This is a genomic window from Cupriavidus sp. GW823-FHT07B10 (assembly GCF_058794355.1).
In genome coordinates this window covers 56,234-441,028 of the sequence record NZ_JBXAGS010000006.1, presented here as the reverse complement: position 1 = coordinate 441,028, position 384,795 = coordinate 56,234, and the positions used below count along the sequence as shown (strand labels likewise).

The following is a 384,795-nucleotide window of genomic DNA, read 5'->3' as shown; positions in this document are numbered from 1 at the left end:
CCTTCTTCGTAGTTGAGGACGAACTGCAGCGCAACGCGCGCACCGCCCGGCCAGCGGGCGTGCGGCGGCCGGGCGCCGTAACCGATGAGATCGCGTGGATAGTTATCTTTTGTCATGTGTCTTTGCTTGCTTCAGGAAAACGCCCGGCACCGCCGCGCCGCCCGCAAGCGCCGACCATCACGCAATGAACGTGCCAGTCGTGCCGGCGGCGGTGTCGGATACTTCGATACCGTTGCTTCAGTTACTCGGTGCCGTGCGAGTTGGCGGCGGCGTTGCGCATGGCCTCCTCGCGCGACTGGATGCCGTTGTAGAACAGGTTCAGCGCCACGGCCACGATCGTGCCCAGCACGATGCCGCTGTGGGTGAACGGCCCGGTCCACTTCGGCAGGTACTGGAAGAAGGTCGGTGCCAGCGTCGGGATCATGCCGGCGCCGATCGAGATGGCGACGATGAACAGGTTGTGGCGGTTGCGGTTGAAATCGCACGAACCCAGGATGCGGATGCCGGTGGCGGCCACCATGCCGAACATCACGATGCCGGCGCCGCCCAGCACGAACTGCGGCACCGAGGCCACCACGTGGGCCATCTTGGGGAACAGGCCGAAGGCGATCAGGATGATGCCGCCGGCAGCCGCCACGTAGCGCGAGCGCACGCCGGTCACCGTCACCAGGCCCACGTTCTGCGAGAACGAGGTATACGGGAAGGTGTTGAAGATGCCGCCGATCACGGTGCCCAGGCCGTCAGCGCGCAGGCCGCGGGTCAGGTCCTCGTTGCTCAGCTTCTTGCCGGTGATGTCGGACAGCGCCAGGAACATGCCGGTGGACTCCACCAGCGTAATCAGCATGACGATGCACATCGACAGGATGGCGGTCACTTCGAAGGTCGGCATGCCGAAGTGCAGCGGCGTGATGACGGCGACGAAGCTGGCTTCATCCAGGCCTTCGAAGGACACCTTGCCCATCGCCATCGCCACCAGCGTGCCGGCGATGATGCCCAGCAGCACTGCGCAGTTGGCCACCAGGCCACGGCCGTACTTGGTCAGCAGCAGGATGATCAGCAGCGTCAGGCCGGCAATGCCGAGGTTGGCCAGGTCGCCGTAGGCGAGGTTGGGCACCTCCTTGACCACGCCGTCGATCACGGCACGGGTGGTGGGCTGGCCGCCGGCCGCCCAGTTGATGCCCACGCGCATCAGCGACACGCCGATCAGCGTGATCACCGTGCCGGTCACCACCGGCGGGAACAGTCCCAGCATGCGCCCCATCATCGGCGCGATCAGGATGCCGAATATCCCCGATGCGATCACCGCGCCATAGATGCCGAGCAGGCCGACATTGGGATCGGTGCCGATGGCGATCATCGGCGCCACCGAGGCGAAAGTCACGCCCATCATCACCGGCAGGCGGATGCCGAACTTCCAGAAACCAAAGGCCTGGATCAGCGTGGCCAGGCCCGCGGCGAACAGGTCGGCGTTGATCAGGAACGCCAGCTGGTCCTTGGGCAGCTTGAGCGCGCCACCAACGATCAGGGGCACGGCAACCGTGCCGGCGTACATCACCAGAACGTGCTGCAACCCGAGCGCGAGCAGGCGCCCGGAAGGCAAACGCTCGTTGGTGAGGTCCGTCGGGACCGTGGTGCTTGCGGAATTCATGGGTGCGTCTCCTCTCCTTTGGTTTGATGGGAACACCACTGCCATGGCCCCGGTCCTGGATCCCGGAGGGTCTCCGGACCGTTATCTGCCTGTCGTCTCAGCACTCTCGTCGGTGAGCCGGGTGCTGTTTGCCGATCAGGTCTGGCCTTGTAGTTGGGGGCAGGGGCGGGAACACCGTGCTAGGTGGAGCGGCCTAGCACGCTGCGAAGATCGAAGTTGCCCGGCTCGTCCGGCTGCACGCGGTCGGCGCAGGCGCCAAGGTGGTGCGCCATGCGCGACTGGGCCAGCGCGGCATTGCCCTGTTCGAGTGCGTCGAGGATCTCTTCGTGTTCATCGAACGAGCAGGCGTTGTTGCCCGGGGCTTCCACGCTGGCGATCATCAGCGTGGTGCGCGACACCAGCCGGCGCATCATGTTGACCAGCAGCGCATTGCCCGACAGTTCCGCCAGCGCCGTATGGAACTCGGCGGACAGGCGGATCCATTTGGGCCGGTCATGCGTGAGGAAGGCCTGGCGCTCGCTGGCCACCATCTGGCGCAGCGGCGCGATCACGGCCTTGACGTCGGGCATGCCGGCAAGCTTTTCCAGCACCGCGCGTTCCAGCATCTGGCGCAGCTCGAACATGTCGTGCGCTTCGTCGGTGGAGGGGCTGGCGATAAAGGCGCCGCGGTTGGGTTCGAGGTCGACCATGCCGTCGGCGGCCAGGTGCGACAGCACCTTGCGCACCGTGTGTCGCGCGGTGGCATAGATCTCGCAAAGGGAATGCTCGGTCAGCTTGGTGCGCGGCGGCAGCCGGTGCTCCATGATCGCGTCGTAGATCTCGTGATACATGCGCTCTTCGACCGAGCCCTTGCGTGCGGGCTTGGCGGGCTTGCCCGCCTGGATTTCGGTCGGCTCGGCGTCGGCCTTGGTTTCGGCGTTGGCGGCAATCAGCTTCAGGCTCTTGGACATCGTGGCACCAGCAGTCAGGCGGGGCACCGCAAATCCTGGACATCAGGCAGCGGTGATCCAAAAATTGTTGACAATTATTTGGTTACTGCTCCAATATTGTCAACAAAACCGACTCAGGTTTTCGACAACTCAGGGAAATCCCTGAATTGCCAACCGGGTAGTGCAGGCGCATTGTCGCCACGCACCACCCAGCGCCGGGATGCGTTACCAGACGTACCGAGCGGGCACCATTCCCACAAATGGTGCTAGTGAAGGCAGCGGCGCCCCTCACAACCCAATCGCCTAAGGAAAAACACGATGGGACGCTTGACCACACACGTACTCGACACCGCTGCCGGCACGCCCGGCAAGGGCATGTCGATTACTCTTCATAAAATTGTCGACAATCGACGCGAAACCCTGAAGACAGTCGTGACGAACCACGACGGCCGTTGCGACCAGCCGCTGCTGGAAGGTGCGGACTTCGCCGTTGGCGTGTACGAGCTGGAATTCGCCGCGGGCGACTACTTCCGCGCGCAAGGCACGCAGCTGCCCGAGCCGGCTTTCCTGGACGTGGTGCCCCTGCGCTTCGGCATTGCCGATGTCAACGCGCACTACCACGTGCCCCTCCTGGTCTCGCCCTGGTCGTACTCGACCTACCGCGGCAGCTGAAGCGGTGGCATAGGGAAACAGGAGACAAGACATGGAAGGCTACATTCTCGACTGGGCCAATCTGCTGCTGCGCTGGGTGCACGTCATCACGGCGATCGCGTGGATCGGCTCCTCGTTCTATTTCGTCTGGCTCGACAACAGCCTGACCCGTCCCACCGATCCTGACCTGCAGGAGAAGGGTGTCGGCGGCGAGCTGTGGGCCGTGCACGGCGGCGGTTTCTACAACCCGCAGAAATACCTGACCGCACCCAAGACGCTGCCTGAGAACCTGCACTGGTTCTACTGGGAGTCGTATTCCACGTGGATGACCGGCTTCGGCCTGCTGGTGGTGCTGTACCTGTTCAACGCCAGCACGTTCCTGATCGACAAGAACGTCTACGACATGTCGCCCGGCGCGGCGGTCGGCCTGGCGCTGTCCTACCTGGCCGCGGGCTGGGTGGTCTATGACGTGATCTGCCGCGTGTTCGGCAAGAGCGACAAGACCGTGGGCGTGCTGGTGGCGATCTACGTGGCCGTGGCTGCCTACGTGGCGTGCCACCTGTTCTCGGGCCGTGCGGCGTTCCTGCTGACCGGTGCGATGATCGCCACCATCATGAGCGCCAACGTGCTGGTGTGGATCATCCCGGGCCAGCGCAAGGTGGTTGCCGCGCTGCGTGCGGGCCAGCCGGTCGATCCGGTCCATGGCAAGAACGCCAAGCAGCGCAGCGTGCACAACACGTACTTCACGCTGCCGGTGCTGTTCGCGATGCTGTCGAACCACTACAGCATGACCTACAGCTACAAGTACAACTGGGCCGCGCTGATCCTGATCATGCTCGCCGGTGTGCTGATCCGCCAGTTCTTCATCCTCAAGCACAAGGGCAAGATCAACGTGGCCTGGCCCGCAGCCGGCGTTGCCGTGCTGGCCGTGGTCGCCGTGCTGATCGCGCCGCAACCGCGCCCGGCCGTGGCCAAGGCAGAAGGTGGTGAAGCCGCCACCGCCGTCAGCTTTGCCAAGGTGCAGGAAGTGATGAACGCACGCTGCGTGCAGTGCCACGCCGAGCAGCCGAAGATGATGCCGACCGCAGCCAAGGGCATCAAGCTCGATACCGCGGAAGACATCAAGGCCCACGCGCAGCTGATCTACCAGCAGGCCGTGCAGCAGAAGGCGATGCCGCTGGGCAACGTGACGCAGATCACCGACGACGAACGCGCCCTGCTGGGCCAGTGGTTCGAAGGCGGTGCCAAGACCACCAACTGAGGGTGGCCTGATCTGAAAAGCATCAGGGCCGGCGCGTGCCGCCGGCCCGCGAATTCCGAGCATCGGTGATCGACGGTCCGGAGGGTTGTGCAGTTGGCAACCGTCAGTACCGGACCGGCGAGGGTTTGAACGGGGCCTTGTGCCCCGTTTTTTTTCGGCGACTTATCCGCCGATATTCAGCAACGCCAGCACCCCCAGCACCAGGAAAATCCCCGCCGCGATCTTGTGCACCAGTCCGATCGGCATCTTGTTGGCAAACTTGTCGCCAAGCAGGACCGCCGGCGCATTGGCGACCATCATGCCGAAGGTGGTGCCGGCCACCACGGCAATCACCGCATCGCTGAAGCGCGCGGCCAGCGCCACGGTGGCGATCTGGGTCTTGTCGCCCATCTCGGCAAAGAAGAAGGCCACGATGGTGGTGCCGAGGATGCCAAGGGCGCCCTTGACCGGCCTGGCTTGTTCGGCGTCGTCGAGCTTGTCGGGGATCAGCATCCATGCCGCCATTGCGATAAAGCCCAGGCCCAGGATCCAGCGCAGCAGGCTTTCGCCCAGCACATGCGTGATCCAGCCGCCGAGCGCACCGGCAAAGCCGTGGTTGAACAGCGTGGCGATCAGGATGCCAAGGATGATGGGAACGGGCTTGCGGTAGCGCGCGGCCAGCACCAGCGACAGCAATTGCGTCTTGTCGCCCATTTCAGCGAGGGCGACGATGCCTGTGGAGACGAGGAAGGCTTCCATATTGGTCTTGTGGGTAACCGGGCCGCAATGCATCGCGAGATGCCAATGACGCACACCTTCCCCGGCCCGGCCAGAAAGGTATGGTCATCGGTCTCGCCAGGCTGGACGCTGCCGGGTCCGTATCAGTACGGCCGGGCGGGTCCGGAGCTGCGCACGCCATAACCGCAAGCGGTCAAGTCTGTTGACGTACGCCCCTGTCCCCCGGAGTCCGCATTGCGCGGCGCGGTGAGAGCAGGGCGGCTACTCCCCAATGGAAGCGGCAATTATAGCGGCGGGGGGGGCAGGCGTCCACCTGCCCCCGCCACAAGGCCTGCACCCTCAGCCGGGTACAGGCGCGTTGTCGCTGGTCTGGCGGCCGCGGAAATCGGTCCAGCACAGGGCCTTGAAGTCATAGAGCTTGCAGCGGCGCGCGGTATCGAAATACCAGCGCCAGGAGAAGTTCTCGATGATGATGCGGCCCGGCAGCGCGTGCTCCAGCAGTGCCTGGGCGCGCTTGAGGCGGTACAGCGGCACGCTCATGTCGACGTGGTGCGCGGTGTGTTCCATGATGTGGTGCAGCGCCGCGCCGATGCCGTGGCGGAAGCGCAGGTGCACGGTGGTCGAGACAAAGGGCTGTGCCTTGGCCCACATGGCCTTGGTGTCATACCAGGCGACGCTGGTGTGGGTGTGGTGCACATACAGCACGAAGCCGACGGTGACGTTCCAGACCAGGAATGGCAGCACAAAGCCCGCGCCGGTCAGCAACCACACCGACTGCTCCGTGGCCAGCGCCAGGCCCGCCAGCGCGCCGATCCAGGCCAGCCCGAAGGCGGCTACCAGCACACAGTCGCCGGTGAAGATCGGGCGGCGCGTGGCCATCTGGCGCTTGCTGGGGAAGAACATCTTGCACCACCAGATTTCCACCAGGTAGTACAGGCCCGGGCCGAAGCCAGTGCGGTAGATGCGCTCCATCACGCGGCGCCAGCGCGGCAGCGCGTTGAATTCTTCCAGCGAGTAGGGCGCCCAGACGAAGTCGAAGCCCTTCAGGTTGGTATAGCCATGGTGCACCACGTTGTGGCCGACTTCCCACAGGCTGTACGGCGTCAGCGAGGGCAGGAAGGTGAGCCGGCCCAGCCACTTGTTCAGGCCGCGGCGCGGGGTCAGGCTCTGGTGGCAGGCATCGTGGCCGATGATAAACAGGCGCGCGATGATCAGCCCGGCCAGCACGCCCAGCGCCAGCTTGGCGGCCCAGTGCTGCGCCAGCACCACGCCGGCCAGCACGGCGCCGAACAACAGGTAGTCGAAGGCGAACAGCAGCAGTGCGCGCGGAGTGCTGCGCTGGCCCAGCGGGATCAGCCAGCCGCGGATGATCTTGCGCGAGGGCAGCGGGGCGTCCGGCGCAATCGGCTCCGGCAGCGGGGCGTGGTTGGGCGCGCCCTTGCGCGCGGCATGGGGCACGTCATGCGGGCCACTGGCGCGCTCAGGGGCGTGAGCGGCGGATTGGAAAGCGGTCATGCGGAACCTTCTGATTGCGGTCGGATGGGTAAGGGCGCACGGCGCGCAGAACGGCCGCGGCGGAACCGCAAGGTTAGAAGGCTTTGTCGAAGACGGCCTTGACGGTCGTCAAGCCGGAGGCGGGGGCGAAGCGGTAAAAGCGCGCCCGCCGCATGACGGCGGGCGGCTGCTGGCCAGGTGACGGATCAGGCGGCCGGCACGTGGGCGGCCTCGCCCATCACATAGACGCTGTCGATGACGCGGTCGTCGCCCAGCATGGCAAAGGCGAACAGCTCTTCTTCCAGCGTTTCCGAGCGGTTGCTGCGGCGGGCGATCAGCGGCGTGGCCTTGGGGTCCAGCACGATGAAATCGGCCTCGCAGCCAACGCTGAAGCTGCCGACGCGGTCGGTCCAGCCCAGCGCCTCGGCCGCGGCACGGGTGGCCAGGTAGAACATGCGCAGCGCGGTCAGGTAGTAGCCGCCCATGCGCGCCACCTTGTGCGCCGCGTTCATGGTGCGGAACATCGAGAACGAGGTGCCGCCGCCGACGTCGGTGGCCAGCGTCACGTTCAGGCGGTTGGCGTCGGACTGGTGGAAGTCATAGAAGCCGCTGCCCAGGAACAGGTTGGAGGTGGGGCAATGCGCCACCGCGGCGCCGCTGTCGGCCAGGCGCCGGCGGTCGTCCTGGTCCAGGTAGATGGCGTGGCCGTACATCGCGCCCGGGCGCAGCAGGCCGTAGCGGTCGTACACGTCCAGGTAGCTGCGCGCGTCCGGGAACAGCTCGGCCACCCATTTGACCTCGTCGCGGTTCTCGGCCACGTGGGTCTGGATAAAGGCGTCCGGATAGGCGCGCGCCAGCTCGCCGCAGGCGGCCAGCTGCGCCTCGGTCGAGGTCGGGGCAAAGCGCGGTGTGATGGCGTAGGCCAGGCGTCCCTTGTTATGCCAGCGCGAGAGCAGGTCGGCGGAGTCCCGGGCACCGGTCTCGGCCGTATCGCGCAGGAATTCCGGGCAGTTGCGGTCCATCATCACCTTGCCCGTGACCATGCGCAGGTTGCGCGCCTCGCTTTCGGCAAAGAGGGCCTCGGCCGAGGCCTTGTGCACCGTGCTCCAGACCACCGCGCTGGTGGTGCCGTTGCGCAGCAGTTCCTCGGTGAAGAAGCCGGCCACGCCGCGCGCGTAGTCGGGATCGGCAAAGCGGCGCTCTTCGGGGAAGGTGTAGGTCTCGAGCCAGTGCAGCAGGCCCGGCGACGGCGACGCGATCATGTCGGTCTGCGGGTAGTGCACGTGGGTGTCGATAAAGCCGGGCACGATCAGCTTGCCGCGGTGGTCGACGATCTCGGCGTCGGCCGGAATGCGCGCAGCCAGCTGCGTATAGTCGCCGGCAGCGGCGATGCGCCCGTTGGTGACGATCAGCACCCCGTCGTCCCAATACTGATATGCATCCTCATGGAATTGCGGATCGCGCAGGAAATGCAGCACGCGGCCGCGAATGGCACGGGTGAGGGAGTCAGTCTTGGGGTTGGTCGTCATGGTGTGTCTCTTGTGGCCGGCCCGCGCGGAACGGCATGGTTCAAGCAGCGGGCCGGGCTATTGGCATGCGCCGCGCTCAGGCCGCTGGGGCCGTTGCGGGCGGGGACTTGGGCGGGCTCGACCAGAAGTGGTCGACTTCCGCCAGGAATTCGGCCTTCTGCATGGCAGGCAGGAAGGCCGCTTCAAAGCTGTTGCGGGCAAGCTTGTGGGCATCGGCCGCGTCCAGCGGCAGCGCCTCGAAGGTGGCTTCCCAGTTGGCGTTCATATAGCCGCCGAAGTAGGCAGGATCGTCCGAATGCAGCGTGATCACCACGCCGGCATCGAGCATGCGCTTGAGCGGGTGGTCGCGCAGGTCCGGGTAGACCTTGAGCTTGACGTTGGACAGCGGGCACACGGTCAGCGCCACGCGCTCGCGCGCCAGGCGTTCCACCAGCGCCGGATCGTCGATGGCGCGCACGCCGTGGTCGATACGCTGCGCCTTGAGGATGTCGAGCGCGTCGGTGACGTATTGCGCCGGACCTTCCTCGCCCGCGTGGGCCACCAGGTGCAGGCCCAGCTCGCGCGCCCTGGCGAACACGCGCGCGAACTTCTCGGGCGGGTTGCCTCGCTCGGACGAATCCAGGCCCACGCCGACAAAGCGGTCGCGGTAGGGCAGCGCGGCCTCCAGCGTGGCGAAGGCGTCTTCCTCCGGCAGATGGCGCAGGAAGCACAGGATCAGGCTGCTGGAGAAGTCATATTCGGTGCGCGCCTGGGCCAGGGCATCGGCGATGCCGTCGATCACCACGCCGATGGGCACGCCGCGCGCGGTATGGGTCTGCGGATCGAAGAAGATCTCGGCGTGGCGGACGTTGTCGGCGACGGCGCGCTTGACGTAGTCCATGGTCATGTCGAAGAAATCTTCCTCGGTCAGCAGCACGCTGGCGCCGGCGTAGTAGATGTCCAGGAACGACTGCAGGTCGGTGAAGGCGTAGGCGGCGCGCAGCGCCTCGACGCTGGGATAGGGCAGCGCCACCTGGTTGCGCTGCGCGAGCCGGAAGATCAGTTCCGGCTCAAGCGTGCCTTCGATATGCACATGCAGTTCGGCCTTGGGAGTGCGGCGGATCTGTTCCGCGAGCGCGGCATCGATGGTCATGGGGGCCTCGTTTCTGGGCTTTTCTGTGCCTGCCGGCGGGGCCGGCGGCACGGGTTCAGGGATGCACCGCCTCCGGGCGGCCCAGACGCAGCGCGGCAAGGCGCTGTTCGCGGACCTGGAGCAGCTGGGCGACGATGGCTACCGCAATCATAGCCGGAGCCTTGTCGGTAATCCCGGGAACCCCCATGGGGCATGTCATTTCCGCAAACCGGGCCGGGTCGATGCCGTGCTCGGCCATGCGGTGTTCAAAGCGCGCGCGCTTGGTCTTGGAGCCGATCAGGCCGAAGTAGGCGAAATCGGTGCGCTTGAGGATTTCTTCGCACAGGGTCTGGTCCAGCGCATGGCTGTGCGTCATGACCAGGAAGTAGCTGCCCGCGGGCGCCTGCGCCACTACCGCTTCGGGCGTGTCGCTGGCCTCGGCCTCGACATTGTCGGGCAGCCCGCCGGGGAACAGCGTGTCGCGCTCGTCGACCCAGTGCACGCGGCACGGCAGCGTGGCCAGCACCTTGACCAGTGCATGGCCGACATGGCCCGCGCCAAACAGCACCACGTGCATGGTGTCGGGCACCAGCGTATCGGTCCAGCTGCCGTCGGCGTGCAGCGTTACGCCGGGGGTCACGGCATGGCTGTCGCCATGGGTGATCGCGCCGCTGGCCGGCACCTGGCGCTGCAGTGCCTTGCCGGCGGTGAAATTGCGTTCGACCGCGTCAAGCCAGTGCAGGTCGGCTTCGCCCAGCACCTCGAATGCGAGCTGCACCACGCCGCCGCAGCACTGGCCCAGTGCCGGCCCGAGCGGGATGCGCTCGATCCGGCGTTGTTCACCGCGCACCAGCATCTCGCGCGCGATATCCATGCCGCGCCACTCCAGGTGGCCGCCGCCGATGGTGCCGACCAGGTCGTCGGCGCTGACCAGCATGCGGATGCCGGCCTCGCGCGGGGCCGAGCCCTTGACCTCGACGATGGTGACCATCGCCGCCGGCACGCCGGCGCGCACCATGCGGGCGGCGTCGGCGAAGCGGAAGGGTTTGAGCGGTGCGTCCTGCATGTCGGGGGCCTTGTCGGTGTTGCCTGGTTGCTGCTTGATGCTGTGGTGCTGCCTGCGCTGTGTCATCGCAAGGGTGGCGCGCGCCTGCTTCTTCCACCGGCCCCATGCCCGTCAACGCGGCCAAGGGGGGAAAGTCCGGGGGCGCCCGCAGGCGCGCGCTTCCTGCGATCGTTCCGCCAGCTCAGGCTGGCTGCGCCGCGGCTTCGCGCACGGCGTCGACGGCGTCCAGGATCGCCTCGCTGGTGGCCGGGGCCTTCAGCGGCGGGTTGATGCGGTAGTCGCCAACGGCAGCCACGGCGTCGCGGATCGCGAAGAACACCGAGAACGGCAGCAGCAGCGGCGGCTCGCCCACGGCCTTGGAGCGGTGGATGCTGTCCTCGACGTTGCGGTTCTGGAACAGGCGCACGTTGAATTCCTCCGGGCAGTCGTTGACCGTCGGGATCTTGTACGTGGACGGGGCGTGCGTCATCAGCTTGCCGTCCTTGTTCCACCACAGTTCCTCGGTGGTCAGCCAGCCCATGCCCTGGATGAACGCGCCTTCGACCTGGCCGATGTCGATCGCCGGGTTCAGCGAGCGGCCGGCGTCGTGCAGCGCGTCGGCGCGCAGCAGCTTCCATTCGCCGGTGAGCGTGTCGACCAGGACCTCAGAGCACGCGGCACCGTAGGCGAAGTAGTAGAACGGGCGACCCTGCAGCTTGCTCTGGTCCCAGTGCAGCTTGGGCGTGGTGTAGAAGCCGTCGGACCACAGCTGCACGCGCGCCACGTAGGCTTCGCGCGCCAGCTCGCCGAACGACACGCGCACCTCGCCGGCGCTGACCAGGTCATCGTTGAAGCGCACCTCGGACGGCTCCACGCCGGCCTTGCGCGCGGCAAACACGGCCAGGCGCTCGCGGATCTGGCGCGCGGCGTCCTGCGCGGCCTTGCCGTTCAGGTCGGCACCGGTGGAAGCTGCGGTGGCCGAGGTATTGGCCACCTTGCTGGTATCGGTCGCGGTCACGCGCACGCGTTCCATGCGGATGCCGAGCTCATGCGCCACCACCATCGCCACCTTGGTGTTCAGGCCCTGGCCCATCTCGGTGCCGCCGTGGTTCACCAGCACCGAGCCGTCGTTGTAGACGTGCACCAGCGCGCCGGCCTGGTTGAAGTGGGCCACGTTGAACGAGATGCCGAACTTCACCGGGGTGATGGCGATGCCCTTCTTCAGCACCGGGCTGGTGGCGTTGAAGGCGCGCGTGGCTTCGCGGCGGGCGCGGTATTCGCTGCTGGCCACCAGTTCGTCGATCAGCTCGTGGATGACGTTGTCTTCCACGGTCTGGCCGTAGGGCGTGACGTTGTGCTCGGTCTTGCCGTAGAAGTTGGCGCGGCGCACGTCCAGCGAATCCTTGCCGACCGTGCGGGCGACATTGTCCAGGATGTACTCGACCGCGAACGCGCCCTGCGGGCCGCCGAAACCGCGGAAGGCGGTATTGCTCTGCGTGTTGGTCTTGCCGCAGTAGCCGTCGATCTGCACGTTCGGCAGCCAGTAGGCATTGTCGAAGTGGCAGATGGCGCGGGTCATCACCGGGCCCGACAGGTCGGCCGAGAAGCCGGCGCGCGACACCATCTCGACCTTGACGCCCTCGATATGGCCTTCATCGTCGTGGCCCACGGTGTAGTCGAACACGAAGTCATGGCGCTTGCCGGTGATCATCATGTCGTCGTCGCGGTCCGGGCGCAGCTTGACCGGGCACATCAGCTTCCAGGCGGCCAGCGCGGCGCAGCAGGCGAACAGCGCCGACTGCGACTCCTTGCCGCCGAAGCCGCCGCCCATGCGGCGGCATTCGACCAGCACCTGGTGCGCCTGCCAGCCGAGCATATGGCACACCGCGTGCTGCATTTCGGTCGGGTGCTGGGTCGAGCACCACACTTGCATGCCGTCGTTCTCGCGCGGCGCGGCGTACGAGATCTGGCCTTCCAGGTAGAACTGCTCCTGGCCGCCCAGGTGGATCTTGCCGCTGTCCTGGTGGGCCGCGCTTGCGATGCGCGCAGCGGGCTCGCCGCGCGTCAGGTGCATCGGCGGCAGCACATAGCTGCCGGCCTCGTGCGCGGCTTGCGGCGACAGCACCGGGGGCAGGTCTTCGTAGTCGATGGTGCCCAGGCGGGCGGCGCGGCGCGCGGCGTCATGCGAGGTCGCCACCACGATAAAGACCGGCTGGCCGATGAACTGGACCACGTCGCGCGCCAGGATCGGGTCGTCGTGGATGATCGGGCCGCAGTCGTTGGTGCCGGGGATGTCGTCCACCGTCAGCACGTCGACCACGCCGGGCGCGGCGCGCACCTTGTCGAGCGAGATCGACTTGATGCGGGCGTGCGCGCGGGTGCTCATGCCGAGCGCGGCGTGCAGCGTGCCGGCCAGCTCGGGGATGTCGTCCGTGTAGGTGGCGGTGCCGGCCACGTGCAGGTGGGCGGATTCATGCGGACGCGAGATGCCGACCTGCGAGACCTGTTCGGCGGTGGCGTCGAGCAGGAAGGGTTCGGTTTGCTTGTTCATGCCGATGCTTTCCTTTTTCTCTGGCTCAGGCCGTGGCGGTTTCAGTGGCGCCGGCGCCGATGGCGCGGACGTTGACGGCTGCCGCGGGCAGCGCTTCGGCGCGGGTCTCCAGCCAGAAGCGGTACAGCAGGTTGGCGGCACCGCGGCTGCGGTAAGACGCGGTCGCGCGCATGTCGGACAGCGGCGTGTAGTCCTGCGCCAGCGCGGCCATGCCGGCGCGGGCGGTGGCTTCATCCCACGGCTGGCCGGTCAGGGCCGCCTCGGTGGCGGCGGCGCGCTTGGGCGTGGCGGCCATGCCGCCGAAGGCGATGCGCGCCTGCGTGACGAGGCCGTCCTGCACGGTGATGCCGAATGCGGCACACACGGCGGAAATATCCTCATCAAAGCGTTTGGACAGCTTGTAGGTGCGGAAGTGCTGCGGGCCGGCCACCGGCACGCGCAGCGCGGCGACGAATTCGCCCGGCTGCATCGCGGTCTTCTGGTAGGCCAGGTACAGGTCTTCCAGCGGCAGCGTGCGGCGCGTCTCGCCGTGCTGCAGCACCACTTCCGTGCCCAGCGCGATCAGCGCCGGCATCGAGTCGCCGATGGGCGAACCGTTGGCGATATTGCCGCCCAGCGTGCCGGCATTGCGGATCGGCAGCGAGGCAAAGCGCTTCCACATCTCTTCCAGCTCGGGGTGTGCGGCGTTGAGTGCGGCGTAGGCCTTTTCCAGCGTCACGGCGGCGCCGATCTCGACCATGCCGTCGCGTTCCTCAATGTGGTTCAGGTCTTCCACCTGGCCCACGTAGAGCAGGTTGCCCAGCTCGCGGAACTGCTTGGTGACCCACAGGCCCACGTCGGTGCTGCCGGCCAGGATGCGGATATCGGGCTGTGCCGCCTTGATCGCGCCGAACTCGGCCGCGCTGCGCGGGGCAAAGAACTCCTGGCCCTGGGCGCGGTAGCGGAAGGTCTCGCCGCGCTTGAGGTTGCGCAGGGTGTCGGCGATCTGCTTGGGGTTGAGCTTGTCCGCCGTAGGGGCGGGCAGGGCCATCATGCGCTCGCCGGCGTCGATGATCGGGCGGTAGCCGGTGCAGCGGCACAGGTTGCCGGTCAGCGCGTCGCAGATGGTCTGGCGCGAGGGCGCTTCGCCGCCCGGGGTGTGCTGCTGGTACAGCGCCCACAGCGACATCACGAAGCCGGGAGTGCAGAAGCCGCACTGCGAGCCGTGGCACTCGACCATGGCTTCCTGCACCGGGTGCAGGTTGCCGTCGGCCTGGCGCAGGTCCTCGACCGTGATCAGAGCCTTGCCGTCGAGCGTGGGCAGGAACTGGATGCAGGCGTTGACCGCCTTGAATTCGACATCGCCGCCGTCCTGCAGCTCGCCGACCACGACGGTGCAGGCGCCGCAGTCGCCTTCGGCGCAGCCTTCCTTGGTGCCGGTGCAGCGCGCGTCTTCACGCAGGTACTGCAGCACGGTGCGGGTAATGGGGGCGTCGGATACTTCCTTGACCTGGCCGCGGTGGAAAAAGCGGATGGTTTGCGTCTCCATGGTCTTCTCTCTCTTGGTGATGGCGGAAACATAGCACCCTGGCCTTTCATGCAATATTCGGCCCAGGTGATATGCCCCATCAGCGGGCGGCCCGATTGGTGCCCCGCCGCACCGCCAGGCGCCCCCCTGGAGGAGGTGATTTGACCGTTTGTGGGGCGCCTGTCATACACTATGCGCCGTTCCCATCCCCCACGCCACCCATCTGGCCCCCGCCGGAGGGCCGCCATCGCCATGCACGGACGCGACCATCTCGATACATATTTGCTGCGGGTGCTTCACACCCTGCTGACCGAGCAGAGCGTGACCCGCACGGCCGTGCGCCTGGGCCAGTCCCAGCCCGCCATCAGCAATACCCTGAAGCGCCTGCGGGAGATCACCGGCGATGCCATTTTGGTGCGGGGCAAAAACGGCATGGTGCCGACCGAGCGCGGCCGCGAACTGCTGGCGCTGGCCGAGCAGAGCCTGGCGGCGATGGACCGCATCGCGCGCCCGCCGCAGCAGTTCGACCCGGCCACCACCACGCGCACCTTCCACCTGGGCGCGCCGGACTACCTGGACGCGTTCTTCCTGCCCAATATCGTCGAGCGCGTGCGCCGGCTGGCGCCGGGCGCCAAGCTGTTCGTGCATCCGATGACGTCGTCGTCGGACTTCCTGGACGACCTGGAGCAGGGGCAGCTCGATATCGTGGTCGGCAACTGGCTGTCGCCGCCTGAGCACCTGCATATCTCGCCGCTGTTCGACGACGAGGTGGTGTGCATGCTGGGCGCGCAGCATCCGCTGGCGCGCAAGGGGCTGACGCTCAAGCACTACCTGGAGATGCCGCACCTGGCCCCGGCGCCGTATGCGTCGATGCAGCGCAGCATGATCGACCAGGCGCTGGCCGAGCAGGGCTACAAGCGCAATATCCAGGTCACGCTGCCGTATTTCGGCCTGGTGCCGTATGTGCTGATGAAGACGGATATGGTCTTTACCACCGGCCGCCAGTTTGCTGCGCACTACGCGCAGTACCTGCCGATCCGCATGGTGCCCTCGCCGGTGTCGTTCCCGCGCATGCGCTTCTACCAGCTGTGGCACGAGCGCTGCCATGCGGCGCCGGATGTGATGTGGATCCGGCGCATGATCGCCGAGGTGGCGGCGGACCTGCCGCAGTTGCCGCGGCTGGAGGCAGAGGCCGGCTGAGCGGGCCGGGCAGCAGGCGAGGGGGCTTACTTTGCCTTGTAGCTCGGGAAGAACAACTGCTCGCCTTCCACCTTGTACCCGGCAATCGCGTCCTGTCCTTCCTTTGACGTGATCCACTCCACCAGCTTGATCGCATCCGTGTGGTTGATACCCGCATGCCTGGCGGGGTTGACCGCGATGATTCCGTACGGGTTGAACATCTTCGGATCGCCTTCGATGGCGATGGCCAGGCCGGTCTTGGCGCGATAGGCGCCGTAGGTGGCGCGGTCCGACAGCGTATAGGCCGGCATCTGCGCGGCCATGGTCAGCACCTCGCCCATGCCCAGGCCGGCGTTGACGTACCACGGCTGGCCCTTGGGCTCGATGCCGAGCTGCTTCCAGTAGTCCTTCTCCATCACGTCGGTGCCGGAGTTGTCGCCGCGCGAGATGAACTTGCTGCTGCTGCCTGCGAGCTTGCGGAACCCCGCCAGCACGTCCTTGCCGCCCTTGACGCCTGCCGGGTCGCTGGCCGGGCCGACCACGATGAAGTCGTTGTACATCACGTCGCGGCGGTTCACGCCGTAGCCGGCCGCGACAAAGGCGTCTTCCACCTTGCGCGCGTGCACCAGCAGCACGTCGACGTCGCCCATCTCGCCCATCTTCATGGCCTTGCCCGAGCCGACCGCGATCACCTTCACGGTGACGCCCGCCTTTTGCTCGAAGCGCGGCAGCAGGTATTTCAGCAGGCCCGAGTTCTCGGTGCTGGTGGTGGTGGCCAGCTTCAGTTCCCCGGCATGGGCCGCCGACAGCAGGCCTGCGCAGGCCATCGCAACGAGATGGCGCGCTGGGCGGCGCAGGCGTTGGGCAAGGCGAGGCGACATGCGGTGGCTCCTTTGTATTATGTTTTTCCAGACATAATTGCTTTTGCCTTTCGATCTCATGGAGAATGCGGCAAAAGAACATAAGAATGGGGTATTCATTGTGGTCCAGCCGAGATCGACAAGTAAATATGCTGCGGAGGACATATGATCTTCCGCTTTGACCTGTTTCCGGTGATCGCGCCAGACGACAATCCGCGCGCGAATGGCAAGGTGTTCCAGCTGCTCAAGGCCGTGCGCGAAACCGGGTCGCTGCACCGCGCCGCGCGCGAGATCGGCTTGTCGTACCGCCATGCCTGGGGCGTGATGCGGACCTGGGAGGAAATGCTCGGGCGCAGCGTGCTCGATATGGAGCGCGGCCGCGGTGCCTCGCTGACCCGCTTCGGCGAACGCCTGCTGCGCGCCGAGCTGCGCCTGCGCGAATCGGTCGACCCGGTGGTGCAGAAGGCCATGGCGGACTTCATTGCCGAGCTGGACGATGCCCAGCAGCCGCAGTCGCAGGTGCATTTCACCGGCAGCCATGACCCGGCGGTGGAGGTGCTGGCCGCCGCACTGGGCGAGGCAGGAACCTCGCTGCAGCTCGATACGGTGTTTTGCGGCAGCGTGGAGGGGCTGATTTGCCTGCAGGAGCGGCAGTCGGAACTGGCCGGCTTCTATGTCTCGCCGGTGCAGACCGCGGGCTCGGTCGCGCATGTGACGCTGCGCAAGTGGCTGCGGCCGGCCGCGGTGCGGCTGCTGCGGCTGGCTTGGCGCGAGCAGGGCCTGATCCTGGCGCCGGAGGTGGCGCGCGAGGTGCATGACCTGCGCGACCTGGCGCGCACCCAGGCGCGCTTCGTCAACCGGCAGCGCAGTTCGGGCACGCGCATGCTGTTCGACCAGCTGCTGGCCGCGCAGGGCCTGTACCCCGACCAGATCGCCGGCTACGACGAGACCGAGTTCAGCAACGAGAAGGTGGCCGAGGCCGTGCACGGCGGCCGCGCGCAGGTGGGCTTCGGGCTGCGCATGAATGCCGAGGCCCATGGGCTGGCCTTTGTGCCGTTGACGCGCGAGGCCTACTACCTGGCGCTGCGCAAGAACGACCAGACCGCCGGCTGGATGGCAGCACTGCTGGCGCTGCTGGCCGACCCGGCCTTTGCCCGGCGCATCGAAACGCTGCCCGGCTACAACATGGCCGAGCCGGCCGGCATCCTGACCCCGCAGGAGGCGTTGCCGTGGTTCGGGCCGGGCGGCAAGGTGGACGCCTGAGGGCGAGCCGGGCGGCATGACGCCGACGGGCGCGCGGCTGCGCGGCCCGGTCCGTATTACACTCCCTGCCAGGCGCACCGCGGTTTTGCATCGGCTTGCGCCAGACCCTTGCAAGGAGCGCCATGCTGGAAACCGCCGCGCTGGCCGCGGGCATGTCCTGGGCCAGCGGCTTTCGCCTCTACCTTGCGGTGCTGGCCGCCGGCGTGCTGGCGCGCCTGGGCTGGCTGGACCTGCCGCCCGGGCTGCAGCCGCTGGAATCCTGGTGGGTCATCGGCGTGGCCGCCGTGCTGGCCGTGGCCGAATTCGTCGCCGACAAGGTGCCCGCGTTCGATACCGTCTGGGACGGCATCCATACCTTTATCCGCATTCCCGCCGGCGCGATCCTGGCCGCCGCCGCCTTCGGCCAGCTGGATCCGCAGTGGATGGTGGCGGCAGGGCTGATCGGCGGCACGCTGGCCGGCACCGCGCATGCGGTCAAGGCGGGCACGCGCGCGCTGATCAATGTGTCGCCGGAACCGTTCTCCAATTGGACGGCCTCATTCACTGAAGACCTGACCGCGACCGGCAGCCTGCTGCTGGCGTTCTTCCTGCCGGTGGTGTTCCTGGTCTTGCTGGTGGTCTTCCTGCTGGTGTCGGTGTGGCTGCTGCCGAAATTGTGGCGCGGCGTGCGCCGGCTGCATGCGAGCCTGCGCGGCAGGACCGAGCGGCCTGGCACACCCCGCTAGCTTCCCGGCCATTCCCGTTTTTTTTCGACTGACCCGAGGCGCGCCGCCGCCAGAAACCAAGAACCAAAGCAACCGATGCCTCCCGAGTCCGCCATCGAAGCCCCGGCCACGGCCGCCAACCCCGCCGGCACGCGCCCCGCGCATGGCGGTCGCTTCTCCGCCTGGGGCCAGGCGCTGCGCATGGCGCGGCGCGACTGGATTGCCGGCGAGCTCTACCTGCTGCTGTTTGCGCTGGTGCTGGCCGTGGCCGCGCTGACCAGCGTGGGCTTCATGGCCGACCGCATGCGGCTGGGCCTGGAGCGCGACGCGCGCCAGATGATCGCGTCCGACGTACTGCTGGTGGCTGACCAGCCTTTCGATGCCGCCTTCGCGCAGCGTGCGCAAGCGGCGGGGCTGGCCGTGGCCCAGACCGTCACCTTCCCGAGCATGGCGACTGCCAACGGCAAGGCGCCGGCCGGCGGCGACGCGCCCAGCCAGCTGGCCGCGCTCAAGGCGGTGACCGACGGCTATCCGCTGCGGGGCAAGCTCAAGGTGGCCAGTGCGGCGGGGGCGCCGGATGCGCCCGCCGAAGGCATTCCCGCGCCGGGCACGGTATGGGTCGACGAGGCGCTGCTGGGCGCCCTGGGGGTTGCCGTGGGCGACACCCTGCAACTGGGCAGCCGCAGCTTCCGCATCGACCGCATCATCACGCAGGAGCTTGATCGCGGCACCGGCTTCATGAACTTCGCGCCGCGCGTGCTGATGCCGCTGTCGGACCTGGACAGCACCGGGCTGATCGGCTGGGGCAGCCGCGTGACCTACCGGCTGCTGGTGGCCGGCCCCGACGCCGCCGGCGCTGCCTTCCAGAAATGGGCGCAGGACGAGATCGGACGCCGCAAGCTGCGCAATACCCGGGTCGAGTCGCTGGAGTCGGGCCAGCCGCAGATGCGTGCCACGCTGGACCGCGCCGAGCGCTTCCTGTCGCTGGTGGCAGTGCTGTCGTCGATGATCGCGGCGGTGGCCATCGCCATGTCGGCGCGCCGCTATATGCAGCGCCACACCGATGCCTGCGCGGTCTACAAGTGCCTGGGGCTGTCGCGCGGGCAGATCCTGCGCGCCTTCGGCCTGGAGTTCCTGCTGGTGGGGGCCGCGGGCGCGCTCGCCGGGGTGCTGCTCGGGTACCTGGCGCACTATGGCCTGCTGCTGTCGCTGGGCGGGCTGCTGCGGGTGTCGCTGCCGCTGCCGTCGCTGCTGCCGGCACTGGTGGGCGTGCTGGCGGGGCTGGTGCTGCTGGCCGGGTTCGCGCTGCCGCCGCTGCTGGCGCTGACACGGGTGGCGCCGCTGCGGGTGCTGCGCCGCGATATCGGGTTGCCGCCGGTGTCGGCCTGGGTGGCCTATGCACTGGGCCTGGGCGCCTTTGTCGCGCTGCTGCTGGTGGCGGCGCGCGACCTGCGGCTGGGGCTGACCACCGCGGGCGGCTTTGTCGCCGCGGGCGTGGTCTTCGCGGTGCTGGCGCTGGGGCTGCTGACGCTGCTGTCGCGCCTGCTGCGCGGGCGCCTGCGCGGGCGCGCGGCGATGGGCTGGCGCTTTGCGCTGGCGGTGCTGGAACGCCGCCGCGCGGTCACGGTGCTGCAGACCGTGGCGCTGGCGGTGGGGCTGATGGCGCTGCTGCTGCTCGGCATGACCCGCAACGACCTGGTCGATTCGTGGCGCCAGGCCACGCCGGCCGACGCGCCCAACCGCTTCATCATCAATATCCAGCCGGACCAGCGCGAACCGTTGCGCCAGATGCTGGCCGGCGCCGGCATCAACGACCTGCTCTACCCGATGGTGCGCGGGCGCCTGACCCATATCGGCGAGCGCGCCATCCGCGGCGACAGCTTCGAGGACGGGCGCGCGCGCAACCTGGTCGAGCGCGAATTCAACCTGTCCTATACCGATGCGCTGCCCGAGGGCAACCGCGTGATTGCCGGGCGCTGGTCCAACGGCCCGGACGCCGGCGCCTCGGTGGAAGAGGGCATCGCCAAGACGCTGGGCATCCGGCTTGGCGACACGCTGCGTTTTGACGTGGCCGGCCAGGCGGTGCAGGCCCGCGTGACCTCGCTGCGCAAGCTGGACTGGGGCTCGATGCGGGTCAATTTCTTCGTGATCCTGCCGCCGCAGGCGATGCAGGGGCTGCCCGAGACCTACATCACGTCGTTCCACCTGCCGCCCGCCAGCACGGCGCTGGGCAACCGGCTGATCGCGGCCTTCCCCAACATCACCGTGGTCAATACCGACCTGATCCTGCGCCAGATCCAGGACATCCTGGACCAGGTGATCGCGGCGGTGGAGTTCCTCTTCGTGTTCACGCTGGCCGCCGGCGTGACCGTGCTGTACGCGGCGCTGTCCGGCGCGCGTGACGAGCGCATGCGCGACGCGGGCCTGCTCAAGGCGCTGGGCGCCTCGGCCGCGCTGGTGCGCCAGACCCAGTACGCCGAGTTCCTGGTGGTGGGCGGCCTGGCCGGATTCCTGGCCAGCCTGGGCGCGATCGCGGTGGGCTGGGGCCTGTCGCAGTTCGTCTTCGATTTCCCGTACCGCTTCAATGCCTGGATCGTGCCGGTGGGCGTGGTTTCTGGCATGCTGTGCGCTTTTGCCGGCGGCTGGCTGGGCCTGCGCGAAGTGCTGCGCCAGCCCGCGCTGGCGACCTTGCGTGATGCCTGAGTGGCTGCGCTGTTTGAGTGTGTGATGAGTACTGAATCCAACGACAAGCCCGGCACGGCCGAGGTGACTGCATTTGAGCTGGTGGGCGGCGAAGCGCGCGTGCGCGAGCTGGTCGACCGCTTCTACGACCTGATGGACCTGGAGACCCAGTTCGCCGGGCTGCGCGCGCTGCACCCGCCCTCGCTGGAGGGCTCGCGCGACAAGCTGTTCTGGTTCCTGTGCGGCTGGCTGGGCGGTCCCAACCACTTTATCGAGCGCTTCGGCCACCCGCGCCTGCGCGCGCGCCATATGCCGTTCGAGATCGGCGTGAGCGAGCGCGACCAGTGGATGCGCTGCATGGCGCTGGCAATGCAGGACATCGGCCTGTCCGAAGACCTGCAGCTGCGCCTGATGCAGGCGTTCTTCCAGACCGCCGACTGGATGCGCAACGTGGCGCGCTGAGGCGCCGCCGCTCCCTTCTTTCAACCGAAAGGTTTCGCAAGTTCATGACAGACCAACTGCCTGAAGACGCCGTGCGTTTGCTCGATTTGTGGTTCGGCCAGCCCGGTTCTGCCGCCTGGAATACCGAGCGCCCGCAATGGTTCACCAAGTCGGACGCCTTCGATGCGCAGATCCGCACCAACTTCCTGTCCGACTGGCAGGTCGCCTGCGACGGGGCCCCGGACGACTGGTCGGTCACGCCCGAAGGCGCCTGCGCGCGCGTGGTGCTGCTGGACCAGTTCCCGCGCAACATGTTCCGCAACGATCCGCGCAGCTTCGGCAGCGATACGCTGGCGCTGGCACTGGCCAGGCGCATCGTCGCCACCGGCATGGACCGCAAGCTGCCGACGGACTACCACCGCATGTTCTGCTACATGCCGTTCGAGCATTCCGAGGCGCTGGAGGACCAGGACGAGGCAGTGCGTCTGATGACGCAGCTGCGCGAGGCCAGCGGCGGCGTGGTGGATGTGGTGGAGTGGGCCGAAAAGCACCGCGCGATCATCGCGCGCTTCGGCCGCTTCCCGCACCGCAATGCGGTGCTGGGCAGGCAGAGCACAGAGCAGGAACTGGCGTTCCTGCGGCAGCCGGGCTCGTCGTTCTGAACCGGGCCGGCAGCAGGGGCGCGCTCAGGTCTTGTCGCGCGCCTGTTGCCACTTGTCGACGCGCACGCGCGGAGCGGCCGCCAGCTGGCCCAGCAGGCCGGCGGGCGTGTCTGCCACATGCAGCAGGTCGGCATGCACCTGCTTCATGAAGCCTTCCCGCACTGCGTGCGCAAGGAAACCCAGCAGGCCGTCGTAGAACCCGTTGACATTCAGCAGGCCCACCGGCTTGTCGTGGTAGCCCAGCTGCAGCCAGGTGAAGGTCTCGAACAGCTCTTCGAAGGTGCCCACGCCGCCCGGCATGGCGATAAAGGCGTCGGCACGGTCCGCCATCATCTGCTTGCGCTCGTGCATGTTGCGCACCACGTGCAGCTCGGTCAGGCCGCGGTGGCCCACTTCCTTCTGCATCAGCGCGTCGGGGATGATGCCGATGGCGCTGCCGCCATGTTCCATCACGGCGTCGGCGACGATGCCCATCAGGCCCACCTTGCCGCCGCCGTACACCAGCGCCAGGCCGCTTTCGGCCAGCGTGCGGCCTAGCAGGCGCGCGCCTTCGGCGTATTCAGGACGGTTGCCGGGGCTGGAGCCGCAATACACGCAGACCGATTTCACTTTGCTTCCTTTGCCGCGTCGGCTGCGGCCTTGGCTGCCGCGTAGTCGCGCGCCAGCTGGTCGAATGCGTCCCGGGCCCGGCCGCGCAGGTAGGGCGCCAGGATCGAGAAGATGTGGTAGCTCGATCCGTGCAGGTAGCCGCGAATCTGCTCGGGGTCGTTGTACTGGCGCGGATGCTGCACGAACTGGAACGACAGCCAGTAGGTGGCGATCACCACCATGTTGGTGCAGATGGCCTCGACCTGCTCGGCCGTGGCTTCCATCTCGCCGTCGTCGATGAACTGGCGGCAGATCTCGTGCGCAAAGCGCTTCTTCTGCTCGACGATGCGCTTGAAGTTGGTCTCCAGCATCCGGTTGCGCGCCAGCAGGTCGTTGATGTCGCGGTACAGGAAGCGGTAGTTCCACAGGAACTCGGACATGTACTGCAGGTAGCCCCAGCTTTCGTCCAGCGTGGCCTTGTGGTCGTCCGGCATCTTCAGGCGCCGCTCCATCTCCTGCTCGAAGCGCACGAAGATGGAGTTGATGATGTCGTCCTTGTTGCGGAAGTGGTAGTAGAGATTGCCGGGGCTGATCTCCATGGCTTCCGCAATCGTCGTGGTGGTGACGTTGGGTTCGCCGACTTCGTTGAACAGGCGCAGCGAGACGTCGAGGATGCGGTCCCTGGTGCGGCGGGGGCCGGTTTGCGGTTTCGGTTCCATGGGCGTCCGGGCGATCGGTGCGATCAGTAAGTCGGGGGCAGGGTAGCGATTATAAGCAATCGGCCCGGCCACCCCATCCGGCATCCCCGGCGAGTGACGGATCAGCCCGCCAGCGTCCGCACCCAGCGCACCACGTGCGGCCCGGCGATGGCGACCCAGGTGCCGCCGCACAGCACCAGCGCCAGCATTACCGCGGCGCTGCCGAAATCCTTGGCACGCTTGGACAGGCTGTGCCGCTCCAGCGAAATGCGGTCGATTGCCGCCTCGACGCTGGAATTGAGCAACTCGACGATCAGCACCACCAGCAGCGTGCCCAGCAGCAGGATGCGCTCGACCACGTCCACCGGCAGCAGGAATGCCCACGGCGCCAGGATTGCCACCAGCGTCAGCTCCTGGCGGAACGCGCTTTCCTCGAGCACCGCATAGCGCAGCCCCGACAGCGAATTGATGGCCGCATGCCAGGCGCGCGTCAGGCCGCGGTTGGCCTTGTGGGGGTTCTGCTCGATCGAATAGTCAGCGCTCTGGACTGCCTGCGGCGGCCTCTGCAGAGGCGGGTCGGACGGCAGTTCCGGATGGGGTTTGGGCATGGTTTTGCGGGGCGGGTTGGGCCGCTGCGCTGTCGCGGCCTGGCTTGCCGGCAGCGAACGGCCGAAGATGGGCCAGGAACTGCTCGGAGGCGGCGCGCCACGAGAACCGCTCGGCGTGGGCACGTGCCGTGGCGCGGTCGATGCGCAGCGCTTCCAGGCAGGCTTCGCGCAGGTCTTCGTGCATCGCGCCGGCGGGGCTGTCGCCCAGCACATCGATCGGGCCGGTGACCGGATAGGCGGCCACGGGCAGCCCGCTGGCCAGCGCTTCCAGCAGCACCAGCCCGAAGGTGTCGGTACGGCTCGGGAACACGAACACATCAGCCGAAGCATACACCCGGGCCAGCTCGGGCTGGCTCAGCACGCCCAGGTAGTTGGCGCCCGGATAGCGCGCGCGCAGCGCCGGCAGCGCCGGGCCGTCGCCGACCACCCACTTGGAGCCGGGCAGGTCCAGCGCCAGGAAGGCCTCGACGTTCTTTTCCACCGCCACGCGGCCCACGTACAGGAAGATCGGGTGGGCGGTGTTGAGCACGTTGGGGCGCTGCAGCGTGAACACGTCCAGGTCCACGCCGCGCGTCCACAGCACGGCGTTGGTGATGCCATAGCGCCGCAGGTCGTCCAGCACCACCGGGGTGGGCGCCATCACCGCCTGGGCCGGGCCGTGGAACCAGCGCAGGAAGCGGTACGTCCATGCCAGCGGGATGCCGAAGCGCGCCTGCACGTATTCCGGAAAGCGCGTGTGGTAGGCGGTGGTGAAGGGCAGCCGGCGGCGGAGCGCGTGGCGCCGCGCGGCCAGGCCCAGCGGCCCTTCGGTGGCGATATGCAGGGCGTCCGGAGCGAAGGCCTCGATGCGGCGCTGCACGCGCGCCGCCGGGAACAGCGACAGGCGGATCTCGGGGTAGGTCGGGCACGGCACGGTGCGGAATTCCAGCGGCGTGATCATGTCGACCGTGTGGCCCATGGCCTCGAGTTCGCGGCGCGTGGACTTGAGCGTGCGCACCACGCCGTTGACCTGCGGTTCCCAGGCATCGGTGACGATCAGGATCTTCATGCAGCCTCCTCGGGCGCGGTGGAAGGGCAATGTGGTTGGGGCAAACGGTGGCAGGCCGGGATCAGCCCGCCACGGCGGCGCGGCGACGGCGGCGCGTGGCCGGGGCCGGCGCGTCCAGCAGCGTGGTCCAGTAGACGATCTTCAGCTCGCCTTCCATGGTCTCGACCAGTGCCGACAGGCTTTCGACCCAGTCGCCGTCGTTGCAGTAGAGCTGGCCATTGACCTCGCGGATCTCGGCCTTGTGGATATGGCCGCAGACCACGCCATCGCAGCCGCGGCGGCGCGCTTCATCGACCATCGCGCTCTCGAAGGCGCCGATGTAGTTGACGGCGTTCTTGACCTGGTGCTTGAGGAACTGCGACAGCGACCAGTACGGGAAGCCCAGGCGCGCGCGCAGCCGGTTGAAGTGGCGGTTCAGCGCCAGGATCACCGTGTACAGCGAATCGCCGAGGTAGGCCAGCCAGCGCGCGTGCTGCACCACGCCGTCGAACAGGTCGCCGTGCACCACCCACAGCCGGCGCCCGGAGGCGGTGACATGCACCGCCTCTTCGCGCACGGTGATGTCGCCGAAGGCCATGCCGTCGAACTGGCGCGCGGCCTCGTCGTGGTTGCCGGGAACGTAGATCACTTCAGTGCCCTTGCGCGCCTTGCGCAGCAGCTTCTGCACCACGTCGTTGTGGCTTTGCGGCCAGTACCAGCCGCGGCGCAGCTGCCAGCCGTCGATGATGTCGCCGACCAGGTAGAGCTGGTCGGATTCGTTGTGCTTGAGGAAGTCCAGCAGGTAGTTGGCCTGGCAGCCGGGCGTGCCCAGGTGGATGTCCGACAGCCAGATGGCGCGGTAGCGCTGGATCGGGTGCGGCTCGGGCGGGTAGGTCTGCTGCTGTTCGCGCTGGGGTGCCAGCGCGGCATCCAGGGCCGGCGCCATGAAGGCGGTCAGCGGCGCGGCGCTGTCGCTGTCAGGGCTGCGGCGCAGCCATTGCGTCAGTTGCGCGGTCTTCGACAAATACCCGCGGGCAGATCGGATTGCTTGCACCATGGCAGTCCCGGTTGCGGCGATGGCTGCATTCAGCCAGCCCGCGATGACGGTGCCGTGACGGAAACATGACTGACATATGAATCGTGGCGGAAGTGGAACAGTCCTGGCTGGCGCAGGTGTCAGTGCCCGCGCGCGGACAGCTCCGCGAGGGCGTCGAGTACCGCACGCACCGCGGCGGGATGGCGCAGCAGCGTGACATGACCGATGCCGGCCAGCGCAATATGCCCGGCGCCGTCGAGCCAGCCGGTGCAAGGCGGCCCGGCGATCGAGTCATGCCAGCTGAAGATCGAGATCATGCGCGCACGGCGGCGCGGGGTTTCCGCGGCGGCGAGCGCGCGCAGCCAGGGGCTGCCGCAACGCATCTGGCGCGCATTGGCGCCGCCGCCAAAGCGCGCCAGCGCGCTGCCGTGGTGGGGGCTGCCCAGCGTCACCACGCCGGCGCAGACGTCTTCGTCGCCCGCCAGCTGCAGCGCGGCGCGCGCGGCCAGCCCGCCCATGCTGTGGCAGACCAGCAGCGGCGGGCGTCCGGCCTCGGCTGTGATGCGCCGCATGGCGGCCAGCAGCGTGCGCGCGTAGTCGTCGATGTCGCCGAACACCGGCTTGAGCTCGATCCCCTCGCAGCGGTAGCCAGCGGCGGCCAGTGCCGGCTGCATGTCGAGCCAGATGGCCTGCCCGCAGGCGTAGCCGTGCACCAGCAGCACCGGCGGGGCGTCGCGGCCGGGCAGGGCATCGAGCGGTGCGGCAAAGGGCGCGTGCGCGCGGAATGGCTGCAGCCAGTCGAACATGCGCAGCACGGCCACGCACTCGGCCGCAAAGCAGCGCAACGCCTCAGGCAGGCGCAGCGGACGGCGCGTGGCGGCGAGTTCAAGCGGTGGTGCGGGCGGGTGATTGCCGCGTCCGACCCACAGGCCGCGCCCGCTCAGGGCGAAAGCGAAGGCAATGCCGCTGGCGAAGCTGCCGAGGATGGCCGCCACACCGGCGGCGACCGCGCCGGGCCATGGCCATCCGGCCAGTTGCACCAGCCCGGCGGCGATGCCCAGCGCGGCGGCTGCCTGCAAGGTCACCGCAAGGCGGCGGATGCCGGCAGCCGACAGGCTCATGGCTTGGGCGGGCGCAGGTCGGTCAGCCGCGTGCCGGCCAGGCGGTCATGCAGGAACTGGCGGCGCGGATCCAGCCACGCCAGCAGGACCCAGACCAGCAGGCCGGCGCACAGCACCGCTACGAACGGCCCCTTGACCAGCCCCAGCATATGGCCGACTGCCGCCGATGGCGGCAGCCACAGCCATGCCAGCACGTAGCGCAGCGCCGCCTGCGGCCAGCGCGGCGGCACGCCGGCGGCGTTCTCGACGCGCATGCGCCAGGTCTGCATGGCCAGGGTCTGGCCGTTGCGTTGCCAGAACCAGGTGAAATACAGGCCCATCACCAGGAAGCTCCACACCTGGATCACGAGCGGCCCGTCCACACCAAGCTTCTGCAGCAGCGGTTGCACCAGCAGGTAGGCAGCGGTCGAGGCGCTCAGCACGCCGAACAGCAGCACGCCCTCATAGAGCATGCAGGCGATGCGTCGGCGCAAGGGCGGGGCGGCGGGGCGGGCGGCTGCGGCGGGCTTGGGATCGAGGGTGGCAGCGGGCATGGAAGGCGAAGAAGGCTGGGCTGGCGCACGGGGGCGTGGCGGTGCCGGCGCGGGTCAGTCGGGGCCGGCCTTGCTGCGCTGGCCGGCGTGAGACGGCCATTATGCCAAATGACGTGGGGATTACTGGCGCACGGTGGCGTCGGAAGCCGCGGCCGCTTCGGTGGCGACCTCGGCTGCGGATGCCGGTGCGGCGAGCGCTGCCGGTGCCGAGGCGGCCGGCGCCGAGGCGGCGGTCACGGCCGCGGGCGCGGAGGCCGGTTGCGCCTGGGCTTCGCTGGCGGGCTTGCCGGCAGCGTGGCCACTGCGACCCGCTGCGGCGCTGGCCGATTTCGGCTCGCGGTGGAACTCGCGGCTGGTTTCGCTGGGCAGGCGCTTGCCGCTGGGCAGCGCGCTGACAGCGCCGGGGCGGCGCGGCACGTGGTCGGTGGCGGCCAGCTTCTTTTTCTGCTCTTCAGGCAGCTGCTGGTACTTGTCCCAGGCCTCGGCCTTTTTCTCGGCCGGCAGCGAGCGGGTGATCTGGTAGTTCTCGCGCGCCAGCCGGCGTTGCTGCGGGGTCATCTTGACCCATTCCGCCATGCGCGCCTGCAGCCGGGCCTGCTCGGCCGGGGAGAACTTGGGGTAGCGCTCGGCGATGCGCAGCCACTTGTGGCGGTTCAGTTCCGGCAGGCTGTCCCACAGCGGCTGCAGCGGGGCCAGGATGCGCTGGTTGACCGGGCTCAGATCGGCCCAGGCCGGCCGGGCATTGGTTGCCTGCGCGGCCGCAGGCGCTGTCACCGCCGAAGCCCCCTGGGCATGCGCCGCGGGCGGCAGCAGGCCCCAGCAGGCGGCTGCGCCGGCACCGGCCAGCAGCGCGGCCAGCCGGCGGCGCAAGGCGTCGGGGTGGAATATTGCGCGCGCCATGCTATTGCCCGCGCTTCAGGAATACGTGGAAGCCCTCGTCGGCGTAGGCCGTGGGCGGCAGGTCGTCGAGCAGCATGGCGGCGTCGATATCGGCCAGTTCCTCGATGCGCTTCTGCTCCTGCCAGTGATAGATACCGATCAGGCCGGCGGCCAGCGCCACCAGCGTCCAGATCAGGCCAAGGCGGCGCAGCCAGGCGCCGGCGCGGTACAGCGGGGAGCTGTCTTCATCAAACAGCGGGACGTGCGCGCCGGGCATGGCCAGTTGCGGGACCAGCACGGGCGCCTCGGCCTTCTTGCGGGCGACCGCCATCCGGCGCGCAGCGGCGAGCCTTTCGGTGATGTCGGCCGGCAGGTCGTCGGTGCCGGCATCGAGTGCCGCCCGAATCTCTTGGGCAAACCGGCGTTCGCGGATTTCTTTTTCGTTTCTGCTCATAGTCGGACCCCCCGTGCGCGCAGGGCCTGCGCAAGTGTATGCGTGGCACGGGAACAGTGCGTCTTGACGCTGCCTTCGGAGCACCCCATTACGGCGGCGGTTTCGGCGACGTCCATATCTTCCCAGTAACGCATCAGGAATGCCTCGCGTTGACGCGTCGGCAGGCGCTGGATTTCCTGCTCGATGATGTGCATGACCTGGGCGCGCTCGACCTTGTCGGCGCTGCTTTCGGCCGATTCGGAGCCGGCCTGTGCCTCCAGCGTCTCAAGCAGGTCATTGTCGTCGCCGTCGCGGTCGTCGCGCAGGCTGGAAAACAGCGAGACCCAGGTGTTGCGCACCTTCTGGCGGCGGAACCAGTCGTGGATGGTGTTCTGCAGGATGCGCTGGAACAGCGGCGCCAGCTCGGCGGCGCCTTTGTCGCCGTACTTCTCGGCCAGCTTGATCATGGCGTCCTGGACAATGTCCAGCGCGGCGTCGTCGTCGCGGACCGCAAATACGGCCTGCTTGAAGGCGCGGCGCTCGACGCTGGCAAGAAAATCGGACAGTTCCTGGTCGGTGGCCATTCGGGCGGTTGCGGCTCGTTGCTGCGGGACAAATGCCCGGTTCTGGTGAATGTGCTGCGTACGGCCCGTGGCACATTCGAGGTGCTGCGATGCTAGCAAAAAAACGACCCCCTGTACCACTTTGTATTACTGCAAATACATTGCGGCGCGCAAAAAATCCGCCGCAACTCCGGAAAATCCCTCATGCGCAGGGCAAAAACAACCGTAGACCGCGCTGGTGCATTGCAGTATCATCGTCGGTTCACACGACATCAGTGGTTGTCTCATCCGGCCGCTTATGAGGCGGTCTTCCATGCAGACGCGCACCGCTTGAACCCGAGCCACAAGCCCGGCAGAGAGCATCCAAACAATTTTTTGCCGAAAATTGCAAAGGACTGAAATGAACATGCCCAGCGCGGAATTCTCCCACGCAGACAGCAATTCATCTGCCGCACCCGAAATGATCGGGGCGGAAATTCTCGTTCACGCACTTGCTGAAGAAGGCGTCGAGTACGTCTGGGGCTACCCCGGCGGCGCAGTGCTGTATATCTACGACGAGCTCCACAAGCAAACCAAGTTCGAGCACATCCTGGTGCGCCACGAGCAGGCCGCGGTTCATGCCGCAGACGGCTATGCACGGGCAACCGGCAAGGTGGGCGTGGCGCTGGTGACCTCCGGTCCCGGCGTGACCAATGCCGTCACCGGTATTGCCACCGCGTACCTCGACTCGATCCCGATGGTGGTGATCACCGGCAACGTGCCGACCCACGCCATTGGCCAGGACGCCTTCCAGGAGTGCGACACGGTCGGCATTACCCGCCCGATCGTCAAGCACAACTTCCTGGTGAAGGACGTGCGCGACCTCGCCGCGACCATCAAGAAGGCGTTCTTCATTGCCGCGACCGGCCGTCCGGGCCCGGTGGTGGTGGACATCCCCAAGGATGTCTCGCGCAATGCCTGCAAGTACGAGTACCCCAAGTCGATCGACATGCGCTCGTACAACCCGGTGAACAAGGGCCACTCGGGCCAGATCCGCAAGGCCGTGGCCCTGCTGCAAGGCGCCGAGCGTCCGTATATCTACACCGGCGGCGGCGTGGTGCTGGCCAATGCCAGCGACGAGCTGCGCCAGCTGGCGGCGCTGACCGGCCACCCGGTGACCAACACGCTGATGGGCCTGGGCGCGTTCCCCGGCACCAGCAAGCAGTTCGTCGGCATGCTCGGCATGCACGGCACGTATGAAGCCAACATGGCCATGCAGAACTGCGACGTGCTGATCGCCATCGGTGCCCGCTTCGACGACCGCGTGATCGGCAACCCGGCGCACTTCACCTCGCAGGCGCGCAAGATCATCCATATCGACATCGATCCGTCGTCGATCTCCAAGCGCGTCAAGGTCGACATCCCCATCGTCGGCAACGTCAAGGACGTGCTGCAGGAACTGATCGCCCAGATCAAGGCCAGCGATATCAAGCCCAAGCGCGAAGCGCTCGCCAAATGGTGGGAGCAGATCGAGCAATGGCGTTCGGTGGACTGCCTGAAGTACGACCGCAGCTCCGAGATCATCAAGCCGCAGTACGTGGTGGAAAAGATCTGGGAACTGACCAAGGGCGACGCCTTTATCTGCTCCGACGTCGGCCAGCACCAGATGTGGGCCGCGCAGTTCTACAAGTTCGACGAGCCGCGCCGCTGGATCAATTCCGGCGGCCTGGGCACGATGGGCGTGGGCCTGCCGTACGCGATGGGCATCAAGAAGGCATTCCCGGAAAAGGAAGTCGTCACCATCACCGGTGAAGGCTCGATCCAGATGTGCATCCAGGAACTGTCGACCTGCCTGCAGTACGACACCCCGGTGAAGATCTGCTCGCTCAATAATGGCTACCTGGGCATGGTGCGCCAGTGGCAGGAGATCGAGTACGACAACCGTTACTCGCACTCCTACATGGACGCGCTGCCCGATTTCGTCAAGCTGGCCGAGGCCTACGGGCACGTCGGCATGCGCGTCGAGAAGACGTCGGACGTCGAGCCGGCGCTGCGCGAGGCGTTCCGCCTGAAGGACCGTACCGTGTTCCTGGACTTCCAGACCGATCCCACCGAAAACGTCTGGCCGATGGTCCAGGCGGGCAAGGGCATTTCCGAAATGCTGCTCGGCGCGGAGGACCTGTAATGCGTCACATCATTTCGGTCCTGCTGGAAAACGAACCGGGCGCGCTGTCGCGCGTGGTGGGCCTGTTCTCGGCCCGCGGCTATAACATCGAGACGCTGACCGTGGCACCCACCGAGGATGCCTCGCTGTCGCGCATGACCATTGTCACCTCCGGCTCGGATGACGTGATCGAGCAGATCACCAAGCACCTGAACCGCCTGGTGGAAGTGGTCAAGGTGGTCGACCTGACCGAAGGCGCGCACATCGAACGCGAGCTGATGCTCGTCAAGGTGCGCGCGGTGGGCAAGGAGCGCGAGGAAATGAAGCGCACCGCCGACATCTTCCGCGGCCGCATCATCGATGTCACCGAGAAGACCTACACCATCGAGCTGACCGGCAACGGCGTCAAGCTCGATGCGTTCCTGGACGCCATCGACCGCACCGCCATCCTCGAGACCGTCCGTACCGGCGGCTCGGGCATCGGCCGCGGCGAGCGCATCCTGAAGGTCTGACCGGGCCCCGGCTCACCCATACGGCTTCACGCAGCATCCCCGGGGCGGCGCGATCCGGACGCACACGATGCGTCCGAGGATGCCGCCCCCCTCATACAAAAGACAGAGATTGAAGGAATCATCATGAAAGTGTTTTACGACAAGGACGCCGACCTCTCCCTGATCAAGGGCAAGAACGTCACCATCATCGGCTATGGCTCGCAGGGCCATGCCCACGCGCTGAACCTGAAGGATTCGGGCGTCAATGTGACGGTCGGCCTGCGCAAGAGCGGCGCGTCGTGGAACAAGGCTGCCAACGCCGGCCTGCAAGTGAAGGAAGTGGCCGAGGCCGTCAAGGGTGCCGACGTGGTCATGATCCTGCTGCCGGACGAGCAGATCGCCGACGTGTACAAGAACGAAGTGCACGACAACATCAAGGAAGGCGCGGCGCTGGCCTTTGCCCACGGCTTCAACGTGCACTACGGTGCCGTGATCCCGCGCGCCGACCTGGACGTGATCATGATCGCGCCGAAGGCCCCGGGCCACACCGTGCGCGCCACGTACACGCAAGGTGGCGGCGTGCCGCACCTGATCGCCGTGCACCAGAACAAGTCCGGCGCCGCCCGTGACATCGCGCTGTCGTACGCCACCGCCAACGGCGGCGGCCGTGCCGGCATCATCGAGACCAACTTCCGCGAAGAAACCGAAACCGACCTGTTCGGCGAGCAGGCCGTGCTGTGCGGCGGTACCGTCGAGCTGATCAAGGCTGGCTTCGAAACCCTGGTGGAAGCCGGCTACGCGCCGGAAATGGCCTACTTCGAGTGCCTGCACGAACTGAAGCTGATCGTCGACCTGATCTACGAAGGCGGCATCGCCAACATGAACTATTCGATCTCCAACAACGCGGAATATGGTGAGTACGTCACCGGCCCGCGCGTGGTGACCGAAGAGACCAAGAAGGCGATGAAGCAGTGCCTGACCGACATCCAGACCGGCGAGTACGCCAAGAGCTTCCTGCTGGAGAACAAGGCCGGCGCCCCGACGCTGATCTCGCGCCGCCGCCTGACGGCCGAGCACCAGATCGAGGAAGTGGGTGCCAAGCTGCGCGCGATGATGCCGTGGATCGCCAAGAACAAGATGGTCGACCAGTCGAAGAACTAAGCTGCATCGCTGTCTGATGGCCCGCGCCGCACGGCGGCGGGCCGAAGCCGTTCAGCGTTCCGTGCCACGCCCTTCTATTATCAGAGGGGAGTCGCGGGACCTGAACGGCTTTTTGTTATGCTTGTCAGACTTTGGGCAAGGCGTGCATTATCCTGCTCCGCGACCACGGGGGCGCCGCCCGATGGCGGCTATTGCCGCCGCCGCGCCGCCTTGCCATGGTCTTGTATCCACCGACACCTGTACTGCATGAACTATCCTCATCCGCTGATCGCCCGTGAAGGCTGGCCGTTCCTGGCCGGCGCCTTTGTCATCTCGCTGCTGGTGCACGCCAGCGCGGGCTTCTGGTGGGCGTTGCCGTTGTGGATCATCACGGTATTCGTGCTCCAGTTCTTCCGCGATCCGCCGCGCCCGATCCCGTCGCAGCCCAACGCGGTGCTGGCCCCCGCGGACGGCCGCATCGTCGTGGTCGAAAAGACCCAGGACCCGTACGCCGGCCGCGAGGCGCTGAAGATCAGCGTCTTCATGAACGTCTTCAACGTGCACTCGAACCGGGTCTCGGTCGATGGCGCGGTCGAGAAGGTCGAATATTTCCCCGGCAAGTTCGTCAACGCCGACATGGACAAGGCCTCGGTCGAGAACGAGCGCAATGCCGTGCTGATCCGGCGCGCTGCGGACGGCCAGCTGGTGACGCTGGTGCAGGTGGCCGGCCTGGTGGCTCGCCGCATCCTGTGCTACACCAAGGTGGGCGACAACCTCTCGCGCGGCCAGCGCTACGGCTTTATCCGCTTCGGCTCGCGCGTGGACGTCTACCTGCCGCTCGATGCGCGTCCGCGCGTGACCATCGGCGAGAAGGTATCGGCCTCGTCGACCATCCTCGCCGAACTCGACGTGAAGTGAGAGACAGCCTGACCGGAGGACTGTGATGGTTGCCTTCCATCGACGTAACAAGCGCAGCAGCAGCGGCAACGTGACCCACCTGCGGCCGTTCCGCCATAACCAGCTGCGCGGCGCCGACGACAACTTCGATGACGAAGCCGCCGACGACCACGACATCGTCTATCAGCGTCCGCGCCGGCGCGGCATCTACCTGCTGCCCAACGCGTTCACCACTGCGGCGCTGTTCGCGGGTTTCTTCGCCATCGTCCAGGCCATGAACATGCGCTTCGATGCGGCGGCCATCGCCATCTTCGCGGCGATGGTGCTGGACGGCATGGACGGGCGCGTGGCGCGCATCACCAATACGCAGAGTGCGTTTGGCGAGCAGTATGACTCGCTGTCGGACATGACCTCTTTCGGGGTTGCGCCGGCGCTGGTGATGTATGAGTGGATCCTGCATGACCTGGGCAAGTGGGGGTGGATCGCAGCCTTTGTCTACTGCACCTGCGCTGCGCTGCGCCTGGCGCGCTTCAACGCCAACATCGGCGTGGTAGACAAGCGCTTCTTCCAGGGCCTGCCCAGCCCGGCCGCCGCCGCGCTGGTCGCGGGCTTCGTCTGGCTGGTGATCGACAACAAGCTGCCGGTCAAGGAGCTGTGGATGCCGTGGGTGGCGTTCGGCATCACGCTGTACGCCGGCCTGTCGATGGTGTCCAACGCGCCGTTCTACAGCGGCAAGGCGCTTGACGTTCGCTACCGCGTGCCGTTCGGCATGATGGTGCTGGTCCTGGTGCTGTTCGTGGTGGTGTCCACCGATCCGCCGGTGGCGCTGTTCGGCCTGTTCGTGGCCTATGCGATCTCGGGCTATGTGCTATGGGCCTGGCGGGCGATGCACGGCAAGCCGGCCATCGAGAAGAAGCAGCGCGAGAACGGCGGCAAGGCTTCTTAGACGTTTCAGGCAGAAGGGCGCTCAGGCGCCCTTCATGCATTTCCGGATTCACAATTGTTTTCATGCCGCGGCCATCAAGGCGTGGCACTCTGCAGTGTTTTCCACTCACCGTCAGGAGGATGTCATGGGCATGTTCGACTTCATCAAGGAAGCGGGAGAAAAGCTGTTCGGCACGGGCGAGGCCAAGGCCGCGCAAGAGGCCGCCGCGGCGGATGCGTCGGCGGAGAAGGTCGATGCCGCCAATCGCGCCGCGGGCGATGCGATCGAGGGCTACATCAGGAAGATGGGCCTGGATGCCACCGGGCTGATGGTGCAGGTGGACGGCTCGCAGGGGCTGGTCACCGTGTTCGGCGTGGCACCGGACCAGGCCACGCGCGAGAAGATCATCCTGTGCGCCGGCAATGTCGAGGGCGTGGACAAGGTCGAGGACAAGATGTCCGTCAACGTCGAGTCCGCGGAATCGAGCTGGCATACCGTGGTCAAGGGCGACACGCTGTGGGCGATCTCCCAGGCTGCTTACGGCAACGGTGCCGAGTACAACAAGATCTTCGAGGCCAACAAGCCGATGCTGAGCCACCCGGACAAGATCTATCCGGGCCAGAAGCTGCGCATTCCGCCCAAGGGCTGATCCGTGCCGCTGGCGCGTCCGGGCAATATGGGCTAAACCCTGTATTGCACGGGCGCGCCAACTCGGCTATAGTCGCGGGCATGATTTCGCGCCAAGTCCTAATCGCCCGCACCACCCTAGGTGGCCTACTAGGCCATCAGGTCGGGACGCGCGCGCGCTAAGGACGGACTTACCCCTTAGCGCGAAATCCGCAAGGAATTTTTCCAACGCCCCGGCCTGCTCCATGCACGCCGGGGCGTTTTGCATTCCACAGCCGTGGAGCGCGGAACAGGCGGTAGGCCCCGGACGCAGCATGCCGGGGACAGCACACGACAAGCAATCAGGAGCTCCACAAAATGTCTGACAAACTCATCATTTTCGACACCACCTTGCGTGACGGCGAGCAGTCGCCCGGCGCCTCGATGACCCGCGAGGAAAAGATCCGCATCGCACGCCAGCTGGAACGCCTGAAGGTCGATGTGATCGAGGCCGGTTTCGCGGCGAGCTCCAACGGCGACTTCGAGGCCATCCGCTCGATCGCGCAGGTGGTCAAGGACTCGACCATCTGCTCGCTGGCCCGTGCCAACGACAAGGACATTGCCCGCGCCGCCGAGGCGCTCAAGCCGGCCAACTCGTTCCGCATCCACACCTTCATCGCCACCTCCGCGCTGCACATGGAGAAGAAGCTGCGCATGACGCCGGACGAGGTGTACCAGCAGGCCCGCCTGGCGGTGCGCTTTGCGCGCCAGTTCACCGACGATATCGAGTTCTCGCCGGAAGACGGCAGCCGCTCGGACATGGACTTCCTGTGCCGCGTGCTGGAAGGCGTGATCGCCGAGGGTGCGACCACCATCAACCTGCCGGATACCGTGGGCTATGCCGTGCCGGAAGGCTACGCCGAGCTGATCCGCTCGGTGCGCGAGCGCATTCCCAACTCGGACAAGGCGATCTGGTCGGTGCACTGCCATAACGACCTGGGCATGGCCGTGGCCAACTCGCTGGCCGCCGTCAAGATGGCGGGCGCGCGCCAGATCGAATGCACCATCAACGGCCTGGGCGAGCGCGCCGGCAACACCAGCCTGGAAGAAGTGGTGATGGCGGTGAAGACCCGCCGCGACTATTTCGACCTCGATATCGGCGTGGATACCACGCAGATCGTGCCGGCCTCGAAGCTGGTGTCGCAGATCACCGGTTTCGTGGTGCAGCCGAACAAGGCCGTCGTGGGTGCCAATGCCTTCGCGCATGCCTCGGGCATCCACCAGGATGGCGTGCTCAAGGCGCGCGACACCTACGAGATCATGCGTGCGGAGGATGTGGGCTGGAGCGCCAACAAGATCGTGCTGGGCAAGCTGTCGGGCCGCAATGCCTTCAAGCAGCGCCTGCAGGAGCTTGGCATCGAGCTTGAAAGCGAAACCGAAGTCAACGCCGCCTTCACCCGCTTCAAGGAATTGGCCGACCAGAAGGCCGAGATCTTCGACGAGGACATCGTCGCCATCGTCTCGAACGAGGCCCAGCACGATGCCAACGAGCACTTCCGCTTTATCTCGCTGTCGCAGCGCTCCGAGACCGGTGAGCGCCCGCATGCGCGCGTGGTGTTCAGCATGGACGGCCAGGAGCAGAGCGGCGAGGGCGAGGGCAACGGTCCGGTCGACGCCACCCTGCATGCGATTGAATCACGCGTGTCCAGCGGCGCAGAGATGGTGCTCTATTCGGTGAATGCCATCACCGGCGGCACCGAGGCCCAGGGCGAAGTCACCGTGCGCCTGTCCAAGGCCGGCCGCATCGTCAACGGCGTGGGCACCGACCCGGATATCGTCGCCGCCTCGGCCAAGGCCTACCTGGCCGCGCTGAACAAGCTGCACGACAAGGCTGTGCAAAAGATCAATCCGCAGATCTGACCCAGGCCCCTGCGTAAACGGCGGAAGGCTTACCCGGCCTGAGCGTCCGGACCAGGCCCGCCATTCCCGACCCGGGGATGGCGGGCTTTTTTCATGGCTCAGCGGCGGCGCTCGTCGGGGTCGTACATCGGGTCGGGCGTGATCTGGGTCTGGCGCAGGATGCCGGCGTCGTCGAAATAGAAGTGGTACAGCGACGGCCACACGTCTTCATGGCGGAAGCGGTAGGACCAGACCTCGCGCCGCATCAGCGGGTAGTACTCGACCGGCAGGCGCGTCATGCCGAAATGCTCGGCCACATCCTGCTTGGTCCAGGTGCCGACCTGCGCCTTGTACAGTTCCAGCGTGGACAGCACATTGCTGAAGCGGGTCAGGTTGCCGTTGCGGTCGAAGTCGGCACCATAGGCGTACTGGCCCAGCGGCTGCTTGGTGTAGATCCAGCGCGAGGTACCGTCGCGCAGCTGGAACACATCGGTGGGCGGCCCGAACGCAGCCTGTACTGCGGCCTGCGGCTGGCCCACCAGCCTGGTGCCTTCCGGTACCGGCATCAGCGTGGTGCAGGCAGACAGCATGGCGGCGCCCAGCGCCAGCATGAGCCGGCGCGCGCCGTTGGCGATGACAGAATTCATGGCGAACCTCGGTCGATGCGTGGATGGTGAATACCGCAAGTGTAGTGCGGCCTCCGCGCTTGTGTGCGCCGGGCGCTGCTTTTCAGTGGATCTTCCCGCAAGCTGGCGCTTTCCTCGCGGAAACGGCAGTCAATGATCGGGCCCGGTGGCATTTGCCCGCAACCGGTCGCTGCCGTACTATCCTGCGCTTTCCGGGAGAGAACATGAAGGTTGCGGCACGGTGGCGTGGATGGCTGGGCGGGTTGTTGCTGGCGGCAGCGGCGGGCGCGTCGGCTCAAGAGCCGATCCGGCTGGGCATGATCGACGGGTTGTCCGGCCCGTTTGCCAACGCGGGCGAAGCCGTGACGCGCAACCTGCGCCTGGCAATCGAGCGCATCAATGCGCGCGGCGGCGTGAAGACCGCCGAGGGTGCGCGGCCCATGGAGCTGGTCACCTTTGACAGCAAGGGCAATGTCGACGAGAGCCTGATCCAGTTGCGGGCCCTGACCGACAAGCGCATTCCCTTTGTCCTGCAGGGCAACAGCTCGGCCGTGGCCGGCGCGCTGGTGTCGGCCATCAACCGCCACAATGCGCGCCAGCCCGACGCGCGCGTGCTGTTCCTGAACTACTCGGCGGTCGATCCCAGCCTGACTAACGAGAACTGCAGCTTCTGGCATTTCCGCTTTGACGCCAGTGCCGACATGCGCATGCAGGCGCTGACCGAGGTGATCCGCCAGGACCAGTCGGTGCGCAAGGTGTACCTGATCGACCAGGACTACAGCTTCGGCCACCAGGTGTCGCGCTCGGCTCGCGAGATGCTGGCGGCGCGCCGGCCGGATATCCAGATCGTGGGCGACGAGTTCCACCCGATCGGCAAGATCAAGGACTTTGCGCCCTATATCGCCAAGATCAAGGCGAGCGGGGCGGACGCGGTCGTCACCGGCAACTGGGGCAACGACCTGACGCTGATGGTCAAGGCCGCACGCGAAGGCGGACTGCAGGCCAAGTTCTACACCTTCTATGGCAATGGCCTGGGCGCGCCCGCGGCGATGGGCGATGCCGGCGTGGGCCGCGTGCTGGCGGTGGCCGAGTGGCACCCGAATGTGGGCGGGGCGGCGTCGGACGCGTTCTACCAGCAGTTCCGCGCGCGCTATCCGGAGCCGAAGGACGACTACGTGCACCTGCGCATGCAGATGATGGTGGAAATGCTGGCGCGCGCGATCGAGCAGGCCGGTTCCACCGATGCGGTCAAGGTGGCGGGCGCGCTCGAGAACATGCGCTACGTCAACCAGTTCCACGAGGCCACCGTGCGCGCCGACGACCACCAGGTGCTGCAGCCGCTGTACGTGTCGGTGATGGAGCGCCAGGGCGGGGCAGTGCGCTTCGACAATGAGGGCTCGGGTTATGGCTTCCGTACCGTGCGCAAGCTCAAGGCCGCGCAGACCACGCTGCCCACCACGTGCCGGATGGAGCGCCCCTGAGCGCCAGCGCGCCCGCACGGGCCGCCCGGTATTCCTGCCGTAGCTTTTCGGCTATAATCCGCGGCTGTCGTTGCCTGGCCGTTGGCCCGGTGGCGGCGGTAGCCAGTCAAGACATGGCACGACGCATGCGGCGCATCCCGCGCTGTAGCGTTCGCAAGTGAAAGGAAATCATCATGGCAGTTGCCGATATCAACAAGTCCGAAGTCATCAAGCAGTTCGCACGTGGCGCCAACGACACTGGCAGCCCCGAAGTGCAAGTGGCCCTGCTGACCACCCGCATCAACGAACTGACCCCGCACTTCAAGGCCAACATGAAGGATCACCACAGCCGCCGCGGTCTGCTGCGCATGGTGAGCCGCCGTCGCCGCCTGCTGGACTACCTCAAGTCCAACGACGCCGACCGTTACCGCGCCCTGATCGAAAAGCTGGGCCTGCGCAAGTAAGGTTGCGCCCGATGGCAGCGCGATTCCAGGGTTTGCACGGTTTCGCGTGAGGCCTCGATGCCTGCTTCAGCAATGCTGGGGCAGGCATTTTGCATTTCTGGCGGGGTGAATCGGCCTTGCCCAGAGATGCGGGCAGTTGATGGAGTGATTTTCGCTTCACGCCGCCCGGCGGACATTCTGATTCACCGGGCGCCCGTTGCAGCAAGCTGCGCAACGGAGTAAGTTGTTCTTTTTTTGTTTTCAATACCCCGGACCGGCCAAGGAAACAGGGCTTTGTGTCATTCCAGCACGGCATCGGCAACGCCGGTGCCGTGCTGGAATGGCATAGCACTTCCCTGCGACTGCGACCGGCGACCCGGCAGTTTGCCTGCGGCTGAGAACGCAGGCGTCGCAGGCCGTGCGCGTGTTATTGCGTGATTGCGCGGCCTGCACGCAAGCCAAGGAATGCACATGTCCATGTTCAACAAGATCGTCAAGGAATTCCAGTGGGGCCAGCACACGGTCCGCATGGAAACCGGCGAAATCGCCCGCCAGGCCGGCGGTGCCGTGCTGGTCGATGTGGAAGACACCGTGGTGCTGGCGACCGTGGTCGCCGCCAAGAACCCGAAGCCGGGCCAGGACTTCTTCCCGCTGACCGTCGACTACATCGAGAAGACCTACGCGGCCGGCAAGATCCCCGGCGGCTTCTTCAAGCGTGAAGGCCGTCCGTCGGAAAACGAGACCCTGACCTCGCGCCTGATCGACCGTCCGCTGCGCCCGCTGTTCCCGGAAGGCTTCTACAACGACGTCCAGGTGGTGATCCACGTGGTGTCGCTGAACCCGGAAGTGCCCGCTGACATTCCCGCGCTGATCGGCGCGTCGGCCGCGCTGGCCGTGTCGGGCATCCCGTTCAACGGCCCGGTTGGCGCCGCGCGCGTGGGCTACAAGGATGGCCAGTACCTGCTCAACCCGACCCGCTCGCAGCTCGCCACCTCGGACCTGGACCTGGTGGTCGCCGGTACCGAGCGCGCCGTGCTGATGGTGGAATCGGAAGCCAACCAGCTGTCGGAAGACGTCATGCTGGGCGCCGTGGTCTATGGCCATGAGCAAATGCAGATCGCGATCAACGCCATCCATGAGCTGGTGCGCGAAGGCGGCAAGCCCGAGTGGGACTGGGCCCCGGCCGCCAAGAACGAGCCGCTGATCGCCAAGGTCACCGAAGTTGCACTGCCGCTGCTGCAGGAAGCCTACCAGCTGCGCCAGAAGTCGGCCCGCAGCCAGAAGCTGAAGGAAGTAAACGCCAACGTGGCGGCCGCGCTGGCAGCCGCCGGCGTGGAAGCCGACAAGGTGGAAGTCGGCAACATCATGTTCGACCTCGAAGCCAAGATCGTGCGCGGCCAGGTGCTGGCCGGCGAGCCGCGTATCGACGGCCGCGACACCCGCACGGTGCGCCCGATCGAGATCCGCTCGTCGGTGCTGCCGCGCGCGCACGGCTCGGCGCTGTTCACCCGTGGTGAAACGCAGGCGCTGGTGGTGGCCACGCTCGGCACCAAGAGCGACGAGCAGATCATCGACGCACTGGCCGGCGAATACCGCGACCGCTTCATGCTCCACTACAACATGCCCCCGTTCGCCACCGGTGAAACCGGCCGCGTGGGCAGCCCGAAGCGCCGTGAAATCGGCCACGGCCGCCTGGCCAAGCGCGCACTGATCCCGGTGCTGCCGAAGGACGATGAATTCGCCTACACCATCCGCCTGGTTTCGGAAATCACCGAATCCAACGGCTCGTCGTCGATGGCTTCGGTCTGCGGCGGCTGCCTGGCGCTGATGGACGCCGGCGTTCCGGTCAAGGCACACGTGGCCGGCGTGGCCATGGGCCTGATCCTGGAAGGCAACAAGTTTGCCGTGCTGACCGACATCCTGGGCGATGAAGATCACCTGGGCGACATGGACTTCAAGGTGGCGGGTACCGACAACGGCATCACCGCGCTGCAGATGGACATCAAGGTCCAGGGCATCACCAAGGAGATCATGCAGGTCGCGCTGGCGCAGGCCCGTGAAGGCCGCCTGCACATCCTGCACAAGATGCAGGAAGCGATGGGCCACGCCCGCACCGAACTGTCGGCGCACGCTCCGCGCATGATCACCATGAAGATCCATCCGGACAAGATCCGCGAAGTGATCGGCAAGGGCGGCTCGACCATCCAGGCGCTGACCAAGGAAACCGGTACCACCATCGACATCCAGGAAGACGGCACGATCACGATCGCGTCGACCTCGACCGACGGCATGGCCGAAGCCAAGCGCCGCATCGAGGGCATCACCGCGGAAGCCGAAGTGGGCAAGATTTACGCCGGTACCGTGCTGAAGCTGCTGGACTTCGGCGCCATCGTCAACATCCTGCCGGGCAAGGATGGCCTGCTGCACATCTCGGAAATCGTCAACGAGCGTGTCAAGGACATCAAGGACTGGCTGAAGGAAGGCCAGCAGGTCCGCGTCAAGCTGATCCAGGCTGACGAGAAGGGCCGCCTGCGCCTGTCGCTGAAGGCCGCGCTGACCGAAGAGGGCGGCAGCATCAGCCCGATCAACGCCGGCGAAGCCGCCGCGCCGGCGGCTCCGGCCGAAGGCTCGGAACAGCAGTAAAGCCAGCGGGGCAGGATTGCCCGCAGGTGCCGCCGCAAGGTGGTGCCGCAAGGTGGTGCCGCAAGGTGGTGCCGCCAAAAAAACGGCTGGACGATGTCCAGCCGTTTTTTTGTTTACACTGCCGGCAACCCTATCGAGCCAAGGCTCACACCGACCCTGGCGCGACGCATCGTCGACCCGCGCCAAGACAAGTACAAGGAGCAGAGCAGCATGCAAGCCATCGAGATCCGCGAATACGGTGCCCCCGAAGTCCTCCAGCTGACCGAGCGTCCCGACCCGGTTGCGGGGGCGGGCGAGGTCCTGATCCGCGTGGCTGCCGCCGGCGTCAACCGTCCGGACGTATTCCAGCGCACCGGCAACTACCCCGTGCCGCCGGGCGCTTCGGACCTGCCCGGCCTGGAAGTGGCGGGCGTGGTGGTGGGCGGCGACCTGTCGCATGCCGACAACCGCTTCGGCCTGAAGGTGGGCGACCGCGTCTGCGCGCTGGTGCAGGGCGGCGGCTACGCACAGCTGTGCACGGCGCCGCTGGCACAGGTCCTGCCCGCGCCGCAAGGCCTGAGCGATATCGAGGCCGCGGCGCTGCCCGAGACCTTCTTCACCATCTGGAGCAATGTGTTCGACCGCGGCTGCCTGGGCCAGGGCCCGCGCGGCAAGGATGAGACCCTGCTGATCCAGGGCGGCTCCAGCGGCATCGGCACGACCGCGATCCAGATCGCCAAGGCGCTGGGCCACAAGGTGTTCGTCACCGCCGGCACCGATGAGAAATGCAAGGCCTGCGAAGACCTGGGCGCCGATCGCGCGATCAACTACAAGACGCAGGACTTCGTCGCCGAGGTGTCGGCGCTGACCGGCGGCAACGGTGTCGATGTGATCCTCGACATGGTTGCCGGCCCGTACCTGGCGCGCGAGCTGAAGTGCATCGCCGACGATGGCCGCATCGTCATCATTGCGCTGCTGGGTGGCGCCAAGGCCGAGATCCCGCTGGGCGATATCCTGCGCCGGCGCATCACCGTGACCGGCTCCACGCTGCGTCCGCGCCCGGCATCGTTCAAGGGCAAGATCGCCGCGGCACTGCACGAGCAGGTGTGGCCGCTGCTGGCCGCCGGCAGGATCAAGCCGGTGATCCACGAGGTGTTCCCGGCCGCGCAGGCAGCCGATGCGCATCGCCTGATGGAGTCGAGCGAGCATATCGGCAAGATCGTGCTGACCTGGTAAGGCACATCGAGCGTTGCATGTGGCCAATGCTGCCGCCCGCCGCCATCGGGCGGCGGTAGCGCCGTGCCCCCGCCACAAGCTACAATAGCGGGTTTGATTTGGGAGGGGCACTTCGTGAGACAAAAGCTCGTCATCGGCAATTGGAAGATGCATGGCAGCCTGGCTGCAAACGCGGCGCTGCTGGAGGGCATCAAGGCTGGCGCGGCCAAGGCGACGCTGGCGGTCTGCGCGCCGTTCCCCTATCTTGCACAATGCCAGGCGTTGCTGAATGGCTCGCAAGTGGCCTGGGGCGCACAAGATGTGTCGGCAGAGGCGCGCGGCGCCTTCACCGGTGAAGTCTCGGCATCGATGGTGGGTGAGTTTGGCTGCACTTATGTGCTGGTCGGCCACTCGGAGCGCCGCACCTATCATGGCGAAACCGACCAGACCGTCGCGGCCAAGGCGCTGCGCGCGCTGGAATTCGGCATCGTCCCGGTAGTCTGCGTGGGTGAAACACTGGCCCAGCGCGAGGCGGGCGAAACCGAAGCGGTGGTCGGCAGGCAGCTGCAGGCCGTGCTGGACGCGCTGACGGTGGAGCAGCTGAGCCGCGTGGTGCTGGCCTATGAGCCGGTCTGGGCGATCGGCACCGGCAAGACCGCCACCAGCGAGCAGGCGCAGGCGGTGCACGCGTTCTTGCGCGGCCAGGTTGCCGCGCGCGACGCGGGCGTGGCCGAGCGTATGGCCATCCTGTACGGCGGCAGCGTCAAGCCGGACAATGCGGCCGAACTGTTTTCCATGACCGATATCGACGGGGGCCTGATTGGCGGCGCCTCGCTGAAGTCGGCAGATTTTCTCGCGATCGGCAACGCCTGAATGCCGGCCGTTCCGATCGACCGATCAGGCAAGTAACCAGCCAGTAAGGCTTATCTAAATCAAATGGCAATCTTCAAGACTTTGTTGGTGGTGCTGCAGGTGTTGTCGGCGCTGGGCGTGATTGGCCTGGTGCTGATCCAGCATGGCAAGGGCGCCGATGTCGGCGCGGCATTCGGTTCGGGTGCCTCGGGCAGCCTGTTCGGTGCCACCGGCTCGGCAAACTTCCTGTCGCGCACCACCGCCGTGCTGGCCACGCTGTTCTTCGTCTGCACGCTGGCGCTGACGCTGCTGGGCAACTACAAGCCGGCTGCATCGCTGGGCGTGATGGGCGCGGCGCCGGCTTCGGCGCCCGCAGTGGCAGGTGCTTCGGCTCCCGCTGCAGCCCCGGCAGCGGCCGCTGATGCATCGGCGCCGGCAGCTCCCGCTGTACCGAAATAATCCGTAAGCCTTGCGGCGGATTCCTGAGTTTTTTTGCAGTTGTGCGTTGAACAAAGCAAGAAATCTGGGTTAGAATGCAAGGCTTGAAACGATTCCCCAGCGATGGGTTCCGAGCAAAGACGAAAGCCTCTGCAACGGACCTGAAGGGCCTGAAAACCCGGCGCCAGGCAATATTGTTTCTCCCCCAGCCGACGTGGTGAAATTGGTAGACACGCTATCTTGAGGGGGTAGTGGCGAAAGCTGTGCGAGTTCGAGTCTCGCCGTCGGCACCAAACAACTTGATCGGAGTCCCTGGCCGGGCAATGCACCCGAGCGTGGGGCTCCGGCAGTCCGCAAGGCGGCGCGCCATGAGGCTCATGGCTTAGCGCCTGGGGTGGGCAACAGGACGCCGCTTCAGCTGGTGCTGTTGACAACATTCCAGATAAGGCTGGCCGTACCTTGAATCTCGAAGCCTACTTCCCCGTTCTCATCTTCATCATCTTCGGTGTCGTGCTTGGCGTGGCGCTGATGTCGATCGGTCGGATCCTCGGTCCGAACAAGCCCGATCCCGCGAAGCTGTCGCCGTACGAGTGCGGCTTCGAAGCGTTCGAGGACGCGCGCATGAAGTTCGATGTGCGCTACTACCTCATCGCCATCCTGTTTATCCTGTTCGACCTCGAAACCGCCTTCCTGTTTCCGTGGGGTGTCGCCCTGAGGGATATCGGCTGGCCGGGTTTCATCGCCATGGGCGTGTTTCTGCTGGAATTCATCGTGGGCTTCGTCTACATCTGGAAAAAGGGCGCGCTCGATTGGGAGTGATGTGAAATGGCAATCGAAGGCGTTCTCAACGAAGGCTTTGTCACGACTACCGCTGACAAGCTGATCAACTGGACCCGCACCGGGTCGCTGTGGCCGATGACTTTCGGCCTGGCCTGCTGTGCCGTGGAAATGATGCATGCCGGCGCCGCGCGCTACGACATGGACCGCTTCGGCGTGATTTTCCGCCCGTCGCCGCGCCAGTCGGACGTGATGATCGTGGCCGGCACGCTGTGCAACAAGATGGCCCCCGCGCTGCGCAAGGTCTACGACCAGATGGCAGAACCGCGCTGGGTGATCTCGATGGGCTCGTGCGCCAATGGCGGCGGTTACTACCACTACTCGTACTCGGTGGTGCGTGGCTGCGACCGCATCGTGCCGGTGGATATCTATGTGCCGGGCTGCCCGCCGACGGCCGAGGCGCTGATCTACGGCGTGATCCAGCTGCAGAACAAGATCAAGCGCACCAACACCATCGCGCGCAAGGGCTGAAATGGCGAAGCTTGACATCCTGAAGGCCGCGCTCGAGAAAGCTCTCGGCAAGCGCGTGCAGAACCTGATCGAGGCGACCGGCGAACTGACGCTGATCGTCAAGGCCGACGACTACCTCGAAGTTGCCCGCATCCTGCGCGACGATCCGTCGCTGCGCTTCGAGCAGCTGATCGACCTGTGCGGCGTGGACTATTCCGAGTACGGCGACGGTGCCTGGGACGGCCTGCGCTTTGCCGCGGTTTCGCAGCTGCTGTCGATCACCCACAACTGGCGCCTGCGCGTGCGCGTGTTCGCCCCGGACGATGATTTCCCGGTGCTGCCGTCGCTGATCGACGTGTGGAACGGCGTCAACTGGTTCGAGCGTGAGGCCTTCGATTTCTACGGCATCGTGTTCGACGGCCATCCGGACCTGCGCCGCATCCTGACCGACTACGGTTTCGTCGGCCATCCGTTCCGCAAGGATTTCCCGGTCTCGGGCTTCGTCGAGATGCGCTACGACCCGGAGCAGAAGCGGGTCATCTACCAGCCGGTCACGATCGAGCCGCGCGAAATCACCCCGCGCGTGATCCGCGAGGACAACTACGGCGGCTTGCACTGATAACGCGCCATGGCAGACATCAAGAACTACACCCTGAACTTCGGCCCGCAACACCCGGCTGCGCACGGCGTGCTGCGCCTGGTGCTGGAGCTGGACGGCGAAGTCATCCAGCGCGCCGACCCCCATATCGGCCTGCTGCACCGTGCCACCGAGAAGCTGGCCGAGCAGAAGACCTGGATCCAGAGCGTGCCGTACATGGACCGACTCGACTATGTGTCGATGATGGTCAACGAGCACGCCTACGTGATGGCGATCGAGCGCCTGCTGGGCCTGGAAGTGCCGGTGCGCGCGCAGTACATCCGCGTGATGTTCGACGAGATCACCCGCCTGCTGAACCACCTGATGTGGATCGGCTCGCACGCGCTGGACGTGGGCGCGATGGCGGTGTTCCTGTACGCCTTCCGCGAGCGCGAGGACATGTTCGACATGTACGAGGCGGTGTCGGGCGCGCGCATGCACGCGGCCTACTACCGTCCGGGCGGCGTCTACCGCGACCTGCCTGACACGATGCCGCAATATCGTGCCTCCAAGGTACACAACGAGCGCGCCATCAAGGCCATGAACGAGGCGCGTTCGGGCTCGCTGCTGGACTTCATCGAGGACTTCACCAACCGGTTCCCGAAGTACGTCGACGAATACGAGACGCTGCTGACCGACAACCGGATCTGGAAGCAGCGCCTGGTGGATATCGGCGTGGTCAGCCCGGAACGTGCGCTGCAGATGGGCTTTACCGGCCCGATGCTGCGTGGCTCCGGCATCGAGTGGGACCTGCGCAAGAAGCAGCCGTACGAGGTGTACGACAAGCTGGACTTCGACGTGCCGGTGGGCGTGGGCGGCGACTGCTACGCGCGCTACCTGGTGCGCGTGGAAGAGATGCGCCAGTCCAACCGCATCATCAGGCAGTGCGTGGAATGGCTGCGCCGCAACCCGGGCCCGGTGATCACCGACAACCACAAGGTGGCGCCGCCCTCGCGCGTGGACATGAAGTCCAACATGGAAGAACTGATCCACCACTTCAAGCTGTTCACCGAAGGCATGCACGTGCCGGAAGGCGAAGCGTATGCAGCGGTGGAGCATCCGAAGGGCGAATTTGGCATCTACGCGATCTCGGACGGGGCCAACAAGCCGTACCGCCTGAAGATCCGTGCACCTGGTTTCCCTCACCTGGCCGCGCTCGACGAAATGGCCAAGGGACACATGATTGCTGACGCGGTAACGATCATCGGCACGCAAGACATCGTCTTCGGCGAGATCGACCGCTAATCACGGACCGCCGGCCCGGACGACGATCCGGGCGCTTTCCGCGGCGCTCCCCAGGGGGAGCGGGCGGAAGACCCGCGGCGGACCGGTACGGCCTCAGGCCTGCCGGCGGAACGGGCAGCGACGGCTGCAAACCTGCGGAAGGGAACGCCCGGTGGCGCTGCCTGACGCCGTTTTACTGCAATGACCATGCTATCAGCAGAAGCTCTCAAGGAAATCGATCGCGCGATCGCGAAGTATCCGGCCGACCAGAAGCAGTCGGCCGTGATGGCGGCGCTTGCCGTGGCGCAGGGCGAGGTGGGCTGGGTTTCCCCCGAAGTCATGCAGTTCGTCGCCAGCTATCTCGAGATGCCGCCCGTGTGGGTGGAAGAGGTGGCGACCTTCTACAACATGTATGACACCAAGCCGGTGGGCAAATTCAAGCTCGCCATCTGCACCAACCTGCCGTGCGCCCTGTCGGGCGGCGAGCGGGCCGGCGAGTACCTGAAGCGCAAGCTCGGGATCGACTACAACGAGACCACCGCTGACGGCTGCTTCACCCTGAAAGAGGGCGAGTGCATGGGCGCTTGCGGCGACGCGCCGGTGATGATCGTCAACAACACCCGCATGTGCAGCTTCATGAGCGACGACAAGCTCGACGCGCTCGTCGACGAGCTGAAAGCCGAAGCTGCCAAGGGGGGCAAGTAACATGACCAGTCTGCACGACCGCCATATCCAGCCGCTGATCCTGGCCGGCCTGGACGGCAAGAATTGGCACCTGGAAGACTACGTCAAGCGTGGCGGCTACCAGCAACTGAAGCGCATTCTGACCGAGAAGATCCCGCCCGAGCAGGTGATCGCCGACGTCAAGGCCTCGGGCCTGCGGGGCCGCGGCGGTGCGGGCTTCCCGACCGGCCTGAAGTGGAGCTTCATGCCGCGCACGTTCCCGGGGCAGAAATACCTGGTCTGCAACACCGATGAAGGCGAGCCCGGCACGTTCAAGGACCGCGACATCATCCGCTACAACCCGCACTCGCTGATCGAAGGCATGGCCATCGGCGCGTATGCGATGGGCATCACCGTGGGCTACAACTACATCCACGGCGAGATCTGGAACGAGTACAAGATCTTCGAGGAAGCGCTCGAAGAGGCGCGCGCTGCCGGCTTCCTGGGCGACAACATCCTGGGTTCGGGCTTCGATTTCCAGCTGCACGCGCACCACGGCTACGGCGCCTATATCTGCGGCGAGGAAACCGCGCTGCTCGAATCGCTGGAAGGCAAGAAGGGCCAGCCGCGTTTCAAGCCGCCTTTCCCGGCCAGCTTTGGCCTGTACGGCAAGCCGACCACCATCAACAACACGGAAACGTTTGCCGCGGTGCCGTTCCTGCTGGCCGTCGGCCCCGAGAACTACCTGAAGCTGGGCAAGCCGAACAACGGTGGCACCAAGATCTTCTCGATCTCGGGTGACGTCGAACGTCCCGGCAATTACGAGATCCCGCTGGGAACGCCGTTCGCCAAGCTGCTGGAGCTCGCCGGCGGCATGCGCGGCGGCAAGCGCATCAAGGCGGTGATCCCGGGCGGTTCGTCCGCGCCGGTGGTGCCGGGCGACCTGATGATGGCGTCCGACATGGACTACGACTCGATCGCCAAGGCCGGCTCGATGCTGGGCTCGGGCGCTGTGATCGTGATGGACGAGACGCGCTGCATGGTCCGCTCGCTGCTGCGCCTGTCGTACTTCTATTTTGAGGAATCGTGCGGCCAGTGCACGCCGTGCCGTGAAGGCACCGGCTGGCTCTACCGCATGGTCAATCGCATCGAACACGGAGAGGGGCGCCAGGAAGACCTGGACCTGCTCAACAACGTCGCGGAAAACATCATGGGCCGCACCATCTGCGCGCTCGGCGATGCCGCGGCGATGCCGGTCCGCGGCATGCTCAAGCACTACTGGAAAGAGTTCGAATATCACGTCGAACACAAGCAGTGCATGGTTCCGGCCTACATCTAAGCGTGGCAGAACATGGTTGAACTAGAGATCGACGGCAAGAAGGTTGAGGTTGCTGAAGGCAGCCTGGTGATGGAAGCAGCCCGCAAGCTGGGCACCTACATCCCGCACTTCTGCTACCACCGCAAACTGTCCATCGCGGCCAACTGCCGCATGTGCCTGGTCGAGGTCGAAAAGGCCCCGAAGGCGCTGCCTGCCTGCGCCACGCCGGTGACCCCCGGCATGAAGGTCTTCACCAATTCGGAGAAGGCGGTCAAGGCGCAGAAGTCCGTGATGGAATTCCTGCTGATCAACCACCCGCTCGACTGCCCGATCTGCGATCAGGGCGGCGAATGCCAGCTGCAGGACCTGGCCGTGGGCTACGGTGCCTCGGAGTCGCGCTACAAGGAAGAGAAGCGCGTGGTGTTCCACAAGAACGTGGGCCCGCTGATCTCCATGGAGGAGATGACCCGCTGCATCCACTGCACCCGCTGCGTGCGCTTCGGCCAGGAAGTGGCCGGCGTGATGGAGCTGGGCATGCTGGGCCGCGGCGAGCATTCGGAAATCACCACCTTCGTCGGCAAGACCGTCGACTCGGAACTGTCGGGCAACATGATCGACCTGTGCCCGGTCGGCGCGCTGACCAGCAAGCCGTTCCGCTACTCGGCCCGTACCTGGGAACTGGCACGCCGCAAGTCGGTGTCGCCGCACGACGGCCTGGGCGCTAACCTGGTGGTGCAGACCAAGAACCAGCGCGTGATGCGCGTGCTGCCGCTGGAAAACGAAGACATCAACGAGTGCTGGATCTCCGACAAGGACCGCTTCTCGTATGAAGGCCTGAACAGCGCCGACCGCCTGACCCGCCCGCTGCTGAAGCAGGGCGGCGAATGGATGGAAACCGACTGGCAGACCGCGCTGGAATATGTGGCCAACGGCCTCGCCAGCATCAAGCGCGATCATGGCGCCGACCAGATCGCCGCGCTGGCCAGCCCGCACAGCACGCTGGAAGAGCTGTTCCTGCTGGGCAAGCTGATGCGCGGCCTGGGCAGCGACAATGTCGACTTCCGCCTGCGCCAGACCGACTTCTCGGCGGCACTGAAGGGCGCGCCGTGGCTGGGCATGCCGGTGGCCGACGTGACCACCCTGCAACGCGTGCTGGTGATCGGCTCGTCGCTGCGCAAGGATCATCCGCTGCTGGCCTCGCGCCTGCGCCAGGCTACCAAGAAGGGTGCCCGCGTGGCGGTGCTGGGTGCCGGCGGTGAAGACCTGCTGATGCCCGTGGCCGCCCGCATCGACGTGGCGCCGTCGGGCTGGACCGCGGCCCTCGCAGGCGTGGCCCGTGCCGTGGCCGCCGCCAAGGGCGTGACTGCCCCGGCCGGCACCGAAGGTTTCGACGGTGGCGATGTTGCCGCCAAGACGGCCGAAGCGCTGCTGTCGGGCGAGCGCCGTGCGGTGTTCCTCGGCAACGAGGCCGTGCGCCATCCGCAGTTCTCGGCGCTGCACGCGCTGGCACAGTGGATCGCCACCGAAACCGGTGCGACGCTGGGCTTCCTGACCGAAGCCGCCAATACCGTCGGCGGCTATGTCGCCGGCGCGCTGCCCAGGCAGGGCGGCGCCAATGCGCAGGCGATGCTGGACACGCCGCGCAAGGCCTACATCCTGCTGAACACCGAACCCGAGTTCGACGCCGCCGACCCGCGCAAGGCGCTGGCCGCGCTGGCCCAGGCCGGCACGGTGGTGGTGCTGTCGCCGTTCCGTTCGGAAGCGGCCATGCAGTACGCCGACGTGATCCTGCCGGTGACGCCGTTCACGGAAACCGCCGGCACCTTCGTCAACTGCGAAGGCAAGCCGCAGAGCTTCAACGGCGTGGTGCGCGCGCTGGGCGAATCGCGTCCGGGCTGGAAGGTGCTGCGCGTGCTGGGCAACCTGCTGGACGTGGCCGGCTTCGACTACGAAACCGCCGAATCGGTGCGTGCCGAAGTGCTGTCGGCCCCGGTCGATGCGCAGCTGGACAACGCCACCGACGCGCCGATCCGCGTGGCCGCCGCTGCCGCCAACGGCATCGAACGCATTGCCGATGTGCCGATCTACCACGCCGATCCGATCGTGCGCCGCGCCGAGTCGCTGCAGCTGAGCGCTGCCGCGCGCCGCGCCATGCAGATCGCGCTGCCGGCCGACCTGTTCGCCAGCCTTGGCATCCAGTCCGGCGATCCGGTGCGGGTCACGCAAGGGCAGGGCAGCGTGGTGCTGCCGGCCGTGCTCGAAGCCACGCTCCCGGCCAACACCGTGCGCGTGCCGGCGGCGACGCCGGCGGCCATGAGCCTGGGCGCGATGTACGGCACGGTCACCGTAGAGAAGGCCATTGACCTGGCGCCGGCCACCGGCACCGTGGCCACGGCGTAAGAACAAGAGCGAGAACAAGACATGATTGACTGGATTACCTCGCAAGGACAGGGCCTGCTGGGTGCCTACTGGACGCCGCTGTGGATCCTGATTCGCGCCGTGATCATCGTGGTGCCGCTGCTACTGTGCGTGGCTTACCTGATCCTGTGGGAGCGCAAGCTGATCGGCTGGATGCACGTCCGTATCGGCCCGAACCGCGTGGGTCCGCTGGGCCTGCTGCAGCCGATTGCCGACGTGCTGAAGCTGCTGCTCAAGGAAGTCATGATGCCCACGCAGGTCAGCCGGGGCATGTACCTGATTGCCCCGCTGATGGTGCTGATGCCCGCCGTGGCGGTCTGGGCCGTGATTCCGTTCCAGGCTGAAGTGGTGCTGGCGGATGTGAACGCCGGTCTGCTGTACGTGATGGCGATCAGCTCGGTGGGCGTGTACGGCGTGATCCTGGCAGGCTGGGCCTCGAACTCCAAGTACGCCTTCATCGGCGCCATGCGTGCCGCGGCCCAGATGGTGTCGTATGAAATCGCCATGGGCTTTGCGCTGGTGACGGTGCTGATGGTTGCCGGCAGCCTGAACCTGTCGGCCATCGTCAACGGCCAGAACACCGGCTACTTTGCCGACATGGGCATCAACATCCTGTCGTGGAACTGGCTGCCGCTGCTGCCGATGTTCGGCGTCTACTTCATCTCGGGCGTGGCCGAAACCAACCGCCACCCGTTCGACGTGGTGGAAGGCGAGTCGGAAATCGTGGCCGGCCACATGATCGAGTATTCGGGCATGGGCTTCGCGCTGTTCTTCCTGGCCGAGTACATCAACATGATCATCATCTCGACGATGACCGCGCTGATGTTCCTGGGCGGCTGGGCGCCCCCGATCGACAGCGTGCTGACCAACGCGATCCCGGGCTTCTTCTGGCTGGTGATCAAGGTATTCCTGCTGCTGTCCGTCTTCATCTGGATCCGTGCCTCGTTCCCGCGCTACCGCTATGACCAGATCATGCGCCTGGGCTGGAAGGTGTTCATCCCCCTGACGGTGGCGTGGCTGATCATCGTGGCGATCTGGATCAAGTCGCCCTGGAACATCTGGCACTGAACGGCCAAACGACGGTGCGCGCCGGGGCGCGCGCCGTGTGGAAATACTAGGAAGCATCATGCTGCTCGCCATCAAGGACTTCTTCAACAGCCTGCTCCTGAAGGAACTCTTCAAGGGCATGGCCCTGACCGGCCGCTATCTCTTCGCGCGCAAGATCACCGTCCAGTTCCCGGAAGAGAAAACGCCGATCTCGCCGCGCTTCCGTGGTCTGCACGCGCTGCGCCGCTACCCCAACGGGGAAGAGCGCTGCATCGCCTGCAAGCTGTGCGAGGCGGTGTGCCCGGCGCTGGCCATCACGATCGAGTCCGACGCGCGCGCCGACGGCACGCGCCGCACGACCCGCTATGACATCGACCTGACCAAGTGCATCTTCTGCGGTTTCTGCGAAGAGGCCTGCCCGGTCGACGCCATCGTGGAAACGCAGATCCTGGAGTACCACGGCGAGAAGCGCGGCGACCTGTACTTCACCAAGGACATGCTGCTGGCAGTGGGCGACCGCTACGAGCCGCAGATCGCCGCAGCGAAGGCTGCCGACGCAAAGTATCGCTAAGCCGAAGCAGCGACAGAAGTAACGACCGGTTCGCGGCTGCCGCAAGCAGCAGACCTGGCAGCCGCCGCCACCGAATTGAATGCGGTCCCTGCAATGCAAGGGGCCAATGCAAGGATGCCGCAGGAGCGGGCCACCCGAGGGGGTGGCTTGTGCCGGACGGCCCAGAGAGGATCCGATAGGGACCATGGAACTCACGACCACCATCTTCTACGTCTTTGCGCTGGTGCTGGTGCTCTCCGCACTGAAAGTCATCACTGCGAAGAACCCGGTGCATTCCGCACTGTTCCTCGTGCTGTCGTTCTTCACGGCGGCGGCGATCTGGATGCTGCTCAAGGCGGAATTCCTCGCCATCCTGCTGGTGCTGGTCTATGTCGGCGCGGTGATGGTGCTGTTCCTGTTCGTGGTGATGATGATCGACATCGACATCGAGCACCTGCGGCGGGACTTCTGGACCTACGTGCCGATGGCCTCGGTGGTGGGCGCGCTGATCATCGCCGAGATGGCGATCGTGCTGGTGCGCAACTTTATCGGCACCACCACGCCGGTGGCCACCAACGGTTCGCAGGACCCGGGCTACTCGAACACCGCCGCGCTCGGCAAGCTGATCTACACCGACTATATCTACGCCTTCGAAGTGGCCGGCATCATCCTGCTGGTGGCGATCATCGCCGCCGTGGCGCTGACCCTGCGCCGCCGCAAGGACGTCAAGGCCCAGGACGTGTCGGCGCAGCTGCGCACCCGCCGCGACGAGCGCGTGCGCCTGGTGCCGATGCAGTCCGAAGGCCAGACCCAGCAGACGGAAGCCGCGGCTGCCGCCAATAAGAACTAAAGCCCGGAGAAATCGCTGTGCTCTCTCTCGCTCATTTCCTCGTGCTCGGTGCGATCCTGTTTGCGATCAGCATCGTCGGCATCTTCCTGAACCGCAAGAACGTGATCGTGCTGCTGATGGCGATCGAACTGATGCTGCTTGCGGTGAACATCAACTTCGTCGCCTTCTCGCATTACCTGGGCGACCTGGCTGGTCAGGTTTTCGTTTTCTTCATCCTCACGGTGGCCGCCGCCGAGTCGGCAATCGGTCTCGCCATCCTGGTTGTGCTGTTCCGCAACCTGGATACGATCAACGTGGACGACATGGACACCCTCAAGGGCTGATCCGTGGCGCACTACGCAGATACCCAAGACTCACCGACCGCACACCACTAAGCGTCCTATGGCAACCACGCTCAACCCCAACCTGCTGCTTGCGATCCCGCTGGCGCCGCTAGTCGGCTCCGCGATCGCCGGCCTGTTCGGTACCAAGTTCTTTGACCTGTTTTCCTCGGAGTCGCGCGGCGGCCGGATGGTGGCCCACACCTCGACGATTCTGGGCGTGGCCATTGCCTGCGTGCTGTCGGTGATGGTGCTGCTCGACGTCATGAACGGCGCCGGCTACAACGGCACCGTCTATGAGTGGATGGCCATCGGCAGCCTGAAGATGGAGGTCGGCTTCCTGGTCGACTCGCTGACCGCGATGATGATGGTGGTGGTTACCTTTGTCTCGCTGATGGTGCACATCTACACCGTCGGCTACATGGACGGGGACCCCGGCTACAACCGCTTCTTCGCCTACATCTCGCTGTTCACCTTCTCGATGCTGATGCTGGTGATGAGCAACAACTTCCTGCAGCTGTTCTTCGGCTGGGAAGCGGTGGGCCTGGTGTCGTACCTGCTGATCGGCTTCTGGTACACCCGCCCGACGGCGATCTTCGCCAACCTGAAGGCGTTCCTGGTCAACCGCGTCGGCGACTTCGGCTTTATCCTGGGCATCGGCCTGCTGCTGGCCTATGCCGGCAGCATGAACTACACCGAAGTGTTCGCCGCGCGCGACCAGCTGGCGACCGTGATCTTCCCGGGCACCGACTGGCTCATGATCACCGTGGCCTGCATCTGCCTGTTCATCGGCGCGATGGGCAAGTCGGCGCAGTTCCCGCTGCACGTCTGGCTGCCTGACTCGATGGAAGGCCCGACCCCGATCTCGGCGCTGATCCACGCGGCAACGATGGTGACCGCCGGCATCTTCATGGTGGCACGCATGTCGCCGCTGTTCGAGCTGTCGGATACGGCGCTGTCCTTCGTGCTGGTGATCGGTGCCATCACGGCGCTGTTCATGGGCTTCCTGGGCATCATCCAGAATGACATCAAGCGCGTGGTCGCTTACTCGACCCTGTCGCAGCTGGGCTACATGACCGTGGCGCTGGGCGCTTCGGCATACTCGGTGGCCGTGTTCCACCTGATGACGCACGCGTTCTTCAAGGCACTGCTGTTCCTGGGCGCGGGCTCGGTCATCATCGGCATGCACCACGACCAGGACATCCGCAACATGGGCGGCCTGCGCAAGTACATGCCGCTCACCTGGATCACCTCGCTGGTGGGTTCGCTGGCGCTGATCGGCACGCCGTTCTTCGCGGGCTTCTACTCCAAGGACTCGATCATCGAGGCCGTGGCCGAGTCGCATATCGCCGGTTCGGGCTTTGCCTACTTCGCCGTGCTGGCGGGCGTGTTCGTCACCGCGTTCTACTCGTTCCGCATGTACTTCCTGGTCTTCCATGGCAAGGAGCGCTGGGGCCAGAACCATGCCCACCAGCATCATGAAGGCGACCATGAGGACGAAGAGGTCTCGCACGACCACCACCATGGCCTGGCCGCCGGCGAGAAGCCGCACGAGTCGCCGTGGGTGGTGACGCTGCCGCTGGTGCTGCTGGCGATCCCGTCGGTGATCGTCGGTGCGATCGCGATCGAGCCGATGCTGTTCGGCAACTTCTTCAAGAACGGCATCGCGTTCAAGGATGTGATCTTCGTCGGCGAGAACCACCACGCCATGGCCGAGCTCAAGGAAGCGTTCCACGGCTGGGTGGCAATGGCGATCCACTCGCTGACCACGCCCGTGCTGTGGCTGGCCGTCGCCGGTGTGGTGCTGTCCTGGTTCTTCTATATGAAGCGCCCGGATATCCCTGAAGCCATCGCGAACCGCTTCTCGGGTCTCTACAAGCTGCTGGACAACAAGTACTACATGGACGCCATCAACCAGGCCGTGTTCGCCCGCGGCGCACGCCTGCTCGGTACCGGCCTGTGGAAGGGCGGCGACCAGAGCGTGATCGACGGCCTGTTCGTCAACGGCGCGGCGCGCCTGGTGGCTTCGTTTGCTTCGGCAAGCCGCTACCTGCAGTCGGGCTATATCTACCACTACGCGTTCGCGATGATCGTCGGCATGCTGGTGCTGCTGACGCTGACGGTCACGGGCGTGATCGGCACCAAGTGATAGGCACCAAGTAAGGAAAACATAGAAATGGTTCTGTCTTTCTCAATCTGGCTGCCTGTCTTTTTCGGCCTGCTGATCCTGGCCTTCGGCTCGGACCGCAGCCCTGGCTTTGTCCGGTGGATGTCGCTGTTCGGCTCGATCGCCAGCTTTGTCGTCACGCTGCCGCTGGTCTTCGGCTTCGACCGCGCCAGCGCGGCCATGCAGTTCGTCGAAAAGGCGAGCTGGATCGAACGCTTCAATATCAACTACCTGCTGGGTGTTGACGGCATCTCGATGTGGTTCGTGGTGCTGACCGCCTTCATCACGGTGATCGTGGTGATCTCGGCCTGGGAAGTGATCACCGAGCGTGTGGCCGAATACATGGCCTCGTTCCTGATCCTGTCGGGCCTGATGGTCGGCGTGTTCTGCACGCTGGACGGCATGCTGTTCTACGTGTTCTTCGAAGCCACGCTGATCCCGATGTACATCATCATCGGTGTCTGGGGCGGCCCGAACCGCGTCTATGCCGCGTTCAAGTTCTTCCTGTACACGCTGGCGGGCTCGCTGCTGACGCTGATCGCGCTGCTGTACCTGTACAACAAGACCGGTACCTTCGACATCCTGCAATGGCACCAGGCCAAGCTGTCGATGAACGAGCAGATCGCGCTGTTCATTGCCTTCTTCGTCGCCTTCGCGGTCAAGGTGCCGATGTGGCCGGTGCACACCTGGCTGCCCGACGCCCACGTGGAAGCGCCGACCGGCGGTTCGGTGGTGCTGGCCGCCATCATGCTGAAGCTGGGCGCCTACGGTTTCCTGCGGTTCTCGCTGCCGATCGCGCCTGACGCCAGCCACTACCTGGCCCCGTTCATCATCACCATCTCGCTGATCGCGGTGATCTACATCGGCCTGGTGGCCCTGGTGCAGGCCGACATGAAGAAGCTGGTGGCGTACTCGTCGATCGCCCACATGGGCTTCGTCACGCTGGGCTTCTTCATCTTCAGCGACATCGGCGTGGAAGGCGGCATCGTGCAGATGATCTCGCACGGCTTTATCTCCGGCGCGATGTTCCTTTGCATCGGCGTGCTGTACGACCGCGTGCACTCGCGCCAGATCGCCGACTACGGCGGCGTGGTCAACACTATGCCCAAGTTCGCCGCGCTGGCAGTGTTCTTCGCGATGGCCAACTGCGGCCTGCCGGCCACCTCGGGCTTCGTCGGCGAATTCATGGTGATCCTGGGCGCGGTCAAGTTCGACTTCTGGATCGGCCTGCTGGCCGCCACCGCCCTGATCTTCGGCGCCGCCTACTCGCTGTGGATGGTCAAGCGCGTGATCTTCGGCGACATCGTCCACCAGCACGTGCGCGAGCTGGTCGACCTGAACAAGCGTGAGTTCGTCATGCTCGGCCTGCTGGCCATCATGACGCTGTACATGGGCCTGCACCCGAAGCCCTTTACCGACGTGATGCACGCGTCCGTGGTGAACCTGCTGTCCCACGCGGCACAGTCCAAGCTGTAATCGGGGAGAGAAATCAACATGCAAACGTCCTCGACACTCGGCCCCGTGGCGCCGATTATTTTCCTGGCGATCGCCATCGGCGCGGTCAACTGGATCGACCTTGCACGTGGCAAGGGCAAGCAAAGCGTGGCATATCCGCTGTCGCTGCTGGCCACGCTGGCGCTGACCGTCTGGTTCGGCCTGAATGCCGCCGCCGGCGAGACGCACTACGCGTTCGCCAACCTGGTCGTGATCGATCCGATGGCAAACGTGCTGTCCGCGTTCTGCTCTGCCGGCCTGTTCGTGACACTGGTCTACACGCGCCGCTATCTGGCGGATCGCGACATGTTTGCCGGCGAGTTCTACCAGCTCGCGCTGTTCACGCTGGGCGGCCAGATCGTGATGATCACCGGCAACAACTTCCTGACCCTGTACCTGGGCCTGGAGCTGCTGTCGCTGTCGTCGTACGCACTGGTGGCACTGCGCCGCGAATCGCGCGTGACTTCGGAATCGGCGATGAAGTACTTCGTGCTGGGCGCGCTGGCTTCGGGCTTCCTGCTGTACGGCATCTCGATGATGTATGGCGCCACCGGTTCGCTGAACCTGGGCGAAGTGTTCCGCGTGGTCGAGTCGGGCCGCGTCAACACCACCATGCTGGCCTTTGGCGTGGTCTTTATCGTCGCCGGCCTGTCGTTCAAGCTGGGTGCCGCGCCGTTCCACATGTGGATCCCGGACATCTACCAGGGTTCGCCGACCGCGGTAACGCTGCTGATCGCCGGCGGCCCGAAGGTCGCGGCGTTCGCGCTGTTTATCCGCGTGCTGGTGGAAGGCCTGCTGCCGCTGGCCAATGACTGGCAGATGATGCTGGTGGTGCTGTCGATCATCTCGCTGGCCATCGGCAACCTGACCGCCATCGTGCAGAGCAACCTGAAGCGGATGCTGGCGTACTCGACCATCTCGCACATGGGCTTCGTGCTGCTGGGCCTGCTGTCGGGCGTGGTCGCCAACAAGGCTGACGGCGCCGCCGATGCGTACAGCTCGGCGATGTTCTACTCGGTGACCTACCTGCTGACCACGCTGGGCACTTTCGGCATCATCCTGCTGCGCACGAACAAGGGTTTCGAGGCCGAGACCCTGGAAGACCTGAGGGGCATGTCGCGCCGCAACCCGTGGTTCGCGTTCCTGATGCTGGTGATGATGTTCTCGCTGGCCGGCATTCCGCCGACCGTGGGCTTCTATGCCAAGCTGGCCGTGCTGGATGCGGTGGTCAAGTCGGGCATGACCTGGCTGGCCGTGGTGGCCGTGCTGTTCTCGCTGATCGGCGCGTTCTATTACCTGCGTATCGTCAAGCTGATGTACTTCGATGCGCCCGCTGCTGAAGAAGAGCTGGAAGCAACCTTTGGCCTGCGCTCGATGCTGAGCGTGAACGGCGCCGCGGTGATCCTGCTGGGTATTTTCCCGGCCGCGCTGATGAACCTGTGCTACCAGGCCATCCGCTCGACCCTGGGTTCCTGATCCGCCACACGCCATGAGCGCATCCGCAAGCGGCTGGTTTGTCATCCTGCTGGCACTGATCAGTGCGAACCTGCCGTTTGTGAACCAGCGCCTGTTCGTGCTGATCCCGCTGCGGCGGGCGCGCAAGCCGCTGTGGCTGCGCCTGCTGGAACTGATCGTATGGTTCGCGGTGGCGGGCGCCGCCGGCTTTGCGGTGGAGGCCAGCCTTGGCAACGCCTTCCCGCAGGGCTGGCAGTTTTATGCCATTACCGCGTGCATGATGCTGGTGTTTGCCTTCCCGGGCTTCACCTGGCAATACCTCGTCAAACACCGCACGGCCTGAAGCCGGTCTTGTCGGCGCCGGGCCCTGCCTGATCCGGAGCGTCCATGACCGACAAGATCCAACGCGACACCCCGCCTACCGCTGAACCCGCCGGGAACGACGACGCACTGAAGGAAGTGTGCGTCGCCTCGGCCACGGTCCATCGCGGCAAGTTCCTCACCCTCAAGCAAGATATCGTCAGGCTGCCGGACGGCAAGCAGACCGGGCGCGAGTACGTGGTCCATCCGGGCGCGGTGATGATGATCCCGCTGTTCAGCGACGGCACCGTGCTGATGGAGCGCCAGTTCCGCTATCCGATCGGCGAAGTGATGCTGGAATTCCCCGCCGGCAAGCTTGATCCGGAAGAGGGCGCGCAGCGCTGCGGCGAACGCGAACTGCTGGAGGAGACCGGCTACAGCGCGGCGCGCTGGGACTACCTGACGCGCATCCACCCGGTTATCTCGTATTCCACCGAGTTCATCGACATCTTCCTGGCGCGCGACCTGACGCTTGGCGAGGCGCAGCTCGACGACGGCGAGTTCATCGAGACCTTCATCACGCCGGTGGGGCAGGTGATCGATTGGGTCCGCAGCGGCCGAATCACCGACGTAAAGACCATCATCGGCGCATTCTGGCTGGAAAAAGTGATCTCGGGTGCCTGGCAACCGGGCGAACAGCCGCTGCCGCATTACGCCGTATAGTGAGTAGTGAGCCGCGTGGATTCTGCGCCATGCGGTTGTTCCCGAACGGTCGTTCTAAAAAATTTAGCACGACCGTTCACAAAATTTCGATTCGCGGATAATATAGCTTTTGACGGGCTGGAAAGATCATGAAGGTGCTCGACCTGCGCTGCGCGCATGACCATGGTTTCGAGGGCTGGTTTGCCTCGGAAGAAGATGCGCAGTCGCAAATCTCGCGTGACCTCGTCCAATGCCCGGTCTGTGGCGACCACGCCGTGACGCGGCTGCCCAGCGCGCCGCGCCTGAACCTGTCGGGCGCGACCGCGCGCGAAGGCAGCGCCAGGCCGGCGCAGCCGGCTGCCGCACCGGTGACACTGCAAGCGCTCTATATGAAGGCAGTGAAGCAGGTGCTGGCACAGACCGAGGATGTTGGCGATCGCTTTGCCGAAGAGGCAAGGCGCATGCACTATGACGAGGCGCCGGAACGCGGCATTCGCGGTTCGGCCTCGGCGGAGGAGGTGCAGGCGCTGGCCGAAGAGGGCATCGAAACTTTCCCGCTCGTGGTGCCGGATGCGCTGAAGCAGACGGCTCACTGAATTGCGTCTTGTGCCCGTTTGCTGTCGGCGCTTGACGTGCAGGCAGAACAAACCGCCGGCGGCCCCACGCCAAGCCGGCACCACTGGAGACGGGCATGGATCTCAACTACTCGGCGTCCGACAACGCCTTCCGCGAGGAAGTGCGTAGCTGGCTCGAAGCCAACTTGCCGGCGGACATCCGCAGCAAGATTCTCAACCACCGCCGTCCGAACCGCGACGACCTGGTGCGCTGGCACAAGACCCTGGCCGGCAAGGGCTGGTCGGCACCGCACTGGCCCGTCCAGTACGGCGGCACCGGCTGGAACGCCACCCAGCGCCATATCTGGGATGAAGAGAACGCCCGCGTCGGCGCGCCCGGCGTGCTGCCGTTCGGCGTGGCGATGGTCGCGCCGGTGATCATGAAGTACGGCAGCGAAGAGCAAAAGTCGTACTACCTGCCGCGCATCCTGGACTGCACCGACTGGTGGTGCCAGGGCTATTCGGAGCCGGGCTCGGGCTCGGACCTGGCCTCGCTGAAGACCCGTGCCGAGCTGACTTCGGACGGCAAGCACTACATCGTCAACGGCCAGAAGACCTGGACCACGCTCGGCCAGCACGCCGACATGATCTTCTGCCTGGTGCGCACCGACCCCGAAGCCAAGAAGCAGGAGGGCATCTCGTTCCTGCTGATCGACATGAAGACCCCGGGCATCACCGTGCGCCCGATCATCATGCTCGACGAAGAGCATGAGGTGAACGAAGTCTTCTTCGACAACGTCGAGGTGCCGGTCGAGAACCGCGTCGGCGAAGAGAACAAGGGCTGGACCTACGCCAAGTACCTGCTGGGCCACGAGCGCACCGGGATCGCCCGCGTGGGCAACTCCAAGCGCGAGCTGGGCTTCCTCAAGCGCGTGGCGCGCCAGCAGCAGAAGAACGGCAAGCCGCTGCTGGAAGACCCGGTGTTCGGCGCCAAGGTGGCCGCGCTGGAAATCGAGCTGATGGCGCTGGAAATCACCGTGCTGCGCGTGGTCTCGAGCGAAGCGGCAGGCAAGGGCCCCGGCCCCGAGGCCTCGATGCTCAAGATCAAGGGCACCGAGATCCAGCAGCTGCTGACCGAGCTGATGGTCGAGGCCGTCGGCCCGTACGCGCAGCCGTTCGACACCGCCTACCTGGAGTGCGAGACCGAGCACGCCGTGACCGGCTACGACGACGCCGCGCCGCTGGCCGCGTACTACTTCAACTATCGCAAGACCTCCATCTATGGCGGGTCCAACGAAATTCAGAAGAACATCATCAGCCAGATGATTCTGGGGCTGTGAGGAGACACGCAACATGAACTTCAATCTCAGCGACGAACAGAAGCAGCTGGCCGACGCCGTCCGCCGTTTCATCGACAAGGACTACGGCTTCGAGTCCCGCAAGCAGAACTACGAAAGCGCCGCCGGCTATGGCGGCGCCGCCTGGGGCTCGCTGGTCGAGCTTGGCCTGACCGCGCTGCCGGTGCCGGAAGCGCAGGGCGGTTTCGCGGGCAAGGCCCTGGACATGATGGTGGTGCAGCAGGAGCTGGGCCGAGGCCTGATCGTGGAGCCGTACCTGGCCACGGTGGTGGGCGCCTACGCCCTGGGCCTGGCCGGTGGCCAGGATGCACTGCTGGAACAGGTCGCCGGCGGCGAACTGAAGCTGGCCGTGGCCTTCAACGAGCCGCAGGCGCGCTATGAACTGAACAACGTGCGCGTCACCGCCCGCGACGGCAAGCTCAACGGCCGCAAGACCGTGGTGCTGCACGGCGGCCAGGCCGACAAGCTGATCGTGTCGGCCCGCAGCAGCGGTGCCGAAGCCGACCAGGACGGCATCTCGCTGTTCCTTGTGGATGCCAGGGGCGCCGGCGTCAGCATCAAGGACTACCGCACCATCGACAACCTGCGCGCGGCCGACATCACCTTCCAGGATGCCCCCGCGCAACTGCTGGGCGAAGCCGGCAAGGCCTTCCCGGTGATCGAGCAAGTGGCCGACTACGCTGCCGTGCTGCTGTGCGCCGAGGCCGTGGGCGTGATGGATACGCTCAATGCCGCCACGCTGGAATACGCCAAGACGCGCCAGCAGTTCGGCGTGCCGATCGCGCGCTTCCAGGCGCTGCAGCACCGCATGGTGGAGATGTTCATCCACGCCGAGCAGTCGCGCTCGATCACGCTGCTGGCCGCGGCACGCTTCGAAGAAGTAACGCCGGAAGAGCGCCGCCGCTATGTCTCCGCCGCCAAGGCGCGCGTGGGGCAGGCAGCGCGCACGGTTGGCCAGGAGGCAGTGCAGATCCACGGCGGCATGGGCGTGACCAACGAACTGCCGGCCGCGCACATGTTCAAGCGGCTGACGCTGATCAACACCACCTTCGGCGACGTGGATCACCACCTGGGCAGGTTCGCCGCCCAGCCGGGGTTCCAGGAAGCTGCCTGATCCTGCCAGTCCAATCAAAACCGCGCTGTAGTCCAGGCGCGGTTTTTTTCTTTGGGGACCGTTAGGGGCGGGTTCGGCAAATACGGACGCCGGCCCCCGGCGGCCATGCGATCATTGCCTGAGCAAACTTAGTGCCATGGCGCCAATCACTACAGAGAGACAACCGATGCTGTATTTCGAGGACTTTGAAGTCGGCAGCCGCCGCGAACTGGGTTCGTACCTCGTCACCGAGGAAGAGATCCTGGCCTTTGCCCGCCAGTACGATCCGCAGCCGTTCCATATCGACAAGGAAGCCGCTGCCAGGAGCATCTATGGCGGCGTGATCTCGAGCGGCTGGATGACGTGCTCGATCATGATGAGGCTGCTGGTGCTGAGCACCACCGGCAAGTCGGCCAGCATGGGCTCGCCTGGCGTGGACGAGATCCGCTGGCTCAAGCCCGTCTACGCCGGCGACACGCTCACCGTCGTGCTGAATGTGCTCGATACCCGGCCGTCGCAGTCCAAGCCGGACCGCGGCGTGGTCCACACCCAGTGGGAAGCCACCAACCAGCGCGGCGAACTGGTCTGCACCGTCAAGGGCATGGGCATGTACGGCCGCCGCCCCGCTTAAGAACACTTTATCGTCACGAGGAGACTATCGACATGCGTACCATCGCATCGCTGGAAGAACTGGAAGGCCTGCAGGGCCAGGAGGTCGCGGTCAGCGACTGGATCGAGGTGACCCAGCAGCAGGTCAACCAGTTTGCCGATGCCACCGGCGACCACCAGTGGATCCACATCGACGTGGAGCGCGCGAAGAAGGAGTCGCCCTATGGCGGCCCGATCGCGCACGGCTTCCTGACGCTGTCGCTGCTGCCCAAGTTCATGCACAACGCGCTGCACATGCCGTCGAAGATCGGCGTCAACTACGGCCTGAACCGCGTGCGCTTCACGGCACCCGTGCCGGTGGGCAGCAAGCTGCGCGCGCGCATCAAGCTGCTGAAGGTCGAGCGTCTCGATCCGCTGCCGAAGTCGCCCGAACTGGTTGGCGCACAGTCGACCTGGGAAGTCACGGTGGAGCGCGAAGGCAGCGACCGTCCGGTCTGTGTCGCCGAGTCGATCACGCGCCGCTACGGGTGACGGATACGCAGTTTTGACGCGGTGCGACAATATGCCACACAGGCATGTCGCACCCCTGGAGGCCGCCTGATGCGCGGCTTTCTGCATTTTTAGGAACCGATTTGTGACGTTGATGCCGGTCAAATGCTGCTTCGCGGATTTGTGCGTCGATTGTCCGTTCTGCTGAACAGTGTGTTCTGTGCCGTTGGGTTTACCCCTAATGTTGCGTTGCGGTACAGTCGCGCCCACGATGTTTTACGTGTTGCGCTCCCCGGCCGAAAACCGCGCTTGCCATGAAGGCAAGTCCGTCGGGAAGTGCAAGAACCTCGTATTCCAACGCTACCCGGCCGCCGTACTGAGCCGGGACCGTTCGCGGTTTCGGCCAGGTGCCGCAGCGCCGGCAAGGTCCTACAGGGCCTGCAGCGCACGCAGTCAGTTGTCCTTCCGTGTTCATGGCGTTGCAAGGCCGCATGGTCCCCCGGCGTTCGATCCGCCGCCCGACCGCAACGCCAGCTAAGGACACGTCCTTCCGGTTTTCCCTCAGCCCCACGCCTCTTGCGCGAGCATCAGGCGGTTTAGCCGCGCTTTTGCCCGAAGCGCGGTGTAACCAAACCAGTCGTGACATGAAGAAACCCATACTGCCGCGTTGGACGCGGTTCCTGCCTTGCCTTGGCCTGCTCCTGCTCGCCGGCTGCAACATGACGCTGCTCGACCCGAAAGGGCAGGTCGGCGTCGACATCAAGAACATCATCCTGATTGCAACCTGGCTCATGCTGCTGGTGGTGCTGCCGGTGATCGTGCTCACGCTGGTGTTCGCCTGGAAGTACCGCGCGTCCAATACCTCGGCGCGCTATGAGCCGGACTGGTCGCACTCCACGGCGATCGAAGTGGTGGTGTGGCTGATCCCCTGCCTGATCATCATTGCGCTGGGCATCATCACCTGGAAGTCCTCGCACGACCTGGACCCGTACAAGCCGCTCGAATCCAGCAAGAAGCCCGTCACCGTCGAGGTGGTGGCGCTGAACTGGAAGTGGCTGTTCATCTATCCGGAACTGAAGATCGCCACGGTCAACCAGATCGCCTTCCCGGTCGACACCCCGGTGAACTTCAAGATCACCTCGGATTCGATCATGAATTCGTTCTTCATCCCGCAACTGGGCAGCCAGGTGTACGCCATGGCAGGGATGGAGACCAAGCTCCACCTGATCGCCAACGAAGCCGGCTCTTACGACGGCGTATCCGCCAACTACAGCGGCGGCGGCTTCTCGGGCATGAAGTTCAAGGCGGTCGCCATGTCGAACTACGAGTTCGACCAGTGGGTCGCCAAGGTTCGCGCCTCGTCCACCGAACTGGGGGTTGAAGGCTACAAGACGCTGGCACAACCCAGCGAGAGGGAGCCGGTCACGTACTACGGCAAGGTGGAAGACAAGCTCTTCCACAACATCCTGCACAAGTACATGGACCACAGCGGCACGGCGCTCGCCGCCGACGGGTTCAAGGGCGGCCCGATCTGCACGTCGCGCAACACCCTCGGTGAAGAGCAGCTGTCGATGACCACGCCGGCCAAGCTGCCGGCGGGCGCGTAATCCTGGGAGCAATGATGTTTGGCAAGTTGAGTTTGTCGGCGATTCCGTTTCATGAGCCGATCATCATGGTCGTTCTGGCCGGCGTCGCCCTGGGCGGTGCCGCGCTGCTAGGCGCGATCACCTATTTCAAGAAGTGGGGCTACCTCTGGAACGAGTGGTTCACCTCGGTCGACCACAAGAAGATCGGCGTGATGTACTGCCTGGTCGCCCTGATCATGCTGCTGCGCGGCTTCGCCGACGCGGTCATGATGCGCACCCAGCTGGCGCTCGCCACCAATGGCGCGACCGGCGTGCTGCCTCCCGAGCATTACGACCAGATCTTCACCGCCCACGGCGTGATCATGATCTTCTTCGTGGCCATGCCGCTGATGACCGGCCTGATGAATCTGGTCGTGCCGCTGCAGATCGGCGCGCGCGACGTGGCGTTCCCGTTCCTGAACACGCTGTCGTTCTGGCTGTTCGTGTCGGGCGCCATGCTGGTCAATGTCTCGCTGGGCGTCGGTGAATTCGCCAAGACCGGCTGGCTGGCCTACCCGCCGCTGTCGGGACTGGACTTCAGCCCGGGTGTGGGGGTGGACTACTACCTCTGGAGCTTGCAGATCTCGGGCCTGGGCACCTTGCTGACCGGCGTGAACTTCCTGGTGACGATCCTGCGCATGCGCGCGCCGGGCATGACGCTGATGCGCATGCCGGTGTTCACCTGGACCGCGCTGTGCACCAACGTGCTGATCGTGGCCGCTTTCCCGGTGCTGACCGTGACCCTGGCGCTGCTGGGCCTGGACCGCTACGTCGGTACCCACTTCTTCACGAACGACGGTGGCGGCAACGCCATGATGTACGTGAACCTGATCTGGATCTGGGGCCACCCCGAGGTGTACATCCTGATCCTGCCGGCGTTCGGCATCTTCTCTGAAGTGATCGCCACGTTCTCGGGCAAGAAGCTGTTCGGCTACAAGGGCATGGTGTACGCGACCGCCGCGATCATGGTGCTGTCGTTCATCGTGTGGCTGCACCACTTCTTCACGATGGGCTCGGGCGCCAACGTCAACGCGTTCTTCGGCATCACCACCATGATCATCTCCATCCCGACCGGGGTGAAGATCTTCAACTGGCTGTTCACCATGTACCGCGGCCGGGTCCAGATGACCTCGCCGGTGCTGTGGACGCTGGGCTTCATGATCACCTTCGTGATCGGCGGCATGACCGGCGTGCTGATGGCCGTGCCGGCCGCTGACTTCGTGCTGCACAACAGCCTGTTCCTGATCGCCCACTTCCACAACGTGATCATCGGCGGCGTGCTGTTCGGCTACCTGGCCGGCATCACCTACTGGTGGCCGAAGGCGTTCGGCTTCACGCTGAACGAGCGCCTGGGCAAGTGCGCCTTCTGGTGCTGGCTGGTCGGCTTCTACTTCGCCTTCATGCCGCTGTACGTGCTGGGCCTGATGGGCATGACCCGCCGCCTGAACCACACCGACAACCCGGCCTGGACGCCGTGGCTGTACCTGGCCGTCGTGGGCGTGGTGTTCGTGGCGCTGGGCATCTTCTTCCAGGTGCTGCAGATCGTGGTGTCGATCCGCGACCGCAAGAAGCTGGCCGACGTGACCGGCGACCCGTGGGGCGGCCGTACCCTGGAGTGGGCCACCTCGTCGCCGCCGCCGTTCTACAACTTCGCGCACACCCCGGTGGTGCGTGACCTGGACGCGTTCTCCGACATGAAGGCCCGTGGCGAGACGCTGCCGACCGAAGGCTACGAGAAGATCCACATGCCCAAGAACACGGGCGCGGGCTTCATCATCGGCGCCTTCAGCCTGGTGTTCGGCTTTGCCCTGACCTGGCATATCTGGTGGATGGCCATCGTTGGCCTGGTGGGCATGGTGTGGGCGTTTATCCACCGCAGCAACGACGACCATATCGACTACTACGTGCCGGCCACCGAGGTCGAGCAGATCGAAACGCGCCATCTGCAGCGCATTGCTTCGCAAGCCTGAGAACCATGTCGACTCAAGTCCTAGACCGCATCCCCGCGCAGGCCGGCGCACCGGCCAAAGCCGACGCGCATGGCCATGACCATGCGCACCACGATACCAGTGCCAATACGGTGTATGGCTTCTGGATCTACCTGATGAGCGACTGCATCATCTTCGCCGGACTGTTCGCGGCCTTCGCCGTGCTGCGCGGCGAACTGGCAGGCGGCCCGTCGGCGAAGGAGCTGTTCGAGCTCAACTACGTGCTGGTGGAGACCTTCATCCTGCTGTTCTCCTCGATCACGTACGGCATGGCGATGATCTCGCTGCAGAACCGCAGCCTGAGCCGCGTGCAGGTGTGGCTCGGCGTCACGTTCCTGCTGGGCGCGGCGTTCATGGCGATGGAAATCAACGAATTCCATCACCTGATCGCCGAAGGCGCCGGCCCGGGCCGCAGCGCGTTCCTGTCGTCGTTCTTCACGCTGGTCGGCACCCACGGCCTGCACGTCGCCAGCGGCATGCTGTGGATGATCGTGCTGATGTGGCAACTGTCGAAGAAGGGCATCACCCCGACCCTGAGCAAGCGCCTGATGTGCCTGTCGCTGTTCTGGCACTTCCTGGACGTGGTCTGGATCGGCGTGTTTACCGTGGTCTACCTGATGGGACATCTGTGATGGCACAACACAACGCACCGGCGGCGCACGGCGCCCACGACTCGCACGACTCGCACGCGGGTCATGACACCCACGCCAGCTTCAAGTCGTACGCAATCGGCTTCATCCTGGCCGTGATCCTGACCGTGATCCCGTTCAAGCTCGTGATGGACGGCAGCATGGACAAGGGCACCATCCTCTGGATCATCCTCGGCATGGCCGCGGTCCAGATCCTGGTCCACCTGAAGTACTTCCTGCACCTGGACACGTCGTCCGAGCAGCGCAGCAACGTGATCGCGCTGCTGTTCACGGCGCTGATCCTGGTGATCGTGGTGGCGGGTTCGCTGTGGATCATGCACAACCTGAATGCCAACATGATGGTGATGTAAGGACCAACGTCCTGGCATCGAGAGCGGGGCCCTGCAAGGGGCCCCGTTTTTTTTGCCCGTCGCCTGCCTTGGGGCGTGGCGCCCGGCCTTGGTGCGGGGACGCGCATCGCCTGGTGCCTTGCGCATGCCGCCCGCACGGAATTGCGCAGATGCACGGGAGTGGTGCGTGCGCCGCCCGCACTGCTCTGGTGCGGATGCGCGATCGCGGGCGGCGGCAGCGCCTGCGCGCCGCGCCAGCACGCCATCTGCCGGGGGTGCGGTGGGTATCAGGCGGCCTGCCTCCATGGCACGCTAGTTGCAGAAGCATCACCCGGGGAGCGTAGTCCCTAACTAACACCATAAACGGGAGCTGCAAATGCAACGACGTGACATGCTGAAGCTGTCGGCGATAGCCGCCGCGGCAATGATCGGTACCAGCCCGCTGGCCATGGCGCAGTCCAAGGAACCGATCAAGGTCGGTATCCTGCACTCGCTGTCCGGCACCATGGCCATTTCGGAGACGTCGCTGAAGGACGTGGCCCTGATGACCATCGACGAGATCAACAAGAGCGGCGGCGTGCTGGGGCGCAAGCTGGAGCCGGTGGTGGTGGATCCCGCCTCGAACTGGCCGCTGTTCGCGGAAAAGGCGCGCCAGCTGATCACCAAGGACAAGGTCGCGGTGACCTTCGGCTGCTGGACCTCGGTGTCGCGCAAATCCGTGCTGCCGGTCTACGAAGAGCTGAACTCGCTGCTGTTCTACCCGGTGCAGTATGAAGGCGAAGAGATGTCGAAGAACGTCTTCTACACCGGTGCAGCGCCCAACCAGCAGGCCATTCCGGCGGTGGAATACCTGATGAGCAAGGAAGGCGGCGGCGCCAAGCGCTTCTTCCTGCTGGGCACGGACTACGTCTACCCGCGCACCACCAACAAGATCCTGCGCGCGTTCCTGAAGAGCAAGGGCGTGGCCGACAAGGACATCGAAGAGGTCTACACCCCGTTTGGCCACAGCGACTACCAGACCATCGTCGCCAATATCAAGAAGTTCTCGCAGGGCGGCAAGACCGCGGTGATCTCCACCATCAATGGCGACTCCAACGTGCCGTTCTACAAGGAACTTGGCAACGCCGGGCTGAAGGCCAAGGACGTGCCGGTGGTGGCGTTCTCGGTGGGTGAGGAGGAACTGCGCGGCATCGATACCAAGCCGCTGGTGGGCCACCTGGCCGCATGGAACTACTTCATGTCGGTCAAGAACCCCGAGAACGACGCCTTTCGCAAGCAGTGGGCGGCATGGGTCAAGGCCAACAACCTGCCCGGCGGCGACAAGCGTGTGACCAACGACCCGATGGAAGCCACCTACGTGGGCATCCATATGTGGGCGCAGGCCGTGAAGAAGGCCGGCACCACCGATACCAACAAGGTGCGCGCCGCCATGTACGGCCAGACCTTCAAGGCACCGGACGGCTTCACGCTGACCATGGGCGAGAACCACCACCTGTACAAGCCGGTGATGATCGGCGAAGTGAAGGGCGACGGCCAGTTCTCGGTGGTGTGGAAGACGCCGAAGGCGGTGCGCGCGCAGCCGTGGAGCCCGTTCATCGCGGGTAACGAAGGCAAGCCGGACAAGGTGATGTAAGCCGGGCCACCCGCTGCCGGTTGGCTCCCCTCTCCCGCTTGCGGGAGAGGGGCTGGGGGAGAGGGCTGGCGCTTGCCAGCCAGATGGCACTCGCTTCGTCATGGACACCTGCCTTCTCCCCAAACACTCATTCCGCAATTCGCCAGCACCTATGCGCAATCCCTTATCCGTTTCCATCCTGCCATGGCTGCGCGCCCTGCTGGCGGCGCTGCTGCTGGCGGCTGCGCCGTGGGCCGCGGCGCTGACGCAGGCCGACCTGAAGCCGCTGGCCGAAGACGATTTCGATGCCAAGACCGCGGCGCTGACCGCGCTGGCCAAGGCCCCGCCGGAACAGGCCGGCCCGATCCTGAAGGCCTTGCAGGACGACGCGCTGCAATATGCGCCGTCGATCGGCATGGTGCGCCAGGATGGCGACAAGACCGTCGATGCTGTCACCGGCAAACCGGTCGCGGTGAAAGCCGACGAGCTCGAATCCCTGACCCTGAACAACAGCCTGCGCGCGCTGGTCGACAGCGCCGCCAGCAGCCTGCTGCTGCAGTCGCCCGATATCGCGGTGCGCGCGCAGGCCATCGCCACGCTGCGCGACCAGCCCGAGAGCGCCTCGCGCGCCGCGGTCGAGGCCGCCCGCAAGAACGAGGCCGATGCCGGACTGCGCACCAGCCTGGACGTGATCTGGGCCAACCTGGTGCTGGCCGAGCCGGCCGATCCCGCAGCGCATGACGCGAGGCTTGAAGCCATCCGCATCCTCGGCAGCGACAGCAACCCGCAGAGCCGCCAGAAGCTGGCGCCGCTGGTGGAGCGCGACAGCGCCGGCAACTACCGCGAGCCCGATGCCGACGTGCGCCTGGCCGCGCAGCAGGCGCTGGACACGCTGCGCAGCGACCAGCGCCGCGCCGAGCTGATCGGCAACCTGTTCGCCGGCCTGAGCCTGGGCAGCGTGCTGCTGCTGGCCGCGCTCGGGCTGGCCATCACTTATGGCCTGATCGGCGTCATCAACATGGCGCACGGTGAATTCCTGATGATCGGCGCCTATGCCACCTACGTGGTGCAGTCGCTGTTCCGCGCCTACGCGCCGGGTGCGTTCGACTGGTACCTGCCGGCGGCGCTGCCGGCCTCGTTCCTGGCCGCCGCGCTGCTGGGCTTCGTGCTCGAGCGGCTGGTGCTGCGCCACCTGTACGGCCGCCCGCTGGAAACGCTGCTGGCCACCTTCGGCGTGAGCCTGCTGCTGATGCAGGCGGTGCGCACGCTGTTCGGCGCGCAGAACGTGGAAGTGGCCAACCCGGCGTGGATGAGCGGCGGCATCGAATGGATGCCGGGCCTGGTGATCCCGTACAACCGCATCGTCATCATCCTGTTCGCGCTGGCGGTGGTGGCGGTGGCGTGGGCGGTGCTGAACCGCACGCGGCTGGGGCTGTTCGTGCGCGCCACCACGCAGAACCGCACCATGGCGGCCTGCGTCGGCGTGCGCACCTGGAAGGTCGACAGCTACGCCTTTGCCTTTGGCGCCGGCATTGCCGGGCTGGGCGGCTGCGCGCTGTCGCAGATCGGCAATGTCGGCCCCGACCTGGGCCAGGCCTACATCATCGATTCGTTCATGGTGGTGGTGCTGGGCGGCGTCGGGCAGCTGGCCGGCACCATCGTCGGCGCCTTCGGGCTGGGCATCATCAACAAGTTCATCGAGCCCTTCTACGGCGCGGTGCTGGCCAAGATCTTTGTCCTGGTGCTGATCGTGCTGTTTATCCAGAAGCGGCCGCAGGGACTTTTCGCGCTCAAGGGGCGCAGCGCGGAGGCATGATGCAGCGAGTCCAATCGAGTTCTTCCGCCACCGCGTTCCGGCTAGCGGTGCCGGAGCGGCAGGCACTGTTCTCGCCGCGCGGCTGGCTGGTGCTTGCGGCGCTGGTGGTGATCGTCGGCATCGGCGTGCCGGTGTGCGCGCTGGTGTTGCCGGAGGGGCATCCGCTGCACCTGTCGGCTTATGCGCTGACGCTGGTCGGCAAGATCATGTGCTTTGCGCTGGCGGCGATCGCGCTGGACCTGGTGTGGGGCTACTGCGGCATCCTGAGCCTGGGCCACGGGCTGTTCTTCGCGCTGGGCGGCTATGCCATGGGCATGTACCTGATGCGATCGATCGGGCGCGAGGGCGTGTACAAGAGCGAACTGCCGGACTTCATGGTGTTCCTCGACTGGAAGGAGCTGCCGTGGTTCTGGCACGGCACCGAGCACCTCGGCTATGCGCTGCTGCTGGTGGTGCTGGTGCCAGGCGTGCTGGCGTGGCTGTTCGGCTTCTTCGCCTTCCGCTCGCGCATCAAGGGCGTGTACCTGTCGATCATCACGCAGGCGATGACGTATGCGGCGATGCTGCTGTTCTTCCGCAACGAGACCGGTTTCGGCGGCAACAACGGCTTCACGGACTTCAAGCGCATTGCCGGCTTTGCGATTGCGGCGCCGCAGACGCGCACGGCGCTGTTCGTGCTGACCTTCCTGGCGCTGCTGGCGGGCTTCATCGCCTGCCGCTACATCGTCACGTCCAAGCTCGGGCGCGTGGTCACCGCGGTGCGCGATGCCGAGATGCGGGTGATGTTCTCCGGCTACAACCCGCTGGGCTACAAGCTCTTCGTGTGGACCTTTTCGGCGGTGCTGTGCGGCATCGCGGGGGCGCTGTACGTGCCGCAGGTGGGCATCATCAACCCCGGCGAGATGTCGCCCGGCAATTCGATCGAGATGGCGGTGTGGGTCGCCGTGGGCGGGCGCGGCACGCTGATCGGACCGGTGATCGGCGCGTTCCTGGTCAATGGCGCCAAGACCCTGTTCACAGCCCACTTTGCCGAATACTGGCTGTTCCTGCTGGGCGCGATGTTCGTGCTGGTGACCTTGTACCTGCCCGATGGCGTGACCGGGCTGTGGAACCGGCTGCGCGAGCGGCGCGCGGCCGCACCATCAGCCGCTGCAGACCCTGTTTCCGCGCCTGCCGTGGCAGGCCGCACGGGAGGTGAAGCATGAACGCCGCACTCCAGCACGGCCAGGCCGAAAGCGGCGATGCCACCGGCCTGGGCCGCATCGTCGAGCCCGGCACCATCGATGTTTCGCACGGGCCGATCCTGTACCTGGAAGACCTGACGGTGCAGTTCGACGGCTTCCGCGCGCTGAACAAGCTGACCTTGTCGATCGACCATGGCGAGTTGCGCTGCGTGATCGGTCCCAACGGTGCCGGCAAGACCACGATGATGGATGTCATCACCGGCAAGACCGGGCCGCGCAATGCCAATGTCAGCGGGCGCGTGTTCCTGGGCCAGACCATCGACCTGATGCGGATGACCGAGCCGCGCATCGCGCAGGTCGGCATCGGCCGCAAGTTCCAGAAGCCCACGGTGTTCGAGCAGCACGCGGTGTGGGAGAACCTGGAACTGGCGATGAAGGCCGACAAGCGCTGGTGGTCGTCGCTGCGCGCGCGGCTGACGGCGGAGGGGCATCGCCGCATCGAGGAAACGCTGGCGCTGACCGGACTGGAGGCAGAGGCCTACCGGCCCGCCGGGCTGCTGTCGCACGGGCAGAAGCAGCGCCTGGAGATCGGCATGCTGTTGATGCAGCAGCCGCAGCTGCTGTTGCTGGACGAGCCGGTGGCCGGCATGACCGATGAAGAGACCATGCAGCTGGCGGCGCTGCTCAACGGCCTGCGCGGCAGCTGCTCGATGATGGTGGTCGAGCACGACATGGAGTTCGTCGCCGCGCTCGCGGGCGATGCCGGCCAGGTCACGGTGCTGGCCGAGGGCAGCGTGCTGGCCGAAGGCACGCTCGACAGCGTCAAGCGCGATGAGCGCGTGATCGAATCCTACCTGGGAAGATAAGCATGCTGCAGGTCAATGCACTGAACCAGTTCTATGGCGGCAGCCATATCCTGCGCAATGTCAGCTTCGACGTGCCCGCCGGCAAGCTGACCACGCTGCTGGGCCGCAACGGCGTGGGCAAGAGTACGCTGCTCAAGTGCCTGATGGGCGTGGTGCCCACGCGCAGCGGCAGCATCCAATGGCAAGGGCAGGCGCTGGAGAAGAAGGCTCCGTATGAGCGCGTGTCCGCCGGGCTGGCCTATGTGCCGCAGGGCCGGGAGATCTTCCCGCGGCTGACGGTGGAAGAAAACCTGCTGATCGGCGCAGCCAGCCGGGCGCGGCCGTCCGGCGTGCCGGACCGGATCTACCAGTTGTTCCCGGTGCTGCGCACCATGCGCCTGCGCCGCGGCGGCGACCTGTCCGGCGGCCAGCAGCAGCAACTGGCGATCGGGCGCGCGCTGATGAGCGAGCCGGGCCTGCTGATCCTGGACGAGCCCACCGAGGGCATCCAGCCTTCCATCATCCAGGACATCGGCCGGGCGCTGCGCCTGCTGGTCGACGAGTTCGGCATGACGGTGCTGCTGGTCGAGCAGTACTACGAGTTCGCGCGGCATATTGCCGACCACTATGTCGTGATGAGCCGCGGCGAAGTGGTGGCGCGGGGTGCCGGCGCCAGCATGGAGCAGGACGGCGTGCGGGAGCTGATCGCCGTGTAGGGCGGCTGCGCGGCAGCGCCGGGATTTGTGGGTCATACGCTGCTTACGCGAAGCCAGGCAGCGCGCTATGATTGCTTGCAACTCCCGCCATTGCGCGCGCGCCTCCGCCGGCTGTCCTTGCCATGCGCCATCCCGATCTTCCTTCATCGCTCACCGTGCCCGCCGCATGGCAGGCCACCCTGCGGCTGCGCTTTGCGCAGCGCGGCGAACGCACCGCGCTGACCGAGCGGCGCCATCAGGGGCCGCTGCTGGTACAGAAGCCGCTGTACCCGGAAGGCGGCATCTGCCACGCGGTGATCCTGCATCCGCCGGCTGGCGTGGCAGGCGGCGACAGCCTGGATATCGACGTGACGGTCGAGGCTGGCGCGCACGCCGTGCTGGCCACGCCGGGTGCCACCAAGTGGTACAAGTCGCTCGGCCGCGAGGCGGCGCAGCATGTGCGCCTGACGGTGGGCGCAGGCGCGCGGCTGGACTGGCTGCCGCAGGAGAACATCGTCTTCGACGACGCCCGTGCGCGGATTTCGACCGTGCTCGACGTCGCGCCCGGCGGCAGCGCGATCGGCTGGGATGCGGTGGTGCTGGGCCGGCAGGCATCCGGCGAGCAGTGGACCCGCGGCGCGCTGTGGCTGGATACCCGCATCGGCACGGGCGAACGCGCGTTGTGGATCGAGCAATCGCATCTTGAAGCCGAGTCGCCGCTGCGCACCGCGGTGGCCGGCCTCGATGGACTCAATGTGCTGGGCACGCTGTGGGCGGTAGGCGAGGGCGCGACGCAGGAACTGGCCGAAGCCCTGGCCGAGCAGCTGCCTTATACGCCGGAGCTGCGCGCCGGCGTGACCTGCCTGGCCGCCAACGGCCAGTCGATGCTGCTGCTGCGCGTGCTGGGCCGGCAGATGGAAGCCGTGCGCCACGTCATGGTCGACAGCTGGCAGGCGCTGCGCATGCCGATCCACGGTGTCGCAGCGCGGCCGCTGCGGCTGTGGGCCACGTAGGCCGCCAACAGAGACAACCGAACACAAGAAACCAGGAACAAGAGATGGAACTGACGCCGCGAGAGAAAGACAAGCTGCTGATCTTCACCGCCGCGCTGCTGGCCGAGCGGCGCAAGGCACGCGGGCTGAAGCTGAACTACCCGGAAGCGGTGGCGCTGATCACCGCCGCCATCATGGAAGGCGCGCGCGATGGCCGCACCGTGGCCGAGCTGATGCATGAGGGCACCACCGTGCTGGGCCGCGAGGACGTGATGGACGGCGTGGCCGAGATGATCCCCGAGATCCAGGTGGAGGCCACCTTTCCGGATGGCACCAAGCTGGTGACCGTCCACCATCCCATTGTCTGAACATGACCGATTCCGATTCTGGACCGCGATAACAAGACCAACCCGAGAGCCGACATGAACCGTACCGCCTGCCTGCGCCTTGCCCTGGGCACTTCCCTGACCGTTGCCGCCGGCGCCGCGCTGGCGCATCCCGGCCACGATGCCGCCACCGTCAGCGCCAGCCTGTGGGCCGGCCTGGCGCACCCCTTCACCGGTGCCGACCATTTGCTGGCGATGGCGGCGGTGGGCGTGTGGAGCGCATTGATTGCCCGCTCGGCCGCCGACACCCTGCGCCTGCCGCTGGCCTTCGTGGCGCTGATGCTGGTGGGGGCTGCAATCGGCTTGTCCGGTGTGGCGCTGCCCGCAGTCGAACCGATGATCGCGGCCTCGTTGCTGGTGATCGGGTTGCTGCTGGCGCTGCGCGCGAAGCTGCCGGCGTGGGCCGGTACGCTGCTGGTCGGCGGCTTTGCCATCTTCCACGGCTACGCCCACGGGGCCGAACTGCCCGCCACTGCGGGCGCGCTGCCTGCGATACTCGCATACGTAGGCGGGTTTGCGGCCGCCACCATGGCGCTGCACCTGCTGGGCATCGGCGCCGGCACGTTGCTGCGCCGCCATGCCGGCTGGCTGGCCCGCGCGGCAGGTGCCGGCGTGGCGCTGTATGGCGCCAGCCTGCTGGTGGCCTGAGGAGAATCGCCATGATCCCCGGTGAACTGATGCCCGCCGACGGCGAGATCGAACTGAATGCCGGCCGCGCCACGGTCAGCGTGACGGTGGCCAATACCGGCGACCGGCCGATCCAGGTCGGCTCGCACTTCCATTTCTACGAGACCAATGCGGCGCTGGCCTTTGACCGCGAAACCGCGCGCGGCTTCCGGCTGAATATTGCCGCCGGCACCGCGGTGCGCTTCGAGCCCGGTCAGACGCGCACGGTGGAACTGGTGGCGCTGGACGGCGACCGCATCGTCTATGGCTTCAACGGCAAGATCATGGGAGCGCTGTGATGGCAAAGATCTCCAGGCAGGCCTATGCCGAGATGTTCGGCCCGACCACCGGCGACCGCCTGCGGCTGGCCGATACCGGGCTCATCATCGAAGTCGAGAAAGACTTCACCATCTATGGCGAGGAAGTGAAGTTCGGCGGCGGCAAGGTGATCCGTGACGGCATGGGGCAGAGCCAGCGCATGGCCAGCGATTGCGTCGACACCGTCATCACCAATGCGCTGATCGTTGACCACTGGGGCATCGTCAAGGCCGATATCGGCCTGAAGGGCGGGCGCATCGCGGCGATCGGCAAGGCCGGCAATCCGGATATCCAGCCGGGCGTCACCATCGTGGTCGGGCCGGGCACCGAGGTGATCGCGGGCGAGGGCATGATCGTCACCGCAGGCGGCATCGACAGCCATATCCACTTCATTTGCCCGCAGCAGATCGAAGAGGCGCTGATGAGCGGCGTCACCACCATGATCGGCGGCGGCACCGGGCCGGCCACCGGCACCTTTGCCACCACCGTGACGCCGGGGCCGTGGTACATGGAGCGCATGCTGCAGGCAGCCGATGCCTACCCGATGAATATCGGCCTGCTGGGCAAGGGCAACGCCAGCCAGCAGGGGCCGCTCCTGGAGCAGGTGGAAGCGGGCGCCATCGGCCTGAAGCTGCACGAGGACTGGGGCACCACGCCGGCGGCGATCGACACCTGCCTGTCGGTGGCGGACGCGACCGATACCCAGGTGGCGATCCATACCGACACGCTCAACGAAGCCGGCTTCGTTGAAGCGACCATCGCCGCGTTCAAGGGCCGCACCATCCATACGTACCACACCGAAGGCGCGGGCGGCGGCCATGCGCCCGATATCATCAAGGTGTGCGGCGAGGCCAACGTGCTGCCGTCGTCGACCAACCCGACGCGCCCGTACACGGTCAACACGCTGGACGAGCACCTCGACATGCTGATGGTGTGCCACCACCTGGACCCGTCGATTGCCGAGGACATCGCCTTTGCCGAAAGCCGCATCCGCCGCGAGACCATCGCCGCCGAAGACATCCTGCACGACCTGGGCGCGTTCTCGATGATCTCCAGCGACTCGCAGGCGATGGGGCGCGTCGGCGAGGTCATCATCCGCACCTGGCAGACCGCGCACAAGATGGCGCTGCAGCGCGGCAAGCTGCCGGGCGATCCCAACGATGCGCGCGGCGGGCACGACAACTTCCGCGTCAAGCGCTATGTCGCCAAGTACACCATCAACCCGGCGCTGACGCATGGCATCGCTCATGAGGTGGGCTCGGTTGAAGTCGGCAAGTGGGCCGACCTGGTGTTGTGGCGTCCGGCGTTCTTCGGCGTCAAGCCCAGCCTGATCCTGAAGGGCGGCATGATTGCCGCGGCCGCGATGGGCGATCCCAATGCGTCGATCCCGACGCCGCAGCCGGTGCACTACCGGCCGATGTTTGCTTCGGCCGGCGGGGCGCTGCACCGTTCGTCGCTGACCTTTGTGTCGCAGGCGGCGCTGGCGGCCGGCATCGGCGAGCGCTACGGACTGGCCAAGACGCTGTCGGCGGTGCGCGGCACGCGCACGGTAAGCAAGCGCGACATGGTGCACAATGACTGGCAACCGCATGTCACGGTCGATCCGGAGACCTACCAGGTCGTTGCCGACGGCCAGTTGCTGACCTGCGAGCCCGCCACCGAGCTGCCCATGGCGCAGCGCTATTTCCTGTTCTGACTGGCCGGGGCCCGCGCCCCGCACCGCCCATGCTGAAGATCGACAAACTCCTGAGCGCCCCGCACGGCATCGCGCCCGTGCTGGTGCGCCGCGCGCCCAAGCTGGTCCTGCCCTTCGCCGAACGCAGCAAGAGCCGCCTGCGCGCGGTGCTCGACAACGGCGACGAAGCCGCGCTGTTCCTGGCGCGCGGCACCGTGCTGCGCGGCGGCGACCTGTTGGTGGCCGAAGACGGCAGCTTCGTGGAAGTGCAGGCCGCTGCCGAGGCGGTGCTGGAAGTGCGTGCGGAAGACCCGCATGCGCTGATGCGCGCGGCCTATCACCTCGGCAACCGCCATACGCCGGTGGAGATCGGGCGCGACTACCTGCGGCTGGAATATGACGCGGTGCTGGCGGACATGCTGCAACGGCTGGGCGTGCGCGCCGAACGTGCCGAGCTGCCGTTCGAGCCGGAGGCTGGGGCCTATGGCGGCGGGCACAAGCATGGGCACGATGCGACGTTTGCGGAGGACTATGCGGCGGCGCAGGCGGTGTTTCATGAGCATCATGGGCACTCGCACGATCACGTGCATGACGAGAAGTGTGGACATAAGCACTGAATTTTGCCCTGCAAGGTGGGTGCCGGACCATGCCAACCGATGAAGAACTGAACTCGCCGATACTCCCCTCTCCCGCTTGCGGGAGAGGGGAGCAAGCCATCGCTGAACCGGAGTCCGCGCCATGACGCAACTCCACCAGTTGATCTCACTGCTGCACCTCGCATCGCCATCGCTGCCAATCGGCGGCTTCAGCTATTCGCAAGGCCTGGAAGCTGCGATCGATTGTGGCAGCGTGCACGATGCGGCAAGCGCAGAACGATGGATCCGCGACAACCTGCTGCATGTGCAGGCGCAATGCGAAGCGCCGCTGTGGCTGCTGCTGCATCGCTGCTGGAAAGCGGGCGATGCCGCGCAGGTGCGGACATGGAACGACTGGTTCCGCGCCGCGCGCGAGACTTCCGAGTTGCGGCTTGAGACCGAGCAGATGGGCTGGTCGCTGTCCAGGCTGATTGCGCAGATGGAGTGGGGCGCGCCCGTGCTGCGCGAGACGCTGGCGGCGCTGTCGCCGGTGTGCCTGCCGACGGCGTTCACTGCGGCATGCGTGGCGCTGCAGGTCGAGGCGCGCGACGGCCTCGCTGCCTATTGCTTCAACTGGGCCGAGAACCAGGTCGCCGCGGCGATCAAGGCGGTGCCGCTGGGCCAGGTGGCGGGGCAGCACATGCTGCGGCGCCTGCACTGCGCGGTGCTCGACACAGTCGATGAAGCCACGCGCCGCGCCGACGCCACGCCGCCGCAACTTTCCACCTTTTCCCCGATGCTGGGCCTGCTTTCCGCGCGCCACGAAACGCAGTACTCCCGGCTGTTCCGATCCTGAACCCATATCGCACCATGACCCAGGCCCGTACCAAGAAGAACCCTCCGCTGCGCGTCGGCGTCGGCGGCCCGGTTGGCTCCGGCAAGACCACGCTGCTGGAAATGCTGTGCAAGGCGATGCGCGACCGCTACGACCTGGTTGCCATCACCAACGACATCTACACGAAGGAAGACCAGCGTCTCCTGACGGTCTCCGGCGCGTTGCCGGCGGAACGCATCATGGGCGTGGAAACGGGCGGATGTCCGCACACCGCAATCCGCGAGGACGCCTCGATCAACCTGGAGGCGGTGGACCGCATGCTGGCGCGCTTCCCGGATGCTGACGTGGTCTTCATCGAGTCCGGCGGCGACAACCTCGCTGCCACCTTCAGCCCAGAACTTTCTGATTTGACGATCTACGTCATCGACGTAGCCGGCGGTGAGAAGATTCCGAGAAAGGGTGGGCCGGGCATTACCAAGTCCGACTTGCTGGTGATCAACAAGACGGACCTGGCGCCATACGTCGGGGCATCGCTGGAAGTGATGGAGAGCGATGCGCGCAAGATGCGCGGCGCCCGGCCGTTCGTGATGGGCAGCGTCAAGTCCGGGCAGGGCCTGGACGAGGTGATCCGCTTTATCGAACGGCAGGGCATGCTGGGCGTCTAGTCTGCGCTGTCGCCCTTGGCATCGGATGCTGCGTTGGTGGCGTGAGTCAGCGACGGGCGGAAGCTGCCCTTGCCCGCCAGCGCCCGCGCCACCGCGGCCACCAGGTTCAGCTCGGGCTCGGTCAGCTCCGCCATATGGCGCACGGTGGCCTCGATCGCCGCGCGCTGGCGGTTGCCGAAGGGCGCGCGCGATTGTTCCACCTGCAGCTGGCTGGCGTCATGGCGGCTGAAGTCGAGCATCTCCGGGGTTGGCACGGCGAGCGTCTCGGCCAGCCTGCAGATGTTGGCGAGCGCCAGGTTGCGCTTGCCGCTTTCGATGCCGCTCAGGTATGAGCGCGACAGCCCGCTCTCAAGCGACAGGGTTTCCTGGGACCAGCCCCGCTGCTTGCGTAGCCAGGCAAGATGCAATCCGAATAGTCTGAGATTTCGAGAAGTCATGGGGTCGTGAAAGGTTCGGAGTGGTCTGAGGCTAAGGGTTTGACCTTGAGGCCACGACAACTTATCCTCTTCCTCACTATCGGTGTCCGACCCGCAAATTGAGGGGTGCGCCAGGCAAAATGGCGCGACACGATGGCATCAACCGGACGGCCTGCATGGCCGAGCCAAACGGGCCACTGCGCAATGCTGCGCGCAACGCTGTCATGCGTGCGCCGCACTGCGCGGACAGCCGCCTTGCGGCCTGTCGCCCTGCAGGGGGATTGCCATGCAGATCTTCACGCTGTTCGAGGCGCGGATGCGCGCCCTCCATGCCGACCGCCACGCGCCGTCGGACTTCATTCCCGGGTTCCAGTCACGCTTGCTTGCCGCTGCAGCCGGCCTCGGCAGCACCTGCGACTACGTCTTTCTCTGCGCCGGCGAGACCCAGGCTGAATTTGCCGCGGACCGCCATGAATGGTGGGGCTGCCTGCGCGGGGGCCTGCGGCTGTGGTCGCCCGGGCGCGGCTGCCTGCTGATGGGTGGCGGCGAGCTGTTTGCGCCGGCGCCAGGCGTACCGATGCAGGTGCAGGCGATGGTCGACACCATCCTGGTGCGCACCGTGCCGCAAGGGCCGGCCGATGCATCGCGGCCGGTGGTGCTGCCTGCGGGGTGGCACTGCGCGCTGGGCGGCATTGCCGCGGTCGGGGCCAATGGCGCCGAGGGGGTGGCGGGCATGCACGTGTTGCCGGCAGAGGTGGTGCGGGCCGAGGGCCCGCAGCCGGAGCAGGGCATGCGGCCGGAGTTCATCCAGCTGGACCAGTCGGGCGATGACTGGGCGCAGCGGCTGCAGGCGCGCGGGCTGCGCTGGGCGCTGTGCTACCGCGGCGCCATCGGCCTGCACTGGCATGGCGCGCTGGTGCGGGCCGGTGGGGACATGGCCTTCCTGCAGCCCGGCACGCTCTACGCGCCGGACCCGCACGAGTCATGCCGGCTCGACGTGCTGTTGCCGGGCACCGGCCTGCTGTGCTGCTTCGGGCCGGGCGATGACGTCGAGATTGGTGTTGCGGCGCGCGGCGGACGGCGCGCGGACGGGTATGCGATTGCGTGCCACGCGCTGGCGCCGACCTGATGCCAGGCGGGTCAGCCGGGGCCAGCGCCCCGGCCGCGGCAGTGCCGTGCTCAGTGCCGCTTGTATTGCGTGGCGCCGAACAGGACCTCGCGCGCCTTGTCGTCCTGCAGCGCCTTGCGCGCGCTGGCCAGCACTTCCACGCCGCGCTTGACCGCGGGGCGCTCGGCGATCTCGTTGAACCAGCGCTTCAGGTTCGGGTAGTCGTCCAGGTCCACGCCCTGGTTCTGCCAGCTGCGCAGCCACGGGAAGGTGGCGATGTCGGCGATGGTGTACTGCTCGCCGGCCAGGCAGGCGTGCTTTGACAACTGCGTGTCGATCACGCCGTACAGGCGCCTGGCCTCGTTGGTGTAGCGGTTGACCGCGTACTCGATCTTCTCGGGCGCGTACATGCGGAAGTGGTGCGCCTGGCCCAGCATCGGGCCCACGCCGCCCATCTGGAACATCAGCCACTGCAGCGCCTCGTACTTGCCGCGCACGTCCTCGGGCAGGAACTTGCCGGTCTTGCCGGCCAGGTAGAGCAGGATGGCGCCCGATTCGAACAGCGAGATCGGCTTGCCGTCCGGGCCGTCGGGGTCGACGATGGCCGGGATCTTGTTGTTGGGGCTGATCTTCAGGAAGTCCTCGCCGAACTGGTCGCCGGCGCCGATGTTGATCGGATGGACCTTGTACTCCAGGCCGCATTCTTCCAGCATGATGTGGACTTTGTGGCCGTTGGGCGTGGCCCAGGTGTAGACGTCGATCATCGCAAAAGATCTCCTGGATGCGATCGTTGGGGATGGCCACATCAACCACCGACGTGGCGAACCGGGCGATTTAAGCACAGAAGAAAAAAACGCGCAGACTGGCTGCGCGTTTTCCATACTGCCGGCAGGGCCGAAGCCCCGCGGCGTTGCCAGGCGGTCAGAACCCGCGTGCCACCGGCATCCTGATGTCGTCCGGGTTCAGGTTCATGTGCTTGGCCAGCTCCAGCTTGGCGATGGCGTTGCGGTGCACCTCGTCCGGGCCGTCGGCCAGGCGCAGCGTGCGCTGGTGCGCCCACCAGTTGGCCAGCGGGAAGTCGCTGGAGACGCCGGCGGCGCCATGGACCTGGATGGCCCAGTCGATCACCTTCAGCGCCACGTTGGGGGCGATCACCTTGATCATGGCGATCTCGGCCTTGGCCACCTTGTTGCCCACTGTGTCCATCATGTACGCGGCCTTGAGCGTCAGCAGGCGCGCCATCTCGATCTCGCAGCGGGCTTCGGCGATACGTTCCTGCGTCACGCCCTGGCTGGACACCGGCTTGCCGAAGGCCACGCGCGACAGCGCGCGCTTGCACATCAGTTCCAGCGCGCGCTCGGCCACGCCGATGCTGCGCATGCAGTGGTGGATGCGGCCCGGGCCCAGGCGGCCCTGCGCGATCTCGAAGCCGCGGCCTTCGCCCAGCAGGATGTTCGAGGCCGGCACGCGCACGTTCTTCAGCTCGATCTCCATATGGCCGTGCGGCGCGTCGTCGTAGCCGAACACCGGCAGGAAGCGCTTGATGGTGATGCCCGGGGTATCGGCCGGCACCACGATCATCGACTGCTGCTCATGGCGGCCGGCGTCGGGATTGGTCTTGCCCATCACGATGTAGACCTTGCAGCGGGGGTCGCCCGCGCCCGACGACCACCACTTGGTGCCGTTGATCACATAGTGGTCGCCGTCGCGCTCGATGCGGCATTCGATATTGGTCGCGTCCGACGAGGCCACGGCCGGCTCGGTCATCAGGAAGGCCGAGCGGATCTCGCCGGCCAGCAGCGGCTCGAGCCACTTGTCCTTCAGTTCCTCGGAGGCATAGCGCTCCAGCGTCTCCATGTTGCCGGTGTCGGGGGCCGCGCAGTTGAAGACCTCGGCCGACCAGGGCACCCGGCCCATGATTTCGCACAGCGTGGCGTATTCCAGGTTCGACAGGCCCTGCGGGGCGCGCGGCGAGCGCGGCAGGAACAGGTTCCACAGGCCGGCCGCGCGTGCCAGCGGCTTCAGCTCCTCGATCACCTTGGTCGGCACCCAGGCGTTGCCGGCGCGGCGGTTGGCGTCGATCTCCGCGGCGAAACGCTTTTCGTTCGGGTAGATGTGCTGGTCGAAGAAGGCCAGCAGCTTGGCCTGCATTTCCTTGACCTTCGGGCTGTATTCGAAATCCATGTGGTCTCCTCGCTACGGAATCAGTGGATGCCGGGGTGGGCGGCGGCGCCTCGTTGGCCTCGGCAGGCCTCGGCATCAGTGCGGCATGGGCCGATGGAATGCACTCTATCTGAAAGCTGGTAATAAGAAAAATGAATTTTCTGGATTTGCCAGTATCAATTCCCTGCATTCCGTGACAGAATCTCCGGCATGCAGCTCTCCCGCATCGACCTGAATCTCTTCGTGGTGTTCGACGCCATCTACAGCGAAGGCAGCATCACCGCGGCCGCGCGCCAGCTCAACCTGACGCAGCCCGCGGTCAGCCATGCGCTGGGCCGGCTGCGCACGCTGTTCGACGACCCGCTGTTCGAGCGGCGCGGGCAGGGCATGGCGCCCACGCCGCTGGCGCGCTCGCTGGCCGCCGAGGTGCGCAGCGCGCTGCAATCGTTCGCGCGCACGCTGCAGGATACGCCGCACTTCGATCCCACCAATACTGTGCGGCGCTTCACCATCGGCATGCGCGACGCGCTGGAATCCACGCTGCTGCCGCCGCTGATGGCGCGTGTCACGGCAATGGCGCCGCACGTGGAGATCGCCGCGATCCGCTTCGACCGCCGCGAGATGGAGTCCGAGCTGCTCGCCGGCACGCTGGACGCCGCGCTGGACATCCTGCTGCCGGTCTCGCCCGCCATCCACCACGCGCCGTTCATGGCCGATCCGATGGTGGTGCTGGCGCGGCGCGACCATCCGCTGGTGAAGAAGGAACTGACGCTTGAGCGCTACCTCGCGGCCGAGCATGTGCACGTGTCGTCGCGCCGCCGCGGCGCCGGGCTGGAAGACCAGGCCCTGCATCGCATGGGCCTGACGCGGCGCGTGCGCCTGCGTTGCCAGCACTACGCGGCCGCGTGCCGCGTGGTCAGCTGCACCGACCTGCTGGCCACGCTGCCGCTGCGCTATGCGCGCATCGCCAATGAGCCCTATGCCAACCGCCTGCTGTCGCTGCCGTTCAAGGTGCCGTCGCTGGAACTGCACCTGTACTGGCATGCGGGCGGCGAAAACGACGGTGCCAACCGCTGGCTGCGCGACCAGCTGATGGCGGTGATGGCCGCGCTCGGCACCGGCATGGCCGACGTGGCCGCCGCCAGCTAAGTGCCCTCGCGCCCGCACGGCGGGCACCGCAAGCGATCCCCGCGGCGCCCCGGTGCGGCGCGCGCGGGTCACACGTAAGGAATTGTTCATGGGCTAGACCCTGCCGGTCCGCGCCCATACCATCGTCCGGTCTTTCTGCCCCCGGCGCCGCCGCCGCGAGCCCGTGTCCGCACGGTGCTGGCGATGGTTGCCGCGCCGGCTGTCCGCGCCTGCGGATCCCCCGGGGCAGGTTCCTTCCTCCGATGACCACGACGATTCAGAACGATGACCGGGAAACGCTTGCTTGCTGATCACCAACCCATGCCGCCGCGACGCGCGCGGCGCACCACGCTCGCCCTGACCACCCTTTGCGCTGCTGCGGCGCTGGCACTGTCCGCATGTGGCGGCGGTGGTGGCGATGGCGATGGCGGCGGCGGTACTTCGTCGAACGCATCGCAAGCGAACGGGCAGGCCAGCGCGCCGTCCGGCTCTGGCTCGACCACGCCATCCACCGCAGGTGCCTGCTATACCGTCAGCGGCACGGCGCCGGCACCCGCGGCGGGCGGCGGCGTCTCGCTGCTGCCGGCGCGCGGCAGTGCGGTCAGCAATTACCGCGTGCTGGAAGAGCCGCGCACCGCCGGCCTGTGCTACGCCAACTATCGGCGCGAGCAGGTGGGCCTGCCGCCGCTGGCGGCACGCGATCCGCTCAATACCGTGGCGCAGAACCACACTGCCTACATGCTGGCCAACGCCACGCTGACCCACGACGAGACCAGCGGCAAGCCGGGCTATACCGGCGCCACGCCCAACGAGCGCATCCAGGCCGCCTATCCGACCAATGCCACCGCGGAAGTCGTGGCCGGTGCCAACCGCTGGACTTCGGTTGCCAATGCGCAGCTGTCGATGTCGCCCAAGGACGCGCTGGTGTCGGACCTGGTCAACGCGCCGTTCCACCGCGCCGCGCTGCTGGGCAGCTACGGCTCGGCCGGCAGCGGCTTTGCCGAGCGCGTGGGCCCTGATGGCAGCGGCACCTCGGCCAGCTACTACCAGACCATCGACCTGGCCGATGCATCGAAGGGCGGCAGCGACAGCCAGATGGTGGCCTACCCGTACAACGGCCAGGCCGACGTGCCGGCCAGCTGGGTCAACACCGAAAGCCCCAACCCCGCCCCAGGCTATGAGGGCAAGACCGTGGGCTATCCGGTTTCGCTGCAGGCCATCAACACCTCGCTGCAGTTCGATGCCGACAACTTCGTCATCACCGACGCGCAAGGCAACAATGTGAGCTGCCTCAAGGTCGACAGCCGTTCGTCGGGCCTCTCCAGCGCCGCACGCGGCCTGGCGATCTGCACGCCGGTGGCGCCGCTGGCCAGCCAGCAGCGCTACAGCGTGAGGGTTACCGGCCGGCTGGGTTCGCAGCCGGTGGACCTGAGCTGGTCGTTCACCACACGCTGACCCGCACTCGCCAGCACACCGGCGCGCTCATTGCGGCGCGCCGTGCCGCAGTTCGATGCGCACCTGGCCTGGGGCCAGCGTGCGGTCGGCCTGCACGGCAAATGGCACCGGCGGGCGTTGCGCCGCCGGCATCGACTGCCAGAGCCGTCCTGCCCATTCCCTGATTGCCTCACTGTCCGGTTCGGCCGCCAGCAGCGTGACCGATGCCGCCGCCGGCATGCGCGCGGCCGTGGCGGCGGGGTCGTCCTGGATCGACACGACCATGCTGGATGCGGTGTGCGCCGCAGGGGCGCGCGCGGCCGCCATCGGTGGCCCTGCCTTGCGTGCAAAATCTGCCCGCGGCGCGGCCGCCGGCGGTGCCGCGGGTGCCGGCATTGCCGGCTGCGGGACTGCTTCTGCCATGGCCGGATACGCGGGAGCGGCCGGTGCGGCGGCCACGGCCGGCGCCTGGGCGGACAAGCTTTCGGTCGCTTGCGGCGGTGCTTGCGTGGCGGCCTCGCGTGGCGCCGTGCCCCCGGCCGTTGCCGACGCGCGGCTGCGCTGCCCGGCGTGCGCCGGGGCAGGCCGCTCTTCCCGCTGCGGGGCCGGGGCGGCCTTCGCGGCTGGCGGCGGATTTGCCGGCGTGGCCGTCCCGGGCTCCGCCGCAGCTTGCGGTGCGGGCGCTGCCGCCATCTCTGCGGCGGGTGCAGCGGCCGGGGCGGACACCTGTTCAGGCGCCGACGCCGGCAGCAGTGCGCCATCATCGATCTGCCGCAGCACGATGCTGGTGGTCAGCCCGGCCACCGCCGCGACGCTGGCCACTAGCCCGAGCGAGCGCCACCACCGCCGCGCGCGCGCGGCGCGCGCTGCCATGGATTGCGTTGCGGTCCCTGTGGCCCGTGGTGTTGCCGCCTCAGCTGCCTGTGCCTGCAGCCACGCGCTGGCAGCGGCACCGACCGGGGCACCCAGGATCTCCGCTGCGGGCTCGCCTGACGCCACGCGTGCAAGCAGCGCATCGCGTCGCGCGGCCTGCGCCGCCTGCAGGCGCGCGGCTTCTTCCTGCACCGCCATGGCCAGCGTTGGCGGCGCGGCGAAGGGCAGGGCCGCCGCGCCGGCCCGCTGGCGATCCTCCTCCTGTTGTGCCGCACGTGCGGCCGCGTGCACCGACTCTGCCAGCGCAGCGGACGGCGCGTAAGCGGGCAGCTCCCGCAGCAGCGCCGAAAGCCGGTCCTTGCCATCGATAAAGCGGTTGGCCGCGTTCACGACGGCGTCTCCTGCGAGCCCGGCACGCTGCCGGCCAGGTTTGCGCGCAGGCGCGCAAACGCATAGCGCAGCCGGCTCCTCACCGTCTCGAACTTCTCGCCGAGCATCTGCGCAATCTCTTCGACGCTCATGTCGCTGAAGAAGCGCAGCACCACCACCTCGCGCTGGGCGACGGGCAGCTGCAGCAGCGCGCGCTGCACGTGGTGCGCGTGCTGGCGCAACTGCAGCTCCGCTTCCGGCGACAGGTCGTCGGCCGGCATCTCCCCAGGCTGGTCGTCCAGAGCTTCGCGCTGGCGCGCATCGGCGCTGCGCACCTGGTCGAGCCAGGTATTGCGCGCAATCTGGAACAGGAAGGTGCGGAACGCCGCGTCCGGCTGGTAGTCGCCGCAGCGGGTCATCAGCTTGACCCAGGTCTTCTGCGCGATGTCTTCCGCTTCGCCGCGGTTGCCCTGGCACAGCCAGGCCACGTAGTTGTAGAGGCCGGCGTTATGGCGGCGGAACAGCTCGGTGACGGGCTGCTCGATGATGCCGCCCGCCACCAGCAGCATCAGGTCATGGTCGGGCAGCGCGGACAACGCGGCGCCGGGCGCGGCGGAAGGGACGGGGTCGGGTGCCTGCATGCGCCGGAGTATAGGAGAGCGCAAGGCGGCGCGACAGTCCGCCGCGCCGCCTTGCGCCGGCTCGCGGCCCGGGCTGGTGTCAGCGTGCCGCACGCTCGGCCGGCCCGCCGCTGGTAGCGCCGGCCGGACTGGCCGTGGCCAGGCTCTGTGCCAGGTCCACCAGCTTGAGGAACTCGCCCCGATAGCCAAAGCGGTCGGTGCCGCGGGCGCCCTGGGCCAGCGCGTGGGCATCGGCGTAGCGCCAGTCGCCGGTGAACTTGCCGCCGCGCAGCACCTGACCGAAACCGGCCACCGCCGCGGCAAAGCGGAAGTCGTCATCGCCTTGCGCCAGCGGACGGATGGCCTGCCGCACGACGGTGATGTCCATCAACTGGCTGGTGCTGGCGGCAGGCAGCTTGTAGCGCAGCTTGATGTGCGCGAGCTCGCCGTCGCGCCCCGGCGCGGGTGCGGCCGGCTGGTAGCGCAGCGGATCGACCAGCCCGGCCTGGCCGGCCAGCGTCAGCTCATACAGCGCCGTCACGGTGTGGCCCGCGCCGATATCGCCGGCATCGACCTTGTCGTTGTTGAAGTCCTCGCGCGCCAGCATGCGGTTCTCATAGCCGATCAGGCGATACTCCTTCACCGTGGCCGGATTGAATTCCACCTGGATCTTCACGTCGCGCGCGATGGTGGCCAGGGTCGAGCTGATCTCGCTGACCAGCACCTTGTTGCCTTCCATCAGGTTGTCGATATACGAATAGGCGCCGTCGCCGGCATCGGCCAGCTGCTCCATCAGCTGCTCGTTGTAGTTGCCGGTGCCGAAACCGAGCGTGGACAGCGATACGCCCGACTTGCGTTTCTCTTCCACCATGCTCTTGAGTTGCCGGAAGTCGGTCACGCCCACATTGAAGTCGCCGTCGGTGGCCAGCAGCACGCGGTTGATGCCGCCGGCGATAAAGCTCTGCTGCGCGGCCTGATAGGCCAGCGCGATGCCGCTGGCGCCGGCGGTGCTGCCCCCGGCCACGAGCTGGTCGATGGCGGCGCTGATGGCGGTCTTGTCGCTGCCCGGCGTGGGTGGCAGCGCCACGCGCGTGCCGCTGGCATAGGTGACCAGCGTGATGCGGTCCTGCGGCCGCAGCTTGTTCACCAGCAGCTTGAGCGAGGACTTCAGCAGCAGCAGCTTGTCCGGCGAATTCATCGATCCCGACACATCCACCAGGAATACCAGGTTGGCGGGCGGCAGCGCGGCGCTGGCCATGTCCTTGCCCTTGATGCCGATGCGCAGCAGCACATTGGCCGGGTGCCAGGGCGCGGGCGCCAGCGCGGCATGCACGGCGAACGGACGGCCGTCGGCGGGCTGGGCATAGTCATAGGGGAAGTAGTTCAGCAACTCTTCCACGCGCACCGCATCGGCCGGCGGCATGCGTCCGGCATTGAGCATGCGGCGCATATTGCTGTAGCTGCCGGTATCGACATCGATGCTGAAGGTGGATACCGGCGCCTGCGCCACCAGCCTGACGCCGTTTTCCTCGATGGCGCCGTAGCGTTCGCGCTCGGCTGGCACCGGCGGTGGAAGGTGGTAGGGCATCGCCAGCGGGGCGCGCGGGGCGATGGCGTGCATTTCCATGGCGGGTGCCACCTGGCCAGCCTTGGCGGCGTGGTCGTGCGTGGGCGCCGGGGCCGCGGGCGGCGGCACAGGCTGGGCCACTTCCGGGGGAAGCGACGGCGAATGCCCGCCGCAGGCCGACAACACCAGAGCGGCGGCAAAACTGGAAATGATGGCCGGTGCGCGAAGTTGCATATTGTTCTCCTGAGCGGCCACGGGGCGGGTCCCCGGTCATGACGGCCTGTCGATGAAACGGTGCTGGCGAGGGGTTGGGGTTAAGCCGGGAGAATCTTTTTTGCACCTGCATGTGGCTCCCTCATGTGGCGGCAGTCAGACTTTCTTGCCCCAGGATGCTCCGATCGCCACTACAATCGTTTGATCCTTCCCCAGGAGATATCGCATGTCTCACCCTGACCTCTCTTCGATGGCGTGGCGCGGCGCGCTGGCCCTTGCCCTGACTGCGCTGCTCGGTGCTTGTGGTACCCAGGGCGGAGGGACCGCCGCGCCCGCAGCACCGGCCGCGCCGTCGGCCACGACACCGCCTGCCGCGATGCCGCCGGCCCCGGAAGTTGCCTCCGGGTATCGCCCGGGCATGTCCACCGTCTACGCGCAGCGCCACATGGCTGCCGCGGCCAACCCGTTGGCGAGCGAGGCCGGGCGCGCCATCCTGCGCCAGGGCGGCTCGGCCATCGACGCCGCCATCGCGATGCAGGCCGTGCTGACGCTGGTCGAGCCGCAGGCCACCGGCATCGGCGGCGGTGCCTTCATCATGTACTGGGACGGCAAGAACGTTCAGGCCTTCGACGGCCGCGAGACCGCCCCTGCCGGCGCCACCGAAAACCTGTTCCTGCGCCCCGACGGCAAGCCCATGGAGTTCAGCGAGGCCCAGATCGGGGGACGCTCCGTCGGCACGCCCGGCGTGATGCGCGCGCTGGAAATGGCACACCGGAAGCACGGCCGCCTGCCGTGGGCCAAGCTGTTTCAGCCCGCCATCGACCTGGCCGAGAAGGGTTTCCCGATCTCGCAGCGGCTGTACACGCAGGTGGCTGCCGACAAGTTCCTGGCCAATTCGCCGGAGATGGCCGCGTACTTCCTGGATGCACAGGGCAAGCCCAAGCCGGCCGGCACGGTGCTGAAGAACCCGAAGCTGGCGCAGACCCTGCGCGATGTCGCCCGGCGCGGTGCCGGCGTGCTCTACAACGGGCCGATCGCGCGCGATATCGTCGCCAAGGTCAACGGCGGCAGCAATGCCGGCTCGCTGTCGCTGGCTGACCTGGGCAGCTACCGGGCCAAGCAGCGCGTGCCGGTCTGTACCGACTACAAGCGCTGGAAGATCTGCGGCATGCCGCCGCCGTCGTCGGGCGGCATCGCCATCGCGCAGATCCTGGGCACGCTGCAGGCGCTCGAGACCAAGAATCCCAAGTACGCGCTGGCCGCGCTCAAGCCGCAGGGCGTGAACACGCCGGCGGTGATGGAGGCCAATCCCGACGCGGTCCACGCAATCTCCGAAGCCGACCGCCTGGCCTACGCCGACCGTGGCCTGTACGTGGCCGATGCCGACTTCGTGCCGGTCAACGTGACCGGCCTGGTCAGCCCGTCCTACCTTGCCACGCGCGCGGAGCTGATCGGCGACAAGAGCATGAGCAAGGCCCAGCCGGGGGTGCCGCCGGGCACGGCGATGGCCTACGCGCCCGACCGTTCACCGCCGCGCGTCTCCACCTCGCAGATCGTTGCGGTCGATGGCCGCGGCGGGGCGATTTCAATGACCACCACGATCGAGTCGTACTTCGGCTCCCATTTGATGGTGCGCGGCTTCATGCTGAACAACCAGCTGACCGATTTCTCCTTCGTGCCGAGCGAGAACGGCAAGCCGGTGGCCAACCGCGTGCAGCCGGGCAAGCGCCCGCGCTCGTCGATGGCGCCGACGCTGGTGTTCGACCGCGAGAGCGGCCAGCTGGTCGCCACGGTCGGTTCGCCGGGCGGCTCGCAGATCATCGAGTATGTGTCCAAGACCCTGGTCGGCATGCTGGACTGGAACATGGACGTGCAGGCCGCCATCGGCATGGGCAACTTCGGCAGCCGCAACGGCCCGACCGAGGTGGAGAAGGGGCTGGTCTCGCCGGGCCTGGTGCAGGCACTGCAGCAGCGCGGCCACCAGGTGGCCGAGATCGAGATGACCAGCGGCACGCAGGCGATCATGCGCAAGCAGGGGCCTGACGGCAAGGTGGTGTGGGCCGGTGGTGCGGACCCGCGGCGGGAAGGGGTGGCGCTGGGGGATTGAGCGTCGCGCGATGCAGATGAAAAACGGGCGCCTCGGCGCCCGTCTTCTTTTGCTGCAGCAGTTGCCGCGTCAGCCCTTCGCCTTCTGTGCGTACTGCCACCCCATCTCCGCCATCGGCCGCGCGCGCTTGCCTGCGTCCAGCGCCTGCGCCGACGACGCGGTGCCGTCCACCACGCGCTTCATGATCCCCTGCAGGATGCCGGCGATGCGGAACATGCTGAAGGCCAGATAGAAGTTCCAGTCGCCCGTGATCGGGCGGCCGGTGCGCTGCTCGTACAGGCGGCGGTAGCTGGCTTCGTCGGGGATGCCCAGCGCGGCGAAGTCAACGCCGGCAATGCCGCGGAACTGGCCCGGGGCGATATGCCAGCTCATGCAGTGATAGCTGAAGTCGGCCATCGGGTGGCCCAGCGTGGACAGTTCCCAGTCCAGCACCGCCAGCACGCGCGGCTCGGTCGGGTGGAACATCAGGTTGTCGAGCCGGTAGTCGCCATGCACGATCGAGGTCAGGTCGGCGTCTTCCTGCGGGATATGCTGCGGCAGCCAGTCCATCAGCGCGTCCATCGATGGGATCGATTCGGTCTCGGACAGCTTGTACTGCTTGGTCCAGCGCTCGATCTGGCGCTGGAAGTAGTTGCCGGGCTTGCCGTAGTCGCCCAGGCCGATGGCGTTGTAGTCGACCGTGTGCAGCGCGGCGATGACGCGGTTCATCTCGTCGTAGATGGCGCTGCGCTCGGCGGTGCTCATGCCCGGCAGCGACTGGTCCCACAGCACGCGGCCGGCGACGAACTCCATGATGTAGAAGGCGCGGCCGATCACGGACTCGTCCTCGCACAGCGCGTACATGCGCGCCACCGGCACGTCGCTGCCGGCCAGCGCGGCCATCACGCGGTATTCGCGCTCGATCGCGTGCGCCGAAGGCAGCAGCTTGCTCTTGGGGCCAGGCTTGGCGCGCATCACGTAGGTCTGGCCCGGCGTGACCAGCTTGAAGGTCGGGTTGGACTGGCCGCCCTTGAACTGCTCCACGGTCAGCGGGCCGGCAAAGCCCTCCACGTGCTGGCGCATCCAGGCTTCCAGCGCGTCGGTGTCGAAGCGCTGCTGGTCCGCCACCGGGCGCGTGCCCTCGAAGTGCGATACGTTGCTGGTCATGCTGTCTCCGTTGGTTTTCTGTTCGGTATCGGTTGGGATTCGATCAAGTCCGCGGCGCGCTCAGCCCTGCGGCTGGCGTCCGCGCAAATACTGGTGCAGCAGCACTTCCATGGTGGTGTGGCGCGTGCCGCTGTGCACGGGCGTGGGCGGCGAGTAGTTGGTCATGCGCACCACCCAGTCGAGCGGGCCGTCGCCCATGTCGAGCACATTGATGCAGCCCGCGGTCTGCAGCAGCGAGCCGAAGAACACGCGCCGCCCGCAGGTGATGGCCTGCGACAGGATGGCGCGGTTGGTGCCGCCGTGCAGCACCATCAGCGCGGTGTCCCAGTCGGGATCGGCGCGCAGGCGCTCCAGCGCGGGCAGCACGCGGTCGAGGAACTGGCCGATGGTCTCGCCGTTGAGGAAGCGCTTGTCTTCCGGGACTTCGCCTTCGAAGGCGCCGACGAAGGCGTCGCGCAGGTCCTGGTCGGCAATCGCGGACAGGTCGCCGCCGCGGATCTCCTGCAGCGCGGGCCAGACTTCAGGCACGATGCCGTCCATCTCCGGCAGCTCGGCCAGCACGCGCTCCGCGGTCTCCACCGTGCGCGGCAGTCCGCTGACGATGACGCGGTCGAAGCGGATCTGTTCGGCGGCAAAGGCGCGGCCGGCGGCGGTCGCCTGCATGCGACCGGTCTCGTTCAGCGGCACCATCTCGGGCAGGGCAGGGCGCCCGGCCTCGTCGAAATATGAAACGGCACCATGCCGCATCAGGTAGATGCGGCGACGCGAGGGCGGCGGCAGTTCCATGCGTTGTCTCCTTGCATTGTGCGGCATGCCCGTCTGTCGCGGGCTGGCCGTTCGGGTAAAGCCAGGCGTCCGGCGCCCGGCTTCAGAGGTACTGCGGCTTGCGCTTTTCCAGGAAGGCGCTGATGCCTTCGCCGCCGTCGGGGTGGTGCAGCGCGGCGACGAAGCTGTCGCGCTCGGCCAGCAGGTGTTCGGCGCGCGATGCGGTGGCTGCGTGGTTGATCAGGGCCTTGATGCGGCCCACGGCGTGCGGCGACTGGCGGGCAAGGCCAGCGGCCAGGCGCAGGGCCTCGTCCAGGGCCTGGCCCGGCTCGGTGACGCGGTTGACCAGCCCGAACTGCGCCAGCCGCGCCGCGTCCACCGGTTTGCCTTCCATCATCAGCTCGCTGGCCAGCGGGCGCGGCAGCGCGCGTGCGATCTCATACGAGCCGCCGCCGTCGGGCGTGAGCCCCACGGAGACATAGGCCATCACGAACTTGGCATTGCTGGCCGCCACCACGAAATCGCACGCCAGCACCACCGAAAAGCCCGCGCCCGCGGCCGCGCCTTCCACTGCCGCGATGATCGGCTTGGGAAAGGCGTGCAGCGACTCGACCCAGCCGTTCAGCAGGGCGATGCTGGCGGCCTGCACCTCCTGCGGCTGGCTGCGGTTGCCGAGCAGCCGGTTCAGGTTGCCGCCGGCGCAGAAAATGCCGTCGGCGCCGTTGATGATGACCGCGCGCACCGAGTCATCGGCGGCGGCCTGATCCAGCGCCTGCTGCGAGGCCGCGTAGATGTCCGGGTGCAGCGCATTGCGTGCCTCGGGGTTCGAGATGGTCAGCACCAGGGTCGAATCGACGCGGTGGGAAAGCAACTGTGCGGGCATGGGCGTGGCTCGGTCGGTGGGGCGGTGGCGGGCTTACTGCTCTTCGGCCAGCAGCGACAGGCCCAGGCCGGCACGGCGCCACAGCCACGGGCTCGGGCGGTAGCGCATGTCGCCGGTCAGCGCTTCCATGTTGCGCAGCGTCTCCAGCACCAGTTGCGGGCCGACCGCATCGCCCAGCGCCAGCGGGCCCTTGGGATAACCCAGGCCCAGGTTGACGGCGAGGTCGATGTCCGACGGCGTGGCGATGCGCTGCTGCGCGATATCGCTGGCGATATTGATGATGCAGCAGAGCACGCGCTGCGCGACGAAGCCGGCCGAATCACGGATCACCGTGACCGGCACGCCGTCGCTGGCGAACAGGCCGTGCGCGGCATCGCGGGCGGCGGCGCTGGTGGCCGGCGTGGTCATCAGCGTGCGGCGCTTGGTGGCCTCGAACGGCAGCAGCGTGTCGATGGCAACCGTGCGGGCCGGGTCCAGGCCCTGTTGCAGCGCGCTGGTGGTGGCGTCCAGACCCAGCGGGGTGACGATGATCAGCGCGTCGGCCGACGGCTTGTTGCCGCCTTCCGGGGTCACGCCCAGCGCGCCCAGCAGCTTGGTCACCATGGCGTGGCCGCGCTCGCTGGCGTGGCTGACCCACACGCTCGACGGACGTGCGCCCGGCACCGCGGCGGCTGCCGGCACCTGCTTCTGGCCATCGGCATACGAATAGAAACCAGCACCCGCCTTGCGGCCGATCAGCCCGCCGACCGCGCGGATCGCGGTGATCGGCGAGGGGCGGTAGCGCGGTTCCTGGTAGAACTGGTTGTAGATCGATTCCATCACCGGGTGCGACACGTCCAGCCCGGTCAGGTCCATCAGCTCGAACGGGCCCATGCGGAAGCCGGCCTGCTCGCGCATGATGTTGTCGATGTCGGCAAATCCGGCCACGCCTTCCTGCGCGACCTTCAGGCCTTCGATATTCATGCCGCGGCCGGCATGGTTGACGATAAAGCCTGGCATGTCCTTGCAGCGCACCGGCGTATGGCCCATGCGGCGCGACAGCGCCATCAGCGCGTCGCCCACCGCGGGGTTGCCCGACAGGCCGTCGATGACCTCGACCACCTTCATCAGCGGCACCGGGTTGAAGAAGTGGTAGCCGGCGATGCGGCCCGGGTGCCTTGAACCCACGGCGATCGCGGTGATCGACAGCGACGACGTGTTGGAGGCAATGACGGCGTCTTCACGCAGGACCGCTTCGAGCTTGGCGATCAGGTCGCGCTTGACCTCCAGCTTCTCGACGATGGCTTCCAGCACCATGTCGCAGCCGGCCAGGTCTTCCAGCGTGCCGCAGGGCTTGACGCGGGCCAGCGTGGCCTCTGCGTCGGCGGCGCTGATCTTGCCCTTGTCGGCGAGCTTGGCCAGCGTGTCCTGCAGGTACTGGCGCGCGGCGGCCACGGCTTGCGGGTTGGCGTCGTACAGGTTGACGGTCAGGCCCGCCTGCGCGGCGATCTGCGCGATGCCCCGGCCCATGGCGCCGGTGCCGACGATACCCAGCGTATCGATGGTGAAAGTGCTCATCAGTTGCCCCAAAAGTTGTGGTTAAATTAGCACGATCGTACGTTTTTTGCACCTTCCGCAACAGTCCGGCGGGGCAGGCGGCGTGCGCTGATCGGCCAGCCGGTACACTGCAGACCCCGGATGGTCCACAATCACCCGACATCCGCACCGTGCGATGCGGGGATCATTCCAATAACGGAGAGAGACGACATGCTGAAGCTCTGCGGTTTTGCCGCCAGCAACTACTACAACAAAGTGAAGCTGGCGCTGCTGGAAAAGAACGTGCCGTTCGAAGAGGTGCTGGCCTGGATCGGCCAGACCGACCTGGCGGCCACGCCCGCGGGCAAGGTGCCCTACATCATCACCGAATCCGGCCCGCTGTGCGAGTCCGAAGCCATCGTCGACTACGTCGAGGCGGCCTATCCGCAGACGCCGCTGCTGCCGCTCGACCCGTACCAGGCCGCCAAGGTGCGCGAGATCGTCGTCTTCATGGAACTGTACCTGGAGCTGACCGCGCGCGAGCTGTACCCCGAGGCATTCTTCGGCGGCAAGGTCAGCGATGGCGTCAAGGACCGCCAGCACAAGCTGCTGACGCGCTATGTCCCCGCCTTCGCCAAGCTGGCGAAGTTCTCGCCGTATATCGCCGGCGACACCTTCACGCTGGCCGACTGCGCCGCCGCGGCGCACCTGCCGCTGGTGTCGTCGTGCACCAAGATCATCTACGGCACCGACCTGCTGGCCGACCTGCCGGTCAAGGACTACCTGAAGACGCTGTCGGCGCGTGAATCGGTGCAGAAGGTCAATGCCGACCGCAAGGCCAATCTTGAGCTGATGGCGAGCCGCAGCAAGTAGTAAGCGAAGCGGCGTGAACTGCCGCATGTGTGAAAAACGCCCGCGAATTCATCGCGGGCGTTTTTGTTTTCATCACAGCCTGGCCAGCCGTTCCAGCGCCAGCGCCAGCGTCTCTTCCTTCTTGGCAAAGCAGAAACGCACCACGCCCGATTCACGCGGCTGCGTGTAGAAGGCCGAGACCGGGATCGCGGCCACGCCGATCTCGCGCGTCAGCCACATGGCGAAGTCGGCCTCGCTCAGGTCGGAAATGGCCGAGTAGTCGACGCACTGGAAGTAGGTGCCGTCCGACGGCAGCAGCTTGAAGCGGCTGTTGGCCAGCCCGGCGCGGAAGAAGTCGCGCTTGGCCTGGTAGAACGCCGACAGCTGCAGGTAGGGCGCTGGATCGGCCATGTAGTCGGCCAGGCCATGCTGCACCGGCGTGTTCACGGTGAACACGTTGAACTGGTGCACCTTGCGGAACTCGGCCATCAGCGCGGCCGGCGCGGCCACGTAGCCGACCTTCCAGCCGGTCACGTGATAGGTCTTGCCGAAGCTGGAGATCACGAAGCTGCGGCGCGCAAGCTCAGGATGGCGCGAGACCGAGGCGTGCTGCTGGCCGTCGTAGACCATGTGCTCGTAGACCTCGTCCGAGAGCAGCAGGATGTCGGTGCCGGCCAGGATCTGCGCCAGCTGGTCCATGTCGGCCGCGCGCAGGATCGTGCCGGTGGGGTTGTGCGGCGTGTTGATCAGGATCATGCGCGTGCGCGGCGTGATCGCGGCGGCCAGCTTGTCGAAGGGCACGCGGAATTCCGGCGCTTCCAGCGTGACCGGCACGGCGGTGGCGCCGGCCAGCTCGATCGCGGGCAGGTAGCTGTCGTAGCACGGCTCCAGCACGATCACCTCGTCGCCCGGATGCACCGCGCACAGGATCGCGGTCAGGATGCCCTGGGTGGCCCCGGCGGTGACGGTGATCTCGGTGTCCCAGCTGTACTGGTGGCCATAGAGGCTGGCGATCTTGGCGGCGATGGCCTGGCGCAGGCGCGGCACGCCCGCCATCGGCGGGTACTGGTTATGGCCGGCGCGCATGGCGGCGGTCACGGCATCGACGATCCTGGGGTCGCAGTCGAAGTCCGGGAAGCCCTGGCCCAGGTTGACGGCGTTCTTCTCGGTGGCCAGCGCGGACATCACGGTGAAGATGGTGGTGCCGACTGCGGGCAGGCGCGAGGGCGGCGGGGTCAGCGGCGTCAACTGGGTGTGGGTGGTGTCTGCGGACATGATGCGAACGTGTCGATGCGGTGGGGACGGGATGCGATCAGGCGTGCGGCGCCACCACGTAGGCGGCGCCGGGAGCCGACATTCTAAAGCGGATCGGCGGCGCTGGCGGCGCCAAGCGCGGCCAGCCAGGCACCGAAGGCCGGCGGCGTCATCACTTCCACGCCGCTGCTGCGGCGCAGGCGGGTGCGCAGCTTGAGCACGGCCTTGTCCTTCGATACCAGGCAGGCGGCGCCGGCAAAGTGCGCCAGCTCAACGAACTTCTGGTCGTCGGTGTCCTTGCAGCGGGGCAGGCGGATGGCGTCGTAGTCGGCCTGCGGCGGCGCGGCTTCCAGGCTGGCGAGGCGGTCGACGGTGGCCAGCGCGGCATCGATATCGATGTCAAAGCGGGCAAATTGCGGATAGGCCAGCACCCGCCGCAGTTCCTCGCGGCAGTCGGCGCGGATCACCGGGGCGATGGTGCCGGCCTCAAGCGCGGTGCGGATCGGCTCCACATGGGGGTCGCGGAAGACCAGCAGGTCCACCCAGATGTTGGAGTCCAGCACCACGCGCGGCGCAGATGTGACGCCGGCGGGGCTGGCGAAGAGGGTGGTTGCGGTGGTGTCGAGGCGCATTCGCTACAATCTTGGCTTGTTTGTCCTTGGCTACTGCCGCGATTTTGCCATGCTCATCGTTTTGTCTCCCGCCAAGTCGCTGGACTACGAGACTCCCCCGCGCCTCAAGACCCATACGCTGCCGCGCTTTATCGACCGTTCCGCCACGCTGATCGAGCGCCTGCGCAAGCTGGCGCCGCAGGATGTGGGCGCGCTGATGGACATCTCCGACAAGCTCGCGGTGCTCGATGTGACGCGCTACGGCGACTGGTCGCCGGAGTTCACCGCGGCCAACAGCAAGCAGGCGGTGCTGGCCTTCAATGGCGACGTCTACGACGGCCTCGAAGCGAAAACGCTGTCGGCCGACGACCTCGGCTTTGCGCAGAAGCACCTGCGCATCCTGTCCGGCCTGTACGGCGTGCTGCGCCCGCTGGACTGGATGCAGCCCTACCGGCTGGAGATGGGCACGCGCCTCGACAACGCTGCCGGCAAGGACCTGTACGCGTTCTGGGGCGACGATGTCACGCAGATGATCAACGCCGACATGGCCGCGCTTAGGCAGGAAGGCGCGCCGGTGCTGGTCAACCTGGCCTCGGAAGAATATTTCAAGGTGGTGCGGCCCAAGGTGCTGCAGGCCAGGATCGTCACGCCGGTGTTCGAGGACTGGAAGGGCGGCCGCTACAAGATCATTTCGTTCCACGCCAAGCGCGCGCGCGGCACCATGGCGCGCTACGCCGTGACGCAGCGCGTGACCGAGCCGGAAAAGCTCAAGCGCTTTGCCGAAGACGGCTACGCCTTCGACGCCGCGGCCTCGGATACCACCCGCTGGGTGTTCCGCCGCCGCCTGGAAGACTGAAACCCATCGCCACGAGACTGCCAGCCATGCCTGCCGCCTTGCACATCTCTTCGCAATTCGACTCCGGCGCCATCGAGGTCGAGGCGCTCGACCGCGCCGACGATATCCGCCTGCGCATCCGCGCCGATTCGCACGCCGACTTCCGCCAATGGTTCCATTTCCGCCTGCAGGGCGCGGCGGGGCAGGCGTGCCGGATGCACTTCCTGAACGCCGGCGACTGCACCTACCCGGACGGATGGCGCGACTACCGCGCGGTGGCTTCGTACGACCGCGCCAACTGGTTCCGCGTGCCGACGCGCTTTGACGGCCAGGTGATGACGGTGGAATTCACGCCCGAGCACGACAGCATCTGGTTTGCGTATTTCGAGCCGTATCCGGATGAGCGCCACCTGTCGCTGCTGGCCAGCTGCCAGCGCTCGCCGCTGGCGCGGCTGTCGCACCTGGGCAGCACCGTGGACGGGCGCGACATGACCCGCGTCACGCTGGGCCAGCCCGGCCCCGGCAAGAAGACCATCTGGATGATCGCGCGCCAGCACCCGGGCGAGAGCATGGCCGAATGGTTTGTCGAAGGCGTGCTGCAGCGCCTGACCGGCACCGGCATGTGGGCGGGCGACCCGGTTGCGCGCAAGCTGCTGGAGCGCGCGGTGTTCCATATCGTGCCGAACATGAACCCGGACGGCTCGGCGCGCGGCAACCTGCGCACCAACGCCGCCGGCGCCAACCTGAACCGCGAGTGGATGGCGCCGAGCCCGGATACCAGCCCCGAGGTCTACCACGTGCGCCGCGCCATCGAGGCCAGCGGCTGCGACATGTTCTTCGACATCCATGGCGACGAGGGACTGCCGTACAACTTCGTCGCCGGCAGCGAGATGCTGCCGGGCTTTACCGAGGCGCGCCGGCGCGAGCAGCAGCGCTTTATCGAGGCCTTCAAGCGGGTCTCGCCGGATTTCCAGGATGTGCACGGCTACGCGGCCAGCAAGTACAACGCGGATGCGCTCAAGCTGGCGTCCAAGCACATCGGGCATACCTTCGGCTGCCTGGCGCTGACGCTGGAGATGCCGTTCAAGGACAATGCCGACCTGCCGGATCCGGCGGTCGGCTGGAACGGGGCGCGCAGTGCGCTGCTGGGGATGGCGATGCTGCAGGCGATCCTGGACTACCTGGGCTGAGCCAACGCAAACGGCCCAACCGGACGAAACCGGGTGGGCCGGAACGGCGTTGGCGCGGACGCGGTGCGCCCGCTTTGCGCCTATTGCTTCTTCTTGGCCTTGCTGGTCGTCTTGGCCGAGCCGGAGGTGGACTTGGCGCTCGTTGACTTCGACGACCTGGACGCCGTCGCCTTGCTTGACTTCGATGCCGTGCTCTTGCCCTTGGCCCCCTTGCGGCTCTTGCTTGCCGAAGCTTGCGTAGCAGCAGGCACGGCCGGCGCGGCAGCCGGTTCGCTGATGGTGGCGCCGCCGCTGTCCAGCAGCTCATACGCCAGCATCATCCCGTCGTCATAACCGCAGCGCACCTTCACCGGCTGCCAGTCGTCGCTGCCGCGGCGCTTGTGCGCGGTGGCGGCGAAGGTGACCACCGAGCTGACCGGTACGGCCTGCTTGCCGGGCGAGAAGCGTCCGCTCCATGGCTCGGTCGTGGCCTGTCCCGCGGCGAGCGCGCCGGTGGGGATCTTCAATGCATCGTAGCTGGCCGAGCGCGGCACCACCCAGCTGGCGTGGGCGGCGCAGTCCGCCACGTCGCTGGTGGCGTTCTCGGTCTTCATCAGTTGTTCGCGCATGCGGGTCCGGTACTCGGACAGGCTGACGCGGCCGCGGTCGGGCAGGGTGACGGTCTTGGTGGGTGGCGTGGGAGTGGCGGGTGCCGGGGCGGCGGCAGATCGGGCGGGCGCGGCGGCGGGTGCCGGGGCAGGTGCCGGGCCGGCGCTGGCATCATCGGCCGGCATATTGGCGCAGCCTGCCAGCGCGATCGCACCGGCCACTGCGGCAGCCACCATGCGGAGCCGGCTGCCGAGCAGTTCGGAGATTCGTCGGATCACGGTGTGAGCGGTGTGTGCGTTCTTGGGTTTGCCCGCGGCGCCGTAGGGCCGGCAGGCAAGATGGGTTCGCAAAGGAATGCCATGATAGAGGAAACCTATCTGACAAAGTTCCTAAATCTTGTTACCCATTCTTCTAACGCATGATGTCGTGCAACAAGTGACTTGTGCGCTAGCAGGAATCCCCTGTCTCGCACAACTGCGGTGAACCCGCAGCTTGTGCGGGGCTGCGTGGCGCAGCCCCGGCCCGGGTCAGGCCACGCGCGACGGCATCGAGCGCGTAAAGCGCAGCAGCTCGTCGAGCAGCAGGTTCAGGTCATGGCGCAGCCTGGCAAAGCCCGCGGTATGCGTCAGGCCCACCTCGTCCATGTAGAGCTTGCGGTTGACCTCCAGCTGCAGGCTGTGGCAGCCGGCCTGGGGCTGGCCCACCACGCGCACGATCTCCACGCCCTTGTACGGGTGGTTGCGCCAGACGTCGTAGCCCATCTCCTTGAGCACGCCCTCGACCCGGTCGGTGAAGCGCTTGTCGCAGGTGGTGCCGTCGCGGTCGCCGACCACGAAATCCGGATGCTCCAGCCCCGGGAACTCGGTGGCGAATGGCGCGGCGTGGCTCGGCATCGAATGGCAGTTGATATGCCAGGCGCTGCCGTGGCTGGCGACGGCGCGGTCGGCCAGCTTCTGCAGCTGCGCGTAATAGGGCAGGTAGCAGCGGTTGATGCGCGCCTGCACTTCTTCCACGCTCAGCTTGCGGTCGTAGATGGCCTCGCCGGTGTCCAGCACGCGCCAGACCAGGCCCTTGCCCAGCCGGGTCTTGGCGGTCTCCTGCCGGGCGCCGGGCCAGGGTGCGTCGAGCAGGGCTTCGTCGATTTCTTCCAGCGCGCGGTTGGCGTCCAGGTAGCTGCGCGGGAAGCCCGCGCACAGCAGCGCGATGCCGCGCGCCGGGGCGCCGGCGTAGAGCTCGTCGACAAAAGTGTCTTCGGCCTGGCGCAGCAGCGGCAGCGGCAGCGCGGGGTCGGGGCGGAAGTCCGTCGGGTAGGTCGTCGCGCTGTGCGGCGAGTCCAGGAACAGCGCCGCGGGCTCGCCCTCGGGCTGGTACAGGTAGAACGGACTGTCCGCGGTGGTTCGGTCGGTGTCGGTCATGGTGTTGCCGTAAAGTCAGTCGAGCGAGATCCTGGCGGCGGCGGCCACGCGCTTGTTCTTGGCCACTTCGCTCTTGATCTGGGCGGCAAAGTGCGCCGGCGTATCGCCTACCGGGGTCGCGCCCAGCTTCTCGAGCTTGGCCTTCACTTCCGGCAGTGCCAGCACCTTGACCGCGGCGGTGTGGAGCCTGGTCTGGATATCCGCCGGCAGGTTGGCCGGCGCGATCAGGCCGAACCAGGCGGCGTCGTTGACTTCGCCCAGGCCCAGCTCGGCGAAGGTCGGCACGTTGGGCAGCGCGGCCACGCGCTTGGGCGCTGCCACGGCGAGCGCACGCAGCTTGCCGCCTTCAATGAACGGCAGCGACGACGGCAGGTTGTCGAACAGCACCTGCACCTGGCCGGCCAGCGCGTCGTTCAGCGCCGGGCCCACGCCCTTGTAGGGCACGTGCAGCAGTTCGGTCTTGCTGCTCATCTTGAACAGTTCCCCCATCATGTGCGAGACGCTGCCGTTGCCCGCCGAGCCATAGGCCAGCTTGTTGGGCTGCGACTGCGCCAGCGCGATGAAGGACTTCATGTCGGTGGCCTTGACCGCCGGGTTGATGCTCATCACGTTGGGCACCGAGGCCAGGTTGGTGATGGTTGTGAAGTCCTTGGTTGCATCGTAGGACAGGCGCGGGTAGACCGCCGGATTGATGCCATGGGTCGAGGCCGTGGCAATGCCCAGCGTGTAGCCGTCCGGCGCCGCCTTGGACAGGAAAGCGGTGCCGATGCTGCCACCGGCGCCGCCGCGGTTGTCCACCACCACGGCCTGGCCCAGTTGCTGGCCGAGCTTGTCGGCGACGATGCGCGCGACGATGTCCGTGGTGCCGCCGGCGGGGAAGGGCACCACCAGCGTGATCGGCTTGGTCGGATAGCCGGCCTGGGCCATGGCGCTGAAGGAGATGCCGGCAGCGGCGGCGGCCGAAGCGGCGGCCAGGAGGCGGAGAAGATGGCGACGTTGCATGGGGGGATCCAGGGCGAGGGGAGGAATAAAGTGGATTTCACGATTCTGCGCGCCCGAGCAAGCGTGCCGCAAACGAAATAAAATCCTTAGCTCATTCCATTTGGTCGTGAATTAGAGGTGATTTATGCGACGCTTATGTCCGTCGCTGACCGAGTTGCAGGCCTTTGAGGCCGCGGCACGCCATAACAGTTTTACCGTAGCCGCGCGTGAACTGCATGTCACGCAAGGCGCGGTCAGCAAGCAGGTGCGCAGCCTGGAGGCTTACCTGGGCGTGGAGCTGTTCCAGCGCGTGCGCCAGCGCCTGATGCTGACCACCGCGGGCGAGCGCTACCTGGAGCGCATCGGCCCCAGCCTGAACGAGCTGGAGGCCGCCACCGTCGAGCTGATGGCGCGGCAGGGGCGGGGCGGCGTGCTGCATATCGCCAGCATGCCGACGCTGGGCGCCAAGTGGCTGATCCCGCGCCTGCCGCAGTTTTTCGCGCGCCATCCGGAGGTGAAGCTCGAATTCGTGCCGCACGCGCAGGGCTACGATTTTTCCGAGCCGGACCTGGACGCCGCGATCCGCTTCGGCGACGGCGTCTGGCCCGGCAGCCTGGCCGACTACATGACCGGGCGCGAGGTGCTGCCGGTGTGCCGTCCGGGCCTGCTGGCGTCCGAGCCCGGCGGCGTTGCGCCCACGCCCGCTGCCTTGCTGCGCTATCCGCTGCTGCACCACACCACCGTGCCCGAAGCCTGGCCCGACTGGTTCGCCACGCTGGGGGTGCCAACCCGCGAGGCCTGGAGCGGCGCGCGCTTCGACCAGTTCTCGCTGCTCACGCAGGCCGCGCTTTCGGGTCTGGGCATCGCGCTGATCCCGCGCTGCCTGATCGAGGAAGAGCTGGCCACCGGGGCGCTGGTGGTGGCGCATCCGGCCCAGGTGCTGGCCAAGAAGGGCTATTACCTGTGCTATCCGGAGCAGAAGCAGCACCTGCCGGCGCTGCGCACGTTCCGCGCATGGGTGATGGAAGGGGCCGACCTGGCGCGGCCCACCTGACGTTCAGCCCACGTCCGATGTCAACCGGCGCAACTGCTCCAGCAGCTTCGCCGCCGGCGCCGGCAGGATGCCCTGGCGGCGCCGGTACACCGCCAGCCGGCGCGGCGCCTGGGCGCCTTCAATGGGCAGCGGCAGGATCATGCCGGCCTTTTGCTCGGCCTCGTACATCGGCGCAGCCATCCAGCTGAGGAAGCCCGCGCGTGCCACCAGCGCCTTGAGCGCAATGATCGAGCGGGTTTCGGCGACGATGTCCGGCGGCGGCAGCCCGGCGCGCGCAAACAGCCGCTGCAGTTCGTCGAAGGGCGCCGTGCCGCGCGGCGGCATGACCCAGCGGCAAGCGGCGGTATCCGCCAGCCGCAGCGCCGTCCTGCCCGTCAGCGGATGTCCGGCGGCGGCGACCACGAAGCTGCTGTCGCTCCAGCCAACATCCGCCACGGCGCAGATTTCCTCGTTCTCCGGCAGGGCGATGCCGATGGCCAGGTCGATCTCGCGGCGCAGCAGCGCATCGGCCAGGAAATCTCCCACCCCTTCGACAATGCGCACGCGCAGCCCAGGCCAGCGTGCCAGCACCGCCTCGATCGCCTCCGGCAGCACCACGCTGGCGACGCTGGCGACGGTGCCCACGCGGATGGTGCCGGCGGCCAGCCCGCGCAGCGCGCGCACGGCCTCGGTGGCGTGCTCGGCCTCGTGGCGCAAGAGGTTGGCGTGCGGCAGCAGGGCCTCGCCGTAGGCCGTCAGCACCATGCCGGTGGCATAGCGTTCGAACAGTGGCGCGTCCAGCTGGGCTTCCAGCCGCTGGATGGTGCGGCTCAGTGCCGGCTGGGTGAGGTTCAGCTGTGCGGCGGCGCGGCCCAGGCTGCCGTGTTCGCACACCGCAAGGAAGGCAAGGAGCTGGCGCAGATCGAGGGTCATGCCGAATCGTAATGACTTTGCCCCAAAACGGCAATTTCTGGGCAAGGCCTGATTGTCCATACTGGTCCGCAAGCTTTGTCACTGATTCCGCACTGGAGCCTCCACGACCATGGCCATTTCCGCCACGCCTGCCGCCTCCGCCACTCCCACGACCGTGCGCACCGCTGTGCTGGACCTGCTGCGCGCGTTCGGCATGACCACCATCTTCGGCAATCCCGGCTCGACCGAGCTGCCGCTGTTCCTCGATTTTCCCGACGACTTCCGCTACATCCTCGGCCTGCAGGAGTCCGTGGTGGTGGGCATGGCCGATGGCTATGCCCAGGCCACCCGCAATGCGGCCTTCGTCAACCTGCACTCGGCGGCCGGTGTCGGCCATGCCATGGGCAGCATCTTCACCGCCCACAAGAACCGCACCCCGATGGTGATCACTGCCGGGCAGCAGGCGCGCTCGATCCTGCCGTTCGAACCCTTCCTGTTCTCGGCCCAAGCCACCGAGCTGCCCAAGCCCTACGTGAAGTGGAGTTGCGAGCCGGCGCGGGCCGAAGACGTGCCGCTGGCGATTGCGCGCGGCTACTACATCGCCATGCAGCCGCCGCGCGGGCCGGTGCTGATCTCGATTCCCGCCGATGACTGGGCCCGGCCGTGCGAGCCGGTGCTGCCGCGCACGGTCAGCACTGAAAGCCGCGTGCAGCCGGCACTGCTGGCGCAGATCGGCGACGCTCTCGATGCCAGCCGCCGGCCGGCGTTCGTGGTGGGCGCGGCCGTGGACCGCGATGGCGCCTGGGACGATGTGGTGCGGCTGGCGGAACGGCACCAGGCGGCGGTGTGGGTGGCGCCGATGTCGGGGCGCTGCGGCTTTCCGGAAGACCATCCGCTGTTTGCCGGCTTCCTGCCGGCGATGCGCGAGAAGATCGTCGGGCTGCTCACGGGCCACGACCTTGTGTTCGCGCTGGGGGCGGCAGCCTTCACCTATCACGTCGAGGGGGGTGGCCCCCATGCGCCGCCCGGGGCGCAGGTGGTGCAGCTGATCGACGATCCGAATATCGCCGCATGGGCCCCGGTGGGCACTGCCGCAGTCGGCAGCATCCGTCAGGGCGTGGCCGACCTGCTGGCGCGCCCGGCGCCGCCGCGGCGCGAAGCCCCGCGCCCGCGCGTGCCGGCACCGCGCGCCGAGCCCGGCATGCCGATGAGCGTCGCCTATGTCCTGCAGACGCTGGCGGAGCTGCGCGACCCTGATTCCATCGTGGTCGAGGAAGCGCCCAGCGCGCGCCCGGTGATGCATCGCCACCTGCCCATCCTGCGCAGCGAGACCTTCTATACGATGTGCAGCGGCGGGCTTGGCTACGGCCTGCCCGCGGCAGTGGGCGTCGCGCTGGGCAAGCCGGGGCGCAAGGTGATCGGCCTGGTCGGCGACGGCTCCAGCATGTATTCGATCCAGGCGCTGTGGAGCGCCGCGCAACTGGGCCTGCCGATCACGTTCATTGTGCTCAACAACCGGCGCTACGCCGCCCTGCAGGAGTTTGCGCCGACCTTCGGCCTTGGCAGCGATGATCCGCTGGTCGGCACGGCCTTGCCCGATCTGGATTTCGTGTCGATTGCGCTCGGGCATGGTTGCGAGGCGGCGCGAGTGGCTCATCCTGCCGCATTGCGCGAAGCGCTGGCGACAGCCCTGCGGATGCGTGTGCCGACCGTGGTGGAGATCGAGGTGGCCTGAGCCGCGGCGCCAGACGACAGACGACAGACGACAGACGAAGTACCCCTTCCAGGAGACTCCAGGATGCAAAGCATCACCATGCTGATCAACGGCGAGCGCACGCAGGCCGCCAACGGTGCCACCTTCGAGCGCCGCAACCCGCTTGACCACAGCGTGGCCACGCGGGCGCCGGCAGCCACCGCCGCCGATGCGCTGGCCGCTGCCGACGCTGCCGCGCGCGCCTTCCCGGCCTGGCGCGACACCGGGCCGGGCGAACGGCGCGCCTTGCTCATGCGCGCGGCGCAGGCACTTGAAGGCAAGGCCGGGGCGCTCACCGCCGCGATGGCGGCAGAGACCGGTGCGTCGGCGATGTGGGCCGGCTTCAATGTGCAACTTGCCGTCGGCATGCTGCAGGAGGCCGCTGCGCTGACCACGCAGATCAACGGCGAGGTGATTCCCTCCGACGTGCCGGGCAGCCTGGCCATGGCGGTGCGGCAGGGCGCGGGCGTGGTGCTGGGCATCGCGCCGTGGAACGCACCGGTGATCCTGGGCGTGCGCGCCGTGGCCACGGCGCTGGCGTGCGGCAATACGGTCATCCTGAAGGGTTCGGAGATCTGTCCGGCCACGCATGGCCTGATCGTCGATGCGCTGGCGGAGGCGGGCTTCCCGGCGGGAGTGGTCAACTTTGTCACCAACGCCCCGGCCGATGCCGCCGCCGTGGTCGAGACCATCATCGCCCACCCGGCAGTGCGCCGCATCAACTTCACCGGCTCCACGCGCGTGGGGCGGCTGATCGCGCAGGCCTGCGCGCGCCACCTGAAGCCCGCGGTGCTGGAACTGGGCGGCAAGGCGCCGCTGGTGGTGCTGGACGATGCCGACCTGGACACCGCGGTGGACGGTGCCATCTTCGGCGCCTTCGCCAACTCGGGCCAGATCTGCATGTCCACCGAGCGCATCGTGGTGGATGCCAGCATCGCGGACGCCTTCGTGGCACGCTTTGCCGCGCGCGCCGGCGCCTTGCCGCTGGCGGATCCGCGCACCGGCCCGGCGGTGCTGGGCTCGGTGGTCGACATGAGCACCGTCGAGCGCTGCAACGCCATGATCGACGACGCGCTGGCCAAGGGCGCGCGGCTGGTCTGCGGCGGCAAGGCGGCCGACACGCTGATGCGGGCCACGGTGCTGGATTACGTGACGCCGGACATGGAGATCTATCGCGAGGAATCGTTCGGGCCGGTCAAGGCCGTGGTGCGCGTGGATGGCGTGGAAGCGGCCATTGCCTGCGCCAATGATTCGGCCTATGGGCTGTCGGCGGCCGTGTTCGGCGGCGATGTGGCGCGCGCGATGCGGGTCGCCGGCCGCATCGAATCGGGCATCTGCCACGTCAACGGCCCGACCGTGCACGACGAGGCGCAGATGCCGTTCGGCGGCGTGAAGGCGAGTGGTTATGGCCGCTTCGGCGGCAAGGCCGGGATCGATGCCTTCACCGAGCTGCGCTGGATCACGGTGCAGACCACGCCACGGCAATATCCGTTCTGAGTGGCGCCGCAGAGCGCTGCGGCAGGCTGCAGCAAAACCTAAGGCAGGAGACAACCATCATGCGATTCCCCCACCGTATCGCGCGCGCCCTTTGCGCCGCACTGTGCGCGCCGGGCCTGCTGGCTGGCGTGAGCGCGCCGGCCGCCGCGCAGCCGTGGCCGGACAAGCCGATCCGGCTGGTCGTCAACTTCCCGGCCGGCGGGGCCGCGGATACGCTGGCGCGCGGCATCTCGCCCGGTCTGTCCGAGGCGCTGAAGCGTCCGGTGGTGATCGACAACCGCCCCGGCGCCAACGGCATCGTCGGCGGCGATGCCGTGGCCAAGGCGCCGGCCGATGGCTATACCTTCCTGCTGACCTCGGGCGGCGCGGTGGCGATCGATCCCTTCCTCTACAAGAAGATGCCGTACGATCCGATCAAGGATCTGACCCCGGTCGCGTCGGTGGCGCTGGTGCGGGTCTACCTGCTGGTGCATCCGTCGGTGCCGGCGAAGACGCTGGAAGCGTTCATCGCCTATGTGCGCGAGCATCCGGGCAGGCTTAGCTACGGCTCGGCCGGCAACGGCAGCACGCCGCATATCGCTGCCGAGATGTTCAAACGCGCCGGCAAGCTGGACGCCGTGCACGTGCCGTACAAGGGCGCGGCCCCGGCCCTGAGCGACCTGCTGGCAGGGCAGGTGCAGTTCATGTTCGATCCCGGCCCCGGCCTGCAGCACGTGGCCAGCGGCAAGCTCAGGCTGCTGGCGGTGGCCAGCGCCAAGCGCGCGGCGCAATACCCGGACGTGCCGACGCTGGCCGAGGCCGGCCTGCAGGACGTGGACGGCGACTCGACCTTCGGCGTCTATGCGCCCGCCGGCACGCCGCCGGCCATCGTCGAGCGCATGAACCGCGAGATCAACCGCACGCTCGCCGGCGCGCAGCTGCAGGAAAACGTCAACAAGCTGGGCGGCGCCGTGGCGCCGCTGAGCATCCAGGCGTTTGCCGAGCGGCAGAACGTGGATCGCGCGCGCTATGGCAGGTTCATCCGGCAGGCGGGCATCACCGTGGACTGACCCATGAAAAAAGGCGGCATGTCGATGCCGCCACTTACGCGCTTCAGCAGCCAGCGCTGCCTTACTTCGACAACACCTTCATCGCCTGTTCCAGCCCGGCCAGCGTCACCGGATACATCCGTCCCTTCATCAGCTGGTTGATGACCGTGATCGACTGCCGGTACTGCCACAGCCCTTCCGGCTCGGGGTTGAGCCAGACGAAGTGCGGGAACTGCTCGGTCATCCGGTTCAGCCAGACCGCGCCGGCTTCGGTGTTGTTGTACTCCACCGAGCCGCCCGGCTGCAGGATCTCGTACGGGCTCATGGTGGCGTCGCCGACGAAGATGATCTTGTAGTCGGGCGTGTACTTGTGCAGCAGGTCCCACGTGGCCAGCTTCTCGGCGTGGCGGCGGCGGTTGTTCTTCCACACGTAGTCGTACAGGCAGTTGTGGAAGTAGTAGTACTCCAGGTGCTTGAACTCGGTCTTGGTGGCCGAGAACAGCTCTTCCACGCGCTTGATGTGGTCGTCCATCGAGCCGCCCACGTCCATCAGCATCAGCACCTTGACCTTGTTGTGGCGCTCGGGCCGCAGCTTGATGTCGAGCAGGCCGGCGTTGGCCGCGGTGGAGTGGATGGTGTCGTCCAGGTCCAGCTCGGTGTCGGCGCCTTCGCGCGCAAAGCGGCGCAGCCGGCGCAGCGCCACCTTGATATTGCGCGTGCCCAGTTCGACCTGGTCGTCATAGTCCTTGTAGGCGCGTGTCTCCCACACCTTGATCGCGGTGCGGTTGCCCTTGGACGGGCCGCCGATGCGGATGCCCTCGGGGTTGTAGCCGCCGTGGCCGAACGGCGAGGTGCCGCCGGTGCCGATCCACTTGTTACCGCCCTCGTGCTTTTCCTTCTGCTCATCGAGCAGCTGCTTGAGGCGCTCCATCAGCTTGTCGAGGCCGCCCATGGCCTCGATCTTGGCTTTTTCCTCGGGCGAGAGTTCGCGCTCCAGCGTCTTCTGCAGCCAGTCGAGCGGGATGTCGGACTTCCAGTCGACCAGGCTCTCGACGCCCTTGAAGTAGGCGGCGAAGGCCTGGTCGAACTTGTCGAAGTGCTTCTCGTCCTTGACCAGCGTCATGCGCGACAGGTAGTAGAACTCGTCGATGGACGGCGAGATGACCTGCGCCTTGAGCGCTTCCAGCATGGTCAGGTATTCCTTGACCGAGACCGGCAGCTTGGCGTGGCGCAGCGAGAAGAAGAAATCGATCAGCATGATGCCTCGCTATCAGTCGGCGGCCGCTTCAGCGCGGACGGTCGAGCTGGAATTGCAGGTGTTGACGCACCGCCGGCCATTCGCTGGCGATGATCGAGAACACCACGGTGTCGCGCAACGAGCCGTCCGGCATGCGCTGGTGGTTGCGCAGCACGCCGTCCTGCCTGGCGCCCAGGCGCGCGATGGCGGCGCGGCTCTGCTGGTTCATCCAGTGCGTGCGGAACTCCACGGCGATGCAGTCGAGATGGTCGAAGGCATGGCCCAGCAGCATCAGCTTGCATTCCGTGTTCAGCGGCGTGCGCTGGACGCGGCGCGCATACCAGGTGGAGCCGATCTCCACACGCCGGTTGGTCGCGTCGATATTCATGTAGGTGGTCATGCCCGCCAGCTCGCCGGCGGCATCGCGCACCGCGAACGGCAGCATCGAGCCCTGTTCCTGCAGCGCCAGGCGCCGCGCGATCTCGGCCTCCATGCGCTCGGGCGCGGGCACGCTGGTGTACCAGAGCTTCCACAGCTCGCCGTCGGCGCAGGCGTTGCGCAGGCCCTCGGCATGCTCGGCGCGCAGCGGCTCCAGCGTGACGTGCCGGCCCACCAGGGTGACGGGTTTGACGAACGCAGTCATGGCGGGCAATGCCTCAGCGGTTGGCGCGGTTCATGAACACCAGGCGCTCGAACAGGTGCACGTCCTGCTCGTTCTTCAGCAGCGCGCCATGCAGCGGCGGGATCGCGGCCTTCTTGTCCGGGCTCTTCAGCGCCTCGGGCGGGATGTCCTCGGCCATCAGCAGCTTGAGCCAGTCGATCAGTTCGGACGTGGACGGCTTCTTCTTCAGGCCCGGCAGGTTGCGCATCTCGTAGAACGATTCCAGCGCGGCCGCCACCAGCTCGCGCTTGATGCCGGGGTAGTGCACGTCGACGATCTGCTGCATGGTGTCGGCGTCGGGGAACTTGATGTAGTGGAAGAAGCAGCGGCGCAGGAAGGCGTCGGGCAGCTCCTTCTCGTTGTTCGAGGTGATGATCACCAGCGGGCGGTGCTTCGCCTTGACCAGTTCGCGCGTCTCGTAGACGTAGAACTCCATGCGGTCGAGTTCGCGCAGCAGGTCGTTGGGGAATTCGATGTCGGCCTTGTCGATCTCGTCGATCAGCAGCACGACCTGCTCGTCGGCTTCAAAGGCCTGCCACAGCACGCCCTTGACGATGTAGTTGCGGATGTCGTGGACGCGGTCGTCGCCCAGCTGCGAGTCGCGCAGGCGCGACACCGCGTCGTACTCGTACAGGCCCTGCTGCGCCTTGGTGGTCGACTTGATATGCCACTGCAGCAGCGGCATGCCCAGCGCGGCGGCGACTTCCTCGGCCAGCATGGTCTTGCCGGTGCCGGGCTCACCCTTGATCAGCAGCGGGCGCTGCAGCGTGCGCGCGGCATTGACGGCCAGCTTGAGGTCGTCGGTGGCGACATACTGGTCGGTGCCCTCGAAACGGGCCTGCTGGGCGATGGAGGCTTGGGCGGAAGCGTTGGCGATGTTTGACATGAGGCAACCTGAGGTGACGGCCTCGGATCGAGGGCCGGGTTGGCGTGCTTGGCGCGGTCTCTTCGCGCTGTCATGCGCGCTTTCATTATGGAAACAGGGTCCGGTGCAGGGCGCCCGCGCGCTGCTGGCGGCAGCATTCGCGAACGGTCGTGCAGATTCCCGGGATCAGCCAGTATAAAAGACCTTTGCGGTTCGTGTTGGGGCGCGCTGACAGGCCGCCGGCGGCCCGGGCCGGTTGCTGGACTGGCAGGTGCCGGCTGCGGTACAATGCGGCGGTTTGACGCGCCCCCACGTCCAGTTCTCCCAGCATCCGGCAGTCCGCGTTCAGAAGTCCCAGCGGCCCTTCCGGGTCGCGGCGATTGCGAGAGGTGGTTCCAGAATGGTGTTCCACATCCCGGCAACAGACCGGATGCGACATGTCTGGCGGGTTGCACCTCGGCAATCCCTCCGGCTGCCCTGGTTTTCCCCGCAGCAGCATTCTGAAACCGTCTCCGCCCGGCAGGGCAGGTCACACGGTTTAACTTCCAATCCGCAAAGACAATGAAAAAGCTCCTCACGATGGTGGTGCTGGGCGCGGCTGCAACGGCTGCGCAGGCACAGGAAGTCAAGGGCAATGGAGACGCTGCCAAGGACAAGGTCGCAATGTGCATCGGCTGCCACGGCATTCCGGGCTACCGTGCGTCATTCCCCGAAATCTATGAAGTGCCGCTGCTGGGCGGCCAGAGCGCCAAGTACATCGAGAACGCGCTCAAGGCCTACCAGAAGGGCGAGCGCAAGCACCCGACCATGCGCGGCATCGCCGCGACGCTGACCGAGCAGGACATCGCCAACGTGGCGGCCTACTACTCGCAGCAGAAGGCCGCCACGCAGAACAATTCCCTCAAGTAAGAGACCCCTCATGAATACGCTCAAGACGCTTTCGTTCGCGCTCGGCGCACTCGTGCTGGGTGCTGCCGCGATGCCGGCCTCGGCCGCCGACCTTGCCGCCGGCAAGGCGCTGGTGGAAAAGGGTGCCTGCGTGGCCTGCCACGGCGCGGGCATGAACGCCCCGATCTCGCCGGACTACCCCAAGCTGGCGGGCCAGCACGCCGACTACCTGTACCACGCGCTGGCGTCGTACCAGGTGTCGGGCAACCCGCTGGTGGGCCGCTCCAATGCCATCATGGCGGGCCAGGTCAACGCCAATCCGGCCGTGACCGACAAGGACGGCAAGCCGCGCCCGTTCACCCGCAAGGAGCTGAAGGACATGGCCGCCTACATCGAGTCGCTGCCTGGCGACCTGGTGCTGAAGAAGTAAGAACGCGCGCCGCCGCCGCACACAACAAAAAAGCCGCTTCCCTGGAAGCGGCTTTTTTGTTGTGTGCGCGAGCGCGGGGCCCTGGCCCCGCGGCGCTATCAGTTGCCGCTGCCCGACACCAGCCGGCGCTGGCGCACCGATTCGGCCAGTCCCTCGAGCACCTTGACCGAGTCGTCCCAGCCGATGCAGGCATCGGTCACGGACTGGCCGTAGGTCAGCTGCTCGACCGGCTGGCCCTGGACGTGGTCCTGGCGGCCCGCCACCAGGTGCGATTCCACCATCACGCCGATGATGCGCTGGTCGCCGCCGGCGATCTGGCGGCCGATCTCCTCGCACACCGGGATCTGATTCTCATGCTTCTTGCTGCTGTTGGCGTGCGAGGCATCGATCATCAGGCGCGAGGCCAGGCCGGCCTTGGCGATGGCGTCGCACGCTTCCTGCACGCTGGCGGCGTCGTAGTTGGGCGCCTTGCCGCCGCGCAGGATCACATGGCAGTCTTCGTTGCCCGAGGTCGACACGATCGCCGAGTGGCCGCCCTTGGTCACCGACAGGAAATGGTGCGGCTGCGACGCGGCCTTGATCGCATCGACCGCGATCTTGACGTTGCCGTCGGTGCCGTTCTTGAAGCCCACCGGGCACGACAGCCCCGAGGCCAGCTCGCGGTGCACCTGCGACTCGGTGGTGCGGGCGCCGATCGCGCCCCAGCTGACCAGGTCGGCGATGTACTGCGGGCTGATCATGTCGAGGTACTCGGTGCCGGTGGGCACGCCCATCTCGCTGATGTTCAGCAGCAGTTCGCGCGCGGTGCGCAGGCCATCGTTGATCTTGAAGCTGCCATCCATGTGCGGATCGTTGATCAGCCCCTTCCAGCCCACCGTGGTGCGCGGCTTCTCGAAGTACACGCGCATCACCACTTCCAGCTCGCCGGCGAAGCGGTCGCGCTGGACCTTGAGCAGCTTGGCGTAGTCCAGCGCGGCGCGGGTATCGTGGATCGAGCACGGGCCGATGATGACAATCAGGCGGTCATCCATGCCGTGCAGGATGCGGTGCATGGCCTGGCGCGCGCCGTAGATCACGTCCGAAGCCTGTTCGGAGCAGCCGAACTCGCGGATCAGGTGCGCGGGCGGCAGCAGTTCCTTGAGTTCGCGAATGCGCAGGTCGTCGGTGTTCTTCAGCATGATGGCTCCGGGATTCTTGTGAGGTCGTGAGTGGGTGGGGAAACAAACAGGTATAAAAAAACCGCCAGGGTCGCTGGCGGTCTTTTTTGTATTCGGGGCGCTGCCTACAGCCGTCCCTCCCTATCCGCCAGCGGTGTGAGATCGCTAAAAAAGTAAAAGTAAAACTTAGCGGACATGGCGGAAAAAGGCTTTGGCTTGGGTCAGCTTGAATCGATTATCGTCGTGAGCGCCGAATTTATGCTGCACTGCGTAGCAGAAAGGCAGGAAATTGCGCGCCGGTCGGTCAATTTTCGGCGTGCGTCAGTTGCCTGTCGCGCCGCGAAGCATCTTTATAGCGCCTTTTGCCAGAATTGGCAAGTGTCGACGAGGCCACGCGGTGCGCTGGCGTACGCATCTCCCGGCGCCTTGCCAAGCCTTGTCCCGCCACTGCTTTTCGGCGTTCCCCGACATACCCGGGGGCTATATTGGAACCGGGGAGCAGTGAGCACGGGGAGGTGCATCATGAGCGTCGATGAAGCGAGGCTGAATGCCTTCATGGAAAAATTCGTCAACGATATCGGCGCGGTGATGCATGCCGCGACCGTGGTGGTGGGCGATGAACTCGGCCTGTACAAGGCCATGGCGGAAAAAGCAATGACCGCCGAAGTGCTGGCGGCAAAGACCCATACCGACGTGCGCTACCTGCGCGAATGGCTGTCGGCACAGGCGGCCAGCGGCTACGTCGACTATGACCCGGCCACCGGGCAGTTCAGCCTGAACGAAGAGCAGGCCTATGCGCTGGCGCAGGAGGGCAGCCTCGCATTCATCCCGGGCGCGTTCCAGATCGCGGTGGCGCAGTTCCGCGCCATCCCGAAGGTGATCGATATCTTCCGCAACGGCCGCGGGCTGGGCTGGCACGAGCACGATCCCGCGCTGTTCCACGGCACCGAGCGCTTCTTCCGGCCGGGCTACGCGGCGCACCTGGTTTCGGAATGGATTCCCGCGCTGGACGGCATGGAGGCGCGGCTCAGGGCGGGCGCATCGGTGGCGGACGTGGGCTGCGGCCACGGCGCGTCGACCATCATCATGGCGCAGGCGTATCCGGCCTCGCGCTTTGTCGGTTTCGACTACCACGAGCCTTCGGTGCGCCATGCGGCCGAAGCCGCGCGCCGCGCCGGCATGACCGAGCGCGTGCGCTTCGAAGTGGCCACCGCCAAGGACTACGGCGGCAAGGACTATGACCTGGTGACGGTATTCGACTGCCTGCACGACATGGGCGATCCGGTCGGCGCGGCACGCCACGTGCGCGAGACCCTGCGTGCCGATGGCGTCTGGATGATCGTGGAACCGTTTGCCAATGACACGCTGGAGCAGAACCTGAACCCGCTGGGCCGGGTGTTCTATTCCGCGTCCACCTTCATCTGCACGCCAGCGTCGCGCGCGCAGGAAGTCGGCCTGTGCCTGGGCGCGCAGGCGGGCGAGGCGCGCATGCGCGCAGTGGTTGAGCAGGCCGGCTTCAGCAGTTTCCGCCGCGCGGCGCAGACGCCGTTCAACCTGGTGTATGAAGTGCGGCCGTAAGGCCGGGGCGATCCCGTGAAAAACGGGACCCCGCAGGGTCCCGTCTTCGTCATCGCCGGACTGGTCAGGCGGTGCCGCCCACCGTCATGTTCTCGATGCGCAGCGTCGGCTGGCCCACGCCCACCGGCACGCTCTGGCCTTCCTTGCCGCACACGCCGACGCCCGAGTCCAGGCGCATGTCGTTGCCGATCATGGTGACATCCTTCAGCGATTCCGGGCCGTTGCCGACCAGCGTCGCGCCCTTGACCGGGTAGGTGATCTTGCCGTCCTCGATCATGTAGGCCTCGCTCGCCGAGAACACGAACTTGCCGTTGGTGATGTCCACCTGGCCGCCGCCGAAGTTGACCGCATACAGGCCGCGCTTGACGCTGGCGATGATCTCCTGCGGATCCCTGTCGCCGTTGAGCATGTAGGTGTTGGTCATGCGCGGCATCGGCAGCGCGGCATAGCTTTCGCGGCGCGCGTTGCCGGTGACCGGCATCTTCATCAGGCGCGCGTTGAGCGTGTCCTGGATATAGCCGCGCAGGATGCCGTCCTCGATCAGCGTGGTGCACTGGGTCGGGTTGCCTTCGTCGTCCAGGTTGAGCGAGCCGCGGCGGTTGGCCAGCGTGCCGTCGTCGACCACGGTCACGCCCTTGGCCGCGACGCGTTCGCCCATGCGGCCGGCAAAGGCCGACGAGCCCTTGCGGTTGAAGTCGCCCTCCAGGCCGTGGCCGACGGCTTCATGCAGCAGCACGCCGGGCCAGCCCGGGCCCAGCACCACGGTCATCGAGCCGGCCGGGGCCGGGCGCGCGTCCAGGTTGACCAGGGCCGAAGAGACGGCCTCGTCAACATATTTCTGCAGCAGCTCGTCGGTGAAGTAGCCATAGGCATAGCGGCCGCCACCGCCGGAAGAGCCGACCTCGCGGCGCCCGCCGTGTTCGGCGATCACCGTGACCGAGACCCGCACCAGCGGACGCACGTCGGCGGCGATCACGCCGTCGCTGCGCGCCACCAGCACCACGTCGTATTCGCCGGCCAGGCCTGCCATCACCTGCACCACGCGCGGATCCTTGGCGCGCGCCATGCGCTCGACGCGCTCAAGCAGCGCCACCTTCTCGGCCGCGCTCATGGAGTCGAGCGGGTCGTTGGGCGCGTACAGGTTGCGCCCGGCGTGCGTGGCCAGCTCGCCGGCCACCTTGACGCGGCCGTTGCCGGCACGGCCGATGGTGCGCGTGGCCGCCGCGGCCTGCGACAGCGCCGCCAGGCTGATGTCGTCCGAATAGGCGAAGGCGGTGCGGTCGCCCGAGACCGCGCGCACGCCCACGCCCTGGTCGATGCTGAAGCTGCCCGACTTGACGATGCCTTCTTCCAGGCTCCAGGCCTCGTTGCGGGTGTACTGGAAGTACAGGTCGGCATAGTCGACCTTGTGCGTGAAGATATCGGCCAGCACGCGCTGGAGCTTGGCCTCGTCCAGGCCGTACGGTGCCAGCAGCAGTTGCTGCGCGGTGGCCAGGTTGCGGATTCCGAGATCGCCGGCGTTCATGAGATGTCCTTTCTTCCTGGGGACGCGCCGGCTTGCGGCCGGCGCGGCAAAAAATTCTCCGGGCGGGAGCCGGTGAAGGCTGCCGCGATTGCGTACATGCTACAGCACCCGGTGTCGCAGTGCCGGCAGGTTCTGCCGGACCTCGGCCAGGCGCGCGGGATCGATCACGCCGCCGACCACGCCTTCGCCCTCAGGCAGCGTTGCCAGCACCTCGCCCCACGGATCGACCAGCATCGAATGGCCCCACGTGCGCCGGCCATTCTCATGCTTGCCGCCCTGTGCCGCGGCCAGCACATAGCATTGGTTTTCAATGGCGCGGGCGCGCAGCAGGATCTCCCAGTGCGCCTGCCCTGTGGTGTAGGTGAAGGCGGCCGGCATCAGAATCAAGCTGGTGCCGTCGCCGGCGGCCAGTCCGCGGTAAAGCTCGGGGAAGCGCAGGTCGTAGCACACCGACATCGCCACCCGGCCGCAGGGCGCGTCGAAGCTGACCGGCGTGCGCCCGGCCAGGATGGTGCGCGACTCGTCGTAGCTTTCAGTGCCGCGGGTGAAGCCGAACAAGTGGATCTTGTCATAGCGCGCCACGCGCTCGCCGCGCGGGTTGAAGGCGAGCGAGGTGTTGTACACGCGCGCCGGGTCGTCGCACCACATCGGCAGCGTGCCGCCGACCAGCCAGATGCCGTGGCGGCGTGCCGCATCGGCCAGGAACTGCTGCACCGGGCCGTCGCCGTCATGCTCGCGCACGGCCACCTTGTCGGATTCGGAGCGGCCCATCATGCAGAAGTATTCGGGCAGCAGCACCAGTGCCGCGCCGCCGGCTGCGGCCTCGGCGATCAGCGCGTCGGCGCGCGCCAGGTTGGCATCGAGCGAGGTGCCGGTCACGGTCTGGACGGCGGCAACGCGGAACGGGGCGGAGGCGGCGGTTGCAGTCATAGGCGGCGTTGTTTTCCTCAGCGCGGGAGGGCGGGGTCCGCGCGGTTCTGGAAGGTCGGGGCTTGCGCCTTATTGTCCTCCAGTTTGCCGATCTGCGGGTTGGCCCAGCTGCCGGTGATGCGGTAGTGCTGGGTGAACACCTTGGAGAACTCGTCGGCAAACAGCAGTTGCGCGGCCAGCGTGCCGATTCCCAGCACCGGGTTGATAAAGGCGGCCGCGATCGAGGTGGAGGTGGCGTTGATGCGTGGCACCACATCCACGCGCAGGTCCTGGGTCTCGCGCAGCAGGTTGGCGGTGCCGCTCATGCTGGCGATGATCTGCGGGCTCCTGAGCTCGAAGTCCTGGATCGTGCCGACGCCGTTCTCGATCGTGCCAGTGCCGGCAATGCGGTCGAACACCAGCCCGCGGCCCGACAGGGTGCGGAAGTCCAGCATGGCAAAGCGCAGCAGGCCTTGCAGGCTGAGCACGCCCAGCAGCCGCGCCGCGCCGGGCTCCACGCTCAGGATCTGGCCATTCTCCAGGTCCAGCGACAGCTTGCCCGACAGCGTCGGGTAGTCGATCGACAGCGGCGAGCCGCGCCAGGCCACGCGGCCTTCGAGCTTGCCCTTGCCGTCGCTCAGCGTGTGCGCCAGCCCCAACCGTTCCAGCGTGGCGCCGGCATCGCGCACGTCGATGCTGAAGGACAACAGGGTGCGGCGCTCGGCATTGGCGTCGGCGCGCAGCTGGCGCGGCACGCGCCAGCTGCCGCTGCCGGTCAGGGTGGCGCCGGGTTGCTCGATCTGCAGCTTTTCCAGGGTCCAGACCGGATCGGCGGAGCTGGTGCCGGTATGGGCCTTGACTTCAAGCTTGCCGAAGTCGTGCCCGCGCAGCATGAACTGGTCGACCACCAGGTCGATCGCGGGCAGCTCGTCGATGCTGCTGGCGAGCGCGTCCACCACGTTGCGCTCGTCGCTGGCATCGGGCACGTTCAGGCGCGCCAGGCGCAGTTGCAGCGACCCGGTGGCCGAGGGCCCGGCCGGACGCCACTGCACCGCGCCGGCCACCTGGCGCGAGTCGATCCTGGCGTTCCAGCCGCCGGCTTCGCGGTTGGCGTCGAGCACCACCTCGTCGAGCGTGCGGCCCATGGCGTGCAGCGTGCGCGCGCGCAGCGCAATGCGGCCAGGCAGGAAGGGTGAGGGCGCCGCGGCGGGGCCCGCGCTGCCGGCACCGCCGCCGAAGGCCGCCCGCCATGCATCGATATCGAGCTGGTCGAAGGTGGCCCCGGCGCTGACGCCGGCCGCGGGCGGCGGCGGCGCCTGCTGCATGCCGATGGCGCCGGCGAGCACGTCGATGCCGCCGCCCTGGTCGCGGCGCAGCAGGTAGCGCGCGTTCAGCGCATGGCCCAGCTGCAGCACCAGCTCGCTGGTGCCGGCGCGGTCCGGGGCGCTGGCCGGGCGCAGGTCCGCGCGCAGCGCCAGGTCTTGCGCCGCGGCCTTGGCCAGCGGCGCGGGCAGGCCGATCGCCATGCCATTGAGTTCGGAGCTCAACTGCACCTGCAGCTGGCGCTCGCGCGTGGCGATCACGGCGCTGTAGCTGGTGCTGCCTTCGAGCCGCGCGGCCACCGGCGCCAGCGCCGAGCCCGCGGCGGCCTCGCGCAGCCCGGCGGCCGAGACGCTGCCGCTGGCGGTGACGTGCGTGGCGCCGTCCGGCTGGGTGCCGCCGCCGAGCCGGATCTCGCCACCGAGGAAGCGGGCCCGCATGTTCTCCAGCCCGAAACCGTGTTCATTGAATGTGATGGTGCCGTTGGCATGGCCCAGTTGCGGCAGCTGCGGGCTGAGCACGACATCGTTGCCGGGGAAGCGGAAGCGGCCGTCCACCTTGGCGGCATTGGCGTGTTCCAGCGGCATGTCGAGCTTGAGCCTGAGCTCGCCGTTGCCGTGGGCCTGCGCCGCATCGGCCACGTGCCCGGTCCATTCGCGCACCGGCGAAGCACTGATGTAGCGCAGGAAGCCCTGCACCGGTCCGCTGGCGCCGCCGTCGATCACCAGCTTGCCGTGCGGGCCAAGGTCATCGATGCGGCCCTTGACGTCCTGCAGCGTGACGCCGGGGATGTCGTGGACCGTGGCCCGGCTTGCCAGGAACGTCATGCCGCCGCGGTCGAACACGACCCGCCCGGAAATGTCGGTGAAGGTTGGCCACGCCTGCGCGCCGGTGGTGGTGCCGCTGGCGGTCTCGTGCGGGGCGATCTGGTAGCTGACGTGTTCGATCGGCACCTCGACATGGAACTCGCCGGCCTTCTCGTGCGGGGCATGGAACGGGAAATGCGCCAGGTCGCCGCGCAGCACGAAGCTCACGCCGGCAGCTTCGCCACCCGCCAGCGCACCGGCCAGGTAGTGCCGGGTGCCGGCCGGAATGCTCAGCGGCAGGTAGCGCGGCACGCGCGCCACCTGGGCGCGGGTCATTTCACCGCTCAGGTCGGCGATGCCGGATACACCGTCGCCGCCTGCGCGCCAGGTGCCGCGCACCGAGCCGGCCGCATCGGCATTGGCAAAGCGCACGCCGTCCAGCGTAACCGCGAGCTTGCCTCCGGCATGGGTCCAGCGCACTTCGCCGCCGATCTGGTCGAACGGCAGCCGCGGCTCCTCGAACAGGCCAGGCAGCACCAGTGCCGCGCCGTTGCCTTCGAAGCGGGCATTGCCCTGCTGGTCATCGAAGGAGAAGGTGCCGGACAGGTGCGAAAAGCCAGGCGTGCCCAGCCGGGGGTGGCCGCTGGCGTCCACCGCGGGCACGGCCGGCTGGCCGTTGACCGAGACGTCGCGCAGCGTGCCCTGCACGCTGTAGCGCAGCTTGCCGTCGCCGCGCTCGAGCATGCCGGCGCGCTCGCGGCTCCAGCTCACGTTGAGGTTGTCGATGTGGCCAGCTGGCTGCAGCGCGCGCAGCCGGCGCAGCACCGCGGTGTCCAGCGGCATCGAGCTGGACACCGCGCGCAGCGTGTTCAGGTCCAGCGTGGGCGCCTTGAGCGAGAACTTGCGCAGGGTGCCGTCCTTGCCGGAGGCCCAGCCGAGGGTGACCTTGCGCATGCCTTCGCGCCAGGTGCTGTCGGCGGGGGTGCCCTCGTCGTCGCTGGCGGGCTGGGGTTGCCAGAGCAGGGTGTCGACGGTCAGCAGGTTGCTGCCGTCGCGCTCGGTCCGGTGTAGCAGGAAGGCCTGCGCATTGGCCAGGCGCAGCGGGGCGGAGGCGCCGGCCAGCTGCAGGTCGACGCCGCTGGCGCGCAGCCGCGTCTGGCTGCGCACGATGCGGCCCTGGCGGAATTCAATGCTGCCGTCGGTGCTGAAGGTGCCGCTGGCGACGCGCTCGAACATCGTCAGGTAGCGCTGCAGCACCGGCAGCTGCAGCTGGCCAAGGTCCCAGCTGGCCTGCCCGGTCCAGTAGCGCCAGTTGCCGGCGCTGTGCAGGTAGTCGTTGCTGAAGGAGGACTGCACCACCAGCGGGCTCGGGCCCAGCGCCGGCGAGCGCGCTTCCAGCGTCACCGTGTGGCGCGCGCCGTCGCGGCGGGTGTCGAGGCGGATCTCGCCGATATCGAGCTGGGGCAGGCGTGCCTTCTCGTCCAGCCAGCGCAGCTTGCCGTCGGACAGCGCCACGCGCCCCTGCGACATCAGCCAGCCCAGGAAGCGATCGTCGTCCTGCTGGCCGCCGGTCGCGTCCACCAGCATGCCGCCGACCAGCAGCCGGCCCTCGGGCGTGCGCCGCACCAGGATGTCGGTGCCGGTCGCGCCCAGGCTGACGAACTGCAGGTTCATGCTGAACAGCGAGCGCCACGCCAGCTTGCCGTCGAGCGTGGCGGCCGCAAGCAGCACGCGCTGTCCGGAGTCCACGGCGCGCAGGCCGCGGGCGCGGAAGGCCGGGTGCCAGCCGTCCCAGTAGGTATCGAGCGCGCCGATGCTGACCTTGGCCGAGAGCGCCACCGAGCCGCGTTCTTCCAGCCACTGGCGCGCGGTGGACGCCTGTGGCCACAGCACGAAGCGGATCAGCAGGCCCGCCACCAGCGCCAGCGCGGCCAGCACCAGCGCCAGCCGCACCAGCGCGCGGCCCAGCCCGCGCCAGAACGGGTGGCGCACGGCTGCCGCCACGCCGCGCGCGCAGGCGCGCAGGAACGCGCCGGCGTGCGCGCGGGCGGAATCGTTGCGCCGGGCGCTGGTGGCATCGTTGGCCGGGGGATTCACGGGGTGTGGCGCGGCCAGGGTGGAGGCGGCGTCCTGCCCGCCCGCGCCGCCATTGGGGGGGGAACCATCAGCGGGTTGTGGGGCGCGGCTGGACATGCGCAGATTATCCGACAATACTAGCCGCTCTCCAATCTGGTGCCCGGCCGGCTGAAACAAGAACGCGCAAGCTGCGCGCGCCCAAAGCGACAATAGCCACGATGGCGCGCCCGCTGCGCGGACAACAGGACGCGAGCAGGTGAACCGCGGGACCAACCACGGGCCGCACCTTTTCTCGCATTTCAAATACTGGAATGACTGCCTCTGAACCGACGAGTTCCGCCGCTGGCGACGCTGCTGACCAACATGGCGCGCGCGCCACACCGGATCCGGCCAATCCGGCGGACCCGCAGCCGGGGCCGGGCGCCGGCACCATGGCTGCCGGCGCCTTCGCCATCACCGCGGCGCAGGCGCTGCAGCCGGCTGACGAGGCTGGCCACGCGGGCGGCCACGTATTGTACTCGGCTGCGTATTCGCACTACGCGCGCCGCGTGGTGCAGGCCCGGCCGGATTTGCCGGCCATCCTGGCCGCCGCAGCCGCCCAGCCGCTGACGCGCGCCTGGATGCAGGCGCGGCTGCAGGCGCTGCACGAGCCCTCGGCCGATGCCGAGGAATCCGCCAAGCGCAGCCTGCGCCGTCTGCGCGCCGAAGTGATGTGCGCGGTGATCGAGCGCGACCTGCGCGGCCTGGCCACGCTGGGCGAGGTCACCGGCGCCATGACCGACCTGGCCGAGCTGGCGATCCAGCACGGCCTGGCGATGCTGGGCGACGACCTGGCCGCCACCTTCGGCCGCCCGGTCGGCGCCCAAAGCGGCGAGGTGCAGGAGTTGGTGGTGGTGGGCATGGGCAAGCTGGGCGGGCGCGAGCTCAATGTCTCGTCCGACATCGACCTGATCTTCCTCTATGACGAGGACGGCGAGACCCAGGGCGGCTCGCGCAGCCTGTCCAACCACGAGTACTTCATCCGTCTCGGCCGCCGGCTGATCAACCTGCTGGCCGAGGTGACCGCCGACGGCTATGTGTTCCGCGTCGACATGCGGCTGCGCCCCAACGGCGACGCCGGACCGCTGGCGTGCAGCCTTGGCATGCTGGAGGAATACCTGGTGGTGCAGGGGCGCGAGTGGGAGCGCTATGCCTGGATCAAGGGCCGCGTGGTGTCGGCGCTCGACACGCCGCACGCGCAGCGCACCGCCGGCCTGCTGGCGCGGCTGACCACGCCCTTCGTGTTCCGCCGCTACCTGGACTACGGCGTGATCGCCGCGATCCGCTCGCTGCACGCGCAGATCCGCAGCGAGGCCGCCAAGCGCAGCGGCGGGCTGGCGGGGCACGGCGTCAACCAGCGGTCGTTCAATATCAAGCTGGGCCGCGGCGGCATCCGCGAGATCGAGTTCATGGCGCAGGTGTTCCAGCTGATCCGCGGCGGCCAGGACCCGGCACTGCGCGTGCGCCCGACGCTGGAAGTGCTGGCGGTGGCGGTCGAGCGCGGGCTGCTTCCCGCCGGCCAGGCCGGGCAGCTCGGCGATGCCTACCGCTTCCTGCGCCAGCTCGAACACCGGCTGCAGTACCGCGACGACGCCCAGACCCACCACCTGCCGACTTCGCCCGACGAACAGCTGGCGGTGGCGCGGATGATGGGTTGCGACGACTGGCAGCAACTGCTGGCGCGCCTGGCGGCGCTGCAGGAGCCGGTGGCGCAGCAGTTCGAGGCCACCTTCTCGGATCCCGATGCCGCCCCGTGCGAAGCGCTGTGGCCGGGCATTGTGTTCGACGACAACGCCGCGCAAGCGCAGGACAACCCGGAACAGAAGCAGGACGACGCGGCCTGCGGCGATAACGCCGCGCCCTGCCAGCGCCTGCAGGCCGCCGGCTTTACCGACTGCACCGGGCTGCTGGACCGGCTGCGCGCGATCGCCTCGTCGCTGCGCTACCGCGCGCTGTCCGAGTCCAGCCGCGCGCGCTTCGACCAGCTGGTGAACCGCGCGCTCGACCTGGCCGCGCGCCAGGAAGATGCCGACAGCACCATCGCGCGCTTTATCGACTTCCTCGAGGCGATCAGCCGCCGCGCCTCCTACCTGTCGTTGCTGTCCGAATACCCGCAGGCGATGGACCGCGTCGCGCAGACGCTGCATGCCTCGCGCTGGGCCGCGGCCTACCTGACGCGGCATCCGCAGCTGCTGGACGAATTGCTCGACAGCGATGCGCTGGCCGGCGCGCCCGACTGGGCCGCCTTCCGCAAGCGCCTGCATGAGCGGCTGCTGGCCGCCGAAGGCCAGATCGAGCAGCAGATGGACATCCTGCGGCGCGAGCATCATGTCGAGACCTTCCGCGTGCTGCTGCAGGACCTGCAGGGCATGCTGACGGTGGAGCAGGTGGCCGACCGCCTGTCCGACCTGGCCGATGCCATGCTCGAGGCCACGCTGGAAACGGTCTGGCGCCAGCTGGCCACGCGCCACCGCGACACGCCGCGCTTCGCGGTGATCGCCTACGGCCGGCTGGGCGGCAAGGAACTGGGCTATGCCTCGGACCTGGACATCATCTTCCTGTACGACGATGACCATGAACGCGCGCCCGACGTCTACTCCGCGTATGCGCGCCGGCTGATCACCTGGCTGACCAGCCATACCGCCGCCGGTGCGCTGTTCGACGTCGACACTCGGCTGCGCCCCAACGGCGCGGCCGGCCTGCTGGTGACCAGCTTCGAGGCGTTCCGCCGCTACCAGCTGCGCGAAGGCGACAACACCGCCTGGGTGTGGGAACACCAGGCGCTGACGCGCGCGCGCTTCTGCGCCGGCGATGCCGCCATCGGTGACCGCTTCGAGGCGCTGCGCGGCGAGGTGCTGTGCCAGGACCGCGATGCCGCCGCGCTGCGCGACGAGATCGTGCAGATGCGCCGCAAGGTCGCCGAAGGCCATCCCAACCCGACCGACCTGTTCGACCTGAAGCACGATCGCGGCGGCATGGTCGATATCGAATTCACGGTGCAGTACCTGGTGCTGCTGCACAGCCGGGCGCACCCGCAGCTGACGCGCAACGCGGGCAATATCGCGCTGCTGCGCGCAGCGGGCGAGCTGGGCCTGATCGACGCCACCCTGGCACTGGCGGTGGGCGATGCCTACCGGCTGTTCCGCGCGCGCCAGCACCAGCTGCGGCTCGAGGGGCAGGCGCATGCGCGCGTCGCGCCCGAGTCGGTGGCGCAGCAGACCGGACAGGTGCGCGCGCTGTGGCAGGCCGTGTTCGGTGAGGCCTGACGCGGCAGTTCCGCCGGCACCCGCCGGCGCATCGTGGCCGGGGCTGCTGGCGGCGATCGCGCTGGTGTGGGCGCTGTCGGCCTGGTTCACCTTCATGCCGTGGTGGCATGCGCACGGCCTCTACCTGCGCGATGCGGTGCGGCTGGACGGCCAGTGGTGGCGCCTGGCCACCGCCATGTGGGTGCACCTGGACGGACACCACTGGCTGGCCGACGCGCTGGCCGCCACCGGCGTGCTTGCCATCGCCGCGCGCGTGGCGCGTGCGCGCACCCTGTTGCTGGTGCTGATTGCCTGCGGCATCGGCGTGCAGGTGGTGCTGCTGCGCGTGCCGGCGATTGCATGGTATGGCGGGCTCTCAGGCGCCTTGCACGGGCTGGCCCTGTGGGGCGCGCTCGGGCTGTTGCGGGCATCGGGCCTGGCGCGCGTCACCGGCGTGCTGCTGTGCCTGGGCGTGCTGGCCAAGGTCTGGGTGGAACAGTCGTGGCTGGCGCCGGTGGTGTTCGATCCGGCCTGGGGTTTTGGCGTGGTGCGCGTCGCGCACGCGGCCGGCGCCGTCGCCGGCCTGCTGTGCTGGGTCTTGCAGGAGTGGTGGCTGGCGCGGCGCCCGGCCCGCGGCGACGACGCCTGAACCGACCAGGCGCCGGGCTTACATGCGGCGCCGCAGCGCGAAGGCCAGCAGGCCGGACAGCGCCAGCAGCACCGAGGTCCAGGGCGCAACGGCGCCGCCGCCACCGCCACCACCGTTGCCCGAGGCCGGTGCCGGCGCAGCCTGCGCCGGTGGCATGCCCGCCGCGGCCGCCAGTGCGCCGTCGGCATCGAGCAGGCCGGCGCCGCAGACGCCCGGATTGGTGGTGCAATAGGTGCCGGACGGATGCGGGCGTGCCGAAGACTTCAGCGCCGCGGTGACCTGGGCCGGGGTCAGCGAGCCATTGACCGCGAACATCATGGCCACCACGCCCGAGACCATCGGTGCGGCGAAGCTGGTGCCCGCGGAGGATGACACCTCGTAGTTGCCCAGCGAAGTCGTACCAGAGTTGCTCAATGTGCGGATGACCGAGGGCGCCGGACATCCAGCTTGTGACTTGCCGCACCCGCCACCCGGAGCGCTGATCGCTACCTGCGGGCCGACGATGGCATAGCTGGCATTCTCGCCATCATTGGCATGTGCGGTGACCGCGATTACGCCACTGCAGTCGGCCGGTGCCTCCACCGCGCTGCCGTTGTTGCCGGCGGCGGCCACCACCACCACGCCGCGTGCATTCAGGTCGTTGACGGCCTGCTGTTCGATGCTGCTACAGCTGCCGCCACCAAGGCTAATATTGACAACGCGAGCGGGAGTCGAGTTGTCTGGCACGTTTGGCACTGGCAGGCCACCGGCCCAGCGCATGCCGTCGACGGTGTCGGACAGCAGCGCGCCGCAGCGGCCCGAGACGCGCACGGGCAGGATGCGCGCGTTCCAGTCGACGCCCGCGATGTCCTGCGCGTTGTTGGTCAACGCGCCCAGCACGCTCGCGACGCGGGTACCGTGCCAGGTATTCCGCCGCGATGGCGTTGGCTGGTTAGGACACGTGGCATCCTCCGGCACATAGTCGCCGGCATCAGTGGCATCAATATCACGTCCGGGCTGATCATCGTTGGATATGCTATCGCTGCTGATAAAGTCGTAGCCGGACAGCACGCGTCCCGCCAGGTCGGGATGACGGAGGATGCCGGTGTCCACCACCGCGATCACCACGCCGCTGCTGCCGCGGCTGCGGTCCCACGCGCGCGGCAGGTTGACGCCGCCCACCGCCGTGCCGGTGCCCATCAGGTAAGGCTGGCGCGAGATGAACTCGGAATCGTTGGGCAGGGTGTCGTGCAGCTTCAGCCAGCGGTCGGGCACGGCATCGGCGATGCGCGGGTCCTGGCGCAGCCGGGCCGCCGCGCCTTCCGGGTCGGCTGCCAGTGCGTCGGGGACCTGCAGCAGTTGCAGGTTGCCGCCCATGGCGCGGCGCGCCGTGACGGCAATGCCGGTGCGCGCGCTCAGCTGCTTGAGCGCATCCGCCGCGGCTGCGGGCGTCTTGCTTGTGCCATCGGCGCCGTCACGCCAGCGCACGATGATCTGGCCGGTGTAGGCGGGTGCGGCATGGACGCCGGCAGCCAGTGCCGCGCTGGCCGGTATTGCGCCGCACACAGCGGCGGCGGCGATGACGATGGCCCGCCAGCGGCGGGCCACGGGGCTGCTACGGAAGTCGGACTGCGCGGGTTGCGGCATGCATACCTCCTGGGGCGTAGCGCGCGGGGGCTTGTTATGTAGCGAATACGATTCAGCGTCGTTGCGCAAGGGCGACCGAAGGCTTAAGAACCGTCCTGCAGTCGGGCTCAGCTCTGCGGCATGTCACGGCTGGTGGGAATGTTGCGGTTAGGCTTGAGCACGCGGTCGGGCTCGGCGGTCTCGATGCGGGGCGTGGCGCGCAGGGTTTCGACCGCCTGGTCGATGGTGGCATCCGCCGACGGCGAGATCGCGGTGACCAGCCAGACGCCGCCGGACATCGGGCGCTTGACCACATAGCGGATCGGGCCCTTGATCCCGGCCAGCAGCTCGCCGGCGTCCTCCGACAGGTTCACCGCGGGCGGCTTGAAGCGCACCATGATGTCGCCAAGGGAACGGTCATCGCTGATGCTGCCCGGCGGCGGGGCCGAGGACTTGGGCTGGGCCTGGCAGGCGGACAGCGCCAGCAGTGCGGCCGATGCGGCGGTGGCGATGGCCAGCACGGCGCGCAGCGATGCGCGCGGTCGTTGCCGGAGGCCGGCTTGCGCTTGGCGGGTCATGGTGAAGCTCCTGTCAGTGTATGGATTGGCGCACGTGCGGGGCGGGCGGGGCCGTCAGCCGGCGGCGCGGCGGCTGCGCCGGCCATCCTTGCCGCCCGCACCGCGCGCGGGCTGGCTGCCCTGGCCGCCGGCCATGCCTTGCGCCAGCATTTCTTCCGCATGTTGCAGCGTGGTGGCGGTGACAGTGGCGCCGCCCAGCATGCGCGCGGTCTCGACCACGCGCCCGGCGGGGTCCAGCACCCTGATGCGCGAGCGCGTGACCGAACCGTCGCCCGCATCGGTGGTTTCCTTGCTCACCAGCAGGTGCGTGCCGGCCTGCGCCGCCACTTGCGGCAGGTGCGTCACGCACAGCACCTGGCGCGCGCGGCCCAGCTCCTGCAGGCGCCGGCCGACCACCTCGGCCACCGCGCCGCCGATGCCGGTATCGACCTCGTCGAAGATCAGCGTGGGCGTGGGCGAGGCTTCGCTGGTGATCACCGAGATCGCCAGGCTGATGCGCGCCAGCTCGCCGCCCGACGCCACCCGGGCCAGCGGCCGCGGGCTCACGCCGGCATGGCCGGCGACCAGGAATTCGACCTGCTCGAGCCCGTGGCTCTGGCCTTCGTCGAGCGCATTGAGCGCGGCGACAAAGCTGCCGCCGGCCATCGACAGGCCCTGCATGGCGTCGGTGACCGCGGCGGACAGCGCCTGCGCGGCCTGCTTGCGGGCGTGGCTGAGATGCTGCGCCAGGGTCAGGTAGGCGGCCTTGGCCGCGGCCTCGCGCGCCATCACCTTGTTCAGGTCCTGCGCGGCCTGCAGGTCGTCCAGCTGCTGGCGGCGGGCCACCAGCTCGTCGGGCAGCTGCTCGGGCGGCAGGCGGTACTTGCGCGCGGTGGCGTGCAGCGCCTGCATGCGTTCGTCGACCGCCTGCAGCCGCTCGGGATCGAGTTCGAGCCGGTCGACATAGCGCGTGAGCGAGTGCGCGGCTTCCTCGGCCTGCATCTGCGCGGGCTCGAGCGCGGCCAGCACGTCGCGCAGCGCGCCATCGACATCGGCCAGCTGCTGCAGCTTGTGCACGATGGTATTCAGCGCCGACAGCACCGAGCCGTCGGCCTCGGACAGTGCGTCCAGCGCGGCGCGGCTGCCGTCGATCAGGCCGGCGGCATGCGACAGCCGGTTGTACTCGGACTGGATCTCTTCCCATTCGCCCGGCTGCGGGTTGAGCTTGTCCAGTTCGCCGACCTGCCATTCCAGCCGCTCGCGTTCGAGCTGCATCTCGCGCGACTGGTGTTCCACCGCCTCGCGCTGGCGCACGCAGGCACGCCAGGCGCGCCAGGCCTCGGCCACCGCGCCGGCCTGCTGGGTGAGGCCGGCGTGGGCGTCGAACAGCAGCCGCTGCGCATCGGGGCGCAGCAGCAGCTGGTGCGCGTGCTGGCCGTGGATGTCGACCAGCTGGTCGCCGACTTCGCGCAGCTGCGCCAGGGTGGCGGCGGCGCCGTTGATAAAGGCCTTGCTGCGGCCGCCGGCATCGACCGTGCGGCGCAGCAGCACGGTATGCACGCCGTCTTCCGCTTCGCTGTTGAGCTCGCGCTCGGCCAGCCAGGCATCCAGTGCCGGGTGGGTCGAGAAGGTGGCGCTGACGCTGGCGCGCGGGGCGCCTTCGCGCACCACGCCGGCATCGGCGCGTTCGCCCAGCACCAGCGCCAGGGCATCGATCAGGATGGATTTGCCGGCGCCGGTCTCGCCGGTGAAGACGGTGAAGCCAGTGGTGAAGTCCAGGTCGAGCGTATCGACGATGACGAAATCGCGGATGGACAGGCTGCGCAGCATCGTGGCGTGGAAGGTAGTCGGTCCGATGGGTTCGGGCTCAGGCTTGGAGGGCGGCTTGATACTGGCTCAGAGGCGGTTATCCTCGGACGGGTATTCGTGCCAGTGCAGCTTCTTGCGCAGCGTGGCGTAGTAGTTGTAGCCGACCGGGTGCAGCAGGTTGATGGTCTTTTCGGAGCGCCGCACCACGATGCGGTCGCCCGGCAGCAGCGAGGTCAGCGACTGCATGTCGAAGTTGACGCTGGCGTCGCGCGCGCTGGCCACCTCGATGGTGACCTCGGCGTCGTGCGGCAGCACGATCGGGCGGTTGGACAGCGCGTGCGGGGCAATCGGCACCAGCACCACGCCCGACAGCGTCGGATGCAGGATCGGGCCGCCGGCGGACAGCGCGTAGGCGGTGGACCCGGTGGTGGTCGACACGATCAGGCCGTCCGAGCGCTGGTTGTACATGAAGTGGCCGTCCACCGACACCGCCAGCTCGACCATGCCGGAGATGCCCGAGCGGTTCACCACCACGTCGTTCAGGGCCAGCGCGGAGAAGATGTTCATGTCGTCGCGCACCACGCGCGATTCCAGCAGCAGGCGGGTCTCGGCCTCATAGCGGCCGTCGAGCATGTCGGGCAGCACGGTGTGCGCGTCTTCCAGCGCGATGTCGGTCATGAAGCCCAGCCGCCCGTGGTTGACGCCGATCAATGGCACGTCATAGCCGGCGAGCTGGCGGGCGATGCCCAGCAGCGTGCCGTCGCCGCCCAGCACCACGGCCACGTCGGCCTGCCGGCCGATCTCCTCGGCGGACAGGGCAGGGTAGGCGGTCAGCCCGGTGGCGAGCGAGGTTTCGCGCTCGAACACCACGTCCTGCCCGTTGCGCAGGATATAAGAGGCGATCTCCTCCAGCGGCCCTTCGATGCCGGCAGTGGAGTACCGGCCCACCAGGGCGACGGTCTTGAACGAAGTGCGCACGGCGCTGGCTTTCGGGGGGGCGGACATGCGTGGATTAGACCATACCGCCATGACGCTTGTCAGCAGGCGCCAGCGGGCGGGCCAGGCCGGCCGCCAGAAGGTCCAAAACTTGCGTAAAATCGGGGCATCATGGATGAACGCTCCAAAACGCTGCTCAAGACCCTGATCGAGCGCTATATTGCCGAAGGGCAGCCGGTCGGTTCCCGCACCTTGTCGAAATACTCGGGGCTGGACCTGTCGCCTGCGACGATTCGCAATGTGATGTCCGATCTGGAGGAAATGGGCTTTATTGCCAGTCCGCACACCTCGGCCGGCCGTATCCCGACCCCGCGCGGCTACCGGCTGTTCGTCGATTCGATGCTGACGGCCAAGCCGCTGGAGCGCAACGCCGACCTGGCCGAGCTGACCGGCCAGATCCAGGACCAGCTCGGCGGCCAGCAGCTGGGGCCGCAGCGCATGATCACGGCGGCGGCGCGCACGCTGTCCAACCTGTCGCACTTCGCCGGCGTGGTGATGACGCCGCGCCGCGCGCAGGCGTTCCGGCAGATCGAATTCATGCGGCTGTCGGACAAGCGCATCCTGCTGATCATCGTCAGCCCCGAGGGCGACGTGCAGAACCGCATCATCCAGACCGAGCTGTCGTACACGCCGGCCCAGCTGATCGAGGCGGCCAACTTCTTCAACTCGCACTATGCCGGCATGAGCTTCGACGCGGTGCGCGGCCACCTGCGGGTGGAACTGCAGGACCTGCGCCGCGACATGTCGCAGCTGATGCAGGCCGCGGTCGAGGCCGGCAGCGTCGCCGAGGACGAGGACGACGACCACGTCTTCATCAGTGGCGAGCGCAAGCTGCTGGAAGTGGAAGACCTGGCCTCCAGCATGGACAAGCTGCGGCGCCTGTTCGACGTGTTCGAGCACAAGACCAGCCTGCTGCAGCTGCTGGACGTGTCCAGCCATGCGCAGGGTGTGCAGATCTTTATCGGCGGCGAAAGCCGGCTGGTGCCGATCGAAGACATGGCGGTCATCACCGCCCCGTACGAGGTCGACGGCCAGATCGTCGGCACGCTCGGCGTGATCGGCCCCACGCGCATGGCGTATGAGCGCGTGATCCCCATCGTCGACATCACCGCGCGCCTGCTGTCCAGCGCCCTGAGCCAGAACTAGTGCAAAGACTGGCTGGTCTGACAAGCGGCCCCATTCCTGCCGAGCGCGGCAATCGCCGGTGCGCCGCACCGGCGCCATCCCGGCACCGTGTCAACCCGGAAGCGACATGACGTTTTCTCCCGAACCGGCCTACCAGCACGGCCACGCGCCGCGCACGGCGATCCTGCTGGTCAATCTGGGCACCCCGGACGCTCCCACGCCCAAGGCGGTGGGGCGCTACCTGAAGGAGTTCCTGTCCGACCCGCGCGTGGTCGAGATCCCGCGCGCGGCCTGGCTGCCGCTGCTGCATGGGGTGATCCTGCCGCTGCGTTCGCGCGCCTCGGCGCTGAAATACGAATCGATCTGGCTGCGCGAGGCCCATATGACGGGCTCGCCGCTGCTGGTCTACAGCGAGCGCCAGGCCCATGCGCTGCAGCGGCTGATGAACCAGCACGGCCATGAGGTGACGGTCGCGTGCGCAATGCGCTACGGCAACCCGTCGATCGCCTCGGTGCTGGAGGCGCTGCGCCGGCAGGGCTGCGAGCAGGTGCTGGTGCTGCCGATGTATCCGCAATACTCCGGCACCACCACGGCCACGGCCTTCGACGAGGTGTTCCGGGTGCTGGGCCAGTGGCGCAACCAGCCCGAGCTGCGGCTGGTCAAGCATTTCCATGACCATCCGGCCTATATCTCGGCGCTGCACCAGCAGGTCGGCGCCTACTGGGCGCGCCACGGCATGCCGGACTTTGCCCGCGGCGACAAGCTGATCCTGTCGTTCCACGGTGTGCCGCGGCGCACGCTGGAGCTGGGCGACCCCTATCACTGCGAATGCCTGAAGACCGGCCGGCTGCTGGGCGAGGCGCTGGGCCTGCAGCCGGGCCAGTACCAGGTGACGTTCCAGTCTCGTTTCGGCAAGGCGGAATGGCTGCAGCCGTACACCGCGCCGACGCTGGCCGAGCTGGGCAAGGTCGGCGCGGGCCGGGTCGATGTCTTCTGTCCCGGCTTTCCGGCCGACTGCATCGAGACCCTGGAGGAAATCGCCATGGAAGGGCAGACCGAGTTCAAGGTCGCGGGCGGCAAGGATTTCCACTTCATCCCGTGCCTGAATGACGCCGATCCGTGGGTCGCGGCCATGGCCGAGATCGCGCTGCAGCACCTGCAAGGCTGGCCGCTGGCCACGCCGCATCCGCATGAACTGGAAGCACGGCGCACGCGCGCCCAGACCCGGGGAGCGGCGGCATGAATGTCGACTTTGAGCCGGATGCGCGCCAGCGCATCGACAAATGGCTGTGGTGCGCGCGCTTCTTCAAGACGCGCTCGCTCGCGGCCGAAGCGGTGGAGCGCAGCAAGGTGACCGTCAACGGCCAGCCATGCAAGAACTCGCGCGAGGTGAAGCCCGGCGACATGGTGGTGCTGGAAGCGCACCAGCAGCGCTGGGAACTGGTGGTGAAAGGCATTGCCCCGGCGCGCGGGCCGGCGCCGGTGGCGCAGACGCTGTACGAGGAAAGTGCCGAAAGCCAGTCGCGCCGGCTGGCCGACGCCGAGCGCCGGCGCCTGCAGCCGGAGCCGTCCGCGCAGATCCAGGGGCGCCCGACCAAGCGGGACCGGCGCCGCATCGACCACCTGAAGAGCTGAAATGACAATGCGGCGGCACCGGGAAGCCCCCGCTGCCGCCGCGCGCTTGGACCAGGGTCAGGTGGCGCTTATTCCTGCGTGACTTCCTGGCTGACGATAGGGACGATGTAGTGCTTGAACACCGCCTTGCCGCTGCCATACTCCGTATCGCGCGGGGTGAATGCGCCGGAAAGGCAGATAAAGACGGTCATGACCGCCAATGCGGCCACAAGGCAGAGTGTCACGACTGGCAGCTTATGCATGGCCAACCTTCCGGAAGAGGCACAAAGATGAACCATCTCCACAACCCCCGGCATTTTTGTCATTTTTATTACTGGGAATCTTAGTGATTGCGATGCAGCAAAGCAATAAGGCGTCGATTGCATATGCCTGGCCTTTGTAACCGTGTGTTTCCGCGTCACGCCAGCGCCACTCTTGAAAACCTGCGCCTTGCCACCACCTGCACGGAACACGCGCCGATTTACCACCCGCGGCCAGGCCCATGGCGGGCCGCGACAATGCATTGATACGGATCGACATGGAAGAACAGAAGCAGACGCCAACCACCCAGACGCCTACGCCCGCTGGCGATGAGGCGGCCAACGCCAGCCAGGAGGCCGGCGCGCCGGAAACCGCTGCCGTGGACGACGTGGCGGCCCAGCTGGCCGCCCTGGAAGCCAAGGCGCGCGAGCATTACGACCTGTATATGCGCGCCGTTGCCGAGGGCGAGAACATCCGCCGCCGGGCGCAGGAAGATGTCGCCAAGGCGCACAAGTTCGCCATCGAGAACTTCGCCGACAACCTGCTGCCGGTGATGGACAGCCTGCAGGCCGCGCTGGCCGACGGCTCGGGCGATATCGCCAAGCTGCGCGAAGGCGTCGAGCTGACCGCGCGCCAGCTGGCCGCCGCCTTTGAGCGCGGCAAGATCGTTGAACTCAACCCGGTGGGCGAAAAATTTGACCCGCACCGCCACCAGGCCATCTCGATGGTGCCGGCGGACCAGGAACCCAATACCGTGGTGACCGTGCTCCAGCGCGGCTACACCATTGCCGAGCGCGTGCTGCGGCCGGCTCTGGTGACGGTGGCGGCACCGAAATAAGGCCGCCTGGGGCGGCGGCGTGCCGTCCTGGATCGCGACCTGACGCCCGGTGCCGGCTGGCCCGGGCGTTTGTCATTCTGGAGCGAGCATGACCACTGAACCAGGCGCCGGCCCGGCGACATTCCCGGCCCCCCACCTCGACCACCGCGCCTTCGAGGCATTCGGCATGCGCGAGGTCGATGACGGCAGCATCGACGCCGCCATCGCCGCTGCGGGCGATGCGCTGGTGTGCGTGTTCTTCTGGGGGGAGGACTGCTTCAACTGCGAGATGGCCAAGAAGGCCATGCTGGCCAACCCCGAACCGATCCGCGCGCTGGAACTGCGCTGGCTGCATGCCAACGTCTACGCGCATCCCGGGCTGGGCCGGCGCTTTGGCCTGCATGGCATCCCGGTGTTCATGTTCTTCCGGAACGGCAAGAAGCTGGGCCGCGCCACCGGCTGGCATGGCCACGGCCAGTTTGCCGCCGCGGTGGCCAATGCGCGGCTCAAGGCCAGCGGCAAGCCGCTGGCCGGCTGAGTGGGTTCAGCGGGACAGCGCGTAGCCGATGCGGAACTGCCACGGCAGCTTGTGGTTGTAGTCCAGCAGGCTCTCGCCATAGCCGACGAAGTAGCCCGCCATCAGGTAGCCCGCGGTGCCGGGGATCAGCCGCGCCATCGGGTAGGTCAGCTGCGCGTCGACGCTGCCGTACCACTTGCGCGTGCCCTTGCGCAGCGTGGCGGAGAACTCCCATGAGTCCGGGCGCCCGTAGGCAATGCCCAGGTCCATGAAACCGCGGTAGTGGGCGATGTCGGGGTTGTCGCCCTTTTCCACGTAGGCGTAGAGCTTGGGCGCGACGCGCCAGTGCCAGTCGTTCTGGTCGCCAAAGTAGAAGGTCGGCTTGACGAAGACCGTATTGATGCTGCGCGAGTCGTCGCCGTTGCGGCCATTGGATTCATGCTCCAGGCCGGCCGCCAGCGACAGCCGGCTGATGGCGTTGTTGCGCACGCCGGTATCCGACAGGTAATAGAACAGGCTGGGCCGGTAGTTGGTGTCGCGGAACGGCTTGGACTGCTCGGACAGGTCCCATAGCGAGAACTGGGTGTAGGCCACGTAGAGGTTGTCGAACAGACGCTTCGACGCCGGATCTTCGCCCTGGAACAGGCGGTACTTGAAGCTCAGCTGGAACTTGGCGTTGGCCCCGTCATGCGCGCCGACCATGAAATACATCGGGTCATGGAACGATAGCCGGGCGCTGTCGCGCAGGTCGGCCGGAGCGGGTGCGGCAGCGTCGGCGGTGGTGACCGGGGTCACCGGTACGGCGGCTTCGGTGGCCGGCTCCAAGCCGTTCGCTGCCAGCGCCTTGCCGGCAACCGGCGGTTCAGCGGTGGCGGATTCACCGGGCCGCGGCAGGCGGTTCAGCGTCAACAGCACCGGCGCGGCGTCGATGCCGGTGGCATCCAGCCGCACCTGGCCGCGCAGGGCCGGCGGCAGCGCCACCGTGTAGCGGATCGCGCGGTGCTCGCCGCGGCGCAGGTTGACCACGGCCGGGCCCGAGACTTCGCGCCACAGCACCAGCCGCACCGGCGCCTGCAGGTCGCCCGAGGCGGTCACTTCGAGCGTGTCGGGAATACGGTAGCGGCGCGTGGCGTCGTCGGCGCTGACTACCAGCGTCAGCGTGAGCGGCTGGTTGCCGTCGATCACGCGCGGCGGTTGCAACAGCGCCACGCCGGCGTGGCCGGCGAGGGGCCAGGCCAGCATCAGCGACAGGCAGAGCGGGGCAACGGCGCGGCCGGCGGGCGCGAGCCGGCGCCGGCGGGGGAGGGCAATACGGGACATGGCTTGCGGGCACCGCGCCGCCATGTGACGGCAACGCGGCTAGGGAAAATGCGGACCCGCAAAGACTACCACGCACCCATCGGAGGGTTGTGACGAATTGTACGCTGCACTTGATGCGTGACGCGTACCGGACTTAGCGGTTGGCGCGGCGCTTGACGCAATCGACATAGTGGTCGCCGTCGGGCGGCTGGCCGGTGCGCTGTGCCTGCCACAGCATTTCGCCCAGGCATTCCATCACCTGGTGCTGCGCTTCGTGCGGGGAATCCAGGCGGCGTGCCAGCGCCTCATAGGCCTGGCGGATGCCGCGCGGCTGGTCGACCGAGACCTGCTCGGAGATCGACAGGTGCATCGACAGGTGCAGGAAGGGGTTGGTCTGGCCTTGCTCGGGTGTGTAGTCCTGCGACAGCGCACCTTCGGTGTCGCGCAGCAGGCCGTGGTACTCGGGGTGCTCGCCGATCCAGTCGACGGCGATGGCTTCCAGCGGGGTCAGCACGCCGCCTGTGAGCTGCTTCTGCCAGGCATCGCAGAAGAACCGGCGGACTTCTTCTCGTGAGGGATTAAACATGGTGGCGACATTGTAAACGAGGGCCGCGGCCCGCGCTGGCGGCCCGGTTGCTGCAGACGGCGCCAAGTAGAATGCGGGATCGCCGACTTCCCGCCCGCCCGATGACCGCTTCCGCCCAAACCGCCCCGGACCATGCCCGCGACAAGCTGGCCGGCGTGCTGCTGATCGCGCTGTCGGCCAGCGCCTTTGGCGCCATGGCGATCTTCGCGCGCTTTGCCTACGCGGCCGGCGCGGATGTCTACGGGCTGCTGCTGGTGCGCTTCGTGCTGGCCGCCGCGGCACTGGCCTGGGTGATGCGCACGCGCGGCATCGGCCTGCCGCCGTGGCGCCGCGTGCTGGCGCTGGCGGCGATGGGCGGCATCGGCTATGTCGGCCAGTCGTTCTGCTTCTTCAGCGCACTCAACCATGCGCAGGCCAGCCTGGTGGCGCTGTTGCTATACCTGTACCCGCTGTTCGTGACGATCCTGGCGGCCATCTTCCTGAAGGAGCGGCTGACCACCGCCGCGGTGATCGCGCTGGTGCTGTGCTCGGTCGGCGCCGGCCTGACCGTCGGCGGCGGCGAGGGCTCGCCGCTGGGGATCGCGCTGGGGCTGGCGGCGGCGGTGATCTACTCGGTCTATATCATCGTCGGCGCGCGCGTGACCGCTGGCGTCAACCCGATTGCCACCACCACGGTGATCTGCACCGCGGCGGCGCTGGTCTACGGCGCCGTCGGCCTGCTGCGGATGGGGGCGGGCGCGCCGCCGCAGTTCCCGGCCACTGCCGGCGGCTGGCTGGCGCTGGCGGGCATCGCGCTGCTGTCGACGGTGCTGGCGATCCTGACCTTCTTCGCCGGCCTGCAGCGACTGGGCGCGGCGCAGGCGTCGATGCTGTCGACGCTGGAGCCGGTGGTCACCGTGTTGCTGGCGGCGCTGCTGCTGGGCGAGCATATCGGCACGGCGCAGGCCGTGGGCGGCGGGCTGATCCTGGCCGGCGTGCTGTGGCTGACCCGCAGGGGCAGTGCGCCGGTGCCGGCCCGCGCCGATATGCAAGGGAATTGAACGGGTTGCTCAAAGGCGCTGTCGTGGCGCGCACAAAGCGTTGGGTACAATCGCCCCTTCCCTCAAATCCCTTACAGGAAAGAAGCGCATGTCCCAGATCGACAACGCCGCGCTGGCGCAGCTGTTCACCGAAGCCCGCACGCACAACGTGTGGCAGGACCGCCACGTGGACGACGCCGTGCTGCACCAGATCTATGAAGCGATGAAGTTCGGCCCGACCGCTGCCAACAGCAGCCCGGCGCGCATCGTGTTCGTCAAGAGCGCTGCCGAGAAGGCGCGTCTGGTGGACTGCGTGTCGGCCGGCAACGTCGACAAGACCCGTTCGGCGCCGGTGACGGCCGTCATCGCCTTCGACACCGCCTTCCACGACCAGCTGCCCAAGCTGTTCCCGCATGCCGACGCCCGTTCCTGGTACGCCGGCAACGACGAGAAGATCGCCCGCGACGCGCTGATGAACAGCTCGCTGCAAGGCGGCTACTTCATCCTGGCGGCGCGCGCGCTGGGCCTGGACTGCGGCCCGATGGGCGGCTTCGATGCCGACAAGGTCAACGCAGCCTTCTTCCCCGATGGCAAGTGGCAGGTCAACTTCCTGTGCAACCTGGGCTACGGCGAGGCCGACAAGCTGTTCCCGCGCGGCCCGCGCCTGTCGTTCGACGAAGCCTGCCGCATCGTCTGATCGCGCTGCGCACCATCAAAAAAGCGACCCGGCCGTGGTCGCTTTTTTTTGGGGCACGCAGCAGCGCTTCAGGCCGTCCACTCCTGCAGGGGATCGGGATTGCAGGCCAGGTAGCGCTGGGGTTCGGCAATGCCAAGCCGCGCGCGGGCCGCGCCGATGGGTTCGTGCAGCAGCTTCTCGTAGTCCTCGCCCAACAGCCAGAGGGCGCGCCGGCCCAGCCGGTAGCCTTCCAGCACGGCCCGCGCAAAGGCCAGCCTGCCGCTCACGCGCAGGCTTTTCAGCGACGCCGCGATGGCGATGAAGGCCCAGCCCTTGCCGCCGGTCTGCGCATAGCTGAATGCCACCAGTGCGGCTTCGCCAAGGCTTTCATCGGCCCGGTAGCCGGTGAGCACATGCCAGATGTCGTGGATGTCGCGGGTACGCCGGCCGAACCACATGTAGGCGTCCTCGATCAACGGTTCCTGGTCCAGGTTCGAGACCTTGGCCAGCCCGTCAGCGCTGTAGCCGGTCTGTTCCAGGAACGCGCGATAGGCCGCGCCCACCGTGCCCGGTGCGAACCTGGCCACGTAGGCGGGATCGGACAGGCGCTCCGCCAGCTCGATGCGCTGGTAGACCATGCGCCGCCCGTCGGGCGTGCTCAGCAGCCGGTTGAAGTTGCGGGGCATGGACGGCCCGTTGAGCGCGCGCATGATGCGGAACACCTGCTCCGTGTCGTTGCCGTTCGCCATCAGCTTGCGAACGGCCTGGAACGCGGCGAAGACATTGTGCTTGTAGGGGTTGGAAGCGGTGGTGGTGGCCATGGGCGGGGCTCCGTGGATCAGGCGACCTGCGCCTGGGCCGGCGCGGGGACTTGAAGCCGGGCGACGGCGTCGCGGACGAAATCGACGCTGGTGTCGATGGCGGTCACCGGCAGCATATGCCCGCCGCTGACCAATGTCAGCGTGGCGCCCGGAACCGTGGCGGCGAGCGCTTCGCCATGCTCGGCAAAATCCAGGATGCGGTCTTCGCGGCCGTAGAGGACACTGACCGGCACGCGCAGCGTGCCGTAGCGGTGCAGCAGCGCCGGCAGGCTCTGCGCGGCGCCGATCAGGTCTTCGGACGCGGCCAGGAAGTGGCGCGGCCGCAGCGCCAGCAGCCCGCCTCCGCGCGTCGGGAAGTCGTCCGGCACCGGGTCCGGGCCGAACACGATGTCCATCACGGCTTCGCGGCGCCGAATCGACATCGGCACCACCAGCGTCCATGCCATCAGCCGGCGCAGCCACGCGCTGGGCACGGTCATGGCCTGGAACACCGGCGAGATCGCCTTGGGCGGGTGCGTGAGCGGCGCGATCAGTGCCAGCCCGCCCACGCGCTCGGGGTGGTGGATGGCCAGTGCCAGCGCAATCGCGCCACCCAGCGAATGGCCCACCACCAGCGGACGCTCCAGGCCAAGCTTGTCGCACAGCGCGGCGAGCGCTGCGGCCTGCGCCGGCAGGTCCGCGGCGCTGCCCGGCGTGCGTATGGAGTGGCCCGCGCCGGGGCGGTCGACGGCGATCACGCGGAAGTGCTCGGCAAGCGGCCCGATCATGCCGTAGCCAAAATTCTCAAGCTGGCCGGACAGGCCATGCACCAGCAGCACCGCCGGGCCCTGGCCGCGCTCCACCACGTGCAGCCGCGCGCCGGGCACGTCGACAAAGCGGCCGTGCGGCGGCATGGCGGCTTCGATGCGCCGCGCGGTGCGCCACGTGTACAGATACAGCGACGCGCCCAGCGCCAGGATCAGCCCGATCAGCACCGCGAAAACGGTCAGGACGATGGTCATGATTGCACCTCGCTGGCGGCAACGGCCGGCACCGTGTTGTTGTCGGTGGTGTCCTGGCCGTCCCGGTGCGCCCGGTGTGCCAGGGGAGAGGGAGGCGGGACATCGAACTGCAACACGCCGTCTGCGATGCGCCCGTGCCGGATCGTCAGCAGGTCTTTCAGGTAGTTCTGGTGCACGCGCCATGGCTTGCGATGCCCTTGCCGGGGCAGCACGGTGGCGGCACGCTGCACGTAGCCGGAGGTGAAATCCAGGAACGGGGTCGGCTCAACGTCAGCCGGGGCGCGCGGCACGGCAATGCGGTGGGCGTGGCGATCCATATGACGCAGCAGGCGGCAGACGTACTCGGCCGTGAGGTCGGCCTTGAGCGTCCACGAGGCATTGGTGTACCCGAAGGCCAGCACGAGGTTGGGCACATCGCTCAGCATCATCCCCTTGTAGGCCAGGCATTCGGCGGGGCGGCGCGGCTGGCCGTCCACGGTGAGCGCAATGTCGCCCAGCATGTTCAGCTTGAGGCCGGTGGCCACCACCACGACATCCGCGGCCAGCGTCTTGCCGCTGGCCAGCACGATGCCGTTCTCGGTGAACCGGTCGATGGTGTCGGTCACCACCGATGCGCGCCCGTCGCGGATCGCTCGGAACAGGTCGCCGTCGGGCACCAGGCACAGGCGCTGGTCCCAGGGCCGGTAGCGGGGCGTGAAGTGGGTGCCGACGTCATAGCCCGGCGCCAGTTGCGCTGCCGCCATGCCGATCAGGCGCTGCCTGACGCGGTCCGGCCGGCGCCGCGCCAGCTGGAAGAACATCATGCCCAGCAGCACGTTCTTCCAGCGCGTGGCGGCGTAGGCCAGCCGCTCCGGCAGCACGCGGCGCAGCTTGTGGGCGATGGCGTCCTCGCCGGGGCGCGTCACGATATAGGTGGGAGAGCGCTGCAGCATCGTCACGTGCGCGGCGCTTTTCGCCATGGCCGGCACCAGCGTGACCGCCGTGGCGCCGCTGCCGATCACCACCACGCGCTTGCCGGCATAGTCGAGCGATTCGTCCCAGAACTGCGGATGCACCATGCTGCCGCGGAATTGCGCTTCGCCTGCAAATTCGGGCCGGTGGCCCTCGGCATAGCTGTAATAGCCTGCGCACACATAGAGAAAGCGTGTGCGCAGGCGCAGCCGGCTGTGGTCCGCGGTGCGTTCGGCTTCGACCGTCCAGCAGGCTGCGGCGCTGTCCCATGCCGCGCTGATGACCCGATGGCCGAAGCGGATATGTGACGTGATGCCGGCCTCTTCGGCGGTTTCGCGGATGTAGGCGCGAATCGACGGCCCGTCGGCGATGGCCTTGGCGCCGCGCCAGGGCTTGAAGCGGTAGCCCAGCGTGTACATGTCCGAATCCGAGCGGATGCCCGGGTAGCGGAACAGGTCCCAGGTGCCACCCATGGCCTCACGCGCCTCCAGGATGGCGTAGCGCTTGCCGGGGCAGCGCATTTGCAGCTGGCGCGCGGCGCCGATGCCGGACAGGCCGGCGCCTACGATCAGGACATCAAGGACTGCGTCATCGGGACTTGAGGCGGTCATGGGGGGGTCCGGGCGAGTGGCGCTTCTGACAACATAGATTGTCAGAAGCGATCCGGCAAGGAATCTGACAATAGGGAATGTCATAATGGCGCGCATGACGACCGAGCTCACCCCCGCGCGTCGCTACCGCGGCGCCGAAGCCGAAGAACGACGTGCCCAACGCCGTGTGCAGCTGATTGCCGCGGCCGTGCAGGTCTACGGCGAGCGCGGCTACCAGAACGCCACCGTCAAGGCCGTGTGCGAGGCCGCGGGCCTGACCGAACGGTATTTCTATGAGTCGTTCGCCAACAGCGAGGCCTTGCTGCTGGCATCGTTTCAAACGGTGACCCACCGCTTGCTGCACACCCTCGCCCTGGCGGGCGAGGGGGCCGGAGGCGAGGGCCAGCAACGCGCGCTGGCCATGCTGCGCGCCTATTTCGGGGCGCTGCGGCGCGAGCCGCGTTCAGCGCGGGTGTTCCTGGTGGAAATCCGCGGCGTCAGCAAGCTGGTCGACGGGGCGCTGGCGGATTCGCTGGATGAATTCGGCGGGCTGCTCGCGCAAGCGCTGCTGCCGCCGGGACGCAAGCTCGATCCGTTGCTGACGGCGGGGGTGGCGGGCGGGGTGGTCCACATCGCCCTGCGCTGGATCACGCACGGCTACGCGCCCGAGGTGGAGGTGGTCGCGCGCACCGCGCTACAGCTGGCCCTGGTGCTGGCGCACGAGCCGGACTAGGACACCAGGCCCGGGTTACAGCTGCGGCGCCGGCGTCTTTTCCCTGAACTCGCATAGCGGTTCGATCACGCAGTGCCAGCACTCTGGCTTGCGCGCCTTGCACACGTAGCGGCCGTGCAGGATCAGCCAGTGGTGGGCATCGTGCAGGAACTCATGCGGCACGCACTTGAGCAGCTTCTGCTCGACGATCTGCACGGTCTTGCCCGGCGCCAGCCCGGTGCGGTTCGCTACCCGGAAGATATGCGTGTCCACCGCGATGGTGGGCTCGCCGAACGCGGTGTTGAGCACCACGTTGGCGGTCTTGCGGCCCACGCCCGGCAGCGCCTCCAGCGCTTCGCGCTCGGGCGGGACCTTGCCGCCGTGGCGCTCGACCAGGATGCGGCAGGTTTCGATCACATGCTTCGCCTTGGTCTTGTACAGCCCGATGGTCTTGATGTACTCGCTGAGGCCGGCTTCGCCCAGGTCCAGCATCTGGCGTGGGGTATGCGCTACCGGGAACAGCCGCCGCGTGGCCTTGTTGACGCCGACGTCGGTCGCCTGCGCCGACAGCAGCACGGCGATCAGCAGCTCGAACGGCGAGCTGTATTCCAGTTCGGTGGCCGGGGCAGGGTTGGTTTCGCGCAGCGTCTCAAAGATGGCACGGCACTTGGCGGCGTTCATTGTTTTTCTTCCGGGTCGGTATTGGCGTTCTGGTTGGATCCAGGCCTGGCAAGCCCCGCGCGCGCGCGCCGTGCTTCGGCGGCGTCGATCTGGGCCTGCACCGCAGCCGAGACGTTCTCCGTATTGCGCGGCTGCGCGGCCTGCTGCTTCTGCCGGGCGCGTTCGATGGCGGCCTGGATGATGGCGCGCTTGCGTTCCTGCGCGGCGCGCTCGGCATCGTTCTCCGGCGCTTCGGCTTGCACCGCGGCCAGCTTGGCGGCGGCCTTGGCGGCCAGGCGCGCGTCGTTTTCCTCGCGCTCGCGCACCAGCCGCGCATTGCGCGCCAGGTAGCGCGCGTGCGCGGCATCGGCCTGCGCCTGCGACCACGCGGCCCAGCCGGTGCGCGCGCCGGTGACCGGGACCATGTCGATGCAGTCGACCGGGCAGGGCGCCACGCACAGGTCGCAGCCGGTGCACCAGTCAGGGATCACCGTATGCATCTGCTTGGCGGCGCCGGCAATCGCATCGACCGGGCAGGCCTGGATGCAAAGCGTGCAGCCGATGCAAAGGCTCTCGTCGATGCGGGCCACCGCGCGCGGCTGTTCGCTGCCGCGCTCCGGGTCCAGCGGCAGTGGTTCGGTGCCGAGCGCCGCGGCCAGGCGCACGATTCCTTCCGCGCCGCCGGGCGGGCAGCGGTTGCAGGCGGCTTCGCCGCTGGCCATGGCTTCGGCGTAGGGGCGGCAGCCGTTGAAGCCGCATTTTGTGCACTGGGTCTGTGGCAGCAGCGCTTCGATGCGGTCGGCAAGGGACTTGACGGCGGGATTCACGACTACGGGCAGGAAATCAGGGGACAAGACAGGGACCAAGGCCGGATCAGAACGGTCAAGACACGATATTTACGGGGCGCTGTGAGGGTTTGGCGACATAACAGCCGAACCCGGCGGCGGACAATAGGCCAGCGACCCTGCGGCACCGGGATCTCTGTGGACCCCTGCGAGCCATCGCGCCGCAAGGATTATCCCCGATTTCGCCGGCGGGCAGAAACGGCGATGATGCGCGCACCGCCGGATTGCCGCATTCCGGCCTATGCCATAATCCGCGCAACGATCGACCAGCCACCCCATGTCAACTGAGCCCAAGACCAAACGCGACCCGGAAGGGACGCGCCGACGCATCCTCGCTGCGGCCACCGAGGAATTCGCCAAGGGGGGTCTGGCCGGCGCCCGCGTCGACCAGATTGCCCGGCGCGCGGAAACCAACGAACGCATGCTGTACTACTACTACGGCAGCAAGGAAGGCCTGTTCCTGGCGGTGCTTGAGAAGCAATACGCTAATTTCCGCGCCGACGAGGAGCAGCTGCACCTGGTCGACGAAGACCCGGTCCAGGGCGTGCGCACGCTGGCGCGTTTCGTCTGGGACTGGTATTACGAGCACCCGGAGTTCATCCGCCTGGTCAACAGCGAGAACCTGCACGAGGCCCGGCACCTGAAGAAGTCGGCGCAGCTGCAGCAGCTGATCAACCCGGTGGTGGATGTGCTGGCCGACGTGATCCGGCGCGGGCAGGAACAAGGCGTGTTCCGCGACGATATCGACGTGCCGCAGTTCTACCTGACGATTTCCGCGCTGGGCTACTACGTGCTGTCCAACCGCTATACCATCAGTGCCGTGATCGGCCGCGACGTGGCCTCGCAGCAGGAGCATGAGCGCTTTGCCGAGCTGCACTCGGAAATGCTGCTCAGCTACCTGAAGAAGCACTGAGCATCCCGGCCCGGCCCCGCAAGAAGAAACGCCCGCAATCGCGGGCGTCTTCTTACCTGGTGGCCGAGGCCTGGTGGTACTTGCGGATAAAGTCGCGCAGCTGCGGGTAGATCTCTTCGCGCCAGCGCCGGCCCGAGAAGATGCCGTAGTGGCCGCAGTGTGCCGCGTTCAGGTGCTGCTTGCGGGTTTTCGGGATGCCGGCGCACAGGTCGTGCGCCGCGGCGGTCTGGCCCGCGCCCGAGATGTCGTCCAGTTCGCCCTCGACGGTCATCAGCGCGGTGCTCTTGATGTCCTGCGGCCGCACCGGATTGCCGTCGATGGCCCAGGTGCCGTTGGCCAGGCGGAATTCCTGGAACACCTCGCGGATGGTGTCGAGGTAGTACTCGGCGGCCATGTCGAGCACCGCGTTGTATTCGTCGTAGAAGCGCACGTGGGCTTCGGCGTCATCCGCATCGCCCTCGACCAGGCTCAGGTAGAAGTCATAGTGCGAGGAAAGGTGCCGGTCCGGGTTCATCGCCACGAAACCGGCATGCTGCAAAAAGCCCGGGTAGACGCGGCGGCCGTGGCCGGGGTAGTTGGCCGGCACGGTGTAGATGACGTTGTTCTCGAACCACTCGAACGACTTGTTGGTCGCCAGCGAGTTGACCGCGGTGGGGCTCTTGCGGGCGTCGATCGGGCCGCCCATCATGGTCATGGTGCGCGGCGTCTTCTCGCCGGCCGAGGCCATCAGCGAGATCGCGGCCAGCACCGGCACGGTGGGCTGGCATACCGAGATCACATGCAGGTTCTCGGCGCCGATATGGCGGATGAATTCCTGGATGTAGTAGATGTAGTCCGACAGGTGGAACGCGCCTTCCTCGACCGGCACCATGCGTGCGTCGATCCAGTCGGTGACGTAGACCTTGTGGTCCTGCAGCAGCGTGCGCACCGTGTCGCGCAGCAGCGTGGCATGGTGGCCCGACAGCGGCGCGGCCACCAGCACCACCGGCTCATCCTTGAGCAGCTTGATGGTCTCCGGGTCGTCGGCATAGCGCTTGAAGCGCACCAGCTTGCAGAACGGCTTTTCAAGCACGGTCTGCTCGACGATGGGGATGTCGCGCCCGTTGGAGCGCACCGACTTGATGTCGAATGCCGGCTTTTCGTATTCCTTGCCGAGCCGGTACAGCAGTTCATAGCCGGCAGCCAGGCGGGGTGCGCCGGGAACCAGCGAGAGCGGGCTGAGGGGGTTGGTGAAGGTCTTGGCGGTCGCCTGGGCCCACGCGGTCAGCGGGTGCAGGATCGAGCGCTGGAACTCATGCAATTGGTAGAGCATGCCTTTTCTGCCTGGGTCTAGCTAAGAGGTACGTACTACCAAGTACTAATGTACTGACAATACACCGGGGGATCGTGGCGCCGATTATGCCTTTAACCGAACGACCGTGCTAACGATCTTGCTCTGCAGCATATACCTTAAAGTACATCCGTTGCTGCGGAAAACAATAAGGTAAAAGGCTGATTTCTTGATGACATTGGCTGATAAATCGTAAACAAATGCAAAAAGCGGCCGAAGCCGCTTTTTGTGCATTGCTTTGTGACGCTTGCGCCAGTCGCCACCCGTTGCGGGATGGCGATTGCAAAAGCCTTTTACATCACAGCTGCGATCGCATCGACGACGGCGTCGATGTTGCGGCTGTTCAGCGCGGCCACGCAGATGCGGCCGGTGCCGACGGCGTAGATGCCATGCTCGTTGCGCAGGCGGTCCACCTGGGCCGAGGTCAGGCCCGAGTACGAGAACATGCCGCGCTGCGCCTTGACGAAGGAGAAGTCGCCCGGCACGCCCTTGGCGGCCAGCTTGTCGACCAGCGCATGGCGCATCAGCTTGATGCGGTCGCGCATCTCGGCCAGCTCTTCTTCCCACATGGCGCGCAGTTCCGGGCTGTTCAGCACGGTCGCGACCACGGTGCCGCCGTGCGTCGGCGGGTTGGAGTAGTTGGTGCGGATCACGCGCTTGACCTGCGACATCACGCGCTGCGCTTCTTCCTTGCTGGTGGTGACGATCGACAGCGCGCCGACGCGCTCGCCGTACAGCGAGAAGCTCTTCGAGAACGAGCTCGACACGAAGAAGGGCAGTCCGGAGTCCGCGAACAGGCGCACGGCGGCGCCGTCCGGGTCGATGCCGTCGGCAAAGCCCTGGTAGGCCATGTCCAGGAACGGGATCAGGTTGCGTTCCTTGACCAGTTCCACCACCTGCTTCCACTGCTCGGGCGACAGGTCCACGCCGGTCGGGTTGTGGCAGCAGGCGTGCAGCACGACGATGGTGTTGGCCGGGAACGACTTCAGCGATTCCACCATGCCGGCAAAGTTCAGGCCGTGGCTGGGGGCATCGTAGTAGGCATAGTTGACCACCGGGAAGCCGGCGGATTCGAACAGTGCGCGGTGGTTTTCCCAGCTCGGGTCGCTGATGGCGACCTTGGCGTCCGGATACAGGCGCTTCAGGAAGTCGGCGCCGATCTTCAGCGCGCCGGTGCCGCCGAGTGCCTGGGCCGTCACCACGCGGCCTTCCGTGATCAGCGGCGATTCCTTGCCGAACAGCAGCGTCTGCACGGCCTGGTCATAGGCGGCAATGCCTTCGATCGGCAGGTAGCCACGCGGCGTGGCGGTGGTCAGACGTGCCTTTTCTGCCTCCTGGACGGCGCGCAGCAGGGGGATTTTCCCTTCGTCGGTGAAGTACACGCCAACGCCCAGGTTGACCTTGGTCGGGCGGGTATCGGCATTGAAGGCTTCGTTGAGGCCCAGGATCGGGTCGCGCGGGGCCATCTCGACGGCAGAAAACAAACTCATTTGGAATCTCGTGGTCGGCTATGTAAGAAAACGGGAAGGCGTAGAATGCTTCGGACTGCGCTGGGGGCTGACAGGCCCCCGTGACGCTTCCGGCTTGAAGCGGGGGCTGGCAACCCCAAGATTCTAGCGTATTCGCCCCGTATTCCTGAGGTATTTCCCTAATTCCGCCCGTAAATTCGCCCCCTATGTCGAACCTTGCAGAAGCCGCGCCGGCCCTGGACGAAGACAAATTCGTCACATTCCCCGGCTCCCCGTTCCAGCTCTACCAGCCGTTCCCGCCCGCCGGCGACCAGCCGGAGGCCATCCGGCAACTGGTGGAGGGGGTCGAGGACGGCCTGTCGTTCCAGACGCTGCTGGGGGTGACGGGTTCGGGCAAGACCTTCACCATGGCCAATGTGATCGCCCGGATGGGACGGCCGGCGATCGTGTTCGCGCCCAACAAGACGCTGGCGGCCCAGCTCTACGCCGAGTTTCGCGAGTTCTTCCCGCGCAACGCGGTCGAGTACTTCGTCAGCTACTACGATTACTACCAGCCCGAGGCCTACGTCCCGCAGCGCGACCTGTTTATCGAGAAGGACTCGTCGATCAACGAGCATATCGAGCAGATGCGGCTGTCGGCGACCAAGAGCCTGCTGGAGCGCCGCGACACGATCATCGTGGCGACCGTCTCTGCGATCTATGGTATCGGCAACCCGACCGAATACCACCAGATGATTCTCACCTTGCGGGCCGGCGACAAGATCAGCCAGCGCGATGTGATCGCGCGCCTGATCGCGATGCAGTACACCCGCAACGAGACCGATTTCCAGCGCGGCACCTTCCGCGTGCGCGGCGACACCATCGACATCTTCCCGGCCGAGCATGCCGAGATGGCGGTGCGGCTGGAGATGTTCGACGACGAAGTCGAGTCGCTGCAGTTCTTCGACCCGCTGACTGGCCGCGTGCGCCAGAAGATCCCGCGCTTCACGGTCTATCCGTCGAGCCACTATGTGACCCCGCGCGAGACCGTGCTGCGCGCGATCGAGGCGATCAAGTCGGAGCTGCGCGAGCGGCTGGAGTTCTTCCACAAGGAAAACCGGCTGGTGGAGGCGCAGCGGCTTGAGCAGCGCACCCGCTTCGACCTGGAAATGCTGTCCGAGCTGGGCTTCTGCAAGGGCATCGAGAACTATTCGCGGCACCTGTCCGGCGCGAAGCCGGGCGAGCCGCCGCCGACGCTGGTCGACTACCTGCCGCCCGACGCGCTGATGTTCCTGGACGAGTCGCACGTGCTGATCGGCCAGCTCAACGGCATGTACAACGGCGACCGCGCGCGCAAGACCACGCTGGTGGAGTACGGCTTCCGGCTGCCCTCGGCGCTGGACAACCGGCCGCTGAAGTTCGACGAATTCGAGCGCAAGATGCGCCAGGTGATGTTTGTTTCGGCCACGCCGGCGCAGTTCGAGCAGGACAATGCCGGGCAGGTGGTGGAGCAGGTGGTGCGTCCGACCGGGCTGGTCGATCCCATCATCATGGTGCGCCCGGCGACCACGCAGGTGGATGACCTGCTATCGGAAATCCACGCCCGCGTGGAGGTTGGCGAACGCGTGCTGGTGACCACGCTGACCAAGCGCATGGCCGAGCAGCTGACCGAGTTCCTGTCCGAGAACGGCGTCAAGGTGCGCTACCTGCACTCGGACATCGACACGGTCGAGCGCGTGGAGATCATCCGCGACCTGCGCCTGGGCACCTTCGACGTGCTGGTGGGCATCAACCTGCTGCGCGAAGGCCTGGATATTCCCGAGGTGTCGCTGGTGGCGATCCTCGATGCGGACAAGGAAGGCTTCCTGCGCGCCGAGCGCTCGCTGATCCAGACCATCGGGCGCGCCGCGCGCAACGTCAACGGTACCGCGATCCTGTACGCGGACCGCATGACCGAGTCGATGAAGAAGGCGATTGGAGAGACCGAGCGCCGCCGTGCCAAGCAGATCGCCTTCAACGAGGCCAACGGCATCACGCCGCGCGGCGTGGTCAAGCGCATCAAGGACATTATCGACGGCGTCTATAGCGTCAACGATGCCAGGGCCGAGCTGCTGGCGGCGCAGGAGCAGGCCCGCTACGAGGACATGAGCGAGAAGCAGGTCTCCAAGGAAATCAGGCGTTTGGAGAAGCTCATGCTCGACCACGCCCGCAACCTGGAGTTCGAGCAGGCGGCGCAGGTGCGCGACCAGCTGGCCAAGCTCAAGGCGCAGGTGTTCGGCGCCAGCGGAGAGGGCGCGCTGCCGCCTGCCTGATACGCCGCACCGCCACGCGCGCTTCGCCTATAGTGAAATTCGCGGCGGCGCCGGTCATGAAGGGTGAAAGCGCGAAGGCTGCCGCGAAGGAGGCAAGATGGAACGCCAGTTTGAATACGGCGGCTACGCGGTCGTGGTCAGCGCGGTCCCCAATGCCGCCGGCGGGTTTGCGGCGCAGATGCGCATCGCCGATGCCTTCGGCGAGCCATCCGGCCCCAGCTACGAGGCGATTGCGGGCGACGCGCCCACGCCCGAAGGGGCCATCGCCCTGGCGGAGGCCGGCGCCATGCGCGCGATCGACGCCGGCGAGGTCAACTAGCCAGGCATCACCCATTTTCCGTGGAGAACCACAATGAGCGATATCGGTGAATGGAAGAAGAAGGTCTATGAAACCCACGAGGTGCAGGTCCAGGTCAAACAGCGCTCACAGAGCGAATGGTCCTACACCGTGCGCGTCTGCCGCCCCGGCACCAATATCCGCGCCGCCGGCACGCTGACCGAGACCTCGCGCATCACCGAGCACTACAAATCGCGCGAGGCCGCGGAAGTGGCCGGGTTTGCGCACGGCGAGCGGCTGGCCAAGCAGCTGGCCTGAAGGGCTGCGGGTAGAATTGCGGCTGTCCGGCCGGCGGCCCTGCCGTGTGCCGGTGCGCCCGCCGTTCCACTCCCGCCAAGCCGTGATCCGATGAAGACATACGCCATCCTGATGTGTTGCATGGGGAACATCTGCCGTTCCCCGACGGCGGAGGGCGTGCTGCGCGCCAAGCTGGCTGCGGCGGGGCTGGACGCACTGGTGGAACTGGATTCGGCGGGCACGCATGAATACCACCTGGGCCGCGCGCCCGATCCCCGCACCCAGCGCCACGCGCTGCAGCGCGGCTATGACCTGTCCGCGCTGCGCGCGCGCAAGGTCGGCCTGCCTGACTTCGACCGCTTCGACCTGATCCTGGCGATGGACCGCGAGAACCTGGCCGGCCTGGCGCGGCTGCGCCCCGATGCCGGCGCCAAGCTGCGCCTGCTGATGAGCTTCGCCACCCGCCACGACGCCGACGAGGTGCCGGACCCCTACTACGGCGAAGGCGATGGCTTCGAGCGCGTGCTCGACTACATCGAAGATGCCTGCGACGGCCTGGTGGCCGAGTTGCGCCAGCGCCTGCAAGGCAACGCCGGCTGATCCCGGCGCCCGCTCCATCGTCCTTTCTGCGGCCCGCGCCGCGCCGCCTCCGGCGCCGCGGCCGGCGGACCGATCCCACGAGAATCCATGCTTCGCAAACTGTTCCGCAAATGGCGCGAATCGCGCAATGCAAGCCTGCAGCTCGACGCCATCCTGGCCGCTGCCGATCCTGAGGCGCCGCTGGCCGAGCGCAACGGCTGGCTGATCGAGTTGGGCTTCTGGATCCGCCGCGATGGCGGGCTGGGCGCCGATGCTGACAGCCAGGAACCTGGCACGGACCGCCGCCACCCCGAGCATGTGCGGCTGCGCTACCTGCTGCAGGTGCTGGAGCGGCATCCCGACTGGGCCGGGCGTTTCGCCCTGACGGTGCGCAGCCTGGTGCGCGAGAACGACCCCACCGGACTGTTCTGCGATACCGGCGTGGCCCTGCACCCGGGCTTCGTCAGCGAGATGGTGGGCCGGCTGCAGAACCGCTTCCTGCCGCCGCCGCCCAACCGCAGCGACATGGCGGGGCTGTTTGCGCTGGTGTTCGTCGGGGATGAGGACGCGGAGTGGGTCGAGGCCATCGACGATGGGCTGCTGGCGCGGCTGGCGCGCGTGCTGCAGGCCGGCAGCGCCGGGGGCGAAGTGGCGGGCATGGCGCACTATCGCGATGCGCTGGGCCAGACGCTGGCCACCAGCATCGCGGTGCTGGTCAGCCAGGTGCGCGCCACCGGCCTGAGTCAGGCGATCCGTTCGCGCCTGGCCGGGCGCGTGGAAGAGACACCGTTCTTCCGCCTGGACGAGGCCATCCAGGCCTTGCGTGAAGAGGGCCTGCGCCATGACGACAACAGCTTTGGCCACCGCCTGAACTACTTCCGCGCGCTGCTGGACGGCTGCCATGCCGCGATCCGCCAGGTGTATGAGGACCTGGAAGAAAACGGCGTGTCGGTCGAGGTGGTGTTCCAGATCGAGCGCATGAAGGTGCAGCTCAGCCGCATCGAGCTGCTGCTGGCGGCCTGGGTCGAGCCCCGCCGGCCCGGCATGCATGCGCACCTGGTGGCGGAGCTGATCCGATCGACCCAGGCCCGGCGCAGCATCTCGCACCTGGCCGGCACCTCGTTCGCGCAGCTGGCGCGCAAGGTGGTGGAGCGCTCGGCCGAGACCGGCGAGCACTACATCACGCGCGACCGCAAGGAATACGCCGAGCTGGTGCGCGCCGCGGCCGGCGGCGGCCTGGTCTCGGTCGCCACCGTGTACCTGAAGTTCCTGATCTACGGCCTGCACCTGGACAAGTTCAGTGAAGGGTTGCTGGCCTCGCTCAACTACGCCGGCAGCTTCCTGGCCATCCACTTTGCGCACTTCACGCTGGCGACCAAGCAGCCGGCCATGACCGGGCCGGCGCTGGCGCACCGGCTGGACGGGGCAGGGCGGCCGGAAGGGCGCGAGATATTCGTCGACGACACCATTGCCATGATCCGCTCCAACGCGGCGGCGATCGTCGGCAACCTGGCGGTGGTGTTCCCGGTGGCGCTGGGGATCCAGTGGCTGGCGCACAAACTGCTCGGCGCCAACCTGATCACGCCGGCCAAGGCGATTGCCACCATCGAGTCGTTCTCGATCCTGGGCCCGACGCCGCTCTATGCCGCCTTCACCGGCGTGCTGCTGTGGCTGTCCAGCCTGATTGCCGGCTGGGCCGACAACTGGTTCGCGCTGCATCGCGTGCACGACGTGATGGCCTACAACCGGCGCCTCCAGTACGTGCTGGGTGCGCGCGGCGCCACCCGTCTGGCGGATTTCTGGAAGCGCAACCTGTCGGGCATAGCCGCCAACGTGTCGCTGGGCCTGCTGCTGGGGCTGGGGCCGGAAATCCTGAGCTTCTTCGGGCCCCATATGGAAGTGCGCCATGTGACGCTGTCGACGGGCTCGGTCGGCGCCGCCATCGGCGTGCTGGGGCTGGATGCACTGCGCATGCCGTCGCTGTGGCTGGCGGCGGCGGGCATTGCGCTGATGGGGATGCTGAACGTGGCGGTGAGCTTCGCGCTGGCGTTCAATATGGCGCTGCGGTCACGCAACCTGCGGCGCCTGGACCGCGCCGAACTGAGCGCGGCCGTGCGGCGGCGCATCCTGAAGCACCCGTTGTCGCTGGTGATTCCGCCGCGCACGGCAGGCCCGGAGACGGCCGCGGGCGGGCGCGAAGCGTGATCGGGGCGTGGTGCGCTGCGGCAGGGGTAGTTGACTGATTTAGTCGGGTACCTTTATACTTGACGGAAACGATCAAGTATTAGCTTCACCCCCAGAGCCCTGCACCATGAGACTGACCACCAAAGGCCGCTTCGCGGTCACTGCGATGATCGACCTGGCCATGCGCCAGGACCAGGGACCGGTCACGCTCGCCGGCATCAGCCAGCGGCAAAAGATCTCGCTGTCCTACCTGGAGCAGTTGTTTGGCAAGCTGCGCCGGCACGAGATCGTCGAAAGCGTGCGCGGCCCGGGCGGCGGCTACAGTCTGGCGCGCAAGGCCGAAGACGTCACCGTGGCGGACATCATCATCGCCGTGGACGAGCCCCTGGATGCCACCCAGTGCGGCGGCAAGGGCAATTGTAACGGAGATGACGGCTCCGGGCGCTGCATGACCCATGAACTGTGGGCCACGCTGAACCAGAAGATGGTCGAGTACCTCGACTCCGTTTCCCTCAAGAACCTGGTGGACCAGCAGCGCGAGCGCCAGCCGGCCGTGCTGCACGACATGCGCGAGGACGCCGCGCAGCCGGTCGCGGCCGCTGCGCGCGGCAAGGCCGACAAGCAGGAAAAGCCGGTCCGGGCCAGAATGGTGAATTCAGTTTTCAGCCTGGCGCAGTCCTGAGCGCGCCCAGGCAACGACAGCAAAACAGCGATCAGCGGTCCCTAACAAGGCAGTCATAACGATGAGCACCCCACATTTCCCCATCTACATGGATTACTCGGCCACCACGCCGGTGGACCCGCGCGTGGCGGACAAGATGATTCCGTACCTGCGCGAGCAGTTCGGCAACCCCGCCTCGCGCAGCCACGCGTACGGCTGGGAAGCGGAGCGCGCGGTGGAAGAAGCACGTGAGCAGGTGGCCGCACTGGTCGGCGCCGATCCGCGCGAGATCGTGTGGACCTCGGGTGCGACCGAATCGAACAACCTGGCGATCAAGGGCGCCGCGAACTTCTATTCGGGCAAGGGCAAGCACATCATCACCCTGAAGACCGAGCACAAGGCCGTGCTCGACACCACGCGCGAGCTGGAGCGCCAGGGCTTTGAAGTGACCTACCTGGACGTGAAGGAAAACGGCCTGCTCGACATGGAAGTGTTCAAGCAGGCGCTGCGCCCGGACACCATCCTGGTGTCGGTGATGCTGGTCAACAACGAGATCGGCGTGATCCAGGACGTCGCGCAGATCGGCGAGATCTGCCGCGAGAAGGGCATCATCTTCCATTGCGACGCCGCGCAGGCAACCGGCAAGGTGGCGATCGACCTGGGCAAGCTGAAGTGCGACCTGATGTCGTTCTCGGCCCACAAGACCTACGGCCCCAAGGGCATCGGCGCGCTGTACGTGCGCCGCAAGCCGCGCGTGCGCATCGAGGCGCAGATGCACGGCGGCGGCCATGAGCGCGGCATGCGCTCGGGCACGCTGGCCACGCACCAGATCGTCGGCATGGGCGAAGCCTTCCGCATCGCCCGCGAAGAGATGGCGACCGAGAACGAACGCATCCGCATGCTGCGCGACCGCCTGTGGAACGGCCTGTCGGACATGGAAGAGGTCTACCTGAACGGCGACCTGGAACAGCGCGTGCCGCACAACCTGAATGTCAGCTTCAACTTCGTCGAAGGCGAGTCGCTGATCATGGCGATCAAGGACGTGGCGGTGTCGTCGGGTTCGGCCTGCACCTCGGCCTCGCTGGAGCCGTCGTATGTGCTGCGCGCCCTGGGCCGCAACGACGAACTGGCGCACAGCTCGATCCGCTTCACGGTGGGCCGCTTCACCACCGAGCAGGAGATCGACTACACCATCGAACTGCTCAAGAGCAAGATCGGCAAGCTGCGCGACCTGTCGCCGCTGTGGGAAATGTTCAAGGACGGCGTCGATTTGAATTCGATCCAGTGGGCCGCGCACTGACGCGCCCGCACAGATCATCAGAACAAAACGCAATACCCCCGCAAAGATACGCAAGAGGTAAGCAAAATGTCATACAGCACCAAGGTTCTCGATCACTATGAAAACCCCCGCAACGTCGGTTCGTTCGACAAGAACGACGATGCGGTCGGCACCGGCATGGTCGGTGCGCCGGCCTGCGGCGACGTGATGAAGCTGCAGATCAAGGTCAACGAGGCGGGCGTGATCGAAGACGCCAAGTTCAAGACCTACGGCTGCGGCTCGGCCATTGCCTCGTCCTCGCTCGTGACCGAGTGGGTCAAGGGCAAGACCGTGGACCAGGCGCTGGAGATCAAGAACACCCAGATCGCCGAAGAACTGGCGCTGCCGCCGGTGAAGATCCACTGCTCGATCCTGGCCGAAGACGCGATCAAGGCCGCCGTCGAAGACTACAAGAAGAAGCACGGCGCCGAGCAGAAGGCTGCCTGATTCTGTCGCACTGACCACGGCATCGACGAAGGAAGACGCAACGATGATCACCATGACCGAGAAGGCGGCCAAGCATGTGGCCCGCTACCTGGAACGCCGCGGCAAGGGCGTGGGCCTGCGCCTGGGCGTGAAGACCACCGGCTGCTCGGGCCTGGCCTACAAGCTGGAATACGTCGACGAGCTGCTGCCGGAAGACGCGGTGTTCGAATCGCACGGCATCAAGGTCATCGTCGACGCCAAGAGCCTGCCGTATATCGACGGCACCGAACTCGACTACGCACGTGAAGGGTTGAACGAAGGTTTCCGCTTCAACAACCCCAACGTCAAGGACGAGTGCGGCTGCGGCGAGTCCTTCACGGTCTGAGGCGCGCCAGCGCAAGCAAGCCCCGGTGGAGCGCAGCATCGTCGGGTTCCGCCGGGACGAGGAAGGCCACTGGGTGGCCGAACTCGAATGCGGGCACGGCCAGCATATGCGGCACGACCCGCCATGGCAGTCGCGGCCATGGACGCAAAGCGAGCAGGGCCGCGCCGGCATGATCGGCATGCGGGTGAACTGCCTGAAGTGCGACCGCAACGAACCGCCGGCCGAGTGGGCACGCAAGCCCGCCTGAGCGGCGCCGTGGCGGCAATGGACAAAGGGGCGGCGCGGCCGCTCTTTTTTCTTGGGGAAGCAGTTGAAAGACGATTTTTTTGCGCTGTTCGGCCTGCCGGCGCAGTACGGCGTCGATGACGCCGCGCTGGATGCGGCGTACCGCACCGTGCAGTCGCAGGCGCATCCGGACCGCTTTGCCAAGGCGGGCGACGCCGAGCGCCGCGTGGCCATGCAATGGGCCGCGCATGCCAATGAAGCCTACCGTACGCTGCGCCAGCCGTTGCGGCGCGCGACCTACCTGCTGAAGCTGCGCGGCGTCGATGTGCAGGCCGAGAACAACACGGCCATGACTCCGGCCTTCCTGATGCAGCAGATGGAATGGCGCGAAGCGCTGCAGGAAGCGGTGGAAGAGCGCGCAGTGGACCGGCTCGATGCGCTGCTGCGCGAGCTGCGCCAGGAAAAGCGTGAGCGCCACGAAGCACTGGGCGCGTTGCTGGATTCCGGCGACAACGAGGCGGCTGGCGGCGCGGTGCGGCAACTGATGTTTATCGAGAAGATCGAGCACGATACCAGCGAGGCCATCGACCGGCTGGAACACTGACCGGCACGTTTGCCGGGGCCGTGACACAATGGCGCCCGGCGCGAAAACCGCTCCCCAATGCCACCCGCATGGCGGTTTCCACTGCCGCACAAGACAGCAAAGAAATACCATGGCACTGCTCCAGATTTCCGAACCCGGCATGTCGCCGGCGCCCCACCAACGCCGCCTGGCCGTCGGCATCGACCTCGGCACCACCAATTCGCTGGTGGCCGCGGTGCGCAGCAGCATTCCCGAAGTGCTGGGCGACGAGCGCGGCCGCGCGCTGCTGCCGTCGGTCGTGCGCTACCTGCCGGACCGTACCGCCCATATCGGCTACCGGGCCCAGGAAGAAGCGGTGCGCGACCCCAAGAACACCATCGTCTCGGTCAAGCGCTTCATGGGCCGCGGCCTGCGCGACGTGGCCAATATCGAGCACAGCCCGTATGACTTTGTCGACGCGCCGGGCATGCTGCAGATCAAGACCGCCGCCGGCGTAAAGAGCCCGGTGGAGATCTCGGCCGAGATCCTGGCCACGCTGCGCCAGCGCGCTGAAGACACGCTGGGCGACGACCTGGTCGGCGCCGTCATCACGGTGCCGGCCTACTTCGACGAGGCCCAGCGCCAGGCGACCAAGGACGCCGCGCGCCTGGCCGGCCTGGAAGTGCTGCGCCTGCTCAACGAGCCCACTGCCGCGGCCATTGCCTACGGCCTGGACAATGCCTCGGAAGGCATCTACGCGGTTTACGACCTGGGCGGCGGCACCTTCGATATCTCGGTGCTCAAGCTCACGCAGGGCGTGTTCGAGGTGCTGGCCACCGGCGGCGACTCGGCCCTCGGCGGCGATGACTTCGACCAGCGCCTGCTGTGCTGGATCGTCGAGCAGGCCAGCCTGCAGCCGCTATCGGCGCAGGACATGCGCCTGCTGATGGTGCGTGCGCGCGCGGCCAAGGAAGCGCTGTCGGAAAGCGACAGCACCGTAATCGACGCCGTGCTGGAGTCCGGCGAGATCGTCCACCTGACGCTGACTGTCGAGATCTTCGACCAGGTCACCGCGCACCTGGTGCAGAAGACCCTGGCGCCGGTGCGCAAGGCGCTGCGCGACGCGGGCGTCGCGCCCGACGAGGTCAAGGGCGTGGTGCTGGTCGGCGGCGCCACGCGCATGCCGTCGATCCGCAAGGCCGTGGGCGACTACTTCGGCCAGACCCCGCTGACCAACCTCGACCCGGACCGCGTGGTGGCGCTGGGCGCCGCGATGCAGGCCAACCTGCTGGCCGGCAACCATGCCCCGGGCGAGGACTGGCTGCTGCTCGACGTGATCCCGCTGTCGCTGGGCGTCGAGACCATGGGCGGCCTGGTCGAGAAGATCATCCCGCGCAACAGCACCATCCCGGTGGCGCGCGCGCAGGAATTTACCACCTTCAAGGATGGCCAGACCGCGATGGCGATCCACGTGCTGCAGGGCGAGCGCGAGCTGGCCAGCGACTGCCGCTCGCTGGCGCGCTTCGAGCTGCGCGGCATCCCGCCGATGGTGGCGGGCGCGGCGCGCATCCGCGTGACCTACCAGGTCGATGCCGACGGCCTGCTGTCGGTGACCGCGCGCGAAACGCATTCGGGTGTGGAAGCCTCGGTCACGGTCAAGCCGTCGTACGGCCTGGCCGACGACGATATCGCGCGCATGCTGCAGGAAAGCTTCCGCGAGGCCGAGCACGACATGAAGAGCCGCGCGCTGGCCGAAGAGCGCGTGGAAGCCGACCGGCTGGTCGAGGCCACGCAGCGCGCGCTGGAAACCGATGGCGACCTGCTGTCGGCGGAAGAGCGCACCGCGGTCGAGGCGCTGATGGCTACGGTGCGCGAGATCGCCACCGGCGAAGACCACCACGCCATCCACGCCGCGGTGGAGAAGCTGTCGCACGGTACCGACGAATTCGCCGCCCGCCGCATGGACCGTTCGATCAAGAGCGCGCTGGCCGGGCGCAAGGTGCAGGAGCTGGGCTGATCACCGGGCCCGCACCGACATACAGACATCAGGACACCACATGCCACAGATCGTTGTTTTGCCCCACGTTGAATATTGCCCGGAAGGGACGGTGATCGAAGCCGAGAAGGGCGTCAGCGTCTGCGACGCGCTGCTCTCGCACGGCATCGAGATCGAGCATGCGTGCGAGAAGTCGTGCGCCTGCACCACCTGCCACGTGATCGTGCGCGAGGGCTTCAATTCGCTCAACGAGGCCGAGGAGAAGGAAGAAGACCTGCTCGACAAGGCCTGGGGGCTGGAGCCGAATTCGCGGCTGTCGTGCCAGGCAATCGTCGATGATGAAGACCTGACCATCGAAATCCCGAAGTACACCATCAACCACGCCAAGGAAGGCCACTGAGCGGCCGGCAAATCTCAGCGGAGAACAATCCCATGAAGTGGACCGATACCTACGCCATTGCCGAAGCGCTGTATGACAAGTTCCCGGATGTCGATCCGGCGGGCGTGCGCTTCACTGACCTGCGCCGCTGGGTGCTGGAGCTCGACGGCTTTGCCGACGCGCCCGAGCGCTCGGGCGAGAAGATCCTGGAGGCGATCCAGCAGGCCTGGATCCAGGAAGCCGAATAAGCGACGCAGTATCGGGATGGCGACAAAAGGCCGGCAAATTGCCGGCCTTTTGCTTTGCTGCTGCGCGAGAGCCGGATCAGCCCCGCATCAGCGCGCCGTTCTCCAGGTGCACGCGCTCGCCTGGCTGCACGGCGGGGTCTTTCTCGTAGGTGAAGGTGCGGTGGCTGCCGTCATCCATGCGCACGCGCACTTCATAGTGCGTGTCCTTGCTGACGGTCTTCTCGATCTGGTTGCCGGCCACGCCGCCACCCACGGCACCCACCACGGTGCCGACGATGCGGCCATTGCCCTTGCCGACCTGGTTGCCCAGCAGCCCGCCCACCACGGCCCCGCCGAGCGCGCCCAGGCCGCTGGTGTTGGGCTTCTGGGTCTGGATCGGCGTCACCGAGACGATACGGCCGGCGTAGGGGCTGCCCTTGGCAGCCTGGCGCTCGGTGTCGGCACGCTGGCTGGCGCGCGGCTCGCTGTCGCGCTGCGCGGCCTGGCGTGCCGGGGCGGTGCGTGGCGCGGCTTGCGACGAACCGGTGGCATCCTGGCCGGCCGGGCGCTGCTGGCCGTCGTTGTAGACCGGCGGCCGGGTGGTGCTGCCCGGGGCGGGCGCTGCCGTGACCGGCAGCGGCCCTTGCGGGTCTGCCTGCGCACCGGCCTGCGCCGGCAGGTCAGGGCTGGCCTTGCCGATCGGCAGCACGCCAGTGACGGCGGCGACCGCGGTCAGGCTGGCGATCACCACGGCGACGGCTGCCGCACCGACGAGCGGATGCAGCCGGCGTTGCGGCGGCAGCGGGGCAGGGGTGTTGTCGTTCGGGGTGGCTTGGCTTTGCATTGCTATGGCTCCGGTGCGGCGAAGGCCGCGTTGGGATGGAACCAGTGTGGCCGAAGCGGGTGGGGTTTTCCGTTTGTTTTTGTAAATATATGTAGGCGGAAAATATCTTTTATATCAATGCCTTATGGTTGGTTGGGGCGCATATCACGGGGCCAGGCTGTAACATTCGGCGGCTTGGCATGACATTGGCGGCGCCCCAAGGAAAAAGCCCCACCGATTCGGTGGGGCTTCATCTTGCCAAAGCGCTTGCTCAGTCTTCCCGGCGCAGATGCGGGAACAGGATGACGTCGCGGATATTCGGGCTATCCGTCAGCAGCATCACCAGGCGGTCGATGCCGATGCCGCAGCCGCCCGTCGGGGGCATGCCGTATTCCAGCGCGCGGATGTAGTCGGCGTCGAAGTACATGGCTTCTTCATCGCCGGCGTCCTTCTGCTCGACCTGCTTGCGGAAACGGTCGGCCTGGTCCTCGGCATCGTTCAGCTCCGAGAAGCCGTTGGCGATCTCGCGGCCGGTGATGAACAGTTCAAAGCGCTCGGTGATGCCAGGCACCGTGTCCGAGGCGCGTGCCAGCGGCGAGACCTCGACCGGGTAGTCGACGATGAAGGTCGGCTCCCACAGCTGGCTTTCCGCGGTTTCCTCGAACAGCACCAGTTGCAGCGTGCCCAGGCCGGCGTTGAGGAACTGCGGCGCGTTGGTGTTGACGCCGAACTTCTTCAGCTCGGTGCGCAGGAACCCGGCATCGGCCAGTTGCGCATCGGTGTACTGCGGTGCGAACTTCTGGATCGCCTGGCAGATCGTCAGCCGATGGAACGGCTTGGACAGGTCCAGCTCGCGGTCCTGGTAGGTCAGCACGGCACTGCCGCGCGCATCGATCGCGGCCTTGCGGATCAGGTCCTCGGTGAAGTCCATCAGCCAGCGGTAGTCCGTGTAGGCCGCGTAGAACTCCATCATGGTGAACTCGGGGTTGTGGCGCGGGCTCACCCCTTCGTTGCGGAAGTTGCGGTTGATCTCGAACACACGCTCGAAGCCGCCGACGATCAGGCGCTTCAGGTACAGCTCGGGCGCGATGCGCATGAACATCTGCATGTCCAGCGCATTGTGGTGCGTGATGAAGGGCTTGGCCGCGGCGCCGCCCGGGATCGGGTGCAGCATCGGCGTTTCCACTTCCATGAAGCCGGCATCGGCCATATGGCGGCGCAGCGACGAGATCGCATTGGTGCGGGCGCGGAAGGTGTTGCGTGTTTCCGGCGACACGATCAGGTCGACATAGCGCTGGCGGTACTTCATTTCCTGGTCGGCCAGGCCGTGGAACTTGTCCGGCAGCGGACGCAGCGACTTGGACAGCAGGCGCAGCTCGCGCACCTGCACCGACAGCTCGCCCTTGTTGGTGCGGAACAGTTCGCCGCGGGCGCTGATGATGTCGCCCAGGTCCCAGTGCTTGAAGGCCGCGTAGACCTCTTCGCCGACCTTGTCGCGGGTGATGTAGAACTGGATCTGGCCGCTGCCGTCCTGCACCGTGGCAAAGCTGGCCTTGCCCATCACGCGCTTGAGCATCATGCGCCCGGCGATGGCGACCTCGACCGGCGCGGCCTCGAGCGTGGCCTGCTCGGTCTCGGTGTATTGCGCCTGCAGCGCGGCGGCCTGGTGGGTGGGGCGGAAATCGTTGGGGAAGGGCACGCCTTGCTGGCGCAGCGCGGCCAGTTTCTCGCGCCGCTCCGCGATGATCTTGTTCTCGTCGACGGCGGGAGTATCTGCGGCGGCTGGCTTGGCCTGGGCGCGGTTCGGTTCAGTCATGATGTCTTGTCGGATCGCGCGCGGCGTGCCGCGCGCGGATTCAGATGGCTTGATGGGTGCGGCTTAGTAGTTGCGGAGATCGTCCAGCTCGGTGCTGCCGAAATCCGGGCGGTGCAGGTAGGCGACGATGCGGCCGGCGGTTTCCTCGGCCGACGCCAGCTGTTCATTGGCTTTCAGCTCGCGGAAGCGCTGCACCTGGGCGAAGTCGGCATTGCGGATGGTGGCCTGCATGCCGGTGTCGATCACGCCCGGGGCCAGCGCCACGGCGCGCACGGTGCGCGGGGCTTCGGCCTGGGCGTACTCGGCGTTGACCGAGCGCATGAACATGTCCAGCCCGGCCTTGCCGGCGCAGTAGGCGCTCCAGCCTTCGACCGGGCGGCGCGCCGCGCCGGAGGAGATCGCCAGCACCTTGCGCGGGCAGTCGAACTTCTCGGTGCGCTCCAGGAACGCCGCGGTCATCGTCATCGGCGCCGCCAGGTTGGTCAGCAGGTGCGGCACCAGGGTTTTCTCCTGCAGGCGCGTGACCGGGCCGATCGGTTCGACCACGCCCGCGTTCAGGATCAGCGTGGCGCTGGTCGGCGGGATGTCGAGCGTATCGAGCACGCTGGCGAGCCAGGTTGCGGCGGGGCCGGCCTGCGACAGGTCCTGCAGGTGCCAGGCCACCGGCACGCCGCTCATGGTGGCGATGCGCTCGAGCTCGCTGTTGCGGCTGCGCGCCACGCAGATCAGTCGGTTGCCCGGCACGAGCAGGGCATTGGTCAGTGCCGCGCCCAGCCCGCGCGAGGCGCCGGTGATGATGTAGAGGTGATTGGCTTCGCTCATGGTGCCCCGGTCGGAAAGGCCGCAGCTGCGGCGGTACAGCGATGATCCAGCGATTGCGGTGATGTTGCTGTGCCGCCGCGGGCGGCCCGGTACGGCCTTACAGTCCCTGCTTGAGGCTGGCCTCGATGAACGGGTCCAGGTCGCCGTCCAGCACCTTCTGGGTGTTGGACATTTCCACGTTGGTGCGCAGGTCCTTGATGCGGCTCTGGTCCAGCACGTAGGAGCGGATCTGGTGGCCCCAGCCCACGTCGGTCTTGCCGGCTTCGAGCTTGTCGGCCTCGGCCTGGCGCTTGCGCATCTCGTGCTCGTACAGGCGCGATTTCAGCATCGACATGGCTTCGGCACGGTTGCGGTGCTGTGAGCGGTCGTTCTGGCACTGCACCACGATTCCGGTAGGGATGTGCGTGATCCGCACGGCCGAATCGGTCTTGTTGATGTGCTGGCCGCCCGCCCCCGAGGCGCGGTAGGTGTCCACGCGCAGGTCCGCCGGGTTGACCTCGACCTCGAACGAATCGTCGACCTCGGGGTAGACGAACACCGACGAGAACGAGGTATGGCGCCCGCCCGACGAATCGAACGGCGACTTGCGCACCAGGCGGTGCACGCCGGTTTCAGTACGCAGGTAGCCGAAGGCGTATTCGCCCTCGATCTTGATGGTCGCGCTCTTGATGCCGGCCACGTCGCCCTCGGACTCTTCCAGCACCTCGGCCTTGAAGCCCTTGCGCTCGCAGTACTTCAGGTACTGGCGCAGCAGCATCGAGGCCCAGTCGCACGCTTCGGTGCCGCCAGCGCCGGCCTGGATGTCGATAAAGGCGTTGGCCTGGTCCATCTCGCCCGAGAACATGCGGCGGAATTCCATGCCCGCGACGATCTCCTCGAAGCCCTTGACGTCGGCCTCGATCGCTTCGAGGGTGTCGTCGTCGCCTTCTTCCCTGGCGAGCTCAAACAGCTCTTCGGCGCCGCTGAGGTCGTCGGTGAGCTTGCTGAGCACGCTTACCACGCCCTCGATTGCCTTCTTTTCCTTGCCGAGGTCCTGGGCCCGCTTGGGGTTGTTCCAGACGTCGGGGTCTTCCAGCAAACCGTTGACTTCGTCCAGCCTTCCTACTTTGACATCGTAGTCAAAGATACCCCCGTAGATCTTCCGTTCGCGAACGGAGATCGGAGATGGCACCGGAGATGGCGTTGAGGCGTTCTGCTTCCATGATGTTCCTGCGCTTCGAAAACCTCGAATTATAGCGGATCGGCGCGGCAACCCGGGGCTTCCGGACCGCCTCGGCGGGCCGCGGACCGAACGGATTGGCCGCGGCGCGGTCTATCCGCCGGTGCCGGGCGACGCACGCGGCGATAATACGGGTCGCAAGCCGCCCCCGGCACGACAAAGAACAGGGACGAATGACGCAAACCAGACATGACATCGAACCAGGCCGGCGCCGCGCGCTGGGCCTGCTGCTGGCCGCCGCGGCCGCGGTCGCGGCCGGCTGCGGCACCACGGGCGGTCCCGTGCCGGACGGCTACTACCGCGTCGAGCGCGGCGACACGCTGTATTCGATCGCGCGCAAGCACCGCCGCAGCGTACGCGACCTGACCCGCTGGAACAGCGACATCACCAGCCCCAGCCAGATTGAGGTGGGCCAGCTGATCCGCGTGCGGCCGCCGGGTGGTGCCTCAGGCAGTGCTTCGGCCGGCCAGGCCGTGACCGATACCCCGCGTGTCGACAGCGGCCCGGCCTCCCGGCCGCCCGCCAGCAGCATCCGCCTGCAATGGCCGGCCGACGGGCGCGTCACCGCCGGCTTCGCGCCGCCGGCCAGCAAGGGCCTGAGCATCGCGGTGCCGGCCAACGGCGCGGTGCGCGCCGCCGCCGCCGGGCGCGCCATCCACGTCGGCAACCTGCGCGGCTACGGCATGCTGGTGATCGTCAAGCACAGCGACGACTGGCTGACCGTCTACGGCAACCTGGACCAGCCGCTGGTCACGGAAGGCGCCCAGGTCTCGGCAGGGCAGGACGTGGGCCGCATGGGCGCGAGCCCGAGCGAGCTGCACTTCGAGGTGCGCGGCAACGGCAAGCCAGTGGATCCCGCTGCCTACCTGCCGTCGCGGGGCTGAACGGGGGGCGGAAGCCCCCGGGAGCACGCTACTGCGCGTGTTCGATCACCAGCTGCACGCGGGTGACGCCGTTGAAGGTGTTGTTGTCGAGCCGGTAGGCCACCTGTGCGCTGGCGCCGAGCGAGTCGGCATGGTTGAACCAGATCGCGTCGAAGCGCTGGCTGCCGCGCCCGAGCTGCAGCTTCAGGTGCTTGCCCTTGAGCACGCTCTGGCGCAGCACGTCGAACTCGCCGCAGAAGGTCGGCGCCGGGAAGCCCTGGCCCCATACCTGCTGCTCCAGCAGGGTGACGAATTCCGGGCTGAAGCACTGGTCCTCGATATCGCCATCGGTCTCGATCACGCGCGCCAGCTGGTCGTCGGTCAGCCATTCGCGGCCGACCGCCTCGAAGGCCTCCTGGAACTCGGCAAAACGCTCGGCGCGCACGGTCAGCCCGGCCGCCATGGCGTGGCCGCCGAACTTGAGCAGCATGCCGGGATGGCGCTTGGACACCAGGTCAAGCGCATCGCGCAGGTGGAAGCCGGGGATCGAGCGGCCCGAGCCCTTGACGGTGGTCTCGTCGCCCGGGGCGAAGGTGATGGTGGGGCGGTGGAACTTGTCTTTCAGACGCGACGCCACGATGCCGATCACGCCCTGGTGCCAGGTGTCGTTGAACACGCTGACGGTGAAGCGCGCTGAGGGGTCCGGGCCGGCCAGCGGCTGCTCCAGGATCTGCAGCGCCTCCTGCTGCATGCCGGCCTCGATGTCGCGCCGCTCGCGGTTCATGCTGTCCAGCTCCTGCGCGATCTCCCATGCGCGGTTGGCATCTTCCGTCAGCAGGCATTCAATGCCCAGCGACATGTCCGCCAGCCGGCCGGCCGCGTTCAGGCGCGGACCCAGCCCGAAACCCAGGTCGAAGGTATTGGCGCGCGCCGCCTCGCGCCCGGCGGCGCGGAACAGCGCCGCCACGCCCGGCTGCATCCGTCCTGCGCGCATGCGGCGCAGGCCCTGTGCCACCAGGATGCGGTTGTTGGTATCCAGCTTGACCACGTCGGCCACCGTGCCCAGCGCCACCAGGTCCAGCAGCGTCTGCAGCGGCGGCTGCGTGGCCTGGGTATAGACGCCGCGCTGGCGCAGTTCGGCGCGCAGCGCCAGCAGCACGTAGAACATCACGCCCACGCCCGCCAGGTTCTTGCTGGGGAATTCGCAGCCCGGCTGGTTCGGGTTGACGATCACCGCGGCCTGCGGCAGCTCCGACCCCGGCAGGTGGTGGTCGGTCACCACCACGTCGATGCCCAGCGCATTGGCCGCGGCCACCCCGTCGACGCTGGCGATGCCGTTGTCGACCGTGACGATCACGTCCGGCTGCTGCCTGGCCGCCAGCGCCACGATCTCCGGGGTCAGGCCGTAGCCGTACTCGAAGCGGTTCGGCACGATGTATTCCACCCGCGCGCCCAGCATGCGCAGCCCGCGCACGCCCACCGCGCAGGCGGTGGCGCCGTCGCAGTCATAGTCGGCCACGATCAGCAGGCGCTTGCCGGCGGCGATGGCGTCGGCCAGGTAGGCTGCGGCGTGGCCGATGCCCTTCATGGCCGCGGGCGGCACCAGTTCGGGCAGGTCGGTGGCCAGCTCGGCCGCGCGCGCCACGCCGCGCGCGGCCAGGATGCGCGCCAGCGTGGGGTGCAGGCCGGCGGCCGCCAGCGAGCTGGCGTGTTCGGGAGAGTATTGGCGGATGGCGATCCGGGTCATGGGCGGGGCGGCAGGTGATGTTTCAGTAGGGGCGGCGCGTGTCAGGCGGCTTTATGCGGCATAGGCGAGGTCGGACAGCAGTGCGCGCCAGTCGCCGCGCTGGCCCATTCCGCGCCAGAACTTGCGCAGGTCGGCACGGCGCACGGTGAACTCGGCAAAGTGATTCTCGCCGGCCAGCACCAGCGTGATGGCGCCGACCTGGCCGGCCACCAGTGCTTCCAGTGCCGGCGCGAACCAGTCGGCATCCAGCGCATGCATGCGGTCCAGCCACAGGCCCCAGTCTTCGGCGATATGCGCTTCGGTGGCGCTGTCGAGCATGGCCAGCACCGTGCCCTCCACCGCACTGGCGCCAGCCAGGCCGGCCGGCACCGGCAGCACGCGGCTGCCCGCGGCCAGGGCCAGCCCGCTCAGGAAGGGATCGTTGCTCAGCACCGTATCGGCCAGCCGCGGCACCGGCTGCAGCGCGCCGCCGCCGTACAGCCAGACCGAATTGACCGGCGCCTCGCCGGCGGCCTCGCGGGCCTGGTTGACGCGGTGGTCGTACCAGGTCATCTGGATCTCGTTCTGCAGGCGGCGCCAGTCGCGGGCGCGTTCGCCGGCCTGCATCCAGATATCGATATTGCGGCCCGCCGCGCGCAGCGGCGTGGTCGCCTCCAGCGGGCCGAATACGGCTTCGGGCAGGTACCAGCGCTGCGGGCAGGGCGATTCCAGCGCGATGCCCGATTCCAGCAGCAGTTCGTCGATGGCGGCGCGCAGGGCCGCGGCTTCCTGCGGCCGGATGCCCAGCTGGGCGGGCGGCATCAGCACCAGGTGATCGCGCGCGGCGTGGATGTGCACCGGCTGCAGGCAGGTCCAGGACTGGCCATCGGGGGTGGCGGGGACGGCGCCGCCACTGTCGGCCAGCCGCATATAGGGCGCCAGCGGCACCCGGACCGGGTCCAACCCCGCCTTGCCGGCCAGCCAGCGCTCCTGCGGCAGGCTGCGCAGGAAGGGGTCGTCATGCCGCTCGCGCGGGCCGGGCTCGGCCCGGGTCAGCAACTTTCCGAGCGCGGGCAGCTCCAACTGCCGCAGCAGCGCGCCGGGGACGACATCGTCCCGGCCGTCGTCGCCGGCGCCCGGCGGGACGGAAAAGGGCACAATCAGGGTCAGGTGCGTCATCATGGTGGCGAGATTGTAAACTCCCGGCTGGCCGGCGCCAGTCTTGCGAGAGGCAGGCGGCGCACCCGATGGCCCGCATGCGTGCCGCCGGCGCCCCTCCACCGGGCACCGGCGCTTTCCCGAAACAACAGGAATCCTCTTGAACTTTCCCTACGAGTGGCAGATCGGCTGGCGATACACCCGCGCAAGCAAGCGCGCCAGCCGCAACACCTTCATTTCGTTCATCTCGATGATCTCGATGTTCGGGATCGCCCTTGGCGTGGCCGCGCTGATCGTGGTGCTGTCGGTGATGAACGGCTTCCAGAAGGAAGTGCGCGACCGCATGCTGTCGGTGCTGGCGCATATCGAAGTGATCGGCCCGTCGGCGCTGCCGGACTGGCAGAAGACCGCGGCCGAGGCCTTGCAGAACAAGGAAGTGACCGGCGCCGCGCCCTATGTCGCGGCCCAGGCCATGCTGACCCGCGACGACGCCGTGCGCGGCGTGCTGCTGCGCGGCGTGGAGCCGTCGCAGGAGCCCAAGGTCTCCGACATCGGCAGCCAGTTCCGGGCCGGCAGCATGACGGCGCTGGAGCCGGGCGGCTTCGGCATCGCGCTGGGCAACGAGCTGGCCAACGCCATGGGCGTGCAGGTCGGCGACAAGGTCACGCTGGTGGCGCCGCAGGGCACCATCACGCCGGCGGGCGTGCTGCCGCGGCTCAAGCAGTTCACCGTGGTGGGCGTGTTCTCGTCCGGGCACTTCGAGTTCGACAGCGCGCTGGCGCTGGTCAACATGCATGACGCCGAGACCCTGTTCCGCCTGAGCGGCCCCACCGGCGTGCGCCTGAAGCTGCAGGACATGCAGCGCGCGCCGCAGGTGGCCAACGAGCTGGCCGGCACCATGTCGGGCGAGCTCTACCTGCGCGACTGGTCCAAGCAGAACCGCAACTGGTTTGCCGCGGTGCAGACCGAGAAGCGCATGATGTTCATCATCCTGACGCTGATCATCGCGGTGGCCGCGTTCAATCTGGTGTCGACCCTGGTGATGACCGTCACCGACAAGCAGGCCGATATCGCCATCCTGCGCACCATGGGCGCGCAGCCGGGCTCGATCATGAAGATCTTTATCGTGCAAGGCGTGGCCATCGGCTTTATCGGCACCGTCCTGGGTGTGGCCGGCGGCACGCTGATCGCCACCAATATCGACGTGATCGTGCCTTTCATCGAGCGGCTGCTGCACGTGCAGTTCCTGCCGCGCGACATCTATTTCATCAGCGAACTGCCTTCGGATCCCCGCGTGAACGACATTGCCACCATCGGCATCATCTCCTTCGTGCTGGCCACGCTGGCCACGCTCTATCCCAGCTGGCGTGCCGCCCGCGTCAACCCGGCGGAGGCGCTGCGCTATGAGTGAAGCCGTGTTGCATGCCGATACCCCCACGCCCGCCGCGGACCAGCCGCGCACCGGCTCGCCGGTGCTGGTGGCCGAGGGCCTGACCAAGCGTTTCCGCCAGGGCGAACTCGACGTGGACGTGCTGCGCGGCGTCGATGTGCGCGTCGATGCCGGCGAGAAAGTTGCCATCGTCGGCGCCTCGGGCTCGGGCAAGAGCACGCTGCTGCATGTGCTGGGCGGGCTGGATGAGCCCGACTCCGGCCGCGTCGCGCTGCTCGGCAAGCCCTTCACGGCGCTGCGCGAGCGCGAGCGCAACGTGGTGCGCAACCGCCAGCTGGGCTTCGTCTACCAGTTCCACCACCTGCTGCCGGAATTCACCGCGCTGGACAACGTGGCCATGCCGATGCGCATCCGCGGCCTGACCCAGCATGACGCGCGCGGCGTGGCGCAGGCCATGCTGGAGCGCGTGGGCCTGGGCGGGCGCGCGAAGCACCGCCCGGGCGAGCTGTCCGGCGGCGAGCGCCAGCGCGTGGCGATCGCGCGCGCGCTGGTGGGGCAGCCGGCCTGCGTGCTGGCCGACGAACCCACCGGCAACCTCGACGACCACACCGCCGGCGGCGTCTATGACCTGATGCTGGAGCTGTCGCGCACGCTCGGCACCAGCTTCATCATCGTCACCCACGACCTGGACCTGGCCGGACGCTGCGATCGCGTGCTGCGGCTGCGCGACGGGCACCTGCACCAGGAACGCTGAGCGGGCCGGCCCATGTGGATCGACACCCACTGCCACCTCGACGCCAGCGAGTTCGACCCTGACCGCCAGCAGGTGGCCGACGCGGCCGAGGCCGCCGGCGTGCGCGGCATCGTGGTGCCGGCGGTGGCAGCGTGGAACTTCGAGGCCGTGCGCGCGCTGGCGCGCCACGATGTGCGCTGCGTCTATGCACTCGGCATCCATCCGCTGTGCTCGCCCGGCGCCGGCCAGGCCGACCTTGACACGCTGCGGCGCGAGGTGGCGGCGAGCATGGGCGACCCGCGCTTTGTCGGCATCGGCGAGATCGGGCTCGACTTCTTCGTCGCGGGGCTGGATGCTGAGCACCAGACCTGGCTCTACGCGGAGCAACTGAAGATTGCGCGCGAATTTGACCTGCCGGTGCTGCTGCATGTGCGCAAGTCGCAGGACCAGGTTGGCGCGCAACTGCGCAAGCTGGGCGTGAAGCGCGGCATTGCCCACGCCTTCAACGGCAGCAATGAACAGGCGCGGCGCTTTGTCGAGCAGGGCCTGAAGCTCGGCTTCGGCGGCAACGTCACTTTCAGCCGTGCGCGGCAGATCCGCCGGCTGGCGACGGAGCTGCCGCTGGAGGCGCTGGTGCTGGAAACCGACGCACCCGACATGGCGCCGGCCTGGCTGTCTGACGATCAGTTCGGCGAACAGCACAAGGCGCGCAACACGCCGGCGGAGGTGGCGGGCGTGGCGCGTGTGATGGCTGAATTGCGCGGCATCGATGCGATGACGCTGGCGCACGCGACATGGCGCAACGCCGTGGATGCGATGCCGCGGCTAGGAACCTTTGCCGAAAGCATGGCGCCACGACCGGGCCTGAGGTAGACAGGACTTCGCCGGTCAGACTTCGTCGATGCGCCCGCTCTCACCCCATCCGAATCACCGGCGTGCTGTACTGAATCCAGTCACACAACTTCACTTCCTCCTGACAGCCTGACAAGGTTCCAGCCCCACTGCGGCGGTACAACCGTCTCTGTGCAGAACACGCAGGAGAGTTGTGGTGCGCTGGTTCGTGGTGGCTTTCGTCGCGGGATGCTGGACGCTGCAGCAGCAGTCAATGCTGCCGCCGCAGGATGGCCTGCGCCTCGGTGCTGTGGCGCTGACATTGGTCGCTCTCGGCATCGCCTTGTGGGGCAGGCGCCTGCACGTCGTGCTGCATGGCCTGGCGCTTGCCGGGCTGGTGTTCGGCGCCGCCTTCTGCTGGGCGGCCTGGCGGGCCGAACTGCGCATGCGCGACTGGCTGCCGGCCACGCTGGAGGCGCGCGACCTCGACGTGCGCGGCGTGGTGTCGGGGCTGCCGGCGGATGCCGCCACCGGGACGCGTTTTGCCTTGACTGTGGAGCAGGGTGATGCGGGCCAGCCTCTGCCGCGCCGCGTGATCCTCAACTGGCGTGGCGCACCGCCCGACCTGCGTCCCGGGCAGCGCCTCACGCTGACCCTGCGCCTGCGGCGTCCGCGCGGACTCGCCAATCCTTTTGGTTCTGACTACGCCTATTGGCTGCTGGCGCAGGGCTATGGCGCCACCGGCTATGTGCGCCGCGCACAAGGGCCGCCGCAGGACGCGTCCGCGGAGCGGCTGGCATGGCGCATTGAGGCCGTGCGCGCCGCCGTGCGCGATCACCTGCGCGCGGCGCTGCCGGCCGATGCGCGCTTCGGCGCGGTGCTGACCGCGCTGGTCATTGGCGACCAGCGCGGTATCGATGCGGACGACTGGCAACTGTTCCGGCGCACCGGCGTCAGCCACCTGGTCGCGATCTCCGGGCTGCATATCACCTTGATCGCCGGCATGGCGGCGTCGCTTGCCGGGCTGTTGTGGCGGCATTCGTTCGGACTCGGCCGCTGGCTGCGCCGGCCGTTGCCGCTGTGGCTGCCGGCCCGGCAGGCCGCGCTGGTGGCGGCCGTGGCCAGTGCGCTGGCTTACGGCCTGCTGGCCGGCATGCAGGTCCCGGCGCTGCGCACCGTGGCCATGCTCTGCGTGGCGGCCATTGCGGTATGGAGTGCGCGTGCGCCGCCCGCCTCGGTGGTGCTGGCGTGGGCGGCGCTGGTGGCATTGCTGCTGGATCCGTGGGCGGTGATGTTGCCCGGCTTCTGGCTGTCCTTCGGCGCGGTGGCCGTGATCTTCTTCGCGGCCCGGCCCGGCCGGGATGCTTCGACGGAAGGGCGTTGGCAACGCCTGCGGTCCGTGCTCGCCGCCGGGGCGCGCACGCAGTGGGCCGTGACCATCGGGCTGGTGCCGCTGACGTTGCTGCTGTTCGGCCAGGTATCGGTGGTGTCGCCGTTGGCCAATGCGGTGGCGATCCCGGTCGTCAGCCTGCTGGTGACGCCGCTGGCTTTGCTCGGCGCCGCCTTGCCGATGGCGCTGGCCGGGCCGGTGCTGGCGGTGGCCCACCTGGCTATGGTGGCGCTGGCCGCGGTGCTGGGCTGGCTTTCGGCGCTGCCATGGGCGATGTGGGAAGCGGCCAGCGCGGGGCCGTTGGCGCTGGTGCTGGCGGCGCTCGGTGTCGGGCTGCTGGTCGCGCCGGTCGCCACCGCGCGCGCGCGCCTGCACGGCGGGCTGCTGATGTTGCCGATGCTGCTGGCGCGCGGCCCGCCGGTTGCGCATGGCGAGTTCCGCGCGGTGATGATGGACGTGGGGCAGGGCACGGCGGTGCTGGTGCGAACGCGCGCCCATGCGCTGCTGTATGACACCGGGCCGTCTTACGCGTCGGGATCCAGCGCCGGTGCGCAGGTGGTGGTGCCATTGCTGCGGGGCGAGGGGGTTGGCCGGATCGACCACCTGATGGTCAGCCATGAAGACACCGACCATGCCGGCGGCGTGGCGGACATCACGGCGGCGGTGGCCGTGTCCGCGCGCAGCACCGGAGCGCCTGCCGGTCACGTTCTGCTTGGGTCGGCGGCCAATGACTGGTCGCCATGCGCGGCGGGCCAGCAATGGGAGTGGGACGGCGTGCGCTTTACCGTGCTGCATCCGCTCGCGGAGCAGGCGCAGCAGGCAGCCATTGCCAGCAATGCGCGCAGCTGCGTGCTGCGCGTGGATGCGGCGGCGCACAGCCTGCTGCTGACCGGAGACATCGGCGTGGCGCAGGAGCGTGCGTTGATCGACAGGTTGCCGGCCGAGGTGCTGCGTGCCGACGTGCTGGTGGTGGCCCACCATGGCAGCGGCACCTCATCCGGCGCAGCCTGGCTGGAGGCAGTGCGCCCGTCGGCGGCGGTGTTCCAGCTGGGTTATGCCAACCGCTATCGCCACCCGAGCGGCGAGGTGTGGGAGCGCTACGGCCGCGCGGGCGTCCTGCGCTACCGGACCGATGAAACCGGCGCGGTGACCATGGACACTGCGCCCGGGGGCTTTGCGTTGTCGGTGTTCCGGCAGGCGCAGCCGCGCTACTGGCGGGCGCGGCCGCCGGCGCCGCGTTAGCGTCAACTGGCCTTGCGGCGGCGCGTGCGGGTGGCGGGCAGCGCGGGCGTGGCTGGCTCGGCTGCGGCGGGCCTGGCGCGGTTTCGTGCCGGCGGTACTGGCCGGGCCGGCTCCGCACCGGCAATGCGTCGTTCGCGCAGATGCGCCTTGGCGCGCTGCAGGCGGGGGGCGACGGTGTCGGCGCGCGCAAGCGCCACGCCGGCGGCCAGGACGTCGCCCAGCACCAGGTGGCTGATGCGCGAGGTCATCGGCGTGTAGACCTCGCTGTCTTCCTCGACGTCGGAAAACACGCAGACGTCAGCCAGCCGCGCCAGCGGCGAGCCGCTGTGCGTGATTGCCAGCACGCTGGCGCCGCTGCTGCGCGCCAGCGTGGCGGCGGTCAGCATGTCCCAGGTGCGGCCGCTGTTGGAGACCAGCACGGCCACGTCGCCACGGGCGAGCAGCGCGGCCGACATGCTGAACACGTGCGGGTCGGAATACGCAACCGTCGGCATGCCCAGGCGGAAGAACTTGTGCTGGATATCCAGCGCGACGATGCCGGAGTTGCCGCAGCCGTAGAACTCGATGCGGCGCGCGCCGGCGAGCAGCTGGATGCCATGCTCGATCTGGTCGGCCGACAGCGCATTGCGCACGCTCATCAGCGTGGCAATGGTGCGGTCGAAGACCTTGCCGGCGATGTCCGCGGGGCGGTCGTCGGCCGCGACGTCCTGGTGCACGAAGGGCGTGCCGCCGCCAACGTTCTGCGCGAACTGCAGCTTGAATTCGCGGAAGCCGTCGTAGCCCAGCGCCGCGCAGAAGCGCGCGATGGTGGGCTGCGACACGCCGGCGCGCTCGGCCAGCTCGGGCATCGACAGCCGGATCACGGCGGCGCCATGCCGGGCGACATAGTCGGCCAGGCGGCGTTCAGAAGGGCGGAGCGTGTCGTAGACGGCTAGGATTCGGTCGCGCATGGCGGCGGGAAGCAGTGTCGGGGGTTGCGGATATGTAGAGATTCTACATCGGATGGCGCCGCATCTTGCCCGAAATGGTGCGTCGCCCGCCCTCGGGGTTTGCCCTGATTCCGGGAATTTCTGCGCAATTGTGATGCATGAGCGGGTCGACGGCGTGCTCGCGCTCGGTATAATGGCGGCGATCTGTAGAAAATCTACATGCGATGGCGCGGCATTGCCGCGCCGCCACCAAGCCCACAAGGAACGTCTCCGCCATGCCTTCTGCCGTCCATGCCGAGCTTCTTGCCGTCACCGAGCGCATCGTCGCGCGCAGCCGCGCCAGCCGCGCCGCCTACCTTGCCCGCTGCGAGCGCGCGCAGGCTGAACTGGGGCCGCTGCGCGGCATGTCCTGCGCCAACCTGGCGCACGGCTTTGCCGCATTGCCGGCCAACGACAAGCTGAAGCTGCGCGTCGACCATGCCCCCAACCTGGGCATCGTCACCGCGTACAACGACATGCTGTCGGCGCACCAGCCGTACGAGCGCTACCCCGCCGTGATCCGCGAGGCCGCGCGCGCGGTGGGCGCGGTGGCGCAGGTGGCGGGCGGCGTGCCGGCGATGTGCGACGGCATCACGCAGGGCAACCCGGGCATGGAGCTGTCGCTGTTCTCGCGCGATGCGATTGCGATGGGCACCGCGGTGGCGCTGTCGCACAACACCTTTGATGCGGCGCTGATGCTGGGCGTGTGCGACAAGATCGTGCCCGGCCTGCTGATGGGCGCGCTGCAGTTCGGCCACCTGCCGATGGTGTTCGTGCCGGCGGGCCCGATGGCCAGCGGGCTGCCCAACAAGGAGAAGGCGCGCGTGCGCCAGCTCTACGCCACCGGCCAGGTCGGGCGCGATGCGCTGCTCGAAGCCGAATGCCAGGCCTACCACGGCGCCGGCACCTGCACCTTCTACGGCACCGCCAACAGCAACCAGTTCCTGATGGAAATCATGGGCCTGCACCTGCCGGGCGCGGCCTTCGTGCACCCGGACAGCGGCCTGCGCGATGCGCTGACCGCGGCGGCCGCGCAACGCGCGATCGCCCTGCGCGCGCGCGGCGACGAATACCTGCCGCTGGCGCGCATCGTCGACGAGCGCGCCATTGCCAACGCCATGGTCGGCCTGCTGGCGACCGGCGGCTCCACCAACCACACCATCCACCTGGTGGCGATGGCGCGCGCCGCGGGCATCGTCATCGACTGGAACGATTTCGACCTGCTGTCGCGCATCACGCCGCTGCTGGCGCGCGTCTACCCGAATGGCTCGGCCGATGTGAACCACTTCCATGCCGCGGGCGGCGCCGGTTTCGTCATCCGTGAACTGCTGCAGGCCGGCCTGCTGCATGAGGACGTGCAGACCGTGGCCGGCCCCGGGCTGGCCCGCTATGCGCAGGAGCCGGTGATGGCCGACGGCTTGCTGCGCTGGCGCGACGGCGCGGCGCACAGCGGCGACGCGCAGGTGCTGGCGACGGTCGCGGAGCCTTTCTCGGCCGAGGGCGGGTTGCGGCTGATGCAGGGCAACCTGGGCCGCGGCGTGATCAAGGTCTCGGCGGTGGCGCCGGAGCACCGCGTGGTCGAAGCCCCGGTGCGGGTGTTCGATGCGCAGGAGGCGCTGCAGGCGGCCTTCGATGCGGGCGAGCTGACCGGCGACCTGGTCGCGGTGGTGCGTTTCCAGGGGCCGAACGCCAACGGCATGCCCGAGCTGCACCGCCTGACCCCGGTGCTGGGCGCGCTGCAGGACGCCGGCCACAAGGTGGCGCTGGTGACCGACGGCCGCATGTCCGGCGCGTCGGGCAAGGTGCCGGCGGTGATCCACGTTGGCCCCGAGGCGCTGGCCGGCGGCGCGCTCGCGCGCGTGCGCGACGGCGACCGCATCCGTGTCGATGCCGTTGCCGGCACGCTGCAGTGGCTGGGCGACGAACGTGAATTCGCGGCGCGCGAGCTGGCCGCGGCGCCGGACGACGATTTCGCGCAATTCAGCCTGGGGCGCGGCCTGTTCGGCCTGTTCCGGCGCCACGCGCGCATCGCGGAAGAGGGCGGCAGCGCACTTGACCTGTCCGAGGCGGATGTTGGGGCCGGCGCAGGCGGGCGCCAACGTACCGCAGCGGCGCAAACCGTCGCACAATAGCCAGGCCTGAGGCCGATTTTCCCCTGAAGTTCCCTGCGGGGCGGCAGCGCCCCCCGGACGTCTTTGCGCCGCCGCAAGGACGTCCAGCTGGACCGACAAGGACAGACAAGGATGGCGACACCATCCGATACCAAGACCGACGGAGCAGACATGATCTATATCCTGATGGGCGTTTCCGGCAGCGGCAAGACCACGGTCGGCCAGTTGCTGGCGCAGCGACTGGGCTGCGGCTTCCATGACGCCGATGCATTCCACAGCGACGCCAACAAGGCCAAGATGCACGCTGGCGTCCCGCTGACCGACGAAGACCGCTGGCCATGGCTGGCGGCCATGCGCGCCGCCATCGACGCGGCCCGGGCCGAAGGCCGCACCCATGTGTTCACCTGCTCGGCACTGCGCCAGGCCTACCGCGACCGGCTGACCCCGCCCGACGGCGGCGTGACCTTCGTCTTCATGAAGGGCGATGCATCGCTGATCGGCACGCGCCTGTCCGCGCGCACGGAACACTTCTTCAACCCCGACCTGCTGCAAAGCCAGTTCGATACGCTGGAAGAGCCCAGCGACGCGCTGGTGCTCGACATCCGCCAGTCGCCCGAGGCGCTGGTCGCCACCATCCTGCAGGCCACGGTGCCGCAGGGCGCCGGCGCGGCGCGCTGACCTGCTGACCTCGCCGACCGTTCCGGCCGCCCCGTTCCCGTGCAGCCCGCAAGCGGCCGCCAGCCTGGCTGGCGGCCGTTTTTGCGTGCGCTGGCAGACATCTTGCTAGTTCACTTTCCGTGCCGGCCGGCACCCGCCAGCTTGCGGGTTTCGCCGGTACGGGTATGCTGAAAGGGCCAGTGACTCGACAGTATCGCCGTGAGCGTCCCGAACGGGCAGGCGCGGCGGGCTGGGGACGGGAAAGCCAGGGCAAAACCAGGGCAGCCGGTAGCGACCACGAAGTCGCAGTGAAGCGGTAGCACCGGAAGCCCGCGACATGGAGGAACGGCCATCATGGCGGGGCGGTATTTCGACGAGATGCTGGACTGGCGCACGGACGGGGCGCAATGGGTTATCCAGGCGGGGCAGGCGTTGCCTGAAGGCGCGGTGCGCCCGCATTACCGGCATTTCGCTGACTGGCTGGCGCGGCAGTCTGAAGGCACGATGGGCAACAAGCGCGCCGAGGCCGACCTGATCTTCCGGCGCGTGGGCATTACCTTTGCCGTCTACGGCGACAAGGATGAAGCCAACAGCGGCACCGAACGCACCATTCCGTTCGACGTGATCCCACGCATCTTCCCGGCGAACGAATGGGCGCTGCTGGAAAAAGGGCTGCGCCAGCGCGTGGCCGCGCTCAACCGCTTTGTCCACGATATCTACCACGGCCAGGACATCATCCGCGCCGGCGTGATCCCGCCCGACCAGATCTACAACAACGCCCAGTACCGGCCCGAGATGCTCGGCGTCAACGTGCCGCACGACATCTATGCGCACGTGGCCGGCATCGACGTGGTGCGCGCCGGCGAGGGCGAGTTCTACGTGCTGGAAGACAACCTGCGCGTGCCCTCGGGCGTGTCGTACATGCTGGAAAACCGCAAGATGATGATGCGGTTGTTCCCGGACCTGTTCGCGCGCAACCGCGTGGCGCCGGTGGCCCACTATCCTGACCTGTTGCTCGACATGCTGCGCGGGGTGTCGCCGCAGGCCATTGCCGATCCCACCGTGGTGGTGCTGACGCCGGGCATGTACAACTCGGCCTACTTCGAGCATGCCTTCCTGGCGCAGCAGATGGGCGTGGAACTGGTCGAAGGCAGCGATCTCTTCGTCGAGGACGACCACCTGTTCATGCGCACCACGCAGGGCCCGCAGCGCGTCGACGTGATCTACCGCCGCGTCGACGACGACTTCCTCGACCCGCTGGTGTTCCGCCACGATTCCTCGCTGGGCGCGGCCGGCTTGCTGTCGGTCTACCGCGCCGGCAACGTGACCATCTGCAACGCCATCGGCACGGGCGTGGCCGACGACAAGTCGATCTATCCGTACGTGCCCGACATGATCCGCTTCTACCTGGGCGAAGAGGCCATCCTCAGCAACGTGCCGACCTATATGTGCCGGCGCCCGGACGACCTGCAGTACGTGCTGGACCATATGGAAGAACTGGTGGTCAAGGAGACCCACGGCGCCGGCGGCTACGGCATGCTGGTCGGCCCGGCCGCCACGCGGGCCGAGATCGATGCCTTCCGCGAAGTGGTGAAGGCGCGCCCGGAGCAGTACATCGCGCAGCCGACGCTGGCGCTGTCGACCTGCCCGACCTATGTGGAGTCGGGCATCGCGCCGCGCCATATCGACCTGCGCCCGTTCGTGCTGTCGGGCAAGGAGGTGCGCATGGTGCCTGGCGGGCTGACCCGCGTGGCGCTGCGCGAGGGCTCGCTGGTGGTGAATTCCTCGCAAGGGGGCGGCACCAAGGACACCTGGGTGCTGGAACGATGAACGCGAACCACATGATGACCGCCGCAACGACCGCCATGGCGACCGCCGCCACGCCAGGAGAGCCCACATGCTGAGCCGCACCGCCGACCACCTGTTCTGGATGGCCCGCTATACCGAGCGCGCGGAGAACACCGCGCGCATGCTCGACGTCAACTACCAGACCTCGCTCCTGCCGCAATCGGCCGAGGTGGCCGAGCAGGGCTGGTGGGCCATGCTCGATATCTCGGAGCTGACCGATGTCTTCGACCACAAGTACGGACTGCTGTCGCGCGACGATGTGATCGACTTCATGGTGCGCGACATGACCAACGCCTCGTCCATCATGAGCTGCCTGCGCGCGGCGCGCGAGAATGCGCGCGCGGTGCGCGGCTCGCTGACCACCGAGGTCTGGGAGACCGTCAACACCACCTGGCTGGAGGTGCAGCGCCTGATCGCCGACGGCGTGCTGAAGGAGGACCCGTCGGCGTTCTTCGAATGGGTCAAGTTCCGCTCGCACCTGGCGCGCGGGGTCCAGTTCGGCACCATGCTCAAGGACGATGCCTTCCACTTCATGCGGCTGGGCACGTTCCTGGAGCGCGCCGACAACACCGCGCGGATCCTCGACGTCAAGTTCCAGGCATCGGGCAGCGACGAGAGCGATGCCAACCGCGACCAGAACGATTTCTATCACTGGGCCGCGGTGCTGCGCTCGGTCTCGGGCTTCGAGGTCTACCGCAAGGTCTATCGCGCGGTCATTACGCCGCAGCGCGTGGCCGAGCTGCTGATCCTGCGGCCCGACATGCCGCGCTCGCTGGTGTCGAGCATGGACGAGGTGGTGGCCATCCTGCATACGGTGCGCAACCAGCAATCGGCGGAAACCGAGCGCCAGGCTGGTAAACTCCACGCCGACCTGAAGTACGCGCGCATCGACGATATTTTCGCGGTCGGCCTGCACGCGTACCTGACCAGCTTCCTGGAGCGCATCGGCGATCTCGGCAATGGCATCAGCCGGGACTTCCTCGTGCCGCTGCTGGCTGCCTGAAATGGGCCGCCGGCAGCCTCCATGTGCCGCCGCCGCGCCCTGATACCGTGAAATACAAGATCCACCACCATACTGTTTACCGCTACGCCGAGCCGGTGCGCCGCAGCGTGCACGAAGTGCGGCTCGAGCCGCGTTCGGGCCCGCTGCAGACGGTGCACCGCTGGCAACTGGTCGCGCCTGGCAATCCGTCGGCGGCGCGCGACGGATTCGGCAATATCGTGCACAACTTCACGGTGGCCGGACCGACCGGCACCATCTCGATCGAAGCCAGCGGCGAGGTGGAAGTGCTGCCGCCGCATGGCGACCTCGACCGGGACGGCCACCATGCGTTCTGCGACGCTCCGCCCCCCGGCGAGTCCCGGGTGTCGCCGCTGTACTTCCTCGGCAGCACGCCACTGACCTCGGCTCCGCCGGAGATGCAGGCGTTTGCCGCGCCGTTCCTGGCGGCCGGGCACGAGATTCCGGCGCTGCTGGCGTTGGCCCAGGGGATTGCGGAGCGGGTGCGCTACAAGCCCAACACCACTGACGTCGGCACCTCGGCGGCCGAGGCCTTCAGCCTGGGCAGCGGCGTGTGCCAGGACCAGGCGCAGGTGATGGTGGCGGCGTGCCGGGCGCTCGGTATCCCGGCACGCTATGTGAGCGGATACTTCTACGATCCGGCCGCGATCGAGATGGCCAGCCATGCCTGGGCCGACGTATGCCTGGACCCGGCGCGCGAGGTGTGGTGCAGCGTCGACATCACCCACGGCTGCCTGACCGACGAGCGTCATATACGCCTCGCGGTGGGGCGCGATTATGCGTCGGCTGCACCAGTCAGGGGCATCCTGGAAGGGGGTTCCGGCGAGACGCTCGAAGTTGATGTGAGCATCACGCCGCTTTTTACCTGATTAGGTGCCTGATTCCAGACAGGGCGCGGTGCCGCAGTACGGGCGCTAGAATCCCGGGTATGCAGGCCATCGGCTGGCCACTTCCGGCCGCCGCAAAGCACACCAAAACAAGACCATGACTTACTGTGTAGCCATGCGGCTGGATGCCGGCCTGGTATTCCTGTCCGATTCCCGCACCAATGCGGGGGTAGATGCCATCTCCACGTCGCGCAAGATGACGGTGTTCGAAGAGCCCGGCGACCGCGTGATGGTGCTGATGACCGCCGGCAACCTGGCGATCAGCCAGTCGGTGCGCCAGATCCTGGCCGAGAACCATGACGAGAAGCGCTCGCTGTGGACCGCGCGCGACATGTTCGAGGCCGCTTCCATCGTCGGCGAGGCGGTGCGCCAGGTGCACAAGCGCGATGCGCATGCGCTGCGCGATGCCGGCATCGAATTCAATGTCAGCCTGATCTTCGGCGGCCAGGTGCGCGGTGAACGCGTGCGGCTGTTCAACATCTACGCGGCCGGCAATTTTGTCGAGGCCACGCCCGAGAACTGCTACTTCCAGATCGGCGAGGCCAAGTACGGCAAGCCCATCATCGACCGCGTGGTGCACCCGTCGCTGCCGCTGGCCGAGGGGGCCAAATGCGCGCTGATCTCGATGGATTCGACGCTCAAGTCGAATATCTCGGTCGGCCTGCCGCTGGACCTGCTGGTCTATGAGGCCGATACGCTGTGCGTGACGCGCTTCGTCAACATCGACGAGCGCAACGCCTATTTCCGCATGATCCGCGACACCTGGGGGCAGCGCCTGCGCCAGGTCTTCGGCGAGATCCACAATCCCGAGTGGGATCCCGGCGCGCCCGCGGAATTCTCGCTGGCGCGTCCCGGCGAGGCCGACCGCTGGGGCCAGCCGGTGCGCGCCAAGCGCAATCCGTCGCGTACCCAGGACTGAGGCCGGGCGAGGAAACAAGCGATGCGCGAGATCATTCATTTTTCCCATGCCAACGGCTTCCCGGTGACCACCTACCGCAAGCTGTTCGGCGAACTGGACGGCGACTTCGAATTCCGCGCCGTGGACCGCTACGGGCACAAGCCTGAATTCCCGGTGACGCGCGGCTGGCCGCACCTGGTGGAGGAGCTGCTCGGCGAGATTGACCGCCAGTACCACGAGCCGGTGTGGCTGGTGGGCCATTCGCTGGGCGGCTTCCTGTCGCTGATGGCGGCGCTGCGGCGCCCGGAGCGCGTGCGCGGCGTGGTGATGCTGGATTCGCCGATCATTGCCGGCTGGCGTGCGTCGCTGCTGAAGACCGCCCAGATGTTCGGCATGGACGAAAAGCCCGGCCCGGCGGCGGTGACCAAAAACCGGCGCACCCACTGGCCGGACGCCGAGGCGGTCTGGGAACACTTCCGCGCCAAGCCCAACTTCGCGGTGTGGGACCAAGAGGTGCTGCGCGACTACGCCATCCACGGCACCGAGCCGACCGGCAAGGACAACGAGCGGCGGCTGCGCTTTGACCGCGAGGTCGAATACTGGATCTACCGCACGCTGCCGACCAGCCTGGGGCGCAAGGTGGCGCGCGGCGCGCCGGTGCCGGTCGGCTTTGTCGCCGGCACGCGTTCGCGCGAGGTGCGCCAGTGTGGGCTGGGTGCCACCCGCAAGCTGGTCGGCCCGAATCTGCGCTTTATCGAGGGCGGCCACCTGTACCCGATGGAGCGGCCGCAGGAGACGGCGCAGCTGGTGCGCGACCTGATCGGCGCGATGCGCCGCGAGGGGCGCTGAGGCGGGGTGCGGCGCATGCGCCGCAACGCACCGGGAAAGCCTGTTGCAGCCCCGCCGAGGAGGGGTGCTGTCACAATTTCCGGGTCGGCGGGAATCGGGCTCTCATGTATAATCCCGATTTCCCCGGCAAGCTCGGTTTATGACCAAATTCGTCTTCGTCACCGGTGGCGTCGTCTCTTCTCTCGGCAAGGGCATCGCTGCTGCCTCGCTCGCGGCCATTCTTGAGTCGCGCGGCCTCAAAGTCACCCTCCTCAAGCTAGATCCCTACATCAACGTCGATCCCGGCACGATGAGCCCCTTCCAGCATGGCGAGGTGTTTGTCACGGAAGACGGTGCTGAAACCGACCTCGATCTCGGCCACTACGAGCGTTTCGTCTCGGCCAAGATGCGCAAGTCGAACAACTTCACCACGGGCCAGATCTACGAATCGGTGATCCGCAAGGAGCGCCGCGGCGAATACCTGGGCAAGACCGTGCAGGTGATCCCGCATATCACCAACGAGATCCAGGCCTTTGTCGAAAGGGGCGCCGCGGCGTCGCACGACGGCAAGGCCGACGTGGCGCTGGTGGAAATCGGCGGCACCGTGGGTGACATCGAATCGCTGCCGTTCCTGGAAGCCGCGCGCCAGATGAGCCTGCGCATGGGCCGCAACCACTGCGCCTTCGTGCACCTGACGCTGGTGCCGTTCATTGCCAGCGCTGGCGAGCTCAAGACCAAGCCGACCCAGCACTCGGTGCAGAAGCTGCGTGAAATCGGCATCTCGCCGACCGCGCTGCTGTGCCGCGCCGACCGCCCGATCCCGGACGACGAGCGCGCCAAGATCTCGCTGTTCGCCAATATCCCGCAAGACGCCGTGATTTCGGTGTGGGATGCGGACAGCATCTACAAGATCCCGCAGATGCTCAACGAGCAGGGCCTGGACCGCCTGATCTGCGAGGAACTGCGCCTGGATCCCAAGCCCGCCGACCTGTCGATGTGGCAGAAGCTGGTCAACGCCCAGGAAAATCCCGAGCACGAGATCACCATCGGCATGGTCGGCAAGTACGTCGACCTGACCGAGTCGTACAAGTCGCTGATCGAGGCCCTGCGCCACGCCGGCATGCACACCGCCACGCGCGTCAACATCGAGTACATCGATTCCGAGGAACTGGAATCGGGCCACCTCGAAGTGCTGGCCCCGCTCGACGCCATCCTGGTGCCGGGCGGCTTCGGCAAGCGCGGCACGGAAGGCAAGATCCGCGCGATCCAGTACGCCCGCGAGAACAAGATCCCGTACCTGGGCATCTGCCTGGGCATGCAGCTGGCCGTGATCGAGTTTGCCCGCCACCTGGCCGGCATGACCGATGCCAACTCGACCGAGTTCAACCTGGAAACCGAACACCCCGTGGTCGCGCTGATCACCGAGTGGGTGGACCGCGAAGGCAAGGTCGAGCAGCGCTCGGCCGATTCCGACCTGGGCGGCACCATGCGCCTGGGCGCCCAGCGCGTGCCGGTCAAGGAAGGCACCAAGGCAGCGACGATCTACGGCGCCGAGGTCAATGAACGCCACCGTCACCGCTACGAGGTCAACAACCACTACGTGCCGACGCTGGAAAAGGCCGGCATGGTGATCTCGGCGCGCACGCCGACCGAGAACCTGCCGGAAATGATGGAGCTGCCCGAGTCGATGCACCCCTGGTTCGTCGGCGTGCAGTTCCACCCGGAATTCACCTCGACGCCGCGTGACGGCCACCCGCTGTTCAAGGCCTACGTCGAAGCCGCGCTGGCCAGCCAGCAGCGCAAGGGCGCGTAAGCCCCGGCGGCAAGCAGGAGAGACAGTCATGAAACTCTGTGGATTCGAGGCCGGCCTCGACAAGCCGTTCTTCCTGATCGCCGGTCCGTGCGTGATCGAGTCGGAGCAGATGGCGCTGGATACGGCCGGCGAGCTCAAGGCCATCACCGCCGAACTGGGCATCCCGTTCATTTACAAGTCGTCGTTCGACAAGGCCAACCGTTCGTCCGGCAAGTCGTTCCGCGGCCTGGGGATGGAAAAGGGCCTGGAGATCCTGGCCACCGTCAAGCGCGAGATCGGCGTGCCGGTGCTGACCGACATCCACGAGATCGACGAGATCAAGCCCGTCGCTGCCGTGGTGGACGTGCTGCAGACGCCGGCCTTCCTGTGCCGCCAGACTGATTTCATCCGTGCCTGCGCCCAGAGCGGCAAGCCGGTGAACATCAAGAAGGGCCAGTTCCTGGCGCCGCATGACATGAAGAACGTGATCGACAAGGCGCGCGACGCCGCGCGCGAAGCCGGTCTGCCTGACGATGTCTTCATGGCCTGCGAGCGTGGTGTCTCGTTCGGCTACAACAACCTGGTGTCCGACATGCGCTCGCTGGCGATCATGCGCGAGACCGGTGCCCCGGTGGTGTTCGACGCCACCCACTCGGTGCAGCTGCCGGGCGGCCAGGGCACCAGCTCGGGCGGCCAGCGCGAGTTCGTGCCGGTGCTGTCGCGCGCCGCCGTCGCCACCGGCGTGGCGGGCCTGTTCATGGAAACGCACCCGGACCCGAGCAAGGCCATGTCCGATGGCCCCAACGCGGTGCCGCTGTCGCGCATGAAGGAACTGCTGGCCGTGCTCAAGGACCTGGACACGCTGGTCAAGCGCGCCGGTTTCCTGGAAGACAACTTCGGCTGGCCGGCCTGCGCCTGAGCAGGCCCGGTCTTGTCACCACCGCAATGCCGGTGGTGACAAACCATATCGAAAGACAATACAAAAAATCGGGAGATTCTCCATGGCCGCGGGCTATATCATCGCCTACGTCGACGTGACCGACCCCCAGCAGTACGAAGAATACAAAGTGCTCTCGAGCAAGGCCATGCAGGTCCATGGCGCCGAGGTGCTGGTGCGCGGCGGCAAGACCGAGCCGCTGGAGGGCGAGTGGGCGCCGACCCGCGTCGTGGTGCTGAAATTCCCCAGCTATGAAGCCGCCAGGTCGTTCCATGACGGCGAAGCCTATCGCGCCGCCCGCAAGGCGCGCGAGCACGCGGCAAAGATGAACATGATCGTGGTGGAAGGCGCTGCCTGAGGGTTGTCGGGCAGTTTGACATGCGCCTGACACGGGCACAGGTTGAAGTAATCAGCAGCAGCAAGAATCAACAGTCAGAGAGGAATTCATGAGTGCAATCGTAGATATCATCGGTCGCGAGGTTCTCGACTCGCGCGGCAACCCCACCGTCGAATGCGACGTGCTGCTGGAATCCGGCGTGATGGGCCGTGCGGCAGTGCCGTCGGGCGCCTCGACCGGTTCGCGCGAAGCCATCGAACTGCGTGACGGCGACAAGTCGCGTTACCTGGGCAAGGGCGTGCTGAAGGCCGTCGAGCACATCAACACTGAAATCTCCGAAGCCATCATGGGCCTGGATGCCTCCGAGCAGGCCTTCCTGGACCGCACCCTGATCGACCTCGACGGCACCGAGAACAAGGGCCGGCTGGGCGCCAACGCCATGCTGGCGGTGTCGATGGCCGTTGCCAAGGCCGCCGCTGAAGAAGCCGGCCTGCCGCTGTACCGCTACTTCGGCGGTTCGGGCGCGATGCAGCTGCCGGTGCCGATGATGAACATCGTCAACGGCGGCGCGCACGCCAACAACAGCCTGGACATCCAGGAATTCATGATCATGCCGGTGTCGCAGACCAGCTTCCGCGAAGCCCTGCGCTGCGGCGCCGAGATCTTCCACGCGCTGAAGAAGATCCTGGCCGACAAGGGCATGTCCACCGCGGTCGGCGACGAGGGCGGCTTCGCCCCCAACTTCTCGTCCAACGAGGAATGCCTGAACACTGTGGTGCAGGCCATCGAGAAGGCCGGCTACCGTGCCGGTGAAGACGTGCTGCTGGCGCTGGACTGCGCCGCCAGCGAGTTCTACCACGAAGGCGAAGGCGTGTACCAGCTGGAAGGCGAAGGCCTGAAGCTGTCGTCGACCCAGTTCGCCGACTACCTGGCCAACCTGTGCGACAAGTTCCCGATCGTGTCGATCGAGGACGGCATGGCCGAAGGCGACTGGGACGGCTGGAAGACGCTGACCGAGAAGCTGGGCACGCGCGTGCAGCTGGTGGGCGACGACCTGTTCGTCACCAACACCAAGATCCTGAAGGAAGGCATCGAGAAGGGCATCGGCAACTCGATCCTGATCAAGATCAACCAGATCGGCACGCTGACCGAAACCTTCGCCGCCATCGAGATGGCCAAGCGCGCCGGCTACACCGCCGTGATCTCGCACCGCTCGGGCGAAACCGAAGACAGCACCATTGCCGATATCGCCGTGGGCACCAACGCCGGCCAGATCAAGACCGGCTCGCTGTCGCGCTCGGACCGCATGGCCAAGTACAACCAGCTGCTGCGCATCGAGGAAGACCTCGGCGATATCGCCAGCTACCCGGGCAAGGGCGCGTTCTACAACCTGCGCTGACACCTTGCCCTGCCGTTCCCGCTTGCGCGGGAGCGGCAGCAAGCGGATGGAATGGCGGCGGCCGGGATTCCCTGGCCGCCGCCGTTTTTGTATCGAAATCTGCCTGGCAATTGCCTTCCGGGCTGAGTTCGCAGATCATTGTGCGGAATTTCCTGTCCGCCATCTTTCATGCGCCTGATCTCGCTGCTGTTGTTTGTGCTGCTGCTTGCCATCCAGTACCCGCTCTGGCTGGGCAAGGGCGGCTGGCTGCGCGTGTGGGACCTGAACCGGCAACTGACCGAGCAGGGCACCCGCAACCAGACGCTCAAGCTGCGCAACGCCAAGCTGGAAGGGGAAGTCGCCGACCTGCAGGACGGCACCGGCGCGATCGAGGAACGTGCCCGCTATGAGTTGGGCATGGTGAGGGAAGGCGAGGTCTTCGTGCAGTTTGTCGCGCCGGCGCCCAAGGTCAGCGCGACGCCGCCGTTGCCGCCGCCGGCGAATTCGGTCGCCGGAAGAGGCGGCCACTAAGGGGCGCCTTGCCTCTCGCTGTCGGTGGGCTTGCATCCAGCCCGCCGCCTGCCTGTCACCACCAGCCGTACGGATAACCGCCCCAGCCCCAGCCGGGCATGCCGACGCTGACGCCGCCGCCCCAGTGGCCACCACCCCATCCCCCGTAATACAGGTTCCAGCTGGTGTTCGGATAGCCATAAGCCGCGCGCGCGGCCGCGGCCTGCTGGTCGAGCGCGATCGCGGCGGCCTGCTCGCGCAGTATCTGCTGGTTCAGCGTGTCGAGCTTCTGCTTGTCGTCGGCGGTCAGCGGCGCTGGCGGGATGGCGTTGGGCGCCAGCCGCGCCGTGGGCGGCGAGCCGTTGACGTCGCGCGGCAGCTCTGCGCAGCCTGCGGCCAGCAGCAGTGCGCCGGTCGCGGCGCAGGCGGCAAGGCAGCGCAGCACGGCCGGCACGATGGCGGGAGATTCAGGCAGGGAGGGGGTGGCTCGGGCGGACATGGCTGTACTCAGGCTTGCTTGGGGCAGCTGGATGCTGCCATCGTACAGCCGTTGGACAGGACGGCAAGGCGGTTGTTTCCGCCGTGCCGCCCCGCGCCTGCCGCTCAGTGGTGCTGGTGCGCGCCGGCACCGGCGCCGGTGGCGATATGGGTGGCCGAGAACAGCTGGGCGCAGTCGACCGGATCAAACTCATAGCGCAGGCCGCAGAAGTCGCAGTGGATCTCGACCTGGCCGCGCTCGGCGATGATGCCTTCGATCTCTTCCTGGCCCAGCGACTGCAGCATGCCGGCCACCTTGGGGCGCGAGCAGGAGCAATGGAAATGCGGCGTCAGCGGCTCAAACACGCGCAGGCCGGCGGCCTGCAGGTCTTCCCAGAACAGGCGGCGCAGCAGGGTGTCGGGGGTCTCGGCCAGCAGTTCGTCGGCCTTGAGCGTGGCGCCCAGCTGCACGGCGCGGTCCCAGGTGTCCAGGTCCTGCGCGCGGGCATGGCTGGCCAGCGGCGCGCCGGTCTCGCCGACTTCCGCGGTGCCGCCGTAGGCCGGCAGCTTCTGCAGCAGCATGCCGGCGGCGACGTGGTCGTCCGCCGCCAGCCACAGGCGCGTGTCGAGCTGCTCGGACGCCTGCATGTAGTGCTCGAGCACGGCGCTGATCGAGCCCAGCGGGCCATGCGCGTCGGCCAGCGGCACGATGCCCTGGTACGCCTGCTGGCCCGGCAGCTTGTCCTTCGGGTCCAGCGTGATGGCAAAGCGGCCGTGGCCGTGGGCGTTGACCATCTGCGCCAGCGTGGCATCGTCGGCGATGTGCGCGCCCTCGGCCAGCTTGGCGGTGGCGCGCATCGACAGGTCGGACAGGCATTCCACCACCAGCATGCGCACCGGGCCGTCGCCGTGCAGCTGCATCACCAGCGCCCCGTTGAACTTCAGGTTGGCCGACAGCAGCGCCGCGGCGGCCATCATCTCGCCCAGCAGCCGGCGCACCGGTGCGGGGTAGCTGTGGCGGCCCAGCACTTCTTGCCAGGTGGCTTCCATGCGCACCAGCTCGCCGCGCACGGGAGCCGCGTCGAACAGGAATTTCTGCAGGGTGTCGGGGGTGGTGGTATCGGTCACAATAATCTGTCGATGATTCGGTAAGTGCCGCCGCGGTCGTCAGCCGATCCGCTTGAGCTGTTGCTTGTACATGGCCTGCCGGGTGGCGTAGGTCTCGGCGTTGCGGTACAGGTTGGCGACGTCGGCGTCGGTCAGCTGGCGCACCACCTTGGCCGGCGCGCCCAGGATCAGCGAGCGGTCCGGGAAGACCTTGCCCTCGGTCACCACGGCACCGGCGCCGACCAGGCATTCCTTGCCGATCACGGCGCGGTTCAGCACCACGGCCTGGATCCCGATGAGCGAGCCTTCGCCCACGGTGCAGCCATGCAGCATGGCCTGGTGGCCGATCGAGACCTTGTCGCCCAGGGTCAGCGGGCAGCCCGGGTCGGTATGCAGCACCGAGCCTTCCTGGATGTTGGTGTCCTCGCCCACCACGATCGGTTCGTTGTCGCCGCGGATCACGACACCGGGCCAGGCGCTGGCGCGGGACTTGAGGGTCACGTTGCCGATGACGGTGGCTTCGGGGGCCACGTAGGCATCGCTGTCGATATTGGGCTTGACGTCGCCGAGCTGGTAAAGCGCCATGAGGTCTCCTGCACGAAAGGCTTTTGTTGAAGTGGGGGTTGCCGCCGGACTTTAAAGGGCCAGGGTGGAGTGCGGGCGCGCGGCGCCACGGCGACTGCGCGGCTTGCCCGGCAGTCGGGCACCGGCCAGGCCCTACAATGGCGGCAGACCCGGATTTTACGCTCATGCCAGAAAAAACACCCGCCGCCGCCTTGCCTGAACCGTCACTTTCGCCGCGCCACCAGGCGCTGGCGGTGTTGTGCATGACGGATCCTCGGGAAAAGTCCGTGGCGGCGCGGGCACTTTACCGCCATGTGACGACATTGCCGGACGAGGCGCTTGCCGCCGGCGAGGCGATCCAGGCCGATGCCGGCCAGGCCATCCCCGGCCGCCCCGCGCGGCCGCCGCTGGTGGCGCCGCAGGACGTCGAGCGGCGCCGCTCGCTGCATACCCCGGCCGGGCGCGCGGCGATGATCCATGCGCTGTGCCATATCGAGTTCAATGCCATCAACCTGGCACTGGACGCGGCCTGGCGCTTCGCCGGCATGCCGCCCGGCTACTACCGCGACTGGCTGCGCGTGGCCGATGAAGAGGCGTACCACTTCTCGCTGCTGGCCGACCACCTTGGCACGCTGGGCGCGGCCTACGGCGACTTCCCTGCCCACAACAGCCTGTGGGAGATGACCGACAAGACCGCCGGCGACGTGCTTGCGCGCATGGCGCTGGTGCCGCGCACGCTAGAGGCGCGCGGGCTCGATGCGTCGCCGCCGGTGCGCGCCAGGCTGGCCGGCGCCGGCGACCACGCCGCCGCGGCCATCATCGACATCATCCTGCGCGACGAGGTCGGCCACGTCGCCATCGGCAACCACTGGTACCGCTGGCTGTGCGCGCAGCGCGGCCTGGACCCCGTTGCCACCTACGCGCAGCTGGCCGGGCAGTACCGCGCGCCGAAGCTGCGCGGGCCGTTCAATCTCGATGCGCGGCGCGCTGCGGGCTTCGATGAAGAGGAACTGGCCTGGCTGGAGGCATCGGCCGGTTAGTGCTGCCGCCCAGTTCCTCAGCCGCGCGGCGGAAAGCCATGCTTGCGCGCCGACCAGACCGCCAGCCAGGTTGCGGCGAGCAGCGCAGCCAGCACGGGCGGGAATGCGCCGATCCCGAAGCCATCGAGCAGCAGCCCGCCGATGACGCCGCCGCCGGCGATGGCAATGTTCCAGGCCGTGACCAGCATCGACTGGGCCACGTCCGCGGATTTGCCGGCGGTCTTCGCCAGCGCCGTCTGGAACAGCGTTGAGACGCCGCCGAAGCCCAGGCCCCAGATCGCGGCCGCGGCATAGACCACGGCCGGGTGCCCGCCCCCGGCCCCAAGCGCCAGCACCGCAAGCCCGAACAGCAGCGTGCTGGCCAGCGTCAGCGCCCGCAGCCACTGGTCGATCAGCACGCCGGTGATCCAGATGCCGGCGAGCGAGGCCACGCCGAACACGAACAGGACCAGGTCAAGCCGTGCCCCGGCGTTGCCGGCTCGCAGGAACGGCGCGATATAAGTGTAGAGGATGTTGTGCGCCAGCACGAAGGCGAGCGTCACGAACAGCACCGGACGCACGCCCGGCACGGTGAACACGCGCGCGATCGGCAGCCGCTGGCCGGCGGGCTGGCCGGCAAAATCCGGCACGCTCGCCAGCACCCAGGCAATCAGTCCCAGCGTCAGCACGCTGATGATGCCGAAGCACGCGCGCCAGCCCATGAACGCACCGAGGAAGGTCCCGGATGGCACGCCCAGCGACAAGGCCAGGGGGATGCCAACCATCGCGACAGCAATGGCACGACCCTTGAGGTGATCGGGAACCATGCGCGCGGCATAGCCAGCCAGCAGCGCCCACAGCAGGCCGGCCGAGACCCCCGCAACGAAGCGCGCCGCCATCGTCAGGACATAGCTGCCGGACCAGCCCGTCACGGCGTTGGCGACGGCAAAGCCCGCGATGGCAAGCAGCAGCAGCGGCCGCCGCCGCAGCCCCTGCGTGGCCGCCGTCAGCGGCATGGCGGCCACCAGTGAACCGAAGGCGTAGATGGTGACGAGCTGGCCGGCAAGCGGCTCGGAGATGGCAAGGCCCGCGCCGATCTGCGGCAGCAGCCCTGCCGGCAAGGCCTCGGTCAGGACGGTGATGAAGCCTGCGACGGCAAGCGCAAGCAGTGCCGGAAGCGGTAGCCGCGCAGGCCGCGTGTCCGGCTGTGCATCGTTCGCAAGCGTGTTGGTGGCTGTGGTCATGTTGGCGCCTGGATAAGGACTGATGTGTTGCCTGGATGGTTACGCGGCTGTGGGGGCGACACCGTAGACCGCGTCGCGCAGGTCGGTGACAAAGCGGCCGGACATGCCCTCGTACAGCGTGTTGGTGAACGCCACCACGCTCAGCCCCTGGCTGCGGTCGACGAACCAGGCGTGGCCGTAGGCCCCGCCCCAGCGCCAGGTGCCGGTGGCTTCCGGCGAGCCCGCCCGGCGCGGATCGCGCAGCACCGAGAAGCCCAGCCCGAAGCCGGTTCCCGGCGCATCGGGCAGGTCCAGGCCGCCGGTCTGGTCGAGCGCCATGTCCTCGACCAGGGCGGATGGCAGCAACGCGCCGCCGCCCTGGCGCAAGCTCTCCAGCAGGCACAGGAAGTCTTGCGCCGTGCCCGCCATGCCCGCCCCGCCGGAGGGGAAGGCCCGCGCATTGAAGATGCGTGCGGGACTGTAGGGAATGCCAACCGTGCCTTCGAGCACGGGCACGGTTTCGCCTTCGCGCAGGCGGTGCGGGTGCGGGCTGTCGTTCACGTACGGGGTCGGCACGCGGTGCACGTCGTGTGCCACGAAGCCGGTGTCGGCCATGCCCAGCGGGCCGGTCACCAGCTGCCGCACTGCGGTGTCCAGCGGCGTGCCATGGACGCGCTCGATCAGCGCGCCCAGCACGTCGGTCGCGAGCGAGTAGCCCCACGCGGTACCCGGTTCGTACAGCAAGGGCACGCTGGCGATGCGCCGCAGGTTCTCCGCCAGGCTGATGGTGGCGTCGTCCATGCCGTCGGAGACGCCGGCGCGGGCATAGGGTCCGTCTTCGCCGGACTCGAAGAAGCGATAGCCCAGCCCCGCGGTATGGCTGAGCAGTTGCCGCGCCGTGATACGTGCCGGTCGGCCATCGGCCAGGCACGGGCGGAATTCAGGCAGCCAGCGGTCGATACCCTGGTCAAGCTCGAGCCGGCCTTGTGCGACCAGCACCAGTGCCGCCACGGAGACGATCGGCTTGCTTACCGAAGCCAGCCGGAAGACCGCATCCATGCGCATCGGCTGTCCGCTTTCCCGATCGGCCAGGCCTGCCGCCTGCCGGTGGACCAGTTCGCCGTCACGGCTGACCAGCACGACGGCGCCGACCAGTCGCCGTTGCTCCAGCGCCTGCCGGACCACGGCGTCGATGCGCGCACTCACGGGCGCGGGGAATGCAGGGGACACGCCCGGGGGCGGTGCAATCGTGGGGAGGGACACAGCGAATCCTTGTTCAATGAACGACCCGCTCACGATAAGGACCCGGCCATTAAAGAAAAAGTGGGCTACAGTTCCTTTTTCTCCGGAACTTTGTGTCCGCAATCGGGGGCATCATGGACAGCCTCAGTGGCTTCGCAGTGTTTGTGCAGGTGGCCGAGACCCGCAGTTTTGTCGCGGCGGGGCGCTTGCTTGGGGTGTCGGCCTCCGCCGTCGGCAAGAGCGTGGCGCGGCTGGAAGAAAGGCTCGGCGTACGGCTGTTCCACCGCAGCACGCGCAGCGTGACGCTGACCGCCGAAGGCACGCTGTTCCTGGAGCGCAGCCGCCGCGTGCTCGCCGAGATCGAAGCGGCGGAGCTGGAGCTGGCCGAAGCCACCGCGGCACCGCGCGGCCGCCTGCGGGTGAGCCTGCCGCTGGTCAGTTCACTGGTCTTGCCCGTGCTGGGCGACTTCATGCGCGCGTATCCGGACATCGAGCTGGACCTGGATTTCACCGACCAGCTGGTCGATGTCATCGAGGAGGGCTTCGATGCGGTGGTCCGCACCGGCGAGCCCGCCGACTCGCGCCTGTCGGCACGCAGGCTGGGTGCGTTCCAGGCGATGCTGGTGGCATCGCCCGACTACCTCGCGCAGCGTGGCACGCCGAAGCTGCCTGCCGACCTGACCGGCCATGCCTGCCTGCATTACCGTTTCCCGCATACCGGCAAGCTCGAGGCCTGGCCGCTGCGGCGCGCGCCGGGCGAGCCCGAGCTGGCGCTGCCGACATCGATGATCTGCAACAACATCGAGACGCGCCTGTGTTTTGCGCTGCGCGGCCTGGGCATTGCCTGCCTGCCGGATTTCGCCATCCGCGAGCAGCTCGCCGATGGCAGCCTGTGCCAGGTACTGGCTGGCCATGTGGGGCCAGCCAAGGCCTTTCACGTGCTCTGGCCGGCGAGCAGGCATCCCTCGCCCAAGGTGAGGGCGCTGGTCGATTTCCTCTGCGAGCGGGTCTTTCCTGCCTAGGCGCGCTTGCCCGCGCGCGCTTCCTCCAGCAAGCGCAGCACGCGCCGCTGGATCTTGCCGGTGGTGGTCATCGGCAGCTGGTCGATGAATTCGATCGCCTTCGGGTATTCATACGGCGCCAGCTGGCCGCGCACATGCGCCTGCAGCTCCGTGACCAGCGCCGCGTCGCCGTCGAACGAGCGCGCCACCGACGGTGTCAGCACCACGAAGGCCTTGACCACGGCGCCGCGCTCGGGGTCGGGCGAGGGCACCACGGCGCAGTTGGACACCGCCGGATGCTTGAGCAGGCAGTTCTCGATCTCGCTCGGCCCGATGCGGTAGCCCGAGGACTTGAACACATCGTCGGCACGCCCCTGGTACCACAGGTAGCCATCGGCATCGACGCGCGCCAGGTCGCCGGTGCGGCACCAGCGCAGGCCGTTGCGCTCGGCGTACTTGCCCGCGGTGGCGGCTTCGTTCTTCCAGTAGCCGAGGAAGAACACCGGGTCCGGATGCCCGGCGCTGTCGGTGGCGCATACCGCGACCTCGCCGTCCTCGCCCGGCGCGCAGGGCTGGCCTTCGTCGTCGATCACCTGCACGCGGTGGCCCGGATAGGGACGCCCCATCGAGCCCGGCCGTGCCGGCCAGCCCAGCTGCTTGTCGTCGTTCTGCGCGGTGCAGTTGCCGACGATGTAGTTGATCTCGGTCTGGCCGAACATCTCGTTGACGATCACGCCCAGCGCATCGCGGCACCAGCCGAACACGGTCTCGCCCACGGCCTCGCCGGCGCTCATCAGCGCACGCAGCCTGATGTCGTAGCGCTGCCGCGGCTCGGGGCAGGCCTTCATCATCTGCTTGAGCGCGGTCGGGAACAGGAAGGTGTTGGTGACGGCGTAGCGCTCCAGCAGCTCGAAGGCGCGCTCGGCGGAGAAGCGGCCCTGGTAGCCGACGATGGGCTTGCCGAAATACAGCGCCGGCATCAGCGCATCCCACAGGCCGCCGGTCCAGGCCCAGTCGGCCGGGCTCCAGAACACGTCGTCGTCCTGCGGATACCAGTTCTGCGAGCAGACAAAGCCGGTCAGGTTGCCGATCAGCGCGCGGTGCGGGATCAGCGCGCCCTTGGGCGGGCCGGTGGTGCCGCTGGTGTAGATCAGCACCGCGGCCTCGTCGGCCTTGGTCTGCTCGGCGACAAAAGTCGGCAGCTGCGCGGCCAGCAGCACGTCCCAGTCGTGGTCGCCGCGGCCATGCGCGCCGCCGGCGGCAATCACGGTGGCCAGCGTCGGGCATTCCGGGCGCGCGGCCAGCACATTGTCGATGGAAGTCTCGTCCGCGATCGCCACATTGGCTTCGCTGTGTGCGATACGGTAGGCCAGCGCCTCGGGCCCGAACAGCATCGACAGCGGCATGGCGATGGCGCCGAGCTGGTAGATCGCCATATGCGCGATCACGGTCTCGATCCGCTGCGGCATCACGATTGCCACGCGGTCGCCGCGCGCCACGCCCAGTGCGCGCAGCGCCGCCGACAGGCGGTTGGCTTCGGCCTGGATATGGGCAAAGGTATGCGCGTTGCGGCGGCCGTCCTCATGCTCGGTATAGACCGCGATGCGGTCCATCGTGGCCGGGTCGCGCGCCCAGCGCCCGCAGCAGGCCTCGGCGATATTGAAATGCGGGGGGATTTCCCAGCGGAAGGATTCATACAGGGCGCGATAGTCGTCGCGCCGGCTTGCCGGCAAGGCAGCTGCGGCCATCCAAGGTCTCCGGTAGGTCCGGCTCGCGCGGCCACGGGGCCCCCGGAATGGCGGCGGCCGCTATAATGCGCGCAAGCGAACGATCGTTCTATTTTGCGTGGGCTCCCTCGCCAGCCCCCGTGGCGCCGCGCCCGGCGGCAGGAAGACCCGCGCGCAAGGGTGGAGACAATGACAATCAAGGAAACCTCGCGGTCTGAATTTATCACGTTGCGCGGACTGCGCTACCACGTGCGCCACTGGGGCCAGCCCGGCGCGCGCAAGCTGTTCATGCTGCATGGCTGGATGGATGTGTCCGCGTCGTTCCAGTTCCTGGTCGACCACCTGCGCGGCGACTGGCATGTGATTGCGCCGGACTGGCGCGGGTTTGGCGAGAGCGACTGGCCCACGCGCTACCCGGGCACGCAGTCGTACTGGTTCGCCGACTATATCGCCGACCTGGAGGCCTTGCTCGACCACTATGAGCCCGACGGCCAGGTCGACCTGGTCGGCCACAGCATGGGCGCCAACGTGATCTGCCTGTATGCCGGCATCCGCCCGCAGCGCGTGCGCCGCGTGGTGGACCTGGAGGGCTTCGGTATGACGGCGACGCGGCCGGTGCATGCGCCGAAGCGCTATGCGCGCTGGCTCGACGAACTGCGCACCGGCTCGGCGCTGAAGACGTATGACAGCGTGGACGGCGTTGCCGCCCGGCTGCAGAAGACCAACCCGCGCTTGCCCGACGACCGTGCCGCCTTCCTGGCCGCGCACTGGTCGCGCCGCAATGCGGAGGGCCGCTGGGAGATCCTGGGAGATCCGGCGCACAAGCTGGTCAACCCGATGCTGTACCGGCTCGATGAGGTGATGGCGATCTGGGAGCAGGTCAGCGCGCCAGTGCTGCATGTGGAAGCGCGCGATTCTGCAACGCTGCGCAATATCGCCCACAAGCAGGCCATCGACGAATTCAAGGAGCGCTTCCGCGCCTTCCGCGACTTCCGTGAAGCCGTGGTCGATGATGCCGGCCACATGCTGCATCACGACCAGCCCGCGGCGGTGGCGGAGCTGGTGGAATCGTTCTGTAGCGCGGTGTGAGCGCTGGCGCCGCCGCTCAGGCGTGCGTCAGCTTTTCCTTCAGCGCGGCATTGTTGCTGGTGTGCACGTGCACCAGCGCCTTTTCCGGGAAGGCGTAGTGGTAGGCGCGGCGCAACGCCAGCGCGGCCTCGTGGAAGCCTGACAGGATCAGCTTCTGCTTGTTGGTGTAGTAGGCGATATCGCCCGCGGCAAAGATGCCGCGGCGCGAGCTTTCATAAGTGGTGGTGTCGACCAGGATGCGGCCGGCGCGCATGTCCATGTCCCACTGCGCGATCGGGCCCGGCTCGGACACCAGGCCGTACAGCGCCACCAGTTCATCGGCGGGCAGCACCGTGCTGCCGTCGCGGGTGCGCACCTCGACCTCGGTCAGCGGGCCGTCCTGGCCTTCGGTGCGCAGGGCGCCGAGCATGCCGACCACGAAATCCATCTCGCCGGCCGCCACTGCCTCGCGCATTTCCGCGACGGTGCCGTCGGCCGCGCGGAAGCCTTCGCGCCGGTGCAGCAGAGTCACTCGCGCAGCCACCTTGCGCAGCGCGAGCGCCCAGTCCAGCGCCGAGTCGCCGCCGCCGGCCACCACCACGCGCTTGCCGGCAAAGCGCGACACATCACGCACGGCGTAGTGCACGTGGCGGCCTTCCAGTGCCGGCGCTTCCGGCAGCGATACACGCTGCGGCGCAAACGCGCCCGCGCCGGCGCAGATCAGCACCGCAGAGACATCGAAGCGCTTGCCGCCGTCAGTGGTGACCAGCAGGCGCTCATGGGCGGCATGCCCGTCAGGTGCCGGCTGCCGCGGGATTTCGGACAGGCTCTCCGCGCGCTGGCCGAAGTGCATCGGGAAAGCGAACGGTGCGCATTGCTCCAGCAACCGGTCGACCAGGTCTTGCGCCAGGCAGCCCGGCACGGCGGGGATGTCGTAGATCGGTTTTTCGGGATAGAGCTCGGTGCACTGGCCGCCGGCCCGGTCGAGCACATCGATCAGCTCGCATCTGAGGCCGAGCACGCCGGCCTGGAACGCGGCAAAGAGCCCGACCGGGCCGGCGCCCACGATCAGGACATCGGTGGTGGTGACGGGGGTTGGTGCGAGAGGGGTAGCGGTGGACATTGGGCATGGCGGGCACGCCAGGTGCCCGCAAAAAGACGGTGCAAGGCCCGACTATACCCCGCACATCGCCCGTTTCCGCCCACGCCAGCGTTGCCGGCAGGGCTTTGGCATGGCTTTCCAGGGGGCGCCCGCGTCACGCATGGAGGGGGCGACGGGAGTAGAATGGCCCCATGCAAAACGCCCACGCCATCAATGCCGACCTGCATTGCCATTCCACCGTGTCCGACGGCACGCTGGCGCCGCGCGCCATCGCGGAAATCGCCCGCGACGCGGGTGTCGCGTTCTGGGCCCTGACCGACCACGACGAACTGGGCGGGCAGGCCGAGGCGCGTGCCGCGGCCGAGGAATTCGGCATGCGCTATGTGCCGGGCGTGGAGATCTCGGTGACCTGGGCCGGGCAGACCGTGCATATCGTCGGCCTGCAGATCGACCCGCACTGCCCGGAACTGATCGACGGCCTGACCGATACCCGCTCGGGCCGCGCGCGCCGCGCGCGCGATATTGCCGACGCGCTGGCAAAAGTGGGCATCACAGGCGCCTATGAAGGGGCGCTGCAGCACGTGGGCAACCCGGACCTGATCTCGCGCACGCACTTTGCGCGCTGGCTGGTCGACCAGGGCCGTTGCGCCACCGTGGGCGAGGTCTTCAGCGAGTACCTGTCGGAAGGCCGCCCCGGCTATGTCGGCCACCGCTGGGCCAGCCTGGCCGACGCAGTCGGCTGGATCCGCGCCGCCGGCGGCATCGCCGTGATGGCGCACCCGGGCCGCTACAATTACACCGATACTCAGCACGACGCGCTGTTCGATGAATTCACCGCCCTGGGCGGTGGCGCCGTCGAGGTCGTGACTGGCAGCCACACGCCCGACCAGTACCGCCGCTATGCCGCGGTGGCCCGCCACTACGGGCTGCTGGCCTCGCGTGGCTCGGACTTCCACGGCCCTGGCGAAGGGCGCGTTGAGCTGGGCAAGCTGCCGCCGCTGCCGTCGACGGTGACGCCGGTCTGGCACGACTGGTAGGTGCAAGCCCGGCCTGGCCGGGGTACCCCCCAGATTCCGCTCCGATCTGTCCGAATCCGCCACCCTGGTCCATGTCACAGTACTTCGAGATCCATCCGCTCAATCCGCAGTCGCGCCTGGTCAAGCAGGCCGCCCAGATCCTGCAGAAGGGCGGCCTGATTGCGCTGCCGACCGATTCCAGCTATGCGCTGGCCTGCCGGCTCGACGACAAGGCCGCCGTCGAGCGCCTGCGCCGGCTGCGCGGCATCGATGACCGCCACCACCTGACGCTGATGTGCCGCGACCTGTCCGAGCTCGGCAACTTTGCGCGCGTCGACAACCGGCAGTACCGCTGGCTCAAGGGCGCCACGCCGGGCCCGTACGTGTTCATCCTGGAGGCGACCAAGGAGGTGCCGCGGCGGCTGTCGCACCCGGCGCGCAAGACCATCGGCGTGCGCGTGCCTGAACACGCGATTCCGCTGGCGCTGCTGGGCGAGACCGGCGAGCCGCTGATCTCGGCCACGCTGCAGATGCCGGGCGACGAAGAGCCGCTCAACGACCCGGCGGAAATCCGCGCGCGGCTGGAGAAGCAGCTTGACCTGGTGGTGTGCGGCGGCCCGGCGCCGGCGCAGCCGACCACGGTGATCGACCTGACCGGCGGCGAGCCCGAGCTGATCCGCGCGGGCCGCGGCGACGTCGGGCGCTTCGGGCTCTGACTTCCCCGGGCGCTGCCACCCCGCCTGGCGGGTGCACGAGCGTGCGCCTGGGCGGCGCCGGGCCGTTACAATAGGGGCCATGGATTCCTCCCTTATCCAGACCTTCGCGGTCTATGCCCTGCCGGTGCTGTTCGCCATCACGCTGCATGAGGCCTCGCATGGCTACGTGGCCAAGCTTTTCGGCGACGACACGGCCTATGCGCTCGGGCGCGTCAGCCTGAACCCGATCCGCCATATCGATCCGATCGGCACCATCGCGGTGCCGCTGCTGCTCTACATCATGACCAGCGGCCAGTTCGTGTTCGGCTATGCCAAGCCGGTGCCGGTGGCGTTCGAGCGCCTGCGCAACCCGCGCTGGCACGGCATGTGGGTGGCGCTGGCCGGGCCGGCCAGCAATGTGGTGCAGGCCTTCGTCTGGGTGCTGCTGGCCATCGGCCTGACCTGGGGCGGCGTGCGCGAGCCGTTTTTCGGCGAGATGGCGCTGGCGGGCGTGCGCGTCAACCTGGTGGTGGCAGCCTTCAACCTGTTCCCGGTGCCGCCGCTGGACGGCGGCCGCGTGCTGACCGCGCTGCTGCCGCAGGGCATTGCCCGCGCGGTGTCGCGCATCGAGCCGTACGGCATCTTCGTGGTGCTGGCGCTGGTGGCCGCGGGCGTGATCACCACGATCTGGATGACGCCGGTGGTCAATGTGCTGATGTCGCTGATCGAGCTGATGCTGCGCCCGATCGTGATGCTGCTGCATTGACGTGCAGGGGAACGCCATGACGCTATCGCATGCCGGGCTTTCGGCGCCATCCCCCTGGGTTGCCCGCTGGGCCCGCCTGCTGCGCCCCGGCGCGCGGGTGCTGGACCTGGCCTGCGGCAGCGGCCGCCATGCCGCCTGGCTGGCGGCACGCGGCTACACGGTGCTGGCCGTCGACCGCGACGGCGAGGCCATCGCCGGCCTGCCGGCCGGCGTGACCGGCCGGGTGGCCGACCTGGAGCAGGGCGCCTGGCCGCTGGCCGGCGAGGCGCCGTTCGACGCCATCGTCGTCACCAACTACCTGCACCGGCCGCTGTGGCCGCACCTGGCGGCGGCACTGGCGCCCGGCGGCATGTGGATTTATGAAACCTTTGCCGCGGGCAATGAAACCGTCGGCAAGCCGTCGCGGCCGGATTTCCTGCTGCGGCCGGGCGAATTGCTCGAAGTGGCGCGCCAGCATGGCCTGCGCGTAGTCGCCTATGAGGATGGCCTGGTCGAAGTGCCGAAAACAGCCTTCGTGCAGCGGATATGTGCGGTGCGCGAGGCGGCTGGCGGCGCCGATGCGCCCGCGCCGGCACGCTACCGGCTCGACGCCTGAGCCAGGCACGGCGCTGTCGGCGAGAATGCCGCTGCACACGTTGAAACAGTTGGTATCAACCCCTGTCCGGGCGGCGGTCGAGGCGGCCTGCGGTTCCGGTACAATCCCCTTATTCGCATCCCGAATTCCTTAACGTTATGACACAGATTACCGGCAGCATTGTCGCCATCGTTACCCCGATGCATGAAGACGGCAGCCTGGACTTCCCGGCCCTGCGCGCACTGGTCGACTGGCACGTGGCCGAAGGCACCGACGGCATCGTGATCGTGGGCACCACCGGCGAGTCCCCGACGGTTTCCGTCGAGGAGCACTGCGAACTGATCCGCGTTGCCGTGGAACAGGCCGGCAAGCGCATCCCGATCATCGCGGGCACCGGCGGCAACTCCACCAAGGAGGCCATCGAGCTGACCGCCTTCGCCAAGAAGGTGGGCGCCGATGCGTCGCTGCAGGTCGTGCCGTACTACAACAAGCCGACCCAGGAAGGCATGTACCGGCATTTCCGCACCATCGCCGAAGCGGTGGAGCTGCCGGTGCTGCTGTACAACGTGCCGGGCCGTACGGTCGCGGACATGAACAACGAGACCATCCTGCGCCTGGCGCAGGTGCCGGGCATCGTCGGCGTCAAGGAAGCGACGGGCAATATCGACCGCGCCGCGCAGCTGATCAAGGACGCGCCGGAAGGCTTTGCCATCTACAGCGGCGATGACCCCACCGCGGTTGCGCTGATCCTGCTGGGCGGCCACGGTAATATCTCGGTCACCGCCAACGTGGCACCGCGCAAGATGCACGAGATGTGCGTCGCGGCGCTCAAGGGCGACGTCGTCACCGCGCGCCGCCTGCACATGGAGCTGATCGGGCTGAACAAGGCCATGTTCATCGAGGCCAACCCGATCCCGGTCAAGTGGGCGCTCCAGCAGATGGGCAGGATGGAAGGCGGTATCCGCCTGCCGCTGACCCCTCTGTCCGAGGCCAACCACGACTATGTACGCAAGGCACTGGCCGCCGCCGGCCTGCTGGCCTGATCTTTCGCGGCGTCCTGCTGTCGCACCACCTACTAGGATTGCGTGTCAATGAAACTGAAGCTTAACCGCCGCGGCGCGACGCAAGTCCGCCGCGCCGCCCTGGTTGTGCCCGTGCTCGCCGCTGGCGTGATCACCGGCTGCAGCAGCATCAACGAAGCGATGCAGCCGGACAAGATCGACTACAAGTCGTCGGCCTCGAAGCGCACGCCTACGCTGGATATCCCGCCCGACCTGACCAAGCTGGAGGGCGATCGCCGCTATTCGGTGCCCGATGCGAACGGCACCTCGACGCTGTCGACGTACAGCCAGGCCACCAAGGTGCGCGAGCAGTCCCCGAGCGAGAACGTGCTGCCCTCCGCCCAGGGTATCCGCATGGAGCGCGACGGCAACCAGCGCTGGCTGGTGATCAGCAACGGCATGCGCGGCGACCAGCTGTGGCAGCAGCTGCGCGGCTTCTGGCAGGAAAGCGGTTTCCTGCTGGTGCAGGACTCGCCCGAGACCGGCATCATGGAAACCGACTGGGCCGAGAACCGCGCCAAGATCCCGCAGGACATCATCCGCAACACCATTGGCAAGGTCTTCGACGGCCTGTACTCGACCTCGGAGCGCGACAAGTTCCGCACCCGCGTCGAGCGTTCGCAGAACGGCACGCTGGAGGTCTTCATCAGCCACCGCGGTGCGCAGGAGCAGCTGACCGGCATCGACAAGTCGAGCACGGTCTGGACCCCGCGTCCGGCCGATCCTGAGCTGGAAGCCGAATTCCTGTCGCGCCTGGCCCAGCGCCTGGGCGTGCAGAAGGAACAGGCCGACCGCATGGCCAAGAACCCGGCGGCGGCGGGCAATGCCGCAGCCGCTGCGGGCACGGCCGCCGCTGCTGGCGCTGCTGCTGGTGCCGATGGCGCCGCGCCGGCCAAGTCGTACCTGTCCCAGGTCAACGGCGCTCCGGCGCTGCAGCTGCCCGAACCGTTCGACCGCGCCTGGCGCTCGGTCGGTCTGTCGCTGGACCGCGTGAACTTCACGGTTGAAGACCGCGACCGCGGCCAGGGCCTGTACTACGTGCGCTATGTCGACCCGCGCACCGTTGCCGACAGCCGTGGCTTCTTCTCCAAGCTGTTCACCAAGCCGGAAGATTCCAAGACCGCCAAGAAGTATCGCGTGTCGCTCAAGGGCACGGGCAGCGGCACGCTGGTGACGGTGCTCAACGATGCCGGCCAGCCTGAGAACGGCGAAATCGGCAAGCGCATCCTGTCGCTGATCGACGAGCAACTGCACTGAGCCGGCGCATGACTGCTGGCATGCCAGCCGGCCGTCCTGGCCGGTGCCTGGCGGGGAGGGCGCGGCCATGATGCGCTTCGCCTTCCTCGGCAGTGGCAGCGAGGGCAACTCGCTGCTGATCGAATCCCGCGAAGACACCACCACCACGCGCGTGCTGCTCGACTGCGGCTTCGGCATCCGCGAGACCGCGCGGCGCCTGGAGCGCCTGGGCGTCGCGCCGGACCAGCTCGACGCCGTGCTGGTGACGCACGAGCATGGCGACCACGTCGGCTCGGCCTACGCCTTTGCCGCCCGCCACCGCCTGGCGGTGTACACCAGCCACGGCACCTGGCTGGCGACCTCGCACCTGCGCGGCGCCGATGCGGCCGACGTGCGCGTCTGCGGCGCCGACCATGCCTTTGCCATCGGCGGACTGCAGGTGCTGCCGTACACCGTGCCGCACGATGCGCGCGAGCCGCTGCAGTTCGTCTTGTCGGACGGGCAGGCAAGGCTGGGTGTGTTGACCGATGCAGGCATGGAGACGCCTTACGTGACGGCGCGCCTGGCAGGCGTGGATGCGCTGGTGCTGGAATGCAACCATGACCGCGAGATGCTGCGCAATTCGGTCTATCCGGCTTCGCTGAAGCGGCGCATCGGCGGGGACTTCGGCCACCTGGCCAATGAAGTGGCGGCCAGTATCCTGGCGCAAGTTGCCCATGCCGGCCTGAACCGCGTGGTCGCGGCCCACCTCAGCAAGCAGAACAATACGCGTGAGCTGGCAACGGGGGCGCTGGCAATGGCATTGGGTGCGTTGCCGTCCGAGGTGCTGGTGGCAGACCAGGACGAGGGCCTGGACTGGCAGGCGGTGCGCGCCTGAGGGATGCGTGGATTCGGCAGGGCGCAGTGCGGTAGCAGCGCCCAAATAAAAAAACCGGCCCGAAGGCCGGTTTTTTCATCGGTCAGGAACCGATTACTGCTTGGCAGCCGGAGCCGAAGCGTCAGCAGCCGGAGCCGAAGCGTCAGCAGCCGGAGCAGCAGCAGCCGGAGCGGCCGGGGCTTCAGCAGCGGGAGCCGAAGCTTCAGCGGCCGGAGCGGCAGCAGCCGGAGCAGCCGTGTCAGCGGCCGGAGCGGCAGCTTCTTCCTTCTTGCCGCAAGCGGCGAGAGCAACAGCGGCCAGCAGCGATGCGATCAGGAGAGACTTCTTCATTGTTCGTCCTTTAACTTGTAATAACGGAAAACAGGCGATGAATAATTACCGGTAATTATCGCTCTTGAACTGCAAAATAGAGGCCCTCCCGGGTCCCGATAAATGCAATGGTCCACAGTACTAGCCAGCCAACAATTATATCCGCGTTTTCCCGGCTTGTGTAGCGCCGAAATTTACTGATTCGCAATGTTACGTATTATTACAGCCGCGGGCCCAATTGCAGCCATCCTTCCAGCGTCCAGTGATGGAAAGTTTCCATCAGATCGGGTAGGTCCGCGCAAGCCGCAACATCTTCGCTACTAAGCTGCCGATAATCGGCCAACTTTTTCAGCCATTGCATCAGTTCGGCCGGCGGCTCGTAGGCTTCTCCATTGAGGAAGAAATTCGCGCGGTCGTAAAGCGCAATCGATGCTGATGGCAGTACCACACCATGGCGGGCCGCCAGTGTCGCATAACGGCGCAACGGCATGTCGGGTATCTCTGCAAATTCAACGCCAGGTTTGGGTTCTGACAGATGGCTGCCGAGGAATTCGGACACCATCTGGCTATTCCATTGCAACGCCTTGAGCCGCTCGGCGACTGCCTTGGCCATGCCGGCGGGTAACTGCGCGGGCCGCGTGGCGGCGCGCTCGCCGGCGTCGGCATAACGGCCGCCGAGGTCTTCATTGTCTTCGACCGTTTCAGACAGCCAGGCCAGGAAATGCCCGGCCAGCTCGCGGTAGGCCGGCGCGCGGAAGCCGATCGAGCAGGTCATGCATTCGCCTTCGGCAATGCCATCGTGCGCATATTGCGGCGGCAGGTAGAGCATGTCGCCGGGTTCGAGCACCCATTCCTGTTCTGCGTTGAAGTCGGCGAGGATCTTCAGCGGCATGTCCGGGATCAGCTCAAGGCTGGTCTGCGACGAAATGCGCCAGCGGCGCCGGCCCGAGACTTGCAGCAGGAACACGTCGTAGGAGTCGAAATGCGGGCCCACGCCGCCGCCGTCGGTGGCGTAGCTGATCATCAGGTCGTCCAGGCGCGCGTCCGGCACGAAACGGAAGCGGCCCATCAGTTCCGCCGCGGCGGCGTCATGCAGATTTACCCCTTGCACCAGCAGGGTCCACTGGCGGGCCTTGACGCCGGGCAGGTTTTCGCGCGCAAATGGGCCATGCGCGAGTTTCCAGCGGTTACGGAAGTGCGTCACCAGGCGCGATTCGACGTCATCGCTGTCGGCCAGGTCGAAAAGAGCCTCGCGCGACACAGGCGGCACGATTCCGGGTACTGCCTGTCGAATCAGCAGGGGCTTGCGATGCCAGATATCCCGCATGAATGCAGCAGGCGTCATGCCACCAAGCAGGTCGAGCGGAGTGTCTGGATCGACGGGGCCAGGGGGCAGGGCCTGCGCGTATAATGCGGAATCGTTCATGGAGTCAAGAATTGAAAATCGCTAAGAATACTGTGGTGTCCGTGATGTACAAGCTGTCGGACGCGCAAGGCAATCTGATCGAGGAGTCAGATGAAGCCATGGTTTATTTGCACGGCGGGTATGATGGCACGTTCCCCAAGATCGAGGAAGCGCTCGACGGTCATGACGCGGGCTTCGAGACCCAGTTGCAGCTGGAGCCGGAAGACGCGTTCGGCGACTATGACGCCGATATGGTGAAGGTCGAGCCGCGCAACCGCTTCCCCGAGCCGCTGGAAGTCGGCATGCAGTTCGAAGGCATGCCCGAAGATGGCGACGAAGAGGACTCCGTCATCTACACCGTGACCGACGTGGCCGAGGACAAGGTCGTGCTGGATGGCAACCATCCGCTGGCCGGCATGGCGCTGCGCTTCTGGCTGAAGGTCTCCGAAGTCCGCGAGGCCACCGCCGAGGAAATCGAGCACGGCCACGCCCATGGCGCCTCGGGCGTTGAAGTCGTCGATGAGGATGAGGACGACGACACGCCGCGCACGCTGCACTGATCGCGCTGCACGGTTCGTATTCCGCACCCCAGGAAAAAGCCGGCCGCAGCCGGCTTTTTCGTTGTCGGGCCGGCGAGCGGTCTCAGCGCGGTGCCGGTGCGTCCTTGAGCATGACCGCGAACGGTGAGGCCGCGCCCGGCGTGATCACCAGTTCGGCCCATTGCGAGACCGTGTTGGCGGGCAGTGACACACGCGTGAAGTTCTGCATGACCTTGCCGGCCGCATCGCGCAGCGGCTTGTCGATGCCGAAGCCGTTGTCCGCCCCGTTGGCCCCGTTCCCGCCCGCATGCACCAGCAGCACCTGGCCGCGGAAACGACCGGCCAGCTCGCGCAGCTGGCGCTTGAATTCCAGGTAGCCGTCGCGGGTGCGGTGGCGCATGAAGCCGTCCAGCAGCGTCGGGCGGCCTTTCTTCTCCCAGCCGTTGGCAAAATGCGGGTCGGCGTGGACCACCACCACGATGCCGTTCAGGTCGCGTTGCCGCGCCACCGAGAACGCGCGCGCCAGCCACTGGCGGTTGGCCTCGCGCCGGTCCTCGAACTCGCCGTTGCGCCCGCCTTCGTCGCGGTAGTGGTTGTTGTCACCCGGCAGGTTCATGCCGACGAGCAGGATATCGGCCACCTCCATGCGCATGTTCTCGCGGAAGCTGCGGAACAGCGCCTGGTCCGACTGCCGGTGCAGCGGTCGCGGATGCCGGCCGAGCGTGGCGTCCTCGGGGAAGAACAGCTCACGCAGCCGGTTCAGGCGCTCGACCGCGTCAAAGCCGCCGTTGACCGGCAGCCGGCATTCGGACCAGTCGGTCTCGCCGGGCACGTAGACCAGCGGCAGCGGCGACTGGTCCAGCAATTGCTGGCGGTTGCCCAGCACCGCATCGCTGCACGACTCCGTATCGCCCTTGATGCCGCCGGCATGAATGACCAGGTCCAGCTTGCGCTCGCCGAAGTAGTCGAGCAGTGCCGCCGCGTTGGCCTCCGCGGCCGGCCACTGGGGCAGGTCGGCGATCAGCGCGATGCGCGTCAGCTTTGGCCTGGCCGGTGCCTTGCCGGCGCGGCCCGCGGGCGCGGCCGATGCCATGCCGGCCGTGCAAAGCAGCGGCAGCAGCATGGCAAGCAGGGCACGGCGTGCAGCGTTCATGCGGCGTCGAGCGCCTCGCCTGCCAGTGCCTTGAGCCGGTACAGCGCCTCCAGCGCTGCGCGCGGCGTCAGGGTGTCGGGATCCAGGTTGGCCAGCGCATCGACCAGCGCGGCCTGTTCGGGTGCGAGCGTGGGTGCCAGCGGCGCGGGCACGGCCGACGGGGCAGCGCCGAAGTCGTCCTCGTCGTCATCCGGCGTTGGCGGTGCCGCGAACAGGTCCAGCTGCGGCGTGGGCGTGGCGTCGGCCGATTGCTGCTCCAGCCAGGCCAGGTGCTTGCGCGCGGCGCGGATCACCGGCTGCGGCACGCCGGCCAGCTGCGCTACCTGCAGGCCGTAGCTCTGGCTGGCGGGGCCGTCCTGCACTGCGTGCAGGAAGACAATGCCATCGCCATGCTCGACCGCCGACAGGTGCACGTTGGCTGCCTGCGGAAACTCTTGCGGCAGCTGCGTCAGCTCGAAGTAATGCGTGGCGAAGAGGGTATGGCTGCGGTTGTGCGACAGCAGGTGACGCGCGATCGCCCAGGCCAGCGCCAGCCCGTCGAAGGTCGACGTGCCGCGCCCGATCTCGTCCATCAGCACCAGCGAAGCCGGGGTCGCGTGGTGCAGGATGCCGGCGGCCTCGGTCATCTCGACCATGAAGGTGGAGCGGCCGCCCGCGAGGTCATCGGCGGCGCCGATGCGGGTAAAGATGCGGTCGATCGGCCCGATCACCGCGCGCCGCGCCGGCACGTAGGCGCCGACACAGGCCAGCAGCACGATCAGCGCGGTCTGGCGCATGAAGGTCGACTTGCCGCCCATGTTCGGGCCGGTGATCAGCAAGAGCTTGCGCGCTTCGTTGAGCTGGCAGTCGTTGGCGATGAACGCCACCGACTCGGCCGCGAGTTGGCCTTCGACCACCGGGTGGCGGCCCTGCACGATGTCGACCACGTTCTCGGCGACGCGCTCAGGCGCGGACCAGTCCAGCGTCTGTGCGCGCTCGGCCAGTGCCGTCAGCACGTCCAGGCGCGCCAGCGCGCCCGCCACCCGCTGCAACTCGCCGATGTGCGGCAGCAGCGCCTGCAGCAGGCCGTCGTAGAGCTGCTTCTCGCGCGCGAGCGCGCGGTCTTGCGCCGACAGCGCCTTGTCTTCGAAGGCCTTCAGCTCAGGCGTGATGTAGCGCTCGGCATTCTTCAGCGTCTGGCGGCGGCGGTAGTCGTCGGGCACCTTGTCGGCCTGGCCGTTGGTGACCTCGATATAGAAGCCATGCACGCGGTTGAACTCGACGCGCAGGTTGGCAATGCCGGTACGGGCGCGTTCGCGCGTTTCCAGGTCGATCAGGAACTGGCCGCAGTTCTCGGAGATGTCGCGCAGTTCATCCAGTCCGGCATCGTAGCCGCGCGCGATCACGCCGCCGTCGCGCACCACGGTGGCCGGCTCTTCGGCCACGGCGCGCACCAGCAGGTCCAGGCAGTCCTGCGGCACGGCCAGGTCGTGCAGGGTCTGCGCCAGCAAGGTGCTGCCCTGGTCATCTCGGATGCAGGCCTGCACGTCCGGCAGCGCGCGCAAGGTGTCGCGCAGCGAGGACAGGTCGCGCGGCCGCGCATTGAGCAGCGCCAGCCGCGAGGTGATGCGCTCGACGTCGGCCAGCCGGCGCAGCGCCGTGCGCAGGGCATCGGTGCCCTGGTCGATCAGCACGCCGATGGCCTGCTGGCGTGCCTGCGGCAGCGCCGGGTCGCGCAGCGGGTGGTGCAGCCAGTGGCGCAGCGCGCGGCTGCCCATGGCCGTGCAGCAGGTGTCCAGCAGCGAGAACAGCGTCGGCGACTCGCCGCCGCGCAGGGTCTCGGTCAGTTCCAGGTTGCGCCGCGTGGCGGAATCCAGGCCGACGTACTCCGATTCGCGCTCGACCTTCACGCCCTGCACATGGCGCAACGACTGGCCCTGCGTGGTGGCCGCGTAGTTCAGCAGCGCGCCGGCCGCGCCCAGCGCGGCACCCAGCCCGGCACAGCCGAACGGGTCCAGGCTGGCCACGCCCAGCTGCTCGCGCAGCCGGCGCGTGCCGGCGTCCTGGTCGAAATGCCATTCGGGCAGGCGGGTACGCGCGCACGCCAGCGCGGGCAGCTCGATGCCATCGGCATACAGCAGCTCGGCCGGGCGGATGCGCTCCAGCTCGGGGCCCAGCTGCGCTGCTTCGCATTCCATCAGGCGCAGCTCGCCGCTGGCCAGGTTCAGCCATGCCAGCCCGGTCTTGCTGACGCCGCGGCGCGTGGTCTGCTGGTGCACCGCCATCAGGAAGGTATCGGCCTTGTCCGGCAGCAGCGCGGCGTCGGTGAGCGTGCCCGGGGTGACGATGCGCACCACCTTGCGCTCCACCGGCCCCTTGCTGGTGGCCGGGTCGCCGATCTGCTCGCAGATCGCCACGGATTCGCCCAGCTTCACCAGGCGCGCCAGGTACTGGTCCGCCGAGTGGAAGGGGATGCCGGCCATGCGGATCGGCACCCCATTGGAGGCGCCGCGCGCGGTCAGCGTGATGTCGAGCAGGCGCGCGGCCTTTTCGGCATCGTCGTGGAAGAGTTCGTAGAAGTCACCCATGCGGTAGAACAGCAGGGTGTCGGGGTGGTCTGCCTTGATGCGCAGGTATTGCTGCATCATTGGCGTGTGGCGGCTTGCGGCCGAATCTGCCTGCGCCTGTTCCGGGTCGGTTTTCTTCTGCAATCCCATTGCCATTCAGCCTGTCTGGCGGTGGGCCTGCGTGATGCCGCCCGCTCCGCTCGGATCGCCGCCTTGCGCAAGCCGGATAGCGGCCGCGCGGGGCGTCCGGGCGGTCATCCGACGGCCTGGGGCCGGGGCGCGAAGGGGCGTTTTCGAATATGGACGATATGGTACAGCACGGGGCAGCGGTTGCCGCGCCGCGCGGGCCGGATCCGGCCCGGCGGCGGGGTCAGCGGCGTGCCGTCAGCGGAACACCAGCACCGGCACGTCGCTGTGTGTCAGTACCTTCTGCGTCTCGCTGCCCAGCAGCAGCCCGCTGATGCCCTTGCGGCCGTGCGAGGCCATGAAGATGACGTCGCAACCGAGGTCCCGCGCGGCGTTGATGATGCCGTGATACGGGGCGCTGGCGGCCGAGACGTGGCCCGCGCAGGGGACGCCGGCCATTGCCGCCGCGGCCTCGATCTTGACCAGTTCCTGGCGCGCCAGTGCTTCCACGCGTTGCTGGAACACTTCGCGCCGCTCATGGGTGCTGTCGCTGCCCACCATGTAGGGGTAGGTCTCCACGCACATGTAGGGCGTCAGGCGCGCGGAGGCGGTGCGGGCAAACTGGATGGCGGCGGACACGGCCTTGTGGGAAAGCTCGGAACCGTCGACGGGCAGCAGGATGTGCTTGAACATAGGGGCCTTGGTAAAGGGAAAACGGAAGAAGTGCGGGAGTAGGGGGCGAAGTTCAATTGGCCAGCGCGCGCCCCACGATCAGCGGGTCGGGCTGCCCGATGGCAGTGGTGTCCCGGTTGCCGTAGGGGAAGCGCGACAGGATGGCGCGCAGCGCATTGAGCCGCGCGCGCTTCTTGCAGTCCGAGCGGATGACCGTCCACGGCGCATCGGCGGTGTCGGTGTGGGCGAACATGGCCTCCTTGGCCTGGGTGTATTCGTCCCATTTGTCCAGCGAGGCAAGGTCGACCGGGCTCAGCTTCCATTGCTTGAGCGGGTGGATCTCGCGCTCGCGGAAGCGCCGGCGCTGTTCCTTCTGGCTGACCGAGAACCAGAACTTGAACAGGTGGATGCCGCTGCGCACCAGATGCCGCTCGAAGTCCGGCGCCTGCTGCAGGAAGTCCTGGTATTCGCGCTGCGAGCAGAAGCCCATCACGTGCTCAACGCCGGCGCGGTTGTACCAGGAGCGGTCGAACAGCACGATCTCGCCGGCCGACGGCAGGTGCTGCACATAGCGCTGGAAGTACCATTGCCCGCGCTCGGCCTCGGTGGGTTTTTCCAGCGCCACCACGCGCGCGCCGCGCGGGTTCATGTGTTCCATGAAGCGTTTGATGGTGCCGCCCTTGCCGGCGGCGTCGCGCCCTTCGAATACGATCACCACGCGCTGGCCGGTCTCGCGCACCCAGGCCTGGAACTTGAGCAGCTCCACCTGCAGGCGGTACTTCTGCTTTTCATAATTGCGCCGCGACATCAGGTTCTGGTACGGGTACGCGCCTTCGCGCCAGCCCGCGGACAGCTCGTCGTCCGGGTGGCGCTTGCGGCCGGCCTGCCACGCGGCGGGATCGCCTTCGAGGATCAGGCTGCGCAGCTGCGCGGCCTCGTCGGGCGCCAGGCCGTCAAGCAGCGTGCGCATGGCGTCGAGCATGTCGGCGCCGTTGCCTGCGCGGCTGGCCAGGATGTCCTGCATGCTGCTGGCCGCCAGCTGCACCGAGGCGTCGACGGCGCTGTCGACTTCGTTGCGCTGGGCTGAAAGCGCCGAGTTGGTGGGCAGCACGTCACCCCTGGCCGTGGCGCGGGCACGTGGCGCGGTGGCGGTGTGGGAGGATTGGATGGTGTCGCGATCTGTCATCTGCGGTCCTCCGTCAGGCTGCGGTGTTGCGCAGGATCGCGTAGAGCTGGTCCTTGAGCAGGAGTTTCTCTTTCTTCAGCCGCTCGATCTCGAAGGTGGAGGCCGGCACCAGCCCCGACTCCATGTTGTGGATTTCCTGGTCCAGCGCGTTGTGGCGGTGGAACAGGCGCGCGAAGCGGGCATCCTGGGTCTTCAGGGTGGTGATCTGGTCGCGGTATTCGGGAAACATGCTGGCTCTCCTGATGGATCCGCGCGCACGGGGCGTGGCGCATGGTTTCATTTTGGGGAGGGCAGGGTGGGGCGACCTTGACGAGGATCATGGCCGTCTCGGGAATGAGAAAGGTCTGCAGTGCCGGGTGCGGTGGCACGCGGGGCGCACCATGCAAAAAGCCCGCCGGGGTGCGGCGGGCGTCGGGGTGTGGCTGATCTGGCCGTCAGGCCATGTGCCGGTGTCAGGCGGCGGGCTTGGCGTTGTCCAGCGAGAACGGCGACAGCAGGCGCACCATCTGGGCGAACGCCTTGGGATTGCCGGCCAGCACTTCGCCCTGTTCCATCTGGCGCGGCTCGCCGGCGTAGTTGCCGACCAGGCCGCCCGATTCGGTGATCAGCAGCATGCCTGCAGCCATGTCCCACGGCTGCAGGCCGCGCTCGAAGAAGCCGTCCAGGCGGCCGCAGGCCACATAGGCCAGGTCCAGCGCGGCGGCGCCCGGGCGGCGCAGGCCGGCGCAGTTGCGGGTCATCAGCGCGAACAATTCCATGTATTCGTCCAGGCCTTCCAGGTCGCGGAACGGGAAGCCGGTGCCGATCAGGCAGTCGGCCAGCTTGTCGCGGCGCGTAACGCGGATGCGGCGGTTGTTCAGGAAGGCGCCGGCGCCCTTGCTGGCGGTGAAGAGCTCGTCGCGGGTCGGGTCGTAGACCACGGCCTGCACGGGCGTGCCGCGGTGCAGCTGGGCGATCGAGACCGCGTATTGCGGGAAGCCGTGGATAAAGTTGGTGGTGCCGTCCAGCGGGTCGATGACCCAGGTGTACTCGTGGGAGTCTTCACCCTCGGCCCAGGACTGGCCGGATTCTTCCGCTAGAATGCCGTGTTCCGGGTAGGCCGTGCGCAGGATCTCGATCACCGCGGCTTCGGCGGCGCGGTCCACCTCGGTGACAAAATCGTTGTGTTGCTTGCGCGAGACGCGCACCAGATCGACGTCGAGCGACGCGCGGTTGATGATGGATCCCGCCTTGCGGGCCGCCTTGATGGCGATATTGAGCATCGGATGCATGAATCTCTCCAGGCCGGCCACGACGACGCGGCGGGGCGCAAAAGCGCCGCACGCCCGCTCATGGGCAGCTGACAACACAACGGATTGTAGAAGAACGTCGGGCGTCGCCGGTTCTGCTGCAAATGTGCCGCGAGAGTCTCGCGAGCAAGCAAAAACCTGGCGCCGCGCCAAAGAAGAACCCCGAATTGTATATGAACCCGGCAATTGATACGAGCCAGCCCGTTGCCGATGGCAACAGCGGTGATACCGGCGGCAACGCTTTTGGCCGCGTGCGCTTCGTGCTGGTCGAAACCAGCCACCCGGGCAACGTGGGCTCGGTGGCGCGCGCGATCAAGACCATGGGCTTCGGCAGCCTGGTGCTGGTCTCGCCACGCGAGCCGGATGTGCTGCGGCACTCCGACGCCGTCGCCATGGCCAGCGGCGCCGACGATGTGCTGGCAGGCGCGCTCATCGTCGATCAGGTCGACGCGGCGCTGGCCGGCGCCGCGCTGACCGTGGCGATGACCGCGCGCCACCGCGAATTCGGCCCGCCGCGGCTGCTGCCGCGCGCGGCAGCGGAACGTGCGCGCCAGACGCTGTCCGGCAGCGGCGGCGTTGCCTTCGTGTTCGGCAACGAGCGCTATGGCCTGCCCAATGAAGTGGTCGAGCGCTGCAACGCAGTCACCCATATTCCCGCCAACCCCGCCTATACCTCGCTCAACCTGGCGCAGGCAGTGCAGCTCATCGCCTACGAGATGCGGCTGGCGCTGCTGGAGGCGGCCCCGGACGCCGTCGCCAATATCGGCTATGCTGGTGAGCCGGCCACGGCCGAGCAGGTCGAGGCCATGTTCGGCCATCTGCAGACGGGCCTGGAGGCAATCGGTTTTCTCGATCCGTCCAACCCGCGCAGGCTGATGACCCGGCTGCGCCGGCTGCTGGCACGCAGCGGCCTGGAGCGCGAGGAAGTGAATATCCTGCGCGGCATCGCCAAGCATATGCTGATCGCCGCGCAGAACCAGCCGGGCCCGCACAAGGACCGGTGACAGGAGCAAGGACAGTGGCAGCAAACCGGAGCGATTCGATGCAGGGCGAGGCAGGCACGCGCGGCAAGCGCGCGTGCTGTCGCCCCGCGGCTGCGGGTTTGCGCAGGCCCGGGCGATGTTGATCGCAGCATCGCCGCAATGTCCCTGACGGATCAGGGGCCAAACACCGGTACCCCAAGCGGGCCCGGCAAATCACTTACACTCCCTGATCCCGTCCCCACCGGCCACTGACCTCGCCGGCGACCCTGCCCCGGGCACCAGCCCGCGTGGCGCGGCGCACGGCGCGGCAACACGACACGACCAAGATGTTCTCTCGCCTGAAGGAAGATATCGACACCATCATGCTGCGCGATCCCGCCGCGCGCAGCCGCCTGGAAGTGCTGACCTGCTACCCCGGCCTGCATGCCGTGGTGTTCCACCGCTTTGCGCATCGATGCTGGAACGCGGGCTTCCACTGGCTGGGGCGTTGGATCTCGCACTGGGCGCGGTTTTTCACCGGCATCGAAATCCATCCGGCGGTCAAGCTGGGCCGGCGCGTGTTCATCGACCACGGCATGGGCGTGGTGATCGGCGAGACCGCCGAGATCGGCGATGACTGCACCATCTACCAGGGCGTGACGCTGGGCGGCACCTCGCTGTACAAAGGCCAGAAGCGGCACCCCACGCTGGGCGCCAACGTGGTGGTGAGCGCGGGCGCCAAGGTGCTGGGCGGATTCGTGGTGGGCGACGGCGCGCGCGTGGGCTCCAACGCGGTGGTGCTCAAGCCGGTGCCGCCGGGCGCGACCGCCGTGGGCATCCCGGCACGCATCATCCTGCCGGATGCGCCATCGGCGCAGCAGGGTGCCAAGCAGGAGTTCTCGGCCTATGGCATCACGCCCAATGCGGACGATCCGGTGTCGCTGGCGCTCAAGAGCCTGATCGACAATGCGGGGCGCCAGCACGACCGCATCGAGGCGGTGCTGGCCGCGCTCGACCGGCTTGGCGAACACCTGGAGAATACGCCGAACGATCCCTTCGATGCGAGCGAACTGCGCAGGCTGATGAAGTGAGCGGGAAAGGGGCCGGGCCGGCGCTGCCGCTCAGTCGGTCTGCGGCAACAGGCGGAAGCCGTCGCGATCTAGTTGCAGCACCGCGGCGCGCGGATGGGCGCCGTCCAGGTCCCAGTCAGTGAGTACCCAGCGCACGCCGGCGGCTTCCTCATGCCGTGCCGGGCGGTGCGTGTGTCCATGCACCAGCAGCGACGCACCGGCGGCGCCGAGCAACTCGGCCGCGGCCGCGGGCGCCACGTCACCATAAATCACCGGAACGGCCGCTCCCGCGCTCAACTGCCTGGCGCGGTTGCCTTCACTGTCTGCCCGCAGCTTGCGGGCGATCGACAGACGCGCGCTCAGCGGCAGTGCCAGGAACACGCGTTGCACCCAGCGCTTGCGGGTCCAGCGGCGGAAGCGGTTATAGCGTTCGTCGTCGATGCACAGCATGTCGCCGTGGCTCAGCACCACGCGCTGGCCGGCACAGTGGATCACGGCGGGGTCGGGCAGCAGGCTGGCACCGGCAGCGCTGGCGAAGCGCTGGCCCAGCAGGAAGTCGCGGTTGCCGTGCATCAGGTACACAGCCACGCCGCGCGCTGCCAGTGCGCGCAGGGCTGCGGTCACGCGCTGCGCGAAGGGCGAGTCGGTTTCTTCGTCGCCGATCCAGAATTCAAAGAAGTCGCCCAGGATGAACAGCGTGCGCGCGTGCTGCGCGGCGCGCTCGAGCGTGCGCTCGAAGGCCGCCAGCGTGCGGGGCATGCCGGGCGTCAGGTGCAGGTCTGAAATGAACCACGCCGGCGCCTGTGCCTCGAAGGGACCGGCCACCGGCGTGTGGGGGATTGCGGTCATGCGCGGTGTCGGAAGGGGAATGCCGGCACGTGGATGCGCACGGAACCGCAATCGTCAGGCATCGGCTTACTCGACGATGACGGCCTTCTCGATCACCACGTCTTCCAGCGGCACGTCCTGGTGGAAGCCCGAGCTGCCGGTGCGCACGCCCTTGATCTGGTCGACCACGTCGGTGCCTTCCACGACCTTGCCGAACACGGCATAGCCGAAGCCCTGCGGCGTGGGCGAGGAGAAGTTCAGGAAGTCGTTGTCGACCACGTTGATGAAGAACTGGGCGGTGGCCGAGTGCGGGGCGTTGGTGCGCGCCATGGCCACGGTGTAGCGGTCGTTCTTCAGGCCGTTGCCGGCTTCGTTCTCGATCGGGGCGTCGGTGCCCTTTTGCTTCATGCCGGGCTCGAAGCCGCCGCCCTGGATCATGAAGTTCTTGATCACGCGGTGGAAGATGGTGTTGTCGTAGTGGCCCTTGCGCACGTACGACAGGAAGTTCTCGACCGACTTCGGGGCCTTTTCGGCGTCGAGTTCAATGGTGATGACACCCTGGTTGGTGTGGAGCTGGACCTTGGACATGGGATTTCCTCTGTTCGGTAGTGTTATTTGACGACGGTGGCCGACTCGATCACGATCGGCGCGGCCGGCACATTGCGCATGGGGCCGTAGGCCGTGGTCGGCACGCTCTTGATCTTGTCGATCGTCTCCATGCCTTCCACCACCTTGCCGAACACTGCGTAGCCGTTGCCGTCCGGCTGCGGGTAGTCGAGATTCGGATTATCCACCACATTGACGAAGAACTGCGCGGTGGCCGAGTTGGGGTCGCTGGTGCGTGCCATGGCCACCGTGCCGGCCTTGTTCTTCAGGCCGCCGCGGGCTTCCAGCGGGATCGGAGCACGGGTGGGCTTTTCCTTCATGTCGCGGTCGAAGCCGCCGCCCTGCACCATGAAGCCATTGATCACGCGATGGAAGATGGTGCCACTGTAGAAGCCGCTCTTCACATATTCCAGGAAGTTCGCGACGGTCCTGGGCGCGGCCTCGGGGTAGAGCTCGACGGTGAACTTGCCGGCACTGGTGACGAACTGGACGCGCTCGGCGGCCTGCTGAGCCAGCGCGCTGAACGAGTACAGTGCCAGGGCGCCTGCGGTCAGGCCGGCCAGGACGATGCGGCGGGAACGGATCATGAAGGAACTCCGGTATGTCTGGATGATGCACATGGTCCGGGCGCGCCGCGCCCGGACCTTGGGATGAGTGGCCGTCAGTTGGCTGCAGGGGCGCTGGCAGGTGCCTGGCGCTGCGTTGGCGGCGCCTTGCGGCCGGTGCCGGCGGGCGCCGCCGGCTTGGCCGGCGCCGCGGCATCAGGGTTCAGCTGGCGCAGGCCGGCACTGGCGCGGGTATCGCCCGGATTGCGGCGCAGCGCTTCGGCGTAGGCCTGCTCGGCCAGGCGGCGGTAGACGTCGCCCAGGTTGGTATAGCCGATGGCAAAGCCCGGCTTGACTTCGGTGGCCAGCAGCAACTCGGCCTCGGCGCGCTTCAGGTCGCCGCGCTTGGCGTAGAGCAGCGCCAGGTTGTTGTGGGGCTCGGGCAGTTCCGGGAACTCCTGCGCCATTTCGGCAAAGGCCTGGATGGCGGCGTCCTCGCGGCCGGACTGGGCCAGGGCCCAGGCGCGCTGGAAGCGTGCCTGCGCATTGCGCGGGTTGGCGGCCAGCACGCGGTCGAAGCCCTTGATGGCTTCGTCGTAACGGCGCGCGTTGGCCGCCTGCTGGGCCTCGCTCATGCCAGGATCGGTCGACTGGATGCCGCCGACCGGCGTCGTCGGCGCGGCCAGCGACAGCGGGCCGTTCTGCGCGTAGGCAGGGGCCGCCAGCGCGGCGGCCAGGGCCAGCAGGGGCAGTACGGCGCGATGGCCGCGTCGGCGCGCGGGGGCGGCGAACATGGCAGAAGACGGGGAGGGCAGCGGCAGGCTCATTGAGGACAGGTCCGTTATACTCCGCGGCATTCTAGCAAAGCGGCAAGTCCGGCACGAAGGCGATGACATCGGGGCAGCGGGCGCGGCATCTCGCGCGGCGCTGGCGGCGCCGTGCCGGAGGCAACCAGCGCAGCGCCTTCCGGTAAGATATGGGGCGCGACGGAATTGCGCCAGTGGCCGCGTTGCCGCCGGCGGCCTGCCAGGCGCCGGGCAACCGGCGCCACGGCCCGTGCTGCCTGCTGTGCGAACCCCGGCAGTCTCCTCTCACCACTCACTTCGTTTCATGCAGCTTCTGAACATCTACAACACGCTCGCGCGTGAGAAACAGCCATTCGTGCCAATCGAACCCGGCAAGGTCCGCATGTATGTGTGCGGCATGACGGTGTACGACTATTGTCACGTTGGCCACGCTCGCGTGATGGTGGTGTTCGACATGGTGCACCGCTGGCTGCGTGCCGCCGGCTACGAGGTGACGTATGTGCAGAACATCACCGACATCGACGACAAGATCATCCGCCGCGCGGCCGAGAACGGCGAGACCATCGGCGAGCTGACCACGCGCTTCATCCAGTACATGCACGAGGATGCCGCCGCGCTGGGCGTGATCCGCCCCGACCACGAGCCGCGCGCCACCGACTACGTGCCGCAGATGCTCGACATGATCGGCAAGCTGGAAGCCAAGGGCCTGGCCTACCAGGCCAGCGACGGCGACGTGAACTATTCGGTGCGCAAGTTCGCCGGCTACGGCAAGCTCTCGGGCAAGTCGCTGGAAGACCTGCGCGCCGGCGAGCGTGTCAGCGCCAACGACGCCAAGCAGGACCCGCTCGACTTCGTGCTTTGGAAGTCCGCCAAGGCCAGCGAGCCGCCCGAGAGCAAGTGGGACTCGAAGTGGGGCGCCGGCCGCCCGGGCTGGCACATTGAATGCTCCGCCATGAGCTGCACGCTGCTGGGCGAGCATTTCGACATCCATGGCGGCGGGGCAGACCTGCAGTTCCCGCACCACGAGAACGAGATTGCGCAGTCTGAAGGCGCCAGCGGCAAGCCCTTCGTCAACATGTGGATGCACAACGGCTTCGTGCGCATCAACGACGAAAAAATGTCCAAGTCGCTTGGCAATTTCTTCACCATCCGCGAGGTCCTGAAGTCGTACGACGCCGAGGTCGTGCGCTTCTTCATCCTGCGCGCGCACTACCGCAGCCCGCTGAACTACAGCGACGCGCACCTGGACGATGCGCGTCACGCCCTGACACGCCTGTACACGGCGCTCAAGGACAGCCAGCCGGGCGGCTGCGCGGTGGACTGGGACGAGCCGCACGCCAGGCGCTTTGCCGAGGCCATGGGCGACGACTTCAACACGCCGATTGCGATGTCGGTACTGTTCGATCTGGCCAGCGAGATCAACCGCACCGGCTCGACCGCGGCTGCGCGCCAGCTCAAGGGGCTGGCAGGCACGCTGGGCCTGCTCGAGCGCGATCCGCATACCTTCCTGCAAGGCGGCAGGTCCGACGACGGCATCTCGCCGGAACAGATCGAGACCCTGATCGCCGCGCGCAAGACCGCCAAGGTGGAGCGCAACTTTGCCGAAGCGGACCGCATCCGTGCGCAACTGCTGGAAGCTGGCATCGTGCTGGAAGACAAGCCGGGCGGTGCCACCGAGTGGAGGCGTGCTTGAACGCTGCCGCGCGCAAGCCCGCCATCGCCACGCCTCCCGCCACGAGGGGCCGGGTGAAGGCGGCCGGTCCGCGCCCGGGCAAGGCTGGCGCCAAGGAGGCGCCGCTGCCTGACGGCAAGGACACGGCCAGGGATACGCGCAACGCCAATGCCGTGCTGCCCGAAGCGGATGCGGTGCCGCTGCCGGTCGAAACCGTCATCGACGCGGTGCGCCCCGCCTACTGGGACGAGGCCTGCGCCGACCTGATGAAGCGCGACCGCATCCTGCGCAAGATGATCCCGACCTACGGCCCGGCGCACCTGGTGTCGCGCGGGGATCCGTTCGTCACGCTGGCGCGCGCGGTGGTGGGCCAGCAGATCTCGGTCAAGGCGGCACAGTCGGTGTGGGAGCGGCTGCATGCCCTGTGCCCCAGGCTGACCCCGGCACAGTTCCTGCGCGCCGGTCCCGAGAAGCTGGCCGGTTGCGGCCTGTCGAAGCGCAAGGGGGAATACCTGGTCGACCTGGCCGACCATTTCAAGGCGGGCACGGTGCATGTCGGCGAATGGGCGCAGATGGACGACGAAGCGGTAATTGCGGAGCTGACGCAGATACGCGGCATCGGCCGCTGGACCGCCGAGATGTTCCTGATGTTCAACCTGATGCGGCCCAACGTGCTGCCCCTCGATGACATCGGCCTGATCAACGCGATCTCCGCCAATTACTTCAGCGGCGAGCCGGTCACGCGCAGCGAGGCGCGCGAGGTGGCGGCCAACTGGGAGCCCTGGCGAACCGTGGCCACGTGGTATATGTGGCGCAGTCTTGACCCGCTCCCAGTGACGTATTAGGCATTGCAGCAAGAAAATTTAGTGGCAGGTGCAGTCCGGGCTATCTGGCAGGCGCTAAGATAGCGACCAAATTCCGGTAGAATGCGCCCCTTCACAGACAGGTACGTGTGATTTTATGAAAACCACCTTCCTGGATTTTGAGCAGCCCATTGCCGAACTCGAGGCAAAGATCGAAGAACTGCGCTTTGTGCAGGACGATTCGGCTGTTGATATTTCCGAAGAGATTTCGCGGCTGGCTGGCAAGAGCCAGCAGCTGACCAAAGACATCTACGCCAACCTGACCCCGTGGCAGGTTGCGCAAATCGCCCGCCACCCCCAGCGTCCCTATACGCTGGACTACGTGCGCGAGATCTTTACCGATTTCCACGAGCTGCACGGCGACCGCACCTTTGCCGACGATCTTTCGATCATCGGCGGCCTGGCGCGCTTCAACGGCCAGGCGTGCATGGTCATCGGCCACCAGAAGGGCCGTGATACGAAAGAGCGCGCCATGCGCAATTTCGGCATGCCCAAGCCCGAGGGCTACCGCAAGGCCAAGCGCCTGATGGAGCTGGCGGACAAGTTCGGCCTGCCGATCTTCACCTTCGTCGACACCCCGGGCGCATTCCCCGGCATCGACGCCGAAGAGCGCGGCCAGTCCGAAGCCATCGGCCACAACCTGTACGTGATGGCCGGCCTGAAGGTGCCCCTGATCGCCACCATCATCGGTGAAGGCGGTTCGGGCGGCGCGCTGGCGATTGCCGTGGGCGACGTGGTGCAGATGCTGCAGTTCGCCACCTACGCGGTGATCTCGCCGGAAGGCTGCGCCTCGATCCTGTGGAAGACCGCCGAGAAGGCACCGGAAGCCGCCGAGGCGCTGGGCCTGACCGCGCACCGCCTGAAGGCGCTGGGCCTGATCGACAAGATCGTGAGCGAGCCGCTGGGCGGCGCGCACCGTGACTACAAGGGCATGGCGGCGATGCTCAAGCGCTCGCTGGCCGAGTCGCTGCGCCAGTTCCAGGGCATGAGCGTGAAGGAGCTGCAGGCCCGCCGCTACGAGCGCCTGCTCGCCTATGGCAAGTTCAAGGAAACCGGCACCCAGGACTGACCCGTCCGCCCGGCTGACCGACAAGGTCGCACAGGCCCTCCAGGCCGGTGCGGCCTTTGTTGTTTCTGGCGGCGGCACGGGCGCGGCGACGATCGCGGTGGCCCTGTCGGGCGGACGCGATTCGGTCGCGCTGCTGCATGCCGCCCGTGCGGCCGCGGCGGAGTGGGGCGTTGGCGCGCGCGTGGTGGCGCTGCATGTCCACCACGGCCTGCAGGCGGATGCGGACGACTGGGACCGCTTCTGCGCCGCGCTGTGCGCGCAGTGGCAGGTCGGCTATTTCGTGCGGCGGGTGTCGGTGCAGCCCGAAGTGGGCGAGGGCGTGGAAGCGGCCGCGCGCCGCGCGCGCTACGCCGCGCTGGCGGCGATGTGCGCCGATAGCGGCGCGCGCCTGCTGCTGTTTGCCCACCACCAGGACGACCAGGTTGAGACCGTGCTGCTGCGGCTGTTCCGCGGCGCCGGCGTGGCCGGCATGGCCGGCATGCCAGGGCTGCGCCCGCTCGACGAGCGCAGCGGCGTGACGCTGCTGCGCCCCTGGCTGGATGTGGCCCGCGCCGAGATCGAGGCCTACTGCGCGGCCAACGCGCTGCAATGGGTCGACGACCCGTCCAATGCCGATGAGCGCTATGCGCGCAATGCCTTGCGCGCGCACCTGCCGGCGCTGGTCGCGGCCTTTCCGGCGTTGTCGGCCAACGTGGTGCAGGCGGCAGCGCATTTCGCCCAGGCAGGCGCACTGATCGATGAACTGGCAGCCGCCTCGCTGGCGGCGCTGGCACGCCCCGGCCGCGATGCCGACACGCTTGCCGAACTCGACCTGGCAGGGCTGCGCGCCTTGCCCGTGGCACATGCCGATGCCGTGCTGCGCTTCTGGCTGCGCGACCTCGGCGTGCGCGCGCCGTCCACCGCCAGGCTGGCGGCGATGCGCGAGCAACTGGTCGCCCACGCTGGCGGCGAGCCCGCGATCGCGCATGAAGGGCTGGTCCTGCGCCGCTTCCGCGACCGCGTGCTGGCCTGCACGCCGCCACCGATTGCCGCGCCGGCACCCGTGATGCTGGACTGGCGCGGCGAGGCCCGTATCGTCGTGCCCGCCTGGCGCGGCGAACTCCATTTCTTCCGCGATGACACCTTCGGCGTGCCCGAAGCGGCGCTGCGCCAGCCCTTGCGCCTGGCCGCCCGCAGTGGCGGCGAGCGTATCGTGCTGCGCCCGGGCGGTCCGGCCCGGGCCCTGAAGCAAGCCTGCCAGGAAGCCGGCATCCCGGCCTGGCGCCGCGCCTGGCTGCCGCTGCTGTGGTCTGGCGATACCCTGGTGCTGGCCGCCGGCCTCGGCATGCACCGCCGCTGGCCGGACGCCCCGGCGGCGCCGCGCTGGCGCGTCGAGTGGCATCCGCGGCCGCCGGCAGTGGCGATGCCGCCGCACTGAAGCGGCCGGATCGCCGTCGGCATCACTTCCGCTCTGCAGCCGAATCCCGCTCCCGCCTTGCCTGACAGGGCTTGTTCGTGTATTTTCAAGGGCTTTGCATAATCGCTGGCGTCGACAAGAAGATGGCTCTCATCGTTCACAAATACGGCGGCACTTCGATGGGTTCCACGGAACGCATCAAGAATGTCGCCAAGCGCGTGGCCAAATGGCACCGCGCCGGTCACCGCGTAGTCGTGGTGCCTTCGGCCATGTCGGGCGAGACCAATCGCCTGTTGGGACTCGCCAAGGAAATTTCGCCGCAGCCCAATCCGCGTGAGCTGGACATGCTCGCCTCGACCGGCGAACAGGCCAGCGTGGCACTGCTGGCCATCGCGCTGCACGGCGAAGACATTGACGCGGTCAGCTACACCGGCTGGCAAGTGCCGGTGAAGACCGACTCGGCCTATACCAAGGCCCGTATCGAATCGATCGACGACGAGCGCATCCTGGCCGACCTCGACGCCGGCCGCGTGGTCGTGATCACCGGCTTCCAGGGCATCGACGACGACGGCAACATCACCACCCTCGGCCGTGGCGGCTCGGACACCTCGGCCGTGGCCATCGCCGCCGCGATCGAAGCCGACGAGTGCCTGATCTACACCGACGTCGACGGCGTGTACACCACCGACCCGCGCGTGGTCGAAGACGCCCGCCGCCTGGACCAGATCACCTTCGAAGAAATGCTGGAAATGGCCAGCCTCGGCTCCAAGGTGCTGCAGATCCGCTCCGTGGAGTTCGCCGGCAAGTACCGCGTGAAGACTCGCGTGCTGTCGTCGCTGACCGACCCGCTTATGCCGCTCGAGCAGGAAATGCACTCGGGCACGCTGATCACTTTTGAGGAAGACTCCACCATGGAAGCAGCCGTCATCTCCGGCATCGCCTTTGCCCGTGACGAAGCCAAGATCACCGTTCTGGGCGTGCCGGACAAGCCGGGCATCGCCTACCAGATCCTGGGCCCGGTCGCCGACGCCAACATCGACGTCGACATGATCATCCAGAACCAGTCCGTCGACGGCAAGACCGACTTCACCTTCACCGTGCCGCGCGGCGAGTACCAGCGCGCGCTGGCCATCCTGAACGACGGCGTGAAGTCGCATATCGGCGCCGGCAGCGTGTCGGGCGACCCGAAGGTATCGAAGGTGTCGGTGGTGGGCGTGGGCATGCGCTCGCACGTGGGCATCGCCAGCAAGATGTTCCGCACCCTGTCGGAAGAGGGCATCAACATCCAGATGATCTCCACCTCGGAAATCAAGATCTCGGTGCTGATCGACGAGAAGTACATGGAACTGGCCGTGCGCGCGCTGCACAAGGCCTTCGAACTGGAACAGGCGTGATCCGTTCGTGAACACTTCTGGCGGGGCCGCGATTTTTGTGTTGAGTGATCGATTTTTCGTTGACCAACACGTGCGGCGCCGCTAGAATACGCGCTTCGTTGTGTGGCTCCCTCACACAACGCAAGTTTGGGAGACGTGGCCGAGAGGTCGAAGGCACTCCCCTGCTAAGGGAGCATCCGGGCCAAAACCTGGATCGAGGGTTCGAATCCCTCCGTCTCCGCCAGTCATGGCGGCGAAACCCCGGAAGATCGCGGTCTTCCGGGGTTTTTGTTTTTCTGGCCCATCAGATGCCTTGTGCCAGAGGATCGCGCATTCAAGGCATCTCGGACATCCCGGCGCGATGAGCGATCCGCGCTGCGATTTCAGTCCTGCGGCACGATCACGGCGATGGCGTTGTTGATCAGCGCACCGGTCTCGCTTTCGTCCGGCCGCATGCCGGTTGCCAGCGTCCGGTGCAGCACGCTGGCCAGCACCATGCCGTGGAAGAGCCGGGCGCTGGCCTCGGGACTTGCCGCAAGACGGATGCCGTTGGCCTGCTGCGCGGACAGGAAGGCCGCGATATAGGCGCACGTTGCCTCCGGGCCGCGCGTGTACCAGGCATTGCCCAGCGCCGGAAAGCGCCGCGACTCCGCAAAGATCAGCCGCAGGAACGCCAGGTGCCGTTCTTCCAGCAGCGAATGCAGGAAGCTGTGCGCAATCCTGTGCAGGCCCTGCGCGGCGTTGCAGCGCGACAGGTCCAGTCCTTTCTCTGTCTTCTCCAGGAAGCGGTCGCATAGCCGCTCCACCACCGCGACGAAGAGTCCGTCCTTGCCGCCGAAATAGCTGTACACGTTGGTCTTGGAGCCGCCGCACGCCTTGACGATGTCATCCAGGCTGACGCCGTCATAGCCATGTTCCAGGAACATGTCCGCGGCGGTGCTCAGGATCAGCGCGCGTTTCTCTTCGCCGCGGCGCGTGATGCGCACGGGCGGGTGGTGGACCACAGGGGGGGAAGCGCTTTCTGGAGAGTTCATCTGGTGCAGGCGTGGCGGCGCACCCCATGCCGGGGGCCCTGCGCAGTCTACCAAAAGCCGGCAGGCTGCTGCGTTTCCCCATGTGACAAGCTCATGGCTTCAATAAATCAGAACGACTCATTTCGAATTTAAGAATACCATACGGTACGGTTTTAATTATATTTGCCACCATGGGCGACGCGCTGAAGGGCTGGACCCCAGACCCCGGCCAGAACCGTCGCTCTTCTCTTCGATGCTTAACAGGAGCAAGTGATGAAAACGGCAATGTTTGGCGCAGCAGTGGTGCTGGTGATGGCTTCGGCGGCCCAGGCCGCGGTGCGGTCGCCCGATGTCTATACAGATGGCGCACGTGCGGCACATGGCTCGATCCCCTCGGCCGGGTCGGCGCAGCGTTCGCAGCCGGGCCGGCTGGTGGACGAGCAGTTCCGCAAGGTCGCAGCGCGCAAGGCCGATCCGTATCTGGACGGCGCGGTACGCGAGGTCGATCCCTTCACCGATGGCGCGCTCGCCCGGATCGGCGAGACCGATCCGTCGGACCGTGCCTGATGATGTGCCGGCGCTGCGCCTGGCGCAGTGCCGGCTGGCTCCCGGTGCAGGTATTCCCGACCTTGCAATGCACTGTGGCACGCCCTAGAATAATTCGTATACCGCATTAGATTGCGCATAGCGCAAAAATAGGAGACAACGTGACGGATGCCAAACGCACCGGCCACACCGCCATTGCCCATGTGGACCTCCACGGGGTGTCGGTGCATGGCAAGGATCTCAGCCAGGAACTGATCGGCAAGATCGGCTTTACGGCCTACTTTCTGTTCCTGCTTACCGGCCGCCAGCCGGACGAAAAGCTGGTGGCCATCACCGATGCCTGCCTGGTCGCCATTGCCGAACACGGACTGGTGCCCTCGGTGCAGGCCGCGCGCATGACGCTCGCCGCCGCCCCCGACGCCCTGCAGGGCGCGGTGGCCGCGGGCGTGCTGGGCTGCGGCTCGGTGATCCTGGGGGCCTCGGAAACCGCCGGGCAGATGCTGGCGCAAGTGCTGGCCGGCCGGGACGCCGGCACGCTGGCAGACAGCGCGCACGCGGTGGTGCGGGCCTTGCGGCAGGCGCGGCAGCCGCTGCCGGGCTTCGGCCATCCCACGCACAAGCAGGGCGATCCGCGCGCGCACCGCCTGCTGGCATTCGCGCGTGAACTCGGCATCGCGGGCGACCACGTCGCCGCGCTCGAGGCGGTGGCCGCGGCGGTCCCCGAGCACTACAGCAAGGCCTTGCCGCTCAATGTGTCGGGCGCGATCCCCGCGGTGCTGCTCGATGCCGGCTATCCCGCCAGCGCGCTCAAGGGCGTATCGATGCTGGCCCGCGTGGCGAGCCTGATCGCCCACCTGCAGGAAGAGCGCGCGCAACCCATCGGCTTTATCCTGGCCGACGCCGCCGAACACGCCATCACCTACAGCGCCGCGCCGGCGCAAGCATCATGAAGCCGCCCGCACTCCCTGCCGGCGACGCGCTGGTGGCGCCGCTCGATGTGCTCAGGCAGTACCGCGCCCACGATGCCACGCTCACCGGTTTCCTTGCCGCCCGCGTGGCGGCGCACCCGGACAAGCCGGCGCTTGTGTTCGAGGGCGAGACCTGGAGCTATCGCCAGCTCGACCAACGGATCGGCCTCACCGCGGACTGGCTGGCGCAGGCGATGCAAGTCGGACCCGGCGACCGTGTCGGCGTGCTCTCGACCAACCATCCGTCCACCGTGGTGCTGATGTTCGCGCTGGCCCGTATCGGCGCGACCATGGTGCCGGCCAATCCCGAGTACCGGCTCGACGAGGCGCTGTATGTATTCCGGCACGCGCAGGTGTGCGGCCTGGTGTGCGCGCCCGGCACGCTGGCGACCGGCGCCGCCGTGGCCGCGGACCTGGGCGGTGACGTCTGGCTGCGCGCCAACGAGGATGGCGATCACGGCGTGCCGACGCTGGCCGCATCGATCGCGGCGCATGCGGCGCAGCCGGCCAACGCTGCCCCGGGCGTCGACAGCGACCGCAGCACCGCCCTGATCATCTACACCTCAGGCACCACCGGCTTTCCCAAGGGCGCCATGCACAGCCATCGCGGCTACGTGCTGACCGCCGAGGCCTTTGTCGGCCGCCTGCACTTGCAGCCGGACGAGCGCGTGATGTGCGTGATGCCGCTGTTCCATATCAATGCACTGATGTATTCGGTGGGCGGGGCGCTGGCCTGCGGCGGCTGCCTGGTGCTGATGCGCCGTTTCTCGGCCTCGTCGTTCTGGCGCTTCGCGGCCGAGAGCGGCGCGACCGAGGTCAACCTGGTGGCCGCCGCCGGCAGCATCCTGGCGCGGCGCCCGCGCGCGGAATTCGTGCCGGGCCATCGCATTACCAAGATGTTCATTGCGCCGCAGACCCAGGAGATGGTGCGGGTGATGAAGCAGGAATTCCACGTGCCGCGCCTGATCGAGTGCTACGGCATGACGGAAATCCCCGGCGTCATCGCCAATCCGTTCAACGGCCCGCACAAGCTCGGCACCATGGGCCTGATCTCGCCGCACCCGGACCCGGCCGTGCCGGTGCCCGAGGCGCGCATCGTCGATGACGACGGCCACGACGTGGCACCCGGCGCCGCGGGCGAACTGCTGATCCGCACCCCGACGCTGATGCAGGGCTACTACCGCGACGCCGTGCAGACCGAGGCCGCGTTCCGCGACGGGTGGTTCGCCACCGGCGACCTGGTGCGCCAGGACAGCGATGGCTACTACGTGTTCGTCGCGCGCAAGAAGGACGTGATCCGCTGCAAGGGCGAGAACGTGTCCGGTGCCGAGCTCGACCGCATCTTCGGCGAGCACCCCGCAGTCGAGGAAGCGGCGGCCATCGGCGTGCCGGCGGACCTGGGCGAAGAAGAGATCCTGCTGGCGGTGCAGTTCCGCCCCGGGCAGTCGGTCGAGCCGGGCGAGTTGCTCGCCTGGGCTCGGGACCGGCTGGCCGTGCACAAGCTGCCGCGCTATGTCGTCGCCGTGGATGCCATTCCGCACACCCCTACGCACAAGCCGGCCAAGCACAAGCTGAAAGCGGATGGAACCCTGTTCGCCCGCGCCATCGACATGGCCGCCGCCAGCCACTGACACAGAATCACCGGAGACAGCGATGAACAACCCCGACAACTACACCCTGCAACGCGCCTTCGATGCCATGTGCAGCGATGCGCCCGGCGCGGACCCGGTCCTGCAGGCGCAGTTCCGCGTGGCGCTGAAGCACTTCCACGCCATGCTGGACGAACTGAAGCTGACCGACCGGCAGCTCTACCGGATCGCCACCTGGATAGGCAAGGTGGCCCAGCAGGATGAACTGATCATGCTGTGCGACATGATGGGCCTGACCATGCGCGCGCTGGACCTGGCACGCACCGATGACCACGCCACGCCGCAGAACGTGACCGGTCCGTTCCCCAAGGACGAGATCGCCGAAGGCTCCAACCCATGCCATATCGCCACCGACGACGAGCCTGGCCAGCGGCTGGAGGTGCGCGGCCGCGTGCTGGATGCCGCCACCGGCAAGCCGGTACCGGGCGCGATGATGATCGTATGGCAGCCCAACCAGTTCGGCCGCTATGAGAACGAAGATGACTCGCAGTCGGAAGACAACCTGCGCGGCAAGCTGCGTTGCGAGGCCGATGGCAGCTTCCAGGTGTTCACCATCCGCCCGGGTGGCTACATCATCGGCCGCGAGGATACCGAAGTGGGCGTGCTGATGAAGCGGCTGGGCCGCAACCGGCAGCGCGCGCCGCACATCCACTACCGGGTGATGCAGCCAGGCTACCGGAACCTGACGTCGCAGCTGTATTTCGCCGGTGATCCGGCCAATCCGGTCGACTGCATCTTCTCAACCATCGACGACCACATCGTCGACGCGCTGCCGCACCCGGAGCGCGACGGCTACCAGCTGGTCAACCTGGATATCGTGCTGCAGCCTGAAACGGCGCAGTAAGCCGGCGCGCGAGGCCGCTCAGGAGGCGGCGGTAATGGAGTGCGCCAGCGCCGGTGCGCGCCGGATCGCCGCCTCGATCGACGCGGCGGCTTCGCGCAGCGCCGGCAGCCGGGTGGCGACCAGTTCGTCCGGGCTGGTGCGCTCGGTTTCGGTGGAGCAGTTGATGGCGGCGATCACGCGCTGTTGCGGGTCACGCACCGGCACGGCGATCGACAGCACGCCCAGCTCCAGCTGGCTGTCCTGGATGGCATAGCCCTGCTCGAGCGCGCGTGCCAGCGCCGCGCGCAGCGCGTCGGCATCGCTGAGTGTCAGCGGGGTGAATTTCTGGAATGGCGCCTTGTCGAGGATCTTGTTCTGCTGGGCCTTGGGCGCGTGCGCCAGCAAGGCCAGGCCAAGGGAGGTGCAATGGACCGGCAGCCGGTAACCCACCGAAGCCCGGAAGGCGATGCGCCGGCGGCTGGGCACATGCGCCAGGTAGACCACGCTGTCGCCGTCGAGGATGGCAAGCGAGACCGAATCGCGGAAGCGCTCGGCCACCTCCTGCAGGAACGGCTGCACGATGTCGCGCAGGTTCATCGAGCTGAGGAAGGCGGCGCCCAGCGACAGCACCTTGGGCAGCAGCACGAAGCGGCGGCCGTTGGCGCCGATATAGCCCAGCGCCTGCAGCGTCAGCAGCGCGCGGCGCGCGGTCGCGGGCGTCATGCCGGTGGCCTGCGCCACTTCGCTCAGCGTCAGTTCCGGCGTGGTCTCGGTAAAGGCCTGGATCACCGCCAGGCCACGCGCCAGCGCCGCGACGTAGTCGCGGTGGCCTTCCTCGAGCTTCGGCGGAGCGTCGTTGTCGACGGGGGCGGACGGTTTGGCGGCGGAGGTCATGGCCGTATTTTAGCCGCAACGGACCGCATGCAACACAAGGGCCGGGGCCATCGCAGGCCACCGGATCCGGGAGACATCGCATCATGAGACTCGACCCCACTTCGCTGCGCCTGTTTGTCGCCGTGGCCGAAACCGGCTCCATCGCCGCGGCGGCGGAGCACGCGCACCTTGCCGCGGCCGCGGTCAGCAAGCGCGTGAGCGAACTGGAGCAGGGGCTGGGCACGGCCTTGCTGATGCGCAGCAACAAGGGCGTGCAGCCGACCATGGCCGGGATGGAGCTGGCGCACCTGGCGCGCGGCGTGCTGCACAACCTCGATGACATCCTGGTGCGCATGCGCGACTACGGCGGCGGCTTGCGCGGGCAGGTGAGGGTGATGGCCAATATCTCGGCCATCACGCAGTTCCTGCCGGCGCAGCTCAAGTCGTTCCTGGCCGAGTACCCGCTGATCGACGTGCACCTGGAAGAGCGCGTCAGCACCGCCATCGTGCGCGCGGTGGCCGAGAACGCCGCGGACATCGGCATCTTCACCGCGGGCGCGGTGGGTGCGGAGCTGGAGACGTTCCCCTACCGGCGCGACGAACTGGTCGTGGTGGTGCCCGGCGCGCATCCGCTGGCCGGGCGGCACTCGGTGACCATCCGCGAGGCCTTCGACTACGACTTCGTCAGCCTGCACGCAGGCAGCCAGATCCACCTGCAGCTGGCCAAGGCTGCCAGCGAGGCCGGCCGCGTGTTCAAGCCGCGCATCCACGTGCCCGGCTACGACGCGCTGTGTCTGATGGTGCAGGCGGGACTGGGCCTGGGAATCCTGCCCAGGTCCAGTGCCGGGCCTTACCAGCAGACCCTTGGCATCCGCACCGTCGCGCTCGATGAAGCGTGGGCCGCGCGCCAGCTGGTGATCGGCGTGCGTGCGTATGAGGGCCTGTCCGCGGTGGCGCGGCTGCTGGTGGACCGGCTGCGCGAGGATGAATAGCGCGCCAGCGCTGCCATCGTTTTTCGCGATGGCGGGCTCGCCAATGGTTGCTTTACCGCGCGCGCGGGTTCTTCCAATCTTGCATCACAGACCACCGTATCCACAGGAGCAGCAAACCGCCATGGCTAACGAAGCGAACAACGGAACGATGCCGCTGCAGGGCGTCCGCGTGATCGAACTCGGCTCGCTGATCGCAGGCCCGTATGCGGGCGGACTGCTCGCGCAGTTCGGCGCCGAAGTGCTGAAGATCGAATCGCCCAAGGACGGCGACCCGCTGCGCAAGTGGCGCAAGCTGTATGAAGGCACCTCGCTCTGGTGGTATAGCCAGAGCCGCAACAAGAAGTCGCTGACGCTGGACCTGCGTTCGGCGCAGGGCCAGGAGATCGTGCGCAAGCTGGTCACCGAAGCCGATATCGTGATCGAGAACTTCCGCCCCGGCACGCTCGAGAAATGGGGCCTGGGCTGGGAGGACCTGCGCAAGGTGAACCCCGCGCTGGTCATGGTGCGTATCTCCGGCTACGGCCAGACCGGACCCTACAAGGACCGCCCCGGCTTTGCCGCGATTGCGGAATCGATGGGCGGGCTGCGCTATGTCAGCGGCTATCCCGACCGGCCGCCGGTGCGCTCGGGCGTGAGCATCGGCGACACGCTGGCATCGCTGTATGGCGTCATCGGCGCCTTGCTGGCCATGCACCACCTGCGCGCCAACCAGGGCGAAGGGCAGTTTGTCGACGTGGCGCTCTATGAGTCGGTCTTTGCCGTGATGGAGAGCCTGGTGCCGGAGTACGCCAAGTTCGGCCATGTGCGCGAGCGTTCGGGCGCCAGCCTGCCGGGCATCTCGCCGTCGAATACGTATCCGTGCCAGGACGGCCAGTACGTGATCATTGCCGGCAACGGCGACGCCATCTTCCGGCGCTTCATGGCCGCCATCGGCCGCGACGACCTGGGCCAAGACCCGCGCCTGGCGCACAACGACGGGCGCGTGCAGCACAACGCCATGCTCGACGACGCCATCACCGCGTGGACCTCCGCGCATGACCTCGACGCAGTGCTGGCAACGCTGGAAGCCGCGGCCGTGCCCTGCGGAAAGATCTACACCGCGGCGGAGATCAGCAGCGACGCGCACTACCGCGCGCGCGACATGATCGAGCCGCACCAGTTGCCGGATGGCTCGCCGCTGGAGCTGTCCGGCATCGTGCCCAAGCTCAGCGGGACCCCGGGGCGCACCAGGTGGATCGGCCCCGAACTGGGCCAGCACACCGAAGAGATCCTGGCGGGCATCGGTATTGCCGGCGACGAGCTGCGCGCGCTGCGCGCCGCCGGCGTGGTCTGAGCCCGCCCCAACGAAAAGGAAAGAAAGGAAAGAACCATGTGGCTTCCTAACGCCCCCCGGCGCGTGCGCATCAATGAAGTGTCCGTGCGCGACGGCTTCCAGATCGAGCCGGAATTCGTCCCCACCGAACAGAAGATCGCGCTGATCGACCGCCTCTCGGAAAGCGGCCTGGCCAGGATCGAGATCACCTCGTTTGTCTCGCCCAAGGCGATCCCGAACCTGCGCGATGCAGAGGCGGTCGCGAAAGGCATCCGCCGCCAACGGGACGTGGTCTACACCGCGCTGGTGCCCAATGCGCGCGGCTGCGAGCGCGCACTGGAGTGCGACCTCGACGAGATCAACCTGGTGATGTCCGCCAGCGAGACGCACAACCTGGCCAACATGCGCATGACCTGCGACCAGTCGCTGGAGCAGTTCCGCGGCGTGATGCAGCTGGCGCAGTCGGCCGAGCTGGCCGTCAGCGGCTGCGTGGCGACTGCGTTCGGCTGCCCGTTCGAAGGCGAGATCGCGCCGGAACGGGTGAAGTGGGCCGCGGGCCGCTACCTGGACCTGGGCATGGACAGCATCACGCTGGCCGATACCACCGGCATGGCCGACCCGCGCCAGGTGAGCAAGCTGGTCGAGGCGTTCCTGCGCTGGTTCCCGGGCGTGCCGCTGACCCTGCATTTCCACAACACGCGCGGCATGGGCCTGGCCAATGTGCTGGCCGGCCTGGCGGCGGGCGTGGACAGTTTCGATGCGTCGCTGGGCGGGCTGGGCGGCTGCCCCTTTGCGCCGGGCGCGACCGGCAACATCTGCACGGAAGACCTGGTGCACATGCTGGAGTCTTCCGGCATCGACACCGGTGTCGACCTGGACCGGCTGCTCGGCGCGGCGCGCGAGCTGCCGGCGCTGGTCGGACACGATATTTCCGGGCAGGTGGTCAAGGCCGGCAAGACCACCGAGCTGCATCCGGTGCCTGAGTGGGTGGGCGCAAGGTAACCCGCGTCCGCCACGAGAAATACAAGGAGAGACCCCCATGACTGAACCCGACCGCCCGGCGAGCCTGCTCGACAAGCTCTGGGCCAGCCACGTGATCCACCAGGAGCCGGACGGACCCGCGCTGATCTATATCGACCGCCACCTGGTCAACGAGGTGACCAGCCCGCAGGCCTTCGAAGGCCTGCGCCTGAACGCGCGCAAGGTGTGGCGCGCCGCTTCCGTGCTGGCAACGGCCGACCACAACGTGCCGACCACCGCGCGCAAGCTGGGCATTGCCGATCCCGTCAGCCGCGCGCAGGTCGAGGCCCTGGACCAGAACTGCGCAGACACCGGCATCGTCAATTTCGGCATGGACGATCCGCGCCAGGGCATCCTGCACGTGGTCGGTCCGGAGCGCGGCGCCACCTTGCCCGGCATGAGCATTGCCTGCGGCGACTCGCACACGTCAACACACGGCGCGTTCGCAGCGTTTGCGTTCGGCATCGGCACCTCCGAAGTGGAGCAGGTGCTGGCCGCGCAATGCCTGTGGATGAAGAAGCCCAGGTCGATGCTGGTGCGGGTGGACGGCGAGCTGCCCCGTGGCGTGTCCGCCAAGGACATCGCGCTGGCGCTGATCGGCCGCATCGGCACCGCCGGCGCCACCGGCCACGTGATCGAGTTTGCCGGCAGCACGATCCGCGGCCTCAGCATGGAGGCGCGCATGACCGTGTGCAACATGGCGATCGAAGCGGGCGCGCGCGCCGGCATGGTGGCGGTGGATGAAACCACGCTGGCCTACCTGGACGGCCGCCCGCAAGCACCGGCCGGTGCGATGTGGGACGCCGCCACCGGCTACTGGCGCACGCTGCGCAGCGATCCGGGCGCCGCCTTCGATGCCGTGGTGGAGCTGGATGCCACCGCGATCCGCCCGCACGTGACCTGGGGCACCTCGCCGGAAATGGTGGTGGCCGTCAGCGAGCGCGTTCCCGATCCGCGCGACGAGCGCGACCCGGTGCGGCGCAAGAGCATCGAGCAGGCGCTGGACTACATGGGCCTGCTGCCGAATACGCCGATCGAGGCGGTCGCGCTGGACAAGGTATTCATCGGCTCATGCACCAATGCGCGCCTGGAAGACCTGCGCGCCGCGGCGGCGGTGCTGCGCGGGCGCCATGTCTCGCCGCGCATCAGGCAGGCGCTGGCGGTACCGGGCTCCGGGCTGGTCAAGTCGCAGGCCGAGGCCGAGGGGCTGGACCAGGTGTTCATCGCCGCCGGCTTCGAATGGCGCGAACCGGGCTGCTCGATGTGCCTGGGCATGAACGATGACCGCCTGGCGGCCGGCGAACGCTGCGCTTCCACTTCCAACCGCAACTTCGAAGGCAGGCAGGGGCCGGGCGGGCGTACCCACCTGGTCAGCCCGCAGATGGCGGCCGCGGCCGCGGTGGCGGGCCACTTCATCGATGTGCGCTCGCTGTAGACCACCGGAGGAAACCGAGCAATGAGAGCCTTTACTACGCTGGACGGCCTGGTGGCGCCGCTGGACCGAGCCAATGTCGATACCGACGCCATCCTGCCCAAGCAGTTCCTGAAGTCGATCCGGCGCAGCGGCTTCGGCCCCTACCTGTTCGACGACTGGCGCTACCTGGACCACGGCGAGCCCGGACAGGACTGCAGCAGCCGGCCCCTCAACCCGGATTTCGTGCTGAACCAGCCGCGCTACCGCGGCGCCTCGATCCTGCTGGCGCGCGAGAACTTCGGTTGCGGCTCATCGCGCGAGCATGCGCCGTGGGCGCTGGAGGACTTCGGCCTGCGCGCGCTGATCGCGCCCAGCTTTGCCGACATCTTCTACAACAACTGCCTGAAGAACGGCCTGCTGCCGATCGTGGCGGCGCCGGACGTGGTCGAGCGCCTGTTCGCCGAGACCGCGGCCACGCCGGGCTACCGGCTGCAGGTGGACCTGGCCGCGCTGCAGGTGGTGACGCCGTCGGGCGAGGCCATTGCCTTCACGCTGGATCCGTTCAAGCAGCACTGCCTGCTGAACGGCCTGGACGATATCGCGCTGGCGCTGCGCCATGCCGGGCAGATCCGGGATTACGAGCAGGCGCGGCGGCAATTGGAGCCCTGGCTCTTTGACTGAATGATCCCCTGACGGCAGCCGGCCGTCCGAGCCGGCACCGTCGACACAGACAATGGATGGAGACCCTATGTCCTGGCAATTTCATACGACCCACGCGCTGCGTGCCGCAGCCTTCGGCCTGGCCTGCCTGGCAGGCACGGGCGCCGCACTGGCGCAGACCTATCCCGCGCAGCCGATCCGCATGGTGGTGCCTTACGCACCGGGCGGAACCACCGACATCATCGCCAGGCAACTGGCGCAGCGCATGTCCGAGAAGCTGGGCCAGCCGGTGGTGGTGGAAAACAAGAGCGGCGCCAATACCGTGATCGGCGCCGACGCAGTGGCCAAGGCGCAGCCCGACGGCTACACGCTGCTGCTGACCAACGATGCCACCTTCGTGCTCAACCCGGTGGTGCTGCCGTCGGTGTCGTACAACGTCGCGCGCGACTTTGCCCCGGTGGCGACGATCGGCTACGTGCCGCTCGTCATGGCCGTCTCGGGCAGCCTGCCGGTGGACAGCGTCAAGGACCTGGCCGCATATGCCAAGGGCCGTCCGCAAGCCCTCAGCTACGGCTCGTTCGGCAGCGGCAGCCAGCCGCACCTGATGGGCGCGCTGTTCAACAAGCTGGCCGGCACCGACCTGGTCCACGTGCCGTACAAGGGCTCGGCGCCGGCGGTGGCAGACGTCGTCGGCGGCCAGATCCTGATGACCTTCCCGGCGCTGCCGACGATCCAGAGCTTTGTTGCGGCAAAGAAACTCAAGGTGCTCGCCGTCAGCGGCGACAAGCGCACGCGCGCGCTGCCGCAGGTGCCCACCTTTGCCGAGGCCGGCTACAAGGACATGGACATCTCGGCCGTCTACGGCGTGCTGGCCCCGGCCAAGGTGCCGCGCGCGGTGGTCGACAAGCTGAACGCCACCATCCGCGAGATCCTGGACGACAAGGACTTCGTCGAGAAGCACTTCGCCGCGCAGGGGATGGTGCCGATGAAGCTGAGCCCGGCGCAGTTCTCGCAGTACATCGAGACGCAGACGCGCCAGACGCGCAAGCTGGTCGAGCTGTCCGGCGTCAGGGTCGAGTAGGGGGGCGGGCCATGATCAACACAAGCAACGCGCACGCGGTGCAATCACCGCGGCTTGGATGGATCGGCGTTGGTGCCATGGGCCGACCGATGTGCCTGAACCTGCTGAAAGCCGGCTACCGGCTCACGGTCTTTGACCGCGTGCCGGCGCAGTGCGAGGCGGTGGCCGCTGCAGGGGCGGCAGTGGCGCCTGCCGCGCAGGCACTGGTGGCGGACTCGGATGTGGTGTTCTCAACGATCTTTGACGATGGCGGGCTGCGCGACCTGTTCCTGGCCTCCGGCGGCGTTGCCGGCGCCGCGACGGCGGACAAGGTCTTTGTCGACATGAGCACGGTCTCGCCCAATGCCTCGGCAGAGGTGGCTGCCGCGCTCGCGCGGCGCGGCGCCGCTTTTCTGCGCGCGCCGGTGTCGGGCACGGTATCGCTGGCGGCGAGCGCGCAGCTGAGCTGTTTCGTGTCCGGGCCGCAGCCGGCCTTCGACGCGGTGCAGCCCGTCCTCGCGTGCCTGACCGCGCGCCAGTCATACGTGGGCGGCGCGGACGAGGCCCGCGTCATCAAGCTGATGATCAACATGATGGTGTTCATGAGCACCGCGGTGATCGGCGAAGGGCTGGCCTTCGGCGCGCGCGCCGGGCTGGACCGCGCGCTGATGGTCGATGCGATCAACGACAGCATCGTCGGCAGCGCCCACTACCGCACCAAGGCAGAGCAGCTCAAGCAGCGCGACTACGCCGCCGTCGGCCCGATCTCGCTGGTGGTGAAGGACCTCGACCTGGCATTGGCGGTGGCCCGCGACAACGCGGTCGCGCTGCCGATGTCGTCGCTGGTGCGGCAATACCTGGCGCTGATGCAGCAGCGCCGGCAGGGCCATCTCGACATCGCCGCGCTGGCCGATGTGCTCGAGTGGGCAGGCGTGCCCGGCGCAGTGTAATCGGGCCAACCCGATACCTACAACAAGGACGGAGACATGAACCACAACCCGATCACCCGGGCGCCACGCGCCCTGTTTGCCGCCGCCGGGCTTGCCCTGGTCCTGGCGATGCCGCCGGTGCTGGCCCAGGGCAAGCCCGGCGCCGAACCGGTCCGCATCGGCGGCCTGTTCTCGATCACCGGCGGCCTTGCCGCCGTGGGCCAGGCCGAGCGCGAAGGCGCGCTGCTGGCGCAGAAGGTCGTCAACGCCCGTGGGGGAATTGGCGGACGGCCGCTGGAAATGATTGTCGAAGACGACGGCTCCAGCCCGGATTCCGCCGTCGCCAAGGCGAACGCGCTGCTCCATACACACAAGGTTCGCGCCATCGTCGGGCCATCGGGCATTGCCCAGACGGTTGCCATCGGCGGCATCACACAGGCGCAGAAGGTGCCACTGTTCTCGTTCTCGGGACTGGGGCCCGCGGTGGAGCGCGAACGCCATTGCGTGTTCCACCTGACGCCGTCGCAGGAGCTCAACGCGCGTGCCGTGCTGGCCTATGCGCGCGACAACGGCCTGAAGCGCGTCGGCGTGCTGCATGACTCGGGCTACGGGCAGGTGGTATGGACCAGCCTGAAGACGCTGGATCGCGAGTACGGCGTCAGCTTCATACAGGTGGAGAAGTTCGAGATCGCCGCCACCGATGTCACCACGCAGGCGGCCAAGATCAAGGCGGCCACGCCGGATGCCATCATCGTCATCTCGACCTCGCCCGCGCCGTTCCGCAACGTGCGCCAGCTGAAGGTCGGCGTTCCCATCATCTCCGTGCATGGCACGGCTACCTACGAGACCGTCAAGGCCATGGGCGAGGCCGCGGACAACATCATCCATCCCGAGTTCATCGTGTCCGAAGACCCGCTGCCGGGACAGAAGGAATTCGTCGAGGCCTTCCGCAAGGAGTACGGCAAGCTGCCCAAGCATTTCTCGGCGGTGGGCTGGGATGCGGTCATGGCCTTGGCCGCGGGCCTGAAGGCGGCCGGTGCCGATGCGCCGGGCGACAAGCTGTGCAGCGCGTTGCGCCGGCCTTACCAGGGCGTCACCAGCGGCTACGACTTCGCCGCGCCCGACATGGGCGGCATGACGCTGGCCGGCTTCACGTACTCGAAGCTGCAGAAGGGCCGGTTCGAGCGGCTGCCCTACAAGGCCAAACCATAGCCTGCGACGCTCGCGGGAAAGGAGCTGGTATGTCCACTACCCTCGTATTCCAGGCGATCCTGTCCGGGATCACCAATGGCTTCGTCTACGCGCTGATCGGCGTGGGCATGGCCATCATCTTCAAGGGCACGCGTATCGTCAATGCGATGCAGGGCGAGTTCGCGGTGATCGGCGCGCTGGTGGCGGTGTTCGCGCTGAAGGCGCTGGGCCTGCCATATGCGTTGGCGATTGCCGGCGGCATTGCCGCCGGTGCCGTCAGCGGCCTGGCCATCGACGTGCTGTTCGTGCGGCCGATGCTGCGCCGCGGCGCCGGCGAAGAGAGCTTCCTGCTGCTGACCATTGGCCTGGCCTTTGCGCTGTCGGCCGCGGCGCTCTACTTCGGCGGCCGGGATTCGCACCTGCTGCCGGCGCTCGGCGGGGAGGGGGTGGTGGAGCTGTTCGGCGCTACCACGCCCGTGCATGCGCTGGCGCTGACCGGCATTGCGGTGCTGCTGGTCGGTGCGCTGCGCCTGTTCTACACCAGGACCCTGGCGGGCCTGGCCATGACCGCTGCCTCGCTCGATCCGGATGGCGCCACCACCACCGGCATCAACGTGCGCCGCATGCGCACGTACACGTTCCTGCTCGGCGGCGGGTTCGGCGCGATCGCCGGCGTGCTCGTCACGCCGCTGCTGTCGATGAACTACCAGATGGGCATCGGCCTCACGCTGAAGGGCTTTGCCGCGGCCATTCTCGGCGGCCTGGGCAATCCGCTCGGGGCCGTGGCGGGAGGCCTGCTGCTCGGCCTGGCGGAATCGCTGGCGGTGGTGGGTTTCCCGTCTGGCTATCGCGACGTGATCGCGCTGTCGATCCTGATCGTCATCATGATTCTGCTGCCCAACGGCGTGCTGGGCCGGGCCGGGCGCAAGGGAGGATAACCATGAACCCGTCACGCGCGTTCATCCTGGCTGGCGTGTTGCTGTGGGTGGCGGCCGGGCAGCTGCTGTCGCGGCACCACGTCGACCTGCTCAACTTCGCCGCCATCCTGGCCGTGGGCGGCCTTGGCGTGGGCCTGCTGCTGGGGCAGTGCGGCATCGTCAATCTGGCGCAGGCCTCGTTCTACGGCATCGGCGCATACGCCTCGGCGTACTGCACCACGGCGCTGGGCTGGCCGGCGTTGGCCGGTGCGGCCGCCGGACTCGTCATTAGCGCCGCACTGGCTGCGGCCATCGGCGTGCCGGTGCTGCGCCTGGGCGGCTTCTTCCTGGCGCTGGCGACGCTGGCGGTGGGAAGCATCGCCAGCGTGCTGTTCTTCGAGTGGGACTGGCTGACCGGCGGCACGCTGGGAATCGGCGGTATTCCCAAGCTGTCCTGGTTCGGCTATGTGCTGGACACCCCGGAGCGCTACTACTACTTCGTCTGGCCGCTGCTCGCGGTGCTGCTGTGGCTGGTCGACAACCTGGTCAAGGGCCGCCCGGGCCTGGCCATGCGGGCGATGCGCGATGCCGCGCCGGCGGCGCAGGTGCTGGGCGTGGACATGCACCGGCTGAAGACCTCGATGTTCGTGCTGTCGGCCATGCTGGGCTCGCTGGCCGGGACCTTGTTTGCCCACTATGTGTCGTTCGTCAGCGTGCAGAGCTTTACGGTGGAGCGCTCCATCGTGTTTCTGCTGGTGCCGGTGGTGGCGGGTGCCCGCTCCACCTATGGCGTGATCCTTGGTGCGCTGTTCGTCTCGCTCGTGCCGGAACTGCTGAGCGGGCTGGGGGATTTCCACCAGGTGCTGTTCGGCGCGGTGCTGGTGCTGGTGGTCACGCTGATGCCCGGCGGGATGACGGGCGGCATCGCTGGTGCGCTGCAGCGCATGCGCGGACTGAAGGAGGCAAGTTGACATCCTCCCCTCCCTAAAGGGAGGAGTTTCCCTCTGCAGGCGATCGATGTCCCGATCGGGCAAGGACATTTAGCGCAGCGTTCACATCGCGATCATGTACAGCACCGCATCCACTGCATACCCACTGCCTTATTCCAAGGTCTGCGATACCTTTCGGCCTCTCCGGCGGCATCGCGTCGCACGAAGAACAAACCTGGGTGGTGAAACGTTCGTCGACTTCCTCGTACCACGCGCCATGCACAATCGCCTTGTACGCGAGCATTGTGCGGAAGGACGACCAGCCCGCATCGAGGACGGACTTCGCCACGCTGGTCTTGGCGAGGCCGGCGGCGTTCACATTCCCCACCGCGATGTAGTCGAAGTCCCGCACGATGCGATGCGAGAGCTTGTGCAGAAAGTCACGCCGCCCATTTTTGATGCGCGCGTCGAGGTTCGTGGCCTGTCGTTTCTTGCGCGCACGCTGCGCCTTGGCCAGCGCTTGCTCGAGTCGGCCAAGGTGGCGCGGATTCTCGACCTTTTCGCCGGTGGACAGCGTGGCAAGGTCCTTCAAGCCAAGATCGATGCCGACGCCGCGTTCCGGGGGCCGGGCCTGGGTGTCGGCAACTTCAATCACGATGTTCAGGAACCAATTGCCTCGCGCATCGCGGGAGAAATTGGTGCCGTCCTTGATCTTGCCCTCGGGAAGGGGGCGGGAGCTGAACACGCGAAACGTGTTGCCGGCAAAGCGGAATCCGTCGCCCGAGCGCTTGAGATCCCGGCCCTTGTGCGGTACCCAACCGAGCGACTTGCGGCCGCGATAGCGCAGGTACGGCCGGCGGTGCTGGCTACGCGACTTGGCGTACTGCTCGCAAACCGCGTTGATTGTGCCGAATGGATACGGAGTTCCTTGCTGCTGCCGGTCGTCAGCACGTTCAGATCGAAACCCGTGGGCCACTTCTTGCCCCATTTGAGCGCGTGCTTCTGCGTGTCATTGCAGAAGTTCCAGACGTAGTTCACCGCGCGGCTCTGCTGATTGAGCAGGCCGTTCAGCGACTTCACCCGGTAGCGATAGACCAGAGGCATGCCGGTCATTCTAATTTGGGATTGCTTGCTGCCGGCAGCACTCCTTTCACTCCCCGCCCTGAAGGGCGAGGTTTTTCGGAGCAAGTCTGATGAACCATCCCGTTCCTGCTTTTGGCACGGCGCCACAAGCCGTGCGCCCGGCGCAGGCATTACTGCGCCTCGACGCGGTCGCGCACAGCTTCGGCGGGCTGGAGGTGCTGCGCAATGTCAGCTTCGACGTGCCGGCCGGCCATATCGTCGGCCTGATCGGTCCGAACGGCAGCGGCAAGACCACCTGCTTCAATATCGTCTCCGGCTTTCTGCGCCCGAAGGGGGGCAAGGTGTCGCTGGCGGGGCGGGACATCACCGCCGACACCGTCCAGCAGCGCAGCCGCGCCGGCCTGGTGCGCACCTTCCAGACGCCACAGGTGTTCGAGCACATGACCGTGCTCGAGAACCTGATGGCAGGCTGCCACAAGGCCACCCACGCTGGCGTGCTGCAGGCGATGCTGCGCACGCCGGCGTCGCGCCGCGAGCTGGCGGCCATGCACGACGCCGCGCTGGCATGCGCCGGCAAATTCGGGCTGGAGCGCTTGCTGCAGCACCGGGCCGGCACCCTCCCGGCGGGCCAGCGGCGCATCGTCGAACTGGCGCGTGCCTGCATCGGCAATCCGGAACTGCTGTTGCTGGACGAGCCGTCGTCGGGGCTGAACAGCGAAGAGATCGAACTGCTGCGCGCATGGATCGTGCGCCTGCACCAGGAGGGCATGACCATCCTGCTGGTCTCGCACGACATGGGGCTGATGACGATCTGCGGTACGGCCCATGTCCTCTATTACGGTGAAATCATCGCCAGCGGGGCGCTGCACGAGGTGCAGGCCGATCCGCGCGTGCGTGAAGCCTATCTGGGAGTCTGATCATGCTGAACGTGAAAGGCCTGCGCGCCGGTTACGGCGCGGTGCCGGTGCTGCACGATGTCGACATGACGGTCGCGCCGGGCGAGGCGGTGGCGGTGGTGGGCGCCAACGGCGCCGGCAAGACCGCGCTGGTGCGCACGCTGGCCGGCCTGATCCGGCCGATGGCCGGCAGCATCGTCAAGGACGGGGCGGAGATCGGCCATGTCCCCGGGCATCGCCGCTTCAGGCATGGCATCGGCGTAGTGCTGGAAAACCGCAACCTGTTTGCCGAGCTGTCGGTGCGCGACAACCTGCGCCTGGCCGAGCAGGCCGGCAAGCGCGCCCGCGGCGGCGCGCTGCGCTACACCTATGACGATGTATGCGATCTGTTTGCGCTGCTGCGCGAACGTGCCGACAGCGCGGTCGGGCTGCTGTCCGGGGGGCAGCAGCAGATGGTGGCGATCGCGCGCGCGCTGTTGCTCCAGCCCGACCTGCTGATCATGGATGAACTCACCACCGGCCTGGCGCCCCGCATCGTCAAGGAGATCCTGGCGGTGCTGAACCAGCTGCGCGCGCGCGGGCTGAGCATCTTGCTGGTCGAACAAAGCGTGGCGATCGCCGCGGACATGACGGATCGCGCCTACGTGCTGTCAGTGGGGCGCGTGATCCATGAAGTCCGGCGCGGCGAATGGCAGGCGCTGCTGAACGACAAGACCCTGGTGAAGGCTTACCTTCATGGCTGACCTGGAGACCACGACGATGGCATTGGGCGAAGCCGCGGACCTTGCCGCACTCACGCAAGCCGATCAGGCGCGCTATCGCGCCATGCTGTCCGGCGACCTGGCTGCGCTCGATGCCCTGCTGGCCGACGAGCTTTCCTATACGCACTCCTCGGCATTGCGCGAGAGCAAGGCGGAGTACCTTGGCTCGATCCGCAGCGGGCGGGTGCGCTACCTGCAAGCGAGCCTGGCGGAGGTGGGGCAGGCGGTCTACGGCGACATGGCCGTGATGCAGGGCAAGGCCCTGCTCAGGGCCGTGGTCGACGGGACGGAGCGCACGCTCGACAACCGCTTTCTCAGCGTGTGGAGGCGCCATCAGGGCGCGTGGCAGATGCTGGCCTGGGCCTCGACGCCGATGCCGGCCGCGAGCGCGCCGCCCGTGCCCGTAGCCTCTTGACGGCAGCATGCGGAGCAGCACCGATGGACCCGGACGACACGTACGTCATCATCCATTGCCCGGACCATGCCGACGCGCTGCCGCGCCGGCTGGCAAGCCATGACGCGCACCGCAGCGCGACACTTGCCACCCTGGGGCTGAACCTGAATGTTCATGTCCATATCTCGCAGAACTGCCACCCCACTTAAGTTGGGGGTTTGCGCCGCGAAAATCAGGGCCCGTTTTTCCCCGCTTGTTATAGATTGTTAAGACATATAAGAGCGTGGGTTTCGCATGGAACCCCAGCCAATAAGTGCACTATTAGCATCAGTCGTTGGTGACGGCCGTTCAGCCGCATGGTTGCCATCGACATCCGGGGGGAAACAATCTTGCGCCAGACGCTTGCGCGCGCGCTGCGCCCGCTTGGACGCCTTGGGTCGCGCACCATCACCGCGGGCACCTTGCTGCTTGGCGTGATGACGACGGCTGTCGTCTATGCGTTCTGCACCGACCTGCTTGAGAAGGACGTCCGCCTGCGTTTTGAGAACGATACCGGCGACGTGATCCAGCAGATCGATACACGGATCCGCCTCTATACCGATGTTCTGGTGACCATGCAGGCGCTGTTCGGCGCCAGCGACCATGTCTCGCGCGGCGAGTTTCGCGATTTCGTCAGCGGCTTGAACCTGCCGCAGCGCTATCCCGGTTTCCAGACGCTGAACTACGCGCCCTACGTGCCGGCGGCCGAGATCGACGCCTTTGTCGCCCGGCAGCGCAGCGATCCGATCCTGCGCGAGGCCGGCGTGACGTTCAACGTCCGCCCTCCCGGCCAGCGGCCGGGGCATTTCGTGCTGACCTATGTCGAACCGCTCGCCCTCAACCTGGCGTCGATCGGCATCGACATGGGCGCCGAGCCACGCCGCCTGGCCGCGCTGGAACGCGCGCGCGATACCGGGCAGCCAGTCAGCAGCGGGCGCCTGATCTTCAGCGAGGCAAAGAACCCGCATGTGGGCATCGCGCTGCGCCTGCCGGTGTACCGCAAGGTGCCCGACCTGGATTCCGTGGAAGCGCGCCGGCGCGCCTATGTCGGCTCGGTTGGCGCGGGGATCCGGGTGGACGACCTGCTGAAGGACCTGGTCAGCAATGAGAACCTGCGCCGGATCCGGTTCCGCGTGCATGATGCCGGAGACTTCGCGCAGGCGGCGGTTCCGCTCTCTGCAGCCAACCTGCTCTATGACAGCGTGACCGGCCTGGCGGCCAGGGAACGCAGCCGGGTTGCTGGCGGCAGCACCGTCCACGCCAGTGCCGCGCATGGCGCGACCGCACTGGCGGACGCCCAGGCGGCCCCGGGCCAGCATGACCTGGCCAAGAGCGTGGTGCGGAATTTCGGCGGACGGCGCTGGGTGATTGCGTTTGCTGCCGATGCCAAGGCCATCAGTGGTCCGCAGCGCTACCTGCCGGGGCTGGTGGTGATTTCCGGCCTGATCATCAGCGTGCTGCTGGGGTGGCTGGCCTACGCGTTGTCGAGTTCGCGCGCGCGCGCCGTGGCCGTGGCCGACCAGATGACGCACAGCCTGCGCGACAGCCAGGCCGCGCTTGCCGAGGCGCAGCAGATTGCCCACCTGGGCGACTGGCGCATCGACCTGGACCAGGACATCGCGCACTTTTCCCAGGAAATGGCGCGCCTGCTAGGCTTGCGCGGCGACAAGCCGACTCCGGAAGCGCTGTTCCAGGCGATCGACGCCGGCCATCGCGCCGTGCTGCGGGAAAGGATGCGGACAGCCCTGCAGGATCGCCAGCCGTTCGAGTTCGAGTGCCCGTACCGGTCGCGGCGCGGACGCCGGGGCTGGCTGCACCTGATCGGCCACGCGCATGGAGCGGCGGACAGCGCAGTGCTGCGGGGCACCGCGCAGGACATCAGCCAGCGCAGGTCCGCCGAGCAGGCCAGGACGCAGGAACACCAGATTGCCCTGCACCTGGCCACCGCCACCAGCGAGATCGAGGTGTTGGAGGGGATTGTCCACACGCTGCTCGAAGGCATGGACTGGGAGGCCGGTGCCTTCTGGCCGGGCGATGACAGCCAGGGGCTGAAGCTGCCGCCGGTCTATCTGGCCCGCGTCAAGACGCTGCAGCCGTGGCTCGCCGAGCGCCCTGCAGGGCCGGCCGGCGCCGCGGTCTTGCCGGCGCCGCAATGGTATGCAAGCCGCAGCGCGATGGCCCGGCATCCGCAAGCCAGGTGGCTCGACGCGGGCGGTATCCGGACGGTGTTCGCCTTCCCGCTGAGCCGGGGCCACGTGAGCCTCGGCGTGGTCGAACTCTATTCCCGCAGCAAGCGCAGCCCCGATACGCATGCGCTCGCGATGGCGAGCGGCATTGCCAATCAGACCGGGCACTTCCTGCTGCGGCGCCAGGCCGAGGAAAACCTGCGCTTCATCGCCAATCACGATGCCCTTACCGGGCTGCCCAACCGCCTCATGTTCAAGGCCGAGTTCGAGCAGGCGCTGACCCGTGCCCGCGCCAGCGGCCAGGCCCTGCATGTCATTTTCGTGGACCTGGACGAATTCAAGGTCGTGAACGACACCATCGGCCACAATGCCGGCGACATCGTGCTGCGCGAGATGGCCGACCGGTTGCGCGGCAGCCTGGAGGAGGTGGAGCTGATCACCCGCTTCGGCGGCGATGAATTCGTCGTGCTGCTGGACCCCAAGGGCGATTCGACGATCCTGGACCGGACCATTGCCCGGATCCAGGCTGCGCTCGCGCCAGGCTTCGTCGTCAACGAGTCGGAACTGCGCATGACGGCAAGCATCGGCATCAGTTCCTTCCCCGAGGACGGCAGCGACTGGCAGACCCTGCTCAAGCATGCCGACCTGGCCATGTATGGTGCCAAGCAGCTCGGCAAGAACGGCTACCAGTTCTACTGCCGCGGCATGAGCGCGTCGCTGCAGCGGCGCATCGACATGGAGTCGCACCTGCACCGCGCGCTCGAGCAGGACGAATTCATCCTCTACTACCAGCCGCGCATTGCGCTCGCGTCGGGAGCGTGCACGGCGGTCGAGGCACTGATCCGCTGGCGCCACCCGGAACTCGGCCTGGTCATGCCCGGAGATTTCATTCCCTTCGCGGAGCAGAGCGGCGCCATTGTCGAGATCGGTGCCTGGGCCCTGCGCGAAGCGTGCCGGCAGAATGCCGCATGGCGCGCGCAGGGACTGCCGCCGGTGCGTGTTTCAGTCAATCTTTCGGCACGGCAGTTCGCCGACAAGTCGCTCAGGCTGACCATCATCGATGCCCTGCGGCAAGCCGGGCTGCCCGGCAACCTGCTGGAGCTTGAACTCACCGAGAGCATGGTCATGCGCGATGCCGAACAGGCGTCCAGCTGGCTCTCGCGCCTGAAGCGCACCGGTGTCCGGCTGGCGATCGACGACTTCGGCACTGGCTACTCCTCGCTCGCCTATCTGAGCCGCTTCCCGATCGATACGGTCAAGATCGACGGCAGCTTCGTCCGCTACATACCGGAAAGCCGCAGCGACACGCAGATTACCAGCGCGGTGATCGGCCTTGGCCACCGGCTTGGCCTCGAAGTGGTCGCCGAAGGCGTGGAAAACGAGGTGCAACTCGAGTTCCTGCGCCGCGAAGGCTGCGACGAAGTGCAGGGCTACTACTTCAGCCATCCGCTGCCGCCGGCGAAGATCACTGCCTTCCTGGCCAGCCGCATGGAGAACGGTCCCGCTCTCGAGCATGGACCGCAACCGATGCGCGCCTGACTGCCCGTCAGTCCGGTGCGTGCTTAAGCAGTCCAATAACAGGGAGCTAGATCATGCAGGACCGTACTATTGAAATCATGTGGCAGGCCATCGACGCCCTGGACTTTTCCAGGATGAAGGCCAAGCTGCTGCATCAGAAGCATGCGCATTGGTCGCCGGAATCGCTGGAGCAGGCGGAGAGCGGCTACCGGCAATTCCTCAAGCTGGCGGCGAAGCATCCGGACACGCCCGCCGTCCCCAGCGAGCAGGTGGATGCCTTCTGGCATGCCCACATCCTGGACACCAGGCGCTATGCGAGCGATTGCGAGCGCATCTTCGGCTATGTCCTTCACCATGACCCCTACGTTGGCATCGACGGTCCGGAGGACGAGGCCCGCCTCCTGCAAATGGCCGCTGCGAGCGATGCGCTGAGCATGCGCGAATTCGGCAGCCCGCTGACGTCTGCCGCATATTGTGCCCGGGCAGCGGCCGACGAGCCCGCGTACTGCGCACGCATTGCCAGGACGGAGGCACCGGCGTACTGCGCGCGCATGGCCAAGGTGGAAGAGGCCGCGTACTGCGCACGCATGGCCAAGGCGGAAGAGGCCGCGTACTGTGCACGCATCGCCAGGACGGACGAACCTGCGTACTGCGCGCGCATGGCCAGGGCGGAAGAGCCCGCGTATTGCGCACGTATCGCCAGGGCGGAAGAGCCGGCGTACTGCGCCCGCATTGCCACGGCCGGCGCCCCCGCATACTGCGCACTGGCTTCGCCCCAGGCCGCGGCCTGCTGAAGGCCTGCATTCGTGGCCGGGCGGGCGTCGTCAGCCTGGCCACGTTGCCCACGCCGGCCCTCCCGGTTGCCGCGAGGCACAGGTGCTGCATCGCGCATTGGCCGCGGCACCCATGAAATGAAAAATTTCATTTCTGAAATTCGTTAAGCCAGCCTCGGAAGAAAATCTTCTGCCAAATCAAAGGGATGGTGCCTGAACCGGCCGTGGCCCGGTTCTTGCGGCAGCAGGACGGGACGGGCGCGTATTTCATCGTGCCTGCAAACCTGCCGTCGCCCTGCATCGCGCTGCGTCGTGGGCAGGCGAACCTGGTCTTGATGAGGAAGGCACCACGATGTACTACGGAAGAATCGGAGCCCGCGCGCACAGCCGCGAGCTTGCCGGGGACGGCGATCAGCCACTTGCCGGCCAGAACCGAAGCGAGCATGGCGATCGGGACCAGCAGTCGCCAAAGCGGGCCAACTGGGCGTGGGCCGCTGCATCGGCGCACTATGACTGGATGGACTCGCACGTCCCATTTGCCCAATACGATTAGCAGCCCGGGCAAGCCTTGCGCCCGTGCTGCATCCCCGATCACCTGATCCTGCCGTGGCGGTTGCGCGCGGCTGGTTCGCTTCCCTGCATCCCATGGACTACGCCCCTATCCGCTCCCTGCTGATTGCCAACCGTTCCGAGATCGCGATCCGCGTGATGCGCGCGGCCGCCGAGATGAACGTGCGCACGGTGGCAATCTATTCGAAGGAAGACCGGCTCGCGCTCCATCGCTTCAAGGCCGATGAGAGCTACCTGGTCGGCGAGGGCAAGAAGCCACTGGCGGCTTACCTCGACATCGACGATATCCTGCGCATTGCCAGGCAGGCGAAGGTCGACGCCATTCATCCGGGCTATGGCTTCCTTTCAGAGAACCCGGACTTCGCGCAGGCCGTGATCGACGCGGGTATCCGCTGGATCGGCCCGTCGCCCGAGGTCATGCGCAAGCTTGGCAACAAGGTGGCGGCGCGCAACGCGGCGATCGACGCGGGCGTGCCGGTGATGCCGGCAACCGATCCGCTGCCGCATGACCTGGACACGTGCAAGCGCCTCGCCGCCGGCATCGGCTATCCGCTGATGCTCAAGGCAAGCTGGGGCGGCGGCGGACGCGGCATGCGGGTCCTGGAAAGCGAGCAGGACCTTGAGGGGGCGCTCGCCGCGGCGCGGCGCGAGGCGCTGGCTGCGTTCGGCAACGACGAGGTGTATGTCGAGAAGCTGGTGCGCAACGCGCGCCATGTCGAAGTGCAGGTGCTCGGCGACACGCACGGCAACCTCGTGCATCTCTATGAGCGCGACTGTACCGTGCAGCGGCGCAACCAGAAGGTGGTGGAGCGGGCGCCCGCGCCATACCTCGACGATGCCGGCCGGGCCGCGCTGTGCGAATCGGCCCTGCGGCTGATGCGCGCGGTCGGCTACACGCATGCCGGTACGGTCGAGTTCCTGATGGATGCCGACTCCGGCCAGTTCTACTTCATCGAGGTCAATCCGCGCATCCAGGTCGAGCACACGGTCACGGAGATGGTCACCGGGATCGATATCGTCAAGGCGCAGATCCGCGTGACCGAAGGCGGCCATCTCGGCATGACCGAGAACACGCGCAATGAGAACGGCGAGATCGTCGTGCGCGCCGCGGGCGTGCCGGTGCAGGAAGCGATTTCGCTCAACGGTCACGCGCTGCAATGCCGGATCACCACCGAGGACCCGGAGAACGGCTTCCTGCCGGACTACGGCCGCCTCACCGCCTACCGCAGCGCGGCCGGCTTCGGCGTGCGCCTGGACGCCGGCACCGCCTACGGCGGCGCGGTGATCACGCCGTACTACGATTCCCTGCTGGTCAAGGTCACCACCTGGGCGCCGACCGCGCCCGAATCGATCCGGCGCATGGACCGCGCGCTGCGCGAGTTCCGCATCCGCGGCGTCGCGTCCAACCTGCAGTTCCTCGAGAACGTCATCAACCATCCCGCGTTCCGGTCCGGCGACGTCACCACGCGCTTTATCGACCTGACGCCGGAACTGCTGGCGTTCACCAAGCGCCTGGACCGCGCCACCAAGCTGCTGCGCTACCTGGGCGAGGTCAGCGTCAACGGGCACCCGGAGATGAGCGGCCGCACACTGCCATCGCTGCCGCTGCCCGCACCGGTGCTGCCCGCCTTCGACACCAGCGGCGCGCTGCCCTACGGTACGCGCGACCGGCTGCGCGAGCTGGGCGCGGAGAAGTTCTCGCGCTGGATGCTGGAGCAGAAGCAGGTGCTGCTGACCGATACCACCATGCGCGACGCGCACCAGTCGCTGTTCGCCACGCGCATGCGCACCGCCGACATGCTGCCGATCGCGCCGTTCTATGCGCGCGAACTGTCGCAGCTGTTCTCGCTGGAGTGCTGGGGCGGCGCCACCTTCGACGTGGCGCTGCGCTTCCTCAAGGAAGACCCGTGGCAGCGCCTTGAGCAACTGCGCGAGCGCGTGCCCAACGTGCTGTTCCAGATGCTGCTGCGCGGCTCCAACGCGGTTGGCTACACCAATTATGCGGACAACGTGGTGCGTTTCTTCGTGCGCCAGGCGGCCAGCGCCGGCGTTGATGTGTTCCGCGTGTTCGATTCACTGAACTGGGTGCGCAACATGCGCGTGGCGATCGATGCTGTCGGCGAGAGCGGCGCGCTGTGCGAAGGCGCGATCTGCTATACCGGCGACCTGTTCGACAAGTCGCGCGCCAAATACGACCTGAAGTACTACGTAGGCATCGCGCGCGAGCTGAAGCAGGCCGGCGTGCACGTGCTGGGCATCAAGGACATGGCCGGCATCTGCCGTCCGCAGGCCGCGGCGGCACTGGTCAGGGCGCTCAAGGAAGAGACCGGGCTGCCGGTGCATTTCCATACCCACGATACCAGCGGCATCTCGGCCGCTTCGGCGCTGGCCGCGATCGAGGCCGGCTGCGATGCGGTCGACGGCGCGCTCGACGCCATGAGCGGGCTGACCTCGCAACCCAACCTGTCGAGCATCGCCGCGGCCCTGGCCGGCAGCGAGCGTGATCCCGGCCTCAGCCTGGAGCGCCTGCACGAGGCGTCGATGTACTGGGAAGGGGTGCGCCGCTACTACGCGCCGTTCGAATCCGAAATCCGCGCCGGCACCGCCGACGTGTACCGCCACGAGATGCCCGGCGGCCAGTACACCAACCTGCGCGAGCAGGCGCGCTCGCTCGGCATCGAGCATCGCTGGACCGAGGTGTCGCGGGCCTATGCCGAGGTCAACCAGATGTTTGGCGACATCGTCAAGGTGACGCCGACGTCCAAGGTGGTCGGCGACCTGGCCTTGATGATGGTGGCCAACGACCTGAGCGCCGCCGATGTGTGCGATCCCGCCAGGGAGACTGCCTTCCCTGAATCGGTGGTGTCGCTGTTCAAGGGCGAGCTGGGCTTTCCGCCGGACGGCTTCCCCGCGGAACTGTCGCGCAAGGTGCTGCGCGGCGAGCCGCCCGTGCCGTACCGGCCCGGCGACCAGATCCCGCCGGTCGACCTCGACGCGGCGCGCGCCGCGGCCGAAGCGGCGTGCGAGCAGCCGCTCGACGACCGCCAGCTGGCTTCGTACCTGATGTACCCGAAGCAGGCCGGCGAGTACCACGCGCATGTGCGCAACTACAGCGACACCTCGGTGGTACCCACGCCGGCATACCTGTACGGCCTGCAGCCGCAGGAAGAAGTGGCGATCGACATCGCTGCCGGCAAGACCCTGCTGGTCTCGCTGCAAGGCACGCACCCCGATGCCGAAGAGGGTGTCATCAAGGTCCAGTTCGAGCTGAACGGGCAGTCGCGCACCACGCTGGTCGAGCAGCGCAGCACGACGCAAGCGGCGGCAGCGCGCCATAGCCGTCCGGTTGCCGAACCCGACAATCCGCTGCATGTCGCCGCGCCCATGCCGGGCTCGATCGTGACGGTGGCGGTGCAGCCGGGGCAGCGCGTGGCCGCGGGCACGACGCTGCTGGCGCTGGAGGCGATGAAGATGGAAACCCATATCGCGGCGGAGCGGGACTGCGAGATCGCCGCAGTCCATGTTCAGCAGGGGGATCGCGTGGCGGCGAAGGATCTGCTGATCGAACTGAAGGGCTGACGTTGGCCGGCAGGGCGCAGGCTCCGATTTGCATCCTGCAGCGAACCGTCCGCCACTTCCACCACGCCGTTCAGACAGATCCCGGCTACGTGCAATTGTCGCGGTACGCCTGCTGCAGTTGCTTGCGCGTCTTGTCGCGTTCGATCTTGGGGATGGTCCGGCCCTGCGCGTTCTGCGTGCCCGGGGCGGAATGGTACGAACGCCTTTTTGATGTGGCGTTGTACTGCTCCTTCAGCTCCTCGCACTTCGCGCGTGCGGCCTCTTCGGGATCCTGGGTGGCGGCCGACGGGGGGCGATAGGGATTGGTCCCGCCCTGAACGGCATCCGATATGGCGCTCGCGGCACCCTCGGTCGATGCGCGCTGCGCCAGCGCCGCCGAGGCGCAGCCCAGTGCCACCAGGCCGGCTACCAGGCATCTCTTGGATATCGGCATCGTTCTCTCCCCGGTGATGGATAACGGGCATGCCCGCCAGACAACCATCATATGTGCCCGTCGCGGGATTGTCAGAAACTGATGGTTGTCGACAGCGCGGAGACCTGCGCAGGCAGCGTGGCAGCACGAGGAGGTGTTGCGATGCAGCATCGGAGCGGCTCGCGGGAGCCTCGGCCTGGTGCCGCCAGCGCAATCCAAAATCCCTTTTTTCTTTGCTTCGATGCACATTTGTCGAAGCGCGACCTCCTATAGTCGATGCATACTCCTTGCCTGCCCAGGGCATAACTCGACCCATGCAGCCCCAGAACCTGACCCCCGCCGCGCAGCGCGAAGTCGACAAGGCACCCGGATGGTTGCGCTGGCTCCCGGGACTGCTGGTGTTGAAGAACTATCAGCCGGCCTGGCTGCCGAAAGACCTCGCCGCCGGTCTGGTGCTCACGACCATGCTGGTGCCGGTCGGCATCGCCTACGCCGAGGCCTCCGGCGTGCCCGGTGTCTACGGGCTCTATGCCACCATGGTCCCGCTGCTGGTGTATGCCCTGCTTGGCCCGAGCCGGATCCTCGTGCTGGGGCCGGATTCGGCGCTGGCGGCGCCAATCCTGGCGGTGGTGTTGCAGGTCTCCGGCGGCGATCCGGGGCGCGCGGTCATGGTGGCCAGCATGATGGCGATCGTGTCGGGCGTGGTCTGCATCGTGATGGGGCTGTTGCGGCTGGGGTTCATTACCGAATTGCTGTCCAAGCCGATCCGCTACGGCTACATGAACGGGATCGCGCTCACCGTGCTGGTCAGCCAGTTGCCCAAGCTGTTCGCCATCTCGATCGAAGACGCCGGCCCGCTGCGGGAGATGATCAGCCTCGGCCGGGCGATCCTGGGCGGCGAGACCAACTGGTACAGCTTTGCGGTCGGCGCGGGCAGCCTGGTGCTGATCCTGTTGCTGAAGCGCTTCGAGCGCGTGCCCGGCATCCTGATTGCCGTGATCGTCGCGACGGTGGCCGTCAGCATGTTCGATCTCGACCAGAACGGGGTGAAAGTGCTGGGCAAGACCCCGCAAGGGCTGCCGGGCTTTGTCGTGCCCTGGGTCAGTGGCGCGGACCTGGTTGCGATCCTGCTGGGCGGCATTGCCGTCGCGCTGATCTCGTTCGCGGATACCAGCGTGCTGTCGCGCACCTTTGCCGCGCGCACCAACACCCGGGTCGACCCGAACCAGGAGATGGTCGGCCTGGGCGCCGCCAACCTGGCCGCGGGATTCTTCCAGGGCTTTCCGATCAGCAGCAGCGCGTCCCGTACGCCGGTGGCCGAAGCCGCGGGCGCGAAGACCCAGCTCACCGGAGTCGTGGGCGCACTGGCCGTGGCGCTGCTGCTGATGTTCGCGCCCAACCTGCTGCAGTACCTGCCAAACAGCGCACTGGCCGCGGTGGTGATCGCGGCGGCCATAGGCCTGTTCGAGTTCGCCGACCTGAAGCGCATCTACCGTATCCAGCAGTGGGAGTTCTGGCTGTCGATGGTCTGCTTTGCCGCGGTTGCCGTGTTCGGGGCGATCCCGGGGATCATCCTGGCCGTGGTCCTTGCAGTGATCGAATTCCTTTGGGACGGCTGGCGGCCACACTATGCCGTGCTCGGCCGTGTCGAAGGCCTGCGCGGCTACCACGACACCAAGCGCTACCCGGATGCCGAGCGCATCGACGGGCTGCTGCTGTTCCGCTGGGATGCGCCGCTGTTCTTCGCCAATGCCGAGCTGTTCCAGGCGCGGCTGATGGAAGCGATCGACGAATCGCCGACACCCGTGCGCAGGGTGGTGGTGGCGGCCGAACCGGTGACCAGCGTCGACGTCACCTCGGCCGACATGCTGCGTGAACTGAGCGGCATCCTGCGCGAGCGCGGCATCGCGCTGCATTTTGCCGAGATGAAGGACCCGGTGCGCGACAAGCTCAAGCGCTTCGAGCTGATGGAAGCGATCGGCGACAAGAACTTCCACCCCACGGTGGGCAGTGCGGTGGATGACTACGTCGACAAGCCAGCCTGAACCGTTACGGTCCAGGCTGGTTGCGCCGCGCGCCGGCTACTCCAGCCGGAACCCGGTCTGCTTGATGGCGAGCGCCCATTTCTTCTGCTCTGCCGCCATGAACGTCGCAAACTGGTCCGGAGAGCTCTGGCTGGCCGGTTCATAGCGACCTGCTGCCCTTCTTGCCGGCGTCGCCGGCCTGCAGGCCATTGCGACCGCCAAGCGGCTGGGCGCGGTGATCGAGGCCTCCGACTGGCGGCGCTGGCAGAGTGGCTGCCGCAGTACGTCCCGGACGCGGAGCAGACCAGCGTGGTACATGGCGACTACCGCATGGACAACCTCGTCTTCCATCCCACCGAGCCCCGCGTCATCGGCGTGCTCGACTGGGAGCTGTCCACGCTCGGCCACCCGCTGGCGGACCTGGCCTACCACTGCATGAGCTGGCATATCCCGGCCGACCTGTGGCGCGGTATCGGCGGGCTCGACCTGCAGGCGCTGGGCATTCCCGACGAGGCGACCTACCTGCGCTGGTACGGCGAGGCCAACGGCACGCACGCGCTCGAGCACTGGGACTTCTATCTTGCCTACAACTTCTTCCGGCTCGCGGCGATCATGCACGGCATCGGGCAGCGAGCCAGGAGCGGCAACGCCGCCGCGGCGGATGCCGTGGAGACAGGCAGGAAGGCGGCGCCGCTGGCCGAACTGGGGTGGCAATTCGCGATGCGCTACCGCGCGGCAGGGCGCTAGCGTCGGCGCACGGTCCGGCGCCAGCCGGATCGAAGCCGCCGCAGGTGACGGAATCTGCCCTGGGCTCCTTATCGGGAATCAAAGTTTGCCTTCCGATCCGGCCTGGCTTAAAGATAGGAAGGGGAGATGGGCCCGCGGATTCAAGGGCCGCATCGGAACCGGGCTGTCTGGCATCCCGAGCCTTCAGGAGACGTCAATGAGTGTGCTGATGCTTGTGAATATCGATACGGCGACAACCGACGAGGAAATCCAGGAGTTCATCGGTCGTTACGGCTTCCCGGCCTGCGATGAGATCGAGCGCGTTCCGGGAGACGGCACTCGCCCGGCGGTGTCGCTGCATTTCAATTCGGTCGATGGGGCCGCGCTGCGGCTGCTGCAGCCGCGCATCAACCACCTGTTCTGGAAGCAGCGCAAGGTGGACGCGATGGTGCTGACCGAGCGCTTCGAATAGGCCGCTGCCGCGGCTGGCGGGCATGTGGGTCCGGTGCTTCCGCGCTTGCCCGATTGGGGGCGTGCCATGGCGGAGGAGGCAAGATGAACAGGCGATACACGATCCTGCACGCGCTGGCATGCAGTGCCGCAATGCTGGCGGGTGCAATGTCGGCGGGGCCGGCCGTTGCCTATTTTGACCACTACCTGGGCGGCACCATCGTCGGCACGCTTACCCAGGACCAGCTCACAGCGTTGACGGCTGTCTTCCGCAGGACCCTGGAGCAGGGCGCCGACGGCGCCCGCATGACGTTCAGGCTGCCGCCCGACACGCGCGAGCGGCAGGTCGAAGGTTCCTTCACGCCATTGCAGTCCCGGCGCGACCATGGCGACCGCTGCCGGCAACTGCGCAGTGAATTCCGCCGGGCCGGCGAAACCGAAGCCTGGACCGGGTGGTACTGCAAGGAGAAGGACGGCAACTGGAGGTCGCGCAAGCTGCCGAAGTAGCTAGTACCGGTCTTCGACGTACCGATAGGGATAGTCGGGCTCCCGGTATCCGCCCGCCTTCTGCCTGGCAGGCAGCTTGACCGGCTTGCGTTCGATCGCCTGGTACGGGATCTGTGCCAGCAGGTGCGTGATGATGTTCAGGCGCGCCCGGCGCTTGTCATTGGAATTGGCCACATGCCATGGGGCATAGTCGGTATCGGATGCGGCAAACATGGCGTCGCGCGCGCGTGAATAGTCGTACCAGCGGCTGTAGGAGCGCAAGTCCATGTCAGTGAGCTTCCAGACCTTGCGGCCGTCCTTGATGCGTCCCTGCAGGCGGCGGGTCTGCTCCTCCGGGCTGACCTCGAGCCAGTACTTGATCAGGATGATGCCGGAATGCACGATGGCGCGTTCGACCAGCGGGACGGCGCGCAGAAACTCGTCGGCCTGCGCTTCGGTGCAGAATCCCATCACGCGTTCGACGCCGGCGCGGTTGTACCAGCTCCGGTCGAAGATGACGATCTCTCCCGCGGCGGGCAGGTGCGGCAGGTAGCGCTGCACGTACATCTGGCTCTTTTCGCGGTCGGTCGGCGCGGGCAGGGCGACCACGCGGAAAATGCGCGGGCTGACGCGTTCCGTGATGGCCTTGATAGCGCCGCCCTTGCCGGCACCGTCGCGCCCTTCGAACACCACGCAGACCTTGCTGCCGCTGGCCTGCACCCATTGCTGCAGCTTGACCAGCTCGACATGAAGGGTGAAGAGCGCCTTCTGGTATTCCTTCTCCGACATGCGCTCGCGCTGCTGCTGGTCCGGCTTTTCGTCGAGGCTGTCAGCCGGGCCTGGTTCGCGCGGCGGCTCCGCCTGGCTCCCGTTGCCGCCGTGGCGCTTCCCTTTTCGCTTGGCCATGATCTTCCTCCACTGACGTACCGGTGCCTTGAGGGTCCGGTCATGCACCTTCAAACCTGGGGGTACCGCTTGCATGCGCGCTGGCGGCTCGTTTCTACGATAGGAACAAAATCGGGGGAAATCCTCATGCCGATCCGTTTTCCTGTCGCAACCCTTGCCGGGCGGCGACCGGAATTCGGTTGAATTTCAATGTCTTCCGTACTACCTTCGTAGCGCGTATGGAGCAATATCCGCTCTGTATGCCGGCTGGCAATGGCGCGCGGCAGGGGAACATCCTCCAGCCCGGCGCGCTGCCCCAGTACGCCTCGGATGGCTCCGTCACCGGCTGCGAGGAGGGAACATGGCCTTTCTGGTCAGGCGGCTGCTCAGGTCCGGCTGCGCATGGCTGTTTGTCGCGCTGGTGGCGGGAGCGGGCGGCGCCGCTGCCCAAGACTTACAGAACCCGCCACCCACCTTCAAGCCCGAGGAGCTTGAGGCGCTGGTCGCGCCGATCGCGCTCTATCCCGATTCCGTGTTGTCGCAGGTGCTGATGGCCTCCACCTATCCGCTGGAGATCGTGCACGCGGCGCGCTGGGTCAAGGCCAATCCCAAGGTCAAGGGCGACGCCGCAGTCAAGGCCGTGGCCGACCAGCCCTGGGATGTCAGCGTGAAGTCGCTGGTGGCCTTCCCGCAGGTGCTTGAGCCGATGAACGACAAGCTCGACTGGACGCAGAAGCTGGGCGATGCCTTCCTGGCCCAGGAGAAAGACGTGCTGGCCGCGGTCCAGCGGCTGCGCAACAAGGCCCAGCAATCCGGCAACCTCAAGACCACCGAACAGCAGAAGGTCATTGTCGAGCCCGCGACCACGGCGGCGCCAGGCGTGCAGACCGTGGTGCGCATCGAACCGGCCGACCCGCAGGTCATCTACGTCCCGGCCTACAACCCCACCGTGGTCTACGGCTCCTGGGGTTATCCGTCCTACCCGCCGTACTACTGGCCGCCTTATCCCGCCTACTACCCGGGCGCCGCGCTGGCCACGGGCTTTGCCTGGGGCATCGGGCTGGCCGCCGCCGGGGCGATCTTCGGCAACTGCAACTGGGGCGGCGGCGACGTGAACATCAATGTCAACCGGGCCACCAATATCGACCGCAACTTTGACCGCACCAAGGTACAGGCGGGCGGGCGCTGGCAGCATGACGCCAGTCACCGCCAGGGCGTGGCCTACCGCGACAACGCCACCCGCGAGAAATTCTCGCGCGATGTGCCAGGCGGGGACCGGCGCAATGAGTTCCGCGGTCGCGAGGGCGGTGCCGGCGTGTCCGACCGCGCGGCGCGCGACCGGGCAGGCGGGCAGGAGCGGCCGGGTGCCGGGGATCGGGCCGGAGACCGGGCGGGTGATCGGGCGGGAGACCGGGTCGGTGATCGCGCTGGCGAACGGGGTGGTGATCGGGCCGGGGTCTCTGACCGGGCCGGAGTTTCCGATCGAGGCGGCGTATCTGACCGGGCCGGTGCATCGGACCGCGCGGGGGCCGCCGACCGGTCGCGGGGCGGCGGTGAACGGGCCACCACCGTAGCCGACCGCGGCGGCGGTGGCGGGCGGGACAACGCCTTCCAGGGCGTGGGCGGCGGCGCGGCGTCGCAGCGCGACTTTGATCGCGGACGCTCCAGCATGCAGTCGGCCGGAGGCCGCGCAGGCGGCGGCTTCAGCGGCGGCGGGGGCCGTGGTGGCGGCGGCTTCGGCGGCGGGGGCCGTGGCGGTGGCGGACGCGGTGGCAGGCGCTAGCGGACCAGGGAGCCTCGATCATGACGTCACCACTAAGCCTTGCCCGATCCCTGCCTGGCCGCCTGGCCTGCGCGCTGGCGCTTGCGCTCGCGCTGACCGTTGCCGGCATGCACGCCGCGCACGCGCAGAAGCCCTTCAAAACCCCCGAGGCCGCCATGAACGCCTTTGGCGAGGCGGTCGCCACCAGCGACGACGATGCCATGAAGGTGCTGCTGGGCGCCAGGTTCCACGACCTGATCCCGCCAGTCGGCGCCGACATCCGATACCGCTTTCTCGAGGCCTGGCGGATCTCGCATGCGGTCAAGCCAGAGGGCGACAGCCATGCCCGCATCGCCGTAGGCAATGACGGCTGGACCCTGCCAGTGCCGCTGGTGAAGACATCGAAGGGCTGGCAGTTCGATACGCGTGCCGGGGTCGACGAGATGCGCATACGCCGCATCGGCCGCAATGAACTCGCGGTGATCCAGGCCATGCTCGCGGTCTATGACGCCCAGCGCGAATACGCCCGGACCGACCATGACGGCGACGGCCTGCTGGCCTACGCGGGCAAGCTTGCGAGTACGCCGGGCAAGCAGGACGGGCTGTACTGGCCGACATCGGATGGCGCACCGCCCAGCCCGCTCGGGGCCGCGTTCCTCACGGCCGGCCAGCGCAACCCCGGGCTGGGCGGCTACTACGGCTATCACTACAAGCTGCTGACCGCGCAGGGCCCCAACGCACCCGGCGGCGCGTACAACTATGTCGTCAATGGCAAGCTGTTCGGCGGCTTCGCCGTGCTGGCCTGGCCGGTGCGGTATGGCGATACCGGCGTGAAGAGCTTCATGGTCAGCCACGATGGCCAGGTCTATGAGCGCGACCTGGGGCCCGACAGCGCCGGCAAGGCCGCGGCGACCAAGACCTTCGATCCCGGCCCTGGCTGGAGCAAGGTGACGCCATGAAGCATGGGCTCGGGCTCCTGGCGGGCGTCGCCGTGTTCGCCGCAGTGCCGGTGCTGACGGCATGCTATCCCTACCCTTACCCTGCCGAGGTGGTCCCGACCACCTACCCGGGGCTGCAGCCCAGCCGTTACGACCGCGCCTTTGCCGCGGCCGCCGGCGCCATGCGCGACCAGGGCGTGGCGATCAGCACCGAGGATGCCGTGGCCGGCACGGTGGAAGGAACCCGCAACAACCTGCCGGTGAGGGCCAGCGTGCGCCGCCAGGCCGACGGCACGGTGCGGGTGCAGTTCGACGGCACCGACCCGTCGGATCCGCGTCTGCTGGAGCGCATCTCGCGCAGCTACGACGCGCGCATGGGCCGCTGAGGCGCGCTGCGCCGCCGTTGCCGCCTACCAGTCAAGGCTGCGCGCGCGGAATGACCGGCGCCCCCGGCGCCGGACTGGCCGGGCGCTGCGGATACACCGACGTGCCGAAGGTGTTGCCCATGCGATGGCTGGTGGCCGCCTCGTTATAAAGGCCGAGCTGGTTCGAGGGCCGCTGCGCGATCGCCTCGGCCGCCAGTCCGCTGTCAGGCCGTGCCGGCCTGCCTGCGTTGGCAGGTTGCAGCTTCTGCGTCAGGCACGGGAACGAAGGCGCGCGCTCGCCGTTGACCTCGACCTCGACCTCGACGCAGGGCGCGGGTCCCGCAGCGGCGGCGGGTACCATGTCGACCAGTCCAAGCGCCGCAACGGCGCATAGCGTCAGCCAGGTCCGCATCCGATACCTCCTTCGTTGGCCGCCAGGCAGGACGCCGGCGAAGCCGCTGCAGTATAGCCAGCAGGCTGCGCTCGCGGGGACCATCCTCGCGCAGGGATTTGCCGTTGACTCTGTCCCCACGCCTCCCTCCTTCGTCCTCGATGAATCTTTTGTGACAAACGACAGGCGGCGCCAGTGCCGTCCGTCTAGGCACCGTGCGCAATGCTGACATGAGGGCACGCCATCATGTCCTGCGATCGGATGCGCGCCTGCCGTGCCCTTGGTCAGGGCGTTGCGGCAGGGGCGCGGCGGCAATCGATTCGAACAAGAAGCTTGAGTCAATCCAATGCATGACCCCGCGTGGGCCGCGTGCGCGTGGTCGGTGCCGAGTACAACTCGCCGCGGGAGGTGCGCGAGCAGGTGCCGGCGCTGGCGGAAGGCGTGGTGCCTGATTTCACGCAGGCGCAGACAGAGCTGACCGCGTTGAACCGTAGTGCCAAGCGCCAGGTGGTGGCGCTGGTGTGGCAGGGCGCGTGCCGGGCACCATGGACGTCGACCTGAAGGTCGACGACAGCAGTCCGTGGCGCGCCAGCGTTGGCCTGAACAACGACTACAGCGCCGATACGACGGAGCTGCGCGCCTTCGCCTCGCTGGGCCACGACAACCTCTGGCAGCTGGGCCATAGCGCCTCAGTGAGCTTCTTCGGCGCGCCACAGGATTTGAACCAGACCCAGGTGTGGTCCGGCTCCTATGTGGCGCCGATCCGCGGCAGCAACTGGAGCGTGGAGGCGTCGGGCTATCTTTCCGACAGCAACGTGGCCACGGTGAACGGCACCAGCGTGCTGGGCAAGGGCCACGCCGTCGGCCTGCGCGGCACCTATACCGTGCCGGACACCGGGGCATGGTGGCATACGCTGAGCCTGGGCGTGGACTTCAAGGACAACGAAGAGGTCACGCGCCTGGGCAATGCCGGCGACACCGTGCCGCTCAAGTACGCGCCGATCACGCTTGCCTATGCGGGCTTCACCCAGACCGAGCGCGGCCAGCTGGGCGTCATCTGCGCCCCGGAGTCGAGATCGTCAGCGCCACGCCGGACGGCGACCTGCACCTTGACGGCGATATCGACCTGTCGGGTTTCCGCTACGCCACCTTCGCCGCGACTGCCTCCCCCTGGCCGTCCGCCGCTTCGCGCTGGAGCGATGAAGCGCGCTGCACCAGCTTGCTCAGGCTGGGGTTCATCGGCTTGAGTTCCATGCGCTCGGCCGCCAGCGCGCAGGCCAGGTTGGCGCGTTGGCCTCGCAACGCCGCCTCGATCAGCGTCAGGTTGATGAGATCGCGCTGGGCATGGCTGCCGCCGAACCGATGCGCGATCTGGCGCACCGGCAGCAGCAGCTCGATGGCGTGGTCGTAGTCTTGCCGCGAGAAGGAGAGCAGGGCCTCGGTCACCGGCAGGCCGACCTCGCGGGTGATCATCGCGTTGGAGCCACTGCCACCTGCCGCAGCGCGCATGCCGGCAAGCAGGCCGGCCAGGGCGCTGTCGCGCCCGGCGCAGAGATAGGACATGGCGGCATGGGTATCGTTGAAGGCGTAGTAGCCTTCGGCGCCGCGTGCCTGCCAGGTGTCGGCGACTTCGTTCCAGCGCTCGCCCACGTCGATGCCGCGCAGGTGCAGGCGCCACAGCATGGCGCAGGCATCGATCAGCTCCAGCGCCACCGCGGAGTGGTTCTCGCGGATATGCGCGTCGTAGATGTCCAGCACCTGCCTGGTATGGCCGAGTTCGAGATGGAACAGCGCCAGGTGCCACCAGTTGTGCACGGCCATCATATTGTCCTGCGACCAGTCGGCGGCGCGCCCGCTCAGCCAGTCGATGCCTTCATCCTGGCGGCCCTGCATTTCCATCACGTGGGCGACCGCATGAATGGCCCAGGGATCGCGCGGGTTCAGTTCCAGGGCGAAGCGGCCGCGTTCCTCCGCTTGCTCGTACAAGTTCGTTTCCTCCAGGCCGAACGCATGCATGCCCAGGACGTAGCCGAAGCCGGGTACGCGCGTAGTCCAGTGGGGCAGCACCTGGGCGATGCGGTCGCGCAGCAGGGTGGACTGCCCGAGCAGGAAATCCCCGATATGGGCGATCTGCAGCGCCAGGCTGTCGCGCGGATAGTCGACCACGATGTCGCCGTATAGCTGGATCGAGCGCGCGAAGTGGCCATCCAGCCAGGCGCGTGCCGCCGCGATATGCCGGCGCTCGCGCTCGTTGGCGCTGGCGGACAGCGCTTCGCCTGCCTCGACGCTCTGCCTGAGCATCGGCTCCACGGTGCCATCGCCAGCCGTGATCATCATCCCCGCGCGCATGGCATGGCCCATCACGAAGCCCGGATCGTCGGCCAGGGCATGGTCGATCACCGTAAGCGGGTCGCCATAGTAGCCATGCAGCAATTCCAGGGCGGCTTCGAAGCGCTCCAGCGAGTTGGTGTTGGTGCTCGAGACCGAAACACCGCGCGAGTCAGTATGTGTCATGACGCAATCCTTCCAGTGTGACCGAGGCAGCCCTTGCCTCGATGGCAGCCCCTGTTCGTCCGCTATGTCGGAGCCACGCGGCCCGGGGTTGTCGTCATACTAGGGAGCCGCCGTGAACGGGCCCGGCAATCCAGCGTGAAAGAAGCGTGAAAATTGCGGCAGGCCAAGGAAGTACCGGCTTCATCTCTTTGCGCTGGCGAGGCGCGCGTTGGCCCGTGCCGTCGCCTATAAATGATGGGTTTTCCGGTTTCCCTATCATGGCCCGTGCCCGTCTTGACCTGTTCGGCGGCTTCCAGCTGAGTTCTGCAGACGGAACGCCGATTTCGCTTTCTGCCCGCAAGGCGCGCGCCGTGCTGGCCTATCTCGCGCTGGCGCAAGGGCGCGCCCAGCCGCGCGACAAGCTGGCCGCACTGTGCTGGGCCGAAAGCAATACCGAGCAGGCGCGCAGCAGCCTGCGCCAGGCACTCAGCGCGGCGCGGCGCGCACTGGAAGAAGCTGGCCAGCACGTGGTGCTGGCAGAAGGCGACAGCGTGACGCTAGGCGAGATCGAGGTCGACGTGTGCGAGTTCGAGCAGTGTGCCCGGGAAGCCACGCCCGCGTCGCTGGAGCGCGCCGCGGCGCTGTACCGGGGTGACTTGCTGGAGGGCTTTCATGCCGCCGCGCCGGCGTTCGACCACTGGCTGGCGATCGAACGCGAGCGTCTGCGCGGCGTGGCGTTGGCGGTCATGGCCAGGTTGCTGGCGCACCACGAGCAGGCTGGCGAGACGGAGCGGGCCATCGCCACTGCCACCCGGCTCCTTGCCCTCGATCCGTTGCAGGAAGACGTGCACCGGACGCTGATCCGGCTGTATGAGCGCCAGGGCCGGCAGGCGCTGGCGCTCAAGCAATACCGCTTGTGCCGGGCGGCACTGCAACGCGAACTCGGGGTATCGCCTGAGCCCGAGACCGAGGCGCTGTACCAGGCAATGCTGCGGGCCCGCCGCGAGCCGGTGGCTGGCATGGCTGCGGCCGGTGACGACGGTGCCGCGGTGCCACCTGCTTGCGCCGTGATGGCTGCCGAGCCGCAACTGCGCCACGCAGTGGTCCTGGTAGCCAGCCTGGACGATAGCAGCGCTGGCCTGGAGCCCGAGCCATTGCACGATGCCCTTGCGCGCTGGCGCCAGCATGCCAGGGCATTGGCCAGCGCCTGCGGCGGCCATATCACCGATGAAATCGGCACCCGGCTGACCATCGTGTTTGGCGTTCCGGTGGCGCATGGGAACGACGCCGAGCGCGCCCTGCATACCGCCGGGGCGCTGCATGCCGGTCTGGCGCGGCTGGCGGAATCCGCCAACGCCAGGCTGCTGGCGCGCGTAGGCCTGGCCAGCGGCCAGGTGCTGGCCGCCTGCCGCGAAAGCGGCATGACGCTGACCGGCGGGCCGGTTAGCGTGGCCTTGCAGGCGATGGAGCGCGCCGAGCCTGGCGCAACCATGGTGTCGAATCGGGTCTACCAGGCGCTGCCCGGACGCCTGGAAGCGGACTGCGTGGCGCACGCCGTGCTCCCCGGCGTGGCCGAACCGATTCCGCTCTGGCGCGTGCGGCGCTTTCTCGGGGTGGAACAGGCGCCGGCGCAGCACGCGTTCGTCGGGCGGCAAGCGGAGCTGGCCCAGCTCGCCGGCGTTGCCGACAGCTGCCTGCGTTCCGGCCATGGCCGGGTCGTGCTGATCCGCGGCGAGGCCGGCATCGGCAAAAGCCGGCTCGCCGACCGCTTCGTCGCGCTGGCGCGCGAGCATGGCCTGGAGGCACACCGGGCGCTGGTGCTCGACTTCGGTGCCGGCAGCGGCGGCGATCCGTTGCGCATGCTCGCGCGCAATCTGCTGGGCGTCGCGCCTCGCACGGGCGCGGATGGCGCCGCCGCCGAAGTAGCGACAGGCGCGGCCATCGAGCAAGCGCTCGCGGCCTGGCAACTCGGCGAGGATGAGCTTGGGTTCGCCCGCGACATGTTCGAGCAGCCCCAGTCCCAGGAGCAGGCCGCTGCACTGGCCGCGATGGACGCCGCCAGCCGGCAACGCGGCGCACAGCGATTGATGGTGACGCTGGCCACCCGCCGCAGCGTGGTGCGCACGCAGTTGATCGTGGTCGAAGACGTCCACTGGGCCGAGCGCACGGTGCTCGATTGCCTGGCGCAGCTGGCCGCGGCAACCCGCAGCCATGCGCTGATCCTGGTGCTGACCGTACGGCCCGAGCATGACCCGCTCGATGCGGCCTGGCGGGCGACCAGCCAGGGAGCATCGCTGACCACCATCGACCTCGGGCCGCTCGACGATGCCGAGGCGCACGAACTGGCAGCCTGCCATCGCCAGGTCGATCCTGCCGTGGCCGCTACCTGCATTCGCCGGGCTGAGGGCAATCCGCTGTTTCTCGACCAGTTGCTGCGCGGCGCGGAGGCGGGTGCGGACGAGTTGCCCGGCACGCTGCAGAGCATTGTGCTGGCGCGGATGGACCGGTTCTCTACCGCCGACCGCCAGGCGCTGCAGGCCGCTGCCGTACTGGGCCAGCGCTTTGGCCCGGCCGCGCTGCGGCATTTGCTCGAGGACCCCGCGTACGCTTGCGAGCGCCTGGTGCAGGAGGCCATGGCCCGGCCGGAAGGCGAAGACTATTTGTTCATGCACGCGCTGATCCATGAGGCGGTGTACGCCTCGCTGCTCAAGTCGCGGCGACAGAATCTGCACCGGCGCGCGGCTGCCTGGTACGAAGGCCGGAATCCGGCGCTGGCGGCCGAGCACCTGGATGCCGCAGGCGATCCCGGCGCGCCCGAGGCCTATGCCGCCGCGGCGCGCCATGAGGCGGCGCACTTCCGCGGCGAGCGCGCATTGCGCCTGGTCGAGCGTGCGCAGCGCCTGGATAGCGGCGACGCCTGCAGGCACACGCTTGCCTGCCTGCACGGCGAGCTGGCACTTGACCTGGGCCTGCCGACGCAATCGCTGCAGGCGTTCCGGCAAGCGCAGTTGCTGGCGAGCGATGCGGCACAGCGGGCCCGGGTGTGGCTTGGCACGGCGGCCGCCTTGCGCCTGCTCGACCGCTATGACGAAGCCCTGGCGGCGCTGCGCGAGGCGGAGCAGGCCGCCGCCGCGCTGGGCCAGCCCGAGCGGCTGGCCGAGATCGAATCGCTGCGCGGCAATCTCTATTTCCCGAAGGGCGACATGGAAGAGTGCCTCGCCGCCCACCAGCGCGCCCTCAGCCATGCGAGGGCGGCCGGATCGGTGCTGGGCGAGGCGCGTGCGCTGGGCGGCCTCGGTGATGCGTACTACCAGCAAGGCCGCATGCTGACCGCGCATGCGCATTTTGTCCGCTGCGTCGAGCTGGCGCGGGCGCACGGCTTCATCCGCATCGAATGTGCCAACCTGCCGATGGTGGGCGCGGTGGAACTGTTCCGCAACGAACTTGCGGCCGCGCAGGCCAGCTGCGAGGAAGGGCTGCGCCTGGCGCGGCGGATCAGCGATGCGCGCAGCGAGATGCTGGCCTACGACGTGATGGCGTCGACCGCACAGCTCGCCGGCGACTGGCCGGGTGCCGAAGCGCACGCGCGGCTGGCACTGGCGCTGACGCGCCGGCTTGGGGCCCGGCGCTTCGAGGCGGAAGTGCTGGCGCGGCTTGGCCTCGCCATTGGCGCGCTCGGCCAGGTGGACGAGGCGGAGTCCGTGCTCGACGAGGCGCTGCAACTGAGCCACGCCAGCGGCGTGCGGTATTCAGGGCCAACCGTGCTGGCCTTCCTGGCGCGCACTACGCGCGATCCGGACAAGCAGCTCGACGCCCTGCGCCAGGGCGAGGCCATTCTGGCCCAGGGCTGCGTGAGCCATTGCCACGTCGATCTGCTCGAAGCTGCGATCGACGTTTCACTGGCGGCGCGCCGGTGGCAGGAAGCCGAACGCTACCTGGCAGCGCTGCAGGATTACATGCAGCATGAGCCGTTTCCGTGGGGAGACTTTCTGATCCGCAGGGGCCGCGCCTTGATATGCGCCGGACGGGAACAGGGGGCCGGGACCACGCCGCCCCTTTTTGCCCGATTACGGCTGCTCAGGGACGAGGCGCATGCGGCAGGTCTGAATGAGTCCCTGGGTGCCATCGATGCTGCACTGGAGAGGCTGGCAGCGACATCGCGTATCGAGTCGGACGCATCAGGCCGGTCCTGATCGAAATTCCTGCGCTCGCAGATAACGCCTGTAGCAGCAGGCATCATGAGCGGATTCATGCCATGCGTGGTATGCAGATTCACTGAGGGCTCACCGTCACCCCCGCGCAGCGTTCAAGCAGTGCCTCGCCGCTGGTCACGGGCGCGCTACAGGCGCGATGGCGGCACACGTAGGCTGCCGGCCGGCCGTCCACCGGGAGCCGCCCCTGGCCGACGGGAACGTCTTCGGCGAATGCCAGCACGCGTGCCGGAAGATAGGTGCGGTGAACGCTTTCCACCAAGGCGGCGGCCGCCGCCTTGTCGCCGGCAAGAATGATCCCGAACGCGCCGCGCTGCGCGAAGTCCGCGGCGGCCAGGAAGTGCACGAAGCCGGCCGGGGCCGCGCTGGCGGCAGCCCGGTAGCGCTGGAATTCGTGCTCGGCGAGGTCACGATAGCGATCCTCGCCGCTGAGCTCATGCAAGCGCAGGAAGGAGAACACGCTGGCTGAAATGCCGGACGGCCAGGCGCCGTCGTGCGGCGCGCGAGGCCTGTGTATCAATGGCTCGCCATCATTGGGCGTGAAATACAGCCCGTCGTCCCAGAAGTTATCGATGATGAGCGCCACGAGTTCGGCTGCGCGATCAAGGTATCGCCTGTCGAAGCAGGATTCGTAGAGGTCGATCAGCGCGTTAGCCAGGAAGGCATAGTCTTCCAGGAACCCTGGCACCTTGACTGTGCCGTCCTTCCAGTACCGATACACACCGCCGTCCGGCATGGTGAGCTTGTCCTGGATAAAGCTGGCGGCACGCCTTGCGGCGGCGAGGTGTGCGGGGTTGCCCGTTGCCTGGTAAGCGGCGCAGAGTCCCTGGATCATGAGACCGTTCCACCCGGCGAGAATGTTGTCGTCGCGCCCGGGGCGCACGCGCTGGGCGCGCGCAGCCAACAGCCGCTCGCGCCAGCCTTCCAGCCGTGCCTCCTCCAGGGGAGTCAGCGTGACGGCACGCTGGAGCACCGATCTGCCGGGTTCAAAGTTCCCGCCTTCGGTCACGCCGTAGGCGCGACACGCCAGGGCTCCCTCGGATTCGCCCAGGACTGCCTTCACCTCGGGCGCTGTCCAGACATAAAAGCGGCCTTCCTCGCCTTCGCTGTCGGCATCTTCGCCGGCATAGAAGCCGCCGTCGGGGTGCGTCATGTCCCGCACAATGTACGCGATCGTTCCCTCGAATACGCGGCGCCAGGCTTGCTTTCCCGTCAGGCGATAGGCGTTGGCGTAGAGCGTGACGAGCTGGCCGTTGTCGTAAAGCATCTTTTCGAAGTGGGGCACGGCCCAGCGTTCGTCGACACTGTAGCGGGCGAAGCCACCGCCGAGCTGGTCATGGATGCCGCCGGCCGCCATGCCGTCGAGCGTGCGCTCCAGCGCATCAAGCAGCGCGGGTTCATGCGTGCGCTGACAGATGCGCAGTACGAGGTCGTACGCGCTTGCGTTGGGAAACTTGGGCGCTCCGCCCAGGCCGCCATGGGTCGGGTCCGTATTGCGCGCGAGGGCGAGGGCTGTCTGCGCGGGCAGATCCTGGACTTCCGCGGCTTCTTCCGCGTCTTCACGGCTCAGGACCGTATCGTCCAGTTGCCGGAACCCCTGCTGAAACTGCTCGATGGTGTCGCGCAGTGCCTCGCGGCGATGCGTCCAGGCTTCGCTCAGGCTCAGCAGCACGCGCGCGAGCCCGGGGCGGCCATAGCGGTCATCGGGCGGAAAGTAGGTGCCGCCGTAGAATGGCTCTCCTTGCGGCGTCAGGAATACCGTCAGCGGCCAGCCGCCGCCCTGTCCCATCATCTGGGGGACTTTCTGGTAGATGTCGTCGAGATCGGGACGCTCCTGCCGGTCGACCTTGATGCTGATGAACCGATCGTTCATCAGGCCGGCGATCCGGGGATTCTCGAACGATTCGTGCGCCATGACGTGGCACCAATGGCAGGTGGCGTAGCCGACGGAAAGCAGGACCGGCTTGTCATCGTCGCGCGCGCGGCGAAACGCCTCTTTGCACCAGGGATACCAGTCGACAGGATTCTCCGCGTGTTGCCGGAGGTAAGGCGAGGTTTCTGTGGCGAGCCGGTTTGTCATCATGGTCTCCAGCCTGGGCCCGGTGGGACCACTGTGGCGCAGAACAGGGCGCCCGGCAAGCGCGTGGCGGGTTTCCGGCATCAGGCCACCCCAACCCCTTGTGACCAGCACTGGTGCCGCCAGGTAAAGCCATCGCGCGGTGGCATGGTGCCGGCGGGTGCTCCACCGCCACGATAGGCGAAGGTGTACAGCACCAGCGCCGTGCGCCGCGAAGAATACCGGTCGCGCAGGGGCATGGCCTCTCTTGCAGGCCACCAGCGCGGTGCGAGCAGCGCGCCGCTGACATAGGCCAGGCCGCAGTGACCCCAGCCGGCGGCAGACAGCTGCCACAGCCAGCGGTAGCCGGCGTCGGGAGGGCGTGAGCGGGCGCGCATGCGACTCCTTGTTTCAGTTCGGATCAGGTACGGCTCTGATCCGATCCGTCCACTTTTGCATTACCCGAATCGCTCAATGGCGGCGCGCGAGGCGAGTGGTCAACGTCGCCCCATATGCCGCCAATAAAAAGAGCACCTTCCACAGGTGCTCAGCGCTTCAATCTGGGTGCATCCGAACCGGGTCAGCAACTTATGATCCGGTCCGGACCTGCAGGCATATGTGGCCTGCACGATCACGCTTCATCTGGCAGATCATCCAGGAAGCATGATCGTTTGGCTGACCTACCTTCGCTTTACTAAAGCGTGTCTCAGCCAGCACTTTAAGTATAGGGCAGCCGACGATCAGGTCAACCTGAATCTGGCTGTGCGCGAGCCGCCTGATCCATCGATCTGCGCTACAGGGCCGCGATGAACTCGTCCCACGGCGTCGCTTGCAGCGTCTCGGTCGCGGCGTGTCCATAGCCCCGGATGATCAACGCCGCCCGCTCGAGCTGCTTCAGGTCGTCCGTCTCGACAATGTCCACGACGTCAAAGCGCCCGAGTGTCAGATAGCTGTCCTTCCAGGTGACGGCAGGGCACTCAGACTTGATTTTCTCGGCCACCGTGGCGGCGAGCTGCTTCATGTCCTTGGGATCCGTGAACGCATCAGGAGCGAGACGGCTGAGGATGACGTATGTAGTCATGGCATACCTCCGTGCAAGAAATTGCTCCGCAAACCGGCACGGCAGTCATGCGGGAACAACCGGCCGCAGGTCTTTCAGTCTATGTCATCGGCGCTCGCCTGCTGCGACGATGGCTTTGATCATCCATGCGCCTGCGAATGCAGTTCCACCACGTCCCGATCGGCTACCGGATGATCGGCGCCCACCTGCTGGCCGCTGAACTTGCCACTCCCCCAGATGCGGGCGAACTTGAACGTACGCGCGAGATCGGGGTGCACCTGCAAGGCGACATCCAGCACGGTGTCGCCGCGGCGCATCGTAAAAGGCCGGCGCTGGTCGACAGGTTTCCCGGGTGCCTTGGTGTAGACACGCACGATGCGCAGAGCCCTGAAAAGGAACGGACCGACCTCGGCCAGTCCGCGCCCGTCGATGGCCGAGGTTGCGAGCGCCGGAAAGCTTACACCGAGCAGGTCTTCGAGCACGGCCGCGTCTTCCGGGTTGGCGAGATCGGTCTTGTTGGCCAGCAGCAGCGCAGGGAGTTGAACACTGAACGGGTCAGCCGCCGGTTCCGCCGTCGCCCCAGGGCTGTCGGCCTGACCCGGCCAGCGCTCCGACAGGATGATCTTTGCCTCGGCGAGGCGCCGCAGAATCAACGCCAACTGTTCGGTACAGTCTGGCGCGCTCAGGTCGACCACCAACAGTACGCCGTCTGTCGCCCGCAATATGTCAGTGAGCCCGGGTTGCATGAATTCGACCGATACAGGTGGCAGGTCCACCAGCTGGAAAGCAATGTCGTCGAACGGCAACATGGCGGGGACCGGCACCTGCGTAGGGTGGGGGTAGGGTCCGACCTCGCTGCCCGATCCTGTCAGCCTTGCGTGCAGGCTGGATTTTCCCGCGCCGGGCGGGCCGATCAGACAGAGCTGGGCCGCGCCTTCGGCATGCACCGCATGTGCCGGCCCTCTGTGAGCGGCCTTCCCGTGGCCCGCAGATGCCTGCGTGAGCTCCCTGATGCGCGACTTGATATCGGCCTGCAGATGCTCCGTCCCCTTGTGCTTCGGGATGACACGGAGCATCTCCTTCAGGCATTCGAGCTGCTCGCGCGGCTGGCGTGCCAGCCGATAGGCTTGTTCGGCCTGCTTGTACTCTGGAGTGAGGTTTGCTGGCATGGGCTGTCGCCAGAGCTTCAGCGTCCGGAAGCCGAAAGAGCGATCCAATCGCCAAAGGGCAGTTTCATTTTAGTCTGCCGTCCGTGCTGCTAATGGCAAGCGGGGCCGGCAGTGGCGGCTCCGTACCCGGTCTCCAGCCCGACCATCCGCTCAGCGCGCAAGGCAGCCCGCCGGCCCCGCATGGTGTTGACCCCGCACAGCAGGCCCAGCCCGACCACGAAGTAGCTGCCGGTGACCAGCAGCGCCTGCCGGTGATCGCCGCCCGTCAGCCAGCTTGCCATGCCATAGGTCAGCGGCCCGGCGATCGAGGCCAGCTTGACCGCCAGGCCCCACAGACCGAAGAACTCGGCCGCGCGCGAGGGCGGGGCCAGCAGCCCCACCATGGCCCGTCCCGCGGACTGGGCGGCGCCCAGGCACAGGCCGGCCACGTTGGCGGCAAGCCAGAACAGCGGCGCTTCGCGCGCGGCGTGCGCCAGCAGGATGGTCAGGATCCAGCCCAGCAGCGTCAGGGCAATGGCGCGCACGTGGCCGATGCGGTCCTGCACAGGGCCGAACAGGAAGGCGCCGGCCGCCGCCGTCAGGTTGACCACCAGCACCAGGGTCAGGGTCTGCTGCATGGTGAAGCCCATGGCCTGGTTGGCGTAGATGGCGGTCAGCGTGATCACTGCCTGGATGCCGGCCTGGTAGAACAGGGTGCACAGCAGGAAGCGGCGCAGGTCCCTGAACTGGCGCAGCTGGCCCAGGCGTTGCCATACCCTGGCCCAGGCCTGTTCGCCAGCCGGCGCGGACGCAGCGATCCGTGGCGCGCCGCGGTCGCGCAGCAGCAGGAAGGTCGGCAGGCTCGCCAGGGCAAAGATGGCCGCCGTGATCAGCATGGTGACGGGAACGAACTGGCTGGCGACGTGGCCGCGTGCGCTGGCCCAGTTGACATAGAGCAGGCATGCGCCCAGCGTGGCCAGGCCACCGATATAGCCAAGGCTCCAGCCCCAGCCCGATACCCTGCCCAGGGCCCGGGTGGTGGAAAGCGACGGCAGGAAGGCTGCGATCAGGTTTTCGCCGCTGCCGAAAAAGAAGTTGGACAGGACCACGCACAGGATGGCCAGGCCAAGGGTGCCGGGCTGCGCAAAATAGAGCAGGGCGGTGAACACCACGCAACCCGCCGTCGTCACCGCAAGCAGTGGCTTCTTGGCTGCGCGCAGGTCGGCGTAGGCACCGACCAGCGGCGCGCTTAGCACCACCAGCGCATAGGAGAGCGAAAGCGCCGCGGTCCACGCCAGCGTGGCCCAGGACGCATTGCCGGCCACCACGGCGACGAAGTAGGCATTGAACAGCGCGGTGATGACCACGGTGGTGTAGCCAGAGTTGGCAAAGTCGTACATGGCCCATGCCCACACTTCGCGCGGCCGTACGTCGACGCCCAGGGCAGAGGGCTCGCTGGGCTCGCGAGCGTGGCCACCAGGTTGGGGCACGGTCATGTTCCTTCCTCCACGATGCGGCGCCGCTTCAGCCGAAGCAAGACGCCATAGACGGCCAGCGCCGCGAACACGTGCTTGAGCGTGTGCCCGCTGACCAGCCCCGTGAGCGCGGCGATCTGGTGATCCAGCACATCGCAAGCCAGGGCCAGCACATAGCAGCCGGTGATGGCCAGCACATCCCGGTCGCCAGTGTAGCGCGGCGCATAGAGGCAGAGCAGCAGCGGCACCACCAGCATGGCCGATGCCTGAACCAGCAGATAAGGGCGCAGGTCGCCGATGCCGCGGGCCTCGCTCCATGCCCAGTAGGCGACGCTGGCCGGCCCTGCGATCAGCAGCAGCGGCAGCAGCCGCAAGCCGGCCTTCAGGCTGACCCGCTCGCACAGGTTGGCGCCCAGCCAGGACATCAGCGCGAACGCCAGCGGGGCCCTGTCCCACACCAGCCGCTGGTTGTCCGGCGCAAGGTGGTAATAGGCGGAGCCCAGGCCAACCAGGAAGACGGCGAAGAAAAGCAGCCGGAAAGGCCAGGCCTCGGCCGGCGCGATAAAGGCACGGCTGGCAGCCGTGGTGCCCAGATAGCGCAGGCCTGCCGCGCCCGCGAGCAGGAACAGCAGATTGGAGCCGATGTCGAGGCAGTGGGGCGTGCCGAAGCAGACGTAAGGGTCGGCATAACGATGGTATTGCGGCGGCTGCGCGATGCGCGGCAGCAGCCAGGCCGCGGTGGCCATGGCCGCCACCAGCAGCCAGACTGCGGCGGCCCTGGCGGCAGGGCGGGCTTGTCGGCAGGCGCGCATGATGGCCTCCTTGCGCTTGTGGGCGGCCCCGTGACAGCCGCGTACTACCAAGTTTCGACAATTGTCTGTGGCTTTGCCAATTCCTTGGCCGTGACGTCGCATTGTTTCGGCATTGGAACACTGTGTTTGCTTCGGGCAGGCTTCCGCAAATCTGAAGGGCTGCTATCTTCGAGCGCCGTGATCAAAACAAAGTGGCAGCGCCGCGATACACGTCGACGCTGCCCGAAACCCACGGATGTCAGTGAAGATAGCAACCCCATCAAGCCGGCTGGCGCACCTTGCTGCCGCCGTTCCGTTTGCGGCCTGCCTGTGCGCGCTTCCGGCCGCCGCCGACGCGGCAACCTTCTCGATGCAGGGCGGCTATGGCCGCGACAACCGCCACGGCGTTGAAAAATACGAAGTGGCCGCGCGCTGGGACGATATCGTGCAGTGGCAGCTGTCAAGCCGCCTTGCGCTGTCCCTGGACGGCGAGGTCAATCTCGCAAACTGGCGGGCGCTGTCGTCCCGGCCGTCGAGCCAGCTGACGGAGTTCGGCGTGTCACCGATCTTCCGCCTCAGCTATGCGGGCGAGTACGCGACGCCGTTTGTTGAAGCCTCCGTGGGTTTGCGCGTGCTCAGCCATACCGAGATCGCCGACGGCCATCGCATGGGCTCGGCGTTCCAGTTCTCTGACATGGTCGGCGTGGGCATTGCCTTCGGCAAGGCGCAGCGGCTTGCCATCGGCTACCGCTTCCAGCACCTGTCCAATGCCGGCATCAGGCAGCCCAATCCCGGCGCCAACTTCAGCATGGGCTACGTGCGCTACCGCTTCTGACGGACGGCGGCCGGGCATCGTTCCAGCCACAGGACACTGCATTGCAATCCCACGGTCTACCGCGCGCCGGCTGCAGCTCCTATCATTGCTCCATGGATCATTGCCTGCCGCTATCGGTCGGCATACTCGGAGATCAGACATGAAGCGCATTCTGGGCGTCTACAGCGCACCGCGTCAGCACTGGGTCGGAGATGGCTTTCCGGTGCGCTCGATGTTTTCGTACATGAGCCACGGCAAGCAACTGAGCCCGTTTCTGCTTTTGGACTATGCCGGGCCGGCCGACTTCACGCCGACGCAGCGCCCGCGCGGGGTTGGCCAGCATCCGCACCGCGGTTTCGAGACCGTGACCATCGTCTACAAGGGCGAGGTCGCGCATCGCGACTCGACCGGGCAGGGCGGCGTGATCGGCCCCGGCGACGTGCAGTGGATGACGGCGGGCGCCGGCATCCTGCATGAGGAATTCCACTCGCCGGCCTTTACGCAAAGCGGCGGCGCGCTGGAAATGGTGCAGCTGTGGGTCAACCTGCCGGCGCGCGACAAGATGACCACGCCCGGCTACCAGGCCATCGTCGACCGCGATATCCCGGTGGTGCCGATGCCCGATGGCGCCGGCACGGTGCGCGTGATCGCCGGCGAGTACGCGGGCAAGGCCGGCCCGGCGCGCACCTTCACGCCGATGCATGTGTGGGATATGCGCCTGAACCAGGGTGCCAGCGCGCGGCTGGCGCTGCCGGAGGGCTGGCATACCGCGCTGGTGGTGCTGCGCGGCAAGATCACCGTCAACGCGGAGGCGACGGTGCGGGATGCCGAGATGGTGGTGCTGGACGGTGCCGGCGAAGATGTGAACATCGAAGCCAGTACCGACGCGGTGGTGCTGCTGCTCAGCGGCGAGCCGATCGACGAGCCGATCGTCGGCCATGGCCCGTTCGTGATGAACACTGAAGAGCAGATCGCCGATGCCTTCCGCGACTTCAGCAGCGGTCATTTCGGCAGCATCGCGGCGGGCGGCCGGTAGGCGCCTGCTGCAGCAACGGGGGCTCGCCAACGCGAGCCCCCGCTTCGGTGCGGCTGGATTTACTGCACGTTGCCGGCGACCGCGATCACCTGGCCGGTGATGTAGTTGGAATCCGGCGAGCAGAACAGGTACACGCCGCCCGCGGCTTCTTCCGGGGTGCCCCCGCGGCCAAGCGGATTGCGCTGGGCGTGCGACTTCAGCATCTCCGGATTCAGCCCGACGCGGATTTCACGGCCTTCGATGTTGACCGTGGCGCCGGCCTTGGCGTCGGCCGAGGTCATGCGGGTGTGGATCAGCCCAAACGCCACCGCATTCACGTTGACGTTGAAGCGGCCCCACTCGCGCGCCATGGCGCGGGTCATGCCGATCACGCCGGCCTTGGCGCCGGAGTAGTTGATCTGGCCGGCATTGCCGTTCAGGCCCGAGGTCGACGAGATATTGACGATCTTGCGGTACACCTCGCGGCCGGCTTCCTTGTCGGCGGCGGCCAGTGCCTTGATGTGCGGGTAGGCGGCGCGCAGGATGCGGAACGGCGCGGTCATGTGGCAGTCCAGGATGGCGTACCACTGCTCGTCGCTCATCTTCTGCACCACGTCGTCCCAGGTGAAGCCGGCGTTGTTGACGATGATGTCGATGCTCTTGAAATTGCTCATCGCCGTGTTGATGAAGCGGTCGGCAAAGTCCGGTGCGGACACGTTGCCCACGCAGGCCACGGCTTCGACGCCCATTGCCTTCAGTTCCTCGACGGTCTGTTGCGCCGGCTCGGCGTCCAGGTCATTGATGACCAGGCGCGCGCCTTCGCGTGCCAGCCGCATGGCGATGGCGTTGCCGATGCCGCGGCCCGAACCGGTGACCAGTGCCACCTTGCCTTCAAGTGCTCCCATTTCAGACTCCTTGTGCTTGATTGGATTTACAGGGCAACGACGGCGTCGCCGAGGATCTTGCTTTCGCCATACTGGTTGGCGGTCTGGATTTCCAGCCTGACGCGCTTCTCGCCGTCGACTTCCAGCTTCTCCACCACGCGGCCGGTGCAGGTGATGCGATGGCCCAGGTGGGTGATGCCGACAAAGCGCACGCCGAACTGGCGCAGCTGGCGCTGGTCCACCCACTGCGTCAGCAAGCGGCCCAGCCAGGCCATCGCCAGCATGCCGTGGGCAAACACGTCGGGGTTGCCGGCCTTGCGTGCGAAATCGATGTCGATGTGGATCGGGTTGTGGTCGTTCGACGCGCCGGCGAACAGCGCCAGCGTGGTGCGGTTGACCGGCTCCAGCGTCAGCGGCGGCAGGGTGTCGCCTACCTTGACCTGGTCGAAGCCTAGTTTGCTCATGCGGGTTCTCCGGTTCAAGTGCGATGCACCAGCACGCTGCGCAGGTCTGCCACGTGCTCGCCATCCTGGTTGGTCACGCGCGTCTCGCGCACTACGAATTCCAGCGCGCCGCCCTTCTTGTCGTAGATGTCGGCGATGGTGGACTTGAAGTGCAGGGTGTCGCCGGCGTAGGCCATGCGGTGGTAGGCAAAGGATTGCTCGCCGTGCAGGATGCGGTCGATGCGGATGCCCAGCTCATCTCGCCAGCCGGTCGCCGGCCCGGCCAGTTCCAGCGAAAAGAGGAAGGTCGGCGGCAACGGCAGGCCCGGGTGGCCGGCGTCGCGCGCGGCGGCTTCGTCGAGATAGACCGGATCGGTCTGGCCGGTGGCCTTGGCGAAGAAGCGCAGCTGGCTGGCCGGTGCGCAGGCGCGGAAATCCGCCACCACCTTGCCGATGTGTTTCTTGTCGATCATGGATGGACTCCTGTGTCAGTGTGCTCAGGCGTGCTTCTGGTACAGCGTGACCACGCAGGCGCCGCCCAGGCCGAGGTTGTGCGTCAGGGCCAGGCGTGCGCCTTCCACCTGGCGCTGGTCGGCGGTGCCGCGCAGCTGCTGGACCATCTCGTAGCATTGCGCCAGGCCGGTGGCGCCCAGCGGATGGCCCTTGGACAGCAGGCCGCCTGACGGGTTGACCACCCACTTGCCGCCGTAGGTGTTGTCGCCGTCGTTGACCAGCTTCTCGGCGCCGCCTTCCGGGCACAGGCCGAGGCCTTCATAGGTCAGCAGCTCGTTCTGCGCGAAGCAGTCGTGCAGCTCGATCACGTCGAGGTCCTGCGGGCCGACGCCGGCCTGCTCATACACCTGCTGCGAGCCTTCGCGCGTCATGCCGAAGCCGACCACGCGGATCATGTCGCGTGCGTCGTAGGTGCTGGGGCGGTCGGTGGTCAGCGACTGGCCGGCGATCAGCACGTCGGTCTTCAGGCCCTTCCTGCGCGCGAATTCCTCCGACACCACGATGGCGGCAGCGGCGCCGCAGGTTGGCGGGCAGGCCATCAGGCGCGTGAGCACGCCTTCCCACAGCGCCGGCGCGGCCAGCACGTCCTCGGTGGTCAGCACGTTGCGGAATACGGCCAGCGGGTTGTTGGCGGCGTGGCGGCTGGCCTTGGCGCGGATCCTGGCGAAGGTTTCCAGCCTGGTGCCGTACTTTTCCATATGGGCCTTGCCGGCGCCGGAGAACTGGCGGATGGCATTGGGCAGGTCCTTGCGGTCGACCAGTTCGTCCACCAGGCCGATGGCGCGCTCAAGCGCCGGGGCGCGGTCGTCCCAGCGCGACTTCAGCGCGCCGGGCTGCATGAACTCGAAGCCGACCGCGAGCGCGCAGTCCACCGCGCCGCTCTGCACCGCCTGGCGCGCCAGGAACAGCGCCGACGAGCCGGTGGCGCAGTTGTTGTTCACGTTGATGACGGGGATGCCGGTCATGCCGACCTGGTACAGCGCCTTCTGGCCGCAGGTCGAGTCGCCATACACGTAGCCGGCGTAGGCCTGCTGTACGTCCTCATAGCCAAGGCCGGCGTCTTCCAGCGCCTGGCGCACGGCGGTTGCGCCCATCACGTCATAGGTGTCGCTGCTGCCCGGCTTCTTGAACGGGATCATGCCGGCGCCGGCGACGAAAACCTTGCGAGTCATAGGTGTGCTCCGATGATTGTTTGTCTTGGGGTCAGTGCTTACAGCTTGCGCGCGATCAGATCGCGCATCACTTCGCTGGTGCCGCCGTAGATGCGGGTCACGCGCATGTCGGCAAAGGCGCGCGCCACCGGGTACTCCATCATGTAGCCGTAGCCGCCGTGCAGCTGCACCATCTGGTCCAGCGCGGTGCCCAGCACTTCGGTCGCATGAAGCTTGGCGATGGCCGCTTCTTCCAGCGTCAGGCGGCGGCGGATGTGCTCGCCGAGGTAGTGGTCGACCAGCAGCCGCACCGAGATCGCCTGCGTCTTGATGTCGGCCAGCTTGAACTTGGTGTTCTGGAAGTCCCAGACGGTCTGGCTGAAGGCCTTGCGGTCCTTGACGTAGGCCAGCGTGTGTTCCAGGCAGACCTCCAGCTTGGCGGCGGCGCTGACCGCGATCGACAGGCGCTCCTGCGGCAGTTCGGCCATCAGGTAGGCAAAGCCCTTGCCTTCCTCGCCCAGCAGGTTGGCCACCGGCACGCGCACGTTGTCGAAGAACAGCTCGGCGGTGTCCTGCGCGTGCTGGCCGACCTTGTCCAGCTTGCGGCCGCGGCGGAAGCCCTCGCGCTCGGCTTCGACCACGATCAGGCTGACGCCGCGCGCGCCGGCGGTCGGGTCGGTCTTGCAGACCATGATGATCAGGTCGGCGTTCAGGCCGTTGCTGATGAAGGTCTTGCTGCCGTTGATCACGTACTCGTCGCCATCGCGGGTGGCAGTGGTGCGGATCGCCTTGAGGTCGCTGCCGGTGCCGGGCTCGGTCATGCCGATGGCGAGGATGTATTCGCCGGAGCAGACCTTGGGAAGCCAGCGCTGCTTCTGTTCCTCGTTGCCGATGCGGGCGATATACGGCGCGATGATGTCGGAGTGCACGCCGAAGCCGACCCCGCTCAGGCCGGCGCGGGCATACTCTTCGGCATAGATGGCGGAGTGGCCGAAGTCGCCGCCGCCGCCGCCGTACTCGGTCGGCAGCGTCACGCACAGCAGGCCTTCGCGGCCGGCCTTGAGCCAGGTCTCTCGGTCGACCTTGCCGGCCTTGTCCCATTCGGCTTGCCTGGGCAGGCATTCGCGTTCGAGGAAGCGGCGCACGGTGGTGCGGAACATCTCGTGGTCGTCACGATAGATGCTGCGGTTGATTTCCATTGAGTACTCCGGATGTCGGTCTGCGGAAGGTTGCCTCAGCCCAGCAATGCGGCCGTTGGTATGGCGCTAAGGTACCGGGGAGGAGGGGGCCGCGAACACCACCCGCGTCAGGTGGCCGGAGACAGCAAAGGGGCGGCCGCGCATGGGTTGCGCGGCGTTGGGGAAGGGGGAGGGAGAGGGGGCGGTTGCGCCGTCAGTGCGGCGCGTCAGGCGGCGCCTGGTCCAGCTCGCGGTCGCGGGCGCGGGCCACGGCCTCGTCGCGGCTGCTCACGCCCAGCTTGCGGAAGATGTTGCGCAAGTGCCATTTCACCGTCTCCGGCGACAGGCCCAGGGTGCGCGCAATCTTCTTGTTGGGCAGGGCCTGGCCGAGCAGGCGCACGACATCGGCTTCGCGGTCGCTCAGTTCCTCGAGGCGCGCGTCGGCCCGGGCCGGGTTGCCGGCGGGCGCGGCAGCCGCGGCCGCGCCGCCCGCTGCGCCGGCTTGCGCGGCGCGCGGCGGCACGGTGGCCTGCAGGCGTTCGACATAGAAGGCCAGCACCGGGTCCAGCGTGGTGTCCGCGGCCACGCGCACGATCTGGCCGAGCGCGCCGGGGCAGGCATCGATCACGCTGCGCATCAGCCCGAGCCGGTGGCCGCGGCGCAAGCCTTCCAGCACATGCGTGCGTGCCGCCTCGGCGTCGCCGCGGCGCGATGCCACCACGGCCGCCAGCATGTGCATCTGCGCCACGTGGCGTTGCCAGCCGCGCGCCTCGCAGTACGCGATCAGCGCTGCGGTGCGGGCCTCGGCCCCGCGCATGTCGTCATGCGCCAGGCTGAACAGCAGGTGGGCGCGCTCGGTCACCATGTGGATGGCGTCCAGCGAGCCGCGCGGCGCGTTGCGATGGCGTGCGGCAATGGCATCCAGGCGCGCCAGCGCGGCCTCGGCGGCGGCAATGTCGCCGCTGGCCAGGTGCAGCCGGATCTGGTTGGCCAGGCTCTGCGCGACCAGCCGGTCCAGGCGCAGTTGGGTGCCGTAGTCTTCCAGCCGCTCCAGTTGCACGAAGGCATCGAGCCGGTGGCCACAGATCCAGTGCGCGGCTGCCAGCACGGTGTGCACCCGCAGCACCGAGTCCGGGATCGAGACCCGCTCGAGCACGTCGACGCGGTCCTCCAGCAGCCGGCGTGCAGCCTCCAGGTCGTTCTGCTCGTACAGCGCCTCGCCCAGCAGGGCCGCGGCAAAGTACTCCGGCTCGGCGCCGCCGTGGCCCGCTTGCTCGACTTCGCGCAGCACGTCGCGGGCGACGCGCTCGGCCTGGATCATGTTGCCTTCCAGCGCATGGCTGAAGCCGATCATGCAGCGCCCGTTGAGCATGCCGCTGGCGGTGCCCAGCAGCGGCACGCCGTCGATCACCAGCGGCGCTGCCTCGGTCTGGATGCGGCGGGCGCGCTCGTAGTCGCCCAGGTGCATGTAGAGCCACGACAGCAGGTTGTTGCGCGAGCCGATAAACAGCGCCGGCATGTCGGCGGGCACGTTCTCGATCTGCGGCAGCAGCGCCAGCGCGCCCTGGCTGTCGTCTTGCAGCAGCACCAGGGAAAAGCGCAGCAGCGCGAGCCGGTAGCGCAGCGAGGCGTCGCCCGGCGGGATGTCGGCCTCGAGCCGGTCCGCGGCCGCGGCGCACGCGTCCAGCTCGCGCGAGAACATCTGCGTGCGCAGCGCCAGCAGGCGCAGTTCGGGGCGCGCCTGCACCTGGTAGGCGGGGATGGCGCGCAGCAGCCCGAGCGCCTTGCGCACCTCGCCGCGCATGATCAGGGTGTCGGCATAGCGCTGCACCAGGTCGGCGGCGGTGTCGGCGTCGCCGGCCAGCACCGCATGGCGCACGGCCTCTTCCAGCATGCGATGGTCGCGGAACCAGCGCCAGGCCGCCGCGTGCACGGCGCGCTGCTGGGCCTCGCTGCGCGAGCGGAAGCGCTGGGCCAGGGTTTCGCGCAGCAGCGGATGCAGCCGGTACCAGGATTCGCGCTCGGGGCCCTGCGCCGGGGTGATGAAGAGGTTCTCCTGTTCCAGCCGCGCCAGCAGCGCCAGGATCTCGCCTTCGCCCAGCGCCTGCTCGCCCAGGGCCTCGCACAGCGACGCGGTAAAGCGTTCGCACGCGGCGGCGCGCACCAGCAGCTCGGCTTCGTCCGGCGCCAGGCGCGACAGCACCTCGCGTTCGAAATATTCTGCGAAGGCGCCGGCATCCTGCACGCTGGCCTGCACGAAGCCGGTGGCAAAGGTGAGGCCGCTGGCGTTGGCCTTCTTGCGCTTCCAGTGCGCGGCAAAGAGCTGCAGGCCGGCCACCCAGCCGTCGGTCAGCTCGTGCAGCATGCGCGCATCGCGCGGGCTGATGTCGCCCAGCTGGGCGCGCAGGAAATGCTGCGATTCAGCCAGCGTGAAGCGCAGGTCGCGCTGGTCCAGCTCCAGCAGCATGCCCTGGTCGCGCAGGCGCCCGAGCGACAGCGGCAGCGCCACGCGCGAGGCCAGCACCACATGGAAATTGGCCGGGGCATAGTCGAGCAGCCACTGCAGCGGCTCCAGCACGCGCGCCGTCAGGTGGTGCACGTCGTCGAGCACCAGGGTCACGTCGCGCGGGTGGGCGGCAATGCCGCGCACCAGCGCGATGATGGCGCGCTCGACGGCTTCGTCGTCGGTGCCGCGGTCGGCCAGGACCATGGCTTCGCGCGTCAGCGCGGGGCTGACCTCGGACAGGCAGCCGAGCAGGCGGTCGAGCCAGCGCTGGCGCTCGTTGTCGGCCGGCTCCAGCGTCAGCGCGGCCATGTCGAAGCCGAGCGCGAGCAGGTCCAGCCGCCACGCGGTCAGCAGCGCGGTCTTGCCGTAGCCGGCCGGGCCCTGCAGCACGATGCAGCGCCGGCGCCGTGCCTCGGTCAACTGCACCAGCAGGCGCTCGCGCGCGACCACGCGCGCCGCGCTGCGCAGCGACGCCGGCCGGGACGGCTGCGAGACTGGCGCGGCGGGCTGGCTACGGGGAGCGGCTGGCGGATTGGCTGGCGTCTGGGGCATGGGCGAGGCAGGACGGTGCAGGTGAGATGCGGAGGAAATGCGGGTGGGGCAGCGCGATGCCGGGCACAGGCGGCACGTTGTCGCGATTGTACTGGCAGACGCGGCGCGGCGGCCAAGCCACGCCTGGCCGGCTGTCCGCGTGGCCCGGGTGAGACGCGCGCAGCACCCGCAGGCCACCAGCAACAGGTGGGGGAGGGTTTGCCGGGTGCCCGGTCACAAGGCGTCGCCTTATATCTGCTGGCCAGTGGTGCGCGCGTGGCCTGTTCCTGGAGCCAACCCCGCCCGATCCGGACGAGGTTGCCGATGGGGGCGGGCGCGAGCGCGAGATCCTCGCGCTGCTTGAGCAGTCGATGTCGAACAAGCGCATTGCGCTGGTGCTCAACCTGAGCGTCGACACCGTCAAGTGGAACCTGCGCCAGATCTACGCCAAGCTCAATGTGTCGCGCCGCTACGATGCGATCCTGGTGGCGCGCAGCGCGTTGCAGCGGCCGGGCTGACCGCACTGGCCACCCGGCTGCGCGCTTGCCTTATTCCGCGGTGGCGCCGCTGGCCTTGATCATCTGGGCGACCACGGGCTCGGTCGCGTCGAATTCGCGCCGGAACTCCGCCGGCGAGTTGCCCACCGGATCCATGGCCAGTGCCTCGAGCCGCGCGCGCATGGTCGGCGACTGGACCGACGCCCGCGCTTCCGCTTCCAGCCGCGACAGCACCGCCGCCGGCGTGCCGGAGCGCGCGAACAGGCCAAGCCAGGCGGGCGAGCGCAGTTCCTGCTCCTTCAGCCCGGCCTCGGCCATGGTCGGTACGTCGGGCAGCTCCTTGATGCGCTTGTCGCCCATCACGGCGAGGGCGGTAAGCCGGCCGCTCTTGATATGCGGGCCGAGCGTGCTCATCGAGCCGATCGCCCAGGCGATATTGCCGGCGATCATGTCCTGCGCCATTGGCGCCTCACCCTTGTAGGCCACATGCGCCATGTCCAGGCCGCGCACCTGGTTCAGGTGCGCGCCGACAAGGTGCGGGAAGGTGCCGACGCCATAGGAGCCGTAGCTGACCTTGCCCTTGTTCTTCGCGGCCCAGTCGAGGAACTGCTGTATGTTCTTTACCGGCACGTCCCGGTTCACGGCCAGCACGATCTTGGCGATGCAGAGTTCGGTGACAAAGGCCAGGTCCCGGTGCACGTCATACGGCACGTTGCGGTACAGGTGCGGCGTGTTGATCAGCGGCGAGGAGTGGGTGAGCAGGATGGTGTAGCCGTCCGGCGCGCTGCGCGTGATGGCCTGCACCGCGATCACGCCCGCGCCGCCGGGCTTGTTGTCGACGATGATGGTTTGCCCGAGACGCTTGCCCATGTCCTCGGCCAGTGCGCGCGCCACGGTGTCGGTGGCGCCGCCGGGCGGGCCCGGGACAACAACGGTGATGGGACGCGACGGGTAGCTCTGGGCACCGCAGGCGGCGCTCCACGCCATCGCTGCCATCGCGATCAGGGACTTCATGCGCATGATGTGATACCTCGGGAAGGGGGGTAGGAGACTGCGCAGCAAGAAGGGCTGCATGTGGGAAGTTATAGGATGCCCGGCACCTTGCATGCCCCCCATATCGGCTGGGCGGGATTGCCCTAGGTGGCGGTGCCACGCAGCGGGGCAGCCATGAAAAGAATGCTCCGGCACGGGGCCGGAGCAAAACACGCGGCCGGACGATGCCGGCCAGGTGGACATTGAGTTGTGCGGCGCGGCGCCTGCCGCGCGTGTGCGCCTTAGCGCTCTGCCATCAGTCCCAGGCCCTGTGCCTGCAGCTGTGCCACGCCATCGGCATCGAAGCCCCAGTCGCGCAGCGCGGCGGCGCCATGCTCGCCGCGCGCCGGCGCGGGGCCGGAGATCTCGGAAGGCGTGCCGAGGAATCGCGGCGCCGGTGCCGGCTGCACCACGCCCGCGACTTCGACGAAGCTCGGCGCGCCGTTTTGTCTGCGGAGCAGGACACTAGGCCTTGCGGTTCGGCAACGGAGCTCCCTGCATCTCCTGCTCCTGCAGTTCGCGCCACGCGATCTTGCCGGTGGCGGAGCGCGGCAGGCGTTCGACAAACTGCACGATGCGCGGCGCCTTGTAGGTCGCCATGCTGGTGCGGCACCACGCCAGCAACTCTTCCTCGGAAACGCCGGCGCCGTCACGCCGCACGATCACCGCCTTCACGGTCTCGCCCCGGTGCGGATCGCGCGCGGCGATCACGCAGGCTTCGAGGATGGCAGGGTGGGTATGCAGGATCGCTTCCACCTCGGCCGGCCACACCTTGTAGCCCGAGGCGTTGACCATGCGCTTGAGGCGGTCGCGCATGACGAAGTAGCCGTCGGCATCGACGCTGGCAAGGTCGCCGGTACGGAAGAAGCGCTTGCCGTCGATCGTGATAAAGCTCTCGGCATTGGCCGCGGGCTGGTTCCAGTAGCCCAGCATCACCTGCGCGCCGTGCACCACGATCTCGCCGACCTCGCCGCGCGGCACTTCGGTCAGCGTGGCGGGATCGATGACGCGCGCATCGACGCCGTAGGTCGGCACGCCCAGGTGCCCGGAGCGCGCTGCGGCAAGCGGGTTGGCGATGATGAACGAGGCAGTCTCGGTCAGGCCGTAGCCTTCGACAAACTGCAGTCCGTAGCGCTCCTTCATCAGCCGCGCGGTACTGTCGGGCACCGCCGCGCCGCCCCCGACCACGCAGGCCAGGCTGCTCAGGTCGAATGACTCGATACCTGGCTGCGCGAAGAACTCCACCAGCATCGGCGGCGGCGCAGCCCAGAACGTGACGCGATGGCGCGCCACCAGCTGCGCCACGGTGCGCCGATCCCAGCGCGGCAGCAGCACGATGGTGCCGCCCATGTAGACCGGCGCGTTGACGCCGTTCTGCAGCCCGAGCAGGTGGAACATCGGCGCCACTGCCAGGAAGGTGGATTCGGCGTGCGAGCGCCGCCACAGCTGCGAGCCCGCCACCGACACCATCACCGTGCGGTGCGTGTGCATGCAGGCCTTGGGCGCCCCGGTGGTGCCCGAGGTGTAGGGCAGCATGCACAGGTCGTCCAGGCCTGCGGAGCGCGGCGATGGCGTGGAGCCGGCGGCCATGGCCTGCTGCCAGTGGACCGCGCCGGCCGGCAACGCCGCGCCGGACGAGCGCTGCTGCACCCAGTCCGGAATCGAGAGTCCGTCGTCGGGCTGCGCGGGCAGGGCATCGCCATAGTGATGCACGATCACGTGGCGCAGCGGCGTGGTGCCGACCAGCGGCGCCACCTGGCCGACCAGCTCGCTTGCGGCAAACGCGGCCACCGCGCCGCTGTCGGTGACGATATGGCGCAGCTCGTCTTCCAGCAGCATGGCGTTGGCCGGCACCACCACGGCATCGGCGCGCAGGATCGCGTGGTAGGCCACGATGAACTGCGGGCTGTTCTGGCTGAGCAGCACCACGCGGTCGCCGCGGCGCACGCCGCATGCCTGCTGCAGGTAGCCGGCCATGCGCTCCACCTGCGCCAGCAGTTCGGCATAGGTGGTGGCGCCGTGGTAGAACTGGACCGCGACCTTGTCGGGGAAGCGCCGGGCCGAGATCTCAAGGTTCTCCGCCAGGGTGGTGTGCGGCATATGGAAGACGCGCGGCACGTCGCCGAGCGCCACTGCGGCGTCCACCGCAAGCGGACCCGCGGGGACGGCGGTGACGCCTGCATCGGGCAGATAGTTGTGGGTCATGGTTGTCTTTACTGTCATGTTGCAGTTGCCGTCAGAGCGCGGTATCGCCCATCCAGCAGCCGGCCTCAGGCCAGCGTGAACGTCGGTACCGGTGCGCCGCCATCGCTGGGCGAGAACTTCACCTGTACCTTCTGTCCGATCCGCACCGTGTCGAGGTCGCAGTCGACGATATGGGTCATCATGGTCACGCCTTCGTCCAGCTTCACGTAGGCGATGCAGAACGGATTGGGGCCGGCGCGGCGCGTCACGCTGAAGCTGTAGATGGTGCCGCGGCCGCTGGCTGGCTTCCATGAGGTGGTGCCCATGCAGAACGGGCACAGCACGCGCGGATACCAGTGAGGCTTGCCGCAGTCGTCGCAGACCTTGACCAGCAATTGCCCTTCGCGCGCGGCCTGCCAGAAGGGAAGGTTGTCGGGCTGCTCGTCCGGTGCCTTGTAGGCAAAGGGGGTATGTGGGGTCGTCATGTCATTGCTCCCGCGCATTATTCACGTTCAAGGATCAGGGTGGCGCTGCCGTGGCGCGAGCCCAGGTAGCCGCCGGTGCCTTGCGCCAGCGCCAGGTCGCAGTTGGCGACCTGCACCGCCGGGTGGGCTTCGCCGCGCAGCTGGCGCACGGCCTCGATGACCTTGGTGATGCCGCCGCGGTTGGCCGGGTGGTTGTTGCACAGGCCGCCGCCGTCGGTGTTGAAGGGCAGCTTGCCGACGCCCGAGATCAGGTTGCCGTCGGCGACGAACCTGCCGCCTTCGCCTTTCTTGCAGAAGCCCAGGTCTTCCAGCTGCATCAGCACGGTGATGGTGAAGCTGTCGTAGATCGACGCGTACTTGATGTCGGCCGGCGTGACGCCCGCCTCGGAAAATGCCGTCGCGCCCGAGAAGCGCGCGCCGGACCAGCTCAGGTCGACTTCGCCACCGAGCTGGCCCTTGATGTACTCGCCGGCGCCGCGGATCTTCACCTTGGGCCGTTTCAGCGTGGCGGCGATTTCCGGGCGCGCCACGATCAGTGCGCCGCCGCCGTCCGATACCACGCAGCAGTCGAGCTTGTGCAGCGGATCGGAAATCATCGGCGAGTTCAGCACGTCTTCGACCGTGACCACGTCGCGCAGCATGGCATGGGGGTTGTGCTGCGCGTGGTGCGACGCGGCCACCTTGACCCAGGCGAACTGCTCGGCAGTGGTACCGTACTCGTGCATATGGCGCATGGCCGCCATCGCGTACAGGTTGACTGTGACCGGGCTGAAGGGGCTCTCGAACGGCGCGTCGGGCAGGTTGGCGCCCCAGTTGCGCGCCTGCGTGCCGCTGGAGCCTTCCGAGCGCGGGCGCCCCGCCAGCGTGATCAGGGCCACGTTGCACTTGCCGGCCGCGATGGCCTGCGCCGCATGCGAGACATGGACCAGGTAGGCGGAGCCGCCGGTGTCGGTGGAGTCGACATGGCGCACCTTGAGACCGAGATAGTCGACCATGTTGACCGCGCCCAGCCCCGGCGCATCGCCGGCGCAGAAGTAGCCGTCCACGTCGGCCAGCGTCAGGCCAGCGTCCTGCAGCGCGCCCTTGGCGCTTTCAGCGTGCAGCTGCGCCACCGACTTATCCGGTGCCTTGCGGGTCGGGTGCTCATAGGCCCCGACGATATAGGCCTTGCCCTTGATGCTCATCTTTTCTCCTCTGGTGCGTCAAATGGTGCTACGCATGGAATTGCAGGGGTTTCCGGGCCGAACGGCACCCTGCCGCCGAGGCACTGTGCGATCTCTTCCTTGGTGCGCACCCTGCTGAAAGACTCGATGGCGTCGAACACCTGCTGCGCATTGCGCACGCGCCCGGCCGTTCGTCGGTCAGTTTTTGCACGTTGCGCTCATTTGGTCGATCCCTGCGACGTCCGGCATGCGGCTTTATGTACGTACATAGTAAGAGATCAGCGCGGTTCGGTGGCAAGTCAAGGCGCCGGCCCACCCGTATCGGGTGGGTGAATTTCTGCCAAGATTTCCTGGATATCCCGATCATTGACATAGCTTGATCCGCCCTCCACTATGTACGGACATAGTCACGGCGGGAGACGAGGTCTTGCGCCAGCATGACGGTGCCGGCCGAAGCGGACCGGCGCTTCTTCGAGGCCTGAGCGGCGCGGCTCCGGGTGCCGCTGCCGCTTGTCTTAGAATGCGCGGACCCATTTTTCATGCATCGGCCCGGGACATCTCATTGCCATGCGCAACCAACTGAACGACAAGCGTGCGGAAGCACCGGCGGCGCCGGGGGCAACCGCCTCGACCCGCTATGCCGAGCTGGCCAGCACCCTGGTCCGGGATATCGTCGAGGGCCGCCGCGTGGTCGGCAGCCTGCTGCCGACCGAGCATGATCTCGCCGAGCAGCATGGCGTCAGCCGCCATACCGTGCGCGCGGCACTCAAGCTGCTGCAGGACTGGGGCTATATCTCGCGCAAGAAGGCGGTGGGGACCATCGTCGAGAGCGCCAACCCGGACGCGTCGTACATCCAGTCGTTCGGCACCGCCGAAGACCTGGTGCTGGTGGCAGCCACCGAGATCCGCAGTATCGAGGCGGTGCACAGCGTCACGCTGGACCGCGCCGAGGCCCGCCTGCTGGAGGCGCCGATTGGCAGCGAATGGCTGCGTTTTTCCGGCACGCGGGTCGATGCGCGCAAGGGCAGCACGCCGGTGGCGCGCGCCGACATCTACATCGACGCCTCGCTGGCGCACCTGGCGGATACCATCCGCAACAACCCCAGGCTATTGGTCAGCGCGCTGATCGAGCGCGATTGCGGCGTGGCCATTGCCGAGATCCGGCAGGTGATTCACGGCGTGCTGATCGATGCGCGGCTGGCAGCGGTGTTGGGCGCCGAGCCGGGCTCGGCCGGCCTGCGGCTGATCCGCCATTACAAGGACGCGCAGGGCAGGATCCTTGAGATCACCGACACGATCTATCCGGCGGACCGGGTGACGGTGGCGTTCCAGCTCAAGCGCAGCCGGGTGCAGCTGTAACGGCTGCATCCCGGCGCAGCGAAGGAGACAAGGATGAAGGCTGCTGTCCTCTACGAGGCCAAGACCCCGTTCGTCATCGAAGACGTTGTCATCGGCAAGCCCGGCCCGCGTAAGTGCGGTGCCGGCCGCGGAAGATGGTGACGACTTGGTCGGGCTGTTGCTGCAGCGAGCGGTGCAGGGCTCTGGTCAGGTACAAGGTTGTCTGCGTCAATCTCTAATCTGTGCATGAGGTGCTGCGAGTACTGCCGATCATAAGCCGGGCTTTGCATTCGAAAATTCCAGATAGTGGGGTTCGCAGGTGGTGCCCCCTCGCCGGAGACTCTGCCTGATTCATCTTCCTTCGGGGCGCTTCTGCGTCGCCTGTCTGTGTGACGCAGTGCATACCGAATGCTCGCGGCGACCGCTACAATCCGCGATGGGACATTTACGAACATGGCGAAGAAGGATCGATGACCTACATCGTTGAAGCGGTGGACGAAGCCTTGGGCTTGCTGATGCTGGTGGCCGAGCACCCATCGCTGGGCGTGACCGAACTGGCGCGGCGGGCCGGGCTGACCAAGGCGCGCGCGTTCCGCCTGCTGACCACGCTGGAGCACCGCGGCCTGATCGCGCGCGAGTCGCCGGCAGCGGTCTACAAGCTCAGCTACAACGCGCTGCTGGTGGGCAATGCCGCGCGCGAGCAGTTCGACCTGGTCAAGCTGGTGGCGCCGCGGCTGGCGGCGATCGGCGCGGCCTGCGGCGAGAACGTGATCGTGCGCGTGCGCGACGGGCTGGAGTCGGTGTGTGTGGCGCGGCATGAGTCGACCCAATCGGTGCGCGTGCATACCGAGATCGGCAACCGCCGGCCGCTGCATGTGGGGGCCTCCGGCAAGCTGCTGCTTGCCTACGCTGCGCCCGAGGTGCTGGACGCCGTGCTGGCGCACCAGCTGGAACGTTTCACCGCCAAGACCATCATCGAGCCGCAGTCCCTGCGCGACGAGCTTGCGGCGATCCGCGCCGCGGGCTATGCGGTGTCGCTTGGCGAGCGCGATGCCGATGCTGTCTCTGCCGCCGCGCCGCTGCGCGATCACAGCGGCGCGGCAGTGGCGTCGCTGAGCATTGCCAGCCCGGCCAGCCGGACCACGCAGGAGGCGCTGGACCGGCATGTGGCGATGGTGGTGGCGGAGGCCGCCGCGCTGTCACGCGCGCTCGGGCATACCGGCGGCTGAACCCGGCTGGGCGCGGCAGGACCGCGCAAATTCCCGATATCTCAAAAGCGGCGCTTCGGCGCCGCTTTTCTTTGGTCGCGCGAATCACAGGGGTAAACCCTGCTTTTCGACAACGGCTTCGATGTCTTATTCTTCGATACACGGTATCACTGAATGAAACATTGTTTCGATAAACGAACCAGATCCCCATGTCTTACCTTGCTGTCCACCTGGCGTCACGTATCGCCGCTGCCCTGGCTGCCTTCGCGCTGCTCGCGGCCGGCCACGCCGCGCATGCCGCCGACCTGCGCATCGGCTACAAGGCCGAGATCAGCGCCGCCGATCCCCATGTGCTGGACGCCGCCGGCCGCAACCTGTGGGGCCACGTGTACGAGACCCTGGTCGGCCTGGACAATGCGCTGCGCCCGGTGCCCCAGCTGGCCACGGCATGGCGCCAGCTGGACGACCGCAACTGGGAATTCCAGCTGCGCCCGGGCGTGCGTTTCAGCAACGGTGAGCCATTCACCGCCGAGGATGCACGCTATTCGATCGAGCGCGCCATGAAGCTGCCGGGGGCGCGCACCTTCCGCACTTACCTGAAGTCGGTTGCAGCGGTAGAGGTGACGGGGCCGCTGACGCTGCGCGTGCGCACGCGCTCGCCCAATCCGGTGCTGCCGCAGAACATCGGCATGGTGGCGATGCTGCCGCGCTCGCTCGGCAAGGCCGTGCGCGAGGCCGACTTTGCCCATGGCAGTGCCAGCATCGGCACCGGCCCATACAAGCTGGTGGCCTGGGAGCACGGCCAGCAGCTGACGCTGGCGCGCAATCCGGGCTACTGGGGCGGACCGCAGCCGTGGCAGCGGGTGGTGTTCCAGTTCATCCCGAAGGAGCCGGCGCGGGCCTCGGCGCTGCTGTCGGGGCTGGTGGATGTGATCGACGCCTCGTCGGCCAGCATCGCCGAAGCCTTTGCGCGCACCAACGGCCGCATCCGCACCGTATCGGCGACCTCGTACATGCTGAACTACCTGCAGCTGGACCAGGCGCGCGCGGTGTCGCCTTATGTGCAGGACAACGCCGGCCAGCCGCTGGCGGCCAATCCGTTGCGCGATGCCCGGGTGCGCCAGGCCATCAGCCTGGCCATCGACCGCGACCTGATCGCGGCGCGCGTGACCAGGGGCGATTCCGTGCCGGCCGGGCAGATGGTGCCGCAGGGTTTCTTCGGCTTTGCCCCCAACGTGCCGGCGCCGCGTGCCGATGCCGCGCGGGTGCGCCGCCTGCTGGCCGAGGCTGGCTATCCCGAGGGCTTCCGCCTGACGCTGCATTGCCCCAACGACCGCTATCTGAACGACGCCAAGACCTGCGAGGCGGTGGGGCAGATGCTGACCCGCGCCGGCATCCGCACCGAGGTGCGCACGCTGCCGTATTCGGTCTATATCACCCGCGCCACCTCGGGCGGCGACGGCGGCAAGCCGGAATTCAGCGTCTTCCTGCTCGGCATCGGCGCGGTCAGCGGCGATTCGCTGGAGCCGCTGGTGGCGGTGGCGCATGCGCAGGACAAGGCCGCCGGGCTGGGCGCCAACAACCGCAGCGGCTATGCCAACGCGGCAGTGGATGCGCTGATCGAGGAATCGATGCATACCATGGCGCCGGCGCCGCGCGACCAGGCGCAGCAGCGCGCGGCCGAGAAGCTGGCCGCCGACGCGGGCATCGTGCCGCTGCATCACCTGCGCGCCGCGTGGGCCTATCGCGACGGGCTCGCGGTGCAGCCGCGCAGCGACGGCTTCACCTATGCCAGCAATATCCGCCCGGCGCCGCCCGCCGCCCCGCAACGCTGACCCGCGCCACGGACTATCCCGCCTTTAATCATCATGTTCGAAACCCTTCTCAAACGGCTGCTGCAGAGCCTTGCGGTGCTGTGGATCATGTCGGTGCTGACCTTCTGCGCGGTCAACCTGATCGGCGACCCGGTGCACCTGCTGGTCAGCCCCACCGCCACCGAGCAGGAAATCACCGAGGCGCGCCACGCGCTCGGCCTGGACCTGCCCATGCCGCAGCAATACCTGCGCTTCCTGCAGGGCGCCCTGCACGGCGACCTGGGCGATTCCTTCATCTATAACCGGCCGGCGATCGAGCTGATCGTCAGCCGCGTGCCGGCCACGCTGGAACTGGCCGTGACGGCGCTGCTGCTGTCGCTGGGCATCGGCATCCCGATGGGTGTGTTTGCGGGCCTCAAGCCGCATAGCCGGCTGGCGCGGATGCTGATGGCGTGCTCGCTCGGCGGCGTGATCATGCCGACCTTCTGGATCGGCATGATCTGCATTCTGGTGTTCTCGGTGAACCTGGGCTGGCTGCCTTCGGGCGGGCGCGGGCCGGTCAGCACGGTGCTGGGCGTGCCGCTGTCGGTGACCAGTTGGGAAGGCATGCGCTTCCTGCTGCTGCCGGCGCTGACGCTGTCGCTGTTCAAGATCTCGCTGGTCGCGCGCCTCACCGAGGCCGGCACGCGCGAAGTGGCCGGTCAGGAGTACATCAGGTTTGCCCGCGCCAAGGGCGTGGGCGGCGCGCGGCTGGTGCTGCGTCATGTCGTTCCCAATGTGCTGATCCCGATCGTCACCGTGGTCGGCCTGGAGTTCGGCCACCTGATCGCGTTCTCGGTGGTGACCGAGTCGGTGTTCTCCTGGCCTGGCATGGGCAAGCTGATCATCGATTCGGTGCTGGCGCTGGACCGTCCGGTGGTGGTGGCCTACCTGCTGGTCACGCTGGTGCTGTTCGTGGTGCTGAACCTGCTGGTCGACCTGCTCTACGTGGTGCTGGACCCGCGCCTGCGGCACAAGCCGGCCTAGATCCCGCCTCCGCTGCCGCTTTTCTCCCTCCAAAAGAACGAGACTGAACCGATGTCCCTGCCTGTATCTGAAGCCGACACTGCCGTGCCCGCGCTTGCGCCGGCCGCGGCGGAACCGGCGCCTGCCGCCGCGCCGCCTGCCGCCGCGCCGCCTGCGGCACGGCCCTCGCTGCTGCGGCGCTTCTGCGCCAACCGCGTCTCCGCCGCCGCGCTGGCACTGCTGGTGGCGCTGCTGCTGGTTGCCGTGCTGGCCCATGTGATCAGCCCGCAGAATCCCTATGACCTCGCCACGGTGTCGGTGATCGACTCCGAACTGCCGCCGGGCAGTGTCGGCTACGAAGGCCGGCCGCATTACTGGCTGGGCACCGACGGCGCCGGGCGCGACCTGCTCAGCGCCATCTTCTATGGCATCCGTATCAGCGTGGGCGTGGGCGTGATCAGCGCGGTGGTGGCGCTGATGGTCGGCAGCGCCGTGGGCCTGGCCGCGGCGTACTTCGGCGGGGTGGCGGATGCCGCCATCATGCGCGTGGTCGACCTGCAGCTGAGCCTGCCCGCGGTGCTGGTGGCGCTGATCCTGCTGGCGGTGCTGGGGCAGGGCGTGGACAAGACCCTTCTGGCGCTGGTGATCGTGCAGTGGGCCTACTTTGCCCGCACCGTGCGCGGCGCGGCTCAGGTGGAGCGGCGCAAGGAATATGTCGAGGCCGCGCTTGGCCAGGGCTTGCCGGCGCTGCGCGTGATGTTCCGCCATATCCTGCCCAACTGCATGGCGCCGCTGGTGGTGACCGGAACGCTGCAGATCGCGCATGCGATCACGCTGGAGGCCACCATGAGCTTCCTCGGCATCGGGCTGCCGCGCACGCAGCCGTCGCTGGGCATGCTGATCGCCAATGGCTTCGAATACATGCTGTCGAACAAGTACTGGATCAGCATCTTCCCGGGCGTGGCCCTGGTGCTGCTGATCGGCTCGATCAACCTGGTGGGCGACCGCCTGCGCCGCGTGCTCAATCCGCGGCTGGAAGGGTAAGGAGCCCGGCATGGCACTACTGGAAGTTACCGGCCTGAGCACCAGCTTCGCGCTCGCGCGCGGGGCCGTGAAGGCGGTGGATGGCGTGTCGTTTGCGCTGGAGCCGGGCGAGATCCTCGGCATCGTCGGCGAGTCAGGCTCGGGCAAGTCGGTGACGGCGTTTTCGCTGATGAACCTGCTGGACCCGCCCGGGCGTGTCACTGGCGGTTCGGTGCGCTTCAAGGGACGGGAGCTGCTGGCGTGTTCGCCGCGCCAGTGGCAGGCGCTGCGCGGCGACCGCATCGCGATGGTGTTCCAGGATCCGATGATGTCGCTCAACCCGGTGATGCGCGTGGGCGACCAGCTGGCCGAGACCGTGCTGGTGCATCACCGCCGCACCCGCGCGCAAGCGCACGCGCAGGCAGTCGACGCGCTCACGCGCGTGGGCATCCCGGCGCCGGAGCAGCGCATGCGCGCCTATCCGCATGAGCTGTCGGGAGGCATGCGCCAGCGCGTGGCAATCGCCAATGCGCTGATCAACCGCCCGGACCTGATCATTGCCGATGAGCCCACCACCGCGCTGGACGTCACCATCCAGGCGCAGATCCTCTACGAGATGAAGCAGCTGGTGCGCGAGACCGGTGCCGCCGCGATCTGGATCAGCCATGACCTGGCCGTGGTCAAGGACCTGGTCGACCGCGTCTGCGTGATGTACGCGGGCAGGGTGGTGGAGCAGGGCCCGGTCGCCGACCTGATTGAGCGGCCGCTGCATCCGTACACGCGCGGGTTGCTGGATTCCCTGCCCACGCCGGCCATGCGCGGCGCAACGCTGCGCGCGATCCCGGGCGCGGCCCCGGCGCTGGCCGCGCTGCCACCGGGCTGCGCCTTTGCGCCGCGCTGCCAGCGCGCGCAGGACGCATGCCGCCAGGCGCCCGCCGAAACCACCGTGCGCGGCCGGACGCTGCGCTGCTTTTATCCCCTGGAGGTGGCATGACAGTCATGCTCGAAGCGCGCAACCTGCAGAAACGCTTCTCCATGAGGCCCGGCCTGCTGGGACGCATGGCCGGCAAGCCAGTGCAGGCGGTGCATGCCGTCAATGATGTCTCGCTGCAGGTGAAGAAGGGCGAGGTGCTGGGTGTGGTCGGCGAGTCCGGCTGCGGCAAGTCCACGCTGGGCCGCATGCTGGCGGGGCTGCTGCCGCAGACGGGCGGCGAGATTGCGTGGGAAGGCAGGCGCGCCGATATCGCGTCCGCCGGCTATCACCGCGCCGTGCAGATGGTGTTCCAGAACCCCTATGCCTCGCTCAACCCGCGGCTGCGCATCGGCCAGGCCATTACCGAAGGCGCGGTCTATCACGGCATGGTCAAGCGTGCGCGCGCGGCGTCGTTCGCCGGCGAACTGCTGCAGCAGGTGGGGCTTGATCCCAGCTACGCCGAGCGCTTTCCGCATGAGTTCTCCGGCGGCCAGCGCCAGCGCGTGGCCATTGCCCGCGCACTGGCGCTGCGCCCGCGCCTGCTGATCTGCGACGAGGCCGTGTCCGCGCTCGACGTCTCGGTGCAGGCGCAGATCATCAACCTGTTCATGCAGCTGCGGCGCGAACACGAACTGACCTATGTCTTCATCAGCCACAACCTGGCGGTGGTGGAGCATATGTCGGACCGCGTGGTGATCATGTACCTGGGCCGCATCGTCGAGAGCGGCGCTGCGCGCGACGTGTTCGGCGCGCCCAACCATCCCTATACCCGTGCCCTGCTGGCCGACGCGCCGCGCCTGGGCGCCAGCCCGCCAGCGCACCAGCCGATCCGCGGCGAACTGCCCAGCCCGCTGGCGCCGCCCACGGGCTGCGCCTTCCATCCGCGCTGCCCGCATGCGAGCGCGCGTTGCGCGGCCGAAGTACCGGTGCTGCGCGATATCGGTGGGCGGCTGTCCGCCTGCCACTTGAATGACTAGATAGCTGCCGCCCGGCCGGCCCACGCTCCCCCCTGTGCATCGATGCCATCCCGCCGCGCGCGCGGCGGGCGGGGAGCTTGCGCGCTGCGCGGACAGACAACGCGGCAGTTGGGATCACCCTATGGGGACTTGTGCGTGGGCACACAACAATAGAGGGAGCAGAAGCATGAAGGGCATCCAGACCAAGAGTGCGCTCGCACGCGCCTGTATCGGCGGCGCGCTGGCGCTGCTGTCGGCCGCGGCCGACGCATCGGTGACGCTGTACGGCCGCCTCGACACCGATATCGAATACCAGAAGGGCCCGGACGGCCGCGCCACGCAGATGGTCGACAACGCCTCGCGCTGGGGCATGCGCGGCAGCGAAGACCTGGGCGGGGGCTTGCGCGCCGCGTTCGGGCTGGAGCAGGGCTTTGCCGCCCACAGCGGCACGGCCACCAACCCGCAGTTCCGCAATGCCTTTGTCGGACTGCAGGGCGGCTTCGGCGCGATCGCGCTGGGGCGGCTGGATTCGGCGACGATCGTGGGTTCGCCGATCTACTCGCAGGTGACGCAGAACATCGACTTCGCCATCCATGATGCGGGCGCCACTGCCATCGGCACCAAGGTGCTGAACGCGCGCAACCGCGTGTCGAACGCGCTGGGCTACGCGACGCCGGAGTTCGGCGGCTTTTCAGTACGGGCGCGCGTGAACCTGGCGGGCCCCGATCCGGCCACTCCCAACGCCAGGTCGCCGGTGCGGGCCGAGGACGACTTCCGCCAGTACGACCTTGGCCTTAACTACGCTGCCGGCAACTTTGCCGCGGGCGTGGGCTATTCGCGCGATGCCAAGGCCGGCGGGCTGGTGGCCAATGATTTCCGCGACAAGGTGCAGGCCGCGGCGTCGTATAACTTTACCGTGGTCAATATCTACGGCATCTACGGGCGCGACCGCTACGCCGGCACTGCCGCCACCCGCACCGACGTGCCTTACTGGCTGGTCGGCTTCACCGTGCCCTATGGCGCCCACAAGCTCACCGTGAACTACATGGAGCGCGCAGTACAGCGCGACCCGCAAGGCAGGCTCAAGAAGGTGCAGGCCGGCTATGGCTACAGCCTGAGCAAACGCACCATGCCCTACGTCTTCTTCGATCGCGAGGATCCCAACTCGCACAAGCCCGGTGACACCGTGACCACGGTCGGCATCGGCATCCAGCACAAATTCTGATAATGGCCCTTCCTTATTCGCTGACTGAACCGGCCGGCGCGGCGCTGCCGCTGGTGGTGGACTCCCCGCACAGCGGGCTGGTGCATGCCGAGACCCTGCCGCTGGCGGCGCCCCCCGAAGCCCTGCTGACGGGCTGGGACGCTTATGTCGACCAGTTGTTCGCGCATGCGCCGATAGTGGGCGGCACGCTGCTGTGCGCGCGCTTCCCGCGCTGGATGGTCGACGTCAACCGCGCCCGCGATGACATCGATCCCGCGCTGATCGACGGCACCATGCCTTATGCCGTGCAGCCCAGCGACAAGTCCGGGCGCGGCATGGGCGTGCTGCGCCGGCTGGCGCTGCCGGGCGTGCCGGTGTACGCCGCGCCGCTGTCGCCGGACATGGCGGAGTACCTGCTGAAGACCTACTACGATCCCTATCACGCCGCGCTTTCCGGCCTGCTGGCGCAGCATCATGCGCGCTCGGGCGCGGTGTGGCATATCGACTGCCATTCGATGAAATCGCGCGGCAATGCGATGAACGTGGACAATGGCGTGGAGCGGGCTGACTTTGTGATCAGCAACGGCGACGGCGCCACCTGCTCGCCTGCGTTTATCGAGCTGGTGGCGCAGTGCCTGCGCGGCTTCGGCTACCGGGTGGGCATCAACTGGCCGTACAAGGGGGCGGAGCTGATCCGTGCCTATGCGGACCCGGCGCACGGCCGCCACAGCCTGCAGATCGAAATCAACCGCGCGCTTTATATGGACGAGGCAAGGTTCGCGCAGCACCGCGGCTTCGCCGTGCTGCGCGGTCATCTCGACCAGTTGCTGGAGGCGGTGGCGGCATATATCCGCGAGGCACTGGCGCGATGATGGCGCGGCGCGCTCAGATCACCTTGCCGGGATTCATCAGCCCCTGCGGATCGAGTGCGCCCTTGATCGCGCGCATCATCGCCAGTTCGACTTCGCTCTTGTAGAGCCGGTTTTCCTCGCGCTTGAGTTGGCCCAGTCCGTGCTCGGCGGAAATCGAGCCGTTATGCGAGCGCACGCTGTCGTGCACGATGCGGTTGACCTGGTCCTGGTGCGCCAGGAAGGCGTCATGGTCGACGCCTTCCGGCGGCGACACGTTGTAGTGCAGGTTGCCGTCGCCGAGGTGGCCGAAGGTCACCATGCGCGCGCCGGGGAAGGCGTTCTGCAGCAGCGCGTCGGTGGTCTCGATGAAGTCCGCCACGCGCGACACCGGCACGGCGATATCGTGCTTGATGTTCTTGCCGTCTTCCACCTGCGCCAGCGGGATATGCTCGCGCAGGTTCCAGAAATCGCGCGACTGCTGCACCGATTCCGCCACCACCGCGTCGGCGACCACGCCGGCATCGAAGGCGGCCGACATCATGGTCTCGAAGATGCCGCGCGCATGGGCTTCGCTTTCGCTGTCGGACAGTTCCAGCAGCACCAGCTGCGGGTGGATGTCTGCGAACGGATAGCGCAGCTGCGGGAAGTGCCGCGTCACCAGCGTCATGCTGAGCGCGGACATCAGCTCGAACCCGGTCAGCATGGCGCCGGCATGCGATTGTGCGATGGCCAGCAGCGCCAGCGCGGCGCGCGGGCTCTGCACCGCGGCCAGCGCGGTGACCGAGGCGCGTGGCAGCGGGAACAGCTTCATCACCGCCGCGGTGATGATGCCGAGCGTGCCTTCTGCGCCGACAAAGAGGTCGCGCAGGTCGTAGCCGGTGTTGTCCTTGCGCAGCCCGCGCAGGCCGTGCCAGATCTCGCCCGACGGCGTCACCACTTCCAGGCCCAGGCACAGCTCACGCGTGTTGCCGTAGCGCAGCACCGCGGTGCCGCCGGCATTGGTCGACAGGTTGCCGCCGATGGTGCAGCTGCCTTCGGCCGCCAGGCTCAGCGGAAACAGCCGGCCGTGCTCGCGCGCCACCTCCTGCAGGTGCTGCAGCACCACGCCGGCCTCGACCGTGATGGTGTTGTTGAGCGGATCGACCTGGCGGATGCGGTGCAGCCGCTGCAGCGAAACCACCACCTGGTCCTGCCCGGCCACCGGCGTGGCGCCGCCGCACAGGCCGGTGTTGCCGCCTTGCGGCACCACCGCGATCTTGTGCGCATGGCAGGCATGGACCACCTCCGCGACCTCCTCGGTGCTGCCGGGGCGCAGCACCGCCAGCGCTTCGCCGCGATAGCGCTTGCGCCAGTCGGTCAGGTAGGGTGCCTTGTCGGCTGCATCGGTCAGCACGTGCTGCGCACCCAGCGCGGCGCGGCACAGTGCGAGGAAGGAGTCTTGAGGCGAGGTCATGGCGACGGCGGAATGAGGGTCAGGACTTGGGCGCGGCCGGCTTGCCGGCCGCCCGGGCGCGGCGCTTGTAGGGGCGCAGGTACAGGATGGTGCTAGTGAAGAACACCAGCGTCAGCGCCACCTCCACCCACGCCAGCGTGGACGAGGGCGCGCGGTCGCTGGTGGCGCGCACGATGCCCTCGGTGAAGAACAGCAGGATCAGCATCGACGACCACTGCATGGTGTAGCGGTTGCGCGTCAGCACGCCGCGCAGCGGCAGCAGCAGCGGCAGGAACTTGATGATCAGCCACGATCCGCCAGGGCGCAGCGGCGCCAGGAACCATTCCCAGGCGATGCACAGCACCACCAGCGCCAGCAGGCTGCTCACGCTGAACCGGTACAGCCAGGGACTGTGCAGCGCCTGGTCGCTCTCGGGGATGGGGCTCATGCCGCGCCTCCCGCCAGGCGCAGCGCGGTCTGAGCCAGCCGCCGGCCCATGGCGATGGCCAGTCCCGATTCGTCTTCCGTGACCGGGCCGCGGTTGTCGCCGTGGGCATGGTGGCTGGGGCCGTAGGGTGTGCCGCCCGAGGCCGTGGTCATCAGGCCCTTTTCGGAATACGGCAGGCCCAGGATCAGCATGCCGTGGTGCAGCAGCGGCAGCATCATCGACAGCAGCGTGGTTTCCTGCCCGCCGTGCAGGCTGCCGGTGGCGGTGAAGACGCAGGCCGGCTTGCCGGTCAGTGCACCCGACAGCCACTGCGCCACGGTGCCGTCCAGGAAGTACTTCATCGGCGCGGCCATGTTGCCGAAGCGGGTGGGGCTGCCCAGGGCCAGGCCGGCGCACTCCTCCAGGTCGCGCAGCTCGGCATAGGGCGGGCCGTCGGCCGGGATATCGGACGCGGTGGCCTCGCACACGGTGGAAACCGGCGGCACCGTGCGCAGCCGGGCCTGGGCGCCGGGGACGCTGTCGATACCGTTGGCAATCAGTTCGGCTAGTTTGCGGGTGCTGCCGTGGCGGCTGTAATACAGGACGAGGATGTCGGTCATGGAGCGGGATGGCCGGCGGTGGCGGGGTGGTGTTGCGCGAAAGGTGCCGGAAGCAATGCGCGTATTATAGATGCGCCCCCCGCGCCATCTCCCATCGGCTTTGCGCCCCCGGTGCCGCGGGCCGCCTGTTTATCCGTCAGAACCAGATCCAGGAGGTTGTTTGCGCATGATCGGACCCCGCGTTGCCCGCCTGCGCCGGGAATGGAACCTGCAGAAGGTACGCGCCCTGGCGCGCTATGCGCTGCGCCGCGCCGGCGAAGACCGGCTGCCGCAGGTCTCGGCCAGCCTGACCTTCACCACCGTGCTGGCAGTAGTGCCGGTATTGACGGTGGCGTTCGCGCTGCTGGCCGCGTTCCCGGTGTTCCGCGACTTCCGCAACGCCATCGAGGCGTTCCTGTTCCAGAACCTGATCCCCGGCAACGTCAGTGAATCGATCCAGCGCTACCTCGGCATGTTCGCCAAGAGCGCGCGCGGGCTGACCGCAATGGGCCTGGGCGGGTTGATGGTCACCTCGGTGCTGACCATGCTGACCGTGGAAGACGCGCTCAACGCGATCTGGCGCGTCAAGCAGCGCCGCCCGCTGGCGCAGCGGGTGCTGGTGTTCTGGGCGGTGCTGACCTTCGGGCCGGTGCTGATCGGCGCGAGCCTGTCCATCAGCTCCTACCTGATCTCGGTCTCGGCGGGCTATGTCGGCACCATGCCGGTGGGGCTGGGGCTGCTGGTGGGCGCGACGCCGGTGCTGCTGTCGGCGCTGGCCTTCGCCTTCCTGTACACGGCGGTGCCCAATGCCTATGTCGAATGGCGCGATGCCATCGTGGCCGGCCTGGTGGCGGCGGTCGCGTTCGAGTTCGCCAAGCGCGGCTTCGGCTATTTCATCACCGAGATCCCGGCCTATACCGCGGTCTACGGCACCTTCGCCGCGTTGCCGCTGTTCCTGCTGTGGATCTACCTGAGCTGGCTGGTGACGCTGCTGGGTGCGACCATTGCCGCCAACCTGCCGGTGATCCGGCAGGGCTACTGGCGCCGCCGCACCTTTGCCGGCAGCGAGTTCTTCGATGCGCTGGGCGTGCTGCTGCTGCTCTACCGCGCGCGCGACGAGGTGCCGCGCAGCGTTGGCGAACTGGACCTGGGCCGCAAGCTGCGGGTCGAGGCCGATTACCTGTCGGACCTGCTGGGCAAGCTCAAGGCCATGCATCTGGTCGGGCGCTTGCAGCAGGAGCGTGGTCAGGCCCATTGGGCACTGCTGTGCAATCCGTCACAGGTGACGTTGCGCACGCTGCATGACCGGCTGGTGCTGAACCTGCCGCGGCTGCCGCGCACCGCGCTGGCGCAGCAGCTGCAAGGGGCGGATGCGCTCAAGTCGGTCCTGGACAATCCGCAGCTGGATCAGACGCTGGAGGCGGTGTTCCGGCAGCAGCCGGCTGATCTGCCGCCGACTGAAGGGGATGGGGGGAGCCACCCCCAGCGGCGCACGCTGGAAGTGGTGCCGCCGGGCTGGCATGGCCAGGTGTAAGGTCCGCCCCCTGCGACAGTGAAGTTGCTCAGAACGGGATCCTGCCCCGCCAGATATCGGCATACATCACCCAGTCTCCCATCAGGCTGTAGAGCGGATGCCGGAACGTCGCCGGCCGGTTCTTCTCGAAACCAATGTGCCCGACCCAGGCAAAGGCGTAGCCTGCCAGCACGGCGGCCAGCAGCCACCATGCATTGCCGGTAACCACCAGCACCACCAGGCACAGCAACGCTACCGTCGACCCGGCAAAATGCAGGCGCCGGCAGGTACGGTTCTGGTGTTCGCTCAGGTAGTAGGGATAGAAGGCCGCGAAGTTCTCGAACTCGCGCGCGCGGGCGTGGGCCATGGCTGTCTCCGGCAGGTCTTGTTTTGTGCAGTGTAGACCTTCTGCGCCGAGGTGTCGGGAGGCTGGCCGCCGGCGTGGCCGGCCAGCCATCCGCGACCAGGCTTAGCCGGCAGCGACCACCTTGCGCGCAAAGGCCGCCAGCGCGTCCAGCACTTCATCCGGGCGTTCGCCCATCAGCGCGTGGCCGCACGGCACCGTGACCAGGCTTGCCTTGGCCATCTTGCCGGCCAGCGCCTGGGCCGCCTTGGGCGACGTCATCATGTCCTTGGTGCCGGTGATGAAGAGCGCCGGGCAGGCCACTGCGGCCGCGGCCTCTTCGCCATGGGCGTAGGCATTGCAGGCCGAGAAGTCATTGTGGAACACATGGGCCTGCGGGTTGTTGCGCGACACGCGCTCCATCAGCCGCTGGCTGCCGCCGTGCATCCACGCGCCCGGCCCGGGCGAAGACGGCTTGTTGGCCAGGCTCGAATGCGACCAGGTATTGACCATGGCGATGGCCTCGCCCTCGCGGTTGAGCGAGGCGTCCAGCAGCGCGTCCGAGACCTTCATCGGGTAGGCCGTCGCCAGCAGGCCGATGCCGCGCACCGCCTGCGCATGCCGCGCCGCGCATTCCAGCGCGATCAGCGAGCCCATGCTGTGGCCGAACACGAAGGCCGGCGTCTTCACGCCGGCGGCGGCCACCAGCGCCATGACCCAGTCGGCCATGGCCTCGACGGTGGCGAGCGGCGCGCCCTTGCTGCGGTTGTGGCCCGGCAGGTCCACCGCCAGCACCGAGAAGCCGTGGTTGGCAAACCAGCGCGTCTGCAGAGCCCACACGCTATGGTCGTTCTGCGCGCCGTGGACGAACACGGCACAGGGCAGGGCGGGATCGAAGGGTTTGCCGCCGGTATAGGCGTAGGCCGGCTGGCCGGCAATGGTCAGTTCCATCAGGCTTGCCCTCCCTTGCCACTCATGGCTTTCTCGGCCGCCTTCAGGCCGCGCTTGAGATCGTCGATCAGGTCATCCGGGTCTTCCAGCCCGATCGAGAGCCGGATCGTGCCCTCGGTGATGCCTGCCGACTGCAGCGCCGCCGCGTCCATGCGGAAGTGCGTGGTCGAGGCCGGGTGGATCACCAGCGAGCGCGCGTCGCCCACATTGGCCAGGTGCGAGAACAGCGACATGCTCTCGATGAAGCGCTGGCCGGCCACGCGGTTGCCCTTCAGGTTGAAGCTGAACACCGCGCCGCAGCCGCGCGGCAGCAGGCGCCTGGCCAGTTCGTAGTCGGGGTGCGATTCCAGTTCCGGGTAGGACACCGACTCCACCATCGGGTGCGAGACCAGGAACTGCACCACCTTGCGGGTGTTGTCGACATGGCGGCTCATGCGCAGCGGCAGCGTCTCCACGCCCTGCAGCAGCTGCCAGGCGGCCATCGGGTTCATGCAGGCGCCGAAGTCGCGCAGGCCCTCGCGGCGCGCGCGCAGCAGGAAGGGCGCCACCGTGCTTTCCTCGGTGAACACCATGTTGTGGAAGCCCTCGTACGGCTCGGACAGCTCCGGGAAGCGCCCGGAGGCCTCGAAGTCGAAAGTGCCGCCTTCGACCAGCACGCCGCCGATGGTGGTGCCGTGGCCGCCCAGGAACTTGGTGGCCGAGTGGTAGAGCAGGCCGGCGCCGTGATCGAACGGGCGCAGCAGGTAGGGCGTGGTGAAGGTGGAATCCACCAGCAACGGGATGCCGTTATCCTGGCCCAGTTGCGCCAGCGTCGGGATGTCCAGCACGTCCAGCCCCGGGTTGCCCAGGGTCTCGCCGAACAGCAGCCGGGTATTGGGCCGGATCGCGGCGCGCCAGGCGTCGATGTCGCGCGCCTTGACGAAGGTGGTCTCGATGCCGAAGCGGCGCAGCGTGTAGTGCAGCAGGTTGTGCGAGCCGCCGTACAGCGCCGACGAGGCCACCACGTGCGAGCCCGCGCCCATCAGCGTGGCCACCGCCAGGTGCAGCGCGGCCTGGCCCGAGGCCGTGGCGACGGCGCCGGCGCCGTTCTCCAGCGCGGCGATGCGCTCTTCCAGCACGGCCACGGTGGGGTTGGAAATACGGGAATAGACGTGCCCCGCGCGCTCCATGTTGAACAGCGACGCGGCGTGCTCGCTGTCGCGGAACACGAAGGACGTGGTCAGGTGGATGGGGGTGGCGCGGGCCCCGGTGGCGGGGTCTGGCGCGGCGCCGGCGTGCAGCGCCAGCGTGTCGAATCGGGTTCCGGACATGGTCGGTCGGCCTTGAGTTGTCTCCGGCCAGCATCGTAGCACCGTGCGCGCGCCGACGCCCGCAAACCGGCCTCCTGCTTTACTTTGACGGCGGGTTTGGGCTAGGATCGGCCAACGGGGCGCCGTGATGCAGCGCGCGCCCGCACACCCGTAGACAGATAACAATGTGACCGGTATCGCCTCCTGTGCCCCCGCCGGAGCGATGCCCCCAGTTTGAGCGCAGGCAGCGGAGACCAACATGAAAGTCAGCGACATCCTCCAGATCAAGGGCAATACGCTCTATACCGTGACGCCTGACACCTCCTTGCTGGTAGCCGTCCACACCATGGCCGAGCACGATATCGGCTCGCTGGTGGTGATGGAATACGGCGACCTGGTCGGCATGCTGACCTTCCGCGAGATCATCGAGACGCTCGCCCGCAATCATGGCAACGTCGGTGGCACCAGCATCCGCAAGGTGATGGACGATGCGCCGCTGACCTGCACCATGGAGACCGACGTCAACGAGGTCCGCCGCATGATGCTGGAGCGTCACACCCGCTACCTGCCGGTGCTCGACAACCGCACGCTGATGGGCGTGATCTCCTTCTACGACGTCGCCAAGGCCGTGGTCGAGGACCAGAGCTTCGAGAACAAGATGCTCAAGGCCTATATCCGCGACTGGCCGGAAGAGCGCGCCGAGTGATGGCGCCGGGCCGCCCGGACTGAAGCTTCCTTCGGAAATACCCTCGGTTGGCGCCGCGCGGCCGTGGCGGGGTGGCGGCCGGGCGCCGGCTCCGGCAAACTTGCCGGCGTTCCCACTTCCGCGGCGGTCCGCCGACCGACCGGCCCATCCATGAGCCAACCCAGCCAGTTCCGACTGCTCGGCCTGCGCCGCTTCGCCCCGTTCTTCTGGACCCAGTTCCTGGGGGCGATGAACGACAACGTCTTCAAGGTCGCCTTCACCTCGCTGGTGACCTACCACACGGCGCTGTTTGAGGGCGTGGACGCGCGCAGCGCGGCCTTCCTGATCTCGGCCATCTTTATCGCGCCGTTCGTGCTGTTCTCCGCCACCAGCGGGCAGATCGCCGACAAGCTGGAGAAGTCGCGCCTGATCCGGCTGGTCAAGTCGCTGGAAATCGCCATCATGGTGCTGGGCCTGGCCGGCTTTGCCTGGCACAGCGCGCCGCTGCTGTACGCCGGCACCTTCCTGATGGGGCTGCATTCCACGCTGTTCGGGCCGGTCAAGTTTGCCTACCTGCCGCAGCACCTGGATGAAAGCGAACTGGTCGGCGGCAACGGCATGGTGGAGATGGGCACCTTTGTCGCGATCCTGATCGGGACGCTGATCGGCGGCGAACTGGCCGGGCTGCAGCAGGGCGGAACCATCGTGGGGCCGATGTACGTGGGCGCGGTGTGCGTGGTGATCGCCGTGGCGGGGCGGCTGGTGTCGGGCCGCATCCCGGTTTCGCCGGCGCCGCAACCGGACCTGCGCATCAACTGGAACCCGTTTTCCGAGACCTGGCGCAACCTGGTGCTGGCGCGTGGCAACCGCACGGTATTCCTGAGCCTGCTCGGCATTTCGTGGCTGTGGTTCTTGGGCGCCACCTTCCTGACCTCGTTCTTCAGCTATGCCAAGGATGTGCTGGGCGGCGACCAGAACGTGGTGACGCTGCTGCTGGCGGTGTTCTCGCTGGGCATCGGCACCGGTTCATTGCTGTGCGAGCGCTTGTCCGGGCGCCATGTCGAGATCGGCCTGGTGCCGTTCGGCTCGATCGGCATGACGGTGTTCGCGGTCGACCTGTACTTTGCCAGCCAGGGGCAGGCACCCGTGGCGCTCAGCAGCATCGGCGGCTTCCTGGCCGAGCCGCGCCACTGGCGCGTGCTGGCGGACCTGTTCCTGCTGGCCATGTTCGGCGGCTTCTACAGCGTGCCGCTGTACGCGCTGATCCAGAGCCGCAGCGCGCCCACGCACCGCGCCCGCATCATCGCCGCCAACAACATCCTGAACAGCTTCTTCATGATTGCCGCGTCGCTGCTGGGCGTGGCGATGACGCAGGCGGGCTACAGCATCCCGCAGCTGTTCCTGGTGGTGGGGCTGCTCAATGCGGTGGTGGCGGTCTACATCTACTCGCTGGTGCCGGAATTCCTGCTGCGCTTTATCGCGTGGATCCTGGTCCATACCCTCTACCGGCTGCGCCGCGTCAATGCCGAGCGCATTCCCGCCGACGGCCCGGCCGTGCTGGTCTGCAACCACGTCAGCTTTGCCGACGCGGTGGTGCTGATGGCCTGCAGCCCACGCCCGGTGCGCTTCCTGATGGACCACAACATCTTCAGGGTGCCGCTGCTGTCGTGGTTCTTCCGCCAGGCCCGCGCTATCCCGATCGCGCCGGCGCACGAGAATCCGGACATGCTCAGGCGTGCCTATGACAGCGTGGCGCAGGCGCTGGACGAGGGGGATCTGGTCTGCATCTTCCCCGAAGGCAAGATCACCGCCACCGGCGAGATCAACCCGTTCAGGCAGGGCGTGCAGCAGATCATCCGGCGCACGCCGGTGCCGGTGGTGCCGATGGCGCTGCGCGGGCTGTGGGGCAGCTTCTTTTCGCGCAAGGGGGCACCGGCGATGTCGCGGCCGTTCCGGCGCGGCATCCTGAACCGGCTGGAACTGGTGGTGGGCGAGCCGGTGCCGCCCGAGGCCGCCACCCCGGAAGGGCTGCAGCAGATGGTGCAGGCCCTGCGCGGCGACTGGCGCTAACGCCTTGTGCCGAACCCGAATCCACGATGATCACGCTCTACACCTTTGGCCCCGCCTTCGGGCTGCCCGACGCCAGCCCCTTCGTCACCAAGGCCGAGATGCTGCTCAAGCTGGCCGGCCTGCCTTACCAGGCGCGCCGCGGCAGCCTGCGGCGCGCGCCCAAGGGCAAGCTGCCCTACCTGGACGACATGGGCCGGATCGTGGCGGATTCCACCTTGATCCGCTGGCATATCGAGAAGACCTACCACATCGACTTCGACGCGGGCCTGAGCGCGGCCGAGCGCGGTATCGCCTGGGCCGCCGAGAAGCTGATGGAAGACCACCTGTATTGGGCGGTGGCGCGGGTGCGCTGGCTGGACCAGGCCAACTTCGACAAGGGGCCGGCCCAGTTCTTCCGCGGCGTGCCGGCGCCGGTGCGCGGCCTGGCCGAGCGGCTGGTGCGCTACAAGGTGCGCAAGACGCTGTGGGGGCAGGGCCTGGGCCGGCATAGCGAAGAAGACCTGGTGGCGCTGGCCAGCAAGGGCGTGACCTCGATCGCCGACATCCTGGGCGACAAGCCCTACCTGATGGGCAATGTGCCATGCGGGGCCGACGCCACGCTGTTTGCCTTTGCCGGCAGCCTGCTGTGCCCCGTATTCGACACTCCGATCCGCACCGCGGCCGAGGGGCATGCCAACCTGGTGGCCTATATGGAGCGGATGCGCGCCGAGTTCTACCCCGAACTGGCGCTGGAAAGCGCCGCCGCCTGAGCCTGCCGGGCCGCCCGAGGCCCGCCATTGGCCTTACAATGGAAACCTTCCCCAATTCCTGTGCGGTTTCCATCATGTCCGGCAACACCCTTGGCCTGCTTTTCACTGTTACCACCTTCGGCGAATCGCACGGGCCCGCCATCGGCGCGGTGGTGGACGGCTGCCCGCCGGGCATGGCGCTGACCGAGGCCGATATCCAGGGCGACCTGGACCGCCGCCGGCCCGGCACCTCGCGCCACGTCACGCAACGCCAGGAACCCGACCAGGTCGAGATCCTGTCCGGCGTGTTCGAGGGCAAGACCACCGGCACCCCGATCTGCCTGCTGATCCGCAATACCGACCAGCGCAGCAAGGACTACGGCAATATCGTCGAGACCTTCCGCCCGGGCCATGCCGACTACACCTACTGGCAGAAGTACGGCATCCGCGACCATCGCGGCGGCGGCCGCTCGTCGGCGCGCCTGACCGCGCCGGTGGTGGCGGCCGGGGCGGTGGCCAAGAAGTGGCTGCGCGAAAAGTATGGCACCGAGATCCGGGGCTATATGTCGCAGCTGGGCGAGATCGCGGTGCCGTTCACGGACTGGTCGCACGTGCCGGAGAACCCGTTCTTCGCGCCCAACGCCGACATCATCCCCGAGCTTGAAACCTATATGGACGCGCTGCGCCGCGACGGCGACTCGGTCGGCGCGCGCATCGAGGTGGTGGCCAGCAACGTGCCGGTGGGCCTGGGCGAGCCGCTGTTCGACAGGCTCGACGCCGACATCGCCCACGCCATGATGGGCATCAACGCGGTCAAGGGCGTGGAGATCGGCGCCGGCTTCGACAGCGTGGCCCAGCGCGGCAGCGTCCATGGCGACGAGCTGACCGCCGAGGGCTTCCGCACCAACAATTCCGGCGGCGTGCTGGGTGGCATCTCCACCGGCCAGGACGTCACCGTGTCGCTGGCGATCAAGCCGACGTCTTCCATCCGCACCCCGCGTGAATCGATCGACAAGGCCGGCAATGCCGCCACCGTCGAGACCTTCGGCCGCCACGACCCGTGCGTGGGCATCCGCGCCACGCCGATCGCCGAGGCCATGCTGGCGCTGGTGCTGATCGACCACGCCCTGCGCCACCGTGCCCAGTGCGGCGACGTCAAGGTCGATACGCCGCGCATTCCCGCGCAGGCCGGCCAGACCCCCTGACCTGACCTCGCGTTGGCCACGCCTTTCGCGGGCGGCGGTGCCACCGGCGCCGGCCGCCCCGACTACGCCCGTTTCGGGCTCTTCTATCTTGGCTACTACGGCTACGTCGGCCTGATCTCGCCGTACGTCAGCCTGTATTTCGCCGACCGCGGCTTCAACCCGGTGCAGATCGGCGTGCTGATGGCGAGCTTCCAGGTCAGCCGCATCGTCGGGCCCTACCTGTGGGGCTGGCTGTCCGACGTGATGCACACGCGTGTGCGCATCCTGCGCGTGAGCGCGTTCACCTCGTTGCTGGCCTTCCTGATGCTGCCGGGTGTGGGCAGCTACGGCGGCATGATGGCGATGATGCTGACGCTGAGCCTGCTCACCAGCGCGATGTCGCCGCTGGGCGATGCCCTGACCATCTCCACGCTGCGCCGCTACGGCGCCTTCGACCATAGCTACGGCCGCATCCGCATGTTCGGCTCGGTCGGCTTTATCGGCGCGGTGCTGGCCGGCGGGGCGCTGTTCGAAGCGGTCGGCATGCGCGCCTTCCCGTGGGTGGCCAGCACGCTGCTGGCGATCCTGGCCGGCGTGGTGCTGACCATGCATGACGCCGCCGACGACGGCCCGCGCACGGCGCCGCCGCGCGCCTTGCCGCTGCTGCGCCGCCCGGACGTGGCCTGGTTCCTGGCGTCAGCCTTCCTGATGATGTTCGCGCACGCCGCGCTCTATGTGTTCTATTCGCTGTGGCTGGCGCAGTTGGGCTACAGCAAGTTCGCCATTGGCGTGATGTGGACCATCGGCGTGGTCGCCGAGATCGTTTTCTTCTACTACCAGGGCCTGCTGTTCGCGCGCTATGCGCTGCGCACGATCCTGGCCGGCACCTTCGTGCTGGCGGCGCTGCGCTTCGGCCTGACCGGCTACCTCGCCCAGTTTGCCTGGCTCATGGCGCTGGTGCAGGTGCTGCACGCGGCCACTTTTGCCGCGCACCACAGCGCCAGCCTGAAGCGGTTGCAGGCATGGTTTGCCGGGCCGCTGCAGGGGCGCGGGCAGGCGCTGTACACGGGCATTTCCTACGGCGTCGGCGGCACGCTGGGCGGGCTGGCGATGGGCTGGACCTGGAACGCGCTGGCGCCCGAGCATACCTTCGGGCTGGCCGCCATTGCCGCGGCGGCCGGCGCGTTCTGTGCGGTGATGAGCTTCCGCGCGGAAGGCGATGGCGCCGCTCAGGCCAGCGCCGCGCAGACCCGCTCGGCGATCGCCAGCGACGAGGTCAGCCCCGGCGACTCGATGCCGAACAGGTGAACCAGCCCCGGCACGCCATGCACGGCGGGGCCGTCGATGCGGAAGTCCGCGGCAACCTCGTGCGGCCCGCTGATCTTGGGGCGGATGCCGGCATAGCCGGGTTGCAGCGCGCCGTCGGCCAGTCCCGGCCAGTAGCGTCGCACTTCGTCATAGAAACCGTCGGCGTCGGCCGGGTCCACGCCGTATTCGATCTCGTCGATCCAGCGCACATTGGGGCCGAAGCGCGCCTGGCCGCCCAGGTCGATGGTCAGGTGCACGCCCAGCCCGGCCGCCTCGGGCACCGGGTAGATCAGCCGTGAGAACGGCGCGCGCCCGGCCAGCGTGAAATAGCAGCCCTTGGCGTAGAACTGCGGCGGGATATGGGTCTCGGGCATGCCGTCGATGCGGCGCGCCAGTTCCGGCGCGGTCAGCCCGGCCGAGTTCACCACCGTGCGCGCCAGCAGCGTGGTGGCGCTGCCATCCTCGCTGCCGATCTCCAGCCGGATGCCGTCCGCCGTCACCGCGCCGCCCAGCACCGGCGACTGCACCGCCAGCATCGCGCCGGCGTTTTCCGCGTCGCCCAGCAGCGCGGTCATCAGGCCATGGCTGTCGACAATGCCGGTCGACGGCGACAGCAGCGCGGCATGGCACTGCAGTTGCGGCTCCAGCGCCTGCGCCTCGGCGCGGCTGACAACGCGCAGGTCGTCCACGCCGTTGGCCGCCGCCTTGGCGCGGATGCCTTCGAGCGTTGCCACCTGGGCCTCGCTGGTGGCCACGATCAGCTTGCCGCAGCGCTGGTGCGCCACGTGATGACTGGCGCAGTAGTCGTACAGCATGGCCTTGCCGCGCACGCACAGCTGTGCCTTGAGCGAGCCGGCCGGATAGTAGATGCCGGCGTGGATGACCTCGCTGTTGCGCGCGCTGGTGACGGTGCCGAAGGCGTTCTCGGCTTCCAGGATGATCACTTCGCGACCCTGCAGCGCGAGTGCGCGCGCCACCGCCAGTCCCACCACGCCGGCGCCGATGACGACGCAATCCACTGTTTCCATGGTTGTTCCTTGCTTCAAAGTCTGTGTGTTCGGAGGCTCAGGCCGTCAGGCCGAGGCGGGCGGCGGCGGCCGCAAGGTGCTGTTGCGCGGCACTGCGGGCGGCCGTGGCATCGCCGGCGGCAATCGCTTCGGCCAGCGCCGCATGTTCCTGGTCGGCGGCGCGCGGCGCGCCAGTCGTCACACTCAGCCGCGCGGTGTTCTCCCAGGCGCGCTGGCGCGCGGCCAGCATCTGCTGGCTGACGAAATCGGTCAGACCGGTAAAGCAGGGGTTGTGCGCGGCTTCGGCAATGGCATGGTGGAAGGCCATGTCGGCCGCCGCCGCGCTGGCCATGTCGCCCTGGCGGTCGGCCCGTGCCTGCATCGCCGCCAGTGCGCCGCGGATGGCATCGATATCGGCATCCGTGCGCCGCTGCGCGGCCATTTCGGCGCAGGCGGTTTCCACTACCCGGCGCAGTTCGAACAGCTGCGCCAGCGTCGGGCCGCCGTCGGGCGCGCTGGCCACGCGCCAGGCCTTGCCGCCCGGGGTCTCCGACACATAAGCGCCCGAGCCCTTGCGCGTCACCAGCACGCCATCGGCCTTCAGCTGGGCGATGGCCTCGCGCACGATCGGCCGGCTCACGCCGAAGTTATCGGCCAGGCTGGCCTCGGCCGGCAGGCGCGCGCCCGCGCCGTAGCGGCCGGCGAGGATGTCGTCGTGCAGGGTCTGGGCGATGCGGCTGGCGAGCGAGGCCGGGCGGGGCAGGATGGTCATGGTTTTGATATGTCAGGCTGTCAGACAGCTTTTGTTGATTTTCGGCCTAACTTTGCGAGGCGTCAAGGTCTCCGTAGGGAGCGAATGCTACACATGCGTCTCTGGTCAATCGCCGAGGGCTTAATTTCGCCGCTCCGGCGCCGATAGAAGCCTGATACAGGTGGCGGATCCTGCGCGTCGGCTCCGCCCAAGGCTTGCCATGCTCCGTTGGCATCCAATGCCGGGGCCTACTGCGAACAGCCATGATCCAGCTCACACCTAACGATCTTCCCGTCGGATACCCGCTGCCCTGGTCATTGCTCGATGGCGAGGGCAACCTGGTGCTCGGCAGCGGCAGTGTCATCCCCGATGAACGCGACCTGGCGCTGGTGTTCCGCCATGGCGTGGTCTGCCGCGAAGATGGCCACGAGGACGCCGATGACGAACTGCGTCCGGCCACCGGGCCGCTTGGCCTGCAGGTCGGCACGCTGCTGCATGTCAAGCATGAGGGCGAGGCCGCACGCCCGGCCGCCAGCCGCCTGATCGGTTTTATCGAGCAGGGCCTGTTTGTCACCTGGCCGCAGCTCGGCGGGCGCGACCTGCCGCTGCAGGCGGGCGATGCCGTGCTGCTGCGCGGCTTCTCCGGACACGCCATCCACAGCTTCACCTCGACCATCACCGCCGTGTGCCGCAGCCCGTTTCGCTACCTGGTGCTGTCGGCGCCGGTGCAGAAGCACGCAATGCCGGTACGCAAGGCTGCGCGCGTGCCAACCCGGCTGGCCGCCTACCTGACCGAGTCCGGCGATGACGACGGCATCGACACCGGCACGGCGCGGCTGGCGCTGCTGTCCGACCTCAGCACCGGTGGCGCGCTGGTGCAGACCACCGCGCCGGCGCCGGCGCCGGGCAGCCGCGTGCGGCTGCGCTTCAAGATGCGCACGGCGTCACTGGACAGCGAGGTCACCATCGATGGCTGGATCCGCCTCGCGCCCCCCGGCGCGGCCAGCGACGATGCCGACTTCCCGGCCTTCGGCGTGGCCTTCGACGTGCTGGCCGAGCGCGAGCTGACGCTGCTGCAGTGCTACATCTACGAACAGCTGCTTTCCAGCACCCGCATGCCCTTGCAGCCCGCGGCTGTAGCGGCCGTTTAGAGGGAATCCGCTAATGTTTTGATTGTCTCGTCGGGGCGGCCAGTCTTTACTGCTTCCAACATAAGAAGACCCACCACCGAGGAGACAAGATGGAGCACAGCGGACACCACGCGTGCGTACGACGCACGTGCCCGCGGGCCCCGAACTCGACGCGCAAGGCAACCTGCGCCTGACGCGCGCGCTGCGCACCTACTTCGACTACTTCCTCAGCGCCCGCCACGACGCCGGCGGCGCCGACGCGCGGGACCGGCTGGTGTACGACGATATCCGCCGCCGCGTGCCGCAGCCCGCGGCAGGGCAGGCGTGGCAGCTGTGGCAGCGCTACCTGGCTTATCTTGCCGAGATTCAAGCGCTGGCCGCGCGCAAGCCGCGGGCGGATACGAACGGCACGCTGGATGCGGCACAAGTGCAGCAGTTGCGCGCGCTGCAGGCCGGGCGTAACGGCGCGCGGCAGCACCTGCTGCCGGAGGTGGCGGCAATCTGGTTCGGCGACGAGCAGGTGTATGACGATGCCATGCTGGCGCGGCTGGACATCGCGGCACAATCCGGCCTGGATGACGCGCAGCGGCGGCAGCGGCTGGCCGAACTCGAAGCCACGCTGCCCGAGCCACTGCGTGCGGCACGGGAGGCCAGCGCGCGTCCGCAGGCGATCAGCGACACCATCGCCGGCATGCAGGCCGCCGGCCGCAGTGCGCAGGACATCGGTGCGGCGTTGGCGCAGGCCTACGGTGCCGAGGTGGCGCAGCGCTACCAGCAGCAGGCGCAAGCCGGGCAGGCCTGGCAGCAGCGCTACGACGACTACGCCGCGCGCCGCGCGCAGATCGAGTCATTCCCGGGGTTGTCGGAGCAGGACCGCCGGCAGCAGCTGGATGCGCTGCGCAGCCAGGCCTTCGGCAATCCCGCCGAGGCGCTGCAGGCCGAGGTGGTCGACAAGGCGATGGCCGCGCGGCGGCAGGCACGATAGCCGCGCTGCATCGCCCAAAGAAAAACGGCACCGGGTTTCCGGTGCCGTTTTTTCTGCCGCTGGCGCGGCAGGCTTACATCCCGACGTAGTTCGGACCGCCGCCGCCTTCCGGCGTCACCCAGACGATGTTCTGGGTCGGATCCTTGATGTCGCAGGTCTTGCAGTGAACGCAGTTCTGCGCATTGATCTGCAGACGTTCCTTGCCCGACGTCTCGTCCTGCACGAACTCATACACACCTGCCGGGCAGTAGCGCGACTCGGGGCCGGCGTACTTGTCCCAGTTGATGTTGACCGGAACGCTGGCGTCCTTGAGCGTCAGGTGCGCCGGCTGGTTCTCTTCGTGGTTGGTGTTGCTGATGAACACCGAGCTCAGGCGGTCGAAGGTCAGCTTGCCGTCCGGCTTCGGATACTCGATCTTCTGGCACTCGGCCGCGGGCTTCAGGTACACATGGTCCGGCTTCACGCGGTGGATGGTCCATGGCGGGTTGCGGATGCCCAGCTTGGGCAGCAGCCATTGCTCGATGCCGGTCATCAGCGTGGCGGTGGTGCGGCCCTTCTTGAACCACTGCTTGAAGTTCTTGGCCTGCAGCAGTTCCTTGTGCAGCCAGCTCTGCTCGAACGCGGTCGGGTAGGCGGCCAGCTCATCGTGCTGGCGGCCGGCCTGCAGCGCGTCATAGATGGCCTCGGCGGCCAGCATGCCGGTCTTGATGGCGGCGTGGCTGCCCTTGATGCGCGAGGCGTTCAGGTAGCCGGCGTCGCAGCCGACCAGCGCGCCGCCCGGGAACACGGTCTTGGGCAGCGACAGCAGGCCACCGGCGGTGATGGCGCGGGCGCCGTAGGAGAGGCGCTTGCCGCCCTCGAAGTACTGGCGGATTTCCGGATGCGTCTTGAAGCGCTGGAATTCCTCGAACGGAGACAGCCACGGGTTGGTGTAGTCCAGTCCGACCACAAAGCCGACCGCGACCTTGTTGTCTTCCATGTGGTACAGGAACGAGCCACCGTAGGTGGCGGGGTCGAGCGGCCAGCCGGCGGTGTGCACCACCAGGCCGGGCTTGTGCTTGGCCGGGTCGATCTCCCACAGCTCCTTCAGGCCGATGCCGTAGCTCTGCGGATCCTTGCCGGCATCGAGCTTGAATTTCTCGATCAGTTGCTTGCCCAGGTGGCCGCGCGCGCCTTCGGCGAAGATGGTGTACTTGGCATGCAGTTCCATGCCCAGCTGGAAGTTGTCGGTGGGCTCGCCTTCCTTGTTGATGCCCATATTCCCGGTGGCCACGCCCTTGACCGAGCCGTCTTCGTTGTAGAGCACTTCGGCGGCGGGGAAGCCCGGGAAGATCTCAATGCCCAGCGCCTCGGCCTGCTGGCCCAGCCAGCGCACGAAGTTCGACAGGCTGATGATGTAGTTGCCTTCGTTGTGGAAGCACTCTGGCAGCAGGGCCGGAGGCGTGCCCTTGGAGCCGGACTCGTTCAGGAACAGGAACTTGTCTTCGGTGACGGCCTGGTTCAGCGGCGCGCCCAGTTCCTTCCAGTTCGGGATCAGTTCATTGAGGGCGCGCGGGTCCATGATGGCGCCCGACAGGATGTGGGCGCCGGGCTCGGAGCCCTTTTCCAGCACGCACACGTTGACGTCGGCGCCTTTCTCCTGCGCGAGTTGCTTCAGGCGGATGGCGGTGGCCAGGCCGGCGGGGCCGCCGCCGACGATGACCACATCGTATTCCATGGCTTCGCGCGGGCCGAACTGCTCCAGGAGCTGTTGCTGATCCATTGTCTCTAACCCTCTATTTCTTTGCTGCTTGCTTGCAATTGTGGGAAATGCGGTGATCGTTTTGCCGAGAACCGGGCCAGCGCGCGGACGGGAACCGCGGGTGGGTGAGTTGGCAGCGATTTGGGGTCCAAAGACTCCCGGATCGCGCGTTTTCCCTCTTTCCCTTTGCTGGTCAAGTTCTTAGAATCTCCGGCATTGTCCGGGACTCGCCACCCACAGGCAAGGATTTTTTTGGAACGGTCGTTCTTTTTTTTGATATGCTGCCTTCTGCTCCCGAATAGGCCGGAGGAGCTCCCGCACAAGAGGTAATCATGGGTTTGTCGATCAATCTGGAAGGCAAGGTCGCGCTGGTCACCGGCGCTTCAAGCGGGCTGGGCTCGCGTTTCGCGACGGTGCTGGCCGCCGCCGGCGCCAAGGTAGTGCTGGCCTCGCGCCGCACCGAGCGGCTCAAGGAACTGCGCGCGGCGATCGAGGCCGAGGGCGGCAGCGCCCATGTGGTGCGGCTGGACGTCACCGACCCGGACAGCATCCGCGCCGCGGTGGCGCATGCGGAGACTGAGGCCGGCTCCATCGACATCCTGGTCAACAACTCCGGCGTGTCGACCACGCAGAAGCTGACCGATGTGACCGCCGACGACTTCGATTTCGTGTTCGACACCAATACCCGCGGTGCCTTCTTCGTCGCCCAGGAAGTGGCCAAGCGCATGATCGCGCGCGCCAAGGGCGCCGAGCGCAACGGCAGCCCGCTGCCGCAGGCGCGGATCGTCAATGTCGCGTCGGTGGCGGGGCTGAAGGTGCTGTCGCAGATCGGCGTGTATTGCATGAGCAAGGCGGCCGTGGTGCACATGACCAAGGCCATGGCGCTCGAATGGGCGCGCCATGGCATCAATACCAACGCGATCTGCCCGGGCTATATCGATACCGAGATCAACCACCACCACTGGGATTCGGACGCCGGCCAGAAGCTGATCCAGATGCTGCCGCGCAAGCGCCTGGGCAAGCCGGAGGATCTCGACGGCCTGTTGCTGCTGCTCGCATCCGACCAGTCGCAGTTCATCAACGGCGCTGTCATCACCGCCGACGACGGCATGGTCTGACCGCCTGATCGCTGACCGGGGGGCGCAAGGCCCCCTGCATCCCGGCTGCGCGCCAAAAGCGCCGCGGGATGCCCGGACTGCACGCCCAGGGCTTATCCGGTCCCCTTGGGTGCGCCGTCGTCAGCACACATCAATCATCAGAAAATTCGTGCGTGGCGGGCCAGTCTTGGCATAATCCGCCATGTCTGCAGATTAAGTCTTTACATACAAGTAAAAAAACGCCGCGGTGGCCGCATGGCCCGAGCGGCCCGGACCGGAGGCCGGGGAGATGGAGCAACAAGAAGAGGCACGGCGCAACGCCGTGCCGCAACACGTCGTCGATTCCGCGGTGATCCCGCAGGCCGCCGACGAAGCGCAGGACGCTGATTTCCGGGTATCGCCCCGCATCGAGGACTGGGTTGGCGTGATCGTGATGGTGCTGCTGGTCGGCATCACTTTCGCCAACGTGGTGGTCCGCTATTTCACCGACGAGTCATTTGCCTGGACCGAGGAGTTCTCGGTCTTCCTGATGATCGTGCTGGCGCTGGTCGCCGGCAGCGCCGCGGTGGCACGCGATCGCAATATCCGCATCGAATTCTTCTTCGAGCGCGGCAGCGCGGCCCGCCAGCGCCGCCTGGCGATCCTGTCGGCGCTGGCGGTGGCGGTGATGTTCATCGCGCTGGCGGTGCTGGGCGCACGCATTACCTGGGATGAGTACACCTTCGGCGAGACCTCGCCGGGCATCGGCGTGCCGAGCTGGTGGTACTCGATCTGGCTGCCGGTGCTGTCTGCCGGCATCGCGCTGCGCGCGCTGGGGCTGGTGCTACGCAACGTGCGCGCGCTCAAGGCGCTGCATGAAGGCAAGGCCACCACGACGGAGAAGGCGCAATGACGTTCGTCGCCATCACCCTGTTCGTGGTCTTTATCGGCCTGATGCTGCTGGGCGTGCCCATCGGCGTGTCGCTCGGCCTGGGCGGCCTGGTTGCCATCGGCCTGTCCAATCTCGACACCCAGATGTTCGGCCTGCTGGCCGTGCCGCAGAACTTCTATGCGGGGCTGGCCAAGTATCCGCTGCTGGCGATCCCGATGTTCGTGCTGGTGGGGTCGATCTTCGACCGCTCCGGCGTGGCGCAGCGGCTGGTGACCTTTGCCATCGCCATCGTTGGTCGCGGCCCGGGCATGCTGCCGCTGGTGGCGATCCTGGTGGCGATGTTCCTCGGCGGCATCTCCGGCTCCGGCCCGGCCAACGCGGCCGCGGTGGGCGGCGTGATGATCGCGGCGATGTCGCGCGCCGGTTATCCGGGCTCGTACAGCGCCGCGGTGGTCGGCGCGGCAGCCGCGACCGACATCCTGATCCCGCCGTCGGTGGCCCTCATCATCTACAGCGTGCTGGTGCCCGGCGCATCGGTGCCGGCCTTGTTCGCCGCGGGCATGATCCCCGGCATCCTGGCCGGCGTGGCGCTGATCGTTCCGGCCGTGTGGCTGGCGCGCAAGCACAACATGGGCGCGATCGAAGCCGCGCTGCCGCGCCCGCCGTTCTGGAAGAGCCTGCGCGAGGCCGCATGGGGCCTGGTGGCGCCGTTCCTGATCCTGGGCGGCATGCGCGCCGGCTGGTTCACGCCGACCGAAGCCGCCGTGGTGGCAGTGGTCTACGGCCTGTTCGTCGGCATGGTGGTGTACCGCAGCATCGGCATGCGCGACCTGTTCACCATCTTCCAGGAGGCGGCCGAGACCTCGGCAGTGATCCTGCTGGTGGTGGCACTGGCCGGCATCTTCGCCTATGCGCTGTCGACGCTGGGGGTGATCGACCCGCTGGCGCACGCCATCGCCAATTCCGGGCTGGGCGAGTACGGCGTGCTGGCGCTGATCGTGCTGCTGCTGATGACGGTCGGCATGTTCCTGGACGGCATCTCGATCTTCCTGATCTTCGTGCCGCTGCTGCTGCCCATTGTCAATGCCTTCCACTGGAACCCGGTGTGGTTCGGCGTGGTGCTGACACTGAAGGTGGCGCTGGGCCAGTTCACGCCGCCGCTGGCCGTGAACCTGATGGTGTCGTGCCGGATTGCCCGGGTGCGCATGGAAGAGACCGTGCCCTGGGTGATCTGGATGTTGCTGGCGATGTTTATCGCCATGCTGATGGTGCTGGCCTATCCGCCGCTGGCGACCTGGCTGCCTGAGTACCTTGGCTACTGATGTTCCGCATTCACAAACAAGAATTGACGCTTTCCCGAGAGGAGATGAAATGAAACGTCGTGCCCTGATGCTCGCAACGGCTGCCGCCATTGCCGGTTCCGCCTTCGCCCCCGCCGGCGCAATGGCCCAGACCTACAAGTCCGAGTACAAGATGTCGCTGGTGCTCGGCCCGGCCTTCCCGTGGGGCAAGGGCGGCGAGATCTGGGCCGACCTGGTCAAGCAGCGCACCAACGGCCGCATCAATATCAAGCTGTACCCGGGCACCTCGCTGGTGGCCGGCGACCAGACCCGCGAGTTCTCGGCGATCCGCCAGGGCGTGATCGACATGGCGGTGGGCTCGACCATCAACTGGTCGCCGCAGGTCAGGGAACTGAACCTGTTCTCGCTGCCGTTCCTGATGCCCGACTACAAGGCGCTGGACGCGCTCACGCAGGGCGAAGTCGGCAAGTCGATCTTCGCCACGCTGGAAAAAGCCGGCGTGGTGCCGCTGGCCTGGGGCGAGAATGGCTTCCGCGAGGTGTCCAACTCCAAGCGCGAAATCCGCAAGCCGGAAGACCTCAAGGGCATGAAGCTGCGCGTGGTCGGTTCGCCGCTGTACATCGAGACCTTCAACGCGCTGGGCGCCAACCCGACCCAGATGAGCTGGGCCGATGCGCAGCCGGCGATGGCCTCGGGCGCGGTCGACGGGCAGGAGAACCCGCAGTCGGTGTTCGCCGCCGCCAAGCTGTACACGGTGGGCCAGAAGTTCGTCACCGCCTGGGGCTACGTGGCTGACCCGTTGATCTTCGTGGTCAACAAGCAGATCTGGGAAAGCTGGACCCCGGCCGACCGCGAGATCGTGAAGCAGGCCGCCGTCGACGCCGGCAAGCAGGAAATCGCGCTGGCCCGCAAGGGCCTGGCCGAGCCGGGCGCGCCGGCCTGGAAGGACATGGAGGCGCACGGCGTCAAGGTCACGCACCTGACGCCGGCCGAGCATGACGCCTTCCGCAAGGCCACCGCCAAGGTCTACGACAAGTGGAAGAAGCAGATCGGCACCGACCTGGTGACCAAGGCCGAAGGCGCGATCGCCAAGCGCTAAGCCAAGCAGAGGGCCCGCCAGACCCGGCGGGCCTGTTCTTTTGGAGGCTGTGATGAAGCACGTCTATACGGTGGTCATGCCGATCCGCTGGGGCGACATGGATGCCATGGGCCATGTCAACAACACCGTCTACTTCCAGTACCTGGAGCAGGCGCGCATCGAGTGGTTCGCGTCGCTGGGCCGCGGCGGCAAGGATGCACGCGGGCAGGGGCCGGTCATCATCAATGCGCACATGACTTTCCTGAAGCAGCTGCGCTACCCGGGCGACATCGAGTGCCGCGTCTACGCCGGCCAGCTCGGCCGCACCAGCTTCGAGACCCGCATGGAAATCCGCCGCACCGACCAGCCCGACGTGGTCTGGGCCGAGGGCGGGGCCAAGGTGGTGTGGTGCGATTACACGCAGGAGAAGTCGGTGCCGGTGCCGGCAGAGATCCGCGCGATCATCGAGGGCTGATGCCTGCCACGGGGCTCAGTGGTTGACCAGCCGCTGCACCAGGTCCACCGACGTGCTGGCCCCGTACTTCTTCATCAGCCGCGCCCGGTAGATGTCCACCGTGCGCGGGCTGATCGCCAGCAGCTTGCCGATCTGCTTGCTGGTCTTTCCCTCCACCAGCTGCGCCGCGATCTCGCGTTCGCGCGCGGTCAGCTCCGCAGTGACCTGGCGCTTCTGCGACAGATCCTCGAAGGTCCAGATCCCCGCGCCCAGCGGTTGCGTGCGGTCCAGTGCGCGCCCGGTGACATGGCACCAGAACAGCTCGCCGCCGGCGCGCTTCATGATGCGTTCGTCCGAGTACATGCCGCGCTTGCCCATGATCGGCGCGATGCGCGCGCCGGTGCGCTCGAATTCGTCGGCGGTGGGGTAGAGCACCTGGAAGGACTGGCCCAGCAGCGCTTCGCGCGTGGTGCCGAAAATGCGGCAGACCTCCTCGTTGCAGTCCTCGATCACGCGTTCGCGTGACAGCACCAGGCCCACGGGGGCAAGCTGGAAGGCGGTCTGGTAGTCGATTGCGGGCATCTGCTTATGTATTTTTACGTAATGGCGTAGCCGGCTGCGCTTGCGTATGCTGTCGGTCGGACGAGTTGCGGCGACTGTCGCCCGCCTGTTGCCGATTGTACCGTTACAATTTCCCTGCGTCGCCCGCCGCACAACCCGGTGGCGGGAAGAGCGACCGGGAACTACCGAGGAAGGAGCGAAGCATGAACAAGGTCTACGCCAGCGCCGCAGAAGCGCTTGCAGGCGTCGTCCGCGACGGCCAGACGATCGCCGTGGGCGGTTTCGGCCTGTGCGGCATCCCCGAGGCGCTGATTGCCGCGCTGCGCGACAGCGGCGCCAAGCAGCTGACCTGTATCTCCAACAACGCCGGCGTCGATGGCTTCGGCCTGGGCCTGCTGCTGGCCACGCGCCAGATCAGGAAGATGATCTCGTCCTACGTGGGCGAGAACAAGGAGTTCGAGCGCCAGTACCTGGCGGGCGAACTTGAGCTGGAATTCACCCCGCAAGGCACGCTGGCCGAGAAGCTGCGCGCCGGCGGCTCGGGCATCCCGGCCTTCTTCACCAAGACCGGTGTCGGCACCATCGTCGCCGAAGGCAAGGAAATCCGCGAATTCGACGGCCAGCAGTACGTGATGGAGCGTTCGCTGACCGCCGACGTGGCGCTGGTCAAGGCATACAAGGCTGACAAGGCCGGCAACCTGGTGTTCCGCCGCACCGCGCGCAACTTCAACCCGATGTGCGCCATGGCGGGCAAGGTCACCATCGCCGAGGTCGAGCATATCGTCGAGACCGGCGAGCTGGACCCGGATGAAATCCACCTGGCCGGCATCTTCGTGAAGCGCCTGGTGCTGAACACCACCCCCGAGAAACGCATCGAGCAGCGCACCGTGCGCGCGGCCAGCTAAGGAGACGCATCATGGCATGGACACGTGACGAAATGGCCGCGCGCGCCGCGACCGAGCTGCAGGACGGTTTCTACGTCAACCTGGGCATCGGCCTGCCGACGCTGGTGGCCAACTGGGTGCCCGAAGGCATGGAAGTGTGGCTGCAGTCCGAGAACGGACTGCTGGGCATCGGCCCGTTCCCGACCGAGGACGAAGTCGACGCCGACATGATCAACGCCGGCAAGCAAACCGTGACGACGCTGCCGGGCTCGTCGATCTTCTCGTCGGCCGACTCGTTCGCGATGATCCGCGGCGGCCACATCAACCTGGCGATCCTGGGTGCGATGCAGGTCAGCGAAAAGGGCGACCTGGCCAACTGGATGATCCCGGGCAAGATGGTCAAGGGCATGGGCGGCGCGATGGACCTGGTCGCCGGCGTCGGCCGAGTGGTGGTGCTGATGGAACACACCGCCAAGAAGAAGGATGGCACCGAGGACATCAAGATCCTGAAGGACTGCAACCTGCCGCTGACCGGCGTGGGCGTGGTCAACCGCATCATTACCGACCTGGGCGTGATCGACGTGACCGACGAAGGCCTGAAGCTGGTGGAAACGGCTCCGGGTGTCAGCCGCGAGGAAATCCAGGCCAAGACTGGCGCTCCGCTGCTGTAAGCGGGCTGAGCTCCGAAGCCTGGCAGGGCCCCTGAGGTGCGATGCGCCGCAGGGGCTTTTTTGTCGGGTCGCTTCGCTTTGGAATTGCCCGGCCGGAGCCGGCTGCATTCGCTAGCTCTTCCGGCGAATAGCCCGGCAATATCGCTGCGCACTAAGCTGGCTGCTCTCCGGCAAGGCGCAGACCCTGCCGCCCGGCAGCCGCAGGTCAGCCTGCCTGCTTGTTGTAGCTGGCGAACACCGAAGCGGCGCCGTCCGCTTTTACGATCAGCACGTCGAACGGGTCCTTGCGCGGGCCCTGTTCCATGCCGGGCGAGCCGACCGGCATGCCCGGCACGGCCAGGCCGACGGCCTTGGGCTTTGCTGCCAGCAGCTTGCGGATATCCGCCGCCGGCACATGGCCCTCGATGGCGTAGCCGCCGATATACCCGGTGTGGCAGGAGCCAAAGCGTTCCGGCATGCCGAAGCGCTTGCGGTACACGCCGGTGTCCTCGACATCATGCACCGTCACGGTGAAGCCGTTGCTGCGCAGGTGCTTGACCCAATCCTCGCAGCAGCCGCACAGCGGGCTCTTGTAGACGTCGATGGCAAGCGGCTTGGCGGCTTGCGCCAGCGCGCCGGCCACCGGTGCCAGCGCCCCGGCCGAGACCGCGCCCAGCGCCAGCGCGCGCAGGAAACTGCGTCGTTGCATCGTTTGCTCCTTACTGCGCCACCCAGCCGCCGTCCATGTTCCAGATCGCGCCGCGGACCTGGCGGGCCGCTTCGGACGACAGGAACACGGCCAGCGCGCCCAGCTCATCGGGCGTGACGAACTGTCCCGAGGGTTGTTTCTCCAGCACCAGCTCGCGCTTGGCCTGTTCCACCGGAATGCCTTCCTTCTGCGCGCGGGCTTCGACCTGCTTCTGCACCAGTGGCGTCAGCACCCACCCCGGGCAGATCGCGTTGGCGGTGACGCCGGTCTGCGCGGTTTCCAGCGCGGTCACCTTGGTGAAGCCGACGATGCCGTGCTTGGCCGCCACGTAGGCGGACTTCTGCGCCGAGGCCACCAGCCCGTGGGTGGAGGCGACATTGATGATGCGGCCCCAGTCCTTCTGCTTCATGCCGGGCAGCGCCAGGCGCGTGGTGTGGAAGGCCGAGGTCAGGTTGATGGCGATGATCGCGTCCCAGCGCTCGGGCGGGAAATCCTCGATCGCGGCCACGTGCTGGATGCCGGCGTTATTGACCAGGATGTCGGCGCCGCCGAAGTCGGACTGCGCGTAGCGCATCATGTCTTCGATCTCGGCCGCCTTGCTCATGTCGGCGCCGTGGTAGCCGACCCGGATCCCCTGGCCGGCCTGCGCGATTTCTGCCTTTGCGGCGTCCGCGTCACCAAAGCCGTTGACGATGATGTTGGCGCCCTGGGCCGCCAGCGCTTTCGCGATGCCGAGCCCGATGCCGCTGGTCGAGCCAGTCACCAGTGCGGTCTTGCCGTTGAGCATGTAAGCCTCCGTCGAGAGAAAGGAATGCCACAGAAAGGTTGCCACAGGGTTGGCGGAGCGCGCCGTGGCGGTGCGCGGCCGCGCACGCGGGACGCTGACACTGTGCTGTGGCATTGTACCCGCTGCGGCGTACAATCCAGCTTTGCTCAACCTCCGGCAGCGCCGTCTTTTTGCGGTCCGCGGTCCGGTTCGTCAGGGAGTCCAGATGTCTGCCAGTCCGCGTCTCGGTTTTGTCCAGTGCATCAGTCCGGCGGGCCTGCACCGCATGGCCTACCACGAGTGGGGCGACCCTGCCAATCCGCGCGTGCTGGTGTGCGCGCATGGGCTGACGCGCACCGGCCGCGACTTCGACACCGTCGCCAGCGCGCTGTGCGGCGACTACCGCGTGGTCTGCCCCGATGTGGTCGGGCGCGGCCGCTCGGAATGGCTGGCCGATGCCAACGGCTACGTGGTGCCGCAGTACGTGTCCGACATGGTCACGCTGATTGCGCGGCTCAACGTGGAGAAGGTGGACTGGTTCGGCACCTCGATGGGCGGGCTGATCGGCATGGGCCTGGCGGGTCTGCCGAAGTCACCGGTGCGCAAGCTGTTGCTCAACGACGTGGGCCCGAAGCTGGCGCCGTCGGCCGTGGAACGGATCGGCGCCTACCTGGGACTGCCGGTGCGCTTCAAGACCTTCGAGGAAGGCCTGGCCTACCTGCAGACGATCAGCGCATCGTTCGGGCGCCATGCGCCGGAGCAGTGGCGCGAGCTCAACGCCGCCATCCTGAAACCGGTGCAGGGCACGGACGGCCTGGAATGGGGCTTGCATTACGATCCGCAGCTGGCGGTGCCGTTCCGCAAATCCACGCCCGAGGCCATTGCTGCCGGCGAGGCCGCGCTCTGGCGCAGCTTCGAGGCCATCGAAGGCCCGGTGCTGGTGGTGCGCGGCGCGCAGTCGGACCTGCTGCTGCGCGAGACCGTGGCCGAAATGGTGGCGCGCGGCAAGCATGTGAGTTCGGTGGAAGTGCCCGACGTGGGCCATGCCCCGACCTTTGTCGATCCGGCGCAGATTGCGATCGCCCGGCAGTTCTTTACCGGGGCCTGATGGCATCGCATGCCGGCCTTGTTTTTATCAGTCAACGCATTGTCATGAGTAACCTTGAACTGAAGCGCGCCCATGTGGGCAAGCGGTTGTCCGAATACGCGGTCTATAACGGCGTGGTGTATCTCGCCGGTCAGGTGCCCGAGGTCGATCCCAAGGCCGATATCCGCGGCCAGACGCGCGAGGTCCTCGGCCATATCGACCGGCTGCTGGCCGAGGCCGGCAGCGACAAGACCCGCATCCTGTCGTGCCAGATCTTCCTGACCAATGTCGACCAGATCGGCGAGATGAACGAGGTCTGGGACGCCTGGGTGCCGCAAGGCAACACGCCCCCGCGCGCCACCGTCGAAGCCCGTCTGGCCAATCCCGATTACCTGATCGAAGTGGTGGTGACCGCTGCGCTCAACTGATGCAGGCGTTGTGACATGGTGACGTCCACCGACCTGACCGGTCGGGTCGCGGGCATTCCGGATGCCGAACTGGTCGAACGCGCACTGGCCTACGTGCGCGAGCATGGTGCCGAGGTAGCGCTGCCCACCGGCGAGACCGTGCTGTCGCACGCGCAGGGCATGCTGCGCATTCTCGACGGCCTGCGCGTCGACGACGCCGCGCGTGCCGCCGCCTGCCTGTTCGGGCTGGTGGCCTTCGTGCCCGGCACCGAGGCCGAGATCGCACCGCGCTTTGGCGACGAGGTGGCACGGCTGGTCGACGGTGTGCGGCAGCTGCTGCGCATCGGTGCCATCGCCGGCAGCCGCCCCGAGGCCGAGCCGGCCGCGCCGTCCAAGAACGAAGCGCAGGCGCGCCACGAACAGGTCGAGGCGCTGCGCAAGATGCTGCTGGCGTTTGCGCAGGACATCCGCGTGGTGCTGGTGCGCCTGGCCTCGCGGCTGCAGACCCTGCGCTGGATGGCCGAGACCAAGCAGGCGCCGCAGCCGGGCGTGGCGCGCGAAACGCTGGACATCTACGCGCCGCTGGCCAATCGCCTTGGTATCTGGCAGATGAAGTGGGAGCTGGAGGACCTGGCGTTCCGCTTCGAGCAGCCCGATACCTACAAGCGCATCGCCAAACTGCTGGACGAGAAGCGCATCGAGCGCGAAGGCTATATCGGCGGCGCCATCGAACGGCTGCAGTCCGAGCTGGCGACCGCCGGCATCCGTGCCGAGGTCAGCGGGCGGCCCAAGCATATCTACAGCATCTGGAAGAAGATGCGCGGCAAGGAGCTGGATTTTGCCGACCTGTACGATGTGCGCGCCTTCCGCGTGATCGTCGACGATATCAAGGACTGCTACACGGTGCTGGGTATCGTCCACCATATCTGGCAGCCGATCCCGCGCGAGTTCGACGACTACATCTCGCGGCCCAAGGCCAACGGCTACAAGTCGCTGCATACGGTGGTGATCGGCGATGACGGGCGCGCCTTCGAGGTGCAGATCCGCACCCACGAGATGCACCACTTCGCGGAATACGGCGTGGCCGCGCACTGGCGCTACAAGGAAGCGGGCAGCCGCGGCTATGCCGGGCAGTTCTCCGCCAGCGAACGCTATGACGAGAAGATTGCCTGGCTGCGCCAGCTGCTGGCGTGGAAGGACGATGCCGACCACAGCGTGGCGCACGATGAATCGTGGGAGCAGATCAAGCACGCCGCGATCGACGACCACATCTACGTGCTGACGCCGCAGGCGCGCGTGGTGGCGCTGCCGCAGGGCGCCACCGCGGTGGACTTTGCCTACTACCTGCACAGCGATCTCGGCCACCGCTGCCGCGGCGCGCGCGTGGACGGCACCATGGTGCCGCTGAACACGCCGCTGAAGAACGGCCAGACCGTGGAGATCATCGCGGTCAAGCAGGGCGGACCGTCGCGCGACTGGCTCAACGCGGACCTGGGCTACCTGGCCAGCAGCCGCGCGCGGGCCAAGGTGCGGGCCTGGTTCAATGCGCTCGATTCGCAGGAGACCATCGCCCAGGGCCGTGTGCTGATCGACAAGACCCTGCAGCGCGAAGGCAAGACCGCGGTCAAGCTGGAAGACCTGGCCACGCGGCTGGGCTTCAAGACGCCGGAGGACCTGTTTGCGGCAGTGGCCAAGGACGAGTTCAGCCTGCGCCACGTGGAGCACGCGCTGCGACACCCGGAGGGCGAGGTCCAGGCGCCGCTGAGCGAGGAAGACGCTGTCACCAAGAAGAGCCGCGCCACCAGCGTGGCGCGCGGCGCCAAGAGCGGCGTGCTGGTGGTGGGGGTGGATTCGCTGATGACGCAGATGTCGCGCTGCTGCAAGCCGGCGCCGCCGGACGACATCGTCGGCTTTGTCACGCGCGGGCGCGGGGTGTCGATCCATCGGCGCAGCTGCCACACCTTCCAGCAACTGGCCGGGCGCGCGCCGGAGCGGGTGATCCAGACCGAGTGGGGCCAGAAGAGCCACGCCGCGGTCTATCCGGTCGATATCCATGTCGAGGCGATCGATCGCCAGGGGCTGCTGCGCGATATCTCCGAAGTGCTGTCGCGCGAGAAGATCAATGTCACCGGCGTCAAGACGCTCTCCAGCAAGGGCGTTGCGCGCATGCAGTTCACTGCCGAAGTGTCCGAGGCTACGCAGCTGCAGCGCGCGCTGCAGTTGATCGAAGACGTCCAGGGGGTGTTGCAGGCGAAAAGAAAGTGATGCTATACTTGCGGCTTCGCTAGGCTCGTAGCTCAGCTGGTTAGAGCACCACCTTGACATGGTGGGGGTCGTTGGTTCGAGTCCAATCGAGCCTACCAACGAATTGCAGTAAAGCAGTAAAAGAAGTGTGGCAAGTCCGATTCAACCCCATACGGAACGGAAGCGCATGATGGTTATGACACCGCGAACTACTACCGCTGGCAAGCGACAGTAGTCGAGGTGCGCCTTCGACCCGGTTGGATCGGGTTTGACAAAGAGAAACGCGGCCTTGGCCGCGTTTTTTTTCGTCTGTCGCCTGTCAGCGTCCTGATAAGCTGCCGCGTTTCCGGTGCGGCAGGGCAGGGCAGCAAAGAATAAATCGCCGGTCCCGCAGGCATGCAGGGCCGGTGCCACAAGATGCAGTTTGATCCGCTCGGGCGAAGCGCAAGACGCCGCCGGCGGAATCCTGGAGAGTCGAAATGATCGCAATCACGCTGCCGGATGGGTCCCGCCGCGAGTTTCCCGGCCCGGTGACGGTTGCCGAAGTCGCGCAGAGCATTGGCGCCGGCCTGGCCAAGGCCGCGCTGGCCGGCAAGGTGGACGGCCAGCTGGTCGACACGAGCTACAAGATCGACCGCGATGCGGGGCTGGCCATCGTTACGGACAAGGACGCCGATGGCGTCGATGTGATCCGCCACTCCACGGCGCACTTGCTGGCCTATGCCGTCAAGGAGCTCTATCCGGAAGCGCAGGTGACGATCGGCCCGGTGATCGAAAACGGCTTCTACTACGACTTTGCCTACAAGCGTCCCTTCACGCCCGAAGACCTGGCCGCCATCGAGAAGAAGATGACGGAACTCGCCCGCAAGGACGAGAAGGTCGTGCGCGAAGTATGGAACCGCGACGAAGCGGTGGCGCTGTTCGAGTCGATGGGCGAGAAGTACAAGGCCGAGATCATCGCCTCGATCCCCGCCGACCAGGAAATCGGCCTGTACCGTGAAGGCAGCTTCGTCGACCTGTGCCGTGGCCCGCACGTGCCGTCCACGGGCAAGCTGAAGGTCTTCAAGCTGATGAAGGTGGCCGGCGCCTACTGGCGCGGCGACGCCAACAATGAGATGCTCCAGCGCATCTACGGCACGGCCTGGGCCAGGAAGGAAGACCAGGAAGCCTACCTGCACATGCTGGAAGAGGCCGAGAAGCGCGACCACCGCAAGCTGGGCAAGACGCTCGACCTGTTCCACCTGCAGGAAGAGGCGCCCGGCATGGTGTTCTGGCACCCGAAGGGCTGGCAGGTGTGGCAGGCCGTCGAGCAGTACATGCGCGGCCGCCTGACGGACGCCGGCTACGATGAGGTTCGTACGCCGCAGGTGATGGATCGTTCGCTTTGGGAAAAGTCCGGCCACTGGCAGAACTACAAGGAGAACATGTTCGTCACGGAGTCGGAGAAGCGCGACTACGCGATCAAGCCGATGAACTGCCCGGGCCATGTGCAGATCTTCAACCACGGCCTGCGTTCGTACCGCGATCTGCCGCTGCGCCTGGCCGAGTTCGGCGCCTGCCACCGCAACGAGCCGTCGGGCGCGCTGCACGGGCTGATGCGCGTGCGCGGCTTTGTGCAGGATGATGCGCACATCTTCTGCACGGAAGAGCAGATCGTGGCGGAGGCCAAGGCCTTCAACGAACTGGCGTTCTCGGTCTACGACGACTTCGGCTTCAAGGATGTGAAGGTCAAGCTGTCGCTGCGCCCGGACCAGCGTGCCGGCTCCGACGAGATCTGGGACCACGCCGAAGAGGGCCTGCGCCTGGCGCTGCGCGCCTGCGGCGTGGATTGGGAGGAACTGCCGGGCGAGGGCGCGTTCTACGGCCCCAAGGTCGAGTACCACATCAAGGACGCGATCGGCCGCTCGTGGCAGTGCGGCACGCTGCAGCTTGACCTGGTGCTGCCGGAGCGCCTGGATGCCGAATACGTCTCCGAGGACAACTCGCGCAAGCGCCCGGTGATGCTGCACCGGGCCATCCTGGGCTCGTTCGAGCGTTTCCTGGGCATCCTGCTGGAAAACCACGCCGGTGCGCTGCCGGCCTGGCTGGCCCCGGAGCAGGTGGTGGTCATGAATATTGCGGATTCGCAGGCGGAATACGCCGAAAGCGTCGTGCAATTGCTGCAAAAACAAGGGTTTAGGGCCAAGGCTGATTTGCGTAATGAGAAAATTACGTATAAAATCCGCGAGCATTCGCTTCAAAAGGTTCCCTACCTGCTGGTAGTGGGCGACAAGGAGCGGGATGCCAGTCAAGTGGCCGTGCGTGCCCGTGGCAACGTGGATCTGGGTGTGATGCCCGTCTCCGCGTTTGTTGAGCGTCTGCAAAACGACGTCGCCAGCAAAGCCTGATGGGTGGTGAGCACGGCTTGTTTTTTTGTCTTCTTGAGGTAACGCAACATCGCTACGGACAAAGGTCATCGCATCAACCGGGAAATCAGCGCGCCTGAGCTGCGCCTGGTAGGGGTTGATAACGAACAGCTCGGCATCGTCAAGTTCATGGACGCGCTCCGGCTGGCTGAAGATAAGGACTTGGACCTGGTCGAGATCGCGCCGAACGCGGTTCCGCCCGTCGCCCGGATCATGGATTACGGGAAGTTCAAGTACGAGGAAGCCAAGCGCGCCCACGAGGCGAAGCTGAAGCAGAAAATCATCCAGGTCAAGGAAGTCAAGTTCCGGCCGGGTACGGATGATGGCGACTACAACGTCAAGCTGCGCAACCTGAAGCGCTTCCTGGAAGACGGCGACAAGACCAAGATCACGCTGCGGTTCCGTGGTCGCGAGATGGCGCACCAGGAAATCGGCGCGCGCATGCTCGAACGCCTGAAGGCGGACCTGGAAGAAATCGGCCAGGTCGAGCAGATGCCGAAGATGGAAGGGCGCCAGATGGTGATGGTGCTCGCCCCCAAGAAGAAGAAGTAATTCCTGCGCGGTGCAGCGGCCGGGATGCCAGGCATCCCGGCGTTGCTTCGTGCGGAAGTCGCGCGCGGTCCGCAAGGGCCGCTGTGCAACAACAAGTGGATGCGGGTCTTGCAAGCGTCGGCGTGAGCCGTCCACCTGCATGCATGTCATATGAGCTGGAGTTTTTCATGCCGAAGATGAAGACGAAGAAAAGCGCCTCCAAGCGCTTTACTGCACGTCCGAACGGTTCGTTCAAGCGTGGCCAGGCCTTCAAGCGTCACATCCTGACCAAGAAGACCACCAAGAACAAGCGTCAACTGCGCGGTACTCAGGACGTCCATGAGACGAACCTGAAGTCGGTGCGCGCGATGATGCCTTACGCATAACCCCTGACGAAAACGAAAGGAGAATTACATGCCTCGAGTAAAGCGTGGGGTCACTGCACGGGCCCGTCACAAGAAAGTCATCGACGCTGCCAAGGGTTACCGCGGCCGTCGCAATAATGTCTACCGCATCGCCAAGCAGGCGGTCATGCGTGCTGGCCAGTACGCATACCGCGATCGCCGCAACAAGAAGCGCGTGTTCCGCGCCCTGTGGATTGCGCGTATCAATGCCGCGACGCGTGAGCATGGCATGACCTACAGCGTGTTCATGAACGGTCTGAAGAAGGCCTCGATTGAACTGGACCGCAAGGTGCTGTCGGACATGGCTATTCACGACAAGCCTGCCTTTGCCGCCATCGTCAACCAGGTGAAAGCCACCGTTGCCTGATGCCGGCTGCGGCAGCGCGTAAGCGCTGCCGGGCAAGCACCGACCGCAAGGTCGACCGCCGACTGCAAGGTCCGCTGAAACGGGGCTCCTCACCGAGCCCCGTTTTTATTTCGAATGCCGTTTCAGTTGCCGCTATCCGGTTGCCGAGACCGCATTCGAAACGAACACCGCACGTAGTGCCAACCCACGTCGGACCGGTGCGTACCGGCCCCGACGCCAAAAATCCCACGACCGCCGCCATGTCTCAGGATCTGGATCAAATTGTCGCCGATGCCCAGGCCGCCTTCGCTGCTGCCAACGACAACGCCACGCTGGAAAACGAAAAGGCCCGCTTCCTGGGCAAGACCGGCGCGCTGACCGAACTGCTCAAGGGCCTCGGCAAGCTCGACCCGGAAACCCGCAAGACGGAAGGCGCCCGCATCAACCAGATCAAGCAGCAGGTTGAAGCCGCACTGCAGGCACGCCGCCAGGCGCTGGCCGATGCGCTGATGAACGCGCGCCTGGCCGCCGAGGCCATCGACGTCACGCTGCCTGGCCGTGCGGTCAGCCGCGGCAGCCTGCACCCGGTGATGCGCACGTGGGAGCGCGTCGAGCAGATCTTCGGCTCGATCGGTTTCGATGTGGCCGACGGCCCCGAGATCGAGACCGACTGGATGAACTTCACCGCGCTGAACAATCCGGACAACCATCCGGCGCGTTCGATGCAGGACACGTTCTACGTGGATGGCCGCGACAGCGAAGACAAGCTGTTGCTGCTGCGCACGCATACCAGTCCGATGCAGGTCCGCTACGCCAAGATGCATGTCGAGAAGTACGCCGGCAAGGCGATGCCGCCGATCAAGGTGATCTGCCCGGGCCGTACCTACCGTGTCGACAGCGACGCCACGCACTCGCCGATGTTCAACCAGGTCGAAGGCCTGTGGATCGGCGAGGACGTCAGCTTTGCCGACCTGAAGGGCGTGTACACAGACTTCCTGCGCAAGTTCTTCGAGCGCGATGACATCCAGGTGCGCTTCCGCCCGTCGTACTTCCCGTTCACCGAGCCGTCGGCGGAGATCGACATGGCCTTCGGCAATGGCAAGTGGCTGGAGATCTCCGGTTCGGGCCAGGTGCATCCGAACGTGCTGCGCAACATGGGCCTCGATCCCGAGCGCTATATCGGTTTCGCGTTCGGCTCCGGCCTGGAGCGCCTGACCATGCTGCGCTATGGCATCAACGACCTGCGCCTGTTCTTCGAGGGCGACGTGCGCTTCCTGCGCCAGTTCGCCTGACGCGCCGCCGTCCCCTCGTCAACGACCACACAGAATACTTACCGGATCAGAAGCGCCATGCAATTCTCGGAATCCTGGCTTCGCACCTTCGCCAACCCTGAAAAGATCTCCACCGACGCGCTGTCGCACACGCTGACCATGGCCGGCCTGGAAGTGGAAGAAGTGGGCTCGGTCGCGCCGCCGTTCGACAAGGTGGTGGTCGCGCGCGTGCTGTCGACCGAGCGCCATCCCAATGCCGACCGCCTCAACGTGTGCCAGGTCGATGCCGGCACCGGCGAGACCCTGCAGATCGTCTGCGGCGCGCCCAACGTCAAGCCCGGCATTCTGGTGCCGTGCGCACTGGTCGGCGCCGTGCTGCCGCCGTCCGAGGATGGCGGCAAGCCGTTCGAGATCAAGATCGGCAAGCTGCGCGGCGTGGACAGCTACGGCATGCTGTGCTCGGCGCGCGAACTCAAGCTGTCGGAGGACCACGGTGGCCTGATGGTGCTGCCGGAAGACGCGCCGGTCGGCCAGGATATCCGCCAGTACCTCGACCTGGACGACCAGGTCTTTGTCATCAAGCTGACGCCGAACAAGGCCGACTGCCTGTCGATCCACGGCGTGGCGCGCGAAGTGTCGGCGCTGACCGGTGCCGCGCTGAACCTGCCGGAGATGAAGCCGGTGCCGGTGACGATCCAGGACAAGCTGCCGGTCAAGGTATCGGCGCCGGACCTGTGCGGCCGCTTCTCCGGTCGCGTGATCCGCGGCGTGAATGCGCGCGCGGCCACGCCGGCATGGATGGTGCAGCGCCTGGAGCGCTCGGGCCAGCGCAGTGTTTCCGCGCTGGTCGATATCTCGAACTACGTGATGCTGGAACTGGGCCGTCCGTCGCACGTGTTCGATCTGAGCAAGATCCACGGCGGCCTCGACGTGCGCTGGGGCCGCAAGGGCGAGCAGATCAAGCTGCTCAACGGCAATACCATCGAGGTCGACGAGCAGGTCGGCGTGATCGCCGATGACAAGGAGATCGAAAGCCTGGCCGGTATCATGGGCGGCGACAGCACCGCCGTGACGCTGGACACCACGGACATCTATCTCGAGGCCGCATTCTGGTGGCCCGCCGCGATCCAGGGCCGTGGCCGCCGCTACAACTTCTCGACCGATGCCGGACACCGCTTCGAGCGCGGCGTGGACTACGCCACCACGGTCGAGCATATCGAGCGCATCACCGCGCTGATCCTCGAGATCTGCGGCGGCCAGGCCGGCCCGGTGGACGACCACGTGGTCAACCTGCCGCAGCGCAAGCCGGTCAGCCTGCGCGTGGCGCGCGCCGAGCGCGTGCTGGGCATCGAGCTGTCGTCTGCAGCCATCGCCGATGTATTCCAGCGCCTGCAGCTGCCGTTCACACGCACCCAGGGCACCGAGGGCGAGGTGTTTGAAGTCACGCCGCCGAGCTACCGCTTCGATATCGAGATCGAGGAAGACCTGATCGAGGAAGTGGCCCGCATCTATGGTTTCGAGCGCATCCCGGCACGTCCGCCGATCGCCGAGAGCGAGATGCGCCCGACCAACGAGGCCTGCCGCTCCAGCCACGTGGTGCGCCACGCCGTGGCCGCGCGCGATTACCAGGAAGTCATCAACTTCGCCTTCGTCGAAGAGAAGTGGGAGCGCGACTTCGCCGCCAACGACAGCCCGATCCGCCTGCTGAACCCGATCGCCAGCCAGCTGGCGGTGATGCGCTCGACGCTGATCGGCGGCCTGGTCGACAAGGTGCGCTACAACCTGAACCGCAAGGCTGCGCGCGTGCGCCTGTTCGAGGTGGGCCGCGTGTTCCATCGCGACGCCAGCGTGAAGGATGGCGGCCTGACGGTGGCCGGCTACGATCAGCCGATGATGGCCGCGGGCATTGCCTATGGCCCGGCGTTCGAAGAGCAGTGGGGCATCCCCGCGCGCAACGTCGACTTCTTCGACATCAAGGGCGATGTCGAGGCACTGTTCCATCCGCGCGTGCCGCGCTTCGAGCCGGTGTCGCACCCGGCGCTGCACCCGGGCCGCGCCGCGCGCGTGCTGCTCGACGGCAAGGCCGTGGGCGTGGTCGGCGAGTTGCATCCGCGCTGGCTGCAGGAATACGAGCTGACGCATGCCCCGGTAGTGTTCGAACTGGCGCTTGACGCGCTGCGCGACACCGGCCTGCCGGTGTACACCGAGATCTCCAAGTTCCCGGCCGCCGTGCGCGACCTGGCCGTGGTCGTGAAGCAATCGGTGCGCGTGCAGGACCTGCTCGACGCCATGCGCGCGGCACTGGAAAAGCAGGGCTACGGCCGCTACTGCCAGAGCCTGGTGGTGTTCGACGAGTTCCGTCCCAAGGGCGCTTCCGCTGCCATTGGCGCGGACGAGAAAAGCCTTGCGTTCCGGGTGACCTTGCAAGATACTGGGTCGACCCTCCAGGACGAAACCGTCGACAGCGCAGTGCGCTGCATGGTCGACGCGCTGACAGAGGCCTTCCAGGCCCGGCTGCGCGGCTAAGCCATCGCCAGTACGCAACAAGTACGCGACGGACACACGATAAACAAGGGCGCCCGGGCTTGCCCCGGGCGGATCGCCAGACACACACTTGAGCGATCGACATGAATGATCGAGACGCGAATTCCATGACCGCTGCAGCACTGGGTGAGATGAGCGACCGGCAGGCTTCCTCCCTTGACGACGCTATGCCGGATGCGCGCGCGACCGAAGTTCCCACGCTGACCAAGGCCGAACTCGCCGAGATGCTGTTCGACCAGGTGGGCCTGAACAAGCGCGAATCGAAGGACATGGTCGAGGCCTTCTTCGACGTCATCCGCGAAGCGCTGGAGCAGGGCGACAGCGTCAAGCTGTCCGGCTTCGGCAACTTCCAGTTGCGCGACAAGCCGCAGCGGCCCGGCCGCAATCCCAAGACCGGCGAAGTCATTCCAATCACCGCGCGCCGCGTGGTCACGTTCCACGCCAGCCAGAAACTCAAGGGCCTGGTGGAAGAACGCGCCGGCATCGTCGGCTGACGCGTCACCCGAACGGCGGATTGCTTCCCGAAGCCGGCATCGGTATGCTTCTGGGCGCGCACCTGGTGCGCGCCAACCGCATGGCCGGCATGGCCTGACGCTCGTCTACACACCACATGTCGGACAAATCCAGCGATCGCATCGCGTTGCCGCCGATTCCGGCCAAGCGCTACTTCACCATCGGTGAGGTGAGCGAGCTTTGCGCCGTCAAGCCGCACGTCCTGCGCTATTGGGAACAGGAGTTCACGCAACTCAAGCCCGTCAAGCGCCGCGGCAATCGCCGCTACTACCAGCACCATGAAGTCCTGCTGATCCGCCGCATCCGCGAACTGCTCTACGAACAGGGCTTCACCATCAACGGCGCGCGCAATCGCCTCGATGAAGGCCGTCATCACAGTGGGGCAGCGGCAGCGCCTGAGGCCGCAGAAGTTGGTGAAGAAAATGCGGCGGCATTGTCGGTCGACATCGGCGGCCTGCGCAATGAACTGGTCGAAGTGCAGCACCTGCTCGCGCAACTGCGGGAGATCGCGAAGCACGGATAATTTCGACGTCGGGAGCTAGTCATACGGGAAATGCTTCTGTTATAATCTTTTGCTTCGGGGCGTAGCGCAGCCTGGTAGCGTACCTGCATGGGGTGCAGGTGGTCGGAGGTTCAAATCCTCTCGCCCCGACCAAATCAAAGCCCACGTAATCAACAGGTTACGTGGGCTTTTCCACGTATCTCGGTAGCGCTTGTTGGCGTCATATTGGATGACATCCAATATGCGAGTGGTTTGCCCCTCTGTTCTCCCCTTGTATGGAGGGTGGGCGGAGGTTAAATTGGTTGTGTAGACTGCATTTGCGATTCCACCAACAGGGGAAAGACCATGGCTTCACTTGAACTGGAGCTTGCTACTTATCAGCGCGAGCTTCCGAACTTGCTCGCTCTTGAAGGCAAGTTCGTTCTGATCAAGGGATCGGAGATAGTCGGCACCTACGATTCGTATGCCGACGCCCTTCAGACGGGGTATGAAAAATTCAAGCTGGACCCGTTCTTGGTCAAGCAGATCTCACACACCGAGCAGGTTTCGTATTTCACACGCGAACTGGATCTATGCCCAGCATAAATCTTCAGTTCGCTATTGGCGGCCCATTGATTGACGCCTTCATCTTCCCTAGTGCACCTCGAAGCCAAGCCTTGCAGGCAGCAGGACAACCTGTGCCACCGGCTGTTCGCGGAAAATTTCTTATCGACACCGGTGCCAGCGGTACCTGTATCGACCCCCAGCTTCTTGCTCCGCTGAACCTGAATCCGACGGGAAAGGTTGGTGTTCACACGCCGTCGACGAACGGAACTGCACATCAACTGAATCAGTACGATGTGCAACTCTTGATCCCGGCGCCGAATGGCCAAGTGCCGTTCATCATCCCGGCTTTGCCAATCATGGAAAGCTCATTTGCAGCGCAAGGCATTTCCGGCCTGATCGGTCGGGATGTGTTGGCGAAATGCGTGCTGGTCTATAACGGGCCGATCAGTCTATACACTCTCACCTACTAGTCGTAGGAATCACCAAGCGCACGGTGGATACAGGCACTTCGCGCTGCTTGATATACCCTTCGGTAGTCGCGCGGTCAGCGTGTGCCCCAGCCACCTGCAGCGCTTCGATGTCGTATCCCGCCTTTTTTGCGTCCGTCAGAGCTTTCGCGCGGATGTCCTTCACCGTGTAGTCTTTGCCTTCCAGCTTCGCGCGCACCAGCGCATCCCGCCAGGCATCCCGGCAGGCTGCCGCGGTCTTCGGCTTCCCATTGCGGTCCGTCACGACATGCCCGGTCAGCGACTGCACCTTGAGGTCGCGCTGGAGCTCCTTGGCGCGGCGCAGCACCTCGTCGATTTCCGGCGTGATCGGCCAGTCCACCGCCTCGCCGCTGCTGTCGGCCGTCTTGCTGGGTATGAAGTGGATGACGCCGGCGAGGCGGTCAACCTGCAGCCAGCGGAGCTCCCTGATGTCGGTCGACCGCTGGCAGGTCAGGTAGCACAGGTCAACGAACACCTGCATTTCCGGGCCCGTCGGCACCTTCGCCGTGACCTCCTGCACCTTTCCGCCGACCGCTTTCCTGTACGTGTAGGTAGCCAGGGCGGCCCGGATTGCCAGGAAATGGTTGTGCGGGATGTAGACCTTGCGCGTCTTCGGCTTCTTCAGAGTCACCTCGCGGCACGGATTGATGGTGATGTGTCGGCGCAACACCGCCCAGGCGAAGAACTTGGACAGCCAGCCCTTCATGGCGGTCTGGGTCGGCAGCTTGTCCGGCCAGTTGCCCAGCAGGAAGTCCTGCACGGCGCCCGGGTCCATCTCCTCGATACCGTGCCGGCGGAAGGCCTTGCGCACGTCTTCACCGCGGCGGCGCCATTCCTCGCGGAACGATTCGGCGTACTGCTTCGCGTGCTGGTCCATGTAGATGGCGACCAGCCGGGACATGCTGCCTTCGTCGCCGTCGATCTCGGTCTTGCGCTTCTCCTCGGCCAGGCGCTCGAACATGCGCGTCTCGCCCTCGTCGACCCGGCAAAGCTTGATCCACTTCTCATCGGTGTTCCGGACCCAGAAGTAGCTGCCATACCGAATGTAAACCCGGCTCGGCAGCCCGTCGGGTTTCGTTCGGCGCCTGGCGTTCATGCTGCCTTCCGAATTGGGATGAGAGGAGTGCGGGCCGGCACGCCGGCGCCGGGCAGGACGCCCGCCCGCTTGGCCTGCAGACCTTCAAGTGCTGCCCAGGTCATGATGATGCGGCCATCTGCGCGCTGCACCGGGGTAATCCCAAAATGCCGCTCGAACCATTTTGCTTGGAGGCTCCGGCGCTTGAGTCCCGTCACGTCACAAATGTCCTGCTCGCTCATCAGTCTGTTGTCCACTTGCTGCTCCCAGTGTTGCCGGGTTATTTCGATAATTCGTTGTGCTTCTTCAGTCATTCCGTAAAGCGTTTCGGCCTGGTGCTGGCCGCGATGTAAAGAGGGTGTTTCGGGCTGCCGTCCTTGTTCAGGCCCAGATGGTGCAGCAGCGTGCCGCGCCCACACAGCCTGATGATCTGTAGCACCTCGGCCGCGCGCGCCGGCGCCGCCTTGTGGGCGCCCCAGGCGCAAATCACCAGCGAGCACCGGTCGATCGCTTCCATGACGGCGCCGTTGGCGCTGTCCTCGCGCCCGAGCGGTGCCGAATGCGTCAGCAGGCCGTCCGGATCCGTCGAGCGCAGCGGGAACAGGTTGACCACCTCCAGCCGGCCGTACTTGCCGGCCAGCGCCCGCTGCATGCACCTGGTGATGGTCGGATCGTTGACCAGATGGTCGGCAGTCGACGGATTGAGCATGATGAAGCCCAGCCCCGGCCGGCTGCGGTCCCAATCGCGCCAGAGGCGATAGCGGTACTGTTCGCAGTCCGAAAGGATGCAGCCGGCCTCGCCGTCGAGGGTGGTTTCGATCAGTCGTTTCATGGCGTCCCCCTTATTTCGTCACGCCGCGCCATACATAGTCGCCCTTGTCCTCGCGGATTGCTGGCTCGTCGGCTTGGCACGGGCATTCGTAACCGGACAGGCGGTCCGCCACCGGCCGCCAGAAGTTGCGCACCAGGCCGTGCGGCACGTGGTTGTCTTCGGTGGCATCGAGCAGGTCGAACTGCGCCAAGACCCACAGCGCGTCCGCCGCGGGGATCCTGCCGCCGCGCTGGCTGACGGACAGGTGATACTCCGGGCCCAGATCCGGCTGGCCAGCTTCTCGGGCAACCTCGACGGCGCTGAACACGCAAATGCCTTGCTGGCCGTGGATCCAGACCTCGCAGGGCCAGCTGCCGACGCCGGCGCGGCGCATCGCCTCTTGTGCCAGGTCGGACGTGTCCATAGTCCAGCCCGGCCCGGACGGGCGCTTCGGTTTGATGATGTAATCAGTCATGCGACTTCCTCGGCTTGCAGAACGGTTCCGGCTCGGCCGGATACTTTGTGGGCCACGTCGTCGCCGCCAGGATCGTCTTCCAGTTGGCGCGCGTATTCAGCACGGCCGGCCCGCCATAGTCGAAGAATCCGGCCGGCGGCTCGGTGCCCATCGCTTCGATCAGTGCAGCGGGCACCGCCACGTGGTAGCCGGTGTTGTAGTAGTCCAGCGACTCGGCAATTCGCTCTTCGCTGTACCGGCCGGCGCGCGGCACCACCGGCGTGTAGCCGCGGTCGTCCGGCCGCCAGAACGTGATGTAGCTGTGGTCGCGGGTCGTGTGGCAGACCGCCACGACGATGAACTCACTCATGACAGCTCCTCCTCGGCCTGCCTCATAGCGGCGGTGAGTGCTGCCATGTCGTCGTGCGAGCCTCCCGGCCGGTCTGGGTGAGCGGCTTGCGCCCGCCGGCGGAACGCTGCACGGACGGCAACCAGATCCTGCTCGCCCGCCGGCACGCCGATGACCTCGCGCCAGCCGCGCGCCGCGCCCGGCGACGGAAGGGCGGTGAAGCCGGTGAAGGCTCGTTCGAGGATCTGGGCTCCGCCGTGTCGCTCGATCGCGCGCAAGGCCTCCAGCGTCGCCGCGATGGCGGCCAGGTTGTCGGCCACCGCGCGGTACTGGTCGATGGCCATCACCCGCGGCGCGCCGGCCCGGTCCTGCCAGTAGACGGCAGCGCCGGGGTCGGCCGGCTCGCGCTGGCCAGAACGCGGCAGGCCATCCAGGCGGGTCACCACGTTCGTGCTGATGACGGTGGAGCCCGGCCGTGCGCCGAGGCGGGCAAGCTCGTCGAGCACGCGGTTCACGCCATCGGAGACTGTCAACGCCTTGGCGATGCTATACGACATGCTGTCGCCGTTCGAGTACTTGACCGTCCGCCGGTCTTTACGGTTGAAGCGGGCGTCCGTGCGCTGGGCATCGGTCTTGCGCGGCCAGCCGGCCGGCCAGGTGAGAGGGTAGTTCGTCATGCGTGCTCTCTGCAGGCCGCCAGAACATCAGCGGGCACGTCGAAGAAGCCCAGCGCGCCCTTACAGGCCACGAATGGCAGCGGACGTGCGTCGACGATGCGAAAGCCCCAGCGTCATGTGCCAAGGCGAATCGCTCTCGCGCACACAGTCGGTAATCGTGGCGACGCCAACGATGCCGCCATAGTCGAAACCTTCAGGCGCCACGATGTTGGGCCAGTCCCACTCATCCCGGCGGCCGTCATGCCTTGCCAGCGTGGATCAGCACGCGCCCACGCAAGCGCGTCGGCCACGTCCGATTCTCGATGTCTTTGTGCCCGTTGACGATCAACCAGGCCCACGGCTGGCGGATGGAAAGTGCTTTCATGACTCACCACTCCACGACGGTGTACATGTCCACGAACTGCCGCTCTTCGTAGAAGAACGACACCTTGAAGCCCAGTTCCTTGAGTTGCCGCACGGCTTCGTCGTACTGCTTGGCCAGCAGGGTGGTCCGGTCGCTCCCGTAGCCACCGTTGACCCAGAAGTCGCCGTGCAGGGGCACCTGGCGCTGCTTCTTCTCGGCTGCGGCTCGGATCAGGTCCAGGGCGGCATCGACGCGCTCGGCTACGGTCGGGCCGGAGATTTCGCGGGCTTCTGCCGCGGTCAGGCGTTTCAGGTTTGTCGTCATGCTAGGATTTCCTCGCAAACAGGAGACCAATGATGAAAGAGACCTACGAGCACAACGAATTCACGGTGACCTTGGAGACGGACTTCGACGAGAAGAATGCCGACGAGTCGCGCGTGAAGATTGGCATCCTCATTGTCAGAACCGAGACCGGTAAGGATGTGTTTCAAGAGCTTCGTTACCTCGCAAGGATCAATGGCGCCGTCACGCTTGAGGACGGAATCCGCTATGGGAAAGAAATCGCAAAAGGCGTCATCGAACGTGGCGCGTTTGGCTGAAGTCATGCTGAGGCCTCCAGCACCAGCCCAGGCTGCCGCGTCCTCTCGGCCTGCAGCGCGATGTAGTCCGGGTTCAGTTCGGCGCCGAGCCACCTGCGGCCAAGCCGCTGCGCGACGCTGGCCACCGTGCCGGATCCCATGAACGGGTCGAACACGATGTCACCCGGGCGGCTGCCCGCGAGGATGCAGGGCTCGACCAGCGCTTCGGGGAAGGTGGCAAAGTGGGCCTCCGCGTACTTTGCTGTCGGCACGGTCCACACGCTGCGCCGGTTCCGCAATTCCCGAGGGCCGATCTTGTGCAAGCTGCCCCGAATGTTCGCGTTAGCGCTACTGGTGCGCTCGCCGGGCAGCGGGTCCATTGGTTTGACGTTACCGGGCCCCGCCGGCTCGACTGCAGGCTCCGCAATCGCTTGTGAGTCGAAGTGATAGCGCTCGCTCTTCGTCATCAGGAACACGTACTCGTGCGCCTTCGTGCAGCGATCACGGACACTCTCCGGCATCGGGTTCGGTTTGTGCCAGATGATGTCCTGGCGCAACCACCAGCCGGCATCCAGCAGCGCGAAGGCAAGGCGCCACGGCTGGCCAACCAGGTCTTTCGGCTTCAGGCCCTCGACACGGACGTCGCTGCGCGGGATAGGCGTGTCATCACGACGGCGGCTTGCGGTCATCGCTCGCGCTTCGGTCGCGGCCGGCGATGGTCCCCATGCAGCGCCGCGCGTGCCGGCGTAGCTGTCGCCCATGTTCAGCCATAGCGTGCCGTCGTCGGCGAGCAGCTGGCGGCAAAGATCGAAGACCTCAACCATATTGGACAGGAACTCTGGCAGGGAGACCTCCAGCCCCAACTGGCCCTCGACGCCGTAGTCGCGCAGGCCCCAGTACGGCGGGCTGGTGACGACGCACTGCGCGCGCACGCCGGCGGCGATCAGGTCGCGCATGACGTCGCGGCAGTCGCCTTGGTAGCAACGGTTGGCCAGCATGCTAGGATGCCCTCCAAAAGTTGAGGGTCGAGTGATGAGCGTGAAGATGTGGGGCGTCGCCAGTTACACGCTGGTGGGGACGGCATTGTTGCTTGCTGGCGGCTACATCGCCTGGCGTTGCGGAATTGACCCCGGAGACATCGCGTCTTGGGTCCAAGCAATTGGCTCGATCCTGGCCATCGTTGGCGCATTCTCGTTGGTCACTATCCAAGGCAGGTCTGCGTGGCGTGACAAGCAGGCCGCAATATTCGCGGTGGCCCATGCCGCATTTCGTGCTGCAAAAGATGTTGACCGAGCTCTCTCGAGTAACGATCCAGAATCCGAGTTGCTCGTTAATGGTCATCGGTTGATCATCGACTCTTATGTCGGAACTCTCTCGATAGCACCAGTTCACGAGCTCAGTTCTTCTGACGCGATCACCGCATTTCTGCTGCTGCGCGACCAGTTTTCGCTTCTTAAGGAAGCGATGGCGATATGCATCGCAGGCCCCTCCCGCCATCCGCATTTCAAGGAGGAAGTTGACGCGCTCAAAGACGCATACATGAGCGCGGAAAATTTGAAGAGGCGAGACGAGCGTATTGAGCGACAACGTCGGGTTCTCAGGAGAAACGTCGAGGTCCACATTCGAGCAATCGAACAGCGGTATGAACAAATGGCGTCCGCCCTTGGAGACATCGCGAAGTTCGTTGGATGAGGCCCTTCTAAGTTCGATCCTCATGCCGCCTCCGAATTCGATGCCACCGAAAGCGCTATTGCCACCGGCCGCACCCACACCGGCGTGGCCGACAGCATGAACGTCTCACCGGACTCGGCCAGCAGCAGGGTGGTGCCCATCACCTCGGCGATTGCCTGCGCAGCATCCGGCGGCACTGCGTTGCCGATGCGCTCGCGCCAAGCCTGATCGCTCAGGCCGTCCAGCTCGAGGTATTCCTCCGGCTCGATCAGCGACTGGATGGCCTCCAGTTCCAGCGTGGTGAAAGGGCGGTGCCAGGTGCCGTCCAGCGCGCGGATAATGGCAACCAGCTTGTCGTTCGCCGCGGGCAGGCGCGGATCGGCGACCGACCAGCGGCCGTTGTCGTGGCCAGCAGCTGCCGAGACTGCGCCGCTGGTCTGATCCCAGCTCACCACGCCATAGTGGCCACCGGTCAGGTAGTTGTCGCCGCGCTCGCGCCGCATGCCCGGGCGCGGTCGGCAACGGCATACGCACCCTGGCCGTTGTCGCTGCGGGCGATGACCGTGCCGGCCGGTTCGTCGTAGCCGGTGATTCGGTACTTGCCGGCGCCCTCGAAGCCCGTCGACGCGCGCGGATCCTGCACGCACTGGCCGGTGCCGTGGGCACTGGTGACGGCGCCGGCGGCCTGGTGCCACGGCACGATCCGGAACTCGTTGTTGTGCTTGGCCGGGCCGGCGTGGCGCGGGTCGGCCACGCTGAACGTGCCCTGGCCCGGGTCCGTGCCGGCGGTGATGGTGCCCGCGGCCTCGCCCCAGCGCAGCACGCCATACTGCTGGTACTGCGCAGCGTTGGCCGGCGCGCGAACGTCCGCCACCGAGAACGCACCATTCGTCGGCCCGCTTCGCCCTGCGATGGTTCCGGCCGGCTCATCCCAGCGGTTCACGCCCATGTAGCCGTCCCGGTATTCCGGCATGATGAGGTAATCCCGCAGGTGACCATCGACCACTTCCAGGCGGTTCAAGCTGCGCCAGTCGCTGCCGGCTTCCACGAACGCCAGGCGTACCCACGTCTTCCACTGGAGCGACGGCACGCGATGCATCGGCCCGCCGGCGGCGTCGCCAGGCTGTGGCATGCGGCCAAGGACGGTACCGACGCCCTGCAGGCGCTTGAGCTCCGGCTCGTACAGGAACGCCGGCACCTTCTCCATGTGGCGCGCCACCAGGAGGAAGCGCTTGCGGCTCTGCGCCAGGCCGCCCAGCTCGCCACAGTCGTGCGTGGTCTCGTTCACGGCATAGCCGTAATGACGCAGGATCTGGTTGATCTGGTCCAGCAGGTGCCGGCCGCGCGTGGCCAGCCGCGGCACGTTCTCGAACACGATCAGCTCGACTGTGTCGTCCTTCCAGGCTTCGCACATCAGCCAGACGCACCGCAGGGTCAACTCGTTGAGCGCCTGGTACTTCGGCGTGCGGCTGAGCGTCTCCGACAGCAGGCCGGAAGCGCCCTTGCAAGGCGACGAGATGAACACGCAGTTCGGCCGCTCGTTGCCAGCTGCGCGGCGGATGTCAGCGGGCGTGGCCTCGCGCCAGCCGGCCGGCGGTTCTTTGGCATGGAAAGCTGTGTACTGCTGGCGCGTGAACAGGTCCATGACCGTGCACGGTACGCCGACCAGCGTTTCGAAGTCGCGCGCAGCAGCCGGATCGACGTCGATGCCGCCGATGCAGCGCCACTTGGCGACCATGTTTCCGACCCGGGATGCAGCCTTCTTGAAGCCCTTGGCGCCGCCGCCGAGGCCACAGCAGAAGCCGAACGTCTTGTACTCGCGGACGATCATGCTTGCTCCTTGCCGGGAGCCAGCGGACGTGCCACACCAGCGCAGGGCGGTGAGTCGAAGATCATCTTCGGTGCCGAGGCCCGGTCGATGCGCTCGATCTCCGCGAGGATCAGGGCGCCGGCCTTCACCAGCTCGCGGCGCCTGCCGCCCAGCTTCGCGGCCCAGCCGTGTGGGAGGATGGCCTCCCCGAAGGTGGCGCCGTAGCCGGTAGACTCAGCGCACCAGTTGCGCACCGCGGGCGGCATCGCGTAGAGGGCTGCCATGGCCGCGATCTCGCCGCAGCCGTGCGCGTCGTCGTGCTCTGGGTCATAGCCTTCGGCCTCGATCTGGCGGCGGCGCTCGGCCAGCACGTCGCGCGCGGCGCTGCTCACCTGGTCGGCAGGCGATGCGGCGAGCAGTGATTCCCCGGCAGACGTCATTGACCACAAGGCGGGGCTTCGCTGGGTGACCGCCGAGCGGGAGAGCTTGCTGAGTACGGGGACTCAGCCCGTATCGCCGGCCAAGCCTGCGAGCGGTCGTACGACGCCCTGACGAGTGGGATGAAACCGGGGGAGGGATTATGAAGCGCTACCTTTGGAACCTTCTCATCTCGCTGGACCAGCTCGCCAACACCGTCGCGGGCGGCAGTCCCGACGAGACGATCTCAAGCCGGGCTGGCAAGGCCATGCAGCAGGGCAGGTGCTGGGGCTGCATGCTCTGCCGGTTCCTGCATTGGTTTGACCGCGATCACTGCGCAAAGTCCATTGAGGCGGATGAGGGTGACGACGCGGCGGTGAGCGCCGAGTAGAAGTAGCCCTCGACCGGGTGCTCGAGGGCAAACACGTGGAAGCGAGCGGATCGCAGGGCCGCCCGTGAGGAATGGTTGCTCTGCACCAGTTGCGTCGGGTGTCGCTGTCGAGAGAATTGGTTCTCCAGATCTTGCCGTCACGGCCATCGACCGGTAGCTCGCCCTTCTCCTGCTTGGCTTTCTCGGTGCGCACTGAGAAGTAGGGGCAAGCAAAATCCCTGTAGTGAAAGGTACAGCCCGCCGCCGTTGCTTGGAAGTGAATGTGTGAGAGCCGCGACCAAGAGGTCGGCAATTTCTGGCAGCCCTGTTAGTGCTTGGACCTTGTTATCGACTTCCAGCCCCGGTCCCCCGTCGGCGGGCTGTATTGCGAAGGTTACGCAATTGCAACAGTCCAAGGTATGAGTCGTATGGCGGAATTGGAGAGGAGCTCGGGGCATCGTCAAACCTGCGCAGCCTTTTTTGCCATAGGCGAAACGGATTACCCCCGAAGCGGGGACGGCGCGCTGAGATCTCGCGTGGTTGGTTCTGTTGTGTCGCAAACAGTTCTACCTCGTCAGGGTACGTTTCTTAAATGAAACTAAGACCAATGTTGAAGCGACAGGGCTGCCCTCCGGATTGAACGCGGGCAAGACCGTTGCAACACGCTAGGCCGGCCGTCAGGGCGGTCGGGCAATCGACCGGGGGGTCATGCAATGAGCTCGATCACAGTCGTTCCTTGCTTGCTATGCGGTGCGCTGGCACGACGCTGGCCCGACCCATACGACATTCTGCATGGCGGCCGTATGTACCGCTGCGCCCGCTGTGGCGGGCGTTTTGCGGTCACCGGCGATGCCTTTGGCGCAATCGAGCAGGGTCGGTGGGACGCTACTGAACTGATGGCTGCGGTCAGGCAGCGCATTGCTACAGGCGAGCTGCCGCGCATCGAGAATGTTAAAGGCAGGCCGATCGTGATTGCGGTCGGCCGTCAGGCATCCTGAACTCCGTCGCATGATGATCGAGCGGCCACCACGGTTTTCCCGAAATCACCCGGAGCGCGTTTCAGGCCTGAAACAGACTTTAGGTCTAATTCCTAGGTCGTTTGGCTTAATTACAGCTTTAGTCCCATCAAATCAGGAGCTTATCCAATTTGGCACGCTTCTGGCTCGGCTCGTATTACCGGGCAGCCAGACTTACGGGTGAGCGCGGCACACTGAAGCGGAGGGTAAAGTCGTGAAGGACCTGGACTTGTTCTTTGCCGCTTTCGGAGTGCTGGTAATCTTGGCTGTTCTGAAGTTCGTGGGCGTGCCGCTCTACCAGCAACTTACCGCCAGCATCCATGCCGTCATGCAGACCGTAAATCATGCGGGTGAGGACAGAGCCGGGCGCGTGCGCTAATTTCTGCGATGCGCAAAAGAAAAAACCCTCGGCCGGGGTGGTCGAGGGCTTGAAGTGAATGGGCGTACCCGTCAACTGCCCCGCAATTGAGTCTAGTGGTGATCGCCGGTTCGGCAAGGGCGATTTACGGTTCTGTAGTGGGAAAACGACGGCTCGCGCGCACGCTGTAACAAAGTAGGACGCGGTGATTTTTTGGCGCTAGGGTAGGAATGGCGGCGATAGCAAGCGCAGCCCGATGGTGAAGAAGCGCTCACCAGTGCCGCCGCCAAAAACATTCCCGTAGGTTGTGTCGACCTGGACGCGGTCCTTGACTATCCAAAAGCGCAAGCCCGCTTGGAAAGACGGATTGCCCTTGTTCTGCCCGAAAGTCTCTGCCACTAGATATACGCTCGGGTGCAGTCGCGTTTCGGTGCCGATGCCCCACGTCATCCGGTTTAGATTGCTCTCAGTGTCACGATTGGCGCCGATATTCAGGTGGGTGACGAAGCGGTCGTTGAAGAAGGAGACGGAGACTGGCACATTGACGTACACGTTTCCGAACAGCTTTCTTTCCTCGGCGTTTGGGTGGTGCACGACGCCACCAGCGAGTGCCACGCCATAGCCGTTCGTTTCCAGCGGCTTGAGCAGGGTCTTCGCCTGAAACTGTAAGTTGGTGAGGTCGAGGTCGCCGTCAATCCGCTGGGCAGAGCCGCCTAGTGTCAGTTCCAGGTTTCCCGTCGGATTGCAGCCGGGCAGCGCCCAGAACTCATTTCCGCTTCTCTGGAATTGCATCCATGATTCCACCTGGCAAGCCTTAGAATCCACGATCCGTGCATCATCGGTGATTAGCGGGCGCGCGGCCATTCCCGGTTGGCTGGCTGCGAGCATTAAGGTGGCCAGCGCCGCGAATCGCACGTTCATCATATTTCGAAAGCTTCCCTGGGCGGGGCTGTCTGTTGCAATGGCGTGCGAGGGTACCACAGCGCTGTTGCACCACCGTGGCTGCCAGCAATTTGCCCGGCAAGGGCAATCTCTCGCGCGGGACATGGAGCCATCGGGGGCGCCTCAGTCCAGACGCCACCCGGGCGTTTTCGAGGGTCAGAAGGCTGTCTAACTTGCCCTAAAAATCGCCCGGAGACCCTCATGTCTCCGTGCTCAAAGTTTACGCAGCAAGTTAGAGGAATTCGGCTAACTGCCTGATTTTGTTATCTTGTGTATCTATATGGGGTGCAGGTGGTCGGAGGTTCAAATCCTCTCGCCCCGACCAGACAGAACCCGCTTGGTGAATAGCCAAGCGGGTTTTTTATTTTCTGCGTGGAAATGGCCGGCCGGTGCGGTAACGCTTTGATACAGCCGTCGCCGATGCCCGTTGCTATGCTCTGCCATCCTCCCGACCGATTCCCCACTTATGTTCCGAAAGCTCTGTGTGGCTACCCTTACGCTCCTCTGGCTGACGGCCGCGGCTGCCGCACGCGCCGATGACCGCGGCTACCCGAGCGCATATCGTGGCGGTGAGTACAAAGAGAAATTCCGTAGCGGCCCGTGTGAAATCGAACGCGAACTGAAGCGCGATGGCGAATACAAGGAAGAGCGCAAATGCAAGGGCGGTCCGCGTGGCTATGAGCGGAAGCAGAAGTACCGCGACGGCCCTTGCCTGATCGAGCGCGAATGGAAGGACGACGGTGAATATGAAGAGAAGGTCGAATGCAAGCGTGGATAAGTGCATGACCTTTCGGCCCGCCATGCGCGGCGCTGGCTGTTACTGCGAAAAGCAGGCCCGCTTTCTACCTAACCTGTTGCAACGATAGCGATCGCTGCTGTCGTTCTTACTTTTCCTGTGGAGCTTGCGCCATATATGCGCAACGCACGCAAGCACTCGGACGCCCGGGAAGGGCAGGTCGCCGATTGCATCAGCGAGCTTGGTTGACGCGGCCGGTGCTGGCTGACTCCGGCTAGCCCGCCAAGCTGCCCTATTGGACCGCATCCAATACTCAGGCATGGTGTGGCTCTGACATAGGCCAAAGGTCTTCTCGCTGGACCAGGGAATCGGCTTCGCTGTCGGCGAGACTGTCACTCACAAAGAACTCGCGGCGTTCGACGTTGTTTCCAATGGCACGTTCGAGGGTTACCCGACGATACGTTGCCTGATGCGCAGGGTCGTTCGCGAAGGCTGTTACCGGGCGATAGGTGAGAACGGATGACAAGGTGTTGGGGTTGTCACGGACCGTGGTTCCATGCAGTGGGCCCCCAACGTAGGTAATGTCCATGGCCTGTTGAAGCGCAACGTTCAGCGTTGCGTTCATCAGCGTCTGCCAACCTTCCCCGCTGGCGCGGAATGCATCCAGTATGTCCGCGTCATAGCGAATGCTCACCAGTTCCTTGGTGCTGGCGAGCCTGGGTCGACCGCGGCCGCGCTTGCCGAGCGGCTTCATGGCCTACATCTCTTTCGCCGAGACCTCGTACGTGTCCGGATCCGCAGCGATGCCGCGGTTGATGGCCGCGTCCTCTTCGTCGGTCGGCACGACGATCTTAGGCTTGGTCGACATAGTTCCTTGCCTCGCGTTTGTTGGCCTTGCGCAGGCTGATGATATGCATTGCATTCCCGCCCTGGGTGAACACCACGCAATAGAGGCGCTCATCAATGACGCCGAAGCCGATCTCGCGGAGTTCTCTGTAGTCGGCCCTGTCATCTACCCCTGCCAACAGGCTCGGCCAGTGGAACCTTGCTGCCAGCGCGAGCGAAACACCGTGCTTGGACTGGTTGCTGACATCCTTGGCAATAATTGTAGCTGCAAATAATGGGTGAGCCCAAGATTATCTGTGCTGCAGGATATGAATCCGCATCCTGAGTGCCTGTTGGGCTATACGCGCTGCTCGGTCGTTGCCAGCAAAGGCGGCGAGATACCCAGGTTCTCCCGTCATGGCCCGCCGGCACCCTGGCTTAGACTGGTCCCGCTGTACTCACCAGCCCGCCCGCACCCCACCGCGGCGGGCTGTTTCTTGGGTGGAGACTAGCGCGTCAGCCTGCGCAACAGCGCGTCATGTCCGCTTGCCAGGCCGGCAAGCGCCGTTGCGTCGGCCAGTTCGAATTCGCTGAACTGGAAGGCTGGTGCCACGGTGCAGCCGACCAGGGCGAAGTCCACGCCATCGGCCATATCCACGCGTTCGGCGGCAAACCATTGGCCGGCGGGCACCATTGCCTGGAAGGCCGCGCCGGGATGCCGCAGCGGGTCGCCCAGGCGCTGCGTGACGATGGTGCCGTCCACGATCCGGTGCACGTCCACGGGGGAGCCTGCGTGGTAGTGCCAGAGTTCGTCGGACCGGATGCGATGCCACGCGGAATAGTCGTTGCCGCACAGCATGTAGTGGATCGCGGTGCAGGCTGCGCGTGTGCGACCGTCCTGGCAGACGACCTGCTCTTCGCCGCGATAGGTTTCGCGGTAGTAGCCGCCTTCCGGATGCGGCTGCAGGTCGAGCGAGCGGATCAGTTGGCTGGCGGTCGGGCTGAGGTCTGGCATGTGGGCAAGCGGCGTGGCGCATCGGCGATGCGGAAGCCGTAGCTTAAAGCAGTGCGAAGCGTGCCTGGCCGGGGCCGACGAGGGCGGGGCGGCTGACCGGGTAGCGGTGACGGGTGCCCTGGGCATCGAAGGACAGGAAATCCGGCGTCCAGCGCAGGGCCTGCAACTGGAGTGGCTCGATGCCGTCGACGAGGATGGCGCCGGCGTCCACGCAGACACTGCCGCAAGGCAGGCGCAGGGATTCGCAGTCGTCGCCGAAGTAGTAGGCCTCGAGCAGGATGGAATCGGACTGGTATAAGGGCATGGGCAGTATCCGGATACTGTATGGATGTACAGTATAGCTCTGGCCAGCGCTTCGGTCATCCCCGACGATTCTCATTTTCGTGCGCCGCCACACCCTGCGGCGCTGTGCCATTGCCGCGTGGAAGTTGGTGGCAGGCGGTGTCGGCCTGGATTGGTATAACCTGAAAGCGATGCCGGTCGCACAGCATGGTCGTGCCAGGACCGGCAGGGTCGCTGCGGGGGATGCCATGGCGAGGTGCGGGAGCAGGGCTTGCTGGTTTGGTTTGGGCGTGGTGCTGGGCGCGGCGGTGGGCGGTGCCTGCGCCATGCTGGTGCGCACGGCCGCGGAGCGGCGGGTGCTGCGCCAGCCCGATGTGCCGCTGGTGCCGTCCGATCCCACCGCGGATCAGGCGCTGACCGATACTGCCACTGACGTGGTGGAGTACGGCGGCTTCGTGATCCACGTGTATTGCCACGCGCTGGGCATGGGGCGGTTCAAGGCCCTGTGCGATATCTGGGAGTCGGGCGCCGTGGTGCTGGAGGGCGGCGCGCCGCCGGCCACGCACGCCACGCCCGAAGATGCGCGGGCCGCGGCGATTTCGTGGGCGCGGCAATGGGTGCAGCACAATGGCTGAGGGCGCCGCCGCGCAATCATCGCCGTGACAGGAGATGCCATGCACGCCTGTGACCTGTGTCATCAGCTGGTGGGCGAACCGTCCAGCGTGCCGCCACACGAGCACCTGGCTGCCTCTGGCATTGCGGCCATGAGCAACCGGTGCAAGGTCGACAGCCGCTGGCGCTGCACGGGCTGCGGCGCCTGGATGTACCAGAGCACGGCATTGGGTGAGCCGCCGAATATGTGGCGAATGGGCCCGCGCCCGGTCGACTGGCCTGATAATGACGGCTGAGCAGGCATGGCCGCGCCGCCACCGGGCAGTGCGGCCATGCCCCGTATCGCGCCCGGCTCAGGCTCTCGGGCGTCTGTTTCAAGGAGATTTCATGTTTGTTTGTGGGAACCAGGCTTGCGGTGCGCGCTGGGAGCCGAATGAGGTGCAGATCCGCAATGAAGGGCAGGGTCCCGTGTTCCGCTGCCCGCAATGCGGCGCACGCAATCACGTCCAGGCACGCACCGCGCGCGACGGCAGCACGGTCTACCGCCAGGTGGCGGCGAAGCCGGTACCGCGCTAGCCCGGATCGTCGGGCGGCAAGCCATGTCACCCCACGCATGTGGGGTCAAATTCACATGGTTGCCGCCTTAAGCTTGCTCAGGCGGGACCGTTATACACAATCATGGACTTTGCCGACCCTCCTCAAGACTCTGCCTCCAATGCTGAACGCATGGGCTGGGCGAACGCTTCGCCGGAAGTGATCGCCAAGGTATTGAATTCAGCACTGGCAGCGCAGGACCTCTCAGGGTTTGCCGCGCTGCTGTCGGATATCGCGCGCGACCGCGGCCTCAAGGGCGAGCGTGCCGCGCACCAGTCGATCTACGACATGCCGTACGCCAGCCTGCTGCCCAGGCAGAAACACCTGCTTTCCGATGCCTTCGACCTGCTGGTCCTGCTCGGGCTGGAACTGCGCCCGCGTGGCGCAGGCGCCGGCATCGGCGACGATGCGGACCTCGACACGGGCGCGGAAGCAGACGAATAAGCCCGGGCTGGCCAGCGCTATGCGCGTTCCAGCATACCGATCTCGCGCACCGCGACCGACAGCATCGACAGCCCCGCAGCCCCCGAGGCGCGCTGGTCGGCCAGCATGCGCGTAAAGCGTTCCAGCGCGCCATGACGGCTGGAGCGCCAGGCATCGATCATGGCGTCGGGCGTATCCAGTTCACCCTCCTGTGACAGCACGCTGACGGTCAGTGCGCGCTTGAGCCGCCCCAGGTCTTCCAGCGTGGTGGTGCGTGCCAGCAGGTCCCAGTGCGTGTCCGATGGCAGCGCCAGCGCGCGCTCGCGCAGCCAGCTGAAGCTCAGGTGGCTGTCCAGCGCGAAATAAACCCCCGCCACCAGGTCCAGGCTGCGTTCGCACGCCGTGGCCACTTCGGCGATATCGAGCGCGGCGGCGGAGATCTCGCTGCCGGCCACGCGCACAGCCAGCGCTTCGTCGACCCCTGCATCCGTCAAGGCCCGGGTGCGCTCTGACAGTGCCGTCGCATCGGCCGGCGGCAGCAGCCGCGGCAGTTGCGGGGCCAGCCATTGCGCGGCCTGGGCAAAGCGCGCCAGGTCCTCGGCGGCCTTGCTGCCGCTGCGCAGATAGCGGATGAACCACAGGCACGCGCGCTCCAGCAGCAGCGCCACGGCCCCGAACATGCGCGCCTGCTCGGCATCGGCCACACGGTTGTCCAGCGCATCGATCTCCTGCCACAGGGTGGTCAGGCCGAAGACATCGCGTGCGATCAGGCAGGCGCGCACTATATCGGCCGGGCGTGCGTCGGTCTCTTCCATGATCCGGTGCACGAAGGTGGCGCCGATACGGTTGACCAGCATATTGGTCAGGTGTGTCGACAGGATCTCGCGCCGCAGCGGGTGGCGCTGCATCGCGTCGGCGTAACGCTGGCGCAGCGGCACCGGGAAATAGTCCGAAAGCAGTCCGGCGACCAGCGTGTCTTCCGGCACGTCGGAGGCCAGCAGTTCGTCGTACAGCCACATCTTGCTGTAGGCAAGCAGCACGGCACGCTCCGGCGATGCCAGGCCTTCATCGGCCAGCTTGCGCTCGGCGATTTCTTCCTCCGAAGGCAGGAACTCCAGCGGCCGGTTGAGCCGTCCGGCGCGCTCCAGCCAGCGCACCAGGCGCGCCTCGCCGTCGAGCAGCGCGGGGCTGCTGCGCCCGGCCACGGACAGTGCCTGGGTCTGGTAGTAGTTGTCCTGCAGCACCAGCAGGCCGACCTCGTCGGTCATCTCGGCCAGCAGCTTGTTGCGCTGCTTCTCGGTCATTTCGCCGTCGGCAACCACCAGCCCGAGCAGGATCTTGATATTGACCTCGTGGTCCGAGCAGTCCACCCCGGCGGAGTTGTCGATGGCGTCGGTGTTGATGCGCCCGCCCTTGCGCGCGAACTCGATGCGGCCCAGCTGGGTGAAGCCGAGGTTGCCGCCTTCGCCGACCACCTTGCAGCGCAGGTCATTGCCGTTGACACGCACCGCGTCGTTGGTGCGGTCGCCGGCCTGCAGGTGGGTTTCCTGGCTGGACTTGACGTAGGTGCCGATGCCGCCGTTGTAGAGCAGGTCGACCGGCGCCATCAGGATGGCGTGGATCAGCTCGGCCGGCGACAGCGTGGCTGCCGTGACTCCCAGCACCGCCTGCACCTGCGGCGACAGCGCGATGGTCTTGGCGCTGCGCGGATAGATGCCGCCGCCGGCGGAAATCAGCGTGGCGTCGTAGTCGGCCCAGCTTGAGCGGGGCAGGCCGAACAGCCGCGTGCGTTCCTGCAGGCTCCTTGTCGTGTCCGGGTCGGGATCGAGGAAGATATGCCGGTGGTCGAAAGCCGCCACCAGCCGGATATGCGGCGACAGCAGCATGCCGTTGCCGAACACATCGCCCGACATGTCGCCGATGCCGGCCACGGTGAAGTCCGTGGTCTGGATATCGACACCCATCTCGCGGAAATGCCGCTTGACCGATTCCCACGCACCGCGCGCGGTAATGCCCATCTTCTTGTGGTCATAGCCGACCGAGCCCCCGGACGCAAAGGCATCGCCCAGCCAGAAGCCGTATTCGGCCGAGATCGCGTTGGCGAAGTCGGAGAACGTCGCGGTGCCCTTGTCGGCGGCGACCACCAGGTAGGGGTCGTTGTCGTCGTGGCGCACCACCTCGGGTGGCGGCACCAGCTGGCCGCCGACGAGGTTGTCGGTGAGGTCCAGCAGCCCGCGCAGGAAGGTCTGGTAGCAGGCGATGCCCTCCTGCAGGAACGCATCGCGGTCGGTGGGCGGGGGCGGGCGCTTGACCACGAAGCCGCCCTTGGAGCCCACCGGCACGATCACCGTGTTCTTGACCATCTGCGCCTTCATCAGGCCCAGCACTTCAGTGCGGAAGTCCTCGCGCCGGTCTGACCAGCGCAGTCCGCCGCGGGCCACGCGCCCGCCGCGCAGGTGCACGCCCTCAACGCGCGGCGAGTAGACCCAGATCTCGAACATCGGGCGCGGCTCGGGCAGGCCGGGGACCAGCGCGGGATTGAACTTGAACGACACATATGGGCGCGGCTGGCCTTCCTCGCCGCGGTGGAAATAGTTGGTGCGCACGGTGGCGTTGATCACGCCCAGGAAAAGCCGCAGGATGCGGTCCTCGTCCAGGTTGGGCACCTTGTCCAGCGCCGCGCCGATATCGGCCAGCAGCTTGTCGCAGCGCGCCTGGCGGGCGGTGTCGGTGGCGACCTCGCTGAAGGTGTCGAAGCGCGCCACGAACAGGCCGACCAGCATGGCGGCAATGGCCGCGTTGCCGGTCAGCGCGCGCTCGATATAGGCGTCGCTGAAGGTCGAGCCTACCTGGCGCAGGTAGCGGGCATAGGCGCGCAGGATGGTGACGTCGCGTGCGGCCAGCTCGGCGCGCAGCACCAGGCGGTTGAAGTCGTCGTTCTCGATCTCGCCGTGCCAGGCGCGCGCGAACGCATCCTCGAACAAGGCCTTGACGCGCGCGATGTCGAATTCCGCCGCGCCGCCGCTGTCGGCAATCTCCAGCCCGAAGTCGTGCACCCATACCGGCGCGCCGCTGTCGGGTTCGATCAGGTAGGGGCGCTCTTCATCCACGCGCACGCCCAGGTGTTCCAGCATGGGCAGGCTGTGCGACAGCGCGATCGGCTCGCCGGCACGGTACACCTTGAAGCGGAACACCCCCGGCGCGGCCTCGATCGGCCGGTACAGGTTCATCGCCATGCCGTTGCCGCGCAGCGCGTGCTCCATCAGCTCGATATCGCGCACCGCGGTGCGGGCCGGGTAGTCCTCACGGTAGCCGGCGGGGAACGAGCCGCCGTAGCGCTGCAGCAGCCGGTTGCCTTGCTCTTCGCCGTGGCTTTCATGCAGGGCTTCGGCGAGATCGTCCTGCCAGCGGCGGCTGGCGTGCACGATGCGCGCCTCCAGCTCACGCGTATCAACATGCGGCATGGTGCCGGGCTCGCCGCGCACGGTCAGCTGGATGCGCGCCAGCGGCGACTCGGACAGCAGCGGCGTGAACTCGCAGCTGGTGCCGTGGAAGGCCGCGGTCAGCAGCCTCTGGATCTTCTGGCGCAGGTCGGTGTTGTACTTGTCGCGCGGCACGAACACCAGGCACGAGACAAAGCGGTCGAAGCGGTCGCGCCGTACAAAGAGCCGGGTGCGCTGGTGTTCCTGCAGCCGCAGGATGCCGGTGGTGATGTCGAACAGTTCATCCTCGGTGGCCTGGAACAGTTCATCGCGCGGATATTGCTCAAGGATGGTCACCAGCGACTTGTAAAGGTGCCCCTTGGCCAGGAAGCCCGCGCGCGCCAGGATATTGGCGCACTTGAGCCGCACCAGCGGAATTTCCGCAATCGGCGCCGTATAGGCAGTCGAGGTGTACAGGCCGACAAAGCGCCGCTCGCCGAACAGCTGCCCCTTTTCATCGAGCAGCTTGACGCCGACATAGTCGAGATAGCCCGGGCGGTGCACGGTGGCGCGCGAATTGGCCTTGGTCAGGAAGATCGGCGAGGCCCCTTCGATGATCGCGGTGGCCGCGGCGGGCAGCAGCGTGAGATCTTCGGCATCAGGCTCGCGCAGGCTTTCGCGCAGGATGCCCGCGCCCGAGCCCGGCACGCCGCGCAGGAAGTAGCGGCCGTCCTGCGACACCAGCTGGTAGTCACGCTGGCCGAGGAAGGAGAAGTGGTCATCCATCATCCAGTCCAGGAAGGCGCGCGCCTCGACGCTCTCCGGCGCGGCCGCGTCGGGCGCCTGCGCCATGGCGGCGATGGTGGCCTGGGTGATGCCGCACATCTTCGACCAGTCTTCCACCGCCGCGCGCACGTCGACCAGCACCTGCGCAATGCCGCTGCGCAGCGCCTCCAGCCGCGCGGCCTCGCCGCTGCGGTCGATCTCGAAATGGATAAAGGATTCCAGGCGCGAGCTGTCCCCGGCCTCGCCGGCGCCGCCCGGGGCGATCCGCTCGATGCCGCCGCGCGCGTCGCGCCAGACCCGGAACACGGGATGGATGGCCGAGTGCAGCGCCAGTCCCTGCCGGTTGATCTCCATCGTCACCGAGTCGACCAGGAAGGGCATGTCGTCATTGACGATCTCGACCACGGTGTGGTCCGAGTGCCAGCCGTGCTCTTCCAGGTTGGGATTGTAGACGCGGATGCGTGCATTGCCGGGGGTGAATTTCTGTGCGGTCTGCCAGTGCGCCATCACGGCGCCGTAGAGATCGTCGACGTCGCGCTGGAGCAAGTCCTCGGCGTCGGCCTGGTCGTAGTAGTGCAGCAGGAAGGGCTCGACCACGGCGAACATCGCCGCCGGCAGCCGCTCGCGCGCGAAGCTGGCCAGTTCGTCCAGCAGGTGCGCGACCTTGTCTTCGTTCTCCTGCGGCATGATCCCTCCTCGCGGTGTCGACGGGCGGCCCGCGGCATGTGCCGGGGCATGCTCATACTTTAGGAAAAATCCGCATGCCCGGCGCAAGAAAAGTGGCGGGTATGACGATGGCGCGCGAAGAAAAGGTGGGCGGCCTCCCGCTGCTGCCCGCGGGACGGCTTGCGCGGCGCTCAGAGGCGCGTGGCGGCGAGGGTGGGGCAAGAGGTGGGGCGGTGTGCGACCGGCGGCAGGCCGGGGCAATGCGAGGGCGCGACAGCTTTTTCCTGCCGGGCGGCTTCGGTGCCCGCGCGAACCTGGCGAGTGGTGTGGTCGCTCAGCGTGGTCTTCATCCGCTCCAGCAGGGTGCCCAGCGCAGCGCGCTCTTGCGAACTGAACGCCGCCACTGACACGCTGTGCAGCGCGCTGAGGGCCTGCGCGGTGCGCTGCAGCCGGTTGGCTGCGCTTTCTGCAATGCGGGGCGCCTGAGTGCCGGCGTACTCGATCCAGCCGTCGCGCCGCAGTTCATCCAGCATCGTCTCGGAACGCTCGACATCGATCGGCATCGGGCCCGTCAATGGCGAGCCGCGCACGAAGGCATCCTGGCGGATGGCCCGCAGCAGCAGCCACTGGGAGTAGTTCAGGCCAGAGGCGCATAGCGTCTGTTCCAACGCACCTTGCCAGGCGGTTACGGCATCAACCAGGGCAAGGACAACCGGCTCGCTGGGTTCGAGGGGTCTTGGCTGCATGAATGGCGTCTCCTGTTTTGGTTTGCCGCCACTGCGATGCGCTGGCATCCGTCGCGCGGGTACCAGGGGCCGGAGCATGGCCGGCCCGGGCGGCACGGGCGCCGCAGCCTCTCTGGCGGGGCACGGTCGACCGATGGGCCAGACACTACCAGAATCTTTTGCCGGAATTGTGACAGGTCGGGAATGCCCTGTGGCACCACAGGGACATAGTATCCCGCACGACCCCTGGCATGGCTTGAGCTATGAATAAAGCGACTGGGAGCTATGACTTTAAATCACAGCCAGAATGTATGCGGCTGGCTACACTGCCTGCCGGAGACCCCGCCAACGAGCCTTCAGGCCAGCAGGGGCGCGCGGCGCGGGCACGGGCCCGGCCGCCAGACCGGAGATAAGGATGTACAAGGAACGCATTCGCCTGGCCAGGCTGCACGACAAGGTAGTCTCGGCCGACGAAGCCGCCGCGCTGATCCGCGATGGCATGACGGTAGGCATGAGCGGTTTCACGCGCGCGGGCGACTGCAAGGAAGTCCCGTTTGCGCTGGCGCGGCGCGCGGCCACCGAGCCGCTGCGCATCACCCTGATGACCGGCGCGTCGCTGGGAAACGACATCGATCGGGTACTGGCCGAGGCGGACGTGATTGCGCGCCGCCTGCCGTTCCAGTCCGACGCGACGCTGCGCCGCAAGATCAACGCAGGCGAAGTGATGTTCATCGACCAGCACCTGTCCGAGACCGTGGAGCAACTGCGTTCCGGCCAGATCGCACCGGTGGACGTTGCCGTGGTGGAAGCGGTGGCGATCACCGAGCAGGGCGGCATCATCCCCAGCACCTCGGTCGGCAACTCGGCCAGCTTCGCCATACTGGCGCGCAAGGTGATCGTCGAGATCAACCTGAACATGCCGCTGGAGCTGGAAGGGCTGCACGACATCTACTTCCCGGTGCGGCGCCCTTACCGCCAGCCGATCCCGCTGATTGCGCCCGAGCAGCGCATTGGCCTGCCGTATATCCCCATCGATCCCGAGAAGATCGCGGCCATCGTCATCACCGCCAAGGACGATAGCCCGTCCAACGCGCTGCCGCCGGATGCCGATACCCGCAATATCGCCGGCCATCTCAACGATTTCCTGCTGCGCGAAGTCCGCGCCGGCAGGCTCTCGCCCGCGCTGCAGCCGCTGCAGGCGGGCATTGGCACCATTGCCAACGCGGTGTTGCACGGCATGGTCGATTCACCGTTCCGCGACTTGCAGATGTATTCCGAGGTGCTGCAGGACAGCACCATCGAACTTCTGGATGCGGGGCGCCTGGCGTTTGCCTCGGCCTCTTCGGTGACGCTGACGCGCGAGGTGTACCAGCGCTTCCTGTCCAACCTGGACCGCTATCGCTCGCGCCTGCTGCTGCGTCCGCAGGAGATCAGCAACCATCCTGAGATCCTGCGCCGGCTCGGGCTGATTACCATCAACACGGCGCTCGAGTGCGACATCTACGGCAACGTCAACTCCACGCATGTGGGGGGCACGCACATGATGAACGGCATCGGTGGCTCCGGCGATTTTGCGCGCAATGCGCACCTGTCGGTATTCGTGACCAAGTCGGTGGCCAAGGGCGGCGATGCCTCCAGCATCGTGCCGATGGTGGCGCACGTGGACCATACCGAGCACGACGTCGACATCATCGTCACCGAGCGCGGCCTGGCCGACCTGCGCGGCCTGGCGCCGCGCGAACGCGCGCGCACGGTCATCGACAACTGTGCCGACCCGCAATACCGCGAGCTGCTGGGCGACTACTTCCGGCGCGCCAGCACCCATGGCGGCCAGACCCCGCACCTGCTGGAAGAGGCGCTGTCCTGGCATGTCGGCTTCCGCGACCGCGGCACCATGCTGCCCGCGCAGCCGGCCCAGGCGATGGCAGCCTGAGCGCGGCCTCCGCCAGAAAGCAAAACAGCCCGCGCAAGCGGGCTGTTTGCCTTGGTGCCGCCGGTTGGCGGCGGGGCAGGCTTACTGCGCCTTGCCGCCCTGGCTGGCAGGCGCCTTGGCGCCGTCGGTGTACGGATCAGCCTTGCCGGCCTTGGCGCCGTCGGTGTACGGATCGAACTTGCCGGCCTTGGCGCCATCCGTGTTCGGGTCGAACTTCTTGCCCGAGTTGGTCAGGTCCGACTTGGTCGATTGCTTGGCGCCATCGGTGTACGGGTCGAACTTGCCGGATTTGGCGGGGTTCTGGTTCGGGCTGGCCTTCTTGGTGTGGCTGCCACCGTAGAGATCGCCGCCTTCGGTGTAGTTCTTCTGCGCATAGACCTGCGTCGCGCCCAGCGCGGCCAGTGCTGCAACGATCAGGGTCGAAACGGTCTTCTTCAGCATCTTGCTTATCCTCGCGATTGACGGTCGCGCAGCGCCTGCGCGAATCCGGTTTTGGGGCCGAGCCTGGCCGGTGGCGGCCGGGCACATGTGGCGGAACACCCGGTTAATGTACCGAGTCAGCGCTTGTCCGCAAAGTGAAAGTTTCTTCTACAAGTATTGAATACCGATGGCGTTGCCTGCGTACTGCGCCGGATCAAATGCAACGATTCTGGGGCAGATGTGGGTGACTGATGGCACATTTTCAACTGGCAGCCATAAAAAAACCGGCTGCCAGGTGGCAGCCGGTCATGACCCCTCGCGGGACGGTTTCGCCGTCCGGTTATTCCAGTGTGATGTTCTGGTCGCGTGCGATCTTCTTGCGCAGGTCCAGCTCGCGCTTGATCTGGGCGGCGTACTGCGCCGGGGTGTTGCCGTCGGTGTAGGCACCGCTGTCGGCCAGGCGGCGCTTGACGTTGGGGTCCTGCAGCGCCTTGACCGCGGCATCATGCACGCGCGTGATGATTGCCGCCGGCGTGCCGGCCGGGGCCACCAGGCCGTACCAGGCCATGTTGTTCATGTCCTTCATGCCGGCTTCGGCAAAGGTCGGCACGTCTGGCAGGCCCTCGACCCGCTTGGGCGCCGCCACTGCCAGCGCGCGCAGCTTGCCGGCCTGGATATGCGGCATCGACGACGGCAGGTTGTCGAACTGCGCGTTGACCTGGCCGGCCAGCGTGTCGTTCAGCGCAGGGCCCGATCCGCGGTAGGGGATATGGACCATGTCGGTCTTGGTGATGTCCTTGAACAGCTCGCCGTCCAGGTGCGAGATGCTGCCCTTGCCGGCCGAGGCGTAGCTGTACTTGCCGGGGCTGGCCTGCAGCATCGCGACGAACTCCTTAAGGGTCTTGGCCGGCACCTTCGGGTTGACCGTCAGCACGTTCGGCACGTTGACCAGGTTGGTGATCGGCGCGAAGTCCTTGAGCGGGTCGTACGGGTTCTTGGGGTTGGTGGCGGGGTTGGTCGCCATCGTGCTGACGGTGGCGATGCCCAGCGTGTAGCCGTCCGGGGCGGACTTGGCGAGCGCGTCGGCGCCGATCGCGCCGCCGCCGCCGCCGCGGTTTTCCACCACCACCGGCTGGCCCAGCTCGCGGCCAAGGCCGTCGGAGACCGCGCGCGCAACGATGTCGGTGGTGCCGCCGGCCGCGAACGGAACGATCAGGCGGATCGGCTTGTTGGGGTAGGACTGGGCTTGGGCCAGGCCGTGGGCCAGGCCAAGGGCCGCGATGCAGGCGGCTGCGCCGGCGCTGATAACTGCTTTCAAGGAGTGCCTCCGTTCTTCTTTCACTGATTCGCCAGGCGGGCTGCAGGCGTTTCTTCGGACCCAGACCTTTCGTCTGCGCCCCGCGCTGTCACGGTTCCCCGCGCTGGCATGACCGGGCCGTGCCGGGATGCGGCGACGGCCGGCACCTTGCGATTGTTCCGCGATACGGAACTATGTTCCACAATGTGCGCGGATGCGATTCAACCGGGAAAGCGGGCGCAGGGGAATTGGTGAGAACCCGCGTATCAAGAAACCGGCAGCCATGCCGACCGCGCGCGCAAAGCAGCGCGGCGGAAATGAAAAAAGCCGGAAGCAAGGCTTCCGGCTTTTCCTGAATTCGCTGGTGGGGCGTGAGTGACTCGAACACTCGACCTACGGATTAAGAGTCCGCTGCTCTACCAACTGAGCTAACGCCCCAACGAAGAAAAAGATTTTAGCAAGGTATCTGATAAGACGCAATAGCCTTCGCGCAATTTTTGCGAGCCAGGCTGCACTGGCCGCTACAATGCCAGCCACCGCGCGCGTCCCGCGCGGTGGTTACTATCCAACTGCTTGCCCAGTCCATGCACGCCAGAGTCCTGCGCTATCTCGACGAGGTCGTCCGCCGCGGTTCGATCCGCAAGGCGGCCGAGCACCTGCATGTGGCGCCGACCGCGGTCAACCGCCAGATCCTGGACCTGGAGGCGGAACTGGGCGCGCCGCTGTTCGAGCGCATCAACAAGCGGCTGCGGCTGACGCCGCTGGGCGAGATGGTGCTGGCCCACGTGCGCCAGACGCTGCGCGAGCACGACGCGCTGCGCGAGCGCATCGAGGACTTCAAGGGCGCGCGCCGCGGCGAGGTCACCGTGGCGGTCACGGCCGGCCTGGCGGGCTCGCTGATGCCGTCGCTGGTGCATGACTTCCGCCAGCGCTACCCGGGCATCGTGGTGCGCGTCGCCGACCTGCCGGTGGCCGATATCACCACGGCGGTGGGGCAGGGCGACGCCGACCTGGGCCTTGGCTATGACCTGCCTGAGCTGCCCGCCTTCCGCGCGCTGGCCACCAGCGACTGGCAGATCGGCGCGGTGGTGCCGCCGGGCCATGCGCTGGCGGCCCGGCAATCGGCGCTGCTGAGCGAATGCGTCGGCTATCCGCTGATCCTGCCGGCGCCCTCGCTGTCGATCCGCGCCATCCTGGATGCGGCCTTTGCCCGCAATGCGATCGAGGTCTCGCCGGTGGCGGAGTCCACCTCGACCGCGCTGATCCGGCAACTGGTGATGCTGGGCACCGGCATCGCGCTGCTGAACCCGCTCGATGTGATGGAAGAGCGCGCCCGCCAGGCGCTGGTCTACGTGCCACTGCGCGACCGCCACCTGCAGGGCCAGACCCTGACGCTGGTGGCGCGCGCTCGCGGCCCGCTCAGCGCCGCTGCCGAGCTGATGGCCGAGCGCATCGGCGACGCGCTGGCGGTCTTGTTCGCGCAGGCGCGCTGAGCAACAGGGTGTCGCAGGTGTCCACTTTTTGTGGACAGGATGATCGGAATTCTGCGCTTGGGGGATTGCACTTCGCCGCCGTAGACTGGCTGCCATCCAGTCCCCCAATTCGTTTTGCAGAAGGAATTCCGCCATGACCCTGATTGCCCTGAACGCCGACGTGCTGGTCACCATGGATGCGCAGCGCCGCGAGATCCGCGATGGCGCCCTGGTTGCCGAAGGCCCCGCCGTGCAGTGGGTCGGCCCGACCTCGGAACTGCCGCCGCAGTATCGGCGCATGGTCGACGACGGCAGCGCGCAGGTGCTCGACATGCGCGGTCGCGTGGTCACGCCCGGTCTGGTCAACACCCACCACCACATGTACCAGAGCCTGACGCGCGCGGTGCCAGCCGCGCAGGACGCCGAGCTGTTCTCGTGGCTGACCAACCTGTACATGCTGTGGTCGCACCTGACGCCGGAAATGATCGCGGTGTCGACCAAGGCCGCGATGGCCGAGCTGATGCTGTCGGGCTGCACCACCACCAGCGACCACCTCTACTTGTTCCCGAACGGGTCGCGCCTGGATGACTCGATTGCCGCGGCGCAGGAGATGGGCATGCGCTTCCACGCCGCGCGCGGCTCGATGAGCGTGGGCCGCAGCAAGGGCGGCCTGCCGCCGGACGTGGTGGTGGAAGAGGAGGCCGCCATCCTGCGCGACAGCCAGCGGCTGGTGGAGCAGTACCACGACAGTGCGCGCCACGCGATGCTGCGCGTGGTGCTGGCGCCGTGCTCGCCGTTTTCGGTGTCACGCGACCTGATGCGCGAGTCGGCCAATATGGCGCGGCACTATGGCGTGTCGCTGCACACGCACCTGGCCGAGAACGACAACGACATTGCCTACTCGCGTGAGAAATTCGGCCTGACGCCGGCCCAGTATGCCGAGGACCTGGGCTGGGTCGGACACGATGTGTGGCATGCGCACTGCGTCAAGCTGGACGACGAGGGCATCGCACTGTTTGCCCGCACCGGGACCGGCGTGGCGCATTGCCCGTGCTCGAACATGCGGCTGGCATCCGGCATTGCACCGGTGCGCGCCATGCGCGATGCCGGCGTGCCGGTGGGCCTGGGCGTGGACGGCAGCGCGTCGAACGACGGCGCGCATATGCTGGGCGAGGCGCGCCAGGCCATGCTGCTGCAGCGCGTTGGCTACGGGCCGGCCGCCATGAGCGCGCGCGAGGCACTGGAGATTGCCACGCTGGGTGGCGCGCGCGTGCTCAACCGCGACGATATCGGTGCGCTGGCGCCGGGCATGTCGGCGGATTTTGTCGCCTTCGACATGTCGCAGGTCGGCTTTGCCGGCGCCGGCCATGACCCGGTGGCGGCGCTGGTGTTCTGCACGCCGGCCAATGTCGCGGCGAGCGTGATCAACGGCAGGGAAGTGGTGCGCGACGGTGCACTGCTGACGGCCGACCTGCCCAACGTGCTGCTGCGCCATCGCGCGCTGGCGCGCACGCTGTTCGAGCGCGCCAGCCAGGGCGCCTGATGCACGGGCCGCTGTGGCGTGGGCACGTGCCTGCGCCGCGGCGGATTAGCCAATCAGGCACGCGCACAAAGCAAAAGGCCGGAAGCATTGCTGCTTCCGGCCTTTCTGTATTCGGTGGTGGGGCGTGAGTGACTCGAACACTCGACCTACGGATTAAGAGTCCGCTGCTCTACCAACTGAGCTAACGCCCCAACGAAGAACGAGATTCTAGCATGATTTTCGGCGCTGTCAAATGTTTGACGCACTTGCCGGAACAACCCCGTCGTTGTGACCGGGAGCCACACATACGCGCGGATGGAACTCGAAGGCGGCCGTGATGGTCTTCGCAATGAGCGCATTCGCATGGGCTCTATCCATACGATTTTGCCGGAGCCATGTTAGGATGTTTCTCCACTTGCATATGGAGGGCTGCACCGATGGAAATCAAATTCCAAGAGCAAGAGCGCTACGACATCAATAATGAAGGCTTGTTGTTCCAGGCACTTGTCAATGGCGAGAAGGTGACTTGCGTGGTGACACGCGAAGCACTGTGGGAAGGCTTCAGTGCCGACCAGGTACTGTCGCTGGAAGAGGCATTCCGTGCCGGCCGCGAAACCATCGAACGCGCCGCCGTGGTGCTGATCGAGCAGGGCGCGCCCCAGCCAATCGTCGTCAAGCGCGCCCACGTGGCGCCGATCTGATGCGGATGGATGCCCCGGCCAGGCCCCGGCATGCCGCGGGCGCCTATCTGTTATCAGGTTCCCAGACGTAGGGCCGTCCGGCCTTGCGTGCCAAGCCGGCAACGCCGGCACAGGCAGATCCCCGCTTTTCCCGTTTCAGTTTCCAGGTTTTTCCTGCAGCCGTACTGTTGCTGAACGCTGGTGCGCGGCCGCCGCTCATGCCGACGCGCCGGCGCTTCAGTTCATTGTGCTGCCGGGGTCGCGGCGCCTGGTCGTGATGCGCATTCTTCAAAGATCCGCACGGTGCATTGCGCGCAGATTTCCGGCGAGAGCTGGCCGACGATCGTGTGCAGCGCCTGCCGCTTCGTCGGGAAGATATGGTCGGCTCCGAGCTTGTCGGTAAAGCCGGTCTGCGCCCAGGTCTGCAAGACCTGCGTGCGCGGGCGGTGGAAGTACAGATCGCCGCCCAGCGCGCGCCGTTCGGCGAGCTCGTTTTCCCACATCTCGGCACCGGCCAGGTCGATGAAGTTCATGCTCTTGGTCATCGCCAGCAGGTGCGTCTGGCCGGCGTTGACCGTGCGCAGCCAGTGCAGGCGATCCGTCACATACTGCACGGCGCCGAAATAGATCGCGCCTTCCATGCGCAGCAGCTTCAGTTGCGGGCATTCCGGCTGCGGGCGGCGCAACTCGTCCAGCGGCGTGAAGCGCCGGCCGGGATCGTCGGCATCGGGCACCAGGCTGCGCACGGCCGGCCGCGAGGTGCGGTACAGGTAGGCCACCAGCGACAGCACGGTGCCGAGCAGCACCGCCATCTCCAGCCGGATCACCAGCGTGGCGGCGAAGGTGCCGATGGCAATGGCGAATTCCGTGCGGCTGAGCGTGAAGATGCGGCGCAGCCGCGCGGTGTCGAGCAGGCCCCACGCCACCAGCAGCAGCATCGCGGCGATCGCCGCCATCGGGATCTGTGCCAGCAGCGGGGCGCTGACGGCCACCAGCGCCACCAGCCACAGCGCCGAGAACACGCTGGCCAGCGGCGTGCGCGCGCCGGCTTCGAAATTGGGTACCGAGCGGTTGAGCGAGCCGCACGAGATATAGCCCGAGAAGAAGCCGCCCGCGATATTGGACAGGCCCTGGCCGATGAACTCGCGGTTGGCGTCGATATGCTGGCCCGAGCGCAGCGCCACCGCCTTGGCGATCGAGATCGACTGGCCCAGCGCGACGATGGTCAGCGCCGAGGCGATGCCCAGCAGGTCTGGCAGCTTGCGCCAGTCCACATCGGGAAGGTGGAAGCGCGGCAGCGCCGACGGGATCGGCCCGACCACGTTGACATGGTGGGCGCCGCCCGCGCCGGACTGGTTCAGCAGCAGCGCCACGCCGTAGCCGGCCAGCAGCCCCAGCAGCATGAACGGCAGCCGCGGCCACAGCCGCTTGCACAGCAGCGTCACCACCAGCGTGACCGCGCCTACGGCGGCCGCGCCCCAGTTGATGGCGTCGATGTTCTCGAACAGGTGGCGCAGCACGCCGAATGCACTGGTGCCGGTCGGCACCGCCAGCCCGAACAGGTCCTTGAGCGCATACAGGCCGATCAGCGTCGCGGCGCCGCAGGTGAAACCGAGCAGCACCGACGGCGAAATAAAGTTGGCCAGCGTGCCCAGCCGCAACGTGCCCACGGCGAGCTGCATCACGCCCACCACGATGGTGACCGCCAGCGCCAGCCCGATATAGGCCGGGCTGCCGGCAAACGCAAGCGGGCTCAGCATCGCGAACAATGCCAGCGAATTGGCGTTGGTCGGCCCCGACATCACGTGCCAGCTCGAACCGAACAGCGCCGCCACGATGCACGGCACCACCGCGCTGTAGATGCCATATTGCGGCGGCAGGCCCGCCAGCGTGGCGAAGGCCACGCCCTGCGGCAGCACCAGCACGGCGCCGAGCAGGCCGGCCACCAGGTCGGCGCGCAGCGTGGTCTTGTCGACGCGCTGGCTCCATGGGAACAGGCGCGGCAGGAGTGATCCGGGATGGGACGCGGGCATCGGCAATGAAGGGGCAGGCTCAGCCGGCCTCGCCGCCGCGCCCAGGCGGTGGCGAGGCAACGGATTCGGGCGGGGTGGATTCGGGCAGGTTCGGCTGCGGCGCCAGGCCGGCCAGCATGGCGTCGAGCGCGCGGTAGACCTCGGTCAGGCGCTCCGGGCCGAGCCGCTGCGCCAGCTCCTGGTAGCGTGCATCGACCAGCGGCTCCATTTGCACGATGATGGCGCGCGCCGACGGCGTCAGGCTGACCAGCTGGCGGCGCTGGTCGGTGGCGGAGCGGGTCCGTTCGACCAGCCCTGCGTCTTCCATGCCGCACAGCATGCGGGTCAGGCTGGGGCTCAGGATCAGGCAGGCATCGGCCAGCTGGTTCGGCTCCATCGGCTCGCGCTCGTTGAGCGTGCGCATCACGCGCCATTGCTGCTCGGTGATGCCGAACTGCCGCAGGATCGGGCGAAAGCCAGCCAGCAATGTCTCGCGCGCTTGCAGCAGCAGGTGAGGAAGGTTGCGGTGGCGGAACATGGCCTGGCGGGTGTGGCTCATGCCCGCAGTGTAGCGGGCGCGGCGCCGCGCGGCGAGCGGGGCTTGTGCGGACTTGCCTGAACCCGCGCGCGGCGCCAGCGGCGCGTTCAGTTGCAACTGAGCGTGGCGACCACCGGCGTGTGGTCCGACGGCTGCTCCCACGTGCGCGGCACGCGGTCGATCACGCAGGCGCTGCAGCCGCTGGTCAATGCCGGCGACAGCAGGATGTGGTCGATGCGCAGGCCCGCATTGCGGCGGAACGCCATCATGCGGTAGTCCCACCACGAGAAGGCCTTCTCCGGCTGCTCGAACTGGCGGAACGCATCCGCCAGGCCGAGCTCAACCAGTGCGGCAAAGGCGGCGCGCTCCTGCGGCGAGACCAGGTTCTGGCCTTCCCATTTCTTGGGGTCGTGCACGTCGCGGTCTTCCGGCGCGATATTGAAGTCGCCCAGCAGCGCCAGCTTCGGGTAGCGCTTCATTTCTTCGCGCAGCCACGCCGTCATCGCGTCCAGCCACTTGAGCTTGTAGACGAACTTGTCCGAGTCCGGCGCCTGCCCGTTGGGGAAGTAGGCGCAGACCAGCCGCAGGTCGCCATAAGTGGCAGCGATCACGCGCTGCTGCGCGTCCTCGAAGCCGGGGATGTTGCGCACCACGTCGGCGGGGCCGGGCATGCTGGCGTCGCGTGCGAGGATGGCCACGCCGTTGTACGTCTTCTGCCCGGTGTAGATGCTGTGGAAGCCCGCGTTCTCCAGTTCGGCCAGCGGGTACTTGTCGTCCGGCAGCTTCAGTTCCTGCAGGCACAGCGCGTCGATCGGCGCGCCGGCCTGGTCCTGCTCGGCCAGCCATTGCAGCACCTGCGGCAGGCGCACCTTGAGCGAGTTGACGTTCCAGCTGGCAATGCGAAGCGGGCCGCTGGCGGGCAGGGCGGCCGCGCTCATGCTGCCATCCCGCCGTGGCGCAGCAGCGCGTCGATCTGCGGCGCGCGGCCGCGGAACGCGACAAACGAGTCCATCGCCGGACGGCTGCCGCCCACCGACAGGATCTCGCGCTGGTAGCGCGCGCCGGTCTCGCTGTCGAGCACGCTGCCCGACAGCTGAGCGGCTTCCTCGAACGCCGCGTACACGTCGGCCGACAGCACCTCGGCCCACTTGTAGCTGTAGTAGCCCGCCGCATAGCCGCCGGCGAAGATATGGCTGAAGGTGTTCGGCCAGCGCGACAGCGGATGCTGCGGCACCACGTGCACGCGGTCGTTGATCTGGCGCGACAGGTCCAGCACCGAGGTGGCGCCGGCCGGATCGAAGTCGGTGTGCAGGTGCATGTCGAACGACGAGAACACGATCTGGCGCAGCGTCATCATGCCGTTCTGGAAGTTCTTGGCGGCCAGCATGCGGTCGAACAGCGCGCGTGGCAGCGGCTCGCCGGTGTCGATGTGCTGCGTCATGCCGGTCAGCACCTCGTACTCCCAGCAGAAGTTCTCCATGAACTGCGACGGCAGCTCCACCGCATCCCATTCCACGCCGTTGATGCCCGACACGCCGAGCTCGCCCACCTGCGTCAGCATGTGGTGCAGGCCGTGGCCGAACTCATGGAACAGGGTGATCACTTCATCGTGCGTGAACAGCGCGGGCTTGTCGCCCACCGGCGCGGAGAAGTTGCAGGTCAGGTAGGCCACCGGCGTCTGCACGCCGCCTTGCTCCAGCACCTTGCGGCCGCGCGCGTCGTCCATCCAGGCGCCGCCGCGCTTGCCTTCGCGCGCGTACAGGTCGATGTAGAACTGGGCCAGCAGCGTGCCGTCGGCGGTGGTGACGCGGAAGAAGCGCGCGTCCTTGTGCCAGGTCTGCGCCTGCTCGGGCTCGATGCGCACCGAGAACAGCTTCTGCACCACGCCGAACAGGCCCTCGAGCACCTTCGCTTCCGGGAAGTACTGCTTGACCTCTTGCTCGGAGAACGCATAGCGCTGCTGGCGCAGCTTCTCCGAGGCATAGGCGACATCCCATGGCGCCAGCTCAGGCAGCCCCAGCTCTGCGGCGGCAAAGGCCTTCATTTCGGCCCAGTCCTTCTCGGCGTAGGGGCGCGCCTTGACGGCGAGCTCGTCGAGGAACTTCAGCACCTCGGCCGGCGATTCGGCCATCTTCGGCACCAGCGAGACTTCGCCGTAGCACTGGTAGCCCAGCATCTGCGCCTCCTCGCGGCGCAGGGCCAGCTGCTCGCGCATATTGGCGGTGTTGTCCCAGTCGGCCTGGCCCTGACCATGCTGCGGGCCCAGTTCCGAGGCGCGCGTTACATTGGCTTCATACAGGGTCTGGCGCAGCGCGCGGTCGTCCGCGTACTGCAGCACCGGGAAGTAGGACGGGAAGTGCAGCGTGAATTTCCAGCCGGCCTTGCCATCCTTCTCTGCGGCATGGCGGGCGGCTTCCCTGGCGTCATCGGGCAGGCCGGACAGGCGGGCCTCGTCCTCGACATGCAGCGCGTAGGCGTTGGTGGCATCCAGCACGTGGTCGGAAAAGGCCTTGGACAGCTGGGCCTGCTGCTCCTGGATCTCGGCGAAGCGCGGCTTCTTGTCTTCAGGCAGTTCGGCACCGCCCAGGCGGAAGCCGCGCAGTTCGTTTTCGATCAGCTGGTGGCGCGCCGCGCTCATGCCGGCGAACTCCGGGCTGGCAGCCAGCGCCTTGTACTTCTCATACAGCGCTAGGCTCTGGCCGAGCGAGGACCAGAACTCGGTCATGCGCGGCAGGTTCTCGGCGTGAGCCTTGCGCAGTTCGGGCGTATCGGCCACGGCGCTCAGGTGGCTGACCACGCCCCAGGCGCGGCCCAGCGGCTCGGTGGCCGCTTCCAGCGCCTGCACGGCGTTGCTCCAGTCGGCGGGCGTGGCCGGATCTTCGGCGCGGGCGACGGCCTGCTGCGCGCGTTCCAGCAGCACGTCCAGCGCCGGGCTGATGTGCTCGGGCCGGATCTCGGCAAAGCGGGGCAGGTCGGAAAAGTCCAGCAGAGGATTGGTAGCGTTGGCGGCTTGGTCCATGGCGTGTTCTCGGTTGGCTGGCCTCGATCGGGCAATAATCCCGCAGATGGGGCCGGGGCACCGGATTTTCCAGGGCCCCGGGTGGCGTATCGTACGCGCGGCCTCAGCCGGCGGCGCGCTCGGCGGCTTCCAGCGTATTGACCAGCAGCATGGTGATGGTCATCGGGCCGACGCCGCCCGGCACCGGCGTGATGTAGCCGGCGACTTCACGCACGCCGGCAAAGTCGACGTCGCCGCACAGCTTGCCGTTGTCGTCGCGGTTCATGCCCACGTCGATCACCACCGCGCCCGGTTTGACCATGTCGGCGGTGATCAGGTTGCGTTTGCCGACCGCGGCCACCACCACATCCGCGTCGCGGGTATGGGCGCCGATGTCGCGCGTCTTGCTGTTGCAGATGGTGACGGTGGCGCCGGCCTGCAGCAGCAGCATCGCCATCGGCTTGCCGACGATATTGGAGGCGCCCACCACCACGGCGCGGGCGCCGCGCAGCGGGAACTGGACCGATTCCAGCATCTTCATGCAGCCGTAGGGCGTGCACGGGCGGAACAGCGGGGCGCCGGTCATCAGCGCGCCGGCATTGGCCACATGGAAGCCGTCGACATCCTTTTCCGGGGCGATGGCTTCAAGCACCTTGTGGCTGTCGATATGCTTGGGCAGGGGCAGCTGCACCAGGATGCCGTGGATGTTGGGGTCCTGGTTCAGGGCCTCGATGCGGGCCAGCAGTTCCGCCTCCGACAGGTCGGCCGGGTAGCGGTCGAGCGAGGAATGAAAGCCGTTGTCCTGGCAGGCCTTGACCTTGTTGCGGACGTAGACCTGGCTGGCCGGGTCCTCGCCGACCAGGATCACGGCCAGGCCGGGCCGGTGGCCACGCTCGGTCAGGCGGGCGGCGCGCAGGGCGGCTTCGGAGCGGATTTGTTTGGCAAGGGCATTGCCGTCGATCAGTTGGGCAGGCATGGAGGCAGGGCGGGTTTGTGGCCGGGAGGTGGAGGTGCCGCCGCGCGCCGGAGCGCGGGTTGGGCTAAAGGCGGAATTATAAAGGTTGCGTGGGGCTTGCCGCACGGAGCTTGAGCGGGTGCAAGGCCGGGCGGGGGCAGCGCTGGTAGCATCGGCCGAATGCACACCGCGCTTCCATCCCTGCTGTCCCATCCCTTGCTGCTGTTGCTGTCCCTGGCGGCACTGCTGTGGGCGCTGACGCGCCGGCCCTGGCAGCTGTTGCGGCGCAATGCGCTGCAGAACGCCTGGCTGGGTGCGATGGTGCTGGTGGCGCTGCTGTGGACGTTGCGCGCCACCCTGGTCGGCGGGCTGGTGATCCAGTTGCTCGGCGCCACGCTGATGGTGACGCTGTTCGGGCTGCCGCTGGCGCTGCTGTCGCTGTTCGTGGTGGACGTGGTGTCGCTGTTCGGGCTCGAATACCTGGCCGGGCATGGCTGGGCCCAGTTCGACTGGCCCTCGCTGTGGGTGCGCTACGTCTGGCTGGCGCTGCTGCCGGCGCTGATCTCCGCAGCGTTGCAGACGATGATGCGGCGTCTGCTGCCGCGGCATCCGTTCGTCTTTATCCTCGGACACGGCTATTTCACGGCCGGGCTGGCCGCGCTGGGCGCCAGCGCGGCCGAGGCCGGCTGGCGCCACCTGACGGCGCCGGGCCTGCCATGGAGCATTGCCGATACCCTGACGGCAGCCGTCATCCTGGCCTTTGGCGAGGCCTTCCTGACCGGCATGCTGGTGGCGATTTTTGTGGTCTATCGGCCACAATGGGTGGTCACGTTCCGGGACGAGGAATACCTGGACCGATGACGGGGCTTAAGGGGATGCAGAGGCGGCGCCGGACGGCGCGCGGAGAGGGCAGCCGATGCGGCCGCGGGCCGCACCGGGTCAGGCAGAGGCAGGCGCCAGCCGCTCAGCTGTTGCGTGACAGCGCCAGGCGCAGCAGGTCGGCGACGGTGTTGACGTTGAGCTTTTCCATGATGTTGGCGCGGTGCGCCTCCACGGTCTTGATGGAAATGCCCAGGTCGTCGGCGATCTGCTTGTTCAGGCGGCCGGCAACGATGCGCTCGAGCACCTGCTGCTCGCGCGTGGTCAGCTTGCCCAGCAGGTCCTTGGCGGCGCGCTGCTCGCGTGCGGCGGAATGGTCGGTGCGGGCCTTGGTCAGCATGCGCTCGACCAGTGCGCGCAGCTCGGACTCATCGAAGGGCTTTTCGATGAAGTCGATGGCGCCGCGCTTCATCGTCGATACCGCCATCGGCACGTCGCCGTGGCCGGTGATAAAGACGATGGGAATGTCGATCTGCTCGGCCAGCATGCGCTCCTGCAGTTCCGGGCCGCTCATGCCGGGCATGCGCACGTCAAGGATCAGGCACGACACCTGGCTGGCATCGTAGGCGGCGAGGAACTGCTCGGCGCTGGTGAAGCTGCGCACCTGGTAGCCATTGCCCTCCAGCAGCCAGGTCAGCGAGTCGCGCATGGCTTCATCGTCGTCGACGATGAACACGGTCTCGCCGCGGTGGGGCGTGGGGTTTGGCGTTGCGGTCATGTAGTCTCCTCGGGACAACAATTCATTGCTGCGAAGTGTAACCGGCAGCGGCCCTCTGTGGCGAGACAGGCCCCCCACATCCGTGGGGGAAACGGGGCGGGCCGGCTTTTTCTGGAATCCTTGGGCATGCCCGGGCGCGAAGGCCTCGGCAACAGGGCCTGTGCTTCGGCTTAATGCTCGGCCAGCGCCGATTGCAGCGGCAGCATGATTTTAAATGTACAGCCGATGCCGTCGGCATTGTTCTCCACCCACAGGCGGCCCTGGTGCGACTCGATGATCGAGCGGCAGATGTTCAGCCCCATGCCCATGCCGTCGGACTTGGTGCTGAAGAAGGGCTCGAACAGGCGCTCCTTGGTGGCTTCGTCCACGCCCGGGCCCTGGTCGATCACGTCGATATGGACGCTGTCGCCAATCTCGCCCGGCTCCACCCGCGCGTGCAGGCGCACCACGCCGCCGGCGTGCAGGGCGGGCAGGCCGGCCATGGCCTCGACCGCGTTCTTGAGCAGGTTCACCAGCACCTGCTCGATCAGCACCGGGTCGACATAGACCGTCAGCGGCGGGGTCGGCAGGCGGGTCAGGATGGTGACGCGGCGGCGCGTGGCCTCCAGGTCGGCCAGGCCTACCGCGTCGGCGACGATGTCGTGCAGCGCGGCCTCGCGCCGCTGCGGCTGGCTGCGCTTCACGAAGCCGCGGATGCGGCTGATGATGGTGCCGGCGCGCACCGCCTGGGCCGAGGTCTTCTCCAGCACCGGGATCAGGTCCTCCGGCGTGCTGCGGCCCGAGTGCAGCCGCGCCACCGCGCCCATGCAGTAGTTGTTGATGGCCGCCAGCGGCTGGTTCAGCTCATGCGCCAGCGACGAGGCCATCTCGCCCATGGTGGTCAGGCGGCTGGTGAACTGCAGGCGCTCTTCATGCTGGCGCGCCATTTCCTCGGCGGCCTTGCGCACCGTGATATCGGTGGCGATCTGCATCTGCGCCAGGTGGCCGTCGACCCACTGGATATAGCGGCGGCGCACTTCGAACCATTTCTGCATGTCCGGCACGAACACTTCGCGCGCGTCCGATGCGTACGGCATCAGCTCGGACGCCGGCAGGCCGGCATAGGCGTCGACATAGTCGGTGTTGTCGCTGGAGACCTGGTCCTTGTCGAGGTCGTCGCCGGCCAGCTTGAGGTGGCCCTCGGCCTCCCAGCCGAACAGCTGGCGGTAATAGCGGTTGGCAAAGAGCAGCTCCGCCTTGTCGGTGGCCAGCACCGACACCGCGGCATCCAGGCTTTCCAGCACCGTGGTGAAGCGGTCATGCGCCGCGGCCAGTTCCTCGCGCGCGCGCTTGGGCTCGGTGATGTCCGTCATCGAGCTCATCCAGCCAGTATGGCGGCCGCGGCTGTCCACCAGCGGCGACACGTACATGCGCGCGTAGAAGCTGCTGCCGTCGCGGCGCATCACGCGCATCTCGTAGCCGCCGGCGGGCGACTTGCCCTGCAGCGTCAGGTCGATCTGCTTCTGCATCTCCTGCTGGTCGTTGGGCGGCCAGTAGGGGAAGGGCGGCAGGCGCCCGACCAGGTCGTTCTCCTGCCAGCCGGTCATGCGGCAGAAGGCCGGGTTGACATAGGTGATGCGGCCGTTCAGGTCGAGCGCGCGCAGGCCGATCAGCATCGAGTTTTCCATCGCGCGCCGGAACGAGGTCTCGGCCAGCAGCGCGCGCTGCGCCTCGGAGCGGCGGCTGGTGTGGCGCCACATGCTCCACAGGCTCCACAGCAGGAAGCACGACAGCCCCACCACCAGCCACAGCAGCATGTTGTTGGGCAGGTTCGACGCCGGCGGGTAAGCATCGGCGCGCAGCGACAGCGAGTGGCCCGGCGGATCCAGCAGCACCTCGTACGACAGCGCGTTGCCCGGCACCGGCCGCAATGAGGTGCTGGCGCGGGTCTGGTTGTTCTTGTCGATCAGCGAGAAGCGGTAGCGCTCGGTCAGCTCGGGCGGCAGCAGGTGCGTCAGGATGCCGTTGATCGAGTACAGCGCGCCGAGCGTGCCGAGGAACTCGTTGTCGCGCACGATCGGCACTTCCATCAGCATGAAGCTGTCGCCGCGCTCGTTGACCAGCGGGCGCGAATAGACCACTCGCTGGGTCTCGCGCGCGGCGTCGAAGGTGTCGAGCACTTCCGGTTCGAGCGGCTGGTCCTGGTTCTCGCGCAGGCGGCTGGCGAATTCCGAGGTCGATGGCAACGACCAGCGGCCGCGCTTGGTGGCATCGAGCCAGTTAATGAAAACGATCTCGGGGTTTTCGCGCAGGATTTCCTGCGCCGCGGTGCGGTAGGCGCCTTGCTCAAGCTGCGCGGCGGCGATGTCGCGCGCCAGCGAGGCCAGCTGGTCCTGGTTGCTCAGCAGGGACAGGCGCACGCGCTGCTGCGCCCAGGCGGCGTCGCGGTACAGGGCGTCGCGCTGCTGCTGGCGCTCGGTCTCGTGCAGGGACCACAGGATCACGCCCATGGCCACCGTGAACAGCACGATGGCAACCAGCGGGATGAACATGAACCAGCTGGTGGCCACCAGGTTGCGCCAGCGCAGCCACCACAGCCCGCGCGGTGCGGCCACGGGGGCGCCGTCGTCGGGGCCCAGCGCCTCGATCGGCCCCAGTCCGGCAGCCGGCGAAGGGGCGTGCGCGGGGTCGCCTCCGGCCGCCTTGGCTGACCCCGACGCGTCGGGAGGAAGCATGGCTGCACGCAGGCTGGAAAGGAGTCGGTCGAAAAACGGCATGGGAGGGATTGACGGCTGACCGACCAGTGTACCGAGATTATTGCGGTGCGTCGCTTGGGGAAAGCGCCAATGAAAACATTGCTGCTGCGGCCGGGGCGGGTAGGCTTATGGCGCATGGCGGGGCAGCCGGGCAGTGATTCTTGGTGCGCCGCCGCATAATTCCACATTATAAAAAACGATACCGCAATTTGAAAATTTCACTTGTGCTGGACTTTGGGCTTCCATAGAATCGGTTCGACCCAAGAATGCGGGCGGCAGCCATGCGCCTGCCGCGCGGAGAAACCGGAACAGGTTTCCCGGCGGCGGCCCCGATGCAAGGCGGCATGGTGCCGGATCCGCAAGTCGGTGCGAGTCATACGTAAAGTCGTGTCCGGGCGCTGCCAGCGCGGGCGCGGATGCAAAGAATTCACCCAGGAGACAGTCATGTCCGCCGTACCAGAGCAGATTCTCGGCGCCTCGAGCGCCAACGACGCCGATCCCCAGGAAACCCATGAATGGCTCGACGCCCTGCAGGGCGTCCTGGCCGCCGAAGGTCCGGCGCGCGCCGCTTTCCTGATCGACAAGCAGATCGAATACGCACGCGTGAACGGCGTGACCCAGCCGTTCCACGCCGAGACGCAGTACATCAACACGATTCCGGTCGAGCAGCAGGCCCGCATCCCCGGCGACCAGGACATCGAGCACCGGATCCGCTCGTACACCCGCTGGAACGCCATGGCGATGGTGCTGCGCGCCAACAAGCACACCAACGTCGGCGGCCACATCTCGTCGTTCGCCTCGGCGGCCACGCTGTATGACGTCGGCTACAACCACTTCTGGCGCGCCCCGTCGGAAGCCGGCGGCGGCGACCTGGTGTTCGTGCAGGGCCACTCGGCTCCGGGCGTGTATTCGCGCGCCTTCCTGCTCGGCCGCCTGACCCAGGACCAGCTCGACAACTTCCGCCAGGAGGTGGACGGCAAGGGCATCTCGTCCTACCCGCACCCGTGGCTGATGCCGGACTTCTGGCAGTTCCCGACGGTGTCGATGGGCCTGGGCCCGATCATGGCCATCTACCAGGCCCGCTTCATGAAGTACCTGGACAGCCGCGGCCTGGCCAAGGCCGGCGACCGCAAGGTCTGGGCCTTCCTGGGCGACGGCGAGACCGACGAGCCGGAATCGCTGGGTGCGATCGGCATGGCCGGCCGCGAGAAGCTCGACAACCTGGTCTTCGTCATCAACTGCAACCTGCAGCGCCTGGATGGCCCGGTGCGCGGCAACGGCAAGATCATCCAGGAACTGGAATCCGAATTCCGCGGTGCCGGCTGGAACGTGATCAAGGTGGTGTGGGGCAGCAAGTGGGATTCGCTGCTGGCGCGCGACACCAAGGGCCTGCTGATGAAGCGCATGATGGAATGCGTCGACGGCGAGTACCAGACCATGAAGGCCAAGGACGGCGCCTATGTCCGCGAGCACTTCTTCAACACGCCTGAGCTGAAG

At 67.2% G+C, this 384,795-nt stretch carries 365 protein-coding genes, 6 tRNA genes, 7 pseudogenes and 1 riboswitch (1 of these 379 running past the window's edge); of the genes and pseudogenes, 226 read left to right on the top strand and 152 right to left on the bottom strand.

Translation table 11 applies throughout. From position 1 onward, the window contains the following. The 3 genes and pseudogenes from AC1Q6V_RS16585 to AC1Q6V_RS16575 all read right to left on the bottom strand — a co-directional run. Positions 1-116, bottom strand: a pseudogene (locus tag AC1Q6V_RS16585) (allantoinase); the annotation flags it as partial. Positions 117-241: 125 nt separating this feature from the next. Beyond that, positions 242-1,648: a nucleobase:cation symporter-2 family protein gene (locus AC1Q6V_RS16580; RefSeq protein WP_010809173.1), complete on the bottom strand. Its 1,407-nt coding sequence runs from the start codon at positions 1,646-1,648 to the stop codon at positions 242-244. Between the two features lie 179 nt (positions 1,649-1,827). Then, positions 1,828-2,598 carry a GntR family transcriptional regulator gene (locus tag AC1Q6V_RS16575; protein ID WP_454749322.1) on the bottom strand — a complete coding sequence of 257 codons (771 nt, stop codon included), beginning with the start codon at positions 2,596-2,598 and terminating at the stop codon, positions 1,828-1,830. A gap of 297 nt (positions 2,599-2,895) precedes the next feature. Here AC1Q6V_RS16575 and uraH point away from each other — a divergent pair, with 297 nt between their 5' ends. Both uraH and AC1Q6V_RS16565 read left to right on the top strand, forming a co-directional pair. Next, entirely contained in the window at positions 2,896-3,249 is a 354-nt protein-coding gene (uraH, locus tag AC1Q6V_RS16570; RefSeq protein ID WP_454749323.1) for a hydroxyisourate hydrolase, read from the top strand. Positions 3,250-3,280: 31 nt separating this feature from the next. Beyond that, a complete protein-coding gene (locus AC1Q6V_RS16565) occupies positions 3,281-4,489 on the top strand; it encodes a urate hydroxylase PuuD (RefSeq protein ID WP_010809170.1) in 1,209 nt (402 codons plus the stop codon). Between the two features lie 162 nt (positions 4,490-4,651). On the opposite strand, the gene AC1Q6V_RS16560 is transcribed toward AC1Q6V_RS16565, so the two are convergent. The 7 genes from AC1Q6V_RS16560 to xdhA form a co-directional block, all read right to left on the bottom strand. Continuing rightward, entirely contained in the window at positions 4,652-5,227 is a 576-nt protein-coding gene (locus tag AC1Q6V_RS16560; RefSeq protein ID WP_010809169.1) for a TMEM165/GDT1 family protein, read from the bottom strand. A gap of 113 nt (positions 5,228-5,340) precedes the next feature. After that, positions 5,341-5,488: riboswitch (yybP-ykoY riboswitch) on the bottom strand. Between the two features lie 57 nt (positions 5,489-5,545). Beyond that, complete coding sequence (locus tag AC1Q6V_RS16555) at positions 5,546-6,721, bottom strand: fatty acid desaturase (RefSeq protein ID WP_010809168.1); 1,176 nt, start codon at positions 6,719-6,721, stop codon at positions 5,546-5,548. A gap of 185 nt (positions 6,722-6,906) precedes the next feature. Next, complete coding sequence (guaD, locus tag AC1Q6V_RS16550) at positions 6,907-8,229, bottom strand: guanine deaminase (RefSeq protein WP_011614840.1); 1,323 nt, start codon at positions 8,227-8,229, stop codon at positions 6,907-6,909. Between the two features lie 76 nt (positions 8,230-8,305). Further along, the gene (locus AC1Q6V_RS16545; RefSeq protein WP_010809166.1) at positions 8,306-9,361 is read right to left on the bottom strand and encodes an adenosine deaminase; all 1,056 of its coding nucleotides are present in this window, start codon (positions 9,359-9,361) and stop codon (positions 8,306-8,308) included. 55 nt (positions 9,362-9,416) lie between these two features. After that, on the bottom strand, positions 9,417-10,406 hold the full coding sequence (xdhC, locus tag AC1Q6V_RS16540; protein WP_454749366.1) for a xanthine dehydrogenase accessory protein XdhC: 990 nt from the start codon (positions 10,404-10,406) through the stop codon (positions 9,417-9,419). A 181-nt stretch (positions 10,407-10,587) separates the two neighbouring features. After that, positions 10,588-12,936, bottom strand: coding sequence for a xanthine dehydrogenase molybdopterin binding subunit (gene xdhB, locus AC1Q6V_RS16535; RefSeq protein ID WP_454749324.1), 2,349 nt, complete (start codon positions 12,934-12,936; stop codon positions 10,588-10,590). Between the two features lie 25 nt (positions 12,937-12,961). Continuing rightward, positions 12,962-14,464, bottom strand: a complete 1,503-nt coding sequence (gene xdhA, locus AC1Q6V_RS16530) for a xanthine dehydrogenase small subunit (RefSeq protein WP_010809163.1) — start codon at positions 14,462-14,464, stop codon at positions 12,962-12,964. A 231-nt stretch (positions 14,465-14,695) separates the two neighbouring features. Between xdhA and AC1Q6V_RS16525 the strand changes: the two genes are divergently transcribed. Continuing rightward, positions 14,696-15,643 (top strand): LysR substrate-binding domain-containing protein, encoded by a 948-nt coding sequence (locus AC1Q6V_RS16525; RefSeq protein WP_010809162.1) that lies wholly within the window; start codon positions 14,696-14,698, stop codon positions 15,641-15,643. A gap of 26 nt (positions 15,644-15,669) precedes the next feature. Here the strand turns inward: AC1Q6V_RS16525 and AC1Q6V_RS16520 are convergent, their stop codons facing one another. Next, a complete protein-coding gene (locus AC1Q6V_RS16520) occupies positions 15,670-16,503 on the bottom strand; it encodes an ABC transporter substrate-binding protein (protein ID WP_010809161.1) in 834 nt (277 codons plus the stop codon). A 144-nt stretch (positions 16,504-16,647) separates the two neighbouring features. Here AC1Q6V_RS16520 and AC1Q6V_RS16515 point away from each other — a divergent pair, with 144 nt between their 5' ends. The 5 genes from AC1Q6V_RS16515 (at position 16,648) to AC1Q6V_RS16495 (ending at position 22,234) form a co-directional block, all read left to right on the top strand. Continuing rightward, on the top strand, positions 16,648-17,745 hold the full coding sequence (locus tag AC1Q6V_RS16515; RefSeq protein WP_454749325.1) for a substrate-binding domain-containing protein: 1,098 nt from the start codon (positions 16,648-16,650) through the stop codon (positions 17,743-17,745). Positions 17,746-17,867: 122 nt separating this feature from the next. Beyond that, positions 17,868-18,470 carry a DUF4126 domain-containing protein gene (locus AC1Q6V_RS16510; protein ID WP_035819914.1) on the top strand — a complete coding sequence of 201 codons (603 nt, stop codon included), beginning with the start codon at positions 17,868-17,870 and terminating at the stop codon, positions 18,468-18,470. 75 nt (positions 18,471-18,545) lie between these two features. After that, positions 18,546-21,152 carry an ABC transporter permease gene (locus AC1Q6V_RS16505; RefSeq protein WP_454749326.1) on the top strand — a complete coding sequence of 869 codons (2,607 nt, stop codon included), beginning with the start codon at positions 18,546-18,548 and terminating at the stop codon, positions 21,150-21,152. Positions 21,153-21,176: 24 nt separating this feature from the next. After that, complete coding sequence (locus AC1Q6V_RS16500; RefSeq protein WP_010809157.1) at positions 21,177-21,593, top strand: group II truncated hemoglobin; 417 nt, start codon at positions 21,177-21,179, stop codon at positions 21,591-21,593. A gap of 44 nt (positions 21,594-21,637) precedes the next feature. Next, positions 21,638-22,234, top strand: coding sequence for a DUF924 family protein (locus AC1Q6V_RS16495; protein ID WP_454749327.1), 597 nt, complete (start codon positions 21,638-21,640; stop codon positions 22,232-22,234). Positions 22,235-22,258: 24 nt separating this feature from the next. Here the strand turns inward: AC1Q6V_RS16495 and AC1Q6V_RS16490 are convergent, their stop codons facing one another. The 10 genes from AC1Q6V_RS16490 to AC1Q6V_RS16445 form a co-directional block, all read right to left on the bottom strand. Continuing rightward, positions 22,259-22,843, bottom strand: coding sequence for an LOG family protein (locus tag AC1Q6V_RS16490; RefSeq protein WP_010809155.1), 585 nt, complete (start codon positions 22,841-22,843; stop codon positions 22,259-22,261). Beyond that, a complete protein-coding gene (locus AC1Q6V_RS16485; protein ID WP_454749328.1) occupies positions 22,840-23,541 on the bottom strand; it encodes a TetR/AcrR family transcriptional regulator in 702 nt (233 codons plus the stop codon). The genes AC1Q6V_RS16490 and AC1Q6V_RS16485 overlap by 4 nt, the downstream gene beginning before the upstream one ends. A gap of 101 nt (positions 23,542-23,642) precedes the next feature. Further along, positions 23,643-24,128, bottom strand: coding sequence for a diacylglycerol kinase (locus AC1Q6V_RS16480; protein WP_010809153.1), 486 nt, complete (start codon positions 24,126-24,128; stop codon positions 23,643-23,645). Further along, a complete protein-coding gene (locus AC1Q6V_RS16475; protein WP_439671469.1) occupies positions 24,055-25,176 on the bottom strand; it encodes a glycosyltransferase family 4 protein in 1,122 nt (373 codons plus the stop codon). The genes AC1Q6V_RS16480 and AC1Q6V_RS16475 overlap by 74 nt, the downstream gene beginning before the upstream one ends. Positions 25,177-25,237: 61 nt before the next feature. Next, complete coding sequence (locus AC1Q6V_RS16470) at positions 25,238-26,212, bottom strand: UDP-2,3-diacylglucosamine diphosphatase (protein WP_011614848.1); 975 nt, start codon at positions 26,210-26,212, stop codon at positions 25,238-25,240. Between the two features lie 119 nt (positions 26,213-26,331). Beyond that, positions 26,332-27,312 (bottom strand): esterase/lipase family protein, encoded by a 981-nt coding sequence (locus tag AC1Q6V_RS16465; RefSeq protein WP_454749329.1) that lies wholly within the window; start codon positions 27,310-27,312, stop codon positions 26,332-26,334. Continuing rightward, positions 27,309-27,845, bottom strand: coding sequence for an RDD family protein (locus AC1Q6V_RS16460; protein WP_011614849.1), 537 nt, complete (start codon positions 27,843-27,845; stop codon positions 27,309-27,311). Before AC1Q6V_RS16460 ends, AC1Q6V_RS16465 begins: the two co-directional genes overlap by 4 nt. A gap of 120 nt (positions 27,846-27,965) precedes the next feature. Continuing rightward, the gene (locus tag AC1Q6V_RS16455; RefSeq protein WP_454749330.1) at positions 27,966-28,745 is read right to left on the bottom strand and encodes a DUF3106 domain-containing protein; all 780 of its coding nucleotides are present in this window, start codon (positions 28,743-28,745) and stop codon (positions 27,966-27,968) included. A 1-nt stretch (position 28,746) separates the two neighbouring features. Further along, complete coding sequence (locus AC1Q6V_RS16450; protein ID WP_011614851.1) at positions 28,747-29,178, bottom strand: DUF3619 family protein; 432 nt, start codon at positions 29,176-29,178, stop codon at positions 28,747-28,749. Next, on the bottom strand, positions 29,175-29,792 hold the full coding sequence (locus AC1Q6V_RS16445; protein WP_454749367.1) for an RNA polymerase sigma factor: 618 nt from the start codon (positions 29,790-29,792) through the stop codon (positions 29,175-29,177). Before AC1Q6V_RS16445 ends, AC1Q6V_RS16450 begins: the two co-directional genes overlap by 4 nt. Positions 29,793-30,120: 328 nt before the next feature. Between AC1Q6V_RS16445 and AC1Q6V_RS16440 the strand changes: the two genes are divergently transcribed. The 7 genes from AC1Q6V_RS16440 to AC1Q6V_RS16410 all read left to right on the top strand — a co-directional run bounded on the left by AC1Q6V_RS16440 (position 30,121) and on the right by AC1Q6V_RS16410 (position 37,842). Next, entirely contained in the window at positions 30,121-31,884 is a 1,764-nt protein-coding gene (locus AC1Q6V_RS16440; protein WP_041687231.1) for an acetolactate synthase 3 catalytic subunit, read from the top strand. Continuing rightward, positions 31,884-32,375: an acetolactate synthase small subunit gene (ilvN, locus tag AC1Q6V_RS16435; RefSeq protein ID WP_010809144.1), complete on the top strand. Its 492-nt coding sequence runs from the start codon at positions 31,884-31,886 to the stop codon at positions 32,373-32,375. The genes AC1Q6V_RS16440 and ilvN overlap by 1 nt, the downstream gene beginning before the upstream one ends. A gap of 123 nt (positions 32,376-32,498) precedes the next feature. Then, positions 32,499-33,515 carry a ketol-acid reductoisomerase gene (gene ilvC / locus AC1Q6V_RS16430; protein WP_010809143.1) on the top strand — a complete coding sequence of 339 codons (1,017 nt, stop codon included), beginning with the start codon at positions 32,499-32,501 and terminating at the stop codon, positions 33,513-33,515. A 246-nt stretch (positions 33,516-33,761) separates the two neighbouring features. Further along, positions 33,762-34,412, top strand: a complete 651-nt coding sequence (locus tag AC1Q6V_RS16425; protein WP_010809142.1) for a phosphatidylserine decarboxylase — start codon at positions 33,762-33,764, stop codon at positions 34,410-34,412. Positions 34,413-34,437: 25 nt separating this feature from the next. Continuing rightward, positions 34,438-35,337, top strand: a complete 900-nt coding sequence (gene pssA, locus AC1Q6V_RS16420) for a CDP-diacylglycerol--serine O-phosphatidyltransferase (protein WP_010809141.1) — start codon at positions 34,438-34,440, stop codon at positions 35,335-35,337. 124 nt (positions 35,338-35,461) lie between these two features. Further along, on the top strand, positions 35,462-35,965 hold the full coding sequence (gene lysM, locus AC1Q6V_RS16415) for a peptidoglycan-binding protein LysM (RefSeq protein ID WP_010809140.1): 504 nt from the start codon (positions 35,462-35,464) through the stop codon (positions 35,963-35,965). A 335-nt stretch (positions 35,966-36,300) separates the two neighbouring features. Beyond that, positions 36,301-37,842 (top strand): 2-isopropylmalate synthase, encoded by a 1,542-nt coding sequence (locus tag AC1Q6V_RS16410; RefSeq protein ID WP_010809139.1) that lies wholly within the window; start codon positions 36,301-36,303, stop codon positions 37,840-37,842. A gap of 98 nt (positions 37,843-37,940) precedes the next feature. On the opposite strand, the gene AC1Q6V_RS16405 is transcribed toward AC1Q6V_RS16410, so the two are convergent. Continuing rightward, positions 37,941-38,468: a hypothetical protein gene (locus AC1Q6V_RS16405; RefSeq protein WP_010809138.1), complete on the bottom strand. Its 528-nt coding sequence runs from the start codon at positions 38,466-38,468 to the stop codon at positions 37,941-37,943. A gap of 203 nt (positions 38,469-38,671) precedes the next feature. Between AC1Q6V_RS16405 and AC1Q6V_RS16400 the strand changes: the two genes are divergently transcribed. From AC1Q6V_RS16400 to ureG, 45 genes are all read left to right on the top strand, one after another. Then, on the top strand, positions 38,672-39,928 hold the full coding sequence (locus AC1Q6V_RS16400) for a branched-chain amino acid ABC transporter substrate-binding protein (RefSeq protein ID WP_439668659.1): 1,257 nt from the start codon (positions 38,672-38,674) through the stop codon (positions 39,926-39,928). A 173-nt stretch (positions 39,929-40,101) separates the two neighbouring features. Further along, positions 40,102-40,371, top strand: coding sequence for a 30S ribosomal protein S15 (rpsO, locus tag AC1Q6V_RS16395; RefSeq protein ID WP_010809136.1), 270 nt, complete (start codon positions 40,102-40,104; stop codon positions 40,369-40,371). Between the two features lie 450 nt (positions 40,372-40,821). Next, positions 40,822-42,993: a polyribonucleotide nucleotidyltransferase gene (gene pnp / locus AC1Q6V_RS16390; RefSeq protein ID WP_011614853.1), complete on the top strand. Its 2,172-nt coding sequence runs from the start codon at positions 40,822-40,824 to the stop codon at positions 42,991-42,993. A 210-nt stretch (positions 42,994-43,203) separates the two neighbouring features. Next, a complete protein-coding gene (locus AC1Q6V_RS16385; RefSeq protein ID WP_454749331.1) occupies positions 43,204-44,208 on the top strand; it encodes an NAD(P)H-quinone oxidoreductase in 1,005 nt (334 codons plus the stop codon). A gap of 114 nt (positions 44,209-44,322) precedes the next feature. Next, complete coding sequence (gene tpiA, locus AC1Q6V_RS16380) at positions 44,323-45,060, top strand: triose-phosphate isomerase (protein WP_011614855.1); 738 nt, start codon at positions 44,323-44,325, stop codon at positions 45,058-45,060. Positions 45,061-45,123: 63 nt separating this feature from the next. Continuing rightward, positions 45,124-45,498, top strand: coding sequence for a preprotein translocase subunit SecG (gene secG / locus AC1Q6V_RS16375; protein WP_010809132.1), 375 nt, complete (start codon positions 45,124-45,126; stop codon positions 45,496-45,498). Positions 45,499-45,685: 187 nt separating this feature from the next. Then, positions 45,686-45,770, top strand: a tRNA-Leu gene (locus tag AC1Q6V_RS16370). A gap of 166 nt (positions 45,771-45,936) precedes the next feature. Further along, positions 45,937-46,296 (top strand): NADH-quinone oxidoreductase subunit A, encoded by a 360-nt coding sequence (locus AC1Q6V_RS16365; RefSeq protein ID WP_010809131.1) that lies wholly within the window; start codon positions 45,937-45,939, stop codon positions 46,294-46,296. A gap of 6 nt (positions 46,297-46,302) precedes the next feature. Then, the gene (locus AC1Q6V_RS16360) at positions 46,303-46,785 is read left to right on the top strand and encodes a NuoB/complex I 20 kDa subunit family protein (RefSeq protein WP_008643342.1); all 483 of its coding nucleotides are present in this window, start codon (positions 46,303-46,305) and stop codon (positions 46,783-46,785) included. Between the two features lies 1 nt (position 46,786). Further along, entirely contained in the window at positions 46,787-47,383 is a 597-nt protein-coding gene (locus AC1Q6V_RS16355; protein ID WP_010809130.1) for an NADH-quinone oxidoreductase subunit C, read from the top strand. A gap of 9 nt (positions 47,384-47,392) precedes the next feature. Further along, the gene (locus AC1Q6V_RS16350) at positions 47,393-48,646 is read left to right on the top strand and encodes an NADH-quinone oxidoreductase subunit D (RefSeq protein WP_010809129.1); all 1,254 of its coding nucleotides are present in this window, start codon (positions 47,393-47,395) and stop codon (positions 48,644-48,646) included. Positions 48,647-48,832: 186 nt separating this feature from the next. After that, entirely contained in the window at positions 48,833-49,330 is a 498-nt protein-coding gene (gene nuoE / locus AC1Q6V_RS16345; RefSeq protein WP_454749332.1) for an NADH-quinone oxidoreductase subunit NuoE, read from the top strand. Between the two features lies 1 nt (position 49,331). Continuing rightward, the gene (gene nuoF / locus AC1Q6V_RS16340) at positions 49,332-50,627 is read left to right on the top strand and encodes an NADH-quinone oxidoreductase subunit NuoF (protein WP_010809127.1); all 1,296 of its coding nucleotides are present in this window, start codon (positions 49,332-49,334) and stop codon (positions 50,625-50,627) included. A 12-nt stretch (positions 50,628-50,639) separates the two neighbouring features. Then, entirely contained in the window at positions 50,640-53,006 is a 2,367-nt protein-coding gene (gene nuoG, locus AC1Q6V_RS16335) for an NADH-quinone oxidoreductase subunit NuoG (RefSeq protein WP_058698672.1), read from the top strand. Positions 53,007-53,027: 21 nt separating this feature from the next. Continuing rightward, entirely contained in the window at positions 53,028-54,092 is a 1,065-nt protein-coding gene (gene nuoH / locus AC1Q6V_RS16330; RefSeq protein ID WP_010809125.1) for an NADH-quinone oxidoreductase subunit NuoH, read from the top strand. 58 nt (positions 54,093-54,150) lie between these two features. Then, positions 54,151-54,642 carry an NADH-quinone oxidoreductase subunit NuoI gene (gene nuoI, locus AC1Q6V_RS16325; RefSeq protein WP_010809124.1) on the top strand — a complete coding sequence of 164 codons (492 nt, stop codon included), beginning with the start codon at positions 54,151-54,153 and terminating at the stop codon, positions 54,640-54,642. Positions 54,643-54,826: 184 nt separating this feature from the next. After that, positions 54,827-55,471 (top strand): NADH-quinone oxidoreductase subunit J, encoded by a 645-nt coding sequence (locus AC1Q6V_RS16320; protein WP_010809123.1) that lies wholly within the window; start codon positions 54,827-54,829, stop codon positions 55,469-55,471. 17 nt (positions 55,472-55,488) lie between these two features. Beyond that, positions 55,489-55,794, top strand: coding sequence for an NADH-quinone oxidoreductase subunit NuoK (gene nuoK, locus AC1Q6V_RS16315; RefSeq protein ID WP_010809122.1), 306 nt, complete (start codon positions 55,489-55,491; stop codon positions 55,792-55,794). 58 nt (positions 55,795-55,852) lie between these two features. Then, on the top strand, positions 55,853-57,940 hold the full coding sequence (gene nuoL / locus AC1Q6V_RS16310) for an NADH-quinone oxidoreductase subunit L (protein WP_010809121.1): 2,088 nt from the start codon (positions 55,853-55,855) through the stop codon (positions 57,938-57,940). Between the two features lie 27 nt (positions 57,941-57,967). Beyond that, positions 57,968-59,434, top strand: coding sequence for an NADH-quinone oxidoreductase subunit M (locus AC1Q6V_RS16305; RefSeq protein WP_010809120.1), 1,467 nt, complete (start codon positions 57,968-57,970; stop codon positions 59,432-59,434). 18 nt (positions 59,435-59,452) lie between these two features. Beyond that, positions 59,453-60,928 carry an NADH-quinone oxidoreductase subunit NuoN gene (gene nuoN, locus AC1Q6V_RS16300; protein WP_010809119.1) on the top strand — a complete coding sequence of 492 codons (1,476 nt, stop codon included), beginning with the start codon at positions 59,453-59,455 and terminating at the stop codon, positions 60,926-60,928. Positions 60,929-60,941: 13 nt separating this feature from the next. Continuing rightward, the gene (locus AC1Q6V_RS16295) at positions 60,942-61,250 is read left to right on the top strand and encodes a DUF2818 family protein (RefSeq protein WP_010809118.1); all 309 of its coding nucleotides are present in this window, start codon (positions 60,942-60,944) and stop codon (positions 61,248-61,250) included. Between the two features lie 44 nt (positions 61,251-61,294). Then, entirely contained in the window at positions 61,295-61,930 is a 636-nt protein-coding gene (locus AC1Q6V_RS16290) for an NUDIX domain-containing protein (protein ID WP_454749333.1), read from the top strand. 128 nt (positions 61,931-62,058) lie between these two features. Continuing rightward, positions 62,059-62,505, top strand: a complete 447-nt coding sequence (locus tag AC1Q6V_RS16285) for a DUF1178 family protein (protein ID WP_010809116.1) — start codon at positions 62,059-62,061, stop codon at positions 62,503-62,505. 95 nt (positions 62,506-62,600) lie between these two features. Further along, positions 62,601-63,803 carry an acyl-CoA dehydrogenase family protein gene (locus AC1Q6V_RS16280; protein ID WP_010809115.1) on the top strand — a complete coding sequence of 401 codons (1,203 nt, stop codon included), beginning with the start codon at positions 62,601-62,603 and terminating at the stop codon, positions 63,801-63,803. A gap of 13 nt (positions 63,804-63,816) precedes the next feature. Continuing rightward, a complete protein-coding gene (locus AC1Q6V_RS16275; RefSeq protein ID WP_454749334.1) occupies positions 63,817-64,935 on the top strand; it encodes an acyl-CoA dehydrogenase family protein in 1,119 nt (372 codons plus the stop codon). A gap of 166 nt (positions 64,936-65,101) precedes the next feature. Next, positions 65,102-65,545, top strand: a complete 444-nt coding sequence (locus AC1Q6V_RS16270; protein WP_011614861.1) for a MaoC family dehydratase — start codon at positions 65,102-65,104, stop codon at positions 65,543-65,545. Positions 65,546-65,577: 32 nt separating this feature from the next. Further along, positions 65,578-66,054 carry a MaoC family dehydratase gene (locus AC1Q6V_RS16265; protein ID WP_010809112.1) on the top strand — a complete coding sequence of 159 codons (477 nt, stop codon included), beginning with the start codon at positions 65,578-65,580 and terminating at the stop codon, positions 66,052-66,054. 602 nt (positions 66,055-66,656) lie between these two features. Then, complete coding sequence (cyoA, locus tag AC1Q6V_RS16260; protein WP_454749335.1) at positions 66,657-67,619, top strand: ubiquinol oxidase subunit II; 963 nt, start codon at positions 66,657-66,659, stop codon at positions 67,617-67,619. 14 nt (positions 67,620-67,633) lie between these two features. Beyond that, on the top strand, positions 67,634-69,607 hold the full coding sequence (cyoB, locus tag AC1Q6V_RS16255; protein WP_010809110.1) for a cytochrome o ubiquinol oxidase subunit I: 1,974 nt from the start codon (positions 67,634-67,636) through the stop codon (positions 69,605-69,607). 5 nt (positions 69,608-69,612) lie between these two features. After that, entirely contained in the window at positions 69,613-70,257 is a 645-nt protein-coding gene (gene cyoC / locus AC1Q6V_RS16250; protein ID WP_010809109.1) for a cytochrome o ubiquinol oxidase subunit III, read from the top strand. Next, entirely contained in the window at positions 70,257-70,625 is a 369-nt protein-coding gene (gene cyoD / locus AC1Q6V_RS16245) for a cytochrome o ubiquinol oxidase subunit IV (protein ID WP_010809108.1), read from the top strand. Before cyoC ends, cyoD begins: the two co-directional genes overlap by 1 nt. A gap of 355 nt (positions 70,626-70,980) precedes the next feature. Next, positions 70,981-72,237 (top strand): urea ABC transporter substrate-binding protein, encoded by a 1,257-nt coding sequence (gene urtA / locus AC1Q6V_RS16240; protein ID WP_010809107.1) that lies wholly within the window; start codon positions 70,981-70,983, stop codon positions 72,235-72,237. 151 nt (positions 72,238-72,388) lie between these two features. Then, positions 72,389-74,032 (top strand): urea ABC transporter permease subunit UrtB, encoded by a 1,644-nt coding sequence (gene urtB / locus AC1Q6V_RS16235; RefSeq protein WP_010809106.1) that lies wholly within the window; start codon positions 72,389-72,391, stop codon positions 74,030-74,032. Beyond that, the gene (urtC, locus tag AC1Q6V_RS16230; RefSeq protein WP_037024370.1) at positions 74,032-75,237 is read left to right on the top strand and encodes an urea ABC transporter permease subunit UrtC; all 1,206 of its coding nucleotides are present in this window, start codon (positions 74,032-74,034) and stop codon (positions 75,235-75,237) included. The genes urtB and urtC overlap by 1 nt, the downstream gene beginning before the upstream one ends. Further along, positions 75,234-76,082, top strand: a complete 849-nt coding sequence (gene urtD, locus AC1Q6V_RS16225) for an urea ABC transporter ATP-binding protein UrtD (RefSeq protein ID WP_010809104.1) — start codon at positions 75,234-75,236, stop codon at positions 76,080-76,082. Before urtC ends, urtD begins: the two co-directional genes overlap by 4 nt. Before the next feature lie 2 nt (positions 76,083-76,084). Further along, a complete protein-coding gene (urtE, locus tag AC1Q6V_RS16220) occupies positions 76,085-76,777 on the top strand; it encodes an urea ABC transporter ATP-binding subunit UrtE (RefSeq protein WP_010809103.1) in 693 nt (230 codons plus the stop codon). A 122-nt stretch (positions 76,778-76,899) separates the two neighbouring features. Beyond that, positions 76,900-77,769, top strand: a complete 870-nt coding sequence (locus tag AC1Q6V_RS16215; protein WP_454749336.1) for an urease accessory protein UreD — start codon at positions 76,900-76,902, stop codon at positions 77,767-77,769. 44 nt (positions 77,770-77,813) lie between these two features. Further along, the gene (locus AC1Q6V_RS16210; protein ID WP_010809101.1) at positions 77,814-78,116 is read left to right on the top strand and encodes an urease subunit gamma; all 303 of its coding nucleotides are present in this window, start codon (positions 77,814-77,816) and stop codon (positions 78,114-78,116) included. Between the two features lie 54 nt (positions 78,117-78,170). Further along, positions 78,171-78,782: a HupE/UreJ family protein gene (locus tag AC1Q6V_RS16205; RefSeq protein WP_454749337.1), complete on the top strand. Its 612-nt coding sequence runs from the start codon at positions 78,171-78,173 to the stop codon at positions 78,780-78,782. 11 nt (positions 78,783-78,793) lie between these two features. Then, positions 78,794-79,099: an urease subunit beta gene (locus AC1Q6V_RS16200; RefSeq protein WP_011614866.1), complete on the top strand. Its 306-nt coding sequence runs from the start codon at positions 78,794-78,796 to the stop codon at positions 79,097-79,099. Continuing rightward, a complete protein-coding gene (gene ureC / locus AC1Q6V_RS16195) occupies positions 79,096-80,814 on the top strand; it encodes an urease subunit alpha (RefSeq protein WP_305367557.1) in 1,719 nt (572 codons plus the stop codon). Before AC1Q6V_RS16200 ends, ureC begins: the two co-directional genes overlap by 4 nt. A gap of 29 nt (positions 80,815-80,843) precedes the next feature. Continuing rightward, complete coding sequence (gene ureE, locus AC1Q6V_RS16190) at positions 80,844-81,410, top strand: urease accessory protein UreE (RefSeq protein WP_010809097.1); 567 nt, start codon at positions 80,844-80,846, stop codon at positions 81,408-81,410. 121 nt (positions 81,411-81,531) lie between these two features. Next, complete coding sequence (locus AC1Q6V_RS16185; protein WP_454749338.1) at positions 81,532-82,224, top strand: urease accessory protein UreF; 693 nt, start codon at positions 81,532-81,534, stop codon at positions 82,222-82,224. 14 nt (positions 82,225-82,238) lie between these two features. Next, positions 82,239-82,868: an urease accessory protein UreG gene (ureG, locus tag AC1Q6V_RS16180; protein WP_010809095.1), complete on the top strand. Its 630-nt coding sequence runs from the start codon at positions 82,239-82,241 to the stop codon at positions 82,866-82,868. Here ureG and AC1Q6V_RS16175 read toward each other — a convergent pair. After that, positions 82,865-83,305, bottom strand: a complete 441-nt coding sequence (locus AC1Q6V_RS16175; RefSeq protein ID WP_011614870.1) for a helix-turn-helix domain-containing protein — start codon at positions 83,303-83,305, stop codon at positions 82,865-82,867. The two genes, ureG and AC1Q6V_RS16175, sit on opposite strands and share 4 nt — an antisense overlap. 265 nt (positions 83,306-83,570) lie before the next feature. Here AC1Q6V_RS16175 and AC1Q6V_RS16170 point away from each other — a divergent pair, with 265 nt between their 5' ends. Then, positions 83,571-84,413, top strand: a complete 843-nt coding sequence (locus AC1Q6V_RS16170) for a hypothetical protein (RefSeq protein ID WP_454749339.1) — start codon at positions 83,571-83,573, stop codon at positions 84,411-84,413. A 50-nt stretch (positions 84,414-84,463) separates the two neighbouring features. Here the strand turns inward: AC1Q6V_RS16170 and AC1Q6V_RS16165 are convergent, their stop codons facing one another. Further along, positions 84,464-85,156, bottom strand: coding sequence for a glutathione binding-like protein (locus AC1Q6V_RS16165; protein ID WP_010809092.1), 693 nt, complete (start codon positions 85,154-85,156; stop codon positions 84,464-84,466). Between the two features lie 157 nt (positions 85,157-85,313). Further along, entirely contained in the window at positions 85,314-86,576 is a 1,263-nt protein-coding gene (locus AC1Q6V_RS16160; RefSeq protein WP_010809091.1) for an acyl-CoA dehydrogenase family protein, read from the bottom strand. 189 nt (positions 86,577-86,765) lie between these two features. Between AC1Q6V_RS16160 and AC1Q6V_RS16155 the strand changes: the two genes are divergently transcribed. Then, positions 86,766-87,704, top strand: a complete 939-nt coding sequence (locus AC1Q6V_RS16155) for a LysR family transcriptional regulator (protein WP_454749340.1) — start codon at positions 86,766-86,768, stop codon at positions 87,702-87,704. 264 nt (positions 87,705-87,968) lie between these two features. Beyond that, a complete protein-coding gene (locus AC1Q6V_RS16150) occupies positions 87,969-89,138 on the top strand; it encodes a CAP domain-containing protein (protein ID WP_037024367.1) in 1,170 nt (389 codons plus the stop codon). A gap of 27 nt (positions 89,139-89,165) precedes the next feature. Here AC1Q6V_RS16150 and AC1Q6V_RS16145 read toward each other — a convergent pair whose 3' ends face one another. From AC1Q6V_RS16145 to AC1Q6V_RS16135, 3 genes are all read right to left on the bottom strand, one after another. Next, complete coding sequence (locus AC1Q6V_RS16145) at positions 89,166-90,380, bottom strand: hypothetical protein (protein ID WP_454749341.1); 1,215 nt, start codon at positions 90,378-90,380, stop codon at positions 89,166-89,168. Beyond that, positions 90,377-91,000 (bottom strand): RNA polymerase sigma factor, encoded by a 624-nt coding sequence (locus AC1Q6V_RS16140; protein ID WP_454749342.1) that lies wholly within the window; start codon positions 90,998-91,000, stop codon positions 90,377-90,379. Before AC1Q6V_RS16140 ends, AC1Q6V_RS16145 begins: the two co-directional genes overlap by 4 nt. Positions 91,001-91,079: 79 nt before the next feature. Continuing rightward, the gene (locus AC1Q6V_RS16135; RefSeq protein ID WP_011614876.1) at positions 91,080-92,780 is read right to left on the bottom strand and encodes a vWA domain-containing protein; all 1,701 of its coding nucleotides are present in this window, start codon (positions 92,778-92,780) and stop codon (positions 91,080-91,082) included. A gap of 205 nt (positions 92,781-92,985) precedes the next feature. Here AC1Q6V_RS16135 and ggt point away from each other — a divergent pair, with 205 nt between their 5' ends. Beyond that, on the top strand, positions 92,986-94,866 hold the full coding sequence (gene ggt, locus AC1Q6V_RS16130) for a gamma-glutamyltransferase (protein WP_454749343.1): 1,881 nt from the start codon (positions 92,986-92,988) through the stop codon (positions 94,864-94,866). Between the two features lie 69 nt (positions 94,867-94,935). Here the strand turns inward: ggt and AC1Q6V_RS16125 are convergent, their stop codons facing one another. The 4 genes from AC1Q6V_RS16125 to AC1Q6V_RS16110 all read right to left on the bottom strand — a co-directional run bounded on the left by AC1Q6V_RS16125 (position 94,936) and on the right by AC1Q6V_RS16110 (position 99,217). Next, on the bottom strand, positions 94,936-96,012 hold the full coding sequence (locus tag AC1Q6V_RS16125; RefSeq protein ID WP_010809084.1) for a phosphotransferase: 1,077 nt from the start codon (positions 96,010-96,012) through the stop codon (positions 94,936-94,938). A 60-nt stretch (positions 96,013-96,072) separates the two neighbouring features. Further along, positions 96,073-96,798, bottom strand: a complete 726-nt coding sequence (locus AC1Q6V_RS16120; protein WP_010809083.1) for a histidine phosphatase family protein — start codon at positions 96,796-96,798, stop codon at positions 96,073-96,075. 82 nt (positions 96,799-96,880) lie between these two features. After that, positions 96,881-97,660, bottom strand: coding sequence for an oxepin-CoA hydrolase, alternative type (locus AC1Q6V_RS16115; protein WP_454749344.1), 780 nt, complete (start codon positions 97,658-97,660; stop codon positions 96,881-96,883). A 33-nt stretch (positions 97,661-97,693) separates the two neighbouring features. Then, entirely contained in the window at positions 97,694-99,217 is a 1,524-nt protein-coding gene (locus AC1Q6V_RS16110) for a 3-hydroxyacyl-CoA dehydrogenase (protein WP_011614878.1), read from the bottom strand. A gap of 189 nt (positions 99,218-99,406) precedes the next feature. Between AC1Q6V_RS16110 and AC1Q6V_RS16105 the strand changes: the two genes are divergently transcribed. Further along, the gene (locus AC1Q6V_RS16105) at positions 99,407-100,048 is read left to right on the top strand and encodes a glutathione S-transferase (protein WP_010809080.1); all 642 of its coding nucleotides are present in this window, start codon (positions 99,407-99,409) and stop codon (positions 100,046-100,048) included. 72 nt (positions 100,049-100,120) lie between these two features. On the opposite strand, the gene AC1Q6V_RS16100 is transcribed toward AC1Q6V_RS16105, so the two are convergent. Next, a complete protein-coding gene (locus AC1Q6V_RS16100; protein WP_011614879.1) occupies positions 100,121-101,302 on the bottom strand; it encodes a pyridoxal phosphate-dependent aminotransferase in 1,182 nt (393 codons plus the stop codon). Positions 101,303-101,385: 83 nt separating this feature from the next. Then, the gene (locus AC1Q6V_RS16095) at positions 101,386-101,913 is read right to left on the bottom strand and encodes a PIN domain-containing protein (RefSeq protein ID WP_454749345.1); all 528 of its coding nucleotides are present in this window, start codon (positions 101,911-101,913) and stop codon (positions 101,386-101,388) included. 49 nt (positions 101,914-101,962) lie between these two features. Here AC1Q6V_RS16095 and yaaA point away from each other — a divergent pair, with 49 nt between their 5' ends. After that, on the top strand, positions 101,963-102,748 hold the full coding sequence (gene yaaA / locus AC1Q6V_RS16090) for a peroxide stress protein YaaA (RefSeq protein WP_454749346.1): 786 nt from the start codon (positions 101,963-101,965) through the stop codon (positions 102,746-102,748). A gap of 26 nt (positions 102,749-102,774) precedes the next feature. Then, positions 102,775-103,917, top strand: a complete 1,143-nt coding sequence (locus AC1Q6V_RS16085) for a M14 family metallopeptidase (protein ID WP_454749347.1) — start codon at positions 102,775-102,777, stop codon at positions 103,915-103,917. A gap of 80 nt (positions 103,918-103,997) precedes the next feature. Here the strand turns inward: AC1Q6V_RS16085 and AC1Q6V_RS16080 are convergent, their stop codons facing one another. The 3 genes from AC1Q6V_RS16080 to AC1Q6V_RS16070 form a co-directional block, all read right to left on the bottom strand. After that, a complete protein-coding gene (locus AC1Q6V_RS16080) occupies positions 103,998-104,783 on the bottom strand; it encodes a BspC domain-containing protein (protein WP_454749348.1) in 786 nt (261 codons plus the stop codon). Positions 104,784-105,032: 249 nt separating this feature from the next. Further along, complete coding sequence (locus tag AC1Q6V_RS16075; RefSeq protein WP_010809074.1) at positions 105,033-105,920, bottom strand: N-formylglutamate amidohydrolase; 888 nt, start codon at positions 105,918-105,920, stop codon at positions 105,033-105,035. 15 nt (positions 105,921-105,935) lie between these two features. Further along, a complete protein-coding gene (locus AC1Q6V_RS16070; protein WP_058696935.1) occupies positions 105,936-106,922 on the bottom strand; it encodes a tripartite tricarboxylate transporter substrate binding protein BugE in 987 nt (328 codons plus the stop codon). A 124-nt stretch (positions 106,923-107,046) separates the two neighbouring features. Here AC1Q6V_RS16070 and AC1Q6V_RS16065 point away from each other — a divergent pair, with 124 nt between their 5' ends. After that, positions 107,047-107,955, top strand: coding sequence for a LysR substrate-binding domain-containing protein (locus AC1Q6V_RS16065; protein ID WP_010809072.1), 909 nt, complete (start codon positions 107,047-107,049; stop codon positions 107,953-107,955). A gap of 3 nt (positions 107,956-107,958) precedes the next feature. On the opposite strand, the gene AC1Q6V_RS16060 is transcribed toward AC1Q6V_RS16065, so the two are convergent. Further along, positions 107,959-108,867, bottom strand: a complete 909-nt coding sequence (locus tag AC1Q6V_RS16060; RefSeq protein WP_010809071.1) for a LysR family transcriptional regulator — start codon at positions 108,865-108,867, stop codon at positions 107,959-107,961. Positions 108,868-108,976: 109 nt separating this feature from the next. Here AC1Q6V_RS16060 and mdlC point away from each other — a divergent pair, with 109 nt between their 5' ends. The 3 genes from mdlC to AC1Q6V_RS16045 all read left to right on the top strand — a co-directional run bounded on the left by mdlC (position 108,977) and on the right by AC1Q6V_RS16045 (position 113,145). Further along, positions 108,977-110,581 carry a benzoylformate decarboxylase gene (mdlC, locus tag AC1Q6V_RS16055; RefSeq protein ID WP_454749349.1) on the top strand — a complete coding sequence of 535 codons (1,605 nt, stop codon included), beginning with the start codon at positions 108,977-108,979 and terminating at the stop codon, positions 110,579-110,581. 63 nt (positions 110,582-110,644) lie between these two features. Continuing rightward, a complete protein-coding gene (locus AC1Q6V_RS16050) occupies positions 110,645-112,096 on the top strand; it encodes an aldehyde dehydrogenase (RefSeq protein WP_058696933.1) in 1,452 nt (483 codons plus the stop codon). 59 nt (positions 112,097-112,155) lie between these two features. After that, a complete protein-coding gene (locus AC1Q6V_RS16045; RefSeq protein WP_011614887.1) occupies positions 112,156-113,145 on the top strand; it encodes a Bug family tripartite tricarboxylate transporter substrate binding protein in 990 nt (329 codons plus the stop codon). A gap of 61 nt (positions 113,146-113,206) precedes the next feature. Here the strand turns inward: AC1Q6V_RS16045 and AC1Q6V_RS16040 are convergent, their stop codons facing one another. Genes AC1Q6V_RS16040 through AC1Q6V_RS16030 form a run of 3 tightly spaced genes read right to left on the bottom strand, consistent with a single transcriptional unit; the run spans position 113,207 to position 115,908 of the window. Further along, entirely contained in the window at positions 113,207-114,382 is a 1,176-nt protein-coding gene (locus AC1Q6V_RS16040) for a vWA domain-containing protein (RefSeq protein ID WP_454749350.1), read from the bottom strand. Positions 114,383-114,410: 28 nt separating this feature from the next. Further along, on the bottom strand, positions 114,411-115,004 hold the full coding sequence (locus AC1Q6V_RS16035; protein ID WP_011614889.1) for a GNAT family N-acetyltransferase: 594 nt from the start codon (positions 115,002-115,004) through the stop codon (positions 114,411-114,413). Positions 115,005-115,017: 13 nt separating this feature from the next. Next, the gene (locus AC1Q6V_RS16030; RefSeq protein WP_010809065.1) at positions 115,018-115,908 is read right to left on the bottom strand and encodes an AAA family ATPase; all 891 of its coding nucleotides are present in this window, start codon (positions 115,906-115,908) and stop codon (positions 115,018-115,020) included. A 540-nt stretch (positions 115,909-116,448) separates the two neighbouring features. On the opposite strand from AC1Q6V_RS16030, the gene AC1Q6V_RS16025 reads away from it, so the two are divergent. Both AC1Q6V_RS16025 and AC1Q6V_RS16020 read left to right on the top strand, forming a co-directional pair. Further along, on the top strand, positions 116,449-116,796 hold the full coding sequence (locus AC1Q6V_RS16025; RefSeq protein WP_454749351.1) for a c-type cytochrome: 348 nt from the start codon (positions 116,449-116,451) through the stop codon (positions 116,794-116,796). Positions 116,797-116,806: 10 nt separating this feature from the next. Next, complete coding sequence (locus tag AC1Q6V_RS16020) at positions 116,807-117,205, top strand: c-type cytochrome (RefSeq protein ID WP_010809063.1); 399 nt, start codon at positions 116,807-116,809, stop codon at positions 117,203-117,205. Positions 117,206-117,303: 98 nt separating this feature from the next. Here AC1Q6V_RS16020 and aroG read toward each other — a convergent pair whose 3' ends face one another. Continuing rightward, complete coding sequence (gene aroG, locus AC1Q6V_RS16015; RefSeq protein ID WP_439668675.1) at positions 117,304-118,383, bottom strand: 3-deoxy-7-phosphoheptulonate synthase AroG; 1,080 nt, start codon at positions 118,381-118,383, stop codon at positions 117,304-117,306. A gap of 501 nt (positions 118,384-118,884) precedes the next feature. On the opposite strand from aroG, the gene AC1Q6V_RS16010 reads away from it, so the two are divergent. Continuing rightward, positions 118,885-119,940: a class I SAM-dependent methyltransferase gene (locus AC1Q6V_RS16010; protein ID WP_454749352.1), complete on the top strand. Its 1,056-nt coding sequence runs from the start codon at positions 118,885-118,887 to the stop codon at positions 119,938-119,940. A 64-nt stretch (positions 119,941-120,004) separates the two neighbouring features. Here the strand turns inward: AC1Q6V_RS16010 and tldD are convergent, their stop codons facing one another. The 3 genes from tldD to AC1Q6V_RS15995 form a co-directional block, all read right to left on the bottom strand. Further along, entirely contained in the window at positions 120,005-121,465 is a 1,461-nt protein-coding gene (tldD, locus tag AC1Q6V_RS16005; RefSeq protein WP_010809060.1) for a metalloprotease TldD, read from the bottom strand. 99 nt (positions 121,466-121,564) lie between these two features. Continuing rightward, a complete protein-coding gene (locus AC1Q6V_RS16000; RefSeq protein WP_010809059.1) occupies positions 121,565-122,395 on the bottom strand; it encodes a carbon-nitrogen hydrolase family protein in 831 nt (276 codons plus the stop codon). A gap of 17 nt (positions 122,396-122,412) precedes the next feature. Further along, positions 122,413-126,693 carry a YhdP family protein gene (locus AC1Q6V_RS15995; protein WP_454749353.1) on the bottom strand — a complete coding sequence of 1,427 codons (4,281 nt, stop codon included), beginning with the start codon at positions 126,691-126,693 and terminating at the stop codon, positions 122,413-122,415. Positions 126,694-127,007: 314 nt separating this feature from the next. On the opposite strand from AC1Q6V_RS15995, the gene glnE reads away from it, so the two are divergent. Beyond that, positions 127,008-129,881: a bifunctional [glutamate--ammonia ligase]-adenylyl-L-tyrosine phosphorylase/[glutamate--ammonia-ligase] adenylyltransferase gene (gene glnE / locus AC1Q6V_RS15990; protein ID WP_454749368.1), complete on the top strand. Its 2,874-nt coding sequence runs from the start codon at positions 127,008-127,010 to the stop codon at positions 129,879-129,881. Then, positions 129,871-130,509: a rhombosortase gene (gene rrtA / locus AC1Q6V_RS15985; RefSeq protein ID WP_010809056.1), complete on the top strand. Its 639-nt coding sequence runs from the start codon at positions 129,871-129,873 to the stop codon at positions 130,507-130,509. Before glnE ends, rrtA begins: the two co-directional genes overlap by 11 nt. Before the next feature lie 18 nt (positions 130,510-130,527). On the opposite strand, the gene mprA is transcribed toward rrtA, so the two are convergent. The 4 genes from mprA to AC1Q6V_RS15965 form a co-directional block, all read right to left on the bottom strand. Continuing rightward, complete coding sequence (gene mprA / locus AC1Q6V_RS15980; RefSeq protein ID WP_454749354.1) at positions 130,528-132,135, bottom strand: MprA protease, GlyGly-CTERM protein-sorting domain-containing form; 1,608 nt, start codon at positions 132,133-132,135, stop codon at positions 130,528-130,530. 107 nt (positions 132,136-132,242) lie between these two features. Next, complete coding sequence (locus AC1Q6V_RS15975; protein WP_454749355.1) at positions 132,243-132,692, bottom strand: hypothetical protein; 450 nt, start codon at positions 132,690-132,692, stop codon at positions 132,243-132,245. Between the two features lie 54 nt (positions 132,693-132,746). After that, positions 132,747-134,501, bottom strand: a complete 1,755-nt coding sequence (recN, locus tag AC1Q6V_RS15970; RefSeq protein WP_011614897.1) for a DNA repair protein RecN — start codon at positions 134,499-134,501, stop codon at positions 132,747-132,749. A gap of 66 nt (positions 134,502-134,567) precedes the next feature. Further along, on the bottom strand, positions 134,568-135,485 hold the full coding sequence (locus tag AC1Q6V_RS15965; protein WP_011614898.1) for an NAD kinase: 918 nt from the start codon (positions 135,483-135,485) through the stop codon (positions 134,568-134,570). Positions 135,486-135,587: 102 nt separating this feature from the next. Between AC1Q6V_RS15965 and hrcA the strand changes: the two genes are divergently transcribed. The 3 genes from hrcA to AC1Q6V_RS15950 all read left to right on the top strand — a co-directional run bounded on the left by hrcA (position 135,588) and on the right by AC1Q6V_RS15950 (position 138,236). Continuing rightward, positions 135,588-136,622, top strand: a complete 1,035-nt coding sequence (gene hrcA, locus AC1Q6V_RS15960; RefSeq protein ID WP_010809051.1) for a heat-inducible transcriptional repressor HrcA — start codon at positions 135,588-135,590, stop codon at positions 136,620-136,622. Positions 136,623-136,728: 106 nt separating this feature from the next. Further along, positions 136,729-137,844, top strand: coding sequence for a ferrochelatase (gene hemH / locus AC1Q6V_RS15955; protein WP_010809050.1), 1,116 nt, complete (start codon positions 136,729-136,731; stop codon positions 137,842-137,844). After that, positions 137,841-138,236 carry an RNA-binding S4 domain-containing protein gene (locus AC1Q6V_RS15950; protein WP_010809049.1) on the top strand — a complete coding sequence of 132 codons (396 nt, stop codon included), beginning with the start codon at positions 137,841-137,843 and terminating at the stop codon, positions 138,234-138,236. Before hemH ends, AC1Q6V_RS15950 begins: the two co-directional genes overlap by 4 nt. A gap of 68 nt (positions 138,237-138,304) precedes the next feature. Here the strand turns inward: AC1Q6V_RS15950 and AC1Q6V_RS15945 are convergent, their stop codons facing one another. After that, positions 138,305-138,478 carry a hypothetical protein gene (locus AC1Q6V_RS15945; RefSeq protein WP_010809048.1) on the bottom strand — a complete coding sequence of 58 codons (174 nt, stop codon included), beginning with the start codon at positions 138,476-138,478 and terminating at the stop codon, positions 138,305-138,307. 275 nt (positions 138,479-138,753) lie between these two features. Between AC1Q6V_RS15945 and grpE the strand changes: the two genes are divergently transcribed. Continuing rightward, entirely contained in the window at positions 138,754-139,314 is a 561-nt protein-coding gene (gene grpE / locus AC1Q6V_RS15940) for a nucleotide exchange factor GrpE (protein WP_010809047.1), read from the top strand. A gap of 88 nt (positions 139,315-139,402) precedes the next feature. Further along, positions 139,403-139,831 (top strand): thioredoxin family protein, encoded by a 429-nt coding sequence (locus AC1Q6V_RS15935; RefSeq protein ID WP_011614899.1) that lies wholly within the window; start codon positions 139,403-139,405, stop codon positions 139,829-139,831. A 6-nt stretch (positions 139,832-139,837) separates the two neighbouring features. Here the strand turns inward: AC1Q6V_RS15935 and AC1Q6V_RS15930 are convergent, their stop codons facing one another. Both AC1Q6V_RS15930 and AC1Q6V_RS15925 read right to left on the bottom strand, forming a co-directional pair. Continuing rightward, the gene (locus AC1Q6V_RS15930) at positions 139,838-141,130 is read right to left on the bottom strand and encodes a phospholipase A (RefSeq protein WP_454749356.1); all 1,293 of its coding nucleotides are present in this window, start codon (positions 141,128-141,130) and stop codon (positions 139,838-139,840) included. 133 nt (positions 141,131-141,263) lie between these two features. Beyond that, entirely contained in the window at positions 141,264-141,695 is a 432-nt protein-coding gene (locus AC1Q6V_RS15925) for a DUF1841 family protein (protein WP_010809044.1), read from the bottom strand. Between the two features lie 101 nt (positions 141,696-141,796). On the opposite strand from AC1Q6V_RS15925, the gene AC1Q6V_RS15920 reads away from it, so the two are divergent. Both AC1Q6V_RS15920 and AC1Q6V_RS15915 read left to right on the top strand, forming a co-directional pair. Then, complete coding sequence (locus AC1Q6V_RS15920) at positions 141,797-142,735, top strand: DMT family transporter (RefSeq protein WP_454749357.1); 939 nt, start codon at positions 141,797-141,799, stop codon at positions 142,733-142,735. 88 nt (positions 142,736-142,823) lie between these two features. Further along, positions 142,824-143,411 carry a malonic semialdehyde reductase gene (locus AC1Q6V_RS15915; protein ID WP_454749358.1) on the top strand — a complete coding sequence of 196 codons (588 nt, stop codon included), beginning with the start codon at positions 142,824-142,826 and terminating at the stop codon, positions 143,409-143,411. 68 nt (positions 143,412-143,479) lie between these two features. On the opposite strand, the gene AC1Q6V_RS15910 is transcribed toward AC1Q6V_RS15915, so the two are convergent. From AC1Q6V_RS15910 to AC1Q6V_RS15900, 3 genes are read right to left on the bottom strand one after another with little or no spacing between them, the layout of a single operon-like run. Then, positions 143,480-144,211 (bottom strand): Coq4 family protein, encoded by a 732-nt coding sequence (locus AC1Q6V_RS15910; RefSeq protein ID WP_454749359.1) that lies wholly within the window; start codon positions 144,209-144,211, stop codon positions 143,480-143,482. A 17-nt stretch (positions 144,212-144,228) separates the two neighbouring features. Next, the gene (locus AC1Q6V_RS15905; RefSeq protein ID WP_454749360.1) at positions 144,229-145,212 is read right to left on the bottom strand and encodes an alpha/beta fold hydrolase; all 984 of its coding nucleotides are present in this window, start codon (positions 145,210-145,212) and stop codon (positions 144,229-144,231) included. Next, positions 145,209-146,774, bottom strand: a complete 1,566-nt coding sequence (locus AC1Q6V_RS15900) for a flavin-containing monooxygenase (protein WP_454749361.1) — start codon at positions 146,772-146,774, stop codon at positions 145,209-145,211. Before AC1Q6V_RS15900 ends, AC1Q6V_RS15905 begins: the two co-directional genes overlap by 4 nt. An 85-nt stretch (positions 146,775-146,859) precedes the next feature. On the opposite strand from AC1Q6V_RS15900, the gene AC1Q6V_RS15895 reads away from it, so the two are divergent. After that, positions 146,860-147,486, top strand: coding sequence for a TetR/AcrR family transcriptional regulator (locus AC1Q6V_RS15895; RefSeq protein WP_010809038.1), 627 nt, complete (start codon positions 146,860-146,862; stop codon positions 147,484-147,486). 15 nt (positions 147,487-147,501) lie between these two features. Here the strand turns inward: AC1Q6V_RS15895 and nth are convergent, their stop codons facing one another. Further along, positions 147,502-148,146, bottom strand: coding sequence for an endonuclease III (gene nth / locus AC1Q6V_RS15890; protein ID WP_011614905.1), 645 nt, complete (start codon positions 148,144-148,146; stop codon positions 147,502-147,504). Beyond that, positions 148,143-148,952, bottom strand: a complete 810-nt coding sequence (rsxB, locus tag AC1Q6V_RS15885; protein WP_454749369.1) for an electron transport complex subunit RsxB — start codon at positions 148,950-148,952, stop codon at positions 148,143-148,145. Before rsxB ends, nth begins: the two co-directional genes overlap by 4 nt. A 295-nt stretch (positions 148,953-149,247) precedes the next feature. Between rsxB and AC1Q6V_RS15880 the strand changes: the two genes are divergently transcribed. Beyond that, positions 149,248-149,883, top strand: coding sequence for a TetR/AcrR family transcriptional regulator (locus AC1Q6V_RS15880; RefSeq protein ID WP_010809035.1), 636 nt, complete (start codon positions 149,248-149,250; stop codon positions 149,881-149,883). A 52-nt stretch (positions 149,884-149,935) separates the two neighbouring features. Here AC1Q6V_RS15880 and AC1Q6V_RS15875 read toward each other — a convergent pair whose 3' ends face one another. Together AC1Q6V_RS15875 and AC1Q6V_RS15870 are read right to left on the bottom strand one after the other, a co-directional pair. Then, positions 149,936-151,195: a polyhydroxyalkanoate depolymerase gene (locus tag AC1Q6V_RS15875; RefSeq protein ID WP_010809034.1), complete on the bottom strand. Its 1,260-nt coding sequence runs from the start codon at positions 151,193-151,195 to the stop codon at positions 149,936-149,938. A 311-nt stretch (positions 151,196-151,506) separates the two neighbouring features. Next, positions 151,507-152,703 carry an amino acid aminotransferase gene (locus AC1Q6V_RS15870; RefSeq protein WP_010809033.1) on the bottom strand — a complete coding sequence of 399 codons (1,197 nt, stop codon included), beginning with the start codon at positions 152,701-152,703 and terminating at the stop codon, positions 151,507-151,509. 185 nt (positions 152,704-152,888) lie between these two features. Between AC1Q6V_RS15870 and uvrB the strand changes: the two genes are divergently transcribed. The 14 genes from uvrB (at position 152,889) to iscX (ending at position 164,510) form a co-directional block, all read left to right on the top strand. Next, on the top strand, positions 152,889-154,973 hold the full coding sequence (uvrB, locus tag AC1Q6V_RS15865) for an excinuclease ABC subunit UvrB (protein ID WP_010809032.1): 2,085 nt from the start codon (positions 152,889-152,891) through the stop codon (positions 154,971-154,973). Positions 154,974-155,070: 97 nt separating this feature from the next. After that, positions 155,071-155,292, top strand: coding sequence for a hypothetical protein (locus tag AC1Q6V_RS15860; RefSeq protein WP_010809031.1), 222 nt, complete (start codon positions 155,071-155,073; stop codon positions 155,290-155,292). Between the two features lie 33 nt (positions 155,293-155,325). Then, on the top strand, positions 155,326-155,568 hold the full coding sequence (locus AC1Q6V_RS15855; protein ID WP_010809030.1) for a hypothetical protein: 243 nt from the start codon (positions 155,326-155,328) through the stop codon (positions 155,566-155,568). Between the two features lie 90 nt (positions 155,569-155,658). After that, a complete protein-coding gene (locus tag AC1Q6V_RS15850; RefSeq protein ID WP_010809029.1) occupies positions 155,659-156,147 on the top strand; it encodes a low molecular weight protein-tyrosine-phosphatase in 489 nt (162 codons plus the stop codon). A gap of 87 nt (positions 156,148-156,234) precedes the next feature. Further along, a complete protein-coding gene (locus AC1Q6V_RS15845) occupies positions 156,235-158,331 on the top strand; it encodes a site-specific recombinase (RefSeq protein WP_454749362.1) in 2,097 nt (698 codons plus the stop codon). 106 nt (positions 158,332-158,437) lie between these two features. After that, complete coding sequence (gene iscR / locus AC1Q6V_RS15840) at positions 158,438-158,992, top strand: Fe-S cluster assembly transcriptional regulator IscR (RefSeq protein ID WP_011614910.1); 555 nt, start codon at positions 158,438-158,440, stop codon at positions 158,990-158,992. A gap of 55 nt (positions 158,993-159,047) precedes the next feature. Next, positions 159,048-160,271: an IscS subfamily cysteine desulfurase gene (locus AC1Q6V_RS15835; RefSeq protein WP_269446663.1), complete on the top strand. Its 1,224-nt coding sequence runs from the start codon at positions 159,048-159,050 to the stop codon at positions 160,269-160,271. 66 nt (positions 160,272-160,337) lie between these two features. Next, positions 160,338-160,736 (top strand): Fe-S cluster assembly scaffold IscU, encoded by a 399-nt coding sequence (iscU, locus tag AC1Q6V_RS15830; RefSeq protein ID WP_010809025.1) that lies wholly within the window; start codon positions 160,338-160,340, stop codon positions 160,734-160,736. Positions 160,737-160,779: 43 nt separating this feature from the next. After that, positions 160,780-161,100 carry an iron-sulfur cluster assembly protein IscA gene (gene iscA, locus AC1Q6V_RS15825; RefSeq protein WP_010809024.1) on the top strand — a complete coding sequence of 107 codons (321 nt, stop codon included), beginning with the start codon at positions 160,780-160,782 and terminating at the stop codon, positions 161,098-161,100. A gap of 25 nt (positions 161,101-161,125) precedes the next feature. Then, a complete protein-coding gene (locus AC1Q6V_RS15820; RefSeq protein WP_010809023.1) occupies positions 161,126-161,347 on the top strand; it encodes a DUF3565 domain-containing protein in 222 nt (73 codons plus the stop codon). Between the two features lie 63 nt (positions 161,348-161,410). Next, complete coding sequence (gene hscB, locus AC1Q6V_RS15815; protein WP_010809022.1) at positions 161,411-161,929, top strand: Fe-S protein assembly co-chaperone HscB; 519 nt, start codon at positions 161,411-161,413, stop codon at positions 161,927-161,929. 109 nt (positions 161,930-162,038) lie between these two features. Next, the gene (gene hscA / locus AC1Q6V_RS15810) at positions 162,039-163,904 is read left to right on the top strand and encodes a Fe-S protein assembly chaperone HscA (protein ID WP_010809021.1); all 1,866 of its coding nucleotides are present in this window, start codon (positions 162,039-162,041) and stop codon (positions 163,902-163,904) included. Positions 163,905-163,944: 40 nt separating this feature from the next. Then, the gene (gene fdx / locus AC1Q6V_RS15805) at positions 163,945-164,283 is read left to right on the top strand and encodes an ISC system 2Fe-2S type ferredoxin (protein ID WP_010809020.1); all 339 of its coding nucleotides are present in this window, start codon (positions 163,945-163,947) and stop codon (positions 164,281-164,283) included. Between the two features lie 32 nt (positions 164,284-164,315). Further along, on the top strand, positions 164,316-164,510 hold the full coding sequence (iscX, locus tag AC1Q6V_RS15800) for a Fe-S cluster assembly protein IscX (protein WP_010809019.1): 195 nt from the start codon (positions 164,316-164,318) through the stop codon (positions 164,508-164,510). Between the two features lie 76 nt (positions 164,511-164,586). On the opposite strand, the gene AC1Q6V_RS15795 is transcribed toward iscX, so the two are convergent. The 4 genes from AC1Q6V_RS15795 to prfB all read right to left on the bottom strand — a co-directional run bounded on the left by AC1Q6V_RS15795 (position 164,587) and on the right by prfB (position 169,152). Then, a complete protein-coding gene (locus AC1Q6V_RS15795; RefSeq protein ID WP_010809018.1) occupies positions 164,587-165,333 on the bottom strand; it encodes a glycine zipper 2TM domain-containing protein in 747 nt (248 codons plus the stop codon). Positions 165,334-165,583: 250 nt separating this feature from the next. After that, positions 165,584-167,128 (bottom strand): lysine--tRNA ligase, encoded by a 1,545-nt coding sequence (gene lysS, locus AC1Q6V_RS15790; RefSeq protein ID WP_058696916.1) that lies wholly within the window; start codon positions 167,126-167,128, stop codon positions 165,584-165,586. Positions 167,129-167,191: 63 nt separating this feature from the next. Beyond that, complete coding sequence (locus AC1Q6V_RS15785) at positions 167,192-167,950, bottom strand: SDR family oxidoreductase (protein WP_010809016.1); 759 nt, start codon at positions 167,948-167,950, stop codon at positions 167,192-167,194. Between the two features lie 97 nt (positions 167,951-168,047). Then, positions 168,048-169,152, bottom strand: a protein-coding gene (prfB, locus tag AC1Q6V_RS15780; RefSeq protein ID WP_099045607.1) for a peptide chain release factor 2 whose coding sequence is annotated in 2 segments (ribosomal slippage) — positions 168,048-169,070 and positions 169,072-169,152 — 1,104 coding nt in all. Because the reading frame shifts where the segments join, the coding sequence is not laid out codon by codon here. Positions 169,153-169,342: 190 nt separating this feature from the next. On the opposite strand from prfB, the gene AC1Q6V_RS15775 reads away from it, so the two are divergent. Further along, entirely contained in the window at positions 169,343-170,053 is a 711-nt protein-coding gene (locus AC1Q6V_RS15775; protein WP_010809014.1) for a peptidoglycan DD-metalloendopeptidase family protein, read from the top strand. A 28-nt stretch (positions 170,054-170,081) separates the two neighbouring features. On the opposite strand, the gene recJ is transcribed toward AC1Q6V_RS15775, so the two are convergent. Together recJ and AC1Q6V_RS15765 are read right to left on the bottom strand one after the other, a co-directional pair. Then, positions 170,082-171,779, bottom strand: coding sequence for a single-stranded-DNA-specific exonuclease RecJ (recJ, locus tag AC1Q6V_RS15770; protein ID WP_454749363.1), 1,698 nt, complete (start codon positions 171,777-171,779; stop codon positions 170,082-170,084). Positions 171,780-171,830: 51 nt separating this feature from the next. Then, the gene (locus AC1Q6V_RS15765) at positions 171,831-172,940 is read right to left on the bottom strand and encodes a hypothetical protein (protein WP_439671503.1); all 1,110 of its coding nucleotides are present in this window, start codon (positions 172,938-172,940) and stop codon (positions 171,831-171,833) included. Positions 172,941-173,076: 136 nt separating this feature from the next. Here AC1Q6V_RS15765 and AC1Q6V_RS15760 point away from each other — a divergent pair, with 136 nt between their 5' ends. The 4 genes from AC1Q6V_RS15760 to AC1Q6V_RS15745 all read left to right on the top strand — a co-directional run bounded on the left by AC1Q6V_RS15760 (position 173,077) and on the right by AC1Q6V_RS15745 (position 178,502). Next, positions 173,077-174,327, top strand: coding sequence for a lipoprotein-releasing ABC transporter permease subunit (locus AC1Q6V_RS15760; protein ID WP_010809011.1), 1,251 nt, complete (start codon positions 173,077-173,079; stop codon positions 174,325-174,327). Then, positions 174,320-175,060 carry a lipoprotein-releasing ABC transporter ATP-binding protein LolD gene (gene lolD, locus AC1Q6V_RS15755; protein ID WP_010809010.1) on the top strand — a complete coding sequence of 247 codons (741 nt, stop codon included), beginning with the start codon at positions 174,320-174,322 and terminating at the stop codon, positions 175,058-175,060. The genes AC1Q6V_RS15760 and lolD overlap by 8 nt, the downstream gene beginning before the upstream one ends. A gap of 12 nt (positions 175,061-175,072) precedes the next feature. Continuing rightward, on the top strand, positions 175,073-175,912 hold the full coding sequence (locus tag AC1Q6V_RS15750; protein WP_439671504.1) for a TatD family hydrolase: 840 nt from the start codon (positions 175,073-175,075) through the stop codon (positions 175,910-175,912). Positions 175,913-176,087: 175 nt separating this feature from the next. After that, positions 176,088-178,502, top strand: coding sequence for a DNA internalization-related competence protein ComEC/Rec2 (locus AC1Q6V_RS15745; RefSeq protein WP_454749364.1), 2,415 nt, complete (start codon positions 176,088-176,090; stop codon positions 178,500-178,502). Positions 178,503-178,504: 2 nt separating this feature from the next. Here AC1Q6V_RS15745 and AC1Q6V_RS15740 read toward each other — a convergent pair whose 3' ends face one another. Next, positions 178,505-179,452, bottom strand: a complete 948-nt coding sequence (locus tag AC1Q6V_RS15740) for a MurR/RpiR family transcriptional regulator (RefSeq protein WP_011614917.1) — start codon at positions 179,450-179,452, stop codon at positions 178,505-178,507. Between the two features lie 43 nt (positions 179,453-179,495). Continuing rightward, a complete protein-coding gene (locus tag AC1Q6V_RS15735; protein ID WP_136227752.1) occupies positions 179,496-179,708 on the bottom strand; it encodes a hypothetical protein in 213 nt (70 codons plus the stop codon). On the opposite strand from AC1Q6V_RS15735, the gene edd reads away from it, so the two are divergent. The 12 genes from edd to ftsB all read left to right on the top strand — a co-directional run bounded on the left by edd (position 179,707) and on the right by ftsB (position 192,695). Then, positions 179,707-181,602, top strand: a complete 1,896-nt coding sequence (gene edd, locus AC1Q6V_RS15730) for a phosphogluconate dehydratase (RefSeq protein WP_454750161.1) — start codon at positions 179,707-179,709, stop codon at positions 181,600-181,602. The genes AC1Q6V_RS15735 and edd overlap by 2 nt on opposite strands. A gap of 150 nt (positions 181,603-181,752) precedes the next feature. After that, positions 181,753-182,259, top strand: a complete 507-nt coding sequence (locus AC1Q6V_RS15725; protein WP_037024362.1) for a gluconokinase — start codon at positions 181,753-181,755, stop codon at positions 182,257-182,259. A gap of 333 nt (positions 182,260-182,592) precedes the next feature. Further along, positions 182,593-184,068, top strand: coding sequence for a circularly permuted type 2 ATP-grasp protein (locus AC1Q6V_RS15720; protein ID WP_010809004.1), 1,476 nt, complete (start codon positions 182,593-182,595; stop codon positions 184,066-184,068). 67 nt (positions 184,069-184,135) lie between these two features. Beyond that, positions 184,136-185,089 (top strand): alpha-E domain-containing protein, encoded by a 954-nt coding sequence (locus tag AC1Q6V_RS15715; RefSeq protein WP_010809003.1) that lies wholly within the window; start codon positions 184,136-184,138, stop codon positions 185,087-185,089. 47 nt (positions 185,090-185,136) lie between these two features. Continuing rightward, positions 185,137-185,976 (top strand): transglutaminase family protein, encoded by an 840-nt coding sequence (locus AC1Q6V_RS15710; RefSeq protein WP_193385847.1) that lies wholly within the window; start codon positions 185,137-185,139, stop codon positions 185,974-185,976. Positions 185,977-186,091: 115 nt separating this feature from the next. Beyond that, positions 186,092-186,913, top strand: coding sequence for a proteasome-type protease (locus tag AC1Q6V_RS15705; RefSeq protein WP_010809001.1), 822 nt, complete (start codon positions 186,092-186,094; stop codon positions 186,911-186,913). Between the two features lie 21 nt (positions 186,914-186,934). Continuing rightward, positions 186,935-187,741, top strand: a complete 807-nt coding sequence (locus AC1Q6V_RS15700) for an alpha/beta fold hydrolase (RefSeq protein ID WP_010809000.1) — start codon at positions 186,935-186,937, stop codon at positions 187,739-187,741. A 139-nt stretch (positions 187,742-187,880) separates the two neighbouring features. Continuing rightward, positions 187,881-189,533 carry a CTP synthase gene (pyrG, locus tag AC1Q6V_RS15695; protein ID WP_010808999.1) on the top strand — a complete coding sequence of 551 codons (1,653 nt, stop codon included), beginning with the start codon at positions 187,881-187,883 and terminating at the stop codon, positions 189,531-189,533. A gap of 28 nt (positions 189,534-189,561) precedes the next feature. Then, on the top strand, positions 189,562-190,431 hold the full coding sequence (kdsA, locus tag AC1Q6V_RS15690; RefSeq protein WP_010808998.1) for a 3-deoxy-8-phosphooctulonate synthase: 870 nt from the start codon (positions 189,562-189,564) through the stop codon (positions 190,429-190,431). An 82-nt stretch (positions 190,432-190,513) separates the two neighbouring features. After that, entirely contained in the window at positions 190,514-190,807 is a 294-nt protein-coding gene (locus tag AC1Q6V_RS15685; protein WP_058696912.1) for a DUF1330 domain-containing protein, read from the top strand. A gap of 88 nt (positions 190,808-190,895) precedes the next feature. Next, positions 190,896-192,185 carry a phosphopyruvate hydratase gene (gene eno, locus AC1Q6V_RS15680; RefSeq protein WP_010808996.1) on the top strand — a complete coding sequence of 430 codons (1,290 nt, stop codon included), beginning with the start codon at positions 190,896-190,898 and terminating at the stop codon, positions 192,183-192,185. Positions 192,186-192,353: 168 nt separating this feature from the next. Continuing rightward, complete coding sequence (ftsB, locus tag AC1Q6V_RS15675; RefSeq protein ID WP_010808995.1) at positions 192,354-192,695, top strand: cell division protein FtsB; 342 nt, start codon at positions 192,354-192,356, stop codon at positions 192,693-192,695. 55 nt (positions 192,696-192,750) lie between these two features. On the opposite strand, the gene AC1Q6V_RS15670 is transcribed toward ftsB, so the two are convergent. The 3 genes from AC1Q6V_RS15670 to AC1Q6V_RS15660 form a co-directional block, all read right to left on the bottom strand. Next, on the bottom strand, positions 192,751-193,173 hold the full coding sequence (locus tag AC1Q6V_RS15670) for a hypothetical protein (RefSeq protein WP_011614921.1): 423 nt from the start codon (positions 193,171-193,173) through the stop codon (positions 192,751-192,753). A 104-nt stretch (positions 193,174-193,277) separates the two neighbouring features. Next, positions 193,278-194,279: an Hsp33 family molecular chaperone HslO gene (gene hslO / locus AC1Q6V_RS15665; protein WP_011614922.1), complete on the bottom strand. Its 1,002-nt coding sequence runs from the start codon at positions 194,277-194,279 to the stop codon at positions 193,278-193,280. Between the two features lie 39 nt (positions 194,280-194,318). Continuing rightward, positions 194,319-194,843, bottom strand: coding sequence for a gamma carbonic anhydrase family protein (locus AC1Q6V_RS15660; RefSeq protein ID WP_010808992.1), 525 nt, complete (start codon positions 194,841-194,843; stop codon positions 194,319-194,321). 137 nt (positions 194,844-194,980) lie between these two features. On the opposite strand from AC1Q6V_RS15660, the gene AC1Q6V_RS15655 reads away from it, so the two are divergent. Further along, on the top strand, positions 194,981-195,862 hold the full coding sequence (locus tag AC1Q6V_RS15655; RefSeq protein ID WP_081050162.1) for a ferritin-like domain-containing protein: 882 nt from the start codon (positions 194,981-194,983) through the stop codon (positions 195,860-195,862). Between the two features lie 17 nt (positions 195,863-195,879). Here AC1Q6V_RS15655 and AC1Q6V_RS15650 read toward each other — a convergent pair whose 3' ends face one another. Together AC1Q6V_RS15650 and AC1Q6V_RS15645 are read right to left on the bottom strand one after the other, a co-directional pair. Next, positions 195,880-197,085, bottom strand: coding sequence for an MFS transporter (locus AC1Q6V_RS15650; RefSeq protein ID WP_454750160.1), 1,206 nt, complete (start codon positions 197,083-197,085; stop codon positions 195,880-195,882). A gap of 39 nt (positions 197,086-197,124) precedes the next feature. Beyond that, positions 197,125-198,327, bottom strand: coding sequence for a serine hydrolase domain-containing protein (locus AC1Q6V_RS15645; protein ID WP_454750159.1), 1,203 nt, complete (start codon positions 198,325-198,327; stop codon positions 197,125-197,127). Between the two features lie 113 nt (positions 198,328-198,440). On the opposite strand from AC1Q6V_RS15645, the gene AC1Q6V_RS15640 reads away from it, so the two are divergent. Further along, a complete protein-coding gene (locus tag AC1Q6V_RS15640) occupies positions 198,441-199,328 on the top strand; it encodes a LysR family transcriptional regulator (RefSeq protein ID WP_011614926.1) in 888 nt (295 codons plus the stop codon). On the opposite strand, the gene AC1Q6V_RS15635 is transcribed toward AC1Q6V_RS15640, so the two are convergent. Further along, positions 199,325-201,055, bottom strand: a complete 1,731-nt coding sequence (locus tag AC1Q6V_RS15635; RefSeq protein WP_454750158.1) for an acetate--CoA ligase — start codon at positions 201,053-201,055, stop codon at positions 199,325-199,327. The two genes, AC1Q6V_RS15640 and AC1Q6V_RS15635, sit on opposite strands and share 4 nt — an antisense overlap. 168 nt (positions 201,056-201,223) lie before the next feature. Between AC1Q6V_RS15635 and AC1Q6V_RS15630 the strand changes: the two genes are divergently transcribed. After that, positions 201,224-202,123 (top strand): alpha/beta fold hydrolase, encoded by a 900-nt coding sequence (locus tag AC1Q6V_RS15630; RefSeq protein WP_058696906.1) that lies wholly within the window; start codon positions 201,224-201,226, stop codon positions 202,121-202,123. Between the two features lie 16 nt (positions 202,124-202,139). Here AC1Q6V_RS15630 and AC1Q6V_RS15625 read toward each other — a convergent pair whose 3' ends face one another. Beyond that, a complete protein-coding gene (locus AC1Q6V_RS15625; RefSeq protein ID WP_010808985.1) occupies positions 202,140-203,225 on the bottom strand; it encodes an NAD(P)/FAD-dependent oxidoreductase in 1,086 nt (361 codons plus the stop codon). A gap of 170 nt (positions 203,226-203,395) precedes the next feature. Here AC1Q6V_RS15625 and AC1Q6V_RS15620 point away from each other — a divergent pair, with 170 nt between their 5' ends. The 7 genes from AC1Q6V_RS15620 to AC1Q6V_RS15590 all read left to right on the top strand — a co-directional run bounded on the left by AC1Q6V_RS15620 (position 203,396) and on the right by AC1Q6V_RS15590 (position 209,429). Continuing rightward, positions 203,396-204,241, top strand: coding sequence for a 3',5'-nucleoside bisphosphate phosphatase (locus tag AC1Q6V_RS15620; RefSeq protein ID WP_058696905.1), 846 nt, complete (start codon positions 203,396-203,398; stop codon positions 204,239-204,241). Between the two features lie 71 nt (positions 204,242-204,312). Next, positions 204,313-204,936, top strand: coding sequence for an L-threonylcarbamoyladenylate synthase (locus AC1Q6V_RS15615; RefSeq protein ID WP_010808983.1), 624 nt, complete (start codon positions 204,313-204,315; stop codon positions 204,934-204,936). 79 nt (positions 204,937-205,015) lie between these two features. Next, on the top strand, positions 205,016-205,681 hold the full coding sequence (locus AC1Q6V_RS15610; RefSeq protein WP_010808982.1) for a site-2 protease family protein: 666 nt from the start codon (positions 205,016-205,018) through the stop codon (positions 205,679-205,681). 16 nt (positions 205,682-205,697) lie between these two features. Further along, positions 205,698-206,276, top strand: a complete 579-nt coding sequence (locus AC1Q6V_RS15605) for a class I SAM-dependent methyltransferase (RefSeq protein ID WP_011614930.1) — start codon at positions 205,698-205,700, stop codon at positions 206,274-206,276. A 137-nt stretch (positions 206,277-206,413) separates the two neighbouring features. After that, on the top strand, positions 206,414-207,298 hold the full coding sequence (dapA, locus tag AC1Q6V_RS15600; RefSeq protein WP_010808980.1) for a 4-hydroxy-tetrahydrodipicolinate synthase: 885 nt from the start codon (positions 206,414-206,416) through the stop codon (positions 207,296-207,298). 48 nt (positions 207,299-207,346) lie between these two features. Further along, the gene (gene bamC / locus AC1Q6V_RS15595; protein ID WP_010808979.1) at positions 207,347-208,573 is read left to right on the top strand and encodes an NlpB/DapX family lipoprotein; all 1,227 of its coding nucleotides are present in this window, start codon (positions 207,347-207,349) and stop codon (positions 208,571-208,573) included. Positions 208,574-208,640: 67 nt separating this feature from the next. Next, positions 208,641-209,429: an MBL fold metallo-hydrolase gene (locus tag AC1Q6V_RS15590; protein WP_010808978.1), complete on the top strand. Its 789-nt coding sequence runs from the start codon at positions 208,641-208,643 to the stop codon at positions 209,427-209,429. A 93-nt stretch (positions 209,430-209,522) separates the two neighbouring features. On the opposite strand, the gene AC1Q6V_RS15585 is transcribed toward AC1Q6V_RS15590, so the two are convergent. Together AC1Q6V_RS15585 and AC1Q6V_RS15580 are read right to left on the bottom strand one after the other, a co-directional pair. Continuing rightward, positions 209,523-209,759 (bottom strand): hypothetical protein, encoded by a 237-nt coding sequence (locus AC1Q6V_RS15585; protein ID WP_037024358.1) that lies wholly within the window; start codon positions 209,757-209,759, stop codon positions 209,523-209,525. A gap of 199 nt (positions 209,760-209,958) precedes the next feature. Next, positions 209,959-211,164 (bottom strand): cupin domain-containing protein, encoded by a 1,206-nt coding sequence (locus tag AC1Q6V_RS15580; protein WP_174549450.1) that lies wholly within the window; start codon positions 211,162-211,164, stop codon positions 209,959-209,961. Between the two features lie 11 nt (positions 211,165-211,175). On the opposite strand from AC1Q6V_RS15580, the gene AC1Q6V_RS15575 reads away from it, so the two are divergent. Continuing rightward, positions 211,176-211,703: an FKBP-type peptidyl-prolyl cis-trans isomerase gene (locus AC1Q6V_RS15575; protein ID WP_026201125.1), complete on the top strand. Its 528-nt coding sequence runs from the start codon at positions 211,176-211,178 to the stop codon at positions 211,701-211,703. Positions 211,704-211,785: 82 nt separating this feature from the next. Here AC1Q6V_RS15575 and AC1Q6V_RS15570 read toward each other — a convergent pair whose 3' ends face one another. From AC1Q6V_RS15570 to AC1Q6V_RS15545, 6 genes are all read right to left on the bottom strand, one after another. Continuing rightward, the gene (locus tag AC1Q6V_RS15570; protein ID WP_010808975.1) at positions 211,786-212,835 is read right to left on the bottom strand and encodes a hypothetical protein; all 1,050 of its coding nucleotides are present in this window, start codon (positions 212,833-212,835) and stop codon (positions 211,786-211,788) included. Continuing rightward, a complete protein-coding gene (mutS, locus tag AC1Q6V_RS15565; protein WP_454750164.1) occupies positions 212,832-215,531 on the bottom strand; it encodes a DNA mismatch repair protein MutS in 2,700 nt (899 codons plus the stop codon). Before mutS ends, AC1Q6V_RS15570 begins: the two co-directional genes overlap by 4 nt. Before the next feature lie 234 nt (positions 215,532-215,765). Next, positions 215,766-216,200, bottom strand: coding sequence for a universal stress protein (locus tag AC1Q6V_RS15560; RefSeq protein WP_010808973.1), 435 nt, complete (start codon positions 216,198-216,200; stop codon positions 215,766-215,768). 52 nt (positions 216,201-216,252) lie between these two features. Further along, the gene (ppk2, locus tag AC1Q6V_RS15555; RefSeq protein ID WP_010808972.1) at positions 216,253-217,365 is read right to left on the bottom strand and encodes a polyphosphate kinase 2; all 1,113 of its coding nucleotides are present in this window, start codon (positions 217,363-217,365) and stop codon (positions 216,253-216,255) included. 13 nt (positions 217,366-217,378) lie between these two features. Next, positions 217,379-217,594, bottom strand: a complete 216-nt coding sequence (locus AC1Q6V_RS15550; RefSeq protein ID WP_010808971.1) for an HP1242/YdcH family protein — start codon at positions 217,592-217,594, stop codon at positions 217,379-217,381. 223 nt (positions 217,595-217,817) lie between these two features. After that, the gene (locus tag AC1Q6V_RS15545; RefSeq protein ID WP_010808970.1) at positions 217,818-218,636 is read right to left on the bottom strand and encodes an inositol monophosphatase family protein; all 819 of its coding nucleotides are present in this window, start codon (positions 218,634-218,636) and stop codon (positions 217,818-217,820) included. A gap of 191 nt (positions 218,637-218,827) precedes the next feature. Between AC1Q6V_RS15545 and AC1Q6V_RS15540 the strand changes: the two genes are divergently transcribed. Further along, a complete protein-coding gene (locus AC1Q6V_RS15540) occupies positions 218,828-219,658 on the top strand; it encodes an RNA methyltransferase (protein ID WP_454750157.1) in 831 nt (276 codons plus the stop codon). Positions 219,659-219,963: 305 nt separating this feature from the next. Further along, entirely contained in the window at positions 219,964-220,707 is a 744-nt protein-coding gene (gene cysE / locus AC1Q6V_RS15535) for a serine O-acetyltransferase (RefSeq protein WP_010808968.1), read from the top strand. Between the two features lie 30 nt (positions 220,708-220,737). On the opposite strand, the gene AC1Q6V_RS15530 is transcribed toward cysE, so the two are convergent. The 4 genes from AC1Q6V_RS15530 to AC1Q6V_RS15515 form a co-directional block, all read right to left on the bottom strand. Beyond that, positions 220,738-221,535, bottom strand: a complete 798-nt coding sequence (locus AC1Q6V_RS15530; RefSeq protein WP_041687246.1) for a UDP-2,3-diacylglucosamine diphosphatase — start codon at positions 221,533-221,535, stop codon at positions 220,738-220,740. 66 nt (positions 221,536-221,601) lie between these two features. Beyond that, on the bottom strand, positions 221,602-222,102 hold the full coding sequence (locus tag AC1Q6V_RS15525) for a peptidylprolyl isomerase (RefSeq protein ID WP_010808966.1): 501 nt from the start codon (positions 222,100-222,102) through the stop codon (positions 221,602-221,604). A 23-nt stretch (positions 222,103-222,125) separates the two neighbouring features. Next, entirely contained in the window at positions 222,126-222,707 is a 582-nt protein-coding gene (locus AC1Q6V_RS15520; RefSeq protein ID WP_010808965.1) for a peptidylprolyl isomerase, read from the bottom strand. A gap of 74 nt (positions 222,708-222,781) precedes the next feature. Then, complete coding sequence (locus AC1Q6V_RS15515) at positions 222,782-223,492, bottom strand: tetratricopeptide repeat protein (protein ID WP_010808964.1); 711 nt, start codon at positions 223,490-223,492, stop codon at positions 222,782-222,784. Between the two features lie 283 nt (positions 223,493-223,775). Between AC1Q6V_RS15515 and cysS the strand changes: the two genes are divergently transcribed. From cysS to AC1Q6V_RS15485, 6 genes are all read left to right on the top strand, one after another. Then, entirely contained in the window at positions 223,776-225,164 is a 1,389-nt protein-coding gene (gene cysS, locus AC1Q6V_RS15510; RefSeq protein WP_011614939.1) for a cysteine--tRNA ligase, read from the top strand. Beyond that, a complete protein-coding gene (locus AC1Q6V_RS15505) occupies positions 225,161-225,988 on the top strand; it encodes a DNA-3-methyladenine glycosylase family protein (protein WP_058696899.1) in 828 nt (275 codons plus the stop codon). The genes cysS and AC1Q6V_RS15505 overlap by 4 nt, the downstream gene beginning before the upstream one ends. Positions 225,989-226,103: 115 nt before the next feature. Next, the gene (locus AC1Q6V_RS15500; protein ID WP_010808961.1) at positions 226,104-227,075 is read left to right on the top strand and encodes an acetyl-CoA carboxylase carboxyltransferase subunit alpha; all 972 of its coding nucleotides are present in this window, start codon (positions 226,104-226,106) and stop codon (positions 227,073-227,075) included. Then, positions 227,041-228,492: a tRNA lysidine(34) synthetase TilS gene (gene tilS, locus AC1Q6V_RS15495; protein WP_369597125.1), complete on the top strand. Its 1,452-nt coding sequence runs from the start codon at positions 227,041-227,043 to the stop codon at positions 228,490-228,492. The genes AC1Q6V_RS15500 and tilS overlap by 35 nt, the downstream gene beginning before the upstream one ends. Before the next feature lie 122 nt (positions 228,493-228,614). Continuing rightward, positions 228,615-229,865: an aspartate kinase gene (locus AC1Q6V_RS15490; protein ID WP_010808959.1), complete on the top strand. Its 1,251-nt coding sequence runs from the start codon at positions 228,615-228,617 to the stop codon at positions 229,863-229,865. Between the two features lie 129 nt (positions 229,866-229,994). Then, a tRNA-Ser gene (locus AC1Q6V_RS15485) sits at positions 229,995-230,088 on the top strand. A gap of 139 nt (positions 230,089-230,227) precedes the next feature. Here the strand turns inward: AC1Q6V_RS15485 and AC1Q6V_RS15480 are convergent. Further along, the gene (locus AC1Q6V_RS15480) at positions 230,228-230,878 is read right to left on the bottom strand and encodes a TetR/AcrR family transcriptional regulator (RefSeq protein ID WP_051398466.1); all 651 of its coding nucleotides are present in this window, start codon (positions 230,876-230,878) and stop codon (positions 230,228-230,230) included. A gap of 252 nt (positions 230,879-231,130) precedes the next feature. Here AC1Q6V_RS15480 and AC1Q6V_RS15475 point away from each other — a divergent pair, with 252 nt between their 5' ends. From AC1Q6V_RS15475 to AC1Q6V_RS15460, 4 genes are all read left to right on the top strand, one after another. Further along, positions 231,131-231,424, top strand: coding sequence for a hypothetical protein (locus AC1Q6V_RS15475; protein ID WP_011614942.1), 294 nt, complete (start codon positions 231,131-231,133; stop codon positions 231,422-231,424). A 140-nt stretch (positions 231,425-231,564) separates the two neighbouring features. Continuing rightward, positions 231,565-232,353 (top strand): citryl-CoA lyase, encoded by a 789-nt coding sequence (locus AC1Q6V_RS15470; RefSeq protein ID WP_454750156.1) that lies wholly within the window; start codon positions 231,565-231,567, stop codon positions 232,351-232,353. Further along, the gene (locus AC1Q6V_RS15465) at positions 232,350-234,002 is read left to right on the top strand and encodes a class I adenylate-forming enzyme family protein (protein ID WP_454750155.1); all 1,653 of its coding nucleotides are present in this window, start codon (positions 232,350-232,352) and stop codon (positions 234,000-234,002) included. The genes AC1Q6V_RS15470 and AC1Q6V_RS15465 overlap by 4 nt, the downstream gene beginning before the upstream one ends. 22 nt (positions 234,003-234,024) lie before the next feature. Continuing rightward, complete coding sequence (locus tag AC1Q6V_RS15460; RefSeq protein WP_011614945.1) at positions 234,025-234,864, top strand: dioxygenase family protein; 840 nt, start codon at positions 234,025-234,027, stop codon at positions 234,862-234,864. An 18-nt stretch (positions 234,865-234,882) separates the two neighbouring features. Here the strand turns inward: AC1Q6V_RS15460 and AC1Q6V_RS15455 are convergent, their stop codons facing one another. Beyond that, a complete protein-coding gene (locus AC1Q6V_RS15455) occupies positions 234,883-235,737 on the bottom strand; it encodes an IclR family transcriptional regulator domain-containing protein (protein WP_010808953.1) in 855 nt (284 codons plus the stop codon). Between the two features lie 83 nt (positions 235,738-235,820). On the opposite strand from AC1Q6V_RS15455, the gene AC1Q6V_RS15450 reads away from it, so the two are divergent. The 10 genes from AC1Q6V_RS15450 to AC1Q6V_RS15405 all read left to right on the top strand — a co-directional run bounded on the left by AC1Q6V_RS15450 (position 235,821) and on the right by AC1Q6V_RS15405 (position 246,182). Further along, positions 235,821-236,708, top strand: coding sequence for a LysR family transcriptional regulator (locus AC1Q6V_RS15450; protein WP_010808952.1), 888 nt, complete (start codon positions 235,821-235,823; stop codon positions 236,706-236,708). Between the two features lie 121 nt (positions 236,709-236,829). Then, positions 236,830-238,041, top strand: a complete 1,212-nt coding sequence (locus AC1Q6V_RS15445) for a CaiB/BaiF CoA transferase family protein (RefSeq protein WP_454750154.1) — start codon at positions 236,830-236,832, stop codon at positions 238,039-238,041. A gap of 36 nt (positions 238,042-238,077) precedes the next feature. Beyond that, positions 238,078-239,022 carry a hydroxymethylglutaryl-CoA lyase gene (locus AC1Q6V_RS15440; protein ID WP_454750153.1) on the top strand — a complete coding sequence of 315 codons (945 nt, stop codon included), beginning with the start codon at positions 238,078-238,080 and terminating at the stop codon, positions 239,020-239,022. A gap of 37 nt (positions 239,023-239,059) precedes the next feature. Beyond that, positions 239,060-240,475 (top strand): 3-isopropylmalate dehydratase large subunit, encoded by a 1,416-nt coding sequence (leuC, locus tag AC1Q6V_RS15435; protein WP_454750152.1) that lies wholly within the window; start codon positions 239,060-239,062, stop codon positions 240,473-240,475. A gap of 21 nt (positions 240,476-240,496) precedes the next feature. After that, positions 240,497-241,135, top strand: a complete 639-nt coding sequence (gene leuD / locus AC1Q6V_RS15430) for a 3-isopropylmalate dehydratase small subunit (RefSeq protein ID WP_011614948.1) — start codon at positions 240,497-240,499, stop codon at positions 241,133-241,135. 67 nt (positions 241,136-241,202) lie between these two features. Further along, entirely contained in the window at positions 241,203-242,195 is a 993-nt protein-coding gene (locus AC1Q6V_RS15425) for a Bug family tripartite tricarboxylate transporter substrate binding protein (protein WP_010808947.1), read from the top strand. Between the two features lie 11 nt (positions 242,196-242,206). Then, complete coding sequence (locus AC1Q6V_RS15420) at positions 242,207-243,124, top strand: NAD(P)-dependent oxidoreductase (RefSeq protein ID WP_454750151.1); 918 nt, start codon at positions 242,207-242,209, stop codon at positions 243,122-243,124. 36 nt (positions 243,125-243,160) lie between these two features. After that, entirely contained in the window at positions 243,161-244,315 is a 1,155-nt protein-coding gene (locus tag AC1Q6V_RS15415) for an ABC transporter substrate-binding protein (RefSeq protein WP_010808945.1), read from the top strand. A gap of 29 nt (positions 244,316-244,344) precedes the next feature. After that, a complete protein-coding gene (locus tag AC1Q6V_RS15410; RefSeq protein WP_010808944.1) occupies positions 244,345-245,232 on the top strand; it encodes a branched-chain amino acid ABC transporter permease in 888 nt (295 codons plus the stop codon). A gap of 2 nt (positions 245,233-245,234) precedes the next feature. Continuing rightward, on the top strand, positions 245,235-246,182 hold the full coding sequence (locus AC1Q6V_RS15405; RefSeq protein ID WP_454750150.1) for a branched-chain amino acid ABC transporter permease: 948 nt from the start codon (positions 245,235-245,237) through the stop codon (positions 246,180-246,182). A 13-nt stretch (positions 246,183-246,195) separates the two neighbouring features. Here AC1Q6V_RS15405 and AC1Q6V_RS15400 read toward each other — a convergent pair. Further along, positions 246,196-247,244 (bottom strand): annotated as a pseudogene (locus AC1Q6V_RS15400) (RNA-guided endonuclease InsQ/TnpB family protein). Positions 247,245-247,333: 89 nt separating this feature from the next. Here AC1Q6V_RS15400 and AC1Q6V_RS15395 point away from each other — a divergent pair. The 6 genes from AC1Q6V_RS15395 to AC1Q6V_RS15370 all read left to right on the top strand — a co-directional run bounded on the left by AC1Q6V_RS15395 (position 247,334) and on the right by AC1Q6V_RS15370 (position 253,811). Next, positions 247,334-248,140, top strand: coding sequence for an ABC transporter ATP-binding protein (locus AC1Q6V_RS15395; RefSeq protein ID WP_011614952.1), 807 nt, complete (start codon positions 247,334-247,336; stop codon positions 248,138-248,140). Positions 248,141-248,142: 2 nt separating this feature from the next. Further along, the gene (locus tag AC1Q6V_RS15390; RefSeq protein WP_010808940.1) at positions 248,143-248,862 is read left to right on the top strand and encodes an ABC transporter ATP-binding protein; all 720 of its coding nucleotides are present in this window, start codon (positions 248,143-248,145) and stop codon (positions 248,860-248,862) included. Further along, complete coding sequence (locus tag AC1Q6V_RS15385; protein ID WP_454750149.1) at positions 248,855-249,295, top strand: nuclear transport factor 2 family protein; 441 nt, start codon at positions 248,855-248,857, stop codon at positions 249,293-249,295. Before AC1Q6V_RS15390 ends, AC1Q6V_RS15385 begins: the two co-directional genes overlap by 8 nt. Before the next feature lie 23 nt (positions 249,296-249,318). Further along, positions 249,319-249,483, top strand: coding sequence for a YciI family protein (locus AC1Q6V_RS15380; RefSeq protein ID WP_176844228.1), 165 nt, complete (start codon positions 249,319-249,321; stop codon positions 249,481-249,483). A 147-nt stretch (positions 249,484-249,630) separates the two neighbouring features. Further along, positions 249,631-253,038 carry a bifunctional diguanylate cyclase/phosphodiesterase gene (locus tag AC1Q6V_RS15375; RefSeq protein WP_037024349.1) on the top strand — a complete coding sequence of 1,136 codons (3,408 nt, stop codon included), beginning with the start codon at positions 249,631-249,633 and terminating at the stop codon, positions 253,036-253,038. Positions 253,039-253,091: 53 nt separating this feature from the next. After that, a complete protein-coding gene (locus AC1Q6V_RS15370) occupies positions 253,092-253,811 on the top strand; it encodes a glycine-rich domain-containing protein (protein ID WP_439671541.1) in 720 nt (239 codons plus the stop codon). A 127-nt stretch (positions 253,812-253,938) separates the two neighbouring features. Here the strand turns inward: AC1Q6V_RS15370 and AC1Q6V_RS15365 are convergent, their stop codons facing one another. Next, the gene (locus tag AC1Q6V_RS15365) at positions 253,939-254,235 is read right to left on the bottom strand and encodes a hypothetical protein (RefSeq protein ID WP_439671542.1); all 297 of its coding nucleotides are present in this window, start codon (positions 254,233-254,235) and stop codon (positions 253,939-253,941) included. A gap of 200 nt (positions 254,236-254,435) precedes the next feature. Here AC1Q6V_RS15365 and AC1Q6V_RS15360 point away from each other — a divergent pair, with 200 nt between their 5' ends. Then, positions 254,436-257,939, top strand: coding sequence for a pyruvate carboxylase (locus AC1Q6V_RS15360; RefSeq protein ID WP_058696920.1), 3,504 nt, complete (start codon positions 254,436-254,438; stop codon positions 257,937-257,939). A gap of 85 nt (positions 257,940-258,024) precedes the next feature. Here AC1Q6V_RS15360 and AC1Q6V_RS15355 read toward each other — a convergent pair whose 3' ends face one another. Next, positions 258,025-258,372, bottom strand: coding sequence for a hypothetical protein (locus tag AC1Q6V_RS15355; protein WP_010808933.1), 348 nt, complete (start codon positions 258,370-258,372; stop codon positions 258,025-258,027). A 293-nt stretch (positions 258,373-258,665) separates the two neighbouring features. Between AC1Q6V_RS15355 and AC1Q6V_RS15350 the strand changes: the two genes are divergently transcribed. From AC1Q6V_RS15350 to AC1Q6V_RS15330, 5 genes and pseudogenes are all read left to right on the top strand, one after another. After that, positions 258,666-260,396 (top strand): SulP family inorganic anion transporter, encoded by a 1,731-nt coding sequence (locus AC1Q6V_RS15350; RefSeq protein WP_010808932.1) that lies wholly within the window; start codon positions 258,666-258,668, stop codon positions 260,394-260,396. A 145-nt stretch (positions 260,397-260,541) separates the two neighbouring features. Beyond that, a pseudogene (locus AC1Q6V_RS15345) lies at positions 260,542-260,634 on the top strand (hypothetical protein); the annotation flags it as partial. Continuing rightward, positions 260,607-261,122, top strand: a pseudogene (locus AC1Q6V_RS15340) (phosphotransferase); the annotation flags it as partial. The pseudogenes AC1Q6V_RS15345 and AC1Q6V_RS15340, both read left to right, overlap by 28 nt. A 196-nt stretch (positions 261,123-261,318) precedes the next feature. Next, positions 261,319-261,573 (top strand): hypothetical protein, encoded by a 255-nt coding sequence (locus tag AC1Q6V_RS15335; protein ID WP_010808930.1) that lies wholly within the window; start codon positions 261,319-261,321, stop codon positions 261,571-261,573. 83 nt (positions 261,574-261,656) lie between these two features. Then, complete coding sequence (locus tag AC1Q6V_RS15330) at positions 261,657-262,058, top strand: hypothetical protein (RefSeq protein ID WP_010808929.1); 402 nt, start codon at positions 261,657-261,659, stop codon at positions 262,056-262,058. On the opposite strand, the gene ppk2 (AC1Q6V_RS15325) is transcribed toward AC1Q6V_RS15330, so the two are convergent. Continuing rightward, positions 262,059-262,943 (bottom strand): polyphosphate kinase 2, encoded by an 885-nt coding sequence (gene ppk2, locus AC1Q6V_RS15325; protein ID WP_010808928.1) that lies wholly within the window; start codon positions 262,941-262,943, stop codon positions 262,059-262,061. A 340-nt stretch (positions 262,944-263,283) separates the two neighbouring features. Between ppk2 (AC1Q6V_RS15325) and AC1Q6V_RS15320 the strand changes: the two genes are divergently transcribed. Genes AC1Q6V_RS15320 through AC1Q6V_RS15310 form a run of 3 tightly spaced genes read left to right on the top strand, consistent with a single transcriptional unit; the run spans position 263,284 to position 266,008 of the window. Further along, positions 263,284-264,705, top strand: coding sequence for a DUF3300 domain-containing protein (locus AC1Q6V_RS15320; protein WP_010808927.1), 1,422 nt, complete (start codon positions 263,284-263,286; stop codon positions 264,703-264,705). Positions 264,706-264,725: 20 nt separating this feature from the next. After that, a complete protein-coding gene (locus tag AC1Q6V_RS15315; RefSeq protein WP_454750148.1) occupies positions 264,726-265,643 on the top strand; it encodes a DUF2950 domain-containing protein in 918 nt (305 codons plus the stop codon). After that, a complete protein-coding gene (locus tag AC1Q6V_RS15310) occupies positions 265,640-266,008 on the top strand; it encodes a hypothetical protein (protein WP_018315177.1) in 369 nt (122 codons plus the stop codon). Before AC1Q6V_RS15315 ends, AC1Q6V_RS15310 begins: the two co-directional genes overlap by 4 nt. 31 nt (positions 266,009-266,039) lie before the next feature. Here AC1Q6V_RS15310 and AC1Q6V_RS15305 read toward each other — a convergent pair whose 3' ends face one another. Then, positions 266,040-266,399 (bottom strand): hypothetical protein, encoded by a 360-nt coding sequence (locus AC1Q6V_RS15305; protein WP_454750147.1) that lies wholly within the window; start codon positions 266,397-266,399, stop codon positions 266,040-266,042. A 339-nt stretch (positions 266,400-266,738) separates the two neighbouring features. On the opposite strand from AC1Q6V_RS15305, the gene AC1Q6V_RS15300 reads away from it, so the two are divergent. Both AC1Q6V_RS15300 and AC1Q6V_RS15295 read left to right on the top strand, forming a co-directional pair. After that, on the top strand, positions 266,739-266,939 hold the full coding sequence (locus AC1Q6V_RS15300) for a hypothetical protein (RefSeq protein ID WP_439671549.1): 201 nt from the start codon (positions 266,739-266,741) through the stop codon (positions 266,937-266,939). Then, positions 266,924-267,625, top strand: coding sequence for a ShlB/FhaC/HecB family hemolysin secretion/activation protein (locus AC1Q6V_RS15295; protein ID WP_454750146.1), 702 nt, complete (start codon positions 266,924-266,926; stop codon positions 267,623-267,625). Before AC1Q6V_RS15300 ends, AC1Q6V_RS15295 begins: the two co-directional genes overlap by 16 nt. Here the strand turns inward: AC1Q6V_RS15295 and AC1Q6V_RS15290 are convergent. Next, on the bottom strand, positions 267,519-268,892 hold the full coding sequence (locus AC1Q6V_RS15290; RefSeq protein ID WP_439671550.1) for a tetratricopeptide repeat protein: 1,374 nt from the start codon (positions 268,890-268,892) through the stop codon (positions 267,519-267,521). The genes AC1Q6V_RS15295 and AC1Q6V_RS15290 overlap by 107 nt on opposite strands. A gap of 257 nt (positions 268,893-269,149) precedes the next feature. Between AC1Q6V_RS15290 and AC1Q6V_RS15285 the strand changes: the two genes are divergently transcribed. Beyond that, entirely contained in the window at positions 269,150-273,064 is a 3,915-nt protein-coding gene (locus AC1Q6V_RS15285; protein WP_454750145.1) for an ATP-binding protein, read from the top strand. A 79-nt stretch (positions 273,065-273,143) separates the two neighbouring features. Here AC1Q6V_RS15285 and AC1Q6V_RS15280 read toward each other — a convergent pair whose 3' ends face one another. The 6 genes from AC1Q6V_RS15280 to AC1Q6V_RS15255 all read right to left on the bottom strand — a co-directional run bounded on the left by AC1Q6V_RS15280 (position 273,144) and on the right by AC1Q6V_RS15255 (position 279,633). Further along, positions 273,144-275,162: a thioredoxin domain-containing protein gene (locus AC1Q6V_RS15280; protein WP_454750163.1), complete on the bottom strand. Its 2,019-nt coding sequence runs from the start codon at positions 275,160-275,162 to the stop codon at positions 273,144-273,146. An 80-nt stretch (positions 275,163-275,242) separates the two neighbouring features. Beyond that, the gene (locus tag AC1Q6V_RS15275) at positions 275,243-275,536 is read right to left on the bottom strand and encodes a hypothetical protein (protein WP_010808919.1); all 294 of its coding nucleotides are present in this window, start codon (positions 275,534-275,536) and stop codon (positions 275,243-275,245) included. Positions 275,537-275,931: 395 nt separating this feature from the next. Further along, the gene (locus tag AC1Q6V_RS15270; RefSeq protein WP_010808918.1) at positions 275,932-276,219 is read right to left on the bottom strand and encodes a GYD domain-containing protein; all 288 of its coding nucleotides are present in this window, start codon (positions 276,217-276,219) and stop codon (positions 275,932-275,934) included. Between the two features lie 119 nt (positions 276,220-276,338). Continuing rightward, complete coding sequence (locus AC1Q6V_RS15265) at positions 276,339-277,367, bottom strand: TGS domain-containing protein (protein WP_439671553.1); 1,029 nt, start codon at positions 277,365-277,367, stop codon at positions 276,339-276,341. 89 nt (positions 277,368-277,456) lie between these two features. Next, complete coding sequence (locus AC1Q6V_RS15260; RefSeq protein ID WP_011614982.1) at positions 277,457-278,842, bottom strand: MFS transporter; 1,386 nt, start codon at positions 278,840-278,842, stop codon at positions 277,457-277,459. Further along, positions 278,839-279,633: a hypothetical protein gene (locus AC1Q6V_RS15255; protein WP_058696881.1), complete on the bottom strand. Its 795-nt coding sequence runs from the start codon at positions 279,631-279,633 to the stop codon at positions 278,839-278,841. Before AC1Q6V_RS15255 ends, AC1Q6V_RS15260 begins: the two co-directional genes overlap by 4 nt. A 235-nt stretch (positions 279,634-279,868) precedes the next feature. Here AC1Q6V_RS15255 and AC1Q6V_RS15250 point away from each other — a divergent pair, with 235 nt between their 5' ends. After that, entirely contained in the window at positions 279,869-280,447 is a 579-nt protein-coding gene (locus AC1Q6V_RS15250) for an acyloxyacyl hydrolase (protein ID WP_454750144.1), read from the top strand. Between the two features lie 139 nt (positions 280,448-280,586). After that, a complete protein-coding gene (locus AC1Q6V_RS15245) occupies positions 280,587-281,462 on the top strand; it encodes a pirin family protein (RefSeq protein WP_010808913.1) in 876 nt (291 codons plus the stop codon). Positions 281,463-281,521: 59 nt separating this feature from the next. Here AC1Q6V_RS15245 and AC1Q6V_RS15240 read toward each other — a convergent pair whose 3' ends face one another. From AC1Q6V_RS15240 to AC1Q6V_RS15215, 6 genes are all read right to left on the bottom strand, one after another. Further along, the gene (locus tag AC1Q6V_RS15240) at positions 281,522-282,346 is read right to left on the bottom strand and encodes an SDR family NAD(P)-dependent oxidoreductase (protein ID WP_010808912.1); all 825 of its coding nucleotides are present in this window, start codon (positions 282,344-282,346) and stop codon (positions 281,522-281,524) included. 26 nt (positions 282,347-282,372) lie between these two features. Further along, positions 282,373-282,789 (bottom strand): MaoC family dehydratase, encoded by a 417-nt coding sequence (locus AC1Q6V_RS15235; protein ID WP_010808911.1) that lies wholly within the window; start codon positions 282,787-282,789, stop codon positions 282,373-282,375. Positions 282,790-282,803: 14 nt separating this feature from the next. Beyond that, positions 282,804-283,241 (bottom strand): MaoC family dehydratase N-terminal domain-containing protein, encoded by a 438-nt coding sequence (locus AC1Q6V_RS15230; RefSeq protein ID WP_010808910.1) that lies wholly within the window; start codon positions 283,239-283,241, stop codon positions 282,804-282,806. 24 nt (positions 283,242-283,265) lie between these two features. After that, entirely contained in the window at positions 283,266-284,453 is a 1,188-nt protein-coding gene (locus tag AC1Q6V_RS15225; RefSeq protein ID WP_010808909.1) for a lipid-transfer protein, read from the bottom strand. Positions 284,454-284,491: 38 nt separating this feature from the next. Continuing rightward, a complete protein-coding gene (locus AC1Q6V_RS15220) occupies positions 284,492-285,631 on the bottom strand; it encodes an acyl-CoA dehydrogenase family protein (RefSeq protein ID WP_010808908.1) in 1,140 nt (379 codons plus the stop codon). A 193-nt stretch (positions 285,632-285,824) separates the two neighbouring features. Continuing rightward, entirely contained in the window at positions 285,825-288,668 is a 2,844-nt protein-coding gene (locus AC1Q6V_RS15215) for a winged helix-turn-helix domain-containing protein (RefSeq protein WP_492294416.1), read from the bottom strand. A 230-nt stretch (positions 288,669-288,898) separates the two neighbouring features. On the opposite strand from AC1Q6V_RS15215, the gene AC1Q6V_RS15210 reads away from it, so the two are divergent. After that, positions 288,899-289,165, top strand: a complete 267-nt coding sequence (locus tag AC1Q6V_RS15210) for a helix-turn-helix domain-containing protein (RefSeq protein ID WP_371258352.1) — start codon at positions 288,899-288,901, stop codon at positions 289,163-289,165. A gap of 30 nt (positions 289,166-289,195) precedes the next feature. Here AC1Q6V_RS15210 and AC1Q6V_RS15205 read toward each other — a convergent pair whose 3' ends face one another. From AC1Q6V_RS15205 to AC1Q6V_RS15185, 5 genes and pseudogenes are all read right to left on the bottom strand, one after another. Then, positions 289,196-290,164, bottom strand: a complete 969-nt coding sequence (locus tag AC1Q6V_RS15205) for a Bug family tripartite tricarboxylate transporter substrate binding protein (protein ID WP_454751085.1) — start codon at positions 290,162-290,164, stop codon at positions 289,196-289,198. A gap of 254 nt (positions 290,165-290,418) precedes the next feature. Continuing rightward, positions 290,419-290,610: pseudogene (locus AC1Q6V_RS15200) on the bottom strand (CoA transferase); the annotation flags it as partial. Positions 290,611-290,641: 31 nt separating this feature from the next. Then, positions 290,642-292,381, bottom strand: a complete 1,740-nt coding sequence (locus AC1Q6V_RS15195) for a long-chain fatty acid--CoA ligase (RefSeq protein ID WP_454751093.1) — start codon at positions 292,379-292,381, stop codon at positions 290,642-290,644. A 65-nt stretch (positions 292,382-292,446) separates the two neighbouring features. Further along, positions 292,447-292,845 (bottom strand): Zn-ribbon domain-containing OB-fold protein, encoded by a 399-nt coding sequence (locus AC1Q6V_RS15190; RefSeq protein ID WP_010813146.1) that lies wholly within the window; start codon positions 292,843-292,845, stop codon positions 292,447-292,449. Positions 292,846-292,862: 17 nt separating this feature from the next. After that, positions 292,863-294,029 (bottom strand): thiolase family protein, encoded by a 1,167-nt coding sequence (locus tag AC1Q6V_RS15185; protein WP_010813145.1) that lies wholly within the window; start codon positions 294,027-294,029, stop codon positions 292,863-292,865. Between the two features lie 546 nt (positions 294,030-294,575). Here AC1Q6V_RS15185 and AC1Q6V_RS15180 point away from each other — a divergent pair. The 9 genes from AC1Q6V_RS15180 (at position 294,576) to AC1Q6V_RS15140 (ending at position 304,401) form a co-directional block, all read left to right on the top strand. Further along, on the top strand, positions 294,576-295,367 hold the full coding sequence (locus AC1Q6V_RS15180) for a GntR family transcriptional regulator (protein ID WP_439668703.1): 792 nt from the start codon (positions 294,576-294,578) through the stop codon (positions 295,365-295,367). A 449-nt stretch (positions 295,368-295,816) separates the two neighbouring features. Beyond that, on the top strand, positions 295,817-296,575 hold the full coding sequence (locus tag AC1Q6V_RS15175; RefSeq protein WP_010813142.1) for an IclR family transcriptional regulator: 759 nt from the start codon (positions 295,817-295,819) through the stop codon (positions 296,573-296,575). 188 nt (positions 296,576-296,763) lie between these two features. Then, positions 296,764-298,389 carry an ABC transporter substrate-binding protein gene (locus AC1Q6V_RS15170; RefSeq protein ID WP_058696875.1) on the top strand — a complete coding sequence of 542 codons (1,626 nt, stop codon included), beginning with the start codon at positions 296,764-296,766 and terminating at the stop codon, positions 298,387-298,389. 33 nt (positions 298,390-298,422) lie between these two features. Further along, complete coding sequence (locus tag AC1Q6V_RS15165; RefSeq protein WP_058696874.1) at positions 298,423-299,394, top strand: ABC transporter permease; 972 nt, start codon at positions 298,423-298,425, stop codon at positions 299,392-299,394. A gap of 51 nt (positions 299,395-299,445) precedes the next feature. Next, positions 299,446-300,417, top strand: coding sequence for an ABC transporter permease (locus AC1Q6V_RS15160; protein ID WP_058696873.1), 972 nt, complete (start codon positions 299,446-299,448; stop codon positions 300,415-300,417). A 10-nt stretch (positions 300,418-300,427) separates the two neighbouring features. After that, positions 300,428-301,390 carry an ABC transporter ATP-binding protein gene (locus AC1Q6V_RS15155; protein ID WP_439668707.1) on the top strand — a complete coding sequence of 321 codons (963 nt, stop codon included), beginning with the start codon at positions 300,428-300,430 and terminating at the stop codon, positions 301,388-301,390. Then, the gene (locus AC1Q6V_RS15150) at positions 301,387-302,346 is read left to right on the top strand and encodes an ABC transporter ATP-binding protein (protein ID WP_011614990.1); all 960 of its coding nucleotides are present in this window, start codon (positions 301,387-301,389) and stop codon (positions 302,344-302,346) included. Before AC1Q6V_RS15155 ends, AC1Q6V_RS15150 begins: the two co-directional genes overlap by 4 nt. A gap of 166 nt (positions 302,347-302,512) precedes the next feature. Next, a complete protein-coding gene (locus AC1Q6V_RS15145) occupies positions 302,513-303,550 on the top strand; it encodes a porin (protein WP_454751087.1) in 1,038 nt (345 codons plus the stop codon). A 2-nt stretch (positions 303,551-303,552) separates the two neighbouring features. Beyond that, positions 303,553-304,401 (top strand): N-formylglutamate amidohydrolase, encoded by an 849-nt coding sequence (locus AC1Q6V_RS15140; protein WP_439668709.1) that lies wholly within the window; start codon positions 303,553-303,555, stop codon positions 304,399-304,401. A 13-nt stretch (positions 304,402-304,414) separates the two neighbouring features. Here the strand turns inward: AC1Q6V_RS15140 and AC1Q6V_RS15135 are convergent, their stop codons facing one another. The 3 genes from AC1Q6V_RS15135 to wrbA are packed head-to-tail and all read right to left on the bottom strand — an operon-like array spanning position 304,415 to position 306,859. Beyond that, on the bottom strand, positions 304,415-305,833 hold the full coding sequence (locus tag AC1Q6V_RS15135; RefSeq protein WP_439668710.1) for an FAD-binding oxidoreductase: 1,419 nt from the start codon (positions 305,831-305,833) through the stop codon (positions 304,415-304,417). A gap of 19 nt (positions 305,834-305,852) precedes the next feature. Further along, positions 305,853-306,260, bottom strand: coding sequence for a DUF2069 domain-containing protein (locus tag AC1Q6V_RS15130; protein ID WP_439668711.1), 408 nt, complete (start codon positions 306,258-306,260; stop codon positions 305,853-305,855). After that, positions 306,257-306,859, bottom strand: coding sequence for an NAD(P)H:quinone oxidoreductase (gene wrbA, locus AC1Q6V_RS15125; RefSeq protein ID WP_340529997.1), 603 nt, complete (start codon positions 306,857-306,859; stop codon positions 306,257-306,259). The genes AC1Q6V_RS15130 and wrbA overlap by 4 nt, the downstream gene beginning before the upstream one ends. 166 nt (positions 306,860-307,025) lie before the next feature. On the opposite strand from wrbA, the gene AC1Q6V_RS15120 reads away from it, so the two are divergent. Beyond that, positions 307,026-308,372 carry a YihY family inner membrane protein gene (locus AC1Q6V_RS15120; protein ID WP_010813131.1) on the top strand — a complete coding sequence of 449 codons (1,347 nt, stop codon included), beginning with the start codon at positions 307,026-307,028 and terminating at the stop codon, positions 308,370-308,372. Between the two features lie 28 nt (positions 308,373-308,400). Here the strand turns inward: AC1Q6V_RS15120 and AC1Q6V_RS15115 are convergent, their stop codons facing one another. The 3 genes from AC1Q6V_RS15115 to AC1Q6V_RS15105 form a co-directional block, all read right to left on the bottom strand. After that, positions 308,401-308,718, bottom strand: coding sequence for an Mpo1-like protein (locus AC1Q6V_RS15115; protein WP_439668712.1), 318 nt, complete (start codon positions 308,716-308,718; stop codon positions 308,401-308,403). Between the two features lie 102 nt (positions 308,719-308,820). Beyond that, positions 308,821-309,645 (bottom strand): alpha/beta fold hydrolase, encoded by an 825-nt coding sequence (locus tag AC1Q6V_RS15110; RefSeq protein ID WP_011614994.1) that lies wholly within the window; start codon positions 309,643-309,645, stop codon positions 308,821-308,823. Further along, positions 309,645-310,955: an O-acetylhomoserine aminocarboxypropyltransferase gene (locus tag AC1Q6V_RS15105; protein ID WP_010813128.1), complete on the bottom strand. Its 1,311-nt coding sequence runs from the start codon at positions 310,953-310,955 to the stop codon at positions 309,645-309,647. The genes AC1Q6V_RS15110 and AC1Q6V_RS15105 overlap by 1 nt, the downstream gene beginning before the upstream one ends. Positions 310,956-311,193: 238 nt before the next feature. On the opposite strand from AC1Q6V_RS15105, the gene AC1Q6V_RS15100 reads away from it, so the two are divergent. From AC1Q6V_RS15100 to AC1Q6V_RS15080, 5 genes are all read left to right on the top strand, one after another. Beyond that, complete coding sequence (locus AC1Q6V_RS15100) at positions 311,194-311,640, top strand: CBS domain-containing protein (protein ID WP_010813127.1); 447 nt, start codon at positions 311,194-311,196, stop codon at positions 311,638-311,640. A 150-nt stretch (positions 311,641-311,790) separates the two neighbouring features. Beyond that, complete coding sequence (locus tag AC1Q6V_RS15095) at positions 311,791-313,689, top strand: MFS transporter (protein ID WP_010813126.1); 1,899 nt, start codon at positions 311,791-311,793, stop codon at positions 313,687-313,689. A gap of 26 nt (positions 313,690-313,715) precedes the next feature. Then, complete coding sequence (locus tag AC1Q6V_RS15090; protein WP_010813125.1) at positions 313,716-314,438, top strand: glutathione S-transferase C-terminal domain-containing protein; 723 nt, start codon at positions 313,716-313,718, stop codon at positions 314,436-314,438. A gap of 74 nt (positions 314,439-314,512) precedes the next feature. Continuing rightward, a complete protein-coding gene (gene aroC / locus AC1Q6V_RS15085; protein WP_010813124.1) occupies positions 314,513-315,622 on the top strand; it encodes a chorismate synthase in 1,110 nt (369 codons plus the stop codon). A gap of 12 nt (positions 315,623-315,634) precedes the next feature. After that, entirely contained in the window at positions 315,635-316,909 is a 1,275-nt protein-coding gene (locus AC1Q6V_RS15080; RefSeq protein ID WP_011614995.1) for an MFS transporter, read from the top strand. On the opposite strand, the gene AC1Q6V_RS15075 is transcribed toward AC1Q6V_RS15080, so the two are convergent. Next, positions 316,831-317,937, bottom strand: a complete 1,107-nt coding sequence (locus AC1Q6V_RS15075; protein WP_454751088.1) for an NAD(P)/FAD-dependent oxidoreductase — start codon at positions 317,935-317,937, stop codon at positions 316,831-316,833. The two genes, AC1Q6V_RS15080 and AC1Q6V_RS15075, sit on opposite strands and share 79 nt — an antisense overlap. A gap of 37 nt (positions 317,938-317,974) precedes the next feature. Then, complete coding sequence (locus AC1Q6V_RS15070) at positions 317,975-318,688, bottom strand: FadR/GntR family transcriptional regulator (RefSeq protein ID WP_454751089.1); 714 nt, start codon at positions 318,686-318,688, stop codon at positions 317,975-317,977. A 242-nt stretch (positions 318,689-318,930) separates the two neighbouring features. Between AC1Q6V_RS15070 and AC1Q6V_RS15065 the strand changes: the two genes are divergently transcribed. Further along, entirely contained in the window at positions 318,931-319,818 is an 888-nt protein-coding gene (locus AC1Q6V_RS15065; RefSeq protein ID WP_037024303.1) for a flagellar brake protein, read from the top strand. 112 nt (positions 319,819-319,930) lie between these two features. Beyond that, positions 319,931-320,782, top strand: coding sequence for a lipase secretion chaperone (locus AC1Q6V_RS15060; protein WP_454751090.1), 852 nt, complete (start codon positions 319,931-319,933; stop codon positions 320,780-320,782). A gap of 73 nt (positions 320,783-320,855) precedes the next feature. On the opposite strand, the gene AC1Q6V_RS15055 is transcribed toward AC1Q6V_RS15060, so the two are convergent. Next, positions 320,856-322,544 (bottom strand): electron transfer flavoprotein-ubiquinone oxidoreductase, encoded by a 1,689-nt coding sequence (locus AC1Q6V_RS15055; protein WP_010813117.1) that lies wholly within the window; start codon positions 322,542-322,544, stop codon positions 320,856-320,858. A gap of 311 nt (positions 322,545-322,855) precedes the next feature. On the opposite strand from AC1Q6V_RS15055, the gene AC1Q6V_RS15050 reads away from it, so the two are divergent. From AC1Q6V_RS15050 to AC1Q6V_RS15030, 5 genes are all read left to right on the top strand, one after another. Further along, positions 322,856-323,641 carry an SDR family oxidoreductase gene (locus AC1Q6V_RS15050; RefSeq protein WP_010813116.1) on the top strand — a complete coding sequence of 262 codons (786 nt, stop codon included), beginning with the start codon at positions 322,856-322,858 and terminating at the stop codon, positions 323,639-323,641. A 268-nt stretch (positions 323,642-323,909) separates the two neighbouring features. Continuing rightward, complete coding sequence (locus AC1Q6V_RS15045) at positions 323,910-324,512, top strand: TRAP transporter small permease (RefSeq protein ID WP_011615001.1); 603 nt, start codon at positions 323,910-323,912, stop codon at positions 324,510-324,512. Beyond that, entirely contained in the window at positions 324,509-325,813 is a 1,305-nt protein-coding gene (locus tag AC1Q6V_RS15040) for a TRAP transporter large permease (RefSeq protein WP_010813114.1), read from the top strand. Before AC1Q6V_RS15045 ends, AC1Q6V_RS15040 begins: the two co-directional genes overlap by 4 nt. A gap of 49 nt (positions 325,814-325,862) precedes the next feature. Further along, entirely contained in the window at positions 325,863-326,891 is a 1,029-nt protein-coding gene (locus AC1Q6V_RS15035; RefSeq protein ID WP_454751091.1) for a DctP family TRAP transporter solute-binding subunit, read from the top strand. 52 nt (positions 326,892-326,943) lie between these two features. Then, the gene (locus AC1Q6V_RS15030; protein WP_010813112.1) at positions 326,944-327,345 is read left to right on the top strand and encodes an acyl-CoA thioesterase; all 402 of its coding nucleotides are present in this window, start codon (positions 326,944-326,946) and stop codon (positions 327,343-327,345) included. Between the two features lie 15 nt (positions 327,346-327,360). Here the strand turns inward: AC1Q6V_RS15030 and AC1Q6V_RS15025 are convergent, their stop codons facing one another. Further along, positions 327,361-327,906, bottom strand: a complete 546-nt coding sequence (locus AC1Q6V_RS15025; protein ID WP_010813111.1) for a PAS and helix-turn-helix domain-containing protein — start codon at positions 327,904-327,906, stop codon at positions 327,361-327,363. Positions 327,907-328,088: 182 nt separating this feature from the next. On the opposite strand from AC1Q6V_RS15025, the gene AC1Q6V_RS15020 reads away from it, so the two are divergent. Together AC1Q6V_RS15020 and AC1Q6V_RS15015 are read left to right on the top strand one after the other, a co-directional pair. Further along, positions 328,089-328,790: a CoA transferase subunit A gene (locus AC1Q6V_RS15020; protein WP_010813110.1), complete on the top strand. Its 702-nt coding sequence runs from the start codon at positions 328,089-328,091 to the stop codon at positions 328,788-328,790. 11 nt (positions 328,791-328,801) lie between these two features. Next, the gene (locus tag AC1Q6V_RS15015; RefSeq protein ID WP_010813109.1) at positions 328,802-329,440 is read left to right on the top strand and encodes a CoA transferase subunit B; all 639 of its coding nucleotides are present in this window, start codon (positions 328,802-328,804) and stop codon (positions 329,438-329,440) included. 205 nt (positions 329,441-329,645) lie between these two features. Here AC1Q6V_RS15015 and AC1Q6V_RS15010 read toward each other — a convergent pair whose 3' ends face one another. Continuing rightward, positions 329,646-330,128 carry a DUF411 domain-containing protein gene (locus AC1Q6V_RS15010; RefSeq protein ID WP_010813108.1) on the bottom strand — a complete coding sequence of 161 codons (483 nt, stop codon included), beginning with the start codon at positions 330,126-330,128 and terminating at the stop codon, positions 329,646-329,648. Positions 330,129-330,138: 10 nt separating this feature from the next. Beyond that, on the bottom strand, positions 330,139-330,915 hold the full coding sequence (locus tag AC1Q6V_RS15005; protein ID WP_010813107.1) for a 3-hydroxybutyrate dehydrogenase: 777 nt from the start codon (positions 330,913-330,915) through the stop codon (positions 330,139-330,141). A gap of 205 nt (positions 330,916-331,120) precedes the next feature. Between AC1Q6V_RS15005 and phaZc the strand changes: the two genes are divergently transcribed. From phaZc to AC1Q6V_RS14930, 15 genes are all read left to right on the top strand, one after another. Further along, positions 331,121-332,002 (top strand): 3-hydroxybutyrate-oligomer hydrolase PhaZc, encoded by an 882-nt coding sequence (gene phaZc / locus AC1Q6V_RS15000; protein ID WP_010813106.1) that lies wholly within the window; start codon positions 331,121-331,123, stop codon positions 332,000-332,002. 44 nt (positions 332,003-332,046) lie between these two features. Then, positions 332,047-332,409 carry a RidA family protein gene (locus AC1Q6V_RS14995; RefSeq protein WP_010813105.1) on the top strand — a complete coding sequence of 121 codons (363 nt, stop codon included), beginning with the start codon at positions 332,047-332,049 and terminating at the stop codon, positions 332,407-332,409. A 15-nt stretch (positions 332,410-332,424) separates the two neighbouring features. Beyond that, positions 332,425-334,653, top strand: coding sequence for a RelA/SpoT family protein (locus AC1Q6V_RS14990; RefSeq protein ID WP_454751092.1), 2,229 nt, complete (start codon positions 332,425-332,427; stop codon positions 334,651-334,653). A 21-nt stretch (positions 334,654-334,674) separates the two neighbouring features. Further along, a tRNA-Val gene (locus AC1Q6V_RS14985) sits at positions 334,675-334,751 on the top strand. A 360-nt stretch (positions 334,752-335,111) separates the two neighbouring features. Then, positions 335,112-337,019 (top strand): threonine--tRNA ligase, encoded by a 1,908-nt coding sequence (gene thrS, locus AC1Q6V_RS14980; RefSeq protein ID WP_454749836.1) that lies wholly within the window; start codon positions 335,112-335,114, stop codon positions 337,017-337,019. Between the two features lie 48 nt (positions 337,020-337,067). Beyond that, complete coding sequence (gene infC, locus AC1Q6V_RS14975; RefSeq protein WP_078195944.1) at positions 337,068-337,589, top strand: translation initiation factor IF-3; 522 nt, start codon at positions 337,068-337,070, stop codon at positions 337,587-337,589. A gap of 167 nt (positions 337,590-337,756) precedes the next feature. Next, positions 337,757-337,954, top strand: coding sequence for a 50S ribosomal protein L35 (rpmI, locus tag AC1Q6V_RS14970; protein ID WP_006575466.1), 198 nt, complete (start codon positions 337,757-337,759; stop codon positions 337,952-337,954). A 28-nt stretch (positions 337,955-337,982) separates the two neighbouring features. Then, positions 337,983-338,339: a 50S ribosomal protein L20 gene (gene rplT, locus AC1Q6V_RS14965; RefSeq protein WP_008650487.1), complete on the top strand. Its 357-nt coding sequence runs from the start codon at positions 337,983-337,985 to the stop codon at positions 338,337-338,339. A 239-nt stretch (positions 338,340-338,578) separates the two neighbouring features. Next, positions 338,579-339,610 (top strand): phenylalanine--tRNA ligase subunit alpha, encoded by a 1,032-nt coding sequence (gene pheS / locus AC1Q6V_RS14960; RefSeq protein ID WP_010813101.1) that lies wholly within the window; start codon positions 338,579-338,581, stop codon positions 339,608-339,610. Between the two features lie 57 nt (positions 339,611-339,667). Continuing rightward, on the top strand, positions 339,668-342,115 hold the full coding sequence (pheT, locus tag AC1Q6V_RS14955) for a phenylalanine--tRNA ligase subunit beta (protein WP_454749835.1): 2,448 nt from the start codon (positions 339,668-339,670) through the stop codon (positions 342,113-342,115). A 101-nt stretch (positions 342,116-342,216) separates the two neighbouring features. Beyond that, complete coding sequence (locus AC1Q6V_RS14950; protein ID WP_037024300.1) at positions 342,217-342,627, top strand: integration host factor subunit alpha; 411 nt, start codon at positions 342,217-342,219, stop codon at positions 342,625-342,627. A gap of 116 nt (positions 342,628-342,743) precedes the next feature. Further along, positions 342,744-343,169, top strand: coding sequence for a MerR family transcriptional regulator (locus AC1Q6V_RS14945; protein ID WP_010813098.1), 426 nt, complete (start codon positions 342,744-342,746; stop codon positions 343,167-343,169). 55 nt (positions 343,170-343,224) lie between these two features. After that, positions 343,225-343,301 (top strand) — tRNA-Pro (locus tag AC1Q6V_RS14940). Between the two features lie 192 nt (positions 343,302-343,493). After that, positions 343,494-343,733: a hypothetical protein gene (locus AC1Q6V_RS14935; protein ID WP_454749834.1), complete on the top strand. Its 240-nt coding sequence runs from the start codon at positions 343,494-343,496 to the stop codon at positions 343,731-343,733. Between the two features lie 26 nt (positions 343,734-343,759). Next, positions 343,760-344,164: an aspartyl protease family protein gene (locus AC1Q6V_RS14930; protein WP_454749833.1), complete on the top strand. Its 405-nt coding sequence runs from the start codon at positions 343,760-343,762 to the stop codon at positions 344,162-344,164. Here AC1Q6V_RS14930 and AC1Q6V_RS14925 read toward each other — a convergent pair. The 8 genes from AC1Q6V_RS14925 to AC1Q6V_RS14890 form a co-directional block, all read right to left on the bottom strand. Next, entirely contained in the window at positions 344,154-345,278 is a 1,125-nt protein-coding gene (locus AC1Q6V_RS14925; protein WP_454749832.1) for a tyrosine-type recombinase/integrase, read from the bottom strand. The two genes, AC1Q6V_RS14930 and AC1Q6V_RS14925, sit on opposite strands and share 11 nt — an antisense overlap. Continuing rightward, a complete protein-coding gene (locus AC1Q6V_RS14920; RefSeq protein WP_454749831.1) occupies positions 345,275-345,571 on the bottom strand; it encodes a DUF4224 domain-containing protein in 297 nt (98 codons plus the stop codon). Before AC1Q6V_RS14920 ends, AC1Q6V_RS14925 begins: the two co-directional genes overlap by 4 nt. Next, the gene (locus tag AC1Q6V_RS14915; RefSeq protein WP_454749830.1) at positions 345,568-346,089 is read right to left on the bottom strand and encodes a DUF1643 domain-containing protein; all 522 of its coding nucleotides are present in this window, start codon (positions 346,087-346,089) and stop codon (positions 345,568-345,570) included. The genes AC1Q6V_RS14920 and AC1Q6V_RS14915 overlap by 4 nt, the downstream gene beginning before the upstream one ends. Positions 346,090-346,099: 10 nt before the next feature. Continuing rightward, positions 346,100-346,543, bottom strand: coding sequence for a hypothetical protein (locus tag AC1Q6V_RS14910; RefSeq protein WP_454749829.1), 444 nt, complete (start codon positions 346,541-346,543; stop codon positions 346,100-346,102). Next, on the bottom strand, positions 346,536-346,892 hold the full coding sequence (locus AC1Q6V_RS14905) for a hypothetical protein (protein WP_454749828.1): 357 nt from the start codon (positions 346,890-346,892) through the stop codon (positions 346,536-346,538). Before AC1Q6V_RS14905 ends, AC1Q6V_RS14910 begins: the two co-directional genes overlap by 8 nt. Beyond that, positions 346,889-347,548 carry a hypothetical protein gene (locus tag AC1Q6V_RS14900; RefSeq protein WP_454749827.1) on the bottom strand — a complete coding sequence of 220 codons (660 nt, stop codon included), beginning with the start codon at positions 347,546-347,548 and terminating at the stop codon, positions 346,889-346,891. The genes AC1Q6V_RS14905 and AC1Q6V_RS14900 overlap by 4 nt, the downstream gene beginning before the upstream one ends. Positions 347,549-347,786: 238 nt before the next feature. Then, complete coding sequence (locus tag AC1Q6V_RS14895) at positions 347,787-347,912, bottom strand: ASCH domain-containing protein (RefSeq protein ID WP_454749826.1); 126 nt, start codon at positions 347,910-347,912, stop codon at positions 347,787-347,789. Positions 347,913-347,915: 3 nt separating this feature from the next. Then, positions 347,916-348,215 carry a hypothetical protein gene (locus tag AC1Q6V_RS14890; protein ID WP_454749825.1) on the bottom strand — a complete coding sequence of 100 codons (300 nt, stop codon included), beginning with the start codon at positions 348,213-348,215 and terminating at the stop codon, positions 347,916-347,918. 29 nt (positions 348,216-348,244) lie between these two features. On the opposite strand from AC1Q6V_RS14890, the gene AC1Q6V_RS14885 reads away from it, so the two are divergent. Continuing rightward, complete coding sequence (locus tag AC1Q6V_RS14885) at positions 348,245-348,490, top strand: hypothetical protein (protein WP_454749824.1); 246 nt, start codon at positions 348,245-348,247, stop codon at positions 348,488-348,490. A 2-nt stretch (positions 348,491-348,492) separates the two neighbouring features. Here the strand turns inward: AC1Q6V_RS14885 and AC1Q6V_RS14880 are convergent, their stop codons facing one another. Continuing rightward, complete coding sequence (locus tag AC1Q6V_RS14880; RefSeq protein WP_454749823.1) at positions 348,493-349,467, bottom strand: DNA-methyltransferase; 975 nt, start codon at positions 349,465-349,467, stop codon at positions 348,493-348,495. Positions 349,468-349,501: 34 nt separating this feature from the next. Here AC1Q6V_RS14880 and AC1Q6V_RS14875 point away from each other — a divergent pair, with 34 nt between their 5' ends. Further along, positions 349,502-350,161, top strand: coding sequence for a hypothetical protein (locus AC1Q6V_RS14875; protein ID WP_454749822.1), 660 nt, complete (start codon positions 349,502-349,504; stop codon positions 350,159-350,161). Positions 350,162-350,181: 20 nt separating this feature from the next. On the opposite strand, the pseudogene AC1Q6V_RS14870 reads toward AC1Q6V_RS14875, so the two are convergent. Further along, positions 350,182-351,971, bottom strand: a pseudogene (locus AC1Q6V_RS14870) (DNA cytosine methyltransferase). Next, complete coding sequence (locus tag AC1Q6V_RS14865) at positions 351,968-352,390, bottom strand: hypothetical protein (protein WP_454749821.1); 423 nt, start codon at positions 352,388-352,390, stop codon at positions 351,968-351,970. Before AC1Q6V_RS14865 ends, AC1Q6V_RS14870 begins: the two are co-directional and overlap by 4 nt. 21 nt (positions 352,391-352,411) lie before the next feature. Between AC1Q6V_RS14865 and AC1Q6V_RS14860 the strand changes: the two genes are divergently transcribed. The 4 genes from AC1Q6V_RS14860 to AC1Q6V_RS14845 all read left to right on the top strand — a co-directional run bounded on the left by AC1Q6V_RS14860 (position 352,412) and on the right by AC1Q6V_RS14845 (position 354,132). After that, positions 352,412-352,534 (top strand): DUF2514 family protein, encoded by a 123-nt coding sequence (locus AC1Q6V_RS14860; protein WP_454749837.1) that lies wholly within the window; start codon positions 352,412-352,414, stop codon positions 352,532-352,534. Next, complete coding sequence (locus AC1Q6V_RS14855; RefSeq protein ID WP_454749820.1) at positions 352,531-352,758, top strand: hypothetical protein; 228 nt, start codon at positions 352,531-352,533, stop codon at positions 352,756-352,758. Before AC1Q6V_RS14860 ends, AC1Q6V_RS14855 begins: the two co-directional genes overlap by 4 nt. Positions 352,759-353,450: 692 nt before the next feature. Continuing rightward, positions 353,451-353,735 (top strand): hypothetical protein, encoded by a 285-nt coding sequence (locus AC1Q6V_RS14850; RefSeq protein WP_454749819.1) that lies wholly within the window; start codon positions 353,451-353,453, stop codon positions 353,733-353,735. A gap of 232 nt (positions 353,736-353,967) precedes the next feature. After that, positions 353,968-354,132, top strand: a complete 165-nt coding sequence (locus tag AC1Q6V_RS14845; protein ID WP_454749818.1) for a hypothetical protein — start codon at positions 353,968-353,970, stop codon at positions 354,130-354,132. Positions 354,133-354,330: 198 nt separating this feature from the next. Here AC1Q6V_RS14845 and AC1Q6V_RS14840 read toward each other — a convergent pair whose 3' ends face one another. After that, positions 354,331-355,035, bottom strand: coding sequence for a PA4824 family protein (locus AC1Q6V_RS14840; RefSeq protein WP_454749817.1), 705 nt, complete (start codon positions 355,033-355,035; stop codon positions 354,331-354,333). A gap of 484 nt (positions 355,036-355,519) precedes the next feature. On the opposite strand from AC1Q6V_RS14840, the gene AC1Q6V_RS14835 reads away from it, so the two are divergent. Continuing rightward, entirely contained in the window at positions 355,520-355,831 is a 312-nt protein-coding gene (locus AC1Q6V_RS14835) for a hypothetical protein (protein WP_454749816.1), read from the top strand. A 550-nt stretch (positions 355,832-356,381) separates the two neighbouring features. Here AC1Q6V_RS14835 and AC1Q6V_RS14830 read toward each other — a convergent pair. From AC1Q6V_RS14830 to AC1Q6V_RS14815, 4 genes and pseudogenes are all read right to left on the bottom strand, one after another. Next, positions 356,382-356,657 (bottom strand): annotated as a pseudogene (locus AC1Q6V_RS14830) (BrnA antitoxin family protein); the annotation flags it as partial. Next, complete coding sequence (locus AC1Q6V_RS14825; RefSeq protein ID WP_371852233.1) at positions 356,641-356,844, bottom strand: BrnT family toxin; 204 nt, start codon at positions 356,842-356,844, stop codon at positions 356,641-356,643. The gene AC1Q6V_RS14825 and the pseudogene AC1Q6V_RS14830, both read right to left, overlap by 17 nt. 278 nt (positions 356,845-357,122) lie before the next feature. Then, positions 357,123-357,629 (bottom strand): cupin domain-containing protein, encoded by a 507-nt coding sequence (locus AC1Q6V_RS14820; RefSeq protein WP_010813094.1) that lies wholly within the window; start codon positions 357,627-357,629, stop codon positions 357,123-357,125. Between the two features lie 43 nt (positions 357,630-357,672). Beyond that, the gene (locus AC1Q6V_RS14815; RefSeq protein ID WP_010813093.1) at positions 357,673-357,933 is read right to left on the bottom strand and encodes a hypothetical protein; all 261 of its coding nucleotides are present in this window, start codon (positions 357,931-357,933) and stop codon (positions 357,673-357,675) included. Between the two features lie 304 nt (positions 357,934-358,237). On the opposite strand from AC1Q6V_RS14815, the gene AC1Q6V_RS14810 reads away from it, so the two are divergent. The 4 genes from AC1Q6V_RS14810 (at position 358,238) to AC1Q6V_RS14795 (ending at position 359,561) form a co-directional block, all read left to right on the top strand. Continuing rightward, positions 358,238-358,546 (top strand): DUF6566 family protein, encoded by a 309-nt coding sequence (locus AC1Q6V_RS14810; RefSeq protein ID WP_234788122.1) that lies wholly within the window; start codon positions 358,238-358,240, stop codon positions 358,544-358,546. A 39-nt stretch (positions 358,547-358,585) separates the two neighbouring features. Then, positions 358,586-358,819, top strand: coding sequence for a hypothetical protein (locus AC1Q6V_RS14805; RefSeq protein ID WP_058696853.1), 234 nt, complete (start codon positions 358,586-358,588; stop codon positions 358,817-358,819). Positions 358,820-358,910: 91 nt separating this feature from the next. Next, positions 358,911-359,099, top strand: coding sequence for a hypothetical protein (locus tag AC1Q6V_RS14800; RefSeq protein ID WP_010813090.1), 189 nt, complete (start codon positions 358,911-358,913; stop codon positions 359,097-359,099). 102 nt (positions 359,100-359,201) lie between these two features. Beyond that, entirely contained in the window at positions 359,202-359,561 is a 360-nt protein-coding gene (locus tag AC1Q6V_RS14795) for a hypothetical protein (RefSeq protein ID WP_454749815.1), read from the top strand. Between the two features lie 17 nt (positions 359,562-359,578). Here the strand turns inward: AC1Q6V_RS14795 and AC1Q6V_RS14790 are convergent, their stop codons facing one another. Then, entirely contained in the window at positions 359,579-364,435 is a 4,857-nt protein-coding gene (locus AC1Q6V_RS14790) for an NAD-glutamate dehydrogenase (protein WP_010813088.1), read from the bottom strand. Between the two features lie 170 nt (positions 364,436-364,605). After that, positions 364,606-365,160, bottom strand: a complete 555-nt coding sequence (locus AC1Q6V_RS14785) for a hypothetical protein (protein ID WP_011615017.1) — start codon at positions 365,158-365,160, stop codon at positions 364,606-364,608. A gap of 394 nt (positions 365,161-365,554) precedes the next feature. Here AC1Q6V_RS14785 and scpC point away from each other — a divergent pair, with 394 nt between their 5' ends. Then, a complete protein-coding gene (scpC, locus tag AC1Q6V_RS14780) occupies positions 365,555-367,072 on the top strand; it encodes a succinyl-CoA:acetate CoA-transferase ScpC (RefSeq protein ID WP_439671573.1) in 1,518 nt (505 codons plus the stop codon). Positions 367,073-367,153: 81 nt separating this feature from the next. Here the strand turns inward: scpC and AC1Q6V_RS14775 are convergent, their stop codons facing one another. From AC1Q6V_RS14775 to AC1Q6V_RS14765, 3 genes are all read right to left on the bottom strand, one after another. Further along, entirely contained in the window at positions 367,154-367,513 is a 360-nt protein-coding gene (locus AC1Q6V_RS14775; protein ID WP_010813085.1) for a hypothetical protein, read from the bottom strand. Between the two features lie 319 nt (positions 367,514-367,832). Further along, on the bottom strand, positions 367,833-368,810 hold the full coding sequence (locus AC1Q6V_RS14770) for a tripartite tricarboxylate transporter substrate binding protein BugE (RefSeq protein WP_010813084.1): 978 nt from the start codon (positions 368,808-368,810) through the stop codon (positions 367,833-367,835). Positions 368,811-369,151: 341 nt separating this feature from the next. Next, positions 369,152-369,227, bottom strand: a tRNA-Lys gene (locus AC1Q6V_RS14765). Positions 369,228-369,373: 146 nt separating this feature from the next. Here AC1Q6V_RS14765 and AC1Q6V_RS14760 point away from each other — a divergent pair. Further along, positions 369,374-370,282, top strand: a complete 909-nt coding sequence (locus AC1Q6V_RS14760) for a LysR family transcriptional regulator (RefSeq protein WP_041687263.1) — start codon at positions 369,374-369,376, stop codon at positions 370,280-370,282. A 133-nt stretch (positions 370,283-370,415) separates the two neighbouring features. Continuing rightward, positions 370,416-371,804: an 8-oxoguanine deaminase gene (locus AC1Q6V_RS14755; protein ID WP_454750394.1), complete on the top strand. Its 1,389-nt coding sequence runs from the start codon at positions 370,416-370,418 to the stop codon at positions 371,802-371,804. A gap of 115 nt (positions 371,805-371,919) precedes the next feature. Here the strand turns inward: AC1Q6V_RS14755 and AC1Q6V_RS14750 are convergent. Continuing rightward, positions 371,920-371,995, bottom strand: a tRNA-Lys gene (locus AC1Q6V_RS14750). A gap of 225 nt (positions 371,996-372,220) precedes the next feature. Here AC1Q6V_RS14750 and AC1Q6V_RS14745 point away from each other — a divergent pair. Beyond that, the gene (locus AC1Q6V_RS14745) at positions 372,221-372,484 is read left to right on the top strand and encodes a DUF1488 family protein (protein WP_010813081.1); all 264 of its coding nucleotides are present in this window, start codon (positions 372,221-372,223) and stop codon (positions 372,482-372,484) included. A gap of 221 nt (positions 372,485-372,705) precedes the next feature. Here AC1Q6V_RS14745 and AC1Q6V_RS14740 read toward each other — a convergent pair whose 3' ends face one another. The 5 genes from AC1Q6V_RS14740 to folD form a co-directional block, all read right to left on the bottom strand. After that, complete coding sequence (locus AC1Q6V_RS14740) at positions 372,706-374,496, bottom strand: SulP family inorganic anion transporter (protein ID WP_439668724.1); 1,791 nt, start codon at positions 374,494-374,496, stop codon at positions 372,706-372,708. A gap of 19 nt (positions 374,497-374,515) precedes the next feature. Then, entirely contained in the window at positions 374,516-375,034 is a 519-nt protein-coding gene (gene hpaR / locus AC1Q6V_RS14735) for a homoprotocatechuate degradation operon regulator HpaR (RefSeq protein ID WP_010813079.1), read from the bottom strand. Positions 375,035-375,120: 86 nt separating this feature from the next. After that, entirely contained in the window at positions 375,121-375,951 is an 831-nt protein-coding gene (gene xth, locus AC1Q6V_RS14730) for an exodeoxyribonuclease III (protein WP_010813078.1), read from the bottom strand. Next, positions 375,948-378,032, bottom strand: coding sequence for a M3 family metallopeptidase (locus AC1Q6V_RS14725; protein WP_454750523.1), 2,085 nt, complete (start codon positions 378,030-378,032; stop codon positions 375,948-375,950). Before AC1Q6V_RS14725 ends, xth begins: the two co-directional genes overlap by 4 nt. Positions 378,033-378,135: 103 nt before the next feature. Further along, positions 378,136-378,987, bottom strand: coding sequence for a bifunctional methylenetetrahydrofolate dehydrogenase/methenyltetrahydrofolate cyclohydrolase FolD (folD, locus tag AC1Q6V_RS14720; protein WP_010813076.1), 852 nt, complete (start codon positions 378,985-378,987; stop codon positions 378,136-378,138). A 159-nt stretch (positions 378,988-379,146) separates the two neighbouring features. Between folD and AC1Q6V_RS14715 the strand changes: the two genes are divergently transcribed. Beyond that, positions 379,147-379,827, top strand: a complete 681-nt coding sequence (locus AC1Q6V_RS14715; RefSeq protein ID WP_454750524.1) for a hypothetical protein — start codon at positions 379,147-379,149, stop codon at positions 379,825-379,827. A gap of 103 nt (positions 379,828-379,930) precedes the next feature. Here the strand turns inward: AC1Q6V_RS14715 and AC1Q6V_RS14710 are convergent, their stop codons facing one another. Further along, positions 379,931-380,563, bottom strand: coding sequence for a response regulator transcription factor (locus AC1Q6V_RS14710; protein ID WP_010813074.1), 633 nt, complete (start codon positions 380,561-380,563; stop codon positions 379,931-379,933). Between the two features lie 170 nt (positions 380,564-380,733). Then, the gene (locus AC1Q6V_RS14705) at positions 380,734-383,319 is read right to left on the bottom strand and encodes a PAS domain S-box protein (protein WP_037024292.1); all 2,586 of its coding nucleotides are present in this window, start codon (positions 383,317-383,319) and stop codon (positions 380,734-380,736) included. A 423-nt stretch (positions 383,320-383,742) separates the two neighbouring features. Here AC1Q6V_RS14705 and aceE point away from each other — a divergent pair, with 423 nt between their 5' ends. Further along, positions 383,743-384,795, top strand: partial view of a pyruvate dehydrogenase (acetyl-transferring), homodimeric type gene (gene aceE / locus AC1Q6V_RS14700; RefSeq protein WP_011615027.1) — the 5' portion only. It continues 1,635 nt past the right edge of the window; only the first 1,053 of its 2,688 coding nucleotides appear in the window; the start codon lies at positions 383,743-383,745; the stop codon falls past the right edge of the window.

Coding starts and splice junctions, on each gene's coding strand:
- AC1Q6V_RS16580 (WP_010809173.1), bottom strand. CDS start 1,648: ATGAATTCCGCAAGCACCACGGTCCCGACGGACCTCACCAACGAGCGT.
- AC1Q6V_RS16575 (WP_454749322.1), bottom strand. CDS start 2,598: ATGTCCAAGAGCCTGAAGCTGATTGCCGCCAACGCCGAAACCAAGGCC.
- uraH (WP_454749323.1), top strand. CDS start 2,896: ATGGGACGCTTGACCACACACGTACTCGACACCGCTGCCGGCACGCCC.
- AC1Q6V_RS16565 (WP_010809170.1), top strand. CDS start 3,281: ATGGAAGGCTACATTCTCGACTGGGCCAATCTGCTGCTGCGCTGGGTG.
- AC1Q6V_RS16560 (WP_010809169.1), bottom strand. CDS start 5,227: ATGGAAGCCTTCCTCGTCTCCACAGGCATCGTCGCCCTCGCTGAAATG.
- AC1Q6V_RS16555 (WP_010809168.1), bottom strand. CDS start 6,721: ATGACCGCTTTCCAATCCGCCGCTCACGCCCCTGAGCGCGCCAGTGGC.
- guaD (WP_011614840.1), bottom strand. CDS start 8,229: ATGACGACCAACCCCAAGACTGACTCCCTCACCCGTGCCATTCGCGGC.
- AC1Q6V_RS16545 (WP_010809166.1), bottom strand. CDS start 9,361: ATGACCATCGATGCCGCGCTCGCGGAACAGATCCGCCGCACTCCCAAG.
- xdhC (WP_454749366.1), bottom strand. CDS start 10,406: ATGCAGGACGCACCGCTCAAACCCTTCCGCTTCGCCGACGCCGCCCGC.
- xdhB (WP_454749324.1), bottom strand. CDS start 12,936: ATGAACAAGCAAACCGAACCCTTCCTGCTCGACGCCACCGCCGAACAG.
- xdhA (WP_010809163.1), bottom strand. CDS start 14,464: ATGGAGACGCAAACCATCCGCTTTTTCCACCGCGGCCAGGTCAAGGAA.
- AC1Q6V_RS16525 (WP_010809162.1), top strand. CDS start 14,696: ATGCACGGACGCGACCATCTCGATACATATTTGCTGCGGGTGCTTCAC.
- AC1Q6V_RS16520 (WP_010809161.1), bottom strand. CDS start 16,503: ATGTCGCCTCGCCTTGCCCAACGCCTGCGCCGCCCAGCGCGCCATCTC.
- AC1Q6V_RS16515 (WP_454749325.1), top strand. CDS start 16,648: ATGATCTTCCGCTTTGACCTGTTTCCGGTGATCGCGCCAGACGACAAT.
- AC1Q6V_RS16510 (WP_035819914.1), top strand. CDS start 17,868: ATGCTGGAAACCGCCGCGCTGGCCGCGGGCATGTCCTGGGCCAGCGGC.
- AC1Q6V_RS16505 (WP_454749326.1), top strand. CDS start 18,546: ATGCCTCCCGAGTCCGCCATCGAAGCCCCGGCCACGGCCGCCAACCCC.
- AC1Q6V_RS16500 (WP_010809157.1), top strand. CDS start 21,177: ATGAGTACTGAATCCAACGACAAGCCCGGCACGGCCGAGGTGACTGCA.
- AC1Q6V_RS16495 (WP_454749327.1), top strand. CDS start 21,638: ATGACAGACCAACTGCCTGAAGACGCCGTGCGTTTGCTCGATTTGTGG.
- AC1Q6V_RS16485 (WP_454749328.1), bottom strand. CDS start 23,541: ATGGAACCGAAACCGCAAACCGGCCCCCGCCGCACCAGGGACCGCATC.
- AC1Q6V_RS16480 (WP_010809153.1), bottom strand. CDS start 24,128: ATGCCCAAACCCCATCCGGAACTGCCGTCCGACCCGCCTCTGCAGAGG.
- AC1Q6V_RS16475 (WP_439671469.1), bottom strand. CDS start 25,176: ATGAAGATCCTGATCGTCACCGATGCCTGGGAACCGCAGGTCAACGGC.
- AC1Q6V_RS16470 (WP_011614848.1), bottom strand. CDS start 26,212: ATGGTGCAAGCAATCCGATCTGCCCGCGGGTATTTGTCGAAGACCGCG.
- AC1Q6V_RS16465 (WP_454749329.1), bottom strand. CDS start 27,312: ATGAGCCTGTCGGCTGCCGGCATCCGCCGCCTTGCGGTGACCTTGCAG.
- AC1Q6V_RS16460 (WP_011614849.1), bottom strand. CDS start 27,845: ATGCCCGCTGCCACCCTCGATCCCAAGCCCGCCGCAGCCGCCCGCCCC.
- AC1Q6V_RS16455 (WP_454749330.1), bottom strand. CDS start 28,745: ATGGCGCGCGCAATATTCCACCCCGACGCCTTGCGCCGCCGGCTGGCC.
- AC1Q6V_RS16450 (WP_011614851.1), bottom strand. CDS start 29,178: ATGAGCAGAAACGAAAAAGAAATCCGCGAACGCCGGTTTGCCCAAGAG.
- AC1Q6V_RS16440 (WP_041687231.1), top strand. CDS start 30,121: ATGAACATGCCCAGCGCGGAATTCTCCCACGCAGACAGCAATTCATCT.
- ilvN (WP_010809144.1), top strand. CDS start 31,884: ATGCGTCACATCATTTCGGTCCTGCTGGAAAACGAACCGGGCGCGCTG.
- ilvC (WP_010809143.1), top strand. CDS start 32,499: ATGAAAGTGTTTTACGACAAGGACGCCGACCTCTCCCTGATCAAGGGC.
- AC1Q6V_RS16425 (WP_010809142.1), top strand. CDS start 33,762: ATGAACTATCCTCATCCGCTGATCGCCCGTGAAGGCTGGCCGTTCCTG.
- pssA (WP_010809141.1), top strand. CDS start 34,438: ATGGTTGCCTTCCATCGACGTAACAAGCGCAGCAGCAGCGGCAACGTG.
- lysM (WP_010809140.1), top strand. CDS start 35,462: ATGGGCATGTTCGACTTCATCAAGGAAGCGGGAGAAAAGCTGTTCGGC.
- AC1Q6V_RS16410 (WP_010809139.1), top strand. CDS start 36,301: ATGTCTGACAAACTCATCATTTTCGACACCACCTTGCGTGACGGCGAG.
- AC1Q6V_RS16405 (WP_010809138.1), bottom strand. CDS start 38,468: ATGAATTCTGTCATCGCCAACGGCGCGCGCCGGCTCATGCTGGCGCTG.
- AC1Q6V_RS16400 (WP_439668659.1), top strand. CDS start 38,672: ATGAAGGTTGCGGCACGGTGGCGTGGATGGCTGGGCGGGTTGTTGCTG.
- rpsO (WP_010809136.1), top strand. CDS start 40,102: ATGGCAGTTGCCGATATCAACAAGTCCGAAGTCATCAAGCAGTTCGCA.
- pnp (WP_011614853.1), top strand. CDS start 40,822: ATGTCCATGTTCAACAAGATCGTCAAGGAATTCCAGTGGGGCCAGCAC.
- AC1Q6V_RS16385 (WP_454749331.1), top strand. CDS start 43,204: ATGCAAGCCATCGAGATCCGCGAATACGGTGCCCCCGAAGTCCTCCAG.
- secG (WP_010809132.1), top strand. CDS start 45,124: ATGGCAATCTTCAAGACTTTGTTGGTGGTGCTGCAGGTGTTGTCGGCG.
- AC1Q6V_RS16360 (WP_008643342.1), top strand. CDS start 46,303: ATGGCAATCGAAGGCGTTCTCAACGAAGGCTTTGTCACGACTACCGCT.
- AC1Q6V_RS16355 (WP_010809130.1), top strand. CDS start 46,787: ATGGCGAAGCTTGACATCCTGAAGGCCGCGCTCGAGAAAGCTCTCGGC.
- AC1Q6V_RS16350 (WP_010809129.1), top strand. CDS start 47,393: ATGGCAGACATCAAGAACTACACCCTGAACTTCGGCCCGCAACACCCG.
- nuoE (WP_454749332.1), top strand. CDS start 48,833: ATGCTATCAGCAGAAGCTCTCAAGGAAATCGATCGCGCGATCGCGAAG.
- nuoF (WP_010809127.1), top strand. CDS start 49,332: ATGACCAGTCTGCACGACCGCCATATCCAGCCGCTGATCCTGGCCGGC.
- nuoG (WP_058698672.1), top strand. CDS start 50,640: ATGGTTGAACTAGAGATCGACGGCAAGAAGGTTGAGGTTGCTGAAGGC.
- nuoH (WP_010809125.1), top strand. CDS start 53,028: ATGATTGACTGGATTACCTCGCAAGGACAGGGCCTGCTGGGTGCCTAC.
- nuoI (WP_010809124.1), top strand. CDS start 54,151: ATGCTGCTCGCCATCAAGGACTTCTTCAACAGCCTGCTCCTGAAGGAA.
- AC1Q6V_RS16320 (WP_010809123.1), top strand. CDS start 54,827: ATGGAACTCACGACCACCATCTTCTACGTCTTTGCGCTGGTGCTGGTG.
- nuoL (WP_010809121.1), top strand. CDS start 55,853: ATGGCAACCACGCTCAACCCCAACCTGCTGCTTGCGATCCCGCTGGCG.
- AC1Q6V_RS16305 (WP_010809120.1), top strand. CDS start 57,968: ATGGTTCTGTCTTTCTCAATCTGGCTGCCTGTCTTTTTCGGCCTGCTG.
- nuoN (WP_010809119.1), top strand. CDS start 59,453: ATGCAAACGTCCTCGACACTCGGCCCCGTGGCGCCGATTATTTTCCTG.
- AC1Q6V_RS16295 (WP_010809118.1), top strand. CDS start 60,942: ATGAGCGCATCCGCAAGCGGCTGGTTTGTCATCCTGCTGGCACTGATC.
- AC1Q6V_RS16290 (WP_454749333.1), top strand. CDS start 61,295: ATGACCGACAAGATCCAACGCGACACCCCGCCTACCGCTGAACCCGCC.
- AC1Q6V_RS16285 (WP_010809116.1), top strand. CDS start 62,059: ATGAAGGTGCTCGACCTGCGCTGCGCGCATGACCATGGTTTCGAGGGC.
- AC1Q6V_RS16280 (WP_010809115.1), top strand. CDS start 62,601: ATGGATCTCAACTACTCGGCGTCCGACAACGCCTTCCGCGAGGAAGTG.
- AC1Q6V_RS16275 (WP_454749334.1), top strand. CDS start 63,817: ATGAACTTCAATCTCAGCGACGAACAGAAGCAGCTGGCCGACGCCGTC.
- AC1Q6V_RS16270 (WP_011614861.1), top strand. CDS start 65,102: ATGCTGTATTTCGAGGACTTTGAAGTCGGCAGCCGCCGCGAACTGGGT.
- AC1Q6V_RS16265 (WP_010809112.1), top strand. CDS start 65,578: ATGCGTACCATCGCATCGCTGGAAGAACTGGAAGGCCTGCAGGGCCAG.
- cyoA (WP_454749335.1), top strand. CDS start 66,657: ATGAAGAAACCCATACTGCCGCGTTGGACGCGGTTCCTGCCTTGCCTT.
- cyoB (WP_010809110.1), top strand. CDS start 67,634: ATGTTTGGCAAGTTGAGTTTGTCGGCGATTCCGTTTCATGAGCCGATC.
- cyoC (WP_010809109.1), top strand. CDS start 69,613: ATGTCGACTCAAGTCCTAGACCGCATCCCCGCGCAGGCCGGCGCACCG.
- cyoD (WP_010809108.1), top strand. CDS start 70,257: ATGGCACAACACAACGCACCGGCGGCGCACGGCGCCCACGACTCGCAC.
- urtA (WP_010809107.1), top strand. CDS start 70,981: ATGCAACGACGTGACATGCTGAAGCTGTCGGCGATAGCCGCCGCGGCA.
- urtB (WP_010809106.1), top strand. CDS start 72,389: ATGCGCAATCCCTTATCCGTTTCCATCCTGCCATGGCTGCGCGCCCTG.
- urtC (WP_037024370.1), top strand. CDS start 74,032: ATGCAGCGAGTCCAATCGAGTTCTTCCGCCACCGCGTTCCGGCTAGCG.
- urtD (WP_010809104.1), top strand. CDS start 75,234: ATGAACGCCGCACTCCAGCACGGCCAGGCCGAAAGCGGCGATGCCACC.
- urtE (WP_010809103.1), top strand. CDS start 76,085: ATGCTGCAGGTCAATGCACTGAACCAGTTCTATGGCGGCAGCCATATC.
- AC1Q6V_RS16215 (WP_454749336.1), top strand. CDS start 76,900: ATGCGCCATCCCGATCTTCCTTCATCGCTCACCGTGCCCGCCGCATGG.
- AC1Q6V_RS16210 (WP_010809101.1), top strand. CDS start 77,814: ATGGAACTGACGCCGCGAGAGAAAGACAAGCTGCTGATCTTCACCGCC.
- AC1Q6V_RS16205 (WP_454749337.1), top strand. CDS start 78,171: ATGAACCGTACCGCCTGCCTGCGCCTTGCCCTGGGCACTTCCCTGACC.
- AC1Q6V_RS16200 (WP_011614866.1), top strand. CDS start 78,794: ATGATCCCCGGTGAACTGATGCCCGCCGACGGCGAGATCGAACTGAAT.
- ureE (WP_010809097.1), top strand. CDS start 80,844: ATGCTGAAGATCGACAAACTCCTGAGCGCCCCGCACGGCATCGCGCCC.
- AC1Q6V_RS16185 (WP_454749338.1), top strand. CDS start 81,532: ATGACGCAACTCCACCAGTTGATCTCACTGCTGCACCTCGCATCGCCA.
- ureG (WP_010809095.1), top strand. CDS start 82,239: ATGACCCAGGCCCGTACCAAGAAGAACCCTCCGCTGCGCGTCGGCGTC.
- AC1Q6V_RS16175 (WP_011614870.1), bottom strand. CDS start 83,305: ATGACTTCTCGAAATCTCAGACTATTCGGATTGCATCTTGCCTGGCTA.
- AC1Q6V_RS16170 (WP_454749339.1), top strand. CDS start 83,571: ATGCAGATCTTCACGCTGTTCGAGGCGCGGATGCGCGCCCTCCATGCC.
- AC1Q6V_RS16165 (WP_010809092.1), bottom strand. CDS start 85,156: ATGATCGACGTCTACACCTGGGCCACGCCCAACGGCCACAAAGTCCAC.
- AC1Q6V_RS16160 (WP_010809091.1), bottom strand. CDS start 86,576: ATGGATTTCGAATACAGCCCGAAGGTCAAGGAAATGCAGGCCAAGCTG.
- AC1Q6V_RS16155 (WP_454749340.1), top strand. CDS start 86,766: ATGCAGCTCTCCCGCATCGACCTGAATCTCTTCGTGGTGTTCGACGCC.
- AC1Q6V_RS16150 (WP_037024367.1), top strand. CDS start 87,969: ATGACCGGGAAACGCTTGCTTGCTGATCACCAACCCATGCCGCCGCGA.
- AC1Q6V_RS16140 (WP_454749342.1), bottom strand. CDS start 91,000: ATGCAGGCACCCGACCCCGTCCCTTCCGCCGCGCCCGGCGCCGCGTTG.
- AC1Q6V_RS16135 (WP_011614876.1), bottom strand. CDS start 92,780: ATGCAACTTCGCGCACCGGCCATCATTTCCAGTTTTGCCGCCGCTCTG.
- ggt (WP_454749343.1), top strand. CDS start 92,986: ATGTCTCACCCTGACCTCTCTTCGATGGCGTGGCGCGGCGCGCTGGCC.
- AC1Q6V_RS16125 (WP_010809084.1), bottom strand. CDS start 96,012: ATGACCAGCAACGTATCGCACTTCGAGGGCACGCGCCCGGTGGCGGAC.
- AC1Q6V_RS16120 (WP_010809083.1), bottom strand. CDS start 96,798: ATGGAACTGCCGCCGCCCTCGCGTCGCCGCATCTACCTGATGCGGCAT.
- AC1Q6V_RS16115 (WP_454749344.1), bottom strand. CDS start 97,660: ATGCCCGCACAGTTGCTTTCCCACCGCGTCGATTCGACCCTGGTGCTG.
- AC1Q6V_RS16110 (WP_011614878.1), bottom strand. CDS start 99,217: ATGAGCACTTTCACCATCGATACGCTGGGTATCGTCGGCACCGGCGCC.
- AC1Q6V_RS16105 (WP_010809080.1), top strand. CDS start 99,407: ATGCTGAAGCTCTGCGGTTTTGCCGCCAGCAACTACTACAACAAAGTG.
- AC1Q6V_RS16100 (WP_011614879.1), bottom strand. CDS start 101,302: ATGTCCGCAGACACCACCCACACCCAGTTGACGCCGCTGACCCCGCCG.
- AC1Q6V_RS16095 (WP_454749345.1), bottom strand. CDS start 101,913: ATGCGCCTCGACACCACCGCAACCACCCTCTTCGCCAGCCCCGCCGGC.
- yaaA (WP_454749346.1), top strand. CDS start 101,963: ATGCTCATCGTTTTGTCTCCCGCCAAGTCGCTGGACTACGAGACTCCC.
- AC1Q6V_RS16085 (WP_454749347.1), top strand. CDS start 102,775: ATGCCTGCCGCCTTGCACATCTCTTCGCAATTCGACTCCGGCGCCATC.
- AC1Q6V_RS16075 (WP_010809074.1), bottom strand. CDS start 105,920: ATGACCGACACCGACCGAACCACCGCGGACAGTCCGTTCTACCTGTAC.
- AC1Q6V_RS16070 (WP_058696935.1), bottom strand. CDS start 106,922: ATGCAACGTCGCCATCTTCTCCGCCTCCTGGCCGCCGCTTCGGCCGCC.
- AC1Q6V_RS16065 (WP_010809072.1), top strand. CDS start 107,047: ATGCGACGCTTATGTCCGTCGCTGACCGAGTTGCAGGCCTTTGAGGCC.
- AC1Q6V_RS16060 (WP_010809071.1), bottom strand. CDS start 108,867: ATGACCCTCGATCTGCGCCAGCTCCTTGCCTTCCTTGCGGTGTGCGAA.
- mdlC (WP_454749349.1), top strand. CDS start 108,977: ATGGCCATTTCCGCCACGCCTGCCGCCTCCGCCACTCCCACGACCGTG.
- AC1Q6V_RS16050 (WP_058696933.1), top strand. CDS start 110,645: ATGCAAAGCATCACCATGCTGATCAACGGCGAGCGCACGCAGGCCGCC.
- AC1Q6V_RS16045 (WP_011614887.1), top strand. CDS start 112,156: ATGCGATTCCCCCACCGTATCGCGCGCGCCCTTTGCGCCGCACTGTGC.
- AC1Q6V_RS16040 (WP_454749350.1), bottom strand. CDS start 114,382: ATGCTGATCGATTTCTTCTTCTCGCTGCGCCACGCCAAGCTGCCGGTC.
- AC1Q6V_RS16035 (WP_011614889.1), bottom strand. CDS start 115,004: ATGACTGCGTTCGTCAAACCCGTCACCCTGGTGGGCCGGCACGTCACG.
- AC1Q6V_RS16030 (WP_010809065.1), bottom strand. CDS start 115,908: ATGTCAAACATCGCCAACGCTTCCGCCCAAGCCTCCATCGCCCAGCAG.
- AC1Q6V_RS16025 (WP_454749351.1), top strand. CDS start 116,449: ATGAAAAAGCTCCTCACGATGGTGGTGCTGGGCGCGGCTGCAACGGCT.
- AC1Q6V_RS16020 (WP_010809063.1), top strand. CDS start 116,807: ATGAATACGCTCAAGACGCTTTCGTTCGCGCTCGGCGCACTCGTGCTG.
- aroG (WP_439668675.1), bottom strand. CDS start 118,383: ATGCTGAAGAACACCGACGACCTGCGCATTCGCGAACTCAAGGAACTG.
- AC1Q6V_RS16010 (WP_454749352.1), top strand. CDS start 118,885: ATGAGCGTCGATGAAGCGAGGCTGAATGCCTTCATGGAAAAATTCGTC.
- tldD (WP_010809060.1), bottom strand. CDS start 121,465: ATGAACGCCGGCGATCTCGGAATCCGCAACCTGGCCACCGCGCAGCAA.
- AC1Q6V_RS16000 (WP_010809059.1), bottom strand. CDS start 122,395: ATGACTGCAACCGCCGCCTCCGCCCCGTTCCGCGTTGCCGCCGTCCAG.
- AC1Q6V_RS15995 (WP_454749353.1), bottom strand. CDS start 126,693: ATGTCCAGCCGCGCCCCACAACCCGCTGATGGTTCCCCCCCCAATGGC.
- glnE (WP_454749368.1), top strand. CDS start 127,008: ATGGCTGCCGGCGCCTTCGCCATCACCGCGGCGCAGGCGCTGCAGCCG.
- mprA (WP_454749354.1), bottom strand. CDS start 132,135: ATGCCGCAACCCGCGCAGTCCGACTTCCGTAGCAGCCCCGTGGCCCGC.
- AC1Q6V_RS15975 (WP_454749355.1), bottom strand. CDS start 132,692: ATGACCCGCCAAGCGCAAGCCGGCCTCCGGCAACGACCGCGCGCATCG.
- recN (WP_011614897.1), bottom strand. CDS start 134,501: ATGCTGCGCAGCCTGTCCATCCGCGATTTCGTCATCGTCGATACGCTC.
- AC1Q6V_RS15965 (WP_011614898.1), bottom strand. CDS start 135,485: ATGTCCGCCCCCCCGAAAGCCAGCGCCGTGCGCACTTCGTTCAAGACC.
- hrcA (WP_010809051.1), top strand. CDS start 135,588: ATGGATGAACGCTCCAAAACGCTGCTCAAGACCCTGATCGAGCGCTAT.
- hemH (WP_010809050.1), top strand. CDS start 136,729: ATGACGTTTTCTCCCGAACCGGCCTACCAGCACGGCCACGCGCCGCGC.
- AC1Q6V_RS15950 (WP_010809049.1), top strand. CDS start 137,841: ATGAATGTCGACTTTGAGCCGGATGCGCGCCAGCGCATCGACAAATGG.
- AC1Q6V_RS15945 (WP_010809048.1), bottom strand. CDS start 138,478: ATGCATAAGCTGCCAGTCGTGACACTCTGCCTTGTGGCCGCATTGGCG.
- grpE (WP_010809047.1), top strand. CDS start 138,754: ATGGAAGAACAGAAGCAGACGCCAACCACCCAGACGCCTACGCCCGCT.
- AC1Q6V_RS15935 (WP_011614899.1), top strand. CDS start 139,403: ATGACCACTGAACCAGGCGCCGGCCCGGCGACATTCCCGGCCCCCCAC.
- AC1Q6V_RS15930 (WP_454749356.1), bottom strand. CDS start 141,130: ATGTCCCGTATTGCCCTCCCCCGCCGGCGCCGGCTCGCGCCCGCCGGC.
- AC1Q6V_RS15925 (WP_010809044.1), bottom strand. CDS start 141,695: ATGTTTAATCCCTCACGAGAAGAAGTCCGCCGGTTCTTCTGCGATGCC.
- AC1Q6V_RS15920 (WP_454749357.1), top strand. CDS start 141,797: ATGACCGCTTCCGCCCAAACCGCCCCGGACCATGCCCGCGACAAGCTG.
- AC1Q6V_RS15915 (WP_454749358.1), top strand. CDS start 142,824: ATGTCCCAGATCGACAACGCCGCGCTGGCGCAGCTGTTCACCGAAGCC.
- AC1Q6V_RS15910 (WP_454749359.1), bottom strand. CDS start 144,211: ATGGCCACCACCACCGCTTCCAACCCCTACAAGCACAATGTCTTCGCC.
- AC1Q6V_RS15905 (WP_454749360.1), bottom strand. CDS start 145,212: ATGACCATCGTCCTGACCGTTTTCGCGGTGCTGATCGGGCTGATCCTG.
- AC1Q6V_RS15900 (WP_454749361.1), bottom strand. CDS start 146,774: ATGACCGCCTCAAGTCCCGATGACGCAGTCCTTGATGTCCTGATCGTA.
- AC1Q6V_RS15895 (WP_010809038.1), top strand. CDS start 146,860: ATGGCGCGCATGACGACCGAGCTCACCCCCGCGCGTCGCTACCGCGGC.
- nth (WP_011614905.1), bottom strand. CDS start 148,146: ATGAACGCCGCCAAGTGCCGTGCCATCTTTGAGACGCTGCGCGAAACC.
- AC1Q6V_RS15880 (WP_010809035.1), top strand. CDS start 149,248: ATGTCAACTGAGCCCAAGACCAAACGCGACCCGGAAGGGACGCGCCGA.
- AC1Q6V_RS15875 (WP_010809034.1), bottom strand. CDS start 151,195: ATGCTCTACCAATTGCATGAGTTCCAGCGCTCGATCCTGCACCCGCTG.
- AC1Q6V_RS15870 (WP_010809033.1), bottom strand. CDS start 152,703: ATGAGTTTGTTTTCTGCCGTCGAGATGGCCCCGCGCGACCCGATCCTG.
- uvrB (WP_010809032.1), top strand. CDS start 152,889: ATGTCGAACCTTGCAGAAGCCGCGCCGGCCCTGGACGAAGACAAATTC.
- AC1Q6V_RS15860 (WP_010809031.1), top strand. CDS start 155,071: ATGGAACGCCAGTTTGAATACGGCGGCTACGCGGTCGTGGTCAGCGCG.
- AC1Q6V_RS15855 (WP_010809030.1), top strand. CDS start 155,326: ATGAGCGATATCGGTGAATGGAAGAAGAAGGTCTATGAAACCCACGAG.
- AC1Q6V_RS15850 (WP_010809029.1), top strand. CDS start 155,659: ATGAAGACATACGCCATCCTGATGTGTTGCATGGGGAACATCTGCCGT.
- AC1Q6V_RS15845 (WP_454749362.1), top strand. CDS start 156,235: ATGCTTCGCAAACTGTTCCGCAAATGGCGCGAATCGCGCAATGCAAGC.
- iscR (WP_011614910.1), top strand. CDS start 158,438: ATGAGACTGACCACCAAAGGCCGCTTCGCGGTCACTGCGATGATCGAC.
- iscU (WP_010809025.1), top strand. CDS start 160,338: ATGTCATACAGCACCAAGGTTCTCGATCACTATGAAAACCCCCGCAAC.
- iscA (WP_010809024.1), top strand. CDS start 160,780: ATGATCACCATGACCGAGAAGGCGGCCAAGCATGTGGCCCGCTACCTG.
- hscA (WP_010809021.1), top strand. CDS start 162,039: ATGGCACTGCTCCAGATTTCCGAACCCGGCATGTCGCCGGCGCCCCAC.
- fdx (WP_010809020.1), top strand. CDS start 163,945: ATGCCACAGATCGTTGTTTTGCCCCACGTTGAATATTGCCCGGAAGGG.
- iscX (WP_010809019.1), top strand. CDS start 164,316: ATGAAGTGGACCGATACCTACGCCATTGCCGAAGCGCTGTATGACAAG.
- AC1Q6V_RS15795 (WP_010809018.1), bottom strand. CDS start 165,333: ATGCAAAGCCAAGCCACCCCGAACGACAACACCCCTGCCCCGCTGCCG.
- lysS (WP_058696916.1), bottom strand. CDS start 167,128: ATGACTGAACCGAACCGCGCCCAGGCCAAGCCAGCCGCCGCAGATACT.
- AC1Q6V_RS15785 (WP_010809016.1), bottom strand. CDS start 167,950: ATGAGCGAAGCCAATCACCTCTACATCATCACCGGCGCCTCGCGCGGG.
- AC1Q6V_RS15775 (WP_010809014.1), top strand. CDS start 169,343: ATGACGCAAACCAGACATGACATCGAACCAGGCCGGCGCCGCGCGCTG.
- recJ (WP_454749363.1), bottom strand. CDS start 171,779: ATGACCCGGATCGCCATCCGCCAATACTCTCCCGAACACGCCAGCTCG.
- AC1Q6V_RS15765 (WP_439671503.1), bottom strand. CDS start 172,940: ATGATGACGCACCTGACCCTGATTGTGCCCTTTTCCGTCCCGCCGGGC.
- lolD (WP_010809010.1), top strand. CDS start 174,320: ATGAGTGAAGCCGTGTTGCATGCCGATACCCCCACGCCCGCCGCGGAC.
- AC1Q6V_RS15750 (WP_439671504.1), top strand. CDS start 175,073: ATGTGGATCGACACCCACTGCCACCTCGACGCCAGCGAGTTCGACCCT.
- AC1Q6V_RS15740 (WP_011614917.1), bottom strand. CDS start 179,452: ATGCGCGACCGAATCCTAGCCGTCTACGACACGCTCCGCCCTTCTGAA.
- edd (WP_454750161.1), top strand. CDS start 179,707: ATGCCTTCTGCCGTCCATGCCGAGCTTCTTGCCGTCACCGAGCGCATC.
- AC1Q6V_RS15735 (WP_136227752.1), bottom strand. CDS start 179,708: ATGGCGGAGACGTTCCTTGTGGGCTTGGTGGCGGCGCGGCAATGCCGC.
- AC1Q6V_RS15725 (WP_037024362.1), top strand. CDS start 181,753: ATGATCTATATCCTGATGGGCGTTTCCGGCAGCGGCAAGACCACGGTC.
- AC1Q6V_RS15720 (WP_010809004.1), top strand. CDS start 182,593: ATGGCGGGGCGGTATTTCGACGAGATGCTGGACTGGCGCACGGACGGG.
- AC1Q6V_RS15715 (WP_010809003.1), top strand. CDS start 184,136: ATGCTGAGCCGCACCGCCGACCACCTGTTCTGGATGGCCCGCTATACC.
- AC1Q6V_RS15705 (WP_010809001.1), top strand. CDS start 186,092: ATGACTTACTGTGTAGCCATGCGGCTGGATGCCGGCCTGGTATTCCTG.
- AC1Q6V_RS15700 (WP_010809000.1), top strand. CDS start 186,935: ATGCGCGAGATCATTCATTTTTCCCATGCCAACGGCTTCCCGGTGACC.
- pyrG (WP_010808999.1), top strand. CDS start 187,881: ATGACCAAATTCGTCTTCGTCACCGGTGGCGTCGTCTCTTCTCTCGGC.
- kdsA (WP_010808998.1), top strand. CDS start 189,562: ATGAAACTCTGTGGATTCGAGGCCGGCCTCGACAAGCCGTTCTTCCTG.
- AC1Q6V_RS15685 (WP_058696912.1), top strand. CDS start 190,514: ATGGCCGCGGGCTATATCATCGCCTACGTCGACGTGACCGACCCCCAG.
- eno (WP_010808996.1), top strand. CDS start 190,896: ATGAGTGCAATCGTAGATATCATCGGTCGCGAGGTTCTCGACTCGCGC.
- ftsB (WP_010808995.1), top strand. CDS start 192,354: ATGCGCCTGATCTCGCTGCTGTTGTTTGTGCTGCTGCTTGCCATCCAG.
- AC1Q6V_RS15670 (WP_011614921.1), bottom strand. CDS start 193,173: ATGTCCGCCCGAGCCACCCCCTCCCTGCCTGAATCTCCCGCCATCGTG.
- AC1Q6V_RS15660 (WP_010808992.1), bottom strand. CDS start 194,843: ATGGCGCTTTACCAGCTCGGCGACGTCAAGCCCAATATCGACAGCGAT.
- AC1Q6V_RS15655 (WP_081050162.1), top strand. CDS start 194,981: ATGGCGGCAGACCCGGATTTTACGCTCATGCCAGAAAAAACACCCGCC.
- AC1Q6V_RS15650 (WP_454750160.1), bottom strand. CDS start 197,085: ATGACCACAGCCACCAACACGCTTGCGAACGATGCACAGCCGGACACG.
- AC1Q6V_RS15640 (WP_011614926.1), top strand. CDS start 198,441: ATGGACAGCCTCAGTGGCTTCGCAGTGTTTGTGCAGGTGGCCGAGACC.
- AC1Q6V_RS15635 (WP_454750158.1), bottom strand. CDS start 201,055: ATGGCCGCAGCTGCCTTGCCGGCAAGCCGGCGCGACGACTATCGCGCC.
- AC1Q6V_RS15630 (WP_058696906.1), top strand. CDS start 201,224: ATGACAATCAAGGAAACCTCGCGGTCTGAATTTATCACGTTGCGCGGA.
- AC1Q6V_RS15625 (WP_010808985.1), bottom strand. CDS start 203,225: ATGTCCACCGCTACCCCTCTCGCACCAACCCCCGTCACCACCACCGAT.
- AC1Q6V_RS15620 (WP_058696905.1), top strand. CDS start 203,396: ATGCAAAACGCCCACGCCATCAATGCCGACCTGCATTGCCATTCCACC.
- AC1Q6V_RS15615 (WP_010808983.1), top strand. CDS start 204,313: ATGTCACAGTACTTCGAGATCCATCCGCTCAATCCGCAGTCGCGCCTG.
- AC1Q6V_RS15610 (WP_010808982.1), top strand. CDS start 205,016: ATGGATTCCTCCCTTATCCAGACCTTCGCGGTCTATGCCCTGCCGGTG.
- AC1Q6V_RS15605 (WP_011614930.1), top strand. CDS start 205,698: ATGACGCTATCGCATGCCGGGCTTTCGGCGCCATCCCCCTGGGTTGCC.
- dapA (WP_010808980.1), top strand. CDS start 206,414: ATGACACAGATTACCGGCAGCATTGTCGCCATCGTTACCCCGATGCAT.
- bamC (WP_010808979.1), top strand. CDS start 207,347: ATGAAACTGAAGCTTAACCGCCGCGGCGCGACGCAAGTCCGCCGCGCC.
- AC1Q6V_RS15590 (WP_010808978.1), top strand. CDS start 208,641: ATGATGCGCTTCGCCTTCCTCGGCAGTGGCAGCGAGGGCAACTCGCTG.
- AC1Q6V_RS15585 (WP_037024358.1), bottom strand. CDS start 209,759: ATGAAGAAGTCTCTCCTGATCGCATCGCTGCTGGCCGCTGTTGCTCTC.
- AC1Q6V_RS15580 (WP_174549450.1), bottom strand. CDS start 211,164: ATGAACGATTCCGCATTATACGCGCAGGCCCTGCCCCCTGGCCCCGTC.
- AC1Q6V_RS15570 (WP_010808975.1), bottom strand. CDS start 212,835: ATGAACGCTGCACGCCGTGCCCTGCTTGCCATGCTGCTGCCGCTGCTT.
- mutS (WP_454750164.1), bottom strand. CDS start 215,531: ATGGGATTGCAGAAGAAAACCGACCCGGAACAGGCGCAGGCAGATTCG.
- AC1Q6V_RS15560 (WP_010808973.1), bottom strand. CDS start 216,200: ATGTTCAAGCACATCCTGCTGCCCGTCGACGGTTCCGAGCTTTCCCAC.
- ppk2 (WP_010808972.1), bottom strand. CDS start 217,365: ATGACAGATCGCGACACCATCCAATCCTCCCACACCGCCACCGCGCCA.
- AC1Q6V_RS15550 (WP_010808971.1), bottom strand. CDS start 217,594: ATGTTTCCCGAATACCGCGACCAGATCACCACCCTGAAGACCCAGGAT.
- AC1Q6V_RS15545 (WP_010808970.1), bottom strand. CDS start 218,636: ATGCATCCGATGCTCAATATCGCCATCAAGGCGGCCCGCAAGGCGGGA.
- AC1Q6V_RS15540 (WP_454750157.1), top strand. CDS start 218,828: ATGAACCCGGCAATTGATACGAGCCAGCCCGTTGCCGATGGCAACAGC.
- cysE (WP_010808968.1), top strand. CDS start 219,964: ATGTTCTCTCGCCTGAAGGAAGATATCGACACCATCATGCTGCGCGAT.
- AC1Q6V_RS15530 (WP_041687246.1), bottom strand. CDS start 221,535: ATGACCGCAATCCCCCACACGCCGGTGGCCGGTCCCTTCGAGGCACAG.
- AC1Q6V_RS15525 (WP_010808966.1), bottom strand. CDS start 222,102: ATGTCCAAGGTCCAGCTCCACACCAACCAGGGTGTCATCACCATTGAA.
- AC1Q6V_RS15520 (WP_010808965.1), bottom strand. CDS start 222,707: ATGATCCGTTCCCGCCGCATCGTCCTGGCCGGCCTGACCGCAGGCGCC.
- AC1Q6V_RS15515 (WP_010808964.1), bottom strand. CDS start 223,492: ATGAGCCTGCCGCTGCCCTCCCCGTCTTCTGCCATGTTCGCCGCCCCC.
- cysS (WP_011614939.1), top strand. CDS start 223,776: ATGCAGCTTCTGAACATCTACAACACGCTCGCGCGTGAGAAACAGCCA.
- AC1Q6V_RS15500 (WP_010808961.1), top strand. CDS start 226,104: ATGAAAACCACCTTCCTGGATTTTGAGCAGCCCATTGCCGAACTCGAG.
- tilS (WP_369597125.1), top strand. CDS start 227,041: ATGGCAAGTTCAAGGAAACCGGCACCCAGGACTGACCCGTCCGCCCGG.
- AC1Q6V_RS15490 (WP_010808959.1), top strand. CDS start 228,615: ATGGCTCTCATCGTTCACAAATACGGCGGCACTTCGATGGGTTCCACG.
- AC1Q6V_RS15480 (WP_051398466.1), bottom strand. CDS start 230,878: ATGAACTCTCCAGAAAGCGCTTCCCCCCCTGTGGTCCACCACCCGCCC.
- AC1Q6V_RS15475 (WP_011614942.1), top strand. CDS start 231,131: ATGAAAACGGCAATGTTTGGCGCAGCAGTGGTGCTGGTGATGGCTTCG.
- AC1Q6V_RS15465 (WP_454750155.1), top strand. CDS start 232,350: ATGAAGCCGCCCGCACTCCCTGCCGGCGACGCGCTGGTGGCGCCGCTC.
- AC1Q6V_RS15460 (WP_011614945.1), top strand. CDS start 234,025: ATGAACAACCCCGACAACTACACCCTGCAACGCGCCTTCGATGCCATG.
- AC1Q6V_RS15455 (WP_010808953.1), bottom strand. CDS start 235,737: ATGACCTCCGCCGCCAAACCGTCCGCCCCCGTCGACAACGACGCTCCG.
- AC1Q6V_RS15450 (WP_010808952.1), top strand. CDS start 235,821: ATGAGACTCGACCCCACTTCGCTGCGCCTGTTTGTCGCCGTGGCCGAA.
- AC1Q6V_RS15445 (WP_454750154.1), top strand. CDS start 236,830: ATGGCTAACGAAGCGAACAACGGAACGATGCCGCTGCAGGGCGTCCGC.
- AC1Q6V_RS15440 (WP_454750153.1), top strand. CDS start 238,078: ATGTGGCTTCCTAACGCCCCCCGGCGCGTGCGCATCAATGAAGTGTCC.
- leuC (WP_454750152.1), top strand. CDS start 239,060: ATGACTGAACCCGACCGCCCGGCGAGCCTGCTCGACAAGCTCTGGGCC.
- leuD (WP_011614948.1), top strand. CDS start 240,497: ATGAGAGCCTTTACTACGCTGGACGGCCTGGTGGCGCCGCTGGACCGA.
- AC1Q6V_RS15425 (WP_010808947.1), top strand. CDS start 241,203: ATGTCCTGGCAATTTCATACGACCCACGCGCTGCGTGCCGCAGCCTTC.
- AC1Q6V_RS15420 (WP_454750151.1), top strand. CDS start 242,207: ATGATCAACACAAGCAACGCGCACGCGGTGCAATCACCGCGGCTTGGA.
- AC1Q6V_RS15415 (WP_010808945.1), top strand. CDS start 243,161: ATGAACCACAACCCGATCACCCGGGCGCCACGCGCCCTGTTTGCCGCC.
- AC1Q6V_RS15410 (WP_010808944.1), top strand. CDS start 244,345: ATGTCCACTACCCTCGTATTCCAGGCGATCCTGTCCGGGATCACCAAT.
- AC1Q6V_RS15405 (WP_454750150.1), top strand. CDS start 245,235: ATGAACCCGTCACGCGCGTTCATCCTGGCTGGCGTGTTGCTGTGGGTG.
- AC1Q6V_RS15395 (WP_011614952.1), top strand. CDS start 247,334: ATGAACCATCCCGTTCCTGCTTTTGGCACGGCGCCACAAGCCGTGCGC.
- AC1Q6V_RS15390 (WP_010808940.1), top strand. CDS start 248,143: ATGCTGAACGTGAAAGGCCTGCGCGCCGGTTACGGCGCGGTGCCGGTG.
- AC1Q6V_RS15385 (WP_454750149.1), top strand. CDS start 248,855: ATGGCTGACCTGGAGACCACGACGATGGCATTGGGCGAAGCCGCGGAC.
- AC1Q6V_RS15380 (WP_176844228.1), top strand. CDS start 249,319: ATGGACCCGGACGACACGTACGTCATCATCCATTGCCCGGACCATGCC.
- AC1Q6V_RS15375 (WP_037024349.1), top strand. CDS start 249,631: ATGGTTGCCATCGACATCCGGGGGGAAACAATCTTGCGCCAGACGCTT.
- AC1Q6V_RS15370 (WP_439671541.1), top strand. CDS start 253,092: ATGCAGGACCGTACTATTGAAATCATGTGGCAGGCCATCGACGCCCTG.
- AC1Q6V_RS15365 (WP_439671542.1), bottom strand. CDS start 254,235: ATGCTCGCTTCGGTTCTGGCCGGCAAGTGGCTGATCGCCGTCCCCGGC.
- AC1Q6V_RS15360 (WP_058696920.1), top strand. CDS start 254,436: ATGGACTACGCCCCTATCCGCTCCCTGCTGATTGCCAACCGTTCCGAG.
- AC1Q6V_RS15355 (WP_010808933.1), bottom strand. CDS start 258,372: ATGCCGATATCCAAGAGATGCCTGGTAGCCGGCCTGGTGGCACTGGGC.
- AC1Q6V_RS15350 (WP_010808932.1), top strand. CDS start 258,666: ATGCAGCCCCAGAACCTGACCCCCGCCGCGCAGCGCGAAGTCGACAAG.
- AC1Q6V_RS15335 (WP_010808930.1), top strand. CDS start 261,319: ATGAGTGTGCTGATGCTTGTGAATATCGATACGGCGACAACCGACGAG.
- AC1Q6V_RS15330 (WP_010808929.1), top strand. CDS start 261,657: ATGAACAGGCGATACACGATCCTGCACGCGCTGGCATGCAGTGCCGCA.
- ppk2 (WP_010808928.1), bottom strand. CDS start 262,943: ATGGCCAAGCGAAAAGGGAAGCGCCACGGCGGCAACGGGAGCCAGGCG.
- AC1Q6V_RS15320 (WP_010808927.1), top strand. CDS start 263,284: ATGGCCTTTCTGGTCAGGCGGCTGCTCAGGTCCGGCTGCGCATGGCTG.
- AC1Q6V_RS15315 (WP_454750148.1), top strand. CDS start 264,726: ATGACGTCACCACTAAGCCTTGCCCGATCCCTGCCTGGCCGCCTGGCC.
- AC1Q6V_RS15310 (WP_018315177.1), top strand. CDS start 265,640: ATGAAGCATGGGCTCGGGCTCCTGGCGGGCGTCGCCGTGTTCGCCGCA.
- AC1Q6V_RS15305 (WP_454750147.1), bottom strand. CDS start 266,399: ATGCGGACCTGGCTGACGCTATGCGCCGTTGCGGCGCTTGGACTGGTC.
- AC1Q6V_RS15295 (WP_454750146.1), top strand. CDS start 266,924: ATGGACGTCGACCTGAAGGTCGACGACAGCAGTCCGTGGCGCGCCAGC.
- AC1Q6V_RS15290 (WP_439671550.1), bottom strand. CDS start 268,892: ATGACACATACTGACTCGCGCGGTGTTTCGGTCTCGAGCACCAACACC.
- AC1Q6V_RS15285 (WP_454750145.1), top strand. CDS start 269,150: ATGGCCCGTGCCCGTCTTGACCTGTTCGGCGGCTTCCAGCTGAGTTCT.
- AC1Q6V_RS15280 (WP_454750163.1), bottom strand. CDS start 275,162: ATGACAAACCGGCTCGCCACAGAAACCTCGCCTTACCTCCGGCAACAC.
- AC1Q6V_RS15275 (WP_010808919.1), bottom strand. CDS start 275,536: ATGCGCGCCCGCTCACGCCCTCCCGACGCCGGCTACCGCTGGCTGTGG.
- AC1Q6V_RS15270 (WP_010808918.1), bottom strand. CDS start 276,219: ATGACTACATACGTCATCCTCAGCCGTCTCGCTCCTGATGCGTTCACG.
- AC1Q6V_RS15265 (WP_439671553.1), bottom strand. CDS start 277,367: ATGCCAGCAAACCTCACTCCAGAGTACAAGCAGGCCGAACAAGCCTAT.
- AC1Q6V_RS15260 (WP_011614982.1), bottom strand. CDS start 278,842: ATGACCGTGCCCCAACCTGGTGGCCACGCTCGCGAGCCCAGCGAGCCC.
- AC1Q6V_RS15255 (WP_058696881.1), bottom strand. CDS start 279,633: ATGCGCGCCTGCCGACAAGCCCGCCCTGCCGCCAGGGCCGCCGCAGTC.
- AC1Q6V_RS15250 (WP_454750144.1), top strand. CDS start 279,869: ATGTCAGTGAAGATAGCAACCCCATCAAGCCGGCTGGCGCACCTTGCT.
- AC1Q6V_RS15245 (WP_010808913.1), top strand. CDS start 280,587: ATGAAGCGCATTCTGGGCGTCTACAGCGCACCGCGTCAGCACTGGGTC.
- AC1Q6V_RS15240 (WP_010808912.1), bottom strand. CDS start 282,346: ATGGGAGCACTTGAAGGCAAGGTGGCACTGGTCACCGGTTCGGGCCGC.
- AC1Q6V_RS15235 (WP_010808911.1), bottom strand. CDS start 282,789: ATGAGCAAACTAGGCTTCGACCAGGTCAAGGTAGGCGACACCCTGCCG.
- AC1Q6V_RS15230 (WP_010808910.1), bottom strand. CDS start 283,241: ATGATCGACAAGAAACACATCGGCAAGGTGGTGGCGGATTTCCGCGCC.
- AC1Q6V_RS15225 (WP_010808909.1), bottom strand. CDS start 284,453: ATGACTCGCAAGGTTTTCGTCGCCGGCGCCGGCATGATCCCGTTCAAG.
- AC1Q6V_RS15220 (WP_010808908.1), bottom strand. CDS start 285,631: ATGGAAATCAACCGCAGCATCTATCGTGACGACCACGAGATGTTCCGC.
- AC1Q6V_RS15215 (WP_492294416.1), bottom strand. CDS start 288,668: ATGCCCCAGACGCCAGCCAATCCGCCAGCCGCTCCCCGTAGCCAGCCC.
- AC1Q6V_RS15205 (WP_454751085.1), bottom strand. CDS start 290,164: ATGCGCATGAAGTCCCTGATCGCGATGGCAGCGATGGCGTGGAGCGCC.
- AC1Q6V_RS15195 (WP_454751093.1), bottom strand. CDS start 292,381: ATGACCCACAACTATCTGCCCGATGCAGGCGTCACCGCCGTCCCCGCG.
- AC1Q6V_RS15190 (WP_010813146.1), bottom strand. CDS start 292,845: ATGACGACCCCACATACCCCCTTTGCCTACAAGGCACCGGACGAGCAG.
- AC1Q6V_RS15185 (WP_010813145.1), bottom strand. CDS start 294,029: ATGAGCATCAAGGGCAAGGCCTATATCGTCGGGGCCTATGAGCACCCG.
- AC1Q6V_RS15180 (WP_439668703.1), top strand. CDS start 294,576: ATGCGCAACCAACTGAACGACAAGCGTGCGGAAGCACCGGCGGCGCCG.
- AC1Q6V_RS15175 (WP_010813142.1), top strand. CDS start 295,817: ATGACCTACATCGTTGAAGCGGTGGACGAAGCCTTGGGCTTGCTGATG.
- AC1Q6V_RS15170 (WP_058696875.1), top strand. CDS start 296,764: ATGTCTTACCTTGCTGTCCACCTGGCGTCACGTATCGCCGCTGCCCTG.
- AC1Q6V_RS15165 (WP_058696874.1), top strand. CDS start 298,423: ATGTTCGAAACCCTTCTCAAACGGCTGCTGCAGAGCCTTGCGGTGCTG.
- AC1Q6V_RS15160 (WP_058696873.1), top strand. CDS start 299,446: ATGTCCCTGCCTGTATCTGAAGCCGACACTGCCGTGCCCGCGCTTGCG.
- AC1Q6V_RS15155 (WP_439668707.1), top strand. CDS start 300,428: ATGGCACTACTGGAAGTTACCGGCCTGAGCACCAGCTTCGCGCTCGCG.
- AC1Q6V_RS15150 (WP_011614990.1), top strand. CDS start 301,387: ATGACAGTCATGCTCGAAGCGCGCAACCTGCAGAAACGCTTCTCCATG.
- AC1Q6V_RS15145 (WP_454751087.1), top strand. CDS start 302,513: ATGAAGGGCATCCAGACCAAGAGTGCGCTCGCACGCGCCTGTATCGGC.
- AC1Q6V_RS15140 (WP_439668709.1), top strand. CDS start 303,553: ATGGCCCTTCCTTATTCGCTGACTGAACCGGCCGGCGCGGCGCTGCCG.
- AC1Q6V_RS15135 (WP_439668710.1), bottom strand. CDS start 305,833: ATGACCTCGCCTCAAGACTCCTTCCTCGCACTGTGCCGCGCCGCGCTG.
- AC1Q6V_RS15130 (WP_439668711.1), bottom strand. CDS start 306,260: ATGAGCCCCATCCCCGAGAGCGACCAGGCGCTGCACAGTCCCTGGCTG.
- wrbA (WP_340529997.1), bottom strand. CDS start 306,859: ATGACCGACATCCTCGTCCTGTATTACAGCCGCCACGGCAGCACCCGC.
- AC1Q6V_RS15120 (WP_010813131.1), top strand. CDS start 307,026: ATGATCGGACCCCGCGTTGCCCGCCTGCGCCGGGAATGGAACCTGCAG.
- AC1Q6V_RS15115 (WP_439668712.1), bottom strand. CDS start 308,718: ATGGCCCACGCCCGCGCGCGCGAGTTCGAGAACTTCGCGGCCTTCTAT.
- AC1Q6V_RS15110 (WP_011614994.1), bottom strand. CDS start 309,645: ATGGAACTGACCATTGCCGGCCAGCCGGCCTACGCCTATACCGGCGGC.
- AC1Q6V_RS15105 (WP_010813128.1), bottom strand. CDS start 310,955: ATGTCCGGAACCCGATTCGACACGCTGGCGCTGCACGCCGGCGCCGCG.
- AC1Q6V_RS15100 (WP_010813127.1), top strand. CDS start 311,194: ATGAAAGTCAGCGACATCCTCCAGATCAAGGGCAATACGCTCTATACC.
- AC1Q6V_RS15095 (WP_010813126.1), top strand. CDS start 311,791: ATGAGCCAACCCAGCCAGTTCCGACTGCTCGGCCTGCGCCGCTTCGCC.
- AC1Q6V_RS15090 (WP_010813125.1), top strand. CDS start 313,716: ATGATCACGCTCTACACCTTTGGCCCCGCCTTCGGGCTGCCCGACGCC.
- aroC (WP_010813124.1), top strand. CDS start 314,513: ATGTCCGGCAACACCCTTGGCCTGCTTTTCACTGTTACCACCTTCGGC.
- AC1Q6V_RS15075 (WP_454751088.1), bottom strand. CDS start 317,937: ATGGAAACAGTGGATTGCGTCGTCATCGGCGCCGGCGTGGTGGGACTG.
- AC1Q6V_RS15070 (WP_454751089.1), bottom strand. CDS start 318,688: ATGACCATCCTGCCCCGCCCGGCCTCGCTCGCCAGCCGCATCGCCCAG.
- AC1Q6V_RS15065 (WP_037024303.1), top strand. CDS start 318,931: ATGATCCAGCTCACACCTAACGATCTTCCCGTCGGATACCCGCTGCCC.
- AC1Q6V_RS15055 (WP_010813117.1), bottom strand. CDS start 322,544: ATGGATCAGCAACAGCTCCTGGAGCAGTTCGGCCCGCGCGAAGCCATG.
- AC1Q6V_RS15050 (WP_010813116.1), top strand. CDS start 322,856: ATGGGTTTGTCGATCAATCTGGAAGGCAAGGTCGCGCTGGTCACCGGC.
- AC1Q6V_RS15045 (WP_011615001.1), top strand. CDS start 323,910: ATGGAGCAACAAGAAGAGGCACGGCGCAACGCCGTGCCGCAACACGTC.
- AC1Q6V_RS15040 (WP_010813114.1), top strand. CDS start 324,509: ATGACGTTCGTCGCCATCACCCTGTTCGTGGTCTTTATCGGCCTGATG.
- AC1Q6V_RS15035 (WP_454751091.1), top strand. CDS start 325,863: ATGAAACGTCGTGCCCTGATGCTCGCAACGGCTGCCGCCATTGCCGGT.
- AC1Q6V_RS15030 (WP_010813112.1), top strand. CDS start 326,944: ATGAAGCACGTCTATACGGTGGTCATGCCGATCCGCTGGGGCGACATG.
- AC1Q6V_RS15025 (WP_010813111.1), bottom strand. CDS start 327,906: ATGCCCGCAATCGACTACCAGACCGCCTTCCAGCTTGCCCCCGTGGGC.
- AC1Q6V_RS15020 (WP_010813110.1), top strand. CDS start 328,089: ATGAACAAGGTCTACGCCAGCGCCGCAGAAGCGCTTGCAGGCGTCGTC.
- AC1Q6V_RS15015 (WP_010813109.1), top strand. CDS start 328,802: ATGGCATGGACACGTGACGAAATGGCCGCGCGCGCCGCGACCGAGCTG.
- AC1Q6V_RS15010 (WP_010813108.1), bottom strand. CDS start 330,128: ATGCAACGACGCAGTTTCCTGCGCGCGCTGGCGCTGGGCGCGGTCTCG.
- AC1Q6V_RS15005 (WP_010813107.1), bottom strand. CDS start 330,915: ATGCTCAACGGCAAGACCGCACTGGTGACTGGCTCGACCAGCGGCATC.
- phaZc (WP_010813106.1), top strand. CDS start 331,121: ATGTCTGCCAGTCCGCGTCTCGGTTTTGTCCAGTGCATCAGTCCGGCG.
- AC1Q6V_RS14995 (WP_010813105.1), top strand. CDS start 332,047: ATGAGTAACCTTGAACTGAAGCGCGCCCATGTGGGCAAGCGGTTGTCC.
- AC1Q6V_RS14990 (WP_454751092.1), top strand. CDS start 332,425: ATGGTGACGTCCACCGACCTGACCGGTCGGGTCGCGGGCATTCCGGAT.
- thrS (WP_454749836.1), top strand. CDS start 335,112: ATGATCGCAATCACGCTGCCGGATGGGTCCCGCCGCGAGTTTCCCGGC.
- rpmI (WP_006575466.1), top strand. CDS start 337,757: ATGCCGAAGATGAAGACGAAGAAAAGCGCCTCCAAGCGCTTTACTGCA.
- rplT (WP_008650487.1), top strand. CDS start 337,983: ATGCCTCGAGTAAAGCGTGGGGTCACTGCACGGGCCCGTCACAAGAAA.
- pheS (WP_010813101.1), top strand. CDS start 338,579: ATGTCTCAGGATCTGGATCAAATTGTCGCCGATGCCCAGGCCGCCTTC.
- pheT (WP_454749835.1), top strand. CDS start 339,668: ATGCAATTCTCGGAATCCTGGCTTCGCACCTTCGCCAACCCTGAAAAG.
- AC1Q6V_RS14950 (WP_037024300.1), top strand. CDS start 342,217: ATGAATGATCGAGACGCGAATTCCATGACCGCTGCAGCACTGGGTGAG.
- AC1Q6V_RS14945 (WP_010813098.1), top strand. CDS start 342,744: ATGTCGGACAAATCCAGCGATCGCATCGCGTTGCCGCCGATTCCGGCC.
- AC1Q6V_RS14935 (WP_454749834.1), top strand. CDS start 343,494: ATGGCTTCACTTGAACTGGAGCTTGCTACTTATCAGCGCGAGCTTCCG.
- AC1Q6V_RS14925 (WP_454749832.1), bottom strand. CDS start 345,278: ATGAACGCCAGGCGCCGAACGAAACCCGACGGGCTGCCGAGCCGGGTT.
- AC1Q6V_RS14920 (WP_454749831.1), bottom strand. CDS start 345,571: ATGACTGAAGAAGCACAACGAATTATCGAAATAACCCGGCAACACTGG.
- AC1Q6V_RS14915 (WP_454749830.1), bottom strand. CDS start 346,089: ATGAAACGACTGATCGAAACCACCCTCGACGGCGAGGCCGGCTGCATC.
- AC1Q6V_RS14910 (WP_454749829.1), bottom strand. CDS start 346,543: ATGACTGATTACATCATCAAACCGAAGCGCCCGTCCGGGCCGGGCTGG.
- AC1Q6V_RS14905 (WP_454749828.1), bottom strand. CDS start 346,892: ATGAGTGAGTTCATCGTCGTGGCGGTCTGCCACACGACCCGCGACCAC.
- AC1Q6V_RS14900 (WP_454749827.1), bottom strand. CDS start 347,548: ATGACGAACTACCCTCTCACCTGGCCGGCCGGCTGGCCGCGCAAGACC.
- AC1Q6V_RS14895 (WP_454749826.1), bottom strand. CDS start 347,912: ATGAAAGCACTTTCCATCCGCCAGCCGTGGGCCTGGTTGATCGTCAAC.
- AC1Q6V_RS14890 (WP_454749825.1), bottom strand. CDS start 348,215: ATGACGACAAACCTGAAACGCCTGACCGCGGCAGAAGCCCGCGAAATC.
- AC1Q6V_RS14885 (WP_454749824.1), top strand. CDS start 348,245: ATGATGAAAGAGACCTACGAGCACAACGAATTCACGGTGACCTTGGAG.
- AC1Q6V_RS14880 (WP_454749823.1), bottom strand. CDS start 349,467: ATGCTGGCCAACCGTTGCTACCAAGGCGACTGCCGCGACGTCATGCGC.
- AC1Q6V_RS14875 (WP_454749822.1), top strand. CDS start 349,502: ATGAGCGTGAAGATGTGGGGCGTCGCCAGTTACACGCTGGTGGGGACG.
- AC1Q6V_RS14865 (WP_454749821.1), bottom strand. CDS start 352,390: ATGACGTCTGCCGGGGAATCACTGCTCGCCGCATCGCCTGCCGACCAG.
- AC1Q6V_RS14855 (WP_454749820.1), top strand. CDS start 352,531: ATGAAGCGCTACCTTTGGAACCTTCTCATCTCGCTGGACCAGCTCGCC.
- AC1Q6V_RS14850 (WP_454749819.1), top strand. CDS start 353,451: ATGAGCTCGATCACAGTCGTTCCTTGCTTGCTATGCGGTGCGCTGGCA.
- AC1Q6V_RS14840 (WP_454749817.1), bottom strand. CDS start 355,035: ATGATGAACGTGCGATTCGCGGCGCTGGCCACCTTAATGCTCGCAGCC.
- AC1Q6V_RS14835 (WP_454749816.1), top strand. CDS start 355,520: ATGTTCCGAAAGCTCTGTGTGGCTACCCTTACGCTCCTCTGGCTGACG.
- AC1Q6V_RS14820 (WP_010813094.1), bottom strand. CDS start 357,629: ATGCCAGACCTCAGCCCGACCGCCAGCCAACTGATCCGCTCGCTCGAC.
- AC1Q6V_RS14815 (WP_010813093.1), bottom strand. CDS start 357,933: ATGCCCTTATACCAGTCCGATTCCATCCTGCTCGAGGCCTACTACTTC.
- AC1Q6V_RS14810 (WP_234788122.1), top strand. CDS start 358,238: ATGCTGGTGCGCACGGCCGCGGAGCGGCGGGTGCTGCGCCAGCCCGAT.
- AC1Q6V_RS14805 (WP_058696853.1), top strand. CDS start 358,586: ATGCACGCCTGTGACCTGTGTCATCAGCTGGTGGGCGAACCGTCCAGC.
- AC1Q6V_RS14800 (WP_010813090.1), top strand. CDS start 358,911: ATGTTTGTTTGTGGGAACCAGGCTTGCGGTGCGCGCTGGGAGCCGAAT.
- AC1Q6V_RS14795 (WP_454749815.1), top strand. CDS start 359,202: ATGGACTTTGCCGACCCTCCTCAAGACTCTGCCTCCAATGCTGAACGC.
- AC1Q6V_RS14790 (WP_010813088.1), bottom strand. CDS start 364,435: ATGCCGCAGGAGAACGAAGACAAGGTCGCGCACCTGCTGGACGAACTG.
- AC1Q6V_RS14785 (WP_011615017.1), bottom strand. CDS start 365,160: ATGCAGCCAAGACCCCTCGAACCCAGCGAGCCGGTTGTCCTTGCCCTG.
- scpC (WP_439671573.1), top strand. CDS start 365,555: ATGTACAAGGAACGCATTCGCCTGGCCAGGCTGCACGACAAGGTAGTC.
- AC1Q6V_RS14775 (WP_010813085.1), bottom strand. CDS start 367,513: ATGCTGAAGAAGACCGTTTCGACCCTGATCGTTGCAGCACTGGCCGCG.
- AC1Q6V_RS14760 (WP_041687263.1), top strand. CDS start 369,374: ATGCACGCCAGAGTCCTGCGCTATCTCGACGAGGTCGTCCGCCGCGGT.
- AC1Q6V_RS14755 (WP_454750394.1), top strand. CDS start 370,416: ATGACCCTGATTGCCCTGAACGCCGACGTGCTGGTCACCATGGATGCG.
- AC1Q6V_RS14745 (WP_010813081.1), top strand. CDS start 372,221: ATGGAAATCAAATTCCAAGAGCAAGAGCGCTACGACATCAATAATGAA.
- AC1Q6V_RS14740 (WP_439668724.1), bottom strand. CDS start 374,496: ATGCCCGCGTCCCATCCCGGATCACTCCTGCCGCGCCTGTTCCCATGG.
- hpaR (WP_010813079.1), bottom strand. CDS start 375,034: ATGAGCCACACCCGCCAGGCCATGTTCCGCCACCGCAACCTTCCTCAC.
- xth (WP_010813078.1), bottom strand. CDS start 375,951: ATGAGCGCGGCCGCCCTGCCCGCCAGCGGCCCGCTTCGCATTGCCAGC.
- AC1Q6V_RS14725 (WP_454750523.1), bottom strand. CDS start 378,032: ATGGACCAAGCCGCCAACGCTACCAATCCTCTGCTGGACTTTTCCGAC.
- folD (WP_010813076.1), bottom strand. CDS start 378,987: ATGCCTGCCCAACTGATCGACGGCAATGCCCTTGCCAAACAAATCCGC.
- AC1Q6V_RS14715 (WP_454750524.1), top strand. CDS start 379,147: ATGCACACCGCGCTTCCATCCCTGCTGTCCCATCCCTTGCTGCTGTTG.
- AC1Q6V_RS14710 (WP_010813074.1), bottom strand. CDS start 380,563: ATGACCGCAACGCCAAACCCCACGCCCCACCGCGGCGAGACCGTGTTC.
- AC1Q6V_RS14705 (WP_037024292.1), bottom strand. CDS start 383,319: ATGCCGTTTTTCGACCGACTCCTTTCCAGCCTGCGTGCAGCCATGCTT.